Source organism: Hahella sp. KA22 (assembly GCF_004135205.1).
GTDB lineage: Bacteria > Pseudomonadota > Gammaproteobacteria > Pseudomonadales > Oleiphilaceae > Hahella.
Genome location: NZ_CP035490.1, coordinates 3,412,561 through 3,873,933, shown reverse-complemented (window position 1 = coordinate 3,873,933; position 461,373 = coordinate 3,412,561). Strand labels below are relative to the sequence as shown.

The window sequence follows — 461,373 nt, the reverse complement described above, 5'->3', positions numbered from 1 at the left end:
CAACATGGTTAATTTCGTCATCATTCCAATTTCTCTAGGTATCTCCCTCAATTTATTACCCGATAAAGAAAGACCTACAAGAGCATCAAAACTTCCAATTTCTTCTGGAAGAACGGATATTTTATTCATTGATAGATCCAATATCCTGAGCTCCTCATTGTTTTTTAGCTGAACAGGGAACTCTCTAAAATCATTCAGGGAAACAATTATTCTCCGAAGAGACTTCAACCTTTCTATCTCTTTAGGCATGAAACCAATACGATTATTAGACGCAAATATATCTTTTATACTGGTCAATGATAACAAAACGGCAGGAAACTCAGAAAAATTATTATCATCAATATATATTTGCCTCAATTTCTTTAGCATAGCAATTGACTTTGGCAACTCAGAAAGAGAGTTATTTCCCAACCTTAATATCCGAACATGCTCCATTTCCATAAAGGCATCTTCCGGGAGACTTCTTATATTCATGCCTTCTAAATCTAGAATTATACTCTTCTTTAGTCTATTTAGCGTGATGCAGGAAGCGACACTAGCTTCTGAAGGCTCATCCGCATCACATAGTTTAGAAAGTTCCCTCAGTTGAACCTGAGAATACTGAGGAGCTGTCGAAGGCCCTATTTTTTGGGGATCGGATTGCCCACATCCTGCAAGCAGGATGAGTATAGTCAGAGTTAGAGCACGCTTAAGCATAGAAAAGCCATGTTACCCGTGTTTATAAGCCATTGGTAATATCCAGGAAATCCTGCTGGGCGATGAATAATTGACCTAAGCTCGTAACTGTTAACCAATATATTAGAAAAAGTTTCTAACTCATTATAACCCAGTTCTATATGATATAATTTTTAATATTTGAAACAAATAAAGGTAGAATTGACAGTGATTTTTCAACAAGGTTTAGCACTAATAAATTTAAATAACCATCATCCAGAAAGACTCTAAATCCATTTTTCTCGTTAAAGTATTATTCAAAACATCTTTTTGCAATTAACCGATACTTTACTGTCCAGTTTCATAAAAAAGACATCGCAGAATTCTTTATCAAGGACTGCAACTTCATTAAAGAGAAGATTTATACCTGAGTATCTACTGACAGGCAGTGTTGTTTGATATCCCTTTAGCAGAGAAACCCCATATATTTCTTCTCCATCTTCCTCAAAACCAAGCGCCGTAAGATTATTCACAAACCCACTATGCTCTTCTACATGCTGAGTCAAATTTGGAAGCCTTGCTATTGTTACAGGCAATGTTTTTAGTTTATTTGCACTTAAATCCAACATGGTTAAGTTGGAAAGCGCCCCAATCTCCTCAGGAACCTCTTCTACCTTGTTATCAGCCAGAGATAACCCTATAAGACTAGACATACCACCTATTTGTTTAGGCACACGCGAAATAGAGTTTGACGCCAAATCGAGAATTTTAAGATTAGGCATTTCAGAAAACACAGTCGGAAACTCTTCCAATTTGTTAAATGAAAGAATAATTCTTCTAAGCTTTTTAGAATTCTTCAAACCTTGATCAACTTTAGTTACCGAATTATGGGAAATATAAATATCTCTAAGCCCATCTATCTCAAACAACTCTTCTGGAACTGACTCAAACTTATTCCAATCCAACGTGATAACTTTTAGATCAACGAGCTCTTTTATTGATTCAGGAAGTGCTGAAATTGAATTCTCATTGAGAAACAACTGCCGAATATGACTCATCCCGTCAAAGATATCTTCTGGTAACTTTCCAATTTTTATCCTACTCAAGTCCAGTGTGTGAAAATGACTATATTTATTTAATTTTATACAAGCATTCAGTTCTTTCATCGGGGCATTTCCACCCCGATTCTTACAAACATCGATAAGTTTCTGAACCTCAGCCTCAGAATACTGAGGAGCATTATTAGCCTCAGGTTCAGCTTTTTGAGGTTCGGATTGTCCGCATCCGGCAAGCAGAGTGAATATCATTAGAGCTAGAGTGCGCTGAAGCATAGAAAGGCCTTGTTTAACAGTGTTTATATAAATTGAGACGATAATCGGCGGAATTCTTCTCTCCGCGAGCGCCAAAGGTGATGGATGTTATCACTCATGATTGCTTCAGCATAATCCTTCATAGAACAACGGCCTATAACCTATTCGTATAAACAAGCCGGCTTACCAAGTTGAGTTTGCTTCTGGAATCTAAAGCACATAAAAGGCATGAATCTGGGAGGGATATTGTTTTAATGCCTTCTTGCATGTTGTGTTCCGAAAGAATGAGACAAAAGTATTTTTATCCTAACGATAGATAAGCACTTGTCTCAATCGGCAAACTGGCGGGGGCTATATGGCTGATAGGGAAGACCCTAGATGGTGATAAAAAATACTTCAGGCGGTCTGACATCCTAACCGGGTTTTGCCAGACCTCAATAATGTTATTTCTCTTGCTTGTTAATCCCCAACCACCATCTACACTCCTTTAACAGCCATCTGATACGGCATGGCGGGTATCTGATTAACCAAAGGGAGTGTGTTATGACGAACAGCAGCAAATCCGACGACCAGATTGTTTACGCCAAGATTCATCCCTCCATCGGCATCGCTCGTGTTGGTAATTCCCTCGCAGAAGACGGTTTTTATATTGGGCCGCAGGTGTCGAACCCGCCCCCCAAGGAACCCGGTGAATATCGCGACGCAACTGGCGCGTTGAAGCGCGAAGTGGCGGAGTTCCGCATTTATGGATATGACGGCAATGGACAGGTTGTGCGGGAGTTGTCGATCGACGATGTAACCCAGATTGAGTGGACGGTGGAGCTGGCCAACCATAAGGCTGCCTGGTACAACTTTGAACTGGCGCTGGATATCCCGGAGGCCGCAGCGGCGACGCCCAGCACCTTGCGTAACGCCAGCGTTAAAGACCGTAGCGAGCTATCTATTACTCCCGGCCCCCGTTCTATCAACACCCCCTCCAGCTACGGCCCGGAGTATCAGTTTCGGGGCGGCAAGTTCATGGGAATAGATGTCCCGCTGGGAGAATTGCGTACTGACTCCACCGGTCGCCTTCTGGTGTTCGGCGGGCATGGAAAATCCGCCTCATATGATGGCAAACCGCCCACTACCTTCGCCAACAACGATGGCTGGTACGACGACACCAGTGATGGCCCAGTCACCGCTTCAGTCGTGTTTAATGGTAGAAAACTGGATGTGGCGCCGGCCTGGGTGGTGGTCGCTCCTCCGAATTATGGGCCGCAGCAAAAGTCCGTGCGCACCATGTACGCATTGATGACAGATCTGGCGATCAACGCCGGCATGGCGCCCGCCCCCACCTGCCCTTCCTTTCAGAATGACATCCTGCCTGTCCTGAAAGCCATGTGTGACTTGCAGTGGATGAACGCTGGATTTGCAGCAGGTTTCGGATTCGGTATGCCGCAACATTTTCTCGACCCTGACTATCTGCGTAAGCTTTCCATGCCCGGCGATGACTACGCCGAGCTGCGGCGGACCGTCGCCAACGCATTTCGCCATCCCGGCCGCAATGACATCTCCATGAACCTCTGGCCCTGGGTGTATGGTGACGCCATGAACATCCCCATGCCACCGGTCACCAACGCTATGAACGCATTGACGGAAACCCAGCTGGCCATGCTGGGATACTGGGCGCAGGGACAATTTGAGTCAGATTACGATCCGGACGCCAACCCGCCCCGCTCCATCGACGACGTGCCGATCAGCGAGCAGCCCGCCTGTCTGGACAAAGCTGCGTTGGAATTCTGTCTGGCGGACGCTTTTCACCCCGGCTGTGAAATGACCTGGCCAGTGCGTCACGCCACCATGTATAGCGAGCCCTATCGGTGGCGTCACCGCGCGGCCAATAATCCAGAACCAAACTACGGCAGCACGCTCACCTCGGCGGAAGCCTTGTCCTATAACGGGCCGCTCTATGCCCAGTTCCCCGGCTCCATCACCCGCTGGATGGCGATTCCCTGGCAGACCGATACAGCAAGCTGCCGGTCCGGCTATGACTCGCAATACGATCCTTATTTGCCCACCTTCTGGCCTGCGCGGGTGCCGAATCAGGTGTTGAGCGAAGAGAACTACAGCAAGGTGATGGATACCGGCCTGACCCGCCAGGAGCGTATCGCCGCCTATCAAGAGCGCTCGGATTGGGATCGCACCCTTGGCGTCGGTTACGACAACCAGTTGGCGAACATGATTGATCGCTTCCCGGAAATGGGCATTGTGGAAGTCCGTCCCGGCGTGCCCAATGACCCGGATTTCCCGCCGGTCATGCAGGTCGAGGATCGCGGCGGTCCCGATATGACGAAAGAAGAACGTCGCCTCACCGATCACGCCATGCGCCGTGAGCTTATGCGACAGAAAGCGCCACGGCGATAGCGGTTAATGGCGTCAATGACAGCAAGCGCGCAGGATGAGCGCCGCTGGGACGTCATTATTCTAGGCGCTGGCCCCGCCGGTTCTGCGCTGGCGAGGCTCCTGCGTCCGTCTCATGACGTGCTGGTGATTGAGCGGCGCACAACCGGAGAGACCGGTCCACGCATTGGCGAGTCGCTCCCCGGCGCCGCCAGCGTACTGTTGCGCAAGCTGGGTTTGTGGGAGCGCTTCCTGGAAGGCTCCCATTTGCAGCGGGGCTCCGCGTTATCGGTTTGGGACACAGAGACGCCGGTGTGGAGCGACGCGTTATTTGACCCTTGCGGGCCTGGTTGGCTGTTGGATCGACGCGGATTCGACCGTCTGTTATATGAGGGCGCGCTCGAATCCGGCGCCTGCATTCTGCAGGGCCTCCGGCAGTACGACATTGAGCGAAGTGATGACGCCTGGTCAATACGACTGGCTCAAGACAACCTCGTGCATACTGCACCCGTGCTGGTAGACGCCACTGGTCGCTCTGGCGCCATTGCCCGTCGTTTAGGACTGCCGCGTCAGGCTGACGACGATCTGCTTTGCGCCTTCACGTTTTTGCCTTGTCTTCCCAACGATCAGGAAGCGACGCTGCGCACCTGCGCGGACGAAAACGGCTGGTGGTACAGCGCACGCATTCCTCACGGGAAACGGGTGCTCGCCTATCATTTTGACGCCCATGATCCATTGCGACATCAGTGGCGGGAAGCAGGCGCTTTTCTGGCGCTCGCTCGCCGCCATCCCATTCTGCGGGAAGTCATGACAGAGTCAGAACCGGAATCCCTGCGCTATCATCCCGCCGGCGCCGCAATACTGGATCTGACCGCTTCCAAGACACAGGCGCGGGCGCAGCAAGGGTTTCTGGCTATCGGCGACGCCCTGATTTCGTTCGATCCAATCTCCTCTCAAGGACTGTTTCATTGTCTGGCGAGCGCCGTCAGCGCCGCCAACGCCATTAAAGAAGGTTTCCCCTTTCAAGCCGGCGCCTGGCAGGCCTATCGCGGTGAAATGCTGCGCGTGGCGGAACGCTATCTCAAGCATCTGGCGCTGACATACGTCGGGCCGGAGAGATTCGCGTCTTTCACATTTTGGGCTAAGCGGCGGGAAGGCAATGGTGATTTATTAGACAGGCCGTACGCCTCCATGCCGGCATCTAATAAGGGAGAACCCTTAGCGCCATGAATAGGGGTTGCATAAGCTAATTGTAAAAAGTATAAGTCACCTTTTGAGCGACTGAGCGCGCTCAACTACACTTCGAGACTATCCCCCCTTAAGGAGTAACTTTTCCATGAAGGCCTTGAAAAATGCAGCGCTGGTTGCGCTGACCATTATGGTTTCCGCTTGCGCCACTGAAAGCCACCGCGCCATCGAACCCCAGAAAGTCGCCTCTTACGGCACCTCCTACAACGGCGAACGCACCACCATGGTGGTCGGCAATTTCCAGAACCGCTCCAACTATATGCAAGGGCTGTTTTCATCGGATACAGACCGCTTGGGCAATCAGGCCAAATCCATCCTGAAAACCCACATGCAGCAGACTCAGCGTTTCAATCTGGTGGATCGCGACAATATGCAGGAGCTGCAACAAGAAGCGCAGATCGCAGGCGTTAAACAGAAGATCGCCGGCGCGCGTTACGTTATTTCCGGCAGCGTCACGGAATTCGGCCGTAAGGAAGTGGGTGACAGACAACTGTTCGGTCTTCTGGGCCGCGGCAAGCAACAAGTGGCTTACGCGAAAGTCGCCTTGTCTGTGGTTGACGTAGAAACCTCCGCCATCATTTATTCCACCCAGGGCGCAGGCGAATATGAACTGAGCAACCGCGAAATCATTGGCTTCGGCGGCACTGCCGGCTATGACGCCACGTTGAACGGCAAGGTATTGAACTTCGCCATTACCGAAGTGGTCAACAACCTGGTTCGTGACCTGGATTCAGGCTCACTGAGACTGAAATAACCGCTTACATTCGCTGTCAGGTAATTCTGGAATGAAGAAATCATTGCGCCTTCTTGCGCCGGCTTTGGCCCTCGCCCTACTGGCGGGGTGCGCCAACCAGCCGCGCGGCCTCTATTATTGGGGGTCTTATCAGGACGTTTTGCTGGACATGTACACCAAGCCCGGCGAAGCGGACAACAATACGCAGATCGAGAAGTTGACGGTCACCATCGAGCAGGCCAACAACCACGGCCAGCAAGTCCCTCCCGGATTGTACGCGCATCTGGGCATGATCTACGCCAGCGCCGGAGAGCCCGGCATGGCGGTAGAGGCGTTCAATCAGGAGAAAGCGCTCTACCCTGAATCCGCACAATTCATCGACGGGATTCTGGAGAGAGCCAAAAAGGGGGCGACTAAATGAGATCTTTGCAACTCTGGAAGCTTCTCGGCTTGTTGTCGCTGACCGTTATATTGAGCACCGGCTGCGCCACGCAACAGCCCTATGACTACTCCGCGCTGTTGGCGAGCAAGCCACGCTCGATCCTGGTAATTCCGCCGCAGAACAATACGGTGGAAGTGAATGCGCCCTATATCTTCCTGTCCACGATCTCTGCGCCGCTGGCGGAAAAAGGCTACTATGTCTTCCCGGTTGCGGTGATTGATCAGTTCATGAAAGACAATGGGCTGCCCACCCCCGCGGAAATGAACAGCGTCCCTCTGGACAAACTGCGCGAGCATATCGGTCCTGACGCGGTGTTGTACGTCACCATCGACGACTGGGGTCAGCAATACCAGATCATCTCCTCCGTCGCGGTAGTGTCTTCGTCCTGGCGCCTGGTTGACGCCAGATCCGGCGAAACCCTGTGGCAAGGCCGCGCCTACGCGCAGCAATCCTCCGACGGCGGCAACAATGGTCTGGCGGGCATGCTGGTGGCGGCGGTGATTGAGCAGGTAGTGAACTCCGTGAGCGACAAAACTCCGGAACTCTCCGCCAACGCTAACTACAGAACCATCAACGCACCCAGCAACGGCCTGTTGCCAGGACCGTATTTGAAGGTGGAGACGCAGGGGCAGTAACAATCAGCAGCGGACTGAAAGCGTCCACTCTGATGCGATAACCAAAAGGCCTTCCAATACAACGGAAGGCCTTTTTCGTTTACATGAAGTCGAAAATTTCTCTTTAACGACTCTCCCTAACCCGCGTCCCTGAGCGCAAAATCCACTTTAAAAACTATCATAAACCTTCAACGTCCATTGGAAGGCGTCGACTTTGTTGCGTTCGTTGATGGGGATGGCGAAGTCCAGGTGGATGACGTTGCCGGTGCGGGCTTTGCTGGAGATGAGGCGCATGCCGAGGCCAATATCGAACAACACTGGCGGCGCCTCGCTGTCACCGGATTCCCAGGCGCGGCCCATGTCGATAAAGGCGACGTTGCCCAACCGGAACAGGTTGAATACGTGGGTGGTGGAATAGAAACGGCGTTCAATACTGGCCAGGAAGCGGCGGTCGCCTCGCTCAAAGCCGCCCGGGTAGCCTCTCAAGCCGAATTCATCGTCCAGAGTCAGTTCTTTGTCCTGATCCAGGTTGTCGCCAAGGTCCGCCTTGAAGCCGAAAAACCAGCGGTGCTGGTCATCGGTCAGATGCACGTAGGATAAGTCGGCGCCGATCAGGCTGTTTTCCAGTCTGCTGTCTTCGGTATCCCAATAGCCATCGAGATGAGCGCCGACAAAGAACAGGTGATGCTCGCCAAAACTGTAGGCGTCGCTGTACTGGCCATTGAAACGCCACTGGGTGCGATCATTGCCCAGAAAGTCGCCGCCGTAGCCCAGTTTCACGTAGATATTTTTCCCCAGAGAAACGTCTTCCGTGGTCTCGATGAAGTCCAGGTTACGGTAGGTGGCGAACAGGTTTTCGACTCTTTCATACGCCACCCAGGGATAGGTTAAGGCGCGGTCTTGCGGCGTGCCGCTGCGGGTGGCGTCCACGGCGGAAAAGTTATCTTCCTCGCGGGTGATCCCGACATACCAGCGGTTGGCGAAGTCGCGCCGCAGACCGTCTGAAAGACCAAAGTAGAGGTTGTAGAGATTGCTCTCGTGACGATAGGCGTTAACTTCATCGCCTTCGTCTTTGATCTTGTCCACCACAGAGTCTTCATGCAGATCGCCGCCAGCGGCCCAGCGGCTGTCCAACGCGTAGAAAGGCCGTTCCAGAGAAAACAGCTTGGTTTCTCCATCGCTGGTGTCGCCGTATTGCACCTGGGTTTTCAGACGGGTTCCGAACAAGTGATTAGAACCGAACATGTAGTCGACGCTGCTGCGGTCGTCATCTTTGTTGTAGGCGACGGAAACTTGATTGCCCGTCCCGAAGATATTGTTATCGCTCAGCTCCAGACCCACCTTGCTGGCGCCATCCGAGTGACTGAACTTCACACCCGGCTCCAGCGTCCAGATATCCCGGGTCACTACGAGCAGGTCAATTTTGCCGTCGCACTGACGCAACGGCACGATGCGCGCGTCGATGAGATAACTGTTTTTCCTGAGAATCCTTTCCGACTCACGCAGCGTGTCCACATCCAGACGATCGCCGCTCTTAAACAGGAGTTGTCCAGAGACCACATCCGTACGCGTCAGGATATGAATCTTGTTCAGCAGACGATACAGGAAGTTATTTTCGTCTGGATCGGACTCGTCAAAAACCGGAAGCGGCTCCACCCAGATTTGTCCTATCTCGGCGCCGGCGTAGTCATCCAGGGAATAGGCGCCGCTTAGCCCGACAAAATCGAACTTCGAGGTTTTCTCAGCATCGTAGATGGGCTCGCAGTCTGCGTCAGAATGATCACCTTTTTCCTGTGCAACAGCGAGCGCGCTGCACAGCGCCGCCAGCCAGCAGAGGCTCACGCCCAAGGTCCGCAGCTTTCTGTTCACGCCCATGCACGGGCTTGTCTTGTTTGCGCCTTCCGCCGGGTTATTCACGGTTAACGTCACACGCCGATTAATAGATGACAGCCTCATCCTAATCAGGCGGGGAACAACCAATTATCAACGGGACATCAAGCAAACATCAAAGTTGGAGACTCTTGATCATTGCTTGATATTTTCTTGAGACTTGCTTGGTCCGCCATTTCCTAGAATGCCCCCATACAAGCTGTTAGACGGACGATACGATTTTGAAAAACTGGCAAGACGATTCAACGGATTTCTATCGAATTCACTTCTGGTATCCGCTCCTGGCCTTTCTGGCTCTGATAATGCTGATCAACGACCTGCATCTGGATTTATCGCTGGCGGATGCGATCTACAGCTGGGAGGGACATCAATGGTTTTTGCGGGACGCCTGGGTGACCAGCGATCTTCTGCACAATGACGGGCGACGCATGGTCGGCGTTATGGCCTTCCTGCTGCTGGCGTTGCTGACAGGCTCCTTCTTCATACAACGACTCCGCCCTTATCGACGCGCTTTGGTCTATCTGTTTGCTAGCGTGGCGATTTCTCTGCTCAGCGTCTCCCTGCTTAAGCGTCTCACCCAGGTTAACTGCCCCTGGGATTTGCTGCGCTACGGCGGCGCGATCTCCTTCGACGCCGCCAGCCAGGATGGACAGTGTTTCCCCGCCGGCCACGCCAGCGGCGGCTACGCCTGGATCGGCCTTTACTTTGTCGCGCTAGTCCACTTGCCTCGTTGGCGCTTCAGGGCGCTGGGGTTTGCGTTAAGCCTGGGAGCGGGTTTCGGCGTCGCGCAACAGTTGCGAGGCGCTCACTTTGTTTCCCACGATATCTGGACTCTCGCTATCTGCTGGTTCGTCGCTTTGGCCGGCTACCGCCTGGCGTTCCCTCATAGTGTCGCCGTCACGCCGTCTGTTTCAGCACCGCAAAAGGCGTCATGGCCGAGATTACAGGCAGCGTCTAAACTTGCAGAGGAATAGTGTTGGTCTGATGCGACGGGAAACCAGAAAGGCGGTTAAAGCCCGCTCAGGATTGACAGGCGCGGATCAGCTCCGCCCCAGTTTCAACCCGATCGCGGCAATGACGCCGTCTTTGACCTCTTTCACCACAAAATGCACCGGTCCAAGTTGGACCCGGTCGCCCACCACCGGTTTGCCGTGGAACTGACTGAGGACAAAGTCGGCGACGCTTAACTCAGCATCCTTATCCCGGACATTAAAACAATACAGCTGGGCCAGGTCCGCCAGTTTGGCGTCGGGGTTGATGGCGAATTCGCCGAAAAACAGACTGGCCTCTATATCGCGCGGCTGTTCCGGGGCGAAATAACGCCCCAGGGCGCTGCTGGTCCCTTGCGTCGCCAACGCCATCACGTAATCATCCACCGCCAGTTTTTGCTCCTTCGGCGCCGCCAACAGGACGCCCAGGCGAATCACGCCAATCAACTGCGCGCCTTCCGACAGCGGCAACTGCCTCCCCTGCATTCCCAGTGCGCGACAACTGGGAGACACTTGATACAGCAACACTTCCTTCTCCTGCGAGTCGGGGATTTTCAGCGTCAGATGCTCCGGCTCCCGCACCGGCGGCGGTAATTCCACCTGCAGCCATCTGGCGATGGGCGCAATGGTCCAGCCTTGCAGAATCAGCGAAATCAGCACGACGAAGAACACCAGGTCAAAGTAAATGCGGGTATGCTCCAGTCCCGCCAGAGAAGGAAATAGCGCGAGTATGATCGGCACCGCGCCGCGCAGACCGCACCAGCTGATAAAAGCCTGTTCCCGCCATGGAAAGTGGAAAGGCGCCAGAGACAGCAGCACCGCCAGGGGGCGAGCGAAAAAGATCAGCACGAAGGCGATGGCGATCGCCGGCGCGATAATCGGCGTCATTTTGCTCGGCGTAATCAACAGCCCCAACATCAGAAACATGATGATCTGGCTCAACCAGGCCAGCCCATCATGGAAGCGATGGATATCGCCGCCGTAGGGCAACGATTTGGCGCCGATCATCACCCCCACGATATAGATCGCAAGAAAGCCGCTGCCGCCCAACAGGTTGGTCACGCCGAAGAGGCTCAGCGCCCCGGTCAACGCCAACAGCGGATAGAGAGAAGCGGATAATTGCAGGCGGGCGAGCAGCCTCGATAATATGAAACCGCCAGCGCCCCCCGCCGCCAGCCCCAGCCCCATTTGAATCGCCAGCTCGCTCAACAGGGACCAGCCGGGATTGCCTGTCGGCGCGCTCAATAACTGCACCAGGGTGATAGTCAGAAATATCGCCATCGGATCATTGGAGCCAGATTCGATTTCCAGGGTGGCGCCGGTGCGCTCTTTTAATTCCAGCCCCGCGCTGCGTAATAAGCCGAACACCGCCGCCGCATCCGTGGAGCCGACGATAGCCCCAATCAACAGACCTTCTTGCCAGGTCAGATCCAGAATCCAGTGGGCCGCCAGCCCGGTCAAACCTGCAGTCGCTAAAACGCCCACGGTGGCCAGCGATAGCGCCGGACGCAGGCTGACGCGGAACGTATCCCGGCGCGCGCCCAACCCACCGTCAAAAATAATCACCGCCAACGCCAGGTTGCCGACCAGAAACGCCAGGCCGAAATCGTCGAACTTAATGCCCCCGGGCCCGTCCTCCCCCGCCAGCATGCCCAGGACCAGGAACACCAGTAACAGCGGCGCCCCAAGCCGACGCGACAACACACTGGTGAACACGCACAGCAACGCCAGCAAAGCGCTGCCAAAAATAAACTGGTAAGTGGTTTCTATTGTCATCCGTTAGTCAATCCGCCGCCTGTCTCGCGCCATTCCCCGCTCCCGTCAAAACCAGGCCTGCAACGCCGCTTAAGCGTGCGCCGCCGCCTTGTTTTCTCCGGTTGCTAATTCCCCTGACTGTACTAAGATAGCCATCTCGCGACCGCTGTCTCTGAGTGGACGATTTCACGCCGTACTGATCATGCTTGTTTCTGATTAGGAAACACCCGCCTTATATATCGCGATTACCCAACATTGCATGTCAAGCACAATAAAACGGAGATCCCGTAATGGAAATGACTTCCCCAAGAAGGAAATTTGTCTCACGCGATGTTCTAAAACAAGTTAAATCCCATTTAAAACAAGGCCTGGTTGGCGCGCCCTTATTGGATGACACCTCCATCGCCGGTTGGTTTATGGGCACGAAAGGCGAAAATCTTGACGTAGTGAAGAAGCTGTTGAGCGCCGTTGTCGAGAAAACGCTGGAAGGACGCACCAATCAGTTTCCGGAAGATCCCGGATATATCACCGATAAAGTGAAGTCTTCCGATGCCTACGTGCAGGCGCTACAGAATATCGAGCAGCGCAGCGACGACCTTCTCAGCCTATTGACCCAATACTCCGTCCCCTTCTCCAGCCTGCGTTATCAAGGGCATATGACCTGGGACATCACTCTGCCGGCGATTATCGGCTACCTGTCCGGCATGCTGCAGAACCAGAATAACGTTACGCCACAGGCTGCGCCGGCGACGACATTACTGGAGATCGTCGCCGCCAACGACGTGGCGCAAATGGCCGGCTTCAATGTGCGTCCCCTGGAAAATGACAGCGAGTCCGCCGAACCGCGTTCCTGGTCGCATATCACCAGCGGCGGCACGGTCGCCAACATCGAAAGCGTTTGGGCCGCCCGCGAACTCAAGTACATGCCTCTGGGCATTAAATACTCTATGGAAGACGGGCAAGCTTACGCCTCCATTCGCGACAGCCTCACCCTGCCTGACGGCCAACGTGTCGCCGACGCCAGCGCCTGGCGTCTGCTCAACCTGATGCAGGACGACGCATTGAACCTGCCGGGCAAAATGGCCAGTTTGCTCAGCGTGGACGAAGCGACCGTCTGGAAGACGCTGGGAGAAGGCTATTCCCTCAACTCCAGAGGCATGACCTTCTTCCAGAATAAATATCTGGCGGCGGAAAACATCAAAGCGCCTGCGATCATTGTCCCCTCCACCAAGCATTACTCCTGGGTGAAGTCAGCCGCCGTGCTTGGCCTGGGCGGCGGTCAGAAAGGCTTGACCGAAGCGCAGATGGCGGACATCAACGTGATTGGCGACGACGCCGTGCTGAATGTCTATGTGGATGAAGAAGGCAGAGTGAAAACCGATCTGCTGCAGGCCGTACTGAACACCTGTAAGCAGAACAAAAAGCCCATCCTGCTTAACGTCGCTGTCTTCGGCTCCACCGAAGAAGGCGCGGTGGACCCGGTGGAAAAAATACTGCAGATCCGTGAGGGCTTCCGTCGCGACGCAGAACCCTTCGAGTATGCGGTGCATACCGACGGCGCCTGGGGCGGCTATTTTATGGCTTGCATCCGCAAGCCCTTTGAGATGGGCTCCGAACCGCAGCAGGGCGCACAGGCAACAGATCAGTTCGACAACAGCGACACTTGGTTCAGAGCGTCGGTGTACGAAAGTATGGCCCATGTCCACCGTTGCGACAGCGCCACGATTGATCCGCACAAAATGGGTTACATCCCCTACCCGGCGGGCAGCCTGACTTACCGCAATGAGAAAATCATCAACCTGCTGAGTTTCAGCGCGCCTTATATCAGTTCGGAAGGCGACAGCGACAGCATCAACACCCGCAATATCGGCGAATCCGGCCTGGAAGGCTCCAAGCCCGGCGCGGCGGCCACCGCGGTTTACCTTAGCCATCAGACTATTCGTCCAGACAAGCGCGGCTATGGCCATATCATCAACCAGAGCATGCTGAACTCGAAGTTGTTCTACCTGTATCTGGCGACTATGGACATCGCCTTCCCGGACGACAAGTTCGATCTGATTCTGCTGACTCCGATGCCCAAAGATCAGGAAATGCAGCGCAAAGCCATTGCCGAAACATTGTGGAAGCGTCAGGTCTCCAAGCGTGACCTGCTGCAGCATCGCGAAATCAGTTCGTTCCTGACCAAGGTCTCCGGCGACCAGAATATCGTGGACTATGTGTTCGTCGATAAGAACGATCGTTCACTGGAGCGGACGCTGCAGCTTAACAACGACCTGTTCGACAAACTCAGCGTACCGCCAGGGCAGCCGGTCTCTCCCGACCAAGTGTTCGTATCCATGACTACCTTTAACCGGGATGATTACGGCGACGACTTTATGAACGCCCTGGGCGAGCGCCTGTTTGAAAATCCCCAGCAGGTGAACGCCATTCCCTGCATCCGTTCCGTCATTCTGGACCCATGGGCGATCTATACCCATGAGCATGATCAGATGGGGCTGTACAACTTCTTTACGGATATCTTCCTGCCGAAACTGAGAAAAGAAGTGAACCTCTTGTGCAGTCAGTAACGTCTGACGACGCAACGCAGGTTGTGTCGTAGATGAATAGAGTGTTCGAGACAGATGCTATGCTGTAATCAAGTGTAATTGCTGTATTTCTCACGCGGCCGCGCCTTCCCGGCCGCGTGTTTTTTGAACCGCCCTTCCCCTCGGTAACAATAAGCTTTACGCGTAACCGTAATTATTCTTGCCCAGTCGTTTGATCTGATACATCGCCGCGTCCGCGTTACGCAGCAAGGCTTCCGGATCATCGCCGTTATCGGGGTACGACGCCACGCCAATACTGGCCCCGATATACACTTCCACTTCACTGCCGTCGTTTGAAGTCACGGTCACCGGCATGGAGAGCGTCTTGATAATCTGGTGGGCGACCAGACCCGCATGCTCGCGCTGCTGCAGATCCGGGATCAACACGATAAATTCATCGCCGCCGATTCTGCCTACGGTATCCGAAGCGCGTACGGAAGATTGCAGGCGCACCGCCACTTCCTTCAGCAGACAATCGCCGGCGTCATGGCCGTGCTGGTCATTCACCGCCTTGAAGCCATCCAGGTCGATGAACAACAGCGCCGCGACGCCCTCATTGCGCCTGGCGACGGCGATCATGCGGTCAAGTCGATCCTTGCACAGGCGCACCGTGGGCACGCCGGTCAGCGCATCGTAGTGCGCCAGCTTTTTCAGCTCAGACTTGGCTCTTTCTGACTCATCCAGCGCGTTTTGCAGCGCACTGATATCGTATTCGGACACCAGTATCACGTATTCGCCGCTCACCGGATGCCGGCTCGCGCGCATATCCACGGTGTGCTTGCGGACGCCGCGGCGGGTGATCATCAAGTGGTCCTGCGAGCTGTCCAGCAACGCCTGCCCTTGGCGCAGCCTCTCTCTGCCTTCCTCCAGATCATGAAAACGGCTTTCGAACACGGAAACCCCTGCCGGCGCGCCCTCCCTCACCGCATATCCGTATAGCTCGGTGGCGATGGGGTTTTCAAACAAGGGCTGTCCGCCCAGGGAGAAACTGGTCACCGCCACGGAAGTGTAATGAATCGCTTCGGTGAATAAGCATTGTTCAGGATTATCTCCTGGCGGCCCGCCATCGGAGATGAAGGCGATGGTGCCGCGATGGCGCTCAGGCCCCAGCAGAACCGCCCGATGACGCATATGCAGACGTTTGGGCTTTTGCTCAGGATAGGCGGTCCAGGAATTGACAGAGACGCCTTCCAGCGCCGCTTTCTCGAAAGTCTGCCGCATACGACGGCGCGCACTGGCGGTATCGCCGGACATGTCCTTGTCGATCACCTGTTGAAGATTATCTAGCCCCCAGAATGCTACGCCCGCGGCATTGGCCCACCAGAAGGCATGAACATCCAGGTCGAAAATAAAGATCACATCGGGATGCAAATCAAAGAGCGCAACGTCAGCGCGGGACTCCAATACCGGAAGGCGACTGATATCGACGTCTTTATACAAAGGACACACTCCTTCCGGCCTCAGCGGCCAGACCCCGGCTTCATAGTTGCAAAGGAAGTCCAAGATCCCTGTCCGCTCATCCCTGTGACTGACTATGTATAAGAATTAGTCAGAAATGGTGGAAGCGCCAGTCATGAGTGACTGTATTCACCCTGCTGGGGATCGATAACCAATCAGATAGGAAAGGCGCAACGTCTTTCGACAAACCAAGTCAGTAGCCCAAGCATCGCTCTCGATTGGTGGATATTTTATCGATTGATATATGTCCCTGGGTTAATCCTGATCCCAAAGCTGAATGGCGCGTCGTACGTTATAACTCAGCCGGTAGGTTGGAAAAGCGCAGCGCCTTCCAACACGCCAAATCAGCAGATCACGTTTTGCTTTTTGTCGCCAACTATGGGGCAATGTCCCGTAGCTTGTAACGTTTTCTCCTGAGCTAATTGTGACGCCCACGTTGGATGGCGCTTTGCTTATCCAACCTACAAGTTTCAGAAGATGAGAGCCAGGGGAGATGGCGCTAAGCGCTATGTGGCACGGTCACCAATATGGGCTGTCCGTTGGTGATTACCATCGTATGTTCAAACTGGGCGGATAAATTCCCTGCGGCGCCAACCAGGGTCCAGCCGTCGCGGGCTTCCGTGACGTGTTTGCTCTTGGTGGACAGAAAAGGTTCGATGGTGATGACCAGCCCTTTGTGCAAGCGCCGTTCTTCGCGAGGATCGTAATAGCCCAGAATCTCCTTCGGATCTTCGTGCAAGCTGCGCCCTACGCCATGGCTGCACAGATTTCTGATAATTTTGAAGCCTTTGTCCTTGGCGACTTTCTGGATTTCCTTGCCGATGACATTCAGATTCTCACCTGCTCGCGCTTTCGCCGCGGCGTTGCGCAACGCCAACTTGGTCGCATGTAACAACCGGTCTTTTTGAGGCGTGGATGGCGGCACGATAAAGGTGCCCCCGGTGTCCGCGAAATAACCGTTCTTTTCGCCCGAAACATCAATATTAACGATGTCTCCGGGGCGAATAACGCGATCCCTAGGAATGCCGTGCGCCGCTTCTTCGTTCACGCTGATGCAGGTATAACCGGGAAAGTTATAAGACACCAACGGAGCCGACTGAGCCTCATATTGTTCAAACAACGCCTTGCCAATGGCGTCCAGCTCTGAGGTCGTCATCCCCGGCTCAGTGCGCACTATCATCTCCTGCAAAATCGTCGCGACAATGCCGCCGATATGTTTCAGGTGTAGTAAATCTTGCTCTGTTTCTATGGTCATCGACCAGCTCCTAAATACGATCAGTTAAATGCCCAGCTTAAAATCCAACTGCATGACGAATGAGCTAAACCCCATCTCAATCACCACCGGAATATCAACGGCAAATGAGGCCGGAAGTCGTGATGCTTTCCCTCTTTTTCGTGATCAAAGCCTATTTCCAATAGGCTCTCATCCCCCGCCGCCATCTCAAATCCACTCACAGTGGTCGCCTTAATGGCGGCGTCGGAGGGCGTTTCTCTATTGGGGGATGTCACGCAAACACGTGTAACTTCTCTGAAACCGGTGGCGTGCGTTAGTGGCTGTGCGCGTTCAGGGGCGGCTTGGTCTGGTCTGCTGGCAAACTCCAGGTAAAACCACATAGGTTCGCTTAATGGCGATTCGCCGACTTCCACGCGCAGGGTTTCCGGCAGGTACTGGGGACGGTAGTCCCAGCTTTTGAACGGTGCTGGGCTTCGCTCCTTACCTGTCTCAGGTCGAAAGCAGACGCCAAATGGTGAAACATCTGCACCGCATTGGGTGAGCCGTTCCAGAAGCATTGTAGGCCGCGTCAGCTCACTGTCCGCTTCTTGGGGATTGTTTAAATACAACAGCTCGATAAAGGCGTTGTGGAAGAAAAAACGGCGATTAGCCGTGCCCTGACCAGGGTGAGTATTCGCGGAGCCTTCCGTCAAACCAAAGGCGGTTAACACATCCCCTTCCGGGGCCTCTTCCGATACGCAGATAAAAATGTGGTCCAATTCCATGGTGATGCTCTTCGTTCTATGAAAGTTCTGGACGCCTAGTTTGCAGGCTCTTCCTTACGCGCTCGGAACCGAAACCAGCTCGCCAGCTTTCTAATTCCGTGGATAATGGCGAAATAGCCCAGATACTGTCCGAGTATTCCTACAGTAATCAATGACCAGCTAGAGTCAAGAACGCCTTCCATTAGGGAAATAAATAACCCTCCTGGCGCTAAAAAGATAATAAGAAAAGTAAAAGAGCCATGCGCCATTGCATAGCTGAAATAGCCTGCAAAAAGAGTGATTGGAATACAGATTAGCGCCCACAGGGCGGATTTATGGACATCCTTCATTCTTCGGTCCTATCAATATGGCAGGATAGCGTTATAAAATTTTTTGAGGGGGACCGCCAATACATCCTTGCTTTGTATGGGCATCCGCAAGAAGTTCAATTGCCTTAAAAACATCTATTCAAGTTCAGAAAGCTCTTGTCTGATCTCATCAACTAACGATAAAAACGCGTCAAGAGGGAATTTCATAACTGGCGGCTTGTCCAAAAGCCGTTGTTCGTGGAAAAACTCTATTTCCATGTGTTCAATGCCTTTATCCCTATTTATTTGGCAGAGTATTTGGCCACCATACGAAATTTCAGCAGTCAAAAGGTTGTATTTTGTGTCGCTAAAATAGTCAACGCTAAACTTATCGCTCATGATCGTTTCTTTTAAAGCCAAATCCATCAAGGAACAATTCCGATAGTATCAATTCCATCAACCGTGAAAGCCACCACGTCCGTAGTCTTTATGGAATACATAACCTCAACATCAGCGTCTTGTGGTGGTTCGTTAAATCTCTTCGATAGCGCTTTCACAGTATGCTGTATCCCATCCAGGAACCCATTGTCTCGAGCCACTTGCTCTTTGCGCGCCAGTTCAACCATGGCAAACGGATAGATAATTGCACAGGTCATTAACGCGCCAACAACGGCGCCTATTAAATACGTTTTCACTGATCACCATGGCTGTATAAAAAAAAGACTTTTTCGAGGACGTATGTCATTAAACCCTAAAATATCATTTGGAGGGGGCCGTAATAGCTTACATAGGCTGAACCCGTATATGAGATCGTTCCCCAGCTTCCTTTTTTGACATATTTAACCAGTCATCCACTTACGCAAAAAAAAACACCCAGCCCGGACTGCCGCCCTCCCGTAACATAGCTATTTATATCGTAAAAGCGCATTAGGCGCTCCCTACCTAGTAACTTTTCCCCTGCAGCCGTTACATCACAGGATGAAATTCTATTAAACGCCCTCTTGCAATTATCACAATAACTTGATTTCCTTAGCATATTCTCAATTAACATTTTTTCATTTCGCTTTGTCGAAAATCGCTTTCGCCGTTCGACAAGGTGTAAATCCCCACTCTATTCCAGGCTTCCACTTGCCTGCCGGAGTCCATCGATGACAGCCGGGACACAGGGATTTGACAGGTTTATGATCATATTTTCACCACTTCACTGGCTATTTGGCGAATGTGATCCAACGCTTTAACTCACTTTGCAGAGGAAGTGCATATGCTTAAAAAGCTCCTATGGGTGTTCGCTGGCCTTGTCGTCGTGGCGCTCATCGTTGGGGGGATCATCCAGGTCAAGATGCAGCAGTTCGACACCATGGGGGCCGCCGCGGCGCAGATGACCATGCCGCCGACGCCGGTCAACACCTATACCGTCGAACAGTCGCAATGGCGTCCGCGCGTCTCCTTGGTGGGTTCCGTCAAACCGGTGCAGGGAACGGTGATCAACACGGAAATCGATGGGACGGTTAAAGAAATCAAATTCTCCGCCGGCGCGGACGTGAAAGCCGGCGATGTTCTGGTTCTGTTCGATGATCAGATCGAACGCGCCGAGTTAAGGGAGGCGGAAGTAGCCGCTGAGCGCGCCCAGTTAAGCCTGACCCGCGCCAAAGAACTGAGCAAAACGCGCAATATCTCCCAGCTTGAATTCGACAACGCGGAAAACGACGTGAAACAGGCGCAGGCGCGACTGAATTACAACCGCGCGGTGATCGCCAAGAAGACGTTGCGGGCGCCCTTCGACGGCAAGCTGGGCATTCGCCAGATCAGTGTCGGCCAGTTCCTGGACAGGGGCACGCCTGTCGTGTCCCTGCAAGCGTTGAATCCTGTGTATGTGGAGTTTTCGCTGTCGCAGCGTCGTCTGGGCGAGCTGGCGGAAGGACTGAAAGTGGAAGTCGTCACCGACGCTTATCCAGACCAGAAGTTTGTCGGCAAAATCACCGCGTTCAACCCGGACGTCGACCCCAACACCCGTAACGTGCGGGTGCAGGCGACCCTGGACAACCCTGAGGGCAAACTGCGCCCGGGTATGTTTGTGGCGATTGATATGATTCTGGCGCAGACGCGTGACGTGCTGTTTATCCCCTCTACAGCGGTATTGCACGGCCCTTACGGTTCTTCCGTCTACATAGTTGATGAAGGCGAAGCCAAAGACGGCGGCGATGCGCCGCTGGTCTTGCGGCAGCAACTGGTGCGGCTGGGAGAAACCCAGGGCGACTTCGTCATCGTGGTCGAAGGCGTGAAACCCGGCGACCGTGTGGTGTCCACCGGCTCATTCAAGTTGATGCCCGGTATGTCCGTGCTCATCGACAACAAGATGGCTCCGGATTTCAAACTTAATCCGCAACCCAAGAACACCTGACAGGGCCGCCGATTATGAAAGCTTTTACTGATATATTCGTGCGGCGTCCGGTGCTGGCCCTGGTGGTCAACATCGTCATTATTATCGCCGGCGTGCAGGCCTGGAACTCACTCAGCGTACGCCAGTACCCGCAAAGCGAGAACGCCTCCGTCACGGTGGCCACGACTTACGTGGGAGCCAGCGCGGACGTGGTGCGGGGGTTTGTCACCACCGCGATTGAACGCGCTATCGCCTCCGCTGACGGTGTGGATTACATCGAGTCCAAGAGCATGCTGGGGCTGTCTCTGGTGACCGCCCGGCTGAAGCTTAACTACGATCCCACCAAGGCGCTGGCGGACATCACCGCCAAGGTGAATCAGGTGCGCAACGAGCTGCCCGCCGGCTCGGAGCTGCCCGCCATAAGCGTGCAATCCGCCGATTCGGAATTCGCCGCCGCCTACCTCAGCTTTTGGTCCGAATCGTTGTCACAGAGCGAAATCACCGACTATCTGGTGCGCGTGGTGCAGCCGCGTCTGGCCGCGCTGTCCGGCGTGCAGCGGGCGGATATCTTCGGCGCCCGCACTTTCGCCATGCGCATCTGGCTGAAACCGGATCACATGGCGGCGATGAACATCAGCCCCTCGCAAGTGCGCGACGCCCTCGCCGCCAATAACTATCTGGCGCCGGTGGGCAGCACCAAAGGCAGTTTCGTACAGACCTATCTGACCGCCAACACAGACCTGCATACCGTGGAGGAGTTCAAGGAACTGGTGATCCGCCAGGAGAACGACACCATTATTCGTCTGCAGGATATCGCCGACGTGGAGTTGGGCGCGGAAGAATACGACACCGAAGTCAGCTTCAACGGCCAGACCGCCGTGTTCATGGGCATCTTCCCGCTTCCCAGCGCCAATACGATTGAAGTGGTGGAGCGGGTGCGCAAAGACCTGGAAGCGATTACGGAAGACCTGCCCCCCGGCCTGCAGGGCGGCATTGGCTATGACGCGTCGGAGTACATCAACAACGCCATTCATGAAGTAGTGGGCACCCTGACCGACACGCTGTTGATCGTGGTGGTGGTGATCTTCCTGTTCCTGGGGTCTTTCCGCTCCGTACTGGTGCCGATTGTGGCGATACCCGTGTCCCTGATCGGCGCCATCTTCCTGATGCAGGTGTTTGGATTTACGCTGAACCTGCTCACCCTGCTGGCGATTGTCCTCTCTGTGGGGCTGGTGGTGGATGACGCCATCGTCGTAGTGGAAAACGTCGAACGACATCTGCGGGAAGGCCGCAGTCCGGTTGAAGCCGCGCGTATTGGCGCGCGGGAGTTGATCGGTCCGGTCATCGCCATGACCATCACCCTCGCGGCGGTGTACACACCTATAGGCCTGCAAGGCGGTTTGACTGGCGCCTTGTTCCGCGAGTTCGCCTTGACCCTGGCGGGAGCGGTAACTATTTCGGGCATTGTCGCCCTCACGTTGTCGCCGATGATGAGCGCCAAGTTGCTGCGCAGCGCCGAGAGCGAGGAAAAAGGCTTCACTGGCTGGGTCAACCACCGTTTTGATCGCCTGCGCGACGGCTACGGCAATGTGCTGGAAAAAGTGCTGCGCGCGCGCCCGGCGGTGTACACCATCTGGGCGGGGCTCAGTCTGATGGTGATCCCCATGTACATGTTCTCTCCCAAAGAACTGGCGCCGTTGGAAGATCAGGGCTTTATGTTCGGCATCATCAACAATGCCGCCAACGCGTCGGCGGATCAGAAGGCGCATTTCGGTCACGCCGCAGAGCAAATCTTTCTGAACGCGCCGGAACGTGATCTGACCTTCCAGATACTGTTGTCGCCCTCCGACCCTTTTGCAGCGGCGCTGGGCGTCGGCGGTTTCAGCGGCATGGTGGTGAAGCCCTGGAATCAGCGCGACCGCCCCATCTCGGAAATCGTGCAGGACATGCAGTACCAGTTAAGTCAGATTCCCGGCCTGCAGGTGTTCGCGGCGCAGCCGCCCGCCCTGCCCGGCGGCAGCAACTTCCCGGTGGAATTCGTCATCGCCTCCACTGCGGAACCGGAACAGATGCTGCAACTCGCGCAACAACTGCAGATGAAGGCGATGGAAAGCGGCTTGTTCTACTTTCCGCCGGATATCGACCTGAAGTACGACCAGCCGCAGTCCGAAGTGGTGATCGACCATCGCAAAGTGGCGGCGCTTGGGCTCAATAACGCGCAAATTGGCGCAGACCTGAGCGCGGCCCTGGGCGGCAACTACGTCAATCGTCTCAACATGGACGGACGCGCCTACAAGGTGATTCCTCAAGTGTCGCGAGTGGAGCGTTTGAATCCGGATCAGCTCAAGGATATCTACGTCTCCGGCCCCGAGGGGCAGTTGATGCCGCTCAGCGCTGTGGCCACGATCACCGACAGCACCGTGCCGCGTTCACTGAACCGCTTTCAACAGCTTAATGCGGTGAAGCTGTCCGGCATGACCGCTCAGTTGGACGAAGGCTTAAAGGTACTGGAAAAAGCGGCGGAAGAAATCCTGCCGCCGGGCTACACCATCAACTACACGGGCGAGTCCCGTCAGCTGCGTACGGAAGGAGGCAAGTTCCTGCCTGCGCTGGGGCTGGCGATTCTGATGATCTTCCTGGTGCTGTCGGTGCAGTTCAATTCCTTCCGCGACCCCTTCGTCATTCTGTTGGGCTCAGCGCCATTGGCCATGTTCGGCGCTCTGATCTTCACCACGTTGAAGATGCCGGACCCGAATATGCCCTATTGGACCAACGGCTGGACCACGACTATGAACATCTATGCTCAGGTGGGGCTGGTGACGCTGGTGGGATTGATCTCCAAAAACGGCATCCTGATCGTGGAGTTCGCCAACAAGCTACAAATGCAGGGTATGGATAAACTCAACGCCGTACATCAGGCCGCCATGACCCGTCTGCGTCCGGTACTCATGACCTCCGTCGCCACCGTCGCGGGCCACTTCCCGCTGACCCTGGTGGAAGGCCCCGGCGCTGCAGCCCGTAACTCCATCGGTCTGGTGCTGGTGGGCGGTATGGCTATCGGCACCCTGTTCACGCTGTTTGTGACGCCGGCGTTGTATGTGCTGCTGGCGCGGCAGCATAAGGACGACCCTGTCGGTGACGAAGTTGAGTCCGGCCATCCTCAACCAGTAGCCAGTTAACCAATCTCCAAGGCCTGCTCTCTATTGAACGGATTGCAGGCCTTTTCTCTTCCCTGATTCTCTTTCTTTTTATCTCTTCTATCTCTTCGCAATTATCCAGGCAAACTTCAGCGTTTACTCTATGCGTCGATTCAAGGCTAGCTGGCGCCGCCGTCCTGCTGCTTCTGCTGCTGTACGCCTGATTGCGATTGGATGTCCTCATCGATCACGACGCCACAGGCGATGCGCGCGCCGCCGCCTCCGAGATCAGGTTTGTCGGAGTAGTTGTCGCCGCCTTCGTGGATGATCAGGGCGTGTCCGCGCATGTCTTCAACTTTGAGCTTGGGCGCCAGAACTTGTTGACTGGCGTTTCCCTCTTCATCGACAAATAGCGCTGGCAGATCGCCTTGGTGTCCGGGACGAAACGGTCCCGTATGTCCGCCCTCTTTGTCAGGGTCGTAATGTCCTCCGGCCGCTGCGCCCGCCGTCATCTCACCACTCTTCTCCGCCGCATCGCAGCTCCCTTTTTCATGCAGGTGAAAGCCATGCATTCCCGGCTCCAGCCCTTCCAGGATTGGCCTGATTAATACGCCATGCGGAGTGGGCTCCAGAATGATAGAACCAATTTTGTCGCCAACGCCGTCCTCGCTGATTTTGTTAACGGAAACCCGCGTGGCGTTTTGCGCATGGGCGCTAAAAGCGCCGCTCAACGCCAGGGTTGCAGCGGCGACGGTAATAGCCAGTTTGTGCATTGTGTATCCTCCTGTTCGAATGCAACGGAAGAAGCCCGCATTCATCACAGGCTTCATTCACTTCAGGAGGTAGCAATCAAAGTCTATGCCAGCAGTCCGACAAAGCGCAGCAGGCCCGCGATACCAGCCTGTTCCGCTGGATTCATGACTGGCTCACGCCTGACTCATAGACGACCGGGGTTTGTAGCTTGTGCAATCCGGCTGTAACTTTTGCGGCCGACTATTGCGTCAACCGAGACCTTGACCGCGAGCATAAGCGAAGCGGCAAAAAATAAAAGCGGCTGGTAAAGATAAGGTGAGTCCGACGACGCCAAAGACAGGCTCGTCCAGCATAAACAGGACACTGAAAAGCAGGCTGATTGCATACACAAAGAACGGCCCTGCATAGCCGAAAAATCGTAATACCAGCAGCAGGGGCGTCAGTACGAATATTCCCATTGCGAACAGGATAAATATCCCCATCAATGCGCCTTCCGCCAATTTGGGAAACCAGTCACCGAGAGAAAACGCGACAGGAGAAGCGATCCCCACTGCGCCAAACAGCGCTGCGCCGGCAATGCCGCCCGCCGCCAGACTGGCGATGGCCACACTACCGATCATGTGCGTGGGCCGCCCGGTAAACAGCTGCGTTTTCGCGGGTGCGGCAGGAGCGCCCTTTTCCACACTGGTTTCCCAGCCGTCATAGTCGCCACCGTGTTCATGCGCTTTACGATTAGAGAACATCGTATGAAACGAAATGTCGTCCAACCGCATGCTTCCGGTATGGCTGTATATCACCTGAAATCGGTCTCCATCCTCTTCCCTGGCGCAGCGGCTCACCACGTAATGCTCAGCGGCCGCCCAATCCGCAAACTGCTGCGCCTGAGCCTGCGTCGGAAAACACGCCCAGTGCGTGACTTCCCTTTGAATATCCGGTTGATCGCCGCTTTTCGCCAGCGTTTGCAACACCTCCAGGTCTTGAATGACTTGCCAGTCATCTTCCGACGGATAGAGATTCCGCCAATAGGACTGCTTTTCCGGTTCTGCACTCACACCGAACTCCAGGGTATAACCGAATTGGCGACCGACATTGCGGATAATCGCGGCGGCGATCTCTTCATCGCAGTTCATGTAATAAAAGAAATATCGCTCGTGGTTTACGCTTATGCGTCCCGCATACACCGCGTTATGCGCGTCCAAGCCTTGAAAGAGCGCCTCATCAATCTCCTCCAGCGCCGCAAACTCCTCAGAAGTTGGCAACCCTTGCGCGTTGGCGCGCTTCAATTTCAGCTTTACAGCCAATAGAGAGTCACGAGCGTCGGTCCGCGCAATCTCCTCATAGCCCAGGTTTACCGACACCCAGGCTTGCCCCTCGTCAGTGAATTTGGGATAGACACTCCAATTATCCTGCATGGTTTCTCTCGTCGTTATGAAATTTCGCCGCTGCCTGACTGGTCAAATCGAGCACCTGTCCATGAATGCGACCTTCGCTGGAGCCTTTAAAAAATCGCCCGATGTAAATCCGATTTGCAGAGTGGTCCGGGGTCGCCCTGATTATTGCCGACCCGCGCCCAATGAGCCTTCACGCTATCGGTCACGATGGACCTCGCGCCTGCGCTGGAAACCGCCTCGTGCAAGGCGTTTTGCGGCATTCTCGGATTATTGTTATGGCTGTATATCCAGAAATTGAGATCGCCTCCGCAGCCCAAAGCGCCCGCGGCTTCTCTGAGAGCAACGCCTGTATTTTCGTATAACGTTCTGTTGGCGTTGACCAGGGCTGGCGCCGATGCGCCCAGCTCGTCTCCCACATCCAGATTCTTGACATAAACGTCGCGCAGCAGATCATCTGCGGTTAGGTTGAAAAAGAACATCCCCACGCGAACCGCCTGGATAATATCCTGTGTCCGCGTCGCGTCTACTTGGAAAACCCAGACTTCTCTACTGTCTACGATACCTGCCTGCACTCCTTCTCCGCGTATCCAGGCGATAAACGGAAAAACATAGCTATAATCATGATGCGTCGCCCGCCATTCCTCAAATGAGTGCAAGCAGGTCCTTACCATAACGTCTTTCTCTTGAATGTCATTATCCAATGCAAGAGAGACGTTTGTTTTATAGTCATAGCGTCCCTCAGCGAGGGTCAGCGCTCCCCTAGGTTTCTTCATGGCCAAACTCTTCCATGTGCTCAATAACTTCGGAAGAAATACCGCCAACGTAGTATATGCAGTCTCTTTCCAAGGCCCGATGCGAGCTCTCTTGAGCCTCCTTTTCCGTCAGTATCGGCGCAGTGAGACATCTGATCGGACCGCGATATTGTTCGCACTTCCAGAGATCCATCAGCGCCATTTTGTTTTTCGCCAGGTATTGGTCAAATAGATCCAATGCTTCTCTCATTGACGTGGCGGGAACCACACCAACGCCGACAATGTACTCTGATCCGTCATAATTCATTGGCGAAGCAGGCTCCATGGAAGCCCTGTGGTGAATTAGCCAGGCGGACACAATTTCCATCATTTCTCTCCTGATTTAACAACGCTATGCATCAAACGGCTCCCTGCTTTATAGAGCCTGAAAACTTCACAAATAATAACGTCCTATATCCGGTAAGCTATACTTTTTATGCAGCCCGAATATATTCTTCAGCGACGCCCATGCCGCACTGCGCCTTGACTGCAAAGAGTGAACCTTTATGAATCACAGAACCTGGAAGGCCAAAGGACTCATCGCCCTGATCGTTGGCGTTCTCTTCGCTTCCGGGTCCGTCTTCGCAGAAAAAAGAGCGCTCGTGGTCGCTGGCGATGAAGAGAAGAAAGGCGGCTATCTGGTCGACATTACGGAAGCCGCCTTCAGTCGAGTCGGCTACGCTACCGATTTTCGTTTCGTGCCCTGGTCCAGAGCGCTTACCAAGAGCATCGCAGGCGAATACGATATGTTATTGGCCGCCTATTACACCAAGGAGCGGGCGGAAAAGCTGGCCTATTCCAACCCCATCGGCGTCGCGCAGGTCATGCTATTAGAGCGAAAAGAAAGCGCAATCTCCTACCAGAAGATTGAGGACCTGAAACCCTACCGGATTGGCCATATCAGCAACTCCAAAGTCAGTCCCGAGTTCGATAGAGCGGAAGCGGAATATTTGAACATAGAGTACGCGTTTGACGCCGAAACCAATATCCGCAAGCTGCTGGCGGGCAGACTGGATCTGGTCGTTGAGAAAAAGCAGCGTATCATACAGCTGGTGAATACCGTGTTCGCCTCCGAGGCCCACAAGCTGGCGTTTGTCACCCCTCCCCTGCACACCAACTATTTTCACAACTGCGTGTCAAAAGCGAATCCCGACTACCAGAAAATCATTCACGACTTCAATCTTGGCCTGGATATCATCCGCAAAGATGGAACCGAAGCGCGAATATTGAAGAAGTATGGGGAAGACGGGGAGCTTTGAAACCACTGATTGGAACGCCGGGCGACGCCTTGCATTGTTAACCTCCCCCCATCATCTCTCTCAACCTGGCCCGAATGTCGTCAGGAATGGGCGCCGCTTTCTTGTTGCGGTAGTCGAAATGAACCAGCGTGGTTTGTCCCGTGGCGCGCAGGGTATCGTTTTGTACGATGCGCTGGGTGACCGTAAACGAGGCGTTTCCAATCTCCGCGATGGCGGTAAAGATGGCGACCTCGTGTTCGTAGCGAATTTCGTCATGAAACTCGATCATGTATTTCACAGTGATCAAGTTGGCTTTGGATAGGTCGCGCCCTGGCATAAACAACTCAAAAATGGGGTCTCTCGCTTTTTCCAGCCACACAGGCGGCACAGTGTTGTTGATATGCCCCATGGCGTCGGTTTCAGCATAACGGGGGGAGAGTTCGTAACGGTACATGCGCAGTCCTTTTTCGCCACTCACGGAAGGGATTCATAATTCCAGCGTCCGTCGCAGCGTACCAATTCCTTGCGATTATTCAAAGCTTTAGTCGCGCTCCGGGTTGGTCTCCTGCACCCCGGCGCCCTGCCACTTCGCATTGATCTTGTAGAAGATCCCCTTCTCTACAATACGTCGTTTGCCGGCGTCGAATATGTCCAGCAGTTTCTGACCGTCAGGATTCTTTTTGGCGCTGACGGCGAATTCGTCAGTGAAGTCGAACACAGGAAGTTTTTTGTAATGATTGCGCCAGTTCGCCTGTTGCAGCGCGTAGTCGAAGTTCAACTCGTATCCGGCGAGGCCGTCCAGATGGCCTTTATCCAACATGGCGAAGCCTTGCAGTATCTCCCCTACGTCATATTTGACGATGCGGGTCTGTCGCTCCCACTCCAGACCGTAATTCCAGCCCCGCAGCACGCCAATGTTTTTGCCTTCCAAAGACTCCAGACCGTTCCAGCTCAGTTTTGCGTCAGGTCTTACGTAGACCAGAAACTCCACATGATTAATAGGCTCCTTGGAGTAATTGAAGTAGCTGGCGCGCTCCTGGTTGAAGCCTGCGGGAAACAAGATATCCAGCTTGCCGGCCTTTACCTGATCAAAGGCGCGAATCCAGGGGTAAATATAGAGTTGAATGGTGTACCCCATTTCATGATAGCTCTCCCTCAACACATCCCAGCTATAGCCTTGCAGACGTTCTGAATCCAGGCCCGGAGGGATTGTTTCCAGTTGCACATTTTCGGCAAAACGCTTGTCGAACGTGAATGGCGGATAGTTGGTCAGGGTGGCGACCCTCACCAGCTTATCCGCGCTGGGTTGGTGAAAATGATCTTTCGCCCAGGAAAAAGGCGCGCCCAAGAGAAAAACAGCCAAAAGTAAGATCAAATACTGCACAGGCATCCCCCGCATGTCGACGACGATATACCCCAAGCTGGTTTCATCCAGAACGGCGACAAGGGGGCGCAAGTCGCCGTGATGAACTTCCGTGCTTACTTGCCAGTATAGACCCTCAACGGCGCTTGGACCTCGCCATTGCGCCGTTTCATTATTTTGCAGTAGGCCCGGTGAAACGACTGGGCTTGACTACTTTCCGCTCAGGCCGGTAGGCGTCCGTCACTTCAAAGAAAACATCGCTGGAGCGTTGCAGAATCTGACCTGGCCGCATCGATAACGTAACAGGTACGCTGACGGCGCTTTCCGGCCCAACCTGTACTCTGCGTTCGCCGCCCATCTCCAGCCCTTCCAGACCCGACGCGTTGATCAGGAACGTTTTCGGCTCATTTTCTTTATTCAGAATATCCAGTATGTAGCCGTTTTCTATACGGTTTTCCGAGTTGTACCGATACAGTCCGCGGTCTTTGGCCACATCCAGAGATAGCAGCGGTCGGGAAGCCATTACCCAGGCGAACACGCTGATCATCAGCAGCAACACGGCTCCGTACCCCAGCAGTCGCGGCCTGAGTAGGCGCGCCTCGCCGCCTTTCAATGCGCGTTCGCCGGTGTAGCGCACCAGACCCGCGTCATACCCCATCTTCGCCATAACCGCGTCACAGGCGTCGATACAGGCGGCGCATCCTATGCATTCCATTTGCAGCCCGTCACGGATATCAATGCCAGTGGGACACACCTGCACGCACATGCTGCAATCAACGCAATCCCCCAGACCTTGTGTGCGATACGGCGCGTTCTTCTTGCGCGGACCACGAGATTCGCCTCTGGCGGCGTCATAGGTCACCACCAGAGAGTCCTCATCCAGCATGGAAGACTGGAACCGTCCGTAGGGGCACATGTGAAAACACACCTGCTCGCGCAGCCAGCCGGCGTTCAGATAGGTGGCGACGGTGAAAAAGCCGATCCAGAACAGGCTCCAGCCGCCGACTTCCAGGGTCGCCAATTCCATAACCAGACTGCGGATGGGGGTGAAATAACCGACAAAAGTCACCGCCGTCGCCAGACTGACCAGCAGCCACAGCCCATGCTTGAGTCCGCGCCGGGTCGTCTTCTCCAGGCTCAACGGCGCTTTGTCCAGTTTGATGCGTTGATTACGATCGCCTTCCGTGACCTTCTCCGCCCACATGAACACCCAGGTCCACATGCTCTGAGGACAGGCGTAGCCGCACCATGCGCGTCCGGCGAACACAGTCAGGAAAAACAGGCCAAAGGCGCCAATAATGAGAATGCCGGAAAGCAGAATAAAATCCTGCGGCCAGAAGGTGTCGCCAAAGATATGAAACTTGCGGGAAGCGATATCCCACAGCACCGCCTGTCGACCTTCCCAGTTCAGCCAGGCCACCCCGAAATACAGGGCGAACAGCAGAAAACCGCCCAACAGACGCAATCGCCTGTAGCGGCCGCTGAAACTGCGGGTATGAACCTTGGTGCGGGACTCATACAGATCAACCGTCACCGCCTCGATATTGTGAACCGGGATATGCTCGCTCATTCGCCGCCACCTTCCTTTTTACATCCAAAAGTCAGGCGGGATTATTCCGGCGTACGCGGCAAACAAACAGTTTCAGAAAAGATTTAAAAAACCATATCAGATGGCGATTTATCGCTGACAGACATGACTGGTTTTTTAAAAGGAACGGACCAGACGACCCAGTACCTCCATGGCCTGCTCAAACTCCGGCCCCCAGGGGTGGCCATAGTTGAGCCGGATAAAATGGCGGAAGCGACGCGTGGCGGAGAAGATTGGGCCCGGAGCAATGCTGACGCCCTGCTCCAACGCCAGTTTAAACAGGGCCAGCGAATCCACAGCGGCGGGTAATTCGAGCCATAAGAAGTAGCCGCCGTCAGGCCGCGTCACCCGGGTTTGCGACGGGAAATAGCGATCTATCGCCGCCAGCATCTGGTTCTGCTGTACTTCCAGATTATGACGCAGCTTGCGCAAATGACGGTCATAGCCGCCGAATTGCAGGTAGTCCGCAATAGCCGCCTGAGCGGGAATGGATGCGGAAATCGTCGTCATCAGACGCAGACGCTCCACCTGCTGGGCGAAACGACCGGCGGCGGTCCAACCAACGCGATAACCGGGAGCGAGGCTTTTCGAGAAGGAGCCGCAGTGCATCACCCAGCCGTCTTCATCAAAAGCTTTGGCGGGTTTGGGCGCATGGGCGCTGAAATAAAGCTCGCCGTAGACATCATCTTCAATCAAGGGAACCTGATGTCGTCGCAACAGGGCGACCAGCCGACGCTTTTTCTCCTCCGCCAGGGTGACGCCCACCGGGTTCTGAAAGTTGGACATCAGCCAGCAGGCCTTGATCGGGTGATTGGCCAGCGCCTGCTCCAATACGTCCAGATCCATGCCTGCGCCGGCGTCCACGGGAATCTCCACCGCTTTGAGCTGCAGCCGCTCCAACACTTGCAGGCTGGCGTAGAAAGCGGGGGATTCAATGGCCACCAGATCCCCTGGCTGCGTTACCGCCTGCAGACACAGATTCAGCGCCTCCATCGCCCCGCTGGTGATGACCAGTTCCTCCATCGGCGCGGAGACGCCTTCCATGACATATCGCAACGCAATCTGACGACGCAGATCCCGATTTCCCGGCGGCAGATCGGCGACCACGGAGCGTAAATCCATCAAACGCGTGGCCTTGGCCATGGAGCGCGCCAGCCGTTGCATGGGAAACAGCGTCGGACTGGGAAACGCAGAGCCCAGCGGCGTAATGGCGGGATCGCGCACGGAGCCGAGCACGGAAAACACCAGTTCACTGACGTCCACCGAGGTAGAAGCCAACGTCTGTCGCGGGCGTTTTTGCGCCGCCGGCGCCGCTTGCTTGGCCTGATTGCAGACAAAATAACCCGAGCGCGGTCTGGAGCGGATCAGGCCGCGATTTTCCAACAGGTAATAGGCTTCAAACACGGTGGAGGCGCTGACGCCATAGGTCTTACTGGCGTTACGCACCGACGGAACCCGGCTTCCCGCCGGCAGCACGCCGGAGCGGATCAGGTCCGCGATCTCATTCGCCAACTGCTCGTAACGTTTCATCTTGCGGCAATCTTGATGGGTTCAATATCTGTGAAAACGGCGCTAATCTCGCGCCAGAATACGGCGGGCGAGCGCCGCCACGGGCGCGTCCAGCATACGGCCATCCAGGTTCGCCGCTCCCAGCCCCTGCTGCTCCGCCTGCGCCATGGTGGCGATAACCCGCTGCGCCCATTGCTTTTGTTCCTCGGTATAAGCGAAAGCGCGATTGACGCAGGGAATCTGACCGGGATGCACGCACAAGGCGCCGCTAAAGCCCAGCGCTTTGGCCTTGGCGAGGTTAGCGGCATAGCTGTCCAGGTCTTTGAATTCGCCAATGGAGCCAGGCAACCCCAGGGCGTCGATGCGCCGTTCTCCCGCCACCAGCGCTATTTGCTGGCAGGCCGCCAGCAGGCTGTCGGGCGAGGCCAGCGCTCCCAGCTCCGCCGCCAGATCTTCTGAGCCCATGGCCAAGGCCTTTACCCGCGCCGAGGCTGCTGCAATGTCGCGTAAGTCCAGTACGCCTTTGCAACTTTCAATCTGCGGCGTCAGCGCCATGAAGCCAGACTCCAGCGACTGACGCGCTTCCAGGACGCTCAGATACTGACAGATCAAACGGATCACGCCGGCTTCCTGGGTTTTGGGCAGGAACACCGAATGCAGATCCGCCAGCGGCAGCGCCTGCAGGTCCGCCGCCAGATGCTCAAGATCGCCATTGATGCGCACCGCCACGCGTTTTCCTTCTTCCCGCAGCGCCGTCACAATTTGCGGCAGCGCCGCTCGGGCCTGGGCTTTATCGTTGCGAGGCACGCTGTCTTCCAGGTCGATGATAATCACGTCCGCGTCCAGGCCGCCCGCCTTGACGACAAACTCAGGCCGATTGCCGGGAATAAACAGGTAACATCTGGCGTAACAGTAAGAGGTAGCGGCAGGTTGATCCATGAGAGCGCCTATTTATTAATCAGGCAGACAAATAGCTTCCTTCTATTTGTCTGCAACGACAGGGCCTGCACATGTCAGGCCCTGTCTCCCGCGGCTTAACGCCGCGCAGGCGCGTCCATGCGCCTGATGATTAACATGCCAATATCATTGCCACGTTAATAATAAATCGGTTCAAGACAGAATGATGACGGCGTTTAACATGATAAGCTACTTTATTGTTATATTTGAGCTTTTATCGCTTAATCCCGTCACGCTATAACTGGCGCGCTCAGGACAGAGCCCCTGATGCGCAGGGCGGATTCATCGCTCAATAGTTAAGAAGTCTCTGAAAACAGGGTTGCTGTATGAACGTAGTCGTAAAAAATTTAGAGATCCGCAGAATGCGGGATGAAGACAAACCTGCGGTGCTGGCGCTACAGGTGCACGAGGAGCAAGTCCCCTACGTCGGACACACGCGGGACATTCTGCAAGTGGTAGGCCCTGACCATCACTGTCACGTGCTGACGCTAAACGATGAAGTGGTCGGCTTTTTCATTATCGACGTCGCCTATCACCAGAATTTCAACTTCACCCTGGACGACGAATTAGGGTTGCGCGCCTTTCTGATCGACGCTGGCAGGCAGGGACAGGGCCTTGGCAAGAACGCTACGCGGGCGTTAAAGCCCTATCTGGATGAGGCTTACAGCGACAGATCGTCCATCGCCCTCACCGTGAATTGCCGGAACCCGGCCGCCTACCACTGCTACATCGGCGGCGGTTTTACCGATACCGGCGAGCAATATCTGGGCGGCAAGGCCGGCCCACAGTACATCCTCAGAATGCCTGTGGGCGCATCGCTTTAAGCCATCGCCTCGCTCAGGCTGGGGTAATCCACGTAGCCTTCCGCGCCGAGCTGCATAAAGGTCTCTGGATGCGGGTCGTTAAAATCAGCGTCGACTTTAAAGCGCGCCGGCAAATCCGGGTTAGCGATAAACAGGCGCCCAAAGGCCACCGCCTCCGCCTTGTTATCCGCCAGCAACTGCTCCGCCCGCTCCTTGGTCATTTCTTCATTGGCGATAATCGCGCCGCCGAAGTTCTTGCGCAGAGTCCCGCCCAGTTCATCGTCAACGATAGGATCGCGAGAGAAAATGAATGCGATTCCGCGCTCGCCCAGTTGTTGCGCAACATAGCCGAACGTGGCGACCGGATTGGAATCGGACATGGAATGCGAAGGGCTGCGCGGCGCCAGATGCACCCCGACGCGCCCGGCGCCCCAGACAGAGATACAGGCGTCGGCGACTTCCAACAGCAGGCGCGCGCGGTTTTCCACGGAGCCGCCATAATCATCGGTGCGCTTGTTCACGCCATCCTGTAGAAACTGGTCCAGTAAGTAGCCATTGGCCGCATGGATTTCCACGCCGTCAAATCCTGCCTCCCTGGCGTTTTCCGCGCCTTTGCGAAAGCCTTCCACGATAGCGGGAATTTCATCGCGCTCCAGCGCTCTGGGGGTCACAAAAGGACGCATGGGGCGCAGCAGACTGACATGTCCTTCCGCCGCAATCGCGCTGGGAGCGACGGGCAATTCGCCGTCCAGGAAAATCGGATCGGAGATTCTACCCACATGCCATAGCTGCAGGATGATTTTACCGCCGGCGGCGTGCACCGCGTCAGTGACTTTCCTCCAGCCCTGCACCTGTTCCGCAGACCAGATGCCCGGCGTGTTGGCATAGCCGACGCCTTGCGGGATCACTGCGGTCGCCTCGCTGACGATCAGACCCGCAGAAGCGCGCTGTGCGTAATACTGCGCCATGAGTTCATTAGGAACGCGCCCTTCTCCACCTGCGCGACTGCGAGTGAGCGGGGCCATGACGATACGGTTGGAAAGCTCAAAATCGCCGATGCGGATCGGATCAAACAATGAAGCCATCATTCAGTCTCCCTGGATAGCGATGAAAATAGTAAGAGGCCGCCAACCGAAACAGGTCGCCGCCCGACAATGGGAAACAATGTAACCAACACGGTTACACATGGCAAGAAATTTTTTCTCACTTAATCGAGGTCTTCAGATATCTCCTGTTTGGCGCAATAGTAATGCACGCCCGCGTTATCGGCGACCTGACGCGCCACATCCGCAATAGTGGTCTGCGCCAGAGAGGCGTCCATGGTGGCGGAAATGCGTTGAAACTCATCTTCCAGCACCGAGGTGATATTGCAGCCGATATAGCATTGGGGATTGGGTTTGGAGCGATGCAGGACGAAATAATTGGGCTCTTCCACCGCCTGATAGACATCCAGCAGTGTAATCTCATGTGCGGGCCTGGCGAGCAAAGCGCCGCCGCCCACGCCCAATTGCGAACGGGTCATGCCCGCCTCCGCCAGTACGCCCAAAAGCCGTCTCACCACCGCCGCATTGGTGTTCACGCTGCAGGCGATATCCTCCGAACGCACCGCCTTGCCTTTGTGTAGAGCCAGGTCGGCGAGAATATGAATCGCTACGGCGAAACGGGTGGATGTAGGCACGGTATTAACCTTCGTCATCAGTGAAATCTGGCGTAAGCCGCTTATCTCAAGGGCTACGGGCGCAGTATTGTATTTTAGGGTGCAAAACGCAAGTTCAGCCCTTGGCGCTCGCATTGAAGAGTTACAAGTATGCAATCTCTTCTTCGCAATGCTTGCCTTTGTATTTTAACGCCGCCCCGCAAGCGCCGCCACGTCAGGGATTTTCCCATTTCGCCACTTACTTTATTGTTAAATAACAACAACTTGTAGCGTTTCACCCCATGGCGTCGTTATGAGGCTTTATGATCTAATAAATGCAGCAAACCACTGCGTTTCCGCTGCAGTCTGGCCGGGAGAGTTGTTTCGCTATTCCCGCCCACGCCATGGCCAAGGCTTCCTTATAAGCCGTCCGGGCCGCCAGCGCGCGACCTTGGTTATCACATTATTTCCGGCAGGGATGGCGAGGAGCTCCACGCCATTCCCGCTATCACGGAGTTCCTTATGGACGCCTTATTTATCGAAGAGGGACGCTATACCCAGGACACCCGCCCCATCCGCATCGACACGCCTCTGGGTAAAGACGTGTTTCTGCTGCGCCATTTTCGGGGTCAGGAAGGGTATTCACAGCTGTTCCAGTATGACGTGGACTTGCTGTCCCACAAGCGGGATATTCGCGCCGAAGACATCATCGGCGAATCAGTGCAGGTCGCCATTGGCGCCGACGGCGGCGCGCCTCGCGTATTCAGCGGGCATGTGAGCTATTTCGAGTCCACCGGCCTGGAGAAACGGGGGCTGTACGGTTACAAAGCCGTTCTCGTCCCCTGGCTGTGGTTTCTGGGCAAGAATACCGACTGCCGGGTGTTTCAAAACATGACCGCCCCCAAAATACTGGAGGCGGTGTTCACGGAAGCGGGCTTTTCCGACTTCCGCTTCACCGGTCTGTACAACGAATATCCGGAACTGGAGTATTGCGTCCAGTACCGGGAGTCCGACCTGAATTTCGCCCTGCGTCTGATGGAGCAGGAAGGCATCTATTTCTATTTCGAGCAGGCGCAGAAGCGGCACATGTTGATTCTGGCGGACGACAAGTCCACCAACGCCTTTATGGAGCCCCGCAAGATTGAGCATAGTTCCCGGCCGCGCAATGGCGACTATATCCAGGAATGGCGTCGCAGCTACCAATATTTCTCCGGCAAATGGGCCCTGAGCGACTTTAACTTCGAAAAGTCCGACCAATCTTTGCTGGCGGAATGCTCCGCGCTGAACGAGCTGCGAGGCGCCTCCGCTTACGAGCGCTACGACTACCCTGGCGCCTTTGGCGACCAGGATCGCGGCCGCCGTTTGACCAAACTGCGCATGGAGGAAGAGGAAAGCCGCTTCACCCGGGTCAGTGGCAAAAGCAATCTGCCGCACCTGCTGGTGGGCCGAAAGTTCATGCTGGAGTCAGAAGAATGCGCCACTGACAACCGCAAGAATTTCGTCGTCACGGCGGTGCGTCATTACGCCTATGAAGGCGGTTACACCAGTGCGGACAGCCCGGAGAGCGCAGGTAAAGAGAAAAGCGTGTACTTCAACCGCTTTGAATGTCTACCGGACAACGTCAGTTTCCGCCCTGCCCTGAGCACGCCCAAACCTCGCATTGACGGCGTCCAGACCGCCATTGTCTGCGGCAAAAGCGGCGATGAAATTTACACTGACGAATACGGCCGCATCAAAGTTCAGTTCCATTGGGACCGCTACGGCGAACGCAATGAAAACAGCTCCTGCTGGGTGCGGGTAGCCACGCCCTGGGCAGGCAAGAAATGGGGCAGTATGGGCATACCCCGCGTTGGCCAGGAAGTGGTGACCACCTTTCTGGAAGGCGATCCAGACCGCCCGCTGGTGATTGGCGGCGTCTACAACAAGGGCAACATGCCTCCCTATTCCCTGCCGGACAACAAGTCCCGTTTCGGTGTGAAATCGCAATCCACCAAAGGGGGCCAAACCTCCAATTACAACGAAATTTCTTTCGACGACAAGAAGGGCGAAGAGTCGTTGAACATCCATGCTGAGAAAGACTTCAACATGGAGGTGAAGAATAACATCGGCGCCAACGCCAAGGGACATTCCACCAGCAGCATCGGCGGCAACGCTTCGGATTCGGTGGCGGGAAACAGTTCTCTCAGCGTCGGCGGCGATCATTCCGTCGCCGTGACCGGCAAACAGAACGTGTCGATCACCGGCGCGCAAACGCATTCCGTGACTGGCGCACAGACCTTAAATGTCGGCGCGGATCAAACCGAGAGCGTCTCCGGCAATATCACCCAGACCGCCACCAACCAGACATTGAATCTGTCAGCAGACCACACCATCAGCGCCACTAATCAGAAGATCAATCTGGGAGCGGCGCATGAGGTCAACGCCTCCAGCCAGAAATTCACCATCAGCGGCCTGCAAACCACACAGGCGGACGCGCAGACGGTCACCGTTACCGGCAAGTCCACCACCACCGCTACGGAAATCGATCTGGCGGCGGGAGGCAATATCTCCCTGCGGGTGGGCGGAACCAGCATCCAGATCAACGACGGCGGCGTTACCATCACCATTGGCGGCAGCTCCATCAAGGTCGATGGCGCCGGGGTGTCCGTGTCCGGTCCGATGATCAAATTGAACTGAGCCTCATGACAGAGAAAAATCCAATCGAGAAAGAGCTGGAAAAGCTCGACGCGCAATGGGAGACGTTCGTGGAGAGCGAGCGCCCCATTCTGCGCTGGAATATCGCCCCGGACGCCAACCAGCTGGTGGCGGGGTTTCTGAAAATGCGAGAGCAATTCGACGCAACCTCAGGCGAATTCTTCGTCGCCCTGCACTCGGCGTTTTCCTCCCTGGATCGTTTCGGCTTTGACCTGTCGGATGAGCTGAATCGGGAAATCGCAGCGGGCGTCGCCGCCAGTGCGGAGGACGAGGACGAGGAGAACCCGGAGGACGCTTTTACCTGGCGCGCCCCTGACCCGAAAAAAGCGCTCAGCGGTCATGACGCACTGTACAAAAGCTGTCACCAGATTCTGGAAGCGTTCGCCGATTACTTCTCCACCCTGGTGATCGCCATCTGGCCCCACGAGGTCAAAGACCTCAAGGCATGGCGACGCTGGCTGCAACTGGCCTGCGAGATTCATCGCGACTATAAGCTGTGGGGCGGCAATCTGAAGTGGATCATCATCGATAACGCCCAGCGTCCCGCCTTCACCAAACTGGCTCAGGATTACCCCTCCCAAATTTTCAGCCAGACGCCGCCCCTGAATCTGCGGAAAGCCATGAACAATATCATGGAGGAAGCGGATGATGGCTCCCCCGGCGCCGAGTTTCGCCAGTGTTTCGTGGACATGAATTACGCCGTACAGAACAACGATATCCCTGCTTTGCAAAACCGTTCCGAGCGCGCGCTTGCGATCGCCGGCGAGCAGGCGTGGTTCGATATGCAGTGCTCCGTCTTGCTGCTGCGCGCCTCTGGCTATCTGAACGCCAAACAAGCCGAAAAAGCATTACAGGATTATCAACAGGCTCAGCAGTACGCGTTGCAGGGCATCGAAGCGGAGCGCCCCGGCTGCGACAAATTACTGTTTCAGGCCCACATCAGCGAAGCCAGCGCTTATTTGAGCGAGAAGCGCTATGAAGAGGCCGCCAAGAGTTATCGCCGCAGCGCGGATATCGCCGAGGCCCAGGAGGACGCCATGATGTGCATGGAGAGCTGGCGCTTGCAATGTTATTGCCTGGAGCGTCTGAAGCTCAAGGGCTACGCCTGGGAAAGCGCCTTGCGCGGACTCAAGGCGGCGGGGCTGATCGAACCTGAGCAGCGCCAATACACCACTCTGCCTTACCTGGGAGAAACGCTGCTGCGCGTAGCGCCGACCCGGGAGGATAAAGATTACGCCCATGAAGCGATGACGGCCTTACTGGGCGAAGGCTGGCGGGAAGCTTCCGCCGCAAAGGCGGAGACAGTCTGATGCTGGCGGCCAAACACTTTGACCCGATACTGGGGATCGATATTCACTTGCTGGCGCTGCCGCCGGGAACGCCTATTCCTATTCCCCATCCCCACATCGGCATTATTTTCGATGTCCTGGATTACCTGCCGATCTTTGGCGGTACGGTGAAAGTCAACGGCGTTCCCCGCGCGACGGCAGGCACAGCGGGCAAGCCCATCCCGCACATTCCCATGGGCGGCCCTTTTGTCATGCCGCCGGGGAATGAAGACGAGATTTTCATGGGCGGCGCCACCGTGGTGGCGGACGGAGCCCCTTTCAGCTTCACCGCGCTGCCGGTGTTGAGCTGTCAAAGCGTGGGCATGCTGGCCCCCATTCGCGCCAAGAAACCCAAAAAATCCTATGGCATGGTGCTGCCGACCACCACTGTATTGCCGATTCCTATCGGCGCCCCGGTCATGATCGGCGGACCGCCCACAGTGGACGCCATGGGCATGGCCGCCACCGCCGGACTGGCCGGTTTGGGCGCGGCGTTCAAAAAAATGCGCAAGATGCAGAAAAGCAGTAAGCGCGTCAAAAAGATCTCCGACGCCATCCACAAGAAAGCCGACAAGCTCATGGATAAACTGGGCGCGCCGCCCAGCGTCCGCAACCGCGTTCACAAAGGCGTCTGCGCGGTCACCGGGCATCCGGTGGATGTGGCCTCCGGCAAGGTTTTTACAGACTGGATCGACTTCCAGTTGCCCGGCCCGATTCCGCTGTCCTGGGAACGCACCTGGTTCAGCTCCTCGACTTATCAGGGCTCCCTCGGTCATGGCTGGCATCACAACTACGACTGGAAGCTGATCGAAGAAGACGGCGCGGTTGCGGTGATGATGCAGGACGGCCGACATATGGCGTTTCCCGCGCTGAAGCAGGGAGAAGAGAGCTTTAACCGTCAGGAGCGCATGACGCTGCATAGGGACGATCAGGGCTATCGCCTCAAACATGTCGACGGTAACTGGTACCGATTCACCCCGGCGGCGCCCTCACGTCATGCGCAAGCGACGGTGGTGCATTATCTGAGCGCCATCACCGACGCCACGGAAAACGCCCGCATTCAGTTTCACTACACCGCAGGCGGCTGTCTGAGCCGAATCATCGACAGCGGCGGACGGCGCATTCAGTTTGAAAGCGATGCGGACAACCGCATCCGCCGTATCCTGCTGCCGCACCCGGATAACGCTGGCGAGTTTTACTGCGCCATGGAGTACGAATACTACGGCGGCGATCTGGTAGCGACCCGCGACGCCCTGGGCAATGCGTTTAGCTATCAGTACCAGAATCACCTGCTCTGTCAGGAAACCGGTTACAACGGGCTAAGCTTCTACTTCAAATATGACGGTGTTGACCACAACGCGCGCTGCATTCACACCTGGGGCGACGGCGGCATTTACAATCACCAGCTCGTCTACGACGATGAGAAAAGCCTCGCCATCGTACAAAACTCCCTCGGCTTTCAGACCGTTTACCACCATGACGGCGCCCTGCCCCATAGAATCGAAACCGCCTCCGGCGGCGTGATCGTCAACGAATACAACGAGTATTACCAAGTCACCTGCGAAACCAACGAACTGGGCCTGTCGACGCGCTACGACTACGACCCCCGCGGCAACCTCACCCAGATCACCCAGCCGGACGGCTCCGTGCTGCAGATGGAGTATGATGAGCGGGATAACTTCATCAAAGCCAAAGACCTGAACAACGGCGAGTGGCGCTGGGAATATGATGAGAACGATCAGCTTGTGGCGAAGTCGGACCCTCTCAATCGTCGCACCCGCTATGCCTACCAGAATGAAAAACTGATCTCCGTTATCAACGTATCAGGCCACGAAACCACCATTCAATACGATGGTTATGGCAATCCCTGCGTTGTGTCGTCAGCCAAAGGCGTCAAGCAGGAGTGGGTTTACGATAATCATGGACGCACAACTATCTCCACTAATCCGCAGGGAAATCAGAAGCGCGTCCAATACGACTTGCTCGGCCGCGTTACTGAGATAGTTGAACCGGACGGCAATGTTAAGACCTTTCAGTATGACCCGGAAGGCAATGTAGTTCGCGCCACTGACGCCCACTTAGACGTGCATTTCACTTACCAGGGATTGGGCAAAATGGCGTCTCGCACCCAGGCGGGAACCACGCTGCAGTTTGAATACGACACGGAAGAGCAGTTGATCGGAATCATCAACGAGCATGGCCACGCCTACCGTTTCGAACTGGGCCCTTCAGGGGAGATATTAACCGAGTCGGGTTTCGGCGGTCTGCTGCGCCGCTGTGAATACAATCCTGCAGGACAGATTCGACGGGTGACGCGCTCCAGCGGCCGCTACTCTGATTACGCCTATGACGCGCTGGGAAGAATTGTGCGCGTACTGCACAGCGACGGTGAAGAAGAACGTTATCAGTATCGCGCAGACGGCAAGCTCATGAAGGCGGTAAACGCCGATGCATCCCTGGAGTTTGAGCGTGACGTCATTGGAAGAATCATTAAAGAAAGCAACGGCGAACACTGGGTGCTTTCAGAATTCAATGGCGAGGACAGGCGCACTCGACTCAGCTCCTCACTGGGCGCAGCGCAACGCTTCCAGCGCGACAAGTTCAACAACGTCTCCCTTGTCGCCATGGGCGAGGACGCCTTTACTATCTCCATTGAACGGGACAGTTTAGGGAGCGAGCTGACGCGCCATCTGCCCGGCGGCGTCTCAAGCCGTTGGAAAAGAGACAAGTTCGGACGTCCCCACCGGCACAATCTGTATCAAGGCGACAAAAATCAGACAGCCAAAACCTACTTTTGGGGTATGAATACGCGCCTGGAAAAGATTCACGACTCCCAGCGCGGCGTCACCGTATTTAGCCATGACGAGCTGGGCCATCTGGTTTCCGCCCGTTATGGCGATGGCGAGATGGACCTGCGTATGCCGGATGCCGTGGGGAATCTGTTCCAGACGTACAATCGCAAAGACAGGGAGTACGGCGCCGGCGGCCAACTGCTGTGGATGCGAACTAATCAGGGTGTCGTCCACTACGAGTATGACCTGGAAGGCAATCTGATCGCCAAAACCGAGCCAGGCGGCAAAGTCTGGCGCTATACGTGGAGCGTCTCAGGCAGGTTGATCAAAGTCTTGCGCCCAGATGGACGCGAGGTCGCATTTACCTACGACGCCCTTGGCCGACGCCTCAGCAAGACGTTTAATGGCCGCACCACCCATTGGATCTGGGACGGCAATAACCCTCTGCATGAGTGGGTGCAGAAACCTGACGCCCACATGAAGCGCGCAGCCTGTGATTTATCTTCTCCGCTAAGGGAGAGCGTCTCTGGGCGTCCCGACATTACACGTCAGCCGGTTCAGGCTCAGGCTCCTCCGCAGGGAACAGAGGCGAATGAGAGCAAACTGATCACCTGGTTATTTGAACCTGAAGGCTTTACGCCAATGGCCAAACAGGTCGGAGACGACTATTTTTCCATCGTCGCCGATTACTTGGGTACGCCCTGCGCCATGTATGACGATGCAGGTCAATCTGTGTGGTCGGCGGATGTCAGCGTATGGGGCGATCTCAAAAACCTGAACGGAAGTAAGTCCGACTGTCCCTTCCGGTGGGAGGGACAGTACGAAGATGTGGAAACGGGCCTTTATTACAATCGCTTCCGCTACTACGATCCGCAGAGTGGACAGTACGTCGCCCAGGACCCTTCCGGGCTGTTCGGCGGCCTGAGACTACAGGGCTATGTAAAAGATCCCCTCTCGCAACTGGACCCATTCGGTCTGGTGAACTTCAACAAAATTGTTGGGGATAAAGGCGAAGAGTTCGCCGTAAAATTGCTGGAGGACAGTGGGTACACAGAAATATTTCCCATACAGAACAGCAGCAACAACGGTATTGATATTGTCGCCCGCTCGCCGGCGGGACGCCTGACATTCACAGAAGTTAAAGCCACTGTTAAAGATACGGTTGGTAAGCCGTCTAACCGCCAGGAGTACTTTCACAACTTTGTCGAGTTGGTGTTGAGAGAGGCTTCAACGGGAACCGGCGCTTACCAGAACACATCAAGACAATTTCAGAGGCAGGCCCGATCGGTTCTTAAAGAATTCAGGAAAGATCCGTTAAGCGTTTCAGGCTTGTTGATTGGCGTTGAGCTGGATAGAAATTCAAAGGGGCACCCTGTTGTGTTGAGGGCGATCAGAGTTTCTCCCTGGCCCAGATGTCCCGATGGATAGCAGGACAGCCAAGTGGTTACGCATGATTTCCCAATGATTTTTCAGATATTGAGCAGCTTATGAGCAAAGTAGAAACAATTTTAAAGAACAAGCGGAAATGGCTTTCCGAACGAGATGATCTCATCGACGAAGAAATAGAAGACGCTGAGGATTGCTTCGAAGAAGTCTCTCTCGAGTCTTTTATTGACCTGTCCGACACCCTCGACGTGTTGGCCAATTACTATGGAGCAAGAGGATGCGTCAGAGTCGCCGATGGAGAGTCCGTCGGTTGGGATGACATTGATACGGCGGTCGATTATTTCTTTTGGTCTTTAAAACTCCGCTCAGTGAGTTTTTTCAAAATCCAGTTTCTGAAATCGCTCAAAGCCGGACCAAACCTGACCAATTACACGGGAGACGCCGCCTGTGTCCTGGCTTGGTTTATCGCCACAGACCAGGCTTCCCAAGCCACAGAGGTCAGTCAACTGTTAACCCGGATGGCCGCCAACGACGCGATTGACCCAGGTTTCTGGGCGCAACGGACGTTTGAGCCATTCATGCTCTGGCTTCATGGGGTGCATACTGGAGACAGCGCCCCTAAAGAACTGGTACACAATAGCTTGAGCGTGTACCGACAGGTCATCGACGCCTGGGATAAAACAGAGGCTCTGACGAAGGCCATCACGGGCGTTTGTGACTATCACTTATCCCATATCGACCGTTCAAAACAGGTAGCCATACCGGAATTCAAGTTCGCTCCATTTGATATTGTTCCAATCGAAGTGATGGCCATTCAACAAGTTAGAAGCAAACATGATCTGGCGACGCCGGAGATCAAACATGACCTCATGGCCTTGGCGGATAAAATACCGAGGGCATTCTCCAAGCCTGTTGAGCAGGATTTCTTAACCCGGGTCAGAATGGCCTACTACGATTTCTTCGGCGCGGCATAACGCCCCAAAAACATCTCCACCGCAGCGGCGACGATCTCACGTCGCTCCGCCTGCGTGGGGTTGGGCGCGTGGCCGACGATTTGCGGCCAGAAGGCGAACGCTTTTATCTGGCTCATGAATTGGGTGGCGGCGAATTCCGGGTCGACCTTGATCAGTCTTTTATCCGCCATGGCGGCCTTTAACCAGCGTTTGGTTCCGCCCTCGTTTTCCTGCATTTTCTGCATCGCCTGCCGCGCCAGGTCGGGAGACAGCATGTATTCCGCCAACACCATGCGCGCCATGGCGATATAGCCTTCCGATCCCAGCAGCTCCAGTTCCTGTTCTGCAATGGCGGTGAGCTGTGGAGCCAGGGGGGCGTCGCTTTGGTAAGGAAACTCTGTGGCGTCCATCGCCTTGCGCCATACCTGCTCCGTGATTTCTATAAATAAGGCTTCTTTGCTGGTGAAATGATTGTACACCGTGCGTTTGGACACCTGCGCCCGCTCGGCGATGCGATCCATACTCGCGCCTTGAAAGCCGGACTCCTGAAACACACTGACTGCAGCGTCCAGAATGGCTTCCCGTTTACGCTCGCTCAGACTTTTTTTCTTTTCCATTGCCTTATCCAGGTCGTGTTGAAGTGAACAATGCGGACAAGTTTACACTCCTCAGTTTACTTTTGAAAATTTACGAGTAAACTGCTCGGTGTAGTTTACAAACGTCTACGTAGTTTACAAACATATGTGTAGTTTACAGAAATAGCTGAATGGACCGGTTGGATACACATCATGAAAAAACGCCTGTTATTCGGCTTGGTTGTTATCACATTGGGAGCTTTAGCCATGCACAACAACGATACTCTCGCCACCCTGACCGGTTTAGGCGCGCCGACACCGCCAGTTGCTTCGTCTAATTTTCATGAGGGCAAGTTCCATAATGCCGCTCCAACTCAGGCGAACGCAGGCATGAGTAAAATGCTGAAAAGTTTCCTGTTTGATAAAAGCGCCGCCGCGCGTCCGGATCAGGCGATTCCACTGCAGCCGATGCAAAAGGAACAACTGCTTGGCGATGACCGCAACGCCGTTTACCGCCTGGGACATTCCACCGTGCTCATTCGCTTTGAAGGCCATTTCTGGCTGACTGATCCGGTATTTTCAGAACGGGCTTCCCCAGTGCAGTGGGCCGGTCCCAAACGTTTTCACCCTGCTCCCATCGAGATGGAGCAACTGCCGCCGATCAAGGGCGTGCTGATTTCACACAATCATTACGATCATTTGGACGAGGGCTCCATCAAGGCGCTGCAGTCTCGCGTTGAGCATTTTTATACCCCGCTTGGCGTGGGTCGACAGTTGAGAGATTGGGGCGTCCCTGCGGAAAAAATCACCGAGCTGGACTGGTGGTCGTCAGTGCAGGTTGGGCCTGTGACGTTGGCGGCGACGCCTGCGCAGCACTTTTCCGGTCGCGGCCTGTTCGACGGCAATACGACTCTGTGGGCGTCCTGGGTGATGCTGGGAGCCAAAGAACGCCTGTTCTTCAGCGGCGACAGCGGCTATTTCCCCGGCTTCAAGGAGATTGGCGACAAGTACGGCCCCTTCGACCTGACCATGATCGAAACCGGCGCTTACAACAAGAACTGGCCTGGCGTGCATATGCAGCCGGAAGAAAGCATGCAGGCTCATCTCGACCTGCAGGGCAAGCAGTTGATGCCCATTCACAACAGCACTTTCGACTTGGCGATGCACGCCTGGTACGACCCCCTTGAACGCATTGCGGAACTAGCGCGAGAGCACCAGGTGACGTTGCGTACGCCAAAAATCGGCGCCCCTCTTGTGCTGGCGGAGCCCGCGCAGCAAACCTACTGGTGGCGGGAATTGATGCCGGAACAAACCGGGTCCGCCGAGTACGCGGACAGCGAAACGCCGGCGCAACCAGACTATCTGTAAGCGCCTGCGCGGCCGTTAGCCGTGGGAGACAGGGCCTGACATGTGCAGGCCATGTCGTTTCAGACAAATAGAAGGAAGATATTTGTCTGCCGGATTAGTAAAACAATTGATCAGGTGATTATTTGCAATCCCCACTCGCGAAAAACATGTCACGGGTTATGACCGCTATGTCTCCCTGCCGGAGTTTTTGAGGTTTGTGGCGATGCGCCTCAGATTCGAGAACGCGGCTTGACCCGGCCTCGCTGACGCCTCTGCTTCTGTCCCGAGGCGTCATGAGAAGCTCTCATTAAGTCCGCCGCGCTTTGGAGTAGTATTTCAGTCAGCGCGGCGTATCACTTTGAGTTAATCCGACATTTATCGTCACTGCCCAGCCTGTTCGTGGTCAGGCTTGGTCGCCTTGCCCTTTATTGACATTTTCGTTTTTATGGGCGTTCAGCTTGTCGGCTTCGGATCTCAGGAATTTTTTATACTTTTCTATCGAATGCTCTAACGTCTGTGAACTGCTCTTGGACGCCTGTCCGGCGTCTGTACTACGAGGGCGCGAAGACATTACGTCTTCATGCCTTGCGGCCGGACAGACTGCGCCTTGGTCAGCCCAATACGACCACACTTCCCAGTTGATCACTGTTAGATCCCTCTTGCTATGTTTTCAATACCGCCATTTGATATCGTCATGACAAGATTAGAAGGAATGCGAATACCTGGAAATACCCCAATTGGGGGCGCTTTCCGCTCAGGAGGCGGCCTTCACAAAATCACGGCATGGTGATGGTAAGCACCAGACGCACCAACTCCGACTGCGAGTGCACGCCCATCTTTTGCATGGCTCTTTTGACGTGGGTTCTGACGGTTTCGGGCGCTTTCGACAACTCTGACGCCAGCAGCTTGTTATGGGGCTTCTTGGAAAAGTGCAGCGCGGTTTCCGCCTCCGCCCGCGTCAGCCCGTAACAATCCATCAATTTCTTTAAATGAATCACACAGCGGTGACAGTCGTACACCGCTATCACCAGGCCATTCGGAGGCATCTCCCAGGGGAACAATCCTTTTAGCTGCGATGTGGGCGCCGCGGCTATTTCATAGGTGTACTGCGAATCCGGCGCGGGATAGGACAGGCTGGCGCCAAAGCGGGCGGATATATCGATGATTTTCGCCAATCCCGGCTCATAGATATGCACCTTTTTGTTTTCTATTTTCATTTGCTTCTTAACAAACAGAAAAACCAGGTCTGAATCCATATCAATGACATTCATTTTGTCATCGACGACGACATAGCCTAGCAAGCCTCCCAGACTGCCTGTGGCGTTGAGTAGAGATCGCGCAAAGTTCTTTCTGCGCTCGTTATTGAGTATTTCCTGGACCGTCAAACGAATGGAATGGGTCGAGCGGACCAGCATTTGTTTGTCGTTTTCTGAGAAATCGCCGTCCCGACACAAGTACAGGTTCGTCACATAGTTATTGCTACGGGGGAAAGCGAATGCGGCGCGCCCCTTGTAGCCGTTGGGCTCCATAAAATCAGCCTCTACTTCACGACTGGTCAGCGCCTCAGGAAGATCCTGCACAAAAATCAGATCCTGCCGACAGGTCGAGATCGTCTCGTTCGCCTTGTCGATCTGATCGTAGTAGCTTTCATAGATGTTTTGATGCTCAACCGGGACGTTGTAGATATAGTTGCTGTGCGAGTCGCCAAGGCTGTTCAGGTCCGTGATCAGAAACACCGCGCTATCGCAGCCGGTGCTTTCGGTGAGCAACCTCAGAAATGACTGGAAGAGTGAGTCTGAGTTAGGAGATTGCGCAATTAAGTTCAGTATCGTCTGATAATAACTTTCCATCGCCAACATTCCCTGGGCATTTTCCCTATATTCCCTACTCCTGCTATAACTCTGAATTAATGCATAAATACTCTGTTCAGTAAGTACTCTAACTTTAGCATGCTGATCACTATTTGACCTGATCTTAATAAAAAAACGCGTCCGCCCGCAGTCGTTATTTTGATAGTTATTAGTTATTAACCTTCAAAAGTTACCGGTAACAAATTTATTAGAATGTTACCGGTAACACGCCTAGCATGAATTGCGTTAACCCTGATGCCGCCTTCAACTAGCGGCGGCGATACTCCGTTAAAAATAAGAATTGGAGCGATCATATGAAGTTATCGACCTCTCTCGCAGCGGGCGCTTTGGCGACTGCTCTGTCCTTCGGAACCGCTGGCGCAGCGGATTTCAATTTCAAGTTTCAATCCTCCGACCCTTCCGGGGTGAAGAATTTCAAAGTGCAGCAGGAATGGGCCGAGCGCGTTGAGCGTATGAGCGGCGGCCGCCTGCACATCGAATTACTGCCAGTGGGCAGCGTGGTGAGCCACACGGAAACCTTGGACGCCATGGGCATGGGCGTGCTCGACGGACATATTTCCGTCACCGGTTACTTCTCCGGTAAAGACCCTGCATTTGGTCTGATCGGCAATACCGTGGGCGCCTGGTCGTCGCCGGATCAGTTGATCACTTATATCAACTACGGCGGCGGCTACCAGCTCATGAACGAGCTGTACAAACCCTACGGCGTCAAATTCGTCGGAGGCGGCGCCACCGGGCTGGAGGCCTTCGTCTCCAAGAAGCCATTGAACGGCGTGGCGGACCTGAAAGGGCTAAAACTGCGGGCGCCGGAAGGCCTGGTGCAGTCGGTATTCGCCGCCGCCGGAGCCGCGCCGGTCAACCTGCCCAGCTCTGAGGTATTCACCGCCCTGAGCAAAGGCGTCATCGACGCGGCGGACTACACCGTGTTCTCCACCAATCAGGAGGCGGGCATGAATGACGTGGCGCCGCACCCTGTATATCCCGGTTTCCACTCCCTGCCCTTGCTGGAAATCGCTATGGGGATGAAGCAATGGGACAAACTGCCGGCGGATATCCAGGAAATTCTCACCACCTCGGCCAGGGATTTCGCTCATGACATCAGCACTCAGCTGCGCATGGCGGATATCGAAGCGGTCAAAACCGCTCGCGCCAATCCCAAAATCACCATTCACGACTGGCCGGCGGAAGAGCGCATGAAATTCCGCGAAATCGCCCGCAGTCAGTGGGAGGAATTCGCCAAGCAATCTCCCAACGCCAAGAAGGTCTACGAGTCCGTAACTACCTATCTGAAACAACAAGGGCTGCTGTAGCTCACAGGCGTCAAATTTCCTAACTGTTGGTACGGGCGGACCCGGCTTAAATGACCGGCGTCGCCCTGATTCAGGAGCCGCTGTTATGTCCGATCTGATGCAAGAGCTGGAGGATGCGAAAACTCCCGCTCCCGCCAATCCGCTCGACCGCTGCATCAACTGGGTGGGTCGCCAACTCAGTCTGCTGTTTATTCTGGTCGTAGTAATTTCCTTCTATGAAGTGGCCATGCGTTACGTGTTCGATTCGCCCACTATCTGGGTGCACGAAACCGCCACCTTTATCGGCGCGGCGCTGTTTGTCATCGGCGGTCTTTACGCCTTCGCCAATGACCAGCATGTGCGGGTGGTGGTGATCTATGACGCCGTCGGTCCCAAAGTGCGCGCCTGGCTGAAGCTGCTGCATCATCTGCTGGGGCTAAGCTTCTGCGGCATGATGATCTACGGTTCCTGGTTCATGGCGCAAAAGGCCTGGTTCGCACCCTGGGGCGATCTGCGACTGGAATCCTCCGGCTCCGCCTGGAACCCGCATTTTCCCGCCTATCTGAAAGGCCTGATATTCGTCGCGTTTTGCGTGTTGGCGGTGCAAATGATCCTGCACCTGATTCGCGATATCAGACGCCTGTTCGCCACTCACAATTCGTCCGCCAAGGAGTCGTCCGGGGATGTTTGACTTATCTTCTATCGGCATCGCCTATGGCAGTCTGTTGATGCTGTTTATGTTGATCGTTCTGCTGCTCACCGGCATGCAACTCGCCTTCGCCACCGGGCTGGTGGCGCTGACCTTCGCCCTGGGCTGGTTCGGCCCTCAGGCGCTGCCTCTGGTCAGCAGCCGTATGTACAGCTTTGTCGGCAGTTACGTTTTTCTGGCGGTGCCCATGTTCGTGTTAATGGCCGCCCTGCTCGATCATTCGGGCATCGCCCGGGACCTGTTCGACGCCATGAATCGACTTGGCCGCAAGGTGCGCGGCGGCGTGGCGGTGCAGACTCTGCTTGTTGCGGTCATCCTCGCTTCCATGTCCGGCGTCATCGGCGGTGAAACCGTCCTGCTGGGCCTGCTGGCGCTGCCGCAAATGTTGCGTCTGCGCTATCACCGTCGTCTGGCCATCGGCGTCACCTGCGCCGGCGGCGCGTTGGGCACCATGCTGCCGCCCAGTATTGTCCTGATCATTTATGGATTGACCGCGAATGTATCCATCGGCGACCTGTTCAAAGGCGCCTTTGCGCCGGCGTTGATCCTGGCGGCGCTGTATATTGCGTATGTGCTCATCGCCGCCAGGATGCGTCCTCACTGGGCGCCATTGCCTTCGGATAACGCCGATAGCACGCCTGATCTTGAGCCGCAGGCGGGCGCGCCCAATCTGGCGAAAGCGCTGGTGTTTCCCATCCTCACGGTCGCCGTGGTGCTGGGCAGCATCTATACCGGTGTCGCGTCGATTACTGAGGCGTCCGCGCTGGGTGTCGTCGGCATCGCCATCAGCGCGTTGATTCGCGGCGAACTGAACAGAACCATGCTGAAACAAAGCTGCGTCACCACCTTACGTAGTTGCGGCATGATCATCTGGATCGGCATTGGCGCCACCGCCCTGGTGGGCGTCTACAACCTGATGGGCGGTATCGATTTTGTGCGCGAGACCATTCTGTCCTTCAGCGGCAGCGACGGCCTCACCACCATTCTGCTGATGATGGCCATCCTGCTGGTGCTCGGCATGTTCCTCGACTGGGTGGGCGTGGCTTTGCTGACCATGCCGATATTCGTGCCCATCGTGGTGGAGCTGGGCTACAACCCTGTCTGGTTCGGCGTGGTGTTCTGCATGAATATGCAGGTGTCGTTCCTGTCGCCGCCATTCGGGCCCGCCGCGTTTTACCTCAAATCCGTCGCGCCGAAAGATATTTCCCTGGGCGAGATATTTATCTCCCTGCTGCCCTTTATCGGATTGCAGTTGATCGCTCTGGCGCTGCTGATCGCGTTCCCGCAACTGGCGTTATGGTGGGCGTAATGGACAGGAAGACCCGCATAGTGGAACCCCGCACAGAAACACACGAAGCCCGCTTAAAAAAGAGAAAAAACGATTTGAAAATTATCGTGATGGGCGTCTCCGGCTGCGGCAAAAGTCGCATCGGAGCCGCCCTGGCGCAACGCCTGGATTTGCCGTTCTTCGACGCAGACGATTTTCACTGCGCCGCCAATGTGGAGAAAATGTCCCGCAGCGAGCCCCTCACTGACGCTGACCGGGCGCAATGGCTGGCGGACCTGTCAGCTCTGATCCAGCATGAGCCCAGTCTGGTGTTAGCCTGTTCCGCCTTGAAGTCGGAGTATCGCGCCCTTCTTCGCGCAGGCGCGCCCGATTTGCAGTATGTTTATTTACAAGGGGATTTTGATACGATCCTGCAACGCCTGAGCCAGCGTCGCGACCATTATTTCAAAGGGCCGGATATGCTGTTGAGTCAGTTCGCCACGCTGGAGGAGCCTGCTGACGGTGAAGCTATCGTTATCGATATCCGACAGTCTGCCGAAGAGGTGCTGACGGCTTGTTTACAGGCGCTGGACTATGTTGGCTCGTCCGCGAGCCATCCCGCTTAAGATTCAAAGGGAACGCAGTGAAAAAAAGAAGACCGACGCTACAGGACATCGCCGATCAGGTCGGCGCCACCAAAATGACGGTAAGTCGTTGCCTGCGACAGCCAGAGCTGGTTTCCGAGCCCCTGCGCCACAAAATCCAGACGGCGGTGCGGGAACTGGGTTACATCCCCAACCGTGCGCCGGATATTTTGTCCAAGTCCCGCAGCCACGCCATCGGCGTGTTGATCCCGTCCCTCACCAATCAGGTGTTTTCCGATGTGATCCGGGGCATTGAACAGGTGACGGAGAGCCGCGGTTATCACTTGATGTTCACTCACTACGGCTATAGCCCGGAACTGGAGGAGCAGAACCTCGCTAACTTGCTCGCCTATAACGTGGATGGATTGATCATGTCAGAGAGTCGCCATACTGAGCGCGCCCTGCAAATGATCAGAACCGCCGGAACGCCAACGGTGGAGATTATGGACACCCGCAGTCCTGCGCTGGATCAGGCCATTGGCTTTGATAACGTGCAGGCCGCTTACGATATGACCCGCACCCTGATTCAACGGGGTTATCGTCGCACCGCGTATCTCTCCGTGCGACTGGACACGCGCACGCTGCAGCGTCAGGAAGGCTATCAACAGGCCATGCGCGACGCAGGGCTGGAGCCGCGCACTATGCAATACGCCGCACGCTCGTCTTTTAGTGTGGGAGCGCATTTGATGACCCGCATTCTGGATGAAATGCCGGAAACCGACGCCATCTTCTGCACCAATGACGACGTCGCCATCGGCGCTTACTTCGAATGCCTGCGGCGCGGCATCAAAGTCCCCCAGGAAATGGCCATCGCCGGCTTCCATGGCCACGATGTCGGTCAGGTGATGACCCCGCAACTGGCCAGCGTGCTCACCCCTCGTCACGAAATGGGCGCCCTCGCCGCCGAAGCCCTCCTCGCCCGCCTGGACGGCCAAACAGACTTTGAACCCATGATGGATCTCGGGTATGTGATTTCTCTTGGAGGGACGATTTAGGGGCGTTAATCGCCCCTCGAAGTAACTTGAACGAAATTACAGCCGCACGTTCAGTGACTACCTCTAACCAGTATTGTTGAGTCTCTATGTTTTTATCGTATGTGGCTTTTTCGACTGGGAAGGCAGTCTAATTTAAAACGCAGGGACAAATTCCATCAGTCAATAACACGACCAAGCTGGAACCTAAATACTTCGCGTTCAGTTCTGTGTCGCCTGCTCTTCAGGATATATATTGGCTAAATCTGACGTTATGTACAGTCCACTAAGGCGAGCGTCTTCGATCGCTTTCTTTACGTAGTCCTGACAGTACAACGACTGATATCCGTTAAGTTTCGTTCTAAATACTGACCATCCTTCCAAACGAGCCTCGTGGAACGAAAGATGGCTGAAATAGCCCCAGTCGTTCTTTGTGCAGTGCTCTGTGTCAACTGCATCTACATCATCTGCAACCCGCATAGGTATGAAAATGTATCCCTCGCCTAGCTCGTAGGTAGCGGGAAGAAACTCCCCGTCTTGCCCGATCACTGGGCTAAGCACACCGTATGCTTTGGCGCTGAGGAAAAGTCTTCCTTGCATAACGGCGACATCCGGAATGTCGCAACTTTTCTGCTCTTTACCGTCTTTTGGAAAGGACATTCTAAGTGGGGTTTCAATTACCCTTTTGAAAGAGATTGGCGCCACCCGGATATCAATTCGATACTTAATGTTCTCGTGTGTTGTCTCGCCTAGAACCTCAATGATCTGCGATGAGTCAAACGCAGGGCGCAAATACTTATTCGTGTCGTGGATTAAGGTATATAACACTTTCATCGTCCTGTTCTTGGCATTATGTTTGGCGGAACATTTCCACTTTCCAACATAACGCGCACCATACGAAGGGCCTGGATGAGCTCATCTATGGAGGTGATCATATCAGCGTTTATGACTTGGTTTAACCAATCGTAGTATCTTCCGTGATGAATGCGGCAGTGGGGCACAGCATTTCGCAGGTGGTTTGGCATGTGCTGCCGATCCTCCCAATCCCGTGGTAACCAGCATCCGTTATGAGGGTCATCAATACGCATTCCTAGCCAAGCGAGCACACCTCTCACAAGAATAGCCTCTGCATGCGCTCCGGATACTATTGCGTGACAATCGCATCTCGACGATGGACGAGGCTCTCCAGCCCGCCTCATATTCTGAGCAAGCCTACGCGGCTTATGCGCCTCTGTCTCCAATTGGTTGATAGACATGCCTCGTGCTTCGATACGGAATTTATCCAAGCGGTCATACAGCGGTCCCAACGTCTTTAAACGCTGGAAATCCGCTGTCGAAGGCTTGTCTTTGATAGCAAAGTCAATAAGGAGACGCTCGACGCGAGTCTGGTAGGGAGTAATGAAGGGAATCATGCACTTCGTCCATGTGTAATTGATTGAACTAACTAAAGATTATGTATGGCTGGCTAAGATCGTAAATAGGTCATCGGGATTAATAAAACACTCAACCAGCCTGATGAGAGGAACGTCTGCTCCTTAAAAAGTTAAAGACATATCGTCATACCCCTCCATTAACAATCCATTAGGTCTCATCCCTCGTATGAAAATCATCCTAAAATAGGCAAACTACTCCACTCTCACGGATACGTCTGGTTGGCGCCATGGTTGTGTTGACGATGGTCCCCAGGCAGGAACATTTCATACTTCGCGTTTGCAGCACCCTGTAGCTCTGGACCATGGCTGGGTTTGTCTCGGCTGCAGCTTGTGCGACTGACGAACACATTCGGGTGCAGCTGGTCAGTGTGTTTGATGGTTATGCGCCGAGTCGGATCAATTGGGTCGGAGTGATTCTTGAACCGGATAGGCGCAATGCGCGCCACATCCTTTTCTCTTACAGAAAGCAATACATGACATAAGCATCGACAAGCCCAAGTCGCTTGTGCTTGAACGCTTTTGGCAAAGTGCCTGCAATGAAAAACCCTAACGACTTATACAGCTCAACCGCGGCGACATTGGTGCTGACCACATAGTTAAACTGCATGGCGGAAAAGCCTTCTGAACGCGCCCTTTCAAGACTATGGCGAACCAACGCCCGCCCGACTCCCTTTCCTTGAGCATCTGGGCGCACAAGATAAGTAGCGCTTGAAATATGAGCACCCAGGTCAGGATAGTTCGCTCCCATACTATACATACCGATAACGCCTAACTCATTTGTTGCGACATATGCCGGTTTTGAAGCAAACCAGTTCTGATGAAATGCTTCCCGGTCAAAGCTTTCGCCAAATGGAAGCGCATCACCGGTTTCGATGACAGACTGGAAGATATTCCACATATCGTCGAAATCATCCATTGAAGCGAGTCGCATATTTATCATTGATAGTCCTTTATAATCTGAAGCTCATCCAAAAAATTCCAATAAAACAAGCTACTTATAGAAATAGACCAAGGAGCCTGCCTGCCCTGAATCAGGCGTGAATGGCTTCTTCATTCCATTCAAACACTGCATTTCCCACAACAGCTTTGGCTTTATGAATATCCGTGATGTGGCGCACGCCATCATGTTCTTCTGACTCTACATCAGCAATGAGTGTCACTGTCTTGTCAAAAAAGTCTCTACGTTTAAGGAATTTTTCCAGAAAACGACGAGGGTTTTCATCAAAGCTCACTTTACCCCCATCTACTGCACGAAAGCACAGATCTTCCCCATCCAAACTTATGTCACCGCAAATCACACTATCACTTTCAAAGTCATTTAAAACTGATTTAAGCGAGCGAATATTATCTGGTGAATATATAAAAACAGCGACTCCAGCTCTCACATAAAACTTAATGTAACTAACTTCATCTATATATAATCCGTCTCTGTCCTCTGCAACCTTACCGTACAGCTCAACATTATAGTTCAGGAGAGACCTTCCTCCGACCGAAACAGACAAGAAATCAAAAAAAGAATCTTCGAAACTCTCCACATTAAGTTTTACAGTGTTATCTAGACTAAATGGCGGCCCTGAAAAACACCCTTTGACGGTTTGAAACGTGTCAATGTAACGGAGTTTATTAGTTTTAATTTCTGAAGCTAATACTGACATTCTACTTTATCCGACGATATCGTCATAACCATGCTCATCACCTCCTACAAAAGCCATAAAGCCATCGTATGGCTCGACTTCAAACTCTTCACCCACTTCCATCTGTCCATTTTTGGATTGACCAGTTCACAGAGTTCAAATAAAAGGTGTATTCGTCTTATTTTTCATTAATGCATATGGTTAGAGAATTATTGCTATCCGCATCTTTAATGATCGTTATCCAACCTGCCTTCTCCCACTCGTGAATCAATTTTTGATACAAGGGAGCCAAGCTTGAATGATCGACTTTTTTAAGCTCTGCCCCACTGACTTTAATAAAGCTCTCAACTTTAACACTACCCTCTTTAACACTCAAAAATGGTTCAGCTGGGGCAAGGATGTAATTCTCAATCACGTCTCTGGAGAAAATATCAAAAATATTGTATTCCGAGACATCAAACTGACTCAATTCAACTACTACCGCATCAGCCAAAATCCATTCAGGCTGATAATACTCGACGCAAAACTTTTCTTTATCCTTCAGTTTGATAACAACTTCATCAATGTTAGCCATGCTAACAACTCCAAAATTTAGTCGAGAATTTCTCTGCAATCACTTCAAAATTTTCAACACCCTCATTTGAGACGATCATCCACACTCCAGTCTTGTGGAATTTCTCTATATCTCTATTTATTTCATCCCTTAACCAAGAGGGAACACGATCATAGTCTTCTTGACATCCTTCAAGCGCCAGCCGCCTGATAACAGAGGCGTTCAGTATATAAATGGTTAATATCCCTTGATTGTACAAGTCAATATCATGAGAAAAAGATAGAGCCATATCAACCACTCCCGCCAACTAAAAGCCTATAACTGAAACTCCACGCTTTCACCTTCGTCATTAAAGATTTGGGCATAAACTATATTACCGAAGACTCCTCCATAGTCCTCGTCATAACTAAAACTTCCTTCCAGGACGGCTTTATTTATATATGAATAGCAGTTCCCACAGAGAGGAAAAACTGTATTTTCTAGTTTCCGGATGAAATTATCGTCGGAGATTTTAATGAAACTTTGTTTGACTGCTGAGATATGTTTTTCAAATTCCGCATCAATTGTAGATTCCAGATACTCAATCACATCATCGCCGCCCTCAATCAAAAAGGGCCGAAGAGTCCTGGAGCCCAGAACCGCCAACACGCCCTGAATCCTCGTCTTATCTTTCGTCTGAACACTCATTCACGTCTCCCCCTTATTCACCACAGCATTCGGCCAGCCATCAACGCAGAGGCTACAAGCCTTGCTCTTTAAAGCTATTCATATCTGCTGCGTGGGCCTTAAACCAGTCGCCTACGGAGTCAAAAACTTTTTTGAAGGTATCCAATGGGTAATTGTAATAGTACACAGGAGAGTCAGCCTCGTTATTGGCGATAATGAAATTAAACTCATCCCCATACCGTTCCATTATGAAAAATATATTTTCAGGAAAGGGATCAGCCAGTTCATCTTCTTCAATAAGCAATCTCTGACGATCTTTTATCAGGAGTTCAGTCATGCCTTTGACATGCTCATACTGATAATTGAACTCATTATCGTCAAGCGCTTCACAGGAGCGCCCATACCGTCCCAGAAATTCTTTGTAGGACTGAGGCAAGGTTATGCTGTACTTGTGTTCAATCGCGGCGATTTCAGAGCCAGAACAACCAATATTTGTTCCAGAAATAATACCGTCAGCAAGCAGTTCCTGGTAAGCATCTTCAAAAAATGACAACGATTACTCCCCCCACGTGTATTCACCTTTCCCATCGAAGGTTATAACCAGCGCCCCGTAATCAACCTTAAAGCATTCAATATTAGTGACGTCAACAGTACCACCTGACACAGCAAGTTCCGCCAGAACCATCACCTTCTCACGAATTTCAGGCCAGTCAACCGTCGGGTTAAAGTTATTCTCAACCACCTCGTGAATATCCGGTTGAGTGATTTTAATAACGTCAGCATCATTAATATTGGCGTCAATTCTATCTGACAGAAAAACACCCTCCTTTACGTCAACAAGATAGCCGCTTATCCATGTTTTTCCTCCTTTCTCAACCATTAATCGGCGTATCGCCTCTGATACATCAGTTTCCGGATCTCTCTTGCGACCATCAAAGTAGAGATCATAGCTAATCCATTTTGTTTTTAGCGTCATGTGTTTTATGTCAGATAACGTCGCTTTCCCATCATATATCAGAAGGGTTCCGCTGACTTCACAATGATCGACATACTCCCATTCGCCGCCAGTTCTGGGCTCAATGTACTCTGACAATATTTCGTAGACATTAGCATCATTTATTGTGATTTTATTAGCTGTTGAAAAATCTTCCGAATCACATAAAAAAAATGATCTTTTATTCGCAAAAACTATTCCTGATATGGTTAATTTTTTCTTTTCTAAAAGATCAATTTCATTTAACACTTCGCCAAAATTCATAATATTTTTAATCCCTCGGCTTTGTTGTAATAAAGCTTCCACCGTAAATATCCTCAAAGTCCGACCGCTCTAAAGCATATGACTGATTTTGGCTCACACCTCCCCTTTTGGGACCAGAAGGGTTCCTGATAACCACTAGTTGTTGACCATCTTTCAATGTCAAAACTTCATCAACAATTATAAAGTGCCCACCGTTATTTGCCTCAACTCGAACAATTGCTGGATTACCTTGTGACGTATGCTTTATCAAAGCGTCTACAGCAGCAGACGGTCGCCTGATAGGTACAACAGAAGCGTCGCCATTAGACTGACGCATAACCTTCGCCAGATCTCTAGCGGTAACACCTTTATCTGTAAAGTCAAGAGCAAGCAGCCTACTCAGATCATCAGGCGTAATTGTAGTTATACCATTTTTATTTAGTGCTAAAGAGCCGCATGTGGATCCACAGGATATTTGTGGATTAATTTTATTATCAAGCTGATTTGCTAATGGCAACTTTGTATTTCTTGGCAATCTCTTATAAAAGTCTCTTGGTAAGCCAATATCCGAGTCGGTGCCAGCACTAATCGGAAGACCTTCTTTCGAAACGACCTGCGTTGCTCCACTAAGCGCCGGATGCCCAACCACTGCAGTAATGGCCCCAGCATAGATCTCTTCCAGCTCTCCCAATCTGGGTGGAATTTCGGTGACAAATGAGCCGACGTCTTCTAATGCTACGCGTTCGCTTAGTCCTTCCAGTGAGCTGACTTCGATGCTGCGTCTGGCGGCGATTGGGTCTGAACTGGCGTTGATCAGATTCTTACGGATGTCTCTGATCTTATTGTCGAATGCTCTTACATCGTCAATGGGGCTTCCCCGTTCAATGACACGCAGCCCTTCCAGCATCAGCTCCGCTCGCTCCTTCGGTATAGCATAGTACTTCCCGAAAGGACCACCCCCGCCTGTTTCGAGTGAGCTGTAAAACTCATCCCCAAACTTTTCTTCCATTGCCAGGATAGCGGAGGCGTCTCCTTGTTTTTTGGCCTCCCAGAAATCTCTGTAGACCTCCTCACGCTCGACCTCGGTCAGACTTGTCGCCACTTCAGGCTCTTCTTGAGCGATCTCAGACGTTTCAGATCTTTTGGAAGGCGGGGGAAGGTAATTGCGGCGCTCTACTGGAACACTTTCCCACCACAAGTTACCGTTCAATGAGGGAATGTCTTTTAGTAGTCCGTTTAACATTGGCGGCGGCGGAGGTTCAGGATTCGCCCGCGCTATCAGTCTTTCCGCTAATACGGGATCTGAGTTTGTAGGGAAGACGCCCTCGTCTTCTTCCCTTACGATCGGGCTAAATGGTTTTTTACCGTCTTTAAACACCAGAAGAATGTCGCCACGTTCAACCAGTCTGACAAAGTCTTCCTTCCATTTCCGAAAGTACGGCGTCCCTCTCCCGGGAAAGGCGCCGAAAGCAGAGCGAAAATGGGGACCTGAGAGGTTACCGACAATTTCGCTGACCTTCATCTCATTGTTCAAACAGCGTTCAGCGTAGCTGGCGGCAAAGAATGGAGACTCAACAAAAGACAAGTCAACAATGGTTAAATCTGTCCAATGTTTGAACTCGTACCGACGAGTGGAATACATGAAGAAACATCCCTAGTTATGCAAAATATCCAGTCATAGCAGCGATATAGCAGGACAATCGCGACAAGATACAATCTATTACAATGCAAGAACATTTTACTTTCAGAGGGCGTCACTCTGAATAGTCCGCAACCTCTAGGACATTGGGATTACAAGCAGGCTTGGGAGGACAGAATAAGTCGAACTCAGCTAATAGCACTGGCCTCTGATCCCTCTTTTACAGAGAGATACTTAACGAGGGAATCGACCGAATGATAGGTCGCCGGAAGAAGACTGAAGACTGGAAACCGCCGCCCACGCACTACGACCAGCGTGAGCGGCGAACTTATTTAGGCAGGTCGGCGTTGCTCATCTCAGGGGATTAGATCTGCCGTTTTCACCACGACCTTTTAGGCTTGTTTGCACAACCGCCCTGATCAATCCATCACGATCAAAGACATGTCGTCCATATCGACGCTCTCCCCTGCGCCGTATCCGATCAGTTGTCCCTGCACGCGCACGCGGTACCAGCCGACTGCGGAGGCGTAGTAGGTTCCGTGGGTTTCGTTGCTGGACCAGTTGCCGAGTACGCCATTGCCTTTTCCGGTGCAGAAGGCGTTGTCGCTGTTGGATGGCGCGATTATGGTCACTACGCCGCTGGGGCTGGTGACTTCGATATTGACGTCATACCAGGTGAAGTTGTCGTTGGACTGCACTGCGCACTCGCCATTGAAGAAAATCGCTCTTGTGCCGGTTGTGCTCGCATAGAACGACAGGTTTATCGGCAAATAGTGCGCCGCCCCGTTGGCGGTGATCACATGATTCAGATAGGAGGTGGAGCCTTCCACGTCTGCGTAACTGGCGGACGATGCAACGGTAATCGCCGCGCCCATGGCGAGAGAAATGAGTGTTGTTTTCATAAAGAACCCCTATATCCATGGAGGTCGATATTATTCGGCGAGTACGCAGAAAGACGGGTACGTAGAGAAGTGTCGTCATGCCGTCCCGCCGAGTTCCATCTCACAGAGCCGACGCCGCGCCTGCTAACGCATGTCCCAACCTGCGTGGCGGTGGTCTCTTTCAGGATGTATTACGAGTGTATGGATAGGCGGTTTGGCGGGCAGTTAAATACTGAGAGGCAGTTTTGTGACTTTTTATCTGTTTTCAGAAGACCAACCCGGCGCGTCCTATCCGCAGATATTGACGCACGCGGGGAGTAAATCGTGAAACGGTATGAGCTAAACCACCGCCGCCAGCACTCCGCCAAAAGCGTCTTTCAGCACTTTCATGATGGCGTTCAGCGCTTTTTGGACGGCTATCAAAGTAAGTTGGGTAATGGCGACCAGCACTGATTCGCAGGAGGTTCTTTGCATTTTGATCAGTATCTTGCCGGTCTTCGGCGAGTAGCCCTGGTTTTTGTCGATCTGGTACAGCGCCACGTTCTGCGCCACGTCCGCCAGTTGTACGGACATTTTCTTGAACTCGGCGGGAGCGTATGACTTTACGGCCAGCCAGCCTTCTTTGAAGGAGGCTTCCGCCGCCTGGATAATTTTTTCGTAGATATCGTTCGCATTGATCTCCATAGCAGTCTCCTTTTCTAGCAAGAGTTAGCTCTTCCGAAGCTTCGTTCCTCAACGTGTCAGTTTTTCTTCGCGTTTTCGACGACAGATACGGCGTTAATTGACTGATTGGCGATAGCCATCGCTGATTTGGCGGTGGCGGGTCTCAGGCAGGACAGTTCTTTGGGGCCGCACTTGTCGCCGTCGCGATGAATTTCTTCAATGAACAGCAGTTGGTCTTTCACTAGCGACAACAGTTTTTCATTACAACCGTCCGCATTGCCGTCTGCTTCCATACCGCTTTGGGCGATTTCCGTGGGAATTTTCTCGTTCATCATAGTGGTCACCCGCTTGTAGAGCTTTTTCTCAAGCTTGCAGGCTTTGCCTTCCGATGCGGCGGAGGCGCGAGCGATCATCGCATCCAGCTTAGATTCCAGTGCGTTGTAGGCGGGCCGGTTATTCTCATAGGCGCCTTCCGGCGTGCCCGCCAGGTCCGCCATGTTCTTCACGTGGGTATTTAGTTGTTCGGAAAACTCCATACTGCCCTTATCAATAACCTCGTCATAATCACTGACCAGAGTGATTCCTGAGCAAGCGCTTAAAAACAGCGCCAAAACGAAGGTCGCCAATGCCTTGTTCATTGTTGTCTCCTTTTCTTCGGATTTTTTGCAGGTTTTACGCGCCGTCTTATGCAGGTTGCAGTTTGGCCTTGAAGCGTTCACAGACGGCTTCGTTCATGAACAGGCCGTGCTCAATGATCACGCCGATGGTGATCAGGTAGACGGACATACTTTCCGCGTCGCTGATGGCCTGTCCCAAAGTCGCGATCAGCGGGGCGATCACCATGACGCTCAAAGGAATCGCCACTAGAAACTGGTGTTTCATAACCGGGCTTTGCGGGGATGGAAAAACGGTTTTGCGGATATAGACGCCGAGAAAATAAGCGGCGAAAGGAATGACGCCCAAAAAGAAGATCTGGCTGATAAAAGGCGTAAATTCGTTCATTGTCATTCCTCCATCAGAATGGATTCGCCGCCATCCTTGCCGATGTAAACCCAGCCGCTCTTGTCGTTGGCGACTCCGGGCTGGGCCTGCTCAACATTGATCCAATACTGAGTCCCGGTCAGGGTGTTGATCTTTTTGACCTCTTTAACGACGACGCTGTCGTCTTTCGCCACGGAGCCTTTTTTGTCTCCGAGGATGTAGAGAAAAGTGCTGGGCGGCGAATCACGAAGATTGGCGGGAGCGGACAATGAATAAGCGCGATTGGCTTCCACTTTGGAGGGTTCCGTCGACCACGCGACGGTTGAGACAATCAGCGCCAATACCAAGCCTGTATATCGCATAGTTCCTTCACTCCTTGTCCGATGTTTTGAGGCAAGCGGCGAAAGTTCAAGGAAATCGATGTACAGCCTTTATCATTGACTTCTTTTTGTTCAGTCTAAGGCGATTGAAACAGACCTGTCACCGGGGACATTAGGGCTAAACTAACGCTTAGACCGCTCTATTATTAACATGGCAATGATATTGGCATGTTAATCACCAGGCGCATGGACGCGCCTGCGCGGCGACAAGCCGCGGGAGACAGGGCCTGACCTGTGCAGGCCCTGTCGTTGCAGACAAATAGAAGGAAGCTATTTGTCTGCCGGATTAATAGAGTGCTGGGGAATACCAGGAAGCGTTATCTCAGAGGTCTTTAAGCGAAGAGAGCGTGCGGAAGATGAGCGGCGCGGCCTGGGGTGACGCAGAGAGGCGCCGCTCTTCGTTTACATCACATTTCGTCCAGGCGATTACCGTTTTGCGACATCAACATCGCCTCGTGCTCTTCCAGCTTCATCAGGTTCTCCAGAAGCTCCTGCGTGGAAGGCGTCGCCGCTTTGGCGTGCAGATAGCGATACAGCTCGATAATGTGCTGATGCTTCTCCATGACGGTTTCAATGATCTGTTGGGAGTTCAGCGACTCATAGTGAATCCGCCCATCTGCAAGCGGGTGCGTGGGATGCATCTCAAGGTATTCGTAGCACCAGGTATTGAGCGCCTTTAACTCGCCGGTTTGTTCGAAACCGGCGATGACGTCGGAGAGCAGCGTTTCGTGCCGAGCCAGATAATCCAGCAGCAAACGGGACCCTTCATTCTCATGAAGCCCTGCGGACTGCAAAAGGGATTTTGAAAGCTGTTGATGAAATTCCTTGGTCCAGTGCAGAACGTTTCTTAATGTCTCGGCATGCATTCAGAGCTCCTATCAGACTATTTCTCTTAGATTATTAATCTAATACCCAATAGAGAAATCTCAATGTCTCCGGTCATAAAAAACTCAAATCACCAGCTTTGATCGCAACGACCGCTTTTCTCACGATAGCCGCTATTGCACTCCCAACCGTTGCCGGAATTATCAAGATGGGCATGCTGGGGAAGTTTAATGGGGGCACATGCGTCCCTATCCGCCTTATAGCCGCGTGCGCATTCCCAACCGTCGCCTTTCTCCGTCAGAAAAGCGTTTGCGGGCATATTTACCGCCACACAGCTATCACCGTCCTCCTTGAAGCCCCGCAGGCAGGCCCAGCCATTTCCATACAGTTCATAGACAGGGTGACCATTCGCCGGAACCTTTACCGCCAGACAAGCGTTATCTACTTCCCTGAAGCCGCGTTCACATTTCCAGCCTCTGCCATGGGTCTCATAGGTGGGGTACGCATTCGTCGGCACTAGCACGGCAGCACACTGATCGTCCTGCTTTCTAAAACCGATCTCACAGCGCCAGCCCTGAAAGGCGCTTTTGTCCAAATAGCCATTGGTTGGAACAGTAATCGCCACGCAGCTTTCGCTTTCCTTGCGAAACCCTCTGTCGCAGTCCCAGGAACGGCCGTAAGCACTCAAGTAAGCATGTGCAGGAACTTCGACGGCGATGCAGGATTTATTTTTTTGGCGATAGCCGCGATCGCATTCCCAGTTGTCGCCATACGGTAGAGGATGAGAGTTGGCGGGATGCCCTTCTTTAGCACTGGCTCCGCCAACAATGCAGAGTAATAACATTAAGCTACTTGCCGCGCCACGACAGATCGAAAAGTACTTCATCATTCGCGTCCATTTAGTTTATGGACTCTTAGGAAGCCCTGATCTCTCCAAAATAGCACGCTTTCACTTGGACCGGGCGAATCATTTCAAGAGCGTAAGAATTTTTAAGTGGTAAAACGAAAACGACGCGCCACCGAGCAGTGACGCGCCGAAGGGGGAGCTGATCAGAATCAGCGTGCGAACTCGCCTGAATTACATGGACTTCAAGCCATCATCCAAAGTGAAGGTAAGGTTGGTGACAGTGTCGTCGTAGCTGTAATCATCCACGCGCACGATTTCCATCTCCAGATTGCCGCCCAGGCTGCGTTTGGTGCGGGTGGACTGCTGCGCCATCTGCATTTCAGAACTATCCAGAGAAATCGGCGCGCTGGCGTCGATGTTGAACTGGCTGCCATCGACCGTGGTGAATTTACCCGTCAGCGGCGCGATGAAACGACGCTTGCTGATATTGCCCACCGCCCACTTCACGCTGTCGGCGCCGTACTGATTCAGCATCCAGTTCCAGTCCCACTGACCGTAGTTCTGGATACTGCGATGCGCGTACTGGTCCAGGATATCTTCCGCGCCGTTCAGATTGTTGCGACCGCCAAAGGTAAAGTTCTCCCAGGGACGATCGGTGGGGTGGTCGTTTCTGGCGTTACCGCCCCAGCGCAGGAAGTTCTCCAGCGCCACGTTGTATCCCAGCACCATTTCCGACTCATAAGGAATATCGGCTTTCTGCTTGAATACTGTGAGAGTGATGATGCGCTTCGAGTTCGCCGGCATCAGCGCGCGATACTGCGCGGACTGAGTGACGGTCTCACTGTTGCCGTTGGACTCGCTCCACCCCTGATTGGCGGTAAAGCCTGCTGTAATTTCTGTGCTTCCGCCGAATATCTTAAGATCAAATTCATATGTATTTTTGATGCTTATGGATTCAGAGAAAGAATAATCTTCCTGTTTCGACCAACTTTTCGTTTCGTCATATTGTAAAGTGGCGACGGCGGTATCTTCCGTATTGCCACGGTTATATACCACCGCAGTAATGGTTTTTAACGGCTCGCGGTCATAGACCTGGGGATCGCCCAATTTAAGTGAGCCGGGGTTGGTATAAAACTTAAGTCCGGATAACGACATTTTTAAGCGTTTATCCGCCCAGTATCCGTCAGTGTATGGATCACTGCTATTATAATTAGCCTGTAATGTATATTGCTGGTCGCCGTTGCGGGTAATACTGAAATCTTCACCCACATTTTGAGAGGCGGTTCCACCGCACCAGCCGTAGCCCAGGTAGTGCGCCAGATAAGTCAGAGGAACATAGAAGTCCGGGTCGCGAACGATAGTATCCTTCAGGGAGGCGATATCCTGGGCGGCGTATACTTTATCTTGATACTTCGGTATATCGTCATTCGCCTGAGCGGTCGAGACGGGCGCTAGCAGTGATATGATGCTGGCTGCGAGCGCTGAGGGAACAAAAGATTTCGACAGGTAATGCATAAGTAGGTCCTTATATTTATTTATCGTCCTTTTACTCATTTAGAGAACGACTCGCCAAAACAACTCTATATATCTATCATTAGGCCTATGCTGTGGTTTATTTGATTAATACATATGGTCAATTTCAGCAGTCTTTCCATCCAAACAAATAAACGCGAATTCAGTTAATCAATCAAAAAATAATCAGAAAATTAGCCTTTAGTCTAATACCTATTGACATTCAAAAAACCTAATTAAGTCACATCTAATTTACCAACAAGATAACTATTACAGTTCGAAATATTTAACTTATTGAATATTCATAAGAATTAATTAATCGACGTTCAATAAAACTTGTCCAGATAGACAGATTACGTTCATCAACCATACCCATAGAACAAACATTAAAATTTAAATTATCAATCACACGGAGTTATCTGACGCGCCATGAAAAGCATTTCATAACAATATATAACTTGTTTCAATATGTAACTTGAGCTCAAGTCGTTCATTTATTGATCCAAACAATAAAAACGCGAGGAAAGCGGCGACGATGAAATGACTAAACTTCACTTTAGCGGAAGAAAAATTCAGAGAGGGGATCAGGGAGAAAAAGAAAGAGAGAGAGAGAAAGAGAAAGAGGAAGAGAAAAGAAAAAACAGAGGCCGCCTTTGCAGCAGCCTATAAATCCGTCAAGCCCTCGGCTCCTTACGCGCCAGCATGACCTCAACAGGCGCCAAAGCGAAGTGGCGGCGCCCAGCGGATTGAACGACGGAGAAACCCGCCTCAACCAGCAACGCCCTCACTTCTCCCTGTTCAGGGACAAAACAACCTCGCAGAAGCATGGGCAGATAGAAAGGCAGCAGCTCTGAGTTGCGGCCGGGGTCGTTGGAACGCTCGCCGTGAGCGCAGATAAACACGCCTCCCGGCGCCAGAGCGTCTTTCACTCTCTTGAGAAAGGCGACTCGGTCATGAATGAAATGCAGAACGGACGAACACCAAATCAAAGCGTAGCCGTCACCGAACGCGTCTGTCTCCAGATCGCCCTCCAGCACTTCGATTCTGTCCGCCATCCCTGCGGCGCTGCGGCCCATCCGGCGTCGGTAGCGTGGGTGGTATTTTCCTGCGCCTCTTCTACGCTCTGCAGGTCTCGCGTCATCGCGTCGGCGGCGGTTTTCAGTACGTCAAAACGAAATTCCCAGGCGGAGGCGAGACTGTCTTCAACATCCGGGGCGAAGTACTGCCGCGCCACCCCCTATGCCATTAGGAGCAATCACTGTGATAAAGGGTGAGCCCTGCTCAGTCCCTGACTGGCGCGATCGTGTCGGTCCCAACCTGAGCGCGCGCATTATCGACTGGAGGATGGATTCAGTCTGATTCATCTACGCCAGCGCTTCCCTGCCCCCTGTGACATGCAGTCTGAAGACATCCGCAAACTGGAGCGTGCAGTGGACCTTATGCAAAGCGCGATGGACCAGCCGTTGTCCATCGCTTTTCTGAGCGCCCAGGTGGGAATGAGCGAGTATCGGTTTAAAACCGGATTTCGCCACTATTTCGGCGTCTCGCCGGGAAGGAAATTACTGGAGTTGAAAATGCAGCGCGCCAAAGCCCTGTTGCAAGCGGGCAAGCAAGTCGCCTGGACCGCCTACACCGTGGGCTATCGACACCCGGAGAACTTCAGCGCAGCTTTTCGCAAGTATTACGGCTATTCGCCGAAAGATAGTTAACAGCCGGGGTTTTCCTCTCAGTCCCCGCCACCGCCTCCATCGCCTCCCCCGTCGCCGCCAAAGAAGCCACCGCCTCCATCTCCGCCATCGCGGGAGTAAGCACGAGAGCCATTGGTGGATAAAGCGGTTTTCAATGCAATAGAGATTAAAAACAGCGCAACCAGAATAGGACAAATGGTGCTTGCAAAAACAGACGGGGACGTAAGATCCGTGAAGTAGAAGGACAGGCATAATCCAACTACGTTAACTACCCATGAAATCATATCGCCTCCACATAACTATCAGGTTGGCCGTGAGTCTAACTTTAGAGGATATCGGCCGCCAGGTAACCAAGCGGTAAACAGCAAAACTTCAAGGTCGCGACGGCGCATCTTTTCATGCGGCGCCCATCACGTCACTGCCCTTGCTGTTTCACCAACATGCCCAAGGTGCGTTTGGCGAGGAGTTCAATGTCCGTGGGTGACTCAGGGTCAGGCCCGCAAGTTTTTGCAAGGCCGGGGCGTAGTCGGGAAATCGATAGAGGATATTAGCGAAGATCTCCGCCTGTTGTTCCGGGCTCTTTCCCCATTCGCGACTGAGGTAATACATATACAATCCTTCTGGATACTTACCTTCCTTTTCGATTCGCAAGTATTACGGTTACTCGCCGAAACAAAGATAAGCCAGAAGGGGTTTCTAGAGAGCCTAGCAGTCCCCGCCCCCTCCATCGCCGCCGCATCCCCCATCTCCGCCATAGAAGCCGCCTCCGCCATCACTGGAGTAGCGGCCGCCGGAATAACCCGAGGTGGATAAGGCGATTTTTACCGCTGTGGAGATCAAAAACAACGTGACCAGGATGGGACAAATAACGCTTGCGAACACCGACTGAGGCGTCAAATCGGTGAAATAGTAAAACAGACATAATCCGCCTATGTTAACGATCCATGAAATCATATCTATCGCCTCAATATCGCTAATAACACGGCGCAACCACTATGACCCACTGCATCCGCCATCACTACTACCGCAGGAGTCCGCTCCACCGCCGGCATGGCTCGAATCCCCTAACACATAGACTCCCGCAACCATTCCACCGCCAGCCCCCTCACGCCGGTCAAGACTAAAAGTGATTCTAACTATGAGATAGAATACAAAAAGTAGGAATAGCGCCGGGCACACTTCGCTTTCGATCACTGATGATGACCTCAAGTCCGTGAAGCAGAAAGACGTTAACAGTCCTATTACAATGGCCGCCCATGAAATCATTCTTAATCTCCATTCAACATCGCCTCAGACAACAGATATATCTTATGAAGTCGCGCGGAGCAAGAGAGTTGATGCTGAGGTAACTACTCTGCCAACACTTTCTCTCCTGACGTTATCGCCGCAGGTTTCAACTTTAGAGGGTTGCGACAATTTCAGCCCAACGTGCTGTCACTAACCGCCCATAATCCTGGGCGGAGATATTGTAAGCGCCCAAACCGTATCCATCGTTCATCTCTATCAATGCCGTTTCGCCAGTATCCAATACGCCGAAATCAATGCCATAGCCCGCGTAGGATTCACCGGCTCGGCCCAACGCCTGGATGGCGGCGCTCACAACCGCTTCGTCGAGAGCGACGTCAGCTTTCCCGGCATAATGCGAGATATCGACTATTTCAGAGTCTACAACATAGACTCGATATTCAGACACCCAGCGCACGACATCACTGCATAAGATTCGCGTCTTCTTTGAGCATTCTGAAACGAAATACAAATCAGCCATTGATTCAAATACTCTGCCAGTAAACTTCTTTTGCGTATCGCCAGGCTTTGCGAAAACTGGCGCTGACAGACCGTTCATTATTTCGGCGAGCAGCTGTGACAGCTCCGATTCCCATACACTGCGGCGCAGATATTGTTTCAACGATGCAGGATAGGAGTTTGCAACCGGGATATTGATTCCCAACTGTTTCATGGCGCCATGCATACAAGGAATATCCGCCATGACCAAGGATTGCGGCGTCAGATCCAAGCTGCGGCGGCGGATAAACTTATCCGTAAAAAACGTGATCTCGACGTCGTTAGACTCCAGGTACTCGACGACCAGCTTCGCCTCGTCGTTCAAACGCCCATTGCCCTGCTCTTGAACAAAGGCGTCCTTAAATTTTGTGATTGTTTGAGTCATATTCAGCCTTGTGAGGGGCAAGCCGATGCTTACGCTATAAATAAGCCCGCGCTGTTGCACCTATCTACTTCAATGGTTTCGCCTAGGCTTCTTGCTCGTCACTACCACTGCCCAACGCGCTCCCCGCCAGCGCGATATTCAGCGCGATGGTCTTGGCTTCGGCGTAGTTCATGACTTTGCCGCCGGGTTGCGGCATGGCTTTTTCGTATTCGTCTTTGCTGCAATAGAGCGCCAATGCGAAGGAGATAAATTTGTCGGACAACTCCAGGGCGGCCAGGGCCTGTTTTACTTCGTCGCCGCTGTAGAATTTCTTCTTGTCGTGCCGCTTTCTCAGCTCGGGGCCCAATACGCCAATATATTTACGGATGGCGTCTTTTCTTTTTACTTTATCTACGATGTTCATCGATTACCTTGTTAGCTCTTGTCACAGACTTCAATCTCCGTCAAGGTTATATGCCTCAGGACAAAAGAAAAAGTGTTTTTTGAAAAATATAATAGAACAGATTTTTTCACTTTAGAATGCCCACTATAATTTATAATAAGTTAATAGCACCTTAGACAATTAAAATATATTTCATAGCAGAATAAAAATGGACAAGTCATCCACCAATATACTTATAGACACATACTGGAGTTCATCCGGTTGGAATAAAAGCGAGCCTTCCCCTGAAGATTTTGAATATGCCAAGTCTAAAGGTGTAATGTTTGACCCCGTTTCGATGTCCCATGATGAAATTGTTAAAAACGCGGTTAAGGCTATCGACAGCGTCAACAAGGATCTTGTAGTAAAAGCCTTCATTTCCAGCCTCACTTCAAGAAGACTTGATTTGCGTTCCGCATTAGCCAGCTATGCTTCGGGCATAAAGCTACCCCAGCACACAATAAGCGCTGATAAGGATGGGTATTGCCTGATATGCTCGGAATTTGACTCCAGTGAGCCATTTGACCTGAATGTGCTGAATTTTGAAAGAGTCAAATTTGGCGGAGTGAGGCATTTAGAGCCTGTTTACATATGGCTGGACTTACAACTATTCACTAATGAAAACATTCCAGAGCCTACCTCTAAAGATATTGATTTGCTTAAAAAGCTTATAGATGAAATATCGTATTTAAGGGAGGGAAGCCTCTCAAGTGTAGAAAAATCGCTCAAACTCCCGCGAAGCAATAAAGATGAAAGGCGGAGCCTTATCTCTACTCTCGGATACTGTGGCATTTTGAAGGTCCCCGATTACCCTTGCTTCCATGAAGAATATATTGAAAACAGTAAGCGCGATGAATCCAGACAAATAAGGTCAGACTGGCCATTTCCCACCGGCCTTTGGACGCCCCAATATGGCGTTAATGAAAAAAGCGTTAAGTTCTGGTTTTCTGATTACTTATAATTCAGCAATGTCGCCGCGCAGGCGCATACATGTGCAGCGACAAGCCGCGAGAGACAGGGCCTGAGTGTAATGGCCCTGTCGTTGCGGAAAAGAGCAGGAAGCTGTCTGACTGCCGGATTAGTAATCAACCCCGCCAGCCCGATATCGTCATACTTTACTTACTCTTCCGCTTTCATACTCGTCTCCGCTATTGATAGACATTGCCCCTCGTTCCTAACGTTTCCGCATCAATATCAGTCCTTAGAGAAAAAGGCGTTCATACCCGGCACATCCGACAGAAATGTCTCAATGGCGGCAATTTTGTCACCTCGTAGCACACAAACCGTTGCGAGATGTTCATCTAGCCGGCGGGTCCCGTTCACAGCGGTGTTGTGTAACTGCAGGGCTAGATTATCGCGACTGACAAGGACGTGTTTGAGATCGAAATTAACGTCATAACTGACGATCAATCGACATTGATCAAGTATGGCGTCGCGACCATCAATCATTCCCGAACCAGAAGCCTCATTCGAGCCTGGCAATGTCCAGGTGGCGTCATCCGTTAGCAAAGTCTCCAGCAGCAACCAGTTCTGTGTGGTCAATGCTTCATGAAACTGCTGACCGATAGCGATTTTTTGCTCCAAAGTAGTCATCTCAAACTTTCCTGATTAGGTTGATGTGGAGCCAGTTTAGGAGGTATTAAGGTATGCTTGAAATAGATTGTTTGACTAACACCTATAAGAGAGCGTTATATGAGGCCGTCGGATTTGGGGTTATTGGTATCTCTGTCTGTGCTTCTGGAAGAAGCAAATGTCACGCGAGCGGCTCAGCGGCTGTTTATGACGCAACCCGCGCTGTCAGCCCAACTCGCCCGACTGCGAAAGTTATTCGATGACCCGTTGCTCATCCCCGCCAGCAGTGGCCGGGGCATGGTGTTGACCGCCAGGGCTCAGGCATTAAAAGAGCCATTGAATCGAGAGATTCGGGCACTGACTGAACTCGTCGAGCGAGCGCCGGCTTTCGATCCGCAAACAGCGCAACGCACCTTTACACTTGTCGCGAATGACAACCTTGCGGTCATGCTCTGCGTTGATCTCATCGCCCAGGTCTGCCGGGAGGCTGGGCCTGGGGTGAAAGTCGCTATACGTCAGATGGGACCCGCACTGATGCAAGACATCCAGGAGGGGGGCCAAGTTGACCTCATGCTGGCTACGCCTGCGACCATACCGGAATCATTAGTGCGCCAGACACTGCTCGAAGACCAGTTCTGTGTAGCGCAACGCAAAGGCCACCCGAGGGGGCTGGAAGCCTTCGATGTGAAGGAGTATTGCCGCTGGGGTCACCTCATGGTGTCCGGCATGGGCGGAGGGTTCCAGAGTAAGATCGATGACATATTGCATGGGCTGGGCGCGCAAAGGCGCGTCGCTATTTCCGTACAGCACTATAGTCTCGCGCCCCTGATTCTCGCGCAAACAGACTATATTGCGACCCTGCCCCGCCGTTTTCTTGCTCGATTTGCAGAAGACCTGGATATGTTCGAAGCGCCGTTTAAACAATCCTGCTTCGAAGTTGTCATGGCCTGGCATCCCCGAGACGACGCCGACCCTGGAAGTTTATGGCTTCGCCAGATGCTGATCGCTATCGCCTCGAAATAGACTATCGCCTCGAAAAAATTGTGCAGTGATTCATTCCTCGCAGATTTCGTAATGCCTTGCAACGTTGAGGGTCACTCCGCCCCAATGGGAGTTTTTCACTCTGGCCTGGTGTGCGTTAAAGGCGGCCCTATCCACGAATTCTTCATAGACATCGAATCGATTGGGGTCGCGGTCATGCTGCGTGACTTGAAAGACCAGACAACCCGCTTCTGCAAGCGTCAGTTGTATATGGGTGGACAGCGCCTGTTCTACAACGCTTAAATCTTCATGGGGGACAATAATATATCCCTTGAGAATCACTTTGGACATTTGCTCTCCGCGCCGGTTGAATCGGGCGTCCTCACCATACAAAAGTTAAGGATGGTTTCCCATCCTTAACCGTCACGTGCATTAGCTTAGGCTGTACACGCCCAGTTCCCCCCTTTCAATGAGGAATGGGGATCTTATAGCAGGTATAAGCGATGCAGATGATGTAGTAATGATGTTCGCTGACGCCAATGACATCCGCGACGGTTGCAGCGCTGTTCGCTTCCGTCGCAGCGATGGACTGCGCGCTGACTGGCGCGGCGACACTGAATACAGCGATTAAGGATACAAGGGCGATGAGTTTCTTCAACATGACGCAGACTCCTTCTGAGTGTGTTGGGAGGATGAACGCCGCGAGCCGGTCGATTAACCTCCGGGGCGCAACCCCTGCCCCATTATCGCCGGGCTGGCGACCCGCGCCTGCGTAAGACGTCTCCAACAGGCTGACAGCCACGCTTTATCAGCAGGCGTAGGTTGACCCTAGCAGTGGTCGCCGGCGTCGCAAAGGCACTAATACGCTGGCGCCGAGTGGGATTGTTCCTTGCCGAATTACTGTGACGAGGGCCTTCATGCCGCCGTGGACGCGATCTCGCTTGTCGTCTTTGCGTTAATCAATTTTCTCGCCAGCAAGCCCAGCTCATGGGCGGTGGTGATGTAATAGGCGCATACGGTGAAGATCGGAACCAGCACGGGAATGGCGGCGATCAATGGCAGTGGCCAGAGTTTGCTGACCCAGTCCCGGTCCTCAAATGGATAAATCAGGCTTTGTTTTATTCCTTCTACGAACGGCATCGTCGCCCCTTCTCTGCTCATCAATGATTACGGACATGATCGGAATCCCGGTTCCGACGGCGTGAAATGACCATTGATCAGGGAAGGCGACAACGGAGAACTGTCGCGCCCCAGGATGGCCAACGGGAAGCGACAGAAATGTAACATATTGTAAATGCGAGACTAAAGTAAAAAAGACGGCGAGCAGCCGCCCGTCCGTCTTCGTTAAGTTTTAAGCGGTTCTGCTCTTGTACGCCTCGTATATTTCGTTAGCTTTGTTGAGGCGCTCCTGATCCGCCGACGATCCTACCGCCGCCCGTTCAAAATCCTGTCTGAACACGACCATGGCGTCGGAAACGGAGTCCGTCTTCTTCAATTTGTCGATCACCGCGCTTTCCGGGGTGGAAGACAGCTCGTGCTTCAGGAAGCCGTAGTTGGCGGCGGCGCTGCCGGGGTCCATGCCGTTATTCTCCGCGAAGGAGATGAGTCCGTCCTTGCGGGACTCGCCCCACTGCGCCCAGCCATAACCCGTGCTGTCCTGCACCCGGTCATTCGTGGGCGAACCAAATGCGCGAGGATCGGAGGCGCCCTGGCCGAACTGGGAATATTGGTTGATGTGCGGATTCATGCCGTCGCTTTCCATATACAGGTTGCCGACTACCCCCGCCGCCTGTTCTGGAGTGAGGCCGAAATCCTTGATCAGGTTATCCATGACCTGCATCGCCACATCCTTGCCTTCCGACTCGGACAGACGCCCTTTCGGCAGGGCTTTGCTCAGGGTGGAGTCGAAGCTGACCGGCGTATCTTTCAGATCAACGTCAGCGATTTTATTGGACTTATGCACGCCCAGGTTCAGCGTTGGCGGATCGCTGACGCCGCATACGCCGTCAATGCCGCCGGTTTTATCATGCTTGGACGGGGTCGTATCCTGGGAGCCATCCATTTTCAGGATCATCCGCAGTTGCTGCATGATCATATCCAGCAGATCCTGCATTGCTCCCAGATTGCCGCCGTTGCTTTTCAGCTGATCGTACTGACGGCTAAACTCATCGCGGTAGATTTCCGCCAGCGCGGACACCTGTGAATCGGGACTTCGCTGGCTCACGTCGTCCAGGTAGGAATTAAATTCTTTTATATCCATCGCCTTTCCTCTTTGACTGATTTTGATTAGCGGTTGCAAAAAGCGGGATGGGCGACAATTCCGACCGACAGGGATCAATCAGTTTGAGGCGTTCAGGCGATCGGAATCTTGGAGCGCCCTCCACCCAGACTCAGTAACCGGATGGAGGGAGAAGTTGCGGCGATGTGCGGCGACGGGATGGCCCCGCCGCAGAGGGACTTAATCGTTCTGCAGCCAGCCGCGAATGGCGTCCTCGGACAGCAGGCCGCTATGGCCCTTGCGCTCGCCGTTGGCGGAAACGAAATAGCTGCGCGGCAATTCTCCGTACCAGGAGGGATCAATCGCCTGTCGCAGACGCGCCGGCACTGGATCAGCGAAGCGCCAGTTATCGGCGGCTTCGATCTTATAACGGGCCAGGGTCTCCATGACCTGCGCTTCGGGCATGTCCTGATCGGTGGACACCAGGGTCACCGCCAGGTCCGGGTTGTCCTTCAACAGAGCGCCCAAGGTTTCCAGTTCTTTGTGACAAGGCGGGCAGTCAATGGACCACAGCACCATCAGATAGGGTTCGCCGTCCCACTGTTGCTGAACTGCGTTGACGCTGTCCGCAGTGAACGGCTTGACCTCGGCGCTGGCGGCTGAGGCGACCAGCAGCGCCGCCAGCGTCAGCAACATACGTCCCATCACAATGACTCCTTGTGTTCATGGTGATTCTCGGTGTCCTTGGTGGAAGCGTTGGCCGCCACTTCCGCAGTGGATTCCGGTAATGGCGTCAGACGATAGCCCTCCTCCGCCGTCTGCCAGGACAGATAAATCTTGTCGCCATCGTTGACCAGCAATGGATGATCCGACGCGCCTTCGGTATTGATCACTTCCTTAGCGGCGCTCCAGGAGTCGCCGCCGTTATCGGACACCTGCATGAAGGTGCGGGTGCGGTCGTCAGCAAAGGCTTTCCAGGTGAGTACGACGCGGTCGCCCAGCGCCTCGATCATAGGCCGCTCCGCCCCAGGACCGCCAAAGGCCATGGGCTTGCTGAAGCCGTCTTTGCTGGAATGGGCGTAGAACAGTCCCTGACGGTTTTCTCCCGCGGTGAACCAGGCCAGATGTTGTCTGTCGCCGCTCGCCGCCAACGCCGGGCCGTGATGAGGACAGCCATCCAGTTTCCACTGATCGTCGCTCACCCGTTGCGGCGCGGAGTTCGTGGTCAGATCGCTGAAAGTAATGACCGCGTGATCGCGCACGCCGCCGTCAAACACCTGTCGATACAGGATCACCGGCAACCCCTGCTCGTCCAGCTCCATGGCGATGCGGCAGCATTCGCAGGAGTTGTCCGACAATTTGCGGCTGGTCTGAAAGGTCGCGCCGTTGTCCGTGGAGACGCCGTAATAGAGCGCAGCGCCGGCGTATTCCTTGTTGGCCGCCTTGGCCGCTTCCAGATCCCGTTTATCCACCCACACCACAAAGATCTCGCCGCGGTCATTCACGCGGAAGGTTGGGAAGCGATGGGCGATCACGTCTTTATCGTCATTGACGTTGATCGGCGCGCTGAAGCTGCGTCCGCCGTCCAGAGAGCGGCTGAAACGGATATGTCCGGTGTAGGGTTTATCCAGCTTGCGGGTCCACAACAGATAGATTTCATTACGCGGCCCCAGCGCCACTTGCGGCCGGTCTTCGCCCTGGTCGTCCACCGGCTCTGGGATCGAATTCACCGCCTGGGGCGCGCTGAACGTGGCGCCGTTATCGTCGGAATGCTGGATGTAGATATGTCCGCGGGAATACCAGGTGATCCATAGTCGCCCATCGCGGCCGAATGCAGGCGTGGGCGACTTGGCGCAGTTCAATGACGGCAGCGCTGTAGGATCGGCGCAAGGACCTGCGGGCGCCGCCGCGCCATGATGGCCGCCGTTTTTATCATTGTGCGCGCCATGCTTGTCGCCGTGGGCGTAGACGCCGCCGCTTGCCAGGCCCGCCGCGGCCGCCATCACGGCGACGCGCATCAGGCGCAGATTCAATATTTCCATTTGACCTCCGCATAGTAGGTTCGACCCGGATACGGGTGATAGACGTAATAACGTTCGTCGGTGAGGTTATCCACTCCGCCGGCGACTGAGAAATGCTCATCCAGTGCATATACCGCACGAGCGTCGAACACCAGGAAGCTGTCGGTATAGCCGAAGCCGCTACGGTCGCCATCGCTGTTGTCCAGGCTGTCGTAGGGATCGCTGGCGTAACGAACGCCGCCGCCCAGACGCAACTGCTCCGTCGCCTGATAGCCCACCAGCGCGTTGGCGCGCCATTTGGGAACGCGGGGAAACTGTTTGCCCTCAGATTCCGGGGCACCGCTGTTCTTGAGGATTTCCGCATCGGTGAAGGACAGGTTGAAGTCCAGATCCAGCCCGGGCGTCAGCACGTTCTGAAAGCCGGTCACCAGCTCCACGCCGCGAGAGCGCACACGATCGACATTCTGATAATTGGTGACGCCGGTGAGCACATTGGTCTGCCGGTAGATGGCGTCATCCACGTCGTTTTCCCACAGGCTGACGGTCACCGAGGCGCTGTCGAAGCTGCGTTTGACCGTCAGGTTTTTGGCGAAGCTTTTTTCTTTCTTCAAATCAGGATCAAAGCTGGCGTTGAAGGCGCCGGTATTGTCGATGGAGCCCTGATACAGCTCGCCCACGGTGGGATAGCGATAAGCCAGCGCCAGAGACAAGGTGGCGCTCCAGTCCGCATCGGGGCGATAGCTGAAACTGGCTTTGGGGGACAAATCGGATTCGCTTCTTTCCGGATAGGCTGCGCTCACGCGATCGGCGCCGAAATCCCGCGCCAGCTTGCCGTCATAGGCGCGCCACCACTCCTGACGGGCGCCCAGCGTCATTCCCCAGGCCGGGGCCAGGGTCCATTCATTTTCCACGAACAGCGCATGGGTGCGGGTGGTTCCTTCCGTGTCGCCGCTCAAGCTGGCGATGTCGTCGCTGCGCCAGTGAGTGGTGTTGTAGTTGGCCTGATCCAGCCGATAGCGATCAAAGTGATAGCCAAACAAAACGCGGTCGCCCAACCAGCCGCCGTCGTGACGATGGCCGAATTTGACGTCGGCGGTCTCCCAGCCCGTGCCCTGGTCTTCCGTCAGGGTTCCCGCGCCGTTGCTTTGCGCCTCTTCGTAGTTCGTACCTGAGCGACGTTGCTTTTGCTCCAGCACATCATAAAAGGACAAAGCGGATTTGATTTCCCACCCCTGCCCCAGCGCGCCTTCCAGTTCAGCGCCATAGATCAGGTCTTTTGCCTTGGATTCGCCCAGGCGCTGACTGCTGACTTTGTAGCTGGCGCCGTCGATATCCACTTCGCCGTTATATACGGGCTGGCCGGCGGCGTCGCGCAGATAGGTTTCCGGATTGAGGGTGTCTTCGTTGCGATCCAGATACGCCAGGGTCACTCTGGCTTGCAGGCGCTCGTTAATGTCGTAGCCCAGCTTGATTTTGCTGACGCTTTCGCCGATGTCGCTGCGCCCGGCGGAGTTATACAGGTAACCTCCCGCCGGATAGTCATGAGCGCCTTCGACAGGGTTGCCCACCGGAGCGCCGCCACTGCCGGAGACGATGCCGAAGCTTTGTGGATGCCCTTCGTTCTGCAGCCAGTCCGTCGCCAGGAAGTAACTCCAGGGCCCCTGGCGATCGCCGAATGAAGCATGGGTCTTGTAGCCAAAGTAGGTTTCATCTGTGCCGTAAGCGCTGAAATCCTGCAGGAACACGCCCGCGCTTACCTGCGCCTCCCGCTGCTCCGGCATGCGGCCGTGCATGATCACCGCGCCGCCCATGGCGTTGCCGCTGTATTCCGCGGAGTAAGGTCCATACAGCACTTCGATCCATTCGATCTCCTCCGGCTGCATCAGGCTCCATCGCGGCGCGAAGTTGAAGCTGGAGCCCAGGAAGTTGCTCAGCATGATGCCATCCCCCATCACCACCGCGCGGGCGGTCTGGGTGGTGTGCGTTTCGCGGAAGGATAAGGTGGCGTTACGGTCGCCGATATAGCGTTTGCGCACGATCAGGTTGGGCTCGTATTTAAGCGCATCGGATACCTCTGGACTGTTGATGTTCTCCAGTTTCTCCGCCATGACTTCCGTTTGTAAAGCCGTCGGCTCGCTCACCAACGCGGGCCGTTCTCCCACCACTTCCACCGCTTGTAACACAGTGGCCTCTTCCGCCGCGGCCCCCAATGGCAGCGCAAGGCTTGCTACAGCCCCGATCGCGCGGTTCAGGCGCATAACGTCCCCTTACTATCAATGTTAGAAAAAGGGCATAGTAATGAAGCCTTTACGGGAGATGGATGCGGCAAAATGTCGCAGGGATTTTTGAGCTAGTCCGGTTGGGTGAGCAAGGAAGAAGCAGAACGCCCGCTTCCCCTTCTCTCTTTATTGCAACCGCAGCCAGGCTATTCGGCAAAATGGCGCGGATTAATCGAGCATCTACGGGATCGTAACTATACTGACTCTAATGGTTGGGAGGAGAATGCATGCGTTATGCTCTGTGGCTCTGGTTCGCGTTGTTTTCGCAGGGAGTGCTTGCGCAGACCTTAATCATCGGCATGGAGGACGCCAACAATAAACCCTTTGAATATGTGGCGGATTCCGGTGAGCTGACCGGTTTTCATACGGAGGTCGTCAAGCAGGTGACGGCCAGTCTGGGATGGAAGGTCGAGTTTGTGCGCCTCCCCTGGACCCGTGTCGTCAAGATGCTGGAAAACGGCGAAGTGAACGCTGTGACCTATATGGCGAAGTCCATTGAGCGCGAGAAGTTCGCGCTTTATCTGCCCGATAATCTTCTGCACATTTCACAGAGCACTATCTACATAAAAAAGTCCCGCGCCAATGAAATTCTCTACGATCCGCCGCTGGAGCATTTCGTCACCCGCTGGCGCGTCGCCGTCCCCACGGGTTATCACATCAATGACGAAGCGATGGCGTTAATCCGCAACAATTACCCGTTGCAACAACGCACCGTCACCATGGCGCAGCTCTTCCTCATGCTGGTCAACGACCGTTACGACGCCATCCTGGGCGGCTCTAACGCCTTGCTGCGCAGTAAAACCGCCGTCGAAAATATGGAGGAAATCGTACAACCGCTGCAAGGCGCCCTATTCCCCTCCGAACCCATGTACATCGCCTTCAGCCGCCAAAGCGGCGGCAAACTCGCCTATGAATTCGCCATCGCCTATAAACAATTCCGCCAACAACCGGCATACCGGGAGATCGCCGAGCGTTTTAACGTGATTGCGTGGCTGCCTGGCGAGCGGGATTTTGATTAGGGGGAGCACAGGTCGTTTTGGGCGCTTTTTTCGCAGGTTTTGGGGCGCAGCTACCACATGTTTTTTCGTCGGCGTCGAATGTGTGAGGAAGATGAATTAGACCTGCTTTGGATGCACTTTCATGAACAAAGGCGATAAATTTTTTAACTCTGTCCCCTTCCGTTAGGTTTCCATAGACTGATGAGCCTTTGGGAACTGAGGGACGATATTCGTCTGGGATCACCAGCGGCTCGCGACCGAAGTAATAAAACGTTTTCGCAATCAACACATTCTTACCAGAGATATCTTCCTCCTGACACCCCATATGAGGCTTATCTTGCTTTATATCCCAGTGGCTAGGATTCTTGACCTGCCGATAGTGTGTGTAATCTTTTGGGTCGCCTGACGGCAGTAATTCGTAAATGTTATCTCCGGCTCGCTGTATCGCGCTCTTAGCCGTCATATCTGGAATCTTATTCTTGAAGCTAGAGTCGTTAAAATAGGCGCTGATTGATAACTTCTTCTCCACTTTCATCAAATAGACAAGTCGCTCGTGACCTACTGCGTCGCCGTTCAAGGTAGCGGACGAGAAGCCTGCAATCCACGTTCCGCCCTCTTCCTCTACATTAACGTTACCATTCTTTCGTATATAGGGTTTGCAAGTCGCCAACGTCAACCACTTACCAAAAGGATTGGGCGCGAAGCCTGAATCGTGGGTCATTTTATAACTATACAAACGCATAAAAACCTCCCTCAGCCAGTATTACCATCGTGTTTAAAAACTAGGCTAGAAAGAGGAATTGGCAAGGGCTGCAAGCCCGGAAAGTTGTTATGTTTGGTTGGCTTTTGCTACAGGAAGAAACTGAGTGCGTATTGGCGTATTTTGGGGTGATGAGAAGGGACACCAGGTGGTTATCAGAGAAAGGTTAGTCTCCGCCTCCTCCATCGCCACCGCCGCCATCAGACCCCATATCGAACATGCCGCTATCATGACGCGCGCTAATGGCGAAGTCATATGCAGTGCCTGCTGAGTTGTCTACGCCGCCGTTGTAGGCTTGAGCCGTACTGCTTAAGAAGCTTCTGAACGGCCATGGAATCAGCCGGTGCGGTATGGCTTCAGGCGAGTACTGGTTTACCAGATAGAGCGCCATTAAGGAGCCGAAAAGTGGCGCCACGAGTATGATAAAAAACTGTAGCGCCTTTTGGCCCCGTTCCAATGTGTCATCGTTTTTCACCGCCACAATGGCCATTAACGCCAGCCACAACCATGCGGCCACTGTTAAGCCAATCAGCGTCATCAATACGACCGCCATCATTCCTCCTCCAATCCGTATTCGCCTGATTTCTGGTTCGTTTTCGAATAACGAGATAAATCAGTGAAGTAGAAACAGATTAATCACCTTATAGAGATTTCTTTCTGAATGCTAGCCGGTGGTGGTGGCGCTTCGTGCCGGTCACTGGTCTATATTCTCTATGTTTGGTCATACAACTCCTGTACTAGTTTTTCCGATGGAGCATGACCGAAACTGAATGGATATTTTGTAATCTAGCCCGTTTCTCGGAGAGAAAGTAATGGCTGCCACCAAACACGATCAAACAATGAATATGCCAGAGTTACTGGTGTTCGCGAGGCTGTTTGTCATTGGTTTTGTGGGAGCCGAAGTCTGGCGAATTGCATACTATCTTGGATCAAGCTTCGCTCTAACACTGTCAGGTGTGCCTTTTTGTGTAATAAAAGGCGGTGTTATCTTAGAGCTATTGATTTGCTTTCTATATGCAAGAGAACGGGAATTGCATATAGCCACTGAAAAAATTGGGCGAAGTTTCCGTTTTGATTTACTAGGTGCGATTGTTGCTGGCATCTGGGTAAACGCATTAACTTCACCATGGCTATCTAAGGTACATGACGCACTTAAGGATGCAGAGCCCCAATGGGCGCCAGCAATCCTTCTGTATCTTTCTATATTGCTCACATCGCCACTATTCCGAAAGTACTGCCTAGGAACTAAAAAGGCGGCTCCACAGCTGTATTTCCTTGCCGACGAGGAAGTTGTTAATGACAAGGATGATCTGCTAGCCAGCGACAAGCAGGTCAAATCATTCGCGGATACTGTCCTTGAAAGCGAAGCCCATTCAGGACTTACCTTTGGGGTCGATGGGCCATGGGGAGTCGGTAAAACTAGCTTTATCAACCTTGCTCAACATTATTGGGAAGCAGCAGACGATAGAGTCATTGTTTGCCGATTTGAGCCCCTTCGATACGCCTCTGATCCTGATCTTTCCGATCGTTTGATTCGCGACTTATCCTCAGCAATTCAACAAAAAGTATTCGTTCCTGAGTTTCGTCCTGCTGTGTCACGATACTCTAGGTTGATAAAGGGGAAAGCCGACATTTCATTCCTTGGCTTCAAGCTCACTTTAGAACCATCGCAAGAGACCGCTGATGAGCTGCTTGATGATATTAATGACGTCCTGAAGCGCATTAATCGTCGTGTAATAATCGTCATTGATGACCTTGATCGCTTAGACACTAAAACCATAAACAACGTACTGTTTGCGATACGCCGGACGTTCAAGCTTTCACAGGCGACCTATATTCTCTGTTACGACACAGAAGTCCTGGCTGGAGGCCACGAAGAAAATTCAAGAGCACGAGAGTTCCTAGAGAAATTCATAACAGTGAAGCTAAGCCTATTTGTTGATAGCTCACATATTCGGGATTTTTTACGCAGGGACTGGAAATCTCAAGCTAACCAACTCAGCACAACACCATCTGATACGATGCAGAAACTAAGCTCCGTGCTTGATGAATTAGCAAACATTCTCGATGGAGACAAAGCCGCACAGTATCTCCCCTTAGCTGGCGACCTACGCAAGGTAAAGCGTTTCGTCAACGCTATGCTGCTCATGCAGCTTGAGAAAAGCGACTTAGGCCGGACAGACTTTAATGAGCGTGATCTTATAAACCTGATACTCATACACCTAAACTACCCTGGGCTGTTCAGACGTATTTATGCCGAAGAGACGCAAGGACGTTCTGGAATATTTTCAGTGCGTCGTGAATATGGACAAAACGATTACAAGAATGCATCTGACTTCTCAGTATTTGTGGAGGCACAGCCAGAAACACCAGCCTTTTTATTAAAAGAGCTTTTTGACACAAAAACGCTGGATTTAAAAAGGGGTGGGATTGACGAAGAAAAGCTATCGTCACGCGCCTGTTTTAACCAAACCTCCGCCAGGAATTTAGAGAATTACCTCAAGCTCATTGTAAGATTCATCACACCGGAGCCACAGGAAACCTTTGTACTTTACAAAAAAGCCGTAGAACAAGTTCTAAAAGGAGCATCCATTGAATCAGTTCTATCGTCCCATGACTTCCGGCTGGAACGAGGAGATCATGCCCATGATCAGTTTTGGAGGATACTTGCCAACCAAGCTCATAGCTTCACTCGAGAAATCACTGACAACGCCATAGACACACTTGTCGAGTATCTGCCCCGCTACTCATCAATTGTTATTAATGATAGAGGACTGAGAGAGAGATCTATCTACACATTGCTTCAACTTTTAGATAGTGCCGGCTGGGGAGATGCCCAGAATCATCGCTACCGTCGCAAGATTACTGATACTAATGTTATGGAGATAGCATGGCGTATTTTCGGCGAACATTCCTACAAGGGTAAAGGTTTACTCCAACGCTTAGTAGCCAGTTCTCGCGGCGTAATTGGATGGAGTGACCTCATGACATTCAGGCTCTCTTGCTCGATAGACCGCCAATCGCAGCTGCACAATCTATACACAGCGTTGATTCGTCATAATAATAGTAATGCCCCTATAGAAGGAGATGTCAAAAAGCTCGAATTGGCGGAAATGAGAGAGATATCCCAAAGGATATTTTTTCTATTCAAGCGAGAATACATAACGCCACGAAGGAACTTCTATAAGGAAATTAGTGAAACCCCTGATACAGTATTTCTAGGAGACGCCCCCCCTCCAATTAGCAGCCCCTCACCACGGAACGGTCAACCCGAGCAGAATTCTTTTTCGTTGGAGAAGTACATTTCGTCAGCGCGTTCCACCGTAGCTATATTCGTGATATATCAACTGAGTAGTGCGAAACCTCCTAGCGGTTCCGGTGTATGCTGTGGGTTTTACGACGAGTCGGGAACTGCCGATAAAGGCGGAATAGCAAAGCTAATGAACAAGTACATATTTAGATTTTGTTTCGAGCCTTCAATTGATGAAAATAATATCTTTTACTTCTTAGATTACTGTCTAGAGCATTTGGGTAACGCGTTCTCGGCTGGAGAGGTCAATGATGGTTACTACCCAACAAAGTCTGGACTTCCCGGAGGACTCGATCCAAAAGAAATGGGACTTTACTGGGAGCGAAATGGACAACTTATTAAAGATAAGAATCTACAAAAGGAGTACCGGAGCATAGTAACATACAATTACATTGCAACATACCGTGAAGATCTGGACGGGGTATTCAAAGTACTTGATGAGTTGGCTAGTGACGTGGCATCAGGAAGTAAAGAAGCTGAATAGCCGTCAACTTGAAAGAACGGTTGTAGGACTGGTAACGATTCACACATGATACAAGCCAATGACTCAACATAGAATCAAGAACATTCTCGCACAAGGACTGAATTTTCTTGAGAATGAAGGGATTAAGCTAGCGAGAGAAAACATAACAGAGAGAACAGCCAAATATTTGATATTACCAGATCCCAGGTCGCTTTTAATTGCTAAAATTATTCATATACGAAAAAGGCGTTATTTCCCTTCTCATCCGTAACAAAAGTGATATGCACCATAATTTTACGTCAATTGAAAACAAAAGTAAAAATGAGATTCTCGATCAACTTCAACCACTCTCTGCATTATTCAAACATTTCAAATAGTTATCTAGATAAATTATCTCATACCCTTATCCTTAACTTTATTAAAATAAATAAAATTCTGAGAAGGTAAGCACTTCATTCTATAAAAATAGTCACTTTCAACTTTAACTGACTCCCACAGAAAAAAAATACAAAGCTATTAGATCTCGAAACCCTTCATATTTAAATATTTTTCGCGCAACAGGAAAACACCATCCCCCACCTGATTTTATTAAAACCAAATCAGTTTTACATGTATACAACATAGAAGGATATCTAATCTCCACCTCCAAGTAATCATCACCAAGAGTATCCAGCCAATTGACCGTAACTCTGTCTACTACAGCATCATCAATTAGCACACCCTCCAATGTCTGCTTCATTCAGCGACTGTGCGGCTCAAGCGCCTCCCGCTCGTACGCTCTGGTAAGCCCTTCGACAGGCTCAGGGCGAACGGTGGTGGGGTTTGTTTTTGGGGATGGGGCTTTAGTTTGGTGGGGTTGGGTTGATTGTCTAGCTTAGGTAGGCTTCGGTTGTTATGCGGTGATGATGAACATTGTTACTGCAATCAAGTACACGAGGGCTACGCCTTTGAATGATGTTTTTCTGAATAGGTATGCCAGGCATAGAGCGGTGAATAGTGGAAAAAACCAGTACACAAGCAGAACGTATTCAGTGACATGCGCAGCGATGGTTTCCGTATAGGACTCCAGGAAGCTAAGGCGATCAAACGTCCTCGACGCGCTTCTGGCCAGAATGAAGAAGCCGTGACCCAGAAGGAGTAGTCGGATGATTGTGACTGCGACGTTGCCTGCTGCTTGGTCCCATTGTTTGAGTTTGGCGATGGCTTGTTTTATTTCCAATGTTTGGTCTTACCTCATGTTTTGAGAGCGCGGTGTTTTGCTTGAGCGCTCTGAAAAGCCCTTCGACAGGCTCAGGGCGAACGGTGGTGGGGTTGGTTTTTGGGGGATGGTTCTTTGTTTGGCGGTGTTGGGTTGATCGTCTAGCTGTGGTTGGGTTTCAGTTGTTATGCGGTGATGATAAACATTGTTACTGCAATCGAGTACACGAGGGCTACGCCTTTGAATGATGTTTTTGTGAATAGGTGCGTCGGGCATAGTGTGGTGGGTACTGGAAAAACGTCTTGTACGATGAAAACGCTCTAAGAAAAAAGTCCGGTGAAATTTGATCGGAACACCACTGACGGGCCTCTCATTCTCTGACATAAGAATTCCCTTTTTGGAACAGCAGGACGCCTGGTTGAAGCTCATGCTGAGCCGAGTCAATCAACCTCAGCGACCTGAGTCATTCAGTGATGGCCCGAGGCGACCGAACCACCTTGGCCGTCTGGCAGGACAATACTGACGTTCTGCATCATTCCTTGATCCTCATGGTCGAGAATGTGGCAATGCAGAACATATTCGCCGATATAGCGCTGGTAGCGGGTTCGCACCATCAGGGTGTAGATACCCTTTGGCGCCTGGACCGTGGGAATGAGACTTTTCACCCACAGGGTATCCTTCCACACCCCCTTCAATCCCTGATATTGGGGATCTGCAGCGCCGCTCGCGTCATCCACAGCGTCGGGAGCGCTGACATCCCGACCGTTAGAGTCGAGAATTTTGACAATTTGAAAAGGATTAACATGGATATGAAACGGATGGCTGGCGTACTGGGATTCCAGCACCCATTCATCCACTCCCCCCAGGGTCAAAAGCCGGTCTACCCGATCGGGGTCGTAGGGATTCGGGTCGATGGGCATGCCAGGCTCGGTTTTCGACATTCCCGTAAAGTTGCTGACTTCAAACTTCACATCGGACGTGGTCGTATCAATAAAAAATGTCAGCTCCTGCTTACCGGTGACTTCACTATCCGCAATATCCTGATGCGGCGTGAACCTGGTGAATTTCAAATCGTCCTGTAAGTCAGCCACAACGTCGTCGCGCACTGAAGCCGGCATAAATTTATTTGCGGAGGCGATCAAACGTTTCTTCAAGTATTCGTGAATGTCGTGAACGGTCTCGCCTGGGGCTACCTTCACCATCCCCAGGAGCTGTCTGCTTTCCGCCGTCTGAGAAACGCTGGCCGCCGCCTGGGCCGAGGTATCGATGACACAGTAATTACCATCATCGGGGAAGACCACCAAGGCATCGACACGATAGCCCGGCTGCAAGGTAGACAGTTTGGTTTGCCAGGCTTTGGCTCGGGTCAGTCCATCATCGGCGATAACATGATAAGGAATAGCATCGCCTGTGCAGTTATCGTTGATGTAGCGATCGGCGTCCTTCGCTTTAAGGGTATTGAGGCTACTCTCAGCGATGCTCGGTTTTAATTTGCGGAATTCCAGGCTGATGGTATCGCGCACGCCCGCATGAATCATCCGCCAGCGTTCAATCTCCCCCGCCTTGGCGGTGAAGACAGGTAAAATGACGCCGTTGATGCTTGTGTAACGGCCGGAATCTCCCCAGGAACCAGGGCCGAATTGATCGTAGGATTCAACACCGTAGATTGGATTTTCGACGGTCGCTGGACAATCCCACAGGACATTGCCGTCGCTGTCCTCCATTATCTGGCCATTTTCCAAGCAGGCGTACTGTATTTGTTGCAACACCAGGATGCGCTCCTGGAAGCTCTTTCCTTCGCTGTCTTTCAACAGCGTATCGATATCCCCATTGCTCGTTTTAGATGGCGGACGATCGCCGTGCATGATCAGTGCGCCCGCCATGCCACTGGAAACCTGTAATGCGGTTGATCCATGTAAATGCGTGTGGTACCAAAATGTTCCGGCAGGGTGATCAGGCGGAATATTGTATTCATACTGAAAACTGACGCCGGGATCGATTTTCAGCAGAACGTTGTCACTGTTTCCGGTGGGACTGATCCACAGACCGTGGGTATGCAGATTGGTGCCGTTAAAACAATGAGGATCATTGACGTCGCCATCGTGTTTGATACAGCTTGGATCGGCAGGTAGCTTATTATTCAATGTCACACGCACCGTATCACCGGGGGTTACCTCAATCGTTGGAGCGACAAAGGGACGGGTTGGACTGGTGTCGGTTCCTACATAACTGCGCAGGTGGACATTGTCATAACTGGCGGTGGCCGGATTGTACAAGCGGCTGTCGGTATAGACGATATTGAGATCCAGATGTCGTTCAGTACCAACCCTGGGCGACCCTGACGTGGGGATCGACTTCAGGTTGGTCGTCGCCAGGGGCGCGCCCTTTTTGAGTTCAAGCACTGGAGGATTCGAGATGCTGCGCCTGGATGTTTCTGCATGAACAGGCAAAACGAGTGCAAGCAGAATTAGATTTACCAGAATCCAAGTAATCCGGGTTGGCAATAACAATGGGTTACCAACTGCCCGCCGAACGATTCCACTCATGGTCCTCGCCTCCTTGGACGCATTCAGATAGATTGCAAATCACAAAGAGTGGCACGCGATCACTGCTCAAAGATTCGTGGCGCACTATTAACATGGCAATGATATTGGCATGTTAATCATCAGGCGCATGGACGCGCCTGCGCGGCGTTAAGCCGCGGGAGACAGGGCCTGACATATGCAGGCCCTGTCGTTGCAGACAAATAGAAGGAAGCTATTTGTCTGCCTGATTAATAATACAAAGATAGCAGTTCCACGAATGCCTGCATTGGATCACAACCAGGCATTGTCCTCCTGGTATTGACCAGTTTATTAGCACTCGTTCTTATGCGCTCTGGGAGGCCCTTCGACAGGCTCAGGGCGAACGGGGTACAGAGTATTGGCGCTGGGCGCTGGGCGCTGGGCGCTGGGCGCTGGGCGCTGGGCGCTGGGCGCTGGGCGCTGGGCGCTGGGCGCTGGAAAATCATATGGCTTTTCTGGGTTGTCTGTAATCGCTATTGAGCTGGGTTTGGCCGCTCTTGTTTCTGTTGCGCTTTTGTTCCTGTTCCTGTTCCTGTTCCTGTTCCTGATCTTAAAACTCTACGCCCAAGTTAAGTCCGTTTCGCGATTTAGCGGGTTTATTGGCGTGAGCCGCTTTTACCCTTCCCCTTCCAATAATCTTAGTAGCCTCGCCATGCACTCATCCAGTTGTTGGCGTTCTTGTGGGTTCAGGGGTTGCAGGATGTTGTGTTCGTTTTGTACGTGGGCGTCGACGGCGCGGTCGATGAGTTCGAGGCCTTTGGGGGTGAGTTGGACGAGTTTGCTGCGGGCGTCGTCTTTGTTGGCGGTGCGTTCGATGAGGCCGCTGGCTTCCAGGCGTTGCAGGCGGTGGGTCATGGCGCCGGAGGTGATCATGAGGGTTGAGAACAGGACTGTGGGGGCCAGGCAATAGGGTTTGCCGGAGCGTCTCAGGGTGGCGAGGACGTCGAATTCCCAGCCGGTCATGTCGAATTGACTGAAGGTGGCGTCCAGTCTGCGTTGCATGAGGGCGGCGCAGCGTTTCAGGCGGCCGATGGCGGCCATGGGGGTGACGTCCAGGTCGGGCCGTTCTGTGTTCCACTGTTGCAGAATCTTGTCTACAGCGTCGGGCGGTCGTTTTTCAGTCATCAGAGGCTCCTTTTATTTTATCTTGATATCAAGATTTATCTATGCAAAACTGATTTTATCTTGAATTGAAGATAAATGCATTGCTTAGCCGTAAATCAAGGAACCTGACATGTACGAGACCGTAAAAGACCTTATCGAAAACCGCGTATCCACTGGCCGTTATGACCCAGAGAAATCCCTGTCCGAAGAGCAGATCACCGAGTTGGTGAGACTGGCCACGCGCGCGCCCTCCGCTTACAACTTTCAGAACTGGAAGTTCATCGCTGTGCGTTCGCCTGAAGCGAAGGCCCGTTTACAGGCGGTTTCCTATGGTCAGAAGCAGGTGGTGGACGCCGCAGTGACTTTTATCATCTGCGGTACGCTGGCGGCGCATGAAGGTCTGGCCAGCGCGTTGCAGCCTTCCGTCGCCGCAGGTTTTCTGCCGCAGGCGTTCAGTGACGGCTGGGTTGCGCAAGCCAGTTCTTCTCATGAGAACAACCCCTCGCTGCAACGGGACGAAGCGTTCCGCTCCGCTTCCCTCGCCGCCATGACGCTGATGTTCGCTGCGCAAGGCATGGGGCTGTCTACCGGCGCCATGAGCGGTTTCGATTCGCAGGCGCTGGCGCAGGAGTTTGGGCTGTCAGAACGGGAGGCGCCGGTGATGTTGGTGACGGCGGGTTATCCGGCTGAAGGCAACTGGCCGCAGAAAGTGCGTCGCCCAGTGGAAGAGGTGATGGTGCTGGTGTGACCTTCGCCGTTTCATTTTTTTCTTTATCAACATGGCAATGATATTGGCGTGTTAATTATCAGGCGCATAAATGCGCCTGTGCGGCGGTTGGCGGCCACGGGAGACAGGGCCTGATATGTGCAGGACCTGTCGTTGCAGACAAATAGAAGGAAGCTATTTGTCCGCCAGGTTAATAGCCCCTTAAGTTTGTAATAGCCCATGCCACGCCTATATTTATAAAACGTGCGTTTTTGGCGTTCATGTAAGGGAATTTATGTGAGCAGGAAACCCAATCATAAGGCTGGAAGGAACAGCTTCAAGTCGGAATCCGACAGCCGGGTGCGCGCTATTGTCGAAGCGGTGGCGGACGGCATCATCACCATCGACAGCCAGGGCGTCGTTGAATCCTTCAACCCTGCGGCGGAGCGCATCTTCGGCTATGACGCGGAAGAAGTCATCGGCCGCAACGTGCATATGCTGATGCCCTCCCCCTTCCGCGAACACCACGACAGTTACCTCACCAATTACCTGCAAACCGGAAACGCGCAAATCATTGGCGTGGGCCGTGAAGTGCTTGGTTTGCGCAAGGACGGCAGCCTGTTCCCTCTTGATCTGGCGGTGACGGAAATGCTGGTGGAAGGACGCCGTATGTTCACCGGCGTAGTACGCGACATCAGCGAGCGCAAAGCCTCCGAATTGGCTCTGAAGGATCGGGAAGCCCGCGTCCACGCTATCGTGGATACCGTCGTTGACGGCATCATCACCATTGATGGAACCGGTCTGATCGAAACCTTCAATCCCGCGGCGGAGCGCATCTTCGGCTATGCCGCCAGGGATGTGATCGGCGCCAATGTCAGCATCCTCATGCCAGAGCCTTACCATAGCGAACATGACGGCTATATCGCCAAATTCATGCAGACTGGAGAAGCCAAAGTCATCGGCATCGGCCGCGAAGTCACCGGCCGCCGCCGCGACGGCTCCACCTTTCCCATGGATCTGGCGGTGAGCGAAATGACGGTCGACGGCCGCCGCAAGTTCACGGGCGTGGTGCGGGACATCAGCGAACGCAAAAAAATGGAGCGGCAGAAGGACGAATTTGTGGCGACCGTCAGCCATGAACTGCGCACTCCGCTAACCGCGATCGGCGGCGCGCTGGGACTGGTTCTGGGACAGTGTGGAGAGCAGTTGCCGGAGAATGTGCGCAAAATGCTGCAGGTCGCCTACCGCAACTGCGGCCGCCTTACCCTGTTGATTAACGATATTCTGGAAATTGAAAAACTGGAGTCCGGCGCCCTTAAATTTGAGCTGGAGGACCTTGATCTGTCGAGTCTGGTGCAACGCAGCCTGGAGGACCACAAGGAATTCGCCGGTAAATACCAGGTGCAACTTCGTTACTCCGGGCCGCCAACGGGTTCCTGCGTGCATGCCGATGAGCGACGCATTCATCAGGTCATGTCTAATCTGATCTCCAACGCGGTGAAATACTCTGTCCGGGGCGGCTCCGTCGAGATCTCCGTCAGCGGACGGCAAAACACACTGCGCGTTCATGTCAAAGATTACGGCAAGGGCATTCCCGAAAACTTCCACGGCCGCATCTTCGAGCGCTTCGCGCAGGCGGACAGTTCCGACACCCGCGCGCAAGGCGGAACCGGGCTGGGCCTCAGCATCGCCAAGGCCATCGTGGAGCATCATGGCGGCGAAATCGGTTTCTCCACCAAGGCGAACGAGGGGACGGAATTCTATTTCGACCTGCCCATGAAGCGTAGCGAAAAGAAACGCAAAACCCGGCGACACCCTTGCGCGCTCATCTGCGAAGAAGAACCGGATCTGGCCAACCTGCTGGCGAAGGCGGTGCAGGCCGAAGGGCTGTGTTGCGAAATCGCCGCCGACGCGGCGACGGCGTTACGTCGCCTTGACGAAAATGACTACTGTCTGCTGGTCGTCGACACGAATCTGTCTGACGATGGCGGCTTCACCCTCTTGAGAAGCCTGCGCCATGTCCCCGGCTCCGACCAGCTGCCTTTGCTGGCGATTACGGAGGACGGCTACAACTCGGAGGCGGACCCGCGGCTGGAGAGCGTCGGCGTCAAGCCATTGGCCTGGCTGAGTCGCACGCATCCGGACCTTGGACAATTCCGCACCGCCATTCACCAGGTTCTTTTGAAGCAGAACCGTCCCTGTATCCTGCATGTAGAAGACGATCCCGATCTCACTCAGATCGCCCGCACGGTGCTGGAGGAGATCGCCGATATCCACCAGGCGAGTTCTCTGGAACAGGCGCAGCGAATGCTAAGGGAAATAAAGTTTGATCTGGTGATACTGGACCTGGAATTGCCGGACGGCTCCGGCGCTGAACTGCTGGAGGAAATCAACTCGGAGGAAACGCCTGTGGTTATTTTTTCTTCCTATCCCCCTTCGCCGCAGCTATCCGGCAAAGTGCAAGCCACCCTGATCAAAGCCGTGGCGGACAACGCCAAACTGAGAATGACCGTGCGCAACTTGCTGAATATTCAGGAACAGGATCTGGCGTAGGATAACGCCGGAGGTCCCTTTACCGATTCAGCCATACTAATTCAGCCAGCGTTACTGGTTCAGCCCGTAGCGCTGCAGCAGGTGACGCCAGTCAGGATGACCATTGAGCGCCGCCCATTGAGTTTCCATAAAATCCCTCACCCCCTTAAGCCCTTTCGTCACCAGCATCTTACGCTGGTATTCCTGGTGCGGTTGTTTGGAAATATAAAGCTGCGCGCCCACCTCTTCATTCGCCATCAGGTAAAACAGTTCCTCCCGGGGAATCATAGTGACCTCAATACGCCGCAACAGGAGCTTGCCAAAGTTACTGGAGAATGAAGACGCGTTTTCCCGTTGAATGCGCCCCGCTTCCACCAACTCGTCGATGCCGATATAGCGGTGCCCCAACACGCCGCCGAAGCTTTTGCCGATCAACGACTCCGGGCCGTGGTATTCCACTGGACGCAGCTTCAGAGAAACAATTTCATTGCGCCCCGTTACCACTCCGTGGGTCCAATCGTAATGTTCCTCCTGGCTATCGCCGAACCAGGACGGATTCACCCAGGCCACCACCGCCTGATCGCCCCGCTCCAGGTAGCTGTCTATGCGTTTTCTGGGCAGACTCTGGGGCTCAAAACGCCATTTGCCGCCGCTGAGTTTGCTGAATTCCGCGCACATAATGCTGGTCAGATCATAGCCGTCGCTATGCAGGCCGTAAGGCGGCGAGGTGTAATAGGTCCACACCGGCACGACGATTTCTGCGCGGGTATATGCGCATGCCGTCAGACCTATCCATAGCGTCAGCCCGAATAGTCTCCACATAGACGGTCAATCCTTGGAGTCAGTTTTTCATCTGTGTCACTGGTTTCCAGACGCTTTCCCGGTGCTTTCCCGAGCTCAGGGCTTCAAACCATATTTATCCAGCAGCGCCCGCCACTCCCCGTCTTCGTTCAACGCCGGCAGTTGCGCGTTGATGAAATCCCGCGCCGCCTTCAGCTTCTGCGTCGTCAGAATCTTGCGTTCATATTGCTGATGGGGTTTGGAGGAGATAAAGAGTTTGTCGCCCAGATTGCCTTGCGAGACCATGTAAAACAGCTCGCCCCGTGGAATCAGCATAGCGTCGAGGCGGTTACTCAACAGCTTGTCGAGGTTCTTGGAAAATGACGTGGTGTCCTCGCGCTTGATGCGGCCGGACTGCGCGAGATCGTCGATCCCGACATAATGATGCCCCGCCACGCCGCCAAAGCGTTTGCCTTCCAGAGACTCAGGGCCGGTATACTCCACCGGATTTTCCCGCAGGGACACGATCTCATTAGCGCCCCAGACGACGCGATGGGTCCAGGCGTACCTGGTTTCATCCTTATCCTGAAACCACAGAGGGTTCGCCCATAGCACCACTCCCTGCTCCGCCCCGCTTTCCAAGTAATGATTGATGCGCTTACGGGGAAGGTACTGGGGTTTGAAAACCCATTCCCCGCCGCTTTTCTCCGTCAGCACCCGACACAGGGTAGACGTGAGATCATCGCCCTTGGGGTCAATCGCAAAAGGCGGCGAGTCATAGTAGGTCCACACCTGAACCGTCGTTGCAGCCTGAGCCAGAGCGCCGAATACAATACCTGACAGCCCGACCAATACAGCGGAAATAAAAGAACGTCGCATACCTTCCCCCATGTCAGTTAAACCCAATCAACCAATGGCGAAGTGTGAACAATAAGTATAGATCAGAGTGAAACGGCGGCATGTCGCCTACCTGTACCACATAAGCGGCAGAGCGAGAAATGCATCGACCCGTCGGGGTTGGGAAGACAAAAAAGCCGCATGGGCGAAGATGGGCCGCATGCGGGGATGAAGCCAGGTGAAGCTGGCCTGTTCTCCTCCTTGAGCGCAGGCCGCAGCGCCGATTACAAGACGCTGGAATTAAAATTTGTAGCCAACGCCGACCATGTACACCAGCGGATCGATATCCACGTCGGTTTTGATCTGCGCGCCGGAATCCAGGTCGATGGTGGCGGTGGTGTCGATGCCGATCTTCCAGACCGCGGCGTTAACCACCAGGTTATCGGTCAATTGATAGTCAACGCCCAACTGGAACGCCGCGCCGAAGGAGTTGTCCAGCTTGATCTTGCCGTCGCCCATGGCGTCTTTGAAATCCGTTGTCAGCTCTTCATCAAAAAACAGGGTGTAGTTCACGCCAACGCCCACATAGGGCTGGAACGCTGAACCGGCTTCCATCGGGTAGTACTGTACGCTGACGGTGGGAGGAAGGTGCGTGACCTCCGCGGTTTTCAGGTCGTCGCCCAGACCATGGGCGGTTACATCATGAGTAAATGGAGTCGCCGCCAACACTTCCAAACCAATATGCTCGCGCAACATGTAGGTGAAGGTCAGACCCAGCTGTGTATCGTTATCCACTGAAACGCTGGTTCCGTCTACGGAAGTCCCATTCACGCGCAGGGTTGAGCTGTCATCCTGGGGGTCCACCATCGCGGCGCCGACACGCAGCACCATATCTCCCGGCTGGTGCGCCATCGCGGAACCCGCGCAAGCCAACAGTCCCAGAGCCAACATAGATTTACTTAGCTTATGCATAACTTACCCCTACTCTTCACATTCAACTGCAAAATTAAGAATTGATGACGGGGCGGGAGTCTATGCCTTTGCCGGCGAAGAATTATGATTTGGATCAAGTGATTAGGGGTGACGGGACGCAGCCCGGGTCAGCTTTGACCCAGATCAACGGAAACGCTCTTTCCGCGACGCCCGGCAGACGTCTCGTTATCTTGCGATAGCGCCTAAGCGTGCTATACGTTGTTTAACAGAATAAGAGAAGAAAGGATGCGGCCATGGAATCCATTATCGATTTTTTCACCGGCAAGGGTTTCATGCCCCATGGACACTGCTATCTCTGGAAGCCCGGCATACTCTGGCTGAACATCAGCTCCGACGCGCTCATCGCCCTGGCTTACATGACCATCCCGATTACGCTGATTTACTTTGTCCGAAGACGCAAGGATGTGCCGTTCAATTGGATGTTTCTGTCCTTCGGCATCTTTATTTTGGCCTGCGGCGCCACCCATATGATGAATATCTGGGTGACCTGGTATCCCGCCTATTGGCTGAACGGCGTGATAAAGGCGGTCACCGCGGCGGCGTCAGTGATAACCGCCTTACTGCTGGTGAAGTTGGTTCCTATCGCACTCTCTATTCCCAGTCAGGCGCAACTTTCCCGCATTAATAAGGAGTTGCAGCGTTCAAACGAAGAGCTGCAGGAAACCAATCGCAAGCTGGAGGAAACGCAACGCCAGCTAATGCAAAGAGAAAAGATGGCCGCCCTGGGCCGTCTGGTGGCGGGCGTCGCCCACGAAATCAACACGCCTATCGGCGTTATCGTCACCGCCGCCACACTGCTGACAGAAGAAACCGACCGCTTACACAAAAACTACGTCAGCGAGAACCTGTCGGAAGAAGCGTTTACAGACTATATCGACGCCGCCCGCGACTCCTCTCGTCTGATCACAACCAACGCAGGGCGCGCCGCCAGCCTGATCCAGTCTTTCAAGCAGGTCGCCGTCGACCAGTCCGCCGGCGAAGAACGGCGCTTTAATCTTTCCCAATACCTGTATGAGATCGTCACCAGCCTGTCTCCCGCGCTGAAAAAGGCGTCCTCCAGCGTCAGCATCAAAGGTCCGCAGGAACTGGAGATCTACAGCCATCCTGGCGCTCTATCCCAGATTTTGACTAACCTTATATTAAACTCACTGACGCACGGCTTCGACGGAGGCGGGGGGGTCGTGGATATTCGCTTTGATGTCGTGGGAGACCAGATTGAGTTGCGGGTGTGCGACAACGGCGTGGGCATTCCTGAATCCTCGCGAGACAAAGTTTTTGAACCGTTTTTCACCAGCAAACGTAATGAAGGAGGTAGCGGCCTGGGTCTGCATATTCTTCACAGCCTGGTGACCAACGTCTTGAACGGGAAAGTAAGAATAGCGGATACCGACGCCGGACAGGGTGTCGCCTTTGTGATTGAGTTCCCCAGGAACAGCGACGAAAAACACCACCGTGACAGTGACTTTACAGCCTGACAGTATTGTGGATGACAAAATTAAAACTGCGATCCAATCACTCTGACGACGACGCCGGCTCCGACGCCCAGCCGGCGCCCTGTTGGCCCATCCTGATCGTCGACGACGATGAGGACTTGCACTCCGTTACCCGGCTAGCGCTGCGTAACCTGGAGTTCCACAACCGCAAACTGCAGCTTGAAAGCGCCTACAGTGCGGAAGAAGCCAAAAAGACATTGCAGAAAAACAAAGGCGTCGCAGTGGTCCTGCTGGATGTGGTCATGGAGAGCGATAACGCCGGCCTGGAGCTGGTGCGCTACATCCGCGAAGAACTGGGCGATCACAACGTTCGCATCATCCTGCGAACCGGACAGCCGGGCATGGCGCCAGAGCGGGACGTGATTCTGCGTTACGACATCAATGACTACAAAAACAAGACCGAGCTGGACGCGCAAAAGCTCTACACCTCGGTCATCAGCGCTCTGCGCGCCTACGAAAACCTGCGCGCACTGGAGACCCATCATCACGGCCTGCGCCAGATCATCGAGGCGCCGGATTATCTGCAACCAGGAACCACACTGCAGGATTTCGCCAGAGACATTCTGTCGCAACTATTGCGCATCACCGGCTTTGAAGGGATGGGCATGATGCTGGGTCCGCCAAAGGCCTCCGCGACCATAGACGAATACACCATCCTGTGCGGCTCGGAGGAAATCACCGCAGGCGCGCCCTGGTTACAGGCGCCCATTCCCGCCTCCGCCCAAGCCACCATCAAAGCGGCCTTTCAGACCGGCGAAAGCCAGTTCACCCCGGCCGAAACCGTGCTGTTTATCGGGCGTCGCGACGAGCCGGGTCTTGTCGTCTATCTGGATGGACACACCCCTGACGGGTTGCCGCGCAACCTTCTGGAAGTCTTCGACGCCAAAGCCGCTATCAGTCTTCACAATATGCGCCTGCATAACCAATTGGCGGACGCCAACGCCACTCTGGAGGAAAAAGTCGTCGCCCGTTCACAAGAGCTTGAACGCACGCACCTGCAGCTTCTGCAAAGTGAGAAGTTAGCCTCTATTGGGCAATTGGCGGCAGGCGTCGCCCATGAAATCAATAACCCCATCGGCTTTGTCAGCTCCAACCTGGGCTCGCTGGAGAATTACATCAATGACCTGATGAGCATTATCAACGCAGCGGAAGCCGTGCGACAAAACAGCGGTGACGAAAACCCGCACTGGAGCGAATTCAAAACGATTATCAACGATCTGGAGTTGGACTATTTGCGCCAGGATATTCCCGACGTCATCGCCGAAACCCGCAATGGCCTTGAGAGAGTGCGCAAGATCGTACAGGATTTGCGCGACTTCACCCGCGCCGGCGAGGGCGAAGAATGGCGCCACTCCCCCATCGAGGCCCAACTGGAAAGCGCCCTGGCGATCGCCTGGAATGAAATCAAATACAAGGCTGAGGTGATCAAAGAGTATGGCGATGTGGGAGAAGTCGAATGCCTGCCGGGGCAATTAAACCAAGTGCTGTTGAACCTGCTTGTCAACGCCGCGCAGGCGATCGAGAGTTCCGGAAAAATCTGGCTGCGCACCGGATTCTGGGAGCAAGGCGTATGGGTGGAAATTCAGGACAATGGGGCCGGCATCCCGGAGGAAACCCGCAAACGGATATTCGATCCGTTCTTCACCACCAAACCCGTCGGCAAAGGCACAGGATTGGGGTTGGCTATCTCACACAGCATCATCGAACGCCATGGCGGCCGCATTGAGGTAGACAGTACGCCGGGACAAGGCTCCCGCTTTCGGCTTTGGCTGTTGAGCGAGCGTCCGCCGCAGGAGGCGGACGCGGAGAAGACGGATTAATCCATGCAGCGCCTCGGCGACGCGCGCCCTGACAGGACGCGCATCGTTGGAGGAGTGATTAATAGAAAGGAGTGGTCAATAGACCTGTTCTACGCCCCCTTCATTGACGATCAATACTTCCACACGACGGTTATCAGCACGCCCTTCCGCCGTATCATTGTTGGACACCGGACGCTGCTCGCCGTAGCCCTTCGCGGTGATTTTACTGGAAGGGATGCGACCAATTTCTTTCAGCATCTTGGCCACTTCCTCCGCCCGTTGTTGCGACAACCCCTGGTTCAGCTCGGTGGAGCCGCGATTATCGGTATGCCCGGACACCACGACCTGCGCATTGGGGAACTCTTTCACTGCTTCGATGATTTTGTTCACCAGAGCAAAGTTTTCGCCCTGAATCTCGCTTTTTCCAGAAGGGAAGTTAAACCCGTGGGCGCGAATCAGCACGTTGTCTTTCTGTCTGTACACGTCCGCTTCTTTTTCCGTGAACAGTGACTGCACCACGGCGAACTTGGCGGTGATCGCCTGCTTACGCCTCTCTTCCCGCTGCTGTTGCGCCATCAGTTCGTCTTTTTCCGACGCCGCCCTCATCTCACGTGTTTTGGCGTTTTCCAGCGCCAGCAGCGCGGAGTCGCGATCTGTCATCAGCCCTTGAATATCCGCGCTGACTTGACGCACCACTTCCTTGTTGGGCTGATCAAACGGTAGTTGTTGATTAATTGGACGAGCGGCAGCCGATAGTTGTTGCTGATACCACAGCACTTTGTCTTCTTCGTCGAAGTCGGATTCATCAAAGTATTTGACTGTGTCGGCGATGTACTCGGCGCGCATGACATTCCACAGGGACTTCTGCGCATGGGTCTGCGCCCGTTCGGTATCGGTTCTGTCCGCATCCAGGGTTTTCAGAGCCAGCTGATATTCTTCCTGCGCCATCCCCATGGTTTTGGGCGCCAGATCATCAATGTCGCGGCTTCTGGCCGATTCCAGCGCGTCACGGGCGCGGTCCACAATATTACCCTTGAGCGCGTTCAGCTCCGCTTGCGAGTATAAGCGCGCGACCTCCGCACGTCCGGCTTTAGCGTCTTCGATAGCGCCTTTTTCAATCATTCCGGTGAGCTTGACGAGACCGTCCTCCGCTTTCATGAACTCTGCGGGGATCATCTTGTCGGCATTGGCCGCCAGGGCTTTCTGACGGGCGTTAAGCACATCTTCCAGGTTGTAGGCGGCGACGTCCGCATTGGTGCGGGCTTCGCTGATGGAGGCCAGTCCCTGTCTGGCGATGCCGGTGGCTTTGGCGTTATCCGCCTGGGCCCATTGCAGAGCGTCCTGATAGGACTTCCTGGCCTGGCTGTAGCGCTGTGGCGACAATACGTTGAGATTCTGTGATTTCCCCTGCTCGACCTGATCCCTCAGTTCTTCCAGGGCGGGATATTGCTGGTAGGCGGCCTGCTCAGTAAGCGCGGTCTGCGAAGCGCACCCAGTGAGCGTTACGGCGGTGATTACTGCGGCGAGATAGGCGTCTACTCCTTTCATTCTGAAGTCTCCTTACGATGGTTGGATACTTACATCGTGCTGACTGATTTTTGTATACAACGTGAAATCAGTTATACGGTAAGTAGATACAACATAGATTTATTTTTGTTCGATTCTCCTGAACATCCTTGGAGGGTCACAGCACAGAGTAGTCAATAAAGTCAGGAACCGCCATTAATTGCGGCCCTGATCGACTTAGTGAGTTGTACTTAGATGTGTACTTAGAGCTGTACTTAGAGGTGTATACATAGATATGTATACATAGAGATGTACTTAGGATGCGCAGGAAGACGATCCAGAGGAAAATCAGGACCGCCTCACCAGCCCTGAATGCGGGGCCAGACTTCAAGCAGATGGTTGGCGTCGTCCAGCACGTGATACTGCTGGAACTGTCCCGCCGTGGCGCAGGCGTGGTTGGGAAGAATGCGCAGGCGCGCGCCTACAGGCAGGTCCGGGAGCGCTTTGCCGCTACCTTCGCGCATGCTCAGGATACCGTGCTCCTGATTGACGGCGCTCATCAGCAGGTCGTCAATCACCCGCCCCCGCTCGTCGCATACCACACCGTACCGTTGATCCACTTTCTGTCCCGCCGTGCCGCGATCCCGGGACAAGGCCGACCAGCCCGCATCCACAAAGACCCAGCCTTTGGCTTTATTGTGTCCGGTCACAGTGGTCACCACCGACAACGCGATGTCGTCCAGCTGGCATACGCCGATGCCCGCCATCACCAGATCGAAGAAGGTATAGACCCCGGCCCGCACTTCCGTCACGCCTTCCAGATGGGTGAACGACAACGCCGCCGGCGTCGAGCCGACGCTCACTTGCGGACAGGCCACACCCGCTTCGCGCAACGCCTGCGCCGCGGCCACCGCCGCCTTGCGTTCCTGTTCGGCGGCGACGGCCAGTTGTTCCGGCGTATCGCAGTCGTAAGTTCCACCGGAATGACTCATCACGCCGCGCACTTCCACTCCCGCTTCATGCAACAAACGTCCAATATTGACCAGTTCGGGATCATCCGCGGGCAATCCAGCGCGGTGACCATCGCAATCCACCTCGATATACACGGGGATATTGGCGTCGTTTTCCCGACAGAAGGCGACGACCATCTCGGCCTGCTCGCGGCTGTCCAGCAGAATGGAGATATTGACGCCTTGACGCTGCAACGCCAACACGCGGGGCAGTTTTTGCGGGGAAATGCCGACGGCGTAGAGCAAATCCGTATACCCCGCTTCCGCAAAAGCTTCCGCCTCTTTCAGGGTGGATACTGTCGCCGGGTCCTGTTTGCTCGCCATCACCAGCGCCGCGGCGGGAACGGACTTGATCGTCTTCAAGTGTGGCCGCAAGCGCACATTAAACGGCTGCAAATAAGCGCGCATACGCGCAATGTTGGCGTTAAAGCGGGTCTTATCCACCGCCAGAAATGGCGTGTCGATGGTATTCAAACCTTCTGTGGGCGTTGCGGTCACAAAGTTCTCCCGTTGCAGTTATTCATTCGTATCTGTGTCATCTATACGCGCAGAGTACTGGTCACGCTTATTCAGGGCGTCAAGGCGCCCTACTCAACATCGCCATAGGCGCTGGCCAGCACCACCACGTAGCCATCAGGATCACGCAGCCAGATTTCCCGATGCTGGGCGCGAGGATTCAGTTTCGGCCCTTCAAGGATGTCCGCCTGCAGCGCTTTGGCCCGCGTCACCGCCGCATCGAACTCATCCACCTGAAACCATAACAGCACGCCGTAACCATGTGGCGCGGCGTCCGGGTCGCCCAGGTTAGGGTGATCATGGGCATGCCAGGCGTGCAGTTGCATAAACATGTCCTCACCCTGCACCAGTTGTTCATATTCCGGGCCGCCATGCCCACTGCGGCAATCGAGCAATGTCTGATACCAGCGGCTGCTGGCGGCCACATCGCGGACAGCGATAAGCGTTTGCGCTTTCATCTTTCGCTCCTTATCCATGCTTGAAGAAACAAAGCTAACTTATTGTTTGTTAGATATAAAGACTAATTTTCAAGCGTATCTTTCTCTCGCACCAGTCGTAACGCCAGCGGAAACCTGGCGGTGTGTCCGTCTATGTCCCCGGTCATAAAATCGACGAAGTAATACAGGATGGGAACCTCTTCAACCTGGGTCTCGCTCCAGTATGGGCTGCCCTCTCCCAAGTCCTGCACATCCGGAAAAACCTCAGCGTTGATCGCCGGTTCCGAGCAGCCTTTTCGCACCAGGCTATATAGCTCCTCAATAGTCGGGATGCGCCAGCCATGGCCCTGCAGTTGCGCAAAGTGACGCGCGCCTTCCAGGGTGGAGATTTTCACCTTGCCGACGCAGCCTGAGCCCTCTCGCCAGGTCAGCCCCATGCTGCAGCGGCTCCAGATCAGTCCGGTTTTCGTATCATAGGCTTCTGCGCCCTTCAGTACGAACTGAGAGGTAGGCGTGACCTCAGAGGAGCACGCTTCCTGCGCTGCAACCGCCCCAGAAGCCAAAGAGAATGCGAGCAGAAATAACAATTTATTTACATTAAATAACATAGAGTTAGACCGCACTATTAAAGTAATAGATTACACTTTTTGGCAGTCTATCACTCATGCCGTCATCACTCTGTTAACAAACCGTCAGCTTATTCCTGGCGCATTCGCCGAGCTGGCCTCGCGCACGGTCAGGTGCACAAACTCCAGCTTCTGTAATATTTGCGGCCCGAGCACAAAGGGGTACGCATGGGCATGCCCCATACTGCGGTTCAGACTGTTGAGCGCGAACGTCAGGGGCAGCCAGTGGTCCACCAGTACGGAAAACGCTGGCTGGTTGTAGGGATCAAAATCATGGCGCACGTCCAGATTGGCGTCATCGCCGGCGCGGGGATGAATCATCAGACCAAACTGATAGGCCGTTTCCAGGGTGTCGATCATATGCAGGTAATGCGCCCAGGTTTCCGCCCAGTCTTCCCAGGGATGACTGCTCGCGTAGGCGCTGATGAAACGCTGCGTCCAGTCTTCAGGCGCGCCGGACTGGTAGTGGCGCTCCAGGGCGTCGCTGTAATTCAGGGTTTCATCGCCAAACTGGCTGCGAAAAGCCGGCAGCCGGTCGCTATCCCGTATCAGTCTGTCCCAGTAATAATGCCCGGACTCATGGCGAAAATGACCCAGAATCGTACGATAAGGCTCGCCCATCTGCTCCCGCATACTCACCCGCACTGCCGGGTCCGCTTCGGCAATGTTCAAGGTGATGACGCCTTGAGCGTGGCCGGTCATAACTCGGCCGCGCTCATTGAAACTGGGATCGGGGTCCGCCAGGAAATCAAACGCCAGCCCTGCGTCATCCTGACTGCGGGGCGTCAACGGCAGTCCCAGACGCATTAAGGTGAAGGCCAGACGACGCTTTTCCGTCTCCAGCGTGCGCCACAGTGGCAGGTTTTCCGCAATACTCAGGTCTGGAATGGTCCGGTTGAGCTGGCAGGCGGCGCATAAGTCCACTGGCTCATCCGCATTCAGCATCCAGTTGCAGGCTGCGTGAGCGGCGTAGTTAGAGCACTTTTTGTACTGCCCATAGGTATCCCCTACGCGTCGCCAAAACCGGTCTCCATCGGGAGTAAACGCCGCCATGGTCATCTCACTGGGCGCGAAACCCAGCGTTGCCCCGCAACGGGTGCAGGCGACGTTTTCAAAATAGACGAGATTACCGCATGCCGGACAGGTGAATAGTTTCATAAAAGGCGTGGCTCCCTGCGACCTTAGGTAGTTGATTCAGCGAAGATTACGAGCTCGCCCTGAACATCGACGCGCGGCTCCAGTATATCTGTTTAGCTTTGCAGCGCTTGCACAATGGTGGGCCTGAAAATAAAAAACACCGCCCCCAGAATGCACAGCCCCGCCCACAAAAAGTCCAACCTAAGCGGTTCTTTCATGTAGAAAAAAGCGAATGGAATGAAAACACTTAGCGTAATAACCTCCTGTAGTATCTTAAGTTGCCCCAAACTGAGTTCGCCATAACCTATGCGGTTGGCGGGAACCTGAAGCAGGTACTCGAACAAGGCGATTCCCCAGCTCACCAGCGCGGCGATGATCCAGGGTTTGTTATTCAGCTCCTTCAGATGCGCATACCAGGCGAAGGTCATAAATACATTGCTGACGAGCAGCAGAGAGACACTCACCACAACAGGAGACAAAGTCGGCCACATAAACAACCAGCAATAAAAGAAGATGGATGATAGCGAAAAAGACAAGCCAGAGCGGCTTAGCCTGCGCCGCAGATCGCGGCCTCAAGCATCCCCATTTCATCACAAACCGGTTGTTTGTCAATAAGAGGTTTGAACGCCTCAATGCGTCAGCTGGTCGCCGCCTCCAGCGCCTCATCCTCGGCGCTCTGCTCCGAGTGGATCGAGAAACGGTCCAGCTCCTCCATCGCCCTCACCTGGGCCACGTTTTCGGGACTCACTAACACTTCTACACGCACCAGCCCCAGCGCTTCCAGACGCTTGGCGTAGTTGGCCAGCACATTCTTTTCAATCTGGCCAATGCGGGTGTTCGACAACCCTGTGCGGCGCACGATCAGTTTCCTGCGAACGTGTTTGACCAATAAGTCGTGCGCGATAATGCGATTGGATTCGGCCAGTTCCATGCCGGAGATGGCGATCCGGAATTGTTCTTCTGTCATGGGAGCGATTACCACCTGGATCTAAAAAGAGAAAAGCGTCCTTAGCTTGGCTGTTTGTCTCACCGCCGCTATCGAAACAGCAATATACCCCAAGCCCATCAGAGATATAAATGGGGATTATTGTTGTAGTTTAAAGTATTAAGATAAATCAATTGCGTTACCCGGTAACATATTGGAAAATGAGCAAAACTCAAGCAGGTTGCCACGATGCGAAAGAAGTACGACATTCAAGCGCTGGACTATGAGTACGCCAAACGCTGGATAGACAATAAATTCCGCGACGCCGCCTTCCCCGGCGGAGCCGACGCCGCCCCCGATCGTCGTAGACGCGCCGCCAAAGCGCTGACCCGGGCCGCCAGCCACAGTTCTCTTAACGCCTGGTGCGAAAAGTGGATGACGTCAAAAGAATGGAACGCCATGAAAAACGCCATCCGCGCCGCCCGCCTGCGTCGGGAAAAACAAAGAGGAACCGCCGTCCCCACCCGCGGCGTGGACTTAAACGTCATGGCCCACCAGATCGTCAGCGCCCTCGCCAAAGCTGAAGGCGTGACCATCAGCGAATTGATAGAGATGAAGTTGAAGAAGGATTTCCAGAGGTTAAAAAGAAAGATGCGCCGTTAGGCCGCTGCAGGCGCCACTGAGATTTCGCACAAAGAGAACAAGACGTCTCTTTATTGTCTAGACTTTATGTCACATGCAAGTCAGGACTGGGCGAAGCACTTTATGGAACGCAGGCTTTTATCTGGCCGTCTCCGAAATCAACCACTCTATTTCAGAGCATTAGCGATTCTTTTATTTGTTTTCGCATTGCATGCCCAGGCCCGTGAAACCATTTCCATCGCCACTGGCGAATATATCCCCTGGACTTCCCAGAAAGGTCCCCATGGCGGCTTCATCAGCCATGTCATTACCGAGGCGTTTAAACGTCAGGGGATTGACGTCACTTTCGAGTACTACCTTTGGGCCCGTAGCTACGAGCAGGCGAAACAAGGCCTGCATAACGCCGCGTCTTATTGGATTTGCAGCGAAGAGCGGGAGGAGGATTTTTATTGCAGCGAGCCCCTGGCTGAAGAAGATATCGTCTTTTTTCACCTTAAGAGCACGCCGCTGGAAAATTGGAGCGCCCTCGACGACCTGCGTTCGTACAGCATCGGGGCCACGATTGGTTATACCTATACCAAGGAGTTCTGGGCGGCGGCGGAGTCTGGCATGTTGCGGGTAAGCACAGTCCCGGAGGACGAACAGAACTTCAATATGCTGGCGTTGAATCGCATCGACTTGTGCCTGATGGGCCCGGTCGCAGGCCTGACGTTGCTGCGCCAGAAGTTTCCCAAGGCGATCAGAGAGTCCATCACCTACAATCCAAAGCCCCTCGCCACCACCCGCCTGAGCTTGCTGTTCTCCAAAGTCCACAGGGATTCCGTACGTCTGATGCTGATGTTCAATGAGGGACTCAAGCAGATCCGCGCAGAGGGGATCTATGATCGCTACATGGCGGATCTGCTGGCCGGGAAATATGACCCGAAAAACTAGCCCCCCTGAAAAACGTTGGCGAGGCCACAGATAGTTTTTCAGAGGTTCCCTGGCGGATCAGCCCTGTCTATAGCGAATATCCCTGTAGAACTCACGGGAATCCGCATCAATCTCGTCCCCCGCCGCAAACAGCGTCTCCTGCTCGCGCTCCGTTAGCGGGGCTTCCACATAAGTCCCCGATGAGGGCTGAAACCGAGTCGTGCTGATCATCCACTCCTGGCTTTGGTTCTTCAGAAACCCGCGTCCGGGGTGGACGCCGCAAAGCCAACGCTGGCATTCGCTGCAGGCGTTAAAATACTCGCTGTTGTCGTTCATGGCGAAAAACACCATGTTATCCAGCCTTTCACCATAGGCCATCGCCAGATAGGCCGCGCGATTTTCGGCACACCCGCCAGTTCCCCAGTCTGTCGTATTCAATTCCGCCATGTTGTAGCCGACATAGCAGCGGCCTGTAACTGCAGATACCGCGTAACACATGGTGAGACCGCTTCTGTTGGTGTTCGCCTCTCGCAGACGACGCTTATACATACGCTGGGCGATCGCTTCGATAATTTGCTTGTGGGTTTTGGCCATGAGACACACTCCTTGCAGTGAGAAAGGTTGCTCCTTCGGCGTCAAAGAGACTGCATGAGCCGATTATCAATATAGGCGTGAATAAACAGGCGAAGCCTTTATAGAAAGATTAAATTTTGCACAACCCCACTATCTATACCGTAATAACTACGATTCGCCTCGCCAACGCCGCCCGGCCCCATGCCGATGGGCTATACTTCCCAAAAACAAGAACAATCCGGAAAGATAACAGCAGGAAGCAACATGGACACTTCATTAGCGCTTGAGCTGACGCTCGAATTCTGGTTTCTGGCTCCATTGGCCGTCATTATCGCCCTGGTGCAAACCTCCTGGTTCCACAACGTCATACAACGCATCACCCAGCAAGAGGAAGCGCCGACCTCCACGCCACTACCCGTCATGCGCATCGCCGACGCCAACGAACGCAAGCCCGCAAACAGAATCAGAATATGCCCCCAATGCGGCGCACAGATGGTCAGCCGCCGAATCAAAAAAGGCCCCAGCGCCGGCCGCGAATTCTTCAGCTGCAGCGCCTACCCGAAATGCACGGGCGTCCGGGCGGCTTGATAATAAAGTCAGTTAGCCATTCGAGGCCTTAGATAGAGGCCTCCGTATCCAGCTTGTTCATCACAGACTGCGCGAGGTTTTACTCTGCGTTGGTTCTGATTGTTTGGGACTGCCGCTGCTTCTATTAGACTGCCTGGCCAAATAGACTGTTCGTTTGATTTTGCTAATTGGCGGTTTTGGCGTCACCGAACACGCCAAGCTGCAGCACGTTTGATAGGAGTAAACACTTGGCCGACGCCCCACCTGAGCTGCTATTCAGCCCAAATCCCATATGGCATTACTTCTGGGTAGTCTGGATGCTGGTCTTGTTTTCAGTGTTGCTCATTCAGCTTCCGCTGGCTTATTTCGCCTTAATCAGACCTTTCGACAAGAAGTTCGAAATGAAGAATATTGTCCTGGAGAGGGGGATTTTCTATGGCAGCTTTATCGTCCGCCTGACCAATTACGTTCACGGGATTGTATTTGAGCCTTATCGCGGCAAGCTTTCCAACTCAATCGCCAAAAGGCTCATTGATGGCAAGTTTGGTCATCAGGACCAGCTGTATGAAAAGAAAATTAATATGCGATCCTCCGCCAATCCCCTTCAAATAGTTCTGAGCTACATTTTAGTAGCCAGCACTATCGTGATGATCGGCGGCATGATTCCGTTGCTTATCCATAACTTTATTCTCTACCCGGAGTTCGCCGCTGCGCGAAATAGCTAACCTTTTTACCGTTTTGAGTCACAGAAATTGCCCACGTCGCCCCCAGAGTTCTTGTTAAGCCCGAACATTTATTGGCATTACGGGCTGCTTATCTGGGCGCTGGTCATGTTCTCAATTCTGCTTATCCAGTTGCCCTTGGCTTATTTCTCCATCGTCAGGCCTTTCGATAAGAAGTTTGAGATTCAGGAGTTCACGCTGGAGAAAGGGATCTTCTACGTCAGTTTCCTGATTCGACTATTCAACTATGTATCGGGTATTTTGCTGCAGCCTTACAAAGGCAGGCCTCTTAAAGGGCTTGCCAAAAGGTTTGTGGATGGGCGCTTCAATTACCAGAAAAGCGTTTACAGGAAGACCATTAACTTTCGCGCTCACGCTTCAAGCTTTCAAATCGGTCTCTGTTATGTTTTGGTTGTCAGCACCGTCATTATGTTTGGCGGGCTGATTCCATTACTCATCCATAACTTTATTCTCTACCCGGAGTTCGCCGCGGCGCACGGAGGATAAGACTCCTGCGCCCTGAGGGCGCGCTTTACTTGCCCGGCATTTTCATCACAAATTGCGTGTGGTTTTGTTCTGAGTTGGCGGCGATGCAGCCGCCGTGGGCTTCTACGATGGATTTGACGATGGCCAGTCCCAGACCGGCGCCTTCGTCGGTGCGGCAGCGGGAGTCGTCGACGCGGTAGAAGCGGTCGAACACGCGGGACAGGTGTTCCGGTGGTATGCCGGGTCCAGGGTTGGCGACGCTGACCACGGCGAAGCCGGGAGTGTCGCACAGGGAAACGGAGACGGTCCCGCCTTCGGGAGTGTGACGTATGGCGTTGGATAGCAGATTGCTGACAGCGCGGCGCAGCATCATGCGGTCTCCCCGCACTTTGCGACAGCGTCCCTTGAGGGTCAGCGATACGCCCTGAGCTTCCGCCCAGGCTTCGAAGTAGTCTAACAGGTCCTGCACTTCCTGGCGTAAGCTGACTTTTTCCAGCGACAAGCGACCCAGACCGCTCTCCGTGCGCGCCAGCAACAGCATGTCGTCGATCATTTTGGAAATGCGCTCGAACTCCTCCAGGCCGGAATAAAGCACCTCTCGATATTCCTCTACGCCCCGCCCTTTGCTCAACGCCACCTGAGTTTGCGTCATCAGGTTGGTCACTGGGGTGCGCAATTCATGGGCGATATCCGCCGCGAAATTGGACAGCCGCTGATAGGAGGTTTCTACGCGCTGCATCATGTCATTGAAAGAAGCCGCCAGCTCCACCAGTTCGATCGGCGCGGCATCCAGCTCCAAACGAACGTGCAGCCGGTCTGAAGAAACTCCTCGAATACGATTACTGACCCGCCGCAGCGGCGCCAGCCCCCTGCCCACGCCGACCCACACGCCGCAGATTCCCACCAGCGCCGCCAATAAAGTGGACGCCCATAAGGTATGGCGATAGCTCTTCATGAATTTACGGTGGGCGCTGATTTCAAGCGCCAACGTCACCAGATAATAGGAAGACGGCGCAGCTTCCGGCGCGCTCAATTTGAGGCGAATGCCCCGGTAGAGATTCTGTCCATCCCGCCACATGCGCAGATTATCCGCGGTAATGACCGTGAGCACTTCCAGATCTCCCGGCGACCCTCTGCCGCGAAACTCAGGGGACGCATAGATAACTTCACTGGAAGGCTTGCTGAGTTTGCAGATCACGCCCAAGCGGCCCGGCAGCGCGCGATCTAGCTTGCGCTGCAACATATCAATATCTTCAGCGGGCCAGTGCTGGAACAGGATGTCTTCCACCACCGCCGCCGCTTCCTTCAGCACCGCGCTGTCCTGCTCCATGAAGTGCTGGTCGATGGTGCGCTCGATCAACCAGCCGAATACCAGAAACACCGCCAGAATGGCGATCCCCACCAGCGCAGTAATACGAACTGCGAGGGGCAATGGTCGCTTAGGGGAGCTCATTACGCACGTCCAGCCGATAGCCCATGCCCCGTACGGTCTGGATCAATTTAATATCATGACCATCGTCCACTTTCATGCGCAGGCGACGCACCGCCACGTCAATGACATTGGTGTCGCTGTCGAAATTCATATCCCACACCTGAGAGGCGATCAGGGATCGGGGCAACACTTCCCCCTGACGCCGCACGAACAGCTCCAGTAAGGTGAATTCTTTCGTGGTCAGCTGAATATCCGCGTCGCCTCGACGTGCGCTGCGGCGAGAGACATCCAACGTCAGATCGCCCACGCTCAGTTGATTTCCACTTAAAGGCGCCAAGCCTCGCCGCAGAATATTGCGCACACGCGCCAGCAGTTCGGAAAAGGCGAACGGCTTCACCAGGTAATCATCGGCGCCGGATTCAAGCCCCTGCACCCGATCTGACACGCTGTCGCGAGCGGTCAGAAACAATACCGGCGTAGCGTTGCCCGCTTCCCGCAAGGAGGCGAGCAAACGCCAGCCGTCCAGATCCGGCAGCATGATATCCATCACGATCAGGTCGAACTGCTCCGTCATGGCCAGATGCCGGCCATCCAGGCCATTGGCGGCGGTATCGACGACAAAGCCCGCTTCCGTCAGGCCTTTCCGCAGGTATTCCCTGGTTTTCGCTTCGTCTTCCACGACCAGCAGTTTCATGTTACGCCTCCGGGCTGCATGGGGTTGTCGCATAGGGACATGTGAGGGGAATCGAGCCGCGCGTGCGGGCGCGGCGGCGCAAAGATAACCCGTGACGCCGTGCGTAAAGATGACGCACGCATTACGACCCTGTAATCCATGCGTCATGCCTCAGTCAGCGCCGACGCGACATAGTGTCGCCATCCTTTTTCGAATTACCGGCGCAGCCGGCCTGTTGCGAGGGAGTTGCTAGCAGCGGAAACCAAAAGGATTCGGATTAAGCCGGGCCAAACCCGTAGCGAAAAATACTGTCCGTAAAGGTTTAACGAGATACACACCCTGTAACTGGAGAATTGAAACGATGAAAACCAAAGCAATGATTTTAGCGACACTGATGGCGACCAGCTACGCCATGACTGCAAGCGCCAGCGAAGAAGGCGGCGGTTACCTGTGGGAAAAGAAAGCGGAGCAAAAGACGCATTCCACAGCGAAGTCCGGCAGCTCCGCCGCCAATCAAATGGGCCACACTGCGGTGCAACACAAGCGCTTTATATTTGACGACGCGCCCAGCAACGACACGCAGTCTTAATACCTTTTCCAATACCCTTAGCATTTAGAGCGATCAGACATCACACAACGGTTCCACCTGAGATGTCCACTCAGTCGGGGGCTTCCCAGCCCCCTTTTTTTGAGCGCCAGGCGACTAGCCGCCGGACGGCGCTGCAATGGTCGCCAGCTTTTCGGTCAAATCCTGCAACGCCTCGGCTGCGACGACAAGGGGCACATGCAACCCTGACATCATCAACCTGAACTCCTCCACAGTGAAATCGTCCCCTTCTTCCAACTGTTCCTTGATCAGCTGCAGCATGGGCAGCAGAGAGAATTGCAGATTGGTCAGATGAAGCCCTCCCTGCCCTTCTCGAACCGCCTTCTTGTGCGCCCGAATAATCTCGTTCCAGGGATTATTGCAGGCAAGATCCTTGATGGCTTGCAGCACATCTTCCTCTGACGCGGGAGTCGTGTCCGGCAGCTCCCAAGTGGAAAAGTTATAGCCTTTGGTAAAAATACTCTCGCTTTCAAACGCTTGGAAAGCGTGAATTTCCAATATCTCTAAAGAGCCGCCGGGGCGAGATTCAATCCGCCCCCCCACCTCCTCTTCCAGCTTCCAGGCCAGCCAAGGTCCCTGAGCGACTTGCCTGGCCGCCACTTCACGCAAAACGGGATTAGCGACCACCATGGCAGGGCAATCCAGCAGCGCTCTCCAACTGGCGCTAAGCATGGGTGGAAAGCTCACGCCTTGTGAGGCGAGCGGCGATTCCCCTTTGAGCCCGGCCAAGGCCAGCCTCAACGCCTGGATATCCGGATTATCAATGCCGATCATTCCTGCGGTGTTGTGTATCACCGTCTCCAGCAGGTCCTGATTGGGGCGCGGACTCAAAAGCAGCAAGTGGGCGGCGAACAGTCCAAACAGCGGGTTAAAGAACTTGTCTTGCAACAGCGCGTTCATTTCCTCCCGGGTAATGGCCTGCCGCCCCTGCAGCAATGCATAACGGGCAATCTCGGTAAGCCTTAAATACCGTCGCAGTTCGTAATGTGGCAGTCCCATTCCCGAAGGCGTCATCAACATAGCCCTATCGCTGAAGTCCTGATAACCAAAAGGCCCCTCGTCAGGAAGCTGAAAATAGATCTGACTACGCCACCCCGTCACAACATAAAAAGGCGTCAAAACCGTTTCGCCCTGCTCATCTTGATAGCCCAGCAGATAGTATCCGGCCTTCAGCTTAAGGTTGACGGCGAACAGCCCCAGCTCCGGCAAATGGACTTCCTTGCGGCGAAAGTCAGCAAGCTGATTACCCATGGCGTCCCGCAGCTGTAGTCGATCCATGACGATGCGCAAACGGTCCGCGCTTCGCCCCTCGTCGTGATCGGGAACCCTATCCTGACGCAGACTCAGTAACAGTCCGCCGTCCCATCCCAGTCCCACGTCCTCTGGTTCACTTGCAACCAGATCAAACAACGCCGATTGTTGACGCCTGGTCCAATCCTCGCCCTCCTGCACCGGCGCAGGGTTGGCGAAGTCGATAGCGTTCAGAGGCACTGTCAGCGTCTTTGCTTGCGGCTCAACCAGGAACAACGATTCCGTGCGGCCGCCGCCAGCCTGCGCGCGCGCTTTATACAATCCCGGCGCCAGGGCCACAGTCAATGCGCCAAACCCGTTTGCCACCACTTGAAAAGCGCTGTCCACCACTTCGATTTCACCCTGGCGGTCGGCGATATTGACGGTAACGGATGCTTTAGAGTTCGACATCGTCACCTCCAGTTTCAAATTTCTGTTGAATCGAAGCGCCGCCGGTCGCCATCAATAGAGAGACCGGCAACGGCAGTTCAAACTCGCCATCGACGACGGCAATAACCAACTCCTCGCTGTCGTCGCCTCCAAACTGGGCCTCACGCTTAACTTTTACCTGATCCCCGTTAAGTATCAGTTCGGCGACCACTTCAAACTGGCCGTTCACGATTCGGACTTTCTCGCCGTCGCTCCAGTTCTTCACTTTGAAGCGCTGCGGCTTCAACTTACCGGCCTTGCGCTGGAAATAGATTTCGCCAATGGTGGGAACCACCACCTCCGGCGGGTCCGCCGGACTTCCCTCGCAAAGAATGCCCCACTGACTTTCCAGATAATTCTTCACCGCCTGGGAAGGCACCTCCGTTTTTCCCCACTCCGCATGCTCCAGCGCATCCAGAAAAGCGTGTGTCAGCAGCCCGTGCACCTCGCCATTGCGAGCGGCGATGGCGCGCTCCTGCGCCTTGCCTCCTCGCGGCGCCCCATACAGTTCAAACAGCTTTGGCGTGACGCTGGCGCCGATATTGATGGGTTGCGGGAGGGGCGGCGGCATAGGGCGTTGCGTTAATTTGGCGTCACGGCAGCAGTCCATGATCAGCACGATCTCAGAAAACAGCCCCTGATCCTTGGTCCATTGCGCAAAATAGGTGCCGTAGATATTCCAGTTTTCTATCGGACTGCTATTACCTACGAATAGCGCAGCATGGGCTTCACGGCGATATTTCTCACAAAAGCCGTGCCCGGAGAAATACAGATAAAGCCGACCTTGGCGATAAACGTAGCCGCTGCGATCCGGCTTGCTGATCAGCTTGAGGAACTTCTTGAAGAAATCCTGAAACAGCGGCGGCATGGCGCTGTCGTCACCATCATCCCTCGCTGTCAGATCAGCCAGCGTCATGCCGGTTTCGTCGGATACAATTTCTATGACCTGAGCCGCCGGCACATCCCCGCCGGCAGGCGACGTCAGCCAGTTGCGCATCAGCTCAACGTCACGAACCGGGCCTTTCAGGTCAGGCAGGCGATCAGGGTCTGCATATCGGCTGATGCCCACCAGAATAGCGTAATCATTAGTGGCCATGGCGCTTAGTACCCATGTTGAAGAATGTACGCCACGCTCCCCATAGTGCAGGGGTCCTCGTCATCAAAGTCCCCATGCTTTCGGCCGTCGCTATTGCGGCCATCCCCTGCAACGCTGGGCGACCACACCAGGCTGTTGGGGTATTTGGCGTAAAACTCGCGACAGGCCTGGATATTCGGGAAGGCGTCGGCGTTGTAGACGTCGCTCTCACTCAGATAGCGCTGCATGCCGACCAGCGGCTCGTCCGGTTCGTTCTCCAGCATGCCTGAGACGAAGTACAGCAATGAGCTGCAATACAGTATGGGAACCAGAGTATCTCCCGCCTCACGCTCATCGCACATGGCGAACTGGCGGAAATGACTGATCCTGCCGCCATGTTCAGCGACCGTCGCCGCCATCAGCGCATGGGTGGCGGCTGGCGCTTCGAATAGGACGTCAAACTGCTGATTGGGCAACAGACGGGCGGCGCTTCTCAGCAGATGACAGATATAGATCGCGCCGGTGCTGTGCCCCACCAGAGTAATTCTGGGCGGCGTCTGCACGCCCTCCAGTTCTTCCTTCAGCGCAGACAGAAAGACATGGCCGCCATATTCATTTCCTTCAGTAAAGGCGTCGGCGGTGTCTTTCTTCATTCGGTCCCACCAGAGCGAGCGTCCAATTTTGTCGATATACAGTTCTCGCAACGCCTCCTCCACCAGGGTGACGTAGGGACCGTGCGCCCGCCCGGCGCGAAAACGCCGAATTACGCGCAGAACTATAGCGGCGACCACCTTGGCGACTTTCCACCAGGCGATAGCGCCAAACCCTCTGGTGGCTTCTGCCGGCTGAGGCTCGAACAGGCGATCCGCCGCTTCCTTGCTGATCTGCGAATTGGAGGCGACTCTTGTCCCCTCTGATTTGGAGGCCGACTGCAGGCCATTTCGCGGCTGCAGGCCGTTATAGACTTCCGTCACCGCCTCCTGAAAGACCGGATCACCCTCTATGCTATCGGTAATATCCGCGTTCAGTTCGTCCACATCCAGCGTTGCGCTGCGGGTATTGGCGGCGATCACAGCGTCGGACAGGCCGGCGGATTTATGCAGGGCGTCAGGCGGCGTGTCTCTGCGCCCGGCGAACCAGTCGTCGAACTCCTGCCGCAGCTTGATTTCATTAACCCCCACTCCCCCTGCGCCTTTTATACCAACGCTTGCGGGAAGCTTCTTCAGCACCCATTCGGAGATTTTTTTCACGAATTCCCTGAAGATTTTTTCGTTGGCGATTTCCTTCAGGTTGTTCAGCGGCGCTTCGAAAAAGCCGGACTCCCATACAAAGAATATGGGATAAGCGCCGGCTTTATCTGCATATAAGGGGTTCAGTCGCTGCTCGGCCGTTTCCCGCGCGCTGCTTGCGCTGACCAGTCCACCGTGAAAGTGGATGACGATTCCCGCCGCCGGGTTCTGTTGCAGCGCCTGACGCACGATATGGCGCACGTCCGCCGCAGAGGTAGTGGATGCAGGCTGTAATCGCCCGTCCGCCAAATGGATAATATGATTCTTGGAAATGAACATGCGCACCTCCTTCAAGCTGACCCTGCCATGACATGTTCTCAGAAGCCGCCTTCCATAACGGCGAAGGTTCATCCCGCATCGGCTGCTGAAATTCCCTTCGCGTCCATCGCCTACAGCCCGCAAATACATCCGGCGCCCAGGAAAGGCGTTAGTTTCAGTATAGATGAAGAAGTCGTTTTGTGAGGGAGGGATTCCCTCATGCCGGGGAGCAGGCGCAGGCAAGACAGGGCCTGAAACGCTCAGCCCCTGTTAAGAGATAAAACGGGCGCTACTTCACTTGCGCGCTATAGTTCACAGGAATCCACTCAAACGCGCCGCCGTCCCGCTGCACATGGCCGACGCCAGGGAATGGAATGTGCGCTGCGCCCACAAGGTAACCGTCTTCCACCGCATCGTTGAAGGCGGCTAGTCGTTGACGGGCGGCTTCTGGCGAGTCGACGTCGAAATCGATGGTGATTTCCGGTCTGGCGAACTGGATGTCGCGGATATGCAGCAGGTCCCCCAGGAAGCGGATGCGCTGTCCTTGGCTTTCCACTTCATACACGGTATGTCCGGGTGTGTGGCCATGCGTGGCGACAGTTTTCACGCCGGGGAATAACTCGCCATCGCTGTTAAAGGTTTTCACTTTATTGGCGTTCAGATAGGGCCTGACGGATTGCTCCGCCCAGTCGAAGCCGCGTTTCAGCGTGTCATTCACTTTGGCTTTATTGGCTGGATTCATCCAGAAGTCGACATCGTGCTGATCTACATAAACCGTCGCATTGGGGAACACCATTTTGCCGCTACGAGTCATCCCGGAAGAGTGGTCGCCATGGATGTGCGTCAGCAATACGGCGTCGATCTGTTCTGGCTGGTATCCGGCGGCTTTCAGGTTTTCCAACAAATGACCGCCCTTGTCGCCGAAGATATCCCCCGCGCCGGTGTCCACGATGGCCACATGATCGCCTGTGTCGATTACGAAGGTGTTGATAGAGGTTTCCACCTGCGGTCCCAGATAATGACGCGCCAGCAATCGCGAGACTTCTTCCGGTGTCGTGTTATTCATCAGTTTGGTGAAGTCAACCATCACGGAGCCGTCGGACACCGCCGTAATTTTGAAGTCACCCAGCTTCATGCCGTAATAGCCAGGGTTGCTTTGCGCCGCTGCGACAACGGGAGTGGACTTGGTGTTTGTAGCGGATTCAGCGTAAGCGGATGGCGTCGTCATAGATACTCCTGCAGTCAGTAACGCAGCGCCCAGAAACAAACTACGCGCCAGGGGTGTTTTTTGAGTGGTGGGGGAAGTATGGAAAGAGGTGCGGAGAGAAGAGGTAGACATAGTATTTCCTTAAAAAATTTTTCTGCGGCGCGGCGTTTTCGCCATTGCCTTTGACCGGGTGCAATGATTCAATATTTGACACCATCACTCAAATCGATTGTTGCAATAATGAATATCACTGAAAGAGATTTTAGGGGCGTCGACCTTAATCTACTGGTCACCCTGCTGGTTTTGTTGCGAGAGCGCAGCGTCACCCGCGCGGCGGAAAAACTACACCTGGGACAACCAGCGGTAAGCGGGGCGCTGTCGCGACTGCGCGAGCTGTTTGACGATCCGATTCTGGTGCGCACCGCGCAGGGCATGTCCCCTACAGTGAAAGCGCTGCAGTTGGAAGCGGAGTTACTGCCGGCGCTGGGGAAAATCCATTCCGCCCTGTTCGAGCCGTCGACGTTCGATCCAGTCACCAGCGAGGGAGTCTTCACCGTGGGCATGTCGGACTGGGTAGAAGTGTGGCTGGGGCCGCGTCTGATCGCCAAGCTGCATCAACAAGCGCCGTCGATCCGTCTCGCCATCAAATCCGTCGATCCTTTTCAGGGGCCCTCCATGCTGGAGCAAAATGGCATGGACTTGGGCGTTTCCTGCTTCATGGACGGCGGACCCGCCTGGATGCTGCGCAAGCGCCTGTGCTCCATGGGCTTTCTCTGTGTTTACGATCCCGCTCAGCTCACCATCACAGAGCCCCTTACGCTGGAGCAATATGTCAGTCACCCGCATTTGATGGTGACCTACAAGGGTGCGTTTGAAAGTAATGTGGACGTCGCGTTGGCGGAAATGGGGCTGCGACGCACCGTTCAGTTCGCGTTGCCGCGCTTTTCCACCCTGCCCCCGATACTCAAGCGGATTCCTGCTCTCGCCACCGTTCCCAAGGTCGTCGCCAGTTGTATGTGCGCCGCGTCGGGGCTTCGCGCGACAGCGCCGCCACTGTCATTGGCGGACACCAGCGTGGATTTGGTGTGGCGCGCCACCCGCGATAAAGACCCGGCTCTGCGCTGGCTGATGACTGTGATAGAGGAGTGTCTACAGGAGACCATGGCGCTCTGAAAAACCCTCTAACTTAGATCCTAAGCGTCTGTTTTTAGTGATAACTTTGCCTGTTGCCAGCAAGCCGGAAACAGGCGTAGTATGAATTCGTCCCCCCTTTTTATCGCCTTGTCTCGCAACGATAGCGTCGCCTGACAGGGTCGCTGCAACCTCGTCGATAGGATTCGACGTGCGTGTGACGTAACAGGCGGGACGGCTTACGAAGCCCGTATATCGCTGCCAGAAACATGGATTGCAACGGAAGGAACTCGATATGTGGCGAAATCACCCTTTTGCTCTCGGCATTACCGCGATCACCGTCGCGGCGATTTTGTTCGGCGTCGCCGGCGCCCTCGCCAAAGTACTGTTCCATGCGAATATCTCGCCTCTGGATCTAACGGCGGTGCGCTCCCTGGTCGCCTGCGCAGTATTTTCGCTGGCCATGCTGTTGACGCAGCCCGCCACCTTTCGGGTCAGCAAATCGGCGATTCCCCTGCTGATCGCCACCGGCCTGGCTTTCACCGCCGTAAACATCACTTTTTACTACGCCATCAGCATGATCAGCGTGGCGGCGGCCATCACTCTGGAATATACCGCGCCATTTTTCGTGCTATTGATCAGCGTCGCCTTCGCCTCACGCCGCGTTGACCTTCGCGACGCAGGCATCGTCGCGTTGAGCGTGGCGGGCTGCTTTCTGCTCACCGGCGGCGAAGCGGAGCTGTTCTCCCTCAACGCGGGAGTGCTGGTGGGGCTGGCCTGCGGACTGGCGTTCGCCATCTTCAATATGCTTGGCAACGCCTGCAAGCAACGGGGCGTCGGCGCCAGCACGGTGACGCTCTATGCGTTTCTGGTAAGCTCCTTGCTTTGGCTCGCGGCGCTGCCCGCGCTCAGCGTGCATACCATCGATTACTCCGGGGACGTTGTCCTCTACATCGCGTTCATCGCGATTATCGCCACCATCATTCCGTACTGGCTGTTGATGTATGGATTGCGTCACGTAGACGCCCTGCCCGCCACCATTATCGGCATGTTCGATCCCCTGGTGGCCGGGCTGGTCGCTTACGCGCTGGTGGGCGAACGCCTGACCCTGGTCAACATGTTCGGTATCGGCGTCATCATCGTCGCCGTCTGCCTCATCACAATAAAAGAAAAAAACGCCCAGTCCTCGTCCCAGAAAAACAAAGCGAAAAAGGAACTGGACGAGTCCTCCGGGACGCTGCAGGAACCCACTCAGAACGCCTACTAAATCCACAGCCGCCACGCCTGATTTGGGCTCACCGCGGTGAAGACGAAAAGGATACGCCTCATGGAATAGCTGTAACGCAAATCGGATCAAAAAAGGAATTTAGTTATGGATAATAATCACGCAACGCTGTTGAACGTACATCTGATCGACGCCGCCGAAGAGCGCACCGATAACCTTCCAAGTCTGCGTCTCTCCCCCGATGTGGACCGCAAATCCCTCGCTCATATTCAGGCGGCGCAGAGCCGGCTGGAGAATTTGTGGGCGGTGGGCACGGATTACTGCCAGGAGACGATTCGCCGGGCGCAGGCGGAGAACCGTCTATTGCACCTGGACATCGATATGACCGGCGAGTGCAAACTGAAGTGTTTCTATTGTGACCGCACCCCGGACCGCTACAGCGATGTGCCGGACCGGATAGAGCTGAGCACGCAGGAGCGCAAAGACATCATTCTGCAGGCGCGCCGCCTTGGCGCCACAACGGTGGAGTTTCCTGGCGCCGGCGAGCCGATGATCGATCCCGGCTTCTGGGAGATCGTCGAATACATTCATAGCCTGGGCATGACCACCGTGCTGTTCACCAGCGGCTACCACCTGGACGCCGCCGGAGCGGATCGCCTTTATAAGCTGGGCGCATCCGTTTTCCTCAAGTACAACAACATCGACACCGCCGTGCAGGATCGCATGGTGGGCGTGCGCGGCTATGGGGACAAAGCGCGCAGCGCCATGGGTCTGTTGCTGGAGCGGGGCTTCAACCAGTCGATTCCCACCCGCCTCGCCATCGATGTAGTGGTGACGCCGAAATTTCACGACTTGGATGATGTGGCGGACCTGTTTCGCTGGTGCCGGGACAACAACGTGCACAGCTACATCATGACGCTGATCCCCGAAGGCATGGCGGATCATAAATCCCTGTTGCTGGAAAAAGAGCGCGCCAATGGCCTGATTGAGATGATGCGCAAAATCGACGAAGAGGAATACGGGCTGATCTATTCCCCCAGTCGACCTATGGGCGGCGGCTATCGTTGCCGGCAGGTTAACTGCGGTCTGTTTGTGAATCTGTTTGGCGAAGTTTACGACTGCAACGGTCTGTCGCGACTGGTCGGACATTTGCGCCAGGATACGCTGGAGGATGTATGGAACTCCGCCTATGCGGAAAAAATCCGCACGCCGGATCAAAACGGCTTCTGTCTGGTGCGGGAACGCCAGTGGCAAGGCCGCGACCTGTCCGCCATGAACCGCAAGGTTGAAGAATACGAACGCTGGCGCGCCAAACACGGCGACGACGCGGTGGTGGAAAGGGCCAAACAGGCGGTCGGCATTGGCCATGTGGAGCTGACGCGCAAGGGGGCCATGGTGAAAACGCAAACTACCCAACCGGTGTGATGAGGAAGCCGCCATGTACGAGAGAGTTGTCAACGATCAGTCGCTGAAATGGGTGTCCGAGGCCTGGGTCAAGGATGTAGAGGACGCCGCCGGCGCCGACTTCGGTTCAGACTTGATCACCTTTGTGGAGATTCCATTCGATTTCGCCGTAAGCCATCGACCCGGAACCCGGTTTGGACCCTCGGCCATTCTGGAGGCGCTGAACGGTTTCAGTCTTTATTGCACGGACAAGCGCGCGGACCTTTCTTCCCTGCGTTTTCGTCGCGGCGCGCCTGTGCCCGTCAGCAATGACATTCACCAGACCTATTCCCGCATCGAAGAAGCTGTCACGGCCCTGCCGCCTTCAACCATGCCGGTATTCCTGGGTGGCGATCACTCCGTCACTGATCCGATACTGCGCGGGCTGCTTAAACGCTCCGGCGGCCAGCGTTTCGGTCTGATCGTGTTTGACGCCCATTTCGACTCCCGCCCGCCGGTGAAAGGTCAGGAGCACTCAGGGCATTGGATGTATACGGTGCAAGACGTGTACAGCCACGCCAGCAGCGTGCAGCTGGGCGTGAACGCGCCGATCTATTCGCGGGAATATATGGAGCGCGCGGAACAGGCCGGCGTCATGGTGCGCACCCCCTATGAAATCCGCCGCGACGGCTGGCGCCACACCTTGGAGGAAGCCATCGCCCATGCCTCCCGCGATACCGACGGCGTCTACGTGTCCGTGGATATCGACTGCCTCGACCGCGCCTTCGCCCAGGGCACCAGCGTCCCTAACAGCTGCGGCCTGATGGCCTATGAAGTGGCCGACGCGCTCTACGAAATCGCCCGCAAAACCAAAACCATCGGGTTGGATATCGTGGAAGTCAGCCCGCCCCTGGACGACGCCTCCAATACCGCAGAAGTCGCCGCCCACTTCGTCATGAACTACCTCGCCGGCTTAACCGAAAGACGACGCGACTGACCGTTTTAACCCTTCGTCCCCGACCGAGCCCTTCCGCACTCGCCTGTCGGGGGCGTTTTTTAGCGCGCCCTTTCTCTGGCATATTTTCTCGATCACACTTTCTCTGACAAAGATTCTCTGGCGCCAATTTCAACCTCCTGGCCTCCCTCAAGCAGTCGACTGCTATACTTCTACCGAACCCGGTTTGTCCGACATTTTCGGCGTTTGTTAGAGCGCGCAATTCGAGTACGCCAATGCCTCTCATGCGATCCATTACACCCTTGCGCGGACTCTGCGCCTTCGCCATCCTGCTGTCTTGCAGCGTATGGCGTCCCACCTTCGCCGCTGACTCCACCATCCGCATCTGCACACCGATCTGGGAAGGCTACACCAACCCGGATGGCGCGGGGTTATATCATGAATTGTGGAAGCTTATTTACGAGGACAACGGGATCTCTGTGGAAGTCAGTTACATGCCGCCCAAACGCTGCCAGGCCAACGTGCAAACCGCAAAACTCAACTTCGACGCCTTTCCCGGCGCCTACAAAGGCATGCGGGACATTTACCTGCCTCGCTGGCACATCTATGTGGGCAGCCTCTCCGTCGCTCACCTCAAGGGTAAAATAGATCACTGGATCGGCCAGGAGCAATTGAGAGGACAAAGCGTCTCCTGGGAACCCAACTCTGGATTCGACCAAAGCGGCATCCTGACCGTTCCCGTCCAGATCCACGAATTCGTCGACATCGACGCCGCCCTGAAAATGCTTGACCTCAGACGCATCGACTACATCCTCGACTACGAAGAACGCCTCGTCGACGCCGTCATCGACAACGGCCTGGCGCACAGCGTCGTCATACAAAAAGACGTCATCCCAGGCGCAAAGTTCTACCTCGGATTCAGATACGACGACGAAGGACGAAAATTCGCGGAAATATGGGATAGGGAGATGGATCGCTTGATGGAGAGTGGGGAGCTGAAGGAGTTGTTTAGCAGGTTTAATGATCCTACGTTTGATTGAACATCAAAAAGCAACCCATAGACAAAAATAAACCCCACCAATTAGTGGCAAGAAAAAGGGAAGAGTAAAACCAGCAATTACTTGAAATTAGCAAAGAAAACAAATTCATAAAAAGTCACAAAAATACAACATAAAACCTTCCTTTAAATTAACCAAGTTTATTATTTACACTCTCAATCAATCCACTACACTTTCAACTATATCAGAGTATGGTTTTATCTATCGTGAGTAGGAGGTCATATGGGGAACGAGTTCGTAGACATGACTGAAATAGCCAAAATGGCTACATGTTCTGAAAGTAACGTCCAGACCTGGCGCTTACGATCTGCAGATTTCCCACGTCCTATAGACGAAGGATCCGCTTCCCCAAAATTCAGAAAAATACAAATAGATGCTTGGCTAATCAGGAACAAACAAAACCTTGAAGACCTTGGAAGGGAGCCCGACTTTTACCATCGGCTTATGGAACATCGTAAAGATAGCGAAGACCTTTCAGAATGTATCCAAAAGGTTGTAGATCAGCTTGAAGGTTCCGCAACTAGCGATAGTAAGCCAGGAATATTGTTAGGAAAAATACAATCAGGGAAGACAAGAGCTTTCATAGGAGTGGTTGCCAGCTCTTTCGACAAAGGATTTGACATTTCAATAATACTTACAAAAGGCACAAGAACGCTTTCAGAGCAGACAGTAAAAAGACTATGCTCGGATTTTTCTTCATTCATCGAAAAAGATGAGATTATAGTTTTAGATATAATGAAACTTCCTGGAAAAATGACCCAGAGCGAGCTAAGAAGAAAGATAGTAATAGTTGCAAAAAAACAAAAGCAAAATCTAATAAAGCTCATTGATTTTCTAATAACTCAAGGATTACAAAAGAAGAAAGTATTAATAGTTGACGACGAGGCAGATTTAGCGAGCGTAAGATTCATAAAGAAAAAGGGTGGATTAACATATACGCAGGGAACAATTGCTGACCAAATAGATCAACTTAGAGAAATATCTTCATCCATTGCCTATCTACAAGTAACTGCAACACCTTACTCTTTATACTTGCAACCTGACAACTACCAAAGCTCTATGCATGGTAGAGATTATATTTTCAAACCCAAGCGGCCAGCATTCACGGAGCTGCTCCCTATTCATTCTGGCTATGTGGGAGGAGATGACTATTTTGGTGATTTTGACACTAACGACCCAAGATCAAAGCTCTTCGTCGAGGTCTCTAATCAAGAGCAAGATGCGTTGAGGAAACCAGATCATAGAAGGATTAAAAAGGAAAATATACTAGAGACGCCAAATACACTCGGAATTCGCAGGGCGATAGCAACTTTTATTATAGCGAGTGGCATTCGCCAATGGCAACAGCGCTCAACAGGTGAGTCTGTAGAGAAATACTCAATGATTATTCACAATGATGTTCAGAGAGCAGCACACTCATGGCAAGATCAAGTTATAGATTGGATATTTCAAAGAGTTTCAAGTTCAGCTGACAAAAACCCAGACTCGCTAAGAGAAATATTTAATGAATCGTATTTAGATTTGCAATCCTCTGTAACTAAAAATGGTGGTGACATGCCCAGTCATGACGATTGCTTTTGTATATTCATCGACGCCCTTCAAAGCGAAGAAATAGTTGTTGAAAAAGTAAACTCCGACAATGATGTAATGGCTCTTCTAGACGAAAAGGCTGAGCTCAAGCTTAGAACTCCATATAATATATTTGTAGGAGGGAATATTCTCGACAGAGGAATAACCATACCAAATCTAATATCTTTCTACTATGGCAGAAACCCACGTACAATGCAGGCAGACACAGTACTACAGCACTCTCGAATGTACGGAAATAGAACAAAAGAAGACTTAGCAGTAACACGATTATACACGTCCCGCTCAGTGTATGATCGACTTTTTTCAATCAATGAGTTCGAGAACACATTAAGAGATGCATTTGAAAACAAAGCTCACGATCAAGGCGTAGTTTTTATTCAAATTGACGACGCTAAAAGTGTGATCCCGTGTGCTCCAAATAAAGTGCAGGTAAGTCATGTCGTTACCGTATCACCAACAACACTACTACTTCCTTCAGGGTTTGATACTATTGGAGGATCCGTTATGGCTGAAATTCAAAGAAAGTTGAACTTACTTATTAAACCAGAATGGAGAGATACGGGAAACTTTACACCTGTTAGCGAGGCTGTTGCATTAAAAATCATATCGTTAATTGAAGAAAGCATGAGTTTTAATGGTACTCAATTCGAGTGGAATGCTATGCGAGGGTTATTAAGGTACTATTCAGAGGTTAACAATAATGCTGATGGAGAAATATTACTGCTTGCTGAAACTGGTAGGGAGCTAACTAAGGTCGGCTCTGGAAACAAGTCAGGTCGCTCCATTCTCGGGATACCACTAAGAGAGAAGGTTATTAATACTCCGCGTCAAAAACCGGCTCTAGTACTGCTTCAACAAAAAGGGGGTCTAGAGAGAGGGTGGTCAGCACACTCATTCTGGTGGCCTATACTTGCAGCCCCTACTGACTCAGAGCCATGTATTTTCGCTACAAAAACTGCTTCATAACTCTCGACTAATTAGTAATAAAATAGTTCATATATTCCTGATACTAATCAAAGTCACGCACTCATGCTGGCAATCTCTCCAGCAGTGGGAATTTCTCCAACTCTGCATCCCACTCCGCCCTGCTGGAGACGAAAATATGCGCATTGGGTTTTATCGTGACTTTGCTATCCAAGCTGCCGGCGGGAACGGCCAGGAGTTGGCCATTCATCTGAATATTTGGCAACGCTGAGCCGCAGTGTGAACAAAAGCTTTTGCAGTGTTGGGTTCCTGGCAACGTGAACGTTTTGACCTGCTCTTCACCGCCAAGCCACATCAATTGCGCCGTTGTAGAGAATAAGTTTGAAGCATGCGCCGACCCAGTGTCTTTGCGGCAATGCTCGCAGTGGCAGAGATAGAAGCTTTCAAAATCGCCCTGTATCTCAAAACGTACCTCTCCGCATAGGCAGGAGCCGTGGTGTCTGGCGCTCATTTCACTCTCGATATTTATCTAGATGATAGCTAGTTAGCCGAACTTACTTTTATGCACGCGGCCTGGGTGTAGCACTAATTAATCATTAGCATCGTGATTTGTCATTATTGATAGTTTGGCGGCGTCTAATAAACCACCAACAATACGCAGAGCTGATGACAGCATCATTCTTCAGAAAGAAATTCTTCTTTAAATCTTTCTGCATTGAAATCTTTAAAGTTGACCAATATACCATGTGTATAGTCCAGATAAAAATAGACTGTACGCAAGAACTCCGCATAATCAACCAAGCTGTAAGTTTCAAACGAGAGAGATGTTACAGCAAGTTTCTCTATGTCACTAATAGCCTTAACATCAGCATATCGCCCCTGATGTTTATAATCTATAAAGCGTTTCAGGTCATCATCTTCTAAAATAGCAGGCTCATAAAATCGATCAAATTCCCAATAAACACTCACGGACAAAGAGCTTTTCTTCCCATCTGGCTCTCTCTTAGTAATGGAAAGACTTGTCCAACGGCCATTAATATTATAGCAATAATAGTCCCCATCTGTATCAGTATCATCAGCCATCCAAAGAGAGGCGCAAAACATCTCTTCTTCAGGCATTTTCTGGTCTTTGTGAAGAACAATAAATTCTGTGGCAATTTTCACAAACTATAATCCAAGTCAAATCCCCTAAACAATTGAGATATTTTTCACACTTTGATTAATAACAAAACCTCTTTGCCAGATCCTGCCTTAAAAGCAGCCTTCTACCTCAAACCACTCTCACCTTCAGCCATCATAGATCGAACTTTTGATTCCATACTTCAATAAAACAAACCGTCCGACCAAATCAAAGAAAATTTCTGTCGCTTCTTCTGTGGATGCCGTATTGGCGACTATTGCATTGGACCATCCTCGCGACGTGCTCCAGCCTAACGCCTTAAATAAATAGTTATTAAATTCAGCCCTAAAATTACACAAATCGCCTTCAATAGCATGATTTTTTAACGCGACTTCATAACCGTAAATCATCATTTCAAGAGAATTAAGCGGGTTGTCGCCGTATAAATACATACCCGGCCTTTTCTTTACCCTGTCAATAAATTCAAGCAGTTTCATCGCTTTTTATACACTCTATTTTTCCCATAATAGACATACTAATCCTTAGACGCCCCACCCTCCCCGACATACTGTAGTTCCTTCATCTTAAGCACGCGGGTGAATTCGTCGAGGCTGTCTTGTTCGTCTTTTGTCAGGGTGACGCCGCTGCGTTGGGCTTCCCTGATTGAGGCGATTCTTTCGCCGAGGTAATTGATGTCCCTCTTCAACTCATTACGCGAGGGGCTGCGGTTTTCGAAGGCTTTGGTGACTTCCACCAGGCCCGCCATGAGGGAGCAGCTGTCGTGGTAGGCTTGCAGGTCCAGGACGGCCAGGGACAGTGGATAGTCCGCTGTGGTGTTTTTCATGCCGGCTTCCAGCACCGCTTTGTGTTTGGAGCGGGCGACGTCGATGGAGCGCAGTATGGTTGTGCCCAAGGCGTCTGCGTAGACCTCTTTGTTCACTAGAGATTGAATGCCGGAGGTGGCGGTGGCGGCGGCGGCCAGATTGCCGGCGGTTTTGGCGTGAGAGAGCACGGAGGCGGTTCCCGAGAACAGCATGGCCGCCGAGCCGGTACCCACGTTCCAGGCGTTGGCGTTTGAGATAATGCCGGCCTTGTGCAGGGTGCACTTTCTATCGGATAACGCGATCGCCTGGGACATCACCTGATTGCGATAGGTTTTGCTGTTGCTTTTCAGGTTCAACTGCGACAAATCGATCATCCCTTCCTCTGTGATATAGGGGTGGTCGGAGGAGTTTTTCGCCGGCAGAATCAATTCTCCAGGCAGATAGTTTTTGGCGATGGACTCACACCCCGACAGTATGAGCGCGACTACGATTAACATAACTTGACGCATGATCCTTCTCACTCCTGTTGACTGATATCTTCAGTTACCTATCCCTACATTCCCACTTTCGCGCCGCGCACCTCCACACAAGTCTGTAGATTGACAAACTTTCGTCTTAAATCAAAAAGTAGCTCACTCTCCTGTCTGTAGCCAAAGAGACGCAGGGGTTACTGCCGCCCCTGGGTGGCCACAGTAGTTGGCGACGTTTGCAACGCCTGCATTAACAGGCTGCGCACCTGATCATGGTGATGAAAGACTCTATCCATGTCGCGCACCGACCAGGACACATTCTCCAACACCACCAAACTGATTTTGCGTTCAGGAAAGTAAGACAAGGTGGAGATATAGCCCGGTACGTAACCGCTATGACTGTATTCGCGCGGCCCTTGTCGCGACACCTGCACGCCATACCCGTATCCCAAATCTCCCCAGCGGTGGCTGCGTGTGGCTGACGCTTGCGTCATCTTTCCATACCACTCCGGCTCCAGGGCGACGCCGTCATGCAGGCACTGATTCCAACGGACCAGATCCATCGCCGTGGAGACGACGCCCGAAGACGGCGCATGCTGAGAGGAGACCTTCCTATCCGCCGCCGCCAAACCGCCTTGCTCGTCCTCGCTAAACCCCTGCGCCAAATTGGCTGGATAGGTAGCATTATTCGCCTCTGGAACGACGCTTTCCGTCATGCCGCAACGCTCAAACAATTTCGCCGCTAACTCACGATAAGAGCGCCCAGAAAGCTGCGCAATCAGCTCGCCTGTAATCTCATATCCATAATTGGAATACGCGAAACCATCGCCAGACTGAAATTTCAGAGGAGCGCCAGGACGAGTGACGCCGGACGTATGATTAAGCAACTCCCCTACCTGCACCTGCTTCAACCAGGGCTCAGATAGCGACAAGTCATAGTCAGCGGGGGACGCATTGAGTCGAAGCGCCCCGGCTTGCGCCTGCTGCAGCGCCAGAACGGCGGTAATTTGCTTACTCAACGAACCGATAAGGAAACGGCTGTTTACGGTGATCGGCGTACTCACGCCATGGGCGTAACTGAACAGGACATGTTTTCCTTGCGCGATTATCACAACACCGCTGAATGGACGCGTCTTTTTGTCGGACAGCGCCGCCGCCAATATCTGCCCTTCCAGCGTCAATTCGCCCAGCGCCGTCGGCGCTGCAATGGCTTGCGACGCATGCGCCAATGTCGCGACCAGACAGACAAACAGCCATATCTTCATATCCCTGAAACCACTCATTCCTCTCTCCAACTCGGATTTCGACAAAAGAGAAATTTAACACGAATAAGAATCAAATCTACCACTGTTTTTGTTTATATATCAGATGGTTACATTTTATGCATGGCGACAACTAGCCTATAATGATCAAACCGCGATCAACGAGGCATACCCCCCCAGGGGTGTCGGCTTTTATCCCCTGAGGACCAATGGGAGGGAGGTTACGACGATGAAAAGCGATCCGAAAGTCATCACTCATCTGAACACAGTCTTAGGCAACGAACTAATCGCCATCAATCAATATTTCCTGCACGCCCGCATGTACAAGAACTGGGGCCTGGAAGAGCTCAATGAGCACGAATACGAAGAATCCATTGATGAGATGAAGCATGCGGACAACTTGATTAACCGCATCCTGTTTCTGGAAGGCCTGCCCAATCTACAAAAACTCGGCAAATTACGTATCGGCGAAAACGTGCGCGAAATGCTGTCCTGCGACCTCAGCCTGGAAATGGACGCCGCCAAAGACCTGCGCGCCGCCATCGCCTACTGCGAAAAGCATGCGGATTATGTGAGTCGGGATTTGTTCCAGGACATTCTTGAGGATGAGGAAGAACACATTGACTGGCTGGAGACTCAGCTGGATCTGATGGACAAAGTGGGCGAGCAGAATTACCTGCAGTCTCACATGTGAGACTGACGCAAACTTACTGCTCCAAGGGCTGTTGGTAACGATAGCGTTGCAGAATACGGGCGTACACGCCGTCGTCTTGCATGGATTTGAAGGCGGTGAGCCATTTCGTCACTTCCAACGGCCCCAGTCCTGGCGAGCCCGCCAGATAAATGCGCACCCGAATACCTACAGCGCCGCGGCGTAAGGCATCGTCAGGATATCCCAGATCACGCTGCGCCTGCCGCATGACGTTCCAGGAACCCAGCCAGGCATCTATGCGTCCCGCCGCCAGTTTCCGCACGTTCAGCTCTTCCGTGTAGACTTCCTGCACATGGGTCAGGCGCTGGTCCTTGATGATTTGAGCAGAAGCGCCGCCGATCAATACGCCGATGTCCAGCTTCCTGGCCGCGTCGAAACTGGAAATATCCGCCGGACTCTCACGCAGAGCCGCCAACAGAAACTCCTCCTGCAGTATTTCTGTCAGCCATTGATAATCCGGCGCTCGTTCGTCTGTGCGGGCCACCGGAACCATCAGCGCATCCTGAGTATGATTGGTCTCATGCAGCGCCCGCTTGAAAGGCATCAATTCAATTTCCCCCGAGCGCCCCACGCGCTGCGCCATTTCACGCAGCAGATCACAGGCCACGCCGCGCACTTTATCTCTTTTCATATAACAAAATAATGGCGCTTCACCAGCAATCAGGCGCGGTTCGGCCTTTAACGGAGAGATCATCAAGGCGAGCATAAAAATCGACAACAACAGCCTGTAACGCATCGCTGGTTCCCCTGACCAGGGTAATGCGCCAATCCCGGGCGATTCTGATTTTTGCAATTGGAGCGGAGCCGGAGATCAACCTGTGACAGGCATAATCAGCGGCTCTGATTAACTAAAGGTAGGAGTGCAATAACGCCAAGTCAAAGTGAGCGGCCTAAACAAGCCGGCTATTTCATTAATTGAGACATGGAAAAGCGGCAGGAGATTTTCCCGCCGCTTACTCGCCGGTAGATGATTTTATTAACATGGCAATGATATTGGCATGTTAATCACCAGGAGAATGGACGCGCCTGCGCGGCGGCTAGCCGCGGGAGACAGGGCCTGACCTGTGCAGGCCCTGTCGTTGCAGACAAATAGAAGGAAGCTATTTGACTGCCTGATTAATAATGTCAGCCTGCGGAGAGCGACCTCAGCTTACGTCCGCCGCCTCCACCTGTTTCACAGTGCGCCCCTGAGAAGGATAAGGGTTCTGAGACAAAGTCTGCCCAGACATCTCCGCCAGATACGCCAGACGAGTCTTCGCCGCCTGCTTCTCCTTGGCTTCTCCTACCAGCACAGCACCCCAGGCGCGCAGACGCTCAAAGCCATACAAACAGACGCCCACTGCGCCCACCGCCATCAAAACGCCAGCCACGCCCAACGTGTGACGCTCTACGGAGCAGGTCCAGATAAACTGTCCCACACACAGCACCGCGACGAATAACAGTGTTGGTTTACGCCCGATCAAATCTACGATGTAGGCGCCCAAAGGCGCTCCCAGCGCGACAATCGGAGCCGCCGCCAGCCAGTTTTCATATACACCGGGCTGCATGCCGGTAGATAGATTTTTCACCACCACGCCCAGCACGGAAGTGAACGCCATGATGACAACGGAGGTGGGAATCGCGATCTTGAGGTCGGCGCGGCATAGCAACACCAGCGCGCTGTAAATCACCATGTCGATACCGACGCCAGTGACAGAGGCGACAGACGCGCCAGCGCACAGGCCAAGCATGGCGCCGACGCGGAAATCCCAGTTCTCGTCAAACTCAGTCATGCCGCTATGACCGGCGATCTCACGAATACGATATAGATGCAGAATGCCGAAACTGGCCCAGATCACCGCAAATACGACTTTTATCAATAAACCAGGGACATAAGGAGCGATGAAGAAAATTCCCAAAGGCGTGCCAATCATTGCGCCAAACATAGCGCCAAACAGCATGGACCAGGCGAGAGGCTGGCGACGGGCCAGTATAAAAATGCTGGCGCTGGTCATCCCGATCGCCTGTACGGCGAAACTGAAGTCCCGCCCCAACGTCGCCGGCATATCAAACAACAGCACCAATACAGGAAACCCAACAGTGCCGCCCCCCATGGGCGTAGATCCGGCGGCGTAACTGCCCAGCGCCATCGCCAGAGCGATAGGCCAGTGTTCCGTCACCGCTCCCCATTGATCGAGGCCGAACACCAGGAACGCCCATACGCTATAAAAACCAACCAGCCATAACAGCCAAACCCAAATGAATTTCTTACGTGGCGCTTGTATCGTCATAGAAGTTACCAGGCGTTAATTGCAACTGAGCCTAGATACTAAAATGACGCTCCTGCTGGCTGCTATGGATAAAACCGGGACTTACTGTCCCGGTTTTGGTTATTGTCCTATGTGCTTTTTACTGAAATTCCGACGGGAAGACGTAGAAGACAATGCGCTCGATGCAGCCGTCGCCGTCCCGGAATGGCTTGATCAGCGTCTCAGTCTTCAGTGAACCGCCGTCCTTGCGGCGCAAATGCAGTACGCCCTCCCAACATCCCCGGTCCACCACATCGGCGTACAGGGCCTGATAGGCTTCGCGTGGCTGATGGTCGGATCGCATGGTGGAGGACGCCACGCCAATCAGCTCATGGGCTTCGTACCCCAGCCAGAAGCACAGCTTTTCATTGATATCGGTCACTACGCCGCTGCGATCGATCACCACCACCCCTTCCCTGGCGTTGTCGAGAATATCGCGAAACGCCTGCGCATCTTCCCGTCCCGCCGCGGAACGCAACGACTGAGTCACCACGCGCACCACGTCTTCGTCGTCCCAGGGTTTGGTTATAAAAGTATTGACGCGGGCGCTGTTGACAGCGTCCCGCAGCATGGAGAATTCACTTAACCCGCTCATCAACACTCTCTCGATGCGTGGGTACTTGTGACCGACTTTTTGCAGAAACTCCACCCCGTTCATGTAGGGCATGTTGAAATCGGTGATCACCACGTCGAAATCATGCTGCTGCATAAGCCGCAGCGCAGCCACGCCATCATGTGCGGAATGAGTGCGATAACCTCGTCGGTGAAGTAGACGGGTCAGGGATTGAGTCACCCCGGGTTCATCATCAACCAAAAGGACTGCGCCGCTCATAGAATCACCCTCTTTCGCCTGAATGTGATTCAAGTCTAGGCCTCAGTCCCCGGATAGTAAGCGAGGATTTGGTAAATTAGGGAAACGGTTTGTTATCTCTTATGACCGTATTTGCAGCGCTCCCAAACCGAGTAATCCCAAGCCGATCAGACTGAGTCCGAACACCGCCGCCACAGTCGGATTGGCGGACGCCGAGGCGCCTGACACCGACTCTGTCGCCGTGATCGCAGCGCCTGTCGACGAAAGGTCCGAGGTTTTGCAGAAGTCCGTGTTCACGTAGAGCCCACCGCCGATTCCGCACTTGCCTGCAGGCAAGCGTTCAAGCTGCGGCTCTTCATAGCCATACTTGATATTCATGCTTTCGAGGGGGCGTTTTAGATCGTACTCCGCAGAGTCCGTAGAGGTGACATAAGCCGCTTCCGCGTCCCACGCCAGTAACAATAAGAGCCATAGCGATATTGTTTTCATGGTGTCCTTTCCTTGTAAACCGCAAAAGCGCTTCCTGGTTGTTCCAAGATCTTAGAACGGCATTACTCCATATGATTAGATTATTAATCCTTTGGTTAAATCCCGTCCATCACTTTTTGCGACACAGGTCACATTTTCGATAGAAAAATTAACAGTGTAAATTTATAAAAAAGGAAACGCTTTCATATCACGGAAGCCTTTCCACCTCTCGTTTCTTTCAATAAGCATAGCGCATACGAACTTAAACGTTTTAGTAATTTTACGTATGGGATGTGTTACAGGAAGGTAATTAAAGTTCAACTCCCTGCTAACAAGGGCTGCGCGGTTAGTGCGCGGTATACATCTCTATTTTTGGTTCTCTGGAAATTAATAACGAATGAAAACACGTAGCATTGCTTTGGTATCGGTTTTGGCTTTGCTCACAGGATGTGGCGGTGGGGGCGGCGGCTCTTCATCGGGTAATGGATCAACAGCAAATAACACAATCAGTGCGTATGAATTCTCACTTGCACGGCAGGCGTACGCTATCACCTATGTGCCGCTGGCGGATGCGCGGTTATACAGCTTCTACTCAGTTGAGCTAAAGGACAACAAGCTGCCTGGCATTTTAGATGGCGCGAAAACCGTCACCTGCCCCAAAGGCGGTTATTACACGATCGAGTTCAAATCGCTAAAGGAAAAAACGAGCACGTTTACACAGAAGTTTAGCAACTGCTCTATGGACTACGGCGTCATGGATACCATCACTTATGTCAGCGGCTCCCGCGACTTTTCGCTTACGCTACCGGAAGGCGACGCCCTTGAACTGACGACAGAGTCCGTCAACGACGATGTGAAAGTCAGTCTCGAAGGTTTGCCGTTGGAGTACTCGGGCACCATTACGACGAAAGTGTCTCGCACCAATGAAGCAGGTAGCTATCCCTTCAAGATGGATGTCACTCTTGGCGGTAACGTCACCGTCCTCGCTGAAGCGTTTTTCACGTTGAACGAGATGCATAAAAGCTTTGCTCCTGTTCAGTTAACTATCAAACCAAACGCTATTTTGCCAAACATCATGAAAGTCAAAACCAACGGCAGCATCATGTTGGAAAGCCTCTCAATCAAGCAAGTGCTGGTCTTCTCAGGCGTTAAAGAGGGAGAAACCGGGATCTCTGGCGTTGAACGCGACACACTATTCGAGATGGATAGAGGAAGGGTGGTCTTCATCACCAATAAAGACCTGGGCGGGCAATCTGTCGTCACTCGTCTCAATGACCATTTCAATGACTTCTAAATAAAATTGAGGCGGTGAGTCATGAGACTACTTCCAGGCGTAATAAGTCTCGTTGCAGGCATGGCTATGCTCTCAGGCTGCGGCGGCGGAGGGGGCTCCGCCTCCTCTTCTGAAGACAGTCAGCGCAACGAACTGGCATCCCTGGCGCGCAAGGCGTATCACGTATCCTACGTGACCATCGCCGAGAGCCGTCTGTATAGCTTCTCCGCCATGCAGAACGGGTTCGCGGATCTGCCCGACGCGATACAGACAGAGGTCACCACCAATTGTCCCAACGGCGGCTATTACGATATCGCCTACAAGGGCGAACGCAACGATGGCCGCAGAGTGAAAAGCTATACAGCCAACGCTTTCATGGCTGTGTGCTGAACACCGGAGTAGATGGGCTCGTTGAGTTCGTCAGCGGCGTTCGCAACCTGGAAATGTGGTCTGAGACACGACACCGGCTGGGTCAGATACGCGCAAGGCGACATTAGAGGGGAATTTAAAGTTCAACGCCGCAAAGGAGACATTGTCTCCACGCAATAAACAGCTTCAACGATTTCGATCGACCGCTCCCGACGCATTACGGTTTGCTACTTATTCTATTGTCGGGAGCGGCTTTTTTCAGTGCTTGCTCTTAAATACTAATTACCCGCACTATCCACTTCGCTGTGTTATTAATCAGGCAGACAAATAGCTTCCTTCTATTTGTCTGCAACGACAGGGCCTGCACAGGTCAGGCCCTGTCTCCCGCGGCTTGTCGCCGCGCAGGCGCGTCCATGCGCCTGGTGATTAACATGCCAATATCATTGCCATGTTAATACTTCGCGTAGCTTTCTTTACGCTGGATGACTCTTTTGAGCGGTTTCGCTCGTCTACAGCCCCAGACCTTTATAGGTGTAATAGCCGGTAACAATCTTGCGTTCGCCTTCTTTCAATACGGTTGAGCGGTGTAATGCGCGGGAATCGAAGATAAACATCGTCCCCTTCTTGCCAGTAATGGTCTTCTCTTTATATTTCCATAATTTACGGATCGTCGCCGCTTCGTGGGGCCAGAACATGCCGGAATAGTCGGTCATTTCTGTATAGCGATTATTTTCGTCGGTGCGGAAGTGCAGAAAGTAATTGTATTCCGGCCAGTAACGCCATAAATGATTTTTGTGGCTGCCCAGAGTGATGGTAGTCGGCGCCTGATTTTCTGTTACATCGGTCAGGTACACCCACACTTTTATACGATGACGCCAGTCGTCAAAGTGGTGGTGGTTGGACTGGGAGGATGTCCCCACTTCCCTTTTCTCTTCATAGAACGTTTTCAAAAGCTCGCACTTACTGGAGCAATAGCCTTTGATCAGGCTGAGGATCATCGGGTCTTCAAAAATTTTGCGGGTCATTGGCGCAACGGCGGCGACATCGTAAACACGGGAAATCCCTGTGTCGATATGACCGTTGGCGACCCGGGTAAGATCCTGACGCCTCTTGGCGGCCTCGATGTCCTCCAGGAACTCGTCCACCTGCTCAGGCGAAAAATATTCCTCGAATACCACACAACCGTCCCTGTTTAAGGTGTCCAGGTGCGCTTTGTACTCCTTCGCCACCGCAAAGGGGGAAAGCGCGCAACGAATTTTGTAGTCCAATTTCTGTACTAAAAAATCCACCATTGAATCTTTAGCGTACAAGCTCAGCATGTCAGACTCCTTCGGCTATGCGGGCGTCGCCGATAATCATAATAAAAATAAGCTTACCGCTCACAACTGCAGAATGTCAGCAGGCCGCTAAGATATAGCAGAGCGAACGCAAATGACTGTAAGCCTGTGTGGATATTTGCAAGCGATATCCCCCGTCCGGATACACAGATAGGGAGCTCAATCCTCTTATGTATCAGAATTTGACAATACATGTCTCACAAAACTTCCATCACTTCCTCGCGCCCTTCGCGATCACAGTTAATAATCTAAGTTTACTAATCATTTCCAATTATCGCCGTTATGCAATGGCGAAGAATTTAGTCCATGCTATTTTCTATGGCGGATTTGTACTGTTTGTCACCAAGTGAGGTCACTCCAGATGTTCATAGATAAGAACGAAACAGCAGACGTAGCCGCGAAAACTGTTCCCTTCGTCAAATACACTTCCTGCGGCAATAACTTCGTTATTGTTGACGCCACAGAGGACAGCGTATTGGCCGAAATGGAATGGTCGGCTTTCGCTCCCAAGGCCACAAGCACGACTTTTGGCATTGGTTGCGACAATCTGCTGGTAGTGCAACGCTCGAATGCACGGACGCTGGACACGATCGCTAAGGATAGAAACTACTGGGACGCAAAGCCGGATTTATCCGCTGCGGACTATGTTTTCAGAATGTTTGAGCCCAACGGCGAAGAAGCCGCATGCTGCGGCAATGGCTTGATATGCATCGCTGACTTTTTGCGCCGCAAGCACGGCGTGACAGTGTCTAATATCGCCACTGAAATCCCGTTGTCCACTCCCAACATTATTTCCATCGGCAGCCTCGGTTACGACGGCAGCTGGGTTAACCTGGGCATGCCCCGCCATACGCCAACCCAGTTGGTCAACCGCGACAGCCTGCATCCGCTGGACGACACTATCGACGTTATCGAGGAACTCACCATTCAGTTCCGTCGCGACGATCTGAAGCCCTATACGGACGAATCCACGCTGACCATTAAAGGCTACCTGGTATTCACCGGTGAACCCCATCTGGTGATTTTCCCGGATCATGACTTCTCCGTACCTGAGCTGGCCAACTTCATTTTCGGCGCCACGCCAGAAGGCCATGCGCCGGAAGACAGACGTCGCGGTTTGGGCGCCTGGCTGGTGCATCGCATCGGTTCTTTTATTAACAGCCGTTGCCGACACATTTTTCCAGAAGGCGTCAGCGTCAACTTCGCCCGCATCCACAACCTGGACTCCGTCTCCAACCGTTGCTTCGAACGCGGCATCAACCGTGAGACCCTGGCGTGCAGCACCGGCGCGCTGGCGGTGGCCTATGTGGTGCAGCAGTTGTTCTCCATGCCCATCACCAACATCAACCTGCTGCCCATCCGTTGCCGGGAAGAAGATCCCGATGCGGTGATCAATATCCAGCAGACCGATAACGGTTGGGTGCTGACCACCAAGCCTTACATGTTGTTTGAAGGCCAATACCGCATGCAGCCGATCAATGTGGCGACGCCAACCGCCAACGAGTATCTGATGGCGGAGAGCGAAGCGCGTTTATACAAGCAGCAGCTCACCCTGGAGGCGGCGAATTCGCCCATCATCCGTAAACGTCTGATGACCAAGCAGTAATCTGTTTTTTGTACTAGTCTGGAGGTATTTCAATGAGTTACGATCGCCACACTTAGCTATGAGGACCGTCGCTAAATGGACGCGCTAAACCCGATGCGGTTTTCCGCAAGAATGACGTTACTGCTGATTCTCACACTGCCCCTCAGCGCTTTCCTCTCCTATGTTGTGTTCGAGCGTCTGCACGAGCATCACTTTCTGTCCGCGTCGCTGTTTGACGCGGGAATCAAAGAGATCTCAATCCAAAACGCGACAGATCTGGAAGATCTGAGCCAACGTCAGACCGAGTTGTCGGAAAAGTTGCGCGCCTCCGCCGTGTTCAAGGCCGCCTCTCAGAACAGGGGCCAACAAGCCGGCGCTGCGTCCTCCGTCGCCGGGCCGGAGCTTGCTCTGGCCCGGAACGGCGTCATTATCCTGAGCACTGACGCCAGCCAGGTCGGCGCAGACCTTCCTAATGCTTACCGCTTGAAAAAACTTCCTGGCGATGCAATGAAGTACGCATCCACCCAGGATCGCTTCCAAATCATTCTTCCACCAGCGCAGCCAGACTCCGACGTTACCCTCATGGTGACGCTGGACAAGGCCGTTACCGCGGCTAATGGCGAACAGCGCGCACGTCAGATGTGGGAAAGTCTGGCGCGGGGATTCGCAGCAGGGTTCGCCGTACTGGCGGGCATGACGCTGCTGTTGATTTTACTGAATCGCGTCGCCAACACCTCGATTGAGGAAGGCGATAGTAAAGGCGCCCGTCGATTCGCCCGACTCGCGCGCGCCGGCGCCGGCATTCTCACCGCCGCCAGCGCCCATGGGGCGCTGTTCGTCACCGCCTGGCTCGCCATTCAGGCTGACCTGACCTCGGCGCAGGGCGAAGCCGCCTACAGCAGCGCTGAGTTCATTGCATTGGTGGCGGATAACGCCACGATCATGCTGATCGCTTTGCTGATCGCGGTGGAAATGTCCGTGGTCTTATTCGCCGGACGCACTCCGGCGGAGTCGTCACCTGTAAGTGAGGTCGCGCCTCCCGTATCCAGACCGGCTGCATCTGAGCTGTATAAAGCCATGCGGCCGGCGATATTCCTGTTTCTGTTCGGCGTGGATCTGTCCATGTCGATACTGCCCCTGCATATGGAAAGGCTGTATGACGTCATTCCCGGCTTGTCCAGAGAATTTGCGCTCGGGCTGCCGGTTGCGGTGGAGTTTTTGTGCGTTGGCGTCGCCATCTTTATTTCCGGCGCCTGGCTGGACCGCAAAGGCTGGGTTCCGCCCTTCGCAGTGGGACTGCTGCTGACGCTGGCGGGAGGCCTGTACTCCTGGCAAGCGCCTGACGCGTTACAGTTCGTGCTATCCCGCGCCATTCTGGGCTTCGGTTACGGCCTGACGTTGCTGGCGGCGCAAGGCTTCGTCGTGCGTCACACTGACACCCGCACCAAGACCCAGGGGCTGGCGCACCTGTTCGCAGGCCTCTATTCAGGCAGTATCTGCGGCGCCGCCACCGGGGCCCTGATCGCCGAGCGCTTTGGCTACGAGGCGGTGTTCCTCACTGGCGCGCTGCTGGTGTTCACCGTGGTCGCCTATGCCCTGATCTATTTGCGTCGGGGCGTATCCGGCCCCTCCGCGCCCAAAGCCGCCGCAACCGGCGCCGGCGCGCATGGCGCAGAGATCAGCATCTGGCGCTTCCTGGGCGATCGCAATGTGATCGCCGTCAGCCTGCTCAGCAGCCTGCCCGCCGCCATCGCCGCCATTGGCTTTATGCATTACTTCACACCGGTCTACCTGAGCCGTATTGGCGCGCCGGAAGCCAAGATCGGACAAATTTTGATGCTGTTCGGCCTTTGCATGACCTTTCTCGGCCCCCTGGTCGGACGGCTGGCGGATCGCATGCCGAGCAAGAAAATTCCTATTTTCATCGGGGGATTGCTTGGCAGCGTTGCGTTTCTGTCTTTTATCGGCCTGCAGGGCGTCGCTGCAACCTCCTGCGCCGTCGTTCTGTTGGGACTATCCAACTGTTTCGTGTTGTCCTCACAGAGCGCCTACGTCCTGCATCTGGACGTCAGCAAGAAACTGGGAGAAGGCAAAGCGCTCGGCCTGTTCCGGGCGTCCAGCCGTATCGGTCAGATGCTCGGCCCGATGTTGTTCGCCGGGCTGGTCGGGTTATCCGATATCCGTCATGGCGTGGCGGTATTGGGAGGAGCCTATCTGATCACCGTCATTCTGTTCCAATTGCTGGCCGCACGGGAAACGCCCGCCGACGACAGCGGCAAGACCGAGGAAATCGTCGCGCCGGCGCAGTCCAAGTCGCAACAGTCGCCCTCCCGACAAAGCCAGAGCGCTATATCCAGCCGCAGCAAAACCGCATAAGGACCTCTTCATCATGGAACCACTCCTGTCAGAAAGCAGCCTGACCGATTCGCTGCTGACCCAGATTCGCACTCGCCTTCCCGTCGTTGACGGCGCATTGCAGGCGCATGCCCGCTCCCCGGTTTGTGACTATACCCGCAGCGGGTTTCGCATCTCCCCTGGCAGTTTTCAGCCGCGCCAGGATCTGGCGGACGTATTGCAACGCTATGTCTCCCCCTTGCTTGGTGACGCGGTGGCCACTGCGGTCAGCGCGGATATTCTCAGTCATCCCGTCGCCCTGACCGCCAATCACCACGGCGTGGATTATTTCGCCCAATCCGTGCAAGGCACGCTGCTGTTTGGACTCTCCACCGGGGCGACCACCCTGCCCGTGTTCGCCTGCGCCAATATTCCCCTCAATAATCTCACCTATCCCCGGGGAATGTTGCTATATCCTGAGGCGAAGTTCGCCGAAAGCGCCGCCAATGGCGTTTTTCCGCTCAAAATACCCTTGTTTCCCGACCGCCTGAAGCGCACCATCGTCGCCCGCGCGCCCGCCCTGGATACGACCATGCTGCAAAACGCCCGGAAACGCGTACGCGCCGCCTGCAACGACGACGCGCGACTGGCCGAAGCCGCTATCAGTCTGCTGAGGGAGGAATACGAGGCGGAGGCGGTGATGGCCGCCGCGGACTACTCAGACCAGGCGGTGATGCTGAACCAGCGTGTCTGGAGCCGCCTGTTCGCCGCCAACGTATCCGCGCCGACGCTGGTCTATCTGGAAATGGAAAAAATAGCGACTATGCTTCTGGAATATGACTTGGCTAACCCGGATAGTCTCGCTTCCATTCTTTTTTTCGAGCAGCCTTTGTTGCAGGCTCTGGACGCTGAACTTAAGGGAGTCAACGGTTCCGGCACCTTTCTGTTCTGGGGCGTTGACGACGCCGGGCGCAGAGTATCACTCGGCCTGACGGCTGAAGACGGAGGCGCGGCGACATTGCGTGCAGTGGACGGACAACAAAGCGATTATGCAGTTCCCTTGACGGCCGGCCCGTTATTACAGGAACTTCGCTCAGGCCGTCTATTGCCTTCATTATTCACGAATTTTCTTGTCATCGCCCTGGCCCGCGGCGTAACCTGCGCCGGCGGTTACTATCAGGCTTCCTATCTGCCCCGGATGCAACGCGGCGTGCTGAACGCGCTACAACGCCATTTTGGCGAAGACGGTCGCTTTCAAGCCATCGCCCAGGCCTACACAGGATTCTATCTGTCAGGCATGCAGACTGTCGTCACCCGCACTCGCGACGATGGATACGTACCAGCGGGCCCGGTTGAGATCATCGCCGCCGGCGGACTGGACGCCAGCGCCGTGACGCGCATCCGCGCCATGACCGTTGAGCAGGCGCATATCGCCTCGCTGCTGGAAACAACCGCGGACGTAATGACAGGCCAGGGTGCCATGCCGGAAGGCTGGGCCGCCACCCTGGCGGGTGAATGCAGACATCGTCTGGCGGGCGTACCGGTGACCATCGAGGTGTGAGGACCTCGTCGAGATCGGAGAATGCCTGATAGTGCGCCATAAGAGCGCAATAGAAACAAAGGGTTATATGGAAAAGTTGCAGTAGCGCAGTAAAGCAGTCAAAGCGAGTGAGGTGTTAGGGAACTATAATTGCGAAATCGAGTTTGGGGAGCATAAGGAGAACAGCGAATGAGGATAAAACTTTATCTGGTCGCTTTAATAACACTGACATTGACGCTGTTCACCAGCGTCGCTACTGCGGCCACATCCGCCAAGGCTGAAGCCGCCTCGAAGTTCAGCATGGAGCCGACGACCAATAACGGTCAACGTTGGCGAATTGGCTACTACGAAGGGGGCGAGTATCCGGATTACCAACGGGAGCTGATTGTTACGGTGCGCTCGTTGATGGATATGGGCTGGATCAAAAAGGCGGACATCCCTCCCCAAAAAGGCGATCAGACCAGCGATCTCTGGCGCTGGCTCTCTGAATCGGCCCAGAGCGATTATATCGAGTTCGTCAAAAACGCCCATTACAACGCCAATTGGGACGACAACCTGCGCGCCCAGATGAAGAAAGACATCATCAAGCGGCTCAGTGAGAAGAAGGACATCGACCTGATGATCGCCATGGGCACCTGGGCCGGGCTGGATCTGGCCAATAACGAGCACAGCACGCCGACCCTGGTGTTCTCAGCGAGCGACCCTCTCTCCGCCGGCATCATCAAAAGCATCGACGACTCCGGTTACGACCATTTGCACGCCACCATGGACCCCTTCCGTTATGATCGCCATATCCGGGTGTTCCATGACATTGCCGGTTTCAAAAAGCTCGGCATCGCCTATGAAAACACTCAGAACGGTCGCAGTTACGCAGCCGTGGACACCATTGAGGCGTTGAGCAAAGAACTCAAATTCACCATCGTGCCCTGCTACACCAAGAGCGACATCGCCGACGTCAGCATGGCGGAGCACAGCGTCATCGACTGCTTCCAAAAGCTGGCGCCGAAAGTGGACGCCATTTATATCACCGAACAGGGCGGCGTCACCCGCAAGACCTTGCCCGTGATCGTGAAAACCGCTCAGAAATATAACGTGCCCACCTTCTCCCAGTCTGGTTCCGAAGAAGTTCGCTATGGCGTACTGGCCAGCCTGTCCCAGTTCAACTTCAAGTATTTTGGCGAGTTCCACGCGCAGACTATGGCCAGGATATTCAATGGGGCCAAGCCCAACGAGCTGCCTCAGTTGTTTGAAGAGCCAGCGAGAATGGCGCTTAACCTGAAGACCGCAGAGATCATCGGGTTTAACCCCTCCCTGTTGTTACTCGGCGCCAGCGACGAGATTTACAGAGAGGTCGAAACGCCCCAATAAGCGTAACCGCCCGCTCGCAGAGCGGGCGCCAGCAAGATGGAGCATCTCATGCGCAATTCAATCACCAGGATTGTCTTCCTCTTAACAGGCGTGCTGGGACTCACTCTCCTGCTCGTCATGACGCCTCCTGCCGCCGCTTCGCACCCGCCCGATACGCCCCAGGCGCAAAGTCCGCCCGCTCATGCCCCATGGCGGCTGGCTTATTACGAAGGCGGCCCACATGGCAACTATCACGACTACCTTGAGGCGACCATCCGCGGCCTGATAGCGCTGGGATGGATCGAACCAGTAGAACTGCCATCCAGCGAAGCCGACGCCCGCACGCTTTGGAGCTGGCTGGCGCAAAACGTCAAAAGCCAATATCTGACGTTTTTAGACGACGCTTACTATTCCGCTGACTGGGAACAGGATTCCAGAGAGAAAATCCGTGCGGATATTATCGACCGCATGAACCGGCGGAAAGATATCGACCTGGTCTTCGCCATGGGCACCTGGGCGGGACAGGACTTGGCCAATAACCGCCATCACACCCCTATTTTTGTGATTTCCGCCAGCGATCCGATTCAGTCAGGCATCATCAAAAGCGCCGAGGATTCCGGCTATGACCACGTCTTCGCCCGGGTATCGCCCCAGCGCTATGAGAAGCAACTGCGGGTGTTCCACGAAGCGGTGGGCTTCAAGCGCCTCGGGGTGGCCTACGAGGACTCCGTGGACGGGCGCGCCTATGCGTCGCTGGAGAATATAGAAAAAGTCGCCAGGGAGAATCGCTTCAAAGTGGTAAGTTGTTATACCCTAAGCGATATTCCGGACAACAGCAAAGCGGTGGAAAGCGTACTTTCATGCATCGACAAGCTGGCGCCGGAAGTGGACGCGCTGTACATTACCATGCAAGGCGGCGTAAATGAGCGCAGCATTCCTAAAATAGTTAAGATCGCCAATAAGCATAAATTGCCCACTTTTTCCCAACTGGGCTCGGAAGAAGTAAAATATGGCGTTTTGATGAGTATGTCGCGGCCGGACTTTGAATCCGTCGGTAATTACCTGGCTTCCTGCCTGGGTCAGGTTATAAACGGGGTGAGCCCAAGAGCCCTGAAACAATTGTTTGAGGAGAAGACCAATATATCCCTTAACCTTAAGACGGCGGAAGTCATTGGCATTTACCTGCGCGCAGACTGGCTTGCCGCTGCAGACGAAATCTATCGAGAAATACAGGTTCCCGATTAAACATGGTTCGAGCTAACAGCCGTTTTTTCAGCCGCTACCGTTTTTACTCGCTAAGAACCAGGATCATCTCTCTTATCCTGTTGATCATGTCCATAGCGGCGCTGTCGATTCTTTATTTCACGCATCGTGACGTGGGACGCGCGATGCTTCATGCTGAAGAATCCTCTGCGCAAAACGTATTGAAGCTGGTCGAGCTGAATATCAAAGCCGGTTACGATCAGCTGACCGGCGACAAAATAGAAATCCTCTCCAATCTGCAAAGCGACTTGCAGAGCGTGTCGGAAATCGCACAGTCCTCTTTCAGGGTCTATGGGGATTTGTACAAGTCAGGCAAGGTTTCCCAGGAAGAGGCCGAGGCCATGGCTTTCAAGTGGCTGCGGGACGTGCGCTTCGGCGAAGTGGAAGTCTTTGTGTTCAACCGCCAGGGCGGGGTTATGGCGCACCCGGACCCCAGCGTGGAAGCGACGTACATCACCTCACTGCGTGATTTTAAAGGCCGCGTCATCTACCAGACCATGGCGGACGACAACCTGGATTCCTCCGGCGACAAGGCCATCTTCAACTGGCGCAAACCCGGCAGCGACCGCGACAGCCGCCATATCGGCTACTTCCTTCCCCTGCCCGACTGGAAACTGACTCTCGTCGCCATGGTGGACTTCGAGTACGTCGAAGCGGAAAGCCGCAAGAAAATGAGCGCCATTATCGACAGTCTGCGTAAGACGTTCCCTGACATCAAAGTCGCCAACACCGGCTACGCCTACCTGTTTGACGGCCAGAGCGAAGTGCTGGTGCCGCCGCCCAGTTCGGGCGAAGAAGGCGAAACGCCCAAGCCGCTGAACGGCGAGCAACGGGATCTGCTGACCGAGTTGATCGGCCAAATTGCGGCGCAAGAGCAAATCGGCCAGGTGGTGTATCACTATCACGACCCCTTTGTCGCTGGCTCCAAACGCGACGAAGAGCGCCAAGTGGTGGCTTACGTCAGCTATTTCAAACCTTTCGACTGGTATCTCTCCGTGGTGGTGCCGGTCGAGGAAATCTCCGCGCCGGCGGAGAATCTGGTGAAGAGCCAGAGTCTGGTCATCGCTTTTTTCTTCATTGGCAGCATTCTCGTGGCCTTCATCTGGGTGTCGCGCATCTCCCGGCCATTGGACTTCCTCACCAATTACGCCAAGCAATTGCCGTCACAAGACTTTCTCAAGGACGACCAGCCGAACAGCACAATTCAATCGTTGGCGGTGCGCTCCCGCGATGAGGTGGGACGTCTGGCGGAGTCGTTCATCTTCATGGAAGTGGAGTTGAAGAAAAACATCAAGGAAGCCTGCCGCGAAAAAGAGGCGGCGGAACAGGCTAATCAGGCGAAAAGCGAGTTTCTGGCCAGAATGAGCCACGAAATCCGTACGCCGATGAACGGCGTGCTGGGCATGGCGAGCATACTCGCCGATACGCCGTTGTCGGAAAAGCAGCGCAAATACCTGGACACCATCGTCAGTTCCGGCGAGTCGCTGTTGAATATCATCAACGACATTCTGGACTTCTCCAAGATCGAAGCCGGTAAATTGGAGCTGGATAATCATGCGTTCAAGCTGCCGGAGCTGCTCAACTACCTCGTGGACATCTTCTCGCCCCGGGCGCACAGCAAAGACATTGAACTGGGTTGCGCCCTCAGCGACGGCATTCCTGAAACCCTGATCGGCGACAGCGGCCGCCTGCGGCAGATTCTCACCAATCTGGTGGGCAACGCCCTCAAATTCACCCAGCAGGGCAGCATTCAGATTATCGTGGAAATCAGCGATGAAGACGCCCGCAACATGAAGCTGAAAATATCGGTCAGCGACACCGGCATTGGCATCCCCCTGGAGAAGCAGGAAAAGATTTTCGAATCTTTTTCGCAAGCGGACGGCTCCACTACCCGCACTTATGGCGGCACCGGGCTTGGCTTGAGCATATCCAAGAGTCTGGTGGAACTGATGGGCGGCGAGCTGGGCGTGGAAAGTCGTCCCGGCGAAGGCTCCACATTCTGGTTCTCCGTGTGGCTGGAAAAAGATCCCACCGCCAGCGGCGTCTCCACGTTGACCACCAAAACCGGCGGCGCAACCGGCCGCACTCAGAATGCGCCGCTAAGCGGGCGCGTTTTACTGGTGGAGGATCATCCCATCAATCAGGAGTATGCGGTGGAGCTGCTGAATATGATCGGCATCACTGCGGACATCGCCGAGAATGGTCGCGAGGCGTTGACGCGGCTGGCCAAGAACCATTACGACATGGTGCTGATGGACTGTCAGATGCCGGTCATGGACGGCTATGAGACCGCTATGGCCATTCGCGCTGCAGAGCAGTCCCATCCCGGCAGTCGACGCTTACCGATAGTCGCGCTGACCGCCAACGCCCTGCCTGGAGACCAGCAACGCTGCATGGATTCCGGGATGGATGACTTCCTCGCCAAACCTTTCAATATCCAGCAGTTGTACGCGTCGCTGGCGCGCTGGCTGCCTACCGCCAAAGCGCGCATCGCCGACCGTAGCGCCAAGTAGGCGCGCGTTACCGTAGACATCTCGTCGGGAAACGTTAAAACAGGAATCAGGTCGAAGTTCAGAGCCAATGAGAGTGGACAGGTAAGATCAAGGCGTCATCCGACGCCTTTTTCATACTGTTTGAACGCAGCGCTAAGCGTTTCCAGCAAATGGGTATTGTCCCAGGGCTTGGAGACATAGCGGTAGATTTCCCCCTGGTTAATCGCACGCTCCAGGCTTTCCGACGAGCCATGCCCCGTGAGCAGAATGCGCAATGAACGCGGATGCATGGTTTTGATTTTGGAGAAAAATTGCACGCCACTTTCCCCTGGCATCTGCAAATCGGAAACGATCACGGCCACTTCGCGCCGCGCCAGCACTTCATAGGCGTCTTCCGTATTGCTCGCCACCAGCACTTCGTAGGCCTCGTCTCGCAGAATGCGCCTGATGCTGCGCAGGATATTGGCGTCATCATCCACCACCAGCACCGCGCCTCTTTCCCTACTGCGGCCGAATTCGCTGATATCCAGGCGCGGACGCTCTTTGAGCATGGCGCAGATTTGATCTTCAGGCAGCGGGCGGCTGAAATAGAAGCCCTGTATCGCATCGCAGTTTTCCGCCGCCAGCAGCGCGATCTGGCCCGCCGTTTCCGCCCCTTCCGCGATAGTCTTTAAGCCCAGGCTCTGGGACATGCGAATAATGGCTTTGACGATGGAGTAATCGTCCGGGTTATTGGTCAGTCCTGACACAAAGGATTTATCAATTTTCAGCTTGTTGACGGGAAAGCGCTTCAGATAACTGAGATTGGAGTACCCGGTGCCAAAGTCGTCAATGGACAGGGACACGCCGATATCCTTGAGCCGTTGCATCAGCGAGATAGAGGTGATCGGGTCCAACATGGAGAGAGACTCGGTCAACTCCAACTCCAGGTATTTTGGCTCCACCATGTACTTATTCAAAGCCTGCTTCACCAGCTCCTCGGTTTTCTGCTCCATGAACTGCAAAGCGGAAATGTTGATCGCCACCGGCACGATTTTCAGGCCCTGTCGCCGCCAGCTTTCCAGACGTTTGCAGACGGCGAAAATGACCCACTCGCCAATAGCGGAGATCAAACGCCCCTCTTCCGCCGCGGGAATAAAGTCTCCCGGCGGCACCAGCCCCAAGGTGGGCGACTGCCAGCGAATCAAGGCCTCAAGCCCAATGATCTTGCCCGTGCTCAGGTCCACTTGCGGCTGGTAATGCAAAACGAATTCGTCATTTTCCAGCGCCTGTTTCAGGCTGCTTTCCAGCTTCAGGCGCTCGTTGAGGCGATCCTGCATCTGGTGGGTAAAGAACTGATAGGCGTTGCGTCCGGATTCCTTGGCCCGATACATGGCGATATCCGCATGACGCATCAGCACTTCCACATTATCGCCGTCTTCCGGAAAACTGCTGATGCCCAGACTGCAGGTAATGGAATGGCTCTGTCCCAACAGCAACACCGGCGCGCTGACGGAGCTGATCAGACGCGCCGCCAGATGGGTCAGGTCCCCTTCGCTTTCCAGGTTATCCACCAGCAATACGAACTCGTCACCGCCGAACCTGGCCAGGGTATCGCAGCTACGGGTGCAATCCTGCAAACGCTTCGACATGATTCTAAGCAGCTCATCGCCAGCGTTATGCCCCAGGGTGTCGTTAATCAACTTGAATTTGTCCAGATCGATGAAAATCAGCGCCAAACGGGATTCATTACGCTGCGCGTGATTGATCGACTGCGTCACTCTATCCAGAAACAAACTGCGATTAGGCAGGCCAGTCAATGCGTCATGGGTCGCCTGAAACTCAATCGCCGCTTCCTGACGCCGGCGCTCTGTGATATCCCGCAACACATACATATGGGAGGGCGAGCGGTGATAGGTAATGGGAATGCAGTTAACCTCCACCTCTACGCGCCCTCCGGTAAGCTGCCGCAGCAGCATGACTTCCGGCGGACCGGCGGTTCTGTCCACCGAGCAGGCCTGTTTTAACTGAATGGCCGCGTATTCTTTCTGATCCTCCGAGACAAAGTCCAATAAAGCGCCGCCCAGCAGCTTGTCCGGGTTATCCGCTTTCAGCATGCCCACCGCCGCAGAGTTGAGAAATACGATGCCCTCTTCGCCTTCAACGATGATCGCGTCGGGGGTGGTCTCCACCAGCTTGCGGTAGCGCTGCTCACTGTCCTTCAATTGCTGGTAGGCGACTTTCAGTGCGATATGGATATGCACCCGGGCCGCCAGCTCCTCGACCTGGAAAGGCTTGGTGACGTAATCCACGCCGCCGGCGTCAAAACCCGCCTTTTTGCTTTTGACGTCGCTGAGAGCCGTCATGAAAATCACGGGAATGTCGTCGCATCCATCCAGTTTTTTCAGCTTGCGGCAGGTTTCGAACCCATTCATTTCCGGCATCATCACGTCCAGAAGAATGAGAGAGGGTTGGCTCTGCGCGGCGATTTGCAGCGCCTGCATGCCATTTTCGGCGGAGAGCGTGCGGTAGCCCCGACTTTCCAGGCAAGCCACCGCCACATCCAGATTGAGAGGCGAGTCGTCGACAATTAAGACCGTGAACTCAGAGCGATCCTCGATCGTGGCGCAATCCTCGAATCCATCAGCTTGCAAGATAGTCGTCATGAAAGAGACTCTGATTCCCGTTAGCCCTTATCCAAAAGATAGCCCCGCGGCCATGGATTTCAAGGCCGCTTGGCGCCTCCCCCGGTTCAATAATGCCCCCCAATCCGGCTAAGCGCCTGTCAGGCGGCTCATCCGCCGCTTTGTTTTTGTTTGTATCGATCCATCAACTCATGCTGTAGTTTCGGCGGCGCGTAATCGTAATGGCTGAATTCCAGCGTGTAAGCGCCCTCGCCGCCCGTCATGGATTTCAGTTTGGACTGATAGTTGTCCAGCTCCGCCAGCGGAATCAACGCCGACACCGAGGCCCGGTTGCGGCTTAGCGCGTTGCTGCCCGTCACCATGCCCCGGGAGCCGGAAATATCTCCAGTGATATCCCCGACACTGGCCGCCGGCGCGGTCACGCTGAGCCTCACCATGGGCTCCAGCACCACAGGCTGCGCTTTGTTCACCGCATCCAGAAAGGCTTTCTTGCCGGCGGTGACGAAGGCGATCTCCTTGGAATCCACCGAATGATGTTTGCCGTCGTACACCGTCACCCGCAGATCCTGCAGGGGAAAACCAGCGATGGCCCCGCTTTCCAGCACCTGTCGCACGCCTTTTTCCACCCCGGGAATGTACTGGGAGGGAATAGAGCCTCCCACCACTTTGTTCTCAAATTCAAAGCCCTGGCCCCGCTCCAATGGCTCCACCCGCAGGTAGACTTCGCCAAACTGCCCCGCCCCGCCGGTTTGCTTTTTGTGTCGAAAGTGACCTTCCGCAGGCTTGGAGATGGTTTCTTTATAGGCGATGGAGGGCGGATGGGTGACCACCTCCACGTTGAATTGTTGCTTCATGCGTTGCAGCACAACCCGCAAATGCAAGTCGCTGACCCCATACATCACTGTTTCATTCAGCGAAGCGCGATGCTCCAGCTTGAGACTGGGATCTTCCGCGCAAACCTTCTGCAGGGCGTCCGACAGTTTCTGCTCGTCCCCTCTGCGCACCGGCTCAATGGCGATGCCGCAGATCGGCGGCGGAAAGTCGATGGATTTGAGGTGGTATTGCTCTTCGTCCGTCGAGTCATGCAGCACGGAGTCGAACTCGATATCATCCACTTTCGCCACTGCGCAAATATCTCCCGGCACGCCATAGGCGGTCTCCCGGGTTTTCTTACCCTGCAGTTTCAGCAGATGGGCGACCTTGAAGGGTTTACGGGCGTCTCCCACATACATTTGCGAGTTAGGGGAAATGCGTCCCTGGTGAATCCGAAACACGCCCAATTTTCCAACATACGGGTCCACGGCGACTTTAAACACATGTGCTATGGCGTGCTTGCCCGGGTCCGGCTCCACGGTCACTTTTTTGGCCTCCGCGCCCTCGCCCTTCAAAAACTGCGGCGGGTTGCCTTCCAGAGGCGTCGGCATCAGATGGGAAATAACCTTCAATAACTCCTCCACGCCCGCGCCGGTTTGCGCCGACACGAAACAGACGGGAATCAGGTGACCCTCCCGCAGAGCCTGTTCGAAGGGATCGTGCAACTGCTCGGGATTGAGTTCCTGTCCCTGCTCCAGATACACCTCCATCAACTTCTCATCTACCTCCACGACCTGATCCACCAGCGCACTGTGCGCTTTCTCTACGGATGAGAAGTCTGTGGCGCGAGTCTCGTCCGGCGCGAAGTAGCAATCCACCACCCCATGACCGGATTCCGCCGGCAGGTTGATCGGCAGACATTCGGAGCCGAACGCCTCGCAAATGCTCTCCATAAGCTGTGCGAAATCGATATCGTTCATGTCTATCTTGTTAACGATGATCATGCGGCAAAGCTCGCGCTTTTTAACCGCCGCCATCAGGCGCTCCGTCACCATTTCCACGCCCGCCTGCGCATTGATGACCAGCGCGGCGGAGTCCACCGCAGGCAAGATGCTCAATGCCCGCCCAAGAAAGTCGGGGTAGCCGGGAGTATCGATGAAGTTGATATGCGCCGCGTCGTAATCCAGGCTGCATACGGAGGTGTAGAGGGAATGTCCCAGCTCTTTTTCCTGGGGATCGAAATCACTGAGGGTTGCGCCTTTCTCAACGCTGCCGGCGCTGGGGATTTCTCCCGATTTAACCAGGAGCGCTTCCAATAAGGTCGTCTTGCCGCAGCCGACGTGTCCCAAAAGCGCGATATTGCGGATATTTTCTGTGCTGTACTGCGCCATAGCTCTTCCTTTTGGTGAGTGGAGACGACTTGCGTCGTCAAACGGAGCTTCGGCCAGTATCCCGATCGTATTCCGCACGGAGGACCCGTCGTAAAACACGAACTGCGATGGATTCTGGAAGGAGTATTTCTATGAATTAAAGCAGAAAATCCGGAATTTGGGAAAAATGCGGGGTTAGCAAAAATCGATAAAGTCGTAATGGGGATATTCAGCGGAATAAAAGCGCAATTTTACACAGAAACAGGCTGGCGCTCTGGAGATACTATCCCTGTCCGACAGCGGTTTCAGAAACGCTTACTCCGTTTCTGACTCCCCCTTTAGCTTACGGCGACTTCTTCTGGCGACTGCGATCGCCGAAGAGTTCCCCAGCGACCGAGGCGTTAATGAGCCAGGGTGGGCGCCTCGGTTTTTTTACTTTCCTACAGACTGGCCGCCACAGGCTGGCGACGCCAGCCCTGACCGACTCCCGTCGCCTACTCAGCCAGCAGCTTGAGCCCGGACGGCAACGCTTCGCCAAATACGCGCTTGGTTTCCGCCTCATCCAGCTCCACCACTTGCGAAACCATATCGACCCAGACCGCCGGAGCCTTGGCGGCTTTCAGCGCCGCAACCACCGCATTACGGTCCGCTTCGGACAGATCCCGAACGCGATCGCCGCTCATGCGCGACAGCATCACCGTAGCGAAGGCCGCTTCCTGGTTCTTTTTCCAGTCCTGTTTGAGCAACTGCGGCAGCCAGCCGGACACCGTCTCTGCCGGAACCACATTGTGCGCGCTGCCATGGAAAGGCTGCCGCGAGGCGATCCGTCCCAACGCCCACCAACTGGCGATGGGTTCGCTGGGCTTCTGCAGGCGTTGCAACAACCATTTGGCGACTTCGGTTTTGGTCTCCACCGGCAAGCGCTCCAGCGCCGCCGCCAGTCGCACCATGTCCTCATAGGACTTGAACGCCGGCGTCGCCAGCAATTTACGACTGCGCAATGCGGCCGGGTTAATGTAGACCGCCGCATCCTTGTATACGCGCTGTTGCTGCTCACTATTGAGCCCGCCGGCGACGCGGCGCCAGAAGGTCCACCATTCGCTCCACAGCTGTCCTTCCTTATCGAACTGCAGGCCTTGCTGATACATTTTCCAGACTTGCCGCCCCCGCCAGTCATCCAGAGGATCGCCAAAACCGGGACGCAGGCAGTAGCCGGCGAAATTGAGCCAGATGCGCTCATGAGCCGCAGAACGGCGACGGTTTTTGGAACCTTCCAGGAACTTGTCGAAAACGGCGCGCAGCGTGGGCATATCCCACTGGTCACGCTTACCGAGCAACTTTTCCAGATCACTACGCAGCGTTTTGATGGAGTCGCCGCCTTTTTTGTTGGAACTGTAAGCCGCTTCGATCTTACTCGCCGCTTCAGCGAATTTGGCGGGCAATTGTGCGCCGCCGTCTTCCACTGGCGTCTGCTTGCGTAATTGGAAATCCAGACGCCAGCGTTGGGGAGTGGCGTCGCCGCCAGCGATTCCCACGCACTCGACCTGTAATGCGCCCGCCTCCGTCAACACCGCACTCAGTTCCACTTCAACCTCTGCGCCGCTGTCCTCCGCGTCGGCGCTCAACGCCGACACCATGGGCGGCAGGAAGATGAAATCGTCATCGTTCATTTCCTGCAGATCGCCCGCACTGAATGTCTTGTCGCCCGTCGAGGACGCCAGGTGGAAGCGCACCGGACGACCGATACGCAGCGCGAATTTACGCCCATGCAGACGAATTTCTTCCCCTTCTTCGGTCGCTTTGGGTAATAAGCAAACGCCAAATTTTTTATCTGCGGCGGCGTCAGTGGACGCCTCCACAATCAGGAAATAAGAGCGGGCCGAACCGCCGCCAATTTTGATCTGCGCGCCTTTACGCGCCAGCCCGTAGGCCACTCCGCCAAAAGCCACCGCCAGATTGGGATGCGCGTTGTCCAGCAGCTTGACCGGGGCGCCGTTCCATTGACTCAGCAGCGCCCGCGCCCGCTCACTAAGCAAGGGGCTGTTGAATACGCCGCCGTTCAGCAACAGCACATCCGGCACTGCAGCAGACGTCTCGCTGGTCTTTAGCGCCTGTCTGCAGGCCTGCTCATGACGGGCCAGGAATTCCGCAATGTATTTACTGACGGCGGGATCCGGCGCATAGGGCAAGCCAAACTCCACGACTGCGCTGCGTCGCTTGGCGGGACGATCACTGAATTCACAGAGAGGAAAAAAACCGTCCACGGCGATCTGATGGGCTTCTTCACGGGTCAGCTCGCAGCTTTTGGCGCCGCCGATCAATTTGGCGCCGCCGCCCAGCACCGTCACGGAAGCGGCATCAGGCGCTTCCGGCGACAATAGTAACTCTTTGGCTTTTCGGGTTTGCTGGATCAGCTGGGAAAGCGCCGCTGCGCTGAGCTTACGCGCGCTGGCGATGCGCTGTTCCGCTATATGCGCCAGCGCCAGATCGATATTATCGCCGCCGAGCATAAGGTGGTCGCCCACCCCGACGCGATTGAGGGTCAGCTCGCCTTGATCGCCGGACCCGGCCGCCACGCTGATCAGACTCAAATCTGTGGTGCCGCCGCCAACATCGCACACCAGCAAGAGTCTGGCGTCCTGCAACAGTGATTGCGCCTGTTCTTTATTACGCGCGCACCAGTCGTATACAACCGCCTGCGGCTCCTCCAATAACAAGACTTCCGGCAAGCCGGCCAGGCATGCGGCTTCAAGAGTGAGGGAACGGGCGCCTTCATCAAAAGACGCCGGCACTGTGATGACCACTTCCTGCTGTTCCAGCAGATCTTGCGGATGCTCCCGGTTCCAGGCCTGTCTGACGTGATGCAGGTAACTGGCGCTGGCGAGCAAGGGAGACACTTTGACCACGTCTTCCGCCGCCGCCCAGGGCAGAATATCCGCGGTGCGCTCCACCTGGGGATGGGACAGCCAGCTTTTGGCGCTGGCCACCAGCCGTCCATCGACCTTGGAGCCCAGTTCCCGAGCCCATTCGCCGATCACAACCTGGTCAATCTCACCAGGCAACGCCTGAGGACGCCAGGGCAGCTGCAGATGATGCTCCGCAATCTCGCCAGGAGCCGGATGGTAGCGGAAAGACGGCAGCATGGGCTTCTTGGCCAGCTCGCCCGGCGCCACCAACTGCTCAATTTCAAACAACTTGGGAACGGCGTTTTCCGCCCCTGTCGAGATGTCCGTATAGGCCACCACCGTGTGTGTGGTGCCCAAATCTATCCCTACCAGATATTTCACTCTCAGCCCTCGCGTACGTCGAACTCAACCTGCCATCTCGCATCGCCGTTTCTGGGAATGGCTTCCAGACACAGGGTGCCGACTTCGGTGACCCGCGCCGACAAACGCACCGGTACGATTTCCCCCGGACGACGCCCTTCCGCCGGTAACGAGGCCTGGATTTCCGGCAACTCTTCCAGTTCATCCGGACCCCAGGCGTCCAGCACCATGCCCGGCTCGTCATCGCGGCGCAACGTGGAGCCGAAGAATTTGAAGCGGACCGGCTCGCCAACGATCAGGCCCAGCTCCTGGCTCTCCACCTTCACTTCCGAGCCTTCTTCCATGCCGAAAGGCGCAACGCAGAGGGCTTCCATCGGAGCTTCCATACCCGGCACCGCCGGCATGGCGCTCTCTATTCCCACATAATAGGCGCTGGCGATGCCGCCGCGAATACGCACTCCGCGTCCACGGCGCACATAGCCGTAATAGGCCGCCCCGCAGGCTACCGCCAGGTCGAGATCGCTGTCCTGCAACAACCTTGCGGAAGGCGCGCCAGCATCGCTTAGCCAGTTATTGATGATGCTCATCAGACGCGAGGATAAAGCCGGCGCTTTAAGTACGCCGCCATTAAACAACACCGCGGTGGGTTTGATAAATTCGCTTTCGTTTTGCGCCAGCAGTTCGTTGGCGGCGGCGTGCTGACGACTCAGAAACGCCGCCAGATGGCGAGTGACCGCCGCGTCCTGAGCGTAAGGCAGGCTGATCTGGGTCAGCGCGCGCCGCATTTGCTGCTTCGGATGTTCATGAACGCCGACCTGGGGGAAAAAGCCTTCCACCAGAGTCTGCTGCACCTCGTCCCGCGTCAACTCAGTGCGCAAAGAGCCTCCCAGCAATTTCGAACCTCGGCTGGGCACGACAATCGGCACAGCGTTGACGTCCTGATCCGACAGCAGTGCTTCTTTGGCGTCGCGGCAACCATGAACGATCGCCTGAATCTGCCAGGGCTGCAGCTCTTTGCCTTCCTGCGCCAGTTTATTCTTCACCCGATAAGCCAGAGCCAGGTCCATGTTGTCGCCGCCCAGCAGAATATGTTCGCCCACCGCGACGCGATTCAGTTCCAGTCCGCCGTCCTGCTCAGTGACCGCAATCAAGGACAGGTCCGTGGTGCCGCCGCCGATGTCCACCACCAGCACAATGTCGCCAACGCCCACCTGGTCGCGCCAGGAACCGCCGCTGGCCTTGATCCAGTTATAGACTGCGGCTTGAGGCTCTTCCAACAGGGTCAGATTACCAAGACCGGCGGCTTTCACCGCTTCTACAGTGAGGTCGCGCGCAGCCGGATCGAACGATGCAGGCACCGTCACCACCACGTCCTGTTCATTCAGCGGATAGCCCGGGTGGTTATGATTCCAGGCGTTGCACAGATGCTCCAGATAACGGATCGTCGCCGCCAGAGGAGAAATACGCGCCACTTCTTCCGGGCTGTTCAGGGGAAGAAAATCGGAACGGCAGTCAACGCCGCCATGACACAGCCAGCTTTTAGCGCTGGCCACCAGACGAATCGGCGTTTTCGACCCTAATTCACGAGCGACGCCGCCTACAAGGGCGTCTGCTTTGCCGGTCCAGGGCAAGGCCAACTCCCCTTCTCCCAGTTCGGATTCATGGGGTTGGTACAAAAAGGACGGCAATTGCTTCTTTTCCTCCACACTGCCTGGACGGGTCAGTTGCGGCACGGGCATCACGTCCTGCAGCAGTTGGTCTTCGTCCAGCGCCTGACCGCTTTCATCGGTCAGCTCAATATAGGACAGCACGCAGTTGGTGGTGCCCAGGTCGATGCCCACACTATAACGGGGCGATCTATCGGCATTCATATCGCTCATAGTTCGACCTCCGCCGGCGCGATAATAGCGGCGTCATGCTCTTTGGCGAGTTTCGGCAACTTCACGTCCACCGCCTTCCAGCCGCGATGCACCAATACGCCGGTGAATGGCGCCTGGCCTGCGACATTGCCGGTCAAGCGCACTTCGGAGGCGTTGAATCCTTCCGGCAGCGTGACGCGGGTTTCTTCTTCCTCCTGACGCAGCGGCGCCAGAGTGAAGTATTCGTTCAGGGTCTTTTGGCCGCCTTCATGCACGACACGCGCCGCAGCGCCGATATCCGCATCGCTGAAACCAGCCAGGTCTTCTTTCAGGAAATCGATAAAGCGCGCGTTCTGTTGTAACAGGGCCAATAACTGCAGGGCTGAATCCGGTGTTGAATCTTTAAACGGGTTAACAGGTTCCGGTTTGACTTCCGGCGCCGGTTCGGCGGGCTTTTCAACCGGTTGCGGCGCAGGCTGCGTCGCGACGCTCTGTGATTGCGCATTTTTTCTGGCGCTCAGCCACGCCGCCAGAAATACAATTGCGAATACAGCCAACCCCAAATGCAACAGATCAATTGTTGTGGGCATTGCGGTTAAATTCAGATTCATTATTTTCTCTCTTAATCCTTAGCTATGTTGATGCTGGATTCCGTTGCTGATTAATTAATATGCATGTGCGCGTCATTCGAAGCGCAAATACGCGCCGGGCTTGTGATACGACAGCAACAGACAAATAAACTTGTTGGCCCGGCGGCGGATAATTCGGGCGTGCAGACGCAGTGCGGCGGCTCAGCCGGCGCATATGATAGCAATAACTTAAAGACGAAGTAACACCGTACGGCGGACGACTCGGCGTCTGCCATCATTCTACTGCTCACTATAAAGACTGCTCGTGAAAGAGACGGTTACGCGCGGGAACTTAATTTAATCTGGTGTATGAATTTCGTTAAGAGACAGAATATCAATCACGTCGGATATATCCTTGTGATATTCCGCCATTAACTGATCCAGTTTCCGCTTGAAGTCTTCCTGTTTGCGATCTTTCATGCTTGTGTCCATTTCCTGCAGCGCTTCTGACAAGCGTTGCGAGACTTCCCGTGGGCTGAGCTTTTTCAGATCCTTTAATATCTTTAACTGCATGTATGAGTAATCGTTTTTAGCTATCGAGTTAATTGAAAAACTGTCCGAGAAGTCGGAATCCGATGGTGGACAGGTTTCGTTCAATATAGTGGAGGCGGCGCATCAAGACAATTTGAGGCCGATTTATATTACCCTGTTTGTCGTCCAGAACAAACATTCATTTGTTTATAATACCACGGCGATCTTAATTGATTACTTTAAGATTATTAATAAATGTATCAATCGGTCAAAAAGTCATCATCCTTTTGCGATTTTACCCACTTGATTGGTCTCTCCCACTAGGCCAACCGCAGAGCCTGCCGTGTCGGACAAGTAGATCCGCCGACTTAATACTTCTAAGCGCCGGATGTTGGACCAGAACCTCACCCATTTGAAAAATCCCGCGCTTACGCCACAATAAGCGACTGAGTGTGACCTCATACGTCCTCATTACCTTGTTATAGACAGGAGAAAAGCATGGGCCTGGGCTCATTTTTTAAATCCATGTTCGGCGGCGAAAAAGCCCCTGAACCGGAAGATATTATCGAACACAAAGGTTTCCAGATAATTCTGAAACCCCGTAACCTGGGTGGAAATTACGGCGTCGGCGCGATTATTCGCAAAGAGATCGACGGCGAGGTTCGCGAACACCAGTTCATCCGCGCCGACCAGATCCCCAGCAAAGAACAATGCAATGAAATTACCTTGATGAAGGTAAAAACCGCCATCGACCAGCTTGGCGACGATTTGTTTCAGCCGCAATGAGCCAGCCTCTCGGCTATTCATAGTAATAATTGCAGCAGCATGCCCCAATAAGCGCAGAGACAAAACGCAGAAAACGGCCAAACCTTTGCTATGGATTGGCCGCTCGTTGATTATTAACATGGCAATGATATTGGCATGTTAATCACCAGGAGAATGGACGCGCCTGCGCGGCGACAAGCCGCGGGAGACAGGGCCTGACCTGTGCAGGCCCTGTCGTTGCAGACAAATAGAAGGAAGCTATTTGTCTGCCGGATTAATAATACGTCTTTAACCCCGTGGAAGGCTCCGTACCTGTCCGCTTGTATAACCCTGCATAAGCACTCGGGCAATTTCATTCGCGGCAAAGGCTTCCCTTTCGCATCCAGGCCGAAAAGGCTGGTTGTCAACGCCAACACAACGGCGATATCTCACAGGCTGATCAATGAAGGTGTCGTAGGTTCTAGTAGCAGTGTGATCTTCCAACCATACATGCTCGGGACAAACTTGACCGTTTCTAAATCCCCCACATAAGAAAACCCGGTTGCCCATACGCTCCGTTCTTTCGTCGCATAATTCACTAATACTTTTCATAATTGACTGGCGAACCTGCATAAGCGTTCGACCACGCAAGTTTGAGCCGTACCCATAATGCATACCCAGTCTATTAGATAACTCCTCGTATTGCAGGTGCACTTCTCGAGCACGCTCTGGATTGCCGGACAACGCCCATGTATGGCAAGCCATTTGCGTAACGGTTACCAGTTCCATACCGTGCCCTCCCACGCGTCTACGTGATCTGGGTCTTAACTCGTCGCCGCTATCCGCTTCTTCTCTTGATCTTACTGGCATAATCGTTCTCCCTGTTTATTAACTCGGCAGGCTTTCAAGCTCGCTCTATTAACTTTCCAATATTTGGGCAAATACCTTCGCCCAGACTTAAAATAGCGAGCATTTTGTTCTGCGCCCTTTATATATTTTGAGATTATTCTCAATAAAATCAGTCAGAGATACGCCCGGCTATTTGCAAGTTCACCTTTAATTCATGCCCCCAATTTCGCCAGACATCAATGTCGTTAAATGGAGTTCATAAAGTCTGCCAACTATAAATTTTCGAGTACTCCTCGGGGAAATACACAACATACCATCACAAACATATAAATCTCACCGGACGCTCTCCGGATTGGCCTTATAAAAACACTTACCCCGCCATTCATTTAAATCAGGTCAAATATCCTTTTTATGAGAGTCTTTTAATCGAAAACAGGGAACCAAAACCAGAAGGCGTTGTTTAATTAATTCGAATGCGAAGGCATTCGCATTCAAAACGAGAAGATATATCACAATAGAGGATGTTTTAATGCCTATTCAGGTTTATCGATGGATATTCAAACAACTGTCCTTTTGGACATTAACGTTACTGGTTGTTCCACTTTCTCATGCCGCATTATTCGACCGAGTTGCGGTTACCTGGAACTTGCAAGGCTCCAGCCATGCATCCGAAAGTAAATGGAACGTAAGTATCCGCCAGTTGGTGAGCGGCTCTGATCGCGCGCAAGTATTGGCGATTCAGGAAGCCGGTTCGGTTCCTGAATCCGCTGAACTGATGCCGCAACTTACCCCGCCGCGACTGGATAATCCCCATGCCGTTCAGGTTCCGGTTGAAGAATACCGTTGGAATATTGGCACGCGCTCTCGCCCTGACTACCGTTGGATCTATTTTTCACGCAACGACACTGGCGCCAACCGGGTTAACGTCGCCATCGTCACGGAAGAGCGCGCCAACCGGGTGATTATCCTCCCTCCTCCCGCCAGTTACGCCAGCGCCCGTCCCATTCTGGGCGTAGAAGTGGGCAATGCCGGAGACACTTATTTCTCCATTCACGCTTCCGCCAATGGGGGAACAGACGCCGCACTGATCGTAAACGCGGTGCATAACTACTTCGCTACAGCGAACAACAACGCCCCCTTCATGATCATGGGCGACTGGAACCGCAGTCCTCAGGCGCTGAATACGCAACTGGCGAACAACCATCCGGCTGTTCACGCCAACATCAATCTCGTCAATCAAGGCTCCGCCACCCAGCGCAGCGGGGGCAACCTCGATTACGCCGTCACCGGCTCCATCACAGGCGGCGCTAACTTAATGCGCGCGCTATTAGGCATTGCGTCACTGGTCGGACAACTTTCTTCAGACCATACCCCTGTCAGATTTCAACGTTATTAATTCAATAATCAGGACTATTAAATATGTTATCTAGAATTTTACCCGCACTTATTATCAGCGCAGCAATCGCGCAAACCAGCCACGCCCAGGATTATGTCAATTCGGCATTAGAGAATGTTTTTACCGGACAACTATTGGTTAATTATCATAATGGCGCAGGCTATGTGTTTACTTACCCCGCCTATGAATACACGGGGAGTGATTTCGAACGCATCAACTGGCGGACGGAATATCTTGCCGACGGTTCATTGCGTTTTAGAAATGCTTATTACACAGATGTATGTCTACATGTGGACAGTGATTATTCCGGTGTATATACGCAAGCCTGCGACAACTCCAATCATCAACGTTTCACGCCGATTTATACTTCCACTGGCGCAGTACAATTGAAGAACCGCAGTAATTCCAACTGCCTTTACGTTACCCCTGGCAGCTCTAATTCAAGCGTCTACCATAAAAGCTGTTCCACAGGCTCCATCGATGCGAGCGAACTATGGGTGATTACAGTACCCAGAGGAGCAGCGAAATCGTTGTCGACACAATAAGCATCATTGACGCAGGCATAAGATTGACCTGCTAACAGCCAGGCGCAAGGAAGCGCCTGCTCGGCAATACAGCCTTGCTACTTCCTTGCAACGATTTGCCCGAGCACAATGCGACCTTCCTGCAGGTTCCGCCCCTGATTTTGCGCCATAGCCTGGAAGGCGCTCCCCATCAATACATGAAAGCCCAGCGGCGGCAGGCCGTTTTTCTGGATCTTTTCCACCAATGAGGCGAACCACGTTCGCGCCGCCTCTGTTGAATCCGTCCAATCCGAAATAACAAAGCCTGTATCTTCCAACAATTGGCGTAGCTCAACGGGCTCAACAAGAAAGCTCGTCTCTGGCGTGCGCGCCCAGGGAACAGGAAACAACACCGGCTCAGAGGGTCCAGCCATAACATCATATATCGCCACCATGCCCCCCGGCTTCAACACCCGATACATCTCATGGTATAGCCGTGCTTTGTCTGGAATATTCATGGCGACATGCTCAGTCCACACGACATCAAACGTATCATCCTCAAACGGCAGATTAACGGCGTCTCCCTGGCGATAGTCGGTCAGAGCTTGCAGGCCAACTTTGGCGGATAACATGGCGGCGGCGCGACAATATTCGTCAGTCAGATCAACGCCAGTGACGCGGCAGCCAAATTTCTGCGCGAGACACCGAGAGGTCCCGCCAATACCGCTGCCGACATCAAGCACCTGCTTCTCCGCATCCAGCTCCACCACCTGGGCCAGCTCGAGCGTCGCCGCGCGACCGCGAATATGGAACGCATCAATTGGCGTCAAATCTTCCGGAGTGAGCTGATCCAGGTTCTTCCCCGCCCGCGCCAACGCCGCCAATATAAGGCTTCCCACATCTGGGCGGGTATAGTGGTTTTCTATCGCTTCATTGACTTGATTGGGCATATATAGTCCTTCTTGTCACCATTATTAATCCGGCAGACAAATAGCTTCCTTCTATTTGTCTGCAACGACAGGGCCTGCACAGGTCAGGCCCTGTCTCCCGCGGCTTGTCGCCGCGCAGGCGCGTCCATGCGCCTGGTGATTAACATGCCAATATCATTGCCATGTTAATATTATCATCACTCTTGCGCTTCACTCATTCATAGCGCAATTGGATATTCCCTTCGGATTACTTTTCATACAAGTCATGAATAAACGTTTAGGCCACCTACTTAATTTGGTGTTCTCTCCTTAGTTCCACTCTGGCAAACTCCTCACAGAAGTTCGAAGCTAACTTAACCTACTTTCTCCGGTCAAAGTATATTCATCCGCCAAGCTAAGGTATTTATGTCCGAAATACGCACCATCGAATGCATCGTAGACAACCGCACTCTGATTCTGGCCCTAGACGAGTTGTATCGCCAACGCATGCAGTCTTTTGAAGTGAATACGCTCCTGCCAGCGGCCAAGACGGTGGCGAAAGTTTTGGATGTAGAGCCATGTAGCGGGCCGGTCGAAGGTTACTATGCAGAGACGGAAGCGCTGACGGAGTACTTTCAGATCATGCGCGCTTTACAGCAACAGGGCGCGCGTTCAGCAGAAAAAGTGGAAGAGATGCCTGAATTTCATCAGTTGCTGGAAGTCTGCAACGCTGCTATTTATGGCGCTGGCGCGGACAGTAGCGGCCTACTGCCCTCACGGCGTGATCCCCTTTACTACGCGTTGAACGCACTGCCTCCTGACGAATGGGCGTTGGCGGCATTGACGGAACTGGCGGCGAACATAGCCCGAGAGAAAGACGACTACTCATTGGTTGGCATCGCTTCTTTATCTCAGGAGCCTTTATTGATTACGGCATTACGTGAAAGCTGCGTCTTATATGCTGCAATTGCAGCGCTATGCGCTCCAGACGAACCGCAGGAGCGATACCACTACATCTGGAAAGTGGACAAAGAAATTGCAGACGCCTGCAACCGATTCATCAGCGAGTTCAACGCCCTGACGCAAAGCGACCTCCTTCCCGCCACAGAGGATAACGCTGAGTATTTTTATGACGCCGCGCAGGATGCGAATATTACTGGCCGCTGTGTTCGCATCGGCTATGACGACAGCGTTTATCCCACCCGCCATTACCATTGGGCGATTAATGACAGACGCAAAGTCGAGGAGTTCTGGAGCGATGAGTTGTGGACGACAGAGCGTTACTGTAACGAGAAGCTTTGGCCATAACACAACAGCAAGCTAAGCAGGAATGACTATGCATGGACTCAGAAAAGTTATAACTGTAACCGCCTTCCTGACGGCGATTTTTGTCGCCCTTTAGGTCCACATGCATTAGCTCAAGGCGACACTATCTCCAGCGCTTCGCACGACTGCAGCGCCATGCACAAGTCGCTCGACGCTTACTCGCTCATCTTGGAAGACCTTAAGAAGCGCTACGCTGGCATGAGTGATGGCACTATCACCGGAATAAAAGCAACGTCCACCTGGAGTTATGTCGTCTCAATCGCCCGCGAGGAACGCATTGAGCAACTCAACTACAAGATCGGCCTGCGCCATCAAAATTCTTGACCGCACCGAGACGGCGATCACTCCTGGCGTCGGTCATTAACCAAAGACTCACGTCCCCACCCCGTTCGCCCTGAGCCTGTCGAAGGGCATCCCAGAGCGCTGGCCCCAAGAGAATCCCCTCAAGTGAAAACTATTTCCCGGCTGGATTAGTAACGCTTTCGGTATCACGGGATACTGCCGGCCCTTCGACAGGCTCAGGGCGAACGGAGTCTTAGTTGCTGTGACGCCAATCCAGCATTCACATAACATCCTTCACCAGAAAAGAAGAAAACACTGAGCAACTTCCTAAGCAACGCCCCACCCCGTTCGCCCTGAGCTTGTCGAAGGGCTTCCCAGAGCGCTAGCCCAAACAGAATCCTCAGTGGAAGCTAATTCCTGCTGGATCATTAACACTTCGGTATCGCGGGATACTGCCGGCCCTTCGACAGGCTCAGGGCGAACGGAGTCTTAGTTGCTGTGATGCCAATCCGGCATTCAAATCATGTCTTCCACCATAAAGAAAAGGAAATACTGAGCCCCCTGAGCAACATCCCCACCCCGTTCGCCCTGAGCCTGTCGAAGGGCCTCCCAGAGCGCTGGTCCAACAGAATCTCCCTCAGTGGAAGCCATTTTCCCGCTGAACCCAAAGGAATATTCCTCCCTCAAAGAACAGGCGTTAATCTTCAAAAAATCGCTGAGAAATCTCCGCCGGCGGTAATGGCCGGCTGTAGAGGTATCCCTGAGCCTGATCGCAATGCATGCTGGTGAGTATACGAGCCTGCGCGGCGTCCTCGACGCCTTCGGCCACGACGATCAATCCCAGTTCCTGGCTCAGGGCGATAATATGTTTCGCCAACGCTTTGCATTTATCGGAGTGGTCTATTCCTGATACAAAACTACGATCCAACTTCAGTTTATGTAGTGGCAGTTTGTTCAGATAACTGAGGGAGGAAAAGCCGGTTCCGAAGTCATCGATCAGGAATTTGAAGCCTAGTTCCAACATCTTTTTCATGCTACAGAGGGCGCTGTCGAAGTCTTTCAGAAAACAGCTTTCTGTGACTTCAAGCTGGATCAGCGCGCTGTCCACGCCAGCGCGGGCCACTATCGACTCAATTTCCTGCGCCGTCTCCGATCTCATTAACTGGATGGTCGACAAGTTGATCGTCACCGGAACCAGCTGACCTGGATACTGGCGTTTCCACGCCACCAGTTGTGAACACACCTCCTCCACCACCCAGCGTCCTATCTCGGCGATAACGCCGGTCGCCTCCGCCACGGGAATGAAGTCTGCGGGTGAAACATTTCCCAGCGTCTCATCCCGCCAGCGCAGCAATGCCTCCAGTGACTGCAAGCGTCCAGATTTAAGGTCAATAATGGGCTGGTAGTGCAAATGCAGCGATTGGTTGGCGATCGCTGAGCGTAAACGCTGCTCAATGGCGAACGCTTTTGACGCTTCATCGGACAGTGTCTGTGAGTAATATTGCACATGCGCGCACGCCCCGACGGATTTGGAGCATCTGGCGGCGTTTTCCAGCAATGAAGCGGCGTCCTCGCCGTCATGAGGGTAACTGGTGACCCCCACATTGGCTTCCAGATGCAGTTCGACGCCCCCCACATCCACGGGCTGGTTAAACAAATCATTCAGCTCAAAAGGAATGGGGTCGCGCAAATGGCTTGGCGTTCTTTCATAGCGAGCGCTTTTCGATCTGTTGGTGAAAACCGCAAAACGATCTCCAGACAAACGTGCGACCGTTCCTTTGTTTTTTATCGCCGCTTTGATCCGTTTACCAATGACGACCAGCGCTTTATTGGCGTTGTCTTTCCCCCAGGCGTTGATGACATTGGAGAAACGGCAGATATTCACCACGCAAATGGTGACGGAATCCAGGCTTCCGGCGATCTTGAGGCGCTGTTCGAGTCGGTCCAGAAAAAGACGCTGGTTCGGCAGTCCGGTCAGCGGATCAAAATACGCGGACATCACCGTTTCCTGCTGCAGCCGCGTCAGTTTCACGGACTGCAACAGCTCGCTTTCCAACAGCTTTGCGAAGATCACCAAGCGCTTTCGGTCACGATCAGTCAGCTTACGGGGCTTTCTATCGATCAGACAGCAGGTGCCGACCGGCAGGCCCGACGGGCCTCTGATTACCGCGCCGGCGTAAAACCGGATGTTGGGCTCGCCTGTGACCAGGGGGTTTAAGCAGAAGCGCGGGTCATCGTGAGCGTCCTCCACCACCATGGTTTCGGGCTCAAAGATGGCATGGCCGCAAAATGAAACCTCTCTGGAAGTTTCGGGAACATTGAGACCATGAATAGACTTAAACCACTGCCGATCGCGATCAACCAATGACAACAGCACGATAGGCGCGTCAAACACATCCGCAATCAGCGCGGTAATGCGATCAAATCGTTCTTCAGCATCCGTGTCGAGAATTTTAAGGCTTTCAAGGTCTTTCAGGCGCAGCGCTTCATTATCGGGTATTGGCGGAGGAATGAAGCCTTTGGAAACACTTTTATTCTTCGCCGAGCACATGCTTCGCCCTCTCTCCTCCAGGTCTAATTTCCTTAACTGGTTTACGGGGTAACTCCTGGCGCAGCTCACTTCAACACGCTATCGCGGCTTTTATGAGCCGTATAAATAAATTTAGCCCAACCCGTCATCAATCCCTATTTGATTACGCCAAATTTTTCCTCTTTTTTGATCCAACTCAGCCGACGGCCGCAGATTCAGGGCTGCAACCGCCGTGACGACTTTGCTCAGTCGATCAATGGGGGAAACGGTGCTTGCGGCGTGGATGCCAGCTATCTGTTTCTATCATCAATGGCGGGAACTGGCTGTTGGCGACATCTTGCCAAGGCACGAACTTAAAGTTGGTGTTATCCCTTTTTTCGCCCTCGTCATCCCGCTCATCCGGAGTGTTGTCGCCATCCTGCACAACCAACAGACCATAAGGGAAGTCAGGCCCCATATTGACGTTGATGACAGCGGCGCCATCGGTTTCCTGAGTTCCGTCCGTATAAGGGCCGTCAGCAATGACGAATTCCCCCACATAGGCGTTGCTCCCTCTTCGATCATAGACAACATAGCGATCATCTCCCTGACTGGAGGCCAGCAGATAGCCGGATTTTCCTGGCCCGTAATAGATCGTCAGCCCCTCGACATCCGCTTTCAAATACTGTCCGCCATGCCCGGGGTCCTGATCCCACAACAGCGTGCAGATATACTCCTCTTCCTGCTCGTCCCACTCTCGCGTGTAAGGCACGCCATAGGACGCCACCACATCCACCAGCTCCGCCTCATCGGGATCATCCATCGGAATGCGCCAGATTCCCACTTGTTCCTGGGCGGCGTATAGCACCTGATTACGCTCGTCGATCACCATTCCTTCCACTTGCGGGTCCTGGCCGTCATCGTCCTGACAGGGTGTCCATTCCACATCATCAGATAACTCAAATTCATCGGGCAGGTCCGTCAAATCATCCACTTCATAGGTCATGAGACCCTCTTTGGTCATCTTGAACTCAGCAAGAGCCAAATCCGTGGTTTTACGCTGACTGATCACCGCATAGCCGTCTTTGTGTTTTTTCCGTTTGGATACGGCCAAGCCATAGCCCGTGCGCTGCTCGTTCACCTCGTTCTGATCCTTGGAGAAAATCCAGGGCGCGTCTGGCGAGGTCACATCCGTCAATGGGGCGATATCCGCGCCGTTATAGTCTGGATTGATGCGATAGAAGCGCAGCTTGTCGGCGCCGCGGTCAATGACCACAGCGAAATCATTTTCATGTTTGCGGCTCTTTAAACCGTATACCAGGTCAACATTATTGAAGCGTCCTGGCGCATCGCCAGAGGCGGAAGGCAATGGCGCGTCAATGTGCTGCAGCGTTTGTCCCTGCATGTTCAATACAACGAGGCCGCCCTCTTTCAAGGTGGCGATGACCAGACTTCTGGCGGGATCTTCAGGGTGCGCCCAAATTGCGGGATCGTCCGCGTCAGAGTTCTTACCGGCGTCATCGTCATAGAATGCTTCTGACTCAAAACGAGCGACAACTTCGGGGGGAGCGGCAAGAACCTGAGCTGAGAGAGCGGCGAGTGTAAAAGGCAGTATTTTAGCGAGTTTCATTCCTTCAATTTCCTTGTGGTCTCTTATCCGTGGCGCACAATGAATTTCCATTGCATTGAGGAACTTAGCGCTTTTTTATGACAATTCAAATCGCCTCTTGGGGTTACCGCTTTTGACCGTCTTCAGATGACAGCTCACAACATAGTCCAGCATTGCGCACAGCCTCCAGGTCATCTTCCAGCGTCAGGGTTTGCTCCGCCCTGGCCAGCGCCAATCGAGAGTGCTTAACCGCCATGTCACGCATGGCTCCATCGCCGAAATGGGCCAACGCATAGAGCGTTTCCTGCAGCCTGATGTGTACTATCGGCGCGCCCGCCCCTTCTCTGGCGATCGCGGTGAACGCGTCGTCGAACATATCCCACAAAGACAATTCAGGAACCTGCACGCGATCAAACTCACAGGTCTCAGCAGCGTCCGTTTTGTCCTCGGGAGCCATCCACTGCACGAATAACCGCCCCATCGCGCCCACAATGTCCCGCGCCGTGCCCGGGTCATTCACCGCCGGCGACAATCCGCGAATAGCGATCTCTGACAGCACCGTCAGACCAAAGCAAGGATCTTCTTCAAAGATACGGTTGCGCCCGATCACAAATGCGTTTTCCACCATCGCCGCCTCCAATTCCTCATCGCCATCCACGACAAAAGCGATCGGAACGCCGGGTGAGACGAAAGCCCCCGGCAAGGCCGCCACCCGGATAAACGCGTCATATTTCTTGGCGCAGGACTGCAGCTTGTTGCACTCGATATGCTGTACGTACCCGACCTGGCAGGTAAATACCGGGCGCCCGTCGCTGGGAGAGCCGTCTATCCCTGCACAGCGCATCGTGGGCTGGGCGCGCCGACGCTTCAGCGATTGCGCGGTAGCGGTCTCCACTTTTTCAATCACCGCGCCCAGGCGCCCCAGGCGGGCGATGCGATCCACCCAGCGCACGAATGTGACAATCACCACCGACAAAATCGAGAGCGTAATGGCGCATAAGAGAAACCGTCCGCTATTGCCGTAATAGCCGTTCATCAACGCGACCAGAGCCACAATGCTGAAAATGAAAGCGCCAATGAACGTCGACAGCGCATTCTGGGATACATCATCGGTAATCACCAGGGCAAAGGTGCGTGGGGTGGCAGTGCTCGCAGCAGACGCATAGGCGGAGACCATGGACGCCACCGCCAACGTGGCGATGACCAGCATGCTGGCGGCGCAGATCTTCAACAGCTCGATCAACGACTCTTTCGACACCTCCGGCGTCCACTGCTCCCATCCCATCTCGGCGCCAAACGAATCCGCCCCCCTGGACGCCAGCGCCGCCGCAATGGAAAGCAAACAGACAATCAACGGCTTAATCCAAAGCCGCTCCCTGATGCGGTTGAGAATAAACTCCAACTTATCGAGCATTCCGTTTCTCTCCTGAGTTCAATGTTGCAGCGGCCCCCAGCCTGACTGGCCATTTAACGAAGACCGCATAGCTCATGTCCAAAGCGCCCATCTAACATTAATCAAGCGCACCAGCATCTCGTTTTCCAGCTCATAGTTATCGAAATCCGCTTCGGCCGGCTTAGAGTATGAGATCCACCAGTGATACAAAAACTCAATTTCCGCTTTCGCATTGCGATGTTTTTCGTCCGACTCCCAGTCTGTGTAACCATCCAGCAACCGCTCTTTATTCACACAATCTTTCAGAATCTGAAAGCAGGCATGTAGCATGACGCTATCTTTATCTCGCCACTCGTTGTCCAGAGTATCAATTTCCAGTCGGTTTGAGGGTTTCATTCTTAATTATCGCTATAGTCCAGTTATCAAGAAAAATCATGCAGTTCGGCAAGTTGAGGCGCGTATCAACCTAAGCCCTCGACGCTAAAGCGGTTCGCTTGGCGAGCCCAACTTGAGCCCAGCCGCAATCCACGCAATAAACCCCGGCCCCGTTTTTATACGTTAATTTCTTCAGTTCTAGTCACTACGGGGCGGTAATACAGGTAGCCAAGATGTACGATTTATCATTGAAAGTTAAAGGTTTTCAGAATACAGCGTCAGCGAAGCACGGTAGTTGCCTTGCGCAATGCGAGACGCTGGCCGGAAAGATTTTTGTGGATACGGATCAGCGTTGCGATCTGTATGCGCTGAACGCCATGCATTATCACTTGCGCCTGCCCAGCAAGCTGATAGTCGACCCCACCATCAGTCAGTTTTTTGATGTCCCGCCCAATTATCAGCCGGAAGTGTTCGTGGGCGATATGATGGATTTGAAACGCCACCTCAGCGACATGATGGCCCGATTCGGGGTCGCCAAACACCATCGCGCCATTTCCGTCAATATGAGCAGCGTCGACCAGTTGCTGACGCTCTGGTCCACAGCGACAGCTAAAAAGACCGGGGATCGTCTGGTGAAGCATGTGGGTTCCGCCAGCGGCAGAATCAGGGCGTATTACTCGTGAGACCGCCGACATTGGTCTTACGGACGCCCAGCCCAGACCAAAAGTCTTCAGGATAATTTAGCTCCGGGGTTCCCACCCAGCCCCGGACGATATTCAGCTCATAGCCCTCCTCCAGTTTTTTATAGCTGACGCTATGAGCCACGATCATGTCCCAATCGCCGGTGTATTGAATATCAGAGAACGTCTCAGGATAAGCGCCGGTGCGAACCTTGTGCAGTTCGATCAACGCGATGGCGGTTTTGAAATGCTGGTCGCCGAATTTCTGGTCAGATTCTTCCTTGAGCCCGTCTATCAAGTCGCATCCGCTTAACGCCAATATCACCAACAGTATGCTCAGTCTTTTACTCAATGCGTTTGTCATCATTCCGTCCTGCTGCGCCAGCTGGCGAACAACTCGGACTGAATCGCCATGCCAGAAATTGAAAACCTGTCTGGTTATTCAAATAAGGTAAAGAACGAAATTATAACGAAGGACAGCGCGGCGACCCAGCCCGCGCCGTCCTTTGAGATAACAGAGAGTTCAACGGCTAACGTATACCGTATCGCTCCTTACAACTCATATTCCACGATCAGTTTGGGCGCGCGACTGCTTTCTCTGCTTTCAATATCAACACCGTTGCTGGTTCCGTCGGATGACAACACCAGGCCATTATTCGGCGCGCCGGATAACCAGCTTCGCACCAGCTCTATGCCAGCCGCCCCCAAATTAACGGACAGCGAGCCATTGTTGGACGGAGTGAAGGTGGCGACTTTGCCGCCAGAGGTTTCCGCATCGCTCCATTGAGCGGCGCCTTCATTCCAGTCTCCTTTGGCAGGATACAGAGAGTATGAGCCGCTGGAAGGATCAACGATAGAGAACTCCACTTTTACGCTGGTGACCTTGGCTTGCGCCGGCAGGTCGCCGAGATTCCAGTGCATCAGCACGCGCAACTCCTGACCGCCGTCGCTGCCGTCCGCTTCCAAACGACTGGTATTGCGTCGACGCCCTTGCGAGCCGACTGAAACATCCTGATCGGAAGAAAGCGACTTGGAGCCGCGCCCGGAAGGATCGCCGCCGGACTGGTGAGCCACAATCAATTTAGCGGCCTGACCGCCTTCTCTGGAGACGAAATCGACGCCGTCGGACGTTCCCATGCTGGCGATAATCAGGCCGTTATTTGTTTCCTGACCGTTGATCCAGCCTTCCACCAAACGTCGACCTTCTTCGTTCAGGCGAATACTCACGCCCCCTTTGCTGGACGGGGTGACGCTCCCTACCTTGGCGCCTGTTTGTGACGCATTCCAGTCCGCGCCTTTCTCCGACCAGCTGGTGGAACCGGCGTAAACTCCGTATTCGCCGCTTGAGCTATTGACTACCTGCAAGGCCAGCTCCACAGAGTCTACACTGGAGTCGGCGGGTATGGCGCTCAGGTCCCAGGATAACAACGCGCGCAGTTCCTGACCGCCATCGGAGCCGTCTGCATAGACTTCATCGCCATTGTTGTGAAAACCGTTACTGCCTACCGTCACGTCTTGCGTGGCCCCCAGAGTTGTGGCGTCGCCATCCCCCGGGTCGCCTGGACCTGGATCATCGCCGCCGCCCTTGACCTGGGTGAGGCCATCGCCAGACCGCGTTAACGTCATGACTTCGCCGACGCTCTGCGGCTTCCAAAGGTTAAGACCGGAAGGCAGCGCCAGAGGATCAGCGTCCCGTTGCGCTTTGGAAAGCGCCGTCACATCGCCTTCTCCGGAAAAACGCGCAGTGCGCACCAGCACTTCATCGCCGGAGAACTGGACAATTTTCAACTGCGCGAAACTGTCCTGATCGATAATCCAGTTCGCATAGCGGTCCGCAGATCTTGTGGGCGCGCCCCAACTGCCTTCGCCCACATACAAGGTGCCGGCGGACGCCTGCGCGTAACCGCCGTTGTCAGGGATGACCGGCCAGGTGTATTTCACCAGGTGGCTGTCTGACTCAAACGACAGGTTCATCTTGTAGGCATAGAACGGTTGCGCCCATTCATACATCTTGTCGTACTTGGACGGCTTCGATGTGGTGCGCGGAAACATGGGTTTGTGATACTGAGTCATTCTCCATGTCACGCTGGAGCCGTCTGAGGCCAGATCCGCCTTCAGCCAGTCCATCTGCTCGCGCCATTCCGCTTCGTACCCGGAGTTTCGGAACTCCGTATTCAGCGTGTAGAAGCGGGCTTGACCGCCGCCGATGGTGAAAGCGAAATAGGTATCGTCGAGGGAGCAGGAGCCGTCTTTATTGGCGTCCACGCCGAACACCTTACAGATAAAGGTCTGATCGTTATCCTCGTGGTTGCCAACTGTTGGAACCAACGGATACACCCGTTTGTAATCCACCCCGTCGATGACATCGTTGGAGTAAGTTTCGGTCCAGTTATCCAGCCATTCATCCACTTCGCTGGCGCGGTTGTCGTCGGTAAGGTCGCCGCCAAACAGCACGAATTGAGGACGCACCTTGCTGACCAGCCGGTTGCCCTGACGACGCGCCGTTGGGTTGCTGCGGGAGTCGCCGCCGGCGATAAACGTCAGATCTTCAGGGTTGTCCGACGCCGTGGTGAACCAGAAGCGATCTCCGCAGCCTTTGCTGTCGCAAGCGCGAAAGTAGTAGTTAGAGCCGGGTTGCAAGTTCGTCAGTCGTACGAAATAGCTGCGCAGGCTACCATCGAAGGTATAGTTCTTCTGGTAAGCGGTATTCTCCCAGCCGTTCTCATCCGTGCTGTCGCCCCACAGAAGATAGGGTGAACCGCCAGAACCCTCGGAAAAAGCGACAATGGCTTCATGGGCGGGATCGTGGTCCCAGACCACGCGAATCTGCGTCGGCGCCGCCAACGCAGTGGACCCGGTCGCCGCCAGGGTTATACCGGCGATCACGGCGATTATGGGTTTATCGTTATTCATCTGTTGTAGATTTCTCCAGGTAGTTTAAGACACCGCGACGTCCGGCCTGCCGCAGCCGGATATTCCCCACGTCGCTCCCTTGCTCACTCCGCTACTGCTCCATGGATGACACTAACCTCGCCCAAGCTGCTGTACGGGGGGGTAAGGCCTGTTCACTTCCCTGATAAAAATTGAATGTCATGACGCTGAAATCGCCGCCGTCTCCCTCATGCACCGAGGAGGACCAATAAGGCCCGACGGCGGTGCGGGGAAACAAGTAAGCGTTGATCATGGGTTGGCCGGGATAGGTTTCCCGGTCCTGTAAGGAGCGCAACTCCTCAATGGTTGGCAAACGCCAGGATGCGACGCCGCAGTACCGAACCCGATTCAGCGCCGCAATCAGATCATCGGTGTCGCAGGGCTGAATATGGTCGCCGAGAATGCAACTGCCCCGCCGCGCTTCGCCGCGCTCGTTCCAGCGCCAGGAAAAGCTGGATTTGTAGTGATGGACATTTTCCTGCCAGCTCTTCACTTCCCAAATGACGTTATTGCGGGCGTCCGCCACACAGGCCCACGGACCCACTTTAGGCGCGACTTCCGCGCCGTTTGCATCCAGCTTGCGCCAACGCGCCAGTTCCGCCTGGATGCGGCGCTGCGCATGTTCGCTGGAGGCGCCGGCGTCCTGCCCGCCGTTAACGGTCATGGCCACAATCATCGCCGCCGGGGCCAGGATGCTGACGCCGATGGCGGAAATTATCTGGGCTCGCTGTCGTTTGCTCATGGCCGCACCCTCAAGCGAATGGGTCGATGGTGATAGGCATGGCGGGTTTGCGCGTGATCAAAAGGCGCCACCCACATAAACACGCCGTCCGCAATGGGAATATCAAAGGGCGACCCCGTCTCGCGGGCGCGGGCCAGCTCCAGATACCAGCGTCCATCCTTCCATTGCGCGCGACCGCGCACATCTCCCCGATCTCCCTCGTAATGGCTCATCCACAGCACCGAGGGCAGACTGCCGCCTGCCGGCGTCTCGTCGCGTTCCGCCCGATAAGTGCGTGAGCCATACCAGGTCATGGCGTTCTCCCCCTTGGTAACGCCCGGCCCTTCTCGCGGGATGCGCAGAGGCGTCACGCCGCTGGTGCGGAACCAGTCCCAGTTCTGACGCACACCGCCGTCTTCTACCGGATCGGGCTGATAACCCGCCTTGTAACGGGGGCAAAACGCGCAGGCCGCCTCAGGTTTGCCAAAGTGATCGTCGTCCAGCACCGCCATATCGCCCCCGCGCACCGCCTTCCAGTGCCAGACGTCGCGAATGGAGCCGTCGGTCGTGTAGTGATAGCCGCGCCCGGAGCGACTGGCCGGATAACCCTCCAGAGGATGTCCACCCAAATGAATGCTGTTATCGCCGCCAAATCCGCCGCCTTTGGACAGCATCACCGCCAGTTTGTCTTCGTAGTAGACGCGCTCGTCATCTTTTTCGAACCCCGCATGCAGGGCCTTCCAGCCGGACTCCGTCTTTTGCAGGGGAAGATGGCTGTAATCGGCATGGGCGTCCGGCCAGCTGATAGAGAAATACACGGTGTAAGGATTCGCCAGAGCCCGCACTTCCACCGGGATGGCGGTATGGTAGTCGTTGCCTTGGTAGGTAGTGACCGTCACCGGCTCAGCAGCCGCCCAGGCGGCCTCGTCCGGCGATCCGTCAATCTGAATACGCTCTTTTTCCGCCAGGGGCGCCACCACCAGTTCCTGACTGTCCGCACCGCCGCCCCACCATAGCGCTGCGCCCGCGGCGCAGGAAACAGCCAGCAGTCCCAACCCATGAGAGAATTTGCGAGGGATAAAAACTGCAGGCAAAAACCGCCCGCCTCGCAACGCCAGTTGCTCCGTCAAATGAGCGGCAATCAGAATCAGCAGAGACAGCGCGCCCCAGTAATGAATCGCCAGGACCCAGTCCAGTACGCCCACGCCAATGCCCAGATAGAACACTGCTCCACTGAGAAGCTGCACCGGCAAGGTGAGATACAACGCTCGTATCAGTAGCCCTTTAGGACGGGCTGGAGCAACGTCAGCGCGCTTTTTAATCCAGGCGAATAAAACGGTAAGACTGACGGCCAGCCACCCAAGCGCAGAGCCAAGGTGCCAGGAGATCATGTCGCCTTGCGGCGCGATCGCCGTCCAATACTGTTGCAATGGCCAATCTCCGTCCGCCGCGAGACGCATGCCGCTGGCCAGACTGACAGTAAACAGGGACATCGCACAGAGGTGAAGTAAAACGCGTAACCAATGAGAAGCGGGAAAGATCATTGTGGTTTCTGTTGTTATCGGTTTAATGCACTCCGCCCGCTCTTAGGATGGGCTTAAGGAGATGCGTAATTAAAAGTGACTATCAATAGCGTTACTTCAATATAAATCATTGTCGAATAAGGACTTTTCATCCTAAAACCGGAACTTCGCCGCGACAATTGCCTTTCCTGCATAGTCCAATCGAGTGAAATCAGCAGGCGAGCCTGCATTGCTGGACGGCAAGCAGCCTAGCGGCCTCCTGTTGCAAGCGCATGACATGACCGGAAACGCCCCCTCGCTGACGCGCTATGAGGGCGACGGCCCGCCGGTAATATCTTTCTTGACGGGTAATGCGCCGCAGCGATATATGAGGAAAAAGAAGAAGCCGCAATAGCGCGGGCAATCGGGAAGAGCGGCGCGTAACGTCAAGAGTAGGCGCCGGGCGGGAGCAATGTGAGTGGCGTGAGCGTTCATAAAACATTCCTTATTTCATGAAAACAGAGTACGAAGCACGAGATGGCGCGTGCGGGCGCTGGTCCTGCTTAAATTTTAGCCCGCACGAAATGCAATTCAATCTCATTTACGCGCATTTCACAACTTGGATCACCACAAGCAGTGAGCCTGCGCACAAATTGATGCATTCAGGCGCCTCAGAATCCCAGTCTGGCGCCGGCGCCCAGCAGGGTTGCAATCCCCAGCAACAAAAATATCAACGCCGCAACGCCATGCACCAGCCGCACTGGCATGCGATGGGCGATGCGATCGCCAAGCAGTACGGCGGGAGCGTTGGCGATCATCATCCCTAAGGTTGTGCCGGCCACCACCCAGAAGAAGGAGGAGTATTGCGCCGCCAGCGCGACCGTGGCCACTTGGGTCTTATCCCCCATTTCCGCCAGAAAGAAAGCGATGACTGTCGTGCCGAACACGCCCAGTTTGGCGAATTTGGCCTCACTTTCATCGAACTTGTCCGGAACCAGCATCCAGCCCGCCATGGCGATGAACGACACTCCCAGCACCCAGCGCAGTACCTCCGGCGTCACCAAAGAGGTGGCCCACGCGCCCAATGCGCCAGCGAAGGCGTGATTGACGATGGTGGCCACGAAAATACCAAGGATAATGGGAACCGGCTTGCGGAATTTAGCGGCGAGAATAAACGCCAGTAATTGGGTCTTGTCGCCAATCTCTGCGAGGGCGACGATGCCGGTGGAAATCAGGAAAGCTTGCATTCGGGATATCTCCAGGGCCGGACTTAACCATATGACTACGCCACGCCCCGGCCCAACCGGTGCGGCATAGTCAAAGGTCTTGCCAAGTTATGGAACCGTTTACGCCATGGCCTGTGGGCCAAGTATGTTGACGCAAACCTCTTCAGGGCGAAGAGAGGCTACTCCCCAGTGACGCGGGGCATACTAGTGCAATGCGCCGCATAAATCCAGCCTGTGTTTGTATCCACAGCAGAGGTTCCGCCATGATGGGAAGCAACAACAGAATACTGCCAATAATCAGAAAAATACGCATCTTCATGAGCCTCCCTGTGCTTTGTCATTGGCGACCGCAAACCAAGCTTCACAACGGCCTGTCAGAGGCCCATTCGGCCCTTCGCACACTCTGACACAGACAGGCCCTGGCTCACAGCGCCAATGGGACAATTGGAAAAGGACGGGAGCAAATCGTGACATTATCTATCATAATCAACAGGTTACAGGCATAACCTTATCGGACGATCAGTTAGTCCATACGCCCGGTTGTTCCCGCTTCGGTCAAGTTTTACTCTGCCTTGCCATGTTAACTTCAAGGATCGACATGCAGAGTATTCAACAATCCGTAGGAGTCGGCGGCGTCAACAAAAAAACGGACGTCGTGCTCGCGCAGACGCTTCTCAACCGCTTCGCCAAAACCCACAGTTCGCGCCTGGTGGTAGACGGCGTCGCCGGCGGCGCCACGGCTTCCGCCATCAAACGTTTCCAGCGGGACAAAGTCGGCATGAACAAACCCGACGGCCGCATCGACCCGGGCGGGCGCACCTTGAACGCCCTGTTGGAAGGCAAGCGTTTGCGTATCGCCTGGGGCGGCCGCACTTCCTCCGTTTTCAACAATAAAGTCATTAAAATCGCCGCCGCGATGGATATGTCGCCAGACTACCTTATGGCCTGTATGGCGTTTGAAACCGGCGAGACGTTCAGCCCCCGCATCACCAACGCCGCCGGCAGCGGCGCCATCGGCCTGATCCAGTTCATGCCCGCCACCGCCAAAGCGTTAGGCACCAGCGTTCAGGCGCTCAAGGGAATGTCGGCGGTGCAGCAATTGAAATATGTAGAGAAGTATTTCAGCCCTTATCAGGGGCGTCTGCAGAATCTGGAGGACGTCTATCTCGCGGTTCTGTACCCCGCTGCGGTGGGTATGAATCCGTCCCAGGCCCTGTTCCGACGCGGCACGCTGACCTATACCCAGAACAGTGGTTTTGACAAAAACAAAGACGGTATCATTACCCCCGCCGAAATTTCACTGAAAGTCCGCGCCGCTTACGAAAAGGGTCTCACGACGGGCTATATGGGATGAGCTATGACCGCACGCCAATGTATTCTCTCGCTGTTTCTGATCAGCATCGCCTTACCGACGTTCGCCGAAGATGCCGATGACTCCACGCTGATCATCAATTGGGACGGCCGCTACCGGTATGAATCCCAACAGGGTGACACCGCCGGCGGCACGCCAATGATCATGATTCACCTGCTGACCGTGGCCAAAGGAGAAACACCCTGCCGCCTGGAGATCAACGGCTACCAAACGGCGGAAAATCTACTCTGCGCCGCGAAAACGTCCGGCGCGCGCATCGACATCAATTTTGTCTCCCATGCCGGGGGATCAGTGAAAAACAGTTATGGCGTGGCTGTCTATAAGCCGGGAGAAACACTGTTTTCTCTGGAGCGCAGCGCGCAGGATGGCGATCTGATTACCCACTGGGGCGCCCTCACGCCGGATGGCGTAAAAAGCCAAAGCGGAGCCTACTTCGTCAAAGAAGCGCCGGGAGAGCCTCTTTCGCCGCCGCAACAAAAACGCTTAGACTTATCGTCTCCAGATAAGCAAAAGAACGAGTCAAGTGAATGATGAAACTATCCAAAAGGACCTTTACCAGCGCACTGCTATCCCTGCTGATCGTCTCCGCTCCCGCATTGGCCTGCGATGAAGATCACGCCGGGCCGCAAGCCGGAGCGCCAGCCAACATCGAAAGCGTCATCAAGAAATTGCGTAACGAAGGCGCCATTCCTGAGAGCGCGACTTACGCCGAAGCGGAGGAAGCGGCGCGACAATATTTGCGGGAAAAAGCACATGCTTCCGCGCAGTCAAAAAAGGCCACCGAAAAAACCAAATCCGGAATCAATTCCGGTCAACCTCAGTTCTCTCCCGCTCCTTCCCCAGACAACTCCTGACAAGCACGGCGCGGGCTCCCGGCTCGCGCCGATCATCTTAAAGATTATTTCTCCAAAGTACTGATATTGTAGATTTTTTTCTGGTTTACTAAATAACGCGACCACGTAAGCGCTTGCTTATGGGGGCGTTTTTCATGAAGCAAGGACGTCTTCGGCGTCCCTCAATAATGTACGTTATTGGGGATGTCTGACCGCTAAGGAAATACCTTATCGATCGGCAGGGAAACAATAAAACCAAATGGCTTTTGTGAGCGTCGTCAATGACCGTTCAACGGTCGTTCCAACACTCACTAGGCGTCGCGGGGACTTGGCGTTCACCCGACCGGCGCGGCACATCCGCGCCTGACCGGGCGAACTACTTTATTTATCTCGTTTTGAGATTCGCCGGCAATCCGTTGCCTGCTTTCCCCGCCTGGGCCGAATATGGCCTTACACAAAAGGGCAATCAATAAAAAAGGAATTATTCATGCATAAAAAAAGCATACTGTCGCTCGCTATATCCGGGCTGCTCGCTTCCGCCTCGCCATTTGCGGCCAGCCAGTCGCATCAGCATGGCGCCGGCGCCTTCGATCCCAGCATCGCCAATGAGGGCCGCCTGATTCAAATGTTGAAGGCCGGCGGCAAAATCTCTGAAGGCGCTACGCTGGAAGAAGCCACCGCCAAATTGCAGGACTGGTTGAAAGACCGCAAAGCCCACGAACTGCAACGCGCCCGGATGCAGGCCACAACCTCCGCAACAGCGGCGGCGCTGGCTGAAGAACCTCGTCGCGTTAACGGCACCACTCTGCGGGACCAAAGATGGCGTGAGCTGGATAACCGCAAACTGTTCCCCGATAACCTGCAACTGGAAGAGTGGACCGAAGGCGCCCGTAAAGCCAAGGTGCTCGCCATTCTGATGGAATTCCCGGACTTCCCGCACAACTCCATCCAGCCTGGCGAAACCGACATGTACTACGAGGACTACAACCGGGAGCATTTCCAGGATCTGCTGTTCTCCGACTCGGGTTACGCCGGTCCTAACGGTGAAAACCTGATCTCCATGCAGCAATACTATATAGCGCAGTCCGGAGCCAGCTACTCTGTAGAAGGCAATGTGGCGGGCTGGTACATGGCGCAGAAACCTGCAGCGTTTTACGGCAACAACGTGGACGGCGACGCCCGCGCTCTGATTCGCGAAGCCCTTTTGGCCGCGGCGGCGGACCCCAATGTGGATCTGAGCGACTATGACATCGAAGACCGTTACGACCTGGACGGCGACGGCGACTACTGGGAGCCGGACGGTTTGGTCGACCACGTGATGGTGTTCCACTCTGCAGTCGGTGAAGAAGCCGGCGGTGGTCAGCTGGGCGAAGACGCGATCTGGGCGCACCGTTGGAACCTGGGCCAGATCTTCCCGATCGAAGGCACCACTTCCGACTCCGGCAACTGGGGCGGCATGATGGCGGCGTATGACTACACCATACAGCCAATCTCCGCGGCGGCAGGCGTGTGCGCGCACGAATACGGTCACGACCTGGGTCTGCCGGACGAGTACGACACTCAATACACAGGCAAAGGCGAACCGGTTTCTTACTGGTCGATCATGTCCAGCGGCTCTTGGGCCGGCAAGATTCCGGGCACCGAGCCGACCGGTTTCAGCGCCTACGCCAAAGAGAAACTGCAAGGCATCTGGGGCGGTAACTGGCAGCACGGCGCCACCCTGTCCATCGATGAACTGGATCGCAGAGGCGAAGTCTTGTTGTTGGATGAAGCGGTAAGCAAAGGAACCAACAACGATGTTATCCGCATCGACCTGCCGAAGAAAAAACGCGTCATCACCACGCCAGCCAGCGGTAAATACGCGTATTTCGGCGGTAAGGCCAACGACCTGCACACCAGCATGTCTTACGATCTGGACCTGACGTCAGCCACCTCCGCCAAACTGGCGTTCAAAACCTGGTACGACATCGAAGCGGACTGGGATTACGGCTACGTGATGGTGGAGAGCGCGTCCGGCAAAGTCAGCCTTCCAGCGACAATCACCACTGACACCAACCCCAATGGCAACAACCTGGGCAACGGCATCACTGGCGCGTCCGACGGTTGGGTGAACGCTGAATTCGATCTGTCTGCTTACGCAGGTCAGACCGTGAAAGTCAGCGTCGAATACTTCACTGACTCCGGCACGCTCAACCCAGGCCTGTATGTGGATGATATCGCTCTGTCCGTAGACGGCGCGGTAGTCGCAAGCGACAACGCCGACTCCTCGCCAGTGTTCACACTGGACGGCTTTGCGGCCGACGAAGGCTTCACCGTGTCTGATCGCTACTACCTGATGGAATGGCGTACGCACAACGGCGTTGACATTGGTCTGGAGCGCCTCAATGTGTCCGGTCAGCTGATGTCCTTCAACCAAGGCCTGGTAGTCTGGTTTGTGGATGATTCCTGGGATAACAACCACGTAGGCGTACATCCTGGCGAAGGCTTCCTGGGCGTCGTCGACGCTGACCAGCGAGTGGTTAAGTGGGAAGACGGCAGCGTCGCATCCACCAAGTTCCAGTTGCATGACGCGGCGTTTAACGTGATCGCCTCCGAGCGCCTGAAACTGGATCTGACGGATGTGGACTCCGTAGGCTCCACGCTGAAAGACCAAAACCGTCGCCCTTATCCGCGTTTCATCGATCGTCTCAACTACATGAGCGACGAGATTCCAGATGCGGGCCGCAACATTCCGGAATTCGGCCTTAACGTTCTGGTGCTGTCACAAAGCGCCGACGGCAAAGTAGGTAAAGTTCTGGTGAGAAACACTTCTTCCCGATAGTCACCCTTACGACTATTCGCTAAGCGCCCTGCGGGGCGCTTTTTTTATGTGTAGCGCTCGACGAGTTTCTATGAGTTTCCTGACATAGAACCGAGATAAACTGTTATTTGTCCGTCTGATATCTGATTGATATTCAATGCTTGATTCCCGCTTTCCTGGACCTTAAGATCGACGCTCAATCACCATCAACGAGTTGTAAGCATGACCTCATCTCAGGACATCGCCAAAGCCGCCCGCACATCCAGTCAGGATGTCGGCCGCATTAGCGTCCGGGATATTTTCATGTTTTGCTTCACTCCCCCGCCCCGTCGCCTTCAGGCTGGCGCGCCACCGCCGCCCGCCCTTCATTGAAATAAATTTCGCGCCTTCCATTTGAAGTCAGCGCAGCGCTGACGAGGTCGGCATGTCTTATTCCCTGCGACGGGCAATCCATTATGTCTATCAATCGAACAACGTTAGTGTCTTACTGCGCAACCGCGCTCTTCGTAATACTGTGGAGCAGCGGCGCTATCTTCTCCAAAATGGGGTTGGAGTCCGCCTCCGCTTTCGCCTTTCTTCTCCTCCGCTTCGCCATCGCTTTTGTTGTGGTGCTGGGTATTAGCTTAAGTCGAGGCCAGTGGCTGCCGACGCCCGGTACGCGATTTCGCGTGGCGGCGACCGGTTTACTCATGATCGGCGGCTATTCAATCTGCTACTTCAAAGCGCTGGAGCATGGCGTAACGCCTGGTGTACTCGCCACAGTACTGGGCGTGCAGCCCATTCTGACCTTGCTGGCCACAGAGTCCGCCTTTTCGCTGCGACGTCTCTCGGGACTTCTTCTGGCGTTATCGGGGTTGGTTCTGGTGGTGTATCACAGTATCGGCCTGGCGCAAATCTCCACGACAGGCGTTGTGTTCGCCCTGGCCGCGCTGGGCTCAATCACCACGGGAGCGATATTGCAAAAAGGCGTCAAGCAGGCGCCCGCGTCGGTGCTTCCTCTGCAATACGCGATGACCCTGGTCCTCTGTCTGGCGTTCTCGCCCTGGGAGCCCATCACGGTGGAATTCAGTCCGCGCTTCTTGCTGTCGCTGTTGTGGCTTGGCGTGGTGATCTCGGTGATCGCCACATTGCTGCTGTACAGTCTTATTCAGGCTGGCAATCTGGTGAATGTCACCAGTCTTTTTTATCTGGTCCCCGGCGTCACAGCCACCATGGATTACCTGTTCCTGGGCAACCAAATGTCTTTACTGAGTTTGCTTGGAATGGGCGCCATTCTGCTGGGACTGACGCTGATCTCCCGAACACGTCAAACGCAGCCTGAGGCGCTGAAGCCGATTGCGGCGGCGGAAAGGTGATCGTACCATCACCAAGGCGCGCCGGGTAAATTCACTCGCGACCAGATAGCGCCCCACCGGGCGCTTTTTCAAATAGCGAACATTGACGGGATCAGTTTCGCGTCGGGTCGTGATGTTTCAACAATTCATCCAACGTCAGCAGATAACTATCCACGAAGGTCGCCATAAAATAATCCACTTCAGGCATCCGCAGCGCACGAATACGCGCTTCCACATCCGCCTTGGCGTCGTCGAACTCTTTATTTCCAGCGGCCACTTCCATCTGACATTTGAGATAGGCGCTGATCAGGTCCGCAGCCTTGACGAATTTCACGCTGGCGGCGTCAAACTTGTCATGCAGCAACAGGGGCTCAAAGGGTTTGTGCAGCTCATCCGGCAACGTGGACAGCACTTCTTTCTCCGCCTCCCGTTCGATGGCGTGATACGCGTGCTTAATTGCATCAGAGTGATACTTGATGGGACTCGGCATGTCCCCGGTGATGATTTCCGAAACATCGTGATACAGCGCAGCGACCGCCAGGGCGTTGGGGTCGACATCGCCGTTGAACTTGCGATTACTGATCAGCCCCAGCACGTGGGCGATGGTGGCCACCTGCCAGCTGTGCTCCATGACGTTTTCCTCGACCACATTCCTTTTCAGCCCCCAACGTTTGATCCAGCGCAGGCGTTCAAGGTAGGCGAAGAATTTACTGGTCATAAGCGAGTCTCCTGAGACAAAGTCGGCGGCCGGTGATAAAAGAGAATTATAACCGTCCGCCGCTGCATACGCCCAGACGCCTTCAGGCCTCCGCCGCCGCGTCGTGATCGTGACGCAGCTCTTTTCTGGCGTGGCGCAATACTTGAAACGCAGCGCTTAACGCCAGACAGGCCATAATGCCAGCGACAATCAAATCCGGCCAGGCGGTTCCAGACCCGAACACGCCCAGGGCCGCCAACATAACAGCGATATTGCTCAACGCGTCGTTACGGGTGCATAGCCAAACGCTGCGCATATTGCTGTCGCCCTCACGATAGGCGTATAACATGGCAGCGACGCCCAGGTTGGCGACCAGGGCCAACGCGCCGATGACGCCCATGGTGGCGGCTTCTGGAATAGTTCCCGCCATGGCGTTCCAGGCCGTGGTGGCCAAAACCCACACGCCGAAAGCGCCCATGGAAAACGCCTTCAACAGCGAGGCTTTGGCTCTTACCGCCAATCCCATGCCCAACACCCACAGACTGATGCCGTAATTGGCCGCATCTCCAAGAAAGTCCAGCGAGTCCGCCAGCAGCGACACCGATCCAGCCTGCAGGCCGGACAGCAGTTCCACCGCAAACATGACTCCGTTGATCAACAGAGCCCAAAACAGAATTTTACGATAACGCCCATCAACTTTCGGCTTTTCTTCGTGCTCGTTATGGCAGCAATGCACACCCATTCGTCGTTCTCCTTGCATTCGAATACGCTCAGGTTAAAGTCTGGAGCGGCTACAGGGTCAAGCCCCCATTGCAAGAAAATAAAATAAGCACGCCAGCGCGTTTAAGAGTTTGGTGCGTCGCCATGGCAGGGACACTCGCCCTCCGCCGGATCATGGCTCAAACCGGTCAGAATGCCGCACTCGGCGGCGCGATTGTGGATGCGACACTGGTCACGCAGGGACTGCAACTGTTCCCTCAGCTTCTCCAGGTCGGAGATTTTCTGTTCCAGAGCTAACAGGTGGGTATCCACCAAATCGTTGACTTCGCCGCAGTCCAGAGATGGATTGTCGCGAAAATACAGCAGAGATTTGATTTCGTTGAGGGACATATCCAAAGAGCGGCAATGGCGAATGAAATTTAAGCGCTCCAAATGACTGCGGCCGTACTCGCGATAACCAGAGGCGCTGCGCGGCGGCGCCGGCAGCAGGCCTATTTTTTCGTAGTAACGGACGGTTTCCGCATCGCAGTTTGTCGCTTTCGCCAACACGCTGATTCGCATTATTTCCTCTTGTTCACTAGCACCGCTGATAAAGGCGGAAAGCGACGCTATCGGGTGACCATATAAATGCGCGTTTTGCCGCCTTCCGTCTTCTGATAATACAGTTCAGAACCGTCGCCGGAAATGGATGGCGCTTCCGCCATCACATCTTCCCCAACTCCCATGACTTCCACCGGAGAGTCAAACGGCTGACTGGTGGAGCCGCGCACCGCCCGCATGATCAAGGCGCGATCACGGTTGTTGGCGCGGTCCGCCAACAGGATACGGGTAAAGAACAGTTCCAGTCCATCCGACGAAATCGCAGGACTGTACTCGATATCGCGGGAGTTAACGTTCTCCATCACCCGCTCCACCTCGCTCTGATCGTAATAGTAAGTGGCGCCGCCACGATGGGTGGCGAAGTGGATATTCGCCCGCAGCAGTTGGCCGCTCATGAAGCCGCCGGCGCCCCAGGCCGCCTCAGTGAAATACAGCACGCGGCTGTCCGGGCTGACTTCCGGCCCCATGTTGCCCTGGAATTTGCGGGCGAACGCATTCGCCTTGCGAGGCGGCAAACCGTCGATAGCGCGCACGGAAGAAAGCTTACCGCCGGAGAAGCGACCGCTGCGCACCATGGAGTCCACGCCCGTGTCGGAGAACACCAGATTGTTGTCCACGTCGATAGCGGGCGCGCCCTGAACATATTTCTCATCTTCGCCGCCCAGACTGATCTGGCCGCGGTAGGTCCAGCCGCCGTTAGCGCCACGTTCGGCGTAATGCAGCAGACGGTGGTTGTTCTCAGCGCCGCCGTTGAAGAAAAGCGTTTTACCATTGCGGGAAATGTAGGGCTCTTCCTGGTTCATGGGCGAACCATCAGGCCCGTTGGGGAGACCGGAAATCGTCACCTGCACAGGATTTCCGAAATCAGCCGCTTGGGAAAACCCAGCAGCGGAGGCCAGCGTCAATAAACAGGCGGTCAAAACTTTATATCGCATATGCATTCTCTGTATGGTCTTTCGTTTTTCTACTCCCTACAGTGAACATCCCTGATATTTGTTCTAGTTTTTCCCACAGCTTTCCCCATTCTGCCGGGCCTTGAGGGCAAATAAACCAACCTCCGTCACAAAAGAAACGAAAACCAGTTCACGTAATGCGCCGCCCCATATCGGCGGGCGTCCAGGGAGGGAGCCAGTAAGGCCACCAGTTATGCAAAAATTACGCCCCGATTACTGCTTTAAATACAGCACGTAATAGCGCAATTTTCAAGTTATCTGGCGCCACAGAACGTAAAGAAATGCACTAAATTGGTGTTTTGGTGGAATGATATAGCGCCATTTTGGTGCTCATTAATTTTCAGGCGAAGGCGCGCCTCTTTTTAGGGCTGGCGTTAGGAGGCAGAACTGGCGGCTTGCGCGACCACTTCATCGCGGGGATTCTTCGGATAATATTTTTCCGGCAGCCGCTCAATATGAGAAAAGAATTTGGTGTCTTTGTAAGGCATCTTCATGAAACCTGATACACCCAACCCTTTGATCAGCGGAATGGCGGCGATGATAGCATCCAGACAATAGCGGAACTCCTGCTCCCTGGACGGGTCCAGCAGGCGGTAATAACTGTGGATCTTCAAGTGCGTGGGCAAGCTCTCAAATATGATAAGCCCCGTGTGATGTATATTATTAAGAAGCTCCAGTATCTCCATGATTTCTATAGGAAGAACCAGAAACTCTTCTGGATCGGGGCCGTCTTCAAAATAAGAATGCACCCGGCTCTGATCCTCCAGATCCGGCGTCGCGCTGACCTCATAACCCAGACTTAACCCCGACTCAGGAAGAAAGGGCTTATCCGGCCCATCGCGATCTACGTGCAGGGTATCGCGAGCATTAAACAGACAGCTTTTGAACACCCCCTGGCGATGAATCGCCCGCGCCAGATTCACCATATTGTTCACCGCAGTGACGAACGCTGGCTTTAAATCCGGGTCGCGCAGATTGAGGCTGGTGTCGATGTACACCCCTTCCTTCTCCCAACGCACCGCCAGCCCGCCCACCACGGGATAGCGCCCAAGACGACTGACGGCGGCGATGAACGCCTTTTCAATCTCCCCCATGCCCTGCATGAAGTTCTTATAGTAACGATCCAATTGCACATCGTTGATTTCTTTCAGCTCTTCCTTGACGCCTTCTTCCCGCAGGAACGATTTGCGCGAGCTGTACACCACCGTATCGATGCCCCGTTTCTGCGGCCGTACCCAGACCGGGGCCAGCGGCGTTTCCTGTACTGGCGGCAGATCCAGCATGACCAGTCGCGCCATGCGCGGCATATGGCGCAGGAAATAGTCGCCCGCCTTGGCGCGTACGGAAGGATCGTCGTCCATCATGGCGTCCAGCATGCGCGCGAACTCCGCCGGCAGCCCCAGAGAAACGGCGGGCAAGGCGCGGTGACCAAAGCGGCAGGACTGCCCGGAAGCAAGGGCGTACAGGGTTCCTGCAACGCCCTGCTCGTCGAATCGGGGCGACGACAAGCCTCCGTTGAGCTGCTCATCGCCAATGAAGTAGACATCGCCCAGACGCGCATTGGTTTGCTGCAGGTCGCTGGACATCAGCTCCATAACATTGGCGGATACGTATTGATTGTTTTCGTCCAGTTGCGCGAACACGGCGGAGCCCCAATCGATCAGCGCCACCTGTTCGGTACTGGGGTCGTACACCAGATTGGAAGGCTTGATGTCGCCATGTACGAGAGGACGTCCGGCAGGCCCTTTATCTGAGCGAAGATTTCTTAATATATCAGCAAGTTGTGCGGCAATCTTAACAACAAGTCTAGGTGGCAGACGTCCCACTTTGAGCGAGTATTGTTCAAGATCCACCCCCGGCGCCCGCTCCATCACCAAGATGGATTGGCGGCGAATGCGCTGGAACGCAATCAGGCTTGGGACTCTGGGATGCTCCACCAGACCCAGCATAAACGCCTCTTCTTCCAGGCGGTCCTGTAAGTGCTGGGGTAAGGTGATGCGGGAGAATTTGAAGACGTACTGTTCGCCACCGGCGGTGACGCCGGCGAACACAAAACCGTAGGCGCCCTTGCCCACCATTTCAATATCCCGGTAACCAAGCTGCTCAAGCTGGGCCTGACACAAGGCGACCCAGTCCTTGAGCTTCTTGGCGTCATTATGGCTGAGCAGATAGATCGACTGCTCTTCCGGAATATAGAACTGTTGTAACTTAGGCGCGCCAGTCATTCACTCTCGCAGGGTTATCAGCTCAGATGCAGCAACATCGAGGTCGGGTCCTGCAGGTAAGATTTCCACATATTGCTGAAGCGGGCAATGGTCCCGCCGTCAATAATGCGATGATCGCCGGACCAGCTGATATTCATGATCGAGCGCGCCACCACCGAGCCTTCGCTGTCGAACCTGGGCACTGTCTGAGTTTTGCCCAGCGCCACAATCGCCACTTCCGGCATGTTGATGATCGGCGACGCATACGTGCCGCCCAACGCCCCAATATTGGAAATACTGATGGTGCCGCCCTTGAGGTCATCCTGACGGACCGAGCCGTCACGAGCCGCATTGGTCAGCCGCTCCACCTCCCGCGCGATGTCGAGAATGCTGCGACTTTCCACATGCTTGACGTTGGGCACCAGCAAACCGACTTTGGAGTCCACCGCCATGCCGATGTTGCAATGGGGCAGATAGTGAATCTCCGTGCAATCGTCATTGACCCGGCTGTTCATGATGGGATGCTGCATCACCGCCATCGCCATGGCTTTCATAATGAAAGGCATCAGCGTCAGGCGTACGCCGGCTTTCTCCGCTTCCGGCTTTAGCTGCTCACGCAGGGCCAGCAATGCGGTGACGTCGACTTCATCGCCAAAAGTGAACTGAGGAATGGTCGTAGCGGCTTCCACCATGCGTTTGGCCATGACCGCGCGCACACCGCGAATCGGCTCCACGCGCACTTCGCCGACTCTGGCGGGCGTTTCTGGTGCTTTGCTTTGCGCTGGCGCGGCGTCTGCCTGCAAGGATTTCTGATACTTATGAATGTCTTCTTTAAGCACCCGTCCATGTTTGCCGGAGCCTGGCACGCGATTCAGATCCAGAGACAACTCTCTGGCCAGGCGACGCACCGCCGGGCTGGCGGGAACTTTGACACGACCTGAAGCTTGCGCCGGTTTCTGCGCAGAAGACGCCAGACAGGCTGCCTTGGGGGCGTTGTCGCCGTTGACTTTGGCCGGCGTCGCAACGGGAGCTGAGCCATCCGCTGCAAAAGAGAAAAGCGGCGTATGCACTTTCGCGATGTCGCCCTTACCGTAGTGCAGCTTTACGATGCGACCTGCGCGAGGCGCTGGAATCTCCACCACCGCCTTGTCAGTCATCACATCGACGACAGGCTGGTCTTCTTCCACATGATCGCCTTCCGCCACCCGCCATTCCACGATCTCGCACTCGACAATGCCTTCGCCGATATCCGGCAGGATGAAATCATCCCCGTTTTTTCCGGCAGGCTGAGGCGCCGGCGCGGGTTTGCTCTCCGGGGCTGGCTTGCTGTCCGCTTGTTTGTCCGCCACCACGGTAACGGATTCTTCGTTAGCCGCTTTAGAAGCGCCCGTCATGTCCACCGCAAACAGAGGGGAATGCACCTTGGCGGTGTCGCCCTCACGATAATACAGCTTGGCGACGCGGCCGCTATTAGGCGCGGGAATTTCCACCAACGCCTTGTCGGTCATCACTTCCGCCACAGGCTGGTCCTCCTGTACGAAGTCCCCTTCCTGCACCAGCCATTTGACCAGTTCACACTCAACAATGCCCTCACCAATGTCGGGCAAAATAAAATCAGTCACCATCTTCGCCCTCCTAGAAGTTCACACTCTGTTTAATCGCTTCGTAGATCTTCAGATGATCCGGTAGATACTCTTTCTCCAGCACCAGCGGGAAAGGCGTGTCCAAACCGGTCACCCTGGCGATGGGCGATTCCAGATAGAGAAAGCAGCGCTCCTGGATCGTGGCGGCGATTTCGCCGGCGAACCCGCCGGTCAAAGGCGCTTCGTGTGAGATGACCAGACGTCCGGTTTTCAACACCGAGTTGACAACGGTGTCCATGTCCCAGGGCAGAATGGTTCTTAAATCGATCACTTCGCAGGAAATGCCGTCTTTTTCCGCCATTTCCGCCGCTTTTTCGATGTATTCCATCTGCGCGCCCCAGGCCAGCAGAGTGATGTCGGTACCTTCCTTCAGCACTTCCGCCTTGCCAAGGGGCAATTCGTAATCTTCCTCTGGCACTTCACCCACAGAGGCGCGATAGATCCGTTTGGGCTCAAAAAACACGACTGGGTTAGCGTCGCGAATGGAGCTTAACAGCAGCCCTTTCGCCTGATAGGGATTGCGCGGAACCACAATTTTCAGGCCCGGCGTATGCGCGAAATAGGCTTCCGGCGACTGCGAGTGGTAATGTCCGCCTGAGATGCCGCCGCCGTAGGGCGTACGGATGGTCAGACCGCCAACATCGAACAGGTTCCCTGAGCGATAACGGTATTTGGCGGATTCATTCACGATCTGGTCGAAAGCGGGAAAGATGTAATCCGCAAACTGAATTTCCGCCACCGCCACATGGCCTTGAGCCGCTAATCCGTTGGCGAAGCCAATAATGCCCTGCTCCACCAAAGGCGTATTAAAACAGCGGGCGCGGCCGTACTTTTCTTGAAGATGGCTGGTAGCGCGAAAAACGCCGCCGAAAACGCCAACATCTTCGCCGAAACAGATTACTTTTTCATTTTCCGCCATCGCTATATCGAGGGCGTTGTTGATCGCCTGTAACAGGTTCATCTTAGCCATGCGTCATTCTCCCCGCGCTCTTGGGATACGCATCCGGGTACTTGCGGACATGCATCTTGAGTTTTTCTAATTGTTCATGCAGTTGCGGGGTCACTTCGTCGTACACGTCCGTCACCAGCGACTCCACCGGCGGCGGCGGCCGTTTCTCAGCGTTCTTCATTGCGTCCAGCACTTCCTGGCGCATGCTGTCCTGAAGCTGCTTTTCTTCGTCCTCGGACCACCACTTTTTCTTGATCATCCAGTTGCGCATGCGCGCAATGGGGTCTTTGGCGCGCCAAACGTCTTCTTCTTTCTTGCTGCGGTAGCCGGATGGGTCGTCGGAGGAGGAGTGGGCGGCCAGACGGTAGGTCATGGCTTCGATCAAAACAGGTTCGTTTTCTTCCACTGCAATTTTGCGCGCGGCCTGGGTCGCCAGATACACCGCCAGGATATCGTTGCCGTCTACGCGGATGGCGCGCATGCTGTAACCTAACGCCCGCGGCGCAATGCCGTCTGCGGCGAACTGTTCGCTGGAAGGAGTGGAGATCGCGTAGCCGTTGTTACGGCATAGAAAAATAACCGGCACTTTATGCACGGAGGCCATGTTCAGCGCGGCGTGAAAGTCCCCTTCCGAGGCGGCGCCTTCGCCGAATACGGTTACGGTGCAAAGCCCCTTGCCTTCCAGTTTCTGACCGTAGGCGTAACCGGCGGCCTGAGGAATCTGGGTGGCCAGAGGCGAGGAAATCGTCATGTAATTGAGTTTGGCGGAGCCGTAGTGAATCGGCATTTGCCGGCCCTTGCCATAATCCAGCTCGTTGCCGAACAGCTGGTTCATGAACTCATCCACCGAGAATCCGCGATAGGCCAAAGCGCCCTGCTCCCGGTATTGAGCCATGATCATGTCCCGATCATCCAACGCCGCAGCGAAGCCGACAACAGTGCCTTCTTCACCGGTGGACTGCAGGTAAAAACTGAGACGCCCCTGACGCTGGGCGGCCAGCATGCGTTCATCCAGCACGCGGGTGAACACCATGGTGCGGTAGATCTTCAGGGCTTCTTCCTGATCCATCTCCGGCAGCTTAGCCCCTTTATAGGTCGCGCCATCCTGTTTCAGAACCTGAAAGATGGGAAACTTAAATTCATTTCCCTGAATGAATTCAGGTTTATGAATAACTTCTATTGTTTTTGTTGTTTGACTCATAGGGTCCTCTTCCTGGATACGTTCGGAGGCAAGGCGGGCCCCTTTTGAAGGCTCCGCTCCACTTTCTACTGTAGACGGTAATCCACCCTGAGGATAATAGACTTTAGTGACGTTGACGTAAACGTCAGCATTGAAAAAAAATGCGCGACGCATTCCTCAGTCATCGTCAAAAAAATCAGTAAAATCATTGGTTTTCCCGGGCCGCCAAGACCCGGGACGCGGTCAGGAGGCTTTGGCGTCGTAGGTTTTACCCCGCCGCAGGGCCCGTGGAACTGGCAGTTTCATGCCGTTTTTTACAGACACCATGAGCACGGACAGGAAGATCACTCCGCTGCCCAGAATCGTGTACATATCTGGCGTTTCATCGAAGAACGCCCAGCCGATCAGGTAGGCCAACGGTAAAGAGAGATAACTGATATGGGCGGCGATGGCGGCGCTGCCGATACGCAGGCCGACTATCCAGAAGTAACTGTACACCGAGCCCAGCACGGCGATCAGGCCGATAAAGGAAAAGTCTTTCAGCGATACCGGCGACCAGTCCGCCACCGCCATGGGGCCCGACATCAGAATCGTCAGAATCGCCAGCCAGAACATCAGGCTGATGGGGCTTTCCTCAGAGCCGTATTTCTTCGTGCCGATATGCAACAGGGCGAAGCCCAGGGCGCCGGCGAACGGATAAATGATTTCCAGAGGCGTGAAGTCGCCGCTGGGGCGGGCGATCAGCAAAACGCCGATAAAGCCGACGAGGGTCGCCAGCCAATGCCCCGGCGCGACTTTCTCTTTTAGCCAAAGCGCAGAAATCGGCACGATAAACAGAGGCTCAGCGAAGAAGATCGTCACCACCACCGCCAGCGGCAGGTTAGCGAGAGAGTAAAACAGCAGAAAGGAGGCGACGCAGTTGAGCACGCCACGCATCAAATGCGCCTTTGGCGACTTCCAGACGAAGATGCCCGCGCCTTCTTTTACCGCCATGGGTATCAAAAGCAGCGCGGCGAAGCACCACCTTAGAAACAGCAGCTGCCATGTATCGACTTCTTCCCCCACCTGTTTAACGAACGCATCCATCCCTGTGCCTGCGACGACAGCGATAAAAACAAACGTCATGGCTTTGCTATTTTGTGTGTTTTCCATTTTGGTATCCCTTTTTTATTCACGGTTGACCGCTCGGCGTTCACCCCCTTGTAAACGCCTGAAACCGCATCGCGTCACGCCTGGGTCAGAGACACAGGCTCGCCGCCCTGGCGTCCGCCTCCGCCCGGGCCTTGTTGACCCGCCCGGAAAAGGCCGGCCTCAGCCAGCGGTTTAACTCCTGATGCACGCGCGGCTCGAACAGCCCCCTTTCGCTCATCCACTCATCATTGAAAATTGTCGGCAGATATTTTTCCCCTCCGTCACAGACAATGCAGACCATGGTCCCGCTTCCGCTCAGGTTTTGAGCGATTTTGACGCTCTGATACACGGCGCCTCCCGCCGAACCGCCAATCAATAACCCGCGCTGACGCGCCAGGTAGCGACAGGTTTCAAACGCCTCCGCGTCCGTCACCTGATAGCCGTAATCCACCAGTTCCCGGCGAAACGCCGCGCCAATGGAATCCCCCGGCGGCACGCCAGTGCCGGATTGGTAATAAGGTCCGCCTTCCTTGCGAAACACGACTGACCCCACCGGCTCCACGCCGAAAATGCGTATATCGGAACGATACGTCTTCAACGCTGAGGCCACGCCGGTAATGGAGCCGCCAGTGCCGACGCAAGCCACAAGCGCATCGATGACGCCGCCTGTGTCGCGAATCAGTTCATGAGCCAGAGTGCTGGAATAGCCGCCTGGATTGGCCTGATTATTGGATTGGTCCATAAAACAGGCGCCCTCGATTTCGCTGGCCAGACGCGCCGCCGTCAGCTCTCTTTCCACCGTCGCCACTTCGTCATCGGCGTAATCGCCTTTGACAATATGGACTTCTCCTCCATAGGCCTTCACCGCCATGACTTTCTCAGCGGCGGCGTGATGATCCATCACAGCAATAAAGCGAAAGCCCATTTCCGCGGCCAGCAGGGCCAGTCCCGTCGCGGTATTGCCGGAAGACGACTCCACGATGACGCCGCCCGGCTGCAAACGGCCTTCACGCACCGCCGCTTCAATCATGCTGCGGGCCATGCGGTCCTTCATGCTCATGCCGGGGTTGAACTTCTCCAGCTTCAGCAGCAGTTTCCAGGAGCAATCCTGTAAAGGCAGCTCCAGTAGAGGGGTTTCGCCGATTAATTCCGACACCTTTGTTTTAATCATGTTCATTCCTTATTCGTTATATATCAGTGCTTTCCAGTCCTGATTGCGAAACTGCTCAGAACGACTCATCCAATCGCCATGACCAATCGCCATGCCCTCCTTCATGGGCGTCGGTTGCGACTACTGCAAGTTTTTGCGGTGTCGGCGCACGGTGAAAACGGGTCTCCATGAGGTCCATCTGATAACCGGCGGTGTTTACAAAGGCCAGACAGTCTCCCGGTTGCGGCAAATTCTTGAAAGGAATCCACCTCTTCGTCAGCACGTCCGACTCCAGGCAGCTACCGCCTGCGATATAGGCGACGCCAGCATCGCCCTGGCCTGCGCCAATCACGATCGGGTCTACCAGAAACTCTGATTGGAACCAGGTTTCACAGGCGCTGAAGCTGAAACCGTCGACAACGATGACATGCTTGCCCGCCTCCAGGCGCTTGACGCCTTTAACGCGAAACAGGGTCGCTCCGGCCTGATCCGCCAAGCCTCGTCCCGGTTCCACATATAGCGCCACGCTCTCTTGACGCAGACGCTCACGATTACCGCAGGCCATCACAATATCCTCCAGCGCCTCCTCTTTGACGCGAGGGGACCAATAGGGATAAAAGTTGTCTGGGGACCGGCCATCCATATAGTAATGAGGCCCGTTGTACCCCTGGAACGCTTCCCAGGCGCCCCGGGAGATGTAGCGGGTCGGAAAGCCGCCGCCTATGTTGACGCCATGGGCGCTAAAGCCCAGCTCACGGAAGTAGCGGATCATTTCAATGGACACCGCCAGCGCCTCCGCCCGTTGACGGATGGAATAGCCACCCAGGTGAAAGGCGACGCCTTCCAGCTCCAGTCGATGCCGAAACGGCTTCAGCGTGTGCGCCAGGGTTCTGAGCGCCTCGCTGTTCATACCAAATCGACTGGCGCCGTCATCGCCGTTCCAACGCAGCTTGATACGGGTTTTATCGCCCTGGCGAGACGCCAACAGTAACTCCTGCAGCCCCTCGAACTCTTCCGCGGAGTCAATGGCGACAATCGCCCCCGCCTTCATTCCCAGTTCAACAAAGTCAGGGCTTTTGAAGGCTCCGGATAGCGAGCACTTATCGCCCGCCACGCCTGCCGCCAGCGCATCCTGCAGCTCAAACAGGCTGGAGACGTCCGCTCCGGCGCCATTGATCGCGACGGCCTTAAGAAAGCTGTGGCAGCGATTGACTTTCATCGCATACAGCACGTCGCCGCGAATATCGGCGTTGGCGTAAACCCGCCGAAAACGGTAGAGATTTTCTTCAAATATCTGTGGAAACATCAGATGCGCGGGCGAGCCGTGCGCATCCATCAGCGCGTTCAAACGAACAGGATCGGAGTTCAGCACATGTTGCGTCAGGGGATGAATCAACGGCGTCAGATATGGCGCAGCCTCTCCCCTCACGCCGTCCCGCCGGCATGATTTAATAGTCACCATTACTTCCCGGCTCCCCTGGTTAACGCACCAACGCCATAGAACGTTGCGGCCAACCCGAGGGGAAGTAACGCGTGATATTGTCTTCAAAGCCCCCGCAGTATTCATAAGCCCAATCACGAATTTCAGCGAGCATGGGGGTATGGACGTTCAACCTTCTGGCGGCCTCTAAGAAGAAGTCCATGCCGTAAGGCACATCTTCGGTGAAGATGCGGTGACGACGATTGACTTCAAAGCCGCCTTCACAGGTCAGCATGGGAATCTTGATGCCCGCGTACGCGGGGTTGGTGCGAAAGGTGGAGTACAGCGTGCGCGGATTGGTGATCTGCCTGCCGTATATTTTTACAATGTCTTCATGCAACGGCAGCGCAAACGGGAAATCGGAACGATAGACCTCTTTCAACGCCGCCAGAATGGCCTGCTGTTCTTCGTCGCATTTCTTGATCAGATAAGCGGCTAACTCGGTGAGATCTTCATAAAAACTCAGTCGCTCCGCGAAGGGCCTGCCATCCCACTGTGAATAAGGACCCACCAGGGAATACAGGATCGGCAAGTGCTCGATCGGATTGCCCGCGCAGGCGCTCAGTTCAATGTAGTGCTCCGCACGACTGGCCGGCTGGTAGAACAGCTTTTCCAGGGCCTTCCTGGCCAATTCCACCTTGATATGGGTCGGATTGGAAATAGCGTAAAACAGCTCCTTCTTGAACCCGAGAATGCTCACGCTCTGCCCGGGCACAAGGTGGGACGCCATCACCGGCGTATCCTTGATGCCCCAGGCATAGACATTGGAGCGTCGGCCGATGTGATAATCCACCATCCAGTCGAAAGCGCCCCAACCGGGTATCGCGCACAGCTGCACGACCTTGTCTTCTGAAATCAGGTTGGCGATTTGCGCCAGAACGCGGGGGCGATCGTTAGCGGGATTGGTGATAAAAATCATATCCGCCTGGGGTATGACTTCAGCAGGATTGTCAGTCACCCGCACCGGCTTGGCGTGCAGATCCTCTCCATAGGGGGTGGATACGACAATCTGGCCATTGGCGCCCAGTCTTTCGTTTATCTCCTGGGCTTTCCGGGTCAGCATCGAAACTTCCTGCCCTCGTGAGGCGAAGATACCCAGAAGTGCGTGGGCTTGTTGGCCCCCGCCAATGATTACGATATTCATATTGCGAACTTCCTTTCCATTACTTCTTGACTTGGAACACTGGTTTGTCAGGTCAAACGCGTTACCTTACGCTTGGCGTTGCTGCGTTATATCGCTCTGAGCCGGGTCCTGCAATTGCCTGCAACATCCGGGTTTGCGGCGGGCTTTCCATGTGCGCCCCTGGCCTGGGCGCCGTACGCTGGAAAATCGTTGGATGAATTCGGGATTGGACGCCCGTTGTATCACAAGCCTCCAAACCTCCATCCACGTAACCAGCGACGAATTGAGCGGTGCGTGGACGGAAAAGTTGAAATACCAAGCCGATCAGGAGGAGCCCCTCCATAAACGGCATGACGACACACCTATCCGGCCGACGGTCCGCCTCTCACTGCGCTAATTAAACCGGCGCATTCCGAGAACAAAACCTGTCGCCGCGAACAGTGACAACCTTGTCAGTACTATGCAAAAAGCAACGTTACAATTTGTTTTTATTTAGAAAAAGATATTTTAATCGACTCAAAAAAGTAAATTGATTATATTGCACATCGCTGTGACATTTTTTCCAGGAGGGATGTATGAGGAGTAACTCACGGCCTTCATTAAAAGCCTTGGAAGTTTTTGAAGCAGTCGCCCGCCACCAGAGTTTTTCTAAAGCCTCAGAAGAACTGTGCATCAACCACAGCGGGGTCAGCAAGCATATCAAAGCCTTGGAGCTGCATTTCGAAAAGCGGCTGCTGGTGAGAAACAACAAGCAGGTGCAACTGACCGACAGCGGTCAGCGTCTGTGGGAACAACTCACCCAGGCCTTTGAAATCATTCGCGGCGCCTGCGGCATTCCCCACGAAAAGAATTTTATCGAGATCAAAGTGCCGGTCACCTTCGCTATCCGTTGGGTGCTGCCGCGTCTCAGTCGCATTCGCGAGGAAACCGAGCTTAACCTGAAGGTGACTACCGCCTGGCGTCATTCCGTCGACTTTTTGAAAGAACACTACGATATGGGCATCGTCTTTTGCGATGAGCCGTCCGATGAGTTCTTTTATGAGGAAAATCTGGTCGCGGTGTGCTCCAAGGACTACTACGAGCAGTTACAGGGACTGTCCGATCAGGAAATACTGAATCAGGCAAACTTCATCAGCCCCAACCCTTCCCTGTCCGACTGGGAGTTATATTTCTCCCACACCGGTCTGCCCGGCGCGCAAATCAGCGCAGACCGCATGCTGATCATGGATTCCATGGAGTCCGCCATCACCGCCGCGGTGAAATTCAGCGGCGTCGCCATCACCGATGTGCTGTACGTGCAGAGTGAACTGGCCAACGGGCAATTGATCAACGTATTTTCCCGCACCGTGAAAACCGGCCTGGGCTACAAACTGACCTGCGTCCCCTCGCTACGAGACAGCAGGGAGTACGAAACGCTGCTGCAATGGATCACCCGCGAGGCCAATAGTCAGCCAGCGCGCATCTTGAACAAAGAGGCCGTGACAGCAGAATAGCTGTGACCACGGTCTTTCTTCCTCGCCCTCTTTCCGCCGCGCTACGTTACCGCCTCCGCCGCCTTCGCTGAACCTTTCCGCCATCTTCTGCGTATCTTTCCCAGTACTCGTCAATGACATTGCAATAGCCTCAAACAGATACGCCCGACATGACTCAACACCGCATCGTTATCGTAGGCGCTTCCGGCGCTATTGGCGCCGCCCTCACTCATCGGTTCGCAAGTGAACCCGACGCCCAGGTATTTGCATTCTCCCGTTCACCTCGCACCTGGGGGAAAAGCAATATTCAGTCAGGCCGCCTGGATTATAGCGATGAGGAATCCATTCAACAGGCTGTGGAGATCGCCGCCGCTTCGGGTCCCATTGATAGAGTGATCGTTGCGGCGGGTCTTCTGCACACGGCGACTATGCGACCTGAGAAGGCGCTGAAAGAGTTGGAAAGAACGAACTTTGAAGCCTGCTTCCTCGCCAACGTGATTGGCCCGATGCTGGTTGCCAAGCACTTCCTCGGCCTCTTACATCCAAGCCGTCCTGCGGTTTTCGCCGCCTTATCCGCCAGAGTCGGCAGCATTTCCGATAACCGATTAGGCGGCTGGTATGCTTACCGCAGCTCTAAAGCCGCTCTTAATATGACGCTCAAGACCGCCAGCATTGAAGTGGCGCGCCGTAATAAACAGGCGATTGTCGTCGGCCTGCATCCCGGTACCGTCGCCAGCGCCCTCTCCGCCCCCTTTCTGGAACGCGTCCCACCACAACGGCTTTTTACGCCAGATCAGGCCGCTGGCCATCTCATGAAGGTTATCGAACGATTGCGCCCGGAAGACACCGGCAAACTATTCGCCTGGGACGGCAGCGAGATTCCGTTTTGACGCCCCGCAGACCACTGACAACAGGATAGCGCTCCCTAGAAAATATCCGCCGAGTCATCATCCTCTTCCGTGAAATCTATGATCGCCTCCCCCAGGGAGGCAGCCTTGGCTCGGCTGTAGAACTCTCCTGAATAGTCGCCGCCCAGCAGGACTACTGTTCTGTCAGTCTCGCCAAACAGATAAATCATTCGCTCTGAAGGCGCCGGCGCAGAGGTTTGGTCACGCAGTCGCGTAATGGTTTCTTTAAAGGCTTCTTTGGCGACTGGCTTGTCGATGTCCGCGCAACGCTGCTCCACTAGCGGTAAATACTGTTTGGCGTCCAAGTCGGCGATGGCGCATGCGGCGTAGGACAGATTCTTCGTATTTTCGGGATTCGCGAGAAAGGCCGCAGCGCCGTCCGCGTCACGGTTAATCATCCACAACGCGTAGCGGGTTTCCATGACGAATTGAGCGCCTTCATAACGCCACTCAAAGCTTTCCAGAAAAGACTCTAATACGCTCACGTCTCCCGCATACCCGCACAGCGATAGCGCAATCGCCACAGGGCCGGTCTTGCAGTTCAGTCCATAGGAAGCATCATCGTCACTGACTATCTTCAGCACATCCAGCAAGATGTCGTTAGCGTTGGGGATGCTGTAGCGCGTAAACTCCATAGCGAGCGCGCCCACCAGCCCATTGTTGGTTTCGTGGTATAGGGACGGCGTGAATCCATAGGATTTCAATTTCTCGCTACGCGCCTTCTTGGCGTATTCAAAATGCCGCTGAAAACTGGACGTCAGAAACTCCGTCGCCCGTTCGGCATACTCCGCTTTTTGCGTCCAACTGCGCAAAGTCGGCAGCCATGCGGATCTGTAGTCGTGATCTTCCACTTCAAGCTGTTGCGTCAACGAGTCTAAAAGCATGGAGAATGTGTTCTCGTCGCTCATATTCGCAAACAGGTAATAGCGATAGTCCTGTTCCGTATGCGCCATATGTTCATGCAACAACTGCATAAACGCATCGGAGGCGTTCGCCTTGGCGATAAGCGCATCGCAGAAGACGTGCAGACCATTTTCAACAGCGACAAAGCACTCTTTGCACAGCGCCTCGCGAATATCCCAATCAATCTCGTCACTCCATAACTCTTCGTTATTGAGAAAGTCATAGATCGGAGAAGTTTGACGACTGATCGTATTCAGCGTCGCCGCGAAATCCGCTTGGGAGGCATTGACTGCCGCCTCGATATTGTTTTCGATTTCAGCTTTGAGGGCATGTATAGCATCGTAAGGAATAGTCACGGGATCACATCTCTAAAGTGTTTATTCAGTCAGTGCGCGATTAAAGACGCGGCGAGGATATGCAATGAAACCCGGGCGCATTAATCAGCTTATAGAATGCGGGATAAAAACGAGGAAATAAATCACCTGCGGGCGTCAGGATCACATCCCAACGCCCGCTTCGACCTGTTTAAGCAGCGGCCACTACGGTGTAGCCGAGATAGCTGGTGTAAGCGATGTACACCGCCAGCAGAATGCCGCCTTCGACGCGGTTGATGCGGCCTTGTTTGCCTTTGAAGCCAAACCCCATGACGAACAGCGCCAGGGTGAGGCCGGCCATCAGCGACCAGTCGCGGTACAGAACTTCCGGTTGTACTTCCAGAGGATGAATCGCCGCAGCGATGCCGACAACGGTGAGGGTGTTGAACAGGTTGGAGCCGATGACGTTGCCGATAGCGAGGTCATGCTCGCCTTTACGGATCGCCGCCAGCGAAGACGCCAGCTCCGGCAGCGAGGTGCCGATGGCCACGACCGTCAGCCCGATGATCAGATCGCTGACGCCCAGACTGTGCGCTACAGTGACCGCGCCCCACACCAGAATACGCGAGCTGACGATCAGCAGAATCAAACCGGCGACCAGCCAGAATATTGCGTTTTTAATGGGCATCGGGTGCGCGATCATTTCGTCGTCCACTTCAGACGCCAGCACGTCCGAGCGCTGCTGCATACCTTCGCGGATGGTCCAGCCCATCAGGCCGGCGAACACCACCAGCAGAATCGCCGCATCCACGCGGGTCAGATCGCCATCCCATAACAAACCTGCTGACAGCAGTGTGATAGCAGCCAGAATCGGCAGTTCTTTACGCAGCACCTGCGAATGCACGGCGATGGGACTGATTATCGCCACCAGACCGAGAATCAAAGCAATGTTGGTGATGTTGGAACCGTAGCCGTTACCCAGCGCCAGACCGGGGTTGCCCTCCGACGCCGCCAGCGCCGACACCACCATTTCCGGGGCGGATGTGCCGAACCCCACGATCACCATCCCTATCAACAGGGGCGGCATGCCTCCATGCTTCGCCGTCGCGGCGGCGCCATCCACAAAACGATCTGCGCTCCAGACCAGCAGCGCCAGGCCAGCGACAATAGCAAGCAATGCAAGCATCATGCGATCACCTCGCAATTAACGGAATTCGGCGCATGCGCCTTGAGAATCAAGGGATTCCATGGAACGGAATCAGCGATATGAAGAGTAAGTAATTTCATTTTATGCAGCCTCTGGGGTGGAGAGATAAACGCCAAGACGCAGGAAAAGCATCCACCCCTGGGTGCTTTTCCTGCGTCTTAGGTCTCATCAATCCTGGGAGGGACACGACCGCCACGGACTTTGCGTCCGGAGACTGTTGACGACCGTCCCGGCCAGCGCCGGGAGACTACTCCCCTAAGAGTGGGCGAATCCTAACAAACTCCGCTCAAGGGAACAACCTAAAGCTTGCCACAGAGCCGCTCGCGCCGCTAAACGCCTTGCGCCCCGCGGCTTCGGCGCCATTAACAATCGCACAGGTTTCATTGCATTGCCTTCCTGCACTGCTACAATTCTGGTAACGGACCAGCTCAGGAAGAGAAGCAAGATGAAAGGCATCGTTTTCACCGAATTTCTGCAACTGGTGGAAGATAAATTCGGGCTTGAGGAAGTCGACGCTATTATTGAAGAATCCGGCGTGTCAGGGATATACACCTCCGTAGGCACCTACGACCACAGCGAAATGGTCGAACTGCTGCAAACGCTTAGCGCCCGTCACAGCGCTCCAATTCCTGACTTGTTGAAAACCTTCGGCGAACATCTCTTCGGCCGCTTCTATGTCCTGTATCCGCAGTTTTTCAAGGACATCCACGGCTCGTTCGACTTCCTCAGCAAAATCGACGTTTATATCCACCAGGAAGTGCAGAAGCTCTATCCAGACGCGGAACTGCCGCGTTTTGACTGTGCTCAGCCGCAGCCCAACCGACTGCTGCTGTATTACTACTCCACCCGACACCTGGAAGATCTGGCGGAAGGTTTGATAAAGGGCGCGCTAGCCCATTTCAATGACGGAGTCGTATTAAGTCAGCGAACCGAGGAAAAGGACCATATCACCTTTGAGCTGAATAAAATCCAATGACCACGATCGCCGTACTTGAACGCGCGCTCACCCGTGAGCGCGCCGCCCGACATCAGGCGGAACAACTGTTGGAGCTGAAAGCCAGCGAACTGTATGAAAGTCACCTGTTGCTGGAGGATGCGCTGCAGAAAACCGCCGCCATGGTGCATTCTCTCGGCGATATGGTCAAAGACCGCACCAAAAAGCTGGAGGAAGCGCGGGACGAGGCCATGGCCGCCAACAAAGCCAAAAGCCTGTTTATCGCCAATATGAGCCATGAAATCCGTACGCCCCTGAACGGGGTGATCGGCATGTTGCAGGCCATGATGCAGGGCGATCTGTCCCGCGAACAGAAAGCGCGCGCCAAAACCGCCCTCACCTCCGGCAAGCTCTTGCTGACGGTGATCAATGACTTGCTGGACTTCTCCAAGCTGGAGGCCGACAAAGTCAATCTGGAGCACATTCCTTTTTCACTCGGCCGCCTGTTGGACAGCTGTTTGCCCGTCGTATGCAGCCAGGCGTCCGATAAAGGCCTGACCCTGACGCTGACCCTGGCCGCCCATCTGCCCGATCAGATCATGGGCGATCCAACCCGACTCAAGCAGATCATCTGCAATCTGCTCTCCAATGCGGTGAAGTTCACCAAGCGGGGAGAAGTGTCGTTGTACTGCTACCCAGTGGAAGACCGTCTTGTATTGGGCGTGGCGGACACTGGCGTCGGCATTCCCACGGATCGGCAACAACAGATTTTCGAGCCTTTCAGCCAGGCGGACGACTCTCATACCCGGCGCTACGGCGGCACCGGACTGGGCTTGTCCATCAGCTCCCGTCTGGTGGACGCCATGGGCGGTCGTTTGCAAGTGCGCAGCGAACCCGGCGCTGGCGCGGACTTCTATTTCTCCTTGCCCTACCACTCTCTCTCCATGGATAGATCGACCCGTGAGCCGCCGCCTGCGCCCTGGGCGGACAAACCGATTCTATTGCTGGCGGAGGAATCCATTGCGCCATTTTTAAAGCGCAGCCTGCGTGAGCTCGGGGTGGACAACCTGACGCCGGCCAGCTCCACGGAGGAAGCCCTGAAAGCCCTGGACAACGCCTACCGTCCCTTCGATCTGATCCTGATTCACCAGCAGACGCCTCCGCTGGCGATACTGGATTGGCTACGCGACGGACATGGCGATCAGAACCTCACCGCCGTGCATGTCTTCGGCTCCCAGGTAGAACTGAAGAACGCGGACATCCAGTACTCCGAATTACGCTGCCCCATTCGCCCCCATGACCTGTTCGTGCTGCTACAAAACCATTATGTGGGCGAAATCCGCCGACCTTGTTGCCTGGATGACGACGCCGACGATCACAACGAGCAAAGCTGGTGGTTTGGCGGCTCCATGGTATTGCTGGCGGAGGATAATGTGATTAACCAGGAAGTTGCCATAGACCTTCTCGGCTCCGTCGGCGTCAAACCCGACGTGGTGGACAATGGCTTGTCCGCGGTTCACGCCGTCCAGGGTAAAGACTACGACCTCATTCTGATGGATGTGCAAATGCCGGAGCTTAACGGGCTCGACGCCGCCCGCGCAATCCGCGCTCTGGGAGGGCGCTATGCGGACATTCCCATTCTGGCGATGACCGCTCACGCGCAACAAAGTGATCGCGACCTGAGTCGGGACGCCGGCATGAATGGGCACATCGTCAAACCTTTCGCCGCCGAGGAGCTGTTCGAAACGCTAGGCCACTGGCTGCGCAGCAAAACCGCCGCTCCGCTGATGCAAGCGCCCCCTGCCGCCGCACCCGCAGGATGTCATGATATTCCCTCCCTGCCTGGCCTCAATATTACAGAAGCCTTACAGCGTCTGGGAGGACGCTGGCCCCTGTTACAACGTATTCTGAGCGGCTTCTACGAAAAATGGTCGGACAGCCCCGATGAACTGCAAACCCTGGCGGAACAGAACGCGCTGGGAGAAATCGCCATTATCACTCATGGCCTCAAAGGCAGCGGCGCGACCATTGGCGCCGAAGCTCTTGGCAAAGCCGCCGGAGCGGTGGAAAGCGCCGCCCGTGCAGGCGATCAAAGTCGAGCCCGCGATCTGATGGCGCCGCTATTGGAAGCGCTGGAAGAAGTATTGACCGGATTATCCCGTCTGGAACAGAACGAATCCCCTCCTGAACCTTCCATGCTCAGCAAAGAGCAACGCCCATTGCTGCCCCAGTTGATACAGCTAAGAGATTATCTGGAAAGCGATCTGGGACAGGCGCAGAAGTCTCTCGCCCAACTGCGCGCCTCCATCAGTGATCCGCCTCAGATCCGTATGTTGTCGGAATTGGAGGAGGCGCTGTTCCAATTCGATATCGAGCTGGCTCAAACCCACTTATCCCAACTTATTCAAACCCAGGGTGAACCACAATGAGCGACGAAAAGCCCCATGTGATGATCGTCGACGATTCGCCGAATGATCTGCATTTCCTGCTGGAGAACCTGAAAGACGAGTATGCGGTGCAAGCCGCCACCAGCGCCGCCAAAGCATTGCAGTTGGCGGAAAAAGATCCAGAGCTGGATGTAGTGCTGCTGGACGTGACCATGCCGGAAATGGACGGTTACGAATGCTGCCGGCGATTGAAGGCGAATCCCGCCACGCAACATATTGAGGTCATCTTCGTCTCCGCCCACGACACAGTAGAGGAAAAGCTGGCGGGTTACGACGCCGGCGGCCGGGATTATCTGATCAAACCCGCGCAACCGGACGTGCTGCGCAAGAAAGTGCGCATGGCTATCCAGCAGATGAAGCAGGCCAAGGAGGGCCAGGAGGCGCAACAGGCGGCCATGTCCACCGCCATGACCGCCATCACGGTCGCGGGCGAGCAAGGGGTGATTCTGGAATTCCTGCGCCGCAGTATGAAAGTTAACTCCCTCCCTGATCTGGCCGCCCTGATCATCGAGACGCTGGAAGAGTTCGATCTGCAGGGCACCGTACAGATCAACCTGGAGAACGAAAAAATCAGCCATAGCAGCAAAGGGTTCGTCTCCCCGCTGGAGTCTGAGCTGCTGCTCAAAGTCAAAGACCAGGAACAACGACTGTTGGAGTTCAATAAGCGTCTCCTGGTCAATATTCCTCCGTTCTCCCTGCTCGCGCCCAAAATGCCGGACGACGAAGAAAAGAAAGGCCGCGCCCGCGACAACTTATTGCTGTTATTGGAGTGCGCCGAATTTCGTCGTCAGGGATTGGAGAACCAGACTTTGATCGCCTTGGTGGAGGGTGTGTTGCTGGACAGCCGCAAAGCCTTGAAAGATATCAATGATATCCGCGAACGGCAGCACAAAACTGCGTTTCAGATTCTGGAGCAGACACTGGATGAACTGGTGATCGCCTACGACAGTCTGGCGTTGCTGGAAAGCCAGGAAGATACCCTGACCAAGGTGGTGCGCAGCGGGCTGGAGCGCACCTTCAAGACCTACGAGGAAGTAACAGATCTGGATGACCAGCTACAAGCCATCATCCATCGCATGGAAGATGTTCGCGGGGCGTAACTGCGCCCCGCAGCTGAGAGGATTCGCGACTTCGTTGTGGCGTCGTCGGCGGCAATTCTAAAAACGACGCCAACCCAACTGCGCCTGCCGCATTAACTTCTTTGTGCGTTGGCGGTAAGCGACGCCCCCATATCCAGCACGCACTGCGGTATGCGCTCCAGAGAGATTTCCCGGGTTACCGCACCGATTTTGGCCGCTTCCTTCGGCATACCGTAGACAATACAGGAACGTTCATCCTGACCAATGGTCAACGCGCCGGCATTGCGCATTTCCAGCAACCCTTTGGCGCCATCGTCGCCCATACCGGTCATGATGACTCCCAGCGCGTTGCGTCCCGCCGCCTGGGCCACCGAACGAAACAAAACGTCGACGGACGGTCGATGCCGGTTCACTGGGGGCCCGGACATGATCTCCACAAAATACTGCGCGCCACTGCGCCGCAATAGCATATGCTTGCCGCCGGGAGCAATCAGGGCGCGCCCAGGCGCTACCTGGAGGCCGCTTTCCGCCTCCAGAATTTCCAGCTCGCAGATACTGTTCAAGCGCTCAGCGAAAGCCGCGGTGAACTTTTCCGGCATGTGCTGCACGATAACGATGCCAGGGCAATTACGGGGTAAACGGGTCAGCACGTACTCCAACGCCTGAGTGCCGCCGGTGGAAGTGCCTAACGCAGCGATTTTATTGGCGCCGGCGATGACGCCGCCTGTACGCAGGGGAATCACTGCGTCCGCGGAGAATTTGGCGGGGAGCGCCATGGACTGGGCAGACGCCGTCGCGGCGGGCATATTGCGCATGTTGGCCTTCGCCGCCGCCTTGATTTCCATGATCAGCTCGCCAGCGGCGCTCTCCAGATATTCCTTCACCCCTACCGCAGGCTTGGCCACCACCGCCACCGCACCGGCGGCCAGCGCTTTCATGCTGGTCTGCGCGCCCTTGCTGGTCAGGGTGGAGCACATCACCACCGGCGTGGGCCGTTCCGCCATCAGTTTTTTCAAAAAGGTGATGCCGTCCATGCGCGGCATCTCCACATCAAGCACGATCACATCCGGCCACTGCTTGCTCATCCTCGATTGCGCGAAAATAGGGTCCGCCGCGGCGCCGATCACTTCAATATTTTTGTCCCGCTCCAGCACTTGTTGCAGCACCTGCCTGACCACAGCCGAGTCGTCCACCAGCAAGACCTTGATCTTAGCGTTCATCGGCTTCCCTTCCTTAGCCACACATCGCCGCTCCAGACGTCGAACACCAGATTGCGATGCGCCCGACCGCCCAGGTCTTCGCCCACCAATCGAAATCCATGCTGTTTGAGCAGGCGATACGCCGCTTCAATGTTTCGTTTACTCACGTTGATTGAAGACCCTTCCAACATCGAACTGCCTCCGAATATTTTCACTTCATACTCCTGCGGTCGCGTGCGCTCTTTCTTTAAGGCGTCTACCAATAGTTGCATTGCTTCGTCCGCATAGCGTCCGTCCAATCCCTGGTTGGACGCCGCGCCGTTGCGTTGCGGAAGCATATAATGACACATGCCTCCCAGGCGCTTTTGGGGATGCCACAACACCACCGCCACACAGGAGCCAAGCAGCGTTTTCATGCGGGTATCCGCGTCGGAGAAATACCATTCGCCCGGGTCCAGATAGACTTCCAGAATGTCCTGAGGCGCTTTGCCGGCGTCGATAAGGCTGGGAGCGTCTTTCTGAATCCAGACGTCCCCATTCCAAATATCGAAGATCAGGTTGCCGCTGCCGTTATGATCCAACGCCAGCTTGAAGCCAAAATCATGCAGCAACCTGCCCGCCTCTTTCGCCGTCTTGTCCGCATCAGGGCCATCGAAAACGAACAGCTTCGCCTCAAAGCGACGAGGCGGCGCGCCGGCGCGCACCATTTCCAATTGCAGCAGGCTCAGCGCCGCGTCCGCATAGGCCGCGTCCAGCGTTCGTCCGCCCGCTTCGCCGGCGTCCATGCGCACTTTCTTGAAGTGGCACATCCCGCCCAGCTTCAAATGCGGGTGCCACAGTGTGATGATCCCCCCCTCTCCGAGCAGGCTGCGAATGCGCGTGTCGGCCTCCGCCAGATACAACTCCCCTGCCTCCAGAAAGATCTCCAGGGGCACTTCCGGTTTAGTCGTTACGGTTTGCGATACACGGCGGGACATATTTGCTCTAGTTGCTCTGTCACGCCATTCAGACTCTCCGATCGACCGATAAACAAGTAACCGCCTTTGTGCAAATGTTGTATCAATTTGGCGATCAATTGGCGTTTGGTGTCCGCCTGAAAATAGATCATGACATTGCGTAAAAAAATCACGTCAAACTGCCCCAGATTGGGCAGTGTGGCGTTGAGATTAAGGTTTCTGAATTGCACGACCCCGCGCAATTTCTTATCCACCAGTAAATTTCCTTCCTCAGGGCCCACTCCTTTCAGGCAATAACGCCTCAGGTAATTCGGCGGCATATGCTGCGCCCGTTGCAGGGAATAACATCCGCGTTTGGCGTGGGTAAGCACATCGGTGGAAATGTCGGTGGCGAGAATTTCCCAGTTCGCCTGTCCCAGCGCATCGTCCAGCAGCATAGCGATACTGTAGGGCTCTTCTCCCGTGGAACAGGCTGCGCTCCACACCCGGAACGCCCGTCCGCGCGCGCGTTGCGGGAGAATATGCCGCTGCATGTAATCAAAGTGCTGGGGCTCGCGAAAGAAATAGGTTTCGTTGGTGGTCAACAGATTCAGCGCAATCTGGCGCTCTTCCGCATCGGCGTCGACCAACTTCAGGTAATCGCCATAGCTCTGCAGATTGTGCGCTTGCAGGCGTTTGGCGAGGCGACCGGTGACCAGATTTTTTTTGGCGTCGGTCAAAAAGATGCCTGCCGCGTCATGCACGAAACGTTTGACGATGGCGAAGTCCCTGTCGCCGATCCGATAGAGCTCGGACTTCGGCCCAGCGTTTTCGCTAGCGACGTTTTTGACCATCAGGCGACGCTCTCCTGCAGGACCTCCGCCAAATGGGTGATTTCATCCACGGACAGCACCTGATCAATATCCATGACGATGAAAAAACGGTCATCGGACTTCCACATGCCTTGAATGAAATCCACGCGGATCTTGGCGCCGAACGCCGGCGGCGGCTGAATGTTGGCGATGGGGATATCGATGACCGCGCTTACGCTGTCCACGATCACCCCCATATCATGGTTATCCTCACCCGAGCCGACCTCCACAATAATAATGCAGGTGCGACGGGTGATTTCCCGCTCCGTCTTGCTGAAGCGACTTCCCAAATCGATCACCGGCACCACGCGACCACGCAGGTTAATCACGCCGCGGATAAAGTCCGGCAAAGTCGGGATCGGGGTAATGCCGCCGTATTCAATGATTTCCTTCACTCCCAGCAGGGGAATCGCATACATATCCCCACTTTGCATAAAGGTGAGGTACTGGTCGCTGTCCGCAGGCTGGGCGTTTGTCTCCAGTGCCTGAGCCATATCCGCCTCCTTCCAGGCAGGGTTTTCCGATTAAAAACGGATGAAGTGCGCTTCATCCGGCTCCGGCGCTTCCGCCGCCGGCTTGTTGACCACCCGCAAAGGTTTGACCTTGGCGGGTTTCTTGGTCACGGCCTCTCGCTGGACCGGCGCCGGAGTTCGCGCCAGGGCGTGCTTGCTGTCGCCCAGCTTAAAGAACGCCATGATATGCTGCAGTTGCTGAGCCTGGCTGCTCAACTCTTCCGCCGTCGCAGCCAGTTCTTCGCTGGATGAGGCGTTGCTTTGCGTCACCTGACTGACCTGAGTCATCGCGGTGTTGACCTGGGCCACGCCACTGGCCTGTTCGGAACTGGCGGCGGCGATTTCCTGCACCAGACTGGCGGTTTTCACAATCGAGGGAACCAGCTCATCCAGCAAAGAGCCCGCCCGTTCGGCGCGGTCGACACTGTTGTCGGCGAGATTACTGATCTCCTGCGCTGCGGTCTGGCTGCGTTCCGCCAGCTTGCGCACTTCCGCCGCCACCACGGCGAAGCCCTTGCCGTGTTCGCCCGCACGCGCCGCTTCGATGGCGGCGTTCAGGGCCAGCAGGTTGGTCTGATACGCGATATCGTCGATGATTTTGATCTTGCCGGCGATATCGCGCATCGCCGTCACCGTGGCCTGCACCGCCTGGCCGCCTTCCTGCGCCTCCTGAGAGGACTTGGTGGCGATATCTTCGGTGACTTGCGCGTTTTCTGTGTTTTGCGAAATGCTCGCGTTCATCTGCTCCATGGAAGCGGTGGTCTCCTCCACGCTGGCCGCCTGTTCACTGGCGGCTTGCGACAGAGATTGCGCAGTGGAGCTGACCTCCTCGCTGGCGGAGGACAGGTTGTCCGCGGAGCCGCGCACATCGCTGATGATGTCAGTGAATTTTTCCACCATTTGCGACATCGCCGCCAGCACCTGGCCGGTCTCATCGCGGCTATTGACGTTGACGCTTACGTTTAAATCTCCTTCAGACAAACGATAGGCTACATCCGCCGCATGCCCCAGGGGACGTGATATGGCCCGTGAAATAACGAACCCCAACAGCAGGCCCAATATGGCGGAGACGCTGATCACCGCCAGCATCAGGGCTTTACTGGCGGCGTACAGTTCATCGTTGGACTTGGACGTGGCTTCCGCATTATTCTCAATCACTTGCACCAGCTCACTCATCAGACTATCCAGCATATCCGCTTTCGGACGCAGAGTGGTCATGGCGAAATCCACTGAGTCGCGGTTGGACATCAGACTTTCCTGTCTGACGATATTCAACAGGCGGTCCCGCAGTGGAACATACTCCTGATAGGCGCGATCAAGGTCTTTATACAGACGTTTCGCCTCTTCCGTTTCAGCAATGCTTTTAGCGACGCTCAGCTCGGTCTGCATCGCGGAATCGAACTCCTGCACCGAGCGCATAAAGGCCTCGCGCTCCTCCATAGTGCTCGACAGCATCAGGTTTCGCAGCGCGCGGCTTTGGTTGAGGAGCTGGATATTGGCTTCTTTGATGTGGGAAATGCCCAAGGTGTCGCGTTGATACATCTTGGTGTCGGATTCGTTGATTTTGCCCATGCTGTTGATGCCGAGATAGCCCACCACCGACATCAGTACAAGCATCAGCAGAAAAGAGCCTAGCAGCTTTACCGAGACTTTCAGATTATTAAACCAGCCCATGATCCCTCTCCCATATTTCCAGTGTTTCTCTATGCATTACTGGCGTTTGGTCAATACATTCACTACGTCAGACATAGGATCCATCCCCCCGTTAACCGGTCGCCATTTTCCTGCCCACATAATGGTTCTGAGCGTTTTCCGCCCGGGTGACCAGTTCTGGAATATCCAGAATCAGTCCCACGTCGCCGCTTCCCAGCAGCGTGCATCCACTGACCCATTTCAACGGCGTAAAGATGTCGCCCAAGGGTTTGATGACAGTCTGCAGCTCCCCCATTAAACGATCCACGACCAGCCCCGCGCGGCGGCCTGCGTATTGGACCACCACTACGCTTTGCCGGTCGGAGGGACGGCCATCGATGCTGAACAAATCCCGCAGTCGCAGAAACGGCAGCGCCAGCCCGCGCAGGCCCATAAAGTCGCCGCCGCCGTCGCCATTCAGCTCGACGCATTCGTCCACCATCTCCAGAGGCACCACATACTTGCTGTCCCCCACGCCCACCAGAAAACCATTGATGATGGCCAGGGTCAGCGGCAGTCGCAGACGAATGGTGGAGCCTTTGCCCAGTTCGCTTTCCACTTCCACGCTGCCGCGCAGTTCTTCCAGAGTTTTCTTCACGGCGTCCATGCCCACGCCCCGGCCGGAAACATTGGTCACTTGCTCCGCGGTGGAAAAACCGGGTTCGAAAATAAGCTTGAAGATCTCGCCGTCGCTCATCCCTTCCGCGCTGCGAATCAGCTGCTTTTCAATCGCTTTGGCGACAATTTTCTCTGGGTTCATGCCGCCGCCGTCATCGCTGACTTCAATGACGATGCTGCCGCGCTCATGAAAGGCGTTCAGCCGGATCACGCCAGTGGCCGGCTTACCTCGCTCACGCCGCAGCGTGTCCGATTCGATGCCGTGGTCGATGGCGTTGCGCACCAAGTGGGTCAAGGGCTCGCTGATACGCTCCACCAGGGTTTTGTCGAGGTCCGTGTCGCCGCCGCTGACCACCAGACGGATATCCTTGCCCAGATCGCGGGCGAGATCGCGCACGACACGCTGGAAACGATTGAAGGTATCGCCGATCTGCACCATACGCAGACTGAGCGCGCAATCGCGCACGGCTTCGATGAAGCGGGTGGAGTTGGCGACGGATTCGTCCAAAAGCGATTCCCGAATGTGCTCCGCCTTCACCCGCACTTCCGCATTGGCGATCATCAGCTCGCCGATCAGGTTGATAAGGTGATCCAGCTTTTGCGCATCCACTTTAAGGAAGCTGTCCTGACGCTGTTTTTTTATCACCCCGGCCTGCTTTTCCAGCGCCGTATTAACCGTTTTCTCCTGTACGGCGTGACGGGCCACCAGAATTTCTCCCAGTCTGGGTCTTTCCGGCACGCTTTCCTGCTGTTTCAGCGCCTGTTCAAGTTCACTACGGGTGACGGCGCCGCTCTCAAGCAGTATCTCTCCGAGACGTTGATCCTCATCTGGAGCTTCCTCAATGGCTTTGTCCCAGGCGTCCGGATCGCCCACTGGCGTAATGCGGACTTCGCTGCTGGCGCTGACGAACTCGAAGGCGTCTTCGATTTCTTCTTTGGCCTGCTCGGTGATAAGGTCCATTTCAAAGGCGAGATAACAGGACTCCGGGTCCATTTCCTCCGCCGCCGGCATATGCCCGCAGAACGTCGTAACCCGGGACAGCTCGCCAAGCGTGGAGATATAGTGCAGGATGCTGAGCGGGTCCATACCATCGCGCAGCAGATCGCGACCGCAGCGCAGCGAGATATGCCAGCCGCGGGCGCCCTGACGGTCCTCGTCAGCCTCGGCTTCAAGCGTCGCGGCGACGCTGGCGGAGCCGGGCAAATAGCGTTGCAATTGCGCCTGCAGGGCGGCGCCTTTACGCAGCAGCTCGTCTTCCACCTCACCGGCCAGGGAGCTTTCCACCAGCCGCCCAATCTGGTCGCCACAACTCAACAGCAGACTGATCAGATCGCCGTCAATGTCCAGGCGACCATCACGAACAGCATCCAGCACTCCTTCCACATCGTGAGTAAAGGCGACGACATGGTCCAGCCCAAACAGCCCACCGGACCCTTTAATGGTGTGCGCGGCGCGAAACACCGCATCCACCAGCTCCTTTTTGGCGCCCTCCTCCTCCAGGGTCAGCAGCGACTGCTCCATTTCCACCAGCAGTTCTTTGCTTTCCTGGGCGAAGGCCTTTAAGGCGCCGCTGAAATCCAGGCTCATTTTCCTTCTTCCCTTTCCGTGACGCAGACTGCGGATTGCAGCGCCGAGTAACGCTTATCGGCAAGCGCGAATCCTGTCAGCCCGGCAAGTCTTATTCGCCATATCGGCTTTTGGTCGCCATCCGGGCGTGCGAGAAGGGCTCCTTCCCGGGCCGCCGCCATTGGCGGCCCTAGTTGTTAAACCAGCAGACAAACAGCGTCCTCCCATTTGTCTGCAACCACAGGACCTGCACATGTACGGCCCTGTCTCCCGCGGCTTGCCGCCGCTATTCCAGCATGTCGGCGAGCCCGGTCAACGTGAACACTTTGTCTACCGCCTCACTGGCGTTCACCAACCGCGCGCCCCGATCCCGCTTGGCCAGGATCAACAATTGCAAGCCCGCTCCGTCCAGTTCCGTCAATTGACTGAGATCGATGTCGACGTCCTTGTGCTCCAGCAGCGACGCTTTAGCGTCCGCCGCGCAATAGATCGTCAACTCGCCGCTCAGGGCAAGCCGGTTTTGCTGGGGATCGTGCTGGGAGTCTATGCTCATCCTGTTTTCCTCCCTGGACGGTGCGCTGCGAGTCAGGGCAGTATTAATTTCTGGACGGCTTTAAGCATGGCTTCCGGGCGGAACGGTTTCACCATCCACGCCTTGGCGCCCGCCATCTGACCTTCCATACGTTTATCTTCGGTGCTTTCGGTCGTCAACATGATGACCGGAGTGAATTTGTATTCAGGCAGGCTTTTAAGCTCTTTGACGAAGGAGATGCCGTCCATGACGGGCATGTTCACGTCGCAGACAATCAAGCTGGGCTTGGCGTCAGGCAACTTTCCCAGGGCGTCCTGGCCGTTTTCCGCCTGTATTACGTTGTAGCCTGCGGACTTGAGCGTAATGTCCACCATTTGCCGCAGAGAGATGGAATCGTCAATGATCAGAATGGTCTTCGCCATAGCAGTCGTCCATTAGCGCCGTGCGTTGTTGGTCTTCCAGTTGCGCCTGTGAATGATTCGGCCTCATGGATGACGGCGACGCCGAATCATCAACAAACTCTTAAGATACCGTCCTAAATAATTAATCAATAAAAGTAGATTAAGTGTAGTTCAAAATTTAGCCATAAAATCCAGCTATGCAAGTCTCGCCAGCCTTTCCAGGCGCCTTAAGCCGGCGCCTTAAGTCCATTGAACAGCATCGCCGTCGCGTTGGCGGCGGGCGCCGGCCTGCTGAATAAAAATCCTTGCGCCTCATGACAGCCGAGGCTGCGCAACCGCTTCAGTTGATCCGCCGTTTCTATGCCCTCGGCGATAACCTTGAAGCCCATATGCTCGGCAATGGCGAGAATCGCCTTGACGATGGCGGAATCGTCACCGGAGTCGCAGATATTGCTGATGAACGAGCGGTCGATCTTCAAGCGGTTGAAGGGATATTTGCGCAGGTATTCCAAATTGCTGTAGCCGGTGCCGAAATCGTCAATGGCGATATCGAAACCCTGACTCCATAACTCCCGCAATTGTCCGCCGCCTTTCGGGTCCATCAGGCTGGTTTCCGTCAGCTCCAGTTCGAAGTCATTGGGGGACAGATGATAGCGGGTGAAAAGATCGACGAAGTCCTGGGTGAACTCATCCCGATGCAGCTGCACCGGCGAGATATTTATCGCCATGCGCAGACGCTTGCCCGCCCGCTTCCAAAGCGCAATCTGCTGGCACACCTGCTCCATCATCCACAGGCTGATGTCGTAGATCTGCCCGTTTTCCTCCGCCAGAGGAATGAAGCGCGCCGGACTGATATGCCCTTTCTCCGGAGTTTTCCAGCGCAACAGCGCCTCAAACCCTACCAGGGACTCATGCAGAATATCCACCTGAGGCTGGTAATAGACTTCAAACTGTTGCTCCCGCACCGCCTGAAACAGCGCCCGCGACATCCACCAGCGTTCGTGGTTCTCCACGTCCATTTCCGGCGCAAAGCGTTTTACCAGATTACTTCCCTCTTTTCTGGCTTCCAGGCCCGCAATTTCCGCATGGTTGAACAGCACCATCCACTCTAAGCGCGGATGCGGCGGCGGCGCATACCCCACGGAGAACTTGAGAAAGAACTCTTGTCCCTCCACCATGATCGGCAGACTCAACTTTTGCTGTAGCTTGCGCAGGTGTCCCGCGCCCGTTTCTTCGTCAGCCTCAAGCACCACGCCATATTTGCCGGAACCCAGGCAGCCCAGCAGCATGCCCGGCGGAAAAATGGACGACATGCGCTCCACCACAGCGCGACTGACCTGACGTTCGGACTGATCGCGGTCATGGCTGCTGAGCAAGCCAATCAGGGTCTGATCCATATCCACTTCGCAGACGCACACGCAGACATTGGCGTTGCTTTTCTGCTTGATGAGGGTGTCGATCAACTCCATCAAAATATCTTTCTTCGGCAAGCCGGTGACGGAATCGTATTCCTCCAGCAGGCGCAGATTCTGATGTTGAAAATCGTGAAGCTTCTTAAGCTTGAGCAGGTTGTTAACCCGCGCCAGCAATTCGCGCCGGTTAAACGGCTTGCTGACGTAATCCTCCGCGCCGCACTCCAGTCCCGACACGCAGGAATCGCGGTCGGCCAGCGCCGTGAGAAGGATGATAGGAATGTGTTTCCAGTGTTCCTGTGCCTTGATTTCGCGGGTCAACTCAAACCCGGTTTTGCCGGGCATCATAACGTCCAGAATAATCAAATCCGGCTCGTAACTGGCGACGGCGCCAATCACTTCATTGGCGTCATTGAGAGGAAAGGCGTCAAATCCCTGCGCCCGAAAGATATCCGTAAGCAGTTTGGTGTTGCGCTGCTCGTCATCAACAATAAGCAGCCTGCTACCGGTGAGTGGGTGCATGACTACAGGCTCCTGCCGTTGCAAGGATGAATGTTACAGAACAAGGATTATCAGCGAAGAAAGATCCCTCTTTAGCCACGGGGGAAGAGTCTCGCATTCAGGCGTTGGCCCGACTAATCAGCTCCATGAGCATCTGTCTCTTAATACAGCTCTGAATTTGATTTTTGTCAAATTAGCGGTAGTTTTTATAGATATGCGCTTCCGCAAAACGATCAGGGACGGGAAGTCGGCGGCGCGCTTCTTCCCTCCCCGTAACGACGACTGCGACTGCGGCCATTTCCGCCTGGAGGGCGTGATGACAGAGCAATCGGACAATGCATCCATTCTGATCGTTGACGACAACCAGAATAATTGCGACCTGTTGAATCGACGTTTGCAGCGCAAAGGCTTTCACTGCGCCACCGCGCTCAGCGGCCGTGATGCGTTGCGGCAAGTGGAAGCGCAACCGCCCGACCTGATTCTGCTTGATTTGATGATGCCGGAAATGGACGGCATGGAGGTGCTGGAGATTCTGCGGAAAGACTTCAACTCCGTCGAACTGCCGGTGCTGATGGTCACCGCCAAAAACGCCCATGAAGATATCATCGGCGCTTTCGCGCAGGGCGCTAACGACTATATTGAAAAGCCGGTTGATTTCCCCGTCATGCTGGCGCGCATTCGCCACCATCTGCAGCATAAGCGTCTCGACGACGAGCTCAAACGCAGCCAACAGCAGTTGCGGGAACAGAATAAGCAGTTGGGCATGTCCAATCAGTACAAGATCAATTTCCTGTCCTCCATGTCACATGAACTGCGAACTCCACTCAACGCTATTCTGGGCTATTCGGAAGTGCTGTTGGACGGCATGATGGGGGAAATGAATCCCAAACAGACGGAATACTGTAAAGAGATCTACGACAGCGGCTCTTATCTGCTGATCATCATCAACGATTTACTGGATCTGTCCAAAATCGAGGCAGGCAAACTGCAGCTGGAAATTCAACCTACCCATATCGAAATTCTGGTCAACAGCGTCATTGGCATCATCAAGGAAAAGGCCTCCCGCCACGGCATCCTGTTGCTCACCGATATACAGGAAGACATCGGTCCGGCGGAGCTTGATCCGCTGCGGGTCAAGCAGATTCTCATCAACCTGCTCAGCAACGCCATCAAGTTCACCGACTCGGGTAAACAAGTGGGGCTTAGGGTCAGTATGCATGACGATCAGGAACTGTTGATCCAGGTGTTCGATCAGGGCTGCGGTCTGTCCGAAGAAGACCTGCAGCGCATCTTTCTGCCCTTTGAACAGGCGGAGTCCTCCATGAAAAAGAAAAACGTGGAAGGCACCGGCCTGGGTCTCGCCCTGGTGCATAAGCTGGTGCTGTTGCATGGCGGCAGTATCGAGGTGAAAAGCGAACTCGGACAGGGCAGCAGCTTTTTCATCCGACTCCCCTATCGCGCCTCGGCGGGAGGATCTTGCGATATGATTTATTGACGCGCGCGGCGTCTACTCCTTTCGTTTTCATCCGCAATAAGCGCGTTCAGACACGTCCGGCTAATTTTACCCCCCCTTTTATTGACTTGACCGCGTCCCTCCCGTTAGGCTGCGCCTCTATTTTCGATGGATCAGCTTAAAATTCAGGATGTTACCCAATGGAAAATGTGAACTATCGGCAGGCGCTGATAGATAAAATGGGAATCCCCGTCACGCAAAATCAGGTCAGCGCCGGGAACATCAATACCGCCTACCTGTCCGCCGGAAACGGCGCGCCAGTGATATGTCTGCATGGCGCCGGAGCTGGCGCGGTCACTTGGTATCCGTCTCTGGGAGCCTTGTCTCAACACTTTCATGTGATAGCGCCGGACATCGTCGGTTACGGCGAGTCCGACAAGCCCGACGCCCCCTATGATCGCCCTTATTTCTCCGCCTGGCTGCAGGAGTTCATGGCGGCGCTGGCCATTCCCAAAGCGCATATCGTCGGTCTGTCCCAAGGCGGGGCCATCGCCCTGCAATTCGCGCTGGATTGCCCCGATAAAGTGGATAAGCTGGTGCTGGTGGACGCCGCGGCGTTGGGAGCGCGGCCTTCCTTGCGTCCCATGGTGGGTATGATCTGGTTGAACAGTTTTCCCTCCGCGCTGGCGAATCGTTTTTTCGCCCCTTCACTGCTGTTCGATACAGACAACCGGGACCCCAATCATGCTCACTACTCCATTGAAGTGCTCAAACGCCCCGGCGGCAAAAACGCCTTCACTCAAGGCCGTGGCGCGGCAGTCACGGCGCTGCCGGAGGAAGCGCTGCGGCGCATTCACAACGAGACGCTGATTATCTGGGGAGAGCAGGATCAACTGTTTGCGATCGAACACGGCGAAGCCGCCGCCAGACTGATGCCGAACGCTAAACTGCACCGCATTCCCCGCGCTGGCCATCTGCCGCTGATGGATCAGCCAGAGTTGTTTAATAGGGCGTTGTTGGATTTTCTGGTTTCGCCCTCCCCAACGACCGCGTAGTCTGACGTCCTCTGCGGCTGAAAGTCAGTCATTTTGTAGTCCGTCTTAATGTCGCAAGGCGCTTCGCTTTGCCAACCTACTCTGTTAAAGACCTACTCTGTTTTGAAAAAACGAGTGGTAGTATTCAATTAAAACGTTTAGTTCTCGCTTTCGTATGCAAGCCAGTACACAGCAATAAACGTAGGTTGGATAAGCGAAGCGCCATCCAGCACGCCCTCTAACTCCCCCTTAAAAAAAGCAGTGGCGGGAAACGCCATGAGTTCGCTGCGTCTGCGCTCTATTCAAAGACAGATTCGGGCGATGAGGCCCACACTGCTGGCCTTGCTTTGCAAACAAACGGGCACGATGGCGCTTCCCGTCTATACTTTAAAACGCAGTATGAACTTATCGCAGTCCGATTTCACAAACGTCTATTAACCCCCCTTCTTTTCGCCCGGGGCAGACAGGCTGTCACAGGGATGTCAGTAGCCCCACAATCGTCACAAGGAATAAAAAATAATGAAAATAGGCATACTCTCAAGAAACTCCAAGCTCTACTCAACGTCCCGTCTGGTGGAAGCGGCTCGCGAGCGCGGGCATGAAACGCGGGTGGTGGATGTGCTGAAGTGCTACATGAACATCACCACCAACGCGCCTTCAGTCTGTTATCGCAGCGCTGGCGCTACCGAAGAGCTGCAATTCGACGCGGTGATTCCGCGCATCGGCGCCAGCGTAACCACCTACGGGTGCGCTGTGCTGCGCCAGTTCGAAGTCGCCGGGGTTTACTCTATCAATGAGTCCATCGCCATCACGCGCTCGCGGGACAAGCTGCGCGCTCACCAGCTTCTGGCGCGTAAAGGCGTCGGCCAGCCGGTCACCAGTTATGCACATTCGGCGGACGCCACCAATGACCTGATTGAATCGGTCAATGGGGCGCCTTTGATCGTGAAAGTCATGTCCAGCACCCACGGCAACGGCGTCGTGCTGGCGGAAACGGATAAAGCCGCAGAGACCTTGATCAACGCCTTTCGGGGCCTGAAAGCCGACTTCCTGGTGCAGGAGTTTATAAAAGAAGCCGGCGGCAGCGACATCCGCTGCTTTGTCATCGGCGAAAAAGTGGTCGCCGCCATGCAGCGAACCGCTCAGCCCGGAGAATTTCGCTCCAATCTGCATCGCGGCGGCAGCGCCCAGGTGGTGAAATTACGTCCAGATGAGCGACGTCTTGCGGTGCAGGCGGCCCAAGTCATGGGGCTGGATCTGGCCGGGGTGGACATTATCCGCTCCAGTCACGGCCCGCTGGTGCTTGAGGTCAATTCCTCTCCCGGCCTGAAAGGCATTGAAAGCGCGACCAACAAGGATATCGCCGGGGCCATCATCGACTACATTGTGAAGGACGTACAGAACGGCCCTAATAAGCACAAAGGGAAAGGATAAGACGCCTGTAGGCGGCGTTGAGGTCAGTCTATTTCCTCGTTATCACCAAGAGAGCATCCATGGATCCGATACAAACTCAAGGTTGGCGGGACCTCTTACATCAGACTTACGAGCAGACAATACAGCAACTGATCGCCTTTACGCCCAATATTCTGGGCGCGCTTGCGCTGTTCTTCTTCGGCTTTTTCATCGCGCTGGCGCTGGCGCGCGCCGTGCGCACCGGCGTGACCTTGCTGGAGAAACTGCTCGGCCGTTTGTTCGCTCGCTTCTCCACCAGCACCTCCTCCCTCAAGCTGCGGCAGTCTTACACCAACGTCATCAGCAAAGCGGTCTTCTGGTTGGTGCTGCTGTTCTTCATCGCCGCCGGCGCCAACAGTCTGGGGCTGAACATTGTTTCCCAGTGGATGAGTCAGCTCTTGCTCTATCTGCCTCATTTCGCCGCCGGCATGCTTATCATGCTGGGGGGATATCTGCTCAGCAAAGTGATCAATCTGGTGATGACTTCAGCGGCGGAGTCCGTCGGTATCAGACAGTCGGCGCTGATCGGTCGCAGCGTGCAGTTCACAGTGATTTTTATCGCTGTGGTGATCGGCATCGAACAGATCGGCATCAACATCCAGTTCTTCACCCAGTTCACCATCATTCTCTCCGCTGTCATCGCGGGAGGCTTCTCACTGGCCTTCGCCCTCGGCGCCAAATACCTGGTGGCGAATATCATCGGCTCCCAGCAGGTGAACAAGCTGGTGCAACTGGGGGATGAAGTCAGCATCGCCGGCGTGGATGGCGTGGTCGTCGACATCACCAGCTCCGTCATCGTGCTGGAAACTCCGCAAGGCAGAACCACGATTCCGGGCTCCTTTTTCATGGAGCACATCAGCCAGATAAGGACCGGGGCCGCCAACCACGCCAAAGAGAAATAGTCTGCCGCCGCTACCTGACACAAACGGAGCTTCACCATGACCGATCAGACCTACCAGCTTGCGTTCAGCTTCCTGCGCCAAGAGCCCAGAGCGGCGGCGCGATTGCTGGAAGACAGGGACGCAGGAGAAGTGGCGCAGTTCCTCGCCAACGCCCCCCTGCCCGTCGCCATCAGCGTGTTGAAAGAAATGCTTCCGCGTTTCTGCGCCACGGTGATTCATGCTGCGCCGGAAAGCAGCGCCACACAGTGGACCGCCGAGATGGGCGCGCATCAGCTTTGCAATATTCTGCGTCACCTGCCGCCCAAACGCCGGGAAACCGTGCTGAATCTGCTGCCGTTAGCGCGGCGTACGTTGTGTCAGCAACTGCTTTCCTACAGCAACAGCATGCTCGGCGCCTGGACAGAAATAGACGTTCCGGTTTTCACCCGCGACATGACCGTGGAAGACGCCTTAACCCGTCTGAAAAAGCGCGAGTATCAGGAAGAGCGGATCGTTTTCGTACTCGATCAGCAGCGGGCGCCCCTTGGCGCCATCCCGGCGATCAAACTGCTGCGCTCCCCCAGGCAGGTGATTTTGGGCGCATTGGTCAAACCCTCGCTGATGAGCCTGAACAGTCGTCTTTCTCTGAGCAACGCCGCCAGTCATCCCTTATGGACCTCACAGGACTTCGCGCCAGTTGTGTTTCATCACAGTGAATTCATGGGCGTGATATGGCACAGCCGTTTACGTGAGCTGCTGTCTACTCACTCCGACTGGCTGGCTCCGCAGAAGCCGTCGGGATCGGCGGCGTTGGATTTACTGCGCGCCCATGGCGAAAGCATGCAGGCGATGGTGGAGGCGGTGCGCGAGTCCCTGGTATGACCCGCTCACCGACAAGGCGCATAGCGCCTGAACTTCTGGCAAGGAATCTCTATGGATAACACAACGTCCTACATCAAAGACACGGCGCAACAGCTGACAGATGCTTACCTGCTGCGATTTCCCGCCAAAGCCGCACGAGAAATCGCCAAGATGCCGAATCAGGAGGCGGTCGCGCTTCTGAGCCAGCAACCTGCGTCCGTCGTCGCCAATCTGTTTCCCTATATGCCTCCTGGCCTGGGCGAACAGTTGATCGCCAACTGGGAGCCCGCGGCCGCGATGGAGCTGCTGCTGAAGCTGGATATTCAGCTTACCGCCGCACTGTTGTCCCGTCTGGAGGACGAACAAAGAGAGGCGATTCTGGGACGCATCGCCGCGACGGAAAAAGCGACGGAAAAAGAGCTGACCGAACTGCTCTCTTATCCGCTCAACACGGCGGGCCGTATGATGGACGCCCGGGTGCAGATGTTTCACGCCGATCTCACTGTGGAAGAGGTGCTGCAGCAGATTAAATACCGACGCCCCAAATACATGGACGCCTTCTTCCTGATCAACGACGAGCGCAATGTGATCGGAATTTTTGAGCTAAGCGATCTGATTCTCGCCAACGCGAAAGACAAAGCCTCGAAAATCGTGCGTCCCATCACCGCCTCGTTCAGTACGCTGGACCCGGTCGACGACGTCATCGAAAAGTTCGAAGGGATGCGCGCCAACAGCCTTCCGGTGCTGGACGTACATGACCAGGTGGTTGGCCTGATTCGCAGCGCGGATATTTATCAGCGCACCAAGGAAGACCTCGCCTCCGATATCGCGTCGATGGTAGGCGCGAGCAAGGATGAAAAAGCGCTTTCCAGCAGTTGGTTCGCCGTGCGCAAACGCATGCCCTGGCTGCAGATCAATCTGGTGACGGCGTTTGTAGCCGCTGGCGTGGTCGGCGCCTTCGAAGGCATTATTTCCAAGTACACCGCCCTGGCGATCTTGCTACCCGTGGCGGCGGGCCAAAGCGGCAACGCCGGCGCTCAAGCCCTGGCGGTGACCATGCGCGGCCTGATTCTCAAGGAAATCACGATTCGTAATATGGGACAGGTGTTTCGCAAAGAGAGCTTCGCCGGCTTTCTCAACGGCGTCATTATCGCCGTGACCTGCGCTATCGGCGTCTGGATCTGGAGCCGATCCATTGGCCTCGCGCTGATTATCGCCCTCGCGATGGTGTTATCGCTGACCATCGCCTGCGGCGCCGGCGCCCTGGTGCCCATGGCGCTCAAAAAACTCGGCCTGGACCCGGCGCAATCCTCTTCCATCGTCCTGACGACAGTGACCGACATCGCCGGTTTCATGTCATTTCTGGGGATTGCGACCTTGCTGTCGGGACTCTTGCCCGAGGGATAGAGGCTTGCTGATGTAGACAGGCCAGAACAGTCATTGACGACGATTAATGCCTGACGGTGGTTTCCCGCCACTCGGATACCGCCTGACTCACTGCGGCCAGATGCGCATTGGTGATGTCTCTGGGCAAAAACTCGTTCTGACAGGCGTTGATGCGCGTCGCCAATTGATCAATAAACGCTTTGCCCTCAGCCTGATAAGACTCGCACTCCTCCTCGTTGAGTTCGATGAGAATGGAAAAGTCCACGAACGAACGAGAACATCTGGCGTCGAGGTAAAACTTCCTGTCCTGCTCAAAAAGAAACCACGAACCCGGTTCATGCAGCATTACGTACACAGTTTGCTCCTGCCTTTAATCATTGGTTTGAGTGTTATGGAGAGGCGCCAGGATCAATGATCCGTCGGCGGGCGGCGCCCCAGACATTCTCGCGCCGTCATGCCCGGCTGCAACTCTATAAGTTTTGCCGCTCTTCAAATTTCAACGGGGTGATTACGAAGATTCAGTGTAAACAGATCCTAAGCGAAAATGCGAGCGCTTCATGCTGAAAACAGCATCTACTTTTTGGTTAAGTCACTCTCAGGATACGAGAGAAAAAGACGTGCTCGCCAGGAAGTTTTCCAATGCAGCCTAGTTTATTGGAATCATTAACTTTACATCGTTAATAAAACAACGAATAGTTAGCGCTCTTTTATTCATATCCATAGACATAGCAGAATGAAGATCAAGTCCCAATTAATGCTCGCAATGTGCTCACTTTTAATCGGTTGCTCGTCCAATCAGACCAAAGAACCCACAGAAGTGGTGTTCACTTTCGGCGAGACTTCCATTACCGCGCCTATTAACGAAAACAGCGCTTTTGCAAGCACAAAAGAAACAGACAAGGAAAAAGTACAGCTCTCGGGGAATATTCAAAAACAGGATGCGGATTACATCGTGGAAGTCGAGTTTATCAGCGAGGAAAAAGCGCCCAAAGAACGCCACAGCTTTAACTCAACCGTCCTGGTGAAAGCGGATGAGCCTTTGGTCGTCGGCCATCTTGATGATGACGAATTTATCATCAACTTAAAAAGATAGTCATGAACTTTATAAATAAGCAGTCATGAACTTAATAAGGTAGCCATAGCGTCCACCTGCACCTGACGATCACCGGCGCGTCAGGTGGACTCTCTTAGAAAATCTCTCCCAGTTATAAATTTCCAACCCCGCCATCCACCAACAGCTCCGCTCCCAACATGTAAGTTGATTCATCCGACGCCAGAAAAACGGCGGCCTTCGCCAGCTCTAACGGTGTTCCCATACGTTTTAAGGGAACTAGCTCCTGAACCTCCTCTATCAATTCCTGCTGCTTCTCCTCCGATAAACCAAACTTCTGAAAAGCGTCGGTATAAGTAGGACCAGGGCTAAGAGTATTAACGCGAATCCCCTTATGATGCAGCTCCCCGGATAGCGTCCTGGATAAAGAGATAAGGCCCGCTTTGCTCGCCGCATACACACTGCTTTGCGCCAACCCGACCTGTGCTGAAACGCTGCCGCATAAAATAATGGATGCCGAGTCAGACAATAAAGGGAGCAATGACTGAATTAAAAAGAAAGGCCCTTTCAAGTTAACATTCATAACGCTGTCAAAACACTCTTCGTCCCATTTATCCAATGGTTTATGGGTTACATCGCCGGCATTGATGTATACAATATCGATGCGCGGAAATTTGTCAGATAATTGCTGCGCCAATATAGTTTGTTGATCTACTTTGCCAGCATCATTCTTTATAACCAGCGCCGACTCTCCCAGTTGATCCTGCGCATATTTCAAACCAGATTCATTACGCCCAGTGACGGCGACAGTCGCTCCTTCAAACTGAAACTGCTTAGCGGCTTCTAATCCAATTCCCGCTGTTCCGCCTGTAATTAATGCATATTTCCCATCCAGTCTTCTCGACATACTATTCGCCTTCACTTGCAATTCATTAGAGGTTTTATAGTATAGGCAGGCTATTTCCGTTAAAACAGTAGGTTCCAAATGGATACTAAAGAGAAAATCAGTCATTCGGATAAAAAACTTCAGGACGATTCACGTTGTCCAATGACGGATTTCATCAATATCGTTTCAGGGAAATGGGCGATACCGACCTTATATCGCTTGATTATTACCGACGATATTATTCGATTTGGCGCCCTGCAAAGAGGCATTGGCGGCATTACGCAAAAAGAGTTAACGAAACAACTCAGGACGTTCGAATCATTAGGCATCGTGTCCAGACAGGAATACCCGGAAATGCCGCCAAGAGTTGAGTACCGGATTACAGAACTCGGAAAAACCCTGAAACCCACACTGGACTCACTGGCGCAGTGGATGACCGAGCATCGGGACGAGTTATTGGCGAATAGTCGAAGTAACGTCAGTTATTAACATGGCAATGATATTGGCATGTTAATCACCAGGCGCATGGACGCGCCTGCGCGGCGACAAGCCGCGGGAGACAGGGCCTGACCTGTGCAGGCCCTGTCGTTGCAGACAAATAGAAGGAAGCTATTTGTCTGCCGGATTAATAAAAGGGCGGTTATTATGGAGACTGCAAATGTCAGAGCTCTGGGAAGCATTTCAGCGCCACGTCCCAAATATGCTCACAGTCCAGCCAATCTTCAGAAGTAAGAGCCACATGCTCTCCAGAAATCGTAGTGAGAAACGCCTCTAAAATAGATTTTCGTTTTATCTTATTCCTACTAATTGAGAATCCCGAAAACCTGAGTATGTAGATTGTTTGTAAGAAACGAGCAATTTTTTCATCTGAACTAATAGACGCTAACCACTGAAGTGCGATAGCAGAATCTGTGTCGCCCACATCGCTTTTCATATACAAATTCGCTTGGCCAGGCATTCCCTCTGCATCGTCAAATACAATCCAATTAATACCATCTAGAGTCAAGCCTGACTCGGCTAAACGTTGTCTACACATGAGCAATACCAATGGTAGAGCCGCAAACACGATCAACTCAAGAAACGCTTCGGAGTCGTCAACCTCCCATTCGCCCTCGTCGTCCTCGTACTCTCTAACGAATATGCCATTATTCAATAGCTCCACTTCAATTTCTTTAACAATTGACTCTCCCAAGTTTATGTCACTTAGGTCATCAATGTCGCATACAGAGTCGCCAAACATATAGTTGTATCGAAATCTAAACTGCTCATAGCCGATAGCGATAAAGTCGCCATCAATAGGCTGTCTATAATCAATTTTTTCCAGCAAGCTTATAATATGCTGAAGCATAGGATCATAGTACTCTACAAGCCTCTCAACTATTTTCATAAACAGCATTATAAAAGCTCCGCGAATTTCACAACCAACGGGGCGAGATAGAAAACTTCATTTGAGTCGCCCCACTAACTTCTAAACTTAGTCACTTTACCTGACTCATCAACCGCCGCGTTCACCAGCCCATTCAAGTCCAGGGACGGGTTCGATACGAGGCAGTGTTGCAGGATGTTCAACGCCACATGGGGGGCGAACATGTGCGGACCGCGAAACTTCAGCAGCAGTGTTTGCATTTTTTCGTCTTTACGGGGATTCAGCGCTTTGAAAATTTGCTCCCAGTCGGCGTTCGCCCGTACGAGTTCATTCACGACTTTACTGGCGATGCGGGCGTTCCTGGCGTTTATTCTGGCCGCCCTCGCCTCCAGTTTGTCGCGCTTATCCGCCTCCGCCAGCAGCCAACTGGCGTCCAGGGGATTTTTGGGGGAAGGTTTCGTTTTTCGTTTCTTGGCCATGATATTTGCGACATGCGACGGGGCAGATGAGTATCGCAACAACCGCCCCCCAACTTCAACGCTTGCGAGCGCCCGCCGGGATGCGGAATCTTCGCCGCACTCTTCACAAAAGCGACTAGTTCAGCATTTCGGCTGATAGGTTCGACCCTGCAGGTGGGCTATAGTTTTTCGGCATATACGACAGCGACCTCATACACAGACTTCGGAGGCCATGCCGGGTGGTTTTGATTTCTTCAGCTCAATATAAAAATACGACGCTTAGCGCACGCGGTCCCTTCATTCTCTTCCTGCTGTTTCTCGCCATCGTTGCGTCTCCCGTGTTCGCGCACGGCGTGGCGGAAGGCGACGCACTGTTCATCGAGCAGGCGCAAGGCATGCACCTGATTCCCTTTATCTATCTCGGCGCCAAACACATGGTGACGGGCTATGATCACCTGCTGTTTCTTATCGGCGTGATTTTTTTCCTGTATCGGATGAAAGACATCGGCGTTTACGTCACGTTGTTCGCCATCGGCCACAGCGTCACCTTGTTGTACGGGGTGTTGAGCGGCGCCCAGGTTAATCCTTATCTGATCGACGCCATTATCGGCCTTTCCGTCGTCTACAAGGCGCTGGATAATCTTGGCGCTTACCCTCGCTGGTTCGGCTTTCAGCCCAATACCAAAGCAGCGGTGCTTATCTTCGGCTTTTTTCACGGCTTCGGGCTGGCGACGAAGCTGCAGGATTTCACCCTGTCCCAGGACGGACTGATCCCCAATATCATCGCCTTCAATGTAGGCGTGGAAATCGGTCAGTTACTGGCGCTGAGCGCCATTCTCATTATGATGAGTTTCTGGCGCAAAACCGACGCTTTCGCTAAGCAGGCCTTCACCGCCAATGTGTTCCTGATGAGCGCCGGATTTATGTTAATAGGCTACCAACTCACCGGTTTTTTCGTGAGTTCTTGAGATAATCGACATGCATGACAACTCTCACCGCAACCACGCTGTATCGCCATCCAGCAAAACACTGTTTAAAGCAACCGCTATCGCCATGGTAGTTGGCGCAGGCCTGCTCGTCACGACGGTGCTGCCAGCGGAATACGGCATCGATCCCACCGGCGTCGGCGGCTACCTGGGACTGACCCAGCTCAACGCCATCGCCCCGCAGGAAACCACGGAGCCAGCGGAAGACCCCATGATCAGCGACGCCCAGCTCGCTTCCCTGCTCAATCCGGTCTGGAAAGGCGACGCGCCGCTGCGCACCGACACGCTCACCATTACGCTCGCTCCCAACGAAGGCGCGGAAATCAAAGCCAAGATGCAGGAAGGCGACCGCTTCATGTTCAAATGGGAAGCGCAAGGCCCCGTCAACTTCGACATGCACGGCGAACGCCCCAATGCCGGCGACGAATTCACCAGCTATTGGGTAGGCAGAAATAAAACCAACGCCAACGGAGCTTTCCAGGCTCCCTTTGAAGGCGTTCACGGCTGGTACTGGCACAACGGCGGCAATCAACCCGTCACCGTAACCGTCACCACAACCGGATTTTATGAGAAGCTTTATAAGTTGTAGTCGCAGGGGCTTCGCGTTATGTCAAAGAAGATACAGAAAGAGTTAAGACTGGCTGCGCTGATGCTGCTTGCCACCTTCCTGTTCGGCTGCTCCACACAGAAACTGACAATCAGCCACGCCGAGCTGTTACCCATTGACGTCAAAGAAACTAAAAAGTGGGCGAACGGCGATCCCTACTTATTTGATGGCGATTATTTGGTGATTACGTTTAAGTCGGATCAACCGATAGATACGGAAGATTTCCTCAATCAATTCCGAGCCACAATCGTGAAAGACGATGACGAAGTGGATTTCTTTGATGGCACACTGGACGGCGTATTTCCTAATTACAGAAGCTTTCACGAATGTCTCACGTATCTGAAAACATTCGAATTCGACCGCATCGACTTCCAGCTAAGATACGACCCCATGATAATTCCAGACTACACCAGCAACGTCATATCCTTCACCAAAGAAGAAGTCCTGGAAGCGACTAAAAAACCAGTGCTTGAATACAAACAGGCTTTTGAATAATCCCAAACATCCACCCACGCTCACTTCTACTCCCACACTTATCCCCACTCCGTTCGCCCTGAGCCTGTCGAAGGGCCCTCCCGGGCAAATAAAACGAAAAGCCCCCTATCCCAGAGTCGTGACGTGTATGACGGTTTCAAACTAACGCTCTGGAAGCCCTTCGACAAGCTCAGGGCGAACGGGGAATATGGGAGCTGGAAAGTTGAGCTGAACGGAAAATAGTTGGCCAAGTTTTCCTTTCGAGTGAGATTTAAGGTGGTCTCAATACTTAGGACACACAGTTTTTCACCCTGCGCCACCAATCCTTCCGGTCAGTTTCCTTCCAATCAGACCAAGCTAAACCATCCTACATCAACCCTCCCACGCTTATCCCCCCTCCGTTCGCCCTGAGCCTGTCGAAGGGTCCTCCTGGGCACAGCGCCATCACACGATCCTCAAGGATCATTAGAATGTATTTCCCCTCGCACTTATTCCCACTCCGTTCGCCCTGAGCCTGTCGAAGGGTCCTCCTGGGCAAATACGTGATGAATAGCGGTTTTAAACCAGCGCTCTGGAAAGCCCTTCGACAAGCTCAGGGCGAACGGGGTGATATGAAAACCGGAAAGTTGAGTCGCCCGGAAAACAGTTGGCCAAGTTTTCCTTTCGCATGGTATTCAAGTTGATATCAATACTAAGGACATACAGTTTTGCTCCCTGCGCCATACAATCCTTCCGTTCAACCTCCTTCCAATCAAGCCGAGCGAAACTATCCTGCAATTATTCCTCCCCCGCTTATTCCCACTCCGTTCGCCCTGAGCCTGTCGAAGGGTCTTCCTGGGCAAATACGTGATGAATAGCGGTTTAAACCAGCGCTCTGGAAAGCCCTTCGACAAGCTCAGGGCGAACGGGGGTGAAGGTCAGGGAATCGGATGATATAAAACCGGAGCACCTACTCATGCCGGAGCGGTTTCATCTTCCTGAGTTGTTTTCACTTCACCCGGAGGTACGCCAAAGTAGGCTCTGACGTGATCCTCATTCAGGTATCCGCGCACGCCAATGATATAGACCAGAAACGGAATACCGGTGATCAAACTGATAATCAAAGACGCCCAATCTCCCATCAACATGCCGAATACGGTCAGCAACGCCCAACCGTATATCAACGGTCTGGCCAGCATCCAGACATACTTCGAGCGCACCCACAGCAAGGGTCCGCACAGGGTCCAGGCTACGCAATTCGCCATCAGTACATAGCGGGATAAATCATCAGCGACGATGATGACCAGCACCAGATTGAGCAACAAAAAAACTGTGTTGATGATGGATATGACTTTGATTCCCTTCGGCATGTTATCTCCTCACGAGAGCTGCGTGTTGGCGCGGATAGGTCTTCACAGGCTCTCAAATTTGTTTGTGGGATATGTCGGATAGTGGTCAATTCAGGAGGCGTCGGACTTATGCATCCAACGCCTCCAATAAAGCCAGAGGATAGTAACACAGAGTCAGCTATTCTCGGCCCTGTCGTTTGCAGACAAATAGACTGAGGCGACTTGTCTGCTGGATAGAAGGGATTAACGCAACCAGGGGTCGCTGGTTTCGATCTCCGATATCCGTTTGGATTCGGGATCAACAACGTCGCGCCAGACGCCATCGTCATTCATGACCGACCAGGTATTCTCATCCTTGCGCAACCCCATACGCCAGAACATCCAGGGGATGCCACGACGCCGCGCGGTTTCCGCCACATGGCGGTATTCATTCGTCATCGCTTCCATCCCCACCTTGCGCTCCTTGCCGAACTCCTCCACGAACAACAGTTTGCCCCACTGTCGCACTGACGGCAGGGCGTCGTTCAACCATTGATCCAGATCGCCGCCGTAATAGTGCAAGGTATAGATATCCGCCGCCGGAATGTCGCCCAGCGTTTTAATGTCGTCAGCGCTGCCTTTGTTGTAGTACTTATCGTAGCCGGCGATTCCCAGGGAGACGTAGGTATCTGGATCTTCCGCTTTCAGGTGCGCGGCCATCTGGGTCAGGAAGTTGCGGTGGATGTTATATTTCTGATCGTTCGACAAGTTCTCATCAGCCAGGGACACGCCGGATTCATTGGCGATTTCCCACGCCAGCACCACGTCGTTAATGTCCTTCCATTTCTTATTGCCGAGGTAAGGATTTTGATGGTTAAGAAAATGAGTGAAGCGCTTTTTATAGGCGTCTATCGCATCCTGCTGATACATCCCGACAGGGCCGAAAGCATTGTAATAGACTGAGTTGGAGTCTTGGGCGTAGGCGAAATTGATCAACGCCAGCACCATCTTTATGCCCATCTCCTGGCACTCTTGCATCAGCTTATCCATTTTCTCCAGCTGATCGTCGTGGTATACGCCCAATGGCTCTTCATAGGTCCAGCCCTTGGGTTGGACCTCCCATGGCGCATCGCCCCTGCGCGTGACAAAAACGCGTAAGACTTTCAATCCACTGTCCTTCATCGCCTGCAATTGTTTGCGGCGGTCCGTCTCGGACATGTGCGCAAGCTGATACTGGTTGGCGCCGGCCCACAGGCGGGATACGTCAGGGTCTGGTCCCGGGCCGTCTCCCAGCGTGAATTGCAGGGCGTTCAGATTGAAGCCGGATTGCAGCATGGTGACTCTCAACGTATGCTCGCCGGCGCTCAACTCAAGGCCCGCATCCACCCAGGTCCAATTCTGCCAGCCGCCAGTCACTGGCGCCGTCACTTCCAGCGCTCTGGCTCCGTCAATGCTTACCGCGAAACGGCCTTCCGCACTTTCCGCCGCGACCAGTGAGGACATGGTGTAAACGCCGCTTTCGCTGACGTTAACGCTGTATTCCAGCCATTCTCCAGGCTCGATCCAGCCGATGTTATAGCCATTGCTCGTACTGGGCTCGATATCCACGGCGTCTTCGCGCAAGGCGCCGCCTTCGTTGGTGGAAGTGGTGTCCTGGAAAGCGCCGTAATCATAGTGCTCCGCCTCCAGCACGCCCGGTATCGGGATGGGCGCGCCATTATAGGGGCCTTCGCCGCCACCGTGATCTCCTCCATCGCCATCGTCACCTCCGCTGTCACCGTCGCCGTTATCACCACCGTCGCTATCATCACCGCCATCACAATCAGCGGGCCTGACTCGCTCCCACAGAGACCCCACCTCCGGCGTCCAGCCAGCGCCGGGATAGGCGGTGTGCGTCACCAAGGCGCGATAGATATCGCCCTGATACAGCACTTCCTGCGCAACCTGATATTGGGCTCCCTCAACCCAGCTGGCGGGGCAGTCGGCGGCGAAAACGCCCTGCGCGCCGGCGGCGCTGACGCCAGCGAACAGCAGCTGAGCCGATAAGAGGGCGAGTCGAAATTTCTTCTTTGGCATGAATCCAGTCCTTTTTGGTCGTCGTTATTAGGGCGCATCCCCGAGTCTAGAGTGGGAATACGTCCCAAACGCCCCCCAAATGGCGTAGGAGTCCATGTTTTGAAGCGCAGGCCTTCCCGCCTATGTGTGTACGACCTCGCCAACGCTTATCAATCGAATGGAATAACGCAGAAAACGAACAGGAACTTTCCGGGCGGACAGCACTCCCCATTTCATGGTCTGCAGCATCTTGGGCCAAGCTGACAGGGAGCTTATTGCCCCGTACGTTTGAGTGTTTTAAAGACAAAAACCAATAATCCCAAACCGCCCGACACAATACACATCCAAAACGTCCACAGCCCCAAAACCATGACCCAATCGATATCACATTCGACTTCCCCAGGGTTGTGGCAAAACTCGCCCATGACGTTGTGGAAGAGTCCTTGGTATGTCATAAGTGAGGCGACTATAACGCTGATGGTGAGCGATACGGTTAGTGTTTTCATGCTTGCAAATCGCTCACCCGCCGCGCCCTACCCAATAAAATGCCACGTAACCCGATAATTAGGCCCACTCTCCTCATAACGACTTTCACGACCCTCAATGACTTCAAAAGTAGCGTGCGCTGATAGGCAGACCTCAGGAACCTCCCGGCTTTGCCGCAGTAGTGAATCCAGTTCATCCCACCTGGGATTTACACCGCCACCACCTGGGTGAGGTGTTACATGTGCGCCACTCCTACAAAATCTGTTCCAATGCACATATATCGTCCATTGCTCGATTTCCAGGTCCAAGTCAGATTTTGATATAGGGAACAGTTTGAACGAATCAAGGTAACCTTTACTGTCATCAAAGTCTGCGACAAATCGATGAGGGACGCCATTGACATCAGCTACGCCAACTCTCGGACCGTCATACCAATCAAGCCCTACATACACTTTCTCTGACTTACTCATTTTTTTACCGTCCGCACGAGTAAAAGTACAATAACTATCCGCTTAAAAACTCGCGAAATTTGGCTGAATCTTAACAACTAAGCAGTCCACAATTCGAGCCTTCAGCTACCATCCACAGATCTATTTGAACGTTGGTTACAACACCCAGATTTCTGTATGGTCAAATATAGCCCCAACACAAACAGGCGCATGTTTAAAAGGAGTCAACCTTGTACGAAGTCAGAGTATTGGAACCCAGGGATGCAAAGGCCTACCGAGCAATCAGATTAGAGGCGTTAAAGACTTTCCCTGAGCACTTTGGTTCGGGTTATGAGCAACAAGTGAAACTGGAAAAACTCTATTTCGAGATGCGCATTGAAGAGCGCTCCGACAAAGCCATGATGGTTGGGGCGTTTCTAAATTGCGATCTGGTGGGCATCTGTGGCGTGACGTTCAAAACTCAAGTCGCGCCTGACGCTGGGGAGATTATTCAAATGTATGTGAAGCCGGCGAATCAGAACGCCGGCATTGGCGGAAAAATGCTGGCGGCTATCAAAAACCTTTGTCGCGCAATGCCCGTAAAAACGCTGCTGCTTGAAGTATATAAATCCAATCAAAATGCGATCCGGGTGTATGAAGCCTGCGGTTATCGAGTGAACGCCGCATTGGATGAAAATCCAGGATCGCAATATATGACAATGGCGCTGTCCGAACAGGCGGCAGGCAGATCGAAACCAAGTACAACCACCATTGATTGGGTCATCAGGGAGAGTTAGAAACTTCTCCCCTCGCCTTTTAAATACGCCCTACGCTCCCAACCAGGCCGGCCGGCCATAAAACGCCCTGGCCAGGTTGCCGCCGTTAAGAATCTGTTCTTCAACGGTCACTTTTTCCACTCGGGTGACTGGCTGCGTATTGGTTCCGCAAAAGCTCATTGCGATGTGTCGGCCAAAAGCGTCTCTTTGTCCGGTGAGCAGGACAGCGTGTCCCAGTTGGTAGTGGCCGTTGTAGAGAGGTTGATTGCGGTAGGAGAAAACGACCACGTCGCCTCGGTTCAGTGACGCGGGAAATGGCGCTGGCCAGGGATAAAACGTCTCGTTGTGAAACATATTACGCATTATCTGCACGCCCCAGTTGCGTCCGTTGATCACTCTGGCGGTATGCGCCCGGTTATAACGATTCGAGAAAAACTGTCTCGGCGCCTGGGCTGCGGCGGCGGCCAGGAACAGCATTTCAAAACAGCATATTTCTATCTGGTTTGGACCCATTGTCAGCGGATTGGGAACATTAACATCCAGCCCTCTCGCCCAACGCTCCATGGAGCTGGTATAACGCCAGCGACGCCCCATTACTTGCGGCGGCATAACTAACGGAGACCATGTAATCCGCCGGTTCTGTTGATGCCATTGCTCAGCGATGTTAATCGCATTTTGCACATGTATTAATGCCATAAATTTATCCCTGATCCCTGCTGAGTCCTGATTCCAGACTTTTTGATTCATACCAGTTCGAGGACAAAGCGGCTAGCCTTCCGCATCACTCGCTGGCGTTTTATTTTCCGTTTAAGTTAGCGCCCAGATGAAACAAAACCCTTAATAGTTTTTGCGTGAAATTAGCGTTAATTTTGATTGGCTTAGCGCCTACAGCAACCCCAGCTTAACCCTGTCGTTATAAGTGCGATTCGATGCACTCGACCAAATCCCCCTGCTCTGCGAATTACACCTCTCCAGTCCAAACCATGCCGCTTTGTGGCTAATTGAAGGCTTCGCCCGACATTTCAGCCCGCAATAAACAAGTTTCATTGTCAAAACATAAAATTTATTACTGTTTCAGTTCACTGCAGGTAGACACAGTTAATCTCCTACTTCCCTGATAATTCAGGCTCTTCCCACCACTATACAAGCCAGCTTTTAGACCAAACAGCCTCGAACAAAAGTTAAATTGTTTTGCGCAAACAAATCACTAGAATCATTGCTTTTCTTGCACACTAAGGAAAGCAAAATGCAAAGCAGCCACCTTCCTCCTCAGCATCAACTTAAGCCAATGGAGAACCCGCTCCCAGCGTGGAACTCTCGAAAAACCACCGCTGGCAAAAAGTTGATGATTACCCAGGAAGCAGACACCTTCATGCACAGCCTCAATCTGTACGAGAAGACTCAGGTCTACAAAGAAGCCCTCAAACTAACCAGCGACGGCGGTTATGGCTGGAACAGCAGAGGCTTTCAAAAAGCGCCCATGTTCATGCGCCATAAAATCTGCTCAGGCGGAATCAGTTTTATGTACAGCGTAAATCCCGAGATGATTGTTATTAATCGGATGAAACTGGAGCGGGAAATTACACAGGTTGAAACGCCAGTAAACAGACAGCAGATGGGGTTGTTTGAGGTTAGGCGGGAGTCTGATACTCGGTGGCGAGAAGAAATAACTGAAAGGGAAATTCCCAGACTTGAGTTGGCCTGGGGAAAACCACAACCCGTCCCTAAGATAAGAACAGAACATGTTGCAATCAATGGGTATGTCGAATGATTTGAAAAAAGCCTCCTGGCTAATGGGAGTCCACACGGATGCCGCCTACTGGGACGACTGCGCCAAAGCCTATACGCTCATCTACAACCCGACTCGTGGAAAAATCGACTTTTTCGAATGCATCGCAGATAAAATATCCACTACCAAGCTAGCGAAATTTCTAGCGGTTATGTTGATCGAAAATCAGCAAAAAGGCTTGCACCGCAAATGGACGGCGCATAGTCAGGGCGGAATTATTCTGACGCGGGCCGTAGAGCTGGTGAACCAAAGAGGCGTTCGCCTGGAAGGACAACGAGTCTCTATTCATGCGGGAGGTAACGAGAAGACTCGCGCAGAGAAAGCCTTCAAGCAGGCAGGTATAACCATTGATGAAATCAAGCGAGATCACCCAAACGACCTCGTGCCAAACCTGGCTGGTTTCAACGACCTATCCCCCGGTTCTTTCTTGCGCAGCATGAACAGCATGTTTCTGGTATTCCGCGATAAGCGTCCTGTGCAAGCCAGCCCCCATACGTTACCCTTCCTCAGCGCCGAATGCGCCATCAGGCATTTGCAAATGAACGGCTATCAAAGAAAAGCGGAAAGGCTGGCGAAACATACAATGAAAGAATTAGGCCTATTATGATCAATCAACTACTCAGGTCGATCTTAACAGGCAAAGGGCCGGATTTTTCAAAACTGACCGCGAAGGAATGCCGTATTGACGACTATCTCTTGGTCTTCAGGTTGCCGGGAAATGTTCAGAGGTTAGCCAAACACAAAGACCCCGACCTGACTCAGGTTCTTCTCACTCCGAACGTTTTCATGGCGAGCGTAGAGAAAGAGTTCAATCGGGAGTATGTACATGCCTGTTTCGAATGGTGGGCGTACAGAGGCCTATTCATACAAGGCCATTCCGGTAAGCTCGGTGACATGAACCTCACGATTGACGTAAACCGAGCAGAGTCCCACACCCCAATTGCCGAGGGTGACCTCAATAGCCTGGAGACATACTTGAGAAAGGATCTATGGGACTACTACGAAACCGAGAAAAATAAAGACGGAAAACCCGGAGCCAACTGGGAAGCGCGGTACGCATTTGAGCACCCTGAAGAAGTCAGCGCCCAAGGGTACATTCCACTCGGGAAACTGGTGTTAGTCACCCATCTGCCGGAAGTCTACTACAGAGAAGAAATCAATGGCGTCGACTGGCTGCACTACGGTATTCGCGGCGAAGGCGTCGGCCGAGGTCTGAACTACTACTGGGCTTACCCATTGGGCGCTGGTTACTACCTGACGTTCAATTTTCATTTGACCTCCGAAGTGGGCGACAAAGAGCTGAGATACCAACGCATGTACGAAGACGCCAAGCGTATTATGTCGATGGTCGCGCTTCGAAAGGCCTGATATTTAAGAAATTATTGGGCTTACGATGATCATGCAATTACCGAAGCGACTATTAACGGGCAAAGGCCCTGCTTTTTCAAGGCTTAATACAAAAGAATGCAACATAGGCGACTACCGGCTGAAGTATCAACTGCCAGGGAACAGCATTGATATTGGCATACCTAAGAAGCCCAATCCTTCGCACTTGAATCTAAATAATGACCTCTTCGCGACATATGAGTGCGACAAAGAGTTCAACCGCACCTTTGTGCAAATGGGGTTTGAGTGGTGGGCCTATCGCGGGTTTTTCCTACAAGGCAGTTTTGGCCAACTAGGAAGAATGTCTTTGCATGTGGATGTTAATCGCGCAGAGCCTCACGCCCCTATATCGGAGGGCGACCTTAATAGTCTGGCGTCCTACCTGAAACAAGAATATTGGACATACTACGAAACAGACGGCGGCATAAACCTGAGAGCCAGACAGCACTACGAAAACAACAAAGTTCTGATGGGCGACACGCCTGTTTCCGGCTTTCTGGTGATACTACCTGATCCCTACACCAAAGAACGCATCAATGGCGCCGACTGGCTCGCCTACCACATCAACTCGGAAGGCATGGCCGGACACCACCATACCTACTACTGGGCCTATCCCTTAAACAAGGATTTCTACCTCACCATCAGTTTTTGGATGCAGCTCGAAATAGGAAATCGCGCAATGCGGTCGGAACGCCTGCTCGACGACGCCAGACGCATCATGTCCATGATGGAACTTTACAAGAGCTGATAATGATCGACCAATTACTCAAGTCGATCTTAACAGGCAAAGGGCCGGATTTTTCAAAACTGACCGCGAAGGAATGCCGGATTGGCGACTATCTCTTGGTCTTCAGGTTGCCGGGCAATGTTCAGAGGTTAGCCAAACACAAAGACCCTGACCTGACGCAGGTTCTTCTCACTCCGAACGCTTTTATGTCGAGCGTAGAGAAAGAGTTCAATCGGGAGTATGTACATGCCTGTTTCGAATGGTGGGCGTACAGAGGCCTATTTATACAAGGCTATTCCGGTAAGCTCGGTGACATGAGCCTCACGATTGACGTAAACCGCGCAGAGTCCCACACCCCAGTTGCCGAGGGAGACCTCGATAGCCTGGAGACATACCTGAAAAAGGATTTATGGGACTACTACGAAACTGAGAAAAATAAAGACGGAAAACCCGGAGCCAACTGGGAGGCGCGGTACGCATTTGAGCCCCTTGAAGAAGTCAGCGCCCAAGGGTACATTCCACTCGGGAAACTGGTGTTAGTCACCCATCTGCCGGAAGTCTACTACAGAGAAGAAATCAATGGCGTCGACTGGCTGCACTACGGCATTCGCGGCGAAGGCGTCGGCCGAGGTCTGAACTTCTACACATCAGTTACTTTCTTCCCTGAACCTGTCAAAGCCGAGCGATCTTCCTCCCACTGAAGGCGACGATCTGCCCTACTCGGACGACGCCTGGTCGGCAGTGAGCCCGTCTGATGACATGTCTAGAGGCGTAAGTATCCGCGTCGTTGCGCAAGGTAGGAGCGCATCGGAAACCGTCACGCCCGCCATGCATCCTGAGTTGGATCTCACTATTCAATCGCTGCCCTTAGTATCCAACTCAAACGCGTCATCATACTTCACCACACCAACGGGAATCTCCCCTCCAAATCCCAACGCCATAAAGTACTCCGGCGGCACGCCGGGTAACTCCAGACCAGGATGCGGTTTGAAACCAAAGCAATTGTAGTAGCCGGGATCGCCAAGAAGCACGCATCCGGCGGCGTTATGCGCCTGCAGGCGGTTCAAGGCTTCCCGAATGAGGGCTGAGCCAACACCCTGTCCTTGTCGATCCGGGTGTACGGAAACCGGACCGAGGCCATACCAGTTTTGGGTATTAGCGGCATCGGTTTGACCAGAACTGTGATGGCCCTGGATGGCCACCGGGGAAATAGCGATGTGGCCGATCAGTTCGCCCTGCGCTTCCGCCACCAGTGAAATGGTCAACTTGCCACGCTGCCTGAGCGCATTGACGATATGTTGCTCCGTATGACTGGTATGAGGCGCGTTCAGGAACGCTTGTTCGGTGACCCGGGTGATCGCGTCTAAGTCGTCTGATTGTTCATTGCGAATATGGAAGTTCATGTGTTGTCTCGTTGTTGCTTGCCAAACAAGGCTAGCCCTGGCGGGCTGTCGCCAGCCGCCAGGGAATGAGGGTTTACTGGTTATCCAATTGCGGACGGACGGCTTTCAGCCCGGCCATATTGATTTGATAAGGCTTTCCGCTTTTTGAATGGATAAGGCGTTTGTTTTTGAGTTTAGTGAAGACCGGCAACGTGCAGTCGGCAAGCACATAGCCCTCGCGGGTGTAGCATTCAACGAATGTCACCTTACCTGAGGTATTGCGTGTAAATATGATGCGGCCGCCTTTGGCGAGGACGTGCAACGTCCGTTGTTCCGGCTTGGAAATGTTCATGTTGGAACCTGTAGCAGTAATCAAATATGCGACACGGCAAGCATGCGTTCATGCTCGCCACGAAAATGCGCGTATCGATAACCGAAACTCCTGACAAAACAGGGGTTGGGTTATCGGATTACTGCTATCTCCAACATATACACCTCTTGAAAGGCAGGTAAACAATTCCATCCCGCCGCTTTTTAAGCTGGGATGAAATAAAAAATTCTGATTGAAAACAGACGCTTTGCGTCAGGCGGGAGAAGTTAGCCTATTTTTCCCGCAGGCGTCAAGCCGCCGGTGGCGCTTTCCGGCGGCGACTGGGGTGCGAAAGAAGGGCTGCGTTATAACTTGAAGCGCGACACCAGCCCGTTCAATCCTTCGTTGGCGCTGGACAGTTGATTCATGGACGCTTCCGAGTCCTGCGCCAGTTTGGTCAGTTCACTGATGATCATGGAGATTTCCGACATGTTCTCGCTGATCTTATCGCTGACCTGACTCTGCTCCTCGGCGGCGGTGGCGATATGGGTGTTGAGGTCGTTGATCTCATCAAAAGAACTGAGCACTTTGTCCAGGCCCTGGGTGAGTTCTTCGTTGTCTTTCACCACCACTTCACTGCTGTCCTTCATGCCGGACATGGCGTTCACCACCACGGACACGCCGCTCTCCAGACGATTCAACATGCCATCGATTTCTTCCGTGCTGTTCTGAGTGCGGGCGGCCAGTGCGCGCACCTCGTCCGCCACCACGGCGAAGCCCCGACCCTGATCTCCCGCTCTGGCGGCTTCAATTGCGGCGTTGAGGGCCAGCAGATTGGTTTGTTCAGCGATGCCGCGAATCACATTGATAACATTGCTGATCAACTGCGCCTCCTGACGCATGGTATTGACGTTCTCCACCGCCTCCGTAACACGGCGACTCAAATCCACTACACTCTCCCGCGCCCGGGACACTGTCTCTTTGGATTTCTGCGCGGAGCGACTCGCATCCTCTGTGAAAGTAGAGGTTTCCGTCGCGTTCTTGGCGACGGATTCCGCGGTGGCGGCCATTTCAGTGACGGCGGTGACCACCTGCTCGGTTTCACCCGCATGATTGTTCATCATGCGATAGTTTTCTCTACTCTGCTTTTCCACTTCCGACACGATGTCGGAGATCTGTTTACTGGAGACCGACAACTCGCCGATCATATTCGCCAGAAACTTAATGAACTTGTTCACCGATTCCGCCACGCTGCCCACTTCGTCGCGACTGCTGATTTGAATACGCTTGGTCAGATCCGCTTCGCCGGTGCTGAGAATATCGATATTGGCGCGCAGCACGCCCAGGCGTTTGCTTAGTTGCGTGAAGGCCATGAAGCCGAAGAAAACAATCGCCAGCGCAATGGGGGTCTGGATCGCCGCCAGAGTAGACATCACCGAATCCGTCGCCGCGCTCAGCAACGACGTTTTAATACTGACCGCCAACAACCAGGGCGTACCGGGCACGTCGCGGACGAAAAAGGAATAATCTTCGCCGTCTTTGCCGTTTTCATATTCGCTGGAATAAGTTTCTTGATTGGACGCGGAGCCCAGATAGTCTTTGACCTCCGCCAGAAAAGGAGACTGTGACGCCAGATCGCTGACGTTCTTCAGAATCGCGTCGCCCTGCAATCCGCTGCTGTTGTTGAGAATCTTGCCGTCCCGCTCAAAGATCAGCAGTTGCCCATTCAGTTCCTTTTCCTTCTCCGCCGCCAGACCGTTAAAGAACCCCAGGGTCACATCGATAGTGGAAACGCCATAAGCTTCGCCGTTGACGCGAATGCCCATGGAGCAATTGGTGCGCGCCTCCGGACTGGCGGAGTCCCGATAGGCCGGCGCCCAGGCGCACTGCCCGGCGGGGGCGTTCAAGCCGTCTTTATACCAGCTCTGCTCGTAATAGTTTTGCGATTCCGGGGTGTTCCAGTAGGTGTTGGTGACCAACTTGCCGCTGCCGTCACGATGAATAAAGGTGCTGTTTTTGACGACATTGCTGTCCCGCTTGCGCGGCAATGGCCAGACCCCGCCGCCGAACACCTGCTTCTTGCCGTACTGATCAATCATCGCGCCCAGTTGCTTGTCGATCTGATCGCTCTCCAGCAAAGGCACGGTCTGGGTGATCACCCGCTGCTGCGCCTGCACTTCGGACAGCTCCGACAGAATCTCGTGCACTAGCGCATGCAGCACGCTGTTGATGTTTCTCTGTTCTCCCTGAACCAGGGTGGGCGCCACCCACTGCTGTATTCCTAATGCCGTAAATACGCCGACAATGGCCAGAAACACGATTAAAAACAAGGTGTATCTGTAACGAATGGACATGACGTCTCCCCGAATATGCGCCTCGGTTACTGGAAATTTTGGGTCGATTCAGGATGCGAAAGCCGCATCGCGACTAACTATAAGATATAGCACTAAATTCCAGATTTTCCCCTTTACGGGGCCGGAGTGACTGAGAAACCAGGCGTGGGGCGTCATTATCCAAAGCGCAATTTTGACCAGCGCCGGGAAGCTGACGGGGCGCTTTGCGCAAAAAGAGGCCGACTGACGCCGGCCTCCACATGATTGAGATACGCGTTGGCGCTCTCCTAATCCGCCTTTAATCCATTACGATCAGGGACATGTCATCCATGCGCACCCGTTCGCCACTGGTGTAGCCCATCAACTGGCCGATCACGCGAATGCGATACCAGCCGGTTTGCGAGGCGTAGAAGGTTCCATGGGTTTCATTGCTGCTCCAGGTTCCCAGAATGTTATTCCCATGGCCGGTGCAGAATGCATTGTCGCTGCTCGATGGCGCAATGATGGAGACCGTTCCGTTGGGATAAGTCACCTCCAGATTAATATCGAACCAGGTGAAATTGTCAGCAGACTGCACAGCGCATTCTGCATTGAAGAACACCGCCCGGGTGTCCACGTTGCTGGCGTAGACATAGGCGATGGTGCCGCCACTGGAGGTGATCGGCAGCGCATGCGCCGCACCGTCTGAATAGATGACCGGGCTAAGGTAATACACGCTGGATTCCACATCCGCGAAACTGAAAGCAGAGGCTGCGCCTAACAGCGCGCCAGCGGTCAAGGAGATGAGTCTTTGTTTGGTTTTCATAGTAATGCCCTCTTGTTTGCTCGTATTGAGGCGCGCACCGCCCACTCATCGTCTAAACAGCTACGGCGACGACGAGGGAATGTGTGCTCTGTGAGTTCTGGAAAAATGTGAAAGGCTTAAGGCGTCTGCGCCTGTTGTTCGTTGTCGGTCAGGGCCGCCACGCTACTGGTTGCGGAAAGAGCGGTGAGAATGGCCGTCGCCTGCTCTTTGACGAAGGGATCGCTGTCGCTTTGCATCGCCAACGCCAGATCGCGTCTGACGGAGACGTCAATACTTTCCTGCCCCATCAACTGGTTGAAGGCGATGGCGCGCACCAACGGAGAAGGATCCTGCCGCGCCAAGCGGCTCAATTGCTCAAACGGCGCGGCTTCGCCCCGTTCCGCGTAAGCGCTCAACGCCATAGCACGGGTATCTGCATCTGAGGACTGCACCCCTTGTTCGAACAGGGTTGCCGCCTGATCCGGCTCAGCGCCCATGAGACTGGTGCGATACTGAGTCACAGGATTGTCGTCCACCGACTCGACCGGCGCGGACGCATACAAACTGGCGTTGAGAAACAACAAGGATTCTGTCAGCTCAATCTGCTCTTTTGGATACAGACTGATCGCCGCCAGAGACTCGCCGTGATACAGGTCCGCATGGTTATAAGTGTGGGAGAGGCGCTTCATGGCGTCGGGAATGGACGCGTTGAGCACCAGCAAGGACAGCTTGGTGTCCCGTAGACGGTCATCCAGATAAAAACGCACCCCGGTCAGCGCTTCCAATTTGTTAGTCAGTAACGACAGGGGATAAGCATTCACATTGACCGTCACCAATCCGTTGGCGGCGACGGTGATGGTTCCGTCCGCAGGCGTAGCTTCCGTCGCAAGCGTAGTGATCTCTTCCTCTGCGTAGGCTGGCGTATTGCGATCAGAGGCAGTCGCTTTAACAGGCGCCACGGAAGCGACTTCAACGCTCGGTTTAACCGGCTCCGCACTCCCCCCGAATAAATAAATGGCGGCGACGCTGATCGCCGCGCCTAAAACGATAGCGATGGAAAAATGAATGGTTTTCATAGCTGCCTCCTGCATTTATGATCCATGGGCTCCGCGCTGATCTGAGGGCGCAGCCTGTTGGAAACCTTGCTGCAACGACGCTGGTTTTGTCGTTGCCTGTTATCAGGATGGGTTCAGTTTACGAAGGGGCGGATCAGGGGGCAGTTAACTTTTTGGACGCAAAAATGTGACATTGTCACGAAAGTTCAGAAGCAATATTCATAAAACGAATTAGTACATAATTTTTAATTATTTTATTGCATATAAGAAGACACCTAGAATTGCCCGATCTTTATCACAGGCCATGGGAGGCTTTTATGAAATTCAATCGCTTACGTCGCACTCTTGTACTTGGCGGCCTGGGTCTGGCCCTTGTCTCCGCGTTAGTCACCCCCAGCTTCGCCGCAGAAGACCTGCTGCAAAGCATTCAAAAAAGGGGCTCCATCCAGGTGGGCCTGGAAGGCACTTACCCTCCGTTTAACTATCAGGATGAAAACGGCCAGCTTACTGGCTTCGAGGTGGAGTTCGCCAAAGCGCTGGCGGATCAGCTGGGCGTGAAAGCGGAATATCAGACCACCAAGTGGGACGGTCTGCTCGCGGCGCTGGAATCCGAACGTCTGGACGTGGTGATCAATCAGGTGACCATTTCCGATGCGCGCAAACAGAAATATGACTTCTCCGCCCCGTACACGGTTTCCGGCATTCAGGCGCTGACCCGCAAGGATCTGGAGAGCGAAATCAACGGACCTTCCGACTTGGCTGGAATGAAAGTGGGTGTTGGTCTGGGCACCAACTATGAATCCTGGTTGCGTGAAAACGCGCCGCAGGCGGAAGTAAAAACCTACGACGACGACCCCACCAAATACCAGGATCTGCGCTTCGGCCGCATCGACGCCATTCTGATCGACCGCTTCGCCGCCTTCGAACTGCTGAACAAAACCGGCGACGCGCTGACTCTGTCCGGGGCGCCCTTCTCCCGTCAGGAAGCGGGCGTGGCGCTGCGTAAAGGCAACCCCGAACTGCTGGCGGCCATCGACAAAGCCATCGCTAAAATGCGCGAAGACGGCACGCTGCAAAAACTGTCGGAGAAATGGTTCAAGGCTGACGTAACGCAATGATCGAAAGCAGCCTCAAGCTGATTGCGGACTCCGCCCCATTCCTGCTGAAAGGCGCCGGATACACCGTCGGGCTCAGTCTCGGCGGTATGTTTTTCGGCCTGATACTGGGTTTCACGCTGGCGATGATGCGGCTGTCCAGTTTCCGCGCCCTGGACTGGACCGCCCGGATCTATATTTCTTTCTTCCGCGGCACCCCGCTACTGGTGCAACTGTTCATGATTTACTACGGGTTGCCGCAGCTGGGCGTCCGTCTTGAACCGCTGACCGCCGCGCTGATCGGTTTCTCTCTGAACATGGCCGCCTACGCGGCGGAAATCCTACGCGCCGCCATCGCCTCCATCGATCGGGGACAATGGGAGGCCGCCGCCAGTATCGGCATGACCCGCACGCAGACGCTGTATCGCACCATACTCCCGCAAGCTGCGCGCACCGCCCTGCCCCCTTTGGGCAATAGTTTTATCTCATTGGTGAAAGACACCGCTCTGGCGGCGACGATCCAGGTGCCCGAGCTGTTCCGGCAGGCGCAACTGATCACGGCCCGCACCTTCGAAATATTCACCATGTACCTGGCCGCAGCGCTGATTTACTGGGTGCTCGCCAGCCTTCTCGCACACTTGCAGAACCGCCTGGAAGCCCGGGTCAATCTGCATGAAAAGGACGCCTGATTGATATGATCACCCTGCGCAATCTGACCAAGCAATTCAAAGGACAAGCCGTGCTGAAAGGCATTGACCTGGAGATTCAGCCCGGTGAAGTGGTCGCTATTATCGGTCCCAGCGGCTCAGGTAAAACCACGCTGCTGCGCTGTATGAATCTGCTGGAAGAGCCCAGCGGCGGCCACATCCGCGTCGGTGATTTCGAGATCGACGCCGATCGCCCTCTGGGTCCGCAGCAAGGTCTGATACGCAAGCTGCGCCAGCATGTCGGTTTCGTCTTTCAGAACTTCAATCTGTTTCCTCACCGCACGGCGCTGGAAAACGTGATGGAAGGCCCCGTGGTGGTGAAAAAGGAGTCTCGCGAACAGGCCGCCGCCAAAGGCCGCAGCCTGCTGGCCCGTGTCGGTCTTACGGGTAAAGAGGATTCTTATCCCAAACGCCTTTCCGGCGGACAGCAACAACGGGTAGCCATCGCCCGCGCCCTCGCCATGGAGCCGGACGTGATTCTGTTCGACGAACCGACCTCCGCCCTTGATCCCGAGCTGGTGGGCGAAGTGCTGGCGACGATTCGCAGCCTGGCGGAGGAAAAGCGCACCATGGTGATCGTCACTCATGAAATGAGTTTCGCCCGGGACGTGGCCAATCGCGCCATATTCATCGACGGCGGCGTCATCGTGGAGCAAGGAGACGCCAAGACGTTGTTCAGCAACCCTAAAGAAGCGCGCACCCGCCAGTTCCTGAACAAGTTCCTCGGCGACAACGCCACTCAGCCCCTGCCGGAAGACGCGTGAGCATGCTTCCGGTGCGGTTGCTCCTGCAATAGCCAGCGAAACAACGCGAACTGCGACGGCAGATAAAACAGATATTCCGGGTGCCACTGCACGCCGATGATCTTGCGGCCGCTGACGCATTCCACCGCCTGCACGATAAAGTCCAGATCGCGCCCCACTACTTTCAGGCCAGCGCCGGGCACCTTGATCGCCTGGTGATGCAAGCTATTGACACGCAGTTTTCTGGAGCCGCAGATGGCGGACATCCGAGAGTCCTTTTCCAGCTGAACCTGTTTGGTGGGCAGCAATCCCGGCCGGTTATAGGTGAGCTTGCGCATATGACGAATGTCCTGATGCAGCGCCCCGCCCAGCACGCAGTTGATCAGTTGCGCGCCGCGACAGATGCCCAACAGCGGGATGTTGTGCTCCAGGGCTTTGTGAATCCAGGCGATTTCCAGAGCGTCACGATCCGGGTCTATTTTGACTTTCTCATTGATATCGCCGTTGTAGTGTTCCGGGCTGATATCGTCGCCGCCTCCAATAATCAGGGCGTCCAAGGGAATGCCACTGGGGGCATGACGCACACTGATGCGCTCCGGATGCGCGCCCGCCATGCGCAGCGCTAACTGCGCGCACCACCAGGATGGCGACCACTTGCGGCCGCTGCCGGTTACGCCAACCCGGAGTCTTGTATCCATTGTTCCATGGTCTCTATCCAATCATGGCGACTGACGCCCAATAGCGGGCGCCACGCGTCCAGATAAGCAGCGCTAAGTCGTTCAATATCATCAGGACGACAGGCCAGCTCCTCCACCACCCACCAACTGTTCCAGGGAACCGCCAAGCTCCAGTCAGGGCGGTCGATCAATGAGTTCGGCAGGCGATAGTGAAAGGTTGGACGCGCCTGAATACGCTCATCGTCCACAGCGCGCCGTACCCGCTCGCCATCTATTTCCATTAGCAGCGGCAGCATGTCCAACGCACGGTTACGGGTAGGATTATAGGCGAGGTAGTCAATAAACAGCCGATCCAGGTTCGGCGCCGGGTCCGACAAAAGTTGGCGCACGTATGACTCAGGGTAAAGATCGATATAAGGGCTGATGCGTCGGGTCATATCCACTTGCAGACGCTCCACCAGCCACCATTGCAGCAGGCTGAACGCCTTCAGGTAGGCGGCGATGGCCGCGGCATCGAGGGAGGGAATCTCCGGGTTGATGTGCACGCCGTAGGCGGCGATGGGCGAGTCTTCCGTGCCTTGGGCGCCGGCGTCTCTCAGGGCGACGACCATAGGGTCCAGCGCAGTGAGGCTGGTGATCGGCAAGGGTGGGCACACTACTTCCATCGGAACCAGCAGCTTCGCCGCCTGACCCAGCAGTTGCACCCACTCGTCTTCTTCCTCTCCTTGTTGCTGGGCGGCCTGACGTTTGAAGTAATCCCAATCCACTTCAACACTGAACTTCCCCAACGAGTCGACATGAAGCTTTTTTTCCGCCGCTGAACCGGAGATGACCTGCGCGCCCAACGCAGTTTGCAGCGCGGCCACGGTTTGCTCCAGTGTCAGCCCGGTGAACTCCAGCTCAAACCCGACCAGCCGCACCTCTCCGTCGCCTCGGCGAACGATGGATGGAGTTTTGAAGCTATTGTCGCCGGCATTCATGCAGAGACCTCCGTAATGGCGCCTTGGCGCTGCGGATTCATAATTGGCATTGTAGCATCCGACGTCGCCCGCTGGCTGCGGCGCCTGCTTCATACGCCGTCCACAATTGGCTTTATACGTAGACAAAGCGGCTTCCGATGTGTGTAAAAGCCAGAAAGCGCGCCGCCTGCAAGGAAAGATTACGAAGAATTCAGACGCACAGAATTCTACTGAAGCGCCCAGATCAAAGTGATAATCTTTCTCGTATAACCATGACGCCCATGTTGGCGCCGCCGCCAGCGTCCGAAGCGAGCACAACGCCAGGCCGCCCCGTATCCGCCGGCGCGCACGATGCGCTTGTATTCACGTTTCAGGCTAAGGACTCAGGACATGTCTTCACGAATGCTGAACGGGGCGCTTGCCGCGGCCCTGATTGGTATCAGTCTCACAGGACTGCTGCACGCCGCCGGTAGACCGCCCACCTCAGTCATCGCCGCATCCGCGCAATCCACTCCCTATTACGACAAAATCGAAGCGTTGGGCACAGTCAACGCTAATGAGTCGGTCAATATCACGCCAAAAATCACCGAGAAAGTGATCAGCATTCATTTTGAAGACGGGGCCAGCGTCAAGCGCGGCGACCTGCTGATCAAGCTGGATGATGAAGAAGAACAGGCCAATCTGCGCTCCACCCTGGCGGTACAGGCTGAGCGGGAGAGCGCTTATCGCCGAGCCCAGGAGCTTTACAACCGCCGCGTCGGCAGCGAGGCGGATCTGGATGCGGCCCGCGCCCGCGTGGATCAAAGTCAGGCGGAAATCGAGGCCATTCGCACCCGCATCGCAGCCCATCAGATCACCGCGCCGTTCAACGGCGTACTCGGCTTGCGCCATATCAGTGTGGGCGCGCTGGTGGAACCCAGCGACGTGCTGACCACGCTGGATGATCTCAGCGTCGTCAAAGTGGACTTCGCTATCCCTTCGGTTTTCCTCGCCAACCTGAAGCCGGGGTTAAAAGTGGAAGCTGAAACCAGTGCTTACCCCGGCCAGACATTCACAGGCGAACTTAAGAGCATTTCTCCGCGGGTCGACCCGGTCACACGCACCGTGCAGGCGCGGGCCGCCTTCGATAACCCGGGACGCATGCTACTGACCGGCATGTTGCTGCAGCTGGACCTGCAGTCACGCCCACGCACCACCCTGGTGATTCCAGAAAGCGCCATCTCAACAGTGGGAACCGCTCACTACGTTTTTGTGGTGGCGGAAGGCGAACCGGCCAGAGCGCAACGCAGACAGGTGGAAATCGGCTCCCGCAAAGCCGGTAAGGTGGAGATTCTGAAGGGCCTAGAGGAAGGCGACTTGGTTATCAGTCATGGTCTGGTTAAAATCTCCGACGGCTCCACGGTAAAAGTCATCGCTGTGGATGACGGCGCCCTCAACGTCGCCAAGCTGTTACAAGGCGAGAAGCAGGCGGAACAAACGGAATGATGCTCTCAGACCTCTCCGTCAAACGCCCGGTGTTCGCTTCGGTGATCGGACTGTTGCTCATCGCCTTCGGTTATCTCTGCTTTGAGCGCTTGCCGTTAAGGGAATATCCCGCCATTGATCCTCCCGTGGTCAGTGTCACCACCGACTATCCCGGCGCCGCCGCCAATGTGGTGGAAACGCGTATCACCGAGGTGATCGAAGAACGCATTTCCGGGGTGCAGGGCATCGTGTCGATTTCTTCCCAGTCCAGCAACGGACGCTCCCGCATCACCATAGAGTTCGACATCGGCCGCGATATCGACGCCGCCACCAACGACATTCGCGACCGCGTCTCCCGTATCGCCGACAACCTGCCGGCGGAAGCGGAGCCGCCGGATATCGCCAAAGAGGACAGCAGCGACGACGTCATTCTGTGGTTGAACCTGTCCGCCACCAACATGACCGTGCCGGAGCTGACCGACTACGCCAATCGCTATCTGGTGGATCGTCTGTCTGTGTTGGACGGCGTCGCCCGCGTACGGGTCGGCGGCGGCAAGATCTACGCCATGCGCATCTGGCTGGATCGCAGCGCCATGGCGGCGCGACGCATTACGGTGACGGATATCGAAGGGGCGCTGCGGGCGGAGAACGTAGAGTTGCCGGCAGGCAGCATCGAATCCCGGGACACCCAGTTCACCGTACGCACCGAGCGCAATTTCCATACTCCAGAAGACTTCCGCAAACTGGTGATCGGCGCAGGACAGGATGGCTATCTTATCCGCCTTGGCGATGTCGCCAAAGTAGAGCTGGGCTCCGTGGAAGAAAGAGGTATCTTCCGCGGCAACGGCGAAACCATGGTCGGCGTGGGAGTCACCAAACAGTCCACCGCCAACGTGCTGGATGTAGCCCGCGCAGTGCAGGCCCAGGCCAAGCGCATCAATCCCACCTTGCCGGAAGGCATGACCCTGCAAGCCAGCTACGACTCCTCCGTCTTTGTAGAAGGCGCCATCAACGAAGTGGTGAAAACCCTGTTTATCGCCATCGGGCTGGTCATCCTGGTGATTTGGGCTTTCCTGCGGGATTTGCGCGCCACTCTGGTGCCGGCGGTTACGGTGCCGATCTCCCTGATCGCCACCTTCTGCGCCCTGTACGCCTTCGATTTCACCATCAATATGTTCACGCTGCTGGCGCTGGTGCTGGCCATCGGCATGGTGGTGGACGACGCCATTGTCGTGCTGGAGAACATTTATCGTCGCATGCATGAGCACAATGAGACGCGGCTGGTGGCGTCATTTCGCGGCAGTCGTCAGATCGGCTTCGCGGTTATCGCCACCACTATGGTGCTGATCGCCGTATTCGTGCCAATCGCCTTCCTGCAGGGCGACATCGGTCGCCTGTTCTCCGAATTCGCCCTGACGCTGGCCGCCGCCGTGGCGTTTTCCAGCGTCATCGCCCTCACCCTGTCCCCCGCCCTGGCGTCGAAGATTTTGCCTAATGACGACAAAGCCCAGGGCCTGAGCGAAGGCGGTCATTTCTTCCATAAAGTACAGCATGCCTATGGCGCCATGCTGGCGGCCTGTCTCAAGGTGCGCTGGCTGTTTGTGGCGCTGATGCTGGCGATTTGCGCGGGCTCTGTCTGGCTCTATAAGGACTTGCCGGAAGAGTACGCGCCCAAAGAAGACCGCGGGGCGTTCTTTATTCTGGTGAACGGTCCGGAAGGCGCGACTTACGACTACATGCTCGATTACATGAATGAGATTGAGCGACGCTTGATGAAGTTCGTCGATTCCGGCGAGGCGCAACGGGTGCTGGTGCGGGCGCCGCGCGGGTTCGGCAATATCGAGAACTTCAACTCGGGATTCGCCCTGGTGGCGCTGAGCCCCTGGGGTGAGCGACGTTCCGCCTGGGACATCATGGACGATGTACGCAAATCTCTATCGGACTTGCCGGGCGTGCGCGCCTTCCCGGTCATGCGGCAGGGGTTCGGCGGCGGCATCTCCAAGCCAGTGCAATTTGTCATCGGCGGCGGCACTTATGAGGAGCTGGCGGAATGGCGCGACATTCTGTCCCAGGAAATCGACGCCTCCAATCCCGGCCTCGCCGGCGTGGACTTCGATTACAAGGAAACCCGCCCTTACCTGTCCGTGCAGATCAACTATGATCGCGCCGCCGACCTGGGGGTAAAAGTGCAGGATATCGGTCGCACGCTAGAGTCTGTTCTCGGCGGCCGCACCATCACCACTTATCTGGATAACGGCCAGGAATACGACGTGATCGTCGAAGGCGAACGCGACGCGCAACGCACCCCCGCCAGCATTCAAAATATTTATGTGCGCTCTCAACGCAGCGGCGAGTTGATTCCTTTGTCCAGCGTGGTCACCCTGCGCGAATTCGCCGACTCCAGCAATCTCAATCGCTTCAATCGCCTGCGTGCGATCACCTTGGAAGCCAACCTGGAGGATTCCCTCACTCTGGGCAAAGCGCTGAGCTATCTGGAGAATCTGGTGGAAACCCGCCTGCCCGCTCACGCCCAGATTGACTACAAAGGCCAATCCGCCGATTTCCGCGAAGCGGGAACCGCGCTGGCGACCACGTTAGTATTAGGCATTCTGATTGTGTTTCTGGTGCTGGCGGCGCAATTCGAGAGTTATGTGCATCCGTTCGTAATCATGCTGACGGTGCCGTTGGCGGTGGCCGGCGGCATGCTCGGGCTCTACGTTACCGGCAACTCTCTCAATCTGTACACGCAAATAGGCCTGATCATGCTGGTGGGACTCGCCGCAAAAAACGGCATTTTGATCGTCGAGTTCACCAACCAACTACGCGACCAGGGGCTCACCTTCGACAACGCCCTGGTGGAGGCGTCCATGGCCCGTCTCAGACCGATTCTGATGACCGCGGTCACCACCATCGCCGGCGCCGTGCCCTTGATGTTGTCCGACGGACCTGGCTCGGAAACCCGCTCAGTCATCGGCATCGTCATCCTTTGGGGCGTCTCCGCGGCCACCTTGTTTACCGTGTTTATCGTTCCCGTAGCGTACAGCCTGCTGGCCCGCAAAACCCGCTCGCCCAAAGCGGTGGAAAAGCAGTTGGAAGAAGAACTCAAGCTGCATGAAGACCACGCCATAGAGCATCTGGCGGATTAGATTCACTCCTATCAACCCGTCGGGAGGGAAGCCTGCCGGTGGGTTACATCCTTTAGCACACTCTTATCATCAATGAGACGGCGCATTTGGAGTTTGCTTTGGGTGGACAGCTGGAGTAATTCTTCGCCCTTCATACAACGCACTATCCCGCAAAAACTCCCTGGCCAACTGCGCCGCTGCGACTTGGTTATCCCTCACCCTGGCGATTTCCTGCTCATTCAATTTAACGCTGATATCCTGAACAAAAGGCCCGCCAGTCAGAAAAGTCAGATACCAAACCTCACCATCCTGCATCAGCAAATAGGAATACGCCTCTTTGAAAATAACCTTCAACACGTCTCTTCAACCTCTTTCATACAGGCAAAGACCACATCGCTTCCAAGCTTTTCGATATAGCTCGCATGAATCTCCAGATCAGGCTTCGCTGCGTCATATAGGCCAGCGTGATGCAGTAAAGCCAAATAACGCCGTAAGAGTTGCGCCGCCGGGCTGTCATGACTCGAAAAGAGGTTAACCTCCGCCATCCGTCCCCGGTTCTTTTCCGCAAAATAAGAAGACAGATTCGCCAGTAGATGAGAAAGCTTCTCACCCGTCACGTCAAGCCCAGTCATATAAGCCAAAAAGCCTGTTCGAATATCTCACCATTCTCTTCGGACTCACCCACAAAACGACAGACTTGGCCACGGATATTAGCCCCATGCACATGTCCAAAATAATCCGGACTACGCACGAAATACCGACCTTTACCACGGAAAAGTCATCTGTTTCATTGTGATTGATGGCGTACTCAAATGTGTTGGGTTTGCTGGTCAAGATTTATCTCTCATAGCTTCTACACTCAAGTTTCATTTATGAGCGCACCAATCTCTTCTTTTAATTTTTTCAAAAAGAATGTCTTTTCTGTTTTATTGGTTTCCAAAAAAAACATTTCATTAATCGCAGATCTGGCTTTAGAGTATAGATGTTTTGCCTCAAGAGGCTGCATATAGTTCTGTAAAACTCTTTCCTCTTCTTCAGCTATATCAACTTCTACGCTTGTAGGACGTATAGTTAAACGACCTCCTTGAACAGCCATTTGATATCCAAAAAAAGTAATAGTCGCGCGTCCTATCTTAGTGTAGAGAACACCGCCATGCTCCTGAAATACATTCAGTTGTTCCATATCGTTTATCCCCTTTAAAAGATAGAGTAGTGGCCAAATTCTTTTCTGATTATGAGCAAGCTGATCAGTCTATTTTATGCCCAAAAAGCATTCTCCCATGACGTGGAAACTTATTGATTTCAAAATTATTCTTAAACTTTTTTCAGTATAGAAATAATAGCAATCTTGTTTGGCATTAACTCGTCATTAAGCATGTTAGAGCTAGAGACACCTGTCATAGATTCGAAAAGCTCCACGTAGTTTATAAATAAGGTATTATTAAAGAAAATGCTATCACCCTCATTGGGAACAAAGTCGATCTCAGCCTCTAACTGCTTCGAGATAAACTCCACATTCACTTCCTGCCCTTGAAGCACAAATGAGTCTTCCCCGTATAATTTTTCAAGTTCGGACACTTTATCCCTGGCCATCTTTTCGTAGCTGGGCGCAGGTATATCGTTGTAGTCATCAGAGAAAATGCATTCATTATTCTCTAAAATATCTGAAATTCTATCCTTAATAGTCTGGAGCTCATCACCGGACGCCTTACGTTTGAATTCCAAATAGTCCTCAATAAATTCAAGCCTTCCGGAATTTCTCAACGCATCATATGCTTCAATTCTTAAATCATAGTTTAGCTCAACCACCATCTTAGACAGCTCTCTTAGTGCACTTATAGGTGCACAAAAACCGAGCAACCTAATCGCATATTCGTGAAGATCAAACAAATCAGGCGTTTTCAAAATATCCAAAACCAAGTCGACGTGCTTAAAACGTCCCTCTTTAGCTTCTTCAAATACAAAAATAAGCCGAAGCCAGGGGTCACAGTTCACTTCGCTAAGCGCCATTTTAGTGGCTTCAGGCATCGGATATTGATAAGTAGTCCCTTGCTCTAAAGTGAGCCAGCCAGTCCCTATTAACTCAGGCATTTTCATATATATTTCCAGTAATTTAATCAGGGTGCCGCTTCAAAAAACCAATTACTAAATCTGCCTTATTTCAGCTCAACTGTACAAGGATGTACAGCTTTTAACTGCTCACCAAATTCTGACCAGGAAAGAGTAGAATTATTGCAGAATTTATGGACTACTTTAGATACTTACCTTACTGATTAGCGCCGAGCATCACGTATAAATTAAAAAGGACACTCCCATTCAACGACTTATTTCGCCACACATCTTAAAGCTCTGCACTCCTTCATCCCAGCCTAATGACCTAGAGACAGAAAGATACAATACAACTACCAACTTAAACCGCTGTAAGAACCTAAAATAACACTTCCACTTAGTAGTATGGTAACAAAAATTCAGGTCTCTGATTTTTCAGGAGAAGTCTGTTAAAGCTCAATACAGCTAAAGCAGGAGTTCATAATCACCTTATATACAGATCATGAAGCCAGCAAGCATCCGTAGGAGTATGGCTAAAAAATCATTAATCTCTAAGTTACTGAGGACTGCGCCTTCAGTTATCCAGAAGCAGCGCTATCTCAATTTATATTTGCCCCAATAATCTTCGCATATCTCTGTCCCGCCTTATCAGCTCCATAACCACCAAAATACAGCATTAGTCCTCCTTGCTCAGTAATCTCTGCGAAATATTTTATATTCTCACCTTCTCCAACAATCCTAATCTGATCACACAATTCATCTATTGGAGGGCCAAACTCCCTCAGCATTCTGCTTATTTCTTTATACGTTTCATTTTTGTTGTAACACTTTAGACACTCCTCAACAGATTTAACCGAGGATGATATGTGTACACTTTCCGCACAACTTAATATCTCATACTTTACATAGGCTTTCTGACACACTAGCTTTTTGAAGCTATCAGCATAGAACTGACCAATATCACCGCAACTACTATAATGAACAAGACCATTAGATACGTTCATTGCAAGATCGATTCCTGCATGTCCTGCACCAACAATCATCCAATCACCTTCAGGAAAATCCTCAGGAAACTCGTCAATTTCCTCATAAGTTAGAATTAGGTTTTTCACATCCGTAAATGCTGGAATACTACTTAGCAGCCCGCCATCGTTTATTCCAAAAACTTCTAGAAAACTTACATAATCTTCTGGGAGTTTCTTCCCGACAGTATCTTGTAGTTCATTAATTTCTTTATCGCTAGCACCTAGCACCGAATTATCTAGATTTTCATCAATACAGCGATACTTTTCTTTTATTTCATGCGCCCAGCTCATATATTCACCCCTTCATCGCCTTCTTCATATATACTTTTTCATTATATTTATCAGAACATGTATCGCAAGGATTCATTTCCGTACTAATATATTCTTTTATTTCATCCTTATCAGGTCCAGAATACGCATGAGGATTAGCAGTCTTCCCTCTCCACTGAGTTGACATTCCGGTTATCGGGCTATCTATTTCACTGGCAGATACAGCACATTTTGGCTCTGCACAAGCTCCCGGCATATTTCCTCCGTCTATTTGAGCAACACCATCCTCTTCGCCAAGTGTTTTATCACATACACTGTACTTCCCATAACCGTATTTCTTATCCAATACCTGCTGTAACTTTTCTCTATTATTCTGAAATTTTTCTGAGGCCACATTTCCTGACAAACCTACACTGATACGGCCATCTTGATGTGTAAAGACATTAACTGCGGGGCTGCTTTTCTTACTTATCACCCCTTCCATCGACTCTATAACCTTTCTTGCTTCCTCTTGAGCCTCACGTGTTCTTGGGGGGTATTTATATGCCGTTTCTGGTCTCTGGTTAATTTCTGTTTCAGATTTACTGTTTGGACAGTAGTTTCCCGCCACCTCATTAAGGTTAGCCTCACTCCCCAAGCCTTCCTTTTCGAATTCACTTTCATCCATCATGCTAGTACTTCTTCCATTATTGGCTGACTTTTACAGTAGTAATAAAGCGCTTCCAGGCGGCGACTCAAGGAGCCAAAATTTCTATTCTCAAGATAATCAGAGCGAATCCAAGCCAAGGACTTATTGTCCATAAAGTCCCAACCGTATAGCACACAGATATTGAGAAAGAAGAAAGCATCCTGGCGAATGGTGGCTCCTATACTTTGGGCTTGCTTGATCGCAGCCTCAAAGCGCTCAAAAAGCTCATTGTCACTCAAGGGCTGTAGCTTTTTTGTATAACGCCTCTTAAACAGTTTTACCATTCGCCGAACATATGCGTCCGCACTAACTTTGGCCAAAAGATCCCGTTGATCTGGTCTAATTTTCATTCCCAGACCACTAGATTCGGGATGTTTGCTAAGGTCAGTTATGTATAAATCGACCTCTGCTCCTGTGTCATTACTAGTACGCACTTCAAGCTCACTACCCATGCGCCGATACCGACGAGAAAACGAAGGCTCGTCACCCTCCATCCAGAAAACGCCAATATCTCCCATAATTTTGTTTAGCTGCGTCAAATCGCAGGTTGGTAGCAGTGCGCCGAGAAAGCGTGGATCACAATACCTAAAGTACCAGTTCTCGTAATTGGGGCCGCGAACTTTAGCAATTCGCCGAAAATGTCGCACCAGATCAGGCATGGGCTTATTGCTTGCTAAAAACATCCCCCAACTTTTTCCCCATGTTTCTTCAAACAACCAGTTGCTGAAGCTGCCTTCCTGCAGCTCAACTATATAAGGAGATGCAGCTTTTAATTCCTCACCAACCTTTGGCCAAAAAAGAGTGGAACTATCGCAGGAGCTCTGGGTAATCGCAGGATATAGTCCATCATTACTGGCGCAATCAATCAGCGCATAATAATGTCGATAACCAGGACAACACCCTTTGAAGATTGTTAGTGTCGGCTTTTCGTACAAATTCGCATCATTAGTGGACATAAATTATGCGTTTCACTCCTTTAAACTCCTTAACACCTTTTCCAGACAGATCAGCAGACGCCTATATCTAACTTTCTAGCTCCAAATCAAATGCAATATTTTGACACTTCTTTAAAATTTGCGACAATTCTGGGTCTAACTCTTCAAACTCTCTAACGGCGAAGTGCCCAAGAATTATTTTATCTAGCTTACTTTTATCTTTTTCCTTTCCATCAATTATCGTAAGCAAATAATTAAGCTGCCTAGATATACTATGATAAATTTCATAATCCGGCGCTAGCTTAAGCCTTTCTTCATTTATTGCTATAGCTTCGCATAGTGTTTCTTTTTTATTCATCCAACCACCCGCTTTACAGCTCCCTTTATTAGCGCTAGCGGAGATTAGCTTTGTTCGCCTACTGCTATGGCCCAGCGCATACTGCATAATGGTCTAATCACTGACAATTCAGTAATTATCTGTCACAAGCTTTTTATCTACATATCTGATCCTGTTCTGCGGCCCATGGCCTGCACATTCGGTATAGGTTAAAAATACCGCCTTACAAATCATGCAAACATTTATATATGACTCATGGTAAGGGTAAAAATGAATGGCTATTGGAGCATCCTTGCTCCAATAATTTGTACCGTCTGCGTGATATTCGGTATAGCCATTCTTTTTAATTGAGTCTTCTGCGCCTTCAAACTCTGCCACGGCCCTGATACTTTCACTAATGTCTGGAGTAATATTTTCCCAGGAATTTAGATCTTGCTTTCTGCAGCATTCACAGAAGCCAACATCAACTTCCTCTTCTGTAAGCTTGAGAAGTGAAATAATATTCAATTTGAGCAACTTATTCTTCCCACTAGTGGCATGGATAGAGTTCACAATTCATCCAAATACAGCAGTCCTTGTTTCTGGGCGATGTAGGAACATGAGGATTAACCCGCATGCTCCTACAGCATCAATCAGACTCCCGAGAGGTAGTCTTTGAGAATACTATCTACAGCAATGGAGTTATCTCTTTCGATTAGCCCCAGGTATAGCTTAATAAGATGGTCACTATCATCTTGGTGCTTTAAGTTCTGGAAGTATTTTTTTATTGAAACTGCGATATCAGACTCAGTCTGCTTATCAATCTCCACCCCACTCAATAAGCCTTGACGCCTCAACCTAGTTACCTCCGCTAGGTTCGCCAATAGATGCCCAAGATCTTCATAAGTTGGGCTTAGTGAGTCTACAAACTTCTTAAAGTAATAGCTAAATTCATCCGCTTTCCCTGGCCCAGAGTGAATAAATTTATTGACATCTCCAGAAAGGCGCACGCCATAACAATGTTGCCCATCCATTGGATTATGTGAGTAATACGCTCCTTCACCCCTGAAGAAGCTATTAGTCTCACTATTATTAACTGACTTTTGAAATAAGTTTTCTGGCATTTTTGCAACTAATAAAGTTGTTGTCTCTTCCCAGCAAGCCGACAGGGTTGCGGCTGATAAACCGCGCAGCTATGAGGCCATAGCTCAGCGCGGAATGTAACACGGAGCCATAATACTAGTTTATGCAGTCTATAGTCTAAGGCTGGTTAAAAATTAATATTGCATATATTGTTTAGGATTATTCCTGATTTTTTCTGCAAGTAAATCCAAAAAACCTTCATCTCGTTGTACTTGAAAAGCCTCTTCTTTGGATAACAGTACGTCAACCTCAAACATAGCTACTCCACCACATACCACAGATAAGAGCAGGCCATCTTCAGTCCTATATAAGGTATATACCCACTTTTTTTGGGATACTATTTCTTTCATGTTATTTTCTTCTCTGTAAACTTCGACGCAGGAATATTATCCATGACGGCCTCTGACTTACCAGTCGGCAGGTAACCTCCTGGCAGCCATTCATCATTTGCTCCCATCTCTGTACCTTTTGGCATCCTCAGATTAAGTGAAGCAGGATCATCAACAACTATTTGCGTTAACGCTCTCCCTTGCCAAGCGCCCTCAGGAATACCTAGTTCTTTTTCTATAAAGGCGATGTCTCCATCTGCATTTTTAATTAAATTATCCATTTCTTCTTTTGACATTACGAATTGAGAGTTATCAGGCCAACCCAAAATGTCTCTGCCATATTTATCAAGTATTTCTGTAGGGACAATGTATGAAGCGCCACCAGCAAATTTTTGAAGATGTGCATCTATATATGATTGAGGGAGATAAGTTGAAGGGTCAGGGCGCTCGCCTTTTGGCATAGCCTTGACTTTCTTCATTTGCTGATAGCTTTCTGAGGCTGCCGAGCTGCTTGAAAAGTGTCCTTTTGTTCGGCTTTGGAAAGTGTTCCAGCTGTTTTCCTTACAAGTCAACCCAAACGGGTCCACCCACCCCGTAGGATTCGGCGCATATTGATAATTGTTGTCTCCCCCCAATAGTCCAACAGGGTCCTGGTTGATAAACCGTGCGGCGCCGGGGTCGTAGTAGCGGTGCCGGTTGTAGTGCAGGCCGGTTTCTTCGTCGTAGTATTGGCCCTGGAAGCGCAGTGGGTTCTGTACTTCTTCGACGTCTTGCAGCGCCAGGTTTCCGTAGGCTTTGTAGCGGGCGGACCAGACGACTTCGCCTTCCGCATTGGTCATTTCCTGTGGCGTGCCCAAGTGGTCCAGGTGGTAGTGGTAGACCTGTTTGTCCTGAATGAACGCCAGCGGGCGGAAGCTGTTGGGTTCGTAGACGTAGACTTTGTGCAGGTGGTTGCGCTGTTCCGAGAGCAGCACGTCGCCGTTCCAGAGGAACTCGGTCTTGCCGAAGGCGTCCTGTTTGGCGATGCGACGTCCCAGGGCGTCGTATTGGTACTCCGTCTTTTGCCCGTCTTTTTCAATAGCGACCAGTTGGTTCTGTTTGTTGTACTGGTAACGGGTTTCCAGCTTGCCGCCTTTGCCGCGTTTTTCGAGTATCAGGTTGCCGGCGGCGTCATATTCGAAGTGGCGGTCGCCGTGGAAGTTCAGGCGGTTGCCCTTGGCCTGATTCTGGCCGTCGAGAATATTGCCCGCCGGGTCGAAGGCGAATTCTTCGTTGCAATAGCCTTCGACTGTTTTCAAACGATCGAGAGCGTCGTAACGGTAATGGGTGGTTCCTTTTTTCAGGTCGTCGATGAGCGCCAGATTACCGCTGGCGTCATAACCGTAGCTGCGCTCAATGATGCGCGCTTTGCTCTGACGATGGCTGACCCGATGACGGATCAGGCGTCCCATGACGTCGTAGTCGTAGCGGGATTCCGCCGCGCCCTGGCGGCGACGCAATTCGCGCCCGTCCTGGTCCCGTTCGATACTGGCCAATACGTCGCCGTTGTGGCTGACCTGGGTGAACAGACCGTGACGGTCATAGCCAAAGCCAAGGACGCCGCCGTCCGGCAACAGGGACTTGATGCGGGCGCCCAGCGGGTTGTATTCGTGACGCAATCGCTGCCCGTCCTGAACTTCCTCCGCCAGACGTCCCGTGGGCGTATAGGAGAATTCCAAGGTGCGGTAAGGGTTGCTGGCCTGCGTTAATTGTCCGTTGGCGTTGTAGGCGAAGCGGCTGATGTCGCCATCCGGACTGTGCTTTTCACGCAGGCGTCCCATGGGGTCGCGTTTGAACAATGTGGTGTGTTGCGCGCGAATGCGTTCGTCTTCGTGTACGCCTTCGATATGCGCCTTCAGATGGCCCGCCGGGTCATACTGATATTGCTGCACCCGACCGTCGAAGCCGATTTCCTGAATCAAGCGCTCGTTGCGGTCATAGGCCAGTTCATAGCGCTCGCCCTTTTCGTTGATCAGGCCAATCAGGTTGCGTTCTTTATCGTACAGATACTCAAAGGTTTGACCAGCCGGGTCGATGCGTTTGCGCACCTGGGTCAGACCGTCATAAACGTATTCAGTGCAACGGCCGGCGGCGTCGATAAAGTGCGTCAGCTGGTCATTGGCGTTGTAACGCATTTTCAGGACGGAGCCGTCCGGGCGTTTGACTTCGGTGACGTTGCCGTTGCGATCGTACTGATAGGCCGTGGTCTGTCCCTGATGATCGGTGGCGGCGCGGACCTGTCCCTGCGCGTTGTAGGCGTAACGGGTGGTGTGCTGGTTGTCCGTTTCGCTGACCAGTTGGCCTTCCCGGTTCCACTGCAGTTCCCGGGCCTGTCCCAGGGCGTCGATGATCTTTTGCGGCAGGCCCTGGGCGTTGTATTCGTACTGGGTCTGCGCGCCTTCCGGATCAGTGATGCGGGCCAGCAGGCCCTGTTCGTTGTACTCGCGGCGCCAGACATGGCCCAGTGCATTGGTGATCGCCACCGGCATGCCGTCGTCGTTGTAGTCGATCTTGTAATGGCCGCCGTTGGCGTCGATCAGAGCGGTTAACTGGCCGTTGTCATTGTAGGCGTAGTGGGTGCTGTGGCCGTTGGGATCGGTCTGCTCCACCAGATTGCCGGCGTTGTCGTACAGGCGTCGGGTGATGCCGCCCTCTGGATCGATTTCTTTAACGATCTGGCCGCGATCATCATAGTGGAAAGTGGTTCTGCCGCCGTTGCTGTCAATAGCGTGGGATGTCTTGTTGGCCGGGTCCCATTCGAAGCGGTAGTCATAAACGCCCTGGTCGCCCCACTGACGCACACAGCGCGCGGCTTTGTCGTAGCGGCTCCATTCGAAATAGAAACTAAAACCGGTCTTCAGGGTGCGGCGGGTGATAACGTGATTGCGATAGGCGTAGGATTCGCCCGCGCCGGCGGGGTCCCGCACCTGCACCAGATCCTGGGCGTCGTCGTATTCGTACTTGGCCAGGGTGTCCACATCGCCGTCCGCGCGCAGCGACTGGATCTCGCAGATCAGTCCCTGGGCGTTATGCAACACGTACAGGCGTTTACCCCAGCTGGTCTGAATAAGGGTGACCGGTCGCTCGTAGCCGTCCAGGTTCTGCCAGTATTGAATACGCACGCCATTGCCGACGCCATCCAGCAATCCTTCCAGACGGTAAACGCCGCCAGCGCCCACAAACAAGCGGATGGGCTCGCCGCGTTGTTTCAGTACGTAGTGAGTGTCGTCAATCCGACGCAGCTCCAAATGCTCAGCCGAGTTGCGGACGGTCTGGCCGGGTTCCGCCAAAGGAAAATCAATGTAGCGGCCTTCGTTCGTGGTGAAGACCAGACGCCCTTCCTGCTCCTCCAGCTGCTGACACAGCATGTGGGTCCAGCCCACACCCAGACCACGTTGATGGGGATTGGAGGATTTGTAGGTGCGTTTCCAGATAATCGGCAGAGGGCCGGCGACGGTGAAATCGGTCAGATCCAGCAATTCCTCGCCGGTGACCATGCTGATGGGTTCGCCTCTTTTACAGACGTTATCGTTACTTGGCGTCGTAGAACCGTTGTCGTTGCCTCCGGTCTCTTCACTGACGTCACTCTGGTCCGCCTCTGTTGTTTCGGTCTGAGGCTGTGCGGGTGTGTAAGTCTTGGGCGCGGATTGGTGACTCGTAGACTCCCTTGGCTTACTGCTCCAACCTGGGTTGCCATTAAGCGCAGTGACGTCCATGACTTCGCCGGTAATCGCCGGAGGGGGCGGTGGTGCGGGGTTGGCGCGATTAATCAGACGCACGGCCAAAGTCAATTCAGACACATTGGGCTTGAGGCCGTCTTCGCTCTCGCTCACAACAGAGCAAAACGGCTTTTTCTTGTCGGTAAAGACCAACAGGATTTCGCCTCGTTCGAGCCCTTTAACAAAGTCTTCTTTCCACTTACGCAGATGCCGTGAACCGCGGCCGGGAAACCCGCCAAACGATGAGCGAAAGTGACTCCCCTTTAAGTGATTAACGACATCGCCGACTTTGGCGTCTATGTTCAGACAACGCTCGGCATAGCTGGAAGCGAAAAAGGGAGATTCAACAAACGGCAGGTCCGCAACGGTGATGTCAGACCAATGCTTAAATACATAACTGCGAGTGGAATACATTCGGAGTACGTCCTTTGTAAAGCGACACAGCAAGCCAAACGGGCCATGGCGTCATGAAAACGGTTACTGGTAACTGGGGGCGATCAGCGAACATCCTAAAACTAACAACGACACATACCGCCCACTTGCCTTACGACACGTCGCGCCAATCTCCATGAGCTTGATTTACGCGCATACGTAGCCAGTTAAGCGTTAATACTGGGAATTTTCCTTCATTATTCAGGTGGTTATTTCGTGATGTAAGCAACGTTTTTGTGATGATGGCGTCAATTATCTTCTGACTTGCTCTTAAACATCTTCAAGGGATCAGCTAAAGCTTCTGCAATTAGACTCTTAACCCTCCGGTTGCAAAGGCGACTTTTCACCGGTCCCGCGAATTTCGGATCATGCATAACAATACTGATCAACGCAATGTCCGGCGCCCAACCTGCGTCGTTCAATGCCTGGCGGAGTCCGTTAACATGCGCGCCATGCTCTTCCGTCTCGCAACCATTCACCCAGGATTTATAGCAAGGTGGAGAGCCTCCATCGCCGATAGCGGCCACTTCAAACCCAACATCTTCTGTTTGGCCTTTGAACCGGAACATTTTAGGGTTAAAAGCCCATTTTGGTCCGCTCCACATCAGATAAGCCAGTTCCAACAGCCCCTGTTTAGAGACATAGCGTTCTCCATCAAACTCTACAATCAGTCCAGAGTATAAGTGAGCTAACTCAAACATCGCTTTTCTGAGCTGAAAGAAGTCAGGCAAACGATTATGAAACACTGACGGATCAAGAGAGAGTTTAATGGAACTGCCGCTAGGGCCGTCGTACCTGAAACTTTCCAACGGCGCAAATACATCACCCTTTCCGAATACCTGTCTCCATCGCCATGCGCCATTAGAGCTTTCGATAGTCAGCGTCTCAGAAACTGCGTTTACCGCCGCCAACCCCAGCCCTCCTCCCAGCACGTGTACATGGGGAGCATGATCATCCGCCGTCGGTTTATCATGATGGTGGGTGAGATAGCGTTCGACAAGATTGTGGGCGCTATCTTCTACTGGAAATGGAAAGCCCGGGCCGTCATCAATGACTATAATTTCACACTCACTGACATCCACCTTCAATGTCGTCGCCCTACCCGCCAAAAATAAATCCACAACATTTGCGACTAGCTCGTAGATAACATGATTGACGGCATTGTGGTCGATATCGCCAAAGTACATGCCAGGACGTTTTCTCACCGCGTCTTTAAAGGACAACATGCTTCATTCTCCAGTTCCTAACTATCCCTCTTCGCCCAATACATCTGCTTATGCCCTCTATCTTCGTAGTCTTTCACCAGTTTCAAAGCTTCGGATTGAGTCATGTCGCCCTGGATGAAGAAAGTATTGTTGTTATCGTCCTGACGCCAGACTGACCAGTTTGGCGTTGCAGTTTCAAGCAGGCTTGCCGGTTCGAAGGCCAATTGATCTAAAGGACATTCTTTAATGACGAACTGGTCCGTCAGGCCCTGAAATGGCGCTTGGTGAGATAAGTCGGCGACTGCCTGATCGGCTTTAATTCGGGAGGTGAATATTCCGATAAAGCGGGAGAGATTCAAGTCTTGTGAGGGGGAGAAAAACAATGTGTAGACGAGTTGCATGGCTATCGATACCTGCCTGTATGAAGCGTTTCAACAGGCGATAATTGTACCTGAATCCGTCGTTAGAAGCCTTTTAAATCTGATGGTTAAAGCATGGAGGGCATCCCTGCCCTTTCGCGTATTTCCCTTATCGATAATCTTGCTTAGCGCAATTATTCATCAAGCCGCGCGCTGCAGGATTTCCCGGCTGACGTCTATAGTGATTGCGCGATTTTCACCCAGTGCGGTCATGCCGTGTTTTTCCAGCGCGTCCACCAGGGCCGGAACGGCTGTCTCGCCTTCAATGCCAGCATGGGAGAGCCTGGTGGGGATGTCCAAGCTGCTGTAGAGGCGTTCGATGGCTTCGATCGTGGTTTCCGCCAGGTTTTCGTCCTGGGGCAGATTGAAAACAGTGCGCCCCATTTGCTCCAGCTTCGCGCGCTTTTCCGCGATCTGCACGCGCAGCAGCGAGGGCTGCACGATGGCCAGGGTGCGAGCGTGGTCAACGCCATAGAGCGCGGTGATTTCATGACCGATCATGTGAGTCGCCCAATCCTGCGCGACGCCGGCGCCGATCAGTCCGTTCAACGCCTGATTAGCGGTCCACATCAGGTTGTTGCGCCACACATCGTTGTCACGCTGCGGAAACTCTTCCGCCAGACGCACCAAGTTACGCAACAACGCTTCCGCGTAGCCATCCTGCACCCAGGCGTCGCTGTTATGGGACAAGTACTGTTCACAAATATGCACGAATGCATCGACAACGCCGTTGGCGACCTGGCGCTCCGGTAGAGACTTGATCACATCAGGGTCCAACACCGCGACGCGAGGCAGCACCAATGGAGAGCCGAAGGACAGTTTTTCTTTGGTCGCGGCTTTGGTCACAACGGAGCCGCCATTGGACTCTGAACCCGTAGCCGGCAAGGTCAGCACTACGCCCAAAGGCAGCGCGCGGGCAATGGTGTATTTACGGGTGAGAATATCCCAGCCATCGCCGTCATACAGGGTTGCAGCCGCGATATATTTACAGCCGTCAATCACCGAACCGCCGCCTACCGCCAGGATGTAATTCACTTTCTCTTTGCGCGCCAACTCCACGGCTTTATCCAGCGTTTCCACCGTGGGATTGGCTTCTACACCGGAAAACTCCAGCCAGGAATGATCTTTCAGCGCCTCCTTGATTTGATCGTAAACGCCGTTCTTTTTGATGGAGCCGCCACCGTACACCACCAACACCTTCTGATCTGCGTCGATCAATGAGGCTAACTTGGCGATGCGGCCTTGGCCGAACTCAATGCGAGTGCTGTTGGAAAAAGAAAAATTCATACTCACTTCCTTTAGTCGCGATAACTTTACAGGCGCGTCGACACGGAGCGGCGCCGGATTAATTGCGCATACTCATAGAGGGCCTTTCACTATGAGGAAGATAAAAACATCCGCGTCGAATATGGGACAGGAACATACTCCTATCCCACCGGGAAGCAAAGCATCCAACCCTCTGCAAGGGGAAGTTAAACAGAAATAGGCAAGGATTAAACAGAATCGGGATAAACACAAAGGATCAGCGCTGCGCCGGCGACGGTGCGACGCAGCGTTTTAAGAAATGAATAAGTCCAGTTCGCGCACCCGCCAGGATTACGCCACTGCCCCGGATTTTTTCACTGTTGCGAACGCCCTGCGTCGCCCTGTGAAAAACGCGCCCTTCACCCACAAATAAAACAGCGGCACAAAAAATATCGCCAATGCGGTCGCTGTCAGTACGCCGCCGAGGACGCTTGTTCCAATCGCGTTTTGACTCGCTGAGCCGGGACCGGTGGACAGGGCTAGCGGCGCTACGCCTGCGCCGAACGCCAGTGAGGTCATCAGGATGGGGCGCAGGCGTAAACGCGCGCCCTCCACCACTGCGGTCATTGGCGCCATGCCCTGGCGCACCGCCGCTTCAGCGAACTCTACGATCAAAATCGCATTCTTGGCGGACAGTCCGATAGTCGTCAGCAGTCCAACCTGGAAATAGATATCATTGGGCAAACCGCGCCAGTACACCGCCAACAGCGCGCCCAACACACCAAGAGGAATGACCGGCGCCACCGCGCAGGGTATGGTCCAGCTCTCGTATAACGCCGCCAGACACAGGAAGACAAACAGGATCGACGCCAAATACAACAGCGGAGCCTGACCGCTGGCCAGCTTGTCCTGATAGGACAGGCCGCTCCACTCAAAGTTGGTTCCCGGTAAACGCGCCGCCTGCGCTTCGACCTGCGCCATCGCATCGCCAGAGCTGACGCCTTGCGCCGCCGCGCCAAAGACAGGAATGGCGTGCAGTCCGTTATAGCGGCTTAATTCCGTGGGGCCATTGCGCCATTCCGTACCGCTGAAGGCGGTGAATGGCGTCATGGCGCCGCCGGCGCCGCGCACAAACCAGTGACGCAGATCGTCCGGCGACGCACGATAGGGAGCGTCCGCCTGCACCAGCACTTTCTTCACTCTTCCCTGATGCACGAAGTCATTCACGTAATAGCCGCCCCAGGCGACGCTCAGGGTCTGGTTGACATCCTCCAGCGACAGCCCCAAAGCGGAGGCCTTTTCGCGATCAATCTCCACGCGCAGTTGCTGGACATTACGATCAGCGCCGGCGCGAACGTAGGAAAAGCGCTCGCCGTCCTGAAGACGTCGCTCCAGCTCCGCCGCTGCCTCAGCCAGCCCCTCAGCGCCCAGGCCACCCAAATCCTGCAACCAGAGTTCGAAGCCGTTACTGCGCCCCAGACCTTCAATCGGGGGCAGCACCATGCTGTAGGCCTGAGCGTCGCGCAAACGACCAAAAGTGTCCGTTGCGCGATCGGCGATCGCCTGCGCGCTGTTTACCGCGCCCTTCCGTTCAGACCAGTCTTTCAGCGCCACAAACCCCATGCCCGCGTTTTGTCCCGCGCCGTCAAAACTGAAGCCGGACAGGATATACACGGACTCCACATTCGCCTTTTCCTGCTCCATGAAGTGGCGCTCAATCTCTTGCGCCACCTTGGCGGTACGATCATAGGTCGCGCCTGCAGGCAGGTTGAACTGGACCAGAACCGTTCCCTGGTCTTCATCGGGAATAAACGCGGTGGGCAAGCGCCAATACACCAACGCCATCACTGCCACCGCTAACAGGTAAGCGGCGCTGAAACGCAACGGCCGCGACAGCATGAAACCCAGACCGCCGACATAACGATCCTGAACCCTGCTGAAGCCGCGATTCAGGGCGCTGAACACACCGGCGGACGCCTGACCATGACGCAGGAATCTGACGCATAGCGCAGGCGTCAAACAAATCGCCGCCAATGCCGACAACGCCATTGCCGCCACCAGGGTGACGGAGAACTGCCGATAGATCACCCCCACCGATCCGGAAAAAAACGCCATGGGTAGAAAAACCGCCGCCAGCGCCGCCGCCACACCGATCAATACGCCAGTGATCTGGGCCATGGATTTTAGCGTCGCCGCCCGCGCATCCAGTCCTTCTTCACGCATGATGCGCTCAACGTTTTCCACTACGACAATGGCGTCGTCCACTAACAGACCTATCGCCAGCACCATAGCGAACAGGCTGAGCGTATTGACGGAATAGCCTGCGACGGCGAGCACGCCGAATGTTCCCAGCAGCACCACAGGTACTGTAATCGCGGGAATCAAGGTGGCGCGCCAGTTCTGCAGAAAGACGAACATGACCAGCACCACCAGCGCAACCGCTTCCACCAGGGTCAGCAACACCGATTCGATGGATAACTTCACGAAACGAGTGGTGTCTTCCGGGAAAGCGACGTCCACTCCCGGCGGAAAATTAGCGCGCAATTGCGCCACCCTTTGCTTCACCGCCTCGGCGACCTGCAGGGCGTTGGCGCCGGGCGCCAGCATGATCGCCAACCCGGATGCGGGATGCCCGTTAAGCCTGGTAGTTCCGCCGTAGTCTTCGGCGCCTAACTCGACCCGCGCCACATCGCCCAGTCGCACTACTGCGCCATCCCCGTCGGTTTTGATAAGAATGTCGCGAAATTGCTGCGGCGACGTCAGCCGCGACATGGCGGTGACGCTCACGTTTAACTGCTGTCCCGGTCTGGCGGGAAGCGCGCCGAGTTCTCCCACGGAGACTTCTGTATTCTGCGTCGCAATGGCGTCGATGACGTCCTGTGGCATCAACCGATAGCTGTTGAGTTTGTGCGGGTCCAGCCAGATTCGCATGGCGTAGGAGGAGCCAAAATTCTGCACTGATCCCACGCCGTCGACCCGGCTCAAAGGATCTTGCAGACTGCCCGCCAGCCAGTCGGAAATATCCGTGTCGCTGAGGCGGTCGCTGGCGTCATAGAACGCCAGAATCATCAGAAAGTTGTTCTGGGACTTATTGACGGTCAGTCCCTGTTGCTGCACCGGCGCCGGCAAACGCCCCGACGCCTGCGCCGCTTTATTCTGCACTTGCACCTGGGCGATGTCCGCATCGGTCCCATGTCGGAAAGTGAGCATGACTTCCGCCGCGCCGGATGAACTGCTGCGGGAACTGAAATACATCAGGTTATCCAGCCCTTTCAGTTCCTGCTCAAGAATCTGCGTGACGCTGTTTTCCACCACTTCAGCGGACGCGCCCGGATAGTTGGCGGAGATCATAATCGTCGGCGGCGCAATATCCGGATATTGCGACACCGGCATGGACATTAGACCCAGCGCGCCAGACAACATCACCACGATCGCCACCACCCAGGAAAACACCGGGCGGTTAACAAAGAATTCAGCCAAGTTCCGGCGGCGCAGGTCATCAGCCTGTACAGAGTCATTCATTAGTTCGCGCCTGTTACTGAAGGGTCGCCGCAGCGAGATCAACGGAAAGCTCGGTGGCTCTCACCAACTCGCCGGGGAAAGCGTTCAAGAGACCTTCCACAATCACCCTGTCGCCGGGCTTTAAGCCTGCGCCGACAATCCAGTGACATTCCTGCGCGCCCAGGATATGCAGGAGGCGTTCTTCCACAACCTCTTCCGCCGTCACCACCATCGCCATGGCTTCGCCGCGGGCGTTATGCGTTACGGCTTGTTGCGGCGTGAGATAAACATCCGAATGCACGCCCCGCGTCAGCTCCGCCCGCACGAACATCCCAGGCAGCAGCAGTCCATCGGGATTGGGAAACTCCGCACGCAAGGTCACCGAACCGGTCTGCTCGTTCACACTGACTTCCGTCAAACGCAGAACGCCTGGGTGAGGATAGTCGGAGCCATCTTCCAGTTTCAGCCTGACTTCTTCGGCTGTATGAGAGTCAGACTGCTGCGAAAGAGCCCGGCGCAAGGAAAGCAACTCGCGACTGGATTGCGTCAAGTCCACATAGATCGGGTCCAGTTGCTGCACCAACGCCAACGGCGCGCTCTGCCCTTCCGTCACCAAAGCGCCTTCGCTGACCGCAGAACGACCAATACGTCCCGCGATGGGCGCGGCGATCTCCGTGCGTTGCAAATCCACGGTCGCGAGTTGCAGCGCCGCCTGCGCCGCTTGCACCGAGGCTTGCGCCTGCCGATAGTCGCCCTGAATGTCTTCATGATCCTGCCGGCTCACGCTTTTATTGGCGGCCAGCTCGGCATAACGCCGACTCTTTGCGCTCAGGCTGTCCAGCCGCGCCTGGGCTGTCGCCAGATTAGCCTGCGCCTGATCGAACAGGGCCTGATAGCGATCGGATTCAATGCGATACAACGCCTGCCCCGAGTCCACCAATGCGCCCTCGGTAAACAGACGGTGATCGATAACGCCATTGACCTGTGGGCGCACCTCCGCGGAGCGATAGGCGACCGTCCGCCCTGATAATTCCGTCCGAATTGGCGCGTCCTGAGGCGACAGCGTCACCACGCCGACTTCTGGCGGTGGCGGCGGAGCTGTGACAGGACTTTCCTGTTCGTCGCATCCGGTCAGGAACAGGGGAAGCATCAGGTGGCGTAACAAGTGGAGTAATAGGTGGCGTAGAAAATAGCGAATTTTTTCCATGATGACTGCGTTCGACACTTCCTGAATCGGGAAAGACGGCCTCGGCGACGCGCTTCCAAAGAATTGATGATGATCAACAAACACTTAATGATAATAGTTATCATTTGCGTTACCATTATATGAGTTCTGACCGCCATCCTGTCAACGCGTTATTAACATGGCAATGATATTGGAATGTTAATAACCAGGCGCATGGACGCGCCTGCGCGGCGACAAGCCGCGGGAGACAGGGCCTGACATGTGCAGGCCCTGTCGTTGCAGACAAATAGAAGGACGCTATTTGTCTGCCTGATTAATAGCGCCGCTTTTCGTCAACAATCGCGTAAAGCCGTAGCCAGCGCGACTTAGGGCCCAATCATTCACTCAAGGGGTAGAGATATCACGATGCCGCACAATCGCTTTTTGTTTCTTTTCCTGACGCTGTGCGCCAGTTTGCTGACCGCCTGCGGCGCAGACAGAGACGCCACTTCCAACACATCAACACAGGCCGCGCCCGCCCTCACCGTTCAAAACGCGTCGACCTGGCCGAGAACGCTGTCCACACCGCAAGGCGACCTCACCATAGCGCGCGCGCCGCAGCGCATTGTTTCCACCAGCGTGACGCTGACTGGCGTTCTGTTGGCCATTGACGCCCCCGTGGTGGCCAGCGGAGCCTCCTCGCCCAACACCGAGGTCGCCGACGAGCAGGGCTTTTTCCGGCAATGGGGCGATATCGCCCGCCGGCGCGGCGTACGTCCGATTTATCAGGGCGCTCCGGACGCCGAGGCCATCATCGCGGCGGAGCCGGATTTGATTGTCATGGCGGGAACCGGCGGGGACTCCGCCCTCGCTCTTTACGAGCAACTCAGTTTGTTCGCGCCGGTGTTAGTGCTCAACTACGACGATAAAAGCTGGCAACAGCTGGCCTCTCTCCTGGGCGCCGCCACAGGCCGCGAGCAACAGGCGCAGTCGGTAATCGATGAATTCAACGCCAGGGTCGCTGATGTGAAAGCGCGCATCCAGCTGCCACCGCAGCCGGTCTCTGCGCTGGTGTATTACGAAGACGGCTCCGGCGCCAACCTGTGGACGCCGGATTCTGCGCAAGGCCAGCTATTGCAGGCGCTGGGCTTCGAAGTCGCCACGCCACCCTCCCATGTTCAGGGCGGCACTCGCCAGGGCGTGCGTAAAGACATCGTGCAGCTCGCCGGAGAGAACCTTTCCGACGGCTTACAGGGACGCACCATGCTGCTGTTCTCCGCCAATGAAGATCGGGTTCGGCAAATCAGCCAGGATAAATTTCTCGCCCATACGCCCGCTATCCAGAGCAACCGGGTGTACGCTGTGGGGCTGGATACTTTTCGTCTGGACTATTACAGCGCCAGCAATCTCTTGCAGCGACTGACGGACCTGTTTCCTGAAACGCCTGCTGCGGTCGCCGACGCCAATACGTCGTTTATCACGCATCCTTGAGAGCCAACCGGGTTTACCTTCTCTACCCACTGCGCCTGAATCATCACTGAGCGCAGTGGGTCGTTCCGGCATTAGGCCGGTTCTTCGTTTTCTGCGACAAAGCCCGCCATAGGTTCGGTTTCTTCTGCAGGCTCACCGGACTGCATTTTCCGCAAGGAGCCGAACCCCAAGGTCATCGCCGCCCCCGCCATTGCTACTGCGACGCCGAAGGAAAAGACGCCCAGCACCGGCGTCACCGCCCGCGCCAACGCCCCCAGTCCAACCGCGCCGACGCCATCGCCCACCACATCCTGAGCGCTCCACAGGCTGTTCACCCGCCCCAGCAACCGATCTGGCGTATGGCTTTGCACCAGCATGAACTGTAATAGAGACGTGATAGAGCCGAGATAGCCGACCAGCGCCAACGCCACTAGCGCCAGCCAGATATGGCTCACTACGCCAAGGGACGCCACCGCCAGCGCTGAAGCGGTCATCGCCCCCAGCATCAACGCGCCGGGACGCCGCCAGCCGCCGACCCAGCCGCTGGTGAAGGCGCCGAGCATGGCGCCCAGAGGCACGGCTGAGAACATCAGACCCACTTCAAAGGCGCCTCCGCCATAGCCTTCTTCAGCCAGCGCCGGAAACAGCACGCGAATAGCGCTCAGCACGGTTTGCGCCGTACCCACGACGATCACCGCCCCGACTATTTTGTGGCTGCAGAGAAATTGAAAGCCTTCCAATAACGCCTGCAGAGGATGCCCTGGCGAGTGATCCCCGGGTTTCAAGGACGGCAGCCGCACCAGAGGCAGCAAGGTCGCCACAGTGCCAACGCCCGCCAGCAGATAGTTCCAGCTCACATCGGCGGAGACGATAATCAGGCCGCCCACCGCTGGAGACATCACCGCGCCAAAGCGCACGGTCAGCATACTCAACGCCCCGGCGGCGGCCAGATTTTCACGCCCCACCAGGGTCGGAATCGACGCCATCAGCGCGGTGATGCCCATGGCGCCGAAAAAGCCGTCCCAGGCGGAAACGATATATAACGCCAGCAGCGACGGCTCCGCCACGAAACTGTTTAACGCCAGGGCGAGAAAGCCGGCGCCACACAAAAAGCGCGCAGTCAGAATCAACTTGCGACGGTCGAAGCGATCCGCCAATACCCCGCCGCACATCAGACCGACAAACATGCCGACGCTGTCCAGAGCCATGGCGAAACCGACCTGCAGCGTGGAGCCGGTAAGCTCGTGTATCTGCACTGGAACGGCGACGGTGAGAATGCCAAGGGCGAATACCGACATCATTCGCGCGACGAAAACAGCGCGAAAGTGCGAGTTGTTTTTGAGCAGACTGAAGTCCACAAAGATAGATGATTTGCTCATTACACCAGCCAAAGAAGTGATGAATAGAAGTGATTTCCCTGCCTCTATTCGCAGGATTGCGCAGGAATGGTTTTACCCGTTAGCGCAGCATGATAGTATACCAATCGTTAATACAAATCATTCTCATTTGCATTAAGTGATATTTTGAGCGGCGTAACTCTCTCCCCCTCTTCCAATTCCTCCCGGCCTTATGGTCGGCGTCATTGCGTGAAGACTCGTTGGGCTATCTTTCTAGTCAGTCTGGCGCTGCTGGGTCTGATCGCCGCGCTCAGTTTAATTCTGGGCGCGAAGGCGATTCCCTTCGCCACCGTGATGGACAGCCTGTTTGGCGACGCCGGAGGCCCTGACGCCACGATCATCCTGGAAAGCCGCTTACCTCGTACGCTATTGGGTCTGTTGGCCGGAGTCGCTTTGGGCGCCTCCGGGGCGTTGATCCAGGCATTGACCCGCAACCCGCTGGCGGAGCCAGGCATACTTGGCGTCAACGCCGGGGCCGGGTTGGCGATGGTGCTTGGAGTGGCGTTTTTCGGCGTTCACTCCCAGGCGGGCTATCTCGGAATGGCGTCGCTGGGCGCCTTACTCACCACGTTATTGGTGTTCTTCGCGGGCTTTTACGGGGCGACGCGCATGGACCCATTGCGTTTCGTGCTGGCGGGGGTCGCCATTGGCGCAGTCATGGCTGGCGTGGCGTCCGCCGTCACCCTGCTGCACCCTTCCGTCTTCGACACCATGCGTTATTGGAGCGCAGGCTCACTGAACGTGCGCAGCCTGGAGCCCGTGTTGTGGGTCGCTCCCGTCATCGTGTGCGGGATTCTCCTGGCGCTGTTCCTGGCGACGCCGCTTAACGCCATCGCCATGGGAGAGGACCTGGCGGTGGCGCTGGGCGCGAAACCACAGTGGGCGCAGGGCCTGTCTATCCTGGCGATCACCTTGCTGTGCGGCGGCGCCACCGCAGCAGCCGGACCTATTGCTTTCGTAGGCCTGATGATTCCGCATATCGCGCGCTGGCTAATGGGCGCCGATCAGCGCTGGATCATCCTGCTGACGCTAACCCTCTCCCCTTGTTTGCTGTTGTCGGCGGATATCCTGGGGCGTTTCCTCACCCCAGGCGAATTACGCGTCTCCATTGTCACCGCCTTTCTCGGCGCGCCCATGCTGATCTGGCTGGCGCGACGCCACCAGGGAGGCGCGCAGTGAATCGCGCCGATTATTTTCTCATTGGCGGAATGGACGCTCCTTTCAACCTCCCTATTCACAAACGCGCGCTGGAGTTGGGAGGCGTGCTGTGCGTCATTTGTCTGGGACTGAGTTTAGTCGCGCTGGGCTGGGGCGCCTTGACGCTGCCTTTCAGCGACGTCATGAAGGCGCTGTTCGGCGCAGGCCCGGAACAGGCGCAAGTTGTCGTGACGCAATGGCGACTTCCCCGCATCACGGCGGCGTTGATTCTCGGCGCCGCCCTGGGGGTGAGTGGCGCCATATTCCAGTCGTTACTCCGTAACCCTTTGGGCAGTCCTGACGTGGTCGGCTTTAATACTGGCGCATACAGCGGCGCGTTGCTGGTGATCGCTGTCTTCCACGGCGGATACTATACGACCGCCGCTGGAGCCTTATTAGGCGGATTAACGACGGCGCTGCTGGTGTATGCCCTCGCCTGGCGCAAAGGACGCGCCCAGGGATTCAGATTAATCATTGTCGGCATCGCAGTCAGCGCTCTGCTCAATGCGCTTAACACCTGGATGATGATCAGCGCGAGTCTGGAATCCGCCATGTCCGCCGCCTTGTGGGGAGCAGGTTCGTTGAATGGCCTCACCTGGAGCAAAGCGTCGCCATCCCTGATTTTTTGTCTGCTGGCCATCGCCGCCGTGGTTCCTCTGCAAAGACGCCTGCGCCTGCTGGCCATGGGTGACGACGCTGCTCAGGCGCTGGGCGTACCGGTTAACCGCTCACGCCTGACCCTCATGATTCTGGCGGTGTCACTGACCGCCGCCGCCACCGCCGCCACCGGTCCTATCAGTTTTATTGCGCTGGCGGCGCCGCAGATCACCCGACGCTTACTGGCCGCCGATGGCGTCAGTCTGCTGAATTCCGCCTGGATGGGAGCCTTGTTGCTACTCGCAGCGGACCAGATCGCACATCACCTGTTCGCCCCCAGCCAGTTGCCAGTCGGCGTCGTCACCATCTGCGTCGGCGGCGTCTATCTGGCCTGGTTGCTTATCAACGACTCACAGCGGAAAACCTCATGACGCGACAGCCCTCTCCTCTGCACATCGATCCGCCGCCACGCCAGGCGCCGCGCTTGCGGGCTCAAAACCTGACGGTGGGATATGAGCAGCGAGTGATCAGTGAAAACCTCAATGTGGCGATTCCAGATGGGTCTTTTACGGTGATCGTAGGCCCTAACGGATGCGGCAAGTCCACGTTGCTACGCAGTCTTTGCCGCCTGCTGAAACCCGTCTCGGGCGAGGTACTGCTCGACGGTCAGGACATCCACCGCTATCCCGCCAAACTGGTTGCGCGTCAGCTGGGATTGCTGCCGCAAAGCGCCAACACGCCGGAGGGCATTCGCGTGCGGGACCTGGTGGCGCGGGGTCGCTATCCTCACCAAAGCGCCTTTCGACGCTGGAGCCGGCAAGATGAAAACGTCGTAAACGAAGCCATGATCAATACCGGCGTTGAGGATTTGGCCGACCGCTTGGTGGATGAGCTTTCCGGCGGCCAGCGTCAGCGCGTCTGGGTCGCCATGGCGCTGGCCCAGCAAACGTCCTTATTGCTGTTGGACGAACCCACCACCTATCTGGATATCACCCATCAGATCGAATTGCTGGAGCTGTTTCGTACTCTGAACCGCAGAGACAACCGCACCCTCGTTGCGGTGCTGCACGACCTCAACCACGCCTGCCGCTACGCTACTCATCTCATCGCCATGCGCGACGGGGCGGTCATCGCTGAAGGCCCGCCCGCCAGGATCATATCCGAAGCGCTGGTGGAAGAGGTCTTCGGCCTACCCAGCCTGATCATTGAAGACCCCGTGAGCCATACGCCGCTGGTGATACCGCGAGGGAAAGAAACTACGCAGGCTTTGACGATTGCAGCAGATGCGAGAGATAGCTCTGTTTGCGAATGACAAAGGCTATCAACGCCTCGGCGAAATCCGCATCCACCGCGTCGATGACAGACTGTCTGGCCGCCAGCTGCCGGCGCCAGGCTTCGACCTTCGCCAGTCCCTTAAACAGATCGATTTTGATTAAAGAGTTAAACACGTCGAAATAGCGAAACACCGGCGCATAAACAGCGTCCACAATCATAAAATTCGTCCCTGAAAAGTAAGGGCCGACAATCACGTCTTCCAGTCGTTCAAATCGGCGCCGAAGCAGTTCTTCCGCCTTGCTGAAACTCTCCTTGTCCTGAGCGGAATAATATCTGCCGATCGCATCCAGGGTTTGTGAGCCAAACTCAATCCATGACCGATGCAGCGCCCGTGATTTAGGGTCCGCCGGGAACAGGCTTCCCTCCGTGACTTCATCGAGGTATTCGCAAATCACCGCCGATTCGAAAATAGCGTCCTTGTTATCTATCAAGAGCAAGGGCACTTTTCCTGTGGGGGAAAGCGCCAGAAACCAGCCCGGTTTGTTCGCCAGATCGATATCCGTGCGTTTAAACACAACGCCTTTTTCCAACAGCGTGATCACAGAGCGCTGCACGTAAGGACATAACTTAAAGCTAACCAGCTCAATCGTTCCGATACTCATTTCAAGCCTCCTTGGTGATGGCGTAACGACCATTGCCCAAGAAAACCTGGGTGGCCGCCATCAAGACCAAAACCAGTGGGTATTCCCAGCCGCCGCCTTCATTTGCAAACAACCAGCCCGCATCCCAATGCGCCCAGGTCGCGCCAAGCAGAATGGGCGCAACCATGGCGGCGGCGATCTGGCTATGAAAGCCGACGATGAGCGCAATTCCGGACACCGCCTCCACGAAGAAAACGAGGTAGGCCAGAAATGCCGGCAGGCCGATAGAGCTGAAAAATTCAGCCGTGCCCGGCAGGGTAAAAACCACCAGCTTTAAATACAGGCTATGGGTGATCAACACCACGCCCAGCGTCACGCGCAATAGCAAAGCCGCCAGTTCATAGTTTCGGGGAATAGTCATGTGTGTCTCCAAGTGAATAGTGATGTTTTCATTCTATTCATTGCATTAATGCGTTATCAGTTGTAATTTTTGAAATTCTGAATTGCATAGATGCATTATTTATGGACTGGAATTCTCTGAAAATACTCGCCCTTGTCGCCCATAAAGGGTCTATGTCCGGGGCGGCGAAAGAATTGGGCGTCAACTACACAACCGTGTTTAGACGCATGGAATCCCTGGAAAACGAGATCGGCGGGAAGTTGTTCGAGCGCGGCTCAAAAGGCTATGTCGCGACGCCGTTGGCGGAGAAGATGCTGGTGTTCGCCAACCGGATGCGTGATGGCGCGGAGCAGATTGAACGCCAGATTGTCGGCAGGGAGTTTCAGCCTAGCGGCGTCGTGAAGATTACTGCTCCCTTCAATATTGCAAACCGCTACCTGCCGGAAGCTTTGCGCCCCCTTGCGCAAGATTATCCCGACATCACTTTCGAGATACTCTCCAGTAACGATGATTTCAATTTAAATTCACGGGTCGCCGACATCGCCGTAAGAGCGACCAGCTCGCCGCCGGATCATTTGATCGGTCGCAAGGTCGCTTCGATCCCCTGGGCGATGTTTGTCGCGGAGTCGTTTATGGAGCGCTTCGCGCAGCCGCCAACATTAGAAACCCTGGCGGACTACCCGCTTATCGGCGCGTCGGGAAGCATGCTCAACCTGCCCGCGTTTACCTGGCTTGAGAAGAATCATGCAACCTCCATCACAGCAAGATGCAACGAACTGACCGCCATGTCCTATTGCGCAGAAAGCGGGCGCGGCATTGCATTTCTGCCGGTGGATCAACGCCGCAATGGATTGGTCGAGCTAGCGGAATTTGCGCCCGGAAAAACCAGCGACATGTGGGTCTTGTCCCATCCGGATTTAAAAAAAACCGAGCGTATACGAATCGTTGTTGAGCAGCTTGTCAGCTATTTCAGGAGTCTGGATTTTTGAGGCTGGTTTGTGAGGGGCTATGTTTGATAGCCATTCTTCGATATGGCTCAATAACTTTCTTCTCAAACGCAACCCACAGGGCTCTTTTATCATCAGATCCTGCAAAGGCGTCCTTAAGTCTATTCAAACCATGGCTGTCATGCAGAATCGCCAAATCAACGATGCTCTGGTTTATACAGTCATCGAAGTTATTCAAATCCGCCAGTATTCTACAGCCGGACTCTTTGAGCTTGCCATCTGCGTCAGCGCTCCAGATCGCCTCCGCCGTATCCACGTGCTCCAGCGCCAGGGTTTCAAGGTCCACATAAAATCTTGCGGCGCCATCCACTGTGTCGACCGCACCCCGAAATGCGCTCCGGATAAGCTCAAGCTCATCAGCGGATACTTCCGTCGCGCATTCCAAATAATCCCCTATCAGCTCCTTTAGTCCGCACCTATCTGAACGCAATTTTTGGCCCTCACTTCAAGACCGATAACAATACTCAACTGACTACCGCCGACACCAAAATGCTCGCAAGGGCCGCCACCCCGAGAGTCCCATCCACCACCATCATGACTTTGCCGCAGTTTAGTCTTTGCTCCGCGATGTCCAAATGCGGCGGCATGTTTAAAGCAGAAGTGATGCCTTTAAGAACCTGATCCAATTCATTCTCGTCAGCAACGCTAATTGAAACATGCTGCGTTGCGTTTTCCAGCAGGAAGGACAAGTAAGTAGCGCCATTCTCCTCCGCCACAAACGCCCAGGATTGCACCTCGGCAATGAGGATCTGAAAGCGCGGTTTGAGAAAGCCGCAATCAATGGTCAGAACATCTTTAGAGTTTTGTATTTTCATAACACCTTCACTTATCCATTATCATCACGATGACTGGCAGCTAATTTGCAATACTCTTCAAACGCCATGGCGAACTCCGAACCAGGGCTGTAGTATGCGCCCTCGTATGACTGCGTCACTTTAGCTGCTGGCGCTATTCTCTTTATCTCATACAGAAATTCAAACAGCGCATTAACTTCTTTGGGACCCCATTCATTGCCCATGCGGTAATCAAATTCGACGCCACTATCGCCAAGGCAAATGGAAAGCTGAGGTATCGCCACGCCATTCATCGCAAAAACATCGAGTAGATGTCGAAAGCTCTCCGCTTTCCCTTGGGCAAAATATAAGGCAGGGTCTGCAATTTCAGAGATCAGCATGTCTCGATCTTCTTCCAGGCTCCATAGCATGGCGTCCCCCGCTGGCCTGGTAAGCGACATTACCCAGCCATAGATTTTCACCAGCTCGTCTTGAGTGATGTTTTCCACCCAAATATCGGGCAATGAGCCGTCATCTTCTGTAAACAGATGCCCGAGCCTCATCCACAACGTATTCATATATTCTGATCTAGTCACAATATTCACATCCGCTTCAATAATCCGTCCAAACAGCAGCACTCTCCCATAAACCCCACTGCCTAGATTTACCAATTATTAAGACTACACTTATGGCAACCAGGAGGTACAAGGCGACTTGAGCGCCTCTGGATCACGCAGATTGCATTGCTTAGGGAGAAGGCATTATGCAAACAGGTTCCTCATACAATAACCGCGGACTTGGACTTCGTGTGGCGGTTCTGACTGTTTTAGCTTCTCTTGTCATTATTCCCGTCGCGCATTTTGTCACTCGAAGCGCTGAAATCAATAAAATTCTGGCGCAGCAATCCGTGGAAGTGTCCGGACAGGCGCAGCTGCGCATCAGCAAGTTCAATGACGAGATTGAAGATTATATTCACGTCACTCAGTTTCTCTCCAGAACGCCGCCGATTCAGGGAATCATTCGCGCATCTGCGAATGACGGGAATGACCCATTGGAGAATAACCGCCTCGAAACCTGGGAGAAACGACTGGCGATCATATTTCGCGAATACCTGTTAATCAACGACACCATTATGCAGGCCCGCTTCATCGGACTCGCCAATAACGGCAAAGAGCTGGTGCGAGTGGAGAGAGACAGCGCTGGCGCTATTGAAGTCATTGCTCAGGATAAGCTTCAGGAAAAAGGAGAAAGCGCCTACTTCAGAGAAGCCATCAAGTACAAAAAAGGCGAAACCTATATCTCTCCCATCAATCTGAACAGGGAGAACGGCGTTGTCGACTCGCCGTTTACGCCCACTCTGCGTTTCGCAACGCCGATCTACGACAGCCTTGGCGCCGTCTTTGGCGTTATCATTGTCAATGTCTACGCGGAACCGGTAATCAACTCCACCCTGGCGGAGAAATTGCCGCCGGATTATACCGCCTACATCACCAACGCCGATAATGACTTCATTTATCATCCCGCCAAGGGGATGGAGTACGGGTTCGATCTGGGTAAAAGGAACACCTGGGCGGACGAATTCGCCAACCCTCCGCAAGCCGGAGAGCTAACGTTATCCCGCGTCAGCGCCCTGCGCTATTACACCTACTCGTTTCAGATCGCCTCACTGGACAGTCGCGTCAAAGCGCCTCTGAATTTCATTATCACCGTTCCCCAATCGATTGTGTTGGCCTCCGCCGCCAACGCAGCCTGGGTGCAGGCGGGAATTCTGTTGGTTCTTCTCGCCCTGTCAGGCGTACTGGTGTATTTCTACCTGTCTCATATGGGCCGCAAAGTGAGCCTGCTGAGAGACCAGGCGCGTCTGTCCGCCATTATCGACAATTCCAGCGACGCCATCATCAGCGTGTCGTTACGAGGGGTGGTGGAAAGCTGGAATAAGTCCGCGGAAAAGATGTTCGATTACGTAGAAAGCGAAGCGGTCGGGAAAAATCTGGCGAAGCTGATCGTTCCAGACAGATTGAAAAGCGAATACGCCGACGCGCTGAAAACTATCAATCAGGGTCAGACGATCAAACCCTATCACACCATCCGACAACGCAAAGACGGCGCGCGCGTATATGTTTCCGTCTCATCCTTTCCAATCAAATCCAAATGGGACGGCAGAGCCATTGGCGCCGCCGCGATCATTCGCGACATCTCCGATAAAGTGGAGGCTGAGAATCAAATCAAAGCGCTCAATCAGAAACTGGCCAGCGACGTGAAAGAGCGTACCCAGGAACTGAATCAGGCGGTGAGCAAAGTATTGTCGGCGAATAAATCAAAATCGGATTTTGTCGCCAATATGAGCCACGAAATCCGCACGCCGATGTCCGCTATCTCTGAAAATTTACAGGTGCTCAGACAAACTCCACTGAACTCTCAACAGGAAGACTGCGTAGAAAAACTGGAGGGCGCATCTCAGTCCATGAGGTCTTTCGTCAACGACCTGATCGACTATTCCAAAATCGAAGCAGGCCAGCTTGAGCTGGAGCCGCACGCCTTTAATCTGGACAAGCTGTTGCGGGAGATCAGTTATCTGGTCTCCGCCCACACCGAGAACAAAGATATCGAGGTCGTTTTCTATCTGGATCACAAGATTCCCAATAATCTGGTCGGCGACGAAGCCAGACTGCAGCAAGTGCTGATCAAGCTTCTCAGTAATGCGGCCAAATTCACCAATCAGGGAGAAATCACCTTATCCGTGAAATTGTCGGTGATGACTCAAGACGAACTGGAGCTCAAATTCAGTGTGGAAGACACCGGCATCGGCATGACCGAGGACCACTGCCAAAATATATTCGAGACGTTCGTTCAGGATGACGCCGCTGCGCCCAGGAAGTATGAAGGCAGTGGACTGGGACTCGGCATATGCAAACAACTGATTGAAATGATGGGCGGTGAAATCCAGGTGCGTAGCGAACTCGGGAAAGGCAGCGCGTTCAGCTTCAATATCAAGGTGGCTGTAGATGAAAAACGCACCGGGGAGTTGAACATTAACCGCCCTGAACTAAAAGCGCTGCGCATCCTTATCGCGGACGACAACAAGCGCGCAGCGGCCTGCATCAAGGAGCTGGCGCTCACCCTGGGATGGAGTTCGGATGTCGTCTTATCCTTAGCGGAGCTGGCCAGCATTTCCCAGGATACGCAGAAAAAATATGACGCGGTTTTCGTCGACTTGAATATGATCAAAGCCAGCGGCGCCACCCCGACCGAGGAACTGCAAAAAATACGTCGCTCCGACACGCCGCCCGCTCTGATTCTGATGACCAACAGCGGCAAATCCATCCCCGGCCTGCGGGACGCCCAGATCGACGCCGCCTTTGACGGCCTGCTGTCCAAACCCGTCACGCCGTCAATGTTGCTGGATTCCGTCGCCGAAGCGCGGGCGTCGCAATCCAAATCCGCGCACAAGCGGCGCAGCCAGGAGAACAGCGTGATGACCGGCGCCAGTTTATCCGGCATCAGGATATTGCTGGTGGAGGACAACCTCACCAATCAGCAAATCGCCTCCCAGCTGCTGCAGGCGGAGGGCGCATTCGTGGATATCGCCTCCACCGGAAAAGAGGCGATCACCGCTATCACCCACGCGGGATCTCAGTTTGATATTGTGCTCATGGATATCCAGATGCCGGAAATGGACGGCTATGCGGCGACCAGAGCCTTACGTGAGAAATTCGGCTACAAGACTCTGCCCATTGTGGCCATGACCGCCAACGTGCTCGAAAAGGACAGGGAGGAATGCCTGGCTGCGGGCATGAATGACCATATCGGCAAACCTTTCGACATCAATGATCTGTGTAAGATCATCCTCAAATACACCGACGAAACCCGCTTGAACAAAACCGCTCCCCCTCAGGAAACCGGCGATGTCACTCTGGAGTCCATATTCCGCAAAGGCGCGGCGATCGGCATCAATGTGAAAGAAGCCGTCGGACGTTTCGGCTCCAACTTTGCGGCGTATCGCATTGCGCTGGAAGGCTTTGAAAATGACGTCAACCGCCTGCTGATCCATCTGAGCGTACCCTTCAACACGGAAGAAACGCGGGAGATCGAGAAAGAACTCCACATCATGGGCGGGCTTTCCAAAACCATCGGCGCCGACTCCCTCTCCATGCTGTGCAAACGCGTGGAAATCCTCATCATGAACAACGCCCTGCGCCCCCAAGTCGTCTCCCTGCTGCGCCGCTCACTGGAAGCCGCACTGCACGCGTCGAGAAAAATCCTGCTCTACCTGGATGAACTGACGCCGCAGGCGAAGCGTAGTGACTCCAAGTCTAATCAAGCGTCGTAGCGCATAGATTGGCGTCATGACGAATTTAAGAGGGTTTTCTTTGCAAGGAGAAGTTCCTCCTTGTTCTCATAAGATTCGCCGCTAGTGAGACAGGATAGGATTGATGGTAGTTTAATCGTCAGATACTCCTTCACATGAAAGGGCTCAAGTCGCTCATGCTCAACACCCCCGTTCGCTGCAAAAACAAAATTATTTTCCTGATCATCGGCGCCATCCTGCAGCTCAACGCCTGCGCCACCTTCACCTCAACTTCCATCAAACAACGCTACCTGGAACTGACTTACCAGGACTTCGGCCCGCCCGCCCTGGCGACGGATTTGTTAGGCTCCGAATGGTGGCAATGGAATCCCCACGGCGACCCCAGACCAAGACAATACGACGTTCATGTGATCGTCTACCGCGATATAACAGAGAACGAAGTTCACACGCGCTTCCCTATCAACGAAGCAACCGAAAAAGACTACCGCTACCTTCCCTACTCAACCGCCATGACTTACCTCAACGCCAACATCACAGCACTCGTCTCAGATGACGAAAGCGTCGTGCAGGAAATTAGAGAGCTGTTGATTCAGACCAGGAGAGAGATAGTTCAAGCATTGGGAGATTAAGTCATCGGCTCATTGGAGCCAATTACAACCGCCCCGTTCGCCCCGTTCGCCCCGTTCGCCCCGTTCGCCCCGTTCGCCCCGTTCGCCCCGTTCGCCCCGTTCGCCCCGTTCGCCCCGTTCGCCCCGTTCGCCCCGTTCGCCCCGTTCGCCCCGTTCGCCCCGTTCGCCCCGTTCGCCCCGTTCGCCCCGTTCGCCCCGTTCGCCCCGTTCGCCCCGTTCGCCCCGTTCGCCCCGTTCGCCCCGTTCGCCCCGTTCGCCCCGTTCGCCCCGTTCGCCCCGTTCGCCCCGTTCGCCCCGTTCGCCCCGTTCGCCCCGTTCGCCCCGTTCGCCCCGTTCGCCCCGTTCGCCCCGTTCGCCCCGTTCGCCCCGTTCGCCCCGTTCGCCCCGTTCGCCCTGAGCCTGTCGAAGGGCTCTTCGAAACGCAAGCAATTCATCAACAATTTTCCCTGCATTTTCGACGTCGTTGTCTATACTTCTTTTCACCTGATCAAAAATCAACCACAACCAAGGATGACTCAGGCGTCTCCATATGACATGGAGAATTAGGATTCGATTTGTTTACTGCTTGATTTCACAGAAATTACTGCACAAACAGTCTTCAGGAAGCCTGAACGATGGACGTATTCGAATATCGCGATGCCGTAATCGCCGACTACGAAAGCTTCAGCCGAAGCTTCGCCAAAATCAGCGCCGCTGATATCCAAAGTTTTATCTCTGAACGATACGAAAAAGGTCACTATTGGCCTGCGCCGTTGATTCAAATTAACCCTTCATTCGTTCCCGGCGACAATGTTGAAGCGTTAGTAGCAAAAGGGACTTTGCATAAAGAGTGCGCGAATATTTTCCGTTTTAACCGCAGTACTGCAGATCGCCAAGGCATTCCGGCGGGCCTGCATACGCATCAGCAGGCCGCCATCGGCTTGGCGCAAAGTAGAGAAAGTTATGTATTAACCACAGGAACCGGTTCCGGGAAGTCGCTGAGCTATATCCTGCCGATTGTCGACGCGATACTGAAAGAAAAAGAACATAACTCCCGCCCCTCCATCAAAGCGATCATCATTTATCCCATGAACGCCTTGGTGAACTCACAGCTTGAAGAGTTGGAAAAGTTTCTTGGCCACTATGGCGACAACAAGCCTGTGACCTACGGAAGATATACCGGTCAGGAGTCGCAAGAAGCCCGCCACGCCATGTCGGCCAATCCACCGGATATTATCCTGACCAACTTCATGATGCTTGAACTGCTTATGACGCGGCAGGACGAGATTGATCGCCTCGTAATCAAGTCTGCGAAAGGTTTACGCTTCCTCGTACTGGATGAACTCCATACCTATCGGGGGCGGCAAGGAGCGGACGTAGCAATGTTGGTGCGTCGCGTTCGTGAGGCGCTAAACCCGGAAGTGTTATGTATAGGAACCTCCGCCACTATGGCCAGTGAGGGGTCGCTGGCGGCGAAGAATACAGCCGTGGCGACCGTGGCCAGCAAGTTGTTCGGCGCGCAAGTTAAGTCAGAAAATATTGTGACCGAAACGTTGCAGCGTATAACCACTCAAGACATTAAACCAACACCCGAAACACTGTCTCGCGCCCTGCAACAGCCCATTCCTTCGGCTTTTGATTTCCAGGCATTCTGCGCCCATCCCATCGCTGTCTGGGTCGAGCTGACTCTGGGATTAGTATGGGAGGAAGACCGTTGGGTTCGCGCCAAACCCCAGAACCTTGCATGGGCGGCGGAGCGACTTTCCACTGACTCGGGTTTAGACCAGCAATCATGTCAGGATTATCTCCGTCAGTTCTTGCTGGCGGCATATCGCTGCAAGAGTCCGTCAGGTAAGCCTATTTTTGCATTTAGACTGCATCAGTTTATTTCTGGGCCCAGCCATGCTTACTCCACCTTAGAGCCGGAAGGAAAAAGAGTGGTGGATCTTAGCGGCCAGCAGTTTCTACCTGGCAGCAATCGGGAAAAATTGTTCTACACCCTCTATTTCTGCCGCCAATGTGGACAGGATTACCATCCGGTTTGGTATGAGAATGAAAGCGGCGAAGGCGCGTTAAAGCCTCGGGACATTGATGACAAGAATAACGATGAGGAATCCAGTGATTGGGGCTATTTCATGCTCGATCCACAGCGTAGATGGGACGATGGCAATTACGAAAGCAGTTATCCGGAACACTGGTTAGAGGAAAAAAACGGCGATTACCGTCTTCGCAGCAGCTACAAAAAGTTCAAACCAACCGAAACCTTTGTAAAGCCAGACGGAACAATCGATATTCAGGGCGAAAGAGGATGGTTCATCCCTGGTAGTTTCAGATTCTGTCTTAACTGCGGCTTTGTACATCGAGGGAAAAGCCGAGAAGCGAGCCGACTCACGTCACTCAGTGGCGAAGGCCGCTCTTCCGCAACCACGGTGCTAACTATCTCTGCATTACGCTACCTGCTTGAGCGCGATACAGAGTTGAAGGACGACGCTAAAAAGTTGCTGGGCTTTACCGATAACCGCCAGGATGCTTCTCTGCAAGCAGGCCACTACAACGACTTTATCCAGATACTGCTACTCCGATCCAGCCTACTGGCGGCGGTAAAAAGCGCATCGACCGGCTACCTCACTGACAGTCTTTTATCACAAGCGGTTTTCCAGTGTCTCGGGTTCGACCGAGTGGAGGAAAGGACACAGTATCTCGCCAATCCAACCATTGATGGACCGGGTTTGAGAAAAGCGGAGGAAGCGCTAAGGAATGTGCTTTCGTATCGGCTCTATTTTGATTTAAGAAGAGGCTGGCGCTTCAACAATCCTAACCTGGAGCAACTGGGATTATTAAAGATCGAATACGAAGGGCTCGCTGATCTCTGCCGGGACCAACGCAAGTGGGAAAATTTAAAATTTCCTGAGCTGCAGAATGTTTCGGTAGAAAGCAGATTTAAAGCCCTCAAAGCCGTTCTAGATACAATGCGCCGAGGCCTCTGTATCAAAAGCAGGTTCCTGGATGCCTACCAGCAAGAGCAGTTCAAGTCTCAAAGCTACGCACACCTTATAGAGCCCTGGGCTTTCACGGAAGAAGAGCAACTTCAATCGAGTTGCACCATGATTCTGACAAGCAAACCCAAAGGCAGGAACAGCTACAATCTTATCACCGCCTCAAGCCGATCCTCATTGGGCCAAACCTTAAAAAGGTCCAACATATGGGGCGACGATCTTTCACTGCTTCCCAGAATAAATGACGCCAATTACCCTGATCTCATCTTAAGTTTAATCGGAGTGCTTCAGAGTTATGGTCTGGTCGAAGAAGTAAATGAAGAGAGAGGAATACAAGGCTATCAACTTGTTGGGGAGTTTATACAATGGATGCCCAGCGCAGGCGTATCCTCAACTGACCCGACGACCCCATACAGCTCAGAAAACGAGTACTTCAAAAACCTATATCAAAACATCGCTGAATTTTTAGTTGCCGGAAATAGGACATTCTTTGAGCTTGAAGCTCGTGAACATACCGCCCAGGTCAGCATTGATAAACGGGAGGAGCGGGAAAAACAATTCCGCGAAGCAACTCTAAAAACACTATTCTGCTCCCCCACTATGGAGCTTGGTGTGGATATCGCGTCCCTGAACTCCGTCTATTTACGCAATGTCCCTCCTACGCCGGCCAACTACGCACAGCGCTCCGGCAGAGCGGGACGTTCCGGGCAGCCCGCTTTGGTCATCACCTATTGCGCCGCATTAAGTCCCCATGATCAGTACTTCTTTTCTGATCCCGCCCGCATGGTGCACGGTCATGTCAGCCCGCCCACTTTGGACTTGGCGAACGAGGACCTTATCGCCAGCCATCTACATGCCATTTGGCTGAGTGAAACCAAACAGGCGTTACCCAAGACCGTCAATCTGATGCTGGACATGAACCAACCCTCGAACATGCCGGTTTTGGATGAGTTCGACACGCAGATGAACAGCGATAAAGTGCGCAGCCGAACCATAGAACGGGGTTTGGATATTATGGGCATGCTGGTTGGTGATATAGCAGCGGCGCATGGAGCCTGGCTCAGCGATGAGTTCGCGTTAGAAGAAGCCATCAGCCAGTGGATGAAACGCAAGGTGAATGCTGCTTACAGAGAGTTTTGCGATTCACTGGATCGCTGGAGGGAACTGTACGCCTCCACTCAGGATCAAATGCAGAAAGCTCACCTGATCAATACCAACCCGGCAGCCAGTGAGACAGAGCGGAAAGCGGCTGGCCAACGTTACGGCGAAGCGCGTACGCAGATGGATCTACTACTTGATGCGCATAGCGACACCAGCTCGGACTTTTCCACCTATCGCTATCTCGCCAGTCAGGGCTTCCTGCCTGGTTATAACTTCCCTCGCCTGCCTTTGCTGGCCTACATTCAAGGCCGACGCGGCAACATCGGTCGCGATAGTTTTCTCGCCAGACCGCGCTTCCTGGCCATTTCCGAATTCGGGCCTTTAAGTCTTATTTATCATGAAGGCAGTCAGTATCGGGTCAAAAAAGTCATATTGGGCGTACGTCCAGAGCAATCACTGGATCAGCCCGGATTAGTCAAAGAAGAAGCCAGACTCTGTCCAGCCTGCGGATATGGGCATTTTCATACCCAACTGGAGGATGAACTTTGTAACGCCTGCGGTTCTCCCATTGAGGGAGGAAAGCGTGTGTCCAATCTTTATCGCATCGACAATGTCAGCACCAAGAGAGCTTACCGCATCACCTGCGATGAAGAAGAGCGGCAAAGGCAAGGTTACGAAATGCAGACCACTGTTCAGTTCCACCAGACTGACGGTTGCCTGCGCGTCACCCAAGGCGAACTACTCAGCCAAGGGAGCCGTCTGTTTACGGTCCAGTATGCGCCCACCGCCACAGTTTGGCGGCTGAACCTGGGATGGCGGCGTAGAAAAAATCCATCCATCTACGGTTTCAACATCGACGCCGTTTCCGGCCAATGGAGCGCCGACGAACAAGCCGCCCAGGAAAACAGCGATGATCTGGCGCAAGGAGAAAACCATGTAGAACGTATCACGCCCTATGTGGAAGACCGACGCAACATTCTGATACTGAGGCCGGAGGCGGAGCTTAAACTTGATGAACATGCCTTGGCCACACTGCAATACGCCTTGAAACGCGGCATTGAAGAAGAGTTCCAGATTGAAGAAGCGGAGCTGGTGGTTGAACCGCTCCCCAGTCGGGATGACAGGAATACCATACTGTTTTATGAGGCGTCAGAAGGCGGCGCAGGCGTCCTAACCCGGCTGACCAGCAACAAATACGCCTTTGCGAGCATTGCAGAGCGCGCACTGAGAATCTGTCATTACTCGACAAACGACGGCTGGGCCAGCTTGCCTGAAGATATCAATTCCGACTGTGACGCCGGTTGCTATCGCTGCCTGCTCAGTTACTACAACCAGATTGATCACAAGCTGATTGACCGCAAAAACAGCGAAGCGGTCAACGCGCTTCTCAAGCTGGTCCACTCTGAACTACAAGTCGGCGCAGGTTCAAAACCCTACACTGAGCAGGAAGACTATTTAAAACAGCTTTCCGGCAGCTCGTTGGAAAGCGCCTTTCTGGATCATCTCAAGACAAACGGCCACCGGTTGCCGGATCAGGCGCAGGTTGTCATAGAAAAGTTCAGAACCCGGCCGGACTTTGTATACAGCGATCATAACGCCGCCATTTACATAGACGGTCCTCACCATGAAATGCCGCAGCGGCAAAAGCTGGACGAAGAGCTTTCGAGGCGACTTCGCGCGCATGGATTAACCGTGATCCGTTTCCCCAAAGAACGTGAGCGCTGGCCTTCCATCCTCGCCGAGTATCCAGATATTTTTGGGGCGGCGACGAAATGAGCGAGCAAACTTTTAGCCCTGGATCAGTCGTCACTGCCAGAGGCAGGGAATGGATAGTACTGCCGCAGAGCGACGCCAGGTTACTCCATTTACGTCCTCTCGGTGGAGGTGATGACGCCATCACGGCGCTGCTTCCCGAGTTGGAGCCCATACACTCCGCCAGCTTTCCGCCTCCACAGGTGGCGCACTCTGGCACACAAGCCGCAGGCCTGCTGTTGCGCGATGGGTTAATGCTGAAGTTACGGGCTGGCGCAGGCCCATTCCGCAGCTTTGGCAACATCGCAATAGAGCCCCGCGCCTATCAGCTGGTTCCCCTCATGATGGCGCTAAAACTGGAAACCATTCGTCTGTTAATCGCGGATGATGTAGGTGTTGGCAAAACCATCGAGGCGAGCCTGATTGTCCGTGAAATGCTGGACCGGGCGGAAATAAACCGTTTTACCGTGCTATGTCCCCCCCATTTGTGCGAGCAATGGCATGAAGAGCTGAAAGAACGTTTCCATCTGGACGCCACTATTGTTCGCTCTACCACCGCAGCGCGCCTGGAGAGAGGTCTACTTCAGGACCGTTCGATATTTACAGAGCATCCTTTTACGATTGTGTCCCTGGATTACATCAAGAATAAGACCCGCCGCGACGCCTTCCTGCTTCATTGCCCCGAGTTCGTCATTGTGGATGAAGCTCATACCTGCGCCAGAACCGGTATGGGTCCTCATTTGCGTTATGGACTATTAAAAGACCTTGCAGCGAAGGAAACCAGACACATGGTGTTGCTGACAGCAACGCCGCACAGTGGCGACGAAGAGGCTTTCTATAACCTGCTCTCGTTATTGAAGCCTGAGTTCGTCGACCTGAAAACCATAGACAATGCAGCGCATCCTCTTCGTCAGGCGCTGGCCAACCATTTTGTGCAGCGACGCCGGCAGGATATCGGTGAGTGGAAAGAAGGCAACCTGTTCCCTGACAGACTGACCGGTGAAGCGACTTACAAACTAACGGGAGAGTGGAACGCCATTTTCCATGATGTGCTTGAATACGCGCGTGAGCTGGTCAGTAGAGAGTCGGAAGGAACCTTCAAGGCTCGAATGAACTGGTGGGCGGCGCTGGCGCTCCTCCGCTGTATCTCTTCATCGCCTCAGGCGGCGATACGCGCGCTCAATACGCGCCTCGACAACACCCTCTCCCCCGATGGCAAATCGCCTGACGAGGAAGACCAACGATGCCATATTGAAGCTTTGAACGAAAAAGGAGCCCTAAGCGTACTGGATGGAACGGATGACAACCTGACGTTGGACGATGTCGAGCCCGGCGCTGCCCAGGAGGAAGATGTTGCAATACTGAAGCGTTTGATTGAGCGCGCCAAACATCTGAAAAGCGGCAACGACCCCAAACTGCAAACCTTAAAACAGACTATCAAGCCCGTGTTGGACGAGGGCTATAACCCTGTCATCTTCTGCCGCTATATCGCCACAGCGGAATATCTGGCGGACGAACTGAACTCCGCCTTTCCTCAACGAGAGGTCATTCATGTCACCGGCGATTTAACGCCGACGGAACGGCTTGAACGCATTGAACAGCTCAAGGAAAGCGACAAAGCCCCATTACTGGTCGCCACAGACTGCTTATCGGAGGGCGTGAACCTGCAAGAGCAGTTTAATGCCGTTATCCATTATGACTTGAGCTGGAATCCTACCCGTCACGAGCAACGGGAAGGCCGGGTAGATCGTTTCGGACAAAAAGCTAAAACCGTTAAGGCGCTCATGTACTACGGCGAAGAAAATCCTGTGGACGGAGCTGTTCTGCAGGTCATTCTCAGAAAAGCGGAAAGTATCCGCAAAGCCCTTGGCGTGACCGTTCCCATGCCCGAAGAGGGCGACCGCGCAGAGCAGGCGCTGATGAAAGCCGTACTCCTGCGCAGCGGCAACTATATCGGCAGTAAAGGCATGGACGACCTGTTCGCCCAGGACGCAGACCTCCAAGCGTTAGACGCCAAATGGGAATCGGCTCGCGAAAAAGCCAGACGACACCGCACCTTATTTGCGCAAAACCGGTTAAAGCCGGAAGACGTCCTGCCGGAATGGGAAAAAGCCTTTGCCGTGCTGGGAACAGAGGAAGACGTAAAGCGCTTTGTTTTAAACGCCTGCGAGCGCCTGGGCGCACCCTTGAAAAGTCTGAAGCAAGGCGGCTATCAAGCCCCATTACCCCATTTCGGCGAAAAGCACCCCGGCCTTCGTGACCGACTGGACGCCGCCGGCTTACTCACTCTAAAGCACATTGATTTCTACTATCCCTGCGCCCTCAAAGCGGAGTTTATACATCGCACCCACCCTCTGGTCTCACACTTGGCGGACTACTTGGCGGAACTGGCGATGAGCGGCGAAGACACCGACCTGATCGCCAGAGCCGGCGCTCTGTACACGAAGGAAGTAGAAACGCGCACGGTCATCTATTTGCTACGCATCCGATCACGGTTGATTCTCAAAAGAACCTTGCATGAATGCGACCTGCTGGCGGAGGAAGCGCTGGCCATCGCCATCAATGGCGATAATGAAGCCTCGGTCATGCCGAAAGATCAGGCCTTAAAACTGATGCAGGCGGCCGTGAGCAAGAATATGTGTAAAGAGGCTAAAGAGCGCGAGTTGGCTGAGGAACTCAACCAACTGGAAGAAAAGCAGCCAATGTTTAGAAGCCTGGCGGAAGCGCGGGCCAAACAGTTATTAGCGGATCATCGCCGCACCCGCGAGGCGGCGCAAGCCAAAGGCAGCTATGAAGTAAAACCACAATTTCCTGTGGATGTGCTGGGCGTGTACGTGCTGGTTCCGGACTTAAAAATTTTCTAAGCCCCGGATACTGGCCCTCACCTCAAGTTATCTGAAGTCGACTTCGGTCAATCGCAGTAGGAGGGATGAACATGGCGTTAAAAAGGCAGATCGAGCAGCCCTTTGAATCAACTCATGTCATTGGCGGGTTATTGAGTACGGAGCTTTTAACCCGCTTGCGAGAGACCGGACGCAACGCCCTGCCAGGGCGCTCCGAGGCGGAATACGGCATTCCCAAAGGCCTGAAGTTCAATGAAGAGCTGGGGCGCTACTGGCGTATTGCACAGTCTTTATGGCAGAACTATCGGGAACTGGCCCAGCGTCAGGATTACGCTGATCATGAAAGCCAAAAAAGGTTAGCCCTTGAAGAATGGCTGCTTCCCCTGCTGCAGCACGTCTTCTGTTATCGCCCTGAACCAACCGATCCGATAACCATTGGAGAACGTTATTTCCCCATCACTCATTTTGCTAACGAGCACACCCTTCCCTTTGTGTTATGCGGTGCGGACCAGGATCTGGATAAATCTGATGCGGAGTTTGGCCAAAAAGATAAAAAAGGCGATAAAAAGCGTTCCCCTACCGCCTTGGCGCAGGAGTACCTGAATGCAGAAGAGCAATGCCTGTGGGCGATCGTGGCCAATGGGCTCTATCTTCGCTTACTGCGCGATAATCCTGCGATCACCCGCCCTGCATATATCGAAGTCGACTTTGCCCGCATATTCGACGAGGAAGACTATGCGGAATTCACCATCGTCTGGCTATTGCTGCACCAGTCTCGCACCCGACCACTGACATCAAAAAATGTCTCGGTTCTTTCCGTGGAGCGTTGCTGGTTGGAGAAGTGGCGCGAGAAAGGTAAAGAAGAAGGAGAAAGGGCCAAAGAGTCTCTTCGTTATGGTGTGGAACATGCCATGGAGTCTCTGGGAACGGGCTTTCTATCACACTCCAAAAATCAACGTTTACGTGATTTATTCACCAACGGGCAACTGGACGAGAAAGGCTTCCATAATCAGATTCAACGCCTGGCGTATCGGTTTCTGTTTCTACTGGTTGCGGAAGACAGAGACATCGCCCTGTTGCCGCAGTTTTATCAACAACAGGACTACCGAAGCGCCCGGGAGCTGTATCAAAAATGGTACAGCGTGAGCCACTTCAGGAAACAAGCGCGCCTGCGCTCATGCCGGGATTCATACGGGGATGCATGGCGGCAACTGCTGGTCACTTTCAAAGGCTTTGCCGTGGGGCAGCCTCTGCTGGCGCAGCCTGCGCTGGGCGGCATTTTCGCGCTCGATCAGTGTCCTGACTTGGACCAGTGCGAGCTTGAGAACAAATACCTGTATGAGGCGTTATTCAATCTCTGCTTTTTCGTACAAAACGACGTGTTACGGCCAGTTAATTACCGGGATATTAATACCACCGAATTTGGTTCGGTTTATGAATCTCTGTTAGAGCTGACACCGCAGATTAAGGTGAATGGAGTCTGGCGGTATGGTTTTATTAACGACACTAGCACACGTAAGTCACTGGGAACCTACTACACACCAGACAGTCTGGTGCAAGAGTTGATCAAATCTGCTCTCAATCCTGTTATTGAGAACCGCTTAAAAAAACATCGAGACAATCCAAAAGCAGCCATCCTCGATATCACGGTGTGTGACCCTGCATGCGGCTCCGGCCACTGTCTCATTTCGGCTGCTCAACGTTTGGCCTCCGAATTAGTTCGTTTGGATTCAAACCTGACCTATCGCCAAGCCATACGCGAAGTTGTGCAGAAATGTATCTACGGTGTAGATATCAACGAAATGGCGATCGAGCTTTGCAAAATCGCCTTATGGTTGGAATCGGTGGAGCCTGGCAAGCCATTAAGTTTCCTCAACGCTCACATCAAATGCGGCAATTCACTGGTAGGTATTCATGATCCCGCACTGATTGAGAATGGGATACCTGACGACGCGTTAAAGGCACTGACTGGCGATGACAAAGATGTCTGTTCGGACTTGCGAAAAGCGAATAAAAAAACAGGAAAGAAAATTGCGCTATCTCTCAGAACTATTGTTCAGGCTTTTCATGAAATCGAAGGACTGCATGAGAGAACACTGGAAGAAGTATCGGCTAAACAACGGGCTTATGACGCGTTCAAAGAGAGACAGGAGTATTGCCAAGAGCGACTGAAGGAAGATGCCTTCACTGCCGCCTTCTTCGCCCCCAAAACAAGGCAAACCAAAAACACCGTTCCTACCAATGACATCCTGCATTTGCTGGCTCACGGTGAAAGCGTATCTGACGAAACCGTGCAATCAATACGAAAACTGGCGAAACAGCATAAGTTTTTCCATTGGCCTCTAAAGTTTCCTCACATCTTTGAGAGCAAAGAGAATGGCGAATGTGGTTTTGAGGTGATGCTGGGAAATGTTCCCTGGGAGCGCATCAAAATTCAGGAGAAAGAGTTCTTTGCGGCGAGAAGTGAGAATATCGCCAACGCACCCAATACTGCTGCGCGCGCTCGTTTAATTAATGCATTATCAGAGAGCGCCTCCCCAGCTGATCAACGGTTGTATCAGGAATTTCAGGTAGCCAAACGGGATGCAGAAGGCTCCAGCGCCTTTATTCGTTTGTCTGGAAGGTACCCATTAACTGGCCGTGGAGATGTGAATCTCTATGCGGCATTTGCAGAACACAATGCAAATTCAATTAAGTCAGGTGGTCGAGCTGGCTTTATTAGTCCAACGGGAATAGTAACCGACGACTCAACAAAGTACTTTTTCTCATGGTTGAATAAAGACCACCGTTTATTTAGCGTCTTCGACTTTGAAAATCGGGAAAAAATATTTTCTGACGTAGACTCTCGTATGAAGTTCTGCCTACTCACTATTGGAAAGGATATTCCACAAGCCACACTGGCTTTCTATCTCACTCAAACCACACAGCTTGTCGACGGAAATCGAAGCTTCACATTGGATAGCAAGGATTTCGCTTTAATAAACCCAAACACAAATACTTGCCCGGTATTTCGCTCCAATAAAGACGCGGAGCTAACTAAGAAGATTTATTCCAATGCACCGATCCTGATTAGGGAAGCTAGGGCTAATTCTCCAGAGATAAACCCTTGGGGAATAAAGTTCCAGGCCATGTTCCATATGTCGGCTGATAGCGGTTTATTCATTGACTGTATGCACAGAAATGAAAACGGCGACGCTCCTCTTCTCCCCCTCTACGAAGCCAAAATGGTCCACCACTACGACCACCGCTGGGCTACCTACGAAATAGACGGCAAGACAAGTCGCGACTGCGCCCTCGCAGAAAAACAAAACCCCAACTACCACAACCTACCCCGTTACTGGGTAGCGGAAAATGAAGTCACACTCCGCACAACCCGAGCGCCCAAAGCTGTTCTGGATGCGATTAAAAAGCAAGACACAGAAAAGCTGGATCACAATCTCAGACTATGGGCTGCTGGCTCATACATCGAAACCCATCCTGACGGAGTAGACAGCGCGATTGTTAGAGATATTCTACAAAGCACAGAGTCCAGTGGTGATGAAGATTTAGTTTCCGACACGTTTGAGCCATTAATAAATGCCGCTCACCAGTTAGCGAATGAGTCTATGTTGGACGATCAGGAAATTGACCAACTCGTCGCCAATCTACACCGCTCACAAGACCCGTTTTCATACATCTGGCCGCTGCTGGAAGCACGCCGGCCAAAATACCTGCTGGGGTGGCGGGATATTTGCCGAGCTACTGATGAGCGCACTGTGATTGCCGGAGTGATTCCGTTGAGTGCAGTGGGAGATAAGTTTCTGCTTATGTATCCTTCTGTTCAAAACAAAAAGCTGGTGGCCTGTCTACTTGCAGATCAGATATCACTACCTCACGACTTTGTAGCAAGGCAAAAAATTGGAGGTACTAGCTTTAAATACTTTACTAAAAAGCAGATAACCACACTGCCTCCCGAAAAATATACCGATGTTGATTTAGAGTTTATTGTTCCCAGAGTAGTTGAGCTGACTTACACGGCTTACGATCTGAAACCATTTGCAGAAGACATGGGCTACAACGGCCCTCCTTTCAAATTCGATCCAGAACGCCGCCACCTCCTCAAAAGCGAACTGGACGCCTACTACGCCAAACTCTACGGCCTCACCCGCGACGAACTACGCTACATCCTCGACCCGGCAGACGTCATGGGCGAAGACTACCCCTCTGAAACATTCCGGGTGCTGAAAAAGAATGAGATGAAAGAATTTGGCGAATACCGCACCCGGCGGTTGGTGTTGGAGGCTTGGGATCGGTTGGAAAAATAATACGGCTGGAGGCCAGAGATTGGGATAGCTCAAAAAAGTAAACAAATCGACTTGGAGCATTGCCATGAGCAAAAAGATCAGTGGAGCGGAATACCCTTTAGCAAAAATATTTAGTTCAGATTTCGAATACGTTATCCCTTCTTATCAAAGACCCTATGCCTGGACGGAAGATGAAGCATCAGAGCTAATTAATGATCTCTTTGACTTTTATGACAATGAACCAGAGGAAGGTTATTTTCTCGGCAGCATTGTACTGATCAAAGAAGAAGACCGGCCAAAGTCAGAAGTGATTGATGGGCAACAAAGGCTTACAACGTTGACCATACTGTTGGCGGCATTGGCAAGCACCTTACAAGGCACTGATCGCGAGACATTGCTGAAGTATATTCGTGAGCCAGGCAATAAATTTGAAGGCTTAGAGGCTAAACCCCGCCTGTCACTGCGAGATCGAGACAAGGATTTTTTTGGCCGCTATGTCCAAGGGTTACATTTTGAAGAACTAAGTCAATTGAACGAGTCAGGAATAGGCAATGAATCCCAGAAGAATCTTCGCAAAAATGCCTTACTGATGCGCGACCGTTTGTCTCGGCGATTTGATAATCCTGAGATTATGAAAGGCTTTGTTCAGTTTTTACTCCAACGCTGTTTTCTTGTCGCGGTATCCACTCCCAACGAACAATCCGCATTTCGCGTATTTTCGGTCATGAATAGTCGGGGATTGGACCTGCAACCGACAGACATTATTAAGGCGGATGTTATCGGTAAGATCGAGTCAGAGCCCGAACGAGACAGCTATAGCGAACGCTGGGAAGAAATAGAAGTAACCCTTGGCCGCTCACGCTTTAATGATCTGTTTGCCTACATCAGGATGATCTATGCCAAAGAGAAAGCCAGGAGAGCATTACTGGAGGAATTTAGAAGCCATGTCATCAATAGGGGATTTTCTCCACAGTCGCTGGTGGCGGAACTTCTGGAACCCTATGCAGAAGCCTTATCGACTGCCCTCAATGCGGACTATGCATCCCCAACCAATGCACAGAATATTAACAACTATCTAAAGTGGCTAAACAGAATCGACAATTCTGACTGGATTCCACCGGCAATCAAGTTTCTTGCCGCTCATAAAAACGAGCCAGAGTATTTAGCTTGGTTTTTTAGAAAGTTGGAACGTCTGGCGGCTTATCTGCATATTTGCTCCAAAAATGTTAATCAGCGAATCGAGCGCTATTCAAAACTGATTAGTGAGTTGGAAGACCCTCATAATATCGCCCATCCAATTACCTCAATCGAGTTGACGCCCCCGGAAAAGGCAGAAATGCTTCGCGAAATGAATGGGGATGTATATTACTTGGCCGCCAGGCGTAGAAATTATCTTATCCTCCGACTCGACTCTTTCTTGGCGGATGGCGCCGCGACATATGATCACAACATTCTGACAATTGAACACGTTCTGCCACAAACCATCTATGAGGACAGCGAATGGCGAATAGACTGGCCTGATGAAGAGATCCAACAACAATGGACCCATCGGCTTGCTAATCTCGTTCCACTGAACTTTCGTCGAAATGCGCAAGCCTCTAACTTCCCTTTTACCAGGAAGAAGGATTCCTACTTCACCGGCAAGAAACAAGTTTCGTCTTTTGCGCTGACAAGTCAGGTTCTTAATGCACCGAATTGGACGCCAGATTTCTTGCAAGAAAGGCAAATAGAACTTCTTGATGTATTGTCGGAGAACTGGGAGTTGCAGTAGGACTAATATAAAGCAATTATCAAAGAGTTTTGCTATAAATGAGTCTTATGCTAAAGCTGTCTCATGGCTGTAATAAGATCACACAAAACAAGTAACACTCCGTCACCAATTACAACTAGATGGAGGCCTTATTTAAGCGCGCTCTATGGACACAATCAACTTACTCAATGACCTCAGAAAGTTTGTGGATGACGAGTTCACAGCTAATCAAACAAAGTTGTTGGAGGGCTGGCAGAAGCTCCTCTCTAAAAAACTTGAAACAGGGGACACTCAACATTTTCACCGTCTGGAAAAGGCCCATGAAAAAGACTCGATATGGGCATATCTCGGCAAGGGAGAGTCTCGCTTCCGAGAAGGAGATATGATTTGTGTCCATAGCGGTGACGCTGTATCCACTCGTTTTTTATTTCAATTGCTAGTGGAAAAAGAAGAGGATGATCGATGGCTTTTGACAGGGATGAGTCTGGACAAGCAGTTTGCCAATTATAACGGAGGAGAGTGCTACGCTGACGCTGACACCATGGATCTAAAGCCCTTCTATGAGAAAGCGCTGGAGGAAATCGCAACTCTCCGAATAGGTCGGGACATAGTCCTTCCTCTCTTGGCCGGTAAGCTTCCATATAATGATATATATGAAGAAGACTATGACTCAGCCGCCGAGATAGCAGAATCTCAGAATCTTAATGACGAGCAGGTTGAGGCGGTGGCCCGTGCTGTCGGCGCCAAGTATGTCGCCTGCATCCAAGGACCTCCCGGTACAGGTAAAACCAAGGTTCTCTCATTGATTGCAAAGATTCTGGCCGATAAGGGAGAGCGAGTCTTAATGACATCCCATACTCATATGGCTATAAACAACGCTCTCAACAAGATAAAGCTACAAAATGTTCCAGTTATTAAAGTTGGGGTGAAATCTGGTAGTAAAGTGCTCAATAGGGATATTGAGGTTTACTCATGCGCCGACGACTGGAAGTCCAGGCCGCAAGATGGATATGTAATAGGAGCGACGCCTTTCGCCACCTGCTCTTCCAGACTGGAAAAATATCAATTCGACACCGTTATCTTTGACGAGGCCAGCCAAGTTACCTTGCCCCTGGCTGTTATGGCTATGCGAAAGGCCAGAAAATACATTTTCATTGGCGATCACAAGCAACTTCCCCCTGTTGTGCTATCTCGCTCCGTTTTCGATAGTAACTCATTCTCTATTTTTTCAAAGCTAGTTACTGACAGATGCGAAACATCAGTTATGCTTAGCAGAACATATAGAATGAATCAGTGGCTCACACAGTGGCCAAGCAAAACTTTCTATCATGAGAGACTTACTTCAGAGGGGGATAATAAATCTAGAACTTTTTCCCTGCCTACTCCTCCAAGAAAATTTTCAAGCATCCTCTCAAGCGAGCCAAGCACTGTATTTATAAATAGCCACGGCTTTTCCGCTCGAACAGTTAACTCAAAAGACGCGAAGACTGTTAGTGAGATTATTTGTGAAGCAATTCGCTGTGGAATGCCTCCCAAAGAGATTGGCGTGGTGACGCCTTTCAGAAATCATGCTAGAAGAATTCGCTCTGAGCTATCAGCAGCTTTAGGCGGCACAACCGCAAGAGAAGTCGTAGCAGACACGGTTGAAAGAATGCAAGGGCAGGAAAGAGAGCTAATCATTATTTCACTTTGCGCCACCGACCCGGTTTTTATCCAGACTATTGCCAGTTTTTTCTTTCAGCCGGAGCGCTTGAACGTCGCAATCACAAGACCAATGACAAAGCTAATAATCATTGGTCCGGAAATTAACCACTCACCTGACATAGAAAATCCAAAAGTACTTCAGTGGATTAAATGGTATCAAAATCTGACAGGTAACATTAAACATATAAAAGTGGAATAGATAATGGCTCTTTATGTACCAAGCACAGTTGTTAATGTAGAAAGAACAATCCGCCGGCACGTAAAAAAAGTATTAGACTCGCTTGATGACAGCTATACTATTGGCTCCCAACTTATACCAGAAATCGCAGTTTCTAGTTTCGTCATAGAAGGCCCGGATAGACGATGGTTACCCGTCTCTGTATTTAAATCCCCTCCTCAAGTAATTTCTGATGATTCTGTAAAGACTATTGTTAAAGAGCTGAAAGAAGCTTTCCCTGATGCTCCCGAGATTCAATTTCTTGTAGTTATCTGGTCGGATAATGATCTCAATACGAGCCAGTTACCCTTACTGGAACAAAGGCAAAGTATAGCTACCGTCTGTGGGCGCAAACAGTTTTCGGAGGACCTGCCAAACTTGTTTGCATCATTGAGTTCACCCCATGCTGAAGATAGCTATCACTGGCTGAAGGCCCGTTTTTTTCCAGAAAGCAAAATACCCTTGGCATGTACGACCAGGATACTAGGGAACCGTGACAGCTCCGCTCACCTGGATCAGTTTTTTTTAGATTACGACCAAGAGCTAGCGTCAAAACTGGATATTTTAGAACAAGAAGAAGATAAGGATGCTAGTGAAGAACTAAATATACGGTTGATAAATGGAGTTGCTGGAAGCGGAAAAACGCTCATATTAATTAATAGGGCTCTTCTCTACTGCAGAAAGTATCCAGAAAAGAAAACTCTGCTACTTATTCATAACAAACCGGTAACTCTTGACGTAAAGCATCGGGTTGACGAGTACTGGCAAGGTATACCAGACAACTTGGCAATATCCACTTTTCACGCCTGGGGGCTGTCACAACGAAAACAGTCAATTAGTTGGGTAAAGCCTGTCTTTGACCACTGTGAGCAAGCGATTGACGAACTTAAAACAACAAGAAAGGATCATCCTTCCATCAAAATAAACGACAGCAATTTATTGGATGAACTTACTTTCATTAACGACAATTTAATAAATTCAGAAGAAGAGTATATAAGCGCAAGCCGTCAAGGTAGAGGCTTCTCGTTAAGAGGCTCCGAAAAGTCAGAAATATGGAAAATTTATGAAAAATTCTCCGCAATATTTTCGGACACGAAAAAAGGTTACCTTGCAAGTTTATATATAAAAGAAATGTGTTCAGAAGAAAAGACATGGCCTCTATTAGAGAAGTATGATCACATATTAATCGATGAGGCTCAGTTTTTTGCTCCTTCTTGGTTTCAGTTAGTTAAGCTCTCATTAAAGGATGACGGACAGATCTTTATGTGCGCCGATCCTAACCAAGGTTTCCTAAAAAGTCGTCTAAGCTGGAAACGGGTAGGCTTAGATGTGCGTGGAAAAACCAAGAATCTTTATTACTCCTATCGAACCACAAAACCGATATTAGAGGCAGCATATAAGTTTCTTACAAGCATGATACAAGAAGACCCCGCAGATTATCTATCGCCAGACTACTCGAATATGACGGACGGCTCCAAACCTCTTATTATTTATAGCTCGACTCAACAGGATGCTGTAGATAGGCTGATCAATGAAGTAATATATTGCGTTGAGAAAAGCAATGTTCCACTTAATCAGATAATGATTATCCATACGAAGTCAATCTCTCCCTGGGCAATTAAAAAGCGTATTCAAGAAAGAGTTGGAAATGATTCAGTATGGTGCTTTTACGAGAAAAAGAAGACTCTAGAACCAGGAAAAAGCTATATAAAGTTGGTTCAACTTGAGAGCGCGACGGGATTGGAGGCCGGAGTAACATTTATTATTGGTTTGGAAAGGATGTTAGACGAATCTAATAGTCTAGATCTTAGCGAAGATGAAAGAAAAGAAGCACAAACGGAAATGTGCAGAAAACTATATATGGCTATGACAAGAGCGGGTCAGAAACTTGTTATGTTTTCTACTTCAAAGCTGCCGGAAAGCCTAGAATCACTGGTTTTAACCGAAGGCTCTTGCGACTAATAACTATTAATAAATACCGCAAAAACCTGTTGATTTAACCAGCATTCCAGTTAATGATAGGAGGGTATTTCCCACGTTAGAAACCACCGTTTCCAAGGGAAAATATAACTAAATATCTCGATTTAAATATATGAATTGAAGCGCTACCCCTGAGTGCTCGCAACACCCAGAGGCAGCTAACCACAAAAGACTTAACTGGAGTCAATTATGGCTAAGCCGCATGATAAGCCAGAGCGTCGCTCGGCTAAAGGAAAATCTGCCCTTCCCCATCAGCGCCGTCTCAAGGTCCGCAAGGGTTATTACGATTATCACCTCTCTTCCAGCCGTTATGATTATGGCGGTTTCAAACCCGTTCCCTGGATGTTGATTAAGGGTTATTGGCTGGAGCAAGCCGGGTTTGGGGTGGATACGGAGGTTGAAGTCAGCGTCAGTGAGGGCAGGATTGTTTTTACCGCTGGGGCTGGTTAGTGGTTTTGGATTAGCGCTCTGGGAAGCCCTTCGACAGGCTCAGGGCGAACGGTGGGGCAGGATGGGTAAACGGGGCCTCCTTTCCTATCCACTGCCCAACCTGGCTTCATCTTTGATGCCATTTATCAGGGGATAGTTGAGTTACACGCAACCTTATTTGGAAGCTAATGCGGGTCAGTTATGAGCAAAGTCACTCCATTGATCGACAAGATAGAAAAAGAAGAACAAAACTTACCTCCCCGTCTACGCGGCGAAAGGTTTCTCAGGCGCTCGAAATTCGTGAATGACTGGCTTAACAGTGAAAACGATGGTGACGACGAGCCCGAAGACTTGGCATGGGGAAAGGCAAATATAGACGGAGGCTTTGTTCCTGATGACGAAGAAGAATGAAAACCAGAGTACGCCACTTCCTGGGGAGACGGCCCGAACCACTTCAAGCTGATTTAGACAGCCGCTTCTGCCCATCAGGAGCGGAGCCCATTTGTGGCCGAGTGAGTGCTACGAGCCACAAGAGGGTGGGTCCGTTGCCGCTACTTGTTATGCTCAATGATTGTGACGTTAAAGCCCTCTTCAGGAGAAGGCTCGACAAAATATTTGGTTATTTGCACAAACATTTCCTCAGTATCCGTTGCGGCTCGTTCCGGTTGCTCGATGCGTCTTTTCGCTATTTGATTCAAACAAATTTCGTTGGGCGCTTTTATGTATATTAGCTCGTGATCAGCGCCAATTTCGGTGTATATGCTTTTTAGCCAACCTCTTTGCCCGATTGTATTGGCGGGAAAATCCATCACGACATCAGAGCCCGTATTGAGCACATCTTGCACAAGCGATTTAACCAACGGCTTTATCATATTTGAATACTTTACATAGTCTTCAACACTACGAATTTGCGCGGGATATAGAGATTCGAGCCATATATCTTCCGAGAGCAGAACCGCCCCGCTCTCTTTTGCCAGTTCTTTGGATTTAGTCGTTTTACCCGCGCCCATTTTTCCACACAAAAGCACCAACATTCGGCTCTCCCTACTACTTAAATTTCTATACTTGCAATTGCAGTCGCATAACCAAAAGCATCCAGATGTGCGTGATATTTGGATATCGCACATAGGCGTTTTTTAGTTTGAAGAACTGGAGGACGCCTCCTTGCACACAACAGTAGACCTGTACTGAGCAGGCTAAAATATGCTCATTCTTTTTACATCGATTAATGAGTTGTCGGAATGAGCTTCCCATTTGTCAAATTCTTCTATGCCGCTATTTTTTATAAGCTGGCGCTCTTTTTCTGTGATCGGAACCAGCCAAATTAAGTCAACAACCTGATGTCCAACTTTAAAACTGGACATCTCCTCTGGTTCACCACGGGGCTCATCAAATAAAACAGCCTTCGTTGTCCATGAAGCTGGCGCCAATGACGTTTCAGGAATTGTGTTTCCTACCTTAACTTCAACATCGGGGCGCAACGAATACGCCATAATATCAAGCAGATAGTTGACTACCTCTGAGGTTTCCTCTTTTTCCCATTCTGCTGGGAGAGATAGCAGAAACTCCCAGTTGGCCAAGCCCCCGCCTTCAAGCACCTGACCAGAAATCCCGATTGTCGCTAAACGGTATACGCCGTCTTCTTTCGAAGAAAACTCATAGACTTCAACGTCAACTTGACTTTTTTTATTCGAACACAATGTACGAGAGATGGGCTGCCCCCAATGAGAAATATAATCATGGAGGATGACAGTCCGTCTAATATCGTTAACTAATCTTCTTTCATCGTCGCCTAGCATCGTTTCAACCACCGCTACATGCGTCCTTTGACAGTATTCCCTTCCAGGGTGCGATTAAGTATGCCTTTTACTCCACTCGGGATCGAGGCTCTGGCTATGTCTCTATTACCAACCACGCTTGCCAATTCGAGGAAGCTCTCCGCTATTGCACCCCATGCAGCGCCAGTTCAAACGCTCTCGAAACCAACTGAACCAGCTCATCATGAATCGCATGCCGTGAGCGCCCGCCGCCGTCGGAGCATATGGGTTCTCCAATCTGTTCTTCTTCGGCGATGTCCGCCGCATAAGGTTTGCATTCGCCAAACAGGCTGTAGTGACTGGCGTCGCTGATCAGTGTGTAGGTGGCGTCAGGGATGGCCATGGCTAGGTCAGAAGCCAGTGCTGTTTGCGGGATCTTTCCTGGTGGTCCCAGATTCACCAGGGCAACGGGAGTCGTTATGTCCTTGAAAGAGTCGCCTGCAATAACGTCTATGGGCACGGGGTCGATAGCCATCGCAAAGCGAATGCGTTGATCACGATAGTCACGGCCTGCTGGCTGAAGGTCCATTTTATGGAGATCCACGCCGCTTTGCCTTACCCATTCACACAGGGACGCATTACGCTGGTCGGTATCACAGTATGCCGCCAGTAGTTCAGGATCGAGGCGGGCTCCAGCCATCAGCAAGGCCGCGCCGCCCCCCATGGAAAGCCCGAGAACGCCTACCCTGTCGAAGCGCGAGTGTTCGCGAAAAAACGCATCCGTCTGCATTGCATTAAGGGCGTCAGTTAGATCAAGGGGCCGCAACCAGAGTTTCATCGTTTCTGCGGCCGATCTATTCGGCCCAGTGTTACCGGGATGAGTCGGCGCAACGACGATAAATCCCCGCTGCGCCAAAGGCGTCGCCATCCAACTCATGGCCTGCGCACTTCCACCCAGACCTGCGCCATGGGAAAGCAGGATAAGTGGAAATTTTCCGGTGGCTATGGGTGCGTTAAGCGTGGCGGGAACGCCGGAGAAAAAAATACTGTCGCCCAGTAACACCGGCTCACCGCCCTCTGTCGCCGGATACCATACCGTCACATCAAGATCGCCAGCGCGCTGCTCCGACGCCACATTGAGATGCCGCACACCCACATGATCCGCCGCCATCACGGTACAGCCCGACGCCATACCCAACATTAGGATCAACCAGTTAAGAAACCTGCTAAATACCGCCATTAGCCTCTCCATATTCGTGCTGTTTAGAGGGTTGCTACCGACAACCCCGTAGACGGCTATTACAGCGGAAAAGCCCGTACGGTAAGACCTTGATCGTGATTTAGGACGCGTAATGGGATGGAATACGAGCACGAGAAGTATTCAATATGACGTGAGATAAACGGACAGAGGGTGAAACGTCGTCATCCTACCAGTCACAATTTGATCAAATAACGATCGACGCCTATATTTTATCGACTATGCAGTTCTTGCGTAGCCTCTCATCTGGAAATATAGGAAGTACCGCCATGAAGACGTTCGTAATCATAGCTACCTTACTTTTTTCTTTCGCTGGTTTTGCAAACGCTCATTCGGGAGGGACGGATAGTAACGGCTGTCATCATGACCATAAAAAGGGTGGCTATCACTGCCACAATAAAAAAGGCTGACTATTCCCACTCTCTCCATGGGCCAGGGAAAGGCCCCGAGGCTTCCACCCCAGGGCCAAATCAAGGTCAGCGCTCGCCACCTCCTTCGCTTATTTCCGTCAGCAGTTTATTCAGCAGCGGTCCTAACGTTTCCAATGTCTCGGGGGAAACGAACATGTGTAGTCGCCGCTTCAGCACTCGACAGGCCACATCTTCGCCAAGCTCGCAACTTGGCGACCAGTCCATGGGCAGAGGGGGGATCGTTTTCACGACTGAGGGTGTTAGTGGGTTTGGGTTAGCACTCTGGGAAGCCCTTCGACAAGCTCAGGGCGAACGGAGGAGTCGCGCGATGACGTTTTGGTCTGCGCGCCCTATTCTTATTTTTGCTGAGCTTGTTGGCGCACCGATCAAATCTCAAGTCAAGCAGACATAGGGTTCCAACACAATATGCCCAATCTGAAATATGCCAGCTAATGGCTCAAGACCCTGATTATGTTTGAAGGCGTGCGCTTTTTCGGAACTATGTGAAGATGTATGCAGCACCCTCTCAAATTGAATAAGCTAGTTATTTCGATTTACGAAACGCTTCAGCCATTTTTTCTAGCTTATCCATAAGAAATTCATCCCTATCAGTACCTTTAACAACCTCTGGTTGTTTCCAATTCCAGTGTTTAACAATGCTAATCAAAAGATACCAGTTAGGATTATAGAACCCAGGACAGTAACCTGAATCCGTGGTGTGATTTGCCGCCAACGCTTTCCCGACCCCTGGCGCCCTGATTTTCGATCAGCACCGAGCCAACTTCTCTATCTCTCCCCCTGCTTTAGCTCTTTAGCATCGCTCAAAACCAGCTCTTATTGGGGCATTTTCGGCTGCCCGGACAGGGGAAGCCCTCGGCCATCTCCGCCGACTCTTTCGTTGAATCCTTCTGTTTAATCCCTCTCTAACCCGAGGCCGCTCTCCTCAGGTGCGCCTGCACCATCATGAAGGCTTCCAATCCCCGGAACCCCTCTCCAAAGTCCAGTATCCAACGCCGGGCGCTGTGGATCAGTTGCGCCGCACGGTACATGAACTCCTGTAACACCGTCTTCAAGCGCCGCCGTTTCGCCGGGTGTCGGACCGGACTCAACGTCCCGGTCATCCCCAGTTGCCCCAGCAGACGTAGACAGTTATAAGCCAGCATCGCCAGCCGTAACACCAGGTCGTTCACCGCAAACTTCCCCGAAGGTAATCGCTCCAGGTCCAGGTCACTTTTAATCTCGCTGTGGAATTGCTCATGGGTCGCATGGGCTCGATAGCTCTTAATAATCTGCTCCGGCGTCTGCTCCAGAGTGCTCCACCAGCCTTCCAGTTCATACTCCGGCTCCAGCAGAAGTTGCCCCTGACGATCACTGGTTCGTTCCACCAATCGAATGACTCGACGCTCTTCCCAGCTGTTCCCTCCATGCCGACATTCCACGTGCTCCAGCCACAAGGCTTCCCGCTTACCTTCGCGAACCTCCCGCCACCGTCCCTCCGCCAATTGCACCCAAAGGGCCATATCACGGGCCTCACTACGGGGATTCCATTTGACGATATAGTCCAACCGACGTTGCTCTTCCCACGCCTGCTCTCGCTGCTGGCGTAGAGCCCAAAGATACTCCTGGCTGCAGAAGCCACTGTCCTGCCGAATCAGCAGGGGCTCCGTGGTCAGCCGCTTGGCCCGTGGCAACACTCGCCGCATAAAGCCGTCGCTGTCCTTCACGCTGTGTTGCTTGCCCGGACGCAGCTCCAGACCCAGACACCAGCCTTCATTCCCCAGATAGGCCGCTATCGGCGTATATCCATCCACTTGTTGATAGGTGCGTGACACGCCTTCTTTGCGGGTATCGCTGTTGTCCATCACAAAGGTGTCAATATCCAGGCACACATAACCGGCTGCCGCGCCTGATTCCAGGCTGACCAGAGCCTCAGCCCCTTTCAACAGCTCCACACTGGAGCCGGGCAGATGCTCTGACAAACCTTTCTCGGCCAACTGTTCAAGGCGTTGGCGTAACCACTCACTACTGGGAACCTTTCCCACTTTGAGCAGTTTGCGGAAGGCCGGGTCCGCACGGCGATTGGTTATCGCCTCAAAGTCGCTCTGGCCCAGGCATAACAGGCCAACATAACACTTGATCAAATCGCTGGTCTTCATACCTCGGCTGGTGGGAAAGCGCCCGTCAAGAGCATCAATATGCGACAGGGACAGGCAATCGCCAATTAGGGCCAGGCCGGCATGGCTGGTTAGGGTCTTGTGGCTGGAGCGTAGATGAATTCGGGACATAGCGCTTACTGGGTGAAAGGACGATGGGGATATTTTGCCATCATTTTCAGTGTGTTAAAGGTTAATATTACTGACGGGGCCACGGATTCAGGAGTAAACCAAAACATATCCAGATGTACGGTAGAACTGAACCGTATAAAGGGGGAACTTTTTACCTCCACGCATAATATGTATGTGCTGCAACTCGAGATATTTTCTATTCGTAGTATGGTCATAAGGGGCGTCACGTCCAAATGTATCAGGTAAAACTCCAGTGCTCTTATACGCTCGAAAGTCATCAAAAAGAGCTTGAGCTTCTTCAGGGTCCAAAGCCTTAGCAATAAGCTTGCTCTGGAATATCTTAACTTCTACTTTTGACATCAAAAATCCTTTTTCCCTTTCTCATATAATACTTTCTCTGTAGTCTCACTCAGCTTCTTCAGCCTACTTTCTGTAGGCCTAAACTTCCCTTTAACAGAAGAAGAGACTTTGTCATTACTATCTTTTCGGCCATCTTCGTATATTTCGATAATTTCGTTATCTATACTTTTTATGTATTCTTTTCGCATTCTATAAACTCTCCAAGATCATCATCTGACAAGTTTTTTAATCTTTCCGTCATGTCATCAACCATAGCAGCGGTTAAATTAAACTTCCCCGGGGCGGTTTTTAGTTCAGTATTTCCACGCTGCATATACTCAACATAATTAATAATATCTTCAAAAAGCTTCGCAGGAACAGCATAAAACTGAACATCTCCTTTGGCTGTAATAGCAACAGGAGCGCCTTCACCTTTCTCTAGCGCTTCGTTTGGGTCTGAAATAAATTCTTCAACTGAAAAGGTTTTGCTACTTATGTGATTATTTGACATATATTGCCTCCGAAATTACCTCTGGCGTTAATAGACTGCATATAGGTTTTAAGGGTAATAGTATAGTTGGAAGTCCCCTTCTAAACTATCCGCCATTTTCTATAGGTTTCGATAAACTATTACCTTTTGAGGATATTACTGTATTTGGTGAATATTAGAACACTACAATCACACTGAGCAGATGCATCAAGGACTGTTGAATGCCAGGGCGCCGTATACATCACCACATTGCGCTATTTCCTGTTAGATGAGTTTCGACATTGGTCATGTCGGAAGGCGCTGCGCTTTTCCAACCTACTTGAGATACGAGAGGATCTTTCCGCATTTTGTAAACGCTCCAAGATTCTCTCCCTGGGCCAGGGAAAGGCCCCGAGGCTTCCACCCCAGGGCCAAATCTAGGTCAGCGCTCGCCACCTCCTTCGCTTATTTCCGTCAGCAGTTTATTCAGCAGCGGTCCTAACGTTTCCAGTGTCTCGGGGGAGACGATGTCTTCGTGGTTGCAGGGAATATCGTGGCGGGTCATGGTGCGAATGTAGGGTTGCCAGCTGCCTTCCACTTGCCAGTTTTCCGGTAAGGTGCGGGTGGCGACGAACATGTGGATGTCCCCGTCATAACGCGGCGTACGGGCCGTGGACAGGAGTTTTACGGAGGACTCGTAGTTGGCGACGATTTGTTTGAACATCGCCGTTCTCTCCTGCTCGACGAAATCATCCGCCGCAGCTTCGGCGTCCAGCATGAATTGCTCCTTCTCACGCTCTACTTCCGCATGCGCTTCTTCTTCCGTCGGGCCGCTCCAGTCCTGACCTTCTGGGGGGTACGCATCCAGCAGGCCGAGGAAGGCCACGTCTTCACCGAGCATACGCAGCTTCGCAGCCAGACCGTGAGCGATGGTGCCGCCCAGCGAATAACCGATCAGATGATAAGGGCCATGGGGCTGAATGCGTCGCAGTGTTTGCAGATGACGTTCACATACCGCATCGATATCGTCGCTGGCGGCGATGGCGCCTTGAGCGCCTGGCGACTGCAAGCCAACCAGTGGAATATGCGCCGGCAGGTGGCGCACCAGTCCGCTGTATTGCCAGGCGAATCCAGACGCGGGATGCACACAGAACAAGGGTGCGCCCCGTCCGGCGCGAAGGTGTAAGACTTCGCCAAAGCCAGCGTTGGCGGGATCGCGCATGGCGTTCTCGTCCGCCAATAACGTCGCCAACTGCGCCACGGTTGGCGAGGTCATAATCGTCCCGACGGAGACAGGTCGCGCCAACGACTTGCGCAGCTCCGCCGCCAGGTTCATCGCCAGGAGAGAGTGGCCTCCCAGCGCGAAAAAGTCGTCATCGGCAGCGACTGTCGGCAAATTCAGAATACGCGCAAACACACTGGCGATCTGCGCCTCCAACCCCGGCCTTGGAGCCCTGCCCTGGGCCTCTCCTTTCACCGTGGATGGCTCCGGCAGGGCTTTACGGTCCAGTTTGCCGTTGGCGCTTAGCGGAAATTCGCGCACGCTAACAATAGCGACGGGGACCATATGGGCCGGCAGGGTTTCCGCCAATTGTCGGCGTATGGCCTCGGCGTCAATGTCGTCAGCATGGGGGATGACGTAGCCGACGAGTTGGCGGTTATCCGCGCCCGCCATGACTGCGTCGCCGTTGTTGATGACGCGGGCGTGAACGACCGCCCGTTTAATCTCCGGCAGGCTTTGCAGGGCGGATTCAATGTCTCCCAGCTCGATACGCTGACCGCGAATTTTAAGCTGGTCGTCACTGCGTCCCAGGTACTCCACATCGCCGTTCGGCAGCCAGCGCGCCACGTCGCCGGTGCGATACATCCGCGCGCCATCGCCTGCGATATCGGCGACAAAACGCATGGCGGTGAGGTCCGCACGCCCCAGATAGCCGTCCGCCAATTGCGCGCCGCACAAATACAGTTCTCCCGCCACGCCCACCGGAGCCGGACGCAGCCAGTGATCCAGAATACGCAGCTGGGTATTCCAGACCGGGCGTCCGATCGGTACGCTCAGGCCGATGTCTGCGCGCTCTTTATCGAGCAGTCCTGAAGCCTGTTTATAGGTGACATCCACCGCCGCTTCCGTCGGGCCATAGAGATTGTGCAACGGGGCGCGGATGTAGACAGAGTACAGATCCGCCAACTCACGAGTGAGCGCCTCGCCGCTGCAGAACACCCGCCGCAGTCCGGCGCAGGGAACCTCGCCCAAACCAGCGATCGCCGCCGGCAGACGACTGACGAACGCCGCCAGCATAGAGGGCACGAAATGCAGGGTCGTCACCTTGTGTCGCTCGATCAGCGCCAGCAGTTCATCCGGGTCGCGATGCGCCTCCGGCGGCGCCATATACAGCGACGCCCCCACCATATGCGCCCAGAAAAACTCCCACACCGACACGTCGAAACTACAGGGGGTTTTCTGCAGCACCACATCGTCGGATTGCAGGCCATACTCCGCCTGCATCCAGACCAGACGGTTGACGATAGCCCGGTGCGACACCAACACGCCTTTGGGATTGCCGGTGGAGCCGGAGGTATAAATCAGATAGGCGGGATGATCCGGCGTCAGGCCTTGGGATAAGGCATGTTGCGCTTCTGATTCTTTTTCCAGCCCACCTTTCTCGACCTCCGCGACTTCCACGACTTCCGCCGCCAGCTGATCAAACAGCATCAACTCCCCCATCGCCCGGAAGCGGGAGGCCTGATCCGAAGACGTGATGATTAAACGCGGCGCGGCGTTGCGCACCATGTAGGCCAGGCGCTCGTCAGGATAGCCCGTATCCAGCGGCAGATAGGCTGCGCCGCTCTCCAGTACCGCGGTCAAAGCAATGCTCAGACGCGCGCACCGGGGCAAGGCGACAGCGACGATATCTCCCGTATTTACCCCCGCCCGACGCATTTTCTGCGCCAATGCCAGCGCCTGGGCGCGCATCTGCCGGTAACTTAATCGCTGCGTTTCATCTTCCAGCGCCACCGCGTTCGGCGTCCGATGCGCTTGTTCCGCCAATAGCTCGCACAATGTGCTGTCGGCGACGACGGCGTCCGTGGCGTTGACGCTATCAATAAGACTGCGTTCGCTCTGGGTGCGCAGATCCATCCGGCTCCAGGGCGTCTCCGGGTGATAGGCGAATTGCTCCAGCACACTCAGCAGCCGCTGCGCGATGTCCTCCGCCTGGGTCACCGGCTCACGATATTCGATAATCAATCGCAGGCTGTCTCCAGGCAGCACCATGATCGTCAGCGGATAATGGGTGTAGCCGCGATTGCGAATATGGGTCAATCGCGCCCCCAGATAATCCCGTTCCGTCAACCCGTCGTCATCGGGATAGTTCTCACTGACCAGCAAGGTATCGAACAGGGTCGAGACGCCCGCCAGCCGCTGGATGTCCGCCAAGCCCAGGCAGTCATGCTCCAGCAACGCCACCTGCTGCGCCTGCAATTGCTGCAATGGCTGCAATAAAGATTGCTCAGGGTGGAGTCGCACGCGCACCGGGATGGTGTTGCTGAACAGCCCCACATGCTCTTCCACGCCATCCACAGGGCTGAAACGCCCTGAGACCGGCGCGCCGAACACCACGTCATCGCGGCCGCTCAACGCCGCCAAAACAGCGCCCCAGGCGCCCTGCATCAGCGTATTGAGGGTCAGTCCATGCTCGCGACAGCAGGCTTGCAGCGCCTGCTCCAAGGCCTTCGGCAAGGTCAGCTCCAGCTCTTTCACCTGCGCTTGCGCGGAAGCGCCTTCAAACAACAAAGTGGGACGGACATCCTTCAGCGCCTCGCGCCAGGCGGTGGCGGCGGCCTCCGTGTCTCTGGCGCACAGGTCGCGCACCACCTGGGCGTAATCGGAATGCGTCGGCGCCAAGGTATCCGCGCCATCGCCATAGGCGTGCAGAAAGTCCCGCAACAAAATGGGCGTGGACCATCCGTCCACCACCAAATGGTGCGCGGTTAAGAACAGGGTGTGGCGGTGTTCGATATGGTGGATCAATCTGGCGTGCAGCAGAGGTTGCGCCGGTGTCGCAGCAATATCGAAATCACGCGCCAGCTCTTCCAGCTCCAGACGCCACAGTTCCCGCTCCAACGCCTCCCCGCGCAAGTCGCCCAGATAACATTGCGACCAGGGCCAACGGCGCGCGCCGTCGATCACCAGAGGAATCAATTGCAGCGGTTGCGCCGCGCTTTCGGCGTCGAACGCCGCCGCCATTTGCGGATGACGTCGCAACACCGCCTCCAGCGCATCCCGCATCCGCTCCACATCAAGCGTTCCACGAAAATCCAGACGCGTGGTGGAGTTATACTTGCTGGCCGCCTCCCCTAACTGCGCATGGAACAAGAGCCCCTGCTGCAACGGCAAAACAGGCAGCGCCGCCGCAAGAGGACCGCAACGGTCGCGCAACTCGGACAACGCCGCTTCGTCCAGGCTGACGCCGGCGACCACCGTCTCCGCAGCAATCAATGTATCCGCCGCCGCGCCGGGACGGTATGCGGCGAAGTGCTCCAGCTCACGCAGATTCTCAACGATGCGCTGATGCAGACGGCCAATCAGCCAGCGGTCATACAGGCCGTCCGCCCAGGTCCAGTTGATGGCCAGCCGGGGCTCGCCCCTGGCTTCATCCACGAAGATATTGATTTCCAGGCCGTACAACATGGACAGATCACCGTCGATATCCACAGCAAAGGCGTCTTTGAACCGCTCCCCAAGATGGCGCGGCGTCCAGTACTCCTCGCCGACATTGAAACGCCCCAGATAGTTGAACAACACCTGAGGGCGGTGCTCGGCCTCCAATTGCGCCAGCTCATCCCGACTCGTTTTGTCCAGATAGCGCAACACACCGTAACCCAGACCATGATCCGGGATGCGCCGCAGGCTGCGTTTCACCGCCCGCACCGGCTCCGCCGCGTCATACTGACCCGACAACACCGCCGTCAGATCAAACGAGACCGGATACTCCGCCGTCAGCCAGCCAAGGGTGCGAGCGGGATCAACCTGCTCCTGCAGGATTTCACGTCCATGGGATTCCAGAGAAAAACGCACGCCGGAGGCCGCGCGCTCTTCACAGAACGCTTTCGCCACCACGGCCAGCAGAATCTCGTCAATCGACGCCCGATACGCGCTCGGCAAGGTTTGCAATAGCGCCTTGGTCAGCACCGCGTCCGCCAGGGTGCGCCAGTGTTGCGCCGCGCCGTAGGTATCCGTTGCTGGATCAAGCGGCCGTCGGGACAGCAACGGCAAATAGCCTTGCAACATGTCGCGCCACAACGCCAGTTCCTGGCGTCGCGCGGGAATCTCTTCATGCAAGGTTCGCGACCAGTCGCGTAAAGAGGTTTCCTCCACGGGAATCATCGTGGCGGCGCCAGCCGCGGCCGCTTCACAGGCGGTTTCCAGCTCGCGCAGCAGCACCCGCCAGGACACGCCATCCACCACCAGGTGATGCAAGGTCAGCATTAACCAGACGCCGCTGTTTCTGTCGGCGATGCGCCAGGCGCGCATCATGACGCCGGCGGCGGGATTCAGCTCCGCCGCGGACGCCTCGAACAGTTCATCCGTCAGTTTACCGAAGGCCTCCGAGTCGGCCTCATGGGCCACTTCAACCCGGGTGAGAATGCGGCTGTCGAGACCGGCGCTGATATCTTTGATCGCCAGTCCCTCCTCGCCGATATAGGCGCGCAGTGCAGGATGAGCCCGTTGCAGCGCCCGCAGCGCCTCCCGTAAATGGGCGGGCTGTATCTGCGACGGAATACGCAACAGCACACCTTGCGCAAATCGGCGCTCCCAGCCGTAATGCTCCGCAAACCAGCTCGGCGCCGGCAACGCGCCCACCGGCCCCTGGATCAAGCCACTGGCGGTTCCGCTTTGTTTCTTGAGGGGCTGCATAGCGCTGCTCATGCGCGCCGCAGTGCGCTGGGTGAACACCTCTTTCGGCCGCAATTGGTAGCCGCTACGGCGCAGCTCGGTTCCCAGGCTCATGGCGGAAATACTGTCGCCGCCCAGATTGAAAAAGTCGTCATCAACCGCCACCTGTTCCAGCCCCAACACTTGAGCGATGGCGGCGCAGACCCGTTTTTCCGCGTCAGTGACCGGCGCTTTTCCGCCCTGGCTGGATGGCGGACGAATCGCCGGCAGCGCCTGTTTATCGATCTTGCCGTTTACCGTCAGTGGCCAGGCAGGCAGGATGGCCAGTGCGGAGGGCATCATGTAGTCAGGCAGCATTTCGGACAGCTGGCGATAGAGTCGATCGCGAAGCTGTTCGTCATCATGACGCAGGCCTTCATTGACGGTGCAATAGGCCGTCAGCCGATGACTGGCGCCCGCCGTCGCCGCAGTCACCACGGCCCCACTCACGCCCGGCAGCGCCTCCAGCGCATGCTCCACCTCCCCAAGTTCCACGCGGAAGCCGCGCACTTTCACCTGTCGATCGCTGCGACCGACGAACTCCAGCTGTCCGTCTGGAGTCCAGCGCACCAGATCCCCGGTGCGATACATCAAGTCGCCTTCCCCTTCCGGATTCGCCACGAAGCGAGCGGCGGTCATGCCGGGGCGCGCCAGATAGCCCCGCGCCAATCCTGCGCCAGCGACATAGAGTTCGCCGGTCACACCCTGCGGGGCCTCGCGTAGTTCCGGGTCCAGTACATAAATGCGGGTATTGGCCACCGGGCGTCCGATCACCGGCTGGTCCGCCGCACCGACGCCAGCGCCCAAAGCATCCACCGTATATTCAGTGGGGCCGTAGAAATTGTGCACATGCAATTTCGGATACTGCTTCACCCTGCGCCACAATGCAGGCGGCGCGGCTTCACTGCCGATCAGCACCAGGCTGGGATGGAGCGCTCCGTCTTGCATAAGTCCGCAATCCAGCATCTGCTGCAGCATGGAAGGAGGCACGTCAAAGGCGTCAATGCCTCGGCTGTGGGCCAATTCCACCAGCGCCTGAGCGTCCCGTCGCTGTTCTTCCGTGCAGATATGCAGTTCCTGCCCCAGCAGCAGCCAGATCAGCTGCTCCCAGGACGCGTCGAAGGAAAACGAGGCGCTGTGCGCCGCCCGCAGGCGACGTCCCTGCAATTGCGCCATGGCGGCGCCGTAGAGCGTGGCCTGATGAGACAGCAATAAGTTGAGCAGACTGCCGTGGGTCACCATCACGCCTTTGGGCGCGCCGGTGGAGCCGGAGGTATAGATGACATACGCCAGATGGCCGCTGCGTAACGGCTCGGCGCGCTCTTCATCGCGAATCGGCGCGCCGGACCTGGCGTTGAGGCGTTGTTGCAACACTGAGTCGTCCAAAGCAACACAAGGAACTGTTTTTAGGGCGTCCTTGGCCAGGGCGCTGTGCGTCACCGCCAGTTTCGGCTGCGCGTCTTCGAGCATCAGCGCCAGCCGCTCCGGCGGATAATCCAGGTCCAACGGCAAATACGCCGCGCCCGCCGACAGCACCGCAAGAATAGACACTACATAGTCCACACCCCGGGGCAAGGCGATCGCCGCCAGATTGTCCGGCGCCAGCCCCTGCGCGATCAGTTCACGACCAAAGCGGTTAACGCGGGCGGAAAGTTCAGCGAAGGTCAGACATGCATCGCCGCAGCGCAGCGCTACTTCCTGTTCGAGCGGGCCGGCGCTGGCGTGAAATATGTCCAGAATGGTCTGCGCCCGGGCTGGCGTATCCACACGGGGTCCGGTGGACCAGTTGCGCAGGCGCGCCAGTTCTCCCGGGCCCAATAAGGGAAGCTGATCAATTGACTCCTGAGGATGACGCAACGCGTATTCCAGAAAATGCGCCAGTCGCTCGCAATGCAGCCGCAATTCCTGATCCCCGTAGCGTTCCGGGTTGGCGGTGAGTTCGATCACTAAGGCGTTCTGCTCCAGCCACAGGCCAAACTCCAGATCCTCCACCGGCCCGGCGGCGAGCACCTGGGTGACGCCGGGTACGCCGTCCAGATCCAGGCCCTGATCATAAATCTTCAGATTAATCGTGGCGGCGTACAAACCCCGTCCGGAGCCCACCACGCCCACATCTCTCTGCAGTTGCTCGGCGTCATAACGCTGGCGACGGCGAATCCGCGCCAGCTCCGAGGTCAAACGGCGCGCCAGGCTCACAATATCCGGGGCGCCCTCCATATCCAGCTGCACCGGCAATACGTTCACCACCGGACCGGTGGCGTTGAGGGCGACCGACCCCATACGCCGCATGAACGGCATGCCCACGACAATTCGCCTGTGGCCGGTCATTCGACGCAGATAGGCGAACACGCCAGCCATGGCGATCTCATTGGGGGTCATGCGCGTTTCCGCAGGTATGTCGAAGCGTTGCAAAGGCAGGCGCAGCCTGCGTTTCAGGATATTGGCGTTGGCGAATCCGCCCGCCTTTTGACGCTCTCCCGCCGCCAGCGACACCGGGTCCGCCAGGGTCGCGGCGTAATCCCACCAGAAGGCGCGGTCCTGAGCATAGGCGTCGGACGCCTGATAGCTTTGATACTCCTGCACGACTTTGGCGAAGGGGGTGTGACGGCTCTTTTCCGGCGCGCGGCCTTTGCGCAGGGCGTTGTAGATATCGGCGATGCGGCGGGTGATGGCGGCGAAGCTATAACCGTCCACGCTCACATGATGGTAGCGTTGATACCAGAACCAGCGCTCAGGGCCCACTTTTATCAGCATATGTCGATACAGCGGCTGATCTTCTTCGCCGCGCCAGGGCGTTCCCAGGTCGTCGTACATCATGACGCCCGCCTGTGTTTTGGGATCTTGCTCCGCGGTCAGATCCAGCAGGTCCGGAACGTCCACGTCATCGACGCAGCGATTCGTCGGCAGGCGCTGCAGAACGCCGTTGTCGTCTTCAATAAAACGGGCGTGGGGAGTATCCGTCTCCGCTAGCCCCATGCGTATCGCACGCTGCAACAGAGGCGCGTCCAGCGCCCCTTGTAAGTCCACATAATGAGCCACCACGTAGCTGTTGCGCCCCACCGCAATCTGATCGGCGAGCCATATGCCCATTTGGGTTCCAATCAGAGGAAGTTCCACCTCCTCTGGAGCCAGAGAGTTCTTACCTGAAGTTTCTAACACAATGCCTTCCCTCTTGTCGGCCGGATAAATTCGAATCGGGAGTGTTGGGACAGACGCGCTCAGGCGTCGTTATTATTAACATGGCAATGATATTGGCATGTTAATCATCAGGCGCATGGACGCGCCAGCGGGGCGATAAGCCTCGATAGACAGGGCCTGACCTGCGCAGGACCTGTCTTTTGCGGACAAATAGAAGGACGCTACTTGTCAGCGGGATCAATCGATAATCGGGGACGGATATCGGTCCAGTTCTGCTCGATATAGTGCAGACATTCGGCGCGCCTGGCCGGACCGAGGACATTGCGCCAACCGGGGGGAATCGACGTGAATTGCGGCCATAAACTGTATTGCCCGCGGCTGTTGATCAGCACCAGAAATGGCAAGGATTCGTCGTCGAATGGGTTGAGCTGTTCTGTATTCATAGATGGGACTCCTTTAAATGCACTCGCGCCGCCACTGCGGCGTCTGATTAATCCGTCAGTCAGGTTGTTCCAGCAGCCAGCGCAGGCCTTCAATCAGTCCGCCGCGCCAGCAAAGCCAGTCGTGACCGCCTTCGAACAATAGGTAATTCACGTGATGGCCGGCGCGCTCCAGCTCTATGCGCAGGGTTTCGTTGAGGTCGATCATCACATCCTCCCGCGCGCCGACTTCCTGATAGATGCGCAACGGCCGGGCGCTGAGGCGGCCTTGCGCCAGTTGCTCCGCCAGCGCGCCGCGTTCACCGGGGCGACGCACTGCGCACTGGCCAGGCGGCGCATGCAGATACTCCACATAAGGCCACCAGAAAGAGCCGGACTGGCTCAGCACACAGCCGAAGCGTTCGGAAAACGCCAATCCCGCGTACATCGCCGCCAGTCCGCCGAAACTCTGTCCGGCGACAACGGTATCCATGGCGCGACTGGAAAACGGCGTCACGCCCGCCGCGAGCGGGATCAGTTCGTCCTGCACCGCCTCCCAGAAGCGGGGGTTGCAGCAGAGTTCTTCGCTACGCCGCTCGCCGTCAATAGCGTCGACCAACACATACACGGCGGGAGGCAACGCGCCCTGGCGGGTTTCATATTGCAAGGCGGAAAACGCCGGCATGCGGGTCGCCCAGTGCTGACCATCCAGCAGAATGACCAGGGGACGTCTACGAGGATCAACGTTGTCGCCCTGCGCCTCTTCCGGGCTGTACACCCAGACTTTGCGTCGGTTGCCCAGCGTTCGACTGCTCCAGTGCAGTTCCTGCAACAGTGCGCCGCTGTCGTCGCCCAGTCCGCTTTCCCCGGCGTCCAGGCTGAACCACGCGGTCTGCTCCGGCGCCTGCGGAAGATGCAGGGCGGAAGCTGCGCCGCCCCAGCTGGCGCTATAGGGTTGATTGGGGTTAAGCGGATCGGCGATGGCCTGACTCATCACGTCCCGCCACCAGACGCGCTGGCTCATGCGTTGACGCTCTTCGCTACCGCTCCAATTCGGCGGCAGATAATCTTTTGCGACAGGGGCCAGCGTGTAAGTTCCCCGCCAGTTGGCCGGTAAGGTCGTCCGCCAGCGCCACACATCCGTTCCGGCGATGCGTTCCAGGCTTTGCGGGTTGCGGCTGCGGTGATTGGTGACGGAGTTGACGTCGATATACACACGCCGGATGGGCGAACGATGTTCGTCGCCGTGCGGATCGCGCCAGACAAAGGTTACCCGCGCCAGATCATTGGCGAGAGGCTCCACCAGGGGCGCTCCCTTCTGCTGCAGAGCGCGCCACCAGCGCGCGTCGCCAATGACGCCTTCTAATCCGAAAGCGCTGAATTCCGAGGACGCTGAGGCGGATATGCGCTGCACGGACCCTAACGGTTGTACAGTCGATGATTCGTGTGAGATTGGGACCGGCATGCTGCGGTTTAAGACCTCTGACATGGTTTTCACCTTCCCGGGACGGCGCCCGGCGTTCATTTCTTCCATCTCTTCTATCTGCGATGGACTGGCGGTAGTCAGAAACAGCAACATCCCTCGCTAACGCTACACCCGTCCGTCCTATAACGGTAAGGCCGCGTCGCCAAAGAAATTTCCGCTCTTTCTGCATCAGTGTTGTTTTACATAATAATAATGATTATCATTTGCATTCAATAGTTATTTGCGAATGATTCTCATTTAGATAATCATCCGTCCGCACTGCGCCGGTCTCCGATGCAGCTAGTCAGGAATACCTGCGGACATCCCCGAGGTCGTCATCCACCCTCCTCTTCGATCGCATTAACAGGGAGCCAAGCACTGGGCGCGCCCGCCAGTGGCGCACTGCAAAAACCAACCATTTGGGGAGACAATGATGTTCCTGTTTCGGGATAAACGATCGAATCCACGCCTGCATCCCTTGGCGTTCGCCACCAAAGTCGCCGTCACTGCACTCGCAGGAGGCATGGCCGCTCATGCTTCAGCGGAAACCCTTGCGCTGGCGCAGCCGGATCGCGTCAGGCAGTCGGAAAGCACCACCCTGGCGCCAGTGGTGGTGACCGGTGAAAAGATCGACCGCGATTTGCAGGAGTCCACCAGCGCCGTCACCGTGCTGGACGACTTGAAAGTGGACACAGGCGAGACCCAGTCCGTCTTTGAGGTCGTGGATAAAGTGCCGAACATGATTGCGAACCCTTACGGCGTTCCCAACATCCGGGGCGTGGAAGGCTCCGGCGCGGCGAACGGCAGCTTCGCGCTGGTGGCGGGATCGCGTCCCAAGGTCAGCACCAGCGTCGATGGCGTCTCTGAATCCTGGTTCGGTCAGGAGTATGTAGACGCTAATTTATGGGATGTGCAGCAAGTGGAAGTATTGCGTGGACCGCAATCCACCACCCAGGGTCGTAATTCCATTGGCGGCGCGATTGTCGTATTGACCAAAGACCCCACCTATCACTGGGAAAGCGCAGTCCGCGCCGGCTATGAGAACGCTGACAGCAAGCAGCAGCTCGCCCTGATGACCTCCGGCCCGCTGATCGACAACGAGCTGGCGTTCCGACTGGCCGCCAGCGCATCGCAGGGCGAGGGTTATATCGACTACCCTATCAGCGATCAGGAATGGCCCTGGGACCCGTCCGAGTCCAAACGCTACAATCTGCGCGGCAAACTGCTTTGGGAGCCTTCCGCGTTGTCTGGCCTGTCAGTGAAGTTCACTGCGACGCACCGCAGCCAGGAGGGTGAATATCTCAATTTCGTCAACGGCGACTTCTTTGACTATGAACTGAACGGAGATGTTTCCAACACCCGTTATCAGGACTCGGACAGCGCCAGCTACGCTCTGGATGTGCAATACGCCCTCAACGACGCGTTGACCGCCTACCTGACATTGAACCACGCCAACACCCAGGCCAAGTTCGAGGAATACGCCTCCCGCGTGGGCGATATCGATCTGAGACTGGATCTGGAGGAAAAAAGCAATTCGCTGGAGAGCCGCCTAGTGTATGACCCTGCGTCCGGTCCGCTAAGTGGTGTGGTGGGCATCTACCTGTTCAAGCGCACTCAGGATCTCGCGGTGGACCCGGCCACCTTCAGCGGCGATGACGATGTCAGCACCGTCGCCGTTTATGGCGACGCGACTTTCGCGCTGACGGAGCGCCTGGATTTGATTCTGGGGGGCCGCGTGGAACGGGAAAGCCAGGAACGAAATATCCTCGCCTGGCCGGATACCAGCTATGAAGGCCGCTTGCTGACCGATATCGGCGAAACCATGTTCCTGCCCAAGGCTGGCGTCAGCTATCAGGCCACGCCGCAGACGCAGCTCGGCTTTGTGGTGCGCAAAGGCTATAACCCGGGCGGCGGCTCTCTGGACTGGGACGACAGCAGCTTTTATGAGTACGAGAAAGAAGAAGTCATCACCTACGAAGCCAGCAGCCGCTCCAGTCTCTGGGACAATCGCATGACAGTGGGCGTCACCCTGTTCGCCAACGAGTACGACGGCTACCAATCCATACTCAATCGCCGTTTCGTGAATATTCCAGAAGGCCGCAGCTACGGCCTGGAAGTGGAAACCAACGCGCAATTGGCGGCAGGCCTAGAAGTGTTCGGCTCGGTCGGCTTACTAAAAACGGAAGTCACCAAAGCCGTTGACGGCAGTCCAGATATCAAAGGCAATGAATTCGGCTACGCCCCCAGCGTCAACGCCAACCTGGGCTTCGCCAAATATTTCGACCAGGGCTACTTCGCCGGCGCCGACGTCAGCTACGTAGGCGAATACTACTCCGACGTCACCAACAACAACGACCTGACCGCTGGCGATTACCTGATCACCAACGTCAACGCCGGCTACGAAAACGACGACTTCACCGTGCGCCTCTACGTGAAAAACCTGTTCGACGAAGAAGTCCTCTACCGCCAGACAACTACCTGGACCTCCACCGAAGCCCAGGTCGGACCACCCCGCACAGCGGGCGTCGTGGTCGACTACCGACTCTAGAGTGAGACTGCGCTCAACCCTACCCTAGAGCGCAGCAGACCGCCAAGGATGGCCGCAGCTGCAAACCTGCAATCAAAGTCTGTTTTTGGGTGAGCTATGCTCACCCTTTTTTTTGAATAGCCTGAAACTTTCGACGCTTCAGCCCTGCTATATTTTCTGGAATAAAAAGCTCTCCCAGGCCGCGATTGGTTGCAGGAAGGTGGCGACTACGCTAAAAGTATTCGGAAATTCAGTTGTAGTTGAATGAGCGGTTATGTTTCAGGAAAGAAGTGTGGAAATTTCGAGTGTTCTCCCGAATCCTAATATATACAACGGAAAGTCTGTCAGATTGAGGTGCATATTCTCTCAATTTTGCGGAGAGGATGACGCATATTTAATACCCGGAGATGTGATAGACGCATCTATCGACGCAGAAAAACTCTACAACGCAAAAGGCGCAATTAAGGTTGATATTAAAGAAAGCCTGGCCGTAGAAATATGCGATAAGGCGCATGTAGGCACGCTGGGAATCCCTTACGACTTTATTGATTTTTGTGAAATAGAAGGGATTTTAAATATTTCAGCTCATATCGATTTGGTATTGACTTACTTGAAACTGCCAGGAAATAGGCATCATTGCAGTGGTGATTTTGAGTACAAAGCTTAAGATTTAACAAAATCTTAAGCTGATTCATGACTAAAAAGTGCAAACGCGAAAAGCATTCAAAAAAATGAAAAGCGCCATGATACAAGATGTATTCAAATTCAGTGGCAGGTGGAGCTTTCACGAAGCGGATAAAAGCAATGGAGTGGCTCTGTGGAGCAACGAATTCGGAGATATCTTATCCGTAAATTATTACCCGTTGGTTCCCGACATAGGGGCTGAATTAGACGATATAGACAGCCTGAGAGGATTCTATCGCTCAGTGGCCGAAGCCAATGGCCTGGCCCCTCTTGAAATAGAGCTGGAGGACTTAAAAGGATTAAGAGCGGTTAAAACCTTATACAAAATAAGAATGGACCCAACAGGTTTCGCGTTTTTGGGCTCTTATACACTCCCATTCGCCAATTGCTCATACGTAATCAAAGTCCAAGCTGTAGAGTCAGGGACTACAGGGATGAGAGAGTGCGCTGTTTTGCTGATCGAGGACTGCAAAGATGCAGATGAAGAAACCGGAAAGTTAATCGGTTGGGAAGCGGACCCGTATGACGCGAACTATAAAGCAGACTTCATGGCGAATAGAGCCGATCACCCCAAGTACGATGAAAAATTTCCCGAACATCCTTTATCTAGAGCTAGAGAATATTTGAAAGAGATTTTCGACGGTATTGAATTTGATGACTCTTTAAAGGACTTGTCACCATTTGAGGGGCCCAAAAAAAGTAAAAGTAAGCCATGGTGGAAATTTTTTGGCAGGTAAAATTTAAGAACCAGCACGTCAAAGCTCTAGAGTACGCGTTACGGAATTTTCAGCGGGCGCTCTGCCACCAAACATCGTATCCGAAACTGCCCTGCTCTCATTCCACCCGTTCGCCCTGAGCCTGTCGAAGGGCTTTCCAGAGTGCTAATTCATAGATGGTTAACCCTAGCCTATACGTTGAGTCCCCAGATTGAATACTGAAAAGCGGGACAACTTCGCCCTTTATCGCCCCGGGGAGGCCCTTCGACAGGCTCAGGGCGAACGGTGGAGGAGTTAACTCAGGCGAGATGGCAGGGAATTGACGTTACTGAGTCATGGAAAGGCAGGCTGAGCACTACTTGGCATGACCTCGGAGGACAAAGCTGTACGCCTGGGGTTACTGAGTTCGACTTATATCTCTCGAAAGAGGAAATCCCAATCCACTAATCATCCGCCCCACACCCTGCGCTCATTTCACCCCGTTCGCCCTGAGCCTGTCGAAGGGCTTTCCAGAGTGTTAATCCATGGATGGTTAACCCTAGCCTCCGTTGTGTCCCCAAATTGAATACTGACATTGGGAGACAACTTTGCCCTTTATCGCCCCGGGAGGCCCTTCGACAGGCTCAGGGCGAACGGTGGGGGAGTTAACTCAGGCGAGATGGCTGGGAATTGACGTTACTGAGGCATGGAAAGGCAGGCTGAGCACTACTTGTCATGACCTCGGAGGACAAAGCTGTACGCCTGGGGTTACTGAGTTCGACTTATATCTCTCGAAAGAGGAAATCCCAATCCACTAATCATCCGCCCCACACCCTGCGCTCATTTCACCCCGTTCGCCCTGATCTTGTCGAAGGGCTTTCCAGAGCGTTAATCCATAGATGGTTAACCCTAGCCTCCGTTGTGTCTCCAAATTGAATACTGAAATTGGGAGACAACTTCGCCCTTTATCGCCCCGGGAGGCCCTTCGACAGGCTCAGGGCGAACGGTGGGGGAGTTAACTCAGGCGAGATGGCTGGGAATTGACGTTACTGAGGCATGGAAAGGCAGGCTAAGCACTACTTGGCATGACCTCGGAGGACAAAGCTGTACGCCTGGGGTTACTGAGTTCGACTTATATCTCTCGAAAGAGGAAAGTCCAATTTACTAATCATCCGCCCCACACCCTGCGCTCATTTCACCCCGTTCGCCCTGAGCTTGTCGAAGGGCTTTCCAGAGCGTTAATTCATAGATGGTTAACCCTAGCCTATACGTTGAGTCCCCAGATTGAATACTGAAAAGCGGGACAACTTCGCCCTTTATCGCCCGGGGAGGCCCTTCGACAGGCTCAGGGCGAACGGTGGTGGAATTAAGTTTGGGAGAGGAGGCTGGCGATCAATGTCATGTTAGTGGCAATCTTTAGAGGCTGTATGTCATTCATAAACGCCTACTTCAGTTCGTTGATCTGGATGAATTCAACTTCTTGCGGCAGAGCCGTCAGTCGTTCTTTGAGAAACTGCGGCCATAGATTTAGTGAGGCGACGTCCGCCAGTTTGACCCAGCGAAATACGATGTCGATGTCTTGCTCCAGTCCTCTGACGTCTTGGCTGAAAGGAATGGCGCTGGGGTCTTGCAGAGCAGTCAGATAATAGGTGGCGATTTCGTGGCTTTTGACGCCGTTGCGGGCGTAGAAGTCTTCTACGAACCAGAGGGGGCGAATGATGTTGGCGGCGACGCCGAGTTCTTCCTGCAGCTCACGGATCAGGGTTGTGTGGGAGAATTCGAAGAATTCCACTTTACCGCCCGGCAGCGCCCAGAAGTCGCCTTTGACGACTTTATGCAGCAAAACGTGGTCATTGTGGATGATCACCGCCACGCTGCGGAATTTGAAGCGCTTATCGCCGCTCTCGAATTTCAACGTCCCTCTCCTCTCATATGCTGATCCCAGTGCGCTTTCGCTCACTAGCAGGCGCATGAGCGAAAACGTCGGGGAGCCAAGTGTCAGCTTCCGATTTCATCCAAAGTCAGAAACTCAACGCCTTCAGGCAGTGAGCGCAGGCGCGTTTTGAGGATATAGGGAGCGACTTCGAAAGCCTCAAGTTCGCTGATTTTGAACCAGCGGAAGATCAGGTCGACATCCTCCTCCGCGCCGGGAACATCCTCGTTAAAAGGAATGGCGTCAGGATCGGCCAGCTCGGTCAGATACAGCGTGGCGATTTCGTGGAAACGCGTCTGGTGATATTGGAAGAAATTCTCGACATACCACAGTGGGCGAATCACGCGCGCCGTCATACCCAGCTCTTCTTCCACCTCACGGACCACTGTGTCGCTGGAGAATTCGAAAAACTCCACGCGGCCGCCCGGCAGGGTCCAGAAATTATCCTGCACCGCTTTGTGCAGCAGCACATGGTCCTGGTGGATAATCACCGCGGCGCTGCGGAAATTAAAGCGATTGTCGCCAACATCAAACTTCAACATGGTTTACTCCTTGAAAACCAATCTAAATATTTTCTCCAAATCGCCACAGCACGCCGCTGGGGTCCGTCAGGGTAAAATCCAGCATGCCCCAGGGCTGCTCCACCACCTCCGAAAGACGAACCTTGTATTTCTCCACTACGCCCGACGCCACCACCTTCGTCCGCCAGGCGTGAATATCCTTGACCAGAACATGCATCATGAAGTTTTCAGCGTGTTGCTGACAGTAAAAGTCCTGCAGTAAAAAACTGCTATTCCCATGACGGAAATAAGCGACGCCGCCACCATCGGAAGCCTGAGTAAAGCCGATATCCCGATAGAAAGCTTTGGATTGCTCGAAATCTTTTGCCGGTACGAATGCTTTGATTTCCACGATATCTTCCATGGCGTTTCCTCCTGGCGTAGGTGAAGGGAGATGAATTCGCCGGCGCGCGGCGCTGTGACAAGTGCTGTCAGTCTACACTTTTTATATTTAAATCATAACCTTATGGCTACACTTTATAAGTCTGTTTCATATATCCGCATCAACGCTACCCGTTCTATGCTCTCAGACAAAACACCTTTCCGACAATTTTGCGCCTAGGGAATCATCCCTCCTTAAAACATCCCCTGTTTCCACGCCACGGCCACGTTCTATAGTGGCTGTTTGCAGCCGAACATTGACGCCAGCCCGCACTTCTCGCGGAGCAATCGCCATGTGTTCTCATGGCGCCCAGCAACCAACCGATAAACGGACTTAACGATATGGCGAACCAACCAACCTCACCCCCTACCCTCATCACAGAGCATGGCGATGTCTACATCAAAAAAGGCAAAGATGCGGCCCTTCAACTCATCAGAGAAATGGAAAGCTACGCGGACAACCTTACGCCCACCCAGGCCTACGCCGAAACCTTGAACATGTGGGGCGCAGTCGGCGCTATCGCCACGACTGTCGGCACAATGTCGTCAATCATAGGGTTGAAAAAGAAAAGCGCCGACAATGAATTCGAGCTGGAGATCATTAATCATTCCAGCTACACCATCGCGCCGTTTCAAAGCAAATCCGATAACTTCGGCTTTCAACAGGCATTGCGACCGTTAGTGCCTGGTGAAACCGGGTCGATCAAAGCAAAAACCTCAGGCTTTCAACCCGGAAAATCTCATTACGAGTTCACCTTTATGATTGGCTCCAACGCCAGCAACTGCGTGGACGTACACACCACCATAGAACTGCGCAGCTCCGGCGTGTGGCGTCTGAACCACTTTTATATCGACGGCCGCGATCTCTGGCTCAACGAGGATGGCTACAGGCGCGCCTACCTGGGCTTCGCTGGCAAAGACGACTACGCCTCCTTCAGCCTCAGCGAGATGGGAGCGGACCACCAAAAAGGCAAAGTTTCGCTGTTTTTCTCGGATTACGTGTGAGCTTCCCATCATCCCAATCAACACAAGGAATCCCCCATGGACATCAAGGACGCAAATCTGAACTACACCACGACCAACGGCTCTTTTTCCATCACTCAAGGCCACGGAACCGCACAGCAGGCGGTCAGCTCCTTCCACAAATACTACCTGAGCAGTTTCAGCAGCTCCTCCCTGTCACGGGACATAGAAGGCGGCGCCAGCGGCTGGGACAAACTGGGAGCCACCGCCAGCGTGGTCGGCGCTATCGCCGGTGTGGCGGGTCTGGGGTTGGGCGACAAAGGCAGCGAAGACCTCGTCATATTCGATGTACGAAACCTCAGCGCCATGCCGCTGGTGACGTACGACGTCAATACATTCGGCGGCGGCGTGTACATCGACAAAATCCCTTCGCCATTGGGATCGGGCGAATCCTCCACCTGGGAGATTTCATCCAACGAAGAATTCGAACCCAATGAAGACAGCGCCGCTATCAGCTTTTTGATTGGCGACGCCAACCGGCATATTGATGTGACGCTTTACTACGCCATCGGCGGCGGCAACCGCTGGTATATACAGAAGGCGATTATTGACGGCGTGGCCTCCGCCCTTATTCCTACCGGCGACTACGGCGAAGACAATATGACCTGCCTGTGCTTCACCAGTGGCGACTACGAGACGCCTTCCTTCTCCATCTTCACCTACTCGGTGTTCTACGCCAGCGCCAGCAGCTATATCGTCTTTGCGCCATATTGAGCCAGCACTCAATAGCCTCAGCCTGACGCAGGAAAAGCAGAACGGCCCGCCGAACGCCGATCTGCTTAGAGATTCCGCTCCGTTGCGCGAATTAGCCGACCAGCAACGGAAACGCCGCTTCACCTCCATTTGAGTCCATCCTGGCCTTCTGGTCCCACAAGCCCTTGATCTGAGTCAGATTCCCCCCAAGGTCTACTGGATTCACTCAGTAATAGCGTTAATAATAAGAAAGTTTCTCAATCTCACTTTCATTTAAAGGCGATCGTATGAACACGCTCGAACAGAAGCCTTTCCCTTTAGCGCTGGCGCAAGAAAGCGAAAAAGTAAAAGTTCACCTGTTACGCGGGGGCAAAAACCTGGAAATGCGTTTAACTTCCCTGGGGCTCAATGTGGGCAGTGAGTTAACGGTGCTGCATCGCAAGGGCGCTGACCTGGTGGTTGTGCGCGCCGATACGCGTCTGGCGTTGGGCGCCGGCATGGCGCAGAAAATCATGGTGGTGCGCGCGTGCGCCGCAACCAGCGGTCATTGAGGAGACTTCCCGAGAATGAGCAGCGTCAGTCTGAAAGATCTGAAAGTCGGCGAACAAGGCCGCGTTATGGGGTTCGGCGAAGGCGGCAAAAGCTATCGCCGCAAACTGTTATCCATGGGCTTGACCCCCGGCGTCGAATTCAGCGTCACCCGCTACGCCCCCATGGGCGATCCAGTGGAAATTCTGGTGCGCGGATTTCGCCTTAGCCTGCGTAAAGACGAAGCAGGCAGTATTTTGATTGAGAAAATCTAACGTCGTCTAAATGACGCGCAGTCAGCCCGATCCCAAGCAGTTTTATTGGAGAGAGTTAGTCGATCATGGCCAGTCCTGAGCGCAACGCGGAAAAATACGTCATCGCAGTGGTGGGCAACCCCAACTGCGGCAAAACCACCTTATTCAACGCGCTGACCGGCTCCAAGCAACAGGTCGGCAACTGGCCCGGCGTTACCGTAGAACGCAAAAGCGGACGCTTTTCATTTCAAGGCGTGAACTTTGAGCTGATCGATCTGCCCGGCACCTATTCCCTGGATGTCTGTGAAGAAGACGTTTCCCTTGATGAGCAAATCGCCAGAGATTTCGTCGCCGAGCGCGAAGCGGACCTCATCATCAATATCGTCGACGCCTCCAACCTGGAGCGTAATCTCTACCTCACCTGCCAACTGCTGGAAATGAAGACGCCCTTACTGACGGCGTTGAACATGATGGATGTGGCGGAAGAACGCGGCCATGCGGTGGCGCACGACAAGCTCGCCAATCTGCTGGACTGCCCCGTGGTTCCCATTGTGGCGGCTTCCGGCGCAGGCTTGCCGCAACTGAAAGCGGCGATCCTGGACGCCGCGCGTCGCAAACATATCTCCAATACCGTCATTACTTATCCCTCCCCCGTCGCCAAGGCGCTGGACACCCTGACTCCCATGCTGGCCGCGCACGCCGAGGGCAAATGCGATCCGCGCTGGCTGGCGACGCGAATGCTGGAAGGAGACGCCTCCGCTCTGAAGCTGGGTGACGCGACGCTGTGCGCCAAAGTGGAGGAACTGCAAGAGAATGTAGTGCAACAGTTGGAGGATGACATTGACATCTGTCTGGCGGACGCCCGCTACGGCTTCGTCAATCAGGTAGCCAGCGCCAGCGTCAAACGCAACCATGAGGTGCAGCGCAGCATATCCGACAAAATCGACCGCGTGGTCCTGAACCGGATGCTGGGCATCCCCATATTTCTGTTCGCCATGTATTTGATGTTCATGTTCACCATCAACATCGGCGGCGCGTTTATCGACTTCTTCGATCAATTTACCGGCGCCTTGTTCGTTGACGGTTTCGGCGCGCTGTTAACCTCACTGGGGGCGCCGCAATGGCTGCGTCTGCTGCTGGCGGACGGCATGGGCGGCGGCGTGCAGGTGGTGGCCACCTTTATTCCAGTGATCGGCTTTCTGTATCTGTTTCTGTCGGCGCTGGAGGATTCCGGCTACATGGCCCGCGCGGCCTTCGTCATGGATCGCGCCATGCGCGCCATCGGCCTTCCCGGCAAGGCATTCGTTCCTTTGATCGTGGGCTTTGGCTGCAACGTGCCGGCGGTCATGGCCACCCGCACCATGGAAAAACAGCGCGACCGCATCATGACCATCATCATGGCGCCCTTTATGTCCTGTGGCGCGCGTTTATCTGTATACGCCCTGTTCGCCGCCGCGTTTTTCCCTATTGGCGGCCAGAACGTGGTCTTCGGGCTCTACATTATTGGCGTCGCCATCGCCGTGCTCACCGGACTGGTGATGAAAACCACCCTGTTACAGGGTCAGGCCACGCCTTTCATTATGGAGCTGCCGCCGTACCATATTCCCACGCTGAAAGGCGTTGGCATTCGCACCTGGGAACGCACCCGAGGCTTCATGTTCCGCGCCGGCAAAGTAATCGTGCCAATGGTGCTGGCCCTCAATGTGCTTAACTCCGTGGGCACAGACGGCTCCTACGGCAATGAAAACAGCAATAAGTCCCTGCTGAGTGAAATCGGCGGCGTGATCGCCCCCGCGTTCGGACCCATGGGACTGCGCGAAGACAACTGGCCCGCTGCGGTGGGCATCTTTACCGGCGTACTGGCGAAAGAAGCCGTCGTCGGCACATTGGACTCTCTGTACAGCGACCTGGCGAGAATAGAAGCGCAAGCCGCCGGCGAAGAGCCAGAGCCAGCTCCCGAATTCAACTTGCTGGAGAGCGTGACGGCGTCCTTCGCCACCATTCCCGCCAACCTCGCTGACGCGCTGGGCTCCTGGAGCAATCCGTTAGGTCTGGACGTGGAAAGCGCCGCCCAGGAACAAGCCGTGGATACCAGCACTTTTGGCGCCATGGCGGCGAAATTCGACGGCGCGGCGGGCGCTTTCGCCTACCTGCTGTTCATTCTGCTGTACATGCCCTGCGCTGCGACAATAGCCGCCATTTACCGTGAGACCAACCTGAACTGGACGCTTTTCATCTCAGGCTGGACTACCGGCGTCGCTTACATTGTCGCCACGGTGTTCTACCAGGTCGCCACACTTGGCCGTCAACCTGTTCACGCTTTGTCCGTCATCGCTATTATGCTGGCGATCTTCGCCGCCTCCCTGGCGGCGCTGCGCTATATCGGCGCCAGACAGCCCTCTGCGACGGTGACGGCCCCATGATCCTGTCAGAAATACGAGATTACCTGCAAACCCACAAACGGGCCGCGCTCAAAGACATGGCCAACCGCTTCCATACGGAGCCGGACGCATTGCGGGGAATGCTTAATAAATGGATCGCCAAAGGCCGGGTGGAAAAGCTGCCGCAGGGAACGCCCTGCAGCGGCTGCACTCAATGCGACCCAGGAGACATAGAGATTTACGTGTGGAAGGAAACGCCGCGCGTTCAGTAGATATCAATAATAGAGATGCATCATACCGAGCACTTCATAACAGGATTTGGTGAAGTGCTCTTGAACCTCTTCATGCAAGGTATCCAGGCACTCACTTTCCTCATCCCCTTCCTGGACTTCCATTGCCTCATCAACCCAGTCCTGAATCTCCCCACAAACATAAATATCCCAACAATTACTGATGCATTCCTCCACCTGGATAGCGCCGGATCGCTCATTGCCCGCACCAGCAACCAGTTCCCTGATTTCATCGCCAAAATCTTCCATCATATCTTGCGCATAACTACGAACCCGGCTCAATAAGGCATCCAAGGTCTGGGGATCTATTTTTTCTAACATATCACTTACTTCTGTGAAGGGATCGAATATTGATAACGCACCATTATCACCGATTGAACCCTAATGCACATCCTTGGATGCTTTACCTTACTCAGGCTACCGCAAGTTTCTTGTCGCGCGCTGTCCGGCGCGCCACGATGGTCTTTGATTTCAGAACTGACGGCGGCGCTGATTGTGGCGTATCAGTCTTAGCGTCTTTTATCGGCAGCGCATATTTCACGATACGTTTAAGCACCGAGCCGAACTGACGCAGAAAAGGCCCGGTATTGTAGTGTTGCCCGTACTTGTCGCAGATGGCTCTGACTTTGGGCGCCATTTCCGGATAGCGATGTGCGGGAATATCCGGGAACAGGTGATGCTCAATCTGATGGCTGAGATGCCCACTCAGCAGATAAAAACCACGACTGCCCTCAATGTTGCCGGAGCCGTGCAATTGCCGCAGATACCACTGTCCCCGACTCTCATTGCGGGTTTCTTCCTCAGTGTAAACCCGCGTGTCCGCAGTAAAGTGGCCGCAGGAAATAATTGCGTAGGCCCAGACGTTGCGTATGACATTGGCCGCCAGATTACCCGCCAGAACTTTAGGCGCACCGACGCCCGCCAAGACTGGGAACAACACATAATCTTTGCCGAGTTGCCTGCCCGCTTTTCGTAAAAAAGGCTTTAACCGACCAACCAATTCCTGTCTGCTCATTCTGCCGGACACCGCACGCTCCAGCTCCAATCCGAATAAGGCCACGCCCCATTCGAAAGTCAGCGCCTGAACCACATTGTATACCGGTTGCAGCAAGTAAACCGGCCGCCAGGGCTGCTCCGCAGTCAATCGAGTAATGGTGTAACCGAAATCACGATCTTTGCCGAGGATATTGGTGAACGTGTGATGCTCGTAATTATGGTAATGCCGCCAGGCGTCGCCGGCGCATACAATGTCCCACTCATAGCGTTTGGAATTCAGAGCCGGATCCTGGGTCCAATCGTACTGACCGTGCATCACGTTGTGGCCCACTTCCATATTCTCCAGAATTTTGGACAAAGACAAACAGGCCACGCCTGCGACCACGCCCAGAGGCGTGAAACTGACGTGCAATAACACTCGGCCAGCTAATTCTGAATACCTGACCGCGTTTATCACACCCCGAATATGCTCCAGATCCCGCTGACCCAGATCATCCACCACTTGCTGGCGCAGGTCGTCCAGCTCATTCTGAAAAGATTCCAACTGTTCCGGCGTTAATGCTCGACTGGAAGGATGGCGCATAACAAATCTCCTTGTTTGTTCTGATTCATCAGATATCACACATCAAGAGAGACATCGGTTATGGGGACGCAAATACACAACTGGATTTCTTCATTTCCGGCGCCGGAGGCTTTTCCTGTCACCAGATTACGCACCACGCCCGCTCGTTTTCTGGCTTTGCAGCTATGGCAAATTCCCATCCGGCAACCAAAGGGCGGGTGCAGCCCGGCGGCTTCAGCCAAGTCCAGCAGGCTCTGCCGCCCGTCAGCTTCAATGACGCAGGCGGAGCGTTGAAAGTCCACCTGGTAAGTCGCCGATTGTGACGACGCAATGAGTCCTGGGTCGAAGAAATCATGAAAGGTCCCAGTGAAATCTTCGAAGCTAATGCGCGCCTCAACCCCCTCTTCCCGCCAATGCCGTCGCACGCGCTGCATCAATCCTTCAGGGCCGCAGACCAGTGTCCGCCGGTCGCGATAATCAGGAACCCAGCGGGAGAGTTGATCTGGATGAAAGCGTCCTCCCTCTTCCGCTTGGTTGTGAGCGGCTGCGGTATAACAGATATGCGCGGTGAGATGCGCGCAATGAGCAGCGGCTTTACGAATTTCCTCCGCAAAGATCAGCTCTTCGCGGCTACGGGCGTAATAAATCAATACGGTGTTTCGAGGGTGTTCTTCAAGTTGATACAGCATGGCGCGCAACGGCGTAATGCCGCTGCCTGCGGCGATCAGCAGCAGAGGTTCTGACAGAGACTGCGGCGCTGCGAACTCTCCCTGAGCCTGACTCAGCATCAAAACATCCTGCTTGCGCAGATTCCGCAGCAGCCAGGAGGACACGCGCCCATCTTTCTTCTCTTTGACAGTGATGCGAAGGCGTTCCTGCTCACGCCAATCCGAAGACAAACTGTAGCAGCGCTGCTGACGCACGCCTTCTATTTCAACAGTGACCGTAACGAACTGACCCGGCCTGAAGCCCCGCCACAGACCATTGGGTTGCAAGATAAACGACTTGCAGTCGGCGCTCTCTTCGACAATATCGACGACCCGCGCCTTGACCTGACGCATGGACCACAAAGGAGACAAATGGGAGACATAAAATTCAGTCAAGTCGGCGTTCACAACGCGTTTCAGCCAAGCGGGCGTGAAGCCAGATAGCGAGCCCGCACCAGAGGCGACGGGAGGGAGGCGGAGAGTCCATGTCATGGCGGCGTCCATTGGAAGGGTGACCTTTCTGAGTATACAGACGCCGGAACGATTAAATATACAGTTGTCCACAAATAAACGTGAGAATGTGACACGAACCTGATTATGCGTTGTGAGCCAACATCTTCACAAAAACATCCAATGGCCAGTTCTTTCTGTCCGATACCTGACCATCGCCTATCTCCACCAAGCGCATAACCCCGTCCTGTCGAAGCGCCAGGTCAATAGAATAAAAAGGCGCGTCAATATACTGCGCTATTTCCCGACATAGAGTGGGCGGCTCACCATGGGAAGAGTAAGCAACGCCGTTCAGGACAAAGTATCTCTGCTCAGAGGCTGAGTCGTACTCCTCCACCCGCCGCAGCGCTACGCCGCCTTCCATGAAGCCACGATGCGCACGAATCTGACTCACAATCTCAACCACTTCCTCCGGCGAGTGCGCGATAGAACCCTGCCCGGTCGAATTGGATTTGACGAAGTCTTTTACAAAAAAGCTTTCCCACTCCAAACGCGCCGCCGCGTCCAGCAACTGATCGTCGTCGGAGAAAAATCGGGTTTCGGAGGTATACGCCTGACAGGATTCATACCAGCCCGGTAAATGATGACAGCGCAGGTAATTTTCAAAAGACGTTACCGGCCTCCCGCCAGCTTCTTCAATCAATTGAGTCAACTGACGGTAACGCTCAGGAGCAAGCATCCAACCCCGATAAAGCACCGGCTCACCCACCCCTATTGCAGGGCGTACATCACACAGACCGTTGCCCAACGCATCAGTATCAACAACAGAACAACTCACCCCAACCTGACGAAACGCCGTAAATTCTTCCAGGTAGGAGTCATCTGGTTGCTGAGAGTGAAGAGGATGGGAGGGGAAAAGGAGTCTCATAAGGACTTATCTATTAAGACGGCGAGCAGCCCGGCTTATTGTTTCTTCACCGAGCTGCCGCAACTAAAGTTTTTTCACTTAAAAAGAAAGGCGTATGCTTCCCAAATCAGGAGTTTTCGCCCTCACGCAGCTTCAGCAGCTTGTCGTGAATGACCGCCAGCTCTGGCTTGTGCTCCAGAATTTCTTCCGTGGTCAGGCCGTGCAATTCGTGGGGGAAAACCAACCATTGGTCCGTCTCATGTACGAAGTAGTCAGGCACTTTGTCGGTTTTGTTGTTGGACGGCTTAAAGTATGGCGTCGCAATCTTGATGTCCGGCGTATTCTTACGGCAGGCCGCTTTCAGATCCGTCACCACCTGCTGTACGCTCAAGCCGGTGTCGTACACATCATCCACGATCAGAACAGAGTCTTCCGCATTGACGCGCTTGACCATGTAGTTCAGACCATGAACAGTAACATGACGGCTTCTTTCGCCGATGCCAGTGTAGGAAGAGGTGCGGATAGCAATGTGGTCCGACTCCACGCCCAGAAAATCGAGCAGTTCCTGCACCGCGATGCCAACCGGAGCGCCGCCGCGCCATACGCCGACAATATAGTTAGGTCGATAGCCGCTCTCGTAAATTTTCAGGCCCAGTTTGAAGGAATCGTCTAATAGCTGTTGAGCGCTGATGAAAGTCTTTTCCACAAATTAACTCCCGAATAAGCCGGTGGAAGCCCGGCGAACCATCTGAGGAAGACGTTAGGCCGGAAAAAAGGTTGCATAAAATACAGGAAATTTTGGAGAACTCAACATAATAAATCCTGTTTTCGGGAAAATGCCAGGGATTGAGCGACGTTCACGCAAGTCGCGCGGCCTTCTCGTTAACGTCCCTATTCACTCAGGGACACTGGCAGCGTAATAATAATCCGGCACCGATATAAGCATGATACAATGCCCGCATGATTATAGATGATGCTCGCTCATTACCTGCCGCCGCGCAGGAAGAAAAAAGAAAACAAGCCGTGCGACTGCGCAAGCAGGGATACAGCTATCACGAAATAGCCGATAAGGTCGGCGTCCATAACCTGACGGTGGGGAAATGGATCAGAGCTTATGAAGCGCAAGGGTTTAGCGGGATTAAGTCCAGGCCCCGCGGACGAGAGCCCGGTTCGGGACAACGACTGACGCTAACCCAGGAGAACCGGATCAGGCTTTTGATTACCGATAACAGCCCGGATCAGCTCAAGCTGGAGTATGCGCTTTGGACCCGTAAGGCGGTGCAGCAACTCATTGCGCAGGAGACGGGAGAACAGCTGGCGATCCGAACGGTCGGCAATTATTTGGCCGCCTGGGGTTTCACGCCACAGAAACTGGCGAAAAAAGCGTATGAGCAAAACCCGTCTCTAGTCGAGAAGTGGCTGAAGGAGGACTACCCGGTCATCAAGGGACGAGCCAAGGCGGAAGGGGCTGAGATCTATTGGGGGGACGAGACAGGGCTGCGAAGCGACGCCCAGCATGGGCGGAGCTATGCGCCCCAAGGGAAAACGCCGGTGATTCGCCTGAACGCCAGGCGGGAGTCGGTCAATATGATCTCGGCGATCAGCAACCAGGGCAAAGTGAGGTTTCAAATCTATGATGGAACGATGGACGCGGACCGGTTGACAGGGTTCATGAAGCGGCTGATCAAAGACGCCAGACGCAAGGTTTTCCTGATACTGGACAATTTGAGAGTCCATCACGCCAAGGTGGTGAAAGCCTGGCTTGAGGAGAACCGGGACCATATTGAAGTATTCTATTTACCTGCCTATTCCCCGGAATTGAACCCGGACGAATACCTGAATTGTGACTTAAAAGCGGGAGTTCACAGTGGTAAGCCGGCGCGAAAGAAAGGGGACCTCAAAAAGAAAATCCGATCACATATGTGTATGTTGCAAAAGAAACCTGCGAGGGTGAAAAAATACTTTAATCACCCAAGCATCAAATATGCAGCATAGAATGCCTATATCGATGCCGGGTTAATAGCTTAGGAAAAACATGTTCCATAGCCGATATTTCACTTCCCTCACACTGCTCCCTATCCCCTTTAAGCAGAGGCCCTTTCATACACTCTTCGCCATAAAAGTAATGATTAGAAACCTTTCTATGATACTTGTATTTAATCCAGTTACCGTGTGCGTCAGTAACTGACGATACATAAACTGGAAACTGGTGAATAGCACTAAAATTCATCGGTCCATCTGATGATGGACCCTGATCAAATAAATATGCTTTACCATCTGGCGAATATGCAGTTAAAGATGCTTTATTGAGGCTAGCACTCCATCCTGGCTCTCCCCTGACTGAAACATACTTCCCATCTCTCAGTATCAAAGCAATTGGCTTACGTCCTGGAAGTTCGACTGTAATTCCGCTAATTTCAGTATTATTCCAACAGTGACCACCATTCTGAGCGTTATCATCGCATTCTGTTGAGATTTTTAAAACAAATGATGCACGCGGAACATCAAGAGACCAGTCCCCCAAAATTCCTTTTCCATGATCTGCAAAGTTATATGACCTATAAATACTTAAATCAAGCCCGCCTCCCCCAGGAATAAGAGCTTCACGAACTGACCACCTAACATCCCCAGTGAAATAATCTATAGTCTCACCTTCAATATTCAAGTCAGAACCAATAGAAACAGAAAAGAAAGTATTTAATACCTTATCAAAGTCTCCCGCCCTACTCTCAAAAGAGATGAAAGACAAGGACAACATCATAACAAATATTTTTTTCATAACTACGCCCTTACATACCAGACAGCCTAGCAAATTTTCTCGGCAAAAAACTCTACAAACTCAAATATAAAAACTTACTTCGTTCATCACTAACATCACCTCAACAAAGCTTCCACTATCCGCAAAAAAGCATTTCATTCACAAGCAACTATTCTCTACAGCTTCTAAGTAAAAAATATACATCTGGCTTAGAAATATCTAAATAACTCATAGATATAGAAAAAATATCTCTCCCTTGCGAATTTGATCCAACCATATATACGCTTTTTTTCACCCCGCGCAGGACCCTCGCCCTATAAGCGCCACTCATTGCCCTTTTGAGCCTGACGCGTTTCCGGATCGCGTTGACCGTTCCGTTTTTGGTGGAGCTCGGGGCGGAAATAATCCTAGCTGCCTTCCCACACTATCAGTCCCTGCCTCCGTTGTTGCTTATTCACTTCCTTGAAAGGAATTAGCTTATCCATCTACTCCAGAAATATTTTCCGGCGGGTCTTAGCTTTCTAATTTTGGAATTCAGCTTCTGAGAAAGTCATATGTTCCATCGTAAGCCTTCCTGAACCGTTAGGCTTACGGCATATAACTGATTCTGGTGTTTTCAAAGATTTCTTAGGATTGTCCCAGCAGAAACACTCCGCATGTAATTTGAGTTAAGACAAGCTATGACCCTGCTACTATGCAGGGTCATAGCGTCTTTTGAACAAAGAGTTATAAATTGCTTAAAAGGATAGTTCTATTCATACTTCTTGGATTCTAACCATGAGTATAGATGAACTACCAGAAAACTCAGTCAGAAAGCTCAAGCTCAATAATCTTGCACTGACGCCCAGCGTTTGTATCCACCCCTTCCGTTACGACAGTTACAGTTTTATTTCCCATATAAGCCGCCAATAAAGTTGACATCATTGTTTTGCTGCCAGGATCGGCTTCATTGACATACGACCAAGCAGGATTAGTTGGACCGCCGCTACAATGCACATAGTCAGAGTTATTAGAGTCCGTTACTACTCGAAAGTGAAAATTATCAGGCCTGGAAACGATAATCTTTTTAATCTTAAAAGCTCCTGGGTACTCGGCAGCACTAGAAAGCTGGCTTACAAATATTGAGGCTAACAAAAATAAAGCCTTCTTAGTCATTTCTTTAAATCCTTTATTTTCAACGGAAAATTATATCACCCTAACCTTACACACATAAAGCACTGCATATACAGTTAGTATCTCATCAAAACAATATTAAAAATTAATTTCCATAGCATAAAGAGGGCAAGGCATTTATCACACTCTTCCTTCATACAAGAAAATCATTTTTTTCTTTTTTATTACATCAATTTTATTGAAAAGTTGACACCCTGTCAAAAATCAATAAACCCAACACAGAAGATTGACATTATCTCTGTTACATATGCAGACAGAGTATCAAGTCTCATATTTATCTGAGGCTTGGCTAATACAGATTTTTGAGCCCACTATTCCGAGCGTTTACTAAAAAAACGATTGCATAGTGCAACTTTAATGGCTCGAAATCCCACCATACCCAGCACTACAAATAAAATCGGCATCACAAAACCCAAAACAAGCATCCACCAGGATACTGCATGAATATCAGTGTTCAGTTGAATACCGATAACTTTCTCTAAAAAAAAAAGACTAGCATAGACACCTACGCCGCCTCCCAATACCATTATTAACTTATCGAAAAACGAGTAGTTTTCCCTCATATATAAATATCCCATTTTATTTTCATCACCCCCTCAGAAAGCTGCAAAAGACTGGCGACACTGCACTCTCGACAGTATCGCCAACAATATATAGCCTATAAGGAATACAACTCAATCATCAGAAATACTAAACACATACTCCCTCTTTTCTTCTTTCTTTTCTTCTTTTTCTTTCTCCGTATCAACTTGCCTAGTTGTTTCTGTAGTAGCAGCAGTTACGCCAGATGCCTGCGCTACCTTTTTAGCTTCTTCAGCTTTATCTACCCAATTAGTGGCTGGTTGCTCCATCACCCGCTGAGCTTTCCCTGGCGGCACTTTTGCCGCTGCCTCAGGTACTGCCGGGTAATTAGACTTCGGCATAAACTTACTAACTATAGCTTTTGAGACAGCTCCAATAGCAGCTCCAAATGCGCCAGCCAGTGTAGCCTGCGCCATATCTACATTTGATGGTCCATAATCATATGCTTGTGATCCCACACTGCCTGTAATGCCCGCGACTGCCCCCCATCGAGCGGCGGCCAGTGTAGTGTTACCCATAGCGGCTGCAGCTCCTGTAACAGCACCAATCGCAGCATGGGCGGCAAAATCCCCAAAGTCGTTGATATTACCAGAGTAAGCCGCAACGCCAACTTCTATCGCAGCTCCAAATACCGCTCCTATTGCCAAATACCATTCGCCATTAGGGTCTTTATATTTATAAGGGTTATTGTCCACATATGTATAACGCTGGAAGTATTTACGCCCCTTATCAAGAAAGCTCACAGGATCCACCCCCATAAACCGCCCCACCAGCGGGTCGTAATACCGGGCGTTCATGTACGTCAGCCCGGTTTTCCCCTCGTCCGGCTTGCCGGTGTAGCCTATGTGCGTGTCATAGGCTTCTTTGGGATTGTCGATCTTCTGCCCGTAAGGCGCATAGTTCTCCCGCCACAGCAGGTTTCCGTCCTGATCCGTCGCCGCTACCGGCGAGCCCAACGCGTCGTTGTGGTAGTAGGTAATCAGGGTTTGCGCGCTGGCGCTTACCGCCAGCAGCGCCGTGACGAACAACGTCGCCACTTGCAGTAGTACATGGCGCATCGACGCGCTGGCTATCTTGAACATGGATTTACGTCTCATTACTTGCCTTCCTTAATCCATCAGCAGATAGAACACAGGGACCAGCTTCGCCGCCAAAGGCACGTTCAAAGGGTCCTTGGGATCGGTGTCGTTCTGGTATTCCTGCAGGTTGTTGAATCCATCGCCGTCAATATCAGCGCCGGCGTCATTCGCCAATGGGTTCAAACCGAAACGCAGCTCCCAGCCGTCCGGGATGCCGTCATTATCCGTATCCGCGTTTCTCGGACTGGTTCCCGCCTTGACTTCCGCCAGATTGCTAACGCCGTCGCCGTCGTCATCCGCATAGGCGTCCGTCGGGGTGAAGACGTCAAACCCCAGTTGCTGCTCCTGGCAGTCAGTGATCCCGTCGTTGTCCGTGTCCTTCAAGAGACAGGTATCCATCTTGGCGATGGTCTGACTGTTAAAGCGCACGTAGACCGATTCTTTGTTGCTGATGAAGTCCTGCTCGTACAACAAGTCTCCCGCCTTGTCATGCATCTGATAAATGGCTTTATCGTCATGCACTTCCAGCACGCGAATGCCGTCGCCGTCATACAGGTAGTCAATGTTGACCTCGCCATTCTTGATGTTGGTCATTTCATTGGCGTGGTTGTAGGTCATGTTGAAACGGCCGTTGTTTCTAACATTACCGTACGCGTCGTAAGAGAAGCTGAAGGCGTTGGCGCCGGTGGTGTTCGCCAGACGATTGTTGCCGTCGTAGTGATACGTCATGGCCCCCAGATTACCCAGGTTTTTGCTCAGCAAGTTGCCTTTGGCGTCGTAGCTGAAGCTTCCCGCTCCCCAACGTCCGTTCGCTGACGTCAGTCGATCCAGGCCGTCATAGCCCAGCGCCGTGATGCTGTTCAGGCTATTAACGTTATCAGTAATGGAAGTCACGTTGGCGTTTCCGTCAAAGGTATAGGACAGGTCCATCGCCGTGGTTCTGGCGCCGACGCTTTTAATACGCTCCACAAACTTACGCGCGTTCAGGGCATAGCTCACCTGTTGGCCATTGCCATAGGTATAGCCTGACATTTGCCCAGTCGGGTAGTAACGAATATTGGAAATAAACTGGCCTACCTGGGTAGGGCGGCCCCAGTCATCCAGGCTGTAGGTCAATGTGGTGTTGTTCGGGTACGTCAACTGATACAGCTGTCCCTGCTGGTTATAGGCGTAGTCCAGATTGAACGTAACGTCGTTGACTTTCAGCGTTTCTCTGTCCAGCGCACCCCAAGGCGTGTACGCATAGCCGCGCGTCGACGCGCCTTTAGCCATACTGGTGACACGACCATTACGATCATAGTCGTAAGCGACGCTGGGCGTGGCCGCCATACCGCCATTGCCTGCGGGATAACCAATATTGGTAAGGCGGTTCATGGCGTCGTAAGTGAAGGTGATCAGGCCTTCCGCCCCCACCTGCTTGCTGCGCGTGTTGCCTGCCGCATCGTAAGAAAACACCACTTTGCCGCGCTCCGGCTCCATCACGCTGCTCATGCGACGAGTTCCCGGTTGGTAGACGTATGTGCGCGTTACGCCGTCCTGAGTGACGGAGGTAATATCGCCGATCTTGTTACGATTGATGCTGGTCACCTGCCGCGCCGCGCCAGCGATGTCCGCCACGATGTATCGGTTCTGCAGATTATCCCGCGAGCCGTAGCCCTGCTGCAGATACGCCGTTTTATGACCGCGCGCATTGGTGACCGTATAAGCGTCGTCAAAACTGTAGCCGCTCAAGTAGTTCACGCAGGGGACGCCATAGCAGTAGGTCGCCGTGCTATTGTCCGCATTGTTTTTGACCGACGTCACTCGATTCAGCGCATCGTAGGTTTTCACCACGCCCAATGGCTCGCCGCTGTTGGCGGAGGCGTAGGACACGAACGTTTCACGCCCGCCCGCGTCGTACTCGGTACGCACATAAACCGGCTCAATACCAGCGCCGCTTTCTTTCGACAACACAGCGCGGCCCAGTCCGTCCAGCGTGATTTCCTTACGATAACCTGAGCCATCTCGCGTCACGGTAATCTTGTTCGGCTCATACTGATAGTTGCTCGCCGCCAGACCTGGCGGGTCAATCCGCGTGACCCGATTCAAGGCATCGTAACTATAGGAAGTGCGATGACCTTCCGCGTCATCCTCCCACGCAATCGTGCCGGTCGGATTGACAGAGCGAGTGATGGATGAGCCGTCTGGATACAGCTCGCTTCCCGCCACACCGCGGAAGTAATTGTTGTAAGAGACCGTTTGTGGCCCATTGTGGTTGGTGTAGGACTTCGTCGCCAGTTCACCTGTATTATGGTAGGTAAACGATTCGGTGACGCCATTCGCCGTACGCGATGTGAGCTGACCTTTTGTGTCATAAACAACAGAGGTTACCCAGTTCTCGCCGTTATCGCCTTCCACCTTCTCTTCAGTCAGCAAGCCGATCAGTTGCGGCTGGGAGCTGGACCATGTCTGGTGTTTGTAGGTGTAACGGGTCGTTCGGGTTTTGCCGTTGGTGGTTTCGGTTTTGGTGCGCCAAAAATTGGCAGAATCTAGATCAAAAAGCTCTGTAACAAACCTGTCGTCCACTGTTATCTTTTTAACAAAAGTTCTATATGCTCCTTTCTCCGTTGCTGGCGATTCACTTCCTTTATCTGAGGCGACCCTACCAACTTTTCCTCCAGTGTAATATTCATATTGAGTAACTTTGAGAGGGTTACTCATAGCAGTATCGGACAAAGCATAAATAGAGACTCTTGACACCTCTCCATACAAACCATTTTTTGGGTCATCAACCCCCGTAACATAAGTATTAAAAAAGTCATACTTTGCTCTGGAGTATGGAGAAATAACGGTGGTATAAAAGGCGCCAGTCATGAATCCGCTATTATACTGCCAGTACTTACGAGATTTCTTCGATCTATAATTCCAGTTAGCATCGGGTCTACCAGGGCTCCGAACAACTCTAGTCAGGCTGCTAAAGTCATCGCCATCATCATAACCATAATGAACACTTCCTAAGGTAGGCAGCGAAACCTTTGTTATCCGTATATCTTTCGACCTATGCTCTCCATAAGCGCCATATTCATAACTCCATACTCTGTTCTCAGGGCCCTTAGCTTCTACAATATTATAAAAAAACCATGAGCTAGCATTTTTATAGCATAATTCACGCTCTTCTTTACCACCTGCACCACTACAGAAGTCACTAATGTTATACTGCGCCCTGTACGAATAGTTCCACTCACCAAGGCTCTGACCATTTGAAAAAAGCTTTATCTTAGTAGGAAGATAGTACTTAACATAGCCTTCCTGAAACTCGGAGCGATCAATTACAACCATCCGCCCATCACTAGCCTCTATTTTATATACTCCATTATTACCTCTATAGTAAGCGATTGTATTTCCATTTGGGTCTTTTACAGTAACTTTAGAGTGATAGTATCGATCTTCTTTGCCTATACCATAGTTCTTTTCCACATGCCTACGGCCTTCAAAATAGTATTCGTAACCATTAGGGGCATAGGCTGTTGCATTCATTTCGGCATCTTTATCCAAGTGGTCAAATTTTCCATATAACTCAACAGACCACTTTTCACCATTTACTGAGCTAAACTGGCCTCGCTGATATTGAGACGCACTCCCTCTTGTCAAAATAATTGGCGACCTACCGGGAATTTTCAGTAAACCTCCGCCCTCTATCTTTCTACGCCACCGACCAGCACTATTTCTCTCACAGTGATCAGAGTCCATACAATAGTCATTAACGGCAAGATGTAGTTCAGGAAACTCAAAGGTCCACGAGTTCGACGAATGACTTCCAAACGATCTGTAGATATTAATATCCAATCCATTTGGCCCAGGTATACTCGCATCCAGAGTACGCCAGGAAACACCAACGTTAAACAGGTCAACAAACTCTCCTGGAAGGTTTTGCACTTCCATTCTAGTTTGCTCTACTATCTCCTTTTCCGAAATGGCGTAGCCCAAGTTAGAAGCAAGAATTGCTATTACCAGGGTAAAAACCCTCAACCTTATTGACATTACAAAACTTTCCCAAATCATCAATATAAAAATTAACAAGCATTTACGTCCCAAAAGAAACGTCCGCACGAATAGTTATATATTTATCCTAAGTTCATAAACCTATACCTTAGACTAAAAACCGCTCAGAGCAGTTGCCTATCAGCCAAGATAAATCACCTCAATATACTTCGGAGTCTCTCTGTCAGAGCATACTGAGCAGTCCTCCATCCCCACAATATTTACATTTACCCCTAGAGCAGCAGCTAGCATTTGCGAGTACATCGCCCGGCCTATTTCCGTCTTTAGAGATACAACCAACCTATATCTAGCACATGCTGGCACCTCGCTACGCTACTCTGTTTCAAACATGGCCACTTCACTCAAGTGAGTCGTAATCCGGGTTACTTTCCAGCAAAAGCGAAGCCAGCAACGCACATTAGCGTTATTGCGAGCAAAGACTTATAAGTAGTTTGCATATGGCCATCCCTATAAAAAGTCAGATTATTTAAGTCGTTAGCGATTACAGACCGACCATTTAAATATTGGTTTTAGCTGCGAGATACTTGCAATAATTCAGAGTCAGCTGCAGGCATGAATTGAAAGGGATCTTTAGATAACGTCCCTATATCGTCTCCATTAATAGAGGAAGCAATACTAAATGAAAGCTAACGCCATTCCTAGCAGGGAATTACATAAAGTTAATGAATCTGATCACTTTTTGCCCGAGAAATTCCCCTTAATCGATTGATGCACAAAAAAAGAACACCGACGAAGCGCCTGTTAGCATAAAGATACTACTGGAGCAGAAAGACGCCTCTCCCAATGCCAGTAAAAAGCCACCTTCTTAGAAGGTGGCTTTGCTATTAACCGCCTGCGACAAAGCGCTACTTATAGAATCTATTAGTCACTATTGTCCAAATGGAGCTATTAAAATATATCGGGGTTATGGCATTCAAAAAACTCTGGAAAATCTAAAAAGAGTACATCTACACTAGATTTATAGAAACATGAATCGGCGCTGTCGTCATGGTCCTTGTTCGCATCCGCTCTATATTGATCAATGAATATATATCTATTTATCCCCAAGATAGAGTTTTCGTTAAACTCTAGAGGGCTTAATGACATATATCGCCCAGCCAAAGGATCGTAATAGCGTCCTCGCATATAATTCAAACCTGTTCTAACCTCAACCTCACTTCCTAGAAAACCAATGCGAGACTTGGTAGACAGAGCATCTTTACCAATTTCTTTCCCATAAGGGGTATACGACTTTCTCCATAATAAGTATCCATGTTCCTCAGTAGCCGCCATCAGGGAGCCAAAACTATCATTGTGGTAGTATGTCACTAAATTTTCAGCCAGTACTATATTCGAAAAGCATGCGGCCGTTAGAAAAAATGCAACCCTCAACCATTCTTGTCTACATATAAAAGGAAGACGGTATATCTTTTTCTTCATAGTACTTTCCTTTAATTAAGAAGTAGATACAGGGACGGCAGTAGTATTGCCGCCACCGGAATATTGAGGGGATCTAAAGGGTTCGTCCCCTTCTGGTATTCCATATAATTACTCTCGCCATCTCTATCAGCGTCCTCACTCGAGTCATCTCTGAGAGGGTTAAGGCCAAAGCGGATCTCCCATCCATCGGGAATACCATCGTTATCAGTATCTTCGCTTCTAGGATTAGTACCTATTTTGATTTCCATAATATTATTCAGACCATCACCATCGTCATCGGCGATAACATCGGTAGAATTTAATGGATCAAAGCCCAGCTGACGTTCTTTACAGTCGCTAACTCCATCCTTGTCCGAGTCTTTGTATGTGCAACTATCAACCTTAGCCACTATTTTTTTGTCAAAGTAAATATACATCGACTCTACATCACCGATAAGGTCTTTTTCATAAAGAACCGCCCCTTCGGGATTACGCACCTGCCAGATTGCCTTCTCTTCACTTATTTCCATAACTCTGTGGCCTCTATCGTCATAGACATAGTCAAGACTAAAGTCATCTCCCAGAACTTTAATCATTTCGCCGGCTTGATCATATATCATTTTAAAATGACCATTATCCACCGCAGCTCCATAAACATTGTACTTATAGTCAAGACTTTCAGCCCCAGCCACTTTTTCCAACTTTCCTTTACTATAGGTAAACTGATAACCTTTCAAACCATTTATCTGGCTGACAGTCAAATTATCGCTTTTATCATATGTATAGGAAGCTATTCCTGAAGCCATACTGACGCTTTTTGGTGCACCACCTTCAAAATAGGAAATCCCCTTTATACTATTCAGAGAGTTTAAGTTATCCAAGGATTTATACAGCCTTCCATTTCCATAATAAGAATACTCATGATCAATAGGAATCGAAAAGCTCCCTCTGCTTTGCTCTCTTTCTATACGTCCGCTTGAATCGAGATCATAGCTAATAACTTGACCATTCCCATACTTATAACTACGAACCTTTCCGGATGGGTAATAACTTATATCAGCAACATATTCGCCAACTTTTGTTGGACGCCCCCAATCATCACGCAAGTAGTCCAACACAAACCCATTTGGATATGTTATCTTTGACAGTTTTCCTTGTTTATCGTAATCGTAGTCAAGCAAGAAAACCTCAGATAACACTTTAATAGTATCGCTATCGATAGATCCCCATGATGTATATTTATATGTATGCTCGATATTTCCTTTGGATGACTTCTTAAGCTGACCGTTATTGTTGTACTCGTAATTTATGGAGGGGGACTCATCTCCATTAGTAGAAGCATTAGGAAAAACGATTCTTTTCAGTCTATTCATTGAGTCATAAGTGTAATAACTTTCGCCTTCTTCCAGTACTTTCTTACTAATCACATTACCTGACTGGTCATAGTAAAACGTAGACCTTCGCCCTTCTGGAAGTTCTACAACGTCACTTACCAAAGATGTTCCATCAGCATAATTATAATAGCGCTCCAAATTACCTTGTTGCACATAAACGATATCACCTTTCTTATTTCGTGAAATAGAAATTGTCTTACCACTTCTTTTTATGTACTTTAGCTTCATTTCATCAGGATCACCTACTCCTTCCAGAAGATAATAAGTTATATTCCCATATGAATCCAAAACCGAATGCAAATCATCATAAACAAGGCCCAGACTATAACTGACACATTTCTTACCATAACAAAATCTTTCTGATGAGCCATCTGCGTTATTAACTATACTTAATGGGCGCCCTAAAGAATCATACTCTGTCCTTACACCTTTTTCTTCTCTAAGATCTTCTGAAGGATAGGATCTAAATATCTCTCTGCCCAGTTTGTCATATGAAACATTTTCATATACATCTCGAATATTTAAACCGCTTCTTTTATATAGTATTGGGCGACCCAAACCATCCAAAGAGATTTCCCTTCTACTGCCAGAATCATCCTGGGTAATCACTACATTATTAAATCCGTAATATATATTCACTCCCGACAAGCCTGGAATTTCAAGTCGTGAAACACGATTCATCAAATCATATCCGTATGTCTTAACATTACCCTCTGCATCTTTCTCCCAGTTTATAGTTCCCGCGTCATTTATATCCCTGAGGACTTCAGAGCCGTCTGGGTATTTTTCATATCTAGGATATCCGCGATAATACTGCTCATATTTAATAGTCTGAGCCCCACTCTCATTAAAGTAGGTTTTTGTTGCCAATTCACCAGAGCTAAAGTAAGTATAGTTTTCTGTTATACCATTATCAGTTTGAGAAGTTAGTTTTCCCGAGTCATCATATGATCGCATGGTAGTCCATTTTTTATTTTGATCGCCTAAAATAGTCTTACCAGAAATCATTCCGATGTACCTAAGAGATGCATCCACACCCTTTTTTGTATGCTTATACTCCAACAATGTTATACGCTCACTCCTTCCATTACCTTCGACTATTTTTTGCGGATAATAGTACTCATCAAAATCACTATAAGAAGTAGTGTACTTACCATCCACCTCTACCTTAGCAACTCTCAATGGAAACGAATACGGATAAGCTACGTAAGTAACATTCTTATCAGATCCTGTATAAAAACTTCCTCTTTGGTTCAAAAGCACATAGTCATACTTGTACTTTCTCATGACTTCGCCACTTACAGAGTCAACTATATTTTTTTCATACAAGACTCCGAAATAGGGATCGTTTACTGCAACACCGTTTACTTTGAAAATAGGTGAGGCAGCACAAATATATTTCCTTTCAATCTTCGAAACCCCATTATCAAGAAGGCTGACCGCCACATATGGGTAACCTTCGTCTATAAATGAGTATGTATAATCTGTAGTTAAGCCGTTGCCCGAAAAATTCAATATACGACGAACAACACCTCTCTGAATTCCGTTTCCAAAAGGGTTTTTGTTCTGATATATCGTAGCGTATGTATAGTATATTGAAGCCCCTGTTGGATATTTTACAGAGCTTAGCTCGAAGCTTTCATCAAACAGCCTATATTTGTATTCCCAGGAAGAATTATCGGGATATATAACTCTATCCAGCAAAGCAGAATGTGCCTCTTCCTCTGAGTATTTAAAATACCAAGTACGCACAAGCTCGTTTTCGGTCACACTCATACTCTGAATATAGTAGCTCTCGCCGCCTACTTCGTGCGCATATCTTTTTTTATGAGAGAACGTCACCTCTCTACCATCGCTTGCTAATATTTTTGTTGGCGAAACAATATTTCTTTTTATCTTCATAGCTCCAACACATGAAGAAGAATTATTATTAGCACACTCCCCTCCAACCAAGTAATTATTACCTGATGGATATCTCATATATTCATAATTAATATAGTTCCCAAAGCCATCACTAACACGAGTCGCATTAATGCTTATATTTGCATTTTTTAGGCTCGTTACATCCTCAATTTCGCTATAGTTAAACTCGTATTTAGCACCCTGAGGCGAATAAGCGATGAGGCTTATCTTTCCACCCACAATTGTTGGCTCAGCAACCCAACCAGTAGAATTATTAATGGAGATCCAATTTTTGCTATTAGCGGCTTTAACCATTGGTTGGCGCGAGGCGCCTGGTATTTCTATGACTACGCTCTGAAGGTCAAAATCATCTACACACTGACCACAGTATGTATCCTTTCTCTCAATCACGATGGCGACTCTTGGCGTCAACAAGTTCCACTCTCCCATATTAGTTGGGTAACTTGTCAGGCCATACTCTCTATAGATGTTTATGTCAAGCCCCGTTCCGGGAAATGTTGCATCTTTAACTCTCCATGAAAGCTCACCAGAAAAACCATCTATATTCTCACCCTCAATAAAGTCTTCACCATGTTTTGATAAATTTATAATGTCATCATAAGCACTCATTGCATGAGCCGAGGTGACACTCACCCACCATATAACAAAATAAATACAAATATTATTAACCACAAAGTTTTTCATAAAATCCATTACAGCCCTGAAAGTTATACTAAAAAATAGTTTTTGAAATGAAGCTTTACTCACCCAAACAATAAGCATTTAGACCGTTTTCATTCTCAATAAACTGTATTAGCTCCAACACAAGCGAGCTGACCATAAAAATGGGAGTCGCTACATTTTTTGCGGTATATTAAGAAAAAAAATGGATTAGACCAACAAAAACAAACACAAGAAAAAGAGAATTTTGCGCTCTTCAAGGCACGCAAAAAACGAATTTGTCCTTTTAAATTCAAATGGTTACAATAAAAAAGCCTCAGGAAATAATTTTCAACCATCATGAGAAAGAAAAAACTTGCATTTCCCACGTTAGTTAATAGCCCTCGTTAATGTTCGGACATCACCAAAGAGCATATCTGAGCGCTTTTCAGAAATTGTGGGTTAGATGAAGCAACGACTTCGTCGCGGCATCTCCGATATCCAGGCAATAAGAACACGCTAACCGGCTGAAAAAGCGAATGTTTTAATTTTTTACATTTCCTGACTTGAATGGATAGACAAATGGCAATTAAAATCTAGCTTTTATACCGTTCGTTAGGTTAAGTGAGCTATAAGCTCAGACGAGTTATCCCATACACTTTACATTGCGTTTCAGCTAACTCATATAGCAAGTAATTTCACCCATTATATATCAAATCATTTCTAAATTATCTGAAGCTAGATTAAAATCCCATCCATTGAGAGTAAACCATGAAGAAAACTCTTCTAATATCCCTACTACTATTTTGCGCTAATGCGTCAGCAATAAGCTGCAAAGGCAAGGTTACCGAACTCGACAACTGGAGCGACTCTCCGGAGAACGGACTTAACTTTAAACTAACAAGCGACACCGACTCCATGTGGATAACGACTACAACAAAGGAGCAGGTGTCAATGATTCTCATGGCCATGGCTACTGACGCTGATGTAGTAGCCTCTTGGACTTGCGAATCTCCTCCAAGCTGCGACAGCAATACTATTACTAAGCTTTGTGGACATATATCCGTTAAGAAAAGTAGTAATTGACCGTCCCCCTGACATTCGAAGCAATGTCAGGGGGCTTACTTCTTCACGATTGTCCCTCTTCGCCTTTTTACTAGATTTCTCTCAACAATGAGTTAATCCTCATCCTTCCAGCACCAAGGTTCGTCAACTCCCACTTCGCAATATATCCAACTGCTCTCTCAGCATCTGGTTTTCCCGCGCCAGGTCGCTTTCGCGGAAGGCTTGTTTGACGTTTTCTCGCAGGTGTTCCGAGTTCCAGGGTTTGGTGATGAAGCGGAAAACGGCGCCTTCGTTGATGGCTTCGAGCACTTCTTTAAAGCCGCTGTAGCCGCTGAGCACCATGCGGACGGCGCCGGGGTGGATGGCTTTGACTTTACGCAGCAGGTCCACGCCTTTGATTTCCTTCATGCATTGGTCGGTTACGATGACGTGCATTTCGTGGGCGGCCAGAAGGCGCAATGCTTCCGCCATGGTGCGGGCTTCGAAGATGTCGTAGCCTTCGTGGCCAAGTTCGCCGCAGACCGCGCGCAGTATGGTTTCGTCGTCGTTGACGATCAATATTCTTCTGGCTTGCGGGCCGTCTTCAATTTCCTTGCGCTTTTTCCCCCACAGATGATCTTCCTGCAGGAAGTGCATACAGGCGGCGACAGGCAATGGCGGTGAGTAGAAGTAGCCTTGGATGAGGTCGCAACCGGCGCGCACCAGGAAGCTGTACTGCTCGACAGTTTCCACGCCTTCCGCCACGATTTTGATGCCCAGGGTTTTGCCCAGGCCGATGATCGCGCGGATGATGGCGGCTTCCTGGGGATCGTTGGTGACGTTACGAACAAAGCTTTTATCGATCTTGAGCTGATCGAAAGGGAACATCTTCAGGTAACTCAAAGAGGAGTATCCTGTGCCGAAGTCATCCATGGACAGTTGCACGCCCATGGCTTTGAGCTGGGTCATGGTGCGCAACGCCTCTTCCGCGTTGTGCATGACCATGCTTTCCGTCACCTCTATTTTGAGGCAGCCAGGTTCGATATCGGATTCCTGCAGCACTTTGCGCACCAGTTCGACACAATGGGCGTCCTGGAATTGCCGGGGCGACAGATTGACGGAAACAGGGACCATCTGCTGTTTCTGATCCCGCCACATTTTTAATTGCAGACAGGCGGCGCGCAGCACCCAGGCGTCCACTTCGGTGATCAGGCCGGTTTCTTCCGCAATGGGGATAAACTCCAGCGGCGGCACCATGCGATCGCCCTTGCGCCAGCGCACCAGCGCTTCCAGTCCGACAGCGCCGCCGCCATGAGGGTCCAGTTGCGGCTGGTAATACAGCTCCAGCTCGCCGTTTTCGATACCGCGCCGCAGGTCCTGTTCCATTTGCACCCGTTTCTGGATGGACTCATTCATTTCCTGGGTGTAGCTGCAGATACGATTACGGCCCCGTTCCTTGGCCTTGTACATGGCCGTATCGGCGTTCTTGAGCAGTGTGGAGGCATCTTCGCCGTCTTCTGGATACTGACAGACGCCAATGCTGGGAGTGACCAGAATCTCTTTGTCTTTTAAACGACGCGGCTGCGCCACCAGTTGCTGGATACGGTTCAGCATCAACCCCAGGGGGCGGTCGCGCTCCTCTTTATGCATCAGAATAACGAATTCATCCCCGCCCAGTCGCGCCAGCGTATCGCCTTCCCGCAAACAACTGCGCAGGGATTCCGCCACCTCTTTCAGTAATTGATCGCCGGTCTCATGGCCCATGCTGTCGTTGATATATTTAAAGTTATCCAGGTCGAACACCGCCAGAGCGAAGCCCTTGTCGCGCCTCGCCGCATAGGCGATGGCCTGCTGAATACGGTCATTAAGCAGATTCCGGTTAGGCAGTCCGGTGAGGTTATCGTAGTTGGTTTTGTATTCCAGTTGCTCCTGGTACTGAATGGATTCCGTCACGTCATTCAGGATAGCGACAAAGTGAGTGACATCGCCCTTGGCGTCCGTGACCGGAGCGACTTTCAGCTCGCTCCAGAACAGCGTGCCGTCTTTGCGATAGTTCTTCAGCAAGGCATAGCCTTCGGTATTGGATTTGAGTGCTCGTTTGATATTCGCGACCCCCAATTGACTGGTCTCTTTGCCGAGCAGGAACAGGAAATTCCGTCCCGTGACATCTTCCAGGTTGTAGCCGGTAATGCGTTCAAAGGCCGGATTGGCGTACACAATGGGGTTATCCGGTTCACTTTTATACGCAATGATGATGGCGTTAACACTCGCCTCGACAGCGCGATTGCGCAGCTTGAGCTGTTCCTGCGCCTTCTCTTTTTCCACCATTTCGTCTTTCAAAGCCGAGGTGCGCTGCTCCACCAGATTTTCCAGGCTATCGAACAATCTCGCCCGGCCCAGGGCGACCGAGAATTGATGTCCCAGGGATTGCAACGCGCGCAACGGCTCTTCCCCCCAGCGTTCTCCGTCCGTCCGGGCGACATTGAGCAAGCCGATGACCTCTCCTCCCAGCAGTAAGGGAATGGTCGCATGATGATTGCTGATGAAAACGCCCTTCATCGCCGGGCAGTCAGCGATATCCACAGCTCTGGTCAGACCATCATTAATGACGCCATGCCGGCAGGGACACTCGTGACTGCAGGGGTCCAGTTGCGCATGATTGAGCTTATCGCCGCGAAATCCCGCCAGTCGCCAGCCGCTATCGTCCTGATCCGCACCCACCAATAGTAACCAGGAGGCGATTACGTTCGGGAATGACAGCACCTGCCCCAACCCTTGCTCAATGGTGTCCCTTTCCGTGCTGGCTGCGCTCAGGCCCGCTGTAAAATGAAACAGACTGTTGATCAGCGAATGAGTATGACTCAGCTCTTCATGCTTGGCTTTCAGTTCCCGGTTGAGACGAATGCCTTCTTCATAGGTGGAAATCAGCAGGTCGAGAATCTGCTGGCGGGCGGAGTTAATGAAGTGGCGTTCTCCGTCCAAGATAATTTCAATGCCCATCTTCACCCGCTGGTGGTCCCGGTGCTCCAGATTGGCCAGGAAGTAACGGATGCGCGACAGCAGATACTTCTCATCATAAGGCTTGGTGATGAAGTTATCCGCGCCGGCGATCAGCCCTTGCACCACATCCTTCGGGTCGGTGAGCGTGGTGACCAGAATGACCGGAATGGATTCCGTCTTAGGGTCTGATTTCAGCGTCCGGCATAAGGTGTAACCGTCCATTTCCGGCATCATGATGTCGCTCACGATGATGGTCGGTCTGCGTTCAGCTATGCATTTCAGGGCCTGCACGCCGTTCTCCGCAACCATGACGGAGCAACTATTCTGCTCCAGCAGCATTTGCAGTTGCAGGGCTTGAGTCAGGCTGTCTTCGACAATGAGAATTTCTGTTCCTGTTAACATCACTTCAACTCTCTTGTTGTTTTCTCCGCGACCTTGTTGCATACACAAATCAGACGCAGCTTTGTACCGGTAGTTCGTTTAGTAGCGCCGCGATGCGCGGGGGACTCAATACATGCCGGGCTGCGCCCAGCTTCACCGCCTCCCCCGGCATGCCGTTCACTACGACCGTGGCGGGGTCCTGCGCAATGGTCAGAGCCCCCAGCCGATGTAGTTCCGCCATTTCCGCCGCGCCGTCGCGCCCCATCCCAGACAGCAACACAACCACCGCGTTCCTGCCGAAGTTTTTGGCGACGCTGCTGAACAGATGCGCCACGGACGGGCAAAGCGTCTCATCGCGATTCCCGTTCACCAGACTGATGCGACAGGACCGATCCACCTCCATGTGGCAACCGTCCGGCGCCAGATAGACCCGCCCCCGCTCGGCGCGCTCACCGAATTCGCCAATGCTGACAGGAAGCGCCGACACCTGATTGAGCCACTCGCAAAAGCTGGTCAGAAAGCCAGGCGAGATATGCTGCACCACCAGCACCGGACAGGGCGTATCCCGAGACATGCCGTGCAGCAGCTCCTTCAACGCCACCGGACCGCCGGTAGAAGCGCCAATTGCGATCACGCCCGGCTGTATACCCTCATGATCCTGATCCAGCCCAACAGAGGGAGGCGGCCGCGCAGGAACGCGCTTCTCGCGGCGATACCGTCTCACTACTTTGACTTCACTGATAAGGCGAATAGTCCTCACCAGGCTTTCCGCGTCCCGCTCAAAGTCAGGATGACCGGGGCCTTGCGGCTTTGGCGTGACGGTAATGGCGCCGGCCTCCAGCACCTGCATGGCGGTCACCGCATCTCCGAGGCTATAGCTGGCGGTCACCACAACAATCGGCGTCGGATACTCCTCCATGATTCTTCGCGACGCTTCCAATCCATCCATGACTGGCATGTGAATGTCCATAGTGATCACATCCGGTTTGCGTCTGGCGATGCTGCGCAGCGCTTCCGCGCCATTCGACGCTTCACCGATCACCCGCATGCCGCCTTCTTCAATGATGTGGCGCAGCAGCTGTCTGATAACAGGCGAGTCGTCCACTATCAACACATCCATCGTTATCACCTCTTCTCCCGTTGTCGACAGGCCATGCTGCGCCCGTCCCTGCAATCAGAGCAACTGGCGGATAATTTCCAGCAAATTGGCCTGATCAAAACCGCTTTTTACGATATAGGCGTTGGCGCCCGCCTCCATGCCCCGCTCTTTATCCTCAGGGCTCTGCAAGGCGGTGACCAATACTACCGGCAACTCCGCGAAGCGGCGGTCAGCGCGCACCTTTGCAGTCAATCCAAACCCATCCAGGCGAGGCATTTCGATATCCGATACCATGAGGTCGAACGCTCCGTGCTTGAGCGCTTCCCAAGCGTCAACGCCATCGTTGGCGGTGACGGCTTCATAGCCGGCGCTTTCCAGAATGGTTTTCAATAATCCCCGCGATGTGACGGAGTCTTCCGCGATTAAAATACGCTTGCGCCGACGCAGCTCCTCCATGCCCCCCGTCTGCAGCGGCGCGGAATCTGTATTGCAGGCGCTTTTATAGAGGTCAAACGGATGCAGGATAGGCACGATGCGGCCGTCCCCCATCTGCGTCGCGCCCAGAATATTGCGCACGCGCAGTAACTGCGGTCCCAGGGGCTTGATAATGACTTCGTGATCTCCGATGACTTCGTCCACCAGCAGGCCAAAACGATCGCCGTTGACGTTCATCACCGCCACTTGCGCGCAGACGGCTTTGTCCGGCGCGGAAGCGGTGGTCCCCAGTCCGAGAATATCCGACAGTCGCCACAGCGGATTGGCCTCGTTATGCAAGGTAAAAGACAGCCGATTCTCCACGCTTTTGATTTCTTCCTGAGGCAGACGCAGCACTCGCTCCACCGCCTGAGCGGGAATCGCCATCAACTGGTCTTCCACGCGCACCAGCAACGCCCGGTATGTCGCCATACTGGTCGGCGCCTGCAGTGTGATGGTGGACCCGCTTCCCGGCGTCGTTTCCAAAAGAATACGGCCGCCCAGGCGCTCTACCTTCTCGCGAACGATGGCCAGCCCCAAACCGCGCCCAGACAGATCCGTTATGATGCTGCTGGTGGAGACGCCAGAAGAGAACGCCAGCTGCGCCGCGTCTTTGTCATTCATTGCGGCGGCTTTGTCTTCATCCAATACTTTCTGGGCGACAGCTTTGGCCTTCAGTTTGGCGGGGTCGAAACCAAGTCCGTCATCACGAATTCTCACCTCGAACAGACCAGCGTTTTCCTGCATGAAATCCAGTTCAATTTGCGCGTATTCCGGCTTGCCCAGCTCACGGCGGCGCGCGGGCGCCTCCACACCATGATCAACGGCATTGCGCAGCATGTGTTGTAGCGGACTCTTCAACTCATCCAGCACCCGCTTGTCCACTTGCAGACTTTCTCCCGAGTAGCGCATTTGCACTTTTTTACCCAGAGAGTCCGCAATCTCCTGCACCATGGCCGGCAGGCCTTCCACTAACACCGAACAAGGCAACAGCAGCACCGTTTGCATCTGCGCATGCATGCCGTCCGCAACCGTGGCCACGCCTCTGGCGACTTTTTCGGAGGTTTTCGCCAGCTGGCTGAGCCGGTATTCCCACTGCCCAAGAAAGTCCGCCGCCCAGGCGCTGAAGTCAATCAGAGTCTGTTGCTCCCGCTCCATCGACACCAATACCTGGTCGCGGCTCACCTGACGTTCAGCCTCATGATCAATATGCGTTCGTAACTGACGGGCGGCGGTGGTGATTTCATGCCTGAACTTGCGCCATTCTGCGAATCCGGCCACCGCTTCCTTCAGCATTAAACAGGCTTGCGTCGCCTCCAGCTTGGCCTGCTGCAAATCCTCGACCTGATACATCAACTCATCCAGATGCTCCGCCTTGATACGCAGCATGCCGCTGTTTCCCGCCAACCCGGCCAGCTCTGCAGGCCGTTGACGCAGGGTTTGCGGCGCAGCCTCTTCCGACGATGCCGTTTCGTTTGTCTGAGCGCGCTCTTCCTCTAAGGGTTCGCCTGAAACTGAAGGGGGAATGGGAGTGGCTTCAACGGTTGGCGAGGCGACTTTGGGTTCTTCCTTGACGAGCTGCGACTCAGAATCGTCTGACGCCCAATCCTGAACCTGGTTCTCCACGGGAGCCAAACTCGCTATCTCTTCGCCCCGTTCAATACGCCGACAGTAGTCCGAGAGCTGATCATTGGGAATGGCGGACGCGTCCGCCATCAACTGCCGCAACAGACCATGACACTTACGGTTGACGCCAAGCTGCGTCTCGCTGACGCCAGCGCCGCTGCGTTTGATATCGGCGAGCAGGGTTTCCCAGGCCTGACACAGTTTCTCAACCGCTCCCAGGGATACTGCTCTGGCGGCGCCTTTGAGACTGTGCACTTCGCGGAATACGCTTTCCACCAGCACGGCGTCGAAGGCGTCAGACGGCATGGCGAACGCGTCCGCCAGAATCCGCATGCGATCGCCGGCTTCCAACCGGAACGCCTCCAGCAACCGCTTCTTCAGCGCCTCATTTCTGTCCTGCATACTTCTTTCCACCCTGCACGGCCGACGGAAGACACCGTTCCGCTCCATCGCCAGAACTTCCCGTCCAGAAAAGTCTTTTCCAAAGCGTCGACTTAGCGCGCACCCGGCGTTGCTCAGGCATTGAACTGCGCAATCCGGTTCTGCATGCGCAATCCTAACTGATGCAGGTTGCGCGCAGCCTGTTCCGCCTGCTTGGTGCCCTCCACATTGTCCTGGCTGGCCTTTTTGATACTCTCCATAGCGCTCGCCACCTGGTCCATTCCCACCAGCTGCTGTTGGCTGGAAGCGGCTATCTGCAACGCTGCGCCGGATGACTCTTCGATACTGTCCGCCAGCATACGGATGGCGTCCCCTGACAGCTGGGCCTGCTGGTAACCGCCATCCACCGCCTTGCTGCTTTGTTCCGCCACCATAACGGCCTTATTCATGGCCCGCTGGATGTCATTAAGGATATTGCGCACCTGGCCGGTGGCTTGTTTGGACTGATCCGCCAAGGTTTTCACTTCCTGCGCCACCACTGAAAAGCCGCGCCCCTGTTCGCCGGACTTGACTGCTTCAATGGAGGCGTTGACGCCCAGCAGGTTGGATTGCTCCGCCAGATCGTTGACTGTGGCGACAATCTCCGCAATAGCCTGACTCTGCTCGCTCAGGCGCACGATGCTTTCCGCCACGGCGTGCATCTGCTGGCGGATCTGGCTCATGCTGTCCTGGGTCGCCTCCACCGCCTTACGACCGTCCTGGGAGACTTGCAGGGTGCGCTGCGCGGCTTCGGTGACATGCCTGGCTTTCTGATTAGAGACGCTCGCCGTCTGTTTGACTTCTTCCACCGTCGTGGTGATTTCGCTGATGGCGGTAGCGGTTTCCTGAGCGCTGGAGGCGACCTGCCCGGTTGACGCCATAATTTCCTGACTGGCGGTGGAAAGCACCGCCACCCCTTCTTTCAGGTCAGCGGTGAGGCTCTGCAAATTATTGATCATGGCGGAAAACGCATTGCCCAAAATATCCCGCTCCGAACGAGGCGTGACGCTCACCGTCAGGTCTCCCTTGGTGATAGCTTCGGAAGTTTTCGCCAGTTCGCGCAGGTACTCACCCATACGACTGAAGGCCTGACTCAGCATGCCTACTTCGTCTTCCCGTTTCTCGAACTCCCTTCCGTACATCAAATCGCCCTCCGCGATCTGCTCCGCCCATTTGGTCAGATCCGCCAGAGGACCTGCAATCGCTTTAGAGGTCATCCATACGATAGCCGCCATCAGCGCCAATATGACTGCGATAACAATAATAATGGTCCCGCGCTGGCCTTCCACCGTCGCTTCTGATTGCGCCAGAGCCTGCTGAATATTGCGTTCGCCCAAATGAATAATCTGATCGCCCAGTTCTCGTATCTGAGCGATGCGCTCCGCCTGCTCGTTGGTCAATACCGTCGCGGCGGCGTCAATATCACCGGACGCTATCAGTGGAATAATGGTTTTCTCCCGGGCGCTGGAAAACGCCATCCATTGATCCCGCAGTTTCTGCAACACCCCCTGAGCTTCACTGGCGCGCACCGCGGCGGCGTTGAGTTCACCCAGTAATTTCTCTCCCTGCAAACTGCTGCGTTTGACCTCATCCAGCAACACGCCGCCAGCGCCGCGCTGCACCACCATTTTCAACATCAACGCCCGGTTCTCGTTGATATTGATCATTAGGTCCTTAATACGCATGTGCTGGGTGAACTGCTCATCGAATATCTGCTGCTGCGACTGCTGAATCTGCTGCAGCCCCTGAAAAGCAATAATCAAGGCCCCCACGACAAGTACTGCGATGAAACTGAAAGCCAGAATCAGCTTGTTGGCGGTCTTCAGGTTGCGATAGAACATGTCCTATATCCTGTCGTTGACGACCAATCGGGCGTCATGAAGTAACTTGTACGCATCTAGCACCGCCCAGTGGGATGAGGTCACCCCCAGCAGATACTCTTTGCGCACCCCGCTCAGGTGTTCAAGCCGGGAGTTCAGACGCTTCCGCGATAATGTGCGAATGCCGATCACCCGATCGGTCAGCAGTCCGAACTCACAGCCATCTCGCGACAACACAACGACAGAATTACGATCCGACAGGCCTTTCAGCGGCAGATCGAAGAACACGCGAAGATCTAACACTGATACGATGCGTCCGCGTACGCCGATTACTCCCAGCACATAGGGAGGGGTGCAGGGAATAGGCGTCGGCGGCTTCAGGGGCACGACTTCCGCGATAAACTCCGGCTCCAGGGCGTAGATCTCCTGAGCCAGCTCAAACACCAGGGCCTCCATGCGGTCCGACTCGTCCTCGTCCTTCTCCGGCTCCGCCAACTCCCGCGCACGCTCCTGCAGCCGGCTTTGGCGGAATCCGGCGAGGGATTGAATTCATTCGCCAGAAACTGCTCCACCTGCTGCAAATTGCGCTTTAACGCTTCCCAGTCGGTGTAAGTTGAACCTTTCAACTCTGCTCTCCTTCCTTACAGTCCTTCAGGCGCAGCGCGCGTCACTTGATATCGCCGGCGATATCGTCAAATGCGTCCCGCACCAGTTCCAGCAGATCTCCCGCCGTCAGTCCTTCCCCTTCCTCCAATGGCTGCTCCGGCGCCATGGACGCCAGCAGCTCCCTACAATTTCGCAAACAGCGCAAAGCGCGCTCAGGTTGGCCCAGTCGCATGCACAAAATACCGCTGAGATAGTGAGCCATAATGAAATCCGGCTGCAGATAGATGACCCGGGTCAGCGCCTCCAGCGCCTGGCGACGCTCGGAGCGCCCGATATGCAATGACGCCAGCAACCAATAGGCGGCGGGCTGTAACCGATCCAGTCGTATGGCCTGATTAGCCCATTCTTCCGCATCTTGTAAGCGGTTGCAGTTAGCATGGCTGCGGGCGATGAGAATGGCCGCCTCCGCTTGCTGACGCGGCGATAGGCCTGGGCCGGCGGTAAAGCGCTCCAAATGTTGCACGGCGGCGTCATAGTCGCCATCTCTGTAGGCCTCTTGTCCCCGGCGCCAATCGTTGCCCGCATCGGACGTCTGTTGCTCTCGCGAAACGGCTTTCCTTTCCTGAGCATCAGAGATGACAGACGCCGCCACCGAGATATCCACGGCCGTCGCGGGCCAGGATTGCTGTTCCGTCCTCCCTGAGAGGGCATTCTCCGCCAGCGGCGCCGAGCCGGCGGATTCTGCTCGGGCTTCACGCCAACGCGGCTCATCTCGCGGCCGCCGCAGACATACCGCTTCCGGCCAGTTGTGCACTTTCTTCCCCGCCCATTGGCAGATCACGCTTTCCACTGGCGATAGCAGCAACACCCCGCCCGGACTCAGGGAACGCTGCAAGCGATCCAGCACCGCCGCCGCCTGCGAAGGCGAGAAATACATCAACACGTTGCGACACAGAATCACGTCACAGTCGCACAGTCCTCGTTTCTCGTCGGGAAAAACCGACTGCGCCAGATTCAATTGGAAGAACGTCACGCGCCGCCGAAATCGCTCATGGATCGTCCACTGATTGGCGCCGCTCTGGCTGAAATAGCGGGTGCGCCATTGTGGGTCAACCTGACGGAAGGACCAGGCGCTATAACAGCCGCTTTGCGCCTTCTCCACAAACTCCGCCACCAGATCCGTAGCCAGCAGCTCAACAGTCCAGTCACGCATATCCGGCAGCAAGCCTTCCAGCAGAATCGCAAGGCTATAGGCTTCCTCGCCGCTACAGCAGCCTGCGCTCCAGATGCGCAGGTGTTTCTGACCATTACGGCGACGTTGATCCAACAAAGGAATGAGAAAGTGATGAATCAGGTGCTGATAACAGGCGGGATCACGCAAGAAATAGGTTTCGCCCACTGCAAGCTCTGTGGCCAGACGTACTTTTTGCGCCGCGTCGACCTGGTCATAAAGCAGCGCGCGGGCGAAGGCGGATGGTTCGTCGTAGCCCAGGTCCAGGGCGGTCAGTTTGAGATGCCGCTCCAAATCGGACCAGCGTTCCTGAGGATAATGCAGCCCCCAAAGTTCGTTGATCTTCCACTGGCAGGCCGACAACAGGTCAGAGCTGAGCGCATTAGGCATGGCCACGGCGTCACTCATCATGCTCAGCGAGCGCATACGCCAATTCCTCTTTTTCCCTGAGGTTGAGCAAAGTGTCGGGGTCGTTAATGTAAAGCACGCCATCAGGCAGGCAGACGACCCCCTTCAGCACCGGAGGCCGTTCCGGAATCTCTGCGCCGTCCAACATGGTGGAGCGAGGAAATACGCTCACGCCGTCAACGCTATCGCAGGTCAGAATCAAGTCCATGGCGTCGGCGCTCACCCACAGGAAGCGGTCCTCCAGCGCCGTGACCCGAGACGGCAATCCCAGGCGCAATCGCAAATCCGCCACCGGCACCGGGCGTCCGCGCATATTCAACACGCCGCATATCACCCTCGGCCCCAAGGGCAACGGATTGATGGCCGCCGCTCTGAACACTTTCCTGACTCGCGCCAATTCAACTGCGTAAGGTCTGTCGTCCAAACGAAAGACAAGCAGCTGAATGTCCTCCCCGCCCTGCATAGCAATTCTCCCTGCACTGTCTTATCAACAATAGACCTCTCCCGGCGTTTTACCAAACTCGGGACGCGCCTATTTAGCGCGATAACTCCATTGGCAAAGGGGCGGCGGACGGCGAAGCCCGGTGCGAAGCGGACCGCTAAGATAGTGAGACGTAATGGCGTTACTGGCGACGAAAGCGGCGCGCCACGAGCGGGTTAAACAAAAATAATGCCTGACGTCAGAGAGACTAAATAGTCGTGACCTAAGGAGAGGGGTATCCGGGAGAGTCAGCGACGGGGTGATAATTCGTCAAAAGCGCGGATCACGCAGTCTGCGTGTTCCTGATAGATGTGATTGCGTTCGTTAAGGTAAAGACAGGCAATCATGTTGGCGTTGCGGGCCGCCTGCAGGTCAAAGATGTAATCGCCGACATAGATCAGTTCGCCACAGGCCAACCCCCAGGTTGCGGCGATACGCAGCAGTCCTTCCGGATGCGGCTTGGGTTTGCAGTCTTCGCGAGTCAAGGCCAGTTCGACGGGAATACCCAGCGCCTCAATGGCGATCCGGGTGGCCTTGCGCATATTACGGGTCAGAATCGCCACCGGAATATCCAGTTCCCGCAGCGACATCAACAGTTCTCTCGCTCCCGGCATCCAGGTCGCCGCACGCGCTCCGGCGATTTCATGAGCTTCCACCACCGCCCAGGCCTGGGCGACGGCGTCAGGATCATCCAGTGTTTCCAGGTGCTCAAGAATGGGCTTTCCTTCAGGAAAACCCAGTTCTCGCCGCATGGCGTCAAAGTCCAGACGGGAATCCACCAAGGTGCCGTCCAGATCGAAGATAAATCCTTTAACGCCACTGAGGTTCATAAGACGCAATCCTGACGGAATTATCCGCACAAAGCCCGCCGGACGCCGCTTGTTCTGCAACCGGCGTCAGAATAGGGATCAGTAAGGGCACTGATAGATAGCGAAACGCTGACGTCCGTCGATGGAGATTTCACTGTCAGGAACGACAGTATTGCCGCCCAGAGACGCCGCTTCGTTACGCGCCAATGTGGATAGCTCTTCGAAAATGACTTTTTCGTCGCGGCTCAGGATGCCCACGCGGCTGACGCCATTGGACGTAGTCGTGCCCAGTTTCTGGCAATTCGCCACTTCATTTCTCTTGGCCACCTTAACGGTTTCGCCTTCCGGCGTCAGAGAAACCCACGAACACCCGGAGGCCATTAAGGTCGTCGCAATCAATACTAACGTTGCTTTTCTCATCTTCTCTTCCATATTTTTCAGAATGTTAGAGTGTTTTACTAAAAAGTTTTTCAACTTTTTACCAGAACACCCGGTAAATTAGAACCTATTGTCTTGATAAACGCCACTCGCTCTTGGTCATCCAGGTCGCAACCGGGACGCAAACTTGACCATTCCGGGTTGCCTCGCGCCTTGCGCAACCAGCGCGACCAGTCTCCCGGCAATTCCGGGGAGCCGCCGTCCGCCAGAGCCATCGGCTGTTGCGACGCATGTCCCCGCTTCTGCAGCGCTTCGAATAAATACTGTTGCCGCAGCCACAATACTTTGAGGGTGGATTCGTCCACGCACAACTTGCGTTGTTTACGTATCGCCGCGGTCAAATCCTCGCGATATCGGCGTCCCGTCTGCCACACCACCCCCGCCAGGGCGCCCAGCGCCGCCGCCGCGCCCAAGGTGATCCCACCGGCCATCAAATCGACGCCAACGCCTACCGCCGCGCCGGCCGCCGCGCCACTGCCGGCCTCGACGCCCATACGCTTCATATTGTCCGGATCAAACAAATCCAGCTCCCATTCGCCATCGCGAACCGGTAAGGCGGCGACAGTCACGTCCTCGTCAGCGAAGCGGAAAATCTGCAACAGATCGGCGACGCAATCGGACTCCGCCTTGCGCACCTGCTCCTGCATCCGTTCCGCCGCCGTCTGAATTTCCACTTCCTCGTTCGCCGTCATCAGACGAAAACTGGCCACGTCCGTCCACAAAGCGGCGATGCGCTGCGCGGCGCTGTCCATCTGGGATTCCCACTGCTTCTGGCGCTCTTCGATAAGCTGTTGCAAGTCGTTATAACGGGCGGCCATCAACGCCTGCATCTTCTGATAGAGACGTTTCTCGTCCTCAAAATTGAAAGCGACTGTGTCGAACTCTACCTGAGCATGCAGATTCAACGCCGCCAGTTGCTCACGCCACTGCGCCAGATTGGAGCGCGGCGCAGCGATAAAATTCAGCACGGGAATCACCGGGCGCGCCGCAAAGCTGAGCACTTTCAGCTCGTCCCGGTACTTCCCCAGCACCGGCTCGCGGACATCCACGACATAAAATATCAGTTCGTCCTGCAATAGCTGCCGGATCACCTTGGCTTCTTGCGAGAACTGCGGATAGCGATCCAGATCCTGAATAAAAGCGCGCAGCCGTCCCAGCCCGTTATCCTGCTCCGGACGCAGTTTTTCCAGCGCCTCCAGCAACTCGATGGAATCCTCCAGCCCCGGCGTATCAAACAGCGTGATGACCGGCGTTTCATTGACCAGAATCTGGCCCGCCTCCACATGCCGGGTGGCTCCAGGATGATTGGAGATAACGCCGAATTTCAGATCGCGCAACAAGGTGCGCATCAGGGAAGTTTTACCCGCGTTGGTGTGACCGACCACCGCCACGGAAATCGGGTCGCCGCCGATACCTGAACGTGTCTTAGTCGGCGTCGCGTTATCCATGCTTCATCTCTCCTTCGGAATGCGTTCCGATCACCCGGTGTACGACCCGTTGCGGTTCTATTCCACATTCCGCCGCCAATTGGTGCCAGTCGCAGATGCGTATGTCGCGCCCCTGCGTATCCTGATCGAAATATCCCGCCGTTTCGCACAACTCCAGCCAGGTCAACGATTTGCGCCCTTCTGTCAGTTGCGCCAGGAACCGCTTCAAGCCGCGATCTGGAGAACGTTGCAGCGACACCGCCAGCACCAATGGCGTCTGTTTCAGCGCCTGGGCGCGCTGTAGCGCCGCATGCTGGCCTTCCCGGTCCAACACATTGCCCAGATTAAACGCCTCGGAAACGCCATCCCCGGCAGCCATATGGGCGTTGTCCAATTCCACGCCAAGCCAGCAGCTTTGGGTCGGTGGGGTTTCCTCCTGCGCCTGTTGAGGCTCGGGGTCCGCCTGAGGACGACCGTCTTCATCCGCATCCACCACGCCCAGCACCCGCGTGGCCGGGATCAGCTTCTGTTTTAAACGGACGTAATAAGGACGCGCCAAATTCAGGCGAAAAGCGGCGCGCGCACGCCCGTATGCGACCCAGGAGGCGGCCAGCAACAGAAGACGGGGGATGATCCCATAGGTCAACATGCCGCCCAGCAGCAAACCCGACCACGCCTGACGCGCCGCCTCAGCGTTAGCTGGCGATCCGCCGATACGACTGGCGGCGATTTGCTCCGGCGTCGGCGCAGAGAAGCCAAACCATTGCGGCAAAGCCGCCAGGGTTTGAGTCAGAGTTTGGAAAGAAGATTCAGACAGGATGGTGGTCTCCCAAATAAAGTCATACTGGCGAGCGGCCAGCATCAACAGAATCATCGTCGACCCACCCAGCAAATAGGACAGCCACAGCGCATGGGACAGTCGGCTTAGATTCCAGCGCCCCACCGCCCCGGCGTTCATGACGGCGAACCATGCCTGCGCCGCAGCGGCGTCTGCGCCGTTCTTGCCGCCCAGCTTGCCCATCCAGTAGGCCACCATCCACTCCAGCGTCTGGCCGAGCATGCCAGTTTTGGCCTTACGCGACGCCAGCGCCATGCCACCCGCCCATAACGCCAGCATCAGCGTGTTGACGCCCAGCAGCGCCAGCAACAGCCAGAAGAAATTGACGCTGCCTTGTTGCCCGCCATCAAACGCCTGTCTGGCCGCCAAGGCCCCCAAGCAAAACAGCAACGCCATCGCGCCAAAAGCGACCTTCTTGGCCGCCTCCGCCGTCTTTTGCAGACGTGCGCCCAAGCCGACGTCTTCCCCCATCTGCCGGGCCCGGTCCAACACATGCTGCTCCAGCCCCTGACCCGAGGTATGCGCAGGCTCTCGCAACGCAAGCGCCGCGTACGCCTCACTTTCCTGAATATGCCGAATCGCTTCAGCCTGCAGCCGGTCGTTGAACTTATCCGGCATCATGCAACCTTACCCTGACGTTATTCGACGCCCCCTGCGACGAATAAGATTCAGCGACATGTAATTTCAAAGCGGTTCCTCTGGCTCGTGTCAGTCATCAGGCGAGTCCGTCGTCCCACGGCTCCCTGTTTGTCATTTTTTTGCTCTATAAAACACCCCGGAGCGGTCAGACAACGCGCGTTCAGGGTCGGCCAATGATACCTATTCGCTCCTCGCAACGACAAGCTCGGTCGGTAACAAGCCTGACGCGTCCATTTATTACAGGATTATTGCGCCTCCGCTTGCCTTTTAAATGGGCTATGCTAATTCTAATAGAAAGCAACGCACTGACACGCCTGGGTTTTCAGCCAGAGCCGATGCTTGCCATCCCGCATACTTGAAAGCGTGTAGCCGGTACCCAAGATGTTCGCACCCAAGCTCGTTTTGTTGGCGTTTCTGAGTTGCTCACTGGCCTTTTTCGCTTCGCACTCCCATGCGGACAAGCTCGTCCAGGAAGAGATCACCTACTACATCGTTGAAGACCTGGCCAGCCCTTTTCAGATCGCCTCCGATGGCGTCAACAAAGGCGGATTGATCACCGACCTGGTGGAAATCATTTTTCGAGACACGCCGATACAGCTTGCTCCCAAGCCGCTGCCGGTCAATCGTCTGCACCGCGTTATCAGAGAGGACAAGAACACAATCTGGCTGACCTACGACGCCAAGGTCTGGAATTCCCTGACAGATGTGGGGAGTTTTGTGGAAGAGCCTTTATTTACTGTTAATCATGCATTGCTGACCTGCAATGATCACCCTAAAAGCATTACCGGAGAGGCGGAATTACTGGGGATGACTCTGGTCATACTCGACAATTTCAATTATCCCGAACTACGCCGCATGGAAGCCCGCAGGTCGCTCACGCTAACAGGCGTGGAGAAATACGAGCAGGGCTTTCGTTTAACCGCCGCAGGGCGCGTCGACGGGTTTGTAGAGATGGAAATTCGTCTGCGCTATAACCTGGCGCAGGAGAGCGAACCACCCTCGGACTGCTATCGTTTCGTCAATATGGACGCGGTGATACCACCTTATGACATCTATCTCAGTCTGAGTAAGCAGGCAAGCCCAGAATTACGGAATATGGTGACGCAGCGGGTCAAAGAGCTTAAAGCCAGTGAGGATTATCAGCAGGTTATCGCCCGTTACACGGACAGACGCAAGAAAGCGGATCAAACAAAGCGGGTGGAGGCGGCTACCGCCGCTCCCTGCCCGCATGCGTGCCCTACAGCGGCGAATCAGCCTCTGTAGTAGCGGTGCTCAACGAAGGTCGCTGATACGACAGTCACCGGCACTTCTTTACCGCGCACGATCGCTTTCAGCTCAGTTCCCATAGCGGAACAGTCAGTGTTGACGTAGCCCATCGCCACCGGTTTCTCAACGCTGGGACCGTAACCGCCGCTGGTGACCAGGCCAACTACTTGCCCTTCCCCGTTGACGATCTCAACGCCTTCACGCACTGGCGCCCGACCTTGCGGAGCCAGACCAACGCGTTTGCGAGGAGAACCTTCAGCAAACTCACTCAGGGTCACATCCGCGCCAGGGAAACCGCCTGCGCGTTCGCCATCGGCGCGACGCGGTTTGGACAGCACCCATTTCAGGTTCGCCGCCACCAGATTGGTGTCCGTGTCCAAATCATGGCCATACAGACACAGACCGGCTTCCAGACGCAGAGAATCTCTCGCGCCCAGGCCAATAGCCTCAACGTCAGGATGCGCCAGTAATTTGCGCGCCAACGCATCCGCACGATCTGCAGGCACGGAGATTTCGTAGCCGTCTTCGCCGGTATAGCCGGAACGAGTGACGAAACACTCAGCGCCATCCAGGGTCGCCCACGCGCCGGTCATGAAAACCAGCTTGGTCAGCTCAGGCGCCAGTTCTCCCATCACGCCCGCCGCAGCAGGGCCTTGCAGCGCCAACAACGCGCGATCTTCCAGCACTTCGATTTCCAGCTTGTCGCCAAGGTGCTTACGCAGATGAGCAATGTCCTGCTCCTTGCAAGCGGCGTTCACCACCAGGAACAAGTCTTCGCCAGTATTGGTGACCATCAGGTCGTCCAGAATGCCGCCTTTGTCATTGGTGAACAGCGTGTAGCGCTGCGCGCCCTTCTCCAGGCCGACGATATCGCCGGGAACCAGGGCTTCCAGCGCTTCCGCCGCGCCAGCGCCTTTCAGACGCACCTGCCCCATGTGGGAGACATCGAACAGTCCGGCCTTCTCGCGGGTGTGCAAATGTTCTTTGATAATGCCTGCGGGGAATGTCACCGGCATGGCGTAGCCTGCGAATTCAACCATCTTCGCCCCGCACTCCACGTGCAGGTCATACAACGGGGTTTTCGCCATTTCGGCGTTGTTATGACTTTCAGCCATTGCTTCGTCTCCCTAAAGGCGTCACCGGGGACGCCGTTGTTCGCATGAAATTCTTTAGACGCCGAAGCCAGTCCCAAGGGACCGGCGCATCAGCATTCGATTACGTTCACCGCAAGACCGCCGCGAGCGGTCTCTTTGTATTTGGTCTTCATGTCGGCGCCAGTGGCTTTCATGGTTTTGATGACCTTGTCCAGGGAAACGAAGTGACTTCCGTCCCCTCGCAGCGCGATACGCGCGGCGTTGATCGCTTTCACCGAGCCCATGGCGTTGCGCTCAATGCAGGGCACCTGCACCAGTCCGCCAATAGGATCACAGGTCAGGCCAAGGTTATGCTCCATGCCGACTTCAGCGGCGTTTTCCACCTGCTGAGGCGTTCCACCGAGCACTTCCGCCAACGCGCCCGCCGCCATGGAGCAGGCCACGCCCACTTCGCCCTGACAGCCGACTTCGGCGCCGGAAATGGACGCACCTTCCTTGTACAGCACGCCGATAGCAGCCGCTGTCAGCAGGAAACGCACGATGCCGTCGTCATTGGCGCCGCCAACAAAACGGTCGTAATAGTGCAATACCGCAGGAATAATGCCCGCCGCGCCGTTGGTCGGAGCCGTCACCACTCTGCCGCCCGCGGCGTTTTCTTCGTTCACCGCCAGGGCATACAAATTCACCCAATCGAGAACGTTCAGCGGGTCCTTCATGGCGGACTCCGGCCGTCTGGACAGCGCGCGATGCAGTTCCGCCGCGCGACGCTTCACTTTCAGACCGCCTGGCAAAATGCCCTCTTTACGGCAGCCGTTCTCCACGCAATCCTGCATAACCTGCCAGATGCGCAGCAGACCCTTGCGCACTTCTTCTTCGCTGCGCCAGGTCTTTTCGTTCTCCATCATGATGCGGCTGATGCTATAACCCGTGGCGCGACAGTGCTCCAGCAACTGCGCCGCCGTGCGGAAAGCGTATGGCAGCGGCGTGGTGTCGGGAACGATCTTGTCCTCGCCCACTGCGTCCTCGTCCAGAACGAAGCCGCCGCCAACGGAATAATACGTCCGCGTACGCAGAGCCACCGCGCCATGATTAAACGCCGTAAAACGCATGCCGTTGGGGTGATAAGGCAAGGTCGCGCGCTTGTTCATCAGCAGATGTTCTTTCTCTACGAATTCAACTTCGTGCAGACCCAACAGACGGATACGGCGACGGGTGCGAATACGTTCAATCTTCGCTTCCACGTCATCCGTATCAACGTCTTCAGGTGTTTCGCCCTCCAGGCCCAGCATCACCGCTTTATCGGAGCCGTGCCCCTTACCGGTGGCGGCCAGCGAGCCAAATAATTCCGCCTTGATAGTGATAACCTGCTCCAGCAGGCTGTCCCGCTGCAATCCCTGCAGGAATTGACGCACCGCCTTCATGGGCCCCACGGTATGGGAGCTGGAAGGACCAATGCCTATTTTGAGCAAATCAAAAACGCTTACAGCCATAAATCATCACTCGCAACGGAGCTGTGAAATGTTGAGAAACCCGTCCGCTAAGCGGACGGAGAGGCCGGAGCGCCTCATAGGGCGGCTCCGGATTTGGCGTTGGCGCGGTAGACCGGGAAGTCGCGGCAGATGCTCAGCACCTTCTCGCGGACTTTCTCTACGACGCTTTCATCGCCCATATTGTCCAGCACATCGCAAATCCAGTTCGCCAGCTCCACGACTTCTTTTTCTTTGAAGCCGCGAGTGGTGACGCCGGGCGTACCGATGCGCAGACCAGAAGTTACGAACGGCGATTGCGGATCGTTCGGCACCGTATTCTTGTTAACGGTAATGTAAGCCCGACCCAACGCGGCGTCGGCGTCTTTACCAGTTACGCCCTTATCGATCAGGTCAATCAGGAACAGGTGGTTGTCCGTGCCGCCGCTGACGACTTTATAGCCGCGCGCTTTCACCGCATCCGCCATGGCTCTGGCGTTATTCACGACTTGCTGCTGATAGTCGCGAAACGCAGGCTCCAGGGCTTCCTTGAACGCTACCGCCTTGGCGGCGATCACGTGCATCAGAGGACCGCCCTGAATGCCAGGGAAAATCAAAGACTGCAGTTTCTTCTCAATCTCTGGGTTGGACTTCGCCAGAATCAGACCGCCGCGTGGACCGCGCAAGGTTTTGTGCGTGGTGGTGGTGGTGACGTCGGCTATTTGCACCGGGCTCGGATACAGACCTGCCGCGACAAGACCGGCGACGTGCGCCATATCAACGATCAGGTACGCGCCAACACTGTCTGCGATGTCGCGGAAACGCTGCCAGTCCACGACTCGCGAGTATGCGGAGAAGCCTGCGATAACCAGTTTGGGCTTGTGTTCTTTCGCCAGACGCTCGACTTGATCGTAGTCGATTTCACCGGTTTCCGGGTTCAGGCCATATTGAACGGCGTTGAAGATTTTGCCGGAGAAGTTAGGCTTGGCGCCGTGGGTCAGGTGGCCGCCGTGGTCCAGGCTCATGCCCAGAATGGTGTCGCCGGGCTTGGCCAGAGCCAGATACACGCCAGCGTTGGCTTGTGATCCAGAATGGGGTTGCACGTTGGCGTAATCAGCGCCGAACAGTTGCTTGGCGCGGTCGATAGCCAGCTGCTCCGCGACGTCGACGTGCTCGCAGCCGCCGTAATAACGCTTGCCGGGATAGCCTTCCGCGTACTTGTTGGTCAAGACGCCGCCTTGCGCTTCCATCACCCGTGGGCTGACGTAGTTTTCGGAGGCGATCAATTCAATGTGTTCTTCCTGACGGCGCTTTTCCGCGTTAATGGCCGCCGACAGCTCGGGATCGTAATCAGCGATCCGCATATCTTCGGTAAACATGGCTCGTGTTCCTCTTTCAGATTCTTATTTTGCGCAGAGAAGCGGGACGCGCGAACGCCCCGCAGTACTGCTTAGTCCTCGTACTCAGTCATCGGAGGACATGCGCACACCAGGTTGCGGTCGCCGTACACGTTGTCGATGCGACCGACCGGGCTCCAGTATTTGTCCGCTTTCAGCGCTTTCAACGGATACACGCCACGCTCGCGGCTGTAAGGGCGATCCCAGTCGCCCACCAGATCCGCCGCAGTGTGCGGCGCGTGGTGCAGCGGGCTGTGATCCACGTCGTATTCGCCGTTCTCAATTGCACGGATTTCCTCGCGGATAGCGATCATGGCGTCGCAAAAGCGATCCAGCTCAGCCAGAGATTCACTCTCGGTCGGCTCGATCATCAGCGTGCCTGGCACCGGGAATGACATGGTCGGCGCGTGGAATCCGAAGTCGATCAAACGCTTGGCGATATCGTCAACGGACACGCCGCAGCTGTCTTTGAACGGACGTACGTCGATGATGCACTCGTGCGCCACGAAGCCTTGCGAACCGGTATACAGCACAGGATAGTGCGGCTCCAGACGCTTGGCGATGTAGTTGGCGTTCAGAATCGCCGACTTGGTCGCTTCGGTCAGGCCTTCGCCGCCCATCATGCGGATGTAAGTCCAGGAAATGGGCAGGATGCCCGCGCTGCCCCAAGGCGCTGCGGAGATAGGCGCAATCGCGTTTTCCGCCGTCTCGCCCATGGCGCTGTGGCCAGGCAGGAACGGAGCCAGATGCGCCGCAACGCCAATCGGGCCAACGCCGGGGCCGCCGCCGCCGTGAGGAATACAGAATGTTTTATGCAGGTTCAGGTGCGACACGTCGCCGCCGAACTGACCGGGCTTACACAGTCCGACCATCGCGTTGAGGTTGGCGCCGTCGATATATACCTGACCGCCGTGCTGATGCACGATGGAGCATACTTCGCGGATGCCTTCTTCGAATACGCCGTGAGTGGACGGATAGGTCGCCATCAACGCCGCCAGTTTGGCGCTGTGCTGTTCGGCTTTCAGACGCAGATCGTTCAGGTCCACGTTGCCGTTGTCGTCGCACTTCACCGCCACGACTTTCATGCCCACCATCTGCGCGGACGCAGGGTTGGTGCCGTGTGCGGAATTGGGGATCAAACAGACGTCGCGGTCGCCTTCTCCGCGGCTGTGATGATAAGCGCGAATCGCCAGCAGACCCGCGTATTCGCCCTGAGAACCCGCATTGGGCTGCAGAGAGAACGCGGCATAACCGGTCGCGGCGCTGAGCATACGCTCCAGATCAGCGATCAGGGCGCGATAACCTTCAGTCTGGTCCAGCGGCGCGAAAGGGTGAATCGCGCAGAAGCCGTCCCAGCTCACCGGGGTCATTTCCGTGGTGGCGTTCAGCTTCATGGTGCAGGAGCCCAGCGGAATCATGGTGCGGTCGAGCGCCAGATCCTTGTCCGACAGGCGACGCAGATAACGCAGCATTTCCGTTTCGGAGTGATAACGGTTGAATACAGTGTGCGTCATGAACGCGCTTTGACGGCGCAGCTCGGCGGGAATCGCATCCTTGGCGGAGGCGTCCAGCGTCGCGACATCCGCAACCGGCTTGCCGGAGGCGAATACATGTAAAAGTGCGGCGACATCTTCGCGGGTAGTGGTTTCGTCCAATGAAACGCCCAGGGTTTTATCATCGATGCGCCGCAAGTTGATCTTCTGCTGCAGAGCGGCTTGGTAAACCGCGTCAGTATCACCGCCAGTGGCGACGGATACAGTGTCAAAGAAATGCGCCGTGTTGACGGTGCGTCCGGCCTGCTTCAGGCCTTCCGCCAGAATAGTGGTCAGGCGATGCACGCGACGGGCGATGCGCTTAAGACCTTCCGGACCGTGATATGCGCCGTACATAGAAGCGGTAATCGCCAGCAGCGCCTGCGCGGTGCAGATGTTCGAGGTCGCGTTTTGACGACGAATGTGCTGCTCACGGGTCTGCAGCGCCAAACGGTAGGCTTTGTCGCCATTGGCGTCTACGGAGACGCCCACCAGACGACCAGGCAGAGAGCGCTTGTATTCATCTTTGGTGGCGATGTAAGCCGCGTGGGGGCCGCCAAAGAACAGGGGCACGCCGAAACGCTGGCTGTTGCCGATGGCGATATCCGCGCCCAGTTCGCCCGGAGGCGTCAGCAGGGTCAGGGACAGGATGTCCGCCGCCATAATCGCCAGCGCGTTGGCTTCATGAGCGGTTTTGATCAGTTCGCGATAATCGCGAACGTCGCCGTTGACGCCAGGGTATTGCAGCAGCACTGCAAAGTAATCATGGTTTTGCAGGTCTTTCTGCGGATCGCCGACAACCACTTCGATGCCCAGAGGCTCAGCGCGGCCTTTAACCACTTCGATCGTCTGCGGCAGACAGTCTTCAGCAACAAAGAACACATTGCTCTTGTTCTTAGCGTTGACGCGACGACACATGGTCATGGCTTCCGCCGCTGCGGTGCCTTCATCCAACAGAGAGGCGTTGGCCATTTCCATACCGGTAAGGTCGCCGATCATGGTTTGGAAGTTCAGCAGCGCTTCCAGGCGGCCTTGGGAGATTTCCGGCTGGTACGGAGTATAAGCGGTGTACCAGGCGGGGTTTTCCAATACGTTACGGAGGATGACGGTCGGCGTCAGGGTGTTGTAGTAACCCATGCCGATGTAGGTTTTGAAAACTTTGTTACGTTCAGCGAAGGCTTTCAGTTCCGCCAGCGCCTGTGCTTCAGTGCAAGGGGCGTCGAGTTCGAGGCCTTCGTGGATGCGGATGGTTTCAGGAACGGTTTTGCTGATCAGCGTCTCCATGTCGGCCACGCCCAGCGCGTTCAACATGGCGGTCTTTTCCGCTTCATCCGGGCCGATATGGCGGCCGATGAAAGCGTCCCGCTGCTCCAGTTCAGCCAGAGTTTCGCGTGTATCGCTCATGATCTTACTCTCCTGTCAGCGCCTTATAAGCCGCGTCATCCATCAGCGACTCAACTTCAGAAGCATTGGAAAGGGAGATTTTGTAAATCCAGCCTTCTCCGGTAGGGTCTTCGTTCACTTTACCGGGTTCGTCGCTCAGCGCTTCGTTCACGGCGACCACAACGCCACTGACGGGGCTCTTGATATCGCTGGCGGTTTTTACCGACTCCACTACGCCGATATCTTCGCCCTGGCTGACTTCACGTCCCACTTCGGGCAGCTCTACGAAAACCAGATCGCCCAGTTGCGCCTGTGCGTAATCTGTAATGCCCACAACACCGATCTCATCGGACTCCATGGACAACCACTCGTGATCTTCGGTGAATTTCAGACCGCTCATACGTAACATACTCCTCAATTGGAACCGGTTGGAATAAATTATCCTTCTGAGCCCGCCTCAGGACGTATCGACAAAGAGAGACGCCGCCGAAACAGGGCTACAGCGATATCGTTTTTATATAACTGAACCATAACTCCGGGCTATTGATTTGTGAAATTAATAGTTAAAATGCATTTATTTAAAATATTTATGGTAACGCTGTGAATTATCTCCCCACCGATCTCCTGCAAACCTTTGTCGCCGTAGCGGATTATGGCGGTTTTACCCAGGCCGGCGACGCGTTGGGGCGCTCGCAGCCGGCGATCAGTCTGCAGATCCGGCGACTGGAGGAGTTAGTGGGAACCACCCTGCTCGTGCGTAATAACAAGGCGTTGGCCCCCACCCCGGAAGGTTTGATTCTGTTGCAGTACGCCCGCGATATTCTCGCTCTTAATAAAGAAGCCATGATCAAACTGTCGCAGCCGGAATTGGCCGGTTGCCTGCGGCTGGGGATTCCCAATGAATTCGCCAGCTCGTTGCCCGAGGTGCTGGGCAAGTTCTCCCAGGCGCACCCCAACGTCACGCTGGAGGTCACCTGCGACCTCAGCTCCAATCTGGTGGAACGTTATCGCTCTAAGGAGCTGGATCTGGTGTTCGCCCTGCACACCAGTCTGCGCACCATCTCGCCGGAAGAAGGCTGGATGGAGGATCTGGTGTGGGCCACCAGCATTCATCACACCTGCCACACCCGTCACCCGGTGCCGTTGATCGTCGCGCCGCGGGGCTGCGTTTACCGACATCGCATTATCGAAGCCCTGGACTCCATGAGCATTCCCTGGCGTATCGTTTATACCTGCGCCAGTTTCAGCGGCATACGCGCCGGCGTACTGGCGGGATTGGGAGTCACGGTGCTGGGCAAAAGCATCGTACCGGAGGGGCTGCGCGTGGTGGAGAGCAGCGACTATCTGCCGGCCTTGCCGGGTGTGCAGATGCGTCTTTTATATAACAGAGAGCAGACCTCCCCCGCGGTGGCCGGCTTCGTGCAGTTTATTTCCCGCACCGCGCCGGTGACGGGCGATGGCCTGAGTCTGGATGGCCTGCGCGCAGGTTAAATTCAAAAAATGAAAATTTATTGACGGAGTCTGATCAAAAAACGCGCTACTTGTTTTTAACGCCCCCTCATAGGCGCTTTATCGGCGAAAGCCTTGCAATCAAATCATTTGTAGCGATGGCGGGAGGACGATGATGTTTCGTTCATGCACGATTCTTCTGACTCTACTTATTTCGGTCACAGCCATGGCGGAGGGGGTGATTGTGAATCGCGCGCCCCTCGACGCCCAAGCGGCCAACTACTTCGCGCAGCAAGGGATTCGTCTGCAACCTGGTCAATATTGGTACGACGCGCACACCGGCGCCTGGGGCGTTGAAGGCGGCCCGACTAGCGGCGTCACCTATCCAGGACTTCCTATCACGGCTCCCCTGCCCGCGGATATCTCCGGCGGCGGCACTGGCATTTTTATCAATGGTCGGGAAATTCACCCCAGTGAAGCCATGGCTCTGAGAAACTACTTCGGACAGGCGATTCCCGGACGTTACTGGCTCAACGCCGCTGGCGTCGGCGGCTATGAAGGCGGGCCGGCGCTGTTTAACCTGGCCCCGATGTTCAGCAACCGGGGCGGCGGCAATCGCGGTCTGGGTCACAATGGTCGTGGCGGCTCAGTGATCAGCGATGGAACCACCTCTGGATTTATCTCATCCGATCCCAAGTATGGCGTCAGCGTCACTTGCGGCCCTGACGGCGGCTGTATTTATTGAATAAAACCGTCTAATCCGACGCCGCCGGCTTCCTGACTACTGTCAGCGACGCCAGCGGAATGGCGGGCAGCCCTTCCCCTTTCAACAGCTTTACAAACGCCGCTTTGGGTAGAGGCTTGCTGAGCAGAAAACCCTGTACTTCGTCGCAGTCGCGCTCCTGCAAAAAGCGCAACTGCTCCACATTCTCCACGCCTTCGGCCACTACTTTAAGGCCCAGCGCCCGACCGAGCAGAATAATACCGCTGGCTAGCGCTTGATTATTGGGGTCTTCCGGTAGGTCGCGGATAAACATGCGGTCGATCTTGAGCGTATCTATCGGCATACGCTTGAGCCGGCTGAGAGAGGAGTAGCCCGTACCGAAATCATCAATGGCCACGCTCAGTCCCAAAGTTCGCACTTGCCGCAGAACTTCCACGCTATGCTCTTCATGTTGTAAAGCGCCTTCCGTCACCTCCAGCTCCAGATCCAGGTCGGACGGCTCCAGCCCCCAGCGCTGCAACGCATGTTCGATATGACCTTTGACATCATAGTGCTCCAACTGTTTGCCTGAGACATTAAAGGCGATGCGAGGCAACTTCAGCCCCTCTTTCAGCCAGCCCGCGACATCCCGGCACAGCTGATTGATCACCCATCTGCCAATGGGATCGATCAGAGCGCTGTCTTCCGCAATATTGATGAAACAGTAGGGGGTGATCAGTCCTCGCGTGGGGTGCCGCCAGCGCAGTAGTGTCTCCGCCCCCACCAGTTTGCCGCTGGCCAGATTGAATTGCGGCTGGTAATAGAGTTCAAACTCATTACGCTCCAGGGCTTGCCGCATCTCGCTGCTCAGGGTCAGGTGCTCTATCGCCCTTTCCGTCAGTTCGCTGGTGTAAAACTCGAACGTATTGCGATGCAGCTCTTTGGCCCGATACATAGCCGCATCCGCCGCCCGCGCCAGATTCTGCGCGCTGTCCGCGTCGTGAGGAAAAATGGCGATGCCGATGCTGGCGGAGCAGACAATTTCATGACCGCCGATATGAATGGGCTGCCGGATGGTTTCTATCAGTTTACCGGCCATGGCGGCGGCGTCCTCGGTGTTGGACAGCTCTTCCAGACTGATAGTGAATTCATCTCCCCCCAGGCGCGCCACCATGTCTTCGCCCCGCACCGCTTCCGAAAGGCGTCGCGCCACGGTTTTCAGCAGGATATCGCCAGCCTCATGCCCCATCGTGTCGTTGATGATTTTGAAACGGTCCAGATCGATAAACATCAACGCCACTTTCATACGCCTTCGCTTGGCGCGCTCCAGGGAAATCTCAAGACTATTGAAGAACAACAGTCGATTGGGCAACCCGGTCAGCGAGTCATGGTTGGCGAGATGGCGCAGTTGCTTTTCTTTCTCTTTGATCACACTGATGTCAGAGAACACCGACACATAGTTGGCGATGTTGCCGTTTCTATCGTAGACCACATTGATGTTCTGCCAGGCGGGATAGATTTCCCCATTACGCCGCTTGTTCTCGATCTCCCCCTGCCAGTGGCCGTGCTCGGTGATGGAGCGCCACAGGGACTGGTAAAAGGTTTTGTCATGGCGACCGGATTGTTGCAAACGGGGGTTACGCCCGTAGACATCTTCCAACGTGTAACCGGTAATCTCGGTGAAGGCGTTGTTCACCGCTACAATGTTGCGCGCGTCGTCAGTGATAATGACAGCTTCGCGGATAGCGTCGAACACCACCGCCGCCTGCTGCAACTCCTTCTCGTGCCGACGACGCTCGGTGTAATCCACCAAAATGCAGCGGCTGCCGCGAAACTCGCCGTCCTCGCTCTGCAGCGCCGTGCTGCTCAGCAAGACACAGAATAACCGGCCGTCTTTGCAGCGAACATTCAGCTCCAGGTTGCTCAGCGCGCCGCCTTTCTTCAGTTGCCCCAGCTTATCCCAGCACAACTGCACGCAGTCTTCCGACAGCAGATCGCAAAACATGGCTTTGCCGACCAGCTCATTGCGTGAATATCCCAGCCAGCGCAGCGCCGTTTCATTGATATCCACGATCACTCCCTGGGGGTCCAGCGAGTGATAACCGCATGGCGCATTGTTGTAGAGGTCGTATATCAAATGCGCATATTCATTTTTGCGATTTTCGTCGAGCTTGCGTTCGGTTATATCCTGAATGGTTCCGTGCATTTGCACGGGGTGTCCCTGGGCGTCGAAAATTACCTCGCCGGCCCCACACATGATGCGCTCCTCGCCACTGGGCCAAATGACACGGTGTTCGAGTGCGTACACCTGCTTGTTCTCCAAGGCGTCGTCCACCAGCTTGACCACGCGCGCCCTGTCATCCGGATGCACGCATCCCAGGAACTTTTCATAGGAGGCCGTGTTGTCATGGAGCGACAGGCCCAGATTGCGATAGACCTGATCCGACCAATACACCTCGTTGCGCTTCAAGTCCCAAAGCCAGTTGCCCAGCCGGGCGATTTGCTGGGCCTTATCCAGATTGTTGCGGCTCTCACGCAAGGCCTCGTTACGAGCTTCGTTGGACGTAAGCATCCAGGCGACCACGGCGCCGATCAGAACGACGCAGGCAGTCAGGAGATACAACACGCAGCTTTGCAGAGACAGCTCCGCCTTTTGCGCGGCGGGCAAGGTCTCCATCAACTGGTAATCCGCCCACAGGAAAACGGTAGAGAGCAGGCCTGCGCCCAGCAATGAAAAGACGAGTAAGCGCCGGAAGTAAGAACGAATGTGACTTTTGAGATGTATCAAACTCACGCTGAGGAGTCTTCCCAGGTTTTCGTATGTCCGCCAGTGGCGGCTTTGTTGTTTTTTATAAAGGAAACTAGCACAAGACCGCGATTTTGCCTTACTGGGACGGTATAAAAGCCAATTGAATTGATGACTGTCAAACTGCTTGGAAATATATTCAGAAACCATGGCGATTGGATGCAATTCAACCAAACTATCTACACCTCATGAACTCAATGATTCACCAAGAGCAGCAGGGGTAAAGACACTCACGCCAATCCAAAAGGAGACGTCGCCATGAACAACAGACCTATCCTCGCCCCCCTTAAACCTCTTGCCGTCGCCTTGATGCTCAGCCTGGCCGCCTCCGCCTCTGGCCACGGTTTCTTTGGCTCAAGCGCTTCCGATAGCGATTGTGACGACTGCGCCGCGGGCGGTCAGGGCATGATGCGGGGCCGACACATGATGGGCGGCGGCATGTTCACGGGCGACGATTGGAGCGCATCCAACTGGAGTGGTTACGGTCGCCATTCAATGATGGGGTCCGACCGCATGTCCGGTCACGGCTACATGATGGGCGATGGCTTCATGATGGGAGGCATGATGGATTTGAGCACGCCAAGAATGGCCGGTTTGTTGGGGCTGGACGACAAGCAGCGCCAGAAGATCGAAGAAATTCAAAAACAGTTGGGTGAACAACAGTGGACCCATTTTCAGGAAATGTATAAACAGCACGCCGCCATGCAGAACCTGTTCAACAAGGACGAAATGGATGACAAAGCCATTCTGGATGCCCATCGCGCCATGGCGGACGCCCATCTCAAAATGCTGGAAATCCAATTGCAGGCGCGCAGGAAAATGCAAGAGGCGCTCACCGAAGAACAACGGGAGCGTCTACATCAGATTCAGGATTATGACTGGGGCGCGCGGTAACGCCTTTCCAAACTAGGGCGGCGGATCAGTTCAGCGCCGCCGCCTCTTTGACGCTGCGCTTGTCGAGGGACGCATTGAGCTTGTCCTCACGCCCGCTTTCCCGCAGCACGGACTGGCGGTTGCGGCGCAACAGGCTGGTCACTTCTTCTTGCTGATCTCGTGTAAACGAACTCCATTCCGGCCACTGCTCCGGCGACCACAGGAACTGGTTGTAGTCCGGCAGCCAGCCCGACATCAACTGCGCTCGTAAAATTTCAAACAACTTGGCGGGGTTCTCATACACAAACCATTCCGGTATATCCATGGCTTCGACAATCTTATAGGACACGGACTGCTTGAGTTCATCATGCAGATACTGCGGCGATTTCTGCCCGATGATATGCCGCAAATAGCAGGCGATCAGATAGGGAAAACGGTTTTCAGAGTCAATAGAGGTTTTATTATTTCCCTGCTTGGGATAATAGCGGTCCAGCTCCTCCAGCGCTTCCTCGTTGCGTCCCAGCTTGATGAGCGTGGCGGCCACCGGCAGCGCGTAGGAGCGATTCCCCGGTTGTTGGCTGCGCCGTTGCTGAAATACAGACAACGCCGCCTCATAGTCACGGTTGATAGAGTACTGCAGGCCGCGCGCATAGAGGTAGTTGGCGCCAGTGCGCATGCCCGGCGGCACCTGAATCAATAATTCCTGCGCCTTCTTCATATCCCCAAGCGCCATCCATAAAATCGCCTCGGTGACCTTGTTGTTGGGTTGCCGCCCGATCACATGGGGATACATGCGCGACCAGTTGAAGTAATCCGTCGCTGTGTCCACCGTAATGGGCAGGAACTCCAGTTGGTCCAAGGGCCGGTACAGATAATCCGGCTCCAGCGCCAAAGCGCGCTGATAAGTGTCCCGGGCCTGCTCCAAGCGCCCCATACGCAGCAGAGTATAGGCTTTCCCTCGATTGATGCCGCCGGAAAAGGGCTCCAGCTCCAACGCCCGTTCATACATGGCCAGAGACTGAATATAGCGTCCCTGGGAACGCAGCAACTGGCCGTACCAGAGGTAGCCGGGCGTGTAATTCGGGGCCATCTCCATGGCTTTTTTATAGAAGCCCTCCGCCTCACTCTCCCTGCCCTGCTCGGAAAACTGCAAAGCGCGGGACGCATAAGCCTGCGGCATGCCGGGGTCCAGGGCGAAAGCCCGGTCCAGCAGAGGCGCGCACTTTTCCGACACCGTACTGGCGGGCAGGTCCGAATAAACGCTCAGGAAATGGTAGCTGTCGCACAGGGCGACGTAGGCTGGCGCGAACTGTCCGTCGAGGCTGATCGACTGAGAGAAATTCTGTAGCGCGCGCTGCAGCGAGAGCACGTCGCGCTGGGACCAATAGTGACGCCCCTGCAAGTAATAGTCGTAAGCTTCCGGGTCCGGCTCGCGGCGGTCGCTGAGTTCGTCATTAGGCACATTGAGCTGAGACAGCAACGTCTCCGTCAGGTCCTGATGAAATGCAAACAGTTTACTCGCGTCGCCTTCAATGAGGCCGCTCCACTGGGAGTCTCCGCCCGCCAGATCGGTAATATTGAGAATCAGCCTCAAGCTGGAGCTGGTGACCTGCAAACTGCCACTGACCGCACTGCCCCGATCAGGGCGCGACCAGGGCGCCGTCTCGCTGAACACCACCCGCGCGCCATGCAGGGTAATCAGTCGCGAACGAATGGCGTCCGTGACGCTGGTGGCCAGATACGCGCTATCTCGATGATGGGAGGCGTCCACCAATTGAATCGGGTAAACAATGATTTGGCTGGGTGCATGGGGTTTGGGATAAAAGACGCCGAACCCTAATGCGAACACCAAGGCGAGCGCGCCGACACTGATCCCCCACTTACACAATCCGCGCCGACGGCCTTGGGCGTTTGTGTGGGGACACAGACCGTCCGCATCCGGCTGCGACATCTGCGCCACAATACGGTAAGTGGAGCCGTCTCGTTCAATGTAACGACGCGGTCTGCCATTATCTCCGAACGCTTTGCGTAATTGAGAAATAATCTGATCAACGGAGGCATCCGGCTGCGCGGACGGTGGCCAGATTTTTTCCTGTAGTTGCGTCTCCCCAAGCGCCCGGCCCTGCGCTTCCACCAACGCAAGTAGAGCCGCCATCGCTTTGGGAGTAAGAGAAATTTCACAATCCTGGTCAGCCAGTTTGTTGGCTTCCGGGTCGACCCACCAGTCTCCGATTTTAAAGGGTCTAAGGGGGTGAATCTGGCGTCTGATCATCCTTCTTTGCCCATCAAGTCCTTGTTAGGGGTTGTCCTGTATCCTGAAAATCGGGGGCTAAGGCATTATGGAGAATTCCAGTAGCGCTCGAAAGCGTATTTCCTCCGGGGAGCCTGTCGCCTTAATCTCCGCCATCGCCAGCGGATATGCTATAAGACTTTTCTCCCAAAACTGGTATTTTTCTCACATTGTTAAGAAAAAATAACTTTTTACAGACAGTTACAGCCAACCCGCCGTCTTCGCCTTCCCAGACGTCGATTCTACGCCAGCATTAATCAGAATAAAATTACCGCTGGCCACTTTGCACATTGTTACCCTCCCTGCTTTTACGGCATAACAGAAAACACCCAAAAAGCGGACAACCTGTCCTCTTATTTGACCGCCCAATAATAAAAAGAACGCGAGGGACACTATGCAACCCAATTTCATCCCCGCCGGCCTTGCGCCGGCTCTTTGTCTTTCTATCGCAGCGTTGGCAGGATGCAGTAGCGACACCACTGGCGGCGACGCCAGCGGCGCAAACTTCCCCGACAACGCTAAATTCATCAGCGCCGACGGCGACATCACCATCGCAATCAAGACCGCGTTTATCACCGCGCAGTCCGGTGATTATCTGGTGTTGCCGGAGGGGCGTCTGCAAATCACCGACACCCTGACCCTGGACGGCGATCCCGACGGCGATGGGACGTCACTGGAGAATATCACCATCGCCGGGTACGGCATGGACAAGACCATCCTGGACTTTTCCGGCTCTCTGGGCGGCGACGGCATATTCATTCAGAACATGAAGGACATCACTGTCCGCAACCTCGCCGTGGAGGAAGCCGCCAACAACGGCATCAAGCTGAAGGACTCCGACGGCATACGTCTGCAATACACCCGCACCGAGTGGAAAGGCGAATTAAACTCAGACAACGGCGCCTACGGCCTATATCCCGTGGAATGCTCCAACATCCTGATCGAAGACTCCTATGTGCGCGGTTCGGCCGACGCCGGCGTTTATGTCGGACAGTCCCGCAATATTGTAGTGCGACGCAATATCGCCAAGGAGAACGTAGCAGGCATTGAAATCGAAAACTCTCACAATGCGGATGTTTACAACAATGTGGCGGAAAGCAACACCGGCGGCATTCTGGTGTTCGACCTGCCTATCGGCAACCACAAATACGGCTCCACCGTACGCGTGTTCAACAACATCATCCGCGATAACAACACCAATAATTTCGCCAACGCCAGCAGCAACCCCGCCGGCGTGCATATCGTGCCTCCCGGCACCGGCGTGATCGTGCTGTCCACCGCGGATGTAGAGGTTTATAACAACGCCATCAGCAATCACGACACTACGTCCGTCACCGTCTCTTCGTTCTTCATCGCCGCCACACAGACGGAGATGGCGCAGTACGTCATGGACGGCATCATGGCCGATGGCTGGCGTTCCGTTCCTCGCAATATCTCCATTCACGACAACAGCATCAGAGACTCCGGCGCCAGTCCGCGAGGCGATTTAATACAGGGTGTGCTCCCCGCATTTCAGGCCATTGGGGAGACCACCCTGCCCAGCGTGCTGTACGACGGCTTCGGTGAGTTATTGGCCCGCGCAGGCTACGGCGCGCCTTTTTCAGAGGAGCCATTCGCCGCAGACGGGTCGGAGAACATCTGCGTCGTCAACAATGGCGACGCCACCAAGGGCTTTCTCTATAACCCGGACCCAACCACATTTACTGACGCTGACCCCGCCGACGGCGAACCTGACGCCACCACTGGCGTCGGAGCCAGCCTGTTGGTCTGCGATCTGGACCGGCTTCCCGCCGCCACCGCCACAGTCGCCGGCAAGGTGCACGGATGCGGTCAGGATGACGCCCATGCAGCTTGCAGCCTGTGATGAAACAGCAAGGCTAGACACATCAGTAAAGAGTTGAGGCGCTTATGCAAAACAATAAAAAAGCCGCTATTTGTGGCGGCGTGCTGTGGATAATGACCGGAGTGATCGCCGGCTGCAGTAGCGGTGGCGACGGAACCGCCGACAGTGGCGGCTCCACCGCCAAAGAAGCAGGCGTGTGTGGCGAGAGCGGCGATGGGGTGAACTGGAACGCGCTGGCTTCCACCAATTGCCGCTACCTGTCCAGTTATCGCCTGTTCAGCGGCGCGGACCCGACGCAAACCACAGGCGGGACTGGCGTCGTATATGACCTCGCCACCCCCCTGTTTACGGATTATGCAAGCAAATACCGCGTGGTGTACGTTCCTGAAGGTAAACAGGCCCAGTACAGCGCACAGGAAATCATCGATTTCCCCGAAGGAACCGTCATTACCAAAACCTTTGCGTTGCCAACGGATACGGCGAACCGCGGACTGGATAATGAGCGATTATTGGAAACCCGTCTGTTGATCCGTCGCGCCAGCGGCTGGGTCGCCCTGCCCTATATCTGGGACGCCAACGAGGACGATGCGGAGCTGAGCGTGGCGGGAGGCAATTACGCCGCAACGCTGGTGCATAACGGGGTCCAGCAAAGTTTCACTTATCAGGTTCCCGACACCAACAAGTGCAAGCAATGCCATCAGTTTAAGACGGAGTCCGGCTCCCGCTTTGTTCCCCTGGGGCCCAAAGCGCGTCAGCTTAACTGGACCTACACTTACGCCGACGGCGCCGCCAACCAGCTCGCCTACTGGAAACAGAAAGGCATTCTTGCCGGTCTGCCGGATGATCTGTCCAGCATAGACAGCGTCCCCAACTATAGCGACGCGGACGCTTCCAATCTGGCGGGTTATTCCGACGATCAGATCCATCGTCTGGCGAAAGGTTATCTGGACATTAACTGCGCGCATTGCCATCGTCCCGAAGGCGGCGCGTCGAACACCGGCCTCAGCCTGGAGTTCTGGCGCAGCTTCGCGGACTACCAAAGTCAGCACGGCGTTTGCAAACAGCCCGTGGCTTACGGCGGCGGCGCATTGAGTTACGACATAGAGCCGGGATCGCCGGACGCCTCCATCATCAACTTCAGAATGGCGTCCGACCAGCCTGGCGACAAGATGCCGGAAATCGGCCGGCAGCTTGTGCACCAGGAAGGACAGGCGCTGATACATGAATGGATCGCACGAATGGCGACCAACGACTGCGTAGATTAAGCCCTTGCGTGCGCCGATAATTCAGGTTAAAAACTGACAACCGGCTGCGCATGCGCGCCAGACGACAAAAATTTTATAAAAACAGTCGCTAAACCAGTTTTTGCGACACCCTAGAGCTAAATCGAACGGACTGCCCCCGGGGGCAGTCCCAGCCATTTCTTGAACGCATGCCGAAAGTTGGCGACCTCCGTAAACCCCAGCCTGTCTGCAATATCATCCACCGCCAGCGCTTCTTCCTGTAACAGCGCAATCGCCTGCTGGCACCGTATTCGATTGAGCAGCCGCTGATAATTGATCCCCGCCGTCGCCAGCCGGCGCCGCAAAGTGCGTGGACTCATATTGAGTCGCCTGGCGATTTCCGGTAACTCAGGAAAGCCGCGACTGGCGTAAAGCATGTCGCTGATGCGCTGCACCAGACTGGTCTCATCCCAAGCGGTGGACTGCAGATAGGTCGGCTGCTCCCGCATCGGCGCCGCATCGGGTAAACACACCCGCACAGGCTGCTCCAACAAGCGCACGTCAAACGCCCATTCGATGAAAGGCTGCGAAAAACGCAATTGATCGCCGAATACCAGACGATATATTTTTTGGTCCGTCGGCGGTTCTCGCGTAAAAGACACATAGCGCAATGGAAAGTCGAACCCGGCCACTTCTCTGGCGACAGTGAAAAAAGCAGCGATACAGATCTCCATCAGGAAATCGAGCGTCTCGTGATCCAGACCGCTGACATTGTAATGCCGCACCACCACCTGATCGCCCTGTAAGGTGAGCGATTTATCCATCACCACGCCGAGCTGATCATAGTTGCGCTCCACCAACACCAGAGCTTCGCCCAGCGTCCGACAGGTCGCCACCTGTACGCCGATTTCCCCCAGACTGGCCAGCGTGTAGGACTGCCCGATGGCGCATCCCAAACCGGGAGTGGCGTAACGCTCGCGCACCAGATCCAGCGTTTGCAGCAATCGATGAGTGGGCATGGAAGGCTCTTCCCACAAGCGCTCCCAGTCCAGCCCCACCTGCTTCAAAACAGACTCCACAAACTCGACGTCGCCCCACTCCTCCAGGCACGCCAGGATATTGCGTAACTCATAACTGGGATAAGGCTGATCGCCGATCACCGACTGCGTGAAAAATCCCTGCTCCAACTCCTTAGATATTGCGTTCACAGTACTCCCTGCCCCCTTCCATTGTTGTTATCGATAGCTTCTAAAAACCTATCGCGGCGGCTGAATACTGAATGTCCGCAATACTGCAGGTTATAACCGGCCGCACATCGACCGATAAAACAGTTAACTGAACGTTATTCAGAAGAGATCATGCACCCTCGCCGTGAAATCAGGCAAAAGCTTTTTGGCGGAGGGTTGGAGAATTGCGACCTGGGTCAAATCAATCAAGGGCGCCATAGAAGCAGGAAAGCAAGCCGCCTCTTCGCGAGGCGGCTGTATTAAAGGGTTAAAATCCGATTAACAGGCTGGTTACTCACTCATACGGATGAATAAACGCACCGCCAACTTCTTACTCAAAGGTAACAGCATGCTCCGCCGGGGAGTGTTTAGCATCCACACGCCTTACTAGCTCGCCACGATCGTTATAATCGTAGTCAGTGATAAGACCGTTTTTGTCCGTCACGGTATCCAGGTACCCATTCACGTCATAGGTGTAAAGCGCTTCAGAGGTAGCGCAACTGCTGGACGCGTCGCCATCCACTCGCACGACCTTGCGAACGCCATAGATAGTTTCAAAGAAGTAAGTGGTTTGCTTGTCCTGATCACGGGTGACAGTGACGGAATCGTCTTCGTTATACACAATGGTATAGCTATCCGCGTTATTTACAGATACAGCGGATTGCGTTCTTCCTTGCTCGTCGTAAGTCCAGGTTGCTATCGATGCGTCAGAGCCGTCAGTTACGCCGGTAATGTGATGAGAGTATTTAGCGTTTTCATAATGGTAACGTTTCAGTAGAACCGGAGACGCTTCAGCATTGTCCTTACGAGAAACCGACACAAAGTTAATTTTCGCGTCAAACTCGTATACAAATTCTTGTCCATTGGGAGCAACCACCGAACTCAACAAAGCGCCTTGATAGAAGAGTTGCAGTTTCTTCCCGCTGGTAGCGGCGATTTCCTGTACAAGATCGGTTTTAGGATAGTAAGACAGGGATACTCCTTCCCCTGAAGCATTGCTCACGGACAACAGTCTTCCGGTATTGTCATAAACCTCGACCAGACCGTCGCGTTTCACTTCCCACATGTTCAGCCCGGAGTCACCCTTGAAAAGACGCAGGCTGACATTGACGTCAGGATCGCTCACCCATTTATCGCCATCCAGAGTGAATGAATACGCTTGCCCCTCGTCTGAAACGACTTCGGCGATCTTTACCTTGTTAACGTTTCGATAATTGACCCGTCTGGAGTAGGCATTACGCCACCCTGACACAGTGTTGATGTCCGCATAGGCCTGGCTTGAGTACATGCGGGAGAAAAACAGCAAGGAATTATCGGCATCCAGATAGTCCACTTCCCGCAAGAATGTTTCGCCAACGCCAAGACTGACAGAGTCCGCCACTGTAGGACAGCTGTCAGGGCGATTCTTGTCTGGTATCACGCCATCCGCCTTACACATTGACCCCAGCTCGGCATAGCCTTGAGGGCAGGCAGGCGTACCATAGATATTGACGCCGCCGTGGCAATCCAAAGCCAATTTGGCGTTGGCGACAATATTGCCGCTTTCTTTAGATCTTAATAAGTAAACACAGTCCAGCTTGCCGTATGGTTTAACTTTATAATAGCGCTTATAAAGCTCCCACCAGATATTCAATGCTTCCTGAATCGAATCGCCTTTGGTAATTCCAAGCCCGGTGGACGTATAGTATGGAGGATAAACTTTTGGCGTTACATCAATATCATGGATGGTGGGATCGGCCAACGCGCTGAACGAAAACGCAGTCATGGCGGCCAATGTGGACTTTCGCAGTAGAGACGCATTCTTCAGTGACTTACTGTCTACTTTAGTAATCATATATTTTCCTTAAACTACACCTTGTCAAAGGCTCAGGGACGAAGAAGACCCATATGGCTGACAGCGAGCAAGTTACGCCCACAGAGAGCCTGCTTTGTAGCCAATCCAATAGGTCTGGGTTACAACGGGGAGGAACTCATTAACAAGCTAGCGCGCCTGCAATAGATTAATTAAAAACGGACTGGCTTGATGCATTTCCATGCGATTCCTTGGCCTCCTGGTGAGTGGCCATTCAGTTAAGAAGAGTCAATAAAAGACAGTCCGTCTTGTTTGACGAACTATATAGGGATTTATATTTTTAGATTAATTTCTTTCAGCACTGTGATCAACTTACATTTCCCAAACTTTTGTAACCAAAATGCAACTACAATCCATTTAGAAGCATTTACCAATTAATCAATACACCCTTACACAAATTAACAAAATATTTCCGATAAATGCTTTCTAAATCAGCGTCGCATAAAAAGGCCTTTCACACATTATCACACCACCACACTTGGCCCTAAGCGGCGATTGCTCTATCATGCGCGACCGTTTCTGTTTATTTCCTGGACAATGCTGTGATTAGTACCGCGAACATTACCATGCAATTCGGCTCCCGGCCGCTGTTTGAAAACGTCTCCGTCAAATTCTCACCCGGTGGCCGCTACGGTTTGATCGGAGCGAATGGCTGCGGGAAGTCGACGTTTATGAAAATCCTTGGCGGCGATTTGAGCCCCACCGCCGGCGTCGTGTCCATTGAACCCAACGCCCGCGTAGGTAAGCTGCGTCAGGATCAGTTCGCTTATGAGAATTACTCCGTGATCGACACCGTCATCATGGGTTATCCCGAGCTGTGGGAAGTGAAACGTGAGCGGGATCGCATCTACAGCCTGCCGGAAATGAGCGATGAGGATGGCATGAAAGTCGCTGACCTGGAAGGCGCCTTCGCAGAGATGGACGGCTACACCGCCGAGTCCCGCGCGGGTGAATTGTTGATTGGCGTCGGCATTCCCGTCGAGCAGCATTATGGCCTGATGAGTGCGGTCGCTCCCGGTTGGAAGTTACGGGTTCTGCTGGCGCAAGCGCTGTTTTCCGATCCAGACGTGCTGCTGCTCGATGAGCCGACCAACAACCTGGACATCAACACCATCCGCTGGCTGGAAGATGTGTTGAACGCCAGAAACAGCACCATGATTATTATTTCCCACGACCGTCACTTCCTGAACAGCGTCTGCACGCACATGGCGGATGTGGATTACGGCGAGATTCGCCTCTACCCCGGCAACTACGACCAGTATATGGCCGCCTCGACACTGGCCCGGTCGCAGCTGCTGGCTGAGAATGAGAAGAAGCAGGCGCAGCTGGACGACCTGGCGCAGTTCGTCGCCCGCTTCTCCGCCAACGCCTCCAAAGCCAAACAGGCGACCTCCCGCGCTCGTCAGATGGAGAAAATCCAGCTATCGGAAGTTAAAGCTTCCAGCCGGGTTAACCCCTATATCCGCTTCAACCAGGAAAAGAAACTGTTCCGCCTGGCGCTGGAAGTGGAAGGTCTCAGCAAAGGCTATGAAGATCTCAGCCTGTTCAAAAAGCTGGACATGATGATTGAAGTCGGTGAAAAAGTCGCCGTTCTGGGCGCCAACGGCGCGGGTAAAACGACGCTGATGCGCTGCCTGATGAATGAAGTCAAGCCGGACGCAGGCGTCGTGAAGTGGTCGGAAGGCGCGTCCATTGGTTACTACGCACAGGATCATGCGGCTGATTTCGCTGAAGACATGAGCTTATTCGAGTGGATGAGCCAATGGCGCCAACCCAAAGATGATGATCAGGTGATTCGCGGCATTCTGGGACAGCTGCTGTTTTCCGGCGATGAGATCAAGAAATCGGTCACCAAAATCTCCGGAGGCGAACAGGGCCGCATGCTGTTTGGAAAAATCATGCTGCAACGCCCCAACATCGTCGTCATGGATGAGCCCACCAACCACTTGGACATGGAGTCCATCGAATCCCTCAACTTCTCTCTGGAGAAGTTCGAAGGCACCGTCGTTTTCGTCAGCCACGACCGCGAATTCGTCTCCTCACTCGCCACGCGAATCATCGACATCACACCTAACGGCGTGATCAATTTCGCCGGTACTTATGATGAATACCTGCGCTCTCAGGGCATGGACGTATAAGTCAAACAGAAAGGGGCTGAAGTTTATTTCCGCCCCTTTTGATTTTTCCGCAAGCAAGCCTTTCCTGATTAACCCACCCGAACCAGAAACAGCTGGCTCTCGTAGCTCAACTCAATATTTCCGTCTTGCATATACTGGTTCAGCAACGCATCCAGGCTTTGTAGAAAGTGTGTTTCGTCCGCCGCCAGTGCGCGTTGCGCCTGTGTTGAAGAGCGGCTCATGCCGACGAAGGCTGAGGCGGGAATGGACATCGTCCAGTAGTGTGAGTGCAACGCCACCGCATCACGCGGACAGGTAAACGCGTCTGCGATCTCCCCCTGAAAATCGAAACTCCGATAGTGGCGGCTGTATCCTGGACTGTATGTCTCCAGTAAGCTTTCGTAGCCATCCAGGAACGGGCTGTTTTGATAGTGGCGATTATTTTGAATGACGGCGAATACGCCATCGGAAGATAGCGCCTGTCGAGTCGCCGCCAGCATTTGGGGACGGTCCATCCACTGAAAGGATTGCGCCGCCAGTATCAGATCAAGCTTCGGTAATGTCGGGATGACTTCCTCCGCCTTTCCCATGCGCCAATCCACATCAGGAAACTTGCGCCGCCCCTGCGCAATCATGTCAGCGGAAATATCCACCGCATAATAACGATGCTGATTACCCAGTATCGGCATCAGCCCTTCCAGTGCGATGCCCGTTCCCGCCCCGACATCCGCAATGTTCAAGGAGTCGCGCTCAGGCAAGGCGTCCTTGATAATCCCCATTAACGCCTGAGGATAACGGGGGCGATACAGATCATAGTCTTCTGCAAGACCATCGAATTTTTCCTTGGTCATCATGGCATTCCTTTATGAGTAAAAAAGCGAAGCGATTATAAACTCTTTTGCAATGACCGCGACCTTGCGCGATAGAATAGCCCCATCCCAGGCATGTATTGCATGCAACCACTCTCGTGCGAATTGGAGCCCATTTTATCCATGACCAAAGCAAACGTTTATCTATCCATCCTGTCCAGGTTACGAGTAGTCATCGCGGTTGGGTTCACCTGCCTCGCGTTGGTCACTGCCGCCCACAGCATAAACGCGTTATTGTTTGACGAGAGCATCGGCGCCGCCAAGAGCATAGGGAGCAATTTGCTGCTGACAGAAGGCTTGCTGATCCTGTCCGCATTATTCGCCTCCAACGCCAGATCAGTCGTAGCAAGGCCTGTTTTTTACGCGCTGACTTTACCGGCCCTGCTGGTTGGCGTTCCGTTATTACTTACACTGATCGTGTCGGCGGCTGGCGCTTACTTATAACGGAAAAGCTCTCAAAAAACTCCTGCACACCTCCTGCGCGACTAGTGACCAGCGGTCATTTACATGACATTTTTCTTGTTATTCAAACCACTAGACGGTAGATTGCTTCGCCTTCCCATCGCGGTTGGCGCCCACAGAACCATTCACTTCCGGTATCGCCGCCGCTTAATACAAGGAGTACTTCTGTGACAAAAGGCATCGTTACTTTCGCCTCCCTGCTCTCTCTGCTTTCCCTCGCGGCGTGCGGCGGAGGTTCTGGAAGCTCAGGCGGAGCGGCAGGTCAGACAAACACGCCAGAACCTGCTGAAGTGGTCGACCCTGGTCCGGCGACAGGACAGTTTCCTGACAGCGCCATGTGGTCCGGCCGTGCGAACTATCGCAATATTTCTTCTGACATCAGAAATCAGATAACGAAGGTCGCACACGGACCTGACGGCTCCGTCTGCTACACCTATGCCCAAAGCACTGCAGACAACACATGGACAAGCAAGCTGGAGTGTCTTGCACCGCAGGGAGATCTGCTGTTCAGCAAAGAACAGGATGGGCTGACCGCCTTCAAAGACATTGCGTTTACACCTCTTGGGAATTTGATAACGGTGGGACTGCAACCTGCCGGTCCTGAGCTGCCGGCCAATCCCGAGCGCAGTTATGTCGTGCTCAGCAAGTTCTCCATGCAAGGCGACGCCCTGGCGGAAACCCGTCTGGTCGACGCGCCGGATGCAGCAGACCTGATTGAGTACGATGTTCAGGAAGACGGGACGATCACCACGATTCCCGTCGCGGATTTGAACTACGGAAACTATCCCACACTTCCTAATAACGCACAGCTTTCCATCAAAGTGGAGGCTAACGCCGTATATCTTCTTGCCTATACGTACGGGATCAAGGTATACGCCATGAACCTGAACTTATCCCAGTCCTGGGATCATCAGGTTATGCCCACCCATTTCGCGATGTGGCGCAGAGTCAGACCGCTTCTCGCCAGGATAGCGGTCTCGGAAGGAGATGATCGCATCGCCGTCGCCTTTGAGACCAAGGACGCCTTCATACCCGTCTATGAGCAGCACTTTGGCCGTATGCTGCAACAGAGCAACCTCAATGAAGGCGACAATGATGAAGACATCGCCGTCACGCTGTTGACCACCCAGGGCCACTATCTGGATACACTGCTGCTGGATAAACAGTTTGACGAATCTTTGGGTGGAGTTGTCGTGCAGAATGGCGAAATTTGGATTGGCGGCGACGCCGCCGTGCAAAAACCAGGCGGGGGCATTGAAAGAGACTTCTTTTTAGCTGAGTTCGCATCAGACGGAAACCTGCATAACTACAAATTAATCGACCATAAACAGGACGAGGCGGCCGTCGATTTCCAGGCGCTGGATATTGGTAAATTTCTGTTTGCCGGTTCAACAAGCTCGGCTAACGGCGTCACGGCCGGCCTGTTGCTGCAAGTTACAAACGCGGCGAAAAAGCTGAGATTCACAGAATTCAGCGCCGCCCAGTCAGCCCATATCGCTGCGGCCTCTCCCCTCGGTAATAGTCAAATTCTGTTCGGAATGGTTTATGACCAGACCGACATGAACTTGACCTGTGGCGCTGGCGGAGCCCAATGCAATGGCAAATCCGTTATTGGCGTTGCAGGACAATAAAGACTCCTTTCCGGCGCTCGTACAGAGCGCCGCACTCCCTTTGATACACTTACGCAAATCAATATTTAAACCCCTATATACAATACGTTAATACCGATACACTTACATAATTACCACATATCGTTTTTCATAATTGATTCGCATCAAATCGCCTTTTATATAACCGCATATTTTTAATTTTTCGTCATTTATTTTCAGCGACTCGTAGAAAATACGATAGGCGGATTTATTTTCCCTTCTTACAATGCGCGCCGTTGCAGTCAATGAGTTTTATATATTCTAACTCCTGTTCTGGTCAGACTATATTCTGCTCATTTATTGCCAAAATATTTCAATATATGGAAATTAAAATTACAGGTTAGAGGTAACAATGAGATTAATTAAACTGGCTCTGCTTTCATGTCTTTGTATTTTCACTCTGCCCGCGTTTGCGGAAGGTAAAACCGATGCGTTGATCTGCACCATGGATATCAACGTCTGGGGCAACGCCAGTATCTGCCAGTGCCCTGAAGACGAGGTGTACAGCGAAGTCACCGGCACCTGTCTGACTCAAACTGCTTACAACGACCTTGGCAGACAAGGCCGCTATCCTCAGGTCTGCACCCGTGATCTGGGCGCATGGGGCGCTCCCAGCCACTGCTCTTGTGACGAAGGCCGCGTTTACTCTGAAGAAAGCGGCGCCTGCGTGACTGACGTAACGCCAAACATCGTCACGCTGAGCGGCAAACTAGTCGTCACCAAGCCTGCTAAAGACATTCGTTTCGCCGATATCAGCCTGCGTACGCCAGAAGGCGGTAACTACCTGCTGAACTTCAGCATCAACCAGCAAGACGCGATGAAGCTGGACGGTCTGTGGGTGGAAATCGTGGGTGAGAAAGTGTATCTGCGCGAAGGTTCCATGAACTCTCAAGCAGGTACTTTAATCACAGTACAAGACATTTACTGGCTGGATTAATGATTAGATCCAGACAGGATCTATAAGAAAGAAAAAGCAGATTCGATGATATTCGTCTCTGCTTTTTCGCTATTTAAACCTAAATGTCGACCTGTCTCAAAAATGAATCAAATATGAAAAGTAGAAATATATATTGAAAAAGAAACTCATCACCAATAAAAGCCTGCTATATCTCTTCCATAAAATCTTCAATGACTTCCGGACTTAGTTCCATTATCGCTTCCGCCATTGCAGCCTCACCATGTACAACCGCCATTACAGCAGCCAACACTCTCACGCCGACTTCATCTTTCGGTTTCGCCTTGGCGGCGAGGCCCGGCAACATGGCGATGGCGTTGTGATAGCCCTCCTCCAGTTCCGCCGACAAATCAGGCCCATGACCATGAAGCCGGGTGATTTCTATTGATACGGGCAACAGAAAGAAGTCTATCGGCGCTTCCTGGGGATTCCGGCTCAGGATATCGACGATATGAGGAACCGCCGCATAGGATGCGGTATAAACGTCCCCCTGATGACAGAGCGCATTCCAAAGCGAGAAATAGGGTTCTGATTCAAAGGTATCCGACGGCGGCATTTTCGCCAGCTCTCGCAGCATGTCCGGAATATCTCCCGCCTCGCCGAATGCATGCGATAACTGCGCCCATCGTTCCCGATTCAATTCCAGCATAATATTCCCCCTCCGGCGCCAACGCCTTTGCGGCGCATGTTGTTCTTACCGTATGGGGTCCGGGCTTGGCCACGAACCTACGGTATGTCTCTTATCACTCTAGCCGGATTTCCCGCGATCACCACATTATTCCCAAAGCTTTTGGTCACCACCGCGCCAGAGGCGATGACTACGTTATCCCCCAAGGTGACGCCCGGATTGATCGTCGCATGTCCGCCGATCCAGCAGTTGTGGCCGATAGTGACGGGCAAGGCGAATTCTTTGCCGCTGTTGCGCTCCACGGGATCGATAGGATGGGTGGCGGTATAGATGCCCACTTGGGGCGCAATCAGACAGTTGTCGCCAATACGCACCTCCGCCACATCCAGAATGACGCAACCAAAGTTGGCGTAGAAGTTTTCACCCACATGGATATGGCGACCGTAGTCACAGTTGAAAGAAGACTCGATGAAAATGTTCTCTCCAGTGGTCCCAAACAGCTCTTTGACCAGACGCCTGCGCGCATCCGGCTCTACCGCGCTGATGGAATTCAGTTGCTCCGTCAGCAAACGCGCGCTCAGGCGCATTTCCACCAGTTCAGGATCAGTCGGGTCATAGAGCTGACCCGCCAGCATTTTCATCTTTTCCGACATAGAGATTCCTTGAGTGAGTTCTTTATGCGCGACACAAGCTGCGCGGATTGGAATTCACTATATCGGACAAATTCGTGGAAAAGGAACCCTCAAGCGCGAGGACTCCAGGTCAATCCGGTATCTCAGGCTCCACCAGTTTCGCCAAGTGTTCCAAAGACTCCTGCCAGCCCAGGTAGCAAGCTTCCAAGGGGATCATTTCCGGTATGTTCTCCTGAGTGATATGCACCTTACCGACAAACCCATTCGGCGACAGCCATCTGGCCATCGCATCCGGATCAAGAAAAGCGCGATAGATTTTTCCGACGTCGTACGCAATACGCGGTGGAGGCGGACAGTGTTTCCAGACATCACACTTACCTTGGTATAAATGAAACTACGTAAAGAGTGAAACAATAAATTCAACAATAGAGATAACTATATCTTGGAATGACTTACCTGCTTTAACACCTAATAATGCTATGACAAGATTGGATAAAGTACCCACTAAGAAAGTTGCCATAAGTTCATTTCCCCAAATTCTTTTGGCAACTTTCAGATCAATATCACTAAGCCCATCTATGCTTTCCGGAAGCGATATCACGTTAGCCCAGACCTGCCATTTTGAGGCAACTTTGAAAGCAAGCCAGCCCCCCACGACTATTGGCTTATCATCCCATAGCACACAATAAAATAAGATTCGCTCAAGGCATCCTAAAATATAGCCCCCTTCATTTCCTCCTATAAACCTCCGCCAGTCCTCGTTTACACTCAATTCTTGGTTGCTATGTCTTATTTCCTTTCCAACCCTACTCACCAGATACGCAGTAACTCTGCCAAGCAAGATCGTAATTAACGCCCCCAAGAGAAATGCAAGCATACGTATTCAGATTTCCCCTTAATACTTACACAATCACCCATTCGGCGGCATACCAGGAACCCAGGTGCTCCAGAGTTCCCAGGTGACGATGAAGGCGTCGCTGTTGGTGGAGATGTCGAAGCGCCAGCCCATGGGTTCTGAGCCGAAGATGGCGAAGACGAATTCGACGCTGGAGGCCGGCAGGATGATGGACTGTTTGGTCTGCCCCGCCTGATCGGTAATGGTGATGGTGGTTCCCAGCACGTTGGCGTTGCGGATTTTGAACCACATGCCCTGCCCGCCCTGCACGCGCAACGAAGTATTGCTGTTCCAGGTTCCAGAGGTAAGCAACCGATAATTGGCGGGATTGCTGGGCGCTTCCATGGCGATGGAGTGGCCCACGTAGGCGGAGAAACTCTGCGCCGCCGGATTACGCATCCAGTCTGGCAGACTGGGCAAGTGGGCGATGTAGATGGGCGCTTTGTAGCTCATCTCCTGGCCCGCCAGGGTGGCCTGTTTCTGCTCAAACTGGCGATAGGTTTCCGTGTATTGAGAACCGCGATTGGATGGACGGAAGCTGCTCATGCCCTGCTCCCAGGGATCATTGATATGCAGAATCGTGCCGTCCGGCGTGCCGTCGCCATGGATGCCGGTGATCACTCGGATATGCGGGCCGGGCTCCGCCGTGGCGATCCATAGCGGTCCATAATTGCGCAGCAGATCGACGAAAGCTTCGATCATGTAGGATTGCGGCGCTTCTGGGGTGAAGCCCCACACATTCATCACCCGCAGATCCTCGGGATGCAGGCCGTTCTGATACTGCGACCAATAGCCCACCGCTCTGGCGATTTCAGAGGGATCAATGCTTATTTGCTCGCGCCAGCCCACAATCATGGCGAATCCCGCCGCCCAGCAGGAGAAGCCGGTTTGTTGCGGCACCAGCTGCACGTTATAACGCACATCAAAGGACTGATTCATCGCCATCGCCTGCCGGTGCGCAGCCAGCGCGTCGGTATAGTCAAAAGCGCGGCTGTGCCCAAAAGCCGCTGGAGCACTGAAACTGCGGGACGGAGCTGGAAGACTGCGACCGTAGGACATCGCCCGCTGTTCGCTCACCGCGTCCGCCTGCCAATGCACGACCTGAATGCGCATATAACCGGTGCGGCGCACTTCTTCTTCGTACTTGGGAATGAACACGGCGATGGATTCTTCATAGCGTCTGCCGCCCGCCGGATCGACAATCTTGAACTTGGTGTTTTCCGGCGTGCCATCGCCGTGAATGCCAGTGATGATACGGGCGTGTATCGCCCAGGGTTCCCCTGGGGCTTCGTCGGTAGTCACCCACACCGGTCCGTAGTTGCGTAAAAGACCTTCCCAGCCCTCCAGGCTATAGCTTTGCGGCGGCTCCGCCACCAGACCGGAGGTGGATATAAAAGTGGGTTTATCGTCACCAGCCAGACCGCCATTGGCGCGGAATATATTCACCCAGCGCTCGCCCACCGTCGCCAGCGCCTGCTCAATGGTCAACTGACGCTGCGAACGCCAACTCTTCAGCATGGTGAAGACCGTCGCCCAACAGGTCATCCCGGAGGGCTGCGCCATGACCCAGAAATTACCGGGCACGTCATAGCTGATGGCTGAAAAGCTGCGCGCGGCGTGACGTCCCCGCCCCGGCCAACGCGACACACGGGCGCTGAGCCCCTGCCCCACAGGCGGCGCGCTGGGCGCTTGCGGAGTGGGTTGTGGCTGCTGCATACGATCCAGCGCGCTACGCATTTTCTGTTGCTTGTTGGGTTTGGAGCGAGCGGGCGCGCGCGGCGCCAGTGTTTGTTCCAGATCAGCCAGTCGGTTGCTCATTGTCGTCACCTGCTGTTTCTTCAGTGCGGTTTGCCTTGTTGTCTGTTTCGGTTTCCATGATGGGGGCCTGCGATGGACGCTCAGCGCCGATCTCCGCCAGTTCCGCCACCAGATCAAACTCATCCAGATTCATGGGGTCCACGAATGGACTTTGCACAGTCGGCGGCGCCGACGGTTGCGGGGGCTGCGAAGGCGTTTCCTGCAGCTCTCTCTCAAACTGATCAAAACGCTCCTTCAAGGGCACAGCGCCCAAATCGAAGCTGTTCGCATAACGCATGGCCAGCCCCATCTGATCGAAAATATCATGCGTAGGACGAGCGGGCGCCTGATCCTCGCTTTGTGGCGTCCCCGCCATATTTGGCGTCTGAGGCGGTGCGGGTTGCGCCGGTGAAGCCAACGGCGGCTCGGCGGCCCCAGACGCGGCGGGCGCCGAATGCCCAAGAATCGCGGCCAGATCCCGTTCGAAATCGTCTTTCGCCAGCGCCAGTCCCGCATCCAGCGCCTGTTTGCTCGCCGCCGTCACCCGCTGCGGTTGCGAGTCCGCCAGCCAGTTAAGGTCATCCTCTTCCTCCTGCCGACTGACTAAAGCAGGAGGCGCTGCTTGACCGCCGTTGGGCGATTCCGTCCGTAAACTTGGCTGGGACGTTGGCGCGTAGGTGGGCGTGGTATTGGAAGGCGCGGGCGACGCTACAGCGGGGTCAGGCCGAAATAAGTCGTCCGGCGAAGTGGGGCCGCTCAGTGCGCGACTTTGCGATACCGCCTGCGGCTCTTCAAAAGGCTCCACCCGGAAGCGTCCCGTATCTGGCGCGGAGAATTCAGGGGCGTAGGCCAGAGAGCCCGCCGCCGGTTGCGGATAGCCTGTCTGATGGCTTGCCTGGTAGCTTGTTTGATAGCTTGTCTGGTAATTGGGCTGATAACTTTGCGAAGCGCTCCAGGACTGCGCCGCTGGCGCGAAGGGGGGCTGTTCCAGTGCGGGCGCAGGCAGCGATGGCGCCTGCTCCTGATCCATCCGCAACATGGTGCGTTGCGGCGGCTTCTCCGTCATCGCGGGCGCTGAAGGCCGACGTCCCAGCACGCGATCCTCCAGCGCCCTGAGGCTCCGGGTCGGCTGGGCGACGCGTTGACCGCGCACGACCTCGATTTGCTCCCGATACCCAGGAGGCGACGCAGACATGCCCGCTCCCCGTCGTAGGTCTTCACGTTTGAGTCCTCTGGCGTCGCTGCGTTCAGGACGGGCGTCCCGCGCCAGCGATTGCTCCAGTGATCGCAGACTTCGTCCCATAGAGGCGTCCTCTCCGATGGTTCTTATCCAGTCAATATTTGTTTGGCGGGTATCGCTACCGCGCCTCCGTTAGTCTTTTTCCTCTGAACGAAACCTTATCCTCAGGACTGCAGATTCAATTGCATCACCGCATAAGGGTCCAGGGCGATGGCCAGAGCATTGTCGCCATCTTTAAGCGCCTGCCGCGGCACTTTCAGTCGCAACTCGCCGGCGTCCGCATGCAGAACTTCGGCTTTCTGGTTGTTAACCATGGCGGCCGGATAGCTGGCGCTTTGCTGCAAGACAAAGTTACTGCCGCGCAAGGTAAGCTCCACCGCTTCCTCCTGCTCTTTGGCGCTCAACGTCGACAGTTGCGGCGACAATTTGCGCCGCCGCGCCTTGTTGATCAGATTGGCGAGATCGGAATAGTCCAGGCTTTTTTCACCGCCGGTTTTATCCTTCACCACATTCTCAATATTGATATTGCGCCGGCTCAGCTTGTCCAAATCCCGGGTTGAGGTGACGCCGACTTTACGTAGACTGTTCTTCACTTCCTCGTCCATCTCTTCCAGCGTGTCCAATTGCAGATCATCCTTGCTGGGCGGCTCGTTTACGTTTTCGCGAATTTGCCGGTCGGTGATGGAGCCTAGTTGAAAGGAAATCCGCGAGCCGCCGGTCTCGCCGGGTTTCACCATCTGGAACTTCACCTTGCCGTCCTCCAGCACCGGAAAGATATTCAGATCCAGAGCCACATCTTTTACGGTATAGGTCAGCTTGCGCGTCAGCCCCTTCAGGGATAGTGTGTCCTGCGCTTTATCCAGCTCCAGGATCAGCGAGTCCAGAAACTGCTCCAGATTCCAGGATTTGCTTTCACGCGTCGTCATCGTCGTTCAACTCCAGAGTGACCCGCAGTCTGTGCAACACCGGTTGCACGCTGGTTTCGATCCATTGGGTCGGCGGCGCTACCCCCACAGTCAGAACGCCATGCTCATCCCGTCGCGGCTGCAACTCAATGGGCAGATCCAGCGCCAGACGCTCGACATACAAACCCAACAGTTGATCCGGCTGGGCCGGGTCGATATCCAGCGCCAGTTGCGGCGTGAGAAAGTCCTCCAGCATGTCCGCCAGACCAGGAAAGCGGTCTTCCTCAACCAATCCCTGCTGATCGGGCTCCAGCCAGGACTCCCGAGTCTCCTCTGGAGTAATGGCCGCCACATTCGGGTCCGGGGTCATTGCGTCATTCATGGCCATTAAGTTCCCGCCTTAATGCAGACTGCTTCTTAGTGAACGCCTGCGCTGCGGCGGCGTATTTCGCTCCACTTGCACAGGAAACAACGTCACTTTGTCGTTGAACTCCACTTCCAGCCCCTGGAACTGATCCGCGATATCGCGCTCGGAGAACGAGCTGGGGCCAAGCCGGGGGCGCGGCCGGGAATTGTTGTTCTTCATGCTTGTTTCACTCCGACAAAATGCACCATGGCGGGCATGGGGAAGCGTATGCGCTCTTCCGACAGGCCGCTGATTACGCCGTTTTCATCCACATTTCCCGCCCGCACCATCACCAGGGTCTGCATCTTGAAAACGGGAAACGCCCACAATGCGGCGGACTCGCCGGGACGTCCGCGGATTTGCCCCTGATGCTGCGCCGCCTGATTAAAACGCTCGACAAAGTCCGCGCCGTTGAGCGCCTCCAGCGCCGCATCGCTCAGCGCTTGCTGATCCGGCGCCAGTCGCGTCATCAGGTGGTTCAGCGCATACAGGCTGTATTCATAACCGCTGCGTAAACGGATAGTGGCTCGCGGTCCTTCCTGTTCCGTGCGCACGTCCGAATCGAGTCGTGCGTTGCGATTGCGCTCCGGATTGAGGGTCAGGAAGTACCTGCTTTGGATATCCACTCGCCGCGTGTCGCTGTCAAACGGAGCCTCCCACAGGCGATGCCAGTAATCCCGATAGGTTTCCCTGTCGCTCAGAGGGATGAGTTCACCGGTTTCCTCCACCCTGTCAAAACGATAGTCTCCCATCACACTGACGCTGTGCTGCACAGAGGTTCCCCGGCTCTGCCCCTTGCTGTTGCGCCAGATCAGGGTGAGCACGACGATATAATCTTTCTGCGGCGACAAACGCGCCGAGACGTCCCCTTCTATGCGGGGAATGATCTCCAGCGGGCCGGAACTGACATCGCCAACAGGTTCGGCGTCCTCATGCACAATACGCAAATCGTCCGCCTGTTTGATCTGCAACATCAGCTCAGCGTCGCGAATAGGTTGCGGCGTTTCCAGCGATACTGGAAATTGCAGGGGCGCGCCTTGTTGATACAGAGACACTTCCCGCCCGAACACCACTTGCGTTGGCGCATGATCGAGCATCAGGCGCACACTGCGGACGCGCTTGTAGTCGCGCCCGCGGCGAGCGGTCATACCCAGACTCAGTCCCGCCAGCAATTGATGCAGCGCAGGATCGTCCACTCCCGGATTGAGCGCGCGCAGATGTTCCTGCAGTTGCTGGTCGGCCTGTAACCCCAGGCGGGCGAAGTCGGTGATGCCGTTGATGATCTGGCCGGTCATGCGCTGCGGCGCGTCGATGATGCTCTGCACCGTCTGCGGACTCAGCACCTGTTGCAGTAAAGGCATCAATGCAGGCAGCGCCGCCAGTAACGCCGGAGCGACTTGAGCCTGACTGTATTGAGAGCGCGCCAGACTGAGATGACGACGGCGGGGTCCGCGCATCGAGAGCGCGCGGGCGCGGGCGGTCGCACCGCCTTGCGCTGCGGCGCCGGCCTGAATCAATTGCATGATCTGGCGCATGTTTTCGGGAGTGAGTATTTGTTGCGAGGCAGGACCCGCCGCACGCAGAGCCTGTTCCGCCAGATTGGCGATTTGCGCCACCGCGGTCTGGGTTCCGGCGTCCGCACGCGGCGCGCCGCCGGATACGCTGCGCACCACCTGTCCCGCCACTTGTCCCACTGCCGGCGCCACGCCAGCCAGTAAAGAGCCGATCGCCGGCGCCAGCATAGGCAACAGGCTGGGCAGCGCGCCCACAATCGCATCGATGAACATTGGTCGGCTCAAACGCCTTTCCCGTAGATGAAAAGGCGCGTTGTCCACTTGCCGCGCCATGGCTGTCTGTCTTTGATATGCAGGGGATACGGCTGTCATGATGCTGTCCTTTCTGTTTGCCTGTGTCGCCCCTAACGCTAATCCCGCCGGTGGCGGCGGCTCGCCGCCCAGATCACTGAGCAGGGAGACCGGCAAGGTTTCCACCGCAGAGATAGCGGGACCGGCGCCGTTGTCATCCCGGTAGCTGGTGATTTGCAGCGCGCGCTTCTCCCGCGACAGCATGGCGCGGGGGATCACGAACTCGCCGCGCCCCCTCGCCTCCGGCCGCAACGGACCAATCAGGCTGGAGCGCCCGGCCGCGCCGGTCAGTCGCGGCAGTCCGTTGGCGGTCTCGCTCTCACCCTCCCCCAGGCTCCAACGCAGATAACGGTTATGACCAATGTCGAACCGCACTGCGACGCCTTCGGGTCCGGGCTGTATCGCCAGGATCAGCGCCAGCGCCACGGTTTATCTTCCCGCTACCGGCGCTGGCGGAACGGCTGCCGGCGCCGCACCCGGTTGCGCAGCCACCTGCTGCGAGGGACCAAGGCGGGCGCCGCCGTCATTGCCGCCCTGATACAGCGCGGCGAAGTTATCCAGTTTGAAGTAGTCGGATTTGAAGGTGATATCCACCGAGCCCGCCACTTTCGCCGCCAGCTCCGTATTCGCCACGCTCTTGGCGCTGGCCACGGAGATTTTGGTTTTGCGCGTGCTGGAAGTATGGCCGCCCTTGGGTCCGCCGAAGATAGCGCCAATCAGGCCGCCGCTGGCGCTGACACTGTTGCTGGAGGACTTGAGCTCCTGCAACGCCGCCTTGTCCGCCTTTTGCACCTGCTCAGTCGCCTTGATGTCGAACAGCACGGACGCCTTCACGTTGCCGCGCTCCACCACCAGACGGGTGATGCCCATCAAAATGGTTTCCCGCAGCATGGCGCGCTGTTCTTTCGCCATTTGAATCTTGGCGTCCATGATGCGGGCTTTGACCTGATTATCACCCAGGTCCACTGGATCGCCGTTCCTGTCGGTCAGCACCACTTTGCGCGAGCCGTCGGCGTTTTCTTCATCGCTGAAGTCCAAACCGAATTCATCGCTGTTGTTCTCCGCCAGATAGCCGAAGGAAGCGGAGTCGTCGATGGCGTTGATGAACTTGGATACCGACTGAGTCGCCGCCTTCAACAGCTTCTGATACGACTCCATCTGCGCCAGGGTGACTTCCAGATTGGCGTCGAACACCCCTTTGAGCAGATCTTTAACGAAGCCGGGAAAATCCACCTCGTCAATAAAGCCGCCCGCCTGTTCGCCAGCCTGATCAATGCGTTCGTTCTTATGGCGATCGTCGTCGATCATATCGCTGGCTTTTTTGGGTCCCGCCATGGCCTGACTCGGCAGACTCTGCTGACGCCCATAGGGCGCAGGATGATGCGCGCCGCCATTGGCGTTCTGCGCCAGTTGCTGGTAGTTCTGCCGATAAACGTCCAGATACAAGGCCTTTTGGTCTTCAACCCCCAACTGGTGAAATGTGGCCGACTGGGCCAAAGTCCTGCGCGTATATTCTCTTGCAATGTCTTTGATAGCCTGTTCACTCATGCGACTGGGCTCCCTGTTGGCCTGGGTTAGAAATCGTCATCCTCGTCGGCGAATTCGAAATCATCCTCTTCTGCAAACTCATCTATTTCCTGATCCGATGCGGAGGTGAAGTTGAGGATGTAGGATTCGGCCGCCTGCAGGAAGGCGATGAAATCCTCCTGCCGCACCGCCGCTTCATTGAAGTTGGCGATCCACTGGAAGATGCGGTTGCCGTCCACCGCCAGAGAGCGATGCGCAGCGATATTGGGGGATGCGCCAAATTCTTCCTTGGACAGCCGTTCGATCACCGTCCACAGGCTCTTACGGCGATTGCCGCCGAAGTAGGACATGATTTCGTCATCCTTCAGGATTTCGAAGCACTCCTGCAGTTGCGCATAGAATTCCCGCGCCTGCACGTGGGCCATGCCGGTGCAGTATTCCGTCAGGTTGTATTGCAGCTCACGGGTAGCCTGATAGATGCGTGAGCGGGACACGGGAGAGAACTCCCCGGCGCCGTCGTCGACTTTTTCGGTCTTGTCGATGTATTCCGCCACTTCCGCCATCAAATTGCGCCACAACAAGGGGAAAGGTTCGTTGACCACCATGCGCGACAGCACTTCGGTGGAGCCCTTGTTCAACACCCGACGAAATACCATGCCGCGTTCGTCGAGCGAGGCGCGCTCTTCCCGCAGCTTCCAGTAACGGTATAACCGGGCGGCCGCCGGACCTTCCACCACATCGATGGAGCCTGCGGCCCAGTTCAACACCAACGCATCCACCAGGCGGAATACGCCCAGGCGTTCGCCAAACTCGAAGATGTAATCCAATGCGCCCGCCGCCAGAATATTCTCTTTGACGACGCCCTGCTCTTCCACATCATCAAAGTGATCGACCGTGAAGTCCCATTGTCCGAAACCGCGTCCGCCGCCTTTACGCCGCGCCGCGTCCAGCGGATCGTCCTCGCCGCCGGCAGTGCTCAGGGCATAGTCATAGGCGAGCGCGAAATGTTCGTCGTAGCCGCCCTTTTTGAGCTTGTCGATGTCGTCGATCTGTACGCCGCGATCCAGCAGGTAATCGATCATCGCCGCTTTGACTTCCGGCGTGAACCGGGACTTCTCGATCTCGTTGCTCTCGATGTAGATTTCGAGCAACGCCGGCAACTGCCCCTGCTCGTTCACCGAATTAATCAGTTTTAAGACCGCGGCCTCCAAGGCGCCGGGGTTAAGCGAGATTTTTGTGTTGCTAGGCATGGTTGACGTCCCGTTCGCTGATTACAGGCCGGCGCGAACCTGATGCGCAATCAGGTCGCACAATACATTGTCTTCGGCAAAATTGATGCGGTGCTTGGCCCCCACCAGTTTCACCACCTCCTGGGCGAATCGGTCGAGGGGGCCGTCTTCCCGCTCCAACTCGAACAACACCGAATCGGTGAATCCCATTTCGTCCTTCACTTCCTCGTCCGCGCCGCTGCAACTCAGCAACTTGTTCAGCAACGCCGGATACACCGCCGCCAACACCACGCGTTTGCTTTCGCTGATGCGCAGGCTGTTGATGCGTTTGATCACCCGGTCCAGCTCCGTCGCCCAGCCCTTGCGGGTGATGAGCTTGCGCAGCGTGTTCTCATTGGTGGAATACGCTTCTTTCACCTTGCTGAGCGCCGCCTCCGCCAGGGGGTCGATCTTGCTGGCGCGGACATTCACCTTGAGCAGATTGCTCTCCGCGTCCGGCCGTTGCTTCTCCAGCAGTTTGCTCCACTCATTCTTCAAGTCGCCGAAGTCGAGAGCGGACGACGCCGTGACGGTGGTTCCCGCCGCAGAGCGGGCGGAGGACTCTTTCTTCTCTTCAGTGGTAGCCATATCGTTCTCTCCTTTGGCCAAGCTTGAACTCGAGATAACGCATCGCATCCGCCAGATTCAGTCTCCCGTATCCGGCTTTGCGGTGTTTGAAGCGATTGTCGATTTTGTCGCTGGTGTGCTTGAGGATATGTTTGATCTGCCCGTCGGACAGGGTGCGTCCGGCTTTGCGGGCATAGGATTTCAGCAACGCCACGGCGCCGGTTACGAAGGGCGCGGCGTGGGAGGTGCCGGTTGAAAACGCGTATTCGTTGTCCAGATAAGCGCTGTAGACGTCAACGCCGGGAGCGATAAAGGAGACCTGGTCTCCGTAGGTGGAAAAGTCCGCAACTTGCCCTTGCGCGTCCATTGCGCCGACAGCGATGACTGTTTCAAATGCGCCGGGGTAATACATTTCCTGTAACCCGTCGTTGCCGGACGCCGCCACGATGGTGACTCCTTTCCGATAAGCGTAGTCGATAACTTCCTGGTGAGGTAGGCCGCCGCCCTCATGTCTTACGCCTAATGACATGTTGATCACATGCGCGCCTTGATCCACCGCATATTTAACGCCAGCGTTAATATTTTCGATGAGCCCGGCGCCGACCCGACGTCCCTGTTTTTCCATGGCGGCCAGCACTCGCACGGGGATCAGTTTGCAACGGGGCGCCACACCGCCCGGCATGCCCTGCCCTTTACCCACGATAATGCCCGCCACATGGGTGCCGTGGCCGACTTCGTCATCGGCGATGGCGTCCGCGTCGATATAGTCGCCGATAAACTCACTGGCGCCGTCGAGAATGTTGACGAAGTCATAACCCCCGCGGATAGCCTGGCGCAATTCGGGATGATCCAGCTCAACGCCGGTATCCAATACCGCCACCACAATATCGCTGTCGCCCTGGCTGAACGCCTGCGCCTCTTCCAGGAATATGGCCTCCCGCGAGGCGCGGTCAGTGCGCGCGCTCATGGCTGCGCTGCGTGGATTCAGCTCCATTTGCCCGATATCGCCGGGCGCGGCTTCCTCCACCTCCGGCAGCAGACGAATTTCCGCGATCATGTCGGGAGGAATATCCCCGTCGCGAGACAGGACCAACCGATAGACGCGGTTCAAGCCGCTGGCGACCTCGTCTTCAGACCAGTTCGGCCCGGCGGGCTGATATTCCCGTGTGGCGAAAAAGGACAGTCGATGCCGATGAAAGATACGATCAACGTCCGGCAGAAAACGCTCATGCTCCAGCCGCCGATTGCTCAGCAACTGCTGCCAATGAGGCAGATCCTCCAGCGCCGCCACCGGCCGCCGCAATTTGATACGCACGTGGTTCTTCATTGTTATAGATTCGATCCGCTGAATTCTTGCGCATACGATCATTGATTTCGGTGAGCTATGCGTGAGCAAGCTTCATTCCACTTTTCCAGACAATCAGCAACGTCCGAACGCGCCGGGCGACACACGCGTTTCACGTTTAATCCAAGCAAAGATTTGGGAAGAAAAGCGGGTCTATTCCGACCCGCAAGAACCAGTCAGTCACCAATAAATTGCTCCACCTTTCTTCGAGCTCACCAAGCCAGAATCAGCAATGGAGTGACGCCGACCCGCACTGGGTGATTTTTCACCCAGACTGGGGCGCTACTGCGCCAGTCTTTGCAGGATGAGAGAACAAGAACGCCTACAGGAAGTGGGATTAGAGACTCATAATGAGTAAGATAGCGCCCTATCAGCGAACCGGCTCCTCGCCGGGAACACAATCGCCCAGCAACAGGACTATCCGGATACCCCCATGGACGAACATCCCATCAACAAAAACGGCGCCTTATTCAACAACTTCCCTAACGCCGCGAACCTGTTCGCCTCCGCGACCCAATAATCGTTAGCAAAACAGTAGTGACAGGCAGTTGGAACTCCCCATGAACCTCTATGACCTTTTTCAAAACTTCAAAATCTCCCGAGCCCATGGCGAAGCGCGCAATGCCAAAACCAGGGCGGAAGGCATCGCCGTAGACGTGCGCCTGTTAGAGAAAAAAGTGGAAAAACTATCCCACCTCTGTCAGGCCATGTGGGAAATCATGGAAGAAGACGGCTGCTCCAGCGCCAGACTAAAAGCCAAACTGGCGGAAGTTGAAAAGAAATCCCAAACCACATCCGGCAAAGCGACCGTGGTTTGCAACGAATGTGGACGAAAAGTCAGCGCCAGGGCGATAAGTTGTTTTAACTGTGGGGCGAAGCTGAATCATTAAAGACATCGATAAAATGACTTACACCCTCGATAAAGCAACTCATTGTGCGCAAGAAAAGGTACTGAACGATATTTCCGATATCAAGTGGGTATTAGAAAGGTTCAGCTATTCCCAAAAAGCGAATACATTCCCTCAAAACTGGGTATTTGACAGAAAAATCAACAGCTACCTTATAAGTATACCTTTCCCTCTATACACTGGCATAAAATCTTATTTATTTTTCTTTAACAGTAAGGCTTACATACTGGAAAGGCGAAATTTTCTCAGCACATTTAACTTCAAGGAAGGCCATCTTCCTGAGTCAGAGTATATTAGTGAAATAATTTATCATGCTAAAGCAGCCATCTCGGTTTATGGCCAATTTGGCGATGGAACCATTACCTACGCTATAACCCCCTCCTTCAAAGAGGAAATCCTAGTGACAACTCGTCATTAGGGTAGATTTGCTAAAACCCGATCAAAGCGCCATACCCAATACTATGACTTACCACTTATATGACCTCACACCAACAGACTGCATAAGAATTCAAAATGACCTCAACGAAGATTTGCCAGAACGCCTCTCTCATTTGGCCACTTCCGCAGGTACAACACCTGGAATAAGTTTTGAATATGAAACGTCCTATGGAGTCGTCTGTCACCTCAACTCCTGGGTAATAGACACGACAAGAAACCATTATGTTGTAGAAATCATTTATGGGTTTGGTGTAATCAGAGTTCTCTTATATCTGAATGGCGAAAAACACCTCCTCGAAACAGAATATCAGACCTGCCGCCTTAAACCGCTGGCAATTGAAGACAATGAGAAGAAAAATTGGGTTAAGTCTGAAGCAATTGAAGCCTTGGATGTGCTTAATTCTGGGATGTATCATTTCGATGAGTGACAATCATAAACCAACACACATGGATGCAAAGGTACTGAATGCATATGCTCAAAGATCGTCGCCAATAAAGCTCGGGAAGAAGGAGATAACACTCTGTCCCTGCGTTGCATGAGGAAGACTTTCCTGTTTATCTCTGGCTTAAGTTGGGAGAACTTCATGGATACAGCGTCATAGTGCGACGCCCCTAAAGCAGACAGCACAGCGACGCCGACTCCAGACCGGGCCAATGCCAGCTGTTGAGCCAGACTCGAAACCTCAATTCCGATACTCATCCATGCCACAACATCCGAGCCATTGACGCTAAGCAAATGATGAATACTGGTATCGTTACTTTCCTTAAGCAAAGGCAGGCTGGCCAGATCACTTACATCCACGTCAGTCCCAAGCTTGTACTGGGAGGGATCGGCAAGCAACCCCAGAGGAGCGCTTAACAACGGGGTGCACAACAATGCTCCCGTGTTTCCGACAGGGGTGCCGATACCGAAGTCCACTTCACTATTATCAACCCGTCGGGTAATCCCCTGACTGTTGTCATTGATGATCCGGACACGCACCCCTGGATAGCTTTGGGCGAACACCTTAAGCACGGCTGGAAGCACTGTGCAGCCAAATGCCTCCCCCACCGCCAGACTAATCGAACCCTGCTGCCCTGTCGCTTCCCCTCGCACCATATCTATCGCAACAGTCATATCGTTGAGAAGCCGCTGGGCGACCGGCAGAAACCTTTCACCTTCCATGGTCAGATTAATTCTGCGGGTTGTGCGCTGAAACAGGGTGACGCCGAGCTGGCTTTCAAGCTCCTTCAGAGCCCGAGTCAACGCTGGCTGACTGATGTGCAGGATTTCACTTGCCCGAGAGACATTACAATAAGCGGCAGTGGTAACGAACATCTGGAGATGACGCTGAGATAAATTCATAACTCTTAATTATTAATCAGCTCAATTAATGCATTAGACATCACTCAAGCTGATTTTTAAAGTGGTGACGTCACTATTGGAGCTTGTATCGGAGCCGCACCATGAAACTATCCCGCTTTCTTTTTGCCATGCTATATGCCTACGCTGTCCTTTCCCTGCAGGCGGAAGCCAAAACACCACAGGGAGAAGTAAAGGGGCATGCAAGCGCTCACGACGCGGCTTCATCCCGTAAGGCGATAAGCAACGCTCAGATAGCGCTGCCTGGCAGCGTCACTGGCGGCGATATCTATCTGGGATTATTAAAAAATGCGCCAAAGCTTTTGGACAAAAAGGTTCCCGTGGTGGTATTCCTGCATGGTTCCTCAGGCTTGGGTTTGCAAGCTATTGGCCAATGGCAACAGTGGCTGGCTGGCCAGGGAATCGCCAGTCTCGCCCCCGACTCTTTCGCCCTGCCAGATAGACTGACTTATAAGTCGCCGGTCGGTAAGGATATCTACGAGAAAATCCATGCCCTGCGCAGCTCAGAAATCAATCTGGCCGTTCAGGCGTTGAAAACGATTCCCTGGGCAGACAATCAACGCCTGGCGCTGGCGGGCGCCAGTGAAGGATCGGTTGCGGTAGCCCGTTATAGCGGCGAGGCATTCGCAGGACGAATTATCTTTTCGTGGAGTTGCGAGAATAACTACTTTGTGGCTTCTCCCGACACCGCTGTGCTCGACGGGCGTCCCATCATTAACGTCATCAGCGCCAGCGACCCTTACTTCTCTTCCGCCAATGAATGGCTCGGAAATACGTCCGCCAAGGGAAATTGTATAGAGGCTTTCAAAGGGCACGCTAACGCCAGCGTCGTATTAATACCCGATGCGCCCCACACCCTGCTCAACCTGCCTATGGCCAGGCAACCGGTAGCCGCTTTCCTGGAGAATCTTTTCAGGCTCTAAGGCTCGTCACGATGGACACGGCTCACGCCAGGTCGATGAGCCGATGTCTGGGGTTTCGCGTTGTAATTGTCGGAATATTCTTTTGGAGGAGTTTAAGGTTCGGAGTTTTCTGACTGGTCCTAGTTCACCTCTGTTGAGTGATTTACTCGCTTAACAGGGTGTCTATCATGGGTGGGCAGGAGCAACATGGACACTCCGGTCAAGAAAACACTTACAGATACAGGCCTATGTGGGCATATCCCTCACACTTGGCCGCGCACATAAAAAGTTACCTAACTGTTCCTAATTTTCAGTAGCCGGACTGCCTGAAAGATGTAAAATACGCCCTTATTTCTCGCCTGCCTTAAGGGAATATCACACTAATCATGAAGACAACCTATCTCCGCCGCCGCAGAGCCTTTTTTCCCGTCACCATCCTGGGCAATACCCCCTGATTCAGAGTGCAAGAGTTCCGCCGCTAGCAGAGCTGTTAGCGCCTTAATACTTACGACTGCTCTCTATAACCGAATAAATCTGTCGCTACATCATGTTATAACATGCATAAGTCAGCAGGCTTCGTTTTGTACCCACACTAACGGAACTTGCATTACTCTTTTTTATGGAAAAGAAAATACGAGTCAATCATGAACAACCAAACCGCAAACCAAAATCCCGCCTTCCCCGGCGCTATCCAAATGATGCTCCTCGCCTCCCCCTTCACCCTTTCCGTCACTGAGTTGGAGGCTTACCTTAGGGAAGAGCTGGATAACCAGTCTGTAACGGTTCAAGGTTCAGAGAATGCCGAAGATGGCTACGTTATTACCTGGGGAGGTATGGCGTTTGCGGTAATGGTCATTGATAAGCCGATTCCAGCTGACACTTTCAATGTTGCGCTACGCACCAGCCATCGCCTAAAGAATGGCGAGCAACTTATCAAAGACCATAAAGCGCACCTGATTATTTCACCGCTGAATACAACCGACGATCAACTTCGAGCGATATATTCCGCTCTTCGAGTAATGACAATCGCCGACCTGCTGGCCCAACGCGCAAAGCCGTTAGCATTCTACTGGAATAACTCAGAAGTGCTGGCTGACAATGAGCAGTTTGCTCAAGCCCTTCGCGATGCGGGGGAAGCCATGGCGAATTTCAACAAGGATGTCCCCAACGCCTTGTATGGATTGCCCACAACTTACTTGGCTGGAATACGTATTTTGTCTTCAAAAGACAAAAGTATGTTTGGGGCGATCACTAAAGGCCTCGACGCGTTAACCGGATTTGAAATCCAGATCGATCCTTTCCAGTGCAAACCCTCAGAGGTCGCCAAGCACCTGTATGGCATGGTCGGCTACATCCTGGCTAACGGACCAGTGTTCAGCGAAGGCAACACCATCGGCATCGAGCGGGACAAGCAGTTCAGAATGCGCAAAATTCCGGCTAATGATGTACTCCCAACCCGCTGGGTGATGAAAATGGAGTCCGTTTAACCACATATTAATAGTTTGGAACCCACCATGATTTATCGCTTTTTATCGAAACTCGCCACGCAAGAACGTCTGGAGGCTTTTCCTGTCCCAGTACCTGGGATTTTTCCTCCCATGAGATGGGGCGTAGGAACAGTCTACTATGAAGAAAAAATGAAACTGATGCATACAAACCCCACCACGCTTGGCGTTAGCCTTTATCAAGCACCAAGATTCGATAGCCGCCCTACTGGTGTATGCCTTAGATTTCACAAAGGAAAAGAAACCGAAGCCCTGCCGGATATTTGGGGAGCCGAGTGCCGTTTGTTCATTTCAGAGCGAGTGAAATCCGTCATTGAATCCGTAGATGAAATGGAGCATGAATATATTCCCATTCAATGGATAGACGCTCAATCCGCGCCTATACAAACTGAACAGAATTATTATTGGTTCAATCAGCGCCGATTCTTTTCAATCAAGCCTTCTGAACATATTGCCAACCCTGAAGAACTTAATTTCTTTCCATTAAGGGAAGAAGAAGACTTTATTGGTCGCGTATTGGATACGCCCAGTCTTCGCGATCAATTGGAGCAGCAGCCCATCTGGCAGCACTTCCGAGCCGGAGAAGAGAAGTTCAACCTCAAACCACGCTGTATCTTGTATATGAATCAGACCCTGGTTAACGCGCTTCGCGACTCAAGTATTACCGGCATGGATTTATATAGCGCCCAGTATGGTTTGGGCGAAGAATCGCTATGTGCGTTTTAAGTCGGATAACATTTTATTATTGAGACAGAATAATCCAGGATAAATATATGATATATCGATTATCCCGACCGAATGGAAGTGGAACGACCTCCTACAGCTATGACCGCAACGCCGGTCCCTGTTGGACCGACATGGGGGTTTCTCCACAGGAGTACCATGAACACTTTGAAGAAATCCCTCTGCCACGTAACTGGAAACACTGTTCGATTTATAAGGCGCCGATTCTGGCCGAGTGGCGCTTGGCTATAAATTTGATTATCGAAGTCGACAAAAGAGATCCAGACTTCGAAGCGCCGGACATAAGGGTGGCGGACTTTACCTATGTATCGGATAAAGTTAAGGCGATTATCGAGGAAGTGGACCCTTTTGGTCATCAATTCTGGCCCGCCGATCTGGTTGACGGGCGAGGCGCTCCCATTACCAATAAAACCTACTACCGCATGAATATGCGGCGCTATGTAACCATCGAACCATCCGACTTGCCGTTGAACAGATTGGATTTTACTCCGGCGACAGGGGAGTTTGAGTGGGGAGTGATAGCCGCCATACAACATAACCCGGAGTTGCGGCGCAACATTGAGACATTGCCGATGTGGAGGCATATGACACGGGGCCAGAGTATCAATGACAACGTGCTTTATTTTAACGAAACGCTTTTCAATGCATTAACAAGCGCCGGGGTTACCGGCATCAAGGAATATACGGAAAAGAGCGGAAAAACATGGGAGTCAGTAGCGCATGTCTAATGTGGATTTAACAGGTAGCGGAACCAAGCTTAAGAAACAGTTAAAAAAAGCCTATGAGGAATACCCGGAAGAGCGGGCATTCAATGAAGCGGCCTACGGGGCCGCTGGCAACGCACAAGCGCACCACTTAATACCGTCAGAAATTATCAGGGATAATGACAACATTCGTAGAATGCTTATAGATATCGAAGCATTCTCCGATGGCGAGTTCGTGTATGATCAGAACGATCCCTTCAATGGCGTTTTTCTGCCAAGTAACGCAGACATAGCGCTGGAACATGCGTCCACCCCTGGAAATTTCGCGGCGGTGCACACAAACCACCCCGCTTATTCAAAGTTTGTAGAAGGCAGGCTTCTGAGCATACAAAAAGAGTTTAGTGATCAGGTAATTGCGCTTCAAAAGAAATATAATAATGACGTTTCCGACCCAGATTTTATTGAAGCCCGCAGGGGATTGGCGGGAAAAGCCTTCAACCATGTGTCACTGCTGCAAGAAGATCTTCGCACGGGGCTTATTTCAGACACTGCGGACGGCATTAAGTATTTTCTAAATTCCAATGATCCTTTGTACAACCACCGATACGGAACAGGAACCCCCGATCCAGACCTGTTGGCAAAGTACGGTCAACCCGAACTTGACCCCAGCAAAAGGATTGACCCTAAATTAAATGTGTCGGAGAACATGGATAACCTGTTCTACGATGAGTACTCAGTTCAGTTTGATAACAGGTTAAAAACCGAAGGCAGGCTCGCCAAGCGGGTTGTCTTGGACGCCGAAACCGGCAGATATAAAGTTGTTCACCACTTTGGTGGCTTCTCCACCAATAGTTTCAGGGGGGTTATTAATAAAAACAGCCATGCGGTGGGGAAGGTAGCGCTAGGAATTACGCTATTTTCGGTGTCGGCAATTGTAAAAGCCGAAATCACAGAAAACGATCTGTCTCTTGATGATATTGCAGACATTGTTGAAAACTCCAACCTTGGCATTTCGGCAGACTTCTTTAAATCATTGATCCAAGATGCCGCTATTGAGGGCGTTATTTCCGCCGCAGCTAAATTACTCGGGGGACCTTTCGCCTGGATTGGCACAGCTTACGAAATCTATGAAAACTACGGCGCTCTGACCGCTTCACTCCAAATCGCGGAAGTGGCGTTCCCTGGAAATGAAACCCTGGCGCAGCTGAATGACACGCTCAAGGCCATGGAAGAAACTCTCAGCGGCATTTGGGAGTCAGAGCCCGGCAAGTCAGACGAAGTGATTGAAGTTGTGTTTGGCGAAAGTATCGAAGGCGGAGAGACCAACGATGAATTGGTAGGCGGCGCTGGCGGCGACTGGCTCTTTGGTTTGGCTGGCGACGATACGTTGAAGGGCGAAGGCGGCAACGACGAGCTTTATGGCGGCGAAGGCCATGACACTCTGGAAGGCGGCGCAGGCAATGATCGTCTGGAAGGCGGAATGGGTGACGACACTTACGTCTACACTAAAGGCGATGGCGCAGACTACCTGCTCGACTATAACGGCGCCAACCGAATCCTGCTCAAAGCCAACGCATCCGATCCTGGCAAGATCGTCACCGAAATTACCCGTGTGACGGCTGACAGTAATATCTTCGAAGACGCGGACGGCAACCGGTTTGTCCTGACCGATTCCAACAAGCTGATCATCACCATGAAGGATGACGACTCCGGCGGCTCCCTCACGATCAGCTTTTTTAATTCCATCGACCCGGATTTGAACTTTGGCATTTCGTTGAAAGACCCTGCCGATGAAACGCCCCCACCAGCAGTTGAGGCTTACGAAGTAGGAACCGGTACGGTCATCAACGGAGATTCCGATACAGATTACATCCGTGATCGCTGGAAGGATCGGGAGCATCACGCCAATCAATCCGAAATCAACAAGGCCGGCCTCATATTCCGGGCGGAAGCAGCGACCAGGCTCTGGGATTACGCCGCCGGTAAAGACCACAACGGCAAACCATTGCTTGAATGGAAAAAAGGCCAGCCCGATAGCGGTTATGTCTTCTTTTTTGAGGGCACGGACAAACAAGACGCATTTTATGGCGGTTATCAGTCCGGCGACTTTTTCTATGGCCGCGCAGGCGATGACTTTATGGACGGAGCCCTTGGCGCAGACGTCCTGGAAGGCGGCCATGGCAGCGACCATATCCTGGGCGGTGACGGCAATGACTGGATTTGGGGAAACTCGGGGCAACGCCTATATGACGACCTGGGAACCCCATCTCCCAACTACGAGAAAGAAGACGCCTCCTCCAGCGATTACATTGACGCAGGCGATGGCGACGACTGGGTGTCAGGAGATGAGGGCGACGACGAGATACTGGGCGGCGCAGGCAATGACATCCTCAGCGGCGGAAGCGGTAGCGATATTATTATTGGCGGCATAGGTAATGACTTCATCGCAGGCGATAGCCGCAATGAATATAAAGTCCTTTCATCCAGCAATCAGGCCGAAGTCAATCGCGATGATTACATCACCGAAAGAGAGACTGGCGTTAACTATGACGACACCTTATCCGGCGGCGACGGTAATGATCGCATTTTTGGAGAAATTGGTTCTGACGTCATTGACGGCGGCGCTGGCGACGACACCCTATGGGGCGACCGAGGCGTGTTGGAAGACGCTCCTGACCTAGATCCTACCCTGCATGGCGATGACGTCATCTACGGCGGTGCAGGTAAAGATATTATTGTTGGACATGGCGGTAATGACACCTTAGACGGAGGTGCGGACGCCGATGATATTTCAGGGGACGGCGTAGACCTGGCAGGTCAGTTTCATGGCGATGATGTCATCCATGGCGGAGACGGAGATAACATCCTCTACGGCGATGGCGGTAACGACACGATCTACGGCGGCGCAAACAAAGATATTATTTGGGGCGACAACGACGACCTCGCTGGAGAGTTTCATGGCGACGACACTATTGACGCTGGCGATGGGGACAAGCAGCAGATCGTAGGCGGCGGCGGGAGCGATGACATTATCGGCGGGTCTGGTCAGGACTTTATCTGGGCAGACGGCCACTATGAAACCACCGTTACCAAAGAGTACGGGTTCGACTTTTCCAAACCCACAACCACCAGCTTGGACGACACCTACCATGGCAATGACACTGTCCATGCAGGCGGAGGAAATGACCTTATCGTTGGAGGATCTGGTGATGACAGGCTGTATGGAGAAAGCGGCGGCGACGCCATTTACGGCGTATCCGGCAACAATCTTCTGGATGGCGGAAGCGGCGCGGACTTTCTCTATGGCGGCAGCGGTAACGACACTCTGATCGGCGGCGAGGATGGCGACATCATCCTGGGTAACGATGGAGACGACATCCTCGATGGTGGCGCTGGCGACGATTTTCTCGCGGGCGGCGCTGGCGTGGATACCTACGTATTTCGTCGTGGAGACGGCGGCGCTTATATCAATGACGCGGGTCTTAATTACATCAAATTCGCCGACCTCTACTCTTTATCCCAGTTAAAAATCTCTCAGACAAAGAATGAGGTACATATTCAGTACGGTTCGGAAACTGACATCATTACGATGCCATTAGTTTTATATAGGTACTTAAAACTGACGATCAGTAACGAAAAAGAAGCGCCAGTCACCTATAACGATCCCAACGCTGAAGGAACGACTTTCGGAAGTCTCAACAATGACTTAATGGATTTTTCCGACTACTCGCAAGACACACAGATATATGGTTATGAAGGTAATGACGAGATAAACGGCGGCAGTGGGAAGGACTATATTTTTGGCGGGAAAGGTCATGACTATCTCACTGGCGGGAATGGTAATGACGTATTAAATGGCGAGGATGGTGATGACTATTTGGAAGGGGGACGAGGCGATGACAATATGTCTGGATCTTGGGGAGAGGACACCTATAAAGTACTGCTATGGTCAGGTGATTTAGATACCGTCTCAGATAACCACCTAGAGCCAACGCATATAATTGAAGATAACGTTGAAAACCTATCTGAAGTATTTATATTCTCTGACAATGGTAGAGATATTGTCATCAGAACCAGACACAATACATCCGATATAAATCAGGGTGTTAGAATATACAATGCAATGAGCGGAAGCATATTACCCGACATAGCCTTTAGCAAACTTGACTATAAACTCGAAGGCGAGGAGCTTTTAGAAGTAATCAGGATAGGAAATGACAGCAGACAAACTATCTATGGAACGGATGACGCAGAAATCATTAATGGAAAGGGAGGCGATGACAATTTATACGGGGCAGGAGGCAATGATGAACTCCATGGAGGCTCTGGAAATGACGACATTTACGGTCAAGATGGTGATGATATTATTGTAGGAGGCCCTGGCAGTGATTACGTGAGAGGCGACGATGGCGATGATGTCTACATTTATCACGCTGGTGATGGACATGATACGGTTGCGCTTAATGCTATTGAGAGCGGCGATAATGATACGTTGATAATTAAAGGAATAGAGAAACGAGATTTATGGTTTTACCGAGGCAATGATGACTTGATTATCAACAGAATCAGCAGCCCTAATGATGGTAACTCTATAATTATTTCTCAATGGTTTTCCAGCCACACTCAAAAGTTATCTAAAATTTATTCAGACGATGGCGTTCTTGATAGCAACAGGGTTAATGAGCTAATCGAGGCTATGTCTCCGTACCACGTTTGGGATATGCCAAAACTAACGGACGCACAACGAGCAGCAATTTTCGGAAGCATTGACAACGCTTGGACTCCACTTCCAACGGAAGAAAACCACGCCCCAATTAACGATGCGCCTTTAGCTGACATAGTCACAAAAACAAACTCATATTTAGTCTTCGGCGTTCCACCTGGAAGCTTTACGGACATAGACCCAACTGAAACGTTGACCTACTACGCAAGCCTTTCTAACGGCGACGCATTACCCAACTGGCTGGAGTTTGACCCCGTCTCAAGGACATTCTTCGGAGTCTCCAAATTTCCTGGGCAATTCGATATTACCGTGACGGTAACAGATAAAGCTGGCGCGACGGCCAAAGATACATTCCAGTTAACCATAGAGCCGGCATCCGACACGCCTCTTGACCCGCCCAATTATGAGTTCACCTTACCAGCGACCAATAGACAGGCGAATATCAATGAACCGGATTTAAGCGGCGCTTGGACGCTGGAAATGCTGGTGAAGCGTGCTCCCGATGAAGACGGAGCCTCAATATTGCTCAATTCCCCTAAAGCCTCCATACGGCTGACACAGTTTGATAGCGGCGGTAAAGTGGGGATCACCGCCTATGGCAAGGGTGACTATAACTTCAACTATGCCGCTCCGATTGATGAATGGGTTCACTTAACGCTCGTAAGAGATGGAGAGCAGACTCATTTGTACGAGAACGGCATATTGATGGATACACTGGAAATCGGCGTCGACCTCCCACTTTCAACCCTCTCCAAAAACAGCAATATAGGGGACTTGGAAGGAAGTTTCGGCGAGATTAGAGTCTGGAACTACGCCAAGGAAGGAGCTGAAGTCGCAACGACTTTAAGCGCCCCCTTGTACGGAAGTGAAAGTGGCCTTTATCTTTGGTACGACTTCAGAGAAGGCGAAGGGATTGACGTACACGATCAAAGCATCAACGGCCGCGATGCTTTATTGAACTTCAGCGAGGAAGCGGGGGTTTGGGGAGATGTCATACCAGGAACAGATGAAGGTGGTGAAGCTTTTATTCCTCTCAACCATAAACCATCAATCAATGAGCCTCTGAACGATATAGAAGCTAGAATCGGAAACAACCTAAGCGTCACGCTACCAACGAACAGTTTTGTCGACGTCGATGCGGGAGATGTACTCCGCTACACGGCGACGCTAGAAAACGGAAGTCCTTTACCGGAATGGCTCAGCTTTGATGAAGCGACTCTCACCTTCAGTGGCGCGCCATCTAGCTCTGGCAACTTCGATATTAAGGTGACAGCGACAGACAACGTTGGCGCATCGACATCTGATACCTTTGCTTTGTTTGTTGCGCCAGAAGAGACAGTCGTTGAAGATCCCTTCAATCATGAGTTCAAACTGCCAGCCACCAATCGACAAGCCAACATAGGCGAGTCGGATCTGAGTGGTGATTGGACGCTGGAGATGCTGGTGAAACGCGCGCCCGATGAAGACGGCGCATCGATCCTGTTGAACTCAGCTGGCGCTTCCATACGGCTGACGCAATGGAACGGCGGCGGCAATATGGGCATTACTGCCTATGGCAAAGGCGACTATAAGTTCAACTACGCCGCCCCTATCGGCGAGTGGGTGCAACTGACGCTGGTGCGCGAAGGCAATCAAACCCATTTGTATGAAAATGGCGAGCTGAAAGACACGCTTGGAATTGGTGTCGATCTACCTCTGTCAACGCTTTCGAAAAACAGTAGTGTCGGTGATCTGGAAGGCAGCCTTGGCGACATAAGAGTATGGAGCTATGCAAAAAATGCTGAAGGGGTTTTAACTGGCGTCAACGATAAAATTCCCGGTCAAGACAACAGCCTGCACCTCTGGTACGACTTCCGTGAAGGCGAAGGGACGGTCATTCATGATCAAAGCGGTAACGGTCGCCACGCAACACTGGACGCCAGCAATACTACTGGCGTATGGGGTGAGATCATCCCTGGAACAGGCAACGATGCGCCAAGTGAGAAACCCAACCACGCCCCTACCCTCAGCGCAGCATTAATCGACGTCGAGACGAAAGTTGGCGAGGAACTGAACTTTGGCGTACCTGCAGGAAGCTTCACAGATGTGGATGAAGGCGATGTGCTCAGTTACTCAGCAACGCTAGCGGATGGAACGCCATTGCCGGAGTGGCTCAGCTTTGACGCAGCGACGCAAACCTTCAGCGGCGAACCAAGTAGCGCAAGCGATCTTGAAATCAGAGTGACAGCCACGGATAGCGCAGGAGCGATGGCCGAGGATGCATTCGCCTTGACGGTTTCGCCTGCTCCCACAGTTCCAGTGGACCCGCTTAATCACGAATTCAAGCTGCCAGCCACCAATCGACAAGCCAACACCGGCGAGTCGGATCTGAGTGGTGATTGGACGCTGGAGATGCTGGTGAAACGCGCGCCAGATGAAGACGGCGCGTCGATCTTGCTGAACTCAGCTGGCGCCTCCATACGCCTGACGCAATGGAACGGCGGCGGGAATATGGGCATTACTGCCTATGGCAAAGGCGACTATAAGTTCAACTACGCCGCCCCTATCGGCGAATGGGTGCAACTGACGCTGGTGCGCGAAGGCAATCAAACCCATTTATATGAAAATGGCGAACTGAAAGACACCCTGGCGCTCGGCGTCGATCTGCCTCTAGCCTCTCTTTCGAAGAACAGCTCGGTTGCAGACCTGGAAGGAAGTTTCGGCGACCTGCGCGTCTGGAATTACGCCAAGGATGCTGAAGCGGTAGCGTCGAGCTGGAGCGCAACGATTTCCGGTGACGAAAGCGGGCTGCACCTCTGGTACGACTTCCGCGAAGGCGAAGGAACCACCGTGCATGACCAAAGCGGCCACGGCCGCGATGCGGTCCTGACTTCCGGCAATACCACTGGCGTATGGGGAGACGTGATTCCTGGCACAGGCGGCGCTACCATGGCGGCGCTCACCATGTCCGATTGGCCGGAACCGGTTCTGGCGGATGATTCAAGCATGGCGCATAAGGTAGAAGCCCTGGTCAGCGCCATGGCGGCGTTTGATGCGCCATCGGGCGGGGAGATTCTGCTTCCAGATGATCCGCACAACCAGCCGAGTATGGCCATAGCGGCGGCTTGGTAAGCCTTGTCATCCGTTATCTAGCTCTATCTCAGGCCGTCTTCTAGACGGCCTTTTTTATGCCCAAAGTGAAAGCAATTAACGCCAAGGCTAAATTTTTAATTTCGCGGGTATAAAAAAAGACTTAAGGGTGCGGTGTTGGGCGCTGGCCACCTCACTCGTTAAGTTCAACTAGCGAGAAATGCCATGATAATTCCGTAAAACCCATAGCCAAAAATTGTTACACACAAGATTAACGTCAATAAGAAAATAGCAAAATTAGCTATCCCTCCGTCTTCAGACTCGTCTGGGCGATCATCCTGCTGAGAGGTCAACTCGACGGATAAACGCCGCCTTTCACGCCCCTCCTTTCTCGGATCAACCCAAGGCTCACCTGTGCCCGTGTCGTGATTTGAAGATAGCTTCGCCAGGTTTCTGATTGCTTCCTGTTGTACTTGATCTCGCTTATTCACTAACTTACCGTCCTAAAGCGGAATTAGGTGTAAGTGAACCTATAGCAGCCTTGTTAACTTTTTCCCATCTTATCAGCAACCATTTTATTAAACCCTTTGAGGTAAAAATAGGGAGAATTATATGACTTGATAGAAAAACCAGGGTCTTTCATTGCAGACGCATATAGTGCGAGCAATAGAAATATAAAAATCATGGCTGCAAAAATAAATCCCGTCGTCCCCTCAAATAGAAATCGTAAAATAATGGCCCCAACAAATCCCAGCCAGGAAAACAGAGATATTTTTGACCAAAGAGTCTTCTTCTTTTGGCACGCACTGCATCTTTCGAATTCTATATTTACGTCTTTTCTACAGACAAAGTAAGCAATTATTAATGCGAGTGGACTGAGGAGTATCCATAGTATTATTATCGGGTTTACGTACCGAAGCTTGTCCTGCACTTTTACAAGATCCGACTCTGTCCCGCAGCCTACACAAATACTTGGAAGCTTCCCTGGCTCCTTAATTTTGAATTGCTTCCCGACCTGCTCTAGTGAGTTATATTCTATTGGGCTTGAACTCGGGGGGTGATAAATTGATTCGCTCATTGATTATCCTAATATATTGACTTCTTACTAAGGGAGCAGCATTAGTCGCCTAAGAACAAAGCGAACAGCCTGTCAAGCATCACAGCTCGTACTAACCGTTTCTGCTGCTGCAAGTTCCAATAATTCTTGATAAGCCTCGTTATGATGCTCCGCTGATAGCATATTTTTGTCGAAATTTAGAAGCCGAGCTCGCAACCGCGTTAGAGAATCAAGTGATGTAATTGAGTCCGCAATAATTGAGAATGCCATAACCGACACTTCAAAGTTGCCAGTCAATACTATATCTACAAGAGCTTCTACAAAAGCTTCACAGTTGAATGCGCTTAAGGCGTATACGAGCGTTCCTCTGTGGTTGATATTCTCAGCTTTTGTGATTGCTAAGAAAAGTGGTTCAATTGCACGCTCATCCCGAAGCTCCATTAGCTCTAAAGCGGACCTATTTCTAATTGAAGCGTCTGAAGACTCTAAGTCGCAGATAAGTGCTTGGACTTCACGCATAACTGATTAATACCTTAATTGCACATATCACCTACTGCCTCCACAGAGCATACCGTAGAATTTCCAGCGAACTAACACACAAAAGAACTTGCTTAAGCATATGAACATTTTCTCGTGCCAGATTATCATCAGACTAGGCTATTAAACAGCCATAACTATTAGAGCTTTATCCTCGCAAAAACGTGCTTCCTGAATCCACAAAACCGATGGATTTCTCTATTATCCAGTAACATCCTGACTTTCTCCATAGAGATCACCGCCACATGGTCGCTGATATGCGATCCGGTTGCGCAGATCTACCAGGCATAGGCGAGCAAAACTCCGCCATCTCTGGTATAAAAATTAGCTGTCAGCACGAGAAATAGCCGAGTATCAAGAGTGTTTGAAGTATGGAAACCTTAGAAGAAATTAGCGGATATGAGTACGACTGGTTAGCTTGTGATATGCAAGGGTATGTCGCCCTATTTACCACCGCCGGTAGCGGCTATGCTCCCAAAGTATTTCTGGAAGATACTGAAGAGTATGCCCAAGCAATTGATATTATTTTAAATTTACCTACAACGACTTCAGCCAACCCCAGAGCAGCGGCGCGTATAAACGCATTCAAACCATGGAGCGAACTGCCGCTACTTATAATGTTTTCTCGCCACCCCCTCAAGATGGACTCTCCTAGCTTCATCCTTCCTACGCTTTTCCTTGAAACGACAAGACCGGCACCGTATGGCTTTCGAGGCGATACTCCCTCTTGCAACTTCATACCACCACTTTTGTTGCTTGGCAGTCCATATCTCATGACTTTCGCAGTCCTTACATATGAAATGACGGTCAACATAAAAATTTGGCAAACGCTCCAAAGGATTTCTCTCCCTCAGAACTTCCGTATCTGCAAGCAACGCACCTTGCGGGACCACATCAGAGTATACGTCCACCTCCGATCTCTTGGCCTTGTTCAGGCGCGCAGCCTTTATTTCCTTTCTTCTCTGAAGCCCACTTTTTATAAACATAGCACCTTATACACGAGCACCTAGTGTGGATATCCTTGTAGTGGAGCTAAGCTTTTCAAGCTCGTCTAATGAAAGCGCCATGATACCTCTCGCTTCCCTATATTTTATTTCACTATTACCACTTACCTTCAATCCAACTTGAGCACGTGTCATGCTCAAACATTTTTCGTCCACAATAAACCGAACTATCATTGCTACAATAGCCCCAGTCTGAGTCTATTTGGCGGTACTTTTTGCAACACCCACACTGTTCTTCATGCCAGTGTTCTTTGTCTTCATTTTGGTTTATTGCCTTCCCACACCGATCACACCAAAACACAGTGAGAAAAACTGGATTTTCGTCTCTTATTTGTTGAATCGTTTTCTTTGTCACTATATATATTCTAATTCAGGTTATTAACTTATATACATATAAATAGTATATAGCACCCCATAGTACAGCCTGTAATATCGTCGAACCAGCGCTGTTTTCGGGACTTTTTCTCCATAGGAGTCCCAATGCGCGAATCGCTACTTGGTCGCATTCTAAATTCAGATAGACAGTTAACCTGCTTAAGTCTAAGCCTGCATATTACGACTCATCTGAGCATGGCGTCCCGAAACTTGCGACTATGATGTCCGTTTTCAGCGCGTCGTCAACCCCGCCGCCGCTCCACATACGAGCAAAGCGACTCCGGATGATTTATTCAGCACGGATTGCGCCTGTGCGCCGGCCAGCCAACGCCGGACACGGTTGGCCGCCATGGCGTATCCCGCCAGGATGAGAAAGACGATAACAAGGAACAGCGGCCCCAATGTCATGAGTTGCGGGCCGACAGGCGCGCTGGCGTCGAGGAATTGAGGGAAAAACGCGATGAAAAATCCAATGATTTTAGGGTTAAGCAGGGTGACGCCCAAGCCTTGTTTGAATGGATTTTGTTTGGCGACTTCAGTCGCGCCAGACAGTTCTTCCGTTGACGACTGGCTGCGAAGCTGACGGACTCCCAGATATGCGAGATAGGCTACCCCAAACCATTTCAGCAAATTGAACGCCAATGCAGAAGTCTGCACCAACGCTCCCAAACCTGAGACAGTCAGGCACAGCAGTATCGCGTCGGCGACCACCACGCCCAGACTGGTGAATATCCCCTGCCCCAGACCGCTGCGCAACGTATTGGCGATGACCAATAGCATGGAGGGGCCTGGCGCCAGTGTGATCAGCACTGTTGCGACAATAAAACTCAATAACATTTGGTCTCCCCTTTAGTACTCAGCTCTGTTGGTTGGCGTCTGCTGGCGTCAACGCAACAGCCCCAGATTGCCGGTGAATTTGTTGACCGTCTTTTTCGGTCCGCAAAGGGCGATCCCCAGATATTCAAGTTCACCGACAGGCGTCGATTGGAGTTTTTCCGCGTAGGCTTCATAGCTCTTGGTGGTCATGGTGGCGCTGGTGAGATCGATAACGGTCAATTGCGGCTCATGCTCCTTCAATTCTTCCCGCAGGTGGCGCAAGCCAACGCCGTCGGCGCGCAGTATTGGAATGGCGGTGGTGGTAATTCCCGCGCGAAGATGGCCGTTATGGTCCGGCAACGGGTCGCCAATTAATTCGGGATAGTTTTTGCCCAGTGATAGCGCCAACACAGCAGCGGTATTGGCGATGGGGCCAGTCGGCAGGTTGGCGTCTATGATTATGACGCACTTCAGATCGGCGGTTTCGGTATCCGTCATTCGTTGTTTCCTCAGAAGATGTGATAAATGGTTGAGAAAACTATATGCGCACGGAATTGCGATGATAATATGGTTTAATTCATTTTCACTGATCGATGATATCGAATAATGATTGATGATTTACGCGCCCTGGCGGTTTTCGCCAAAACGGTGGAAGCCGGCTCTTTTCGCGCTGCAGCAAGCGCGTTGTCACTGTCGCCTTCAGTAGTGAGCCACCATATTTCAGGGCTGGAGACACGGCTAGGCGTCGCCCTGCTCTATCGCTCCACTCGACGACTCTCGCTCACCAGCGAGGGCGAACGTCTGTTCGATCACGCCAAGACAATGCTTGCTGCGGCGGAAGCTGGGTTGAACGCCATCGCCGAACAGGCGGCGGAACCTACCGGAAGGTTGAGCATCACCGCCCCAGCCGTATTGGCGCGTGGCCCATTTACTGAAGATGTCGCCGCTTTCGCTCTGGCTTATCCCAGAGTCTCACTATGCATCAACTACAGCGATATACGGCAGGATCTGATTCGTGACGGCATTGACCTGGCGATACGCATCGGCGCGATGCCCGACAGCGCCCTGAAATCGAAAAAGCTTTTCGACCTGACCCGACGTCTGGTGGCGTCGCCCCATTATCTTCAATCCAGAGCGACGCCCAGCAAACCGGAAGACTTGCTGGACTGGGAATGGATCGGACTGAAGATGCGGCCGAACCATAAGTTGCTGTACAACGCCGCAGGAGAGTGTCATCGCATTGACTATTCACCACGCATTACCGTGGACAGCATAGATGCGGTTTGCCAGTTGGCCGCAGCGGGACTCGGTTTAGCCACACCACCGGCTTTTCTGGTGGAGGAAGATCTGCGTGTCGGGCGATTATGCGATCCCCTGCCAGGCTGGAACGTCGACGCCTTGGGCGTCTATGCGCTCTGGCCGCCCAACGCCGCCAGAGAAAGCCTGACCTATCGGTTCATTCAGTTTCTGCAGGAACGCCGCCAAGCCGATGCGAACACAGTCTAAATAGACAAAAGTCTATTTCCGCCAATTACTTATTGTCGCAAATGACCAGCGCACTAATATCGAGACAAGGCTCTCCCTTTTTCCATTTCCCTGAGCCTGCTTGTGCTTAATAGCGCATTACTTTTTCTCTATATTATTTGATTGTTTGTTTAAGGAAGCTCCCATGAGGAACCTGTTATTTCTGCTCGTTTGCTTAGTCTTCTCCCATTCCGCCCTCGCCGCAGGCTATGCGGAAACCACGTTCAAGACCATCAACGAGCGCTTGAGTTACATGAAGGATGTGGCGCTGTTCAAAGCCCAGAAAGGCGCGCCGATTGAGGACATTGAGCGGGAGCGCGTGGTGTTGGGTAAAGCCAAAGACGGCGCGGCCGGACATGGCGTTGACCCGGAGTCAGTCAGCGCTTTCTTTACCGCGCAGATCTCCGCCGCCAAAGCCATTCAGTTCAGATATCGCGCCGACTGGCTATCAGATGCTGACGCACTGAAGCAGTCCGCTCGTGATTTACAGACTGAGGTGCGCCCGGCGCTGTTGAAACTGGGTGACGCGATCATTATCGCTATCGCCGATAAACTGAAAAACGAAGGCCCCTTCACTGACGCTGAACGGGACCTGTTCAATGACACGCTGACCATCGAAAACTTGTCTCAGCGCGACAAAGACATGATCTTCCAGGCGCTCAAACTGATTCGTCTGCAGCAATAAACCTGCGACCAGACGCCCCCATGCCATGCGACAACGGGGGCGTCATATCAGACGGACTTCCCTTATTTTTGCCCTTTAGTGATCTTGAACCAGTTCAGGTTCCAGCCGCCTGCAGGGGCGTAGATGCCGAAACGCTGTTTACCAGCTTCAAGCGTCACCTGATGCTTAATGGTTTTCCAGCTCTGCCAGCCGCCGGTATTCGGTACATCAACGCTGCCATACACCACATCGCCACCGGCTTTCTCGAACTGCAACACGCCGCCGCCATACAGACTCGCCACACGATACTCCACGGTATACACGCCGCTTTCTGGAATATCGACCTCTGGGTAGGACATCCAGTCATTGGCGTCGATGTAGCCCACATTTTTGCCGCCGCCTGCGTCACTGGTGTTCTCCAGTTCCACGCCGCTCATGACCAGGTAATCTTCCGCCTGTACAGTAATAGCGTTCGGCGCCGGGCCGCCTTTTTGGGTGACGTCAAACCAGTTGAGATTGAACCCACCGGACACCGCCGCCAGTCCAATTCGTTGTTCACCCGCACTCAACTGAACGTCGAGTGAAATCGTTTTCCAGTTTTGCCAGCCGCCCGTGGCTGGAATATCGATAGAGCCGTACACTGGCGAACCACCCGCTTTCTCTGCTTGTAAAATACCGCCTCCGTTCAGACTCGCCACCCGGTAGGAAAGCGTGTAAACCCCATCGCTCGGCACGTTAATTTTATACGTCATCCAGTCGCCGGAATCGATATAGCCAAGGTTCTGGCCACCGCCTGCGTCAGAGGTATTTTCCTTTTCGACGCCTTCCATTTCACAGTAGTTTTCCGCCTGCACCTTGCCAGGCACGGAGACTGATCCGCAATCTGGACCAGGTCCTGGGTCATCGCCGCCAGGAATGGGGTCAGAGCTTTGGATGATGGATTTCACCAGCTTACCGGAAGGCGTCAGGTTTCCATCATTCCAACCACCGGTTCCACTAGCCCCGGGCCAGAACGTTGAGGCGCCTTCAGCTTTGTCATTCAGCGCCCAGTTGGCGTGACTGATGCCGTGATTACGCATGAAATCAACCCAGGCCCAGGTTTCGCCTTCATTCACGCCACCGTCGCCGCTTGCGTCTACGGTTCCCCACTCCGTTACAAACAGAGCAATGCCGTTGTTCATGGCGCTTTGCGCTTTATCTCGCAGCCATTGTTTATGGGTTCCCGCATAGAAGTGCAGCGTATAAGCGATATTGTTTTTGCGGATGGGGTCCCAAGAGGCTTCTTCCACTTCCTGCGACCACTGGCGAGTCCCGACGATAATCAGATTATCCGGGTCAATTTGGCGGATAGCGTCAATTACCGACTCAGCGTAGGGCTTGATCACGCCGCTCCAGGACACATCCAACGGCTCGTTATAGACCTCGTAAATAACGTTGTTTTTGTCACCGTAGCGGCGCGCCATGTCCTGGAAAAACTCAATAGCTTCGCTCTTGTACTGATGAGCGTGGTGAGAGTGCCAGTCGATGATGACGTACATATCGTTAGCGATGGCGGCGTCCACCACGGAGATGACTTTATTGCGATTGCCTTCGCGGTCCTGTAAATAACCGCCGCCTTCATCCACGCCCATGGCGGCGCGCACAATGCTGGATTTCCAGTCGTTTTTGATGGAGCCTACCGCGCCGGAGTTATAAAAACGCTCCCCTCCCCAGCCGTTATTGCTCCAAAACAGGCTGTTGCCTCCCAGACTGACTTGATTACCGCCACTGACCACTTTATTGCCCTGCACCGATAGCGGCGGCACAGCATGAGCCAAAGTCGCGCAGCCGAACAACAAACCGAATATGAAAACGTTTTCATTTCGACGCCAATTTTTACCAAGACGTTTTTTCAATGCGCCCTCCAACAGTCTGGAAAGCCTTCTTTCTGATCTCTTGCTCATAGTGATTTCCTGGATTCTTGTTGCTGTGGGCCAGAGCCGGCATGCAGGACCCGCCTCCGGTCTCCCTGACGCCTTCTCGAAATACATCCTTTTTCTGAAGACGTTGGAGAATTTTTAAGCGAATGCGACGACGGGGTCAATCCCCCAATTTGCTTATCGTTTTCATCCTAATGGCGGGTGACGCCAATTTAAACGTTTGCGCGCACCTGGCGAGTAAACGACACTTAAACACATTTAAAATTTGTACTATGACAACTCTGTTTTTGTTTAACTGAGGCGCATTTATTTTGTTGTTTGCCCAGCTCAGGTATGCACCAGACGAAAAGCTAAGAACGAACGCCTTCGTTAGGCGTTCGTGAGAGGAGATAAGTGATTGGTATGAGGTAGATCAGGCGTTGAGGCTTTTAAACAGTCGACGCGCCTCGGTGTAGGCGGAGCCCTGGCCGTCCACCAGCACTTTGTCCGAGCGCAGCAGGGTCAAAACCTGCTCTGGTATATTGTCCTGCCCTATTTCCGCAATCAGGTTATCGATTGCTTTTCTGAATCCGTCGCGCACTTGCGCCGCCTTTTCCGGCGAGGCGTCCGTCCAGTGTATTCCCTTATCGTTATACATCGCCATTGATCCTAACAGACCGATGATTTTTTCCTGTTCTTCAATATTCATCAAACAAATCCTGGTGTCGTACTAATCAAAAACAACCTGAACTACGATAAGCGTCCGTCGCCGGAAATCTCCGTAACAATTCTCGGAAGAACAGCATTACAGCGGAGATAAACGGACGGCTTTCATTCGTGGTCGGGCACAATATGCACTATGCTCTCTTCCTGCAAGACGCCCAACACGGTTTCCGCTAAAAAACGGGCCCTCAGTTTGGTGATTTCTTTCAGAAGCGGCTCCTGCAGCGTCTCGTCGATTCCTTTCACTTCCGTCGCGGCGGTTTTGACGTAAACCTCCGCAAGACTTTTCAACGCGGCAAGATGTGGTTTGATACGAGGATCGGTCAGGCTCAATTCCAAGCCGTGTGCCTCATTGATCTCATGGAAGAAATAGCGGAGGACGTCTTCTGGAGAAACATTGTCCTTGCGAAAGCTGATTACTACCCCCATCGATACATCTCCTTACGGGTTGCGCCGTTGTTTACTTCCATTCTATGCAGATTCGCAAGCGGCTGGGAACCATGCTGACCCGCTGCGCCCTCGTCTTTTGGTCTAATCCGCCTGCGTCTGATTCTGGTTGGACGCCAACAGTTGGTTCAGAACCGCGCCTAAGCGTACGCCCGCCTGATAGAGACGCATTTCAGCAATAGGGTATTCCAGCGCCAGCTCTTTTTTGCTCCATTCGGAGCCTTGGGTTGGCAGCGATGCATAGACTTTTCGGGTAATGGCGAGCGACTCATTCGCCCAGCTCTCCGCATCCTGCAGCGTCAGCGCAGTCACCGCCTCGCCCTGATGCTTGCCGCGTACTTTCTTGCCGGCCTTGCGCCAATCTCGGGGCAAGCCTGACTCAGGGATATTCACATCCCACAGGCGGTGTAAATTGGTTTCTTCGCCAGCGACGTTATAGACAACCTTGTTGCCGCCGCGATCATCGCCATAAGACACATGCAGGGGCTGATGAATATCGCCAATAAAATGCCCGATAAACATCAACGCCTGCGCAGGCGTGGCCTGATAATCCGGGCGCGGTTTGCCTCTCAGGGCGTCCGCGTAGGCGTTGAGCGCCGTCAGCACGCAGCCTTTGCTTTGACAATCCTTAGCGGCGGACACCTCAGTGGCGGCGCGCTCGACATTCACATAGTGATAGGAGCCTGTATGCTTGAACTCTTTTTCCGATCTGACTTGATCCGGCCACAGGCAGGCTTCCGCGAAAGTACGCTTGCCGGCCTGCTGCAACAGCTTCTGCACCTGATCCCGCGCCACTGGAGACAATTCCTTCCAGGCGACGTCACACACGACACGGTGCCCCAGCTCGCCCCATGCCCAGGCGGAGGTGGGCGAAAGCGCCAGCGCCGTCATGACGACCATTGCTCGCCAGTTGAACCGGCGTCCGCCAATCAACCTCAACACGGACAACATCTGTTCTCTTTTCATGGCTAACTTCGCATTCATAAAACTGTTCATCATCCTGTCATAAACGGCGGATTAAGATGCCGCGATTTCCGCCTATCTGTGCGTCATCTATGAAAGTGGTACATTGGACTTACATCATTCTCGCATCCGCCTTGCTGATTGTTGGCGCAGTGCTTCTTCCATTGCCCATTCCTCTGGGACTGCCGCTGATTTTTATCGCGCTGACCGTTCTGGCGCGTTATTCGCCCAAGTTCAGGGCGCTGCTGCGCAAGCTTTCGCGAAAATACGCCTTTCTGCGCCGTTTTGTACGACGAGGGAGACTTGATCACAAGCCCTAACGCTTCCATAAGTTACCGTAAAACAATACATTAGCCTAGGGTCTGTTGTGGTTTCCGCGTTATAGGCAGGCCAAGAATACACTTCGCGCCGGTTGCGTATAAATTTCACTGCTGACACTATTTGGATATGCGTAACTTTAGAATTACCCTCGTCATCCGTTTTATTGCATTAGTGCTGCTGATGTCTCTTTCACCAGTAAGAAGCGCCATCGCGGACGCCCAACTGGAGCGTTGGACGGAAGCCGTCAGACAGACGCCATACCGATACAGCCTCAACTTTTACGGCAATCTGAGCATCATTCGCACCTGGGTTTTGTTATCCACCGGATTTTGCGAAAAGCCTGACCGGCACATCCTGTTCGACAACCAGGGCATCTTCAAAGGCTATCTGAACAATCGGGATGATGAAGCCGACACCCAGCAGGCCATCAACCAGCTGCGTAAAAAGCTGGCGGCCAAACAGAAGGAGCCCTTCTGGGCGGAAGGTTCATTGAATGACGCCGGTTACCCCTTCGCGCTCGCCTGCGACCAGCCCCACGTCGATCTGCAGGAGTCCGCGTCCCGCATGTTGGGGCCGGATAAAGACGTATTAATCTGGGGCTCCTGGGACGGCTTAAAAGTCGGCGACAAGGATAAGCCGGTTCCACTATACAAAGCCTTCATCGACATTTACGAAACACGCAAAGCCCAGGGACGCTATAGTTTCCCGGACTCCATCATGCGGGAAATCCTCGGCCAGGTTTTGATCGAAAGCGGCGGATTGAAAAACAGCCGCTCCGTCGCCAACGCCAATGGCATCATGCAATTGCGCACCACCGTTCTGAAGGATTGCGGCATACCCAAGGAATATTACCTGCATCGCATGGCGCAGATTGACTGTGCGTTGAAGCTGTATCAGCAGAATCATCGCAATCTGGAAGAGCCTTTTAACGCCTTGTTCGGCAAGCTGCCGGAGAAGAAACGCAACGCCTTGTACGGCCTGTTACTGATTCAGGCTTACCACGGCGGCGTCGGCCGTATTACACGCTTGCTGAATGACGAGGACCTGAACCAGAGCGCCCTGTATTTCAGTAGCCACCACCAAAGCTATAGCGCGGAAGATATTGCGCTGGGCATGGTGTATCACAATATGGGCAGGGATCATTTCGGGCTGGCGTCGCTATTCTATTTGGTGGACGTCGCGATTGCATCGGACAAACTTTGTGCGCATAAGGCGCTAAAAAACCTTAAATATTGCGCCGGATGATTTTCTAAGGTAAAAGTCAGCTTTGTCAGCAGCGATTCCTCCTCACCGACAACCTGGGGGGCGACGGAAACGCAGGGCCGGAAACGACGCCGGCTTGATCTAGCAGGGAGCGGACGAATAAGAACAAGACACCGGGAAACCTCATACCACACAACTAGACATATCATATGCGGTTGATAACTGTCCGAGCGACCAAAGAGCGACGCGGTCTGTCTGCGCTTGTTTTAGCTTGCGCCAGCTCTCTCGCCCATGCCGTCGAAAGCTCTTCACAGAACGATATGCTGGCGGCGGCCGATATATCCATGACGGACTGGCAGTCCGCCGAGATTCCGGTGGTGCTGACCCCGGCCCGACTCAAACAACCCCGCTCGGAAACTCCCGCGACCGTAACAGTTCTGGATGCGGAGTTACTGCATCGACTTGGCGTACGCAATCTGCACGACGCCTTTCGTCTGGTTCCCGGCATGACCGTCGGGTCCGTATCCTCCAACCTTCCTTCCGTCAGCTACCATGGCACCAACGCCAACGAACAGCGCCGCCTGCAGGTGCTGGTGGATGGACGGTCCGTCTACAACCCCAACCTGGCGGACGTGGACTGGCTCAATATTCCGGTCGCCCTGGAAGATATCGCGCGCATTGAAATCACCCGTGGCCCTAACGCCGCCGCTTATGGCGCCAATTCATTCCTGGCTATCGTCAACATTATCACCAGGCATCCCTATGACACACACGGGACCTCCCTCACCTACTGGGACGGCAGCAATGGCTACAATCGCTATCACGCCAGCTACGGCGGAGGCGGCGACACCCTCAACTACCGTGTTTCCGTGAATGGCAAGCAGGACGATGGTTTTGATCGCCGCGCCAATGGCGAGCCCTTTATCGACAGCTACGATCTGGACGGATTTAACCTTTCCGCCAATGTGCAACTGGGACCCAGAGACATCCTGCAAGTGCAAGCCGGTCTGTTGAACGGCGACCATGAATATCACCCAGATACCGGCGACGGCCAGACCAGCGTCCCTGATTCCGACGAACGCGACCGTTTCGTCTCTGTAAACTGGCGGCGGGAAGTGAACGCCAATCACTTTTTTCAAGTTCAGGCTTATGCGCATCGACGTATCCGGCGGCAGGACTGGACCAACTGCAATCACCCCATTTTGTTCAGCGACAATCTGTCCGCCCTGTATGCGGCCAATCAACGTTTCGGCTCCATTCTGATCGGCGCCAACGGCGCAACCCTGGCTGAGATCTACGCCAACATTGTCTCCGGGCCGGGCTCGGGGCTTGGCTCTGCGGAAGACGACGCGATCGCCCGCACGCTTATTGAAGAAATGTCCGCCAGCGATCCCGACGCCATCGTCTGCGGCAGAATTAACCTGGACATCGCCGAAACCCGTCAGGACATCGAGCTGCAGGACACTTACACCTTTTCCGATGAAGTCAGGCTGGTGTCCGGTTTGAGCTTTCGTAAAGACAGTTTTTACTCAGAAACTTACTTCAACGGCGGCGATGATAACTATCTGCAACGGGCGTTTTTCAATCTGGAATACCGCCCTCAGCCGGACCTCGGCTTCAACCTGGGCGGCATGGCGGAGCATGATCAGGCTAACGGCGGTTATTTCTCCCCCCGGGGCGCCATGTTCTACCATCTGACGCCTAACCAGACGTTGCGTCTGGTGGTTTCCCATGCCGTGCGCACACCTGACACCTATGAGCAGTCCGTCGCCTGGAGCTTCGTCGCCAGGGATCTGGACCCGCCGCTGGATGGCGAGACCGAAGCCCGCAGTTTTCTGATCCGGTCGCCGGGAGGGCTGGATAACGAAAAAATCGTGTCCCGCGAAATCGGCTATTACCTCAACTACCCGGAATGGGGTCTGGAAACGGACATCAAGGTGTTCCGCGACAATATGTGGGACTTGATCAGCGCGCCGTTGCAGTATTTTTCCTTCGAGCCGGAAAACAATCTCAAGATCGAGCAAACCGGCCTCGAAATCGAAACCACCTACTCTCCCTCCTTGCGCGACACCCTCAGAGCGACCTACGCTTACTTGGATCAGGATGAGGAATACACCGGCTCCGTGACGGACTTTTACACCGCCTATACCAGTTTTGACGTCAGTCGTTTGTTCCAGATCGAGTCTCGCATGTCAGCGCGCCACAGCGGCAGTTTCGCCTGGCTGCGACGGATCAACGACCGATTTGATGCGGCGACGGCCTATTACCTGGCTGACGCCATCGGCGACTATGTCTACGAACGCGCCGATTTGACTGTCAGTTATCACCGCCGCCTGGGTCGCGGCCAAATGGAGCTATCCGCAAAACTGGAACATTATCTGAGCGATGACCCGATTATGTACCGCGACAACGTCCTGGACGACCGCACCCATTTGTTCCTGTCCGCGAACCTGAAGTTTTGAGGCGGTGACCAGGGATGGCCGGTATTATCTCATCGTTAGCCCTCTCTCTCGCCGCTTCCCGGCGCTACGCCATCTGGGCCGCCTTGACGCTGGCGCTGTCTCTCTCCGCCGCCGCGGGCGCGCAGGAATTCAGTCTGAAAGTCTATGTGGCGGGACCGGAGAGAACGCCGATCGCCGCCAAATTCCTGGAGGAATTCAAAGCGCTGTCTCCCGCGCCCTGGCGCGCGGAGTTCATCAGCGACGCCAATATTCACTTTTCTACATTGGACAACGACGCCGTCATTCTGGCGCTGGGCGAGCGGGCCTTACAGCAAAGTCTGGCGGGGGCCAAAGGGCAACTGGTGGTCGGTTTGTTCGTCAGCCGCAGCGACTATCTGAGATTAACCCGGGAATACCCCGACGCAACGCCACATACCGCTATCTTTTTGGATGCGCCACTGCAGCGCCAGGCGCGACTGGCGGGTTTGATACTGCCCACCGCCCGTACGGCGGGGGTGCTCAGCGCCCAGCCATTAACGGATCTGCCCGCCACGCTGGTGGCCGGGCAACTGCTCAGCAATTATCCCTTATCCCAATATGAAAGCGCGCAGCGCATGCTCAGCGCCGCACTGGACAATACGGACTATCTGCTGGGCATTCTGGATACTGACGTCTTCAACGGGTCGCAGATCAAGCACATATTGCTCACCGCCTACCGTCACAATCGCTTTTTGATCGGCCCGTCTCTCTCTTTCGTCAAAGCGGGCGCGCTCGCCACCACTTATTCAACCAGCGCCGACTTCGCCCGTCAGACGACGGAAATAGTCCAGCGCTATCTTACTGACAAAAAGCCAGCTCCGGCGGAGCATTCCCGCTACTTTTCCGTCGCCGTCAACATCCAGGTGGCGCGCTCGCTGAATTTAATCATTCCCGATGCCTACGAGTTGCAGCATCGCCTGGAAATGTCAGAGGCTGAACAATGAAACGCGGTTTTCAAGACTGGAGCGTTTACAAAAAATCCTTACTGCTCGGCCTGCTGCCCAGCGGCTTGATGTTTGCGTGCCTGGTTTTCTTCTTCACCACCGTGCGGCTCAGCGAAGCCCGTAGCGACCTGATCGCGCGGGGACAACTGATCGCCGACCAGCTCGCCCCGGCGGTGGAGTATGACGTCATCTCCGGCAACACCGGCGCCCTGGAGAAGCTGCTTGGCAAAGTCGCGCAATCGCCGCTGGTGCACCACATCACCATTCACGACTCTTTTGGCAACCTGATGGCGGAAATCGACGGGGCAGGACGCAAACTGGCCGACGCCGACGAAACGCCCATCGTGCTGTCTGCGGATATTCTGCAGTCGCAAATCGAACTAGAGAACGACGCCTTCGCCAGTTTCTCCAGCGAGTTCCAGTTCACCACCGGCCCTTCGCGGATCGGCAAAGTGGAAGTCGCTATTACTGAAAGCGTCATCATCGAGGGGCAACACCGGATTATCTACAGCTCTTTCACTGTGGCCGCCCTGCTCATGTTCCTCACCTATCTGCTAATCCGGAATATGGCCCGCTCCATCGCCAATCCCATTGAGCAGCTCACCGCCGGCGTGGAGCTGATTAAAAACGGCGACTACCGCACCCGGGCGCCGGACATCAGAGGGCTGGAGCTGAGCCGATTACGGGACAGCATCAACCAGCTTGCGGTGGCGCTGGAAAAAGCCAGCTTAGAGCAAACCGAGCACCTGGGAATGATCGAGACCGCCCGCAACGAAGCCGAAAGCGCCAGCAAAGCCAAGAGTGAGTTTCTGGCTATTATGAGCCACGAGTTGCGTACCCCCATGAACGGCGTACTGGGTATGTTGCAGCTATTGCAGGAAACCCAGCAGGACGAGGAACAGAAGGAATATACCCATGTCGCCATGCGCTCCACGGAACACTTGATCGCTATCATCGACGATATTCTGGACTTCTCCAAAATTGAGCGCGGACGTCTTTCCATCGACCCCATTGAATTCAATCTGCGCTCCTTGGTGGAGGAAACGCTCAATGCCTTTCGCCCTCAGGTCGAAGAAAAAGGCCTGTTATTGCATCAGGAGTACGAAGGCGAGCTGCAGGACGCGCTAGTCACCGCCGACCCCGCCCGCATCCGCCAGGTGCTCGCCAATTTGATTAACAACGCCATCAAGTTTACCGCGGAAGGCTATATCCGCGTGCATGCCAATTGGGAGGAAATCGGCGCAGACAAAGTCTGCTTTACCTGCGAGGTGGAGGACAGCGGCATCGGTATCGCCCCCGAACAGCAGCGTCGCATGTTCAGCTCCTTTCAACAGGCGGACCAGTCCAATTCGCGGCGCTACGGAGGAACCGGGCTGGGTCTGGCGATCGCCAAACGTCTGCTGGAATTAATGGAAGGGGAAATTTTCGTTGAAAGTGAGTCCGGCAAAGGCAGTTGCTTCAAGTTCGCGCTAACGCTGCATTATCGGCGCTCACCGGACGGCGCCAGTTGGAACGCTCCGGCAGCAGGACCGATACCGCGGTTCCAGGGTCGCGTTTTGATCGTGGAGGATAATCAGGTCAACCAGAAAGTCACCTGCGGCATCCTCAACAAGCTGGGCATAGAAACTGAAAATGCCGACAACGGCGAAGAAGCCCTGCAAAAAGTACGCGGGAGCAAATACGACCTGATCTTCATGGACTGCCAGATGCCAATCATGGACGGATATCAGGCCACCGCCAAGATCCGACAGATGGAAACCCGCGCAGGCGTCAAACCTACCCCCATTGTCGCGTTGACGGCTAACGCCCTGGAAGGCGCCGCCGACGCCTGCCGCAAGGCTGGAATGGATGATTACCTGAGCAAACCCATCAAGAAGCAACAGCTAGTGGAATGCCTGCAGACCTGGCTCGGCGAGTCCGACTCGGAAAATTCCACGCCGGAAAACGCCGCCGCCCACGGTGATGAAGATCGCTAATAGAAGCGTTCGAAGCGGCCCCTAGACGGGTTGCCGCATGGTGACGAACTCTTCCGCACTGGAAGGATGGATGCCAATGGTAGTGTCGAATATCGCCTTGGTGGCGCCAGCCCGAATCGCCACCGCCAAGCCCTGAATTATCTCTGCGGCTTCCGGGCCGACCATATGCGCACCGAGAACCACGTCAGTATCGCCATCGACGATCAGCTTCATCATGGTGCGCTCCTGATTGCCGCTGAGGGTGTTTTTCAGGGCGCGAAAGCTGGAGCGGAAGATCTTGATGTTACTGTGATTCGCCCTCGCCTCTTCTTCAGTTGGACCAATCGTAGCGACGCTCGGCTGAGAAAACACCGCTGTGGGGATGCGTTCATAATCCACCGGCACAGGATTCTCGCCAAACAGGTAGTTAGCGACGTACATACCTTCTGACAACGCCACCGGCGTAAGCTGATAACGGTCAATCACATCGCCGACGGCGAATATGCCGGGCACGTTGGTCTGGTAATCGTCATCCACCAGCACCTCGCCTCTGGCGCCCAGCTTGACGCCGCTTTCTTCCAATCCCAGTCCGGCTGTATTCGGCGTTCTACCCGTCGCATGAAGCGTTAGCCCAACCTGCAAAGTGGCGCCGGATTTGAGCTTCACTAAATAAGGCGCTGCATCGTCGTCGGTCTTGTCGATGGCGACCACATCCTCTTCCAAGTGAAGATGAATGCCTTTCTTGACGATCTCATCGTGCAAAAAGTCGCGAATATCGCCGTCGAACTTCTTCAACAGGCGCGGACCGCGATAAACCAAGTGGGTCTCTACGCCGAGACCCGCAAGTATGCCGGCGAACTCCACAGCGATATAACCGCCGCCCACCACAATCGCCTTATTCGGCAGACGCTCCAGGTAAAACATAGCGTCGGAATCCAGGCTATGTTCACAGCCCGGAAATTCAGGCGTAAACGACTTACTACCAGTCGCCACCAGAATATGTTTGGTCTGCAGCACATCGCCATTCACTTCGATCTGGTCAGGCGCTTTAATCGTCCCGCGGCCGTCAATAATCTCCACGCCGGCATTTTTGAGAAGATTCTCATAAATACCATTCAAGCGTTTGATTTCATTGTCTTTATTTTCCACCAATCGACGCCAGTTGAAGGTTGGCGCCCCCGCATCCCAACCAAAGCCCTGAGCGTCATGGAAGTCTTCACCGTAATGGGAGGCGTAGACAAACAGCTTTTTCGGCACGCAGCCTACGTTAACGCAGGTACCGCCGTAGAAACGCTCTTCGATAATGGCGACTTTCGCCCCTGACTGAGCCGCGACGCGAGCCGCCCTCACGCCCCCAGAACCGGCTCCAATAACAACTAAATCATACATTTAAAGCGCCTTATTAAGCTTTTACGTTAAGTAAATTTATAAACCGGCGGGCAGCGCTTCAGTGACAAGGTTTGAACAACACCGTTTCAGTGACGTTGCCCAAGCGCACCTCGCCCACTTTTTCATAGCCCAGTCCGAGATAGAAGCGCAGGTAACGCGCATTACCGGTATCCAGCCCTATACCGGAGGATAAAGGACTTTCCCGGCAGATGCCTTCAATCACCTGCATCAACATACGTCCGTATCCCTTACTCTGGTATTTGGGGTGCACACCAATAAAAGGCAAGTGGTGATGGGTGTCTTTCGGCAAACAGGCGTGCACCTGCTCGTGATAGTCGATATAACGTTTGGTGGAGGACAAACCCGCGGTCAGCATCATTCTGATGCGCCAGTTCAGTTGATCGGCGAGACTGAACCTGGCTTCCGGGCTGCCAATAAATGCGACCGCAACCAGCGTATCCTCATCCACCAGCCCAAGCGCATCCTGATTGTGCGCAAAGTGCAGCTCCAACCCTTCACGGATGGTGGCGCGAACTCTTTGGTCATAACCGGGGCGGGAAGAATCAAATAAATACTGAAAGGTAGGTTCATGGCGGTATGCATGAAACAGAATGGACTTTGCTTCAGACAACGCGCTTCTGTCCAAGCGCACCAAAGCAGTGTCAGCGACGAGGTCCCCAGTCATTTTATGGTCTCCTGAGAGCTAGAAAGTATCATTATTTTTATATTTGTACTTCCAAGCGCGCTGAACAGGCGTTCTACAGGCCCAAGCCGGTTAATACCGGCCAGACGCACCGTTACCCGCAGGGGTCTCTCCAGGCGCTTGCCGACTGTATTACTGCTGTCGTTCCTTTTACTGCTCCAGCATTAAAAACCACTTCCCTAATCGTTTTAACGCATGCCCAAAGAGGAATGTTCCCGCCCCTGGGCTTCGGGTTATACAACCCGCTGACGCGTCCTTGCGCCAGTCAATAAAATGGGTTCGTTATCTGAATTCTGACGAATTTTCCGGATAGCGTCAGCGGCCGATGAAAACAGCCGCATCCACTGATAATAAAGAGATTAAATGCTTAAGGAAAGCCTGGAGCTGACAACTCCGGGCGCATCGGCTTTATCTACGGTGATCTGTTCAACCGCGACGCCATAGTTCTTTTCAAGCTCGCCCAGCCACAACATCAGTTGGTTGAACGAAACTTTATCCAGCCACACATTGACCTTGTCTTCGCCGCGCGGCTCGAAGCGCTGTAACTCCAGCCCAAACTTGCGCGCACTGCTGCCGACGGTGGACAACAACGACTGACCTCCGGAAATAGAACCTTTTCCAGAGCCGCCTTGGCGCGAAGAGGCGCGCGCGCGGGCCTCGTTTTCTTTCATCCAGGTCAAAGACTCGTGCGACGCTTCCGCGCTGTTCTTTGAACTCTCGACAAAGTCCTGCACCGGAGCCCATACAAACATGTAAACACTGAACGCCGCTACGACCAGAACCATCCACTTCAGAGCAGTCTGATCACGCTGCGACAGGCCGTAAAACCAGCTCAGGCCCTTGCCCACGGCGGGGATCTTTTTAAGTTGCTGCATGCTTCCCATTGCTTAGCTCCCCTTAATGGTAATCTTGCCGCGGACGCCACTGGGCTCTTTGATCGCAGAGCCGATGTCCACCTGATAACCCGACTGCACCAGCGCCTGCTTGTAGCGATCCAGCTGGTCCAAAGAGGGGGCTTTCACTTCCACCGCGAGCTCGCCGCGCTGGTTGCTGAACTGGAGGTTGTTGAAGCCCATATTCTGCTTGCCGGGCTGCACGGACAGTTGATAGCCAGCCTCTCCCAGCAATTGTAAAAAGCCTCCGCCGCCCGTGTTGCTGGCGTTACGCAGTTTGCCTTCCATTTGTCGCTTCGGGCTACTCACGTTTTTCTCATTGGGATATAGCGAGCGGTACAGTTTGACCATTTGCTGGTCGTATTCGTCCGCCTGCTTCTGGTACATAAACCCTTGGGTCAGGTCCAGACCGACCTGAATGGCGAACCATCCCGCCGCGACCGCCGCAACAGGCCACCACTTGCCGATGCCGGACGAACCGCTGCTTTCTTTGATCGCATAGGGGCCCTGGCATAGGTTGGCGGCATGGCTGGTGTTGAAAAAGGATTCGCACAGCAAGTCGAAGGACGGTACGGAGAAAGTCTCCATTTGTACGATCGCGCCGTCAACGTGCTCGATTTGCGCCAGCAAAACGCCCAGCTTTTCTTTTTGATCTTCCGGCGTCAGCACACGGATATTCCACGCCGGCGCTTCAGCATCCTCAGAAGAAGCGCGGCTGCGCGCACAAATTTCCAGGTAGGGCAACAGGTTTTCATGATGGGTGCGCATACACACCAGTCCGGGCTGAAACAGCAACACTTCATCGCCGTCAAACAGCACCGTTAACGCGCCCTCTTCGCCTGGGCACATTTGCGCGTCCACATACATACCGTGCAGCGGAAACTCCAGCGCACTGGCGGCCTCAAACCAACGGTCCATCCGTTCCCGACGAATGACCAGCACCGGATACTCTTCCTTGCCGATACGCTCGCCGGTCACCAAATGCATGGACTCAACGTCTTCCGCAATGGCTTCTTCTATGGCGAAGGGCAACGCCTGCTGTACATAGCGCGCCTGCTTGGCGGCGACATGGGCGACCGTGAAGGTAAAATGAGAGGCGGGCAAAACATACTGCACCCAGACATCCTGCAGATCGTGCTGAGCCACCAACTGCATCAGCTCTTCGGCGTCGTCAGCCCTTCCGGAACCGATCCGCTCGCCCGTATAACTATACAACGCCCATTCCAGCGCTGTGGCGGCGGCTTGGGTGACCGGAATCGGTCTAACAAATAACTTGATGGTCATAATTCACACATTTAATTATTTTCTTCCGAACAGTCCCGCGACGGAAAGCCAGAAACTGATCCTGTCCTTATTTGGGAACATACACTTCCTTGGTAATGTCTTCTTTTTTACCAAAATCCCGTCGCAAAACGCTGGTGTTACCTTCTTCAGCGTCACGATGAATTATAGATATTAACCGCGTTGTCCGTTCATTAAAAATAGCGCGCAACGTCGCTTGAAAATACTCACTATTTACTCTGAACAATTTCTTGGGTATATCCTTCTTGCCCGCTAGTTCAGCCAGAGAAAGAAACTGATTCACATCAGCGAAATGCCCTTCCTCTTTGCGAATGTCGACGATCTTATCCGCAGTCTGTTTATCCAGCCCGGGAATATACGCCATCAACACTTCCGCCGGCGCGGTGTTCACATTTAGCATGCCAGAGCTGTTGGGCAGAATCGCCACAAACTTTTTAAGCTCTTTATAAGTCGCCGCGTCCATGCCGTCGATCAGCCAAAATTCCGATATATCATTGAAATACGAGTTTGCGGCGCGATATGGCGGCTTTTTGAGCAGGTAAGTTTCTTCTTCCGCGCCTTTGAGCTGATAGATCTGATCATCCGCGTCAATCCAATCTACGAATTTCTCCGCCGTCACATCTGGATTGATGTCTTTTAATGAACTTAACAAACGCTCAAACTGCTGCACCGCTTCTTTGTTGACTGCGCTGGCGCCGTTTTTATTGGTGACCAGACTATTAATATTGAAGCGTCCCATGAGATCGTCGATTTGCCCCTGAATACCGACATTGGTGTCGATGGGAATTTGAATCGCGTACTGCCCCCAAGGCTCATCGGTGTTATCGACCTCGTGGTCCACCATTTTGTTGGCTTTCTTATCCTGAGCGAAGTCCTCACGCAGAATGGTTCTGGCGTAGGTTTCCGCCGCCAGGGCGTACATCTTCGCCTGGTCTTGCTCCAGAATATTGGAGGTGCGCCGGATATCCAGGTAATGAATGTTAAAGAGGCCGGCCACCAGCACCATCACAAGCGCGACGATGAAGATAACGATAAGCGCCGCTATGCCGGACTGCTTGCGCAGCCCGCGATTTCCGCCACTAACCACGACCGCTACCTGAGCCGCCGCCATGATTGGGATCGGGTTTATCGCCACCGGAGTTATTACCGCCGCTGCCGCCTCCAGAAGTGCCGCCATTACCACCGCCATTGGCGGTATCCTTAATCTCAGCCCAACCCGCCACTTGATATATGCGCCGGATGCTGCCGAACTTTTCATGATCCAGGGTAATTTCCAGCGCTTTAGGCACTTTCAAATAGGCGGGCTCGTTCTGATTGGTCAACATGTCTTCCGTCGGCCATTCGTTATGCCACTGGTTGTCTTTGTCCATAAATCTGAATTTCACGGATTTGACATGCGTCAGCAGACGCTGCTTCAGCGGCTGAGAGTCCTGCGCCCGGTCCATGACCTCCCAGTACTCCCGATACAGCGTATTCTCTTCCAGCTCATAGGAAACCCGCTGCAGATTACTGCGGCGACTGATTTCCTCTTCATCTTCCGTAATCAGCTCCAGCAGATCGTTAGTATCGCGCCAACCCGTGCGGGAAAACTCAATCAGCTTCAGCGCATTCAGATTAGTGACGGAATAAAATTCATCGCCATATTCCCCGCGTACGCTACGGGCGACAATTTGACCGAGGTCCCCTTCCAGCACCCGCTGCGCCTTTTGAATTTCTTCCAAAGACTCGCTCTTGGTCTCCAGATTCTTTTTGTTGCGTATCCCCTGCCCCAAAAACTGAAACGCGGCCGTGCCGATAATCGCCGTGATGGTGACGGCGATCAGCACCTCCAGCAAGGTAAAGCCCCGTTCCCGGGAGCGGGTTTTTACTGCGGCGGGTTGTGACGACATGACTGCGGGAGACATCAGGAGTTATTACCTATAAACGAGGTGACCGAGATAATCTGCCTTTCCGACAGATTCGCCGTATCGGCGATCAGGACCTGAATTTCCACTTTTCTCATCTGGGGGTTCGGCGTCGCGATGACTTTTTCAACAACGCGCCAGGTACGGCTGGCGTACTCTATCGTTTTCTTCTTCTCGCCAACGGCGGGAAAGTTTTCCGCGATGGCGAGCTCTGTGTATTCATTGTCTGCAATCCAGGCGGCGAAGGTTTTTAGCTCCAACTGCTCCGTCTGCTTCACAATTTGAGTCATGCCGCGCACCAAGGCAGCGACGCTGATCGAAAAAATAAGCAACGCCACCAGCACTTCCAGTAGCGTAAAACCTTTTGCACGGCTTCGCGGCGAACGCCGCAACGGTTTAAGCATCTTCATCATCCGCCGGCCCTTTCAACTCAAATCCGTTCAACCCATCGGACTTGATGATGAACTTAATTTCTTCATTACTTTTCAGCTTCAACTCAATGTTGACCGGGGTATTTTCCCCGCTGGACAAAAACAGAATTTGAGGGAGGAATTTCTTGTCTTTGTCGTCCTTCTTGTCTTTCTTGCCTTCGTCCTTGTTTTTCAGCTCAATTTCTTTGTTCTTTTTGTCAAAGTCCAAAACCACCCACTCAGGCAGGTCCCTTTCTTTCAAAAAATCCTGCGGCAATTCAATCCAGGCAAGCGCCGTATCGTCAAATCCCATGAACGCATAGCCGTGGTCATCAAGTCGCAACCCAATGTCCACGTTCTGGAAGATGGCTTCGTCGGAGGTCATCTGCATGATGGCCAGCAGTTTTCTGGCCTCATTTTCCAGCTCTCTGCGCTCACGATTACCACTGACCACCAACGTGACCATGCCGACCATTACCGAGATAATGACCAGCACGACCAGTATTTCAATCAGCGTAAAACCTTTGTGAGCGCGCTTCATAGTGTCTCTATCCAATCGCCGCCCCTGACGCAGAGACGGCGCATCGGTTATTTATCCCAGTTGGTGATGTCGGCGTCGTAACCTTCGCCGCCTTCTTTACCGTCAGCGCCCAATGAATACAGATCAAACGGGCCATGAGTGCCGGGAGAAATATAAACGAATTCTCTCTGCCAACCGTCAACAGGCAGCTTGTCGATATAGCCTTCCGGGTTCCAGTTTTTCGCTTCCGGGAAACCGGACGGTTTGCTCACCAGCGCTTCAACGCCCTGCTCACTGCTGGGAAAATTATAGTTATCCAGCTTGTACATATTCAGAGCATTGCTGATGGTTTTGATGTTGGTTTGCGTGGTCGTCACTTTCGCCTGGTCAGCGCGTCCCAAAATTTTGGGCGCTACAGCAGCCACCAGCAATCCAAGGATAACCAATACAACCATGATTTCGATCAGGGTGAAGCCCTGTACGGATTTCCTGGTTTTGAATGACGCTTTAGGTTTCATTTTTTCCCTCTGTAACATTACTTCTTTTATTGATGTGTATTTTAACCAACCAGATCGCTCATGCTCAAAATCGGCAACATGATCGCCATAACGATGATCAATACGACGCCGCCCATGACCAAAAGCATCAAGGGCTCGAACAGTCCGACCATCGTTGCGATGCGGCTTTGCAGATCGTTTTCCTGGCTGCTGGCGGTCCTTTCCAGCATTTCCCCCAACTCGCCACTGGCCTCGCCGCTGGCGATCATATGAATCATCATCGGCGGAAAATAACCGGTCTGCTCCAGGCACTTGTACAGACTGCCGCCTTCCCGCACTTTCTGCGCCGCTTCGGCGACCCGTAGTTTCAGCCATTGATTGCTCAACACCTCTCCAGCGATGCGCATGGCGTCCACCAGCGGCACGCCGCTGCTGTTGAGTATGCTGAGAGTACTGGCGAAACGGGCGGTATTGACTCCCCGCGACATCTTCGCGGTGAAGGGAAGGTGCAGCAATTGCCGGTGCACCTGAAGTCGGAAGCCTTCTTTTTTCATCGCATAGGTGAAGGAAAAGAAGGCGATGATCAAAGCGGCCACAATAAGCAGCGCATAGCTGGCGACGAAATCGCTCAACGCCAGAATCACCTGAGTCAACGCAGGCAGCTCCTGCCCTTTACTGACAAACACCTTGATGATGTCGGGTACGACGTAACCCAGCAAAAAGCCGACGATACCAAACGCCACGAATGTAAGAATCACAGGGTAGATGGCGGCCAGCTGAATTTTCTGCCGACTCATCTGCCGCTGCTCGGTGTAGTCCGCCAGACGATTCAACACCAGATCCAAATGACCTGCGTGCTCGCCCGCCGCTACCGTTGAACGGTAAAGCTCCGGAAATGCGCTGGGGAATTCGTTGAGGCTGTCCGCCAGGGAATACCCCTCCAGCACCTTCGCGCGCACCGCCAGCATCATACTTCTGACCTTGGCTTTTTCGCTTTGCGAAGCCACTGCGCTCAGCGTTTCCTCTACTGGAATGCCGGACTGAATCAGTGTGGCGATCTGACGAGTCAGCAGCGCCAAATCAGAGGCGCTAAGCCGACTGCCGCGAGGACGAAAGCCGCCTCCGCCATTTTTGTTGCTCTGCTTGTCAGACGCCTGGGTGACTTCCAGCGGCGTCCAGCCTTTATCTCGAATCTGCTGCCTGACCTGACGGGCGCTATCCGCTTCAAGAACGCCTTTTTGCGGACGCCCCTTTTGGTCCAGGGCTTTAAAATCAAATGCTGCCATATGCGGTAATACTATGAAATTTAGACTGCCGTTCTGAAGTAAGCGCCCGCCGTCGAACCTTCTTCAATAATCGCCCTTTGCGCTTTACTCCCGGTGAGTTACCCGCACCACCTCTTCCACAGAGGTCAGGCCCTTCAACACCTTGGCGATGCCGTCCGCATGAATGCTGGGGCCACGCTTGCGCGCGCAGGCTTCCAGCTCCATTTCGCCGGCTTGTTTATGCACCAGGTGACGCAATTCCTCATCGACCTCAATCACCTCATAGATCCCCAAACGTCCGCGATAGCCGAGGTGGTTACATTCAGCGCAGCCTTTCGCGTGGTAGATATGCTGAGGATTTTGCGGATCAATGCCGAGGAACTCGCAAACTTCGTCGTCCGGCGTGTACGCCTCTTTGCAGTGCTCGCACAATACGCGCACCAGACGCTGGGCTATGACGCCTATCAAACTGGAAGATATCAAAAATGGCTCCACGCCCATATCCATCAAACGGGTTACTGCCCCCACCGCACTGTTGGTGTGAAGGGTGGACAACACCAAGTGTCCGGTCAAACTCGCCTGTACTGCGATTTCGGCTGTTTCCAAGTCCCGGATCTCACCAATCATCACCACGTCCGGGTCCTGACGCAGGATAGCGCGCAGACCGCGGGCGAAGGTCATATCGACTTTGGTGTTAACCTGAGTCTGGCCGATGCCCGGCAGGTTGTACTCGATAGGATCCTCAACCGTCAGGATGTTGCGGCTGCGGTCATTAATTTCAGACAGTCCCGCATACAAGCTGGTGGTTTTACCGGAACCCGTAGGCCCCGTCACCAAAATAATGCCGTGGGGACGATGAATCAGTTTCTTGATCAGATTGAAGTCGCGATCGGCCATACCAAGCTTTTCAAGCTTCAACCTGCCCGCCTGTTTATCCAACAAACGCAGTACGATACGTTCGCCGTTGGCGGAAGGCATGGTGGACACCCGGATATCCACTTCTTTACCTGCAACGCGCAGGGAAATCCGGCCGTCCTGTGGAATTCTTTTTTCCGCGATGTCCAGCCTGGACATAACCTTGATACGAGACACCAACAGCGGCGCCAAAGCCCGCTTGGGTTTGACCATTTCCCGTAACACGCCGTCCACGCGGAAGCGCACGACGAGATCTTTTTCAAAGGTTTCTATGTGAATATCTGAAGCGTTGGTTTTTACCGCTTCCGTCAGGATGGCGTTGATCAGACGAATGATAGGCGCGTCGTCCTCCTGCTCCAGCAGGTCTTCCGTTTCTGGAACGGAATCCGCCAGACTGGCCAGGTCCATATCGTCACCCAGCCCCTCCACCATTTGCATAGCCTCGGTGGAGTCATTCTGATAGGCCTTCGCCAGACCATCTTCGAAAACGCCATCTTCTATCACTTCAAAGCGGCATTTACCTTCGACATATCGATTTACTTCCGCAAATATTTGCGGCTTCAGCGACTCTTTATAAAAAACAACCTGGCCATGATCCTGATCCGGCTGGCCGACGAACACGCCATGACGCTTGGCGAATGAAAACGGCAGGCGGTAATAGGACCGCGGCTGATCCTCCTGATCTTCGGAATCGTCCGTCAATACTGGAATCGCGTCTTCAGTTGCTTCGAGTTGGCGCTCGTCCATATCTAACCTTTAGTCTATTGTAAACATTGTCATTCCGGCTTACGCTCAGGCCATACATGGAAGCCGGGAAGGTTTGAGAATCTACTTTATCTTTTCAAGAGATTCCAGACTACCTGGTCTCATTTCATTTATAGTTAATTATATGTAATAAAGGCCATTAAATACCCGTTTTTAGTATATTTTTGAGAATTCCGGACTTTTCTTTTAGAGCTGCTACAGCAAAAATACCGGGCACAGAATTACTTAACCGGGACAATGGTCGCACATAATAAAAAGCGAGCCATTAGAACACCGAGACAGATTCATCGTGAACAAAGACAAACTACTCAATTCCGCCCCCTCCATTACGGCGTCGCTACTATTGATCGCCGCTACTGCGACTGTTGGTTGGCGCGGTTATCAGTTCTGGCTCGACTACAACACCAAGAAGGAAGTTGTAGTTAAAGCGGCGCCAGCAACCCAGGTCAAACAGGAACGCACCGTACAACAGTTGGCGCCCCTCAATCTGTTCGGCAAAAATGAACCCGTCGCCCAGAAGAAAGAAACGGAAGACCTACCATCCACCAACCTGCGCCTGACTTTGCGGGGCGTGGCCGCCACGAACCTTGAAAAAGGCGAGTCCGGCGGCGCATTGATCGAAGGACCCGATCGCAATACCGACTTCTTCCGCGTCGGCGAAAACATGCCCGGCAACGCAACGCTACATTCCGTCTACGCCAACCGCGTAGTCATTGACCGTCGGGGCAGCCTTGAAAACCTGTTCTTCCCTGAAGAATCCAGCTCCGGCGCCAGCATAGAAACCTACGCCAGCGTCTCCCGTGACGACGCCCCCGACTATACTGAGCCCGCATACGAAGAGCCCGTTTATGAAGAGCCGCAGTATCAAGAGCCCGAATATCCAGAGCCTCAGTACGAAGAACCCAAGTATGAGCAGCCTGACAGCGGCGGCGAGCCGGTTCCCGTCGTAGACGCGCCTCATGATGACGGTTCTCAGCAGGCGATTTCAGAACCCGCTTATCAGGAAGAGCCGACTTACGCTATCGATCAGCCGCCGGAAGAGCTTTCCGAGCCATCCAACGACAACAGTTCGGAGCTGAGCGAAATGGACGAACAACGTCGTCAGGAAATTCGTGATCGACTGCAAAAATTGCGCGAACAAATCCGCCAAAAGAACAACGGTTAGTCGCACCCGATTTTAAGCGCCGAAACGTCAATATCGTTCCGGCGTCCCCATCCCCCACCTAAATTAACGATTTCTTATCCTCACTTTTTCAAACCCTGGCCATCACAGCGCCATTCGCTTTATTTTCCTTGTATTTAAGCCACTTAGGGCTAGTCTTAAGATTCACCTTTCCTTACACAGTTTTACAAAACTCATCCAGTCATATTTCCGATTAATTCCTATACTTAAACTCATAAACATAACTACGACTCCGGTCTATCCGCCGGCATTAACCATACCAACGACATCGACGACGGGACGCCCCACCTATGCAGTGGACAAGAAAATTGCGTGTCAAAACAGCCATTACCCTGTTTTCATGCTGGGCTCTTGTTGCGTCTGCGGCTTTCGAAATCAGCCAGCAAATTCTGACTCATGTGGAGCGCGAATACGGCGGCTCCGCCCGCGAGCGCCTGGAGCGCTGGCAAAAACTGCTTAACACCCCCAAAGACATTCCCGACGAACGTAAGTTAATGATGGTCAACGCCTTCTTTAACGAAACTCAGTTCGTTCCGGACATTAAGCACTGGGGCCAGGAGGATTACTGGGCGACGCCCGTTGAGCTACTGGTCACCAATGGCGGCGACTGTGAAGACTACTCCATCGCCAAGTATTTCGCCTTGCGCGAAATGGGCGTGCCGGACGACAAATTACGCATCACCTACGTTAAGGCGCTGAAACTCAATCAGGCGCACATGGTGCTCGCGTACTATCCAGACCAGGACAAAGAGCCACTGATTCTGGACAATCTGATTCAGGAAATCCGCTCAGGCTCCGAACGCGATGACCTCTACCCCATCTACAGCTTCAATGGCGATGGATTATGGCTGTCTAAACAACGGGGGCTGGGCAAACGCGTAGGCCAGGCCAATCGACTGGATCAGTGGAACGATTTAAACACGCGCATGCTGCAACAATTGCAGACCCGCCTCTGATCTCATACCCCGTTGCAGCCGGCGCGATCAGCCGCGCCTGATTCCTGACTTCACTGTATTTTCTTTTCCAATCAAATACCTGCCCGCGGCAGCATTTCCAATTTGCTTCAGCGCACCCTCTGGTCGCTGACCGGCTTTCTTTACACTCATCTCCTCAGACATCACTTACTTCTCGACCAGTCATGACAGCGCATTATAACGTTGACGTAAACGTAAACTTGCTGCAATAATTTTGCTCAATTCAGACAGAGAACGCCCATGACAAAAAACTACAGCATCAGTGACCTGGCGAAGGAGTTCGACGTTACCACAAGGACAATCAGGTTTTACGAAGCGGAAGGGCTGCTCAGCCCGGAACGGCAGGGACAGACCCGCATCTACTCCGAAAAAGACCGCGTCTACCTCAAGCTTATTTTACGAGGCAAACGACTCGGCTTCTCCCTGGCGGAATCCAAACAAATTATCTGCATGTACGACCCGGACAGCGGCAACCGGGTGCAGCTACAACTGATGCTGAACAAAATTGCGGAAAAAAGAGACATTCTGAAGCAGCAGCTTTCTGATATCCGCCTCATGCAGGAGGAATTGGATGAAGCGGAAGAGCGCTGCCGTCAGGCGCTGGCGGACTTTGAAAAAGGCTGACGAAGCATATGCGCGGCGAGCGTGCGCAATAAATCGCAGCAGGCCTTCTTCTGATGAGATTGATTCAACGTTAAAAATAACAAAGGAACCATTATGGCCAATCACTATCACTCCCTGAACTTCGGACTGGGCGAAACCCTGGATATGCTGCGTGAACAGGTCGCAGGCTTCGCGCAAAAAGAGATCGCCCCTATCGCCGCCCAAGTGGACAAGGACAACGCATTTCCTAACCAGCTATGGCCGCGCCTGGGCGAAATGGGCCTGCTGGGCGTCACCGTCAGCGAAGAGTTCGGCGGCGCTGAACTGGGATATCTGGCTCATGTCCTCGTCATGGAAGAGATCAGCCGCGCTTCAGCATCCGTCGCACTCAGCTACGGCGCCCACTCTAATCTCTGCGTTAACCAGATTTACCGTAACGGCACGCCGGAACAAAGACAAAAGTATCTGCCTAAGTTGATCTCCGGCGAACATATCGGCGCCCTCGCCATGAGCGAACCCAATGCCGGCAGCGACGTGGTCAGTATGAAATTACAGGCGGTGAAAAAAGGCGACAAGTATGTGCTTAACGGCGCCAAAATGTGGATCACCAACGGCCCAGACGCGCACACTTACGTCATCTACGCCAAGACTGACGTTCAGGCCGGCCCCAGAGGGATCACCGCGTTCATCGTCGAACGCGATTATCCTGGCTTCTCCCGCTCCCCCAAACTCGACAAACTGGGTATGCGCGGCTCCAACACCTGTGAGCTGGTGTTCGATAACTGTGAAGTTCCAGAAGAAAATATCCTCGGCGGCCTCAACCAGGGCGTGAAAGTCCTGATGAGCGGCCTGGACTACGAGCGCGTCGTACTGGCCGCCGGCCCTATCGGCATCATGCAGGCCTGCATGGACGCAGTCGTACCTTACATCCATGAACGCGAGCAGTTTGGCCAGCCTATTGGGCAATTCCAGCTGATTCAGGGCAAAGTGGCGGATATGTACACCACCCTGAACGCCTGCCGCGCCTATCTTTATGCTGTCGCCGCCGCTTGTGATCGTGGCGAAACCACACGTAAGGACGCCGCTGGCGTGATTCTATACTGCGCAGAAAAAGCCACCCAGATGGCCCTTGACGCCATTCAGATTCTGGGAGGCAACGGCTATATCAACGAATTCTCCACTGGCAGACTGCTGCGAGACGCTAAGCTATATGAGATCGGCGCCGGCACCTCTGAGATCCGCAGAATGCTGATCGGCCGCGAACTGTTCGAGGAGTCCCGGTAGCCCTCGGCTGCCGGTTCTCTAAAGGAATCCAAACAACCACCCAGCAAGACAGGACGAAGCTATGGCTGTTCTGAAATCCCAAACATCCACCGACAGCGAAAGCTATCAAAGCCAGTACACCGCGATGAGCAAACTGGTGGATGATCTGAAGACCGAAATCAGTTTTATCGAACAAGGCGGCGGCCACGCTGCTCAGGAAAAGCAGCGCGCAAAAGGAAAGTTGCTGCCCCGTGAGCGCGTCGCCAAGTTGCTCGATCCCGGTTCGCCGTTTCTCGAAATCGGCCAGTTCGCCGCCTACAACGTCTACGCAGACAACGTGCCCGCCGCCGGCGTCATCGCTGGTATCGGAAGGGTCGAGGGCATTGAGTGCATGATCGTCGCCAACGATTCAACGGTCAAAGGCGGCACCTACTACCCACTGACGGTGAAGAAGCACATTCGCGCACAGACGATCGCAGAAGAGAACAACCTGCCCTGTATCTATCTGGTGGATTCCGGCGGCGCCAATCTGCCGCAGCAGGATGAAGTCTTCCCCGACAAAGAAGACTTCGGGCACATTTTTTATCGCCAGGCGCGTATGTCCGCCCAGGGCATTCCACAGATCGCCGTAGTAATGGGCCTTTGCACCGCCGGGGGCGCCTATGTGCCCGCCATGGCGGATGAAGCCATCATGGTGAAAGGACAAAGCTCCATTTTCCTGGCGGGACCGCCTTTGGTGAAAGCCGCTACCGGCGAAGAAGTCAGCGCCGAGGAACTGGGCGGCGCAGACGTCCATTGCCGTATCTCTGGAGTGGCGGACCATTACGCACAAGACGAATTTCACGCCCTCTTGCTGGCCAGACAGGCGGTTAAACGCCTCAACCGCAAGAAAACCGTCACCATGGACATTCAGCCGCCGGTAGAGCCGCTCTACCCGGCTCAACAGCTGCGCGGCGTCGTCCCTACCGATCTGCGCACGCCTTATGACGTGCATGAAGTGATAGCCAGACTAGTGGACGGCTCCGAATTCGACGAGTTCAAGGCGCTTTATGGCGCGACTCTGGTGTGCGGTTTCGCCCGCATTAACGGCTACCCCGTGGGCATCATCGCCAACAACGGCATTTTGTTCAGCGAATCCGCCGTCAAAGGCGCTCACTTTATCGAGCTGTGCTGCCAGCGTAAAATTCCCCTGGTGTTCCTGCAGAACATCACCGGCTTCATGGTGGGCAAGCAGTACGAAGAAGGCGGCATCGCCAAAAACGGCGCCAAACTGGTCACCGCTGTCGCCTGCGCGGAGGTGCCCAAGTTCACCATTATCATTGGCGGCAGTTTTGGCGCCGGCAACTACGGCATGTGCGGCCGCGGCTACAACCCCCGCTTTCTATGGATGTGGCCAAATGCGCGCATCGCAGTAATGGGCGGCGAGCAGGCGGCGGGCGTGCTGGCGCAGGTGCGTGAGGATAATTTACGCCGCAAAGGCGCGCTGTGGACCGAAGAAGAGAAACAGGCGTTCAAAGCGCCCACCATTCAGCAGTTCAACGAACAGTCACATCCCTACTACGCTTCCGCGCGCTTGTGGGACGACGGCATCATCGATCCGGCGGACACCCGCATGGTGTTGAGCCTGGCGCTTTCCGCCGCGTTGAACGCCCCGATCAAAGACAGCAAATTCGGCGTGTTCCGCATGTAGGCGCGACAAGGACTTCACATGACGCCAACTCAGCCGACCACCAGACCAACAAGAGAGGTTACGCCGTGTCAGAACCCGTTTTATATCGCGTAAATCAGGGCGTTGCGGAAATAGTTTTAAACCGGCCCGAAAAGCATAACGCCTTTAACGCCGACGTTATTCAGTCCCTGAACGAAATGATTGAAGAAACCGCTAACGACAGCGCCGTACGCATCGTCGTCCTGCGCAGCGAAGGCAAGCATTTCTCCGCTGGCGCCGACCTGGAATGGATGCGCGCCAACGCCAATGCGGATCATCAAGCCAATCTGGATGACGCCGCCGAACTGGCCAGGCTCATGCGCGGCCTCTTTGAGCTACCCAAACCAACCATCGCCCGAGTGCAAGGCAGCGCCTTCGGCGGAGCCCTGGGCCTGATCAGCTGCTGCGATATTGCTATCGCCAGCGCGCGCAGCAAATTCTGTCTCAGCGAAGTGAAACTGGGCATTCTACCCGCCGTCATCAGCCCCTATGTACTACGCGCCATAGGCCCCAGAGCCATGCAGCGCTATACCCTGACCGCCGAGCTGTTCGACGCCAAAGAAGCGCTTCGTCTTGGGCTGATCCACGAGATCATCGAAGAAACCAATCTGGACGCGGAAGTGGAGCTTTTCACCCGCCTGTTCAAACAGAACGGCCCCAACGCCCTGTCCCGCGCCAAAGAGTTGCTGCGCCGGGTCGAAGCAAGCCCCATTGACGATGCACTGGTCGACTACACCACTCACGCCATCGCCGACGTGCGCATTTCTTCTGAAGGTCAGGAAGGGCTCAGCGCGTTTTTGGAGAAACGACCCGCCGCCTGGACCCTTGTCGATGGAGCCGCCGAGCATGATTGAGACGCTATTGATCGCCAATCGCGGCGAGATCGCCAGCCGCATTATCCGCACCGCCAGTCGCATGGGTGTGCGTACGATCGCCGTATATGCGGATGTGGACCGTAACATGCCGTTCGTGCAGGAAGCCGACGAGGCTTATCCCCTGCGCGGGGTGACCGCCACGGAGACTTACCTGAATCAGGATAAAATCATCGCGGTAGCGAAAAAGTGCCGCGCCGACGCTATCCATCCCGGCTATGGCTTCCTGTCGGAGAACGCAAGTTTCGCCGCGCTGTGCGCAAAGGAGTCTTTGATATTCATTGGCCCTCCCGCCAAAGCCATTGACGCAATGGGAGATAAAGCCCGCGCCAAGCACCTGATGGAACAGGCCAATGTGCCTCTGATCCCCGGCTATCACGGCGAAGACCAAAGCGTTGACGTTCTGCGCGCCCAGGCCGAGGTTGTCGGCTACCCGGTCCTGCTTAAAGCTAGCGCGGGCGGCGGCGGCAAAGGCATGCGCGCCGTGCGCGCGCCCTCTGAATTTGATGAACAGCTGGCGTCCGCGCAGCGTGAGGCGAAAAACGCCTTCGGCGATCAAACCATGCTGATTGAAAAGCTGATCGAACAGCCCCGTCACGTCGAAGTGCAAATCTTCTTCGACGCTCACGGCGAAGGCGTCTATCTGTTTGATCGGGACTGCTCCATTCAGCGCCGTCATCAAAAGATCATCGAAGAAGCGCCCGCTCCCCACCTGGCGGAGGAGACTCGCCGCAAAATGGGTGAAACGGCGGTCGCGTGTGGAAAAGCAATCGGTTATGTCGGCGCCGGCACGGTTGAGTTCCTGGTCGACAAGAATGAAAACTTCTACTTCATGGAAATGAATACCCGCCTGCAGGTCGAGCATCCGGTGACAGAAATGATCACGGGCCTCGACTTGGTGGAATGGCAGATCAAAGTCGCCGGCGGCGAACCTTTACCGGCGACCCAGGATCGCATTCGCAGCAATGGCTGCGCCATTGAAGCGCGCATCTATGCGGAAGACCCGGAGAACGGTTTTCTGCCCAGCGCTGGCGCGTTACATTTTCTCTCCGCGCCTGCGAGCAGCGAGCATACCCGTATTGACTGCGGCGTCGCGGCGGGCTGCGAGATTTCGCCCTTCTACGACCCGATGATCGCCAAAGTCATCGGCTGGGGGCCCTCCCGAGAAATGGCGCGGCGACGCCTGAAAGACGCGCTGGCGGATTTCCTGGTGACCGGCGTCACCACCAACACCGGCTATCTATGCCGCATCATCAACAGCGATGACTTCGTGCAGGCGCGTTTGACGACCGGCTTTCTGGAGGCCAACCCAGGGTTAGAGCAAGCAGACCGGGAAATCCCTTTTAACGCCAAATG

The 461,373-nt window shown here is 53.9% G+C and carries 397 protein-coding genes, 2 pseudogenes and 1 riboswitch (2 of these 400 cut by a window edge); of the genes and pseudogenes, 150 read left to right on the top strand and 249 right to left on the bottom strand.

All coding sequences use genetic code 11. The features are described 5' to 3' along the window. Together EUZ85_RS17280 and EUZ85_RS17275 are read right to left on the bottom strand one after the other, a co-directional pair. Positions 1-696 carry the 5' portion of a leucine-rich repeat domain-containing protein gene (locus EUZ85_RS17280; protein ID WP_127970460.1) on the bottom strand. It extends 297 nt beyond the left edge of the window, so 696 of the gene's 993 nt are visible here — the first part of the coding sequence; it begins with the start codon at positions 694-696; the stop codon falls past the left edge of the window. 275 nt (positions 697-971) lie between these two features. Continuing rightward, positions 972-1,985 (bottom strand): leucine-rich repeat domain-containing protein, encoded by a 1,014-nt coding sequence (locus EUZ85_RS17275; protein ID WP_127970459.1) that lies wholly within the window; start codon positions 1,983-1,985, stop codon positions 972-974. Between the two features lie 522 nt (positions 1,986-2,507). On the opposite strand from EUZ85_RS17275, the gene EUZ85_RS17270 reads away from it, so the two are divergent. The 5 genes from EUZ85_RS17270 to EUZ85_RS17250 all read left to right on the top strand — a co-directional run bounded on the left by EUZ85_RS17270 (position 2,508) and on the right by EUZ85_RS17250 (position 7,401). Beyond that, positions 2,508-4,367, top strand: coding sequence for a LodA/GoxA family CTQ-dependent oxidase (locus tag EUZ85_RS17270; RefSeq protein WP_127970458.1), 1,860 nt, complete (start codon positions 2,508-2,510; stop codon positions 4,365-4,367). 15 nt (positions 4,368-4,382) lie between these two features. Continuing rightward, the gene (locus EUZ85_RS17265; protein ID WP_127974501.1) at positions 4,383-5,573 is read left to right on the top strand and encodes an NAD(P)/FAD-dependent oxidoreductase; all 1,191 of its coding nucleotides are present in this window, start codon (positions 4,383-4,385) and stop codon (positions 5,571-5,573) included. 106 nt (positions 5,574-5,679) lie between these two features. Beyond that, the gene (locus EUZ85_RS17260) at positions 5,680-6,345 is read left to right on the top strand and encodes a CsgG/HfaB family protein (protein ID WP_127970457.1); all 666 of its coding nucleotides are present in this window, start codon (positions 5,680-5,682) and stop codon (positions 6,343-6,345) included. A 31-nt stretch (positions 6,346-6,376) separates the two neighbouring features. Beyond that, positions 6,377-6,745 (top strand): DUF4810 domain-containing protein, encoded by a 369-nt coding sequence (locus EUZ85_RS17255; protein ID WP_127970456.1) that lies wholly within the window; start codon positions 6,377-6,379, stop codon positions 6,743-6,745. Further along, positions 6,742-7,401: a DUF799 domain-containing protein gene (locus EUZ85_RS17250; RefSeq protein WP_127970455.1), complete on the top strand. Its 660-nt coding sequence runs from the start codon at positions 6,742-6,744 to the stop codon at positions 7,399-7,401. Before EUZ85_RS17255 ends, EUZ85_RS17250 begins: the two co-directional genes overlap by 4 nt. A 147-nt stretch (positions 7,402-7,548) precedes the next feature. On the opposite strand, the gene EUZ85_RS17245 is transcribed toward EUZ85_RS17250, so the two are convergent. Beyond that, positions 7,549-9,255 (bottom strand): hypothetical protein, encoded by a 1,707-nt coding sequence (locus EUZ85_RS17245; RefSeq protein ID WP_127970454.1) that lies wholly within the window; start codon positions 9,253-9,255, stop codon positions 7,549-7,551. Positions 9,256-9,491: 236 nt separating this feature from the next. Between EUZ85_RS17245 and EUZ85_RS17240 the strand changes: the two genes are divergently transcribed. Beyond that, positions 9,492-10,244, top strand: coding sequence for a phosphatase PAP2 family protein (locus EUZ85_RS17240; RefSeq protein ID WP_127970453.1), 753 nt, complete (start codon positions 9,492-9,494; stop codon positions 10,242-10,244). 66 nt (positions 10,245-10,310) lie between these two features. Here EUZ85_RS17240 and EUZ85_RS17235 read toward each other — a convergent pair whose 3' ends face one another. Beyond that, complete coding sequence (locus EUZ85_RS17235) at positions 10,311-12,035, bottom strand: potassium/proton antiporter (protein WP_127970452.1); 1,725 nt, start codon at positions 12,033-12,035, stop codon at positions 10,311-10,313. A gap of 269 nt (positions 12,036-12,304) precedes the next feature. Here EUZ85_RS17235 and EUZ85_RS17230 point away from each other — a divergent pair, with 269 nt between their 5' ends. Further along, positions 12,305-14,581: a pyridoxal-dependent decarboxylase gene (locus tag EUZ85_RS17230; RefSeq protein WP_127970451.1), complete on the top strand. Its 2,277-nt coding sequence runs from the start codon at positions 12,305-12,307 to the stop codon at positions 14,579-14,581. A gap of 156 nt (positions 14,582-14,737) precedes the next feature. Here EUZ85_RS17230 and EUZ85_RS17225 read toward each other — a convergent pair whose 3' ends face one another. From EUZ85_RS17225 to EUZ85_RS17200, 6 genes are all read right to left on the bottom strand, one after another. Next, positions 14,738-16,039: a sensor domain-containing diguanylate cyclase gene (locus EUZ85_RS17225; protein ID WP_127970450.1), complete on the bottom strand. Its 1,302-nt coding sequence runs from the start codon at positions 16,037-16,039 to the stop codon at positions 14,738-14,740. A 517-nt stretch (positions 16,040-16,556) separates the two neighbouring features. Next, positions 16,557-17,312, bottom strand: coding sequence for a type I methionyl aminopeptidase (gene map / locus EUZ85_RS17220; protein WP_127970449.1), 756 nt, complete (start codon positions 17,310-17,312; stop codon positions 16,557-16,559). A gap of 80 nt (positions 17,313-17,392) precedes the next feature. Continuing rightward, positions 17,393-18,055, bottom strand: coding sequence for a VOC family protein (locus EUZ85_RS17215; protein WP_127970448.1), 663 nt, complete (start codon positions 18,053-18,055; stop codon positions 17,393-17,395). Between the two features lie 35 nt (positions 18,056-18,090). After that, positions 18,091-18,384: a hypothetical protein gene (locus tag EUZ85_RS17210; RefSeq protein WP_127970447.1), complete on the bottom strand. Its 294-nt coding sequence runs from the start codon at positions 18,382-18,384 to the stop codon at positions 18,091-18,093. 114 nt (positions 18,385-18,498) lie between these two features. Continuing rightward, complete coding sequence (locus EUZ85_RS17205; RefSeq protein WP_127970446.1) at positions 18,499-18,741, bottom strand: hypothetical protein; 243 nt, start codon at positions 18,739-18,741, stop codon at positions 18,499-18,501. A 26-nt stretch (positions 18,742-18,767) separates the two neighbouring features. Then, a complete protein-coding gene (locus EUZ85_RS17200; RefSeq protein WP_127970445.1) occupies positions 18,768-19,037 on the bottom strand; it encodes a hypothetical protein in 270 nt (89 codons plus the stop codon). A gap of 566 nt (positions 19,038-19,603) precedes the next feature. On the opposite strand from EUZ85_RS17200, the gene EUZ85_RS17195 reads away from it, so the two are divergent. Together EUZ85_RS17195 and EUZ85_RS17190 are read left to right on the top strand one after the other, a co-directional pair. Continuing rightward, positions 19,604-20,743: an efflux RND transporter periplasmic adaptor subunit gene (locus EUZ85_RS17195; RefSeq protein WP_127970444.1), complete on the top strand. Its 1,140-nt coding sequence runs from the start codon at positions 19,604-19,606 to the stop codon at positions 20,741-20,743. 14 nt (positions 20,744-20,757) lie between these two features. After that, positions 20,758-23,901 carry an efflux RND transporter permease subunit gene (locus EUZ85_RS17190; RefSeq protein WP_127970443.1) on the top strand — a complete coding sequence of 1,048 codons (3,144 nt, stop codon included), beginning with the start codon at positions 20,758-20,760 and terminating at the stop codon, positions 23,899-23,901. A 137-nt stretch (positions 23,902-24,038) separates the two neighbouring features. Here EUZ85_RS17190 and EUZ85_RS17185 read toward each other — a convergent pair whose 3' ends face one another. The 4 genes from EUZ85_RS17185 to EUZ85_RS17170 all read right to left on the bottom strand — a co-directional run bounded on the left by EUZ85_RS17185 (position 24,039) and on the right by EUZ85_RS17170 (position 27,125). Further along, positions 24,039-24,632: a superoxide dismutase family protein gene (locus EUZ85_RS17185; protein ID WP_127970442.1), complete on the bottom strand. Its 594-nt coding sequence runs from the start codon at positions 24,630-24,632 to the stop codon at positions 24,039-24,041. A 228-nt stretch (positions 24,633-24,860) separates the two neighbouring features. Then, on the bottom strand, positions 24,861-26,024 hold the full coding sequence (locus EUZ85_RS17180) for a DUF695 domain-containing protein (RefSeq protein WP_127970441.1): 1,164 nt from the start codon (positions 26,022-26,024) through the stop codon (positions 24,861-24,863). An 86-nt stretch (positions 26,025-26,110) separates the two neighbouring features. Beyond that, positions 26,111-26,776, bottom strand: coding sequence for a hypothetical protein (locus tag EUZ85_RS17175; protein ID WP_127970440.1), 666 nt, complete (start codon positions 26,774-26,776; stop codon positions 26,111-26,113). Next, on the bottom strand, positions 26,763-27,125 hold the full coding sequence (locus EUZ85_RS17170; RefSeq protein ID WP_127970439.1) for a hypothetical protein: 363 nt from the start codon (positions 27,123-27,125) through the stop codon (positions 26,763-26,765). Before EUZ85_RS17170 ends, EUZ85_RS17175 begins: the two co-directional genes overlap by 14 nt. Before the next feature lie 175 nt (positions 27,126-27,300). Here EUZ85_RS17170 and EUZ85_RS17165 point away from each other — a divergent pair, with 175 nt between their 5' ends. After that, on the top strand, positions 27,301-28,053 hold the full coding sequence (locus EUZ85_RS17165; RefSeq protein WP_127970438.1) for an ABC transporter substrate-binding protein: 753 nt from the start codon (positions 27,301-27,303) through the stop codon (positions 28,051-28,053). Between the two features lie 37 nt (positions 28,054-28,090). Here EUZ85_RS17165 and EUZ85_RS17160 read toward each other — a convergent pair whose 3' ends face one another. From EUZ85_RS17160 to EUZ85_RS17140, 5 genes are all read right to left on the bottom strand, one after another. Further along, positions 28,091-28,510, bottom strand: coding sequence for a thioesterase family protein (locus tag EUZ85_RS17160; protein ID WP_206618088.1), 420 nt, complete (start codon positions 28,508-28,510; stop codon positions 28,091-28,093). Between the two features lie 63 nt (positions 28,511-28,573). After that, a complete protein-coding gene (locus tag EUZ85_RS17155; protein WP_127970437.1) occupies positions 28,574-29,488 on the bottom strand; it encodes an ABC transporter substrate-binding protein in 915 nt (304 codons plus the stop codon). A 79-nt stretch (positions 29,489-29,567) separates the two neighbouring features. Beyond that, entirely contained in the window at positions 29,568-30,965 is a 1,398-nt protein-coding gene (gene ccoG, locus EUZ85_RS17150) for a cytochrome c oxidase accessory protein CcoG (protein WP_127970436.1), read from the bottom strand. A gap of 135 nt (positions 30,966-31,100) precedes the next feature. Next, on the bottom strand, positions 31,101-32,513 hold the full coding sequence (gene mapR / locus EUZ85_RS17145) for a GntR family transcriptional regulator MpaR (protein ID WP_127970435.1): 1,413 nt from the start codon (positions 32,511-32,513) through the stop codon (positions 31,101-31,103). Positions 32,514-32,555: 42 nt separating this feature from the next. After that, entirely contained in the window at positions 32,556-33,431 is an 876-nt protein-coding gene (locus EUZ85_RS17140; RefSeq protein WP_127970434.1) for a CoA ester lyase, read from the bottom strand. A gap of 344 nt (positions 33,432-33,775) precedes the next feature. Here EUZ85_RS17140 and EUZ85_RS17135 point away from each other — a divergent pair, with 344 nt between their 5' ends. Further along, positions 33,776-34,273, top strand: coding sequence for a GNAT family N-acetyltransferase (locus tag EUZ85_RS17135; RefSeq protein ID WP_206618086.1), 498 nt, complete (start codon positions 33,776-33,778; stop codon positions 34,271-34,273). Here the strand turns inward: EUZ85_RS17135 and EUZ85_RS17130 are convergent. Both EUZ85_RS17130 and EUZ85_RS17125 read right to left on the bottom strand, forming a co-directional pair. Next, a complete protein-coding gene (locus tag EUZ85_RS17130) occupies positions 34,270-35,340 on the bottom strand; it encodes an alkene reductase (protein WP_305000043.1) in 1,071 nt (356 codons plus the stop codon). The two genes, EUZ85_RS17135 and EUZ85_RS17130, sit on opposite strands and share 4 nt — an antisense overlap. A gap of 119 nt (positions 35,341-35,459) precedes the next feature. Beyond that, positions 35,460-35,948 carry an Rrf2 family transcriptional regulator gene (locus tag EUZ85_RS17125; RefSeq protein ID WP_241567065.1) on the bottom strand — a complete coding sequence of 163 codons (489 nt, stop codon included), beginning with the start codon at positions 35,946-35,948 and terminating at the stop codon, positions 35,460-35,462. 462 nt (positions 35,949-36,410) lie between these two features. Here EUZ85_RS17125 and tssI point away from each other — a divergent pair, with 462 nt between their 5' ends. Genes tssI through EUZ85_RS17105 form a run of 4 tightly spaced genes read left to right on the top strand, consistent with a single transcriptional unit; the run spans position 36,411 to position 45,062 of the window. After that, positions 36,411-38,564: a type VI secretion system tip protein TssI/VgrG gene (tssI, locus tag EUZ85_RS17120; RefSeq protein ID WP_127970433.1), complete on the top strand. Its 2,154-nt coding sequence runs from the start codon at positions 36,411-36,413 to the stop codon at positions 38,562-38,564. A gap of 5 nt (positions 38,565-38,569) precedes the next feature. Further along, positions 38,570-39,892, top strand: a complete 1,323-nt coding sequence (locus tag EUZ85_RS17115) for a hypothetical protein (RefSeq protein ID WP_127970432.1) — start codon at positions 38,570-38,572, stop codon at positions 39,890-39,892. Continuing rightward, positions 39,892-44,130: a DUF6531 domain-containing protein gene (locus EUZ85_RS17110; RefSeq protein WP_127970431.1), complete on the top strand. Its 4,239-nt coding sequence runs from the start codon at positions 39,892-39,894 to the stop codon at positions 44,128-44,130. Before EUZ85_RS17115 ends, EUZ85_RS17110 begins: the two co-directional genes overlap by 1 nt. A 59-nt stretch (positions 44,131-44,189) precedes the next feature. Then, positions 44,190-45,062, top strand: coding sequence for a hypothetical protein (locus EUZ85_RS17105; protein WP_127970430.1), 873 nt, complete (start codon positions 44,190-44,192; stop codon positions 45,060-45,062). Here the strand turns inward: EUZ85_RS17105 and EUZ85_RS17100 are convergent. Then, positions 45,038-45,658: a TetR/AcrR family transcriptional regulator gene (locus EUZ85_RS17100; RefSeq protein WP_127970429.1), complete on the bottom strand. Its 621-nt coding sequence runs from the start codon at positions 45,656-45,658 to the stop codon at positions 45,038-45,040. The genes EUZ85_RS17105 and EUZ85_RS17100 overlap by 25 nt on opposite strands. 171 nt (positions 45,659-45,829) lie before the next feature. On the opposite strand from EUZ85_RS17100, the gene EUZ85_RS17095 reads away from it, so the two are divergent. Beyond that, on the top strand, positions 45,830-46,984 hold the full coding sequence (locus EUZ85_RS17095) for an MBL fold metallo-hydrolase (protein WP_168199903.1): 1,155 nt from the start codon (positions 45,830-45,832) through the stop codon (positions 46,982-46,984). A gap of 755 nt (positions 46,985-47,739) precedes the next feature. Here EUZ85_RS17095 and EUZ85_RS17090 read toward each other — a convergent pair. Next, positions 47,740-48,813, bottom strand: coding sequence for a helix-turn-helix transcriptional regulator (locus EUZ85_RS17090; RefSeq protein WP_164887275.1), 1,074 nt, complete (start codon positions 48,811-48,813; stop codon positions 47,740-47,742). A 314-nt stretch (positions 48,814-49,127) separates the two neighbouring features. On the opposite strand from EUZ85_RS17090, the gene EUZ85_RS17085 reads away from it, so the two are divergent. The 5 genes from EUZ85_RS17085 (at position 49,128) to gntR (ending at position 53,738) form a co-directional block, all read left to right on the top strand. Next, the gene (locus tag EUZ85_RS17085) at positions 49,128-50,144 is read left to right on the top strand and encodes a TRAP transporter substrate-binding protein (RefSeq protein WP_127970427.1); all 1,017 of its coding nucleotides are present in this window, start codon (positions 49,128-49,130) and stop codon (positions 50,142-50,144) included. 85 nt (positions 50,145-50,229) lie between these two features. Beyond that, positions 50,230-50,814 (top strand): TRAP transporter small permease subunit, encoded by a 585-nt coding sequence (locus EUZ85_RS17080; protein ID WP_127970426.1) that lies wholly within the window; start codon positions 50,230-50,232, stop codon positions 50,812-50,814. Next, positions 50,807-52,141 (top strand): TRAP transporter large permease subunit, encoded by a 1,335-nt coding sequence (locus EUZ85_RS17075; protein WP_127970425.1) that lies wholly within the window; start codon positions 50,807-50,809, stop codon positions 52,139-52,141. Before EUZ85_RS17080 ends, EUZ85_RS17075 begins: the two co-directional genes overlap by 8 nt. 74 nt (positions 52,142-52,215) lie before the next feature. After that, positions 52,216-52,725 carry a gluconokinase gene (locus tag EUZ85_RS17070; RefSeq protein ID WP_370454951.1) on the top strand — a complete coding sequence of 170 codons (510 nt, stop codon included), beginning with the start codon at positions 52,216-52,218 and terminating at the stop codon, positions 52,723-52,725. Positions 52,726-52,742: 17 nt separating this feature from the next. Next, positions 52,743-53,738, top strand: a complete 996-nt coding sequence (gene gntR, locus EUZ85_RS17065) for a gluconate operon transcriptional repressor GntR (protein ID WP_127970424.1) — start codon at positions 52,743-52,745, stop codon at positions 53,736-53,738. Between the two features lie 198 nt (positions 53,739-53,936). Here gntR and EUZ85_RS17060 read toward each other — a convergent pair whose 3' ends face one another. The 21 genes from EUZ85_RS17060 to EUZ85_RS31165 form a co-directional block, all read right to left on the bottom strand. Continuing rightward, positions 53,937-54,548 (bottom strand): hypothetical protein, encoded by a 612-nt coding sequence (locus tag EUZ85_RS17060; RefSeq protein ID WP_127970423.1) that lies wholly within the window; start codon positions 54,546-54,548, stop codon positions 53,937-53,939. Next, positions 54,545-54,913, bottom strand: a complete 369-nt coding sequence (locus EUZ85_RS32020; protein ID WP_370454964.1) for an AHH domain-containing protein — start codon at positions 54,911-54,913, stop codon at positions 54,545-54,547. The genes EUZ85_RS17060 and EUZ85_RS32020 overlap by 4 nt, the downstream gene beginning before the upstream one ends. Positions 54,914-55,350: 437 nt before the next feature. Next, the gene (locus tag EUZ85_RS17050) at positions 55,351-55,593 is read right to left on the bottom strand and encodes a hypothetical protein (protein ID WP_129498747.1); all 243 of its coding nucleotides are present in this window, start codon (positions 55,591-55,593) and stop codon (positions 55,351-55,353) included. 11 nt (positions 55,594-55,604) lie between these two features. After that, the gene (locus tag EUZ85_RS17045; protein WP_206618084.1) at positions 55,605-56,063 is read right to left on the bottom strand and encodes a GNAT family N-acetyltransferase; all 459 of its coding nucleotides are present in this window, start codon (positions 56,061-56,063) and stop codon (positions 55,605-55,607) included. Between the two features lie 115 nt (positions 56,064-56,178). After that, positions 56,179-56,802, bottom strand: a complete 624-nt coding sequence (locus EUZ85_RS17040) for a hypothetical protein (protein WP_127970421.1) — start codon at positions 56,800-56,802, stop codon at positions 56,179-56,181. Between the two features lie 157 nt (positions 56,803-56,959). Beyond that, a complete protein-coding gene (locus EUZ85_RS17035) occupies positions 56,960-57,355 on the bottom strand; it encodes a hypothetical protein (RefSeq protein ID WP_127970420.1) in 396 nt (131 codons plus the stop codon). 1 nt (position 57,356) lies between these two features. Continuing rightward, positions 57,357-57,623: a hypothetical protein gene (locus tag EUZ85_RS17030; protein WP_127970419.1), complete on the bottom strand. Its 267-nt coding sequence runs from the start codon at positions 57,621-57,623 to the stop codon at positions 57,357-57,359. Positions 57,624-57,649: 26 nt separating this feature from the next. After that, positions 57,650-58,021: a hypothetical protein gene (locus EUZ85_RS17025; protein WP_127970418.1), complete on the bottom strand. Its 372-nt coding sequence runs from the start codon at positions 58,019-58,021 to the stop codon at positions 57,650-57,652. Positions 58,022-58,073: 52 nt separating this feature from the next. Further along, complete coding sequence (locus EUZ85_RS17020; protein ID WP_127970417.1) at positions 58,074-58,553, bottom strand: SMI1/KNR4 family protein; 480 nt, start codon at positions 58,551-58,553, stop codon at positions 58,074-58,076. 3 nt (positions 58,554-58,556) lie between these two features. After that, positions 58,557-59,300, bottom strand: coding sequence for a hypothetical protein (locus EUZ85_RS17015; RefSeq protein ID WP_127970416.1), 744 nt, complete (start codon positions 59,298-59,300; stop codon positions 58,557-58,559). Continuing rightward, positions 59,266-60,879, bottom strand: a complete 1,614-nt coding sequence (locus tag EUZ85_RS31685; protein WP_241567064.1) for a hypothetical protein — start codon at positions 60,877-60,879, stop codon at positions 59,266-59,268. The genes EUZ85_RS17015 and EUZ85_RS31685 overlap by 35 nt, the downstream gene beginning before the upstream one ends. 416 nt (positions 60,880-61,295) lie before the next feature. Beyond that, positions 61,296-61,778, bottom strand: a complete 483-nt coding sequence (locus tag EUZ85_RS17005; RefSeq protein WP_127970415.1) for a hypothetical protein — start codon at positions 61,776-61,778, stop codon at positions 61,296-61,298. 318 nt (positions 61,779-62,096) lie between these two features. Further along, positions 62,097-62,441 carry a hypothetical protein gene (locus EUZ85_RS17000; protein WP_127970414.1) on the bottom strand — a complete coding sequence of 115 codons (345 nt, stop codon included), beginning with the start codon at positions 62,439-62,441 and terminating at the stop codon, positions 62,097-62,099. 56 nt (positions 62,442-62,497) lie between these two features. Next, complete coding sequence (locus EUZ85_RS16995; protein ID WP_127970413.1) at positions 62,498-63,058, bottom strand: hypothetical protein; 561 nt, start codon at positions 63,056-63,058, stop codon at positions 62,498-62,500. A 46-nt stretch (positions 63,059-63,104) separates the two neighbouring features. Next, positions 63,105-63,422, bottom strand: a complete 318-nt coding sequence (locus EUZ85_RS16990; RefSeq protein WP_127970412.1) for a hypothetical protein — start codon at positions 63,420-63,422, stop codon at positions 63,105-63,107. Positions 63,423-63,424: 2 nt separating this feature from the next. After that, positions 63,425-63,763, bottom strand: a complete 339-nt coding sequence (locus EUZ85_RS16985) for a hypothetical protein (RefSeq protein ID WP_127970411.1) — start codon at positions 63,761-63,763, stop codon at positions 63,425-63,427. A gap of 425 nt (positions 63,764-64,188) precedes the next feature. Beyond that, a complete protein-coding gene (locus EUZ85_RS16980; protein ID WP_127970410.1) occupies positions 64,189-64,647 on the bottom strand; it encodes an ATPase in 459 nt (152 codons plus the stop codon). Positions 64,648-64,736: 89 nt separating this feature from the next. After that, on the bottom strand, positions 64,737-65,450 hold the full coding sequence (locus EUZ85_RS16975; RefSeq protein WP_127970409.1) for a hypothetical protein: 714 nt from the start codon (positions 65,448-65,450) through the stop codon (positions 64,737-64,739). Positions 65,451-65,684: 234 nt separating this feature from the next. Beyond that, positions 65,685-66,968, bottom strand: a complete 1,284-nt coding sequence (locus tag EUZ85_RS16970) for an aerolysin family beta-barrel pore-forming toxin (protein ID WP_127970408.1) — start codon at positions 66,966-66,968, stop codon at positions 65,685-65,687. Positions 66,969-67,639: 671 nt separating this feature from the next. Next, entirely contained in the window at positions 67,640-68,020 is a 381-nt protein-coding gene (locus EUZ85_RS16965; RefSeq protein ID WP_164887273.1) for a methyltransferase domain-containing protein, read from the bottom strand. Beyond that, entirely contained in the window at positions 67,951-68,199 is a 249-nt protein-coding gene (locus EUZ85_RS31165; RefSeq protein WP_164887272.1) for a hypothetical protein, read from the bottom strand. The genes EUZ85_RS16965 and EUZ85_RS31165 overlap by 70 nt, the downstream gene beginning before the upstream one ends. 160 nt (positions 68,200-68,359) lie before the next feature. Between EUZ85_RS31165 and EUZ85_RS16960 the strand changes: the two genes are divergently transcribed. Continuing rightward, a complete protein-coding gene (locus tag EUZ85_RS16960; RefSeq protein WP_127970406.1) occupies positions 68,360-68,674 on the top strand; it encodes a helix-turn-helix transcriptional regulator in 315 nt (104 codons plus the stop codon). Between the two features lie 17 nt (positions 68,675-68,691). Here EUZ85_RS16960 and EUZ85_RS16955 read toward each other — a convergent pair whose 3' ends face one another. The 4 genes from EUZ85_RS16955 to EUZ85_RS16940 all read right to left on the bottom strand — a co-directional run bounded on the left by EUZ85_RS16955 (position 68,692) and on the right by EUZ85_RS16940 (position 71,223). Further along, complete coding sequence (locus EUZ85_RS16955) at positions 68,692-68,937, bottom strand: hypothetical protein (protein WP_127970405.1); 246 nt, start codon at positions 68,935-68,937, stop codon at positions 68,692-68,694. Between the two features lie 421 nt (positions 68,938-69,358). Continuing rightward, a complete protein-coding gene (locus tag EUZ85_RS16950) occupies positions 69,359-69,607 on the bottom strand; it encodes a hypothetical protein (RefSeq protein ID WP_127970404.1) in 249 nt (82 codons plus the stop codon). Positions 69,608-70,052: 445 nt separating this feature from the next. Beyond that, positions 70,053-70,820, bottom strand: a complete 768-nt coding sequence (locus EUZ85_RS16945; protein WP_127970403.1) for an ATP-grasp domain-containing protein — start codon at positions 70,818-70,820, stop codon at positions 70,053-70,055. 82 nt (positions 70,821-70,902) lie between these two features. Continuing rightward, positions 70,903-71,223: a DUF6559 family protein gene (locus EUZ85_RS16940; protein ID WP_127970402.1), complete on the bottom strand. Its 321-nt coding sequence runs from the start codon at positions 71,221-71,223 to the stop codon at positions 70,903-70,905. Positions 71,224-71,410: 187 nt separating this feature from the next. Between EUZ85_RS16940 and EUZ85_RS16935 the strand changes: the two genes are divergently transcribed. Further along, positions 71,411-72,202, top strand: a complete 792-nt coding sequence (locus tag EUZ85_RS16935; RefSeq protein ID WP_127970401.1) for a hypothetical protein — start codon at positions 71,411-71,413, stop codon at positions 72,200-72,202. Positions 72,203-72,435: 233 nt separating this feature from the next. Here EUZ85_RS16935 and EUZ85_RS16930 read toward each other — a convergent pair whose 3' ends face one another. Beyond that, on the bottom strand, positions 72,436-72,834 hold the full coding sequence (locus EUZ85_RS16930; protein ID WP_127970400.1) for a nuclear transport factor 2 family protein: 399 nt from the start codon (positions 72,832-72,834) through the stop codon (positions 72,436-72,438). A 99-nt stretch (positions 72,835-72,933) separates the two neighbouring features. On the opposite strand from EUZ85_RS16930, the gene EUZ85_RS16925 reads away from it, so the two are divergent. Beyond that, positions 72,934-73,836, top strand: coding sequence for a LysR family transcriptional regulator (locus EUZ85_RS16925; RefSeq protein WP_241567063.1), 903 nt, complete (start codon positions 72,934-72,936; stop codon positions 73,834-73,836). Between the two features lie 30 nt (positions 73,837-73,866). Here EUZ85_RS16925 and EUZ85_RS16920 read toward each other — a convergent pair whose 3' ends face one another. The 7 genes from EUZ85_RS16920 to EUZ85_RS16890 all read right to left on the bottom strand — a co-directional run bounded on the left by EUZ85_RS16920 (position 73,867) and on the right by EUZ85_RS16890 (position 80,291). Continuing rightward, the gene (locus EUZ85_RS16920) at positions 73,867-74,145 is read right to left on the bottom strand and encodes a putative quinol monooxygenase (protein WP_127970399.1); all 279 of its coding nucleotides are present in this window, start codon (positions 74,143-74,145) and stop codon (positions 73,867-73,869) included. A 115-nt stretch (positions 74,146-74,260) separates the two neighbouring features. Further along, complete coding sequence (locus tag EUZ85_RS16915) at positions 74,261-74,455, bottom strand: hypothetical protein (protein WP_127970398.1); 195 nt, start codon at positions 74,453-74,455, stop codon at positions 74,261-74,263. 254 nt (positions 74,456-74,709) lie between these two features. Next, a complete protein-coding gene (locus EUZ85_RS16910) occupies positions 74,710-74,934 on the bottom strand; it encodes a hypothetical protein (RefSeq protein ID WP_127970397.1) in 225 nt (74 codons plus the stop codon). Between the two features lie 211 nt (positions 74,935-75,145). Next, positions 75,146-76,054, bottom strand: coding sequence for a phage tail tip lysozyme (locus tag EUZ85_RS16905; RefSeq protein WP_127970396.1), 909 nt, complete (start codon positions 76,052-76,054; stop codon positions 75,146-75,148). Between the two features lie 198 nt (positions 76,055-76,252). Then, positions 76,253-76,717, bottom strand: coding sequence for a hypothetical protein (locus EUZ85_RS16900; RefSeq protein WP_127970395.1), 465 nt, complete (start codon positions 76,715-76,717; stop codon positions 76,253-76,255). Continuing rightward, positions 76,717-78,054 carry a sialidase family protein gene (locus tag EUZ85_RS16895; RefSeq protein ID WP_127970394.1) on the bottom strand — a complete coding sequence of 446 codons (1,338 nt, stop codon included), beginning with the start codon at positions 78,052-78,054 and terminating at the stop codon, positions 76,717-76,719. The genes EUZ85_RS16900 and EUZ85_RS16895 overlap by 1 nt, the downstream gene beginning before the upstream one ends. Next, the gene (locus EUZ85_RS16890; RefSeq protein WP_127970393.1) at positions 78,042-80,291 is read right to left on the bottom strand and encodes a TonB-dependent receptor; all 2,250 of its coding nucleotides are present in this window, start codon (positions 80,289-80,291) and stop codon (positions 78,042-78,044) included. The genes EUZ85_RS16895 and EUZ85_RS16890 overlap by 13 nt, the downstream gene beginning before the upstream one ends. 248 nt (positions 80,292-80,539) lie before the next feature. Between EUZ85_RS16890 and EUZ85_RS16885 the strand changes: the two genes are divergently transcribed. Next, positions 80,540-81,331, top strand: a complete 792-nt coding sequence (locus EUZ85_RS16885; RefSeq protein WP_127970392.1) for an ABC transporter substrate-binding protein — start codon at positions 80,540-80,542, stop codon at positions 81,329-81,331. Here the strand turns inward: EUZ85_RS16885 and EUZ85_RS16880 are convergent. Both EUZ85_RS16880 and EUZ85_RS16875 read right to left on the bottom strand, forming a co-directional pair. After that, complete coding sequence (locus EUZ85_RS16880; protein ID WP_127970391.1) at positions 81,288-82,052, bottom strand: hypothetical protein; 765 nt, start codon at positions 82,050-82,052, stop codon at positions 81,288-81,290. The genes EUZ85_RS16885 and EUZ85_RS16880 overlap by 44 nt on opposite strands. Positions 82,053-82,236: 184 nt before the next feature. Next, positions 82,237-82,626, bottom strand: a complete 390-nt coding sequence (locus EUZ85_RS16875; protein ID WP_127970390.1) for a hypothetical protein — start codon at positions 82,624-82,626, stop codon at positions 82,237-82,239. A gap of 256 nt (positions 82,627-82,882) precedes the next feature. Here EUZ85_RS16875 and EUZ85_RS16870 point away from each other — a divergent pair, with 256 nt between their 5' ends. Next, positions 82,883-85,864, top strand: a complete 2,982-nt coding sequence (locus tag EUZ85_RS16870; RefSeq protein ID WP_127970389.1) for a KAP family NTPase — start codon at positions 82,883-82,885, stop codon at positions 85,862-85,864. 871 nt (positions 85,865-86,735) lie between these two features. Here the strand turns inward: EUZ85_RS16870 and EUZ85_RS16865 are convergent. The 3 genes from EUZ85_RS16865 to EUZ85_RS16855 all read right to left on the bottom strand — a co-directional run bounded on the left by EUZ85_RS16865 (position 86,736) and on the right by EUZ85_RS16855 (position 90,730). Further along, on the bottom strand, positions 86,736-87,062 hold the full coding sequence (locus EUZ85_RS16865; protein ID WP_129498746.1) for a hypothetical protein: 327 nt from the start codon (positions 87,060-87,062) through the stop codon (positions 86,736-86,738). Between the two features lie 446 nt (positions 87,063-87,508). Further along, a complete protein-coding gene (locus EUZ85_RS16860) occupies positions 87,509-89,443 on the bottom strand; it encodes a multicopper oxidase family protein (RefSeq protein WP_241567062.1) in 1,935 nt (644 codons plus the stop codon). A 777-nt stretch (positions 89,444-90,220) separates the two neighbouring features. Next, positions 90,221-90,730: a MarR family winged helix-turn-helix transcriptional regulator gene (locus EUZ85_RS16855; protein ID WP_127970387.1), complete on the bottom strand. Its 510-nt coding sequence runs from the start codon at positions 90,728-90,730 to the stop codon at positions 90,221-90,223. 109 nt (positions 90,731-90,839) lie between these two features. On the opposite strand from EUZ85_RS16855, the gene EUZ85_RS16850 reads away from it, so the two are divergent. Together EUZ85_RS16850 and EUZ85_RS16845 are read left to right on the top strand one after the other, a co-directional pair. Continuing rightward, the gene (locus EUZ85_RS16850) at positions 90,840-91,457 is read left to right on the top strand and encodes a nitroreductase family protein (protein WP_127970386.1); all 618 of its coding nucleotides are present in this window, start codon (positions 90,840-90,842) and stop codon (positions 91,455-91,457) included. 255 nt (positions 91,458-91,712) lie between these two features. Then, a complete protein-coding gene (locus tag EUZ85_RS16845) occupies positions 91,713-93,968 on the top strand; it encodes a PAS domain S-box protein (RefSeq protein WP_164887271.1) in 2,256 nt (751 codons plus the stop codon). A 51-nt stretch (positions 93,969-94,019) separates the two neighbouring features. On the opposite strand, the gene EUZ85_RS16840 is transcribed toward EUZ85_RS16845, so the two are convergent. The 3 genes from EUZ85_RS16840 to EUZ85_RS16830 all read right to left on the bottom strand — a co-directional run bounded on the left by EUZ85_RS16840 (position 94,020) and on the right by EUZ85_RS16830 (position 96,536). Then, complete coding sequence (locus tag EUZ85_RS16840; RefSeq protein ID WP_206618082.1) at positions 94,020-94,769, bottom strand: amino acid ABC transporter substrate-binding protein; 750 nt, start codon at positions 94,767-94,769, stop codon at positions 94,020-94,022. Positions 94,770-94,844: 75 nt separating this feature from the next. After that, complete coding sequence (locus EUZ85_RS16835) at positions 94,845-95,606, bottom strand: ABC transporter substrate-binding protein (RefSeq protein WP_127970384.1); 762 nt, start codon at positions 95,604-95,606, stop codon at positions 94,845-94,847. Positions 95,607-95,864: 258 nt separating this feature from the next. Further along, positions 95,865-96,536 (bottom strand): OmpW family protein, encoded by a 672-nt coding sequence (locus EUZ85_RS16830; protein ID WP_127970383.1) that lies wholly within the window; start codon positions 96,534-96,536, stop codon positions 95,865-95,867. 254 nt (positions 96,537-96,790) lie between these two features. On the opposite strand from EUZ85_RS16830, the gene EUZ85_RS16825 reads away from it, so the two are divergent. Both EUZ85_RS16825 and EUZ85_RS16820 read left to right on the top strand, forming a co-directional pair. Further along, entirely contained in the window at positions 96,791-98,032 is a 1,242-nt protein-coding gene (locus EUZ85_RS16825) for a sensor histidine kinase (RefSeq protein WP_127970382.1), read from the top strand. 11 nt (positions 98,033-98,043) lie between these two features. Continuing rightward, complete coding sequence (locus tag EUZ85_RS16820; protein ID WP_127970381.1) at positions 98,044-99,870, top strand: ATP-binding protein; 1,827 nt, start codon at positions 98,044-98,046, stop codon at positions 99,868-99,870. Between the two features lie 75 nt (positions 99,871-99,945). On the opposite strand, the gene EUZ85_RS16815 is transcribed toward EUZ85_RS16820, so the two are convergent. From EUZ85_RS16815 to EUZ85_RS16785, 7 genes are all read right to left on the bottom strand, one after another. Next, positions 99,946-101,397 (bottom strand): OmpA family protein, encoded by a 1,452-nt coding sequence (locus tag EUZ85_RS16815; RefSeq protein WP_127970380.1) that lies wholly within the window; start codon positions 101,395-101,397, stop codon positions 99,946-99,948. Between the two features lie 317 nt (positions 101,398-101,714). Then, positions 101,715-102,863, bottom strand: coding sequence for a DSD1 family PLP-dependent enzyme (locus EUZ85_RS16810; protein ID WP_206618080.1), 1,149 nt, complete (start codon positions 102,861-102,863; stop codon positions 101,715-101,717). 89 nt (positions 102,864-102,952) lie between these two features. Further along, a complete protein-coding gene (locus tag EUZ85_RS16805) occupies positions 102,953-103,339 on the bottom strand; it encodes a VOC family protein (RefSeq protein ID WP_127970379.1) in 387 nt (128 codons plus the stop codon). 62 nt (positions 103,340-103,401) lie between these two features. Beyond that, positions 103,402-103,926 carry a DUF1566 domain-containing protein gene (locus EUZ85_RS16800; RefSeq protein ID WP_127970378.1) on the bottom strand — a complete coding sequence of 175 codons (525 nt, stop codon included), beginning with the start codon at positions 103,924-103,926 and terminating at the stop codon, positions 103,402-103,404. 84 nt (positions 103,927-104,010) lie between these two features. Beyond that, on the bottom strand, positions 104,011-105,102 hold the full coding sequence (locus tag EUZ85_RS16795) for a putative zinc-binding metallopeptidase (protein WP_127970377.1): 1,092 nt from the start codon (positions 105,100-105,102) through the stop codon (positions 104,011-104,013). Positions 105,103-105,194: 92 nt separating this feature from the next. Then, complete coding sequence (locus EUZ85_RS16790) at positions 105,195-105,572, bottom strand: DMT family protein (protein ID WP_127970376.1); 378 nt, start codon at positions 105,570-105,572, stop codon at positions 105,195-105,197. Between the two features lie 146 nt (positions 105,573-105,718). After that, positions 105,719-106,048: a transcriptional regulator KorA gene (locus EUZ85_RS16785; RefSeq protein ID WP_127970375.1), complete on the bottom strand. Its 330-nt coding sequence runs from the start codon at positions 106,046-106,048 to the stop codon at positions 105,719-105,721. Positions 106,049-106,255: 207 nt separating this feature from the next. Here EUZ85_RS16785 and EUZ85_RS16780 point away from each other — a divergent pair, with 207 nt between their 5' ends. Further along, entirely contained in the window at positions 106,256-106,669 is a 414-nt protein-coding gene (locus EUZ85_RS16780) for a hypothetical protein (RefSeq protein ID WP_127970374.1), read from the top strand. A gap of 102 nt (positions 106,670-106,771) precedes the next feature. Further along, positions 106,772-107,581, top strand: a complete 810-nt coding sequence (locus tag EUZ85_RS16775) for an ABC transporter substrate-binding protein (protein ID WP_127970373.1) — start codon at positions 106,772-106,774, stop codon at positions 107,579-107,581. A 57-nt stretch (positions 107,582-107,638) separates the two neighbouring features. On the opposite strand, the gene EUZ85_RS16770 is transcribed toward EUZ85_RS16775, so the two are convergent. After that, positions 107,639-108,154: a hypothetical protein gene (locus EUZ85_RS16770; RefSeq protein ID WP_127970372.1), complete on the bottom strand. Its 516-nt coding sequence runs from the start codon at positions 108,152-108,154 to the stop codon at positions 107,639-107,641. A 243-nt stretch (positions 108,155-108,397) separates the two neighbouring features. Between EUZ85_RS16770 and EUZ85_RS16765 the strand changes: the two genes are divergently transcribed. The 3 genes from EUZ85_RS16765 to EUZ85_RS16755 all read left to right on the top strand — a co-directional run bounded on the left by EUZ85_RS16765 (position 108,398) and on the right by EUZ85_RS16755 (position 109,929). Then, positions 108,398-108,721, top strand: a complete 324-nt coding sequence (locus EUZ85_RS16765) for a topoisomerase DNA-binding C4 zinc finger domain-containing protein (protein WP_164887270.1) — start codon at positions 108,398-108,400, stop codon at positions 108,719-108,721. A 296-nt stretch (positions 108,722-109,017) separates the two neighbouring features. After that, positions 109,018-109,425, top strand: coding sequence for a hypothetical protein (locus tag EUZ85_RS16760; protein ID WP_246842208.1), 408 nt, complete (start codon positions 109,018-109,020; stop codon positions 109,423-109,425). Positions 109,426-109,530: 105 nt separating this feature from the next. Next, on the top strand, positions 109,531-109,929 hold the full coding sequence (locus EUZ85_RS16755; protein WP_241567060.1) for a hypothetical protein: 399 nt from the start codon (positions 109,531-109,533) through the stop codon (positions 109,927-109,929). Positions 109,930-109,954: 25 nt separating this feature from the next. On the opposite strand, the gene EUZ85_RS16750 is transcribed toward EUZ85_RS16755, so the two are convergent. Both EUZ85_RS16750 and EUZ85_RS16745 read right to left on the bottom strand, forming a co-directional pair. After that, positions 109,955-111,361, bottom strand: coding sequence for a heavy metal sensor histidine kinase (locus tag EUZ85_RS16750; RefSeq protein WP_127970368.1), 1,407 nt, complete (start codon positions 111,359-111,361; stop codon positions 109,955-109,957). Beyond that, positions 111,348-112,034, bottom strand: a complete 687-nt coding sequence (locus tag EUZ85_RS16745; RefSeq protein ID WP_127970367.1) for a heavy metal response regulator transcription factor — start codon at positions 112,032-112,034, stop codon at positions 111,348-111,350. Before EUZ85_RS16745 ends, EUZ85_RS16750 begins: the two co-directional genes overlap by 14 nt. Positions 112,035-112,374: 340 nt before the next feature. Between EUZ85_RS16745 and EUZ85_RS16740 the strand changes: the two genes are divergently transcribed. Continuing rightward, positions 112,375-112,602, top strand: a complete 228-nt coding sequence (locus EUZ85_RS16740) for a hypothetical protein (protein WP_127970366.1) — start codon at positions 112,375-112,377, stop codon at positions 112,600-112,602. A gap of 114 nt (positions 112,603-112,716) precedes the next feature. On the opposite strand, the gene EUZ85_RS16735 is transcribed toward EUZ85_RS16740, so the two are convergent. The 4 genes from EUZ85_RS16735 to EUZ85_RS16720 all read right to left on the bottom strand — a co-directional run bounded on the left by EUZ85_RS16735 (position 112,717) and on the right by EUZ85_RS16720 (position 118,300). Then, positions 112,717-114,321: a hypothetical protein gene (locus EUZ85_RS16735; protein ID WP_127970365.1), complete on the bottom strand. Its 1,605-nt coding sequence runs from the start codon at positions 114,319-114,321 to the stop codon at positions 112,717-112,719. Next, positions 114,308-115,435, bottom strand: coding sequence for a caspase family protein (locus tag EUZ85_RS16730; protein ID WP_127970364.1), 1,128 nt, complete (start codon positions 115,433-115,435; stop codon positions 114,308-114,310). Before EUZ85_RS16730 ends, EUZ85_RS16735 begins: the two co-directional genes overlap by 14 nt. A gap of 5 nt (positions 115,436-115,440) precedes the next feature. Further along, complete coding sequence (locus tag EUZ85_RS16725) at positions 115,441-116,982, bottom strand: hypothetical protein (RefSeq protein WP_127970363.1); 1,542 nt, start codon at positions 116,980-116,982, stop codon at positions 115,441-115,443. A gap of 268 nt (positions 116,983-117,250) precedes the next feature. After that, a complete protein-coding gene (locus tag EUZ85_RS16720; protein ID WP_127970362.1) occupies positions 117,251-118,300 on the bottom strand; it encodes an MBL fold metallo-hydrolase in 1,050 nt (349 codons plus the stop codon). Between the two features lie 108 nt (positions 118,301-118,408). Between EUZ85_RS16720 and EUZ85_RS16715 the strand changes: the two genes are divergently transcribed. The 6 genes from EUZ85_RS16715 to EUZ85_RS16690 all read left to right on the top strand — a co-directional run bounded on the left by EUZ85_RS16715 (position 118,409) and on the right by EUZ85_RS16690 (position 126,476). Further along, on the top strand, positions 118,409-119,341 hold the full coding sequence (locus tag EUZ85_RS16715) for a LysR family transcriptional regulator (protein WP_127970361.1): 933 nt from the start codon (positions 118,409-118,411) through the stop codon (positions 119,339-119,341). Positions 119,342-119,594: 253 nt separating this feature from the next. Then, entirely contained in the window at positions 119,595-120,566 is a 972-nt protein-coding gene (locus EUZ85_RS16710) for a DMT family transporter (protein WP_127970360.1), read from the top strand. Positions 120,567-120,671: 105 nt separating this feature from the next. Further along, the gene (locus EUZ85_RS16705) at positions 120,672-121,949 is read left to right on the top strand and encodes a radical SAM protein (RefSeq protein ID WP_127970359.1); all 1,278 of its coding nucleotides are present in this window, start codon (positions 120,672-120,674) and stop codon (positions 121,947-121,949) included. Positions 121,950-121,962: 13 nt separating this feature from the next. Further along, positions 121,963-122,904 (top strand): agmatinase family protein, encoded by a 942-nt coding sequence (locus EUZ85_RS16700; protein ID WP_127970358.1) that lies wholly within the window; start codon positions 121,963-121,965, stop codon positions 122,902-122,904. Positions 122,905-123,137: 233 nt separating this feature from the next. Continuing rightward, positions 123,138-123,902, top strand: coding sequence for an ABC transporter substrate-binding protein (locus EUZ85_RS16695; RefSeq protein WP_127970357.1), 765 nt, complete (start codon positions 123,138-123,140; stop codon positions 123,900-123,902). A 240-nt stretch (positions 123,903-124,142) separates the two neighbouring features. After that, complete coding sequence (locus EUZ85_RS16690; protein WP_127970356.1) at positions 124,143-126,476, top strand: Z1 domain-containing protein; 2,334 nt, start codon at positions 124,143-124,145, stop codon at positions 126,474-126,476. Positions 126,477-126,537: 61 nt separating this feature from the next. Here the strand turns inward: EUZ85_RS16690 and EUZ85_RS16685 are convergent, their stop codons facing one another. The 5 genes from EUZ85_RS16685 to EUZ85_RS16665 all read right to left on the bottom strand — a co-directional run bounded on the left by EUZ85_RS16685 (position 126,538) and on the right by EUZ85_RS16665 (position 130,131). Beyond that, positions 126,538-126,945 (bottom strand): GFA family protein, encoded by a 408-nt coding sequence (locus tag EUZ85_RS16685; RefSeq protein WP_127970355.1) that lies wholly within the window; start codon positions 126,943-126,945, stop codon positions 126,538-126,540. Positions 126,946-127,109: 164 nt separating this feature from the next. Continuing rightward, the gene (locus tag EUZ85_RS16680) at positions 127,110-127,598 is read right to left on the bottom strand and encodes a hypothetical protein (RefSeq protein WP_127970354.1); all 489 of its coding nucleotides are present in this window, start codon (positions 127,596-127,598) and stop codon (positions 127,110-127,112) included. Positions 127,599-127,721: 123 nt separating this feature from the next. After that, a complete protein-coding gene (locus EUZ85_RS16675; protein WP_127970353.1) occupies positions 127,722-128,051 on the bottom strand; it encodes a hypothetical protein in 330 nt (109 codons plus the stop codon). A gap of 38 nt (positions 128,052-128,089) precedes the next feature. Further along, positions 128,090-128,887 carry a hypothetical protein gene (locus EUZ85_RS16670; RefSeq protein ID WP_129498745.1) on the bottom strand — a complete coding sequence of 266 codons (798 nt, stop codon included), beginning with the start codon at positions 128,885-128,887 and terminating at the stop codon, positions 128,090-128,092. Positions 128,888-129,045: 158 nt separating this feature from the next. Beyond that, the gene (locus EUZ85_RS16665) at positions 129,046-130,131 is read right to left on the bottom strand and encodes a serine hydrolase (RefSeq protein WP_127970351.1); all 1,086 of its coding nucleotides are present in this window, start codon (positions 130,129-130,131) and stop codon (positions 129,046-129,048) included. 208 nt (positions 130,132-130,339) lie between these two features. Between EUZ85_RS16665 and bfr the strand changes: the two genes are divergently transcribed. Then, positions 130,340-130,804, top strand: a complete 465-nt coding sequence (gene bfr / locus EUZ85_RS16660; RefSeq protein ID WP_127970350.1) for a bacterioferritin — start codon at positions 130,340-130,342, stop codon at positions 130,802-130,804. 13 nt (positions 130,805-130,817) lie between these two features. On the opposite strand, the gene EUZ85_RS16655 is transcribed toward bfr, so the two are convergent. The 4 genes from EUZ85_RS16655 to EUZ85_RS16640 form a co-directional block, all read right to left on the bottom strand. After that, positions 130,818-131,558, bottom strand: coding sequence for an ABC transporter substrate-binding protein (locus tag EUZ85_RS16655; protein ID WP_127970349.1), 741 nt, complete (start codon positions 131,556-131,558; stop codon positions 130,818-130,820). Between the two features lie 409 nt (positions 131,559-131,967). Next, positions 131,968-133,092, bottom strand: coding sequence for a sulfite exporter TauE/SafE family protein (locus tag EUZ85_RS16650; RefSeq protein ID WP_127970348.1), 1,125 nt, complete (start codon positions 133,090-133,092; stop codon positions 131,968-131,970). 118 nt (positions 133,093-133,210) lie between these two features. After that, positions 133,211-133,942 (bottom strand): response regulator, encoded by a 732-nt coding sequence (locus tag EUZ85_RS16645; RefSeq protein WP_127970347.1) that lies wholly within the window; start codon positions 133,940-133,942, stop codon positions 133,211-133,213. A gap of 99 nt (positions 133,943-134,041) precedes the next feature. Continuing rightward, complete coding sequence (locus EUZ85_RS16640) at positions 134,042-134,410, bottom strand: hypothetical protein (RefSeq protein WP_127970346.1); 369 nt, start codon at positions 134,408-134,410, stop codon at positions 134,042-134,044. Between the two features lie 376 nt (positions 134,411-134,786). On the opposite strand from EUZ85_RS16640, the gene EUZ85_RS16635 reads away from it, so the two are divergent. Next, positions 134,787-135,683, top strand: coding sequence for a hypothetical protein (locus EUZ85_RS16635; RefSeq protein WP_127970345.1), 897 nt, complete (start codon positions 134,787-134,789; stop codon positions 135,681-135,683). A gap of 21 nt (positions 135,684-135,704) precedes the next feature. Beyond that, positions 135,705-136,052 (top strand): hypothetical protein, encoded by a 348-nt coding sequence (locus EUZ85_RS16630; RefSeq protein ID WP_127970344.1) that lies wholly within the window; start codon positions 135,705-135,707, stop codon positions 136,050-136,052. 488 nt (positions 136,053-136,540) lie between these two features. Here the strand turns inward: EUZ85_RS16630 and EUZ85_RS16625 are convergent, their stop codons facing one another. Beyond that, on the bottom strand, positions 136,541-137,350 hold the full coding sequence (locus tag EUZ85_RS16625) for a phytanoyl-CoA dioxygenase family protein (RefSeq protein ID WP_127970343.1): 810 nt from the start codon (positions 137,348-137,350) through the stop codon (positions 136,541-136,543). A 379-nt stretch (positions 137,351-137,729) separates the two neighbouring features. On the opposite strand from EUZ85_RS16625, the gene EUZ85_RS16620 reads away from it, so the two are divergent. From EUZ85_RS16620 to EUZ85_RS16595, 6 genes are all read left to right on the top strand, one after another. Continuing rightward, positions 137,730-138,974, top strand: coding sequence for a diaminopimelate epimerase (locus tag EUZ85_RS16620; protein WP_127970342.1), 1,245 nt, complete (start codon positions 137,730-137,732; stop codon positions 138,972-138,974). 75 nt (positions 138,975-139,049) lie between these two features. Further along, positions 139,050-141,329 carry an MFS transporter gene (locus tag EUZ85_RS16615; protein WP_127970341.1) on the top strand — a complete coding sequence of 760 codons (2,280 nt, stop codon included), beginning with the start codon at positions 139,050-139,052 and terminating at the stop codon, positions 141,327-141,329. A gap of 13 nt (positions 141,330-141,342) precedes the next feature. Next, positions 141,343-142,848, top strand: coding sequence for a hypothetical protein (locus EUZ85_RS16610; RefSeq protein ID WP_127970340.1), 1,506 nt, complete (start codon positions 141,343-141,345; stop codon positions 142,846-142,848). A 168-nt stretch (positions 142,849-143,016) separates the two neighbouring features. Continuing rightward, on the top strand, positions 143,017-144,195 hold the full coding sequence (locus tag EUZ85_RS16605) for an ABC transporter substrate-binding protein (protein WP_127970339.1): 1,179 nt from the start codon (positions 143,017-143,019) through the stop codon (positions 144,193-144,195). Between the two features lie 48 nt (positions 144,196-144,243). Next, complete coding sequence (locus EUZ85_RS16600) at positions 144,244-145,419, top strand: ABC transporter substrate binding protein (RefSeq protein ID WP_127970338.1); 1,176 nt, start codon at positions 144,244-144,246, stop codon at positions 145,417-145,419. Positions 145,420-145,421: 2 nt separating this feature from the next. Continuing rightward, positions 145,422-147,950, top strand: coding sequence for a cache domain-containing protein (locus EUZ85_RS16595; RefSeq protein WP_127970337.1), 2,529 nt, complete (start codon positions 145,422-145,424; stop codon positions 147,948-147,950). A gap of 95 nt (positions 147,951-148,045) precedes the next feature. Here EUZ85_RS16595 and EUZ85_RS16590 read toward each other — a convergent pair whose 3' ends face one another. The 6 genes from EUZ85_RS16590 to EUZ85_RS16565 all read right to left on the bottom strand — a co-directional run bounded on the left by EUZ85_RS16590 (position 148,046) and on the right by EUZ85_RS16565 (position 159,003). Further along, positions 148,046-150,574: an EAL domain-containing protein gene (locus EUZ85_RS16590; RefSeq protein WP_127970336.1), complete on the bottom strand. Its 2,529-nt coding sequence runs from the start codon at positions 150,572-150,574 to the stop codon at positions 148,046-148,048. 128 nt (positions 150,575-150,702) lie between these two features. After that, positions 150,703-152,757: an elongation factor G gene (fusA, locus tag EUZ85_RS16585; RefSeq protein ID WP_127970335.1), complete on the bottom strand. Its 2,055-nt coding sequence runs from the start codon at positions 152,755-152,757 to the stop codon at positions 150,703-150,705. 473 nt (positions 152,758-153,230) lie between these two features. After that, complete coding sequence (locus EUZ85_RS16580) at positions 153,231-156,023, bottom strand: Hsp70 family protein (RefSeq protein ID WP_127970334.1); 2,793 nt, start codon at positions 156,021-156,023, stop codon at positions 153,231-153,233. Between the two features lie 2 nt (positions 156,024-156,025). Next, positions 156,026-157,882, bottom strand: coding sequence for an Hsp70 family protein (locus EUZ85_RS16575; protein ID WP_127970333.1), 1,857 nt, complete (start codon positions 157,880-157,882; stop codon positions 156,026-156,028). Then, on the bottom strand, positions 157,879-158,472 hold the full coding sequence (locus EUZ85_RS16570; RefSeq protein ID WP_127970332.1) for a DUF2760 domain-containing protein: 594 nt from the start codon (positions 158,470-158,472) through the stop codon (positions 157,879-157,881). Before EUZ85_RS16570 ends, EUZ85_RS16575 begins: the two co-directional genes overlap by 4 nt. 315 nt (positions 158,473-158,787) lie before the next feature. After that, a complete protein-coding gene (locus tag EUZ85_RS16565) occupies positions 158,788-159,003 on the bottom strand; it encodes a hypothetical protein (protein ID WP_127970331.1) in 216 nt (71 codons plus the stop codon). 456 nt (positions 159,004-159,459) lie between these two features. On the opposite strand from EUZ85_RS16565, the gene EUZ85_RS16560 reads away from it, so the two are divergent. The 3 genes from EUZ85_RS16560 (at position 159,460) to EUZ85_RS16545 (ending at position 162,495) form a co-directional block, all read left to right on the top strand. After that, a complete protein-coding gene (locus tag EUZ85_RS16560) occupies positions 159,460-159,747 on the top strand; it encodes an HlyU family transcriptional regulator (protein ID WP_011397462.1) in 288 nt (95 codons plus the stop codon). 1,336 nt (positions 159,748-161,083) lie between these two features. Further along, complete coding sequence (locus EUZ85_RS16550) at positions 161,084-161,950, top strand: cytolethal distending toxin subunit B family protein (RefSeq protein ID WP_127970329.1); 867 nt, start codon at positions 161,084-161,086, stop codon at positions 161,948-161,950. 23 nt (positions 161,951-161,973) lie between these two features. Continuing rightward, positions 161,974-162,495, top strand: a complete 522-nt coding sequence (locus EUZ85_RS16545) for a ricin-type beta-trefoil lectin domain protein (protein WP_127970328.1) — start codon at positions 161,974-161,976, stop codon at positions 162,493-162,495. Between the two features lie 77 nt (positions 162,496-162,572). Here the strand turns inward: EUZ85_RS16545 and EUZ85_RS16540 are convergent, their stop codons facing one another. Further along, positions 162,573-163,403: a class I SAM-dependent methyltransferase gene (locus EUZ85_RS16540; RefSeq protein WP_127970327.1), complete on the bottom strand. Its 831-nt coding sequence runs from the start codon at positions 163,401-163,403 to the stop codon at positions 162,573-162,575. A 384-nt stretch (positions 163,404-163,787) separates the two neighbouring features. Here EUZ85_RS16540 and EUZ85_RS16535 point away from each other — a divergent pair, with 384 nt between their 5' ends. After that, on the top strand, positions 163,788-164,669 hold the full coding sequence (locus EUZ85_RS16535; protein WP_127970326.1) for a hypothetical protein: 882 nt from the start codon (positions 163,788-163,790) through the stop codon (positions 164,667-164,669). Positions 164,670-164,822: 153 nt separating this feature from the next. Further along, positions 164,823-165,011, top strand: coding sequence for a hypothetical protein (locus EUZ85_RS16530; protein WP_127970325.1), 189 nt, complete (start codon positions 164,823-164,825; stop codon positions 165,009-165,011). A 655-nt stretch (positions 165,012-165,666) separates the two neighbouring features. Here EUZ85_RS16530 and EUZ85_RS16525 read toward each other — a convergent pair. From EUZ85_RS16525 to EUZ85_RS16510, 4 genes are all read right to left on the bottom strand, one after another. Next, the gene (locus EUZ85_RS16525) at positions 165,667-167,520 is read right to left on the bottom strand and encodes a bifunctional diguanylate cyclase/phosphodiesterase (protein ID WP_127970324.1); all 1,854 of its coding nucleotides are present in this window, start codon (positions 167,518-167,520) and stop codon (positions 165,667-165,669) included. 232 nt (positions 167,521-167,752) lie between these two features. Next, the gene (locus tag EUZ85_RS16520; RefSeq protein ID WP_127970323.1) at positions 167,753-169,108 is read right to left on the bottom strand and encodes a phytase; all 1,356 of its coding nucleotides are present in this window, start codon (positions 169,106-169,108) and stop codon (positions 167,753-167,755) included. A 103-nt stretch (positions 169,109-169,211) separates the two neighbouring features. Next, positions 169,212-170,501 carry a DUF2254 domain-containing protein gene (locus EUZ85_RS16515; protein ID WP_127970322.1) on the bottom strand — a complete coding sequence of 430 codons (1,290 nt, stop codon included), beginning with the start codon at positions 170,499-170,501 and terminating at the stop codon, positions 169,212-169,214. Positions 170,502-170,573: 72 nt separating this feature from the next. Beyond that, positions 170,574-170,876, bottom strand: a complete 303-nt coding sequence (locus tag EUZ85_RS16510; RefSeq protein ID WP_127970321.1) for a hypothetical protein — start codon at positions 170,874-170,876, stop codon at positions 170,574-170,576. A 212-nt stretch (positions 170,877-171,088) separates the two neighbouring features. Here EUZ85_RS16510 and EUZ85_RS16505 point away from each other — a divergent pair, with 212 nt between their 5' ends. Further along, positions 171,089-171,538 carry a hypothetical protein gene (locus tag EUZ85_RS16505; RefSeq protein WP_127970320.1) on the top strand — a complete coding sequence of 150 codons (450 nt, stop codon included), beginning with the start codon at positions 171,089-171,091 and terminating at the stop codon, positions 171,536-171,538. Here EUZ85_RS16505 and EUZ85_RS16500 read toward each other — a convergent pair. The 5 genes from EUZ85_RS16500 to EUZ85_RS16480 all read right to left on the bottom strand — a co-directional run bounded on the left by EUZ85_RS16500 (position 171,519) and on the right by EUZ85_RS16480 (position 177,936). After that, positions 171,519-171,902, bottom strand: a complete 384-nt coding sequence (locus EUZ85_RS16500) for a hypothetical protein (RefSeq protein WP_206618078.1) — start codon at positions 171,900-171,902, stop codon at positions 171,519-171,521. The genes EUZ85_RS16505 and EUZ85_RS16500 overlap by 20 nt on opposite strands. A 185-nt stretch (positions 171,903-172,087) precedes the next feature. Beyond that, positions 172,088-174,448 carry a DNRLRE domain-containing protein gene (locus EUZ85_RS16495; RefSeq protein WP_127970319.1) on the bottom strand — a complete coding sequence of 787 codons (2,361 nt, stop codon included), beginning with the start codon at positions 174,446-174,448 and terminating at the stop codon, positions 172,088-172,090. A gap of 91 nt (positions 174,449-174,539) precedes the next feature. Next, positions 174,540-175,208 (bottom strand): DUF1566 domain-containing protein, encoded by a 669-nt coding sequence (locus EUZ85_RS16490; protein ID WP_127970318.1) that lies wholly within the window; start codon positions 175,206-175,208, stop codon positions 174,540-174,542. After that, positions 175,205-176,731: an ethylbenzene dehydrogenase-related protein gene (locus tag EUZ85_RS16485; protein ID WP_127970317.1), complete on the bottom strand. Its 1,527-nt coding sequence runs from the start codon at positions 176,729-176,731 to the stop codon at positions 175,205-175,207. Before EUZ85_RS16485 ends, EUZ85_RS16490 begins: the two co-directional genes overlap by 4 nt. Positions 176,732-177,360: 629 nt before the next feature. After that, a complete protein-coding gene (locus tag EUZ85_RS16480; protein ID WP_127970316.1) occupies positions 177,361-177,936 on the bottom strand; it encodes a TMEM165/GDT1 family protein in 576 nt (191 codons plus the stop codon). 7 nt (positions 177,937-177,943) lie between these two features. Further along, positions 177,944-178,115, bottom strand: a riboswitch (yybP-ykoY riboswitch). 398 nt (positions 178,116-178,513) lie between these two features. Between EUZ85_RS16480 and EUZ85_RS16475 the strand changes: the two genes are divergently transcribed. The 6 genes from EUZ85_RS16475 to EUZ85_RS16455 all read left to right on the top strand — a co-directional run bounded on the left by EUZ85_RS16475 (position 178,514) and on the right by EUZ85_RS16455 (position 184,275). Continuing rightward, positions 178,514-179,269: a peptidoglycan-binding protein gene (locus EUZ85_RS16475; RefSeq protein WP_127970315.1), complete on the top strand. Its 756-nt coding sequence runs from the start codon at positions 178,514-178,516 to the stop codon at positions 179,267-179,269. A gap of 3 nt (positions 179,270-179,272) precedes the next feature. Beyond that, a complete protein-coding gene (locus EUZ85_RS16470; protein ID WP_127970314.1) occupies positions 179,273-179,818 on the top strand; it encodes a DUF5991 domain-containing protein in 546 nt (181 codons plus the stop codon). Beyond that, entirely contained in the window at positions 179,815-180,141 is a 327-nt protein-coding gene (locus EUZ85_RS16465; protein ID WP_127970313.1) for a hypothetical protein, read from the top strand. Before EUZ85_RS16470 ends, EUZ85_RS16465 begins: the two co-directional genes overlap by 4 nt. Positions 180,142-180,607: 466 nt before the next feature. After that, positions 180,608-182,941 (top strand): immune inhibitor A domain-containing protein, encoded by a 2,334-nt coding sequence (locus EUZ85_RS16460; RefSeq protein WP_127970312.1) that lies wholly within the window; start codon positions 180,608-180,610, stop codon positions 182,939-182,941. 201 nt (positions 182,942-183,142) lie between these two features. After that, positions 183,143-183,292, top strand: a complete 150-nt coding sequence (locus EUZ85_RS31160; RefSeq protein WP_164887269.1) for a hypothetical protein — start codon at positions 183,143-183,145, stop codon at positions 183,290-183,292. 83 nt (positions 183,293-183,375) lie between these two features. Further along, complete coding sequence (locus tag EUZ85_RS16455; protein WP_127970311.1) at positions 183,376-184,275, top strand: DMT family transporter; 900 nt, start codon at positions 183,376-183,378, stop codon at positions 184,273-184,275. A 91-nt stretch (positions 184,276-184,366) separates the two neighbouring features. Here the strand turns inward: EUZ85_RS16455 and yfbR are convergent, their stop codons facing one another. The 12 genes from yfbR to EUZ85_RS16395 form a co-directional block, all read right to left on the bottom strand. Then, on the bottom strand, positions 184,367-184,972 hold the full coding sequence (gene yfbR / locus EUZ85_RS16450; protein WP_127970310.1) for a 5'-deoxynucleotidase: 606 nt from the start codon (positions 184,970-184,972) through the stop codon (positions 184,367-184,369). Positions 184,973-185,054: 82 nt separating this feature from the next. Further along, positions 185,055-185,693 carry a cation transporter gene (locus tag EUZ85_RS16445; RefSeq protein ID WP_127970309.1) on the bottom strand — a complete coding sequence of 213 codons (639 nt, stop codon included), beginning with the start codon at positions 185,691-185,693 and terminating at the stop codon, positions 185,055-185,057. 101 nt (positions 185,694-185,794) lie between these two features. Beyond that, positions 185,795-186,232, bottom strand: coding sequence for a Cd(II)/Pb(II)-responsive transcriptional regulator (gene cadR, locus EUZ85_RS16440; protein ID WP_127970308.1), 438 nt, complete (start codon positions 186,230-186,232; stop codon positions 185,795-185,797). Between the two features lie 47 nt (positions 186,233-186,279). Further along, entirely contained in the window at positions 186,280-187,206 is a 927-nt protein-coding gene (locus EUZ85_RS16435; protein WP_164887268.1) for a PD40 domain-containing protein, read from the bottom strand. Between the two features lie 392 nt (positions 187,207-187,598). Continuing rightward, positions 187,599-189,449, bottom strand: a complete 1,851-nt coding sequence (locus EUZ85_RS16430; protein ID WP_127970306.1) for a protein kinase — start codon at positions 189,447-189,449, stop codon at positions 187,599-187,601. Between the two features lie 17 nt (positions 189,450-189,466). Then, complete coding sequence (locus tag EUZ85_RS16425) at positions 189,467-191,053, bottom strand: dihydrolipoyllysine-residue acetyltransferase (RefSeq protein ID WP_127970305.1); 1,587 nt, start codon at positions 191,051-191,053, stop codon at positions 189,467-189,469. Positions 191,054-191,063: 10 nt separating this feature from the next. Then, positions 191,064-192,041, bottom strand: a complete 978-nt coding sequence (locus tag EUZ85_RS16420) for an alpha-ketoacid dehydrogenase subunit beta (protein WP_127970304.1) — start codon at positions 192,039-192,041, stop codon at positions 191,064-191,066. Then, on the bottom strand, positions 192,034-193,221 hold the full coding sequence (locus EUZ85_RS16415) for a thiamine pyrophosphate-dependent dehydrogenase E1 component subunit alpha (protein WP_127970303.1): 1,188 nt from the start codon (positions 193,219-193,221) through the stop codon (positions 192,034-192,036). The genes EUZ85_RS16420 and EUZ85_RS16415 overlap by 8 nt, the downstream gene beginning before the upstream one ends. 222 nt (positions 193,222-193,443) lie before the next feature. Continuing rightward, on the bottom strand, positions 193,444-194,352 hold the full coding sequence (locus EUZ85_RS16410) for a DMT family transporter (RefSeq protein ID WP_127970302.1): 909 nt from the start codon (positions 194,350-194,352) through the stop codon (positions 193,444-193,446). Between the two features lie 85 nt (positions 194,353-194,437). Beyond that, positions 194,438-195,502 (bottom strand): PLP-dependent cysteine synthase family protein, encoded by a 1,065-nt coding sequence (locus tag EUZ85_RS16405; RefSeq protein WP_129498744.1) that lies wholly within the window; start codon positions 195,500-195,502, stop codon positions 194,438-194,440. A gap of 55 nt (positions 195,503-195,557) precedes the next feature. Next, positions 195,558-196,943, bottom strand: coding sequence for a Y4yA family PLP-dependent enzyme (locus tag EUZ85_RS16400; protein ID WP_164887267.1), 1,386 nt, complete (start codon positions 196,941-196,943; stop codon positions 195,558-195,560). A 19-nt stretch (positions 196,944-196,962) separates the two neighbouring features. After that, complete coding sequence (locus EUZ85_RS16395; RefSeq protein WP_127970299.1) at positions 196,963-198,105, bottom strand: NAD/NADP octopine/nopaline dehydrogenase family protein; 1,143 nt, start codon at positions 198,103-198,105, stop codon at positions 196,963-196,965. A gap of 554 nt (positions 198,106-198,659) precedes the next feature. On the opposite strand from EUZ85_RS16395, the gene EUZ85_RS16390 reads away from it, so the two are divergent. Next, complete coding sequence (locus EUZ85_RS16390) at positions 198,660-199,577, top strand: LysR family transcriptional regulator (RefSeq protein ID WP_127970298.1); 918 nt, start codon at positions 198,660-198,662, stop codon at positions 199,575-199,577. Positions 199,578-199,726: 149 nt separating this feature from the next. Further along, the gene (locus EUZ85_RS16385; protein WP_127970297.1) at positions 199,727-200,446 is read left to right on the top strand and encodes an SDR family NAD(P)-dependent oxidoreductase; all 720 of its coding nucleotides are present in this window, start codon (positions 199,727-199,729) and stop codon (positions 200,444-200,446) included. A gap of 35 nt (positions 200,447-200,481) precedes the next feature. Here EUZ85_RS16385 and EUZ85_RS16380 read toward each other — a convergent pair whose 3' ends face one another. Continuing rightward, positions 200,482-201,723 carry a hypothetical protein gene (locus EUZ85_RS16380; RefSeq protein WP_127970296.1) on the bottom strand — a complete coding sequence of 414 codons (1,242 nt, stop codon included), beginning with the start codon at positions 201,721-201,723 and terminating at the stop codon, positions 200,482-200,484. 169 nt (positions 201,724-201,892) lie between these two features. Beyond that, positions 201,893-202,870: a calcium/sodium antiporter gene (locus tag EUZ85_RS16375; protein WP_127970295.1), complete on the bottom strand. Its 978-nt coding sequence runs from the start codon at positions 202,868-202,870 to the stop codon at positions 201,893-201,895. Positions 202,871-203,333: 463 nt separating this feature from the next. Here EUZ85_RS16375 and EUZ85_RS16370 point away from each other — a divergent pair, with 463 nt between their 5' ends. Genes EUZ85_RS16370 through EUZ85_RS16360 form a run of 3 tightly spaced genes read left to right on the top strand, consistent with a single transcriptional unit; the run spans position 203,334 to position 207,369 of the window. Then, positions 203,334-203,864 carry a heme NO-binding domain-containing protein gene (locus EUZ85_RS16370; protein ID WP_127970294.1) on the top strand — a complete coding sequence of 177 codons (531 nt, stop codon included), beginning with the start codon at positions 203,334-203,336 and terminating at the stop codon, positions 203,862-203,864. After that, positions 203,861-206,251 (top strand): ATP-binding protein, encoded by a 2,391-nt coding sequence (locus EUZ85_RS16365; RefSeq protein ID WP_127970293.1) that lies wholly within the window; start codon positions 203,861-203,863, stop codon positions 206,249-206,251. The genes EUZ85_RS16370 and EUZ85_RS16365 overlap by 4 nt, the downstream gene beginning before the upstream one ends. Next, on the top strand, positions 206,248-207,369 hold the full coding sequence (locus EUZ85_RS16360) for a response regulator (RefSeq protein ID WP_127970292.1): 1,122 nt from the start codon (positions 206,248-206,250) through the stop codon (positions 207,367-207,369). The genes EUZ85_RS16365 and EUZ85_RS16360 overlap by 4 nt, the downstream gene beginning before the upstream one ends. A gap of 92 nt (positions 207,370-207,461) precedes the next feature. Here the strand turns inward: EUZ85_RS16360 and EUZ85_RS16355 are convergent, their stop codons facing one another. The 9 genes from EUZ85_RS16355 to EUZ85_RS16315 all read right to left on the bottom strand — a co-directional run bounded on the left by EUZ85_RS16355 (position 207,462) and on the right by EUZ85_RS16315 (position 217,610). After that, on the bottom strand, positions 207,462-208,568 hold the full coding sequence (locus tag EUZ85_RS16355) for a chemotaxis response regulator protein-glutamate methylesterase (protein WP_127970291.1): 1,107 nt from the start codon (positions 208,566-208,568) through the stop codon (positions 207,462-207,464). Continuing rightward, entirely contained in the window at positions 208,565-209,524 is a 960-nt protein-coding gene (locus EUZ85_RS31385; RefSeq protein WP_206618076.1) for a chemotaxis protein CheD, read from the bottom strand. Before EUZ85_RS31385 ends, EUZ85_RS16355 begins: the two co-directional genes overlap by 4 nt. Continuing rightward, positions 209,497-210,336, bottom strand: a complete 840-nt coding sequence (locus EUZ85_RS16345; protein ID WP_127970290.1) for a protein-glutamate O-methyltransferase CheR — start codon at positions 210,334-210,336, stop codon at positions 209,497-209,499. The genes EUZ85_RS31385 and EUZ85_RS16345 overlap by 28 nt, the downstream gene beginning before the upstream one ends. Continuing rightward, the gene (locus EUZ85_RS16340; protein WP_127970289.1) at positions 210,336-210,848 is read right to left on the bottom strand and encodes a chemotaxis protein CheW; all 513 of its coding nucleotides are present in this window, start codon (positions 210,846-210,848) and stop codon (positions 210,336-210,338) included. The genes EUZ85_RS16345 and EUZ85_RS16340 overlap by 1 nt, the downstream gene beginning before the upstream one ends. 30 nt (positions 210,849-210,878) lie before the next feature. Then, positions 210,879-212,540, bottom strand: a complete 1,662-nt coding sequence (locus EUZ85_RS16335; RefSeq protein WP_127970288.1) for a methyl-accepting chemotaxis protein — start codon at positions 212,538-212,540, stop codon at positions 210,879-210,881. A gap of 91 nt (positions 212,541-212,631) precedes the next feature. Further along, on the bottom strand, positions 212,632-214,764 hold the full coding sequence (locus tag EUZ85_RS16330) for a chemotaxis protein CheA (protein WP_127970287.1): 2,133 nt from the start codon (positions 214,762-214,764) through the stop codon (positions 212,632-212,634). A gap of 265 nt (positions 214,765-215,029) precedes the next feature. Next, positions 215,030-215,296, bottom strand: coding sequence for a lipid asymmetry maintenance protein MlaB (locus EUZ85_RS16325; protein WP_127970286.1), 267 nt, complete (start codon positions 215,294-215,296; stop codon positions 215,030-215,032). Positions 215,297-215,328: 32 nt separating this feature from the next. Next, on the bottom strand, positions 215,329-215,697 hold the full coding sequence (locus EUZ85_RS16320) for a response regulator (RefSeq protein WP_127970285.1): 369 nt from the start codon (positions 215,695-215,697) through the stop codon (positions 215,329-215,331). Positions 215,698-215,903: 206 nt separating this feature from the next. Next, positions 215,904-217,610, bottom strand: coding sequence for a bifunctional diguanylate cyclase/phosphodiesterase (locus EUZ85_RS16315; RefSeq protein WP_127970284.1), 1,707 nt, complete (start codon positions 217,608-217,610; stop codon positions 215,904-215,906). Between the two features lie 295 nt (positions 217,611-217,905). Here EUZ85_RS16315 and EUZ85_RS16310 point away from each other — a divergent pair, with 295 nt between their 5' ends. The 6 genes from EUZ85_RS16310 (at position 217,906) to EUZ85_RS16285 (ending at position 224,677) form a co-directional block, all read left to right on the top strand. Then, on the top strand, positions 217,906-219,084 hold the full coding sequence (locus EUZ85_RS16310) for a response regulator (RefSeq protein WP_164887266.1): 1,179 nt from the start codon (positions 217,906-217,908) through the stop codon (positions 219,082-219,084). Between the two features lie 158 nt (positions 219,085-219,242). After that, positions 219,243-220,097, top strand: coding sequence for an alpha/beta fold hydrolase (locus EUZ85_RS16305; protein WP_127970282.1), 855 nt, complete (start codon positions 219,243-219,245; stop codon positions 220,095-220,097). Between the two features lie 498 nt (positions 220,098-220,595). Beyond that, entirely contained in the window at positions 220,596-221,510 is a 915-nt protein-coding gene (rimK, locus tag EUZ85_RS16300) for a 30S ribosomal protein S6--L-glutamate ligase (protein WP_129498743.1), read from the top strand. Positions 221,511-221,569: 59 nt separating this feature from the next. After that, a complete protein-coding gene (locus EUZ85_RS16295; protein WP_127970280.1) occupies positions 221,570-222,430 on the top strand; it encodes a mechanosensitive ion channel domain-containing protein in 861 nt (286 codons plus the stop codon). A 36-nt stretch (positions 222,431-222,466) separates the two neighbouring features. Then, positions 222,467-223,291 carry a magnesium transporter MgtE N-terminal domain-containing protein gene (locus EUZ85_RS16290; protein ID WP_127970279.1) on the top strand — a complete coding sequence of 275 codons (825 nt, stop codon included), beginning with the start codon at positions 222,467-222,469 and terminating at the stop codon, positions 223,289-223,291. A 51-nt stretch (positions 223,292-223,342) separates the two neighbouring features. After that, a complete protein-coding gene (locus tag EUZ85_RS16285) occupies positions 223,343-224,677 on the top strand; it encodes a magnesium transporter (protein ID WP_127970278.1) in 1,335 nt (444 codons plus the stop codon). A gap of 43 nt (positions 224,678-224,720) precedes the next feature. Here the strand turns inward: EUZ85_RS16285 and EUZ85_RS16280 are convergent, their stop codons facing one another. Beyond that, positions 224,721-225,011 (bottom strand): hypothetical protein, encoded by a 291-nt coding sequence (locus EUZ85_RS16280; protein ID WP_127970277.1) that lies wholly within the window; start codon positions 225,009-225,011, stop codon positions 224,721-224,723. A gap of 378 nt (positions 225,012-225,389) precedes the next feature. Here EUZ85_RS16280 and EUZ85_RS16275 point away from each other — a divergent pair, with 378 nt between their 5' ends. Next, positions 225,390-225,749, top strand: coding sequence for a hypothetical protein (locus EUZ85_RS16275; protein ID WP_127970276.1), 360 nt, complete (start codon positions 225,390-225,392; stop codon positions 225,747-225,749). A gap of 112 nt (positions 225,750-225,861) precedes the next feature. Here EUZ85_RS16275 and EUZ85_RS16270 read toward each other — a convergent pair whose 3' ends face one another. Then, on the bottom strand, positions 225,862-226,614 hold the full coding sequence (locus tag EUZ85_RS16270) for an SDR family oxidoreductase (protein WP_127970275.1): 753 nt from the start codon (positions 226,612-226,614) through the stop codon (positions 225,862-225,864). 78 nt (positions 226,615-226,692) lie between these two features. Between EUZ85_RS16270 and EUZ85_RS16265 the strand changes: the two genes are divergently transcribed. Continuing rightward, positions 226,693-227,082, top strand: coding sequence for a helix-turn-helix domain-containing protein (locus EUZ85_RS16265; protein WP_127970274.1), 390 nt, complete (start codon positions 226,693-226,695; stop codon positions 227,080-227,082). Between the two features lie 172 nt (positions 227,083-227,254). On the opposite strand, the gene EUZ85_RS16260 is transcribed toward EUZ85_RS16265, so the two are convergent. After that, positions 227,255-227,989: a hypothetical protein gene (locus EUZ85_RS16260; RefSeq protein ID WP_127970273.1), complete on the bottom strand. Its 735-nt coding sequence runs from the start codon at positions 227,987-227,989 to the stop codon at positions 227,255-227,257. A 65-nt stretch (positions 227,990-228,054) separates the two neighbouring features. After that, positions 228,055-228,438 (bottom strand): hypothetical protein, encoded by a 384-nt coding sequence (locus tag EUZ85_RS16255; protein ID WP_127970272.1) that lies wholly within the window; start codon positions 228,436-228,438, stop codon positions 228,055-228,057. Positions 228,439-228,665: 227 nt separating this feature from the next. Here EUZ85_RS16255 and EUZ85_RS16250 point away from each other — a divergent pair, with 227 nt between their 5' ends. The 3 genes from EUZ85_RS16250 to EUZ85_RS16240 are packed head-to-tail and all read left to right on the top strand — an operon-like array spanning position 228,666 to position 230,505. Then, on the top strand, positions 228,666-229,385 hold the full coding sequence (locus tag EUZ85_RS16250; RefSeq protein WP_370454963.1) for a HupE/UreJ family protein: 720 nt from the start codon (positions 228,666-228,668) through the stop codon (positions 229,383-229,385). Positions 229,386-229,395: 10 nt separating this feature from the next. Continuing rightward, positions 229,396-229,992, top strand: a complete 597-nt coding sequence (locus EUZ85_RS16245) for a hypothetical protein (RefSeq protein ID WP_127970270.1) — start codon at positions 229,396-229,398, stop codon at positions 229,990-229,992. Between the two features lie 18 nt (positions 229,993-230,010). Next, a complete protein-coding gene (locus EUZ85_RS16240) occupies positions 230,011-230,505 on the top strand; it encodes a hypothetical protein (RefSeq protein WP_127970269.1) in 495 nt (164 codons plus the stop codon). A gap of 932 nt (positions 230,506-231,437) precedes the next feature. Here EUZ85_RS16240 and EUZ85_RS16235 read toward each other — a convergent pair. From EUZ85_RS16235 to EUZ85_RS16220, 3 genes are all read right to left on the bottom strand, one after another. After that, complete coding sequence (locus EUZ85_RS16235) at positions 231,438-231,833, bottom strand: hypothetical protein (RefSeq protein WP_127970268.1); 396 nt, start codon at positions 231,831-231,833, stop codon at positions 231,438-231,440. 222 nt (positions 231,834-232,055) lie between these two features. Beyond that, positions 232,056-233,867 (bottom strand): carbohydrate-binding protein, encoded by a 1,812-nt coding sequence (locus tag EUZ85_RS31155; protein ID WP_164887265.1) that lies wholly within the window; start codon positions 233,865-233,867, stop codon positions 232,056-232,058. Between the two features lie 251 nt (positions 233,868-234,118). Further along, complete coding sequence (locus EUZ85_RS16220) at positions 234,119-234,352, bottom strand: hypothetical protein (protein WP_127970267.1); 234 nt, start codon at positions 234,350-234,352, stop codon at positions 234,119-234,121. Between the two features lie 659 nt (positions 234,353-235,011). Between EUZ85_RS16220 and EUZ85_RS16215 the strand changes: the two genes are divergently transcribed. Continuing rightward, positions 235,012-235,557 carry an N-acetyltransferase gene (locus EUZ85_RS16215; RefSeq protein ID WP_127970266.1) on the top strand — a complete coding sequence of 182 codons (546 nt, stop codon included), beginning with the start codon at positions 235,012-235,014 and terminating at the stop codon, positions 235,555-235,557. A 30-nt stretch (positions 235,558-235,587) separates the two neighbouring features. On the opposite strand, the gene EUZ85_RS16210 is transcribed toward EUZ85_RS16215, so the two are convergent. Beyond that, the gene (locus EUZ85_RS16210) at positions 235,588-236,232 is read right to left on the bottom strand and encodes a hypothetical protein (protein ID WP_127970265.1); all 645 of its coding nucleotides are present in this window, start codon (positions 236,230-236,232) and stop codon (positions 235,588-235,590) included. A gap of 550 nt (positions 236,233-236,782) precedes the next feature. Between EUZ85_RS16210 and EUZ85_RS31680 the strand changes: the two genes are divergently transcribed. The 6 genes and pseudogenes from EUZ85_RS31680 to EUZ85_RS32010 form a co-directional block, all read left to right on the top strand. Continuing rightward, positions 236,783-237,307 carry a hypothetical protein gene (locus EUZ85_RS31680; protein ID WP_241567059.1) on the top strand — a complete coding sequence of 175 codons (525 nt, stop codon included), beginning with the start codon at positions 236,783-236,785 and terminating at the stop codon, positions 237,305-237,307. Beyond that, entirely contained in the window at positions 237,279-237,932 is a 654-nt protein-coding gene (locus tag EUZ85_RS31675; RefSeq protein ID WP_241567058.1) for a hypothetical protein, read from the top strand. The genes EUZ85_RS31680 and EUZ85_RS31675 overlap by 29 nt, the downstream gene beginning before the upstream one ends. A 368-nt stretch (positions 237,933-238,300) precedes the next feature. Then, complete coding sequence (locus EUZ85_RS32015; RefSeq protein ID WP_370454946.1) at positions 238,301-238,693, top strand: hypothetical protein; 393 nt, start codon at positions 238,301-238,303, stop codon at positions 238,691-238,693. Between the two features lie 184 nt (positions 238,694-238,877). Beyond that, positions 238,878-239,459 (top strand): hypothetical protein, encoded by a 582-nt coding sequence (locus EUZ85_RS16195; RefSeq protein WP_371683214.1) that lies wholly within the window; start codon positions 238,878-238,880, stop codon positions 239,457-239,459. 2 nt (positions 239,460-239,461) lie between these two features. Continuing rightward, positions 239,462-240,139, top strand: a complete 678-nt coding sequence (locus EUZ85_RS16190; RefSeq protein ID WP_241567057.1) for a hypothetical protein — start codon at positions 239,462-239,464, stop codon at positions 240,137-240,139. Between the two features lie 58 nt (positions 240,140-240,197). After that, a pseudogene (locus EUZ85_RS32010) lies at positions 240,198-240,251 on the top strand (hypothetical protein); the annotation flags it as partial. A 41-nt stretch (positions 240,252-240,292) separates the two neighbouring features. On the opposite strand, the gene EUZ85_RS16180 reads toward EUZ85_RS32010, so the two are convergent. The 5 genes from EUZ85_RS16180 to EUZ85_RS16160 all read right to left on the bottom strand — a co-directional run bounded on the left by EUZ85_RS16180 (position 240,293) and on the right by EUZ85_RS16160 (position 245,323). Next, positions 240,293-240,841: a GNAT family N-acetyltransferase gene (locus tag EUZ85_RS16180; protein ID WP_127970262.1), complete on the bottom strand. Its 549-nt coding sequence runs from the start codon at positions 240,839-240,841 to the stop codon at positions 240,293-240,295. Positions 240,842-240,914: 73 nt separating this feature from the next. After that, complete coding sequence (locus EUZ85_RS16175) at positions 240,915-241,172, bottom strand: YjhX family toxin (protein ID WP_127970261.1); 258 nt, start codon at positions 241,170-241,172, stop codon at positions 240,915-240,917. 323 nt (positions 241,173-241,495) lie between these two features. After that, positions 241,496-243,484, bottom strand: a complete 1,989-nt coding sequence (locus EUZ85_RS16170) for a methyl-accepting chemotaxis protein (RefSeq protein ID WP_127970260.1) — start codon at positions 243,482-243,484, stop codon at positions 241,496-241,498. Positions 243,485-243,761: 277 nt separating this feature from the next. Beyond that, a complete protein-coding gene (locus EUZ85_RS16165; RefSeq protein WP_127970259.1) occupies positions 243,762-244,268 on the bottom strand; it encodes a hypothetical protein in 507 nt (168 codons plus the stop codon). 116 nt (positions 244,269-244,384) lie between these two features. After that, on the bottom strand, positions 244,385-245,323 hold the full coding sequence (locus EUZ85_RS16160; protein ID WP_127970258.1) for a hypothetical protein: 939 nt from the start codon (positions 245,321-245,323) through the stop codon (positions 244,385-244,387). Positions 245,324-245,619: 296 nt separating this feature from the next. Here EUZ85_RS16160 and tcyJ point away from each other — a divergent pair, with 296 nt between their 5' ends. From tcyJ to tcyN, 3 genes are read left to right on the top strand one after another with little or no spacing between them, the layout of a single operon-like run. Next, positions 245,620-246,420 carry a cystine ABC transporter substrate-binding protein gene (gene tcyJ, locus EUZ85_RS16155; protein WP_127970257.1) on the top strand — a complete coding sequence of 267 codons (801 nt, stop codon included), beginning with the start codon at positions 245,620-245,622 and terminating at the stop codon, positions 246,418-246,420. Beyond that, positions 246,417-247,085: a cystine ABC transporter permease gene (tcyL, locus tag EUZ85_RS16150; protein WP_127970256.1), complete on the top strand. Its 669-nt coding sequence runs from the start codon at positions 246,417-246,419 to the stop codon at positions 247,083-247,085. The genes tcyJ and tcyL overlap by 4 nt, the downstream gene beginning before the upstream one ends. Positions 247,086-247,090: 5 nt before the next feature. Continuing rightward, positions 247,091-247,867: an L-cystine ABC transporter ATP-binding protein TcyN gene (gene tcyN / locus EUZ85_RS16145; RefSeq protein ID WP_127970255.1), complete on the top strand. Its 777-nt coding sequence runs from the start codon at positions 247,091-247,093 to the stop codon at positions 247,865-247,867. Here tcyN and EUZ85_RS16140 read toward each other — a convergent pair. Continuing rightward, the gene (locus EUZ85_RS16140) at positions 247,843-248,544 is read right to left on the bottom strand and encodes a gamma-glutamyl-gamma-aminobutyrate hydrolase family protein (RefSeq protein ID WP_127970254.1); all 702 of its coding nucleotides are present in this window, start codon (positions 248,542-248,544) and stop codon (positions 247,843-247,845) included. The genes tcyN and EUZ85_RS16140 overlap by 25 nt on opposite strands. After that, positions 248,517-249,503 carry an amidoligase family protein gene (locus EUZ85_RS16135; RefSeq protein WP_127970253.1) on the bottom strand — a complete coding sequence of 329 codons (987 nt, stop codon included), beginning with the start codon at positions 249,501-249,503 and terminating at the stop codon, positions 248,517-248,519. Before EUZ85_RS16135 ends, EUZ85_RS16140 begins: the two co-directional genes overlap by 28 nt. A gap of 369 nt (positions 249,504-249,872) precedes the next feature. On the opposite strand from EUZ85_RS16135, the gene EUZ85_RS16130 reads away from it, so the two are divergent. Together EUZ85_RS16130 and EUZ85_RS16125 are read left to right on the top strand one after the other, a co-directional pair. Then, entirely contained in the window at positions 249,873-250,967 is a 1,095-nt protein-coding gene (locus EUZ85_RS16130) for an efflux RND transporter periplasmic adaptor subunit (RefSeq protein ID WP_127970252.1), read from the top strand. Next, complete coding sequence (locus EUZ85_RS16125; protein ID WP_127970251.1) at positions 250,964-254,092, top strand: efflux RND transporter permease subunit; 3,129 nt, start codon at positions 250,964-250,966, stop codon at positions 254,090-254,092. Before EUZ85_RS16130 ends, EUZ85_RS16125 begins: the two co-directional genes overlap by 4 nt. Before the next feature lie 69 nt (positions 254,093-254,161). On the opposite strand, the gene EUZ85_RS16120 is transcribed toward EUZ85_RS16125, so the two are convergent. The 17 genes from EUZ85_RS16120 to EUZ85_RS16040 all read right to left on the bottom strand — a co-directional run bounded on the left by EUZ85_RS16120 (position 254,162) and on the right by EUZ85_RS16040 (position 272,593). Continuing rightward, positions 254,162-254,428 carry a hypothetical protein gene (locus EUZ85_RS16120; protein ID WP_241567056.1) on the bottom strand — a complete coding sequence of 89 codons (267 nt, stop codon included), beginning with the start codon at positions 254,426-254,428 and terminating at the stop codon, positions 254,162-254,164. Beyond that, positions 254,422-254,703, bottom strand: coding sequence for a hypothetical protein (locus EUZ85_RS16115; protein WP_127970250.1), 282 nt, complete (start codon positions 254,701-254,703; stop codon positions 254,422-254,424). Before EUZ85_RS16115 ends, EUZ85_RS16120 begins: the two co-directional genes overlap by 7 nt. Before the next feature lie 227 nt (positions 254,704-254,930). Beyond that, entirely contained in the window at positions 254,931-255,254 is a 324-nt protein-coding gene (locus EUZ85_RS16110) for a hypothetical protein (protein WP_127970249.1), read from the bottom strand. Between the two features lie 131 nt (positions 255,255-255,385). Then, on the bottom strand, positions 255,386-256,168 hold the full coding sequence (locus EUZ85_RS16105) for a hypothetical protein (RefSeq protein WP_127970248.1): 783 nt from the start codon (positions 256,166-256,168) through the stop codon (positions 255,386-255,388). 551 nt (positions 256,169-256,719) lie between these two features. Further along, a complete protein-coding gene (locus tag EUZ85_RS16100; RefSeq protein WP_127970247.1) occupies positions 256,720-257,436 on the bottom strand; it encodes an SMI1/KNR4 family protein in 717 nt (238 codons plus the stop codon). A gap of 4 nt (positions 257,437-257,440) precedes the next feature. Next, positions 257,441-258,085, bottom strand: coding sequence for a hypothetical protein (locus EUZ85_RS16095; protein WP_127970246.1), 645 nt, complete (start codon positions 258,083-258,085; stop codon positions 257,441-257,443). Then, entirely contained in the window at positions 258,082-259,059 is a 978-nt protein-coding gene (locus tag EUZ85_RS16090; RefSeq protein ID WP_127970245.1) for a DUF4123 domain-containing protein, read from the bottom strand. Before EUZ85_RS16090 ends, EUZ85_RS16095 begins: the two co-directional genes overlap by 4 nt. Positions 259,060-259,126: 67 nt before the next feature. Beyond that, entirely contained in the window at positions 259,127-259,396 is a 270-nt protein-coding gene (locus tag EUZ85_RS16085) for an immunity protein Tsi6 family protein (RefSeq protein WP_127970244.1), read from the bottom strand. A gap of 108 nt (positions 259,397-259,504) precedes the next feature. Beyond that, a complete protein-coding gene (locus EUZ85_RS16080; protein WP_127970243.1) occupies positions 259,505-259,927 on the bottom strand; it encodes a hypothetical protein in 423 nt (140 codons plus the stop codon). An 80-nt stretch (positions 259,928-260,007) separates the two neighbouring features. Then, on the bottom strand, positions 260,008-260,478 hold the full coding sequence (locus EUZ85_RS16075) for a hypothetical protein (RefSeq protein ID WP_127970242.1): 471 nt from the start codon (positions 260,476-260,478) through the stop codon (positions 260,008-260,010). Positions 260,479-260,631: 153 nt separating this feature from the next. Further along, positions 260,632-260,847 (bottom strand): hypothetical protein, encoded by a 216-nt coding sequence (locus EUZ85_RS16070; protein ID WP_127970241.1) that lies wholly within the window; start codon positions 260,845-260,847, stop codon positions 260,632-260,634. Continuing rightward, complete coding sequence (locus EUZ85_RS16065; protein WP_241567055.1) at positions 260,844-264,998, bottom strand: RHS repeat-associated core domain-containing protein; 4,155 nt, start codon at positions 264,996-264,998, stop codon at positions 260,844-260,846. Before EUZ85_RS16065 ends, EUZ85_RS16070 begins: the two co-directional genes overlap by 4 nt. A gap of 266 nt (positions 264,999-265,264) precedes the next feature. Beyond that, positions 265,265-266,242: an ATP-binding protein gene (locus EUZ85_RS16060; protein WP_127970240.1), complete on the bottom strand. Its 978-nt coding sequence runs from the start codon at positions 266,240-266,242 to the stop codon at positions 265,265-265,267. 17 nt (positions 266,243-266,259) lie between these two features. Then, positions 266,260-266,622 (bottom strand): hypothetical protein, encoded by a 363-nt coding sequence (locus EUZ85_RS16055; RefSeq protein ID WP_127970239.1) that lies wholly within the window; start codon positions 266,620-266,622, stop codon positions 266,260-266,262. A 159-nt stretch (positions 266,623-266,781) separates the two neighbouring features. Then, entirely contained in the window at positions 266,782-267,927 is a 1,146-nt protein-coding gene (locus tag EUZ85_RS16050; RefSeq protein ID WP_127970238.1) for an iron-containing alcohol dehydrogenase, read from the bottom strand. Between the two features lie 309 nt (positions 267,928-268,236). Then, a complete protein-coding gene (locus tag EUZ85_RS16045; protein WP_127970237.1) occupies positions 268,237-271,407 on the bottom strand; it encodes an efflux RND transporter permease subunit in 3,171 nt (1,056 codons plus the stop codon). A 13-nt stretch (positions 271,408-271,420) separates the two neighbouring features. Next, a complete protein-coding gene (locus tag EUZ85_RS16040) occupies positions 271,421-272,593 on the bottom strand; it encodes an efflux RND transporter periplasmic adaptor subunit (protein ID WP_127970236.1) in 1,173 nt (390 codons plus the stop codon). A 384-nt stretch (positions 272,594-272,977) separates the two neighbouring features. On the opposite strand from EUZ85_RS16040, the gene fepB reads away from it, so the two are divergent. Further along, positions 272,978-274,042 carry a Fe2+-enterobactin ABC transporter substrate-binding protein gene (fepB, locus tag EUZ85_RS16035; protein WP_127970235.1) on the top strand — a complete coding sequence of 355 codons (1,065 nt, stop codon included), beginning with the start codon at positions 272,978-272,980 and terminating at the stop codon, positions 274,040-274,042. 71 nt (positions 274,043-274,113) lie between these two features. On the opposite strand, the gene entS is transcribed toward fepB, so the two are convergent. Continuing rightward, a complete protein-coding gene (gene entS, locus EUZ85_RS16030) occupies positions 274,114-275,400 on the bottom strand; it encodes an enterobactin transporter EntS (RefSeq protein ID WP_127970234.1) in 1,287 nt (428 codons plus the stop codon). A 207-nt stretch (positions 275,401-275,607) separates the two neighbouring features. Between entS and fepD the strand changes: the two genes are divergently transcribed. The 3 genes from fepD to EUZ85_RS16015 are packed head-to-tail and all read left to right on the top strand — an operon-like array spanning position 275,608 to position 278,524. After that, positions 275,608-276,597, top strand: a complete 990-nt coding sequence (fepD, locus tag EUZ85_RS16025) for a Fe(3+)-siderophore ABC transporter permease (protein WP_127970233.1) — start codon at positions 275,608-275,610, stop codon at positions 276,595-276,597. Next, complete coding sequence (gene fepG / locus EUZ85_RS16020; protein WP_127970232.1) at positions 276,594-277,643, top strand: iron-enterobactin ABC transporter permease; 1,050 nt, start codon at positions 276,594-276,596, stop codon at positions 277,641-277,643. Before fepD ends, fepG begins: the two co-directional genes overlap by 4 nt. Next, complete coding sequence (locus EUZ85_RS16015; protein WP_127970231.1) at positions 277,640-278,524, top strand: ABC transporter ATP-binding protein; 885 nt, start codon at positions 277,640-277,642, stop codon at positions 278,522-278,524. Before fepG ends, EUZ85_RS16015 begins: the two co-directional genes overlap by 4 nt. Here the strand turns inward: EUZ85_RS16015 and EUZ85_RS16010 are convergent. Both EUZ85_RS16010 and EUZ85_RS16005 read right to left on the bottom strand, forming a co-directional pair. After that, the gene (locus tag EUZ85_RS16010) at positions 278,469-279,149 is read right to left on the bottom strand and encodes a glutathione S-transferase family protein (RefSeq protein WP_127970230.1); all 681 of its coding nucleotides are present in this window, start codon (positions 279,147-279,149) and stop codon (positions 278,469-278,471) included. The two genes, EUZ85_RS16015 and EUZ85_RS16010, sit on opposite strands and share 56 nt — an antisense overlap. Before the next feature lies 1 nt (position 279,150). After that, positions 279,151-279,549 carry a DoxX family protein gene (locus EUZ85_RS16005; protein ID WP_127970229.1) on the bottom strand — a complete coding sequence of 133 codons (399 nt, stop codon included), beginning with the start codon at positions 279,547-279,549 and terminating at the stop codon, positions 279,151-279,153. Between the two features lie 101 nt (positions 279,550-279,650). On the opposite strand from EUZ85_RS16005, the gene EUZ85_RS16000 reads away from it, so the two are divergent. After that, on the top strand, positions 279,651-280,517 hold the full coding sequence (locus EUZ85_RS16000; RefSeq protein ID WP_127970228.1) for a LysR family transcriptional regulator: 867 nt from the start codon (positions 279,651-279,653) through the stop codon (positions 280,515-280,517). Here the strand turns inward: EUZ85_RS16000 and EUZ85_RS15995 are convergent. The 3 genes from EUZ85_RS15995 to EUZ85_RS15985 form a co-directional block, all read right to left on the bottom strand. Beyond that, complete coding sequence (locus EUZ85_RS15995; protein ID WP_127970227.1) at positions 280,498-280,920, bottom strand: hypothetical protein; 423 nt, start codon at positions 280,918-280,920, stop codon at positions 280,498-280,500. The two genes, EUZ85_RS16000 and EUZ85_RS15995, sit on opposite strands and share 20 nt — an antisense overlap. A 79-nt stretch (positions 280,921-280,999) precedes the next feature. After that, a complete protein-coding gene (locus EUZ85_RS15990; RefSeq protein ID WP_127970226.1) occupies positions 281,000-281,350 on the bottom strand; it encodes a hypothetical protein in 351 nt (116 codons plus the stop codon). An 11-nt stretch (positions 281,351-281,361) separates the two neighbouring features. Further along, positions 281,362-281,946, bottom strand: coding sequence for a hypothetical protein (locus tag EUZ85_RS15985; RefSeq protein ID WP_127970225.1), 585 nt, complete (start codon positions 281,944-281,946; stop codon positions 281,362-281,364). Between the two features lie 125 nt (positions 281,947-282,071). Here EUZ85_RS15985 and EUZ85_RS15980 point away from each other — a divergent pair, with 125 nt between their 5' ends. From EUZ85_RS15980 to EUZ85_RS15930, 11 genes are all read left to right on the top strand, one after another. Continuing rightward, positions 282,072-285,638, top strand: a complete 3,567-nt coding sequence (locus EUZ85_RS15980; protein ID WP_127970224.1) for a response regulator — start codon at positions 282,072-282,074, stop codon at positions 285,636-285,638. A gap of 134 nt (positions 285,639-285,772) precedes the next feature. Continuing rightward, entirely contained in the window at positions 285,773-286,246 is a 474-nt protein-coding gene (locus EUZ85_RS15975) for a hypothetical protein (protein ID WP_127970223.1), read from the top strand. Beyond that, complete coding sequence (locus EUZ85_RS32005) at positions 286,234-286,779, top strand: DUF4573 domain-containing protein (protein ID WP_210408478.1); 546 nt, start codon at positions 286,234-286,236, stop codon at positions 286,777-286,779. Before EUZ85_RS15975 ends, EUZ85_RS32005 begins: the two co-directional genes overlap by 13 nt. A gap of 81 nt (positions 286,780-286,860) precedes the next feature. Further along, positions 286,861-292,098, top strand: a complete 5,238-nt coding sequence (locus EUZ85_RS15965; protein ID WP_127970222.1) for a DEAD/DEAH box helicase — start codon at positions 286,861-286,863, stop codon at positions 292,096-292,098. After that, positions 292,095-294,938, top strand: a complete 2,844-nt coding sequence (locus EUZ85_RS15960) for a helicase-related protein (RefSeq protein ID WP_127970221.1) — start codon at positions 292,095-292,097, stop codon at positions 294,936-294,938. The genes EUZ85_RS15965 and EUZ85_RS15960 overlap by 4 nt, the downstream gene beginning before the upstream one ends. A gap of 71 nt (positions 294,939-295,009) precedes the next feature. Then, positions 295,010-299,221 (top strand): Eco57I restriction-modification methylase domain-containing protein, encoded by a 4,212-nt coding sequence (locus EUZ85_RS15955; protein WP_164887262.1) that lies wholly within the window; start codon positions 295,010-295,012, stop codon positions 299,219-299,221. Positions 299,222-299,285: 64 nt separating this feature from the next. After that, entirely contained in the window at positions 299,286-300,971 is a 1,686-nt protein-coding gene (locus EUZ85_RS15950) for a DUF262 domain-containing protein (protein WP_127970219.1), read from the top strand. A gap of 145 nt (positions 300,972-301,116) precedes the next feature. Then, entirely contained in the window at positions 301,117-302,853 is a 1,737-nt protein-coding gene (locus EUZ85_RS15945) for an AAA domain-containing protein (protein WP_127970218.1), read from the top strand. Between the two features lie 3 nt (positions 302,854-302,856). Continuing rightward, positions 302,857-304,833 (top strand): UvrD-helicase domain-containing protein, encoded by a 1,977-nt coding sequence (locus tag EUZ85_RS15940; RefSeq protein WP_127970217.1) that lies wholly within the window; start codon positions 302,857-302,859, stop codon positions 304,831-304,833. Positions 304,834-305,040: 207 nt separating this feature from the next. After that, the gene (locus EUZ85_RS15935) at positions 305,041-305,301 is read left to right on the top strand and encodes a SymE family type I addiction module toxin (RefSeq protein WP_127970216.1); all 261 of its coding nucleotides are present in this window, start codon (positions 305,041-305,043) and stop codon (positions 305,299-305,301) included. 180 nt (positions 305,302-305,481) lie between these two features. Then, the gene (locus EUZ85_RS15930; RefSeq protein ID WP_127970215.1) at positions 305,482-305,691 is read left to right on the top strand and encodes a hypothetical protein; all 210 of its coding nucleotides are present in this window, start codon (positions 305,482-305,484) and stop codon (positions 305,689-305,691) included. Between the two features lie 140 nt (positions 305,692-305,831). On the opposite strand, the gene EUZ85_RS15925 is transcribed toward EUZ85_RS15930, so the two are convergent. From EUZ85_RS15925 to EUZ85_RS15915, 3 genes are all read right to left on the bottom strand, one after another. Then, complete coding sequence (locus EUZ85_RS15925) at positions 305,832-306,407, bottom strand: ATP-binding protein (RefSeq protein WP_127970214.1); 576 nt, start codon at positions 306,405-306,407, stop codon at positions 305,832-305,834. A gap of 69 nt (positions 306,408-306,476) precedes the next feature. Then, positions 306,477-307,079, bottom strand: coding sequence for a suppressor of fused domain protein (locus EUZ85_RS15920; protein ID WP_127970213.1), 603 nt, complete (start codon positions 307,077-307,079; stop codon positions 306,477-306,479). Positions 307,080-307,221: 142 nt separating this feature from the next. Continuing rightward, on the bottom strand, positions 307,222-308,277 hold the full coding sequence (locus EUZ85_RS15915; protein ID WP_241567053.1) for an alpha/beta fold hydrolase: 1,056 nt from the start codon (positions 308,275-308,277) through the stop codon (positions 307,222-307,224). A gap of 239 nt (positions 308,278-308,516) precedes the next feature. Here EUZ85_RS15915 and EUZ85_RS32000 point away from each other — a divergent pair, with 239 nt between their 5' ends. Then, on the top strand, positions 308,517-308,705 hold the full coding sequence (locus EUZ85_RS32000) for a YHYH domain-containing protein (protein ID WP_370454943.1): 189 nt from the start codon (positions 308,517-308,519) through the stop codon (positions 308,703-308,705). A gap of 66 nt (positions 308,706-308,771) precedes the next feature. Here EUZ85_RS32000 and EUZ85_RS15905 read toward each other — a convergent pair whose 3' ends face one another. The 9 genes from EUZ85_RS15905 to fes all read right to left on the bottom strand — a co-directional run bounded on the left by EUZ85_RS15905 (position 308,772) and on the right by fes (position 322,779). Next, positions 308,772-308,954 carry a hypothetical protein gene (locus tag EUZ85_RS15905; protein ID WP_127970211.1) on the bottom strand — a complete coding sequence of 61 codons (183 nt, stop codon included), beginning with the start codon at positions 308,952-308,954 and terminating at the stop codon, positions 308,772-308,774. A 295-nt stretch (positions 308,955-309,249) separates the two neighbouring features. Further along, the gene (locus EUZ85_RS31665) at positions 309,250-309,438 is read right to left on the bottom strand and encodes a type II toxin-antitoxin system YafO family toxin (protein WP_255509310.1); all 189 of its coding nucleotides are present in this window, start codon (positions 309,436-309,438) and stop codon (positions 309,250-309,252) included. Positions 309,439-309,628: 190 nt separating this feature from the next. After that, positions 309,629-310,990 carry an IS1380 family transposase gene (locus EUZ85_RS15895; protein WP_127970210.1) on the bottom strand — a complete coding sequence of 454 codons (1,362 nt, stop codon included), beginning with the start codon at positions 310,988-310,990 and terminating at the stop codon, positions 309,629-309,631. An 87-nt stretch (positions 310,991-311,077) separates the two neighbouring features. Continuing rightward, the gene (locus tag EUZ85_RS15890; protein ID WP_127970209.1) at positions 311,078-311,350 is read right to left on the bottom strand and encodes a type II toxin-antitoxin system YafO family toxin; all 273 of its coding nucleotides are present in this window, start codon (positions 311,348-311,350) and stop codon (positions 311,078-311,080) included. Further along, positions 311,350-311,538 (bottom strand): hypothetical protein, encoded by a 189-nt coding sequence (locus EUZ85_RS15885; protein WP_011397615.1) that lies wholly within the window; start codon positions 311,536-311,538, stop codon positions 311,350-311,352. Before EUZ85_RS15885 ends, EUZ85_RS15890 begins: the two co-directional genes overlap by 1 nt. Beyond that, the gene (locus tag EUZ85_RS15880) at positions 311,520-311,840 is read right to left on the bottom strand and encodes an antitoxin of toxin-antitoxin stability system (RefSeq protein ID WP_127970208.1); all 321 of its coding nucleotides are present in this window, start codon (positions 311,838-311,840) and stop codon (positions 311,520-311,522) included. Before EUZ85_RS15880 ends, EUZ85_RS15885 begins: the two co-directional genes overlap by 19 nt. Positions 311,841-312,240: 400 nt before the next feature. After that, positions 312,241-320,892 carry a non-ribosomal peptide synthetase gene (locus EUZ85_RS15875; RefSeq protein WP_241567052.1) on the bottom strand — a complete coding sequence of 2,884 codons (8,652 nt, stop codon included), beginning with the start codon at positions 320,890-320,892 and terminating at the stop codon, positions 312,241-312,243. A 200-nt stretch (positions 320,893-321,092) separates the two neighbouring features. Then, on the bottom strand, positions 321,093-321,314 hold the full coding sequence (locus EUZ85_RS15870; RefSeq protein ID WP_127970207.1) for an MbtH family protein: 222 nt from the start codon (positions 321,312-321,314) through the stop codon (positions 321,093-321,095). A 55-nt stretch (positions 321,315-321,369) separates the two neighbouring features. Beyond that, the gene (gene fes, locus EUZ85_RS15865; protein ID WP_127970206.1) at positions 321,370-322,779 is read right to left on the bottom strand and encodes an enterochelin esterase; all 1,410 of its coding nucleotides are present in this window, start codon (positions 322,777-322,779) and stop codon (positions 321,370-321,372) included. A gap of 406 nt (positions 322,780-323,185) precedes the next feature. Here fes and EUZ85_RS15860 point away from each other — a divergent pair, with 406 nt between their 5' ends. The 3 genes from EUZ85_RS15860 (at position 323,186) to EUZ85_RS15850 (ending at position 326,703) form a co-directional block, all read left to right on the top strand. Beyond that, positions 323,186-325,303, top strand: a complete 2,118-nt coding sequence (locus EUZ85_RS15860) for a TonB-dependent receptor (protein ID WP_127970205.1) — start codon at positions 323,186-323,188, stop codon at positions 325,301-325,303. Positions 325,304-325,556: 253 nt separating this feature from the next. Then, positions 325,557-325,949, top strand: a complete 393-nt coding sequence (locus EUZ85_RS15855) for a hypothetical protein (RefSeq protein WP_127970204.1) — start codon at positions 325,557-325,559, stop codon at positions 325,947-325,949. Between the two features lie 64 nt (positions 325,950-326,013). Next, on the top strand, positions 326,014-326,703 hold the full coding sequence (locus EUZ85_RS15850) for a hypothetical protein (RefSeq protein ID WP_127970203.1): 690 nt from the start codon (positions 326,014-326,016) through the stop codon (positions 326,701-326,703). A gap of 1,402 nt (positions 326,704-328,105) precedes the next feature. On the opposite strand, the gene EUZ85_RS15845 is transcribed toward EUZ85_RS15850, so the two are convergent. From EUZ85_RS15845 to EUZ85_RS15835, 3 genes are all read right to left on the bottom strand, one after another. Further along, positions 328,106-328,576 carry an NUDIX hydrolase gene (locus EUZ85_RS15845; RefSeq protein ID WP_127970202.1) on the bottom strand — a complete coding sequence of 157 codons (471 nt, stop codon included), beginning with the start codon at positions 328,574-328,576 and terminating at the stop codon, positions 328,106-328,108. An 83-nt stretch (positions 328,577-328,659) separates the two neighbouring features. Continuing rightward, entirely contained in the window at positions 328,660-329,136 is a 477-nt protein-coding gene (locus tag EUZ85_RS15840) for an NUDIX hydrolase (RefSeq protein WP_127970201.1), read from the bottom strand. A 22-nt stretch (positions 329,137-329,158) separates the two neighbouring features. Continuing rightward, on the bottom strand, positions 329,159-329,518 hold the full coding sequence (locus EUZ85_RS15835) for a VOC family protein (protein ID WP_127970200.1): 360 nt from the start codon (positions 329,516-329,518) through the stop codon (positions 329,159-329,161). Positions 329,519-329,877: 359 nt separating this feature from the next. Between EUZ85_RS15835 and EUZ85_RS15830 the strand changes: the two genes are divergently transcribed. From EUZ85_RS15830 to EUZ85_RS15805, 6 genes are all read left to right on the top strand, one after another. Next, on the top strand, positions 329,878-330,540 hold the full coding sequence (locus tag EUZ85_RS15830) for a hypothetical protein (RefSeq protein WP_127970199.1): 663 nt from the start codon (positions 329,878-329,880) through the stop codon (positions 330,538-330,540). 36 nt (positions 330,541-330,576) lie between these two features. Next, entirely contained in the window at positions 330,577-331,272 is a 696-nt protein-coding gene (locus EUZ85_RS15825) for a hypothetical protein (RefSeq protein WP_127970198.1), read from the top strand. Between the two features lie 266 nt (positions 331,273-331,538). Continuing rightward, positions 331,539-331,802, top strand: a complete 264-nt coding sequence (locus tag EUZ85_RS15820; protein WP_127970197.1) for a FeoA family protein — start codon at positions 331,539-331,541, stop codon at positions 331,800-331,802. A 15-nt stretch (positions 331,803-331,817) separates the two neighbouring features. Further along, positions 331,818-332,054 (top strand): FeoA family protein, encoded by a 237-nt coding sequence (locus tag EUZ85_RS15815; RefSeq protein ID WP_127970196.1) that lies wholly within the window; start codon positions 331,818-331,820, stop codon positions 332,052-332,054. A gap of 65 nt (positions 332,055-332,119) precedes the next feature. Further along, positions 332,120-334,456, top strand: a complete 2,337-nt coding sequence (gene feoB, locus EUZ85_RS15810; RefSeq protein ID WP_127970195.1) for a Fe(2+) transporter permease subunit FeoB — start codon at positions 332,120-332,122, stop codon at positions 334,454-334,456. Further along, complete coding sequence (locus EUZ85_RS15805) at positions 334,453-334,686, top strand: FeoC-like transcriptional regulator (protein WP_127970194.1); 234 nt, start codon at positions 334,453-334,455, stop codon at positions 334,684-334,686. Before feoB ends, EUZ85_RS15805 begins: the two co-directional genes overlap by 4 nt. Positions 334,687-334,689: 3 nt before the next feature. Here EUZ85_RS15805 and EUZ85_RS15800 read toward each other — a convergent pair whose 3' ends face one another. The 5 genes from EUZ85_RS15800 to EUZ85_RS15780 all read right to left on the bottom strand — a co-directional run bounded on the left by EUZ85_RS15800 (position 334,690) and on the right by EUZ85_RS15780 (position 339,032). Then, entirely contained in the window at positions 334,690-335,025 is a 336-nt protein-coding gene (locus EUZ85_RS15800) for a hypothetical protein (protein WP_127970193.1), read from the bottom strand. 91 nt (positions 335,026-335,116) lie between these two features. Continuing rightward, entirely contained in the window at positions 335,117-336,283 is a 1,167-nt protein-coding gene (locus EUZ85_RS15795) for an acyl-CoA desaturase (RefSeq protein ID WP_127970192.1), read from the bottom strand. Between the two features lie 35 nt (positions 336,284-336,318). Next, a complete protein-coding gene (locus EUZ85_RS15790) occupies positions 336,319-337,461 on the bottom strand; it encodes a ferredoxin reductase (RefSeq protein ID WP_164887261.1) in 1,143 nt (380 codons plus the stop codon). A 103-nt stretch (positions 337,462-337,564) separates the two neighbouring features. Next, positions 337,565-338,347, bottom strand: coding sequence for an ATP-grasp domain-containing protein (locus EUZ85_RS15785; RefSeq protein WP_241567051.1), 783 nt, complete (start codon positions 338,345-338,347; stop codon positions 337,565-337,567). A gap of 106 nt (positions 338,348-338,453) precedes the next feature. Next, the gene (locus tag EUZ85_RS15780; protein WP_011397635.1) at positions 338,454-339,032 is read right to left on the bottom strand and encodes a phosphoribosyltransferase; all 579 of its coding nucleotides are present in this window, start codon (positions 339,030-339,032) and stop codon (positions 338,454-338,456) included. Positions 339,033-339,286: 254 nt separating this feature from the next. On the opposite strand from EUZ85_RS15780, the gene EUZ85_RS15775 reads away from it, so the two are divergent. Next, positions 339,287-340,321: an IS630 family transposase gene (locus EUZ85_RS15775; protein WP_129498742.1), complete on the top strand. Its 1,035-nt coding sequence runs from the start codon at positions 339,287-339,289 to the stop codon at positions 340,319-340,321. On the opposite strand, the gene EUZ85_RS15770 is transcribed toward EUZ85_RS15775, so the two are convergent. The 18 genes from EUZ85_RS15770 to EUZ85_RS15685 all read right to left on the bottom strand — a co-directional run bounded on the left by EUZ85_RS15770 (position 340,305) and on the right by EUZ85_RS15685 (position 370,036). Further along, the gene (locus tag EUZ85_RS15770) at positions 340,305-341,105 is read right to left on the bottom strand and encodes a hypothetical protein (RefSeq protein ID WP_127970190.1); all 801 of its coding nucleotides are present in this window, start codon (positions 341,103-341,105) and stop codon (positions 340,305-340,307) included. The genes EUZ85_RS15775 and EUZ85_RS15770 overlap by 17 nt on opposite strands. Before the next feature lie 783 nt (positions 341,106-341,888). After that, on the bottom strand, positions 341,889-342,239 hold the full coding sequence (locus EUZ85_RS15765; protein ID WP_127970189.1) for a hypothetical protein: 351 nt from the start codon (positions 342,237-342,239) through the stop codon (positions 341,889-341,891). 329 nt (positions 342,240-342,568) lie between these two features. After that, positions 342,569-342,835: a hypothetical protein gene (locus EUZ85_RS15760; protein WP_127970188.1), complete on the bottom strand. Its 267-nt coding sequence runs from the start codon at positions 342,833-342,835 to the stop codon at positions 342,569-342,571. A gap of 96 nt (positions 342,836-342,931) precedes the next feature. Continuing rightward, entirely contained in the window at positions 342,932-343,936 is a 1,005-nt protein-coding gene (locus EUZ85_RS15755; protein WP_127970187.1) for an RHS repeat domain-containing protein, read from the bottom strand. A 12-nt stretch (positions 343,937-343,948) separates the two neighbouring features. Then, positions 343,949-346,483, bottom strand: a complete 2,535-nt coding sequence (locus tag EUZ85_RS31150) for an RHS repeat protein (RefSeq protein ID WP_164887260.1) — start codon at positions 346,481-346,483, stop codon at positions 343,949-343,951. Between the two features lie 2,364 nt (positions 346,484-348,847). Continuing rightward, entirely contained in the window at positions 348,848-349,378 is a 531-nt protein-coding gene (locus EUZ85_RS15745) for an RHS repeat domain-containing protein (RefSeq protein ID WP_127970185.1), read from the bottom strand. An 11-nt stretch (positions 349,379-349,389) separates the two neighbouring features. Further along, positions 349,390-353,436, bottom strand: coding sequence for an RHS repeat protein (locus EUZ85_RS15740; RefSeq protein WP_127970184.1), 4,047 nt, complete (start codon positions 353,434-353,436; stop codon positions 349,390-349,392). A 1,086-nt stretch (positions 353,437-354,522) separates the two neighbouring features. Then, on the bottom strand, positions 354,523-357,759 hold the full coding sequence (locus tag EUZ85_RS15735) for an EAL domain-containing protein (protein ID WP_241567050.1): 3,237 nt from the start codon (positions 357,757-357,759) through the stop codon (positions 354,523-354,525). A gap of 49 nt (positions 357,760-357,808) precedes the next feature. Then, on the bottom strand, positions 357,809-358,858 hold the full coding sequence (cheB, locus tag EUZ85_RS15730) for a chemotaxis-specific protein-glutamate methyltransferase CheB (protein ID WP_127970182.1): 1,050 nt from the start codon (positions 358,856-358,858) through the stop codon (positions 357,809-357,811). A 54-nt stretch (positions 358,859-358,912) separates the two neighbouring features. Next, a complete protein-coding gene (locus EUZ85_RS15725; protein ID WP_127970181.1) occupies positions 358,913-361,339 on the bottom strand; it encodes a response regulator in 2,427 nt (808 codons plus the stop codon). A gap of 113 nt (positions 361,340-361,452) precedes the next feature. Continuing rightward, entirely contained in the window at positions 361,453-363,198 is a 1,746-nt protein-coding gene (locus EUZ85_RS15720) for a methyl-accepting chemotaxis protein (protein WP_127970180.1), read from the bottom strand. A 3-nt stretch (positions 363,199-363,201) separates the two neighbouring features. Beyond that, positions 363,202-363,672 carry a chemotaxis protein CheW gene (locus EUZ85_RS15715; protein WP_210408472.1) on the bottom strand — a complete coding sequence of 157 codons (471 nt, stop codon included), beginning with the start codon at positions 363,670-363,672 and terminating at the stop codon, positions 363,202-363,204. Between the two features lie 172 nt (positions 363,673-363,844). Beyond that, positions 363,845-365,440, bottom strand: coding sequence for a CheR family methyltransferase (locus tag EUZ85_RS15710; RefSeq protein WP_164887259.1), 1,596 nt, complete (start codon positions 365,438-365,440; stop codon positions 363,845-363,847). Further along, entirely contained in the window at positions 365,415-365,885 is a 471-nt protein-coding gene (locus EUZ85_RS15705) for a chemotaxis protein CheW (RefSeq protein ID WP_127970177.1), read from the bottom strand. Before EUZ85_RS15705 ends, EUZ85_RS15710 begins: the two co-directional genes overlap by 26 nt. 266 nt (positions 365,886-366,151) lie before the next feature. Then, the gene (locus tag EUZ85_RS15700; protein ID WP_127970176.1) at positions 366,152-366,733 is read right to left on the bottom strand and encodes an HAD family hydrolase; all 582 of its coding nucleotides are present in this window, start codon (positions 366,731-366,733) and stop codon (positions 366,152-366,154) included. 78 nt (positions 366,734-366,811) lie between these two features. Beyond that, on the bottom strand, positions 366,812-367,132 hold the full coding sequence (locus EUZ85_RS15695) for a DUF4156 domain-containing protein (RefSeq protein WP_164887258.1): 321 nt from the start codon (positions 367,130-367,132) through the stop codon (positions 366,812-366,814). A 50-nt stretch (positions 367,133-367,182) separates the two neighbouring features. Next, positions 367,183-368,598 (bottom strand): GTPase/DUF3482 domain-containing protein, encoded by a 1,416-nt coding sequence (locus tag EUZ85_RS15690; RefSeq protein ID WP_127970174.1) that lies wholly within the window; start codon positions 368,596-368,598, stop codon positions 367,183-367,185. Next, on the bottom strand, positions 368,591-370,036 hold the full coding sequence (locus EUZ85_RS15685; RefSeq protein ID WP_127970173.1) for a DUF2868 domain-containing protein: 1,446 nt from the start codon (positions 370,034-370,036) through the stop codon (positions 368,591-368,593). Before EUZ85_RS15685 ends, EUZ85_RS15690 begins: the two co-directional genes overlap by 8 nt. Before the next feature lie 399 nt (positions 370,037-370,435). Here EUZ85_RS15685 and EUZ85_RS15680 point away from each other — a divergent pair, with 399 nt between their 5' ends. Then, positions 370,436-371,317: an ABC transporter substrate-binding protein gene (locus EUZ85_RS15680; RefSeq protein ID WP_127970172.1), complete on the top strand. Its 882-nt coding sequence runs from the start codon at positions 370,436-370,438 to the stop codon at positions 371,315-371,317. Here the strand turns inward: EUZ85_RS15680 and gcvT are convergent. The 5 genes from gcvT to gcvH all read right to left on the bottom strand — a co-directional run bounded on the left by gcvT (position 371,305) and on the right by gcvH (position 378,592). Beyond that, entirely contained in the window at positions 371,305-372,435 is a 1,131-nt protein-coding gene (gene gcvT, locus EUZ85_RS15675; protein ID WP_127970171.1) for a glycine cleavage system aminomethyltransferase GcvT, read from the bottom strand. The genes EUZ85_RS15680 and gcvT overlap by 13 nt on opposite strands. A gap of 89 nt (positions 372,436-372,524) precedes the next feature. Continuing rightward, a complete protein-coding gene (locus EUZ85_RS15670; RefSeq protein ID WP_127970170.1) occupies positions 372,525-373,904 on the bottom strand; it encodes an L-serine ammonia-lyase in 1,380 nt (459 codons plus the stop codon). Between the two features lie 74 nt (positions 373,905-373,978). Then, complete coding sequence (gene glyA / locus EUZ85_RS15665; protein ID WP_011397654.1) at positions 373,979-375,259, bottom strand: serine hydroxymethyltransferase; 1,281 nt, start codon at positions 375,257-375,259, stop codon at positions 373,979-373,981. 71 nt (positions 375,260-375,330) lie between these two features. Continuing rightward, positions 375,331-378,213: an aminomethyl-transferring glycine dehydrogenase gene (gene gcvP, locus EUZ85_RS15660; RefSeq protein WP_127970169.1), complete on the bottom strand. Its 2,883-nt coding sequence runs from the start codon at positions 378,211-378,213 to the stop codon at positions 375,331-375,333. A 4-nt stretch (positions 378,214-378,217) separates the two neighbouring features. Further along, on the bottom strand, positions 378,218-378,592 hold the full coding sequence (gcvH, locus tag EUZ85_RS15655) for a glycine cleavage system protein GcvH (protein ID WP_011397656.1): 375 nt from the start codon (positions 378,590-378,592) through the stop codon (positions 378,218-378,220). 200 nt (positions 378,593-378,792) lie between these two features. On the opposite strand from gcvH, the gene EUZ85_RS15650 reads away from it, so the two are divergent. Next, a complete protein-coding gene (locus EUZ85_RS15650) occupies positions 378,793-379,683 on the top strand; it encodes a LysR substrate-binding domain-containing protein (RefSeq protein WP_127970168.1) in 891 nt (296 codons plus the stop codon). 130 nt (positions 379,684-379,813) lie between these two features. Next, positions 379,814-380,386, top strand: a complete 573-nt coding sequence (locus EUZ85_RS15645) for a hypothetical protein (protein WP_127970167.1) — start codon at positions 379,814-379,816, stop codon at positions 380,384-380,386. A 10-nt stretch (positions 380,387-380,396) separates the two neighbouring features. Here EUZ85_RS15645 and EUZ85_RS15640 read toward each other — a convergent pair whose 3' ends face one another. Then, positions 380,397-383,138: an EAL domain-containing protein gene (locus EUZ85_RS15640; RefSeq protein ID WP_164887257.1), complete on the bottom strand. Its 2,742-nt coding sequence runs from the start codon at positions 383,136-383,138 to the stop codon at positions 380,397-380,399. Between the two features lie 270 nt (positions 383,139-383,408). Here EUZ85_RS15640 and EUZ85_RS15635 point away from each other — a divergent pair, with 270 nt between their 5' ends. Then, complete coding sequence (locus EUZ85_RS15635; protein ID WP_127970165.1) at positions 383,409-384,044, top strand: Spy/CpxP family protein refolding chaperone; 636 nt, start codon at positions 383,409-383,411, stop codon at positions 384,042-384,044. An 862-nt stretch (positions 384,045-384,906) separates the two neighbouring features. On the opposite strand, the pseudogene EUZ85_RS31995 reads toward EUZ85_RS15635, so the two are convergent. Further along, positions 384,907-386,295: pseudogene (locus EUZ85_RS31995) on the bottom strand (winged helix-turn-helix domain-containing protein); the annotation flags it as partial. Between the two features lie 412 nt (positions 386,296-386,707). Here EUZ85_RS31995 and EUZ85_RS15625 point away from each other — a divergent pair. Beyond that, positions 386,708-388,177 (top strand): parallel beta-helix domain-containing protein, encoded by a 1,470-nt coding sequence (locus tag EUZ85_RS15625; protein WP_127970163.1) that lies wholly within the window; start codon positions 386,708-386,710, stop codon positions 388,175-388,177. A gap of 44 nt (positions 388,178-388,221) precedes the next feature. Continuing rightward, positions 388,222-389,421 (top strand): SO2930 family diheme c-type cytochrome, encoded by a 1,200-nt coding sequence (locus tag EUZ85_RS15620; protein WP_127970162.1) that lies wholly within the window; start codon positions 388,222-388,224, stop codon positions 389,419-389,421. 116 nt (positions 389,422-389,537) lie between these two features. Here the strand turns inward: EUZ85_RS15620 and EUZ85_RS15615 are convergent, their stop codons facing one another. Further along, positions 389,538-390,587, bottom strand: a complete 1,050-nt coding sequence (locus tag EUZ85_RS15615) for an AraC family transcriptional regulator (protein ID WP_127970161.1) — start codon at positions 390,585-390,587, stop codon at positions 389,538-389,540. Positions 390,588-390,936: 349 nt separating this feature from the next. Beyond that, a complete protein-coding gene (locus EUZ85_RS15610; RefSeq protein WP_127970160.1) occupies positions 390,937-392,439 on the bottom strand; it encodes a hypothetical protein in 1,503 nt (500 codons plus the stop codon). A gap of 560 nt (positions 392,440-392,999) precedes the next feature. On the opposite strand from EUZ85_RS15610, the gene EUZ85_RS15605 reads away from it, so the two are divergent. Then, entirely contained in the window at positions 393,000-394,595 is a 1,596-nt protein-coding gene (locus EUZ85_RS15605; protein WP_127970159.1) for an ABC-F family ATPase, read from the top strand. Between the two features lie 68 nt (positions 394,596-394,663). On the opposite strand, the gene EUZ85_RS15600 is transcribed toward EUZ85_RS15605, so the two are convergent. Then, positions 394,664-395,428, bottom strand: a complete 765-nt coding sequence (locus EUZ85_RS15600; protein WP_127970158.1) for a trans-aconitate 2-methyltransferase — start codon at positions 395,426-395,428, stop codon at positions 394,664-394,666. 138 nt (positions 395,429-395,566) lie between these two features. On the opposite strand from EUZ85_RS15600, the gene EUZ85_RS15595 reads away from it, so the two are divergent. The 3 genes from EUZ85_RS15595 (at position 395,567) to EUZ85_RS15585 (ending at position 398,491) form a co-directional block, all read left to right on the top strand. Then, entirely contained in the window at positions 395,567-395,887 is a 321-nt protein-coding gene (locus tag EUZ85_RS15595) for a hypothetical protein (protein WP_127970157.1), read from the top strand. A 185-nt stretch (positions 395,888-396,072) separates the two neighbouring features. Beyond that, complete coding sequence (locus EUZ85_RS15590) at positions 396,073-397,536, top strand: hypothetical protein (RefSeq protein WP_127970156.1); 1,464 nt, start codon at positions 396,073-396,075, stop codon at positions 397,534-397,536. A gap of 370 nt (positions 397,537-397,906) precedes the next feature. Continuing rightward, positions 397,907-398,491, top strand: coding sequence for a hypothetical protein (locus EUZ85_RS15585; RefSeq protein WP_127970155.1), 585 nt, complete (start codon positions 397,907-397,909; stop codon positions 398,489-398,491). A 166-nt stretch (positions 398,492-398,657) separates the two neighbouring features. Here EUZ85_RS15585 and EUZ85_RS15580 read toward each other — a convergent pair whose 3' ends face one another. The 14 genes from EUZ85_RS15580 to EUZ85_RS15515 form a co-directional block, all read right to left on the bottom strand. Beyond that, positions 398,658-399,158: a hypothetical protein gene (locus EUZ85_RS15580; protein ID WP_011397673.1), complete on the bottom strand. Its 501-nt coding sequence runs from the start codon at positions 399,156-399,158 to the stop codon at positions 398,658-398,660. Positions 399,159-399,235: 77 nt separating this feature from the next. Then, positions 399,236-399,790: a sugar O-acetyltransferase gene (locus EUZ85_RS15575; protein WP_127970154.1), complete on the bottom strand. Its 555-nt coding sequence runs from the start codon at positions 399,788-399,790 to the stop codon at positions 399,236-399,238. 109 nt (positions 399,791-399,899) lie between these two features. Then, on the bottom strand, positions 399,900-400,055 hold the full coding sequence (locus tag EUZ85_RS15570; protein WP_241567049.1) for a hypothetical protein: 156 nt from the start codon (positions 400,053-400,055) through the stop codon (positions 399,900-399,902). A gap of 108 nt (positions 400,056-400,163) precedes the next feature. Next, the gene (locus EUZ85_RS15565; protein WP_127970153.1) at positions 400,164-400,646 is read right to left on the bottom strand and encodes a hypothetical protein; all 483 of its coding nucleotides are present in this window, start codon (positions 400,644-400,646) and stop codon (positions 400,164-400,166) included. A 33-nt stretch (positions 400,647-400,679) separates the two neighbouring features. Further along, entirely contained in the window at positions 400,680-402,482 is a 1,803-nt protein-coding gene (locus EUZ85_RS15560) for a papain-like cysteine protease family protein (RefSeq protein WP_127970152.1), read from the bottom strand. Continuing rightward, complete coding sequence (locus EUZ85_RS15555) at positions 402,463-403,764, bottom strand: hypothetical protein (RefSeq protein ID WP_127970151.1); 1,302 nt, start codon at positions 403,762-403,764, stop codon at positions 402,463-402,465. Before EUZ85_RS15555 ends, EUZ85_RS15560 begins: the two co-directional genes overlap by 20 nt. Before the next feature lie 101 nt (positions 403,765-403,865). Next, the gene (locus EUZ85_RS15550; RefSeq protein ID WP_127970150.1) at positions 403,866-404,627 is read right to left on the bottom strand and encodes a hypothetical protein; all 762 of its coding nucleotides are present in this window, start codon (positions 404,625-404,627) and stop codon (positions 403,866-403,868) included. Next, positions 404,614-404,988 carry a hypothetical protein gene (locus tag EUZ85_RS15545; protein ID WP_127970149.1) on the bottom strand — a complete coding sequence of 125 codons (375 nt, stop codon included), beginning with the start codon at positions 404,986-404,988 and terminating at the stop codon, positions 404,614-404,616. Before EUZ85_RS15545 ends, EUZ85_RS15550 begins: the two co-directional genes overlap by 14 nt. Before the next feature lie 18 nt (positions 404,989-405,006). Then, positions 405,007-405,192, bottom strand: a complete 186-nt coding sequence (locus EUZ85_RS15540; RefSeq protein WP_127970148.1) for a hypothetical protein — start codon at positions 405,190-405,192, stop codon at positions 405,007-405,009. Next, complete coding sequence (locus tag EUZ85_RS15535) at positions 405,189-407,303, bottom strand: hypothetical protein (protein WP_127970147.1); 2,115 nt, start codon at positions 407,301-407,303, stop codon at positions 405,189-405,191. Before EUZ85_RS15535 ends, EUZ85_RS15540 begins: the two co-directional genes overlap by 4 nt. A 3-nt stretch (positions 407,304-407,306) precedes the next feature. Then, the gene (locus EUZ85_RS15530; protein ID WP_127970146.1) at positions 407,307-408,425 is read right to left on the bottom strand and encodes a hypothetical protein; all 1,119 of its coding nucleotides are present in this window, start codon (positions 408,423-408,425) and stop codon (positions 407,307-407,309) included. A 26-nt stretch (positions 408,426-408,451) separates the two neighbouring features. Continuing rightward, positions 408,452-409,654: a hypothetical protein gene (locus tag EUZ85_RS15525; protein WP_127970145.1), complete on the bottom strand. Its 1,203-nt coding sequence runs from the start codon at positions 409,652-409,654 to the stop codon at positions 408,452-408,454. 21 nt (positions 409,655-409,675) lie between these two features. Beyond that, positions 409,676-410,260: a hypothetical protein gene (locus tag EUZ85_RS15520; protein ID WP_127970144.1), complete on the bottom strand. Its 585-nt coding sequence runs from the start codon at positions 410,258-410,260 to the stop codon at positions 409,676-409,678. After that, positions 410,247-411,554 carry a S8 family serine peptidase gene (locus tag EUZ85_RS15515; protein ID WP_241567048.1) on the bottom strand — a complete coding sequence of 436 codons (1,308 nt, stop codon included), beginning with the start codon at positions 411,552-411,554 and terminating at the stop codon, positions 410,247-410,249. Before EUZ85_RS15515 ends, EUZ85_RS15520 begins: the two co-directional genes overlap by 14 nt. Positions 411,555-412,144: 590 nt before the next feature. Here EUZ85_RS15515 and EUZ85_RS15510 point away from each other — a divergent pair. From EUZ85_RS15510 to EUZ85_RS15500, 3 genes are read left to right on the top strand one after another with little or no spacing between them, the layout of a single operon-like run. Then, complete coding sequence (locus tag EUZ85_RS15510) at positions 412,145-412,474, top strand: zinc ribbon domain-containing protein (protein WP_127970142.1); 330 nt, start codon at positions 412,145-412,147, stop codon at positions 412,472-412,474. Positions 412,475-412,487: 13 nt separating this feature from the next. After that, positions 412,488-412,910 carry a hypothetical protein gene (locus EUZ85_RS15505; protein ID WP_127970141.1) on the top strand — a complete coding sequence of 141 codons (423 nt, stop codon included), beginning with the start codon at positions 412,488-412,490 and terminating at the stop codon, positions 412,908-412,910. A gap of 7 nt (positions 412,911-412,917) precedes the next feature. Next, positions 412,918-413,358 carry a hypothetical protein gene (locus EUZ85_RS15500; RefSeq protein ID WP_127970140.1) on the top strand — a complete coding sequence of 147 codons (441 nt, stop codon included), beginning with the start codon at positions 412,918-412,920 and terminating at the stop codon, positions 413,356-413,358. On the opposite strand, the gene EUZ85_RS15495 is transcribed toward EUZ85_RS15500, so the two are convergent. Then, on the bottom strand, positions 413,343-414,275 hold the full coding sequence (locus EUZ85_RS15495; protein ID WP_127970139.1) for a LysR family transcriptional regulator: 933 nt from the start codon (positions 414,273-414,275) through the stop codon (positions 413,343-413,345). The genes EUZ85_RS15500 and EUZ85_RS15495 overlap by 16 nt on opposite strands. Before the next feature lie 101 nt (positions 414,276-414,376). On the opposite strand from EUZ85_RS15495, the gene EUZ85_RS15490 reads away from it, so the two are divergent. The 5 genes from EUZ85_RS15490 to EUZ85_RS31920 all read left to right on the top strand — a co-directional run bounded on the left by EUZ85_RS15490 (position 414,377) and on the right by EUZ85_RS31920 (position 425,982). Then, entirely contained in the window at positions 414,377-415,216 is an 840-nt protein-coding gene (locus tag EUZ85_RS15490; RefSeq protein WP_127970138.1) for a dienelactone hydrolase family protein, read from the top strand. Between the two features lie 623 nt (positions 415,217-415,839). Beyond that, the gene (locus tag EUZ85_RS15485; RefSeq protein ID WP_127970137.1) at positions 415,840-416,682 is read left to right on the top strand and encodes a DUF4261 domain-containing protein; all 843 of its coding nucleotides are present in this window, start codon (positions 415,840-415,842) and stop codon (positions 416,680-416,682) included. 27 nt (positions 416,683-416,709) lie between these two features. Further along, a complete protein-coding gene (locus EUZ85_RS15480; RefSeq protein ID WP_127970136.1) occupies positions 416,710-417,426 on the top strand; it encodes an imm11 family protein in 717 nt (238 codons plus the stop codon). A 47-nt stretch (positions 417,427-417,473) separates the two neighbouring features. Then, positions 417,474-418,172, top strand: coding sequence for a hypothetical protein (locus EUZ85_RS15475; RefSeq protein ID WP_127970135.1), 699 nt, complete (start codon positions 417,474-417,476; stop codon positions 418,170-418,172). Next, positions 418,165-425,982, top strand: coding sequence for a putative Ig domain-containing protein (locus EUZ85_RS31920; protein WP_305000042.1), 7,818 nt, complete (start codon positions 418,165-418,167; stop codon positions 425,980-425,982). The genes EUZ85_RS15475 and EUZ85_RS31920 overlap by 8 nt, the downstream gene beginning before the upstream one ends. A gap of 164 nt (positions 425,983-426,146) precedes the next feature. Here EUZ85_RS31920 and EUZ85_RS15415 read toward each other — a convergent pair whose 3' ends face one another. The 6 genes from EUZ85_RS15415 to EUZ85_RS15390 all read right to left on the bottom strand — a co-directional run bounded on the left by EUZ85_RS15415 (position 426,147) and on the right by EUZ85_RS15390 (position 430,227). Continuing rightward, entirely contained in the window at positions 426,147-426,431 is a 285-nt protein-coding gene (locus EUZ85_RS15415) for a hypothetical protein (protein WP_127970134.1), read from the bottom strand. Between the two features lie 53 nt (positions 426,432-426,484). Continuing rightward, on the bottom strand, positions 426,485-427,018 hold the full coding sequence (locus tag EUZ85_RS15410) for a hypothetical protein (protein ID WP_127970133.1): 534 nt from the start codon (positions 427,016-427,018) through the stop codon (positions 426,485-426,487). 72 nt (positions 427,019-427,090) lie between these two features. Then, positions 427,091-427,516: a hypothetical protein gene (locus tag EUZ85_RS15405; RefSeq protein WP_127970132.1), complete on the bottom strand. Its 426-nt coding sequence runs from the start codon at positions 427,514-427,516 to the stop codon at positions 427,091-427,093. 626 nt (positions 427,517-428,142) lie between these two features. Beyond that, positions 428,143-428,520, bottom strand: coding sequence for a zinc-ribbon domain-containing protein (locus EUZ85_RS31990; protein ID WP_127970131.1), 378 nt, complete (start codon positions 428,518-428,520; stop codon positions 428,143-428,145). 624 nt (positions 428,521-429,144) lie between these two features. Continuing rightward, on the bottom strand, positions 429,145-429,750 hold the full coding sequence (locus tag EUZ85_RS15395) for a LysE family translocator (protein WP_127970130.1): 606 nt from the start codon (positions 429,748-429,750) through the stop codon (positions 429,145-429,147). Between the two features lie 48 nt (positions 429,751-429,798). Further along, on the bottom strand, positions 429,799-430,227 hold the full coding sequence (locus tag EUZ85_RS15390; protein ID WP_127970129.1) for a DUF2000 domain-containing protein: 429 nt from the start codon (positions 430,225-430,227) through the stop codon (positions 429,799-429,801). Positions 430,228-430,335: 108 nt separating this feature from the next. On the opposite strand from EUZ85_RS15390, the gene EUZ85_RS15385 reads away from it, so the two are divergent. Next, a complete protein-coding gene (locus tag EUZ85_RS15385; protein ID WP_127970128.1) occupies positions 430,336-431,235 on the top strand; it encodes a LysR family transcriptional regulator in 900 nt (299 codons plus the stop codon). A 163-nt stretch (positions 431,236-431,398) separates the two neighbouring features. Continuing rightward, entirely contained in the window at positions 431,399-431,938 is a 540-nt protein-coding gene (locus EUZ85_RS15380; RefSeq protein WP_127970127.1) for a chorismate mutase, read from the top strand. Positions 431,939-432,000: 62 nt separating this feature from the next. On the opposite strand, the gene EUZ85_RS15375 is transcribed toward EUZ85_RS15380, so the two are convergent. The 4 genes from EUZ85_RS15375 to EUZ85_RS15360 form a co-directional block, all read right to left on the bottom strand. Then, a complete protein-coding gene (locus EUZ85_RS15375) occupies positions 432,001-433,860 on the bottom strand; it encodes a cellulase family glycosylhydrolase (protein ID WP_127970126.1) in 1,860 nt (619 codons plus the stop codon). A gap of 388 nt (positions 433,861-434,248) precedes the next feature. Further along, positions 434,249-434,524, bottom strand: a complete 276-nt coding sequence (locus EUZ85_RS15370) for a hypothetical protein (RefSeq protein ID WP_011397705.1) — start codon at positions 434,522-434,524, stop codon at positions 434,249-434,251. 122 nt (positions 434,525-434,646) lie between these two features. Beyond that, the gene (locus tag EUZ85_RS15365; protein ID WP_127970125.1) at positions 434,647-434,967 is read right to left on the bottom strand and encodes a hypothetical protein; all 321 of its coding nucleotides are present in this window, start codon (positions 434,965-434,967) and stop codon (positions 434,647-434,649) included. A 102-nt stretch (positions 434,968-435,069) separates the two neighbouring features. Next, positions 435,070-435,969: a S1/P1 nuclease gene (locus tag EUZ85_RS15360; RefSeq protein WP_164887256.1), complete on the bottom strand. Its 900-nt coding sequence runs from the start codon at positions 435,967-435,969 to the stop codon at positions 435,070-435,072. A 71-nt stretch (positions 435,970-436,040) separates the two neighbouring features. Between EUZ85_RS15360 and EUZ85_RS15355 the strand changes: the two genes are divergently transcribed. The 5 genes from EUZ85_RS15355 (at position 436,041) to EUZ85_RS15335 (ending at position 442,872) form a co-directional block, all read left to right on the top strand. Continuing rightward, positions 436,041-436,268, top strand: a complete 228-nt coding sequence (locus EUZ85_RS15355; RefSeq protein WP_127970123.1) for a hypothetical protein — start codon at positions 436,041-436,043, stop codon at positions 436,266-436,268. A gap of 127 nt (positions 436,269-436,395) precedes the next feature. Then, positions 436,396-437,514, top strand: a complete 1,119-nt coding sequence (locus EUZ85_RS15350; RefSeq protein WP_127970122.1) for a hypothetical protein — start codon at positions 436,396-436,398, stop codon at positions 437,512-437,514. Between the two features lie 167 nt (positions 437,515-437,681). Beyond that, entirely contained in the window at positions 437,682-439,934 is a 2,253-nt protein-coding gene (locus tag EUZ85_RS15345; protein ID WP_127970121.1) for a TonB-dependent siderophore receptor, read from the top strand. Positions 439,935-439,948: 14 nt separating this feature from the next. Then, positions 439,949-440,896, top strand: coding sequence for a hypothetical protein (locus EUZ85_RS15340; protein ID WP_127970120.1), 948 nt, complete (start codon positions 439,949-439,951; stop codon positions 440,894-440,896). Next, on the top strand, positions 440,893-442,872 hold the full coding sequence (locus EUZ85_RS15335; protein ID WP_127970119.1) for an ATP-binding protein: 1,980 nt from the start codon (positions 440,893-440,895) through the stop codon (positions 442,870-442,872). The genes EUZ85_RS15340 and EUZ85_RS15335 overlap by 4 nt, the downstream gene beginning before the upstream one ends. Positions 442,873-442,893: 21 nt before the next feature. Here EUZ85_RS15335 and gorA read toward each other — a convergent pair whose 3' ends face one another. From gorA to gspE, 11 genes are all read right to left on the bottom strand, one after another. Beyond that, on the bottom strand, positions 442,894-444,240 hold the full coding sequence (gorA, locus tag EUZ85_RS15330; protein ID WP_127970118.1) for a glutathione-disulfide reductase: 1,347 nt from the start codon (positions 444,238-444,240) through the stop codon (positions 442,894-442,896). 58 nt (positions 444,241-444,298) lie between these two features. Continuing rightward, positions 444,299-444,925 carry an N-acetyltransferase gene (locus EUZ85_RS15325; RefSeq protein ID WP_127970117.1) on the bottom strand — a complete coding sequence of 209 codons (627 nt, stop codon included), beginning with the start codon at positions 444,923-444,925 and terminating at the stop codon, positions 444,299-444,301. Between the two features lie 377 nt (positions 444,926-445,302). Then, entirely contained in the window at positions 445,303-445,818 is a 516-nt protein-coding gene (gene gspM, locus EUZ85_RS15320; protein ID WP_241567046.1) for a type II secretion system protein GspM, read from the bottom strand. 12 nt (positions 445,819-445,830) lie between these two features. Continuing rightward, positions 445,831-447,120, bottom strand: a complete 1,290-nt coding sequence (gene gspL, locus EUZ85_RS15315; RefSeq protein ID WP_127970115.1) for a type II secretion system protein GspL — start codon at positions 447,118-447,120, stop codon at positions 445,831-445,833. 67 nt (positions 447,121-447,187) lie between these two features. Beyond that, positions 447,188-448,315: a type II secretion system minor pseudopilin GspK gene (gene gspK, locus EUZ85_RS15310; protein ID WP_241567045.1), complete on the bottom strand. Its 1,128-nt coding sequence runs from the start codon at positions 448,313-448,315 to the stop codon at positions 447,188-447,190. Next, the gene (gene gspJ / locus EUZ85_RS15305; protein ID WP_127970114.1) at positions 448,218-449,042 is read right to left on the bottom strand and encodes a type II secretion system minor pseudopilin GspJ; all 825 of its coding nucleotides are present in this window, start codon (positions 449,040-449,042) and stop codon (positions 448,218-448,220) included. The genes gspK and gspJ overlap by 98 nt, the downstream gene beginning before the upstream one ends. Next, complete coding sequence (gspI, locus tag EUZ85_RS15300; protein WP_127970113.1) at positions 449,042-449,455, bottom strand: type II secretion system minor pseudopilin GspI; 414 nt, start codon at positions 449,453-449,455, stop codon at positions 449,042-449,044. Before gspI ends, gspJ begins: the two co-directional genes overlap by 1 nt. Continuing rightward, positions 449,439-449,993, bottom strand: coding sequence for a type II secretion system minor pseudopilin GspH (gene gspH / locus EUZ85_RS15295; protein ID WP_127970112.1), 555 nt, complete (start codon positions 449,991-449,993; stop codon positions 449,439-449,441). The genes gspI and gspH overlap by 17 nt, the downstream gene beginning before the upstream one ends. Before the next feature lie 47 nt (positions 449,994-450,040). Beyond that, a complete protein-coding gene (gspG, locus tag EUZ85_RS15290) occupies positions 450,041-450,490 on the bottom strand; it encodes a type II secretion system major pseudopilin GspG (RefSeq protein ID WP_127970111.1) in 450 nt (149 codons plus the stop codon). Positions 450,491-450,531: 41 nt separating this feature from the next. After that, positions 450,532-451,755, bottom strand: a complete 1,224-nt coding sequence (gspF, locus tag EUZ85_RS15285) for a type II secretion system inner membrane protein GspF (protein ID WP_127970110.1) — start codon at positions 451,753-451,755, stop codon at positions 450,532-450,534. A gap of 84 nt (positions 451,756-451,839) precedes the next feature. Then, positions 451,840-453,396: a type II secretion system ATPase GspE gene (gene gspE, locus EUZ85_RS15280; protein WP_241567044.1), complete on the bottom strand. Its 1,557-nt coding sequence runs from the start codon at positions 453,394-453,396 to the stop codon at positions 451,840-451,842. Between the two features lie 307 nt (positions 453,397-453,703). On the opposite strand from gspE, the gene EUZ85_RS15275 reads away from it, so the two are divergent. The 7 genes from EUZ85_RS15275 to EUZ85_RS15245 form a co-directional block, all read left to right on the top strand. After that, positions 453,704-454,579 carry a type II secretion system protein N gene (locus EUZ85_RS15275; RefSeq protein WP_127970109.1) on the top strand — a complete coding sequence of 292 codons (876 nt, stop codon included), beginning with the start codon at positions 453,704-453,706 and terminating at the stop codon, positions 454,577-454,579. Positions 454,580-454,887: 308 nt separating this feature from the next. Beyond that, on the top strand, positions 454,888-455,553 hold the full coding sequence (locus tag EUZ85_RS15270; RefSeq protein WP_127970108.1) for a transglutaminase-like cysteine peptidase: 666 nt from the start codon (positions 454,888-454,890) through the stop codon (positions 455,551-455,553). 258 nt (positions 455,554-455,811) lie between these two features. Beyond that, complete coding sequence (locus EUZ85_RS15265; protein ID WP_127970107.1) at positions 455,812-456,195, top strand: MerR family DNA-binding transcriptional regulator; 384 nt, start codon at positions 455,812-455,814, stop codon at positions 456,193-456,195. Positions 456,196-456,288: 93 nt separating this feature from the next. Then, complete coding sequence (locus EUZ85_RS15260) at positions 456,289-457,458, top strand: isovaleryl-CoA dehydrogenase (protein ID WP_127970106.1); 1,170 nt, start codon at positions 456,289-456,291, stop codon at positions 457,456-457,458. A 61-nt stretch (positions 457,459-457,519) separates the two neighbouring features. After that, complete coding sequence (locus EUZ85_RS15255; protein WP_127970105.1) at positions 457,520-459,127, top strand: carboxyl transferase domain-containing protein; 1,608 nt, start codon at positions 457,520-457,522, stop codon at positions 459,125-459,127. A gap of 65 nt (positions 459,128-459,192) precedes the next feature. Further along, on the top strand, positions 459,193-459,999 hold the full coding sequence (locus EUZ85_RS15250; RefSeq protein WP_127970104.1) for an enoyl-CoA hydratase/isomerase family protein: 807 nt from the start codon (positions 459,193-459,195) through the stop codon (positions 459,997-459,999). Next, positions 459,992-461,373 carry the 5' portion of an acetyl/propionyl/methylcrotonyl-CoA carboxylase subunit alpha gene (locus tag EUZ85_RS15245; protein WP_127970103.1) on the top strand. It continues 613 nt past the right edge of the window, so only the first 1,382 of its 1,995 coding nucleotides appear in the window; the start codon lies at positions 459,992-459,994; its stop codon lies beyond the right edge, outside the window. Before EUZ85_RS15250 ends, EUZ85_RS15245 begins: the two co-directional genes overlap by 8 nt.

Coding starts and splice junctions, on each gene's coding strand:
- EUZ85_RS17275 (WP_127970459.1), bottom strand. CDS start 1,985: ATGCTTCAGCGCACTCTAGCTCTAATGATATTCACTCTGCTTGCCGGA.
- EUZ85_RS17270 (WP_127970458.1), top strand. CDS start 2,508: ATGACGAACAGCAGCAAATCCGACGACCAGATTGTTTACGCCAAGATT.
- EUZ85_RS17265 (WP_127974501.1), top strand. CDS start 4,383: ATGACAGCAAGCGCGCAGGATGAGCGCCGCTGGGACGTCATTATTCTA.
- EUZ85_RS17260 (WP_127970457.1), top strand. CDS start 5,680: ATGAAGGCCTTGAAAAATGCAGCGCTGGTTGCGCTGACCATTATGGTT.
- EUZ85_RS17255 (WP_127970456.1), top strand. CDS start 6,377: ATGAAGAAATCATTGCGCCTTCTTGCGCCGGCTTTGGCCCTCGCCCTA.
- EUZ85_RS17250 (WP_127970455.1), top strand. CDS start 6,742: ATGAGATCTTTGCAACTCTGGAAGCTTCTCGGCTTGTTGTCGCTGACC.
- EUZ85_RS17245 (WP_127970454.1), bottom strand. CDS start 9,255: ATGGGCGTGAACAGAAAGCTGCGGACCTTGGGCGTGAGCCTCTGCTGG.
- EUZ85_RS17235 (WP_127970452.1), bottom strand. CDS start 12,035: ATGACAATAGAAACCACTTACCAGTTTATTTTTGGCAGCGCTTTGCTG.
- EUZ85_RS17230 (WP_127970451.1), top strand. CDS start 12,305: ATGGAAATGACTTCCCCAAGAAGGAAATTTGTCTCACGCGATGTTCTA.
- map (WP_127970449.1), bottom strand. CDS start 17,312: ATGACCATAGAAACAGAGCAAGATTTACTACACCTGAAACATATCGGC.
- EUZ85_RS17215 (WP_127970448.1), bottom strand. CDS start 18,055: ATGGAATTGGACCACATTTTTATCTGCGTATCGGAAGAGGCCCCGGAA.
- EUZ85_RS17210 (WP_127970447.1), bottom strand. CDS start 18,384: ATGAAGGATGTCCATAAATCCGCCCTGTGGGCGCTAATCTGTATTCCA.
- EUZ85_RS17205 (WP_127970446.1), bottom strand. CDS start 18,741: ATGAGCGATAAGTTTAGCGTTGACTATTTTAGCGACACAAAATACAAC.
- EUZ85_RS17195 (WP_127970444.1), top strand. CDS start 19,604: ATGCTTAAAAAGCTCCTATGGGTGTTCGCTGGCCTTGTCGTCGTGGCG.
- EUZ85_RS17190 (WP_127970443.1), top strand. CDS start 20,758: ATGAAAGCTTTTACTGATATATTCGTGCGGCGTCCGGTGCTGGCCCTG.
- EUZ85_RS17185 (WP_127970442.1), bottom strand. CDS start 24,632: ATGCACAAACTGGCTATTACCGTCGCCGCTGCAACCCTGGCGTTGAGC.
- EUZ85_RS17180 (WP_127970441.1), bottom strand. CDS start 26,024: ATGCAGGATAATTGGAGTGTCTATCCCAAATTCACTGACGAGGGGCAA.
- EUZ85_RS17175 (WP_127970440.1), bottom strand. CDS start 26,776: ATGAAGAAACCTAGGGGAGCGCTGACCCTCGCTGAGGGACGCTATGAC.
- EUZ85_RS17170 (WP_127970439.1), bottom strand. CDS start 27,125: ATGATGGAAATTGTGTCCGCCTGGCTAATTCACCACAGGGCTTCCATG.
- EUZ85_RS17165 (WP_127970438.1), top strand. CDS start 27,301: ATGAATCACAGAACCTGGAAGGCCAAAGGACTCATCGCCCTGATCGTT.
- ccoG (WP_127970436.1), bottom strand. CDS start 30,965: ATGAGCGAGCATATCCCGGTTCACAATATCGAGGCGGTGACGGTTGAT.
- mapR (WP_127970435.1), bottom strand. CDS start 32,513: ATGAAACGTTACGAGCAGTTGGCGAATGAGATCGCGGACCTGATCCGC.
- EUZ85_RS17140 (WP_127970434.1), bottom strand. CDS start 33,431: ATGGATCAACCTGCCGCTACCTCTTACTGTTACGCCAGATGTTACCTG.
- EUZ85_RS17135 (WP_206618086.1), top strand. CDS start 33,776: ATGAACGTAGTCGTAAAAAATTTAGAGATCCGCAGAATGCGGGATGAA.
- EUZ85_RS17130 (WP_305000043.1), bottom strand. CDS start 35,340: ATGATGGCTTCATTGTTTGATCCGATCCGCATCGGCGATTTTGAGCTT.
- EUZ85_RS17125 (WP_241567065.1), bottom strand. CDS start 35,948: ATGACGAAGGTTAATACCGTGCCTACATCCACCCGTTTCGCCGTAGCG.
- tssI (WP_127970433.1), top strand. CDS start 36,411: ATGGACGCCTTATTTATCGAAGAGGGACGCTATACCCAGGACACCCGC.
- EUZ85_RS17115 (WP_127970432.1), top strand. CDS start 38,570: ATGACAGAGAAAAATCCAATCGAGAAAGAGCTGGAAAAGCTCGACGCG.
- EUZ85_RS17110 (WP_127970431.1), top strand. CDS start 39,892: ATGCTGGCGGCCAAACACTTTGACCCGATACTGGGGATCGATATTCAC.
- EUZ85_RS17105 (WP_127970430.1), top strand. CDS start 44,190: ATGAGCAAAGTAGAAACAATTTTAAAGAACAAGCGGAAATGGCTTTCC.
- EUZ85_RS17100 (WP_127970429.1), bottom strand. CDS start 45,658: ATGGAAAAGAAAAAAAGTCTGAGCGAGCGTAAACGGGAAGCCATTCTG.
- EUZ85_RS17095 (WP_168199903.1), top strand. CDS start 45,830: ATGAAAAAACGCCTGTTATTCGGCTTGGTTGTTATCACATTGGGAGCT.
- EUZ85_RS17090 (WP_164887275.1), bottom strand. CDS start 48,813: ATGGAAAGTTATTATCAGACGATACTGAACTTAATTGCGCAATCTCCT.
- EUZ85_RS17085 (WP_127970427.1), top strand. CDS start 49,128: ATGAAGTTATCGACCTCTCTCGCAGCGGGCGCTTTGGCGACTGCTCTG.
- EUZ85_RS17080 (WP_127970426.1), top strand. CDS start 50,230: ATGTCCGATCTGATGCAAGAGCTGGAGGATGCGAAAACTCCCGCTCCC.
- EUZ85_RS17075 (WP_127970425.1), top strand. CDS start 50,807: ATGTTTGACTTATCTTCTATCGGCATCGCCTATGGCAGTCTGTTGATG.
- EUZ85_RS17060 (WP_127970423.1), bottom strand. CDS start 54,548: ATGAAAGTGTTATATACCTTAATCCACGACACGAATAAGTATTTGCGC.
- EUZ85_RS32020 (WP_370454964.1), bottom strand. CDS start 54,913: ATGAGGCGGGCTGGAGAGCCTCGTCCATCGTCGAGATGCGATTGTCAC.
- EUZ85_RS17045 (WP_206618084.1), bottom strand. CDS start 56,063: ATGGATGATTTCGACGATATGTGGAATATCTTCCAGTCTGTCATCGAA.
- EUZ85_RS17040 (WP_127970421.1), bottom strand. CDS start 56,802: ATGTCAGTATTAGCTTCAGAAATTAAAACTAATAAACTCCGTTACATT.
- EUZ85_RS17035 (WP_127970420.1), bottom strand. CDS start 57,355: ATGGCTAACATTGATGAAGTTGTTATCAAACTGAAGGATAAAGAAAAG.
- EUZ85_RS17030 (WP_127970419.1), bottom strand. CDS start 57,623: ATGGCTCTATCTTTTTCTCATGATATTGACTTGTACAATCAAGGGATA.
- EUZ85_RS17025 (WP_127970418.1), bottom strand. CDS start 58,021: ATGAGTGTTCAGACGAAAGATAAGACGAGGATTCAGGGCGTGTTGGCG.
- EUZ85_RS31685 (WP_241567064.1), bottom strand. CDS start 60,879: ATGTATTCCACTCGTCGGTACGAGTTCAAACATTGGACAGATTTAACC.
- EUZ85_RS17005 (WP_127970415.1), bottom strand. CDS start 61,778: ATGAAAACAACACTCATTTCTCTCGCCATGGGCGCGGCGATTACCGTT.
- EUZ85_RS17000 (WP_127970414.1), bottom strand. CDS start 62,441: ATGGAGATCAATGCGAACGATATCTACGAAAAAATTATCCAGGCGGCG.
- EUZ85_RS16995 (WP_127970413.1), bottom strand. CDS start 63,058: ATGAACAAGGCATTGGCGACCTTCGTTTTGGCGCTGTTTTTAAGCGCT.
- EUZ85_RS16990 (WP_127970412.1), bottom strand. CDS start 63,422: ATGAACGAATTTACGCCTTTTATCAGCCAGATCTTCTTTTTGGGCGTC.
- EUZ85_RS16985 (WP_127970411.1), bottom strand. CDS start 63,763: ATGCGATATACAGGCTTGGTATTGGCGCTGATTGTCTCAACCGTCGCG.
- EUZ85_RS16980 (WP_127970410.1), bottom strand. CDS start 64,647: ATGCATGCCGAGACATTAAGAAACGTTCTGCACTGGACCAAGGAATTT.
- EUZ85_RS16975 (WP_127970409.1), bottom strand. CDS start 65,450: ATGTTATTACTCTGCATTGTTGGCGGAGCCAGTGCTAAAGAAGGGCAT.
- EUZ85_RS16970 (WP_127970408.1), bottom strand. CDS start 66,968: ATGCATTACCTGTCGAAATCTTTTGTTCCCTCAGCGCTCGCAGCCAGC.
- EUZ85_RS16965 (WP_164887273.1), bottom strand. CDS start 68,020: ATGGCGGACAGAATCGAAGTGCTGGAGGGCGATCTGGAGACAGACGCG.
- EUZ85_RS16960 (WP_127970406.1), top strand. CDS start 68,360: ATGCAGTCTGAAGACATCCGCAAACTGGAGCGTGCAGTGGACCTTATG.
- EUZ85_RS16955 (WP_127970405.1), bottom strand. CDS start 68,937: ATGATTTCATGGGTAGTTAACGTAGTTGGATTATGCCTGTCCTTCTAC.
- EUZ85_RS16950 (WP_127970404.1), bottom strand. CDS start 69,607: ATGATTTCATGGATCGTTAACATAGGCGGATTATGTCTGTTTTACTAT.
- EUZ85_RS16945 (WP_127970403.1), bottom strand. CDS start 70,820: ATGACTCAAACAATCACAAAATTTAAGGACGCCTTTGTTCAAGAGCAG.
- EUZ85_RS16940 (WP_127970402.1), bottom strand. CDS start 71,223: ATGAACATCGTAGATAAAGTAAAAAGAAAAGACGCCATCCGTAAATAT.
- EUZ85_RS16935 (WP_127970401.1), top strand. CDS start 71,411: ATGGACAAGTCATCCACCAATATACTTATAGACACATACTGGAGTTCA.
- EUZ85_RS16930 (WP_127970400.1), bottom strand. CDS start 72,834: ATGACTACTTTGGAGCAAAAAATCGCTATCGGTCAGCAGTTTCATGAA.
- EUZ85_RS16925 (WP_241567063.1), top strand. CDS start 72,934: ATGAGGCCGTCGGATTTGGGGTTATTGGTATCTCTGTCTGTGCTTCTG.
- EUZ85_RS16920 (WP_127970399.1), bottom strand. CDS start 74,145: ATGTCCAAAGTGATTCTCAAGGGATATATTATTGTCCCCCATGAAGAT.
- EUZ85_RS16915 (WP_127970398.1), bottom strand. CDS start 74,455: ATGTTGAAGAAACTCATCGCCCTTGTATCCTTAATCGCTGTATTCAGT.
- EUZ85_RS16910 (WP_127970397.1), bottom strand. CDS start 74,934: ATGCCGTTCGTAGAAGGAATAAAACAAAGCCTGATTTATCCATTTGAG.
- EUZ85_RS16905 (WP_127970396.1), bottom strand. CDS start 76,054: ATGGATATAAAAGAATTTAATTCCTACCTGGACGACGTGAGCCAGCGA.
- EUZ85_RS16900 (WP_127970395.1), bottom strand. CDS start 76,717: ATGGGACGTATGTTGCTGACGCTGGCGGCGCTGCTGGTCGCCTCAGCC.
- EUZ85_RS16895 (WP_127970394.1), bottom strand. CDS start 78,054: ATGGAAATATTGAATCTGCGCCTGATGCGCGTCGCCGTGATGGCGGCC.
- EUZ85_RS16890 (WP_127970393.1), bottom strand. CDS start 80,291: ATGCGCCTGAACCGCGCGATCGGGGCTGTAGCAAGCCTTGCGCTGCCA.
- EUZ85_RS16885 (WP_127970392.1), top strand. CDS start 80,540: ATGCGTTATGCTCTGTGGCTCTGGTTCGCGTTGTTTTCGCAGGGAGTG.
- EUZ85_RS16880 (WP_127970391.1), bottom strand. CDS start 82,052: ATGCGTTTGTATAGTTATAAAATGACCCACGATTCAGGCTTCGCGCCC.
- EUZ85_RS16875 (WP_127970390.1), bottom strand. CDS start 82,626: ATGATGGCGGTCGTATTGATGACGCTGATTGGCTTAACAGTGGCCGCA.
- EUZ85_RS16870 (WP_127970389.1), top strand. CDS start 82,883: ATGGCTGCCACCAAACACGATCAAACAATGAATATGCCAGAGTTACTG.
- EUZ85_RS16855 (WP_127970387.1), bottom strand. CDS start 90,730: ATGACTGAAAAACGACCGCCCGACGCTGTAGACAAGATTCTGCAACAG.
- EUZ85_RS16850 (WP_127970386.1), top strand. CDS start 90,840: ATGTACGAGACCGTAAAAGACCTTATCGAAAACCGCGTATCCACTGGC.
- EUZ85_RS16840 (WP_206618082.1), bottom strand. CDS start 94,769: ATGTGGAGACTATTCGGGCTGACGCTATGGATAGGTCTGACGGCATGC.
- EUZ85_RS16835 (WP_127970384.1), bottom strand. CDS start 95,606: ATGCGACGTTCTTTTATTTCCGCTGTATTGGTCGGGCTGTCAGGTATT.
- EUZ85_RS16830 (WP_127970383.1), bottom strand. CDS start 96,536: ATGCATAAGCTAAGTAAATCTATGTTGGCTCTGGGACTGTTGGCTTGC.
- EUZ85_RS16825 (WP_127970382.1), top strand. CDS start 96,791: ATGGAATCCATTATCGATTTTTTCACCGGCAAGGGTTTCATGCCCCAT.
- EUZ85_RS16820 (WP_127970381.1), top strand. CDS start 98,044: ATGACAAAATTAAAACTGCGATCCAATCACTCTGACGACGACGCCGGC.
- EUZ85_RS16815 (WP_127970380.1), bottom strand. CDS start 101,397: ATGAAAGGAGTAGACGCCTATCTCGCCGCAGTAATCACCGCCGTAACG.
- EUZ85_RS16805 (WP_127970379.1), bottom strand. CDS start 103,339: ATGAAAGCGCAAACGCTTATCGCTGTCCGCGATGTGGCCGCCAGCAGC.
- EUZ85_RS16800 (WP_127970378.1), bottom strand. CDS start 103,926: ATGTTATTTAATGTAAATAAATTGTTATTTCTGCTCGCATTCTCTTTG.
- EUZ85_RS16795 (WP_127970377.1), bottom strand. CDS start 105,102: ATGAAACTATTCACCTGTCCGGCATGCGGTAATCTCGTCTATTTTGAA.
- EUZ85_RS16790 (WP_127970376.1), bottom strand. CDS start 105,572: ATGTGGCCGACTTTGTCTCCTGTTGTGGTGAGTGTCTCTCTGCTGCTC.
- EUZ85_RS16785 (WP_127970375.1), bottom strand. CDS start 106,048: ATGACAGAAGAACAATTCCGGATCGCCATCTCCGGCATGGAACTGGCC.
- EUZ85_RS16780 (WP_127970374.1), top strand. CDS start 106,256: ATGCGAAAGAAGTACGACATTCAAGCGCTGGACTATGAGTACGCCAAA.
- EUZ85_RS16775 (WP_127970373.1), top strand. CDS start 106,772: ATGGAACGCAGGCTTTTATCTGGCCGTCTCCGAAATCAACCACTCTAT.
- EUZ85_RS16770 (WP_127970372.1), bottom strand. CDS start 108,154: ATGGCCAAAACCCACAAGCAAATTATCGAAGCGATCGCCCAGCGTATG.
- EUZ85_RS16765 (WP_164887270.1), top strand. CDS start 108,398: ATGGACACTTCATTAGCGCTTGAGCTGACGCTCGAATTCTGGTTTCTG.
- EUZ85_RS16760 (WP_246842208.1), top strand. CDS start 109,018: ATGCTGGTCTTGTTTTCAGTGTTGCTCATTCAGCTTCCGCTGGCTTAT.
- EUZ85_RS16755 (WP_241567060.1), top strand. CDS start 109,531: ATGTTCTCAATTCTGCTTATCCAGTTGCCCTTGGCTTATTTCTCCATC.
- EUZ85_RS16750 (WP_127970368.1), bottom strand. CDS start 111,361: ATGAGCTCCCCTAAGCGACCATTGCCCCTCGCAGTTCGTATTACTGCG.
- EUZ85_RS16745 (WP_127970367.1), bottom strand. CDS start 112,034: ATGAAACTGCTGGTCGTGGAAGACGAAGCGAAAACCAGGGAATACCTG.
- EUZ85_RS16740 (WP_127970366.1), top strand. CDS start 112,375: ATGAAAACCAAAGCAATGATTTTAGCGACACTGATGGCGACCAGCTAC.
- EUZ85_RS16735 (WP_127970365.1), bottom strand. CDS start 114,321: ATGTCGAACTCTAAAGCATCCGTTACCGTCAATATCGCCGACCGCCAG.
- EUZ85_RS16730 (WP_127970364.1), bottom strand. CDS start 115,435: ATGGCCACTAATGATTACGCTATTCTGGTGGGCATCAGCCGATATGCA.
- EUZ85_RS16725 (WP_127970363.1), bottom strand. CDS start 116,982: ATGTTCATTTCCAAGAATCATATTATCCATTTGGCGGACGGGCGATTA.
- EUZ85_RS16720 (WP_127970362.1), bottom strand. CDS start 118,300: ATGTCTACCTCTTCTCTCCGCACCTCTTTCCATACTTCCCCCACCACT.
- EUZ85_RS16715 (WP_127970361.1), top strand. CDS start 118,409: ATGAATATCACTGAAAGAGATTTTAGGGGCGTCGACCTTAATCTACTG.
- EUZ85_RS16710 (WP_127970360.1), top strand. CDS start 119,595: ATGTGGCGAAATCACCCTTTTGCTCTCGGCATTACCGCGATCACCGTC.
- EUZ85_RS16705 (WP_127970359.1), top strand. CDS start 120,672: ATGGATAATAATCACGCAACGCTGTTGAACGTACATCTGATCGACGCC.
- EUZ85_RS16700 (WP_127970358.1), top strand. CDS start 121,963: ATGTACGAGAGAGTTGTCAACGATCAGTCGCTGAAATGGGTGTCCGAG.
- EUZ85_RS16695 (WP_127970357.1), top strand. CDS start 123,138: ATGCCTCTCATGCGATCCATTACACCCTTGCGCGGACTCTGCGCCTTC.
- EUZ85_RS16690 (WP_127970356.1), top strand. CDS start 124,143: ATGGGGAACGAGTTCGTAGACATGACTGAAATAGCCAAAATGGCTACA.
- EUZ85_RS16685 (WP_127970355.1), bottom strand. CDS start 126,945: ATGAGCGCCAGACACCACGGCTCCTGCCTATGCGGAGAGGTACGTTTT.
- EUZ85_RS16675 (WP_127970353.1), bottom strand. CDS start 128,051: ATGAAACTGCTTGAATTTATTGACAGGGTAAAGAAAAGGCCGGGTATG.
- EUZ85_RS16670 (WP_129498745.1), bottom strand. CDS start 128,887: ATGCGTCAAGTTATGTTAATCGTAGTCGCGCTCATACTGTCGGGGTGT.
- EUZ85_RS16665 (WP_127970351.1), bottom strand. CDS start 130,131: ATGAGTGGTTTCAGGGATATGAAGATATGGCTGTTTGTCTGTCTGGTC.
- bfr (WP_127970350.1), top strand. CDS start 130,340: ATGAAAAGCGATCCGAAAGTCATCACTCATCTGAACACAGTCTTAGGC.
- EUZ85_RS16655 (WP_127970349.1), bottom strand. CDS start 131,558: ATGCGTTACAGGCTGTTGTTGTCGATTTTTATGCTCGCCTTGATGATC.
- EUZ85_RS16650 (WP_127970348.1), bottom strand. CDS start 133,092: ATGACGATACAAGCGCCACGTAAGAAATTCATTTGGGTTTGGCTGTTA.
- EUZ85_RS16645 (WP_127970347.1), bottom strand. CDS start 133,942: ATGAGCGGCGCAGTCCTTTTGGTTGATGATGAACCCGGGGTGACTCAA.
- EUZ85_RS16640 (WP_127970346.1), bottom strand. CDS start 134,410: ATGAAAACAATATCGCTATGGCTCTTATTGTTACTGGCGTGGGACGCG.
- EUZ85_RS16635 (WP_127970345.1), top strand. CDS start 134,787: ATGAAAACACGTAGCATTGCTTTGGTATCGGTTTTGGCTTTGCTCACA.
- EUZ85_RS16630 (WP_127970344.1), top strand. CDS start 135,705: ATGAGACTACTTCCAGGCGTAATAAGTCTCGTTGCAGGCATGGCTATG.
- EUZ85_RS16625 (WP_127970343.1), bottom strand. CDS start 137,350: ATGCTGAGCTTGTACGCTAAAGATTCAATGGTGGATTTTTTAGTACAG.
- EUZ85_RS16620 (WP_127970342.1), top strand. CDS start 137,730: ATGTTCATAGATAAGAACGAAACAGCAGACGTAGCCGCGAAAACTGTT.
- EUZ85_RS16615 (WP_127970341.1), top strand. CDS start 139,050: ATGGACGCGCTAAACCCGATGCGGTTTTCCGCAAGAATGACGTTACTG.
- EUZ85_RS16610 (WP_127970340.1), top strand. CDS start 141,343: ATGGAACCACTCCTGTCAGAAAGCAGCCTGACCGATTCGCTGCTGACC.
- EUZ85_RS16605 (WP_127970339.1), top strand. CDS start 143,017: ATGAGGATAAAACTTTATCTGGTCGCTTTAATAACACTGACATTGACG.
- EUZ85_RS16600 (WP_127970338.1), top strand. CDS start 144,244: ATGCGCAATTCAATCACCAGGATTGTCTTCCTCTTAACAGGCGTGCTG.
- EUZ85_RS16595 (WP_127970337.1), top strand. CDS start 145,422: ATGGTTCGAGCTAACAGCCGTTTTTTCAGCCGCTACCGTTTTTACTCG.
- EUZ85_RS16590 (WP_127970336.1), bottom strand. CDS start 150,574: ATGACGACTATCTTGCAAGCTGATGGATTCGAGGATTGCGCCACGATC.
- fusA (WP_127970335.1), bottom strand. CDS start 152,757: ATGGCGCAGTACAGCACAGAAAATATCCGCAATATCGCGCTTTTGGGA.
- EUZ85_RS16575 (WP_127970333.1), bottom strand. CDS start 157,882: ATGAGCGATATGAATGCCGATAGATCGCCCCGTTATAGTGTGGGCATC.
- EUZ85_RS16570 (WP_127970332.1), bottom strand. CDS start 158,472: ATGAATCTGAATTTAACCGCAATGCCCACAACAATTGATCTGTTGCAT.
- EUZ85_RS16565 (WP_127970331.1), bottom strand. CDS start 159,003: ATGCAGTTAAAGATATTAAAGGATCTGAAAAAGCTCAGCCCACGGGAA.
- EUZ85_RS16560 (WP_011397462.1), top strand. CDS start 159,460: ATGGGCCTGGGCTCATTTTTTAAATCCATGTTCGGCGGCGAAAAAGCC.
- EUZ85_RS16550 (WP_127970329.1), top strand. CDS start 161,084: ATGCCTATTCAGGTTTATCGATGGATATTCAAACAACTGTCCTTTTGG.
- EUZ85_RS16545 (WP_127970328.1), top strand. CDS start 161,974: ATGTTATCTAGAATTTTACCCGCACTTATTATCAGCGCAGCAATCGCG.
- EUZ85_RS16540 (WP_127970327.1), bottom strand. CDS start 163,403: ATGCCCAATCAAGTCAATGAAGCGATAGAAAACCACTATACCCGCCCA.
- EUZ85_RS16535 (WP_127970326.1), top strand. CDS start 163,788: ATGTCCGAAATACGCACCATCGAATGCATCGTAGACAACCGCACTCTG.
- EUZ85_RS16530 (WP_127970325.1), top strand. CDS start 164,823: ATGCACAAGTCGCTCGACGCTTACTCGCTCATCTTGGAAGACCTTAAG.
- EUZ85_RS16525 (WP_127970324.1), bottom strand. CDS start 167,520: ATGTGCTCGGCGAAGAATAAAAGTGTTTCCAAAGGCTTCATTCCTCCG.
- EUZ85_RS16520 (WP_127970323.1), bottom strand. CDS start 169,108: ATGAAACTCGCTAAAATACTGCCTTTTACACTCGCCGCTCTCTCAGCT.
- EUZ85_RS16515 (WP_127970322.1), bottom strand. CDS start 170,501: ATGCTCGATAAGTTGGAGTTTATTCTCAACCGCATCAGGGAGCGGCTT.
- EUZ85_RS16510 (WP_127970321.1), bottom strand. CDS start 170,876: ATGAAACCCTCAAACCGACTGGAAATTGATACTCTGGACAACGAGTGG.
- EUZ85_RS16505 (WP_127970320.1), top strand. CDS start 171,089: ATGTACGATTTATCATTGAAAGTTAAAGGTTTTCAGAATACAGCGTCA.
- EUZ85_RS16500 (WP_206618078.1), bottom strand. CDS start 171,902: ATGATGACAAACGCATTGAGTAAAAGACTGAGCATACTGTTGGTGATA.
- EUZ85_RS16495 (WP_127970319.1), bottom strand. CDS start 174,448: ATGAATAACGATAAACCCATAATCGCCGTGATCGCCGGTATAACCCTG.
- EUZ85_RS16490 (WP_127970318.1), bottom strand. CDS start 175,208: ATGAGCAAACGACAGCGAGCCCAGATAATTTCCGCCATCGGCGTCAGC.
- EUZ85_RS16485 (WP_127970317.1), bottom strand. CDS start 176,731: ATGATCTTTCCCGCTTCTCATTGGTTACGCGTTTTACTTCACCTCTGT.
- EUZ85_RS16480 (WP_127970316.1), bottom strand. CDS start 177,936: ATGCAAGCTTTCCTGATTTCCACCGGCATCGTCGCCCTCGCAGAGATT.
- EUZ85_RS16475 (WP_127970315.1), top strand. CDS start 178,514: ATGCAGAGTATTCAACAATCCGTAGGAGTCGGCGGCGTCAACAAAAAA.
- EUZ85_RS16470 (WP_127970314.1), top strand. CDS start 179,273: ATGACCGCACGCCAATGTATTCTCTCGCTGTTTCTGATCAGCATCGCC.
- EUZ85_RS16465 (WP_127970313.1), top strand. CDS start 179,815: ATGATGAAACTATCCAAAAGGACCTTTACCAGCGCACTGCTATCCCTG.
- EUZ85_RS16460 (WP_127970312.1), top strand. CDS start 180,608: ATGCATAAAAAAAGCATACTGTCGCTCGCTATATCCGGGCTGCTCGCT.
- EUZ85_RS31160 (WP_164887269.1), top strand. CDS start 183,143: ATGACCTCATCTCAGGACATCGCCAAAGCCGCCCGCACATCCAGTCAG.
- EUZ85_RS16455 (WP_127970311.1), top strand. CDS start 183,376: ATGTCTATCAATCGAACAACGTTAGTGTCTTACTGCGCAACCGCGCTC.
- yfbR (WP_127970310.1), bottom strand. CDS start 184,972: ATGACCAGTAAATTCTTCGCCTACCTTGAACGCCTGCGCTGGATCAAA.
- EUZ85_RS16445 (WP_127970309.1), bottom strand. CDS start 185,693: ATGGGTGTGCATTGCTGCCATAACGAGCACGAAGAAAAGCCGAAAGTT.
- cadR (WP_127970308.1), bottom strand. CDS start 186,232: ATGCGAATCAGCGTGTTGGCGAAAGCGACAAACTGCGATGCGGAAACC.
- EUZ85_RS16435 (WP_164887268.1), bottom strand. CDS start 187,206: ATGCGATATAAAGTTTTGACCGCCTGTTTATTGACGCTGGCCTCCGCT.
- EUZ85_RS16430 (WP_127970306.1), bottom strand. CDS start 189,449: ATGACTGGCGCGCCTAAGTTACAACAGTTCTATATTCCGGAAGAGCAG.
- EUZ85_RS16425 (WP_127970305.1), bottom strand. CDS start 191,053: ATGGTGACTGATTTTATTTTGCCCGACATTGGTGAGGGCATTGTTGAG.
- EUZ85_RS16420 (WP_127970304.1), bottom strand. CDS start 192,041: ATGGCTAAGATGAACCTGTTACAGGCGATCAACAACGCCCTCGATATA.
- EUZ85_RS16415 (WP_127970303.1), bottom strand. CDS start 193,221: ATGAGTCAAACAACAAAAACAATAGAAGTTATTCATAAACCTGAATTC.
- EUZ85_RS16410 (WP_127970302.1), bottom strand. CDS start 194,352: ATGGAAAACACACAAAATAGCAAAGCCATGACGTTTGTTTTTATCGCT.
- EUZ85_RS16405 (WP_129498744.1), bottom strand. CDS start 195,502: ATGATTAAAACAAAGGTGTCGGAATTAATCGGCGAAACCCCTCTACTG.
- EUZ85_RS16400 (WP_164887267.1), bottom strand. CDS start 196,943: ATGGTGACTATTAAATCATGCCGGCGGGACGGCGTGAGGGGAGAGGCT.
- EUZ85_RS16395 (WP_127970299.1), bottom strand. CDS start 198,105: ATGAATATCGTAATCATTGGCGGGGGCCAACAAGCCCACGCACTTCTG.
- EUZ85_RS16390 (WP_127970298.1), top strand. CDS start 198,660: ATGAGGAGTAACTCACGGCCTTCATTAAAAGCCTTGGAAGTTTTTGAA.
- EUZ85_RS16385 (WP_127970297.1), top strand. CDS start 199,727: ATGACTCAACACCGCATCGTTATCGTAGGCGCTTCCGGCGCTATTGGC.
- EUZ85_RS16375 (WP_127970295.1), bottom strand. CDS start 202,870: ATGATGCTTGCATTGCTTGCTATTGTCGCTGGCCTGGCGCTGCTGGTC.
- EUZ85_RS16370 (WP_127970294.1), top strand. CDS start 203,334: ATGAAAGGCATCGTTTTCACCGAATTTCTGCAACTGGTGGAAGATAAA.
- EUZ85_RS16365 (WP_127970293.1), top strand. CDS start 203,861: ATGACCACGATCGCCGTACTTGAACGCGCGCTCACCCGTGAGCGCGCC.
- EUZ85_RS16360 (WP_127970292.1), top strand. CDS start 206,248: ATGAGCGACGAAAAGCCCCATGTGATGATCGTCGACGATTCGCCGAAT.
- EUZ85_RS16355 (WP_127970291.1), bottom strand. CDS start 208,568: ATGAACGCTAAGATCAAGGTCTTGCTGGTGGACGACTCGGCTGTGGTC.
- EUZ85_RS31385 (WP_206618076.1), bottom strand. CDS start 209,524: ATGTCCCGCCGTGTATCGCAAACCGTAACGACTAAACCGGAAGTGCCC.
- EUZ85_RS16345 (WP_127970290.1), bottom strand. CDS start 210,336: ATGGTCAAAAACGTCGCTAGCGAAAACGCTGGGCCGAAGTCCGAGCTC.
- EUZ85_RS16340 (WP_127970289.1), bottom strand. CDS start 210,848: ATGGCTCAGGCACTGGAGACAAACGCCCAGCCTGCGGACAGCGACCAG.
- EUZ85_RS16335 (WP_127970288.1), bottom strand. CDS start 212,540: ATGGGCTGGTTTAATAATCTGAAAGTCTCGGTAAAGCTGCTAGGCTCT.
- EUZ85_RS16330 (WP_127970287.1), bottom strand. CDS start 214,764: ATGAGCCTGGATTTCAGCGGCGCCTTAAAGGCCTTCGCCCAGGAAAGC.
- EUZ85_RS16325 (WP_127970286.1), bottom strand. CDS start 215,296: ATGAGCATAGACTCCCAGCACGATCCCCAGCAAAACCGGCTTGCCCTG.
- EUZ85_RS16320 (WP_127970285.1), bottom strand. CDS start 215,697: ATGGCGAAGACCATTCTGATCATTGACGATTCCATCTCTCTGCGGCAA.
- EUZ85_RS16315 (WP_127970284.1), bottom strand. CDS start 217,610: ATGCACCCACTCACCGGTAGCAGGCTGCTTATTGTTGATGACGAGCAG.
- EUZ85_RS16310 (WP_164887266.1), top strand. CDS start 217,906: ATGACAGAGCAATCGGACAATGCATCCATTCTGATCGTTGACGACAAC.
- EUZ85_RS16305 (WP_127970282.1), top strand. CDS start 219,243: ATGGAAAATGTGAACTATCGGCAGGCGCTGATAGATAAAATGGGAATC.
- rimK (WP_129498743.1), top strand. CDS start 220,596: ATGAAAATAGGCATACTCTCAAGAAACTCCAAGCTCTACTCAACGTCC.
- EUZ85_RS16295 (WP_127970280.1), top strand. CDS start 221,570: ATGGATCCGATACAAACTCAAGGTTGGCGGGACCTCTTACATCAGACT.
- EUZ85_RS16290 (WP_127970279.1), top strand. CDS start 222,467: ATGACCGATCAGACCTACCAGCTTGCGTTCAGCTTCCTGCGCCAAGAG.
- EUZ85_RS16285 (WP_127970278.1), top strand. CDS start 223,343: ATGGATAACACAACGTCCTACATCAAAGACACGGCGCAACAGCTGACA.
- EUZ85_RS16275 (WP_127970276.1), top strand. CDS start 225,390: ATGAAGATCAAGTCCCAATTAATGCTCGCAATGTGCTCACTTTTAATC.
- EUZ85_RS16270 (WP_127970275.1), bottom strand. CDS start 226,614: ATGTCGAGAAGACTGGATGGGAAATATGCATTAATTACAGGCGGAACA.
- EUZ85_RS16265 (WP_127970274.1), top strand. CDS start 226,693: ATGGATACTAAAGAGAAAATCAGTCATTCGGATAAAAAACTTCAGGAC.
- EUZ85_RS16260 (WP_127970273.1), bottom strand. CDS start 227,989: ATGCTGTTTATGAAAATAGTTGAGAGGCTTGTAGAGTACTATGATCCT.
- EUZ85_RS16255 (WP_127970272.1), bottom strand. CDS start 228,438: ATGGCCAAGAAACGAAAAACGAAACCTTCCCCCAAAAATCCCCTGGAC.
- EUZ85_RS16245 (WP_127970270.1), top strand. CDS start 229,396: ATGCATGACAACTCTCACCGCAACCACGCTGTATCGCCATCCAGCAAA.
- EUZ85_RS16240 (WP_127970269.1), top strand. CDS start 230,011: ATGTCAAAGAAGATACAGAAAGAGTTAAGACTGGCTGCGCTGATGCTG.
- EUZ85_RS16235 (WP_127970268.1), bottom strand. CDS start 231,833: ATGCCGAAGGGAATCAAAGTCATATCCATCATCAACACAGTTTTTTTG.
- EUZ85_RS31155 (WP_164887265.1), bottom strand. CDS start 233,867: ATGCCAAAGAAGAAATTTCGACTCGCCCTCTTATCGGCTCAGCTGCTG.
- EUZ85_RS16220 (WP_127970267.1), bottom strand. CDS start 234,352: ATGAAAACACTAACCGTATCGCTCACCATCAGCGTTATAGTCGCCTCA.
- EUZ85_RS16210 (WP_127970265.1), bottom strand. CDS start 236,232: ATGGCATTAATACATGTGCAAAATGCGATTAACATCGCTGAGCAATGG.
- EUZ85_RS31680 (WP_241567059.1), top strand. CDS start 236,783: ATGCAAAGCAGCCACCTTCCTCCTCAGCATCAACTTAAGCCAATGGAG.
- EUZ85_RS31675 (WP_241567058.1), top strand. CDS start 237,279: ATGTTGCAATCAATGGGTATGTCGAATGATTTGAAAAAAGCCTCCTGG.
- EUZ85_RS16190 (WP_241567057.1), top strand. CDS start 239,462: ATGATCGACCAATTACTCAAGTCGATCTTAACAGGCAAAGGGCCGGAT.
- EUZ85_RS16180 (WP_127970262.1), bottom strand. CDS start 240,841: ATGAACTTCCATATTCGCAATGAACAATCAGACGACTTAGACGCGATC.
- EUZ85_RS16175 (WP_127970261.1), bottom strand. CDS start 241,172: ATGAACATTTCCAAGCCGGAACAACGGACGTTGCACGTCCTCGCCAAA.
- EUZ85_RS16170 (WP_127970260.1), bottom strand. CDS start 243,484: ATGTCCATTCGTTACAGATACACCTTGTTTTTAATCGTGTTTCTGGCC.
- EUZ85_RS16165 (WP_127970259.1), bottom strand. CDS start 244,268: ATGAAAACCAAACAAAGACTCATCTCCTTGACCGCTGGCGCGCTGTTA.
- EUZ85_RS16160 (WP_127970258.1), bottom strand. CDS start 245,323: ATGAAAACCATTCATTTTTCCATCGCTATCGTTTTAGGCGCGGCGATC.
- tcyJ (WP_127970257.1), top strand. CDS start 245,620: ATGAAATTCAATCGCTTACGTCGCACTCTTGTACTTGGCGGCCTGGGT.
- tcyL (WP_127970256.1), top strand. CDS start 246,417: ATGATCGAAAGCAGCCTCAAGCTGATTGCGGACTCCGCCCCATTCCTG.
- tcyN (WP_127970255.1), top strand. CDS start 247,091: ATGATCACCCTGCGCAATCTGACCAAGCAATTCAAAGGACAAGCCGTG.
- EUZ85_RS16140 (WP_127970254.1), bottom strand. CDS start 248,544: ATGGATACAAGACTCCGGGTTGGCGTAACCGGCAGCGGCCGCAAGTGG.
- EUZ85_RS16135 (WP_127970253.1), bottom strand. CDS start 249,503: ATGAATGCCGGCGACAATAGCTTCAAAACTCCATCCATCGTTCGCCGA.
- EUZ85_RS16130 (WP_127970252.1), top strand. CDS start 249,873: ATGTCTTCACGAATGCTGAACGGGGCGCTTGCCGCGGCCCTGATTGGT.
- EUZ85_RS16125 (WP_127970251.1), top strand. CDS start 250,964: ATGATGCTCTCAGACCTCTCCGTCAAACGCCCGGTGTTCGCTTCGGTG.
- EUZ85_RS16115 (WP_127970250.1), bottom strand. CDS start 254,703: ATGACTGGGCTTGACGTGACGGGTGAGAAGCTTTCTCATCTACTGGCG.
- EUZ85_RS16110 (WP_127970249.1), bottom strand. CDS start 255,254: ATGGAACAACTGAATGTATTTCAGGAGCATGGCGGTGTTCTCTACACT.
- EUZ85_RS16105 (WP_127970248.1), bottom strand. CDS start 256,168: ATGAAAATGCCTGAGTTAATAGGGACTGGCTGGCTCACTTTAGAGCAA.
- EUZ85_RS16100 (WP_127970247.1), bottom strand. CDS start 257,436: ATGAGCTGGGCGCATGAAATAAAAGAAAAGTATCGCTGTATTGATGAA.
- EUZ85_RS16095 (WP_127970246.1), bottom strand. CDS start 258,085: ATGATGGATGAAAGTGAATTCGAAAAGGAAGGCTTGGGGAGTGAGGCT.
- EUZ85_RS16090 (WP_127970245.1), bottom strand. CDS start 259,059: ATGTCCACTAATGATGCGAATTTGTACGAAAAGCCGACACTAACAATC.
- EUZ85_RS16085 (WP_127970244.1), bottom strand. CDS start 259,396: ATGAATAAAAAAGAAACACTATGCGAAGCTATAGCAATAAATGAAGAA.
- EUZ85_RS16075 (WP_127970242.1), bottom strand. CDS start 260,478: ATGCCAGAAAACTTATTTCAAAAGTCAGTTAATAATAGTGAGACTAAT.
- EUZ85_RS16070 (WP_127970241.1), bottom strand. CDS start 260,847: ATGAAAGAAATAGTATCCCAAAAAAAGTGGGTATATACCTTATATAGG.
- EUZ85_RS16065 (WP_241567055.1), bottom strand. CDS start 264,998: ATGTATTCCACTCGCAGTTATGTATTTAAGCATTGGTCTGACATCACC.
- EUZ85_RS16060 (WP_127970240.1), bottom strand. CDS start 266,242: ATGTTGTCCTTTAAAGACGCGGTGAGAAAACGTCCTGGCATGTACTTT.
- EUZ85_RS16055 (WP_127970239.1), bottom strand. CDS start 266,622: ATGCAACTCGTCTACACATTGTTTTTCTCCCCCTCACAAGACTTGAAT.
- EUZ85_RS16050 (WP_127970238.1), bottom strand. CDS start 267,927: ATGAATTTTTCTTTTTCCAACAGCACTCGCATTGAGTTCGGCCAAGGC.
- EUZ85_RS16045 (WP_127970237.1), bottom strand. CDS start 271,407: ATGAATGACTCTGTACAGGCTGATGACCTGCGCCGCCGGAACTTGGCT.
- EUZ85_RS16040 (WP_127970236.1), bottom strand. CDS start 272,593: ATGGAAAAAATTCGCTATTTTCTACGCCACCTATTACTCCACTTGTTA.
- fepB (WP_127970235.1), top strand. CDS start 272,978: ATGCCGCACAATCGCTTTTTGTTTCTTTTCCTGACGCTGTGCGCCAGT.
- entS (WP_127970234.1), bottom strand. CDS start 275,400: ATGAGCAAATCATCTATCTTTGTGGACTTCAGTCTGCTCAAAAACAAC.
- EUZ85_RS16015 (WP_127970231.1), top strand. CDS start 277,640: ATGACGCGACAGCCCTCTCCTCTGCACATCGATCCGCCGCCACGCCAG.
- EUZ85_RS16010 (WP_127970230.1), bottom strand. CDS start 279,149: ATGAGTATCGGAACGATTGAGCTGGTTAGCTTTAAGTTATGTCCTTAC.
- EUZ85_RS16005 (WP_127970229.1), bottom strand. CDS start 279,549: ATGACTATTCCCCGAAACTATGAACTGGCGGCTTTGCTATTGCGCGTG.
- EUZ85_RS16000 (WP_127970228.1), top strand. CDS start 279,651: ATGGACTGGAATTCTCTGAAAATACTCGCCCTTGTCGCCCATAAAGGG.
- EUZ85_RS15990 (WP_127970226.1), bottom strand. CDS start 281,350: ATGAAAATACAAAACTCTAAAGATGTTCTGACCATTGATTGCGGCTTT.
- EUZ85_RS15980 (WP_127970224.1), top strand. CDS start 282,072: ATGCAAACAGGTTCCTCATACAATAACCGCGGACTTGGACTTCGTGTG.
- EUZ85_RS15975 (WP_127970223.1), top strand. CDS start 285,773: ATGAAAGGGCTCAAGTCGCTCATGCTCAACACCCCCGTTCGCTGCAAA.
- EUZ85_RS15965 (WP_127970222.1), top strand. CDS start 286,861: ATGGACGTATTCGAATATCGCGATGCCGTAATCGCCGACTACGAAAGC.
- EUZ85_RS15960 (WP_127970221.1), top strand. CDS start 292,095: ATGAGCGAGCAAACTTTTAGCCCTGGATCAGTCGTCACTGCCAGAGGC.
- EUZ85_RS15955 (WP_164887262.1), top strand. CDS start 295,010: ATGGCGTTAAAAAGGCAGATCGAGCAGCCCTTTGAATCAACTCATGTC.
- EUZ85_RS15950 (WP_127970219.1), top strand. CDS start 299,286: ATGAGCAAAAAGATCAGTGGAGCGGAATACCCTTTAGCAAAAATATTT.
- EUZ85_RS15945 (WP_127970218.1), top strand. CDS start 301,117: ATGGACACAATCAACTTACTCAATGACCTCAGAAAGTTTGTGGATGAC.
- EUZ85_RS15940 (WP_127970217.1), top strand. CDS start 302,857: ATGGCTCTTTATGTACCAAGCACAGTTGTTAATGTAGAAAGAACAATC.
- EUZ85_RS15935 (WP_127970216.1), top strand. CDS start 305,041: ATGGCTAAGCCGCATGATAAGCCAGAGCGTCGCTCGGCTAAAGGAAAA.
- EUZ85_RS15930 (WP_127970215.1), top strand. CDS start 305,482: ATGAGCAAAGTCACTCCATTGATCGACAAGATAGAAAAAGAAGAACAA.
- EUZ85_RS15925 (WP_127970214.1), bottom strand. CDS start 306,407: ATGTGCGATATCCAAATATCACGCACATCTGGATGCTTTTGGTTATGC.
- EUZ85_RS15920 (WP_127970213.1), bottom strand. CDS start 307,079: ATGCTAGGCGACGATGAAAGAAGATTAGTTAACGATATTAGACGGACT.
- EUZ85_RS15915 (WP_241567053.1), bottom strand. CDS start 308,277: ATGGCGGTATTTAGCAGGTTTCTTAACTGGTTGATCCTAATGTTGGGT.
- EUZ85_RS32000 (WP_370454943.1), top strand. CDS start 308,517: ATGCAGTTCTTGCGTAGCCTCTCATCTGGAAATATAGGAAGTACCGCC.
- EUZ85_RS15895 (WP_127970210.1), bottom strand. CDS start 310,990: ATGTCCCGAATTCATCTACGCTCCAGCCACAAGACCCTAACCAGCCAT.
- EUZ85_RS15890 (WP_127970209.1), bottom strand. CDS start 311,350: ATGTCAAAAGTAGAAGTTAAGATATTCCAGAGCAAGCTTATTGCTAAG.
- EUZ85_RS15885 (WP_011397615.1), bottom strand. CDS start 311,538: ATGCGAAAAGAATACATAAAAAGTATAGATAACGAAATTATCGAAATA.
- EUZ85_RS15880 (WP_127970208.1), bottom strand. CDS start 311,840: ATGTCAAATAATCACATAAGTAGCAAAACCTTTTCAGTTGAAGAATTT.
- EUZ85_RS15870 (WP_127970207.1), bottom strand. CDS start 321,314: ATGAATACAGAACAGCTCAACCCATTCGACGACGAATCCTTGCCATTT.
- fes (WP_127970206.1), bottom strand. CDS start 322,779: ATGTCAGAGGTCTTAAACCGCAGCATGCCGGTCCCAATCTCACACGAA.
- EUZ85_RS15860 (WP_127970205.1), top strand. CDS start 323,186: ATGATGTTCCTGTTTCGGGATAAACGATCGAATCCACGCCTGCATCCC.
- EUZ85_RS15855 (WP_127970204.1), top strand. CDS start 325,557: ATGTTTCAGGAAAGAAGTGTGGAAATTTCGAGTGTTCTCCCGAATCCT.
- EUZ85_RS15850 (WP_127970203.1), top strand. CDS start 326,014: ATGAAAAGCGCCATGATACAAGATGTATTCAAATTCAGTGGCAGGTGG.
- EUZ85_RS15840 (WP_127970201.1), bottom strand. CDS start 329,136: ATGTTGAAGTTTGATGTTGGCGACAATCGCTTTAATTTCCGCAGCGCC.
- EUZ85_RS15835 (WP_127970200.1), bottom strand. CDS start 329,518: ATGGAAGATATCGTGGAAATCAAAGCATTCGTACCGGCAAAAGATTTC.
- EUZ85_RS15830 (WP_127970199.1), top strand. CDS start 329,878: ATGGCGAACCAACCAACCTCACCCCCTACCCTCATCACAGAGCATGGC.
- EUZ85_RS15825 (WP_127970198.1), top strand. CDS start 330,577: ATGGACATCAAGGACGCAAATCTGAACTACACCACGACCAACGGCTCT.
- EUZ85_RS15820 (WP_127970197.1), top strand. CDS start 331,539: ATGAACACGCTCGAACAGAAGCCTTTCCCTTTAGCGCTGGCGCAAGAA.
- EUZ85_RS15815 (WP_127970196.1), top strand. CDS start 331,818: ATGAGCAGCGTCAGTCTGAAAGATCTGAAAGTCGGCGAACAAGGCCGC.
- feoB (WP_127970195.1), top strand. CDS start 332,120: ATGGCCAGTCCTGAGCGCAACGCGGAAAAATACGTCATCGCAGTGGTG.
- EUZ85_RS15805 (WP_127970194.1), top strand. CDS start 334,453: ATGATCCTGTCAGAAATACGAGATTACCTGCAAACCCACAAACGGGCC.
- EUZ85_RS15800 (WP_127970193.1), bottom strand. CDS start 335,025: ATGTTAGAAAAAATAGATCCCCAGACCTTGGATGCCTTATTGAGCCGG.
- EUZ85_RS15795 (WP_127970192.1), bottom strand. CDS start 336,283: ATGCGCCATCCTTCCAGTCGAGCATTAACGCCGGAACAGTTGGAATCT.
- EUZ85_RS15790 (WP_164887261.1), bottom strand. CDS start 337,461: ATGACATGGACTCTCCGCCTCCCTCCCGTCGCCTCTGGTGCGGGCTCG.
- EUZ85_RS15785 (WP_241567051.1), bottom strand. CDS start 338,347: ATGAGACTCCTTTTCCCCTCCCATCCTCTTCACTCTCAGCAACCAGAT.
- EUZ85_RS15775 (WP_129498742.1), top strand. CDS start 339,287: ATGATTATAGATGATGCTCGCTCATTACCTGCCGCCGCGCAGGAAGAA.
- EUZ85_RS15770 (WP_127970190.1), bottom strand. CDS start 341,105: ATGAAAAAAATATTTGTTATGATGTTGTCCTTGTCTTTCATCTCTTTT.
- EUZ85_RS15765 (WP_127970189.1), bottom strand. CDS start 342,239: ATGACTAAGAAGGCTTTATTTTTGTTAGCCTCAATATTTGTAAGCCAG.
- EUZ85_RS15760 (WP_127970188.1), bottom strand. CDS start 342,835: ATGGGATATTTATATATGAGGGAAAACTACTCGTTTTTCGATAAGTTA.
- EUZ85_RS15755 (WP_127970187.1), bottom strand. CDS start 343,936: ATGAGACGTAAATCCATGTTCAAGATAGCCAGCGCGTCGATGCGCCAT.
- EUZ85_RS15745 (WP_127970185.1), bottom strand. CDS start 349,378: ATGAAGAAAAAGATATACCGTCTTCCTTTTATATGTAGACAAGAATGG.
- EUZ85_RS15740 (WP_127970184.1), bottom strand. CDS start 353,436: ATGCTTATTGTTTGGGTGAGTAAAGCTTCATTTCAAAAACTATTTTTT.
- EUZ85_RS15735 (WP_241567050.1), bottom strand. CDS start 357,759: ATGTTAACAGGAACAGAAATTCTCATTGTCGAAGACAGCCTGACTCAA.
- cheB (WP_127970182.1), bottom strand. CDS start 358,858: ATGGATGTGTTGATAGTGGACGACTCGCCTGTTATCAGACAGCTGCTG.
- EUZ85_RS15725 (WP_127970181.1), bottom strand. CDS start 361,339: ATGCAGGACAGAAATGAGGCGCTGAAGAAGCGGTTGCTGGAGGCGTTC.
- EUZ85_RS15720 (WP_127970180.1), bottom strand. CDS start 363,198: ATGTTCTATCGCAACCTGAAGACCGCCAACAAGCTGATTCTGGCTTTC.
- EUZ85_RS15710 (WP_164887259.1), bottom strand. CDS start 365,440: ATGCGCTCGCTGAGCATGATGAGTGACGCCGTGGCCATGCCTAATGCG.
- EUZ85_RS15705 (WP_127970177.1), bottom strand. CDS start 365,885: ATGCAGGGCGGGGAGGACATTCAGCTGCTTGTCTTTCGTTTGGACGAC.
- EUZ85_RS15700 (WP_127970176.1), bottom strand. CDS start 366,733: ATGAACCTCAGTGGCGTTAAAGGATTTATCTTCGATCTGGACGGCACC.
- EUZ85_RS15695 (WP_164887258.1), bottom strand. CDS start 367,132: ATGAGAAAAGCAACGTTAGTATTGATTGCGACGACCTTAATGGCCTCC.
- EUZ85_RS15690 (WP_127970174.1), bottom strand. CDS start 368,598: ATGGATAACGCGACGCCGACTAAGACACGTTCAGGTATCGGCGGCGAC.
- EUZ85_RS15685 (WP_127970173.1), bottom strand. CDS start 370,036: ATGATGCCGGATAAGTTCAACGACCGGCTGCAGGCTGAAGCGATTCGG.
- EUZ85_RS15680 (WP_127970172.1), top strand. CDS start 370,436: ATGTTCGCACCCAAGCTCGTTTTGTTGGCGTTTCTGAGTTGCTCACTG.
- gcvT (WP_127970171.1), bottom strand. CDS start 372,435: ATGGCTGAAAGTCATAACAACGCCGAAATGGCGAAAACCCCGTTGTAT.
- EUZ85_RS15670 (WP_127970170.1), bottom strand. CDS start 373,904: ATGGCTGTAAGCGTTTTTGATTTGCTCAAAATAGGCATTGGTCCTTCC.
- glyA (WP_011397654.1), bottom strand. CDS start 375,259: ATGTTTACCGAAGATATGCGGATCGCTGATTACGATCCCGAGCTGTCG.
- gcvP (WP_127970169.1), bottom strand. CDS start 378,213: ATGAGCGATACACGCGAAACTCTGGCTGAACTGGAGCAGCGGGACGCT.
- gcvH (WP_011397656.1), bottom strand. CDS start 378,592: ATGAGCGGTCTGAAATTCACCGAAGATCACGAGTGGTTGTCCATGGAG.
- EUZ85_RS15645 (WP_127970167.1), top strand. CDS start 379,814: ATGATGTTTCGTTCATGCACGATTCTTCTGACTCTACTTATTTCGGTC.
- EUZ85_RS15635 (WP_127970165.1), top strand. CDS start 383,409: ATGAACAACAGACCTATCCTCGCCCCCCTTAAACCTCTTGCCGTCGCC.
- EUZ85_RS15625 (WP_127970163.1), top strand. CDS start 386,708: ATGCAACCCAATTTCATCCCCGCCGGCCTTGCGCCGGCTCTTTGTCTT.
- EUZ85_RS15620 (WP_127970162.1), top strand. CDS start 388,222: ATGCAAAACAATAAAAAAGCCGCTATTTGTGGCGGCGTGCTGTGGATA.
- EUZ85_RS15610 (WP_127970160.1), bottom strand. CDS start 392,439: ATGATTACTAAAGTAGACAGTAAGTCACTGAAGAATGCGTCTCTACTG.
- EUZ85_RS15600 (WP_127970158.1), bottom strand. CDS start 395,428: ATGATGACCAAGGAAAAATTCGATGGTCTTGCAGAAGACTATGATCTG.
- EUZ85_RS15595 (WP_127970157.1), top strand. CDS start 395,567: ATGACCAAAGCAAACGTTTATCTATCCATCCTGTCCAGGTTACGAGTA.
- EUZ85_RS15585 (WP_127970155.1), top strand. CDS start 397,907: ATGAGATTAATTAAACTGGCTCTGCTTTCATGTCTTTGTATTTTCACT.
- EUZ85_RS15580 (WP_011397673.1), bottom strand. CDS start 399,158: ATGCTGGAATTGAATCGGGAACGATGGGCGCAGTTATCGCATGCATTC.
- EUZ85_RS15575 (WP_127970154.1), bottom strand. CDS start 399,790: ATGTCGGAAAAGATGAAAATGCTGGCGGGTCAGCTCTATGACCCGACT.
- EUZ85_RS15570 (WP_241567049.1), bottom strand. CDS start 400,055: ATGGCCAGATGGCTGTCGCCGAATGGGTTTGTCGGTAAGGTGCATATC.
- EUZ85_RS15565 (WP_127970153.1), bottom strand. CDS start 400,646: ATGCTTGCATTTCTCTTGGGGGCGTTAATTACGATCTTGCTTGGCAGA.
- EUZ85_RS15560 (WP_127970152.1), bottom strand. CDS start 402,482: ATGAGCAACCGACTGGCTGATCTGGAACAAACACTGGCGCCGCGCGCG.
- EUZ85_RS15555 (WP_127970151.1), bottom strand. CDS start 403,764: ATGGGACGAAGTCTGCGATCACTGGAGCAATCGCTGGCGCGGGACGCC.
- EUZ85_RS15550 (WP_127970150.1), bottom strand. CDS start 404,627: ATGACGACGCGTGAAAGCAAATCCTGGAATCTGGAGCAGTTTCTGGAC.
- EUZ85_RS15545 (WP_127970149.1), bottom strand. CDS start 404,988: ATGAATGACGCAATGACCCCGGACCCGAATGTGGCGGCCATTACTCCA.
- EUZ85_RS15540 (WP_127970148.1), bottom strand. CDS start 405,192: ATGAAGAACAACAATTCCCGGCCGCGCCCCCGGCTTGGCCCCAGCTCG.
- EUZ85_RS15530 (WP_127970146.1), bottom strand. CDS start 408,425: ATGAGTGAACAGGCTATCAAAGACATTGCAAGAGAATATACGCGCAGG.
- EUZ85_RS15525 (WP_127970145.1), bottom strand. CDS start 409,654: ATGCCTAGCAACACAAAAATCTCGCTTAACCCCGGCGCCTTGGAGGCC.
- EUZ85_RS15520 (WP_127970144.1), bottom strand. CDS start 410,260: ATGGCTACCACTGAAGAGAAGAAAGAGTCCTCCGCCCGCTCTGCGGCG.
- EUZ85_RS15510 (WP_127970142.1), top strand. CDS start 412,145: ATGAACCTCTATGACCTTTTTCAAAACTTCAAAATCTCCCGAGCCCAT.
- EUZ85_RS15505 (WP_127970141.1), top strand. CDS start 412,488: ATGACTTACACCCTCGATAAAGCAACTCATTGTGCGCAAGAAAAGGTA.
- EUZ85_RS15495 (WP_127970139.1), bottom strand. CDS start 414,275: ATGAATTTATCTCAGCGTCATCTCCAGATGTTCGTTACCACTGCCGCT.
- EUZ85_RS15490 (WP_127970138.1), top strand. CDS start 414,377: ATGAAACTATCCCGCTTTCTTTTTGCCATGCTATATGCCTACGCTGTC.
- EUZ85_RS15485 (WP_127970137.1), top strand. CDS start 415,840: ATGAACAACCAAACCGCAAACCAAAATCCCGCCTTCCCCGGCGCTATC.
- EUZ85_RS15480 (WP_127970136.1), top strand. CDS start 416,710: ATGATTTATCGCTTTTTATCGAAACTCGCCACGCAAGAACGTCTGGAG.
- EUZ85_RS15475 (WP_127970135.1), top strand. CDS start 417,474: ATGATATATCGATTATCCCGACCGAATGGAAGTGGAACGACCTCCTAC.
- EUZ85_RS31920 (WP_305000042.1), top strand. CDS start 418,165: ATGTCTAATGTGGATTTAACAGGTAGCGGAACCAAGCTTAAGAAACAG.
- EUZ85_RS15410 (WP_127970133.1), bottom strand. CDS start 427,018: ATGAGCGAATCAATTTATCACCCCCCGAGTTCAAGCCCAATAGAATAT.
- EUZ85_RS15405 (WP_127970132.1), bottom strand. CDS start 427,516: ATGCGTGAAGTCCAAGCACTTATCTGCGACTTAGAGTCTTCAGACGCT.
- EUZ85_RS31990 (WP_127970131.1), bottom strand. CDS start 428,520: ATGTTTATAAAAAGTGGGCTTCAGAGAAGAAAGGAAATAAAGGCTGCG.
- EUZ85_RS15395 (WP_127970130.1), bottom strand. CDS start 429,750: ATGTTATTGAGTTTTATTGTCGCAACAGTGCTGATCACACTGGCGCCA.
- EUZ85_RS15390 (WP_127970129.1), bottom strand. CDS start 430,227: ATGACGGATACCGAAACCGCCGATCTGAAGTGCGTCATAATCATAGAC.
- EUZ85_RS15385 (WP_127970128.1), top strand. CDS start 430,336: ATGATTGATGATTTACGCGCCCTGGCGGTTTTCGCCAAAACGGTGGAA.
- EUZ85_RS15380 (WP_127970127.1), top strand. CDS start 431,399: ATGAGGAACCTGTTATTTCTGCTCGTTTGCTTAGTCTTCTCCCATTCC.
- EUZ85_RS15375 (WP_127970126.1), bottom strand. CDS start 433,860: ATGAGCAAGAGATCAGAAAGAAGGCTTTCCAGACTGTTGGAGGGCGCA.
- EUZ85_RS15370 (WP_011397705.1), bottom strand. CDS start 434,524: ATGAATATTGAAGAACAGGAAAAAATCATCGGTCTGTTAGGATCAATG.
- EUZ85_RS15365 (WP_127970125.1), bottom strand. CDS start 434,967: ATGGGGGTAGTAATCAGCTTTCGCAAGGACAATGTTTCTCCAGAAGAC.
- EUZ85_RS15360 (WP_164887256.1), bottom strand. CDS start 435,969: ATGAATGCGAAGTTAGCCATGAAAAGAGAACAGATGTTGTCCGTGTTG.
- EUZ85_RS15355 (WP_127970123.1), top strand. CDS start 436,041: ATGAAAGTGGTACATTGGACTTACATCATTCTCGCATCCGCCTTGCTG.
- EUZ85_RS15350 (WP_127970122.1), top strand. CDS start 436,396: ATGCGTAACTTTAGAATTACCCTCGTCATCCGTTTTATTGCATTAGTG.
- EUZ85_RS15345 (WP_127970121.1), top strand. CDS start 437,682: ATGCGGTTGATAACTGTCCGAGCGACCAAAGAGCGACGCGGTCTGTCT.
- EUZ85_RS15340 (WP_127970120.1), top strand. CDS start 439,949: ATGGCCGGTATTATCTCATCGTTAGCCCTCTCTCTCGCCGCTTCCCGG.
- EUZ85_RS15335 (WP_127970119.1), top strand. CDS start 440,893: ATGAAACGCGGTTTTCAAGACTGGAGCGTTTACAAAAAATCCTTACTG.
- gorA (WP_127970118.1), bottom strand. CDS start 444,240: ATGTATGATTTAGTTGTTATTGGAGCCGGTTCTGGGGGCGTGAGGGCG.
- EUZ85_RS15325 (WP_127970117.1), bottom strand. CDS start 444,925: ATGACTGGGGACCTCGTCGCTGACACTGCTTTGGTGCGCTTGGACAGA.
- gspM (WP_241567046.1), bottom strand. CDS start 445,818: ATGCAGCAACTTAAAAAGATCCCCGCCGTGGGCAAGGGCCTGAGCTGG.
- gspL (WP_127970115.1), bottom strand. CDS start 447,120: ATGACCATCAAGTTATTTGTTAGACCGATTCCGGTCACCCAAGCCGCC.
- gspK (WP_241567045.1), bottom strand. CDS start 448,315: ATGGCGGCACTTCTGGAGGCGGCAGCGGCGGTAATAACTCCGGTGGCG.
- gspJ (WP_127970114.1), bottom strand. CDS start 449,042: ATGTCTCCCGCAGTCATGTCGTCACAACCCGCCGCAGTAAAAACCCGC.
- gspI (WP_127970113.1), bottom strand. CDS start 449,455: ATGATGAAGATGCTTAAACCGTTGCGGCGTTCGCCGCGAAGCCGTGCA.
- gspH (WP_127970112.1), bottom strand. CDS start 449,993: ATGAAGCGCGCTCACAAAGGTTTTACGCTGATTGAAATACTGGTCGTG.
- gspG (WP_127970111.1), bottom strand. CDS start 450,490: ATGAAACCTAAAGCGTCATTCAAAACCAGGAAATCCGTACAGGGCTTC.
- gspF (WP_127970110.1), bottom strand. CDS start 451,755: ATGGCAGCATTTGATTTTAAAGCCCTGGACCAAAAGGGGCGTCCGCAA.
- gspE (WP_241567044.1), bottom strand. CDS start 453,396: ATGGACGAGCGCCAACTCGAAGCAACTGAAGACGCGATTCCAGTATTG.
- EUZ85_RS15270 (WP_127970108.1), top strand. CDS start 454,888: ATGCAGTGGACAAGAAAATTGCGTGTCAAAACAGCCATTACCCTGTTT.
- EUZ85_RS15265 (WP_127970107.1), top strand. CDS start 455,812: ATGACAAAAAACTACAGCATCAGTGACCTGGCGAAGGAGTTCGACGTT.
- EUZ85_RS15260 (WP_127970106.1), top strand. CDS start 456,289: ATGGCCAATCACTATCACTCCCTGAACTTCGGACTGGGCGAAACCCTG.
- EUZ85_RS15255 (WP_127970105.1), top strand. CDS start 457,520: ATGGCTGTTCTGAAATCCCAAACATCCACCGACAGCGAAAGCTATCAA.